Genomic DNA, 461373 nt, shown 5'->3' with positions numbered 1-461373 from the left:
GGATCTAAGCGACGAATGGCGCTACATGGTCGAGGACGCACGTAAGTGGCTCGATGACATCTATCACCGCCTGTATGAGCCGGTGCACGCGTGAGCGAATGGGCCTATGGCGCCGCAGAACTCATCGATACGCGTGGCCGCTGGATACGCGTCAGGTGCTGTCACTGCAACGGCACGCACTGTCATCAGCTAAGTAGCGCAGGATCACGTGAAGTCCAAGCCGCGTGCAGCGCACCAACTCGACCCCGAAGTTACTCGATCCCAGGAGATGCACATGGCCGCAACACCATTCCCGTACGTCGCCAGCGAGCCAACCACCGATCCGGCAGAACTGCTCCGCGAGGAACAGATCAGGACACGCCACCTTCGGCAGCTCCTCGCCGAAGCCGACGCCACCATCGCCGCCCGTGAGGCAACCATCACTGAGCTGACGCAGGAACTCGCCGCAATAGGCCTCTAGGCACATCCAACCAATCCCGGTGTGTTGATGCTTTCCAAGCCATGCCTCGTATGCGGCGAGGACGCCGAGCCCGGTACGTCCCGCTGCGCCGACTGCCAACCCAAGCGGACAACCACGCTCAGCCGGGTAGAACGACACCGCACTTCGGCATGGGATCGACTTTCGGCACGACTCCGCAAGACATCACCATTCTGTGAAAAATGCGGGACCACAACAGACCTGACAGTCGACCACATCATCCCGCTAGCTGAAGATCCCACGCTGGCACTAGAACCGCTCAACTGTCGTGTGCTGTGCAGGTTCCACAACGGTCAACGCCAGCACCACTGCGCCGACGCCGAGCGCCAGGCCGTGCACGCCGCCATCAACGCCCGCAAACAACGAACCGCCCACGTCGCAACGAGTCCATGATCAGCGGCCCATCACCGCAGCTCAACAACTCACGGTTCCAACGACCTCGACGGCAGCAACCAACGCGTTTGCCGCGACCACGAAACCGGCTGACCTGCGCAGATGTGCCGACCGGGGCGTTGGGGCCGGGCCGACCGCCTGCCGGACACACCATGCAAAGCGCGGGGACGATTACTTCCGCTTCAGTTGGCGCGACATCGTTTGCCATACCTTGGGTCGCGTCCGGTAACGCAGGTAGGTGAAGTACGACCCGTTGTCGATGCGATTGATTATGGCGGTGATGTCGTCACCCGTTTTGACTGCACTTCGCAGGGTGCGGATGTAATCCGCGTGACTGGGGTAGCTGGTGTATTCCTGCGTGCCGAACTTGGTGGTCCAGAACATTGTTGTCCTACGGCGTTCTTCGTCGGGAGTCTGGTCAACGGTGGACCACCCGATTCGCACACCCATGAGAACGCCCCGGTAAGCCACTATCAGGTCATCGCCGGGAGACCGAAGGTTCGACTCGAATTTGCGTAGTTCACTGTCGGCTTGTTCGATTGCGTCGGGGCAGTGCGACGGCTCAAGCGCCTTGTACCCAAATACGCGGCTATCGGCATCGTTAAGCACCTTGTTGGCGTCATAGATCCACTCACGCAGTTGCTTACGTAGCTCACGTTGATGCAGTCGCACGGGTTCGCGAATACCGCGACCCGCGTTGTACAGGCCGAGGATCAGGCCGCCGACACCTGCAATCTGTGCCCAGGTCGCCCAATCCGCCATAGTTATTGGAGTATCTCATGGCTGCTGGACCCAAGCGGGCAGCTGACACGAGTCCGTTGCCGTTCGCTTCCGAGGCGGTCGGCGCTGCGCGCTTTGCGGAGTTTTGCGCGAAGTACTTGATCGTGCCCAAGGGCAAGGGCTCGGGTGCCCCATTCGTGTTGCGCGACTGGCAGATTGAGATGCTGCGTCCCATTCTGGATCCAAACCCGCGCCCGTCGGTAGCGGGAATCATGTGTCCTCGCGGTACGGGCAAGACAGCTCTGATGGCCGCTCTGGGGATCTATGAGCTGTTCTTGGGTCCAGACGGTAATGAGATTCCCATTGTCGCCGTGGACGAGCGTCAGGCCGGTCTCACGCTCAGGCCCGCCGTTCGCATGGTCGAGCTGAATCCGGCTCTGGCGTCGCGTTGCCAGGTCTACCGGGACCACATCAAGATTCCCAGCAAGGGGAGCACCCTGACGGCACTACCTGCCGAGGCCAAGCGTCTAGAGGGCTTGGGCACGTGGACGCTGGCCTTGGCCGATGAGGTCGGGGTGATCTCGCCGGAAACGTGGCAGACCTTGCTGCTGGGCATGGGCAAGCAGCAGGGTGCTACGGCCATAGGTATTGGTACACCCCCGAACAGCTCTAGTTCGGTTCTGCTTGATCTGCGTAAGCATGCTCAGGAGCATCCTGAGGATCGAACGTTCGCGTGGGTGGAGTTCAGCGCCGACGATTTTCAGCATCACCCGGCGTCCTGCGAGCACTGCTGGGAGATTGCCTGCCCGAGTCTCGATGACTTCCTGACCCGTGATTCCATGCGGGCCCTCCTGGCTCAGACGACTGAGGGCAATTTCCGTCGGTCGCGGTTGTGCCAGGTGGTTTCGGAGAACACGTCTCCGTTCATTGCGCCTGAGGTGTGGGAGGGCTTGGAGGATCGCCGCATGATTCCAGATGGTGCTGAGGTGGTCATCGGCCTCGATGGCAGTTGGGGCGGGAAGGATGCGGATGCAACTGCCCTGGTGGTCGGGCAGATCGGGGAGACGCCGCACTATGACCTCCTGGCGATCTGGGCCAACGACGGCACCCCTGAGTACAGGATTCCGGTGCTGGACGTGGAGAACGCGATACGCCAGGCACGAAACCGCTGGCGGGTGAAAGAGCTTGTAGCGGATCCGTTTCGATGGGGACGGACATTGCAGATCCTGTCGTCAGAAGGGTTAAAGGTCTCTGAGTTCCCGTGGAGTCCGAGCCGCACGACAAAGGCCACGACGGAGCTATTCAGTTGGGCCACGGCTGGCAAGTTCACTCACTCCGGTGACCCGACGCTGACGGCCCATGTGCTGGCCTCGACGGTCATCGAGTCGAACGGTGGGCTTCGGATTGGTAAGACTTCCCGCCGCAGGGGAGCAGGCAAGGTCGACGCGGCGGCGGCCCTACTCATGTGCGCGAGTCGTTGCGCCTGGCTGGGCACTCAGAAACGGAAATACCGAGCGATTGGAACACGTTGACCGACAACGATCTTTTGGAAGAGGCACTACAGGCGCTGGACGCGCCGCAGGGAAGGTACACCGAGCTTGAGCGGTATGCGCGCGGCGAACAGCAGCTAGCCTGGATTAGCCCCGAGAGCCGAAAGGCCCTCGGGAACCGACTGCCTCGTCTGGCCTCGAATATACCTGCACTGCAGATAAATTCGATTGTCGAGCGGCTGCGCATTGTCGGCTATTCAGATCCTCGGGCGTGGGATCTGTTCACTCAGACAGACCTTGATCAGCTTGCCGCGCAGGCCATGGCCGACTCGTTGCTGTACTCCTGTGGTTACGTGTTGGTCTGGACGAAGGACGGCAGGCCGGTAGCCTCGGTGGAGAGCCCGCGCCAGTGCCACGTCCTGAGGGATCCTGCGGATAGGTCCGTTATCGCTGGGGTGAAGAGGTTCAACACCAAGTCGACAACCGAAGCCTATTTGTATCTACCGCAGGAGATTCGGCACTATTCAGCGCCGTCGCCGGACTCGCCGATTGCCGGGTTTGGCTTAGTGGATGTTGTGGCGAATCCCCTTGGTGTTCCTCCATTGGTCCCAATCGAGAACGGCCACAGCGAGATCCGTGATCTGCTGCCTTTGGTCGACGCGCTCAACCACCTGTTGGTTTCGATGATGGTGGGAGCCGAGGCCGCTGGCAAAGGTAGGCGTTGGATCTCGGGCCTGGAGCTAGTTGAGCGCAATCGAGTTGATGCTAACGGCGATCCTGTTCTGAGCGACGATGGTCAGCCGGTTGTCGACCTGGTGTCGCCCATCGATGACATCGACGTGGTGCAGACCATGATTTCGGAGAACCCCGAAACCAAGTTCGGAGCCTTGCCATCGGCTGACCTAAGCGCGTTCGAAGATGGTGTGCGGGTGATTATTTCACAGATCGCCGCTGTGTCTGCGCTACCGAGCCATTACCTAAACCCGCTGTCGGCCAGTCAGGTTCCCAGCGCCGATGGCCTGAGGGCGAGCGAAGCTTCACTTACGGCGCGCTGTGAGCAGAAGCAACAACGGTTTGGCAGGGCCTGGGAGACGGTGGGTCGACTTCTGATTGCCATCGATAACCCCGGCACCGACCCGACAACGCTTCCGCTGAGGGTGAAGTGGAGCAGCGCCGCGACTCGTTCGGTTGCTCAGGAGATGGACGCTGCGACAAAGGCGTTCAGCTCACGGCTGTTGAGTCGCCGCACCATCCTCGCTGGGCTTGGGATGTCCGACGACGAGGTAGAGCAGGAGCTGGCGAACATCAGGGCCGAAGCCAACGACGCCCGCGACATCACCCTGGGCCGAGTCCTTTCGGGCGCGGACAATTACTAACCCCCAAATCCACAGGAGAGCCATGAGCGGCACAGACACCGGTCCAGAAGCCACGCACGACGACGAACTAGACCCGACCGAAGTCACCACACCCGAGGACGACTCCGGGCCCGTAGAGAGCGATACAGACGGCGAGCAGGAATCCGAAGCACTGGCCAAGGTTCGCCGCGAAGCCAAGAACTTACGCGACCGCGCCAAGACCGCAGAGGCCCGCGTGGATGAACTCAGCCGCGAACTGTTCGCCCTCAAGGTATCCGCGCTCGACAAGCTGGCCGACGCAACCGATCTCGCGTATGACCCAGATCTTCTGGACGACGACAAGCTGGCCGAAGCCGTGGACGCCCTCGTGGCCGCGAAGCCTCACATGGCTAAGCCGCGTAAGCCGAATGGCTCTGTAGGACAGGGGCAGCGCGGCAACAGCTTTGGCCCGATGGACTTCTCGTCGCTGCTGCGATAAGCCGTCCCGTGATACCATTAGAGTAGCTAACGGCCCTGGTGGCCAACGCTATTCAACTTTCGAGCCTGGTGCTCATTCCCATGATTCGCCCTGGTGGCGGTTCGCGTAAACCGCTATACACCAGAGGATTTCAATCATGGCTGTTCTTGACAGCAACCTAGCCCAGGCGTGGACGCCTGAGGATTACGGCAAGCTCATCGACACGGTGGTCGCCGCGAAGAGTATCGCCTTCCAGGCCGGAACGGTGATCTCGACCGCTAACGAGTCGATCCGCTTCCCGATGTTGACCGCCGATCCGAGTGTCGCTTGGTACGCCGAGAACACGACTATCGCCCTGACTGACCCAGATACTGACGAGCTGGTAATCACTCCGAAGAAGGTGGCCGGTCGCACTCAGATCTCGAATGAGGCTGCAGCGGACACTAACCCCGCCGTCGCCGATCAGGTTGGGCAGCGCCTCGGTCGCTCCGTCGCGAAGGGTATCGACGCGGCGTTCTTCTCGAACACGACCACCAACGGCCCGAGCGGGCTTCTCTCGCTTTCCGGCATTCAGGTTGTCGACACCGGCACCGTTACCCTGACCTCGCTGGACCCATTCCATGACGCCAAGTTCGCCGCCCAGGCGCACGGTGCCAACCTGACTCACTTCGTCTTGTCGCCGGACGTGGCTCTGACCCTGGCGAAGGCCAAGCAGCAGACCGGCTCCAACATGGGCCTGCTCGACAACGTCGGGGACGGAATCACCCTGGCGGGCGTGCCTGTCCTCGTGAGCGTCGATGTAGCCAGCGGGAACGCCTGGGGTGTAGACGCGTCTCAGATCCTTGTGGTTCAGCGCACCGGCACCACCGTGACCCGCTCGACTGAAGCCGCGTTCGCTGAGGACGCGGTGCAGGTTCGAGCTACCGCCCGCGTCGGCTTTGGTTTCGCCAACCCGGCTGGCGTGGTTCGTCTCTACGACGCGGCGTAGCCCCATGAGTGCGCCTGACGCAACAGCACTGGGCGCGTTCCTCGGTCGCACCGTCGACTCAGCTCAGGCCGCGTCGGTAATCCAGGTGATCACTTCCCTTGCGAAGTCGTACACCCGTGGGCAGGGATTCACCGACGCAGGCCCGAACGAGGACATCGCGTCGGTGATCCTGACCGCGAGTGCCCGCCTGATCACCAACGCGACCGGGCTTCGGTACTCAGAAGTCGAGGGTCCGTCTCAGGTTTCATACGCGACGGCGTTCGTCGGCTGGTCGCTGGCTGAGACCCTTGTACTCAATCGTTATCGCATCAGGGCTCAATAATGAGTAGCGGCACTGTGTTTCGTCCATACGCCCGCGACGCACACGGCGACCCAATCGACCAGGACGGCAACGTCGTCCGCGTCGATGAAACGCCAATCGGAACCATCGATGTAATCATCGGCGGCGACAGCGGATCCACCCGCAGCGTCACCCAGGACGCCAGCCTACGGGGCGACGTAGTCAGCACAGCGGGCATGGTCGGGTACCCGATTGCTTCCGGTATCACGCTGCAGCCGAACGACATTCTCGCCATTGGCGGGCAGCGGTTGAAGGTGATCGGACCAAGCCTATGGCCGGACACCCATAGCCTTTCGGGGCGACCGCTGCGCTACCGCTGGGTCTCGTACATCGCTAACTGAATACTTGCCGTTCGTGGCATGGCTGTCACCAAAGCGAACGGCACCAATCAACACACTGAGCCGCGCCTGTCGCGAGGGAAATGCACCCTGCCAGCTCAGTAGTGGGCGGTCTCCTAAAGCCGCCAACGGCCCCGCCTAGCTGTTTGGATGGGCAGCGTTACGGGCGGGGCCACCCACACTTGCCGGGCTTGGTGTTGACCCGGCGTTGCGCGCCGTCTCTCGTGCGCACCGAAACCCCTCGGCTTGCCGGGGGGTTTCGTCGTTTCACTGTCCTAGCGCCGCGTAGACGGAGATCAGGCTTTGACGGTATTAATCGCGGTGTCACGCAACGATATTCAACCTACTATCGTGAGAGCCCATGATGTTCACCGATGAAGACCCCAACGACCACCGCTACACAAGCGGCCCCGTCCCGCTCTATCCGCTGTCGCCCGAGAGTGAGGCGCTGGCTCAGGCTCAGGCTGATCTCGCACCCGACCTCGCGCCTGACCAGTTGGCGATACTGTCAGGAATTTTCGGACTTACGCCAGTAGAGCGCGACGAGTACCCAATCAAAAGTGCCTGCGCCTACCAGGACTTCCACGACGAGGCGGGCGGCTTTCGTCACGGTACGGGAAGACATTCCACGTAAAGGTTTGTGCCCGCTGACATTCCACTGAAAAGTCCTGATGTCGCCGTGCCGCTGCCGTCCCATGCCCACTCGCTCACTGCTGGTGAGTACAGCCCGAGACGCTCAAGTTCATCCGCCAGTGGCTCACACGCACGCAGAGTGCAGCATGCAATCTCAAACACAAATGCCGAAGGCATAGACCTGCCGAACCAGTGCGCTCCTCCGCTTTCCATGTACTTGCGCAGTTCCTCAGCCTCTTTGTTGCGGTTGGGCTTACCGTCGTTGTGGGTGCCACCAAGGCTGTTCGCTGCTACGCGCAGCACGCTCTCAACGGAGTACTGAACGTCACTCAGCGTGAGACCGATGGGGTGGGCGAGAAAGTCCTTCCGCAAGAGTTCGAGCACCTGGTCGCCCGGTTCGGACGCCACGCCACTCATTAGGCCGCCACGCATCCCCACACCAACGTTCACGCGCTTGACTTCGGGATGAACTGCATGCATCGCCACCCACGCCGCGTCTAACTGGGCTGAGGGCACATACGGCTTCGGCAGTACGACTTTGAACTTGGCCTCCATGGAGGTGGCCGTGCTCGCATCTTCTAGCAAGTTTTCCAATAGGATCTGCCGCAGCAGACTCGACACCTTCAACAGCTGATACTCGGTTGGGTTGCTGTCGAGCTTCTGTCGTATGTCGCGGAGTGTCTCGACGAATAGTTGGTGGATCTGCATGTAGTCGTGCTTCCTGTTACTCCACCCTGGTGCATTGCACCGGGCGAAGGTTTCCAGGGTACGCGTGAATCACACTGCTGTCATTTGGGATTTTGAGCCCTTCATCGCGCGGCTGTATCGGATTACCGACGATCCGGTGGACGGCCTTGCACCGGGCCACCGAATCGGCCCGCCCCGACGCGTTGTTCAGCGACCCGTTTGCCGGACTCCTGGCCGGTGAGCACGGCCGCGCGATCGTCGACAACGTGCCCCGCACGAGTCGCAGCGGTTGGTGGCTGGTCGCGCGGACCAAGATCATCGATGACGCCATCGCCGACGCGATCGCCGACGGATGCGACCGGGTGCTGAATCTGGCCGCCGGGCTGGACACCAGGCCGTATCGGCTGGACCTTCCCCCCGACTTCGTGTGGGTGGAAGCGGATCTGCCGAAGCTGCTCTCCGAGAAAACGCAGGTGCTCGCCGAGCAGGTGCCGCGCTGCCGGTTGACCCGCACCGCCGTCGACCTCGCCGACCCGCGGGCCCGCGACGACTTCCTGAACGAGGCGCTCGACGGTGCAAGCAAGGCGCTGGTGCTGACCGAGGGCCTGCTCATGTATCTGGACGACGGTGACGTGACCGCCCTTTCCGCGGCGATCAAGCGGCCCGAGGTCCACTGGTGGATGCTCGACTTCGCCGGGCCCGGTTTGAAGAAGCTGATGAACAAGAAGATGGCCGGCATGTTGCAGAACGCGCCGTTCAAGTTCGCACCCGAGAACGGGCTGGCCTACTTCGAAAGCCTCGGCTGGCGCACCGTCGACGTGCAAGCGCTGTATCTGGCCGCCCACCGCATGCGTCGCTTACCGCTGGTGATGCGCCCGCTCGCGTGGCTGCCGCAGCCGGATCCCCGCCGTCCGGGTGGCCGGGCCTGGAGCGCGACCGCCCTGCTGACGCACTGAGCGCGCCGGTCTACCAGACGCGGATCCAGTCGATGAGCATGTCGGCGGGGTAGGTGCCGGGGCCGGGGTCACCGCCACCCGAGCCGGCCACCGCCAGGTTGAAGACCGGATACGTCGTGTAACCCGCCCCGTTGAACGGCCAATCGGGCAGGGCACTGGCCGGTACGTCGAAGTAGGGCTGCGCGCCGTCGGCGTAGTCCTTCCAGAACCGGATGCCGGCCTCGTCCCACTGGCATCGCCAGGTGTGCCATGCGCTGTCCACCGCGATGTTGTGGGTCTTCCACTCGCCGCCGTTGGCTTTGGCGTGGACGGTGGTGGCCGAGGGCCAGTTGCCGTTGCCGTACCACTCCATCACATCGATTTCGCCCTGGTCGTCATTGCCCAGCCAGTAGGCGGGCCAGGCGCCCGCGGTCAGGCAGTTCAGCTTGATCCGGGCTTCCCAGGTGTGGCCGACCCCGCCGCGCCAGGTGCTCTGAACCTTGCCGCTGTAGTAAGTGGGTCCGTCCTTGGCGGCGCGCAGGACCAGATTGGACTTGCCGTCCAGGAACACGTTCCGGCGATCATCGCGGTACTGGCCGATGTTCTCGGGTCGCTCCCAATAGGTTGGGTCCTTGATCGTCTCGCGGGCTTTCGCAACCACCCACTTGGACGCATCGGGTGCAGAACCGGCAGGGCCGTCGAATTCGTCGGCGAATATGTAGGTCCCGGACTGGCCGCTGGGCGCGGCGGGCGCCGGTATCCGACCGGCGGGTTCATCCCGTCCGGCCGGGTAGGCCCAGGTTTTCGGGGCCGGCAGCGCGGCTGCCAGCACGCCGATCCCGGTTGTCAAAATCATGCGGCGGCGATCGATCTCCGGCATAAGCAAGGGACCCTAGCAGCCGGCGGTGCGCGACGGTAAACGGGAATTGTCGGAGCCTGCCGCTACGGTTCGAATCGCGGTCGGCCGTGCACGGACGGCGGCACGGCAGGGGCACCCGGATGAGATTTGGGAATTCACGGCCAATTCTCATCTCGGGGGATGGTTTGGTCTCAGGATTCGGCGGGCATTCTGGGATCACGATCCAATAACCACTGTCCTAGCTTTGCGGGTGGTCTGAGAGGAGTGACGATCGTGGCGAATACCCAAGAAGGCACGGTTATTTTCCTTCAGTCCCACCCGGTATGGGCCGCCGCCCAACGTCGTGAACGCGAACGTAGCGAGGCGATGCGTCGCCATCCTTCGTTTCGGACCCGTCAGCGCGCAGCGGTCTCGGGCAATGCGGTTATTCCCTTGATCCGCAATTTCAAGGCCTACTCGAGCACAAACACCCCGGCCTGATCCCTTTTCGGGTTGGCTGGGTGCCTGGAAATCACGCGCACCCCACGCGGCTACCCATGGCCCGCCGCAGATACGCCCTGGGCGGCGGCGACGGAGTCCAGCGCATCACCCTCTTGTCCTCGATCGCTTGGTCGCCGCGGCCGCGGGCCCCAAACCTTTCACGAATGTCGTGACGTAAACAATAGCGTTGTCGATTATCATGTATTGCGAGGTATAGTCGTCGATTGATTTGAGCGTAGTTTGGCACTCGCCAATGCGTTTTGCGCGCCCCTGTTACCGAATGTTCTTGGCCGCCGCGACGGCAGCAGTCCGCTGTTCTGATCCCCGGACGCCCGAACGCTCACTCCGCCGACGACGCGTTGGCCGCCTCGGTCGCCGCATAAGAGCCGGCGCTGGCGGCCAGCATCACCACCATCAGGTCTTGGATCGCGGCCGCGCGCGCACTCAGTTCCTGAAACCGTTGAGCATGAGCCGCAAATCGCACCGCGGTCAACATTGAAACCTCATCTGCCGCGGCCGGAACGACCGCGACCGTCGGGGCCGCCGCGGCGGTGTTCTCGGCGTTCAGTGCCGCGCCGATCGATTGCAGGTTTGCGGCCGCGGCCGACAGCTTGTCTGGAGCAGAAGATACGGACGACATCTGACTTCCCTTCAGTGGACTGGACCCCGGACGAACACGCCGACGTGTCCGGTTGCCCCGAGACGGTATTTATCGCGAAGCGACACGTTCAACGCGTCCGCTGCCTTAAAAAAGGGCTGAACTTTGCCTTTCGTACACGCTCTCATTGATTTTAATTGGCCCGACTATGGTTCGATAAACTCAACGGCGGGAGCTGGTGAATTTGCTATGGGAATATATGTTCACGGCGCGAAAACATATACTGTCGCTGAACATATGTGTCCTATTTGAATAGTTGTTCAGACATTGACCCGCGCGACTTTCGAGGGTTCGTCGACCTAAGCGCGACGGCGGCCATACGCGGTGCGCCGCCGGGGGGCATTTACACGCTCCGAGAACTACTACAGTTCGTAGTAGCCGCTAGTTGGGAGAAGCCGATGGCCGAGAACTGGAATGCGGTGACAACACTGCGTTCGGTAGCGTCGGCGATGGAGGGGTTCGGCACTGCGACCTTGTTTGTCTACGCGCGCGTTGCCCACCTTCCTCCCCGATTTCCAAGACAGCTTTACGTCGGGACCGCGGATCAACGTCACCTGGTTATCCTGGCTGTCCGCCGTCGGCGAAATCGGGGTCAGCCTGTTCTCGGCCATGCGGGGCTGCGAGTGCGGCGCCGGGCGGCCATCGAGCCGCCCGGCCGCGCTCGCGAAACCGTCTAGCAGTTCGCTGCGCCCCCGCCGATCATTTCTCAGCGATCGTCAGTCATGCCCCGGACGTCGCGGCGCCGATGTCGAGCACGCCGCCGCCTTCGGGATCATCGACCTCGACAGTCGGGTCGTCGACGTCGTCGAATTCTAGCCGCAATGCCCGGGACATGATTGCGTGCATCACGTACATCGTTGTGGTGTAGGTGAATTCGAGGATCTCGGCGTCGCTGAAAACCGCCCGCAACTGGGTTATCAACCGCTCGGGAACGCGACCGTGCTGTCCCGCAAGGCAATCCGTATAGGCCAGCAGCAGCCGTTCGGTCTCGTCAAAGCAGTCGGCGGTCTGCCAGGACGGTATGGCCGCGATCTTCTCCTCAGACAAACCCGCCGACCGGCCCGCTTTGCAGTGCTGCGAGAAGACGAACTGGCTACCGACCACCCAGCCCGCACGGACTTGGCCCAGCTCGCGGTGATCGGCCCGGATGGACACCTCTTCGCGGTAGAGGCGGAAGCCACGGACGGCGTGGCGCAGGGCGGCGGGGGACTGGGCCATCACAGTCCACCAGTTGCCGAGCGTGCCACCAACCGCACCCGGCTCGCGCACAGGATCACGCTCGCCGAACATGAAGTCGTACATCTTCAGTGTGAATTCGTCGCTGATTTCACTCCGCGGGATCGGCTTCAGACGCGGCATTGCGTCTCCTTTCAGGTCGCGGCACAGATCGGGCAACACGACAGTCTGCGTAGGATGCCGATCAATCTTAAGTTCCACCGCGGCGCCGACGCAGCTCACGGCCAGCGCGGATGAGGGATCCGTCCATTCCGCGATCAGGGGCGCAAGCCGGCGAGCACCATGTCCGCGAAGTTATCGCCGATCTCGGTCAGCGAGCTACGACCTTCGGGCACATACCAACGGTGAATCCAGTTGTACATGCCCAGAACACCAAGCATCACCAGCCGCGGGTCCAGATCCGAACGGAAAGCCCCGCCCGCGACACCTTCTTCGATGATCGCCAGCAGCGTCTTGCCATACACGTCGGCGTTTTCGACTATGCCTTGTGCTTCGGGAATGGTTGCGATGTACTGACTTTCAGCGAACAGCACAAAGAGCTCAGGATGGGTGACAAGGTCCCCGATGTAGGCACCCAGGGCGCGACGCAACTTTTCCGCGGGCGGCCCGTCTGACTCGAGCGCATCCCGGCAGTGCCGGGTCATCTCGTAAGCCGGCTGCTCGACGAGCGCGACCAGCAATTCCTCTTTGGTGCCGACGTAGTAGTAGAGCGACGCACGGTTGATGCCCACCTCGCTGGCGACATCTTCGAGGCGCGCCCGGGCGAACCCCTGCCGGCGGAACACTTGCGCGGCGCCCTTGAGAATGTCTCGCCAGCGCGCGTCGGACACGCTGCGGTCGGCATTTCGCCGCGCATGGCGGCGCCGCGCGTTATCGCTTTGCTGACGTACGGCGGGAATCGTCGGTCTCCTGACGTGCGGTTGTCGCGTTGCCTGTTGCGCGCCTGGCTCAGAGCTTGCCGGCGACGAAGTCGGCGGCCTGGTTGGCCATGCCCGCGTCGATGTACGCGCCGGCGAGATGCTGTGGCCAGTTCTGCTTCCACGTGTTCGGGTCGGCCGGGTTGCAGATCGGGTCGGCGCCGTGGCACAACTCGATGGTCCGGTCGTTATAGGTCGGGTTGAAGTTGGTGATCGGACCCACCCACTGACTTCCGTTGCCGAACAACGCGACCGCGGCGATGTGCTGGTCGACACCCGGCGGCAGGGGGCTGTCGAAACCGAACGCGCCGACGGGCGCCGCGAGCACGACGTCGGTGACCGCCGCGCCCAGCGAGTAGCCGCCCAGCACAAGCCGGGTGTCGGGGCAACTGTTGACCATGTCCTGGATGTGGTGGCTCATGTCGTTGGCACCCTGCGCGACCTCGGTGTCGGCGGGGTACCGCACGGCATAGGCGTCGACGGTCCTGTTCACCTTGGATCGCAGGGCGCTGATGAACGCGTTGCCCAGCACGCCCGGTCCGGGCGATTCGTTGCGGCCGCGGGCGAACACGACCTGCACCGGCGGGCAGGCCGCGGCGGCCGATGGCGCCGCGGGCGGAAGGGCCGCGGTGACCAGCACCAGGGTGGCCGCGGTGGTCGCCGCGGCAAGGCCGACGGCAGCGAATTTACGGATAGGCAAGGCGCGCACGCCCATGATGGTAAAGCGATCCCGCCGGGCCCGCTGGCCGGCCTGCACGCAGACCTCGCGTGATCGCTCAGCGCGAACATCGACCACGGTAACGGTGGCGCCGATCCAGGCGATAGGTTCAGCTGATGGATCACGTCGACGCGGGTGCGCCCGAGCGCTTGTTCGCCCTGGCCGAACGGGTACAGGGTTTCATGCCGGCCGACGAGGGGCGCGCGCTGTACGACGCCGCGCTGCGCTATCTCGGCGGCGGCACCGGCGTCGAGATCGGCACGTACTGCGGCAAATCCACCCTGTTGCTGGGCGCGGCGGCGCAGCAAACCGCGAGCGTGCTCTACACGATCGACCACCACCACGGCTCCGAGGAACATCAGGCGGGCTGGGAATTCCACGACGCCTCGCTGGTCGACGAGGTCACGGGCTTGTTCGACACCCTGCCGACGTTTCGCCGCACCCTCGACACCGCCCAGCTGGACGACCACGTCGTCACGATTGTCGGCAAGTCGCCACTGGTGGCGCGGGCATGGCGGGCGCCGCTGCAGTTCCTGTTCATCGACGGCGGCCACAGCGAGGACGCCGCCAACCAGGACTTCGACGGATGGGCCAAGTGGGTGGCCGCCGGTGGGGCGCTGGCCATCCACGACGTCTTTCCCGACCCCAAGGACGGTGGGCGGCCTCCGTACTACATCTACTGTCGCGCAATCGATTCCGGGAAGTTTCGGGAGGTGTCGGCCACCGGGTCGCTACGCGTGCTCGAACGCGTCAGAGGCCAGCCCGGGGAACCCATTTAGCGGACAGTCTCCGGCTACCGGCCGGGCCCGGCTGCGACGCATTCGCAGTCGAAGTCGGTCTGCAGGCCCATCGGCAGCGCGTCGCCGCGGAAGATGCCCGCGCCGGCGGTCGCATTCGACAGGGCGTCCGCCGCCAGGATCATCGCGGCGCCGGTCCAGGTGGTGCGCTCCTCGGGCCACCGTTTCCCGTCCGCGAAAACCAGGCCCGTCCAATAGGATCCGTCGCTTTCGCGAAGGTGCTGCATGGCGGCGAACTGGCGGTGAGCCTCGGAGCGCTGGCCGAGGGCATCCAGCGCCATCACGAGCTCGCAGGTCTCGGCCCCGGTCACCCAGGGGCGATCGCCGACGCATCGGATGCCCAGACCGTCGACGACGAAGTCGTCCCAGCGCTGCTTGATGCGCGCGTCCGCCGCCGGCCCCCGCAAGGCACTGCCGAGGATGGGGTAGTACCAGTCCATCGAGTAGCGCTCTTTTTCGGTGAACGCCTCCGGATGGTCGGTGATGGCGTGGCCCAATCTGCCCACCGCCAATTCCCACTCGGGCTGCGGGTCCTCGACGAAGGCCGCCAGCGCGAGCGCGCAGCGGATGCTGTGATACACGCTGGAGCACCCGGTCAGCAAGGCTTCCGGTAGCAGACCGGCCTCGCTTCGCGCCCAAGCGATTTCACCGTTGCCGACCTGCATGTCGATGACGAAATCAATAGCCTTGCGCACCGCCGGCCACATGTCGGCCGCGAACGAGGCGTCGCCCGTGACCAGTACGTGGTGCCAGACACCGGCGGCGATGTAGGCGCAGAAGTTGCTGTCGCTGTTGGCGTCTTCGATCACGCCCGCCCGAAACTGGATGGGCCAGGAGCCGTCGGACCGCTGGGTGCGGCGGCTCCAGTCGAAGGCCGCCCGCGCGGGCTCCAGCAGTCCGGCGGTGGTGAGCGCCATCGCGCACTCCACGTGATCCCACGGGTCGGTGTGGCCGCCCTCGAACCAGGGGATGGCGCCCGAGGATTCCTGTGCGGCGGCAATCGACAGCGCGGTCTGTCGGCATTGTTCGGGAGTGAGCACCCCCGCGACCGCGGGCAGGTTAGACCGTTGCAACTGAATATCCCGCGCTCGGTTGGCTATCGGCGTCCTGCTGTTTGACGAAGTACATCGCCACGCTCTTGCCGACCAGCGGATTGAGCAGTGACTCGGCAAGCTGGGTGATCTTGGGTCGCTGCATCAGATCCCACACCAGAAGTTTGTGGTAGGCGGTCACGGCCCGGTGGTCGGTGTTCGAGACGCCCACAGCGCATTTCAGCCACCAGAAGGGCGAGTGCAGCGCATGCGCGTGATGGGTATGTGTCAGTTCCATTCCGCCATCGAGGATCTTGCCGCGCAATTCGTTGGCCCGGTAGATGCGCACGTGGCCGCCCTCGTTGGCGTGGTATTCGTCGGACAGCAACCAGCACAGGCGTTCGGGCAGCCAGCGCGGCACACTGACCGCCAGCGTGCCGCCGACTTTGAGCACCCTGATCAGTTCGGCGATGGCGATGTCGTCTTGCGGTATGTGCTCCAGAATCTCCGAGGCGATGACACAGTCGAATGTCTGATCGGCGTACGGCAACGTGAGCGCATCACCGACCACCACCTTCGCCGACGCTCCGGCGGGCGCCTCGCCGTTGTCGGCCATCGCGCGCAAAATGGTGTCGACCGACCGTAATTCGTCCTCGTCGCGGTCGAAGGCGACGACGTCGGCGCCGCGTCGATACGCTTCGAACGCGTGCCGGCCCGCGCCGCAACCCACGTCGATGACCTTGCTCGACGGCCCGATCCCGAGCCGGTCGAAATCGACTGTCAGCATGTCGCCTCGCCCCGCGCGGTACGGGCGATCGCCCGCTCGTAGACCCGGACGGTCTGGGCGGCGACGGCTTCCCAGCTGAACACGTCGACTGCGCGTGTTCGTCCCGCCCTGCCGAGGTTGCGGCGCTTTTCCGGAGAATCCAGGAGTTCGGCGAGCGCGTGGGTCAGTGCGTCCACGTCGGCGGGCGGCACCAGCTCGGCGCAAGCGCCGTCCGTCCCAAGGACTTCCGGCAGCGCGCCCACCCGGCTGGCGACGATCGGGGTGCCGCTGGCCATGGCTTCCACGGCCGGCAGCGAAAACCCTTCGTAGAGCGACGGAATGCACGCCACCTCCGCGGACGCGAACAACGCCGCGAGCTCGGCATCCGAGAGCCCGCTGGTGATGTGCACGATGTCGGAGATCCCGAGTTCGGCGATGAGCTTGTGGGTCGGGCCGTTGGGTTCGACCTTGGCGACGAGCCGTAACTCGAGATCACGGACGGTGCGCAGCCTGGCCACCGCCTGCAGCAGGGTACGGACGCCCTTGAGCGGGGTGTCGGCGCTGGCGATCGCGATGATGCGACCCGGTTCCCGCGGGCCGGAGCCCGGTTTGAACAGCTCGGTATTCACCCCGAGCGGCACCACGTGCAGCTGGTCCGGCGAGACGCCGAAGTCGCTGATGATGTCGGCGGCCGAGGACGACGAGACAGTCAACAGGTCGGGGATGTGGCGGGCGACCTCCTGCTGCATGTCCAAAAACCCATACCAGCGGCGCACCAACGGTTTTCGCCACCATCGCGCCGCGGCCAGATCCAGCACCCGATCGCGGGTGATCGGGTGGTGCACGGTGGCCACCACCGGCAGTCCCGCGCCCGCAATGGTGAGCAGCCCGGTGCCCAGGCTCTGGTTGTCGTGCACGACGTCGAAATCGGCTGCCCGCTCGGCCAATAACCGCGCGGCCCGCATCGTGAACGTCCGCGGTTCGGGAAAGCCCGCGGTCCACGTGGTCAGCAATTCCAAAAGGTCGATGGAGTCGCGAATTTCGCTCGGCCGCGGCACCCGGAAAGGGTCGGGTTCCCGATACAGATCAAGGCTCGGAACCTCGGTGAGCCGGACCCGAGGGTCGAGCAGGTCGGGATACGGCTGCCCGGAAAACACCTCGACGTCGTGACCGAGTTCCACCAGACCGTGGCTGAGATGGCGCACGTAGACGCCCTGTCCGCCGCAATGGGTCTTACTACGGTAGGACAGCAGGGCAATTCGCATACTCAACTCTTCTTTGCTGGAAAATGACCGCGGAAAGGCGCCGAATCCATCGCGGTCAACGGGCTCCCGAACTCCGTGACAGCAAACTGGACATGTGTCCAGACTATAGTTCGATCACCTAAGCGAGCGCAACGAGCCCGAAATCCTCCGTCTCGCGCGGAGACGGCCCCCGGGATGTCCGACACGCAAAGATCATGCCACTGGCGGAGGGCCGCCGGCTTTCCGGCCGGGGACCTGCCGGTGCTGACCGGCGAAAATGAGCGGCCCGCGGCCTTTGTTACCATCGCGCGGTGCGGGATTCGGCTGCACCGGCGGGACACGCGCCGCGATCTGTCTCCAGACGCGACGTCCTGAGGTACGCGTTCGCCCCGACCATCCTCGGCCTGGCGGCCGCGATGGCCGAGGGACCGACGGCGGCGGCCGCCGGACTGACGCTGATCGATTTCGCCGAGAAGAGGATCGCGCCGGACGAAATCAAGGCCGCGGGATACGGCGGCGTGGTCAATTACGTGTCGGAGTCGCGGCCTGGCGCGAACTTCGAGGCGAAGCCCATCACCCGCCCGTACGCGGACTCGCTGCGCGCGGCGGGCCTGCAGATCGTCAGCAACTTCCAGTACGGCAAGCCGGGTTGGCCCGACCCGTCGGACTGCACCCGCGGGCACGAGGGAGGCGTCGCCGACGCTCAAGCGGCGATGCGGCTGCACACCGCGGCCGGGGGACCGGACTCGGCGCCGATCTTCTTCAGCATCGACGACGACATCGACGAGAACACCTGGAATGGCGTTGCCGTCGACTGGTTTCGAGGGATCAACTCGGTGCTGGGCGTCGGCCGCACCGGCATCTACGGGCACGCCAGGGCGTGCGGCTGGGCGATCCGCGACGGCGTCATCGGGAACTCCAGCACGCCGGGGCACCGGTGGGCGTGGCAGACGCGGTCGTGGTCGCACGGGGAGCGCGAACCGGCGGCGGTGCTCTACCAGGCCGTCGTCAACAGCCCGTCGAACCCGGGCCCGCTGCTCGGCGGGATCAACGTGGACGTCGACGACGTCCTCGCGCCCGACTACGGACAATGGGATCTGGCGCGCTGATCCGAACGCACGACACCCCGCGAACCGGTGGCCCGCGGGGTGTCGCTCGCTATCCGACTGTTATTTAAGGTCGAACCGGTCGCTGTTCATGACCTTCACCCACGCCGCGACGAAGTCCTCCACGAACTTCCCGTGGGCGTCATCCTGGGCGTAGACCTCGACGAGGCCACGCAGCACCGAGTTGGAGCCGAAGACGAGGTCGTTCGCGGTCGCGGTCCACTTGAGCGCGCCGGAAGCCCGGTCGCGTCCCTCGTAGACGTTCTCGGCGGTCTCCGACGCCTTCCACTCGGTGCCCATGTCGAGCAGGTTGACGAAGAAGTCGTTGGTCAACGCGCCCGGCCTGTCGGTGAAGACCCCGTGCTTGCTGCTGCCGTGGTTGGCACCGAGGGCACGCAGACCGCCGACGAGCACCGTCATCTCCGGACCGGTCACGCCGAGCAGGTACGCCCGCTCGATCAGTAGCTGCTCGAGCGGCGCCTTCTCACCCGGCCGGATGTAGTTGCGGAATCCGTCGGCCCGCGGTTCGAGCACCGCGAACGACTCCACGTCGGTGCTCTCCTGCAAGGCGTCGGTGCGGCCCGGCGCGAAGTGCACCGAGATCTCGTAGCCGGCGTCCTTGGCCGCCTTCTCGACGGCCGCCGAGCCCGCCAGCACGATCAGGTCGGCCAGCGAGATCTTCTTGCCACCGGATGCCGAGGCGTTGAAGTCCTGCTGGATCTTTTCCAGCACCGGCAGCACCTTGTCGAGCTCGGAGGGCTCGTTGACCTCCCAGCTGCGCTGCGGCTGCAGGCGCAGCCGGCCACCGTTCGCTCCGCCGCGCTTGTCGGTGTTGCGATAGCTCGCCGCCGCCGACCAGGCCGTCTTGACCAACTGCGGGATGGACAACCCGGATTCGAGCACCTTCTTCTTCAGCGCCGCGACGTCGTTGTCGTCGACCAGCTCGTGGTCGACGGCAGGGACGGGGTCCTGCCACAGCTGCGGCTCGGCGACCCACGGGCCCAGGTAGCGGCTGATCGGGCCCATGTCGCGGTGCAACAGCTTGTACCACGCCTTGGCGAACGCGTCGGCCAGCTCCTCGGGGTGGTCCAACCAGCGCCGCGTGATGTCGGCGTAGATCGGGGACTCCCGCAACGAGATGTCGGTCACCAGCATCGTCGGGGCCCGCCCGGCACCGCCGAACGGGTCGGGGATCGTGCCCGCACCCGCGCCGTCCTTGGCGGTGAACTGCCACGCCCCGGCGGGGCTCTTGGTCAGCTCCCATTCGTAGCCGTACAGCGTCTCCAGGAAGCTGTTGTCCCACTTCGTCGGGGTGGGCGTCCAGACCACCTCGAGGCCGCTGGTGATCGCATCCTTGCCCGAACCGGTGCCGTACGAGCTCTTCCAGCCCAGCCCCTGCTGTTCGATCGGGGCGGCCTCCGGCTCGGGGCCCACCAGGTCGGCGTCACCGGCGCCGTGGGTCTTGCCGAAGCTGTGCCCGCCGACGATCAGCGCGGCGGTCTCCTCGTCGTTCATCGCCATCCGGCCGAACGTCTCGCGGATGTCGATCGCCGCGGCGATCGGGTCGGGCTTGCCCTCCGGGCCTTCGGGGTTGACGTAGATCAGGCCCATGGTCGTCGCGCCGTAGGGCTGCGCGAGCTCGCGCTCACCCGAGTAGCGCTTGTCGGTGCCCAGCCATTCCTCCTCTTCTCCCCAGAGGATCTCTTCGGGCTCCCAGACGTCCTCGCGGCCGAAGCCGAAGCCAAAGGTCTTGAAGCCCATCGACTCCAGGGCCACGTTGCCCGCGTAGGTGATCAGGTCGGCCCAGGAGATCTTGTTGCCGTACTTCTTCTTGATCGGCCACAGCAGCCGCCGGGCCTTGTCCAGGCTCGCGTTGTCCGGCCAGCTGTTCAGCGGGGCGAAGCGCTGCATGCCCTGGCCAGCGCCGCCGCGGCCGTCGTGGATGCGGTAGGTGCCCGCGGCGTGCCAGCTCATCCGGATGAACAGGCCGCCGTAGTGGCCATAGTCGGCCGGCCACCAGTCCTGCGACGTGGTCATCAGCGAGATCATGTCGGCCTTGAGCGCCTCGACGTCGAGCTTGGCGAACTCCGCGGCGTAATCGAAGTCGTCGCCGAGCGGGTTGGACAGCGGCGAGTGCGGGTGCAGCGACGAGACGTCGACCTGGTCGGGCCACCAGTCCCGGTTGGTCAGCGGGGCATGCGCCTTCGGCTTGGGTGAAGGGATTGCTGGGTTTTCGCTTTCGCTCTTGCTAGCCGTCCCGCTGTCTGGTTGGGGTGGGCGGCTACTGGTTGTATCAGATGACACAGCATTCCTTTCGAGGGTGGGTGAATCGGGCTGCGATCACGGGCTGTGATCTAGGAGCCTGCAGTCGAGCAATCGGCGCACAGGCCCCAGTAGATGACTTCGGCCTCGTCGAGAACGAAGCCATCAAGAACGTTGTCGTCGTCCGACGGTGTCAGGCACGGTGCCTCGCCGACGGCGCAGTCGACGTCGCCGATGGTCCCGCAGGACCGGCAGACGACGTGGTGGTGGTTGTCGCCGACCCGCGACTCGTAGCGCGCGACCATGCCCAACGGCTGGATGCGCCGGACCAGGCCGACCGCGGTCAGCGCGTTGAGGACGTCGTACACCGCCTGTCGGGACACATCCGGCAGGCCCACCCGGACCGCCGAGAAGATCGTCTCGGTGTCGGCGTGCGGATTCGCGTCTACGACCTCCAGCACGGCAACCCTGGGGCGGGTGACCCGCAGATCGGCCATCCGCAACCTGTCCGCGTAATCGGCCGTCGATGACACCGCACCAATATGACGCACTTATCTGGAACGAGTCAAGAGTTTCCTGTGAAGTGGGGCACAATTCCGGGTAACGAATGGGCTGCGTCACGTCTGGATCACGTCGCGCGAATGTCAGGTGGGCTTGAGCGCGCTGCCTTCGCGCCACTGGTCCCAGCTCAGCGTCCAGTCGCCGTTCTGCTCCAGCGCCAGCGGCGGCCCGCCACTGTTGCGGACCTCGACCACGTCGCCGGGCACCGAAAAGTCGTAGAACCATTTCGCGTTGTCGGCGTTGAGGTTCAAGCACCCGTGCGAGGTGTCGCGGTGCCCCTGGGCCCACACCGTCGCTTCGAGCTCGTGCAGGTAGATGCCGTCGGTGCTGATCTTGGTGGCGTAGTTGATGGTTTCGCGATACCCGAGCCGGGAGTTCTTGGGCAACCCGAAGGTCGAGGAGTCCATGACGACCGGATTGCCCTTGTCGAGCACGGTGTACACGCCCGGCGGGGTCCACAGCGAGATCTTGCGGCCGCCGACATCTTCGGTGCCGCCCATTCCCATGCTGGTGGGCATCGTGCGCACGAGCGCTCCGTTGTTGAAGACGCTGATCTGTTTGGTGGCGTCGTCGGCGATGGAGACGTGCGCATCCCCGATCCGGAACGAGACCCGACTGTCGTCCTGCCCGAATAGCCCGTCGCCCAAAGCGATTCCGTAGATTTGCGCCTCGGCCGTGATCTGCGTGCCCGGGGCGTAGTAGTGCTCCGGGCGCCAGTGCGCGTTCTGGCCGTCGACCCAGAACCATGAGCCCTCGACCTTCGGGGTGGTGGTCACGGCCAGGTGTCGCTCGGCGGCCGCCCGGTCGGCGATCTGCTCGTCGAAGTGCGCGACGATGACCGTTCCGACGCCGTAGGTGCCGCCGTCGCGCAGCGGCGCCTCCGCGGTGGTGGTGAACGACACCTTGGTCTGGTTGGACGGTCGCAACGTCGTGAACGTCGAGACTTGTTTGGCCGCAACACCGTTGGTGCCGCGACTGGTGACCGTCAGTGTGTAGGTGCGCCCGTAGCCCAACGGGACGGTGGGCTTCCACACCAGGTTGTCCGGGGTCATAACGCCCTGGACCGACGTACCGGCCTCGTTGACCATGTCGACCCCGGCCAGGGTGCCCACCTCGGCCTTGACCATCACGGGAGCGACGGGGTCGACGTCGTGTGCGTCGGGGGCGGGGGTGAACGTCACGTGCGCGGGCCCGGGCGTCGTCGCCGCGGTTTCGGAGTGATGATCCCGCGATGCGATCTGGATCGCGCCGACCACGCCGACAACGACGAACACGACCAGCAGGAGCCGGCGGGGCCAAGGGAATGTCATGGTGGTGCACCTGATAACCCGCGACGCCCTGCCCGTAAACGTGCAGGTGTCCTGGGCCGAACGCGCATTGCGGGCGAGAAGATCGCCGGACCTCGCCGTGGGTACACGCCCGGCGCAAAGAATCATGCCGACGCCCGGCCCGCGAGAGATCATGGCTTCATGGCCGACGAGGAACTCGACGATCTTTATGGCGTGCCGCCGAAGGAGTTCACCGCCGAACGCGCCCGGCTGACGGCCGCGGCCAGGAAGCGCGGTGACGACGCCGCCGCCGAACGCATTTCGGCGGCCACCAAGCCGACGACGGCGGCGTGGATCGTCAACCGGCTGGCCCTGCGGCGCAAGGACACCCGCGAGCGCCTGGCCGACCTCGGTGAGCGGTTGCGGGCGGCGCACGCCGCGATGGACGGCGCGCGCATCCGCGACCTGTCGGTCGAGCAACACAAGCTCATCGACGAACTCACGCGCGACGCGCTGCGGGCCGCCGAGGTGAAGCAGCCGTCGGCGTCCGTGCGCGAGGATCTGACCAGTACCCTGCAAGCCGCCGTCGCCGACCCGCAGGTGAGGGCGCGGCTGGGCCGACTGACGCGGCCCGAACAGTGGTCGGGTTTCGGCGCCCTCGGGCAGGCGGCGCCGGAATCGGCGCCCGAGAAACCCCATCGCGGGCGCGTCGAGAAGCTCCGCGCGGCGGTCGCCGAAGCCGAGCGGGCCAAAGCCGAAGCCGACGACAGGTTGTCCGAGCGGGAAGCCCAGCGCGACGAGGCCCGGCGCCGCCGTGACGAGGCGGCGCGGGCGCTGCGGGCGGCCGAGCGCGAACTCGGTAGCGCCGAACACAATTACGAGCGGGCCGAGGAAGCCAGCCGAACCGCCGCCGACTCGCTTGCGGAGGCGAAAGCCCGGCTGAAGCGGGGGTGAACGCGCGCGGCGTTTCTTCGTGCCGGGTTGGGGTATCAGCACAGCCGTGACTTCTTTGTGGATGACCGACCGAACCGAACGCCCGTGGGCGGCAAGCCCGCTTGACCGGGGCCCCGCATCCGCCGATGTCATCGTCGTGGGCGCCGGTATCACCGGGCTGATGACGGCGGTTCTGCTGGCCCGCGCGGGCAAGGACGTGCTGGTGCTGGAGGCGCGCACGGTGGGTGCCTGCGCGACCGGGAACACGACCGCCAAAATCAGCCTGCTGCAAGGCAGTCAGCTCTCGAAGGTGCTGCCGCGGCACGGCAGGGAAGTGGCCCGGGCCTACGTCGACGGCAATCGCGAGGGACAGGAATGGGTGCTGGGCCACTGCGAGGCGCACGGGGTGGCGGTGCAGCGCGAGGACGCCTACACCTACGCCCAGTCGGCCCGCGGCGTGCCGTCGGCGCGCGCCGAACTCAAGGCGTGTCAGGCGGCCGGCCTGCCGGCGGTGTGGGAAGACGATGCCGACGTGCCGTTCGACTACCACGGCGGCGTGCGGCTGCCCGACCAGGCCCAGTTCGATCCGATGCCCTTCCTCGACTCGTTGGCCGTCGAGTTGCTCAACCGGGGTGGGCGGCTGGTCGAGGGCACCCGGGTGCGACGAGTCTCCACGCGCGGCAAGGGCGTGCGCGTGCACGTCAACGACGCCGCCCAGCAGGACGTCGAACTTCAGGCCGGCCAGCTGGTGCTCGCCACCGGGATCCCGATCCTGGATCGCGGCGGCTACTTCGCGCGGGTCAAGCCCAGCCGGTCGTACTGCCTGGCCTTCAAGGTTCCCGGCAACATCACCCGGCCGATGATGATCACCACCGATTCGCCGACACGTTCGGTGCGCTACGCGCCCGTCGCGGATGGGGAAAGGCTGATCGTCGGTGGGGCGGGCCACACCGTCGGCCGCGAGAAGAGCCCGTCCGAAGCGCTCGATGAGCTGGCGACGTGGACGCGCAAGCACTTTCCGGGGGCCGTGCAGACCCATTTCTGGTCCGCGCAGGACTACACGCCGATCGACCACCTGCCGTATGTGGGCCCCATCCTGCCGAACAATGAAAACATCTTTGTTGCAACGGGTTTCAACAAGTGGGGCATGACCAATGGCGCCGCGGCGGCCTTGGCGCTGTCGAGCCGGATGCTGGGTGGGCGGATGGATTGGGCGCGCGCGTTCGCCAGCTGGAGTCCGCACGAGCTGACCGGCCTGGCGACGGCGCTGCAGGCCAACCTCGAGGTCGGCTTCAATTTGACCAAGGGCTGGATCACCCCGGCGGCACGCATCGGCCGCCGCAGCCCCGACGGGGAGGGCGGCGTGGTGAGCGGCCCGCCGTGGCAGCTCGAGGCCCGCTGCCGCGTCGACGGCACCGAGCACCGCGTCTCACCGGTGTGCCCGCACCTCGGCGGGATCGTGAATTGGAACGACGCCGACAAGGCGTGGGAATGCCCGCTGCACGGGTCGCGCTTCGCGCCCGACGGCACCTTGTTGGAGGGGCCGGCGACGCGCGATCTGACCGCGTAGACCGCCTGAGCTCAGCCCGCCTTCTCAAAGACGAGCCAGCGCAGCTCGATCGGGCAGTCGTCTCGCTCGACGTCGAACACGTCGATGCCGGTGGCCCACCCCTCGAACCACGCCGTGGGCGGCCACGCCTCGGCGGGCAACCGCGCCTTCTCGTACTCGTAGGCGGAGTCGTCGGCGACGGGCTCGAGCGGCAGGCCCACCGCCGCGCCCTTCACCTCTTCCCGGGTGAAGATCATGCTGTTGCACTGTTGGCCGAGTTGCACCGCGGCGTCGTCGGGCACGTAGCCGTCGCGGGCCAGGAAGGTGTTGAAGACCAGGCGCCCGCCGGGGGCCAGACATTCGGCGGCGAGTTCGAACATCCCGCGCAACTCGTGCGGAGTCCGGAAATCGGGCACCACCTCCGAGAGCACCATCAGGTGGTACCGGGCGTGCGCACCCTCCATGGCGGTGAACACGTCGCTTTGGATGACGTTCACGCGCAGCGCTTCGCGGCCGGCTTCCGCGCGGATGACGTCGGCGAACTTCGCCGTCATCTCCACCGCATCGACCTGGTGGCCGCGGCGGGCCAGGGCCAGGGCGTTGCGTCCGGTTCCCGCGCCGACGTCGAGCACCCGAAAGGCGGCGGGATCGGCCGCCTGCGCGGCGAGGTCCAGCACGCGCGCGTCCGGTTCGGTGCCGAATAGCGGCGGCGGGCGCACGGCGACCCACTGCTCGTAGTCGGCCTCGATCGTCCGCGCGTCGGCCTGGACGCGGAAGTCCACACCGGCCGACCCGAACGGGGAGTGGTACGAGATGACCACGTCGGACCGCGGGGATGCCTTGAACGCCTTCGCCAACTCGGTTTCCAGCGCGGCCCGCAGCTGCGCGGACTGTTCGGGGGTGTACCAGACACCCAGCGTGGCGCACACGTTGGCGCACAATTGCACGTACTCGTCGATCAGGCCCGGCACCGCCGGCACCCGGAGCTGGCCCTCGGCCGACGATCGCCGATACATCCGCCGGATGAGCGCCTCGCGCAGCATCGACGGGTCGAATGATCCCTCCGGCGGTTCGTGCACCAGAACCTTCTACACGACCGATCGGCTTTGCACCACCGCCAAGCCGGTGCGCCTATCAGTCCCGCCGCGCCGTGCGGGCAGCGTCTTCGAGGAGATCGGCGGCGCGGGCGACGCTCTGGGCGGGCTCGGTCACTTGGGTGGCGACCTCGCGCGCCCGTTTGAGGTAGCGGGCATCCAGGACCGAGCGCAGGTCCGCGACCAGTGAGTCCAACGTGGACGCCGAGAACGCCCGCGCCACGCCGACTTCCAACGCGCCGACGGCCTCGGCCCACATCGGCTGATCGAGCCAGAGCCACAGAATCAGCATGGGCACTCCGGCCCGCAGGCCCGCGGCGGTGGTGCCGGCCCCGCCGTGGTGCGCGATCGCGCGGCAGGCCGGAAACACGGCGGCGTGATTCACCTCCGTCACGATCTTGACGTGATCTTCCGGCGGGAGGCCGGTGAAATCGTTTGGGCCGCTACAGATCAACGCCCGCTCGCCCAACCGGGCGCAGGCCGCGCTGATGACGGCGACCGTCTCGGCGGGAAAGGTGACGGGGGTGCTGCCGAACCCGAAGTAGATGGGCGGCGTCCCCGTGGCGATCCAGGACAACACTTCGTCGTCGGCCTCGCCCGGCATGCCCAGCGTCAGCGAACCGACGAAGGGCCGTCGGTACTGCGGGGTTGCCCATTGCTTTGCCAGCTCGGGCACGCACAACGCGTCATAGGCCTGAATCTCCAGCGTCGGCCCCGTGGACGCCACGGCCTGCGCGGGCAAACCGAGCGCTTGGCGTTGCGCGTTCTCGGCCGCGCTGGTGACCTGGGACTGCAACCAGCCGAGTTCCAGGGCGGCCGCCGGGAAGAAGTGCAGCGCGGCCAGCGGAATGCCGAAGCGCTCGGCGACGTTGGCGGCGAGCCTTTGCTCGTTCATCCCGGCCACCAGCAGGCCGGCATCGGTCGCCAGGCGGGCCAGCGTCTCGCTCTTTGCGGCCCAGATGTTGGTGACGCGCTCCATGAGGTGCGGCAAAGCGCTGATCGGATCCTGCACGTTGCGGATGAAGTCGGTGGCGGTGTCGAGCTGCTCGCGGCTGTCGGGCCCGTAGGCGACCGCGGCAAGCCCGGCCGATTCGGCCAAGGCGAGCTTGTCGGGCGGCACCGCGATCACGACGTCGTGGCCCCGGCGTTGCAGCTCCCGCGCGACGGCGGCACAGGGTTCGACGTCGCCGCGGCTGCCGTAGGCGGCCAGCACACATTTCATTAACGGACCTCACTCGCGGTGGTGCCACAAATCCAAGCAGAGCCGGCGGCGCCCAACCTTCTGGGCGCGAGAAGCCCAACCTGACCACGCCTTTTGTCGGTGCCCGGCGGACGCCCCCGTGCCCGAATCGATGCGGCGACGCCCTTGCGGCCCCACCGACCACGCGCCGAAACGATTTGCGCGGCGCGCGCCAAACCCTTGTGAGTTTCCTGTGTCATGTGCCGGTAACCTATCGTTAACCCATCGCAACAATTTCGCTGTATTCGTTAACGTTGGGCCACACTTGCGAAGGTGTGAGACCGATCCCTCAGCAGTCGGGACGGTCTCGTTAGGTCGCCTTCCTTCGCGGTACCGGCGCTGCCCGAAGGAATGCGATTTGTTTGCTGTTCGGCTGGCTACCCCCATACGACGCGCACCGGAGCCGTCGACGCCCTCGCGGCCATGAAAGCGATCGGAGGAGAACGTGGACTTCGCAGTACTACCGCCGGAGGTCAACTCCGCGCGGATGTACGCCGGTCCGGGGTCGGGACCCATGCTGGCCGCCGCCATGGCCTGGGACGAATTGGCCGCCGCGCTGCAGTCGACGGCGGACTCGTACCAGGCGGAGATCACTGCCCTCACCTCCGGCCCGTGGGTCGGCCCGTCGGCTGCCGCCATGACCGCGGCGATCACCCCTTATCTCGAGTGGATGCGGACCACCGGCGCCCAGGCCGAAGAAGCCGCCACCCAGGCCCGGGCCGCGGCCTTCGCCTACGAGACGGCCTTCGCCGAGACGGTGCCGCCCCCGGTGATCACTGCGAACCGCACCCTGCTGGCGTCCCTCGTCGCGACGAACTTCCTCGGCCAGAACACGCCGGCGATCGCCACGACCGAGACCGAGTATGCGGAGATGTGGGCGCGCGATACCGCGGCGATGTTCGGCTACGCGGGTTCCACGGCGTCGGCGACCAGGCTGACACCGTTTGCCGAGCCCGATCAGACCACCAACTCCGGCGCCGACCAATCCGGAGCCGTGGCCCAGGCCACCGGCACGGCCGCCGGGAGCACACGCAATGCCGTTACGCAGCAATCACTCTCGGCGGTGCCCAACATGCTGAGCCGAGCGTCCCTGGCACCGAACGCCTTGGCCGCCGACCCGTCGCCGGTGGAAGCCCTGGACGTGGGTGCCGATCTCATCACGTATTTTCTGGACGCACCGGGCAGCTTGGTCACGTTTTTCGTCGACGCACCCGCGGCTACGATTGCCCTTCCCTACGACATCGCCGGTGCCCTGACCGGTTTCCACACCGATGACATCGTCAGCGGCTGGGCCGGGGTGCAGTCGTTCCCGGGGACGGGCGCGGTGCCGCCATCGCCATTCCCCGTCATCACTAACCCGGCCGGTGGATTCGGAACTCTCGCGTCAGCGGGGCTGGGGGAGGCCAACACCGTCGGCGGCCTATCGGTACCGCCCGGGTGGACAGCCGCCGCCCCGGCGATCAGACCGGCCGCGCTGGCGCTGCCGGCGACCAGCGTCGGCGCCGCCGCGGAAGCCGCGGCCGCAGTCGCCCCCAGCGGCACCGGGAGCCTGTTCGGCGAGATGGCGGTGGCGAGCATGGCCGGGCGCGCGATGGCCGGCACGAGCGCGTTGGGTCGCGAGCGAAGCCGGGCCGAGACGGCGAGATCCCCGCGCGACCCGAACAAGCGCGACCCGAACAAGAAGGACAAGGCGGACGAGTCCGCAACGACCCCGCAGGTGTCGGCGGGGGGACCGATCACGAGCATCGCCGCCGAGCTGCGCGAGCTGGCATCGCTGCGCGACGCCGGAATCCTCACGCAGCAGGAATTCGAGGAGCAGAAGAAGCGCCTGCTCCCCGGCTGACCCAGCGGTTCCGTTGCCGCGTTGTGAGAAGTGGTGACGCCCTGCGATTTGGGGCACAGTGTGAAGGTGCCTATGGACACGTCGTCGACCGGCAACGGCCCCGGTGCCGTGCAGATGCGCGTGGAGGCGCTGCTTCGCTACCCGGTGAAGTCGATGCTCGGCGAAACGGTGGATGCCCTGGCGGTCGACGAGCGTGGCGCCGAGGGCGACCGGCGGCTCGCACTCGTGGACGGCGAGACCGGCCATGTGGCCAGCGCCAAGAATCCACGGCTCTGGCGGGACCTCTTGACGTGCACCGCCCACGCGGGCGCCGACGGCGTGAGCATCAGGCTGCCCGATGGGACGGACGTGGCCTTCGACGACCCCGGTGTCGACGAGCTGATCTCCCGATTGACCGGACGGCGGGTCCAACTCGTGGCCCAGCGGCCCGAGGGGGCCACGCTGGTCCGCCCCGATCCGGAGCAACTGCTCGAACTCGGTCTCGACGCCGAGGTCGACGGCCGTATTCTGCGGATCGCCCAGGCCCCCCCGGGGGACTCGTTCACCGACGAAGCCCCGCTGCACGCCATCACCACGGCGACCCTCGAGCACATCGGTGTGGAGGCGCTGCGGTACCGACCGAATCTGGTGATCGCGACACCACCGGACTATCCGCCGTACGCCGAAAATGATTGGGTCGGAAGCGATATCACCGTCGGTGAGGCGCGGCTGCGGGTGCTGACCGCCACGTCACGGTGCGTGGTTCCCACGCTCGAACACGGCCCCCTGCCGCGTGCCCCGCAAGCGCTTCGCATCCCCGCGAAGGAAAACCGGTTGAACACGGGCGGTCACGGGGCGCAGGCGTGCGCGGGGGCCTACCTCTCCGTGGTGACCAAAGGCGTTATCCGCGTGGGTGATCCGGTCGGCATCCGGCCGTAGCCGTGGCATCAGCCGCCCAGATTGCGCACCGCCGTGTCGAGGTCTTCGGCCTGCTCGGCCAGCTCACGGTCGGATAGCTCCGCGCGCCCGATGCGCTGCACCAATTCCTGGCGGGTGGCGACCTGCAGGGCGCCTCGATATTCGGCAGAGTTCAGGTCTTCCGGCGTGACGACCGCGGCGCGCCCCTCGACCACCACGAGTGCGGCGTCCTGCTCTTGGCTGGCGAGTAGCCGACGAACGTCGTCGGCCCCGATGGTCATGAGCCGTCCAGCTGTGACGAACCGTCGATCATGCATGTGGCTATGCCCACTCCGGGGCCGAGGTAATCAGAAAATGTCGTCATCGTTTCCGATCCGCTAGCCTGTCGCCCCAACCATTTTCATCACCAGCAGCACCGCTACCGCGATGAACGCCACGACGAAGATGCCGACGGCGATCACTGTGAGCACCCAGCTGGGCGTGAATCGCCGGGTGTTCGGCGGTTGCGGCTCGGACACACCGGATGTTTGGGGCGCGGCCGGGGGAGTAGCGCCCGGTGCGGTTCCTCCTCCCGGCTCGAGCCCGGGGGTTCGTGCGGGGTCAGGATCGGGAGGTTGCGCGGTCATGGTGGACAGCGCTCCTTTCGCCGCCGGTGACGGTCGATACGCCCGGCCGCATCGCGACCCGGATGCACTTGTCTTTCTTGTTCTTGAACAAGTCGTAGGCCCGCACGCCCTCCTCGAGCGGCACGTCGTGGGTGATCAGTTTCGCCGGGTCGAGGTCGCCCTGCTCGACATAATCGAAAAGCCGGGTTATGTAGCGTTGTCCGTGTTGCTGCGCCGTCTTCAGCGTCAGGCCTTTGTTGGTCAGGACACCCGTCGGGAATTTGTCGGTCAGCCCGTACACCCCGAGCACCGACACGACTCCGCCCTTGCGGCAGGCCAGGATCGCCTGGCGTAGCGCGGTAGCGCGGTCGGTCTCCATGCGCAGCAGTTGCTTGGCCCGGTCGTAGAGTTGCTGCACGCCGGTGCCGTGACCTTCCATGCCGACGGCGTCGATGCACGCATCGGGGCCGCGGCCACCGGTCATCTCCCGAAGCGTCTCGTGCACGCTGTCGACCGCGGTATAGTCGATCGTTTCCAAGCCAAAGGCGTTGCGCGCCAGGGCCAGCCGCTCGGGTATGCGGTCGACGACGATGGCCCGCTCGGCGCCCAACAGCAGCGCGCTGCGGGCCGCCATCAAGCCCACCCCGCCGGCTCCCCAGACCGCGACCGTGTCGCCACCGACGATGTCACAGAAATCGGCGCCCATGAAACCCGTCGGCACCGCGTCGGACAAGAACAGCGCCTGCTCGTCGGCGATGTCAGCGGGAATCACAAAGCAATTCGCGTCGGCGAACGGCACCCGGACGTATTGGGCGTGGGATCCGGCGTAGCCCCCGAACGGATGGGTGTATCCGTAGATGCCGCCGGAGGGATAGCCCAGCAACGGCTGCTGCAGCTCGGCGTTGGGATTGGTGGTGTCGCAACACGAATACAACTCGTGATCGCAATACCAGCAGCGGTTGCAGGCGATGAACGACGGGACCACCACACGGTCGCCCACCTTGGTGTCGCGCACCTCGGCGCCCGTTTCCGCCACCACGCCCATGAATTCGTGGCCGAAGATGTCGCCGGCCCGCATGCCCGGCAGGTAGCCGTCGATGAAGTGCAGATCCGATCCGCAGGTCGTGGTGAGGCGGACTTCGACGATCGCGTCGTGCGGATTCAGGATCTTCGGGTCATCGACCGTCTCCACCGAGAGATCGTTGACCCCGTTCCAGCACAGTGCTCGCATGTTGGGCCTTTCGCTTAGCGCGCGGACTCGCGTGCGCTGGGGTTGGACTGGATGGTCGGCACCTCGCCGGTCTGCATCAAGGCGCGCAGCCGGTAGAGGACCTTGAAGGCCGCCGCGCCGGACAGCAACGCGGGCGCGGGCGCCTGGACGCACAGCGTGACCTCGGTGCCCAGCTCGCGCGGGGCGGGCCGGTATTTGACGACGATCTGGTTCCCGTTGCCGACGAAGCGGATTCCGCCGGATTCCTCGACCAGCGTGGAATCCCAGGTCACGTCAGGCGCCGCCGATGACCGCCAGCGATAGCGATTCCGTCCGTCGGATTCGACGTCGGCGATGTCGCCGAGCACCACCGACAACTGGTCGGGGTCGCGCCAGAAACGTTCGATCCGCTCGACGGGGCACGCGATCGTGACCGTTTGCGCCTTGGCGCGTCGCGGCACCTTGTCGATCACCCTGTTCACCGCGCCCAACACTTGGTTTTTCGCGAAGCCGAGATAACTCACCGCGCGCTCCCTCCGTCGGGGGATTGCGGTACCCGCCCACGGGCCGCCCAAACCGACCGCGGGCGCGGGGCCGGTGACGCGAAGGGCCCATACACCGGATCGCCGTCCGGTGATGCCGTCTACAAGGTGCGGCCGACGGGCGGGTCGGTCACCGAATAGGCTGCGGGCCACGGCTTTTGGCGGTCCGCCGCGTTCATGGAGCCGGAATCGCCGGCGTCGTCAGTTTTCGGAGTTCGGTGTGGGACTTTGCGCGGATTCCCACTTCGCCTCGAGGGACCTCTCCACCGTGGTGCCGGTGGCCAGGTCGAGCTGAAAGGTCTCCCCGCGGTCGCTTTCCAGCGTGACGAGAAATCCCGCATCGGTGGGGTCCTTGAACACGACCTTGTAGGGCTGTGCGCCGGAGCCGCGGTCAACGGCGATGATGTCGCCCGGGGTGACGTCGTCGATGCGGTCGTTACCGGAGGCTTTGGACATACCGTCGACCGTAGCCGATGTCCGCCCGCCGCGGCCGGGGCCCGGTCAGGGCTGCAGGAAGGCCTTGATGGCGCGCCGCTCATCCATGGCCCGGTAGGCCTCGGCGACTTGTTCAAGCGGCAGATGCAGGTCGAAGACCTTGCCGGGATTGATTCGCCCGTCGAGCACCGACTCGATCAGGTCGGGCAGGAAGTGCCGGACCGGGGCGGGGCCGCCGCGGAGCCCGACCTGACTCCTGAAGAGTTGCTCGCCGGTGATGCTGACGTCGTGGGGGACCCCCACGAACCCGACGAAGGCGCCTGGGCGGGCGGATTGGATGGCTTGCTGCATGGATTGGCCGGTACCCACGCATTCGAGCACGGCGTCGGCGCCGACGCCTTCGGTCATGTCCTTGATGACGGCCACACCGTCGTCGCCGCGCTCGGTGACGATGTCGGTGGCGCCGAACTCGCGCGCCAGCTTCTGCCGGGGCTCGTGGCGGCTCATCGCGATGATCCGCTCGGCGCCCTTTTCGCGGGCGGCGAGCACCGCGCACAAGCCGACCGCGCCGTCCCCCACGACGGCCACCGTCATGCCGGGAGCGACGTTGGCCGCTTCGGCGGCAAACCATCCGGTCCCCATCACGTCCGACAGGGTCAGCAGGTCCGGAATCGATTCGCCGTCGGGTTGGCCGGGGAGGGCCACCAGGCTGCCGTCCGCCCACGGGATGCGGATCACCTCCGCCTGGCAACCGCTCATCAGTACCCCGTGCACACACGACGTTTGAACTCCGTTGCGGCAGTTCGGGCAGGTGCCGTCGGAAGCGAAGAAGGATCCGATGACGAACTGGCCGGGCTTGACCGAGGTGACCTCGCTGCCAACGGCTTCGACGACGCCGCAGTATTCGTGACCGAACGGCTTGGGCTCGGGAACGGGGTTGATGCCGCGGTAATCCCAGAGATCCGAGCCGCACACGCACGTGGCGGTGGTGCGGACGATGGCGTCGGTGGGGGCGACGATCTCGGGGTCCGCGATGTCCTCGAAACGGACGTCGCCGGCGCCGTAAATGACGGCTCCTCGCATGATGCCTTCCCTCCCGTGCCAGCCGACCCTACCCAAATCGATGGGTTTCAACCGCGCCTCGACGCCATTTGACGTGCCCATCCGTCGAGTCGGACGCGACGGCCCTGCCGGCAAGAGTATCGCCCTGCCGCTCTTTCGCGCATGGCAAGGCGCCTCCGCCACGAACGATGTTGCGGCAGTTGTTAATTCACGCCCGCCGACCGCGGCGATTACGTCCTGGCGATCAGTGACGCGGTTCACGTCGTGTTTGAGCGACCGAGTCCGTGGAATCCCCCTGCGTGAACGAACGTTCTTGGCCAACGCCGCAAGGAGAATTTCGATGAGTAAGCACGACAAGGCAGACGAGGCGCGTAGGGGCCTGATCGATTCGGTCAAGGGCAAAGCCAAAGAGGTCGTCGGCGCCGTGACGGGCAATGATTCGCTGACCGCCGAAGGGCAGCTCGAGCAAACCCAGGCGCACGAGCGCAAAGAAGCGAACGCAACCGAGGCCGTCGCCGAGGCCCAGGCCAAGCAAGCGCGGGATGACGCGGCCGAAGCCAAGGCGGATGGCGCCCGACAGCGCCTGGCGGCGAACGCCAGCGCGGTGGCTACGGAGGATTCGATCGAAGCCCGACAAGCCGCGCAGAAGCGCGCGGCCGAGCGCGCGGCGCAGCAGACCGCCGCAACGGAACAAACGCGGGCTGAGCTCGACGCACAACAGCAAATCCAACGGGCCAAGGCCGACGAACGCGAGGAAATCGGTGACGCGACGGAGGACGTCGTCGATGCCGCCGCGCAGCACCAAACCTCGGTGCAGGTGGCCGCCAACGAAAAGGCGGAGGCCGATCGCCTTCGCCACCATGCCCAGAACGTGTCCGACGAAGCCGACCTGCCCTGAGGGCGGGCCACGTACAGGAGAAAACGATGAAAATATCCGACGCCCCGTTGGCGGTTCTGCGGTTTCACTACCAACTCGCCCGGTTCCCACTGCAGTTGATCGAAGATCGGGTCGTTACCCGAATCCCAGCGGAAGCGCGTGCGCGGCTGCTCTATGAGCGCTCGCTCGGGATGCTTGACAGCACTATCGGGAATGCGCTCGGCGATCCCCGGCTGGTCGAGCGGGGGACGGCGCTCGTGGAACGCAGCGACGCGCTCGGACGTGCCGCACAGCTGGACGCGACGGCGGCGACCAGGAAAAAGCAGGCCGACGCGGAGTTGGCGGGTGCGCGCGACGAGGCGATCGAGGAACGCCAGCAAGCGCAGGCGGCAACAGCTCAGGAGATCGCGGAGGCCCGCAACGCCGCCGGGGACCGCAAGCGGCAGGCGGCACAGTCGGCGCAGAAGGCCAGCGCCTCGGCAAAGCAGCGCGTCGACGAGGCGGCCGCCAAGCAGAAGGACGCGGTCGAATCGGCAAAACGACAGGTGGAGAACAGGACTCAGGCCGCCGAGCGGGCCGCGTCCAAGGCTTCCGCCGCCAAACTCGATGAGGCCGAGGACAAGCTAGGCGAGGCCGCCGACAAGCGCGCCGAAGCGGATCGCGTCGCGGATTTGGCGGCCGCCGAAAAGCAAGAACGCCAAGAGCGGCGCGCGAACGACTGAACCTGCCTCAGACGCGGGGCGCGGCTTGGTTGACCTTGTCGGCCGCGAACGTCGCGGCCTGGGCCGTCATCCCGGCGTCGATGTAGGAGACGTGCGCGATGATGTTGCCGCCACCCGAGCAGATCGGGTCGTCGGGGGCGCACAGGCTGATGGTCTTGGCGCCGTACGCCGGGTTGATCGTGGGGAGCGGCTGGCCGCCCCACAACATGGTGGAGAAGCCGCTGGACGGCTCGCCGAAGAGGGCGACGGCGGCGACGTGGTCGGCCGCCGAGGCGGGCAGCGCGTTGGTGGCGAGGTCGATCACCGTCGAGCCCTGCGAGTACCCGCCGAGCACGATCCGCGAGTTCGGGCAGCTGGACACGGTGTCCTGGATGTGGGTGGCCGCGTCGTCCGCGCCTGCGTTCGCGCTGTTGTGGTAGTCGTCGTTGGCCGGGTAGTTGACGGCGTAGACGTCGACGGATCGCCCGCCGAGCTGTGACGTGAGCGAGTCGACGAACGCCTGGCCGATGTTGCCGAGGCCGGGCTCCTGGTGGGTGCCGCGGGCGAAGACCACCGAGACGTCCGAGCATGGATCGGCGGCGGCGGTCGGGGCGCCGATGGGTGCATTCAGCAGCGCCCACGCCGTCACAGTCGAGATACCAACGAAGCGAGCAAGTCTGCGTGCATTCATCCCCGAATCCTGACACATGCTCCAAGACGACGGTGGCGGTGGCCGGTTCGGCGACATCGGTGGCACGTCAACGGCCACGCCACTGCGGCTTGCGCTTCTCGCTCCAGGCCCGGATACCCTCGGCCACGTCTTCGGTCGCGCCGGCAACCTTGCGCATCGTCTCGCCGAAGCGCACCGACTCGATCCAGCCCATGTCCGCGGTCCGCCAGGCCACCTCCTTGGTCGCCCGCTGGGCCAACGGGGCGGCCTCGGTCAGGGTGCGGGCCCAGGCCTGCGCCTCGGCCTGCAGTCGGTCGGGCTCGACGAGCTTCCAGACCAGGCCGACCTCTTTGGCGCGCTCGGCGCTCATCGGCTTGCCGGTCAACAGCAGTTCCATGGCGTTGGCCCAGCCCACCCGCTGCGGCAGCCGGATCGCCCCGACGATGGTGGGCACCCCGATCGAGACCTCGGGGAAACAGAACGTGGCCTCGGTACTGGCGATGACGAAGTCGCAGAACAACACCCCGGTAACCCCGTAGCCGATGCAGGGACCGTGCACGGCAGCGATGGTCGGCTTGAACAGTTCCATGCCGGATTCGAACGAGTTGATCGTCGGTTTCTCCCAGAAGGTGCCGCCGAACGTGCCGACGGAGCCTTCGCCGTCCTTGAGGTCGCCGCCCGCGCAGAACACGCTGCCGTTGGCGGTCAGGATCCCGACCCAGGCGTCCAGGTCGTCGCGGAATCGATCCCATGCGGCGTTGAGGTCCTGGCGCAGCGCGCCGTTGATGGCGTTGCGCGCCTCGGGGCGATTCAGAGTGATGGTGGCGACGTGATCTTGCAGCTCATAGGTGACCAGACTCATGCCTGCAGAGTATTGCGCCGGGCGCGAGGACCCACCAATAAGCCGGGGGCGAACCTACCTCACGGCGTGCGGGAGCGGCGAGGGTCGTCGGAAACCCTAAGGCGCCCAACGGCTTTCGCGGGGAGACGCCTGACGTCGTCGAACCGCACGCTGACACGCTCGAAGGCCTTGACGCGTTCGGCCTTGACTTTCTTGGTGTAGGTCCTGCGGTCGGCCGGCGTGAGGTCCGCGTCGTCGCTGAACGCGCTGAGCAGGGCGCGCGGGTACAGCTTTTCCACCAAGACGACGTTGACCTCGGCGCACAACACCAGCGCCACCGAGGCGAGGAACAGAAAGGCCAACGCCCCCAACACCAGTGCGAACACACTGTTGGTGGCGCTGGCCCGTTTCACGGTGTGCGCGACATAGCCCGCCCCGAACCACTGCAGCATCTGCCAGATGAAGGCCGCGGCGACCGCCCCGGGCAACACCTGCCGGTACGTCAGTGCCCGCGCGGTTGTCACGCGAAAAGCAACCAGGCAGATCAACGCGTTGATCGCGACGGCGGCGAGCGCGAGACCGGTGGTTTCGAGAATGCCGACGGCGCCGGCGGCGTGACCGACCGCGGCCAACACGGTGGCCGCGATGGCCGCCGAGCCGAGCACCAACAGCAACAGCAAGCTGCGCAGGCGTGACCGAATGGGGTTGGGCCGCTTGTGTTTCGGCACCGCCCAGACGGAATCCATCGCGTTCTGCAGCGCCTGTCCCACACCCAGACCGCCGTAGAGCGCTCCGAGCAGGCCCACGATCACGCCGACGGCGCCTCCGCTGAGCCCCTCGGGGTGGTGCAACTGGCTGCCCAGGACCGGGAACTGGCTCAGCGTGCTGTGCAGCACCTGTGCCTGCAGATCGGGCCGGCCGGCCAGCACGACCCCCAGCGCGGTGGTCAACAGCAGCAGCAGCGGAAACAGGGACACCAGCGCGTAGTAGGTGATCAGCGCGGCGAGGTAGCCGCCCTGATCGTCGTTGTATTTGTAGATGACGGCGACGATCACGCCCACGGTTCGATTCCGTCGCCGCAGCTCGTCTAACCAACCGACCATCGCCGATCACGTCCCCCGCACAAGCCCGCATCCCGTTCGATGCGCTCGCCAGGTCATACCCGAATTGGGCCGCCGTGAACCGCGCTGGACGACCCGGGCTTGGGACGCCACCGGCGGCGGGTGCCTATTCTGTGCGGGGTGGCCGAACCGTCTGCAGCGCAGTTGCGCAACCAACTCGACGGCCTGACGTTGCGCGACGCCGCCCGCATCGGCAGGCGCCTGAAGAACCTCCGCGCCGCCACGCCCGAGAAGCTGCGGCGGCTCGCCGACGAGGTCGCGGCGGCGCGGCCGCTGGTCGCGGCCCGCCAGGCCGCCGTCCCGACGATCACCTACCCCGACCTGCCGGTCAGCGCACGGCGGCAGGAAATCGCCGACGCGATCCGCGGGAATCAGGTGGTGGTGATCGCCGGGGAGACCGGGTCGGGCAAAACCACGCAGCTGCCCAAGATCTGCCTGGAGGCGGGCCGCGGCATCCGCGGAACCATCGGGCATACCCAGCCCCGCCGGCTGGCCGCGCGCACCGTCGCCCAGCGCATCGCCGACGAGCTGGCAAGCCCGCTGGGCGAGGCCGTCGGCTACAGCGTGCGGTTCACCGACCGGGTCAGCGACCGCACCCTGATCAAGCTGATGACCGACGGAATCCTGCTCGCCGAGATCCAGCGCGACCGCCGCCTGCTGCGCTACGACACCCTGATCCTCGACGAGGCACACGAGCGCAGCCTCAACATCGATTTTCTGCTCGGCTATCTGCGCGAGTTGTTGCCGCGCCGGCCCGATTTGAGGGTGATCGTCACGTCGGCGACCATCGAGCCGCAGCGCTTCGCCGCGCATTTCGAGAATGCGCCGATCATCGAGGTGTCCGGGCGGACGTACCCGGTGGAAATCCGCTATCGGCCACTGGAGGTCGCCGTGCCTTCCGCATCCACGGACGATCCCGACGATCCGGACCACGAGATCGTCCGCACCGAGACCCGCGACGAGATCGAGGCTATCGTCGACGCCATCCGTGAACTCGAAGCCGAGCCGCCCGGCGACGTCCTCGTCTTTCTCTCGGGAGAGCGCGAGATCCGTGACACCGCGGAGGCTTTGACGTTTTTGACGAACGGCCCGGGCCACACCGAAGTGCTTCCGCTGTATGCCCGGCTGCCCACCGCCGAGCAACAAAAGGTGTTCGCGCCGCATACCGGGCGTCGCGTCGTGCTCGCGACCAACGTCGCCGAGACGTCGTTGACCGTGCCGGGAATCCGCTACGTCATCGACCCTGGCAACGCCCGGATCTCGCGCTACAGCCGCCGCCTGAAGGTGCAGCGGCTGCCTATCGAGCCCATCTCGCAGGCCTCCGCCGCCCAACGGGCCGGCCGGTGCGGCCGGGTCGCGCCCGGCGTGTGCATCCGGTTGTACTCCGAGCAGGACTTCGCGGCCCGGCCGCGCTACACCGAGCCCGAGATCCTGCGGACGAACCTCGCCGCCGTGCTGCTGCAGATGGCGGCGCTGCAAATCGGCGATATCGAAAAGTTCCCGTTCCTCGATCCGCCGGACCGGCGCAGCGTCCGCGACGGCGTCCAGTTGCTGGTCGAGCTCGGCGCGTTCGACGGCCAGGGCGCGATCACCGAGCTCGGCCGCCGCCTTGCCCGGCTGCCGGTCGACCCACGGCTGGGCCGGATGATCCTGCAGGCCGAGACCGAAGGATGCGTGCGGGAGATGCTGGTGTTGGCCGCGGCGCTGAGCATCCCGGACCCGCGGGAACGGCCGAGCGATCGCGAGGAAGCCGCCCGCGAAAAGCATGCCCGCTTCGCCGACGAACACTCCGACTTCATGTCGTACCTCAACTTGTGGCACTATCTCCGCGAACAACGGAAGTCGTTATCCGGCAGCGCGTTTCGACGGATGTGCCGGTCCGAATTCCTGCACTACCTGCGCATCCGCGAGTGGCAGGACCTGGTCGGCCAGCTACGCAGCATCGCCGGCGACCTGGGCGTCGTCGAAGACACCGCCGGCGAACCCGCCGGTCCGGCCCGCGTGCACGCGGCGCTGGTCGCCGGGTTGCTGTCGCATGTGGGCATGCGCCGCGAGGACACGCGCGAGTACCTGGGAGCGCGTAACGCGAACTTCGTGCTGGCGCCCGGCTCGGTGCTCACCAAACGGCCGCCGCGCTGGGTCGTCGTGGCGGAGCTGGTCGAGACCAGCCGGCTGTATGGGCGCACGGCCGCGCGCATCCAGCCGGAGGTGGTCGAGCGGGTGGCCGGCGACCTGGTGCACCGCACCTACAGCGAGCCGCATTGGGACGCCAAGCGCGGCGAGGTGATGGCCTACGAGCGGGTGACGCTGTATGGCCTGCCGCTGGTGGCGCGCCGCCGCGTCGGATACGCCCGCATCGAGCCGGTGGTGGCGCGCGAGCTGTTCATCCGGCACGCCCTGGTCGAAGGGGAGTGGCAGACCCGGCATCACTTCTTTCGCGACAACGCCCGGCTGCGCGCCGAGCTCGAGGAGCTCGAGGAGCGTGCCCGCCGCCGCGACCTGCTGGTCGGCGACGACGACGTCTACGCGCTCTACGACGCCCGCATTCCCACCGAGGTGGTCTCGGCGCGGCATTTCGACGCGTGGTGGAAACGCCAGCGGCACAAGACACCCGACCTGCTGACGTTCACCCGCGCCGACCTGCTGCGCACCGACGACAACGCCGCCACCGATCGGCCTACCACGTGGCGGACGGGCGACGCCGCGCTGCCGCTGACCTACCGGTTCGAGCCGGGGGCCGCCGACGACGGGGTCACGGTGCACGTCCCGATCGACGTGCTGGCGCGCCTGGGGGGTGACGAGTTCGCCTGGCAGGTGCCCGCGCTGCGCGAGGAACTGGTCACCGCGCTCATCCGCTCACTGCCGAAAGACCTGCGCCGCAACTTCGTTCCCGTCCCCGACACGGCACGCGCGGTGCTGGCCGCAATCGAGCCGGCCGGCGAGCCGCTGCTGTCGGCGTTGCAGCGCGAATTACGCCGTCGCACCGGGGTTTTGGTGCCCGTCGAGGCGTTCGACCTGGACAAGCTGCCGCCGCACCTGCGGGTGACGTTCGCGGTGGAGTCCCCTGACGGCGCCGAGGTCGCCAGCGGCAAGGATCTGCAGGAGCTGCAGGAACGACTCATGACGCCGGCCCGCCGCGCGGTGGCGCACGCGGTCGCGGGCGAGCTCGAGCGCACTTGGTTGCGCGACTGGCCCGACGATCTCGACGAACTGCCGCGCGTCATCGAACGCGCCGTGCAGGGGCGCACCGTGCGAGGGTTTCCGGCGTTCGTCGACACCGGCGGCGCCGTCGACCTACGCGTGTTGGCGGCGCCGGACGAACAGTACCGGGCGATCGGTCCCGGCCTTCGGCGATTGGTCCGACTCAGCGTTGCGTCCCCGGTGAAAGCCATTGCGCGACAACTTGACCCGCGCACCCGTCTGACGCTGGGCACCAACCCCGACGGCGACCTGTCCGCGCTGCTGGAGGACTGTGCCGACGCCGCGGCCGACGCGTTCATGCCGACGCCGGTGTGGACGCGGGGGGAGTTCGTCGCGTTGCAAGAACGCCTGGGAAAGACCTTGGCGCCCACGGCCGCCGAGATTGCCCGCGCGGTCGAGCGGGTGCTCGCCGCCGCCCACGACGTGCGACTCCTGCTGCCCGCCAACCCGCCGCCCGCGCACTCCGAGGCGATCGCGGACGTGCGCGCCCAGCTCGACCGGCTCTTGCCGCCGGGCTTCGTCACCGCGACCGGCCGGGCGCACCTCGCCGATCTCACCCGCTATCTGCTCGCGATCCGTCGCCGGCTCGACGGGCTGGCGCGCGGCGCCCAGGCCGACCGGGAGCGGATGGACCGGGTGCACGCCGTGCAGGACGCCTACGACGAACTGCTGCGTGAGCTGCCACGAACGGCGAGGACGGCCCCCGACGTCCTCGATATCGCCCGCCAGATCGAGGAACTCAGGGTGAGCCTGTGGGCCCAGCAGCTCGGCACGCCGCGCCCGGTCAGCGAGCAGCGGATCTACCGCGCCATGGACGCCGTGCGCGATCGTCGCTGAATGTTTTTCCCCGCCACTTTCAACCTATAGCGCACCCCGGGGCTTGCCGCAAGACCGGGGTGATGTCGCAAAATCGCTGTCCGAAACCAAAATTCGGGAGAGCGGGGGGGTATCGACGTGGTTGTTTCGCAGAGCTCGGGCAGGAAGGTCGAGCATGCGGTGCTCATCGCCGGAGGTGGCCCCACGGGGCTGATGCTCGCCGGCGAATTGGGTTTGGCCGGCGTCGACGTCGCGATCGTCGAGCGGCGCGCCAACCAGGATTTGATCGGATCGCGCGCCGGGGGTCTGCACGCCCGCACCATCGAAGTCCTCGATCAGCGCGGCATCGCCGATCGATTCTTGTCGCAGGGACAGGTGGCGCAGGTGGCGGGTTTCGCCCAGATTCGGCTGGACATCAGCGACTTTCCCACCCGCCACCCGTACGGGCTGGCGCTGTGGCAGAACCAGATCGAACGAACCCTGGCCGAGTGGGTCGGCGAACTCGGCGTGCGCATCTATCGCGGCACAGAGGTGGCCACCCTCGCCCAGGACGACAGCGGCGTCGACGTCGGCCTGTCCGATGGCCGGGTGATGCGGGCGGGCTATCTCGTCGGGTGCGACGGCGGACGCAGCGTGGTCCGCAAGGCAGCCGGCATCGAATTTCCGGGGTGGGATGCCACGACGAGCTATCTGCTCGCCGAGGCGGACATGGACTACGAAGATGACCAGCCGCCGCCGTGGGGTATCCGCCGCGACGCGCTCGGAGTCCATGCTTTGTCCACCACCGAGGAGGGCGGGCCGGTGCGGATCATGGTCACCGAGGAGCGCCTTCGAACCTCCGGCGAACCCACGGTGCACGATGCGAGCCGGGCACTCGTCGCCGTCTACGGGACGGATTACGGAATCCACAGTCCCCGTTGGATTTCCCGCTTCACCGATGCCGCCCGGCAGGCCGCGTCCTATCGCGTCCGACGGGTGCTGGTCGCCGGCGACGCCGCGCACGTCCATCACCCGGTGGGCGGGCAGGGTCTGAACACCGGCGTCCAGGATGCCGTGAATCTGGGATGGAAGCTGGCCCAGGTGGTCAACAACACGTCACGCGACAGCCTCCTCGACACCTATCACGCCGAACGGCACCCGATCGCCGCGCGAGTGCTGCGCAACTCGATCGCGCAGCTGGCGCTTCTTCGTGCGGACGACGGCACCGAGGCGCTGCGAGAAACGATGGGCGAGCTGCTGGGCATGGAGGAGCCTCGCAAACGGTTCGCCGCGATGATGTCCGGGCTGGGCATCGGCTACGACCTCGGGGACGGGCACCCGCTGCTGGGGCGCCGCATGCCCGACCTGGACCTGATCACCGCCGACGGCCCGCTGCGGGTGTTTGCCCTCCTGCGGGACGGCCGGCCCGTCCTGCTCAACTTCGGCTCGGCCGGGCGCATCGACATCGCGTCGTGGGCGGGACGGGTGCGTGTGGTCGACGCGAAACACGAAGGGGATTGGGAACTTCCGGCACTGGGGACGGTGAGCGCCCCAACAGCGGTGTTGATCCGTCCGGACGGATATGTTGCCTGGACCGGCGAGGGAACCGACCCGGCGCTGCGTGATGCCCTCACCGCCTGGTTCGGGCCACCGGCCGGGTGATTGGCGCCGGTCGCGGGCCACCGATCGGGTGACTTGTTTTGGGGGGCGCACGGTGTATCGTGCGTGTTCCCTGATCATGAGCAGGAAGCACGCACCGTGGACATGGCAAGCGACCAATCGTCGACACCGCCGCTGGATTGGGGCGAAGCCCAACCCCTGCTGAGGCCGGTGCTGCGGCCGCAAAGCTACGCCAATCAGCTGGTCAACAACGGGGCGCAGCCCTGGGTCCGTCCGGTGTTCCCGCACATCAACGAGATGGTCGTCGTGGACCTTCCCACGGTTCGGGCCATGGTGACGCCGGCCGAAACCGGCGCCTGGGGCATTACCGGCGACCAGGCATTCGCCGTGGCCCGGGAGAATCTGACCGCGCGTCAGCAGGTCTTCACACCGGGCGAGAAGTATCTGTTGAAGGACGCCGACGGTGCCAGCTATGTCGACTCGATGATTCTGGCCACCGGGTGGCTGGGTTCGCTGGCGGTAGCGGGCGGTCCACGACCGCTGGTGTTCTTCCCCGGGGACGGGTCGCTGGTGCTGGGCACCGACGCCCCCGGCCAGGTGGCCGAACTCTTCGAGGCCGCCGAGCAGCTGTACCTCGAGGCCGAACAACCTGTCTCGCCGCAGGGCTACACCATTGCGGGCGCCATCATCGTGCCGTTCGATCAGGCCGGCCCGCACCCGCTGCGCGGGTACGGCCTGGCGGCTCGAAGCCTCTTGGCCGCAAGGGAATACCAACACCAGACCGACTACCTGCGGCAGCATTACGAGCGCGAACTGTTCCCGCAATACGTCGGCGAGGCCCAGGTGATCGACACGCCGTGGGGGCGGCGCACCACGACGGCGTGGGGGCAGGGCCCGGCTTGGGAGCTGCCCCACACCGATTACGTGACGTTCCTCGTCGGCGACCCGTCGAACGTGTCGGACAAGTTCACCGTGCCGTTCGCCACGGTCGTCGACGTGGTGGGCATCCTGCCCGTCGCGGGGATCACCCCGGCGCGATACCGAGCCAACGAGTGGCCGGCACCGGAAACGCTGGCGGCGCTGAAGGCTCACGCCATAGATCTGCCGAGCGGATGACTCGCTAGTCCGGCGGCTCGTTGTCCGAGCCTCGGACGGCGGCATGCTCCCGCTCGCTGGGCTTGCCGGGGACGTCTTCGGCTTCGCGGTCCCCGGCGACCTTCTCCTCGAGCCGATCGACGATGTTCTCCAGCTCCTGAGCGCGGCTCAATGGGTCTTTGTCGGGCTTTGTCATGTCGCTTTCCGTTGGCTTGGTGGGGCGGCGAACCCCGATGCCGGGGCCGCCGCTATCCCATACCCGATCGAGCGATCGCTAACCGGCCGCAACCGAAGAACAGGGGCGACAGAGCGCCGCGGCGGTGGAAGTATCGCAGGAGTGGCCACCGCAAAACCTCAGACCATCTCGTACCCCGCGCCCGACGCACGCCCGCGTCGCCACCACCCCGATCCGTTGGACCCCCACGTCATCGTCCTGTTCGGCGCGACGGGGGATCTCGCCAAGCGAAAGCTGATCCCCGGCCTGGCCTACTTGGACCAGTCCGAGCTGGCACCCAACATTCAGATCGTCGCCACCTCGCTGGAAGACTTGACCGACGACGAATTTCGCGAGCTCGCCAAGAACGCGATCGATTCGTTCGGGACGCACAAGCTCACACCCGACCAATGGGCGAACTTCGCGAGGATCATGACCTACGTCCCGCAGGGCGCCGGACCCGAAGCGCTGGCCACCGCCGTGGCGGAGGCCGAAGCCAACCTGGGCCCCAACGCCCGGCGGCTGCATTACCTGTCGGTGCCGCCCAAGGCGGCGCGCGCGGTGATCACCATGCTGCGCGACGCGAAATTGGTCGACCGCTCACGGGTCGTGATGGAGAAACCATTCGGCACCGATCTGGCCAGCGCGGTGGCGCTCAACGACTTCGTACACGAAACCTTCGAGGAATCCCAGATTTTCCGCATCGACCACTTCTTGGGCAAAGAGGCCGCCCAGAACATCTTGGCGTTCCGCTTCGCCAATGGTCTGTTCGAACCGATCTGGAACCGCAACTTCATCGACCACATCCAAATCGATATCCCCGAGGCGCTGGGCCTGGATCAACGGGCGAGCTTCTACGAAGAGACCGGCGCATACAAGGACATGGTGGTCACCCACTTGTTCCAGGTGATGGCGTTCGTGGTGATGGAGCCGCCGACGGCGCTCGAACCCTTTGCCATCAGCGAAGAGAAGAACAAGGTGTTCCGGTCGATGCTGCCGGTCAAGCCCTCGAATGTGGTGCGCGGCCAGTACCAGGGGTACCGCGACGAAGCCGGGGTGGCAAGGGATTCCGACACCGAGACGTTCATCGCCCTCCGGGTCGGCATCGACAACTGGAGGTGGGCCGGGGTGCCCATCTACCTGCGGACAGGAAAGAAGATGGCCGAGGGCATCCGCATCATCTCCATCGCGTTCAAGGAGGCCCCGCGCACGATGTTCCCACCCGGATCCGGTGTGGGTACCCAAGGTCCCGATCACCTCACGTTCGACCTCGCCGACAACTCGAAGGTGTCTTTGTCGTTCTATGGCAAGCGGCCCGGCCCCGGCATGAAGCTGGACAAGCTGTCCATGCAATTCTCCTCGCAGGAGATCGAGACGGTCGTCGATGTGCTGGAGGCCTACGAACGGCTCATCCTCGACGCGATGCGGGGCGACCACACCCTGTTCAATACCGCGGAAGGCATCGAATCCTTATGGGAGCGTTCGGAAGAGCTCCTCACCGATCCACCCGCGGTCAAGCTGTACCAGCCGGGAACCTGGGGGCCCAACGCCATTCACCAGTTGATCGCGCCGAACGCCTGGCGGTTGCCGTTCGAGCGGGAGTGGCGCCACGCCAGACCCTGACGCGGGCGCCGGATCAACTCAGCTCAGCTCGGCGCTGAGGTAACTGATGGCGTGACGGAATCGCTTGAGGATTTCGTTGTCGGGCATCGCGAAACCGTAGTCGGCATACACCTGTTCGGTGGGGTAGTGCGTGACGTTCCAGCCGGTCGCGGACAGGTGCTCGGCGGCCGGACGGCGCTCCCCGAGCCAGACGAGTTCGGCGATGTCGATGTCGAGGCCGTGCTGGCGCCAGTTGTTGCGCATCGCCCGGGCCCGCTCGTCGGTGAACACGCTCATGTCGGTGATGTTCTCGGTGGCCAGCCGGCTACCCGGGGCGCTGAGCGCGGTGATGTTGTCCAGCAACCTGTCTTGGGCTTCCGGCGGTAGGTAGGGCAGTAGGCCCTCGGCGATCCAGGCGGTTGGAGAGTCGGCGTCAAAACCGCCGCCGCGCAAGGCGGTTGGCCAATCATCGCGCAGATCGATGGCGACGGTGCGGCGCTCGGCGGTCGGTTCCGCGCCGATCTGGGCGAGCGTGTCGGTCTTGAACGAGATGACCTCGGGCTGGTCGACCTCGAAAACCACGGTGCCCGCAGGCCACGACAACCGGTAGGCCCGAGCGTCGAGCCCGGCGGCCAAAATGACGGCCTGGCGGGCGCCGGCCGCCGTCGCGGCGCGGAAGAAATCGTCGAAGAACCTGGTCCGCACCGTCATCTGCTCGCGCCGCTGCTGCAGTGTCATCGGCGAGTCGTCGCCCTCGAGCGGGATCTGGCCGTCCAGCATCCGGACGAAGAAGGGATGTCCGACCGCCCGCACCAGCGGCTCGGCGAACCTGTCGTCGAGCAGCGGGTCCGGCTCGCGAGACGCCAACGCCCGGGAGGCCGCCACCATCGTCGCGGTCGCCCCCACGCTGGAGGCCAGGTCCCAGCTATCGCCCTCGCTGCGTGCCGAATCAATCGATGACATCCGTGTTTCCCTTCCAGGATCTGGCCGCCGCGCCGGCCGATTGGGCCGTGGGGCGGCCGCCACCCGCGACTACGCCACCGCTACCGAAGGGTACTTTCCTGCTATGCCGCGGTCACCACGCGCCACATGCAGGTGACTCCTTTCCCGCACGACTAGACGACAGGAAGCGAATCACGCTATGGCACCGACCCTGCGCCCGCGCCGCTCCGCCCTGTACTTGCCCGGCAACAAGCCCCGGGCGCTGGAGAAGGGCAAATCGCTGCCGGCGGACGTGCTGATATTCGACCTCGAAGACGCTGTGGGGCCCGACGCGAAGGCCGAATCGCGCGCGACGGTGTGCGAGGCCGTCTCGTCGGACAGCTACCGGCCCCGCGAGGTCGTGGTGCGCATCAACGGGTTGGACACCGACTGGCACAGCGACGACTTGGCCGCGGTGGCCGGTTCCGCCGCCGACGGGGTGCTGGTGCCGAAAGTCGAGACGGGCCAACAGGTTCGGGCGCTGGCCGACGCGCTCGACACGCTGGGGGCACCGAAGTCGTTGCAGCTGTGGGTGATGATCGAAACGCCCCGGGCGTTTCTGAGGGCCGAGGAGGTCGCGTCGGCCAGCGAGCGCCTGGCCGGGTTGGTGGTCGGCACCAACGATCTCGTCAACGAGCTGCACGGCCTGCACGTCCCCGGGCGCGCGCCCGTCGTCCCCGCGCTGGGCATGGCCCTGCTGGGCGCGAGGGCGGCCGGAAAAATCATTCTGGATGGCGTGTTCAACGACATCACCGATGAGGGCGGATTCCGGGCCGAGGCGCGGCACGGCCGCGAAATGGGATTCGACGGCAAGACCCTGATCCATCCGTCACAGATCGCCCCGGCGAACGAGCTGTTCGGCCCTTCGCGCAAGGAGCTGGACGACGCCCGCAAGGTCGTGTCGGCCTACGAGGAGGCGCGGGCCGCGGGCACCAGCGTCATCACGGTCGACGGACGCATGATCGAGAGCCTGCACGTGCGCGACGCCCAGCGGATTCTCGCCCTGGCCGATTTGATCGCGGAGCTGGAAACCGCTTCCTAGCTCGGATTAGGCCGGGCCGGGCGATCGGGGTCGGCCACACGGTAGGTTGTACGCGATTCCCGACGACTCGAGAGGAGACAAGGTGGGCCAGACCGCGGCCATGGCCGAGGCCGACCGCACGTGGATGATCGACACGCTGCTCGCGCTGCTGCAGACCCCGAGTCCGTCGGGGCGCACGGACGCGGTGATGCAGTTAATCGGCGACATCCTCGACGACTTCGGCGTGCCGTTCACGCTGACGCGGCGCGGGGCGCTGACCGCGGAGCTCCCGGGGGAGTCGGCGACCACCGACCGGGCGCTGGTGGTTCATTCGGACACCATCGGCTGCATGGTCCGCGACCTCAAGGACAATGGCCGCCTGGAACTGGTCCCGGTCGGCACCTTCTCTGCCCGGTTCGCCGCGGGGGCCCGCGTGCGCATCTTCATCGACGACCCCGACGAGTTCATCACCGGCACGGTCATGCCGCTCAAGTCCAGCGGACATGCGTTCGGCGACGAGATCGACACCCAACCCACCGACTGGGACCACGTCGAGGTTCGGATCGACCGCAAGGTGTCCTCGCGGGAGGACCTGCTTCGCCTCGGCCTACAGATCGGCGACTTCGTCGCGTTGATCACCAGCCCCGAGCTCACCGCCGACGGCTTCATCGTCTCCCGCCACCTGGACGGAAAGGCGGGTGTCGCGATCGCGCTCGCGCTGGCCAAGAACTTCTCCGAGAACAAGGTGGTGCTGCCGCACCGCACCACGATCATGGTCACCATCACCGAGGAGGTCGGTCACGGGGCCAGCCACGGGCTGCCCGCCGACGTCGCCGAATTGGTGTCGGTGGACAACGCGGTATGCGCGCCCGGGCAGCACTCGCTCGAGGACGGCGTGACGATCCCGATGGCCGATATGCACGGGCCCTTCGACTACCACCTGACCCGCAAGCTCTGCCGCCTCGCCCAGGAGCGGGGAATCCCGTTCGCGCGCGACATCTTTCGCTACTACCGCTCCGACGCCGCCGCGGCGATCGAGGCGGGCGCGAACACCCGCGCCGCGCTCGTCGGCTTCGGCCTCGACGGCAGCCACGGCTGGGAGCGCACCCACATCGATTCGCTCGAAGCCGCCTACAACCTGCTGCACGCGTGGCTGCAGACGCCGTTGACGTTCGCCAAGTGGGACGCCAAGCCGACGGGCAGTCTGCGCGACTTTCCGTCGTCGAAGCAGCCCGCGCCCAGCGAGCGGTGGGTGCCGCTGTCTCGCGGCGATTACGAAAGCCCGGGCGAGGCGTCGCCCGGAACGCCCTGGCCGCCGTCGGAGGGACCCCAGGCGTAAGCGCCGCGGGGCACCCGATCGGCGCGCCAGCAGCGGGACTGCATGGGGACGTCGATCCAATCAGCCGCTCCGAAGCGCTCACGCAACACAGCGCGGGCGTTGGCCAGCCGGCGTTCGCGGTCGTCGGGAGACGCGGTGATGATCCTGCTGTAGGTGCCCACCATCCCGACGACGTCGTCGAGCCTCATCGTGCGCACGAAGGTGAACGCCTCGCGGGCCACCTGGTGGAAGATCTGCGGATCGGGGAGTGTGACGTTTTCGTGGAGCTGGCGGAAGCGTTCGGGGGCATCCGCCTCAGTCCTTTCGTCGCCGGGCAGCAGGTCGAGGTCGCGGACCCAGTCCACGTCGCGATCGCGACTGGTCCAAATCAGGCCGAAGCGCCCGCCGTCGCGAAGCACCCGCCCGATTTCCGGAACCGCCCGTTCGGGATCCATCCAGTGCCACGCCGCCGAGACGAACACGGCGTCCGCGGCACGGTCGGGGAGTGGGATCGACTCACCGCTGCCCTCGAGGACGCGGACGCCGGGGGAGCGCTCGGCCAGCACCGCGCGCATCCGGGCGTCGGGCTCGACGGCGATGACCTGTGCCGCCCTGCCGATGAGCGTGCGGGTGAACAGCCCCGTCCCCGCGCCCACGTCGACGGCCACCTCGCACTCCGATGGCATCAACCAGTCCACCGCCTGCCGCGGGGCCTGCGGACGCAGCCCGTCGTAGTTTTCGGCGATCGATCCGAACGACATTGCGCGCGCTTGACGATCAGTCACACGCGACAACGTAATCCAGCTCGCTATGCAGAACGTGAGAAAGGATCGCGCGTCACCAGAGGGCGCTGTGATTGACGAGCGCATCGGCGATGAGGCCGACCCCGAAAACGAGAAACAGAAGCCGCACCGACATGGGGCCGTAGCGGGTGAGCGCGCGCACCAGTCCCCGCTGAATGCGCGCGGCCCGCACCGTTCGTCTCATCGACAGCGCAAGGATCGCCAGCGGCGGCGACACCGCGATTGCGCAGTAGGTGATGATGACCAGCGGCCAGAGCGGGGGCCGGGGATGCAACGCGGCCAGCATGGCCAGCCCCGTGAGGTAGGGCACCGCGGTCGGCGCTTGTCCGCTTCCCACCGCCAGCCCGAGGAATCCGAGCAGCCACGGACGTTTGCGCATGGCCGCCATCGCCCAGCCGGGCGCCGACGATTGTGCGGTCAGCGGGAAGTATGCCAAGCCGATCAGCACGATCCCCAACAGCAATTCGCCACGAAACCGGATGGCCGGCGTGATGTGAAAATCGAACGCCTCGGTGATGAAGCTGATACCCAGCACCGTGCACAGGCCGAAGGTGGTCGTCACGGCGAACACGCCCGCGACGAAGCTCAAGGCGCCCGGGATGGGGGAGCGGCGACCGAGCCGGCTGTCGAAGATGACCGCCGAGACGACGCCCACGTTGAGGACGTTCAGCGAATCGAGAAACGCCAGCCCCGCCAGGGCAAGAATCAGAGCTGCCACGCGCCTGTACCGGCTCTAGCGTGCGGATTCGCCGGGTGCTCGGAAGCGGCTGGGCACTGACCACGGCGACACGATCAAAGCGGCGATCATGCTGCAGACAATACGGTCAGACCGGAGCGCTCACGCAGGGGGCGATGGCGCCAGCGCGGGCGATCCGCGGCATGATCGAGGCGTCGACGAAGCGGCTGACGCATCCACACAGCCACAGCACATCGAATCCGGAGGCGCGCCACCGATGAACACGCTGACACCGCAGGGGCTGCACGAATACCTCATCGGGTTTGCTGGAAATGACCCGGCTTCCAAACGAACTCGGGCATAGACCGCCGACACCGCCGCGCCGACACCGGGAGAACTGAATGGGATTGCTCGACCGCAAGACCGCCGTCGTGACCGGCGCCAATTCGGGGATCGGGCTGGCCACCGCCGAGCGATTCCTCGCCGAAGGTGCCGAACGGGTGTTCATCACGGGCCGGCGTCAGACCGAACTCGATACCGCGGCAAGCAAATTGGGACCGAGGGCAACCGCCGTGGCCGGCGATGTCGGCGTTCCGGAGGACTTGGATCGGCTCTATGGGGAGGTCGAGTCCGCCGGCCGGGGCCTCGACATCGTCATGGCCAACGCGGGGGTGACCCGGGTGGCGCGGCTGGGGGAGATCACCGACGATGACCTCGACGCGCTGCTGACCACCAACGTCAAGGGGGTCGTGCACACCGTCCAAAAAGCGCTGCCCCTGCTCAACGACGGCGCCTCGGTCATCCTGACGGGCTCCACCACCGCCGACCGCGGCCGCGCCGGGCTGAGCATCTACGCCGCCACCAAGGCTGCCGTCCGATCACTGGCCCGCGCCTGGGCCAACGAGCTCGCCGACCGCAACATCCGGGTCAACGTCATCGTCTCTGGGTCCACCGCCACCCCGGGCAGCGATAGACTGGCCGCGCAAACCGACCCGGAAGCGTCGATCGAAGAGTTCCGCGCCGGCCGCATCGCGACCATTCCATTGGGTCGCTTCGCCGATCCCATCGAGATCGCCAATGCCGCGGTCTTTTTGGCGAGCGATCTGTCCAGCTTCACCACGGGATCCACGGTTACCGCCGACGGTGGATTCAACCAAGTCTGACGCAGAACGCGCGGCTGCCACGGCAGTACCCACCACAGCGTGGAGCTAAGCGCTTCGTATACCTGCGCGAATCGCGCGAAGCGCGGACGCCGACGGGCGCGGCCCTCTACAGTTCGACGAATGACGAACACCCGCACTGGCACTTAAGGGAAAACGCGATGTCGAAAAGTGTTGCGACCAAAAACGACAACGAGAAGATCGTGGTCGACTTTATACATGCCGCTTACGGCGAGAGCATGGACATCGACGCGATGACCGCGCTCATGGCCGAGGACTTCGTGTGGCAACTCCACGTTCCGCTGTCCCCGGTCGTGCGGGGACGCGACGCGGCGCGCGCAGAACTCGAGAAGCACAACACGCTGTCGACCGGCATGGTCGAGGGGAGCGAGATCCGCACGATCGTGTCCGACGGCGACACCGTCGTCGTCGAACGAGTCGACGTGAACTCTATGAATGGCGTGGCCGTCACGTTTTATGTCACAGCCATTTTCGAGGTTCGCGACGGTGCGATCGCTCATTGGCGAGAGTATTGGGACACCGCCCACGTCGCGCAGCAACTCGGCATCGATCCCGCGCTGATGTTCGCCCCGCTGACGAATTAGTCGCCGGCGCAGGGTGTTTGGCGGGCGGAGCTAGCCCGATGTGCTGAGGATCTTGATCGCGAAAACCAGCGTGTCACCCGGGCGGATTCCGGCGCTGGGCTGACCTTCGGGGTAGCCATCCGCGGGGACCATCGCGACGGCGACGGTGGACCCCACCTTTTGTCCCGCGATGGCCTTTTGGAAGCCCGGCACGACGCCCGTGAGCGGGAAGTCGACGGGGGCGCCGCGTTGGTAGCTGCTGTCGAACACCGACCCGTCACGACCATTGACACCCATGTAGCAGACGGAGACCTTCGCGGTGCTCGAGACCACGGGTCCATCTCCGGCGCGCAGCGTATGCACCTGCGTCTGGGTCACGGCGAACGGTGCCGTCACGGTCACCCGCGGGGCCGTCGTGTCGGTGGACCCGGTGACGGCGACGCTCCCCGTGTTCCCGGCGAGGGTCCAGTCAGGCGTTCCACCATTCTGCGGTGCCGCGGTTGGGCACGAGTCGGCCGCGTTGGCCGTGCCCGATCCAGCGAGCAGGAGAGCGGTTGCCGCGGCGCCGGCCGCGAGCGCCACAGACGAATACATCCGGAACGAGTTCACGGCCGTCACGCTACAGCGACGCATCGCGCGCCTTGCTGGTAGCTCATCTGTAGCGACTGCGCTGCGCAATTTTTTCGATGAGTGCCCGAACGATAAGGCAGAGGTTCTCGGCGCAAAATAGGCCATTCGTACAAAATGGACAAAGCAGCTAGAATGGCTAAGGTGCAGACCAAGGAGGGAGCGCCATGTCCACCGTCTCGTTCCGCAACCGCGACGGCAAGCTCGTCGATGTCCCCTCGGTGACCGCCAGCCGCCTCAAAAATGAGTTCGGCACAGTCTTCGATGAGGCCGCGGTCAGCGGGGCGGTGGTGATCACCAAGCACAACACCCCCAGGGCAGTGCTGCTGTCGTACGCCGAATTCGAGGCCCTGGCCGCAACGGCGGCACCCGCCCTCGACGACCTCAGTGCACGCTTCGACGAACTGCTGGCGACCATGCAGACGCCGAAGGCCAAAGCCGGGGTCGCCGCCGCGTTCGACGCCACACCGGAAGAGCTGGGCGCCGCCGCGGTGAAGGCGGCACGCACCGCGCCGCTGCGCTGATCCGGCGCGGCCCATGGCTCGCACGACGACACCGGCGCAGATACACGTGTTGGCGGGCGTCAACGGCGTCGGCAAGAGCAGCGTCGTGGGCGCGACGATCCGCGACAAGGGCGGTGAGTACTACAACCCGGACGAGGCCGCGCGAGAGATCATGGCGGCCAACCCCGGATTGGGCCAGGCCGAGGCCAACGCCGCGGCGTGGGAACAGGGCCGAAAGATGCTGCAGCGGGCGATCGATCAACGCCTCGACTTCACCTTCGAGACCACGCTCGGCGGCACCACGATGCCGGCACTGCTGGCCGAGGCCGCCAAGCGCGGACTCGAGGTCCATGTTTTCTATGTCGGCCTCGACAGCGCCGATACCTGCATCGAGCGGGTCCGCCAACGGGTCCGCGCCGGCGGGCATGACATTTCCGACGCCGACGTCCGTCGCCGTTACCGCCACAGCCTGATCAATCTCGTGAAACTACTGCCGGTGCTCACCGGGTTGCGGATGTACGACAACTCGGCGAGCGCCGATCCCGCCGAGGGGCAGGCGCCGAAGCCGGTCTTGGTGTTGCACATGGACCGCGGCCGCATCGTCGGGCCGTCCGACTTGAGCTCCACACCGGCTTGGGCCAAGCCGGTCGTCGCGGCGGCGTTGGAGCTCGCGCAGGGATCGTAAGCGGGAGTCTGGATCTCGGAACCGCAAATTGTTCTCGATTTGCCAGCACGGTCTTGACCCCGTCGCCCGCCTCGGTTCGATAATGCTCGTACCTCGAGGGAAAGGCCCGCATTGACATCGATGGCAACCGTGACGATCGCGATGCGCGCGGTCAGCCCTTTGCGCAGCAGCTCCGGTGGCCCGCGAACCTACCGGTCGGAATGATCGATGGGCGCAATGCGGACGGTAAGCCGGCGTCGGACCATCGCCGCGCCGATCGACGCGGTGTTCGACTGGCTCATTAACGGAAACAATTGGAGTGACATACCGGGGATGTTTTACTCCCGCGTTCGCCCGGTCGATGGGCCAGAGCCTTTTGGAGTCGGCTCAATTCGTGAATTCGCCAGCTCGGGTTCGAAAGTCACCGAAGTGGTCACGGCGTTCGAACGGCCACACTCGATTAGCTACCAAGCCCTGTCAACCGTGCCGCCAGCGCAACACAGCGGTGGCTCGGTGACGTTGCAGGAGGTGCCGGGAGGCACCGAAGTTCTATGGACAACAAGCTTCCCCCTCAAAAGCCCCGTCCTCGCTGGCTTATTCACCCGGCTCTATGCGCCCTTAATCGGATTGGGAATCCGCATGGTCCTGCGAACAGCAGAGCGGGCTTTGACCAGCGACCAAGCGAACACCTGACGCACCAGTGCCGCAACAACATTGGGCGCGCACGGCGCACCAGCGCCGCCGCGGCCGCCATGGAGGCCGACGACGGACCCTCCCGCGACTCGCTGGTCAGATTCGAAATCGCCGAGCCGTAAGAGGATGCGGACCGGCGTAGAGCTGGATGGAGATGACCTCTGGTGGCACCGCCGCCAAATCGGCGAAAACCATGGCCGTGCCTTTCCTTATTTCGCGTTCGGCGGGATCACGATGACCGTGGAGGTGGTGGCGATGTCATCAACGGCCACCGCCCCGGGCACCCGGACCGCCGGCCCGGCCACCGCGCGGGTGGCGCTGCCCCCGACGGCGCGTCCGGCCAGGCTCGACAGGGCGGTGGGGCCGAACAGGCCCTGGCCGGGATTGACGGTCATCGCCGGTGCGGCGTCGAGCATCGTCTCGGGCAGCTCGGCGGCCAGGGTCCTGATCGCGGGCGCGGCCGAGGCCCAGTTCGCCGGAACCGACAGTGACCCGACGACACCGGCACGGCCCACTGCCGCCGACACCGTTCCCGCACTCGGCGGCTGGAACGAGGTGGAGCCGGTCAGCAGATCGCTGTGCAGCAGCGGAGCCAGAACCCCGTGGAGGCCTTTCGGATGCAGTGTGCCACCGATGCTTCGCAGGTTGGCGCCCATCCCGCGGACATTGAGCGCGAGCTGATAAAAACCCTTCCCCGCGGTCCCGATCCCGATCGGAGAGTAGGGCCCGGTAAGGACGTTGAGGAAGTTGTTGAAACTCTTCAAGCCCCCCGTGGCTTCCCCGAGGCCGAGCGAGATTCCCGGCGACGTCGTCGCCGTCGCCGCGGTTTGCGTCGCGGCCGGGGCCTGCGAGAGCGCCTGGGAGACCGTGGATTCCACGTTGGAACTCGCCGAGGACTGGGCCGCCGAGGCGACCGCGGCGGCCTGGTTGGTTTCCGCACCGCTGTCGGTGGTCGTCGGCGGCGCGGTGAACGGGGCCAGTTGAGTCGCGGCCGCCGAGGAACCCGCATAGCCATACATCGCGGCCGCGTCTTGGGCCCACATCTCGGCGTACTGGGCCTCGGTGGCCGCGATGGCCGGGGTGTTTTGGCCCAGGATGTTGGTCGCGACCAGTGACGCCAACAACGCCCGGTTGGCCGCGATCACCGGCGGCGGCACCGTGGCCGCGAAGACGGCGTCATACGCGCCCGCCGCCGCCTTCGCCTGACTGGCCGACTGCTCGGCCTGCGCGGCGCTGCCGATTAGCCACGCAACGTACGGCGCGGCCGCGGCCGCCATCGACGTCGACGAGGGGCCATTCCACGCGGTTCTCAGCTCTGCGACGACGGACCCGTAAGACGCTGCCGTGGCGCGTAATTCGGACGCTAATCCGTCCCAGGCGGCCGCCGCGGCCAACAACGGGGCCGGCCCGGGGCCTGAGTAGATCCTGCCGGAGTTGATCTCCGGAGGTAACGCTCCGAAATCCATTGCTTCCCTCCGCATCCGGATATGGCCAACGTCGGCCAGCATCTCAACCGCCGATAACGTTGTCCTTCAACAGCATTCAGCATGCTCAGCTATCGAAAACCCTGGCCGCCGATGGCTTGAATGCTCGTGTGCCCAGAAGACTAGCCAGCTCCGGCGGAAGCAACATCGACCAACAAGGGCCGACTCCGCACGGTCACCACCCCCGGAGGGCAGTGGGCGCGCCTTGGCGATGGGGGTCGGCATAAGCGCCCCTGCGCCCCGTCTACCTCGGACGAATCGGGAAGTACCCCGGCGTGAACGGAAGCCAACTTCCGCACGAAACGTTGCCCGATGAAACAGTTTTTATCAGTAAAAATCTCGGCGTCAAATAATTCGAAAGGGGCGTTTTGGCCGCGAGGCCGTTTGCCGGCTTCCCGCTCGCACGGCGACGATATTGCGTCGCCATCGAATGTTGGCTTGCTTCATGGCGTCCAGCTCCTGAGTCGCATGTCCATGTGTTGCACCGCGCGACCATCGAACGCCGGCCCTGCCACGGACCAGGTGACGGCATGCATCAGTTGGAGCGGCGGGTCCGCTTCGAGGTTCCCGCAGTCTTTTTCGACAACGCGTCGCGAGACGGCACGGTCTGTTCGATGTGGTCGGCGACGCAACCGACAAAGGCCTGGCATGCGGCGGAGCGCATTTCAGGGCGCGGTGCCACGAGGTTTACCCGGCGGTGCATGTCAGCTCCGGCGACCGGCCGCAGTGCCAGTCTCGGATCGGCGTTAGCGCGGGTACGGGCGACGGATTCGGGCAGCAACGCGACACCCAGGTCTTTGCGCACGAAGTGGGTGACCTCATCGACACGCGTCACTTCGAAAGCCACTCGCCGCGTCACGTTGGCGAAGCCGCGGTCGGTTTCGTGTCGCAGACCGTAGCCAGGGGGAAAGTCGATGAACGGTAATGCGGCCAGCGCAGTTATCGACACCGATGATTTTTTTGTGAGCGGGTGGTGGGCGGGCATGACGGCGATGAGCGGCTCGCTGAACAGATGGGTGAACGTCAAGGCACCGCCGGTCCTGGATACGTTGGAGCCCACGATCGCCACGTCCAGCTTCCGGTCGCGGACCGCCTCGATCAGCACGTCGCTGCCGCCGCTGCGCAACGTCACGCTGACGTCGGGATAGTGCGAGTGAAAGGTCGCCATCAGAGTGGCCACATCGAGGCTTTCGGATGGGATCTCCATCATCCCGACCGTGAGCCGGCCAACGACCGTGCCGCCGAGAGCCTGTGCGTCAACGGCGATCTGGTCAATGCCCGCAACCACCTGGCGCACCAGCGGCATCAGCGCTTCACCGGCGGGGGTCAGCGAGACCGAGCGGGTCGTCCGTTCGAACAGCCGTAAGCCGATCTCACTTTCGAACCGACCGACCTGCTGACTCAAGGCTGATGGCACGACGAACATCGCCTCGGCCGCCTTGGTGAAACTATTCGCCTCGGCCAACGCCACGACGTAGCGCAATTGCTGCAGGTTCACAATCCTTCATCTTTCGTGATTAATCGCATCATATCTATTCACTGGACTCGTGGATGCGTTGCCTTCAGGATCAAGGGCATGTCCGCGGATTCGTCGTCACCGGCTGCCTTGGCGGCTGCCGGCATCGTGGTGCGTCCGCAGCCAGGCATGGCCGGCAACGACTGCTCGGTGGCAGCGGTGCGCGACGAAATCACCGAACAGTTTGACCGCCTTGCGTTCCTGGGAGAGTTGCGCTGCTCGCATGACCGGGTGGTCGCGGGTTCTCTCGAGGAGTTGGTGTTCACCTACACCGTCGGGGGATCCGGCATTGCCGACAGCGGTTGGCTGAAGCTGTGCTTCCGCTACTACTCGGATTGGGATCTGCAGACAACGTCGCCGGACGCCCGCGACTTCGCGACCGCCCGCTTGGTGAGTCGGTCGCTGATCGGCGGGGCCTCCGACGACAGTGCCGCGACGGTGCAGCACCTGGTCACGAGATATGACGTCAAAGGCGGGGAGCGGCCATTTCAGAAGTCACTACTGATCCACGTCGTGGACGGGTACCTGCGTCCCGGTGATGTGATCGAGATCCGCTGCGGCGACCGCCGTTTCGGCGGCCCCGGGACACGCGTGCAGACTTTCGTGGAAGACGAGTTCGAGGTCCACCTGTTCGTCGACCCGCTGGGCACGTCGCGCATGGCGCACGCTGATGTGCATCGAATTGCGGTCGTACCGGGTGCACCCGAACGAGTCGTCGTGCACGGCCCTCGCATCGTGCGCAGCGATGCGCCGGCGGTGCACCTGCATGCCCATCTGCAAGACCGTTGGGGCAACACCTGTTCCGACGTTGCCGCGACGATGCATGCGCTCATCGACGGTGTCGTCGTGGACAGCGCCCGTACGCCTGCGAACGGGTGGTCCAAGGCGTCGCTCCGCGTGCCGCCGGTCGCCACCCGCATCGACGTTGCCGCCGAGACAAGCACAGCCGTGCTGCAGGGCGGTGAGACCGTGATCGACATCGTCGACGACTTCCCGTCGCCGCGGGCGTACTTCTGCGACCTGCACGTTCATTCCAACGACACCGTCGGCACTCAGGACACCGACTGGAACCTGCACTACGCGCGCGATATCGCCGCGCTCGACGTACTTGGGTATACCGCCAACGACTTTCAGATCACCGACGACACGTGGGACGACGTCGTCAGGGCGTGCAGGCAGATCGCCGAGGACGGCGCGTTTGTCTGCTACCCCGGAGTGGAGTGGTGCGGGACCGCCGGCGCCGGCGGCGACCACAATGTCGTCTTCCTCGGTGAGGACACCACGTTGGCCCGCTCGCTGGAATGGCACCAGCGCATGGCGACCACGGCGCCCACCCCGCAGACCTGGCCGGTCACCCAGTTATACGCCGCCTACGAGAAGGACCCGGAGTCTTACCTCTTGATCCCGCACGTGGGCGGGCGACGAGCGATCCTGGACTGGCACCACCCCGAGCTCGAGCGGCTGATCGAGGTGCATTCGGCCTGGGGGAGTAGCCCATGGTTCTTCGAAGACGCCCTGGCGCGCGGCCTACGGCTGGGGGCGAGCGCCGCCAGCGATGAACACCGCGGACGGCCGGGGGCCGGGGCGCCAGGCGCCAACATCTTCGGCGGCTTCGGCGGGCTCACCGGCGTCCTCGCGCCGGCCCTTTCCGCCGCAGACGTCGGTCGTTCGCTGCGCGCCCGCCGCACCTGGGCCACAACCGGTGCGCGCGCGGTCGCCCTGCTGCGCAGCGGTGAGAACTGGATGGGTGACGAGTTCGCCGCTGACGCCGGAGAACTGACCGCCGGTTACGCCTTGTACGGCACGACGGGATGGGATGACGTGACGGTCTACGACAGCGCCGGTTTGCTCTGGCGTCGTGACCTGCACGCCGAGACGGGGCTTTCGCCCAACCTCGTTCGCGTCAGCTGGGGTGGCGCTCGGCACCGTGACCGCTACCGCTGGGCCAGCTGGTCGGGCCGACTGCGTATCGATGGCACCGCCGTCGAACACGTAACGCCGTGGGCGATCACCCATCCCGAGCAGATCGTCGATGTCGACGGACCGGCCGTGGCTTGGGATACCAAGACTTACGGCGCGGATATCGGCATCGTGATACGGCTCGCCGACCTGAGCCGCGCGCGCTTCGAACTCGACGCGACGGTGCAGGAAGACGGCCTGCGCACCCGGGCGAACCTTTCCGGGGCGGAGCTCGTCACCGAGGGACATCGTGACATCGCCGTCGGCGGTCTCAATCTGCGCGTCCGCCTCGAACGCATCTCCGACCCGAAGGCACTGCCGACCACCGTCACCGGCGAACTCAACCTGCAGCTGCCCAAGGGCGACAGCGCAATATACGTGCGCGGCAAGCAATTCGATGGGCATCAGGTATGGACAAGCCCGCTGTTCGTGACCCGAACCACGGGGACCCCGTAGTGACCCGACTTCGAACCGGCCTTACCCGCCGCCTCCACATCGACTTGCGCCGCATCACCTGCGCGGCTTGTCCGGCCCCCAGGGCCGTCTGACGCGCGCGCACCGCCGCGCCATCAGCACTCACCGCTCCCGCGGTACGGCAGCAACTCTCGTTGTGAGCCGCGGCCAAATCCGCCAGGTTCTGATCCGTTTCGATTCGAGGAAACCATGTCACTGCACCGATTCGGCAGCAAGCTCATCGCGCTGATCGCCGCGTCAGCTACCGTCGCCGTGCTGTCCGGGTGCTCGAGCCAGGGCGCGTCGCCGACCTCCTCCGCCGTATCGCTGCGCCTGGGATATCTGCCGCGCATCACGCACGCCTCGGCACTGGTGGCTCTCCACGACGGCTTCTTCGCCAAGCAACTCGGACCCCAAGTCAACTTCACCGCAAAGCCATTCAGTCGAGGGACCGAGGAAGTGACCGCGCTGCTGTCTGGCCAACTCGACGCCGCCTACGTCGGTCCCAATCCCGCCTTCAACGCCTGGCAGAAATCGGGAGGGAAAGCGATCAAGATCATCTCCGGCGCGGCCAGCGGAGGTACCTCGATGGTCGTCAAACCCGACATCAAGACCGCCGCAGACCTCAAAGGGAAGACCGTGGCGGACCCCGCGCTCGGCGGGACCCAGGACGTCAGCCTCCGCGACTGGCTCGCCCACAACGGGTTGAGGACGAATATCCAAGGAGGCGGCGATGTTTCGGTCAAACCGACCAGCCCGGAATCGGCGATCGTCCAGCAATTCCTTACCAACCAAATCGTCGGCGCCATCGACTCCGCGCCTTTCGACGTGCAGATGATCAAGGCTGGTGGGGTGCGACTGTGGTCGGACCCCAACACCATCACCGTCCTGGTGGTCCGCCAAGAATTCCTTGCGGCCCATCCTGACGCGGTCGCCGGACTGCTGCGCGCCCAGGCCGAGGCGACCGAACGTATCGCCACGGACCGCGGTGGCGCGGCCCAATCTGCCAATGCCGCGCTGGCGAAAGATCTTGGCAAGGGGCTTGAACCGGATGTACTCGCGGCCTCCTTCGAGGAAACCACCTACACCAACGATCCCGGAATGGCCTCACTGCGCGACCAGGTCTCCAAGGCCGTGGCCATAGGGTTGCTGAAGCCACTCGATATCAGCGGCCTGTACGAGCCGGGACCGCTCAACAAAGTCCTCGCCGAGCCGGCAAGCCGCAGGTGACCCGTGATCCACTACGTTCAGTCTGATCACCTCAGCGGGCCGCCAGCCGAAGCGAGCGCCCAAACGTCACGGGCCGTGCGGCTCACCGACGTGACCAAGCGGTACGGCCGGGGCCGGTCGGCCGTCACAGCCCTCGATCGCATCACCTTGACGGTCAACTCCGGTGAATTCGTCTGCGTTGTGGGGGCATCCGGCTGCGGTAAGAGCTCACTGCTGTCGCTGATCGCCGCGATGGACCAACCGTCCGCCGGCGAGCTCAGCACCGATGGGCAACGGGTGGCCTTGATGTTTCAGGAACCGGCGCTGTTCCCATGGCTGACGTCGGCCGCCAACGTCGAGTTGGCCTTGCGGGCGCGCTCGGTGCCGCGCCCGCAACGCCGCCAGCGGACGACTGACTTGTTGCAAACGGTGGGCTTGGCTGACTTCGCCGACAAGCGTCCTCATCAGCTGTCCGGTGGCATGCAGCAGCGCGTCGCATTGGCGCGTGCGCTCGCCCAAGACGCCGACGTCTTGCTGATGGACGAGCCATTCGGGGCGCTGGATGCCCTGACCCGTGATCGCCTGCACGAGGAGCTGGAGCGCATCGTTGACGAACGCGGACTGACCGTCGTGTTCGTTACGCACAACGTTCGCGAGGCAGTGCGACTCGCCGACCGTGTCGTATTGCTCAGCCCGCGGCCCGGTCGCATCGTCGAAGAGATCGCGGTCCCGGTGGCGCGCCGCCACAGAGTCAACAACCCGGACGTTGCCGAATTGGCCTCCCGCATCTCCACCCAGCTACGGAACGAGGGAAACCGTGGCGGTGCTTGACAGCGATCTCGCTACCAAGAGTCACCGGCCTGCGCTGACGCCCCAAGCGCCGCGCCCAAACCGGGTGCGGATCAGGTCGGTGCTGGCGGCGATGCGGGCGAAAGTCTTTGCCGTCGCGATGGTTCTGCTGATCTGGCAGCTCGTGTACCTCAGCGGGTGGAAGCCGTCATTCGTGCTGCCCGGCCCCGGAACCGTCGCGGCCAACCTCTGGCAGCGGCTGCATGAGGCCGTGCTGTGGGACGCGATCGGGATCACGATGTGCCGTGCGCTGGCCGGTTTCGCGCTGGCATTGCTCATCGGCTCGGTCGTCGGCGCAGTGATCGCGCAAAACCGGCTGCTGCGCACGGCATTCGGGCCGGTGATCACCGGTCTGCAGACCATGCCGGCCATCGCCTGGTTTCCCTTCGCCATCATTTTCTTCGGGCTGCACACGTCGGCGATCCTGTTCGTCGTCGTCATCGGCGCCGCACCGTCGGTGGCCACCGGGGTGCTCGCCGGAGCCGGACAAATCCCGCCCCTGCAGCTGCGGGTCGCAAAAAACTTGGGATTGCACGGCTTTGGGCTCTACCGGCACGTGGTTCTGCCCGCCTCGCTACCGATGTTCGTCGCCGGCCTGCGCCAGGGATGGGCGTTCGCCTGGCGTAGCTTGATGGCCGGCGAATTGGTGGTGCTGATCAGCGACACCGCGTCGATCGGGGTGCTGTTGGAAAACGCTCAGAACCTCAGCGATATGCCGTCGGCGATGGCCATCATGATCGTGATCCTTTTGATCGGCATTGCCATCGACGCCGTCTTCGACGCGGCCGATCAGCGTATCCGCCGGTATTGGGGACTGATCGAAACCAATTCTGAATGACTCGACCATCCACTCGGACAAGGAGCCCCATGCCGGAGGACCACCACGATCATCGACTGCCGGACAGCCCATTTCGTCTTTGGGCGTTCGGTGATGCGCACGTCGGGACAGACAAGCGCTACGGCAGACGGAGCCTGGCCGAGGCGATAACGCATTCGGAGGCCGGCGGATCCGAAGGTGGCCCACCGTTCGAGTGGGATATCGCCATCGACGTCGGCGACATGTCCGGGGCCCATCACCATCTTCCCGACGACGCCGAGGGATCCGAGCTTCGCCGCCAGTTCGCGAGCCTGCGTCGCCACCGACGCGAGGCCATCTACAGCGTCTGCGGCAATCACGACCGCAGCGGCCTACACGAGCCCGAGGCATGGTGGTGGCAGAAGTGGGTAGATCCCCTTGGACAGCACACCGAATTCTCCGGAGTCGACGCCAACGCGCGGCCTTATCCAGTCGAGGGCGCGTGGGACCACTATTCCTTCCGGGTGGGCAACCTCTTGTTCCTCATGCTCAGCGACCGCAACGAACCCACCCAGACCGTGGGGCGGGGCCCGCTCGGCGGCAACCCGGGCGGCGTCGTCAGCGGCGAGGCGTTCCGCTGGTGGAAACACATGGTGCTGAGCAACCCCGATTCGATCATCATCGTCGTCCACCATTACGTCCTCAAGGACACCACCGTGGCCTCCGGGGAGTGGGAAGGCGTTCGCAAAGGGCCGGACGGGCAGCTGCTGGAGCACTATCATCGCCCGTTCGAACTCGGAACCCCACACGCGGCGTCCTATCTGTATTGGGTGGACAGCAAACCAGACTCCGGGGCGTTCGAAGACTTCCTCACCGAACATCCCGGCCGGGTTCACTTGTGGATCGCCGGGCACACCCACACCCACCCCGACGACAGCTATGGCGGCAAAACCCATATCGAACAACGCTGGGGCACATGGTTTCTCAACGTCGCATCACTGAGCCGCCACCATATGCCCATTACCACACTTCCGATCAGCAGGCTGCTCACCTTCACGCCCGGCAGAGCTGAGGTGCGGGTCCAGTGCTACCTGCACACCAGCCAATACGCACCGCAAGGCTGGTATCCCAAGGCCGAACGGAGCCTCACGCTCAATAAGGCGTTCGTGGCACCGGCGAACCATTCGCTTGAGCGGACAGGCGCATCGCGCTCGGCCGTCGTTAGGTGACGCGCAGCTGAAGTGAGTAATCAGTGAGTCTCGGTGAGCTACCACCGGAAATCAATTCCGGCCGACTGTATTCAGGTCCCGGCTCGGCCTCGATGAGCCTGGCGGCTGAGGCGTGGGATGAAACGGCGGCGCAGTTATACGACATCGCGGAGAGCTATGGCTCGGTGGCGTCGATGCTATTCCAGGTAGAGCAGCACCCGGCGTCGATCGCGGTCGCGGCGGCGGTGGTGTCCTTTACCGCATGGCTCAATGCCGTCGCCGCCCGCGCGCGGCAGGCCGCGCGCCAAGCGAGAGCGTCCGCCGACGCATTCGAGTCCGCGTTAGGGGCGGTGGTGCCGCCGTCGGTGATCGACGCCAACCGCGCGCTGCGGCTGGCGCTCGTGACGGCAAACGGCCTGGCCCAAAACGGCCCCGCAATCGCCGACACGGACGCTGGCTACGAACGGATCTGGGCACAGGACGCCGACGCCATGTACGCCTATGCCGCAGCCGCTGCGGCCGCGTCAACTCTGGCACCATTCGACTCGCCGCCGACCGTGGGATCGGGCCAGCACGACCCCGCGGTCGCAGAAACCGCGTGGAGCCTGATCGCGGCTCCGCAAGTGGTATCGGCCGGCGGCCACGTGATGCCCGTGATTCCCCGAGCGCTGCGGGCGCTGTCTCGTTCGCCGATAACGACATTCGACGCATGCCTGTCCGCGGCGACATCACCGCTGTCAAAACTGGGTTCACTGTCCGCTCCCACCGACTTCGCGATAAGCCGTCTGAGTTCGCTTAACAAGACAGCGTCACTGAAAAGGGCCGCAGCGTTGCTGCCGCTCCCGGGTCAGGTCGGCGGCGCTACGACCTCGGCAACGGCGCGGTTAGGTCGCGCGTCCTCGATCGGGGCACTGTCGGTGCCCCAATCCTGGGCCAAAGCCGCGATGCCCCGCGGCATTGAGCTCGAGACATCGGATAGCGACTATGTCCTGATCGACCCGTCCAACCTCCTGTGGTGAGCGGGCATCCGGCCTCACAATACCGCTGTGTCTCAGGACTATTCGCAGTGTGGCGCTACAGACGTTGGGCAGCAAAATCCGCGCCCTGGTCGACCATGCCGTTCGCCGCGTACAGGGTATGCGCGATCCCGGGCGGTCCAGGAGGTGCGCCATTGCAAACCGTGTCGTCGGGGGCGCACAACTGAATGGTCTTGCCTGCGTACAGCGGACCGATCGTAATGGGTGGCGCGCCGGCGCCGCGCAGGAATTCATTGGAGGGTGTTCCGAACAGGACCACCGCGGCCACGTGATCAGCGACCGCCCGCGGCAACGGCTGCGGCACATAGGACACGAACTCCTGTGGCACTTCCTTGGGTATGGCAGGGGAGGTCACAAAGCCGGCCACGGCAGCGCCTTGGGAATACCCGCCGAGCACCATTTTGGTTCTGGGGCAGTTCGACGCCGTGGATTCGATGTGGCCGCCGGCGTCCTTGATCCCGTCCACAAAGGTTCGGGCGAAGGCGATGCCTCCGTTGAAGTCGCCGCTCGCCTCGTAGTTGACCGGAGAGACGCGCACCGACTTTCCGCCGACTCGCGAGCTGAGCGCGTCGACGAACGCCTGCCCGACCCCGCCGACCCCGGGTGGTTCGCCGGTGCCGCGAGCAAAGACCACGTCGACGTCGGGACACGGTTCGGCGGAGGCCGCCGGGACGGGCGCGCTCAACAGCGCCGCCGAGGCTGTTACTACCGCAGTAGCGAGATAGCGAATGGATCGTAGCGAGCTCATGCATGCGAATGCCCAGACGCGATTGACCCGAAACCCGCAATTATTCAGCGGCAGCGGACTGAGGTTCTGCCTGCCACTGAGGGTGAGGCAACCAGGCCGGCGCGCCGCATCACGACGAGCGCGCTGCACGCCTGGCGCGGTGTCGGGCCCTGACTCTTCCTCAGCGTCCGTCAAGCGTCAGGCGCGATCTCAACGGGATGTTCGCTCAACGGCTCAATCACAATTCCCACGTTCTTCATCACCTCAATTGAGCGGTTGGTCTCCAGCACGTCTTTAATGTCTCCCTCAACTATCATGTACGCGGCGCGGTTCATTCGTTCATAGAACTCGTTCATCGTCTCCACGCTGCGAAAAACCGGGACGAACCACGCACCGTCGCGTTCAAGCAAAAACGGCTTTTGTTTGCCGTCCTTCGTGTCGCCAAAAGGAGTGGAGTAGTAGACCTTAGCGTCGCGAGCAGCTTTTTCGGCCGGCTTCTTCTTTCTGAATGGCCACACAATTTTCTCCCTTCCGCCGGACGCCGTTGCTTCTGGCAACCGCCGCCGGGGCAAGCGCGGCGATCGTGGTCATCTGGCAGACCGCTCGAGGCGCAGCACGGCGATGTCATCGGTAAACCCACCGTGTGGCTGGGCAAGCTGGTGGGCACTGTCGATGAGCGCGTCGACGAATTGTATGCCGGGCAAGTGTGCGTGGGAACGGGCCAGAGCGAGCAGACCGTCCTCGTCCAGGGGTTGGCTGCCGTTGCTTGAAAACCCTTGGAAGAGTCCGTCGGTCACCAACACCCGCCCCGATCATCCGGCAGTTCCAGCTCGTGTTGTGGCCAGTCGTCGGCGCGCAGTCCCAGCGCCGGGCCGGCCGGAGGCATGATCCATTCCACGGTGCCGCCGCCGTGTAACAACATCCCGGGATGCCCGGCACGGATCGTTTTGAGGCGCGGGTTGTCGGGGGAGATTTGCAGGGTGAGCGCCGTGGCGCAGATCCCCGAGCCGCTTCGTTCTGAACGCAGCACTCGCTCGAGGTGGTGCATCCTCGCCACGTCGTGCACGCCGGCGAGGGTGAGCGCACGAAACGCGATCCGCAATGCCGCACCTAGTGGTGCCTCATGGGGACCGTCCTCAGCGACCTCACCGATCAGCACATGCACGGTGCGGTCAGGTGTTTGGATGACGTCGTAGAAACCTCCGCATAGCAGCGCGTGCTCGCGGCTGGGCCGGTACCGGGCGACGAAGTCGACGCCCGGGTTGTCGAGTAGCAGCGGGGAGGCCGATAGGCCCCGTTCGAGTATGGCGTTCTCGCGGGCCCGCAGCTGGGTGGCATCCAGGTCGACGGCCATCAGCTCGGCGCGCTTGCGTTCGATCGCATACAGCAGCGCACGGCGCACCACGTCGGGTTGGACGCGGCCCTTGACCAAGAAGTCCTGGGCACCGGCCGCCACCGCCGTAGCTCCGAAATCTTCATCGTTCAGCCCGTCAGCACGACAATCGGTACGGTGGCATCACGTTTGGTGATGCGCTCGAGAGCGTCCATTCCGCTGGCGTCCGGCAGATGCAGATCCAGCAGCACGCAGTCGGGCCGGGCCGAGGCAAACACCTGCTCCGCGTGTGCCATCGACCGCGCCCACACCAGCCGTATGCCGCTGACGGCATCATCGATCAGATCTTCGACGAGTAGCGCATCGGCGCGGTCGTCCTCGATCAGCAGCACGGACAAGGACCGCGCGGCGGGCGTGATGGGAGCACGCAACGGAATCAATTCCCGATCACCGGTGAAGGCCCAGGTCGACTCGGGTTGTTCGCGGGACCTGTCGTGCGTTGCGTGCAGGCCCACCACGTTCAGATCTCGCCCGCGGCGCCGCGGGTGTGGCGTTTCACCATTGCGGCAGCGACGTCGACGAGCTTGATGTTGGCCTCTTGGGATACGCGGCGCAGCGTATCGAAGGCCTCGGCTTCGGTGAGGTCGTTGAGCGCCATCAGCATGCCGATGGCTTTGCCGATCTCGCGGTTGCTGGCAAGGCCGCGTTGCAATGTCGCGGCATCTTCGCCTTGAGCCACGGCGTTGGCGGCGACGCCGGCGAAAGCCGCCAAAAGGATTGCGCGTTCGACGGCCACCATGTCGAACGCATTGGGGCTGTCGGAGAACAGGTTTAGGGCGCCGATTTTGTGAGGGCCGACAAGCAGGCGAAAGCCCATGATTCCGTGCACCGGTGTTTCGGTGAGGACCCGGGCGGCCAGAGCGGGCCACTGACTGCCGGCGCGGAGATCGGGATCGATTTGTGGGGTTTCCTCCGAGATGGCATCCAGGCAAGGGCCTTCGCCGAGCGCTTGCTCGAGCTTATCGATCTTGCGGGCGACGCTGTCGCTGGCTGCCGCCGTCGTGGCGATGTGGTTGTCGCGCAACATGACGCTGGCATGGTCGCAGCCGGGAACCATGAGTGTGGCTGCGATGCAGATCGCAGCATAGATCTCTGCGGGCGTTGAGCCTTGGTAGACGATGTCGGCTAAGCCGGTGAATACCGCGGTGGGCTCGGCACGCGAACGCGATACCGCCACATCGGGGGATTCGTTACCGTCTGGCATCCTCAACCCGCCTCGTCATAGCCTCACGCCGCCAAAGGTGCGCCGGCGCGCCAGGTTTCGACCTGGCCGGCCCTTGGCTCCCGCCGGCCCGCAACGTCGCTGTGGCAATATTCTGCCCACTGGTGAGCCTGACCCCCTCCCGATGTCGGTACGGCGCGGGCGCCTGTCGCAGTCCGCGCGCTGCCGAACTCCGTTGTAAAACCACGTGACCGCAGTGCCCCTGCGTTCATCCCGCCGATCCTGCGTAGGTGACCTGCCCGGCGGAGGACCCGGTCGCTTGTGTTGCGTTGTGCGGCGGTGCCGGCTGCAACTCCACGTTCGTCAGTTGAAGCACGCCGACCAGCCTGGTGGGGATTCGTTGACCGGTTCGCAGAATCACGGTGCGGCCGTTGGCGCGCGCGTGGTGATCGAGGGTGTAAAGCTGCTGGTGACTGATGAACTCTAGGCCTTGCGCGTCGATGACGATCAGCGGGTCATCGTCGAGCAGCGACCAAATGCGTTGCAATGCGGTGGTGTAGAGCCCGTCGCTGTGTAAGTCGATATTGCCGGTCAGCGCGAACGTTGCTTGCGGTGCAGGGTGCAGCCGGAAACGGGGCGCACGCTCACCGAGATCGGGGTGAAGGCAAATGAGTTCGTCCGCGGCACCCGCCAGCTGATGGGTGTCGTAGGCGCACAGCGCGGAAAAGGGCAGCCCTGTCATCGTGCGGGAGAGGAGGAACTCAAATTGCGACAGGGCGGCGCGTTGGTCGGGGCGGCGGGCCAATGTCGTAGCGTCGACGACCACGCGAAAGCCGTTGTAACCATTTTGGATTGCGTGATCGAGGGCCGCCACACTGATGGCCACAGCGGTATGCGGGTCCACAATGTCGGTGCCGTCTAAGACGGCGTAAAACTTCGATGCCGGTGTCACGCCGACCCCGCCGGCCGTAAGCCGGTCGGCGATGCCGGGCAGCGCCGTCAATTCCGCCCACAATTGCTCGCGGCTGCCGTGCCCGACGAATTCGATCCAGTAATTATGGGCGAGTCCCTCGGCGATGTACCGCGCAGCGCGGGCGTGGAAGTCGGTGCGGTCCTGGAACTTCCAGCCGAGATGCTCGAAAGCCGAGGTCACCTCTGCTGCTGTGGGCTCCATGGAATCAAGCGTCGAGCACGTCGGCGGTGGCTGCGTGCAGAGCCAATCCTGATTCCGCGCCATCAGTCGATGGGGTTTCCAGACCAGTCACCCGGCGCGGGTGGTGGGTTATCAGGCGCCGGCGCGGGAATCGGGGGATTCCCGGCATCTTGATTAAGCCGCCCGGCGGCGAAATTTGCGCCCTGGTCAATCATGCTGCTGTTGTCCGCATAGGTGTTGTGCGCGGCGAAATTGAGGCCATCAGAACACACCGGGTCCTCGGGAACGCACACCTTGATGGTCTTGGCCGCATACGTCGGTCCGATGACCACCGGCGGCTGACCCAGGAAGTTCATGGCCCGCACATTGGGCATTCCGAACAGCACCACCGCGGCGACGTGATCGGCCACTTCAGGTGCTAATGGTTTCGGTACCGTTGCGGGATCAACGCCCTCGGGCACCGCATCCGAGGTGACAAAGCCCATCACGGCCGCGCCCTGCGAATAGCCGCCGAGCACCATCTTGGTCCTGGGGCATCCGTTGGCCGTGGAAACCACATGCGCGCCAGCGTCTTTGATGCCCTCGAGGCCGGTGTCCCACTGGTCGCTGGCGGGGTAGTTGACCGGGTACACGTCGAACGAGCCGGCGCGCACCCGCGAGCGCACAGCGTCAACGAACGCCTGTCCCGTCGGGCCCACGCCCGGTGGCTCACCGGTGCCGCGTGCGAACACCACCTCGACATCGGGACATCCCCGGGCGACGGCGAGGGGAACCGCGGCGGACGGGAGCACCGATGCCAGCGCAATACCTACAAATCCAACGACCAAATGCACGCGCACGTTTCGTATTCCTCGTCGTTTCGGGCCTGAGCGGAACCGCAGTGCACCGTTCGGCCGCAACGGACCAGAGTCGCATTGCTGGTGGCTGACGAGCACGCCGCGTCGTTTACAGCGTAAACAGCAGGGCTTACGTTGTAAACAGGTGGGCGCGATTGTTGGGTTGTCGGCGGCGACAGCCCTATTAGCGACGAGCCATCAGAAGTTCGATGCGATCGAGCAACGACTCGAGTCCCTCTTCGAACTCTGCGGTGCTGTGATCCTCGGACAACATCGGTTGTAACCGCTGCAGGCACGGGTAGCCCGTGAGATGCCGACGCGGTGGTTCGCCGTCGAGAATGGCCTCGTCCGGATGTAGTTCGGCGCCGTGGGCGTGCACTTCCAGAAGCAACTGGCCCAGCAGGAACGTGGTGTAGGCGCGGTAGGCGGCCACTGCCGCATCGTCGTCGAAGCCGTAGGAGAAGAGCGTCTCGAGGAAGGTTTCCATCCAGCGCAGGCTGCGCAGCGGCGGGCGGACCCATGGCGCTTCGGGCGCATGCGTGGCCAACAGCGGGAATATCTGCGGGTGTTCAAGGGCGATTTGGCGTACCCCATGCGCCAGGCGTACCAAGTAGTCCTGCCAGCCGTCCTCTTGACGACGCGCGGCAAGTTGTTCGGCGTGGAGGCGATCAACGATGCGGTCAATGATGCCGGTGAGCAGGTCACCACGACTGTGAACGTGGCGGTACAGCGCCATCGCCTCCACGCCGCAGGCCGCCCCCAGCCGACGCATGGTCAGCTGCGGCAGACCGTCGCGGTCAACGAGCGCGATGGCGGTATCCAAAACCACTTCGCGGGTCAACCGCGCGCCCCGGGGAGCATCGTCTCCATCAGCCGATGTCACCACCTGCTGGTCAGCATCGGCTATGTCACGCTGTGTGCGGTCGCGGCCATCACCGTTCACCGAATCGCCTCCTACGTTGGATCGGTGACGTGTCATCGAAGATTCGGCCTATACAAGTGGTGTTTGTCGACCAGATGCGGCGAGATGATCACCTCGGTAATTCTTTGTATCGCCGACTCTACAGCTGCTACCGATCGCAATAGGGGCGATTGCGGGCATCTCAGTAGATAAGGAAGCCGACCCGACAGCGATCCCTGACTGGCGCGCTCGGCCCCGATAAGCGTCGAAGTCCGCGACCGCGGCAGCAACATCACGTCGACGCCTCTCAACGCCCGGTCGGCGCCGCTCCCGTCTATACGAGACCTGACGATTGCTCCGCGGTTCCGGCTGCGGTAACGGCCCCTGGTTCCCTCCAGACCTTTGGTGCCACAGACGGATTCGTGCCACTAGCCATCAACGGCGATGCACGCCAGGCGCGCTAAAATCCTTCTTAGCCGCTACGGCGGTCGCATCCCAGCGATAGAGTTTTTCTCGTGCGAGTGGACCGCGAGCGTGTCTTCGCCGCTGTCGCGAACGAGCGGCGCCGGATCGCGACACTGGTCGAAGGGTTGGACGACACCCAGCTGGCAACGCCAAGCCTGTGTGCCGGCTGGGACGTCAAGACGGTGGCCGCCCATCTCGCCTGCTCGGTCGCTGATGGACTCCCGCCGGCCATGACGATGGCTCTGCGCCGCGGCAGCCTGAACCGCGCGATTGATGAGCTCGCGCGTCGTCGTGCGCAGCGGCCGGCCGCAGAAATCGTTGCCACCCTGCGTCAGTGCGCCGATCACCCTTTGAGCCCGCCGGTGATCGGGCCGGTGGCTCCGTTCACCGATATCTTGATCCACGGCGGCGACATCAGCATTCCGCTCGGGCTCCCGTTTGATCCCGATCCCGAAAGCGTCGGGCTTGCGCTGGATTTCCTGACTGGGCCATGGCCCGTTGGCTTCGTGCGGCTGGGCCGACTGCGGGGCATCTCGTTGCACGGCACCGACATTGATCGATCCTGGCGTAAGGGAGCCGAAATCCGGGGCCGCGCGTCCGCTTTGATGATGGCCGTCAGCGGCCGCAGCGCGCTGCTGGACAAACTCGATGGGCCCGGACTGCCTGTACTGCGCCAACGGCTGCTGTCCGCTTGACGATGGGTGCATTGGTGCCGGGTAGGGGAGATGTGATCAGTCCGCGACCCATCGCTCCAGAGCGGCCAGCGATGCGACCAGGTAATCCTCAGAGAAAATGGGCATTTCACCAACGCGTTCTCGGAAGTGCTGCGGCGTGCCGCTCCAGTCGTAAGTGAGGGTGACGTCCGTGCGGTGGCCGTTGGGGGCGAGTTCGTAACGCCAGAACCACCCGCCGGGCACATGCCCGCCCGCGTCGTCGAGCACGCCCGGCATCCACCCGATGACACGGTTCTCGTCGAACACGTTGACCAGATTGTGCGTGACGTAGTCGCCTCCCGCCCGCGTGAGGTACATGTTCATCGCGAACATCTGTCCCGCGCCGGTGAGCGGCGCAGTGTCGACCGGGTCGCGGACCCAGTCGGTGGGCTCGGTGTCCTGGTGGCGCGCTGGGTCGACGAGGACAGCGAAAATCTCGGCCGGGGTCGCGGCGATGGTGCGGGTGACGACGTATCGTTCATCGCTGGCGCTCATGCGTTGTCCTCGTTTGTCCCTGGGCCGTAGGCGGCTGCGATAGCGGGGGAGTCGAGCCATCCGGAGTATGTGGGTCGCGAGGGCCAGCCTTCGGGTGAATCGAGCCATTCCTCCTGGCGGCCCCATGGCAGGACGTCGATCAACGCGAAGGTGTGACTGAGTTGTTCGGTGCCCCGCCCGTTCGTATGCCACGTGCGGTACACGGTGCCGCCGTCGCGTAGGAACACGTTGACGCCGAAACCGCCGCCGGGTGGCGCATCCATGTCGGCGGCGAAGGGGCTCTGCGATGACGAATACCAATCCATGCGATTGCCGACCTTGCGCTTGTAGGCGAGTGCTTCCTCGATCGGTCCGTTGGTGACAACGACGAACCGGGCGTCATAGCGGTCGAGGAACTCCAGCCGGGTGAACTGTGACGTAAAGCCGGTGCACCCGCTGCACTGCCACTCCGCGCCGTCCGACCACATGTGGTGGTAGACGATGAGCTGGGCGCGACCGTCGAACACGTCGACCAGGCGGATGGGCCCGTCGGCACCGATCAGAATGTAGTCGGGCAACTCGACCATCGGCAGTCGGCGGCGCTGCGCGGCGATCGCATCCAGCTCGCGGGTGGCGGCCTTCTCACGTTTGCGCAGTTTGTCGAGTTCGGCGCGCCAGGTTCGGTGATCGACCACAGGCGGCAAGGCCGCGGTTTCGGGGGGCATGGCATCTACCTTCGCTCTCGATTTGTTCGTCTGGAAGGACTGACTGCCGGAGCGCCCGGGATTCATCGGTAGGGATGGGCGGCCCGTCGATGCCGCCGCTAGCGATGTCACATGTTGCCGCCCCGTCCCGTCTAGCGAATGAGGAACAGACAAGCCAATTGTGGGAGAGGCGGCATGATGAAGCGCTTGAGTGGCATTGCGCGGGCATACCTGATCGCGGTGACGGCCTTTGTCGGGACGGTCACCACCGGCATCGGGATCTGGTGTGTGCTCGATCCGCCCTCATTCGCCCGTGCCGTCGGGTTTGGCGAGCACCAGCACTTTCTGCACGACGTGGGCGCGTTCCAGATAGGCCTGGGAATCACGCTGCTGCTCGCCCTGATCTGGGCGGACGCTCTGGCTGTCGCCCTCGCGGGGTTCATTGTGGCCAACACCGTGCATACCGTGAACCACGTGATGGACCTTGACCTGGGAGGTTCGCCCGCCCAAGCGTGGGCGCTCGGTGCGGTATCGGTGGCCCTGGTCGCGGCGTTCGTGCTGCGGCTACATCAACTGGGCTACGTACTGGGCAGCGTTCCCATGGCCACCAGCCAGACGTTGGCGCCATTGGTGCGCCAGAAGACGATCCGGCTGATCACCTTTCGCAAGGACGGCACCCCCGGCTCGAGCCCCGTCAGCATCGTCGTGGACGGCGATCGCGCCTACTTCCGGAGTTTCGAGCAAGCGGTCAAGATCCGCCGGATCCGGCGTAACCCAACCGTCGAATTCGGGCCGTCCACGGGGTCGGGCAAGCCGACGGGACCCGTGCAACCTGGCGTCGTGCGCTTGCTCGACGGAGATGAGTATCGGCAGGTGGGGCGCCTGCTGCGGCAGAAGTATCCCTTCCTGCACGGCGTCCTGGTCCCGTCGGCGCATCGCTTGATGCGGTCCAAGTTCGGTCGCACGGTCCACGCGGAGCTGACCCCGTCGTCTCGATTCGAGTAGCCCAACGTCGCGCTTCCAGGTTCAGCAACGCCACTCGTCAACGTGCCACCGCGGTCGAGATATCGGGCGAGGTTTCTCAGCGATTCTGATCCGCGCGCACCGGTGGCAGGCTTGCACGGGTGAGCGATGTCGTGCGGGATTTCGAGTCTCAGCGGCCGCGTCTGTTCGGGTTGGCATACCGGCTGTTGGGGTCGGCGAGCGAGGCGGAAGACGCCGTGCAGGACGCGTACCTGCGCCTGCACCGCGCTGATGCGGAGGCCATCGAATCGCTGCCGGCCTGGCTCACCACGGCCGTCACGAACCTGTGCCTCACCCGGCTCACGTCGGCCCGCGCCCGCCGGGAGGTCTACCCCGGCCCGTGGCTTCCCGAACCCGTTCTCACCGACGACCGGACGCTCGGGCCGCTCGAGACCGCCGAACAGCGCGAGTCGGTATCGATCGCGCTGCTGAGCCTGATGGAGCGACTCGGGCCCACCGAGCGTGCGGCGTTCGTGCTCCGAGAAGCGTTCGCCTACAGCCATTTCGAGATCGCCGAGATCCTGGAAACCTCGGAAGCCAATGCCCGCCAGCTGTACCGGCGGGCGCGCCAGCGGCTGGGTGAGCCCCGGCGGCGCTTCCAACCGGACCGGGCGCAGTGGCGGCGCCTCGTCGAACGGTTCTTTACCGCCGCCCGAGCCGGCGACGTGGACGGACTCGTCGAAATCTTGACCGACACCGTGACGTCGACGGCCGATGGCGGCGGCAAGGTGGCGGCCGCCCGGCGCGTCGTCTCGGGCCGCGATCGGACGGCCCGCTATGTGGCGCGCGTGTTCGGCAGGAACCTGGCGCAGGCGGGTCCGCGTCTCGACGTCGCCGAGATCAACGGCGAGCCCGCGATGCTGGCGTTCGACGGCGACACGCTGGCCGGCGTCCTGTGCTTCGACATCGCCGGGGACCAGATAGCGGCGCTGCGGGTCTTGGCCAATCCGGACAAATTGCGCTTTCTTGCCAAGCAGTTGTCACATCCGGTGGCGCCATCCGGTTCATAAGACGTGACGAACTGTGTACTCGTAACCGGCGGCACCGGAACTGTAGGCCGCGTCGTCGTCGACCAGCTGACGGCCGCGGGCAAGGACGTCCGGGTCCTGAGCCGCGGACGGCGCCCGAACCAACGCGCGGACGTCGAACATGTCGTGGGGGACGTGCAGACCGGTGCTGGGCTCGATGCTGCGCTGGACGGCGTCGACACGATCGTGCACTGCGTCTATCCCACCGAGAACCTGGTCGCGGCTGCCAAACGGGCGGGTTCAGCGCATCTGCTGTACGTCTCCATCGTCGGGATCGATCGCGTTCCCTTCGCCTTCTACCGCAGAATGCTCGCCAACGAACGCACGATCGCCGAGTCGGGCGTGCCATGGACGGTGCTGCGGGCGACGCAGTTTCACGACCTGATCGCTTTCGTATTGCGCGTGCTCGCGAAACCGCCGGTCATGGCGCTGCCGTCAGGCCTGAAATTCCAACCGGTCGACGTGCGCGACGTGGGCGAACGGTTGGCGGGTTTGGCCCTCGGCGAGCCGATCGGGCGCGCACCAGATTTCGGGGGTCCACAGGCGCGTACGCTCGACGATCTCGCCCGCAGCTACCTGGCGATTGCCGGTAGGCGTCGTCCCATGGTCCCGATCCGATTGCCCGGCAAGGTATTTGGTGGGATTCGTGGCGGCGGGCTGCTGACCCCCGAGCACACCGCCGGCACGATCACGTTCGAGCAATACCTCGAAGAACAGCAAGCCGCCGGCCGGCTGCCGTACCGCGACGCCATCCGCGCTTACTTGAGGCGACGATGACCAGCCCCGTGCTGCGCGGCGGACTGTGGTTTTTGGCATTCGTGGAAGTCGCGGTCGGGCTCGTCGCGACGCTGGCTCCTCGGGCCTTTTACGACTATGTCCCGTGGGTCGATCGCATCCCGCCCTACTCCGAACACCTCATGCGCGATTACGGCGCGATGAACCTCGCGCTGGCACTCGTCGTCGTCGCCGCCGCGATGACGATGGAACGACGCTTGGTCCGGGTCGCACTGGGCGCCTACCTGCTGTTCGCAGTCCCGCACTTGGTCTTCCACGTCACACACCTCGAGAACGTCACGACGACGGCCGCGGTTGCGCAGACCACAACCCTCGCGATCGCCACGCTGCCGACCGGGTTGCTGATCCTCACCCGAGGGCGCGACTAAGGGGAGTCCGGGGACGGATCAAGGCTAGATTTCATGACGGTTTCGGTTGGGCAAAGGTACTGCGGCTTACCCGCGATGCGAGGCCCGATGTCGCCTCTGCGGCTTTAGTGTTGCTGGTATGGCGGGAGTGGACAATTGCGTGAAGCGCTGGCGCACAGCGCTTCACGCGGCCGTGGCGGCCTTGATGGTTGTCATACTCGGACTCGCCATCACGCCGGCAGCTCACGCGGCCGCTGCCACGGCAACGTTATCGGTGTCCCATTCGTGGCAGAGCGGTTTCATCGCCCACTTCACCGTCACCAACTCGAGCATGGCGCCGCTGAACGATTGGAAACTCGAATTCGACTTGCCGGCGGGCGAATCCGTCTTGCACGCGTGGAACAGCACCGTCACGCAGACTGGCACGCACCATGTGCTCACTCCCGCGAATTGGAATCGCGTCATTGCGCCCGGTAGTTCGGCCACAGGTGGTTTCAGGGGCGTGCTGAGCGGTACCTACTCACCACCGGTGAATTGCGTGCTCAACGGGCAATATCCTTGCACTTAGCGCCGACGGTGCACTGAGCCTGTGCCGCTCCGGGGCCCACCGGCCCAAGCCGGGCGCCGATGCGCTTCTTGCCGTGCAGCGGCGAGTTCGTTGCCTCCGAGCGCAGCGCAACGCACTACGTAGCCAAAAACTTCGGAGGTAGAGAATGCCACCAACGAAGGGATCGTGGGATCCCGCCACCAGCGTAGGAACCACGGCGACGATGGCGGCCGCGGCGCGGGCCATAGCGACCGCCAATGGTGACATCAACGATCCCTTCGCCGAGCCGTTGGTCCGCGCGGTCGGCGTGACCTTTCTGACCCGCTGGGCTACCGGTGAGCTGTCCGCGTCGGATGTCGACGTGGAGGGCAGCCCGTGGGGCCTGGCACAGATGCCCGCGTCGATCGCGGCGCGCACACGGTACTTCGACGAATTCTTTGCGGATGCCGCCGCGGCTGGCATCCGCCAGGCCGTCATCCTCGCCTCGGGCCTGGATACCCGCGCGTATCGGTTGGGGTGGCCCGGAGGGATGACGGTGTTCGAGATCGATCAACCGGCCGTCATCGAGTTCAAGACAACGACGCTGACCAGTCTTGGCGCCGAACCCAAAGCCGACGTGCGCCCCGTCGCGACCGACCTGCGCCAGGATTGGCCGACGGCGCTGAACGCGGCGGGCTTCGAGCCCAACAGAGCTTCGGCGTGGATCGCCGAGGGGCTGTTTGGCTACCTGGCACCCGGGGCCCAGGACCAGCTGCTCGACACCGTCACCGCGCTCAGCGCGCCAGGAAGTCGACTCGGCACCGAGGCCGTCCCGAATACGGCCGACATGGACCCCGACGCGGCCCACGAACGCATGCAGGCGGCGACCGCCAAGTGGCGCCGGCACGGCTTTGAACCCGACTTCACCGTGATCGAGTTCGAGGGCGAGCGCCACGACGTCGGCGCGTACCTCGACGCGCGCGGCTGGACATCGGTCGCAACTCCAATGGGTCGACTGCTCGCGGACCACGAGTTGGGGCCGATCCCACAGACCGACGACAATCGACAAACGATGAACGGTGTCACCTACTACACGTCGACGCTGGGCACAGGGCGGGCTATAAGTGGAATCCTGGGAGGATGACCAAGCGCATCCTCAACGTCGTCTCCAACGTCGCCCATTACGACGACCCCGCCGAGCCGACCGGGCTGTGGCTCTCCGAGTTGACGCACGCCTATGACGTCTTCGCCGAAGCGGGTTACGAACAGACGATCGTCAGCCCGAAAGGCGGCGCTTCACCGCTGGAGCCGCGCTCGTTGAAGTTCCCCAGTTTCGGCAAGAGCGCCAAGGCCTGGAAGGCCGACGATACGAAGATGGCGCTGCTGGCCCGCACCGCCGCACCCGATGAGATCGACTCGACGGCCTATGACGCGATTTACTTCACCGGCGGCCACGCGGTCATGTATGACTTCCCGGATAGCGAAGGCCTGCAACGCATCACGCGCGAGATCTTCGAGCACGGGGGAGTCGTGTCCTCGGTCTGCCACGGCTACTGCGGCCTGCTCAACACCAAGCTGTCGGACGGATCGCTCTTGGTTGCCGGGCGCAAGCTCACCGGGTTCGCCTGGTCGGAGGAGGTCCTGGCCCGGGTCAACAAGCTGGTGCCTTATAACGCCGAAGCGGAAATCAAGAAGCGCGGCGCCCGCTACGTTAAGGGTCTGATTCCCTTCGCCTCGCACGTCGTTGTCGATGGGCGGCTGGTCACAGGCCAGAATCCGGGATCGGCCAAGGCTACCGCCAAGAAGATCGTCTCGGTGCTGGGCAGCTGACAAAGCTGCGGTGATCCTCCGTTAGGTGCCCTGGCTCGCCGTCGATGACCGCGGGTAAGTTCGTTCGGAGCCACGACGACCGCGACCGCCTGCCTCAGGAAGACGCGAGAGGAAGCTCATGAGAACGATCGCATACCGCCACGCGGCAGTCGCCGGCCTGGCCGCCGTCGCACTGATTGCTGTGGGCTGCGGCAATGGCAAGAGCGTCGACGCGTCGGCACCGCCTCACGCAGGGGTGAACGCCACCACCACGTCTAAGACTCCAGCGCCGCCCGCGGAGGTGAAGCTCATCGGTGAGGGCAACGTCGAGGTGATCCTGACCGGCCCGATCGCCGCCAAGTACTCGTCGGCAACCCAGGATCAGAAGCAGGCCCTCGGCAAACCGCTGACGGGTGACCGCAACGCGGGAAAACGGGAGAGCGGCTTGGTATTTCAGCAGTTCCAGGGCGGCGTGATCACCGCCAGGAACGACGCGGTCGGTACACCCGCGTTTATCACCACGGGCAAGATCCGGGAGGCATGGAATGTTCCGCGCGACCCGAACGGCGCGCCCGCGATCACCGGCAATAACGGGTCGGCGGGACCGCTGGGCTTTCCGACCAGCGACGTGAACACCGTTGGCGATCTGCTTGTATCGAACTTCGAGCACGGCAAAATCGAGTACAACCCGAAGACCGGCCAGGTCGAAGTGACGGTAAACGGCAACGTCGTACCATCCGGGCTGTAGCCCGCGGCCCCAACTCCCAGTCACGGGTCGTCGTCTGGCGCCAACAGACGAATGTTGATCTGAAACACCCCCTGCTGAGGAATTGTCAATTCCTGTGGATGGGTGATCTGTTTCCCGCTTCCCCGACATTGCGTTGTGGCGGTGATCGCGTCGGCGGGAGGCGTTGATCAGGAAACGCGGTCAGAGGCGGTTGGCGGCGGCTGCGATGAATTCGTCGAGTTGGTGGTTGGGTTCGTCGCCGCCCATGGACACCGCAGTTAGTAGATCCCAGGTGGGGTGGTATTCAAACTGGCCGCTGGCGTGCATCCAGTGCCGCAGGAAGCGATCTGCGACGGCTTGTCCGTGGTGCATGGCCAGGTTCACGCGGAAGTGGGCGATATCCTCCTGGACGGGTCCGGCGCACGACGAGACCCAGTCGACAAGTCCGGATATTTTGCCTTGCTGCCACAAGATGTTGCCGGGATGAAAATCGCGGTGTAAGAACACACGGTCGCTGCTTGGGCGCACGTCATGGTACGTGGTGACGGCGCGTTCCCATGCCCACCGGTAGCGGGTCCACGTCGGTGGGGCGTTCTCCGGCGGGTAAGGCTCCCACCGGCGTAACTGTTGCGGCGCCGGTATGGCATGAATCGTCATCATGACGTCGATGACGGCGTCCAGCCATGGGTCTAGCTCTGGTGGGTCCCACACGACGGCGCCTGGCAGTGCGGTCATCAATACGGTGGGCACACCGGTGTCCTGTCCGTGCGGGTCGGCGGCAATCACCTTCGGCGCTGGAACCGATGTGTCGGCCAAAAGACCTAAGATCAGTACCTCGTTCGCAGGAGCCCACGGCTCGTCGCGGATCCAGTCCAAGACGAATCGCTGCAGGATCACAGCGCTTCGGTTATCGAGAACAAGACGGTGAATCGCCGCGGACTGGCCGCCTTCCAACGGCCGCTGCGCAATGACCTGACATTTTGTCTGGCGCTCAACCCATGCCAGTACGCCCGGTGGAACTGGAGCACGCAACTGATCGTGCAACTCATCATCAATGTCGAATCCGTACGGCGGCATCCGCCTTATCCTGTCGAACGGGCCGAGCCGTCGATCACCTCAGGCGGATTAATTCCACACCAGAGGGAGTCGATGTCATAGCCAAAGCTTGCCTCAGGCCACCAAGGCTAATCGCGACGTGCGATAGCGGAACCGTCCGGATAATCAACAGTCGACGAGTTCCTGAGCCCACCGGTATCGCCCGTTAGCCGTTTCAACGCCTGGAACAGCCGTTGTAGGCGTGTCCCTCCACCAAAACCGTCTGATGAACCGGCATCATTCTTGCTGATTGAATAGTTGATCAGATGATGTTTCTTCACTTTGAGTGAAGTCGAGGAGGCGTGGGTTGGCTCTGGCTGTAGTCCGCGATCTGCGGGAACATCGAGTACCGGCGAGCGAGGAGGAGCTTGCCGACTTCGAGACCGATGTGTTGGCCGGGTTCGTGCTGGCACGGGCGTCGGCCGGATTGGTCGACAGCACGATCCGCAACGACATCAACCACCTCGAGCTGATCCGCGACTGGTTCGGCCGGCCGCTGTGGGAGATGCAGCCCGTCGATGCCGACGTCTACTTCGGCAAGGTGCTGCGCGACGCCAATCCCTCCACCCGCACCGGGCGGGCGGCAGCACTGACCGTGTACTTCCAGTTCTTGGAGCTTCGGCACAAGATCGACCTGCACAACATGACAGGTCGGGTCGTCGAGTGCCCGCTGGACGAGATCAACCGGCCGCGCGCTTCGGTCGATCCGCAGCTGCGTATCCCTCCGACCGCCGACGAGGTGGAGCGGCTGTTCGCCGGGTGGCGCGAGGAATTGGTCACCTGCCGCAAGTTCGCCCCGGCCGCCCGCAACTACGCGGTCGCCCGGCTGGCGGCCGACGTGGGACTGCGCATCAACGAGGCGCGGATGCTCGATCTGGACGATGTGCGGTGGGAGCTGGGGCGGTTCGGCAAGCTGAACGTCCGTCACGGCAAGGGATCACGGCGCAAAGGCCCCAAACCGCGACTGGTGCCGCTGATCAACGGCGCCGACCGCAGCCTGAGATGGTTCATCGAAGACGTGCTCGGACTGTTCGATATCGACCCGAATGGCCATGGCGCGCCACTGTTTCCGTCCGAACGCAAGAACATCGACGGGACGTGCATGCGTGCGACAGCTGACGTCTATCGCCGATCGTTGGCCGAGGCGGCGGACCGGCATCTGCCTGAGTGGTCGGGGAAGCTGACCCCCCATGTGCTGCGGCACTTTTGCGCGTCCCAGCTTTACCTCGACGGAATGAACCTGTTCGCCATCCAGGAATTATGTGGTCACGCCTGGACGGGCACGACGGCTCGATATATCCACGTCCATGCCACCCACGTCGAAGATGCCTGGGTCACCGGGCAACGCCGAGTCGCAGACCGATGGAAAGGATTGGCTCAATGAAGTGGAATCTACGCCTGACCGCGGCCAACCGCGGCATTTGGAAGGCCAGCGAACTCCACCGGATGCTGGCCGAGCGCGGCCTGGTGATCAGCGCCGGCAAGATGTCGGGCTTGTGGTCGGGCAATCCCAATGCCATCAAGCTCCACGATCTCGATGTTTTCTGCGCCGTGCTCGACTGCGCCATCGACGAACTGCTGATCCCCGAGCCCGAAACCGTGGCCGCACCCACGCCGAAGGGTAGCGAGGAGGCCGCCGCCGCGGCGGGTGAGGCCCGTCCCGTCACGCCGCGCGCCCGGACGAGAAGGTCGCTGCCGCCGCGATGAATTGCCTGCAATGCGGAGCCGAACTGCCAGCCAACGGTCGCCGCGACCAAAAATACTGCGGCAGAAGCTGTTCAAAAAAAGCGCACTACCATCGCGGAAAGGCGGGACTGCCTGCTCGCCCGGCCCGGCGGCATCCAGCCTTGGAATCCGACGACCCCGTGCTCGTAGCCGCTGCGGTATACGCCCGGGAACGCGCTGCCGCCCACGATTGGTGCGGTGACACCACAAACCGATGTCTCGACGCCCTGGTCACCCTTTTGGCCGGTCGGCCCACCGGAGATCGCGTGCCGCTCACGGAGGTTCGAACGCGGCCGCATCGGCTCGCCTCTCGTCGCAGCCTCGTCGAAATTCTCTCCCACTTCGACCTGCTGACAGACGACACCGAACCTCCGATCCGTGCCTGGATCGACCGCGTCACCGCGGATCTTCCGCCAGGGTTCGGTGAACCGTCGCACCACTGGCTCCTTACCCTGTTGGCCGGCGGCGCACGTGCTCGCCCACGATCGCCGAGGACGCTGTACAGCTACTTCGGCGCGGTCAGACCTCTTCTTGCGCACTGGTCCACCTCCTATGACCATCTCAGGGAGGTCACCAGGGCCGACGTCGACGCGGCGCTGCGGCCGTTTCAGGGAAATCAGCGCCATAATCTGATCAAGGCGCTGCGGTCGCTGTTCCGGCACGCCAAGAAGAATGGTCTGGTCTTCAGCAACCCAACAGCGGGTTTGAAGAGCCAACCAGTAGACCAAGACCTCGTGCCCATCACCGATGATGAGGTGCGCTCGATCGAGCAGCTCGCGAGCGAACCGCGTGCACGTCTAGTTGTTGCATTGAGCGTCGAACATGCCTGCCGCACAAGCGTTATACGCAAACTGATGGTCGACGACATTGACCTGCCGAACCGGCGGATCACCCTTGCTGGACACAACCAACGGCTCGGCGAGCTCACCCACAGAGCGCTGATTACATGGCTCGACCACCGCCGGAACAGATGGCCTCACACTCCGAACCGGCACGTTCTACTCACGACGAAAACTGCATTGCGCACAACGCCGGTGAGTCAAACATCGGTGAAGAAATCGTTGGGCGACAATGGATTCACGGTCGAACGTCTCCGTGCCGACCGACTCCTTCACGAAGCGCTGACCGCGGGTCCGGACCCGCTGCATCTGTCTCTCGTTTTCGGCATTTCTCATAACACCGCACGGCGCTACACCGCCGTGGCCGAGCGCCTGCTCAGCGACGAGCTGGAGCAAGCGTTGGAGCCCTAGTGCCACCCAACGCAGCTAGACTCAGGCCCACGAACCCGCCGCAGTTATACCCCTTCAGGGCCGAAAGGCCGTGAGTTCCAGTTGAAATCGCTTCAATCCGGCTGAACTCACGAAAAACTTACCGGTAACACTGCATATTCGAATCCGTCGTATTCAGGCGCCAGTCCCGATGTCATGCCTTCAGAATCGCCGAGTGGCCAGCGCAATGCCGAGCGCGATTTCGAGGGGACGGGCGTTGCGCATGGTCCATTGTTCCTGGAGCGGGGAGGTTGTGCTGCGACCGTTAAGGAGCGTTGCCGCAATCTTGATCTCGCACTCTTACCGTGGGTATACGAGATAACGCCTGTTGGCGACCGCAATCCTGGGGGTTCATATGACGACCGCAATCGCCGCGCTTGAGGCAATCGAGAAGGATGCGGACGACGCGAACGATCTTCTCTTGGCGGTCGCAGCAATCAACGCGGTTGCGCCCCTAAGGGAAACCGCTCTTGTCGACGAACCGCGTTGGCGCCTCACGGAAGAAGAGATCGTGGGCGTGTCGATTACGGTGATTTGGGTGTCCCTCATGGTGGTGATCAGCGTCGCCGTGGGCACGGCCTTGACGATGAGTTAGCGACCGGAGCTCACTGATCAGTCAACCCGCACACAGGGTGAGGCGCTTTTCAGCGGTTGCATATGGGCACATTCCACCATGCAAAAGCTGGTGGTGCAGTGTGCACACGGGATTAGATTCGCGAGCTGGTTGCCTCAGATCCTCCTCGGTGAGCACGGCCTCCAGCGGGCCTGATTCATCAGATGAACCCGGCGTAGTTCTGCCGTCTGGCGCATAAGCCCACGCCAGCCCTGGGTCAGATTGCACCGCAACATCGTTGATGTCGGCGCTTAACCGACTTATTCCATGGACGCTCGCGCTGCGTGCTCTGCGACGAGCATGAGCGGCGCGTTGGTATTGCCGGAAGTGGCGGCAACACCTTATCGCACGTCGCCGCTTGGACGACCCGCATGGAGGTTCCACTGGCCGCAGTCGGGGGCCAGGACGTCGTTGACGTCCACTTCGAATCCGCCGACCTTCGGCCCGGGATTGGACGCGGTGCTCACGACGCGCTGGTAGAGAACAGCGGCGGGGTGGACCTGATCACCGGACCAGGCTCGAGTTTGCCAGGCCCACCGGCGGCCAGGTGTGCTCGAAGACCCGATAACGCCATCGGCCGCGGCCCACTGGCAGACCCTGACACCTCCGTAGACCCCGGTGCGCTGAACCCCAAGAACTGAGTTGATTCCGCGAAACCACGGCAGCGCGGTGTGAATCCAGGTGTTGCGGTTGATGTCCTCGTCGATGGTGAAGAAAATCGGCGCACTCTGGCCGCCGCCTGCCGCGGTGTGCAAACGCCAGGCGGTGCGCGCATCCGCGACGCCGCCCGCGTAGCCCCGCGTGAAGTCTGACGGTGTCGACCCGCCCGGCTTGCCGTATTGGTAGTTACTGACAATCACCAAACCCGCGGCTGTCAGTGAGTCGGCGTAGGACCGAGTGATGGGCTTGGCGCCGAACGAGGAGCCGGGACGTGACAACGAGACGTAGTTGACCACCCCGCTATAGCCGGCAGCCCGGATCTGCTGCGCCGGAATCTGGTGTGCGGCAAAGTCGATCAGCTGAGGGGGAGCGGCGGCAGTCGCTGTCGGCATGCCGCAAGCTACCGATGCGGCACCCAGACCGGCCAACGTGGCGGCGTAGCGCAGCGCGTCGCGCCGGGAGACAGTGCGCAATGGCACATCGGTGGCGGCAGAGGGCAAATTGCGCACGGCGCAAGGTTAAACATGTGACTGTTGTTACCGATAGTGCTGCGCCAGTCGAAACGCGGTTGCATGCCCAAATAGATACCAAGCGGTGATCGTTCGGCTATAACCGCGAAAGGACATGCGGGAGAACGACCTACCGACGATCGCCCGCGCTGCGCGCTCGGCGATGCGCATGGTCGGCGCGTTGGTGTTGCCGGAAGTGATGGTGGGCATAGCCGAAGCATCGGCCGGTAAACATCCATATTGGATTGGTGCATATCCGTCCCGCGCCGCAGCAGGGAGGGTCTTTAGTCACGATGGCAACTTCACCGCGGGTCACCCTGCTCGCCGCGCAGTGCAGGAGCACGACTGTGCTGTGGTCGCTAAGGACCGTTACCGCAATCGTGATCTCGCGCTCGTATCTTCGGATATACGAGAAAGCCGAAGCTTCGACCGTCCATTAACGCCTATCGGCGTCCCGGGGGCTGATATGACGACCGCAATCGCCGCGCACGACCCGGTCGACAAAGACGCGGCCGACGGGCATGATGATCTCCTTTTGGCGGGTTAGCCCGACGCAGCTTCGCGCCTCTACGGCGAACGGAACCTTGAGCAGACCATCAGCGCGCGGACGGCCGCCAACCCTGTGAGATCAACGTCCGCCTCACTGATACCGCAAATGCCGCAACGATAGCCTTGCTCGGCTCGAAGGGCGTGGTACTGCTCAGGGTTTGAGTTGTCCGCACCCATTAACGGGAGAGCAGCGGATCAACTCCAAGTCTGACGGTGTCAATGTCATGCCCAACTCATGCCGCAGGACACCGATACTGATGGCAACGTCCGAGAGTGGAGCCTTCTCCCGATTACCCGACATAATGTCGCTTATCGGCATAATGCTCACCGGCGCAAGGCGGCTAGCGCGCCCGCGTCGGGGCTAAAACGAGTCCAGTAACCCTTGTCCACTGCCTTCCATGGCAGCAAGCCGAGAACGCTCAGTTGGCAAATCTGTCGCGTGGGTACGCGCCAGTCGCGCGAATGAACCAACTCTTGTGATCGTCTGATCGAGCGCTTCCGCACGACATCGCGCGCAGCCCATTGAGTGATCCTCGGCCTCGCTCGCCTGACCGGGCCTTTACCGCCATCATTACGTCACAGTGACGAATTGCGTTGTGGCGGCGGCACATAAGGCCCGCACCAATGTGCGGCCAATGCGGGTCCGATGCTGGGCGCGGACGCGCTACGGCCCCGATCCCACCTCGCCGCGCTCGGCGAGGGTACGTACGAGGCGCTACTCCGGCGGCGGGGGCGCCACTGGCTGGCACGCATTGGCCCCCGGGTTCCACCAGTTGCCCGGACCGCAATCAGGGGGTGCCGTCGGCTGGCACGCATTGGCCCCGGGATTCCACCAATTGCCAGGACCGCAATCAGGGGGCGGCGGTGCCACCGGCTGGCACGCATTGGCCCCCGGGTTCCACCAGTTGCCGGCACCGCAATCCGGGGGCTGGGCGGAGGCCACGCCGGACGATACCGCCGCCACGTAGGCCATTGGTCCTAATGCCACCGCCACGGTGCACACGACGCGACGAACGAACACACTCATCGAGCCCTCCCATCTCAGGCGTCCAGACTTTAGCTGGGCGTGAGTGTAAACCGACTACCCAATCCGGCGGCCTCGCAATCACTACCTCGCACTTTTACGCAGCGGCTTCCGGGCCCCCGCGAGGTGGGTGGGAATCCCCGACCCGCCCGATTCGTCACGGTGACGATTATGCAAGGCGGTAAGCGCTACTGCGATCACATCGTGGCCGGCTCGGCTTACGACTCCTTCGTCGGGCGCAGAGAGCTCCACGAGACTCCGATCACCACGAGACAGTGTAAGGATATGGCGGAGAAGAGACACCGGGTCGCGCTACAGACCGCACCCGACCACCGTATCCCCTTCCCCACCGTGGAAAACCCTATGGCCTAATTACGTCACTGTGACGGAATTGCCTTGCGGCGCGGCCATATTGAGACGGTACGATGTCACGCGTTGCGATAGTGAACCATCGGAACGTGCACTGTGACTGTCCCATCAATTGCGCGTCGGAAAATACATCTCCTGTTTCACCGTGCACACCAGTTCGCCGGTGCGGTTGAACATCGTCCCACTCGCCAGTGCCAGCGAACCGGCGCTACTCGGCGAGGACCGGTCGTAGAGAAGCCAATCCGACAACGCCGCCGGACCGTGGAACCACACCGAATGGTCGCGCTGCGCCGATGCCCCGACACCGCCGCGTGCGGCATATGCCGGTTCGGTCAACGTCACCGCCGACAGGTACGCCACCAGGCTGGCGGTCAGCACCGGGTCACCGGGAACTCGCCCGTCGGGTCGCCACCACATCGGCGCGCGGGCGGGCGGAGCAGCCTCGGTGTCGATGATCCGGCGCTCGAACCAGCGCAGGCTCGCCCACCGCCCTTGGGCGCTCTCGTCGGATTCCGCGAGATGCGGGGCAACCCACGGCAAGGATTCCGGGCTGGAAGCCGGCGGCATAGGTGGCTGATAGACGACCTGCGCGGGAGCGAAATCGGCGACTTTGAACGACGACATGGCCTCCATCAGAATCTTGCCGTCTTGGCGTGCGGTGACCCGTCGAGCAGAAAACGTCCGGCCTTCTTGGAGGTCGACGACCTCGAAATCAACCGGGTGACGCGAGTCGCCGGGCCGCAGGAAGTACGTGTGGACGCTGTGCGGCGTTCGGCCCGGTGCGGTATGGCTTGCCGCCAACAACGCCTGAGCCGAGATGTGCCCACCGAGTATATGGTTGGCGGGCGCGGGAAGCTGCCGCCCGACGAAAAGCCACTGATCGACTCGGTCGAGCTCCAAGGTGGCGAGCACGTCGCCGAGCGAAGATGACATCACGACGTATCTTGCCGGATCCTCACTCACGCGCTGAGTCGCCGGTACCGTTGCAGCCGCCGCAACGCCGGTGCCGACGCCGACCCCGACACAGGCTGCAGCGCGTCATCGAGCCGCGCGCGTACGGCGGGGATGTCGAGATGCATCCCGATCGCCACGAGGCAATTGGCCATTGCTCCCGACGGCGCCTTCGCGATGTGGACGGCGCCACCCACCAAGTTGATCACGTATTCGCGCACGGTCGCGCGCTCCCACACAGCCACAATGCCTTTCATCCTGAACACCTGCGGAGGCGGCTGTTCGAGAAGATCGACCAGGGCGTCGGGGTCGATACAACCAGCGCCGGCCACGGTGACCGCATCAGCATGGACGTGGTCATGCTCGTGCTCGGGCACCAAGTCCAGGAACGAGAGCTGGCCAACCTGTCCGGACGTGCCAGACGCGTCGAAGAGCAGCTCCGGGTCGATCCGGCCACCCGATGTGCCCACGACATGAACGTGCGGGTTCCGTTGCGCCGCACGCTGTGTGACGCGCTGCACCACAGCCGACCTCTCGCAGTCAGGCACTTGGTCGAGCTTGTTGACAACGATCAGCGACGCCGCACCATAGCGGACCGGCGGTAGCGTCCCGGAGTCGACGGTGTCGAAATGGTTCACCGCATCGACGACATCCACGAGTCCCCCCGGCCGGACCCCCCGTATCTCGCTGAAACCGATGATCCGCGCGATCGCCACGGGGTCGGCCAGACCACTGGCCTCGACGACGATGGCATCAAGGCGCCGGGCCGGATCCGCGAGTTTGACGAGTGCGTCGTCGAGCCCACCGCCATCGGGCAGGCAACAGATGCATCCGCCGGCGATCGAGGCCGGTTCGTCGACCTGACCGGCCACCAGAGAAGCGTCGATGTTGATGTCGCCGAAATCATTCACCACGACACCGATTCGGGTGCCGGGATGGCGCAACAAGTGGTTGAGCAGCGTCGTCTTGCCAGCGCCGAGATGACCGGTGAGCGCGATGACGGGTATCGCAGCCAATGCCCTACCTTCCGCACCGACATCCGGACGTCCGATGCTAACCGGCGCCATATCACGGTCGGATCGTGCCCCGCGGCACAGGGAGATACTCACGCCCCGGCGCGTAATAGAGCATCCGCTCTGTTATGGTGGTTGCATGCCGCGGCCCCGCCTTCACGATCCCGACGCCGTACTCGACGCCGTCGAGGACCTGGTGGCGCGGTCGGGCCCGAGCGCGGTGACCATCCGGGCGGTCGGCGCGGCCGTGGGTGTCTCCAACGGCGCTGTGTACCACACGTTCACATCGCGGGGCGGGCTGATGGGCCAGGCTTGGCTGCGGGCTGGCCGGCGTTTCCTGGCGGTACAGACGGCACTTGTCGACGACGCCGCGACCGGTACCGACCCGGGCGGTCCCATCGAAGCGGTGGTGGCCGCCGCCGACGCGCCGGTGGTTTTCACTGAGCAATATCCCGGCTCATCGACGCTGTTGTTGCGTGTGCGCCGCGAGGAAGTACTCGCCGACGATGTCCCCGACGACATTGCCGACGAATTGCGACGCCTCGACAAACTTCTCGTCGATTTGATGGTGCGGCTTGCGGTCGCGGTGTGGGAGCGCAAGGACGCGGCGGCGGTGGACACGATAACCAGCTGCGTCGTCGACCTGCCCACCGCGTTGCTGCTTCGGCGAGACCGCCTCGGAAGCGCCACAGCGCGAGCGCATCTGCGCGCGGCCGTGCGCGCCGTGCTGGAGATCGGCCCTCCCGCCCCGCGGCAACGACGCGGCTGACCGATGAGAACCATGAAAGAAGTCAGGGGAACACATGGCTGTAAAACTGGATTACGACGACAAGATCGCCATCATCCGGCTGGGCGACGATGAGAACCGTTTCTCCCCAGCATTTTTGGATGACGTTGAGGCCGCGCTCGATCAGGTCATCTCGGACGGCGCCCTGGGGCTGGTCACCACCGCCGGCGGAAAGTTCTACTCCAACGGGCTGGATCTGGACTGGCTGAGCGCCCACACCGACCGGGGCTCCTGGTACATCAATCGGGTGCACCGGCTGCTCGCGCGCGTGCTGACGCTGTCCGTTCCCACCGCCGCCGCCGTGGTCGGTCACGCGTTCGGTGCCGGAGCAATGCTGGCGATCGCGCACGACTTTCGCGCCATGCGCGACGATCGCGGGTACTTCTGTTTTCCCGAGGTCGACATCCGCATTCCGTTCAACCCGGGCATGGCCGCGCTCATCCAGTCCAAACTCACTCCTCGCGCCGCGGTGGCCTCGATGACTACGGGCCGTCGGTTCACCGGGCCCGACGCAGCACAATTCGGCCTCGTCGACGTCGCCTGTCCGGCGGACGCGGTCACCGGCACGGCCGTCGACCAGATTCGCCCATTCGGAGGCAAGGACCCGGGCACGCTCGGAGCGATCAAACAGACGATGTTCGGTCACGTCGTGCGCGCACTGACCGACAGCGACGAGGCGCTCTGAAACGGGCTGTGCCGCTTGGCCAATGCGTCCGCAGCCGGGCCGACACGTGACGGCGCGAATACCGCTGAAACTCGTTCAAATTCCCACGCATGGACATTACCTGCGTCCTGTATGGTCAGCATGTCTGCCGGCGCGAGGGAACAGAGGCATCCGATGGCAAACGGCCTTCCCGATAACGCCTACACGTCGCCCCATGTCTTGGATCCCGGTCTTCGCAAAGTGGCTCGATTCCTGCCCCGGGGTTACGCCTTGCACCGCGGTCTGAAGCTGCAGCGCGCCATCATGAACCTGATGGGCAACGCCGGCCGCATCCGCACCGTGCCGGTGGCCGCGGTCAACGAGCACGTCAGCGTCCGCCTGCACCGTCCGGCCGGCCTTGCCGACCACGCACCGGCGCTGCTGTGGATCCACGGCGGCGGCACCATCATGGGCCACGCCGCCCAGGACGACAAGTATCTGCGCCAACTGTCTCAGCTCACCGGCGTCGCGATCGCGGCGGTCGAACACCGGCTAGCCCCCGAACACCCCTACCCGATACCGGTCGAGGACTGTTATGCGGCCCTGCTCTGGCTGGCGCGCCAGCCATGGGTGGACCCGGATCGAGTCGCCGTCGGCGGCGCCAGCGCCGGCGGGCATTTCGCCGCCGCGGTGGCGCAGCGGGCGCACGACCGCCAGGACGTCAAAATCGCTTTCCAAATGCTGGTGTATCCGATGCTCGACGATCGCACCGGCGCCCGGCGTGACGGCCCCAGGCGGATCATGTGGACCGAATCCGATAACCAATTGGCCTGGCAGTGGTACCTCAATGGGGCCGATCCCGAAGAGGCGGCACCGGCTCGCCGCAAGGATTTGTCGGGCTTGCCGCCCGCCTGGATCGGCGTGGGAACGCTGGACCTCTTTTACTCCGAGAGTCTGGAGTACGCGCGACGCCTGCGCGAGGCGGGCGTCCCGGTGCAGGAGGAGATCGTTCCGGGCGCGTTTCACGCGTTCGACCAGATCGCCGACAAGGCGGCGATCTCGGCGAAGTTCTTCCAAAGCCAATGCGACTATTTGCGGGGCGCCCTCACCCCCAGCGGATGACCGGCCCGAACCCACCTCTTGCACCACAGCGGCTGGCCGAATGATGTTGCGCAAGAACAGGGCTGGTGCGAGGCGGCGAGAACGCGGAACGCCGCCGCTCGCCCTGGACGGTGCCGGGCGGCCTCGCCTCCGCACCGCCAGATGGCACCTTTTGACTGCAAACTGTGCACAACGTGCAACTATATGAGTATGGCCAATCCCCTGGGGCTACGCGAGCGCCGCCGCCGGCAGACGAGCGCCGACATCCGCGACGCCGCCGTACGGCTCACGCTGGAACGGGGATTCGACAAGGTCACGGTCGACGAAATCTGCGCCGAAGCCGGCGTCTCGACCCGCACGTTCTTCAATTACTTCCCCAACAAAGAGTCCGCACTCGCCTACGGCCCCTCTGACATACCCGCCGAGCTGGCCGAGGATTTCGTCGCCGCCGGACCCGCCCCCTACTCGGTCGTCCTCGCGGAACTGATCACCCTGGCGGCACACCACCTGCGCGACGTCCCCCCTCGGCGCGAACACGCAGCTCACATGCTCGAACTCGCGAAGACTTCGCCCGCCGTCCTGGCGGCGTTCCTCGCCGATCTGGAACGATTCCAGAACCAGTTGACGGACATCATCGTCCGCCGCCAGGCGATGCAGCCCGACGACGAGATGGCCGCGCTAATTTCCGCGCTGGCGCTGACGGCGGTGCGGTCGGGCCTGGAACGCTGGGCGAGCGGTGAGGCGAGTGAAACCGCCGACACGCCGATGCCCTATGTTGAGCGTGCCGCCGCGCTGGTGAACAGCATCTTCACGAAGTGACCTGAAACACCAGCAGCAAATGTTGCATACACTGCAAGGTATGCACATCATGTACTATGCGCTGGTGGCGTTACCCGGGGAGGCTTCAGCAACAAGGTGAGCCGGGTGTCGCCGCCGGGGACGTCGGCAGTGGGGATGGGCGACTTTCACCGCGTTTGACGGTCTTGCGCGCACGAACCAAGCAATCCACGCAGTTCGTTGTTGATCGGTGCGACTGTGGGCACTCACCTGTCCACGACCTCCAGTCGCGCAAACGCTGATCCGCGTCACGTCCGCGTGATGAGGAAGGGATCACCCAGGTGCAGATATCGAGACTTGTGCGCAACGCCTGGCTGCCGCTGTTGATCGTGGCGGTGGTGCTGGTCGGCGGATTTGCCGTCGTTCGGGTCAAGTCGTTCTTCGGCGCGCACGACACGGGCGTCATGACCAGCCCGCGACTCGATGAGTCAAAGCCGTTCAAGCCCAAGGTCGTCAAATACGAGGTCTTCGGCTCGGCCGCCCAAGCCAACGTGAACTACCTGGATCTGTCCGCCGACCCGAAGCGGATCGACGGCGCGCCGCTGCCGTGGACGCTGGTCCTGAGCACCACCGCCCCGTCGGTGTTCCCGAACCTCTCGGCACAAAGCGACGGCAACTCCCTCGGTTGCCGCATCACCATCGATGACGAAGTCAAGGACGAGAACCTCACCCACGGCGTACACGCCCTGACCTTCTGCATGGTGAAATCCGCATGAGCACAACGTTCAACGACGCCCGCACCGACACCATCCCCGTTGTCGACGAACCCGTTCGGGACAAGATCCCCCGGCTCATCCGGACGTTCGCCGTACCGATCATTCTCGGCTGGATCGCGATCATCGCGGTGCTCAACGTCTCCGTCCCCCAGCTGGAGGAGGTCGGCAAGATGCGCTCGGTGTCGATGGCACCGGATGACGCGCAGTCGGTCGTCGCGACCAAGCGCATGGGCGCGGTGTTCAACGAGTACAAGTCCAACAGCTCGGTGATGATCGTCCTCGAGGGCCAGAATCCGCTGGGCGCGGACGCGCACGCCTACTACGACGACATCGTCAAGAAGCTCGACGCCGACACCAAACACGTTGAGCACGTACAGGATATGTGGAGCGATCCACTCACCGGAGCGGGCGCGCAGAGCAACGACGGCAAGGCCGCCTACGTCCAGGTCTACCTCGCCGGTAACCAGGGCGAGGCCTTGGCCAACGAGTCGGTGGAATCCGTCCAACACATCGTCAAGAGTGTGACCCCACCCAAAGGGGTGAAGGCCTACGTCACCGGTCCCGCGGCGTTGTCGGCGGACCAGCACGAGGCCGGCGACCGCAGCATGCAGCTCATCACGGCGGCCACGTTCACCGTCATCATCGCGATGCTGCTGTTGGTCTATCGCTCCGTCATTACGGTGCTGCTCACGCTGGTGATGGTGGTGCTCGAGCTGTCGGCCGCACGCGGAATGGTCGCGTTCCTAGGCTATTTCCAGCTCATCGGGCTCTCGACGTTCGCCACCAACCTGTTGGTCACCTTGGGTATCGCGGCCGCCACCGACTACGCGATCTTCTTGATCGGCCGATATCAGGAAGCCCGCTCTATCGGCGAGTCCCGAGTAGATGCGTACTACACGATGTACAAGGGCACCGCGCACGTGGTGCTCGGGTCGGGCTTGACCATCGCCGGCGCCACCTTCTGCCTGCACTTCACCAACCTGCCCTACTTCCAGACGCTGGGTATCCCACTGGCGATCGGCATGGTGGTCGTCGTCGCGGCGGCGTTGACGCTGGGTCCCGCGGTCATCTCCGTGGTAATCCGCTTCGGTAAGACACTGGAACCCAAGCGCACGCAACGCATTCGCGGGTGGCGCAAGGTCGGTGCGCTCGTCGTGCGCTGGCCCGGCCCGATCCTGGTCCTCACCATCGGCGTGGCGTTGGTGGGCTTGCTGACCCTGCCCGGGTACCGGACCAACTACAACGACCGCAACTACCTACCGACGGACCTGCCGGCCAACGAGGGGTATGCGGCCGCGGATCGCCACTTCTCGCAGGCGCGGATGAACCCCGAGGTGCTGATGATCGAAAGCGACCACGATCTGCGGAATTCGGCGGACTTCTTGGTGATCGACAAGATCGCCAAGACGGTCTTCCGGGTCCCGGGCATCGGGCGCGTGCAGGCGATCACCCGCCCGCAGGGCACGCCGATCGAACACACGTCGATTCCCTTCCAGATCAGCATGCAGGGCGTCAGCCAGCAGATGAGCCAGAAATACCAAGAAGATCAAATGGCCGACATGCTGCACCAGGCCGACATGATGCAGACGACCATCGACAGCATGGAAAAGATGTCCAGCATCACCGTGCAGATGGCCAACGACATGCACGTCATGGTCAGGAAGATGCACGACATGACCATCGACATCAACGAATTACGCGACCACATGGCCGATTTCGAGGACTTCTTCCGGCCGATGCGCAGCTACTTCTACTGGGAAAAGCACTGCTATGACATCCCGGCGTGCTGGTCGCTGCGCTCGGTGTTCGACGGCCTCGACGGCATCGACACCATGACCGACGACATCGAAAGTCTGCTGCCGGTCATGGACCACCTGGACACCCTGATGCCCCAGATGGTGGCGCTGATGCCTTCCATGATCGAAAACATGAAGGCGATGAAAACGACCATGCTGACCATGTATTCGACCCAGAAGGGCCTGCAGGATCAGCAGAAAGAGGCGCAGAAGAACTCCAGCGCCATGGGTAAGGCGTTCGACGCCTCCAAGAACGACGACTCGTTCTACCTGCCCCCGGAGACCTTCAACAACAAAGAGTTCAAGAAGGGCATGAAGAACTTCATCTCCCCCGACGGGCACGCCGTGCGCTTCATCATCAGCCATGACGGCGATCCGATGTCGCAGGAAGGCATTTCGCACATCGGGGCGATCAAGAAGGCCGCCTACGAGGCGCTCAAGGGCACGCCGCTGGAGGGCTCCAAGATCTACCTCGCCGGCACCGCGTCGATCTACAAGGACCTCAGCGACGGCAACACCTACGACCTGTTGATCGCCGGAATCGCTTCGCTGTGCCTGATTTTCATCATCATGCTGCTCATCACGCGCGGTGTGGTGGCCTCGGCGGTCATCGTGGGGACGGTCTTGCTGTCGCTGGGCGCGTCCTTCGGACTGTCGGTGCTGATCTGGCAGCACCTCATCGGCATCGAACTGCACTGGATGGTGCTCGCGATGTCGGTGATCATCCTGCTGGCCGTGGGCGCCGACTACAACCTGCTGTTGGTCGCGCGGTTCAAGGAAGAGATCCACGCCGGCCTGAACACCGGCATCATCCGCTCGATGGGCGGCACCGGCTCGGTGGTCACCTCAGCCGGCCTGGTGTTCGCCTTCACGATGATGACGATGGCCGTCAGCGAGTTGACGGTCATCGGCCAGGTGGGGACCACCATCGGGCTGGGTCTGCTGTTCGACACCCTGATCGTGCGGTCGCTGATGACACCATCGATTGCGGCGCTACTGGGCAAGTGGTTCTGGTGGCCACAGCACGTGCGTCAACGGCCGGTCCCCTCGCCGTGGCCCAAACCCGCCGCCAAAGAACGCGAATCGGTAACCGCGCACGCCTGACGCTCGAGAGTGCACCTGCCGACGGTCCCACTCGGGATCCCGCCGGCAGTTGCGCTTTCGCGGCAGATGACTCCTACGTGACCCAGTCCGGCTGCGCGTCGGTCTCCACGTTGGCGAAGTCCTTATGCCCCAGTCCGGCGGTGGTGCCGCCGTCGACGACGAACTCCGAGCCGGTGGAGTAGCTGGACTCGTCGCTGGCCAGATAGACCACGAGGTTGGAGACCTCCACGGGTTGGGCGGCCCGGCCCAGCGCCGTTTGGAAGATGTCGTCGGGGACCCAATCGGTCATCGGGGTCTTGATGAGCCCGGGGTGAATGGAGTTCACCCGGATTCCGCTGGGCCCCAGTTCCAGTGCGGCCGACTTCGTCAGCCCGCGCACCGCGAATTTGGTTGCGGTGTAGCCGTGGCAGGCGATGGTGCCGGCCATGCCTTCGATCGAGGAGATGTTGATGATCGATCCCCGGCCCGCTTCCTTCATCGGCTTCACCACGGCGCGGATGCCGAGAAACACCCCCGTCAGGTTGATGTCGATAATGCGCTGCCACTCCGAGAGCGCGTAGTCCTCCAGCGTGCCGATGTTGATGATGCCCGCGTTGTTGACCAGCACGTCGATGCGGCCGAACTCGCCCAGGGCGGTCGCCACCGCCGCGTCCCAATCCTGCGGCTTGGTCACGTCGAGGTGCAGGTAGCGGACCGCGTCCCCGACCTCGGCCGCCACCGCCTTGCCCTCGTCGTCGAGGATGTCACCGAACACCACCCTGGCTCCCTCGGCGACCAGCGACCGCACGTGCGATGCGCCCATCCCCCGGGCGCCGCCGCTGATGAGGGCGACCTTTCCCGCCAACCGTTCTGCCACTGCGCTTCTCCTGTCCTCTGAGTTCGTCTCTGCACCATACGTTCCGGAGGCAATGTATGGCCATAGCCAAACGCCGGGTCAGGAGTCGTAGGCGCGCAGCAGCGCCCGCGTGCGGGCCCGGCCCTCCGGTGACGGATCGAATGCCGCCGCAACATACTCGTCGACGCCCGCGGCGCGCAGCTCGTCGAGCCGGCCGCGCACGGTGTCCTCGTCGCCGATGATGGCGGCATCCTGCGGCCCCGCGTAGCCCTCGCGGTCGAGCATCGCACGGTACGACGGCAACTCGCCGTAGATGGCGAACTGTTCGGCCGCCTGCTTGCGGACGGCGTCGACATCGTCGGTGACGCTGACGGGCAACGACGCGGCGACACGCACCTCGTCCTCCCGGCCGGCATCGGCGGCCGCCCGCCGCAGCGTCGGGCCGACATGTTCGGCCAGCGTCTTGGGGCCGGTCATCCAGGTGCAGGTGCCCGACGTGCGCCGCCCGGCGACCTTGAGCAGCTGCGGGCCCAGGGCCGCGATGTACACGTCGGGCTTCGGCGCCCCGGTGATCATCAGGGCACCGCGGGTGGTCACAATCTCCCCCGCGGCGGCGGCGGGTTCACCGGCCAGCAGGGGCAACAACCCGTCAAGGTACTCGTTCAGCCTGCGCACCGGCTTGTCCCACGGGATGCCCCACATCCCTTCGGTCACCGCCTGATGGGTCATGCCGAGCCCGAGCGTGAACCGGCCACCCGAGGCGAGGCTCAGCGTGAGGGCACGCTGCGCCATGAGCATCGGATGCAGATTCTGGATCGGCACCACACCGCTGGCCACCTCGATCGTGTCGACCTCGTGCAGCGCGATGGCCAGAATCGTGAGAAGGTCTGGCTCATAGGGCAATTGGCTCATCCACACCCGCGTGAAGCCCTCGTCGCGCAGCATAGCGAGGTTGGCGATCGTCGCGTCGATCGGCGATTGACCGCCCGATCCGCTGAGTTGCCCGAACATGGAGATCTGCATGACCATCACGCTCCTTCGCGTCGCCTTCGGGAAGGTTATCGCCCTTCCCCGGGGCGCACCCGAGCGGAGGTCGCCAAGCCCGGCTCAGCCGACGACGTCGAAGACCGCGGCAGCGGAGGTGACGGCCTTGTCGGCGTTGCCTTCGTCGTGCAGCAGCATGCGCACGCCGACGCGCCCGGGCCCGCCAGGATGCGCGGTGCCCTCGACCCGGAATGGACCCACCTTGCCGCGCGACATGAACATCACGTGCCAGCTCACGACCTGCAGCTTTCTGCTTCCCGCGACCTCGGCGGCCAAATCGATTGCGGCGGTCTCGAGAACGACGTGCTGGGGTCCGATGTGCAACGCCGCATCCGGTGACGCGAGTTCGGTGCTGAGCTCGGGCAGGACCCAATGGCCGTCGCCGCGACGGCTGGCGCCGAAGGCCCGCCACAGCGGCGGCAGATCCGGAGAGTCCTCGATCACCAGCTCCGTGCCCGAAACATCCATCCTGTCCAGGCCTTCGGGCGGGATGCCGATGATCGCTCCCTGCCCCTCATTGAACGCGATCACCCGCTGCGGGTTATCGGCGTCGACGATCGTGCAGCGCCCGTAGCCCATGGTGCGGCCCTGGTGCACGATGCCAGACCCGACGATCTCCACCCGCGTCACGTCGTAGCCGGGGTCGACGATCTGTACCGACGCGATCACCGGGTTGGGCACGGCGACCATGTCGGTCTGACAACCCTCCGGGGAGGAAATGGCCAACGGCGCCACCATGATTCCGCCCGCCTCGTTGCGCATGTCGCGGCGGATGGTGACGGTGTCGTCGGTCTCGCCGAGATTCATCGACGAGTGTTTGCGGCCGATGTAGCGGTAGCTCAGCAGGCCCGTCCAGCGTCGGTACAGTTCGTCGCGGTAGGCGTCGGTGTCCCCCGCCAACTCTCGGATGTCACGAAGCTGGTCGCTCAATTCCGTTCTCCTCCCAGGCTTTTGCCGCGTCGCACCTGATTGAACGGCACGCCCCGGTCATCGGCGCGCTCGCGCGGAAAATTCAGCACCCGCTCGCCGATCACGTTGCGCGCCATCTCGGTGGTGCCACCGCCGATGCTGGCGGTCTGCCGGCCCAGATAGCGCGTCCCGATGTCGAGGAGTGCACCGTCGTCCGCGACCACGGCCGACGTCCCGGACACGGCAAGGGCGGTGTCGGTTTCCACGTCGTGCACCGCGGCCATGGATAGCCGGATGATCGATCCCGCGGCTGGCGGCAGGGCGCCGCCGGCGACGGCATGAAAGACGTGCTCGCTGAGCTGGCCGTGGACCGTGCGGTGAACCAGGGCCCGACCGATCATCTCCCGGACCCGCTCGCTGTCGTGCTGGTCGGTCTTGTCGACCAATGCCAGCAGGTCGACCGAAACATCTTCGGCCTCAGCGATTCCCGGCCCGCTGGTGTACTCCGAACCGTCGCCCATGCTGCGGCGCTCGTGGTAGAGCTGGCGCGACGCAACCTCCCAGCCCTTGCCCGGCTCGCCGACAACGGCGTCATCCCCCACGTCGACGTCGTCGAAGAACTCTTCGCAGAACTCGATCGACCCGTTGACCTGTTCAACGCGGTTGATCGTGATGCCGGGATGCCGAAGCGGCACCAGGAACATCGTGAGACCGTCGTGCTTGGGCACGTCCCAGTTGGTGCGGGCCAGGCACAGCCCGTAATCGGCGGCGAATGCCCAGGTGCTCCAGGTCTTGGCGCCGTTGATGATCCACCGGCCGTCGCGGTGTTCGGCGCGGGTGATGACGCCCGCCAGGTCCGATCCCCCGCTGGGCTCCGAGAGCAGCTGCACCAGTACCTCGTCGCCGCGCAGCGCGGCCGGGATGTGGGTTTGCTTTTGCTCCTCGCTGCCCATATCGAGGATCGTGGCGCAGCAGATGGCGAAGGACGGGACGTTGAGCAGAAGCGGCGTCTCATAGCCGAGCGACTCGGCGTCAAAGGCCTTCTTGTATTCGTAGCTCAGCCCCAGGCCGCCATACTCACGCGGGAAACAGATGCCGGCGAATCCGCCCTCCCACAGGAGCTTCTGCAATTCGCGGGCCCGGTGCCAGGCCGGCAGCTGATCTCGCTGAAGCGACACCGCCTCGGCCGGATCGAGTCGCGGCATGTTCGCGGCGAGCCAGGCCCTGGCCCGGCGCCGAAATTCCTCGACCGACTCGGAAGTCACCGGCTGGCCTCTCACTCGACCGTCGTCCTTGTGCTGGGCGACTGTACAGCAACGGCGACGGCGCTGTACAGGTGGCGCCCTACGACCTGTTCAGGTCGACCGCGGCCCGAATGAGCGCCGTCAACGCGTTCTCGTCGATCGTGTCGCCCTCGTGGAAATCGATTGCGCGTCTGGTGTTGCCGTCGAGGCTCGAATTGAACAGACCCGCGGGATCCTGCAGCGACGCCCCCTTCGCAAACGTCATCTTCACGACGTTCTTGTACGTCTCGCCAGTGCAGATCATCCCGTCGTGATACCACACCGGAACGCCACGCCACTTCCACTCTTCAATTACGTCGGGGACGGCCTCCTTGATCAGTTGCCGGATCCGGGCGAGCGTCTCGCCGCGCCAATCCCCCAGTTCCTCGATCCTGGCATCGATCAACGAGGCGGGAGATTTGGCCGCGGCGTCGTGCTTGGAGTTGGTCATCGCGGTTCGCTTTCGTTCAGGCTGTCGCTCGCCGGACCGTATCAGGGGAGGTGAATCGCCGGTCGGGTGCAACGACCCCGTGTCCAGCGGCGAGTTCGACCGCAAGTAGTCTGCCGTCGACCAACATGACCGACACACATCCCTTCGACGAAGCCGTCCGCCTCGACACCGTCAGCGCGGACGTCCGACGCGGTCGCACGCACGCGGAGTGGGCCAACATGGTCGGGCCATTCGGCGGGATCACGGCCGCCGTCATGCTGGCCGCCGTCGAAGGGCAGCCCGACCGCATCGGCGAGCCGCTCGCCCTGACCGTCAACTTCGCCGCACCGATCGCCGACGGCGACTTCGACATCGCGCTTCGGGCCGCGCGCACCAACCGCACCAACCAGCATTGGATTGTCGAGCTCAGCCAGGATGGGGTGGTCAAGACCACGGCGACCGCGATCTTCGCGATCCGGCGCGAGAGCTGGGCCGACACGGAAGCGCACCCGCCGAGCGCGCCGGCCCCGGAGCAGTTGTCCGCCGTCGATCCGGGCCTCGTGCGATGGACCGGCCTCTACGACACGCGCTACGTCGAGGGGGCGATGCCCGGCAAAGGCGGGGACCCCAGCCCCTCTTCGACCACCACGCTGTGGGTGCGCGACCGCGCGCGCCGCCCGGTCGACTACGCGGCGCTCGCGGCGCTGTGCGACATCTTCTACCCGCGGGTGTTCCTGCGTCACGGCGGCTTCCTCCCGTCCGGAACGATCTCACTGACCACGTACTTTCACGCCGATCAGCAGCTACTCGAGGCCGTCGGAGACGACTTCGTGCTGGCCACCGCCCACGCCAACCGCTTCGCAAACGGCTATTTCGATCAGAGCGCGCAGGTGTGGACCCGGGCGGGCGGACTGCTGGCCACCACACATCAGATCGTCTACTTCAAGGGCTGACAGGTTTACACTTCGCCAGTGAAACGTCACGCCGGGGCCCTTACGGGCAGAATCGAGCCGCAATGACAGAGCGCGCGGAAAACCTGGTCACCGACGGCTTGCCCGCGATCGAGTCCATCAAGCAGCTCAAAGCGCGCTACTGCCGCTACCTGGACACCAAGGATTGGGCGGCCTGGCGAACGATCTTTGCCGACGACTTCGTCAGTGACACCTCCGAAGCGGGCGGCAAGGTGATCGCCGGCGCCGACGACTTCGTCGCCTTTACCCGCCAGGCCCTGGGCCGACCCACCCAGGCCACCGCGCACCAGGTGCACACCCCCGAAATCGAGCTCACGTCGGCAACGACGGCGCGTGGGATATGGGCGCTGCAAGACGTCGTTCGGTTCGGGCCCGGGGCAACCTTGGTCGGCTACGGCCATTACCACGAAACCTATGAAAACGTCGCGGGCCGCTGGCTTATCAAGAGCTCCAAGCTAACTCGGCTCCGCGAGGACATCGTGACCCCGCTATTCTCGATTTACGTGTCCCCCCGAATCCGCACGGCGATCGCCAAAATCGCCGGCCGGCTGATGGATCGGTGACGCGTCGTGGCTGTCGACACCGTTCTGGTCACGGGCGCATTCGGACAAGTCGGTAGGCGCTGCACGCAGCTCCTGCTCGACCGGGGGCACACCGTCGTCGCGATGGATCTGCGCAACGACAACACCGTGGCCGTCGAGAAAGAACTGGCCGCCGCGGGCCAATCCGGGACGCTGATCCCCGCCTACACCGATCTATTGGACGCCGACGCGGTGCGTGATCTGGTCGCGGCCCACCGTCCCGGGGCCGTCGTCCACCTGGCCGCCATCGTCTCTCCGCCGTCGTATCGCAACCCTGCATTGGCCCGGCGCGTCAACGTCGGCGGCACCGAGAATCTCTTGGCCGCCTGCGCCACGCTCCCCCGCCCACCGCTGTTCCTCATGGCGTCCAGCGCAGCGGTGTACGGATCGCGGAATCCCTTCCGCCAGCCCGAGCGGATCACCCCGGATACCCCGGTGAATCCCATCGATCAATACGGCCAGGACAAGGTGCTTGCCGAGGCGGCGATCCGTGCCAGTGGCCTGCCCTACGCGCTCTACCGGCTCGCGGGTGTCATCTCGCCGGACACCCAGGCCGGTATCAACGGTGACTATCTCGTCCTGATGCGGTCGATGCCGAGCGATAACCGCATTCACGCGGTGGATGCGCGCGACGTGGCACTGGCGTTCGCCAACGGCGTCGACCGCGAAACGGCCATCTCCGGCAAGGTGTTGCTCATCGGCGGCAACGAGACGTATGTGATGCTGCAGCACCGGCTGCAAGACGACCTCATGACCGCGGCGGGGCTGGGCCCGCTCGGCCCCTCGGCCGGCCTGCCCGGCGACCCGGGCGACGATCGCGGCTGGAGTTTCACCGGCTGGTACGACACCACCGAAGCGCAGGCGCTGCTCGAGTTTCAAGAGCATGACTGGCAGCAGACGGTGGCCTGGCTCGCCGACTCGCAGGGCCCTGTGCGCAACGTGCTGCGGCTGCTTGGCCCGCTATTGCGGCCGATTCTGCGCGCCGTCTTCGTGGTGCAGCGCCGGCTGGAAGGGCGCGGCCCCTACGCCGACCCCTGGGGATTGATCGAAAAGAAGTACGGCACGGCGGCATTGGCCAGCGTCGACTAGCGCGACGCAAACCAGACGGCGGCCTTACGGATCGAGTCCTCGACGGGTTCGGGCGTCCATCCCAGTTCGCGGGTGGCCTTGGAGTGGTCCAGCGGCGACATCAGTTCGGCCATCCGGATTCCCGCGTAGGCGAACGGCAGGTCGCGGCCCAGCAGCCAAGCCGCCGCGTCGTTCACCCGCGCCCCGGCCCGCAGCACCGACATCGGGATGCCGATGCGCGGCGATCGCCTTCCGACGGCGGTGGCGGCGATCTCATGCAGCTCCCGGATGCTCATGTACCTGTCGGACACGATGTAGCGTTCGCCGTCGCGCGCGTGCTCGGCGGCGAGAAGCATTGCCCGGGCGGCGTCTTCGATGCCCACCACTTCGGACGAGTAATCGAAATAGGACGGAAAACGGCCCTTGGCGACCAGGGCGAGCAGCGCACCGTGCGGGGTCGGCGCCCAGTCGCCCGGCCCGTAGGTGGTGGAGATGCACATCGCCACGCCCGGCAGGCCCTTGTCCCGCGCGTACGACAGCAGCAGGTCTTCGCCGGCCACCCGCGCTTCGATGTAGGCGCCGCCCTGATCCCAGTTGTGCGGGTCCTCCTCGGTGACCGGCTTGCCGTCGCTGATCGCCAAAGAGCCTGTGGTGCTGGTGTATACGAACCGCTTAAGGTCGGCGCCCAGAGCCGCGTCCAGAACATGGCGCAGGCCCTCGACATTGGTGCGGAACAGCGGCGCCGGATCACGCAGCCACATTCTGGCGTCGACGACGCAGTAGTAGACGACGTCGCAGCCCGCCATCGCGGCGCGCAGCGCGGCGTCGTCGAACACGTCGCCGTAGCAGCGCTCGACGTCGAGATCGTCGATGCCCGCGGTGGAGCTGGTGTGGCGCAACATGACTCGCACGTCTTCACCCGCCGCCACCAGTTGCCGTGTGACATGTGATCCCAGAAACCCGCTCGCGCCGATCACCAGCTTCTTGTCGGCCACTAGCGGTCTATCCATGCCATTTGCGCCTCGGCGTGATGCCCTCCCACGGGTGGGGTGAGGCGGTCGAGCCGCGCCAGTTGGTCCGGGGTCAGCTCTAGCGCGTCGGCCCCGACGTTTTCTTCCAGGCGGGTGACCCGTTTGGTGCCCGGGATGGGCACGATGTCGGGCCCTTTCGCGAGCAGCCACGCCAATGCGACCTGGGCCGCCGTGGCGCCGACGTCAGCGCCGATCTCGCGCACTTCGTCCGCGCATCGCAGGTTGTGCTGGAAGTTCTCGTCGAAGAACCGCGGATTGGTCTTGCGGTAGTCGCTGTCGGGGAGCTCCTCGGTGGAGCGGACCGTACCGGTGAGGAAGCCGCGGCCCAGCGGTGAGTAGGCGACGAAACCGATGCCCAGCTCGCGCAGCAACGGCAAGATCGCCGGTTCTTGGTCGCGCGTCCACAGCGAATACTCCGATTGGACGGCCGTGACGGGATGCACCGCGTGCGCGCGGCGGATGGTGTCGACGCCGACTTCGGAAAGGCCGATGTGCCGGATCTTCCCTTCGGAAACCAGCTCGGCCAGCGCGGACATCGTTTCTTCGATCGGGGTCTGGCGGTCGAGGCGATGCTGGTAGTACAGATCGATGTAATCGGTTTCCAGCCGCCGCAGCGAACCGTCCACGGCCAGGCGGATATTGGCGGGGCTGCTGTCGAGCCCGTCACGGCCGGTATGCGAGATGAGACCGAACTTGGTTGCCACCACCACCTGATCGCGACGGCCCCGCAGGGCACGCGCCAGAAGTTCCTCGTTGACGTAAGGGCCGTAAACCTCAGCGGTGTCGATCAGGGTGACACCCAGGTCGATGGCGCGATGGACGGTGCGGATCGATTCGGCGTCGTCGCTGCCGGCGCCGGCATAGGCGACCGACATTCCCATCGCGCCCAGTCCCAGGCGCCCGACCCGCAGCTCACCGAGTTGAGCCTGTTTCATGGCCCTTCTCCTCTTCTTGACGTGGTTCAGCGAGGCCTCGCTGAGCGCTGGACGGTACCGTGGCGCTGTGTCCCGCGTCGAGCTTCCCCCGATCTGATGGGCGGCGCAAACAGCCCGCGCCCGGCCCGCGATCTGGCGGTCGACTATTACCGCGTATCCGGAGTGGTGCTGATCGTGCTGGGACACTGGCTGGCCGGGTCGGTGACCTACCACGACGGACAGTTCGGCCGGCAGAACCCGCTCGTCGACATGCCCTGGACCCAGTGGCTGACCTGGCCGTTCCAAGCGGTTCCGACGTTCTTTTTGGTGGCGGGTTACGCCGGCGCGGTGTCGTGGACGCATCGGCGCGACACCGGCGGAGTCTCGCGCCAGACCTGGTTGCAGCACAGGCTGGCCCGGGTGCTCGGGCCGACCGCGGCGTACACCGCGTTGGTGTCGGTGGCGGTGGTTGTGCTGGACGCGTGCGGTGTCGCGGGCTCGGTGCTCGAGTACGCCGGCTGGGCGGTGGCGATGCACCTCTGGTTCCTGGCGGTGTATCTGGTGGTGGTGTCGCTGACGCCGGTTGGGATTGCCGCACACCGCCGTTGGGGCCTTCGGGCGCCCGCGGCGCTCGTGTTGGGGGTCGCGGTCGTCGATGCCGCCAGGCTCAGCACTCACGTGCACTACCTCGACTGGCTGAACTACCTGTTGGGCTGGGGAGCCCTGTATCAGCTCGGAATCGCCTGGCGCGGTGGGCTATTGACGGGCCGCAGGCCCTGGTTGCTGGCCGGTGCCTCGGCGGCGGGGCTGGCGGGGTTGATCTGGCTGCGAGTCTATCCGGTCAGCATGATCGGCGTTCCCGGCCAGACCATCGACAACACGACACCGCCTACCGTGGCGCTGATGGCCTTTGGTGGCGCGCAAACGGGCATCGTCATGGCGCTCGCGCCCATGCTCAACCGCGCGCTGCGCGCGGCCCGCGTCGAGCGGGCTCTGTCCATCGCCAACAACAACATCATGGCCCTCTATCTGTGGCACATGATTCCCGTCGTGATCGTGGCGATCGTCGGGTATCCGGCCGGACTCTTGCCGCAACCCCCGGAAGGAAGCGCCGCCTGGTGGCTGGCCCGGCTGGAATGGGTGGCCATCCTCAGCGTCGTGACGGCAGCCGAGATCGCGCTGTTATGGTGGGCGCGAAGGATTTTCGCCGCTCCCCTGCCACTGCTCGGTGTCCCGCTCAGCGAGCGCCGGGCCGAGCCCGTGATGCTCACCGGCGCCGCGATGACCGCCTACGCCCTCGCCGTGGTCGCCGCCAAGGGCTTCGCCCCAGACGGGCGGTTTCCGTGGGTGATCGCGGTGGTCTTCGCCGCCGGGGCGCTCTTCGCGGCGTTGCGCCCCACGGCCCGCCGCGCGAACGCTCTATGACGACCCCGGCAGTCAGATCTGGCGGTGCTGCAGCCGCGCGATGATCCAGAACGGCAGCGCCACGAAAACCGTTCCCCCGATGAGGTTGCCGACGGTGGTGATGCCGATGTTGGTGAGCAAGCCGTGCGCACCGAATCCCCAGCCGATCGCGCCGCGGGGCGCGGTCGGATGGAAGAGGTTGAGCAACAACGGAAGACCGAGGAATCCGACATTGGCGATCACGTGCTGGGTGCCGCCGATCACGAATGCGAACGGGCCATAGAACGCGAACGTCATCCTCGCGACGTCGCTGCGGGCCTTGAAGAACATGCACATCGAGGTCTGCAGGAACCACGTGCAGACGACGGCGAGCAGGAGCGCGGTCCAGAAGGGCTGGCCCGCCTTGAGGGTACCGACGGTCGCGGCGCGCTCGGCAAAGGCGCCCAGGTAGGGACCGCCGGCCGCGGCGCAAATGGTGACGAATACCAGTGCGCCGGCGATGTTTCCGACGAGTCCGACGGTCACCAGGAGGGCGTAGTTACCGACGCTGAGCGTGCGTTTGAGCACGGCGAGGAAACCGGCGGCCATGTCCGCGGTGATCAGCGACATGCCCGACACCAGGATGAGGACGAAGGACATGCCGAACGCCAGGCCCATCAACAGGCTCGCCACCCCGGGCGTCTTGACGCCGGTACTGACCACCAGGGCCAGCAGTGCCCCGAACGCCACCATCACGCCACCGACCAGGGAGCGCATCAGAAAGGCCCACGGATGCGCGGCTTTTTCCACTGCCATGGCCGCTACCCGCTCCACCATCGCTCCCACCGTCAGCGGCTCGAAGGGATCCTCGGGCGCGCGGTCGGTGGTGACGACGCCGGTGGGCAACGCGGTGACCGTGCCCGCCGTTGCCGAGCTCGGCAGCGGCTGCGCTGGAGCGTTGATGGTCATCCGTGTTCGCCTTTCCGTAAGGTGTTGATCGCGTGGAGGACTCCAGAGACGTGGTCCTCGGTGAGGCGCTCGCCGTCGAAGACGTGGCTGAGCAGGATCTTGAGGTCGAGCATCTGTTGCAGGTAGACCAGGCACGGGGGGCATTCGTCGAGGTGCTTGGCCACGATCGGTCCCCATTGCCGCGGGTCGGAGTCGACGAGGTCGTCGACCAGGCGGACGAAGTCGACGCAATCGATGGCGGGGACGGTGTTGTCGTGAACGGTCATCGTTGATACCGCTTTTCCAGTTCGTTTCGGAGATTTCCGCGGGCGCGGTACAGCAGCGCCCGCTGCGCCTCGGCGGTCAGATCGAGGAGCTCGGCCGCCTCGTCGGCGGGGGCGCCGACGATGTCGCGCAGGATGACCAGTTGCCGTTGCCGCTCGGGCAAGGCGTCCAGCGCCGCACGGACGTACCCGACGAGTTCGCTTTGGACCGTGTGATCTTCCGGCAGAAAGCGCCGCGACGGCGGCTCGCGCCAGTGTCCGGCGTCGGGGTGGCCGTCGGGGTGCATGCGGCCCGACAGGGGGTCAGCATCCGCGGTCGCCAGCATCTCGTGATGACGGATCCGCGATTCCCGGCGCCGGTGGCGCGACGCGGTGTGCTTGACAATCCCGAACAGCCAGGTGCTCACCGACGAGCGCCCCTGGAACGAATCCGGCGATTGCAGCACCTGCACCCACGCCTCCTGCACGGCTTCTTCGGCGACGGCCGGCGAATCCACCATGGTCCGGGCGAAATTCACCATGGGGCGGTGGTAGTCGCGCACCAGGCTGGCCAGCGGAACCCCGCCGACCAGCCGTGGTGGTCGGGTGCCCTCCGGGGGCACCGCCACCGGGGTCACCATCGGTCCATGCTCAGGCGCATCGGGCCAACTCCCAGCGCAGCTGGCCCTCGGACGGCGACTGGACGGGGATGAACGCGGCCTCCCGGTAGCGGCGACTCACCGAGGTCCGGCTCACATATCCCTTCCCACCGGCGGTTCGCATCTCCAAATCAGTGCTGGCGCTGGATAATTCGGCCGCGGTGAGCCTCAGCGACAGCAGCTTCTTCTTGGCCGGCGACCGGGGGCCGCCCACCGCGGCGGCCAAGTGGGCCAACGTCGCCTCGGCGTCGGTGAGCCTCTCGGAGACGCGGTCGACGTCGGTGCCGAACACCGCGTTGACACCGCCGAGCCCCAGCCTGGCCTGCTCAATTGCCGCCCTGGCCAGTCCCAGACACATCGCCGACTGCAGCACAAGGAAAGTCGGGCGGACCGCGTGCAAAAAGCCTTCGAAGTCGCGCGACAGCACCTGGCCGTCGGGCACGTGAGCGGCGTCCAGGTTCAGATACGACGAGGCCGTGCTCCCCATGGCCAACAGCTCGAAGTGCTCACCCAGGAGCACCCCGGGTGTGTCCAACGTCAACGCGACGATCAATCTCTCGCCGGCATCGGTGCGCACCGCCGTCACCATGGTCGAGTCGGGATAGAGGTTGCTGGCCCACCTGATCGGGCCGGACACCCGGTAGCCACCGGCCACCGGTGTGGCGGTCAACTCCACGCTGCCACAGCCCGCGGCCTCTTTGAACGCCGCGGCCATGCCGGTGACTCCCAGCACGGTTCCCGAAAGCAGCCGGTCGGCTGCGGCCGCGCCGAACGGTGTTGCGGCCGTGAGCAAATACTCGACCGCCATGCGATGGGCCCACAGCGAAAAGCCTGTGCTCATGCACGTCCCCGAGATCAACCGGATCACCTCGGCCATCGCCGGGAGCCGGCCGTCGGCGTTGGCCGGGGCGCCGATGCCGAGCAGACCGGCCTCCCCCAGCGCGGTGAAGCTGCGGCGGGACCGGTGCTCGCCGCCGTCCAATGCCGCGGCGTGGGCCCGAATGTCTTCCAACAGGCCGACATCCAGCCGGCCGGCCGCGGGATCCAGGGTCGCCGTCATTTCGCCACCTCCTGCGCCGGCTCGGCGGAGTGTTGCCACGCGTAATCGAGGAACTTGCCGTCGAATGTGACGACGACTCTGTCGCCCTGGGGGTGCGGACGGCGCTGCACGCTGAGCTGAAAGTTGATCGCGCTCATGATGCCGTCCCCGAATTCTTCATGGATGAGTTCTTTGATCGCCGGACCGTAGACCGCCAGCGCCTCGTGGAACCGGTAGATCGTCGGATCTTTCGCTATGGTCGCATCGGATCCCCGGTGCGGCATCATTTGCAGAACGGCCACCGCCTCCTCGTCGAGGCCGAGGAGCGACGCCACCGCCCGGGCGTCGCCGGCCGAGAGCGGATGCTGCCCGAGCAGCGCGGCGACGGTCCATGCCGGGTCCTTGCCGATGGTTTCGGCGATTTTCGCCCAGCTCAGTCCGTGCTTGACGCGGGCGAGCCTGATCGTCTCGGCAAGGTCGGATTTGGTCAATGTCTTTGCCATGGTTATGGTTTGAGGTCGCGATGCTTATCCGGTGCGCAGCGTCGATTCGAGGCTCACCGGGTTGCGAAACGTGTTCACGACCGGCGACCACGCGATGGCGTTGTCGTGGATCTCCTTGAGCGTGGCTTCGTCGGCGTCGCCGGCGAGGCTCACCGTGCAACGGACCTCGCTGAACCCGAGGCGCTTTCGTTCGGGGGTGTCCCCCACGCCCCACACCGCGGAGATGTCGATGTCGCCTTCCATCTCGACCTCGATTTTGGTGAGGGTCACGCCACGATGTGTGGCGTTGGCCAACAGTCCCACGGACACGCATGAGCCCAGCGCGGCCAGGGCGGTTTCGGAGGGGTTGGGTGCCGAGTCGTCGCCGAGCAGCGCGGGCGGCTCCCCCACCAGCATCGGCGCCAGGTCGCGGACGTAGGTCATGTTGCGAAATCCGGTCTCACACACCGTCTTGGCCTTGAGCGTTTTCTTGCCGCTCTCGGGGTTGGCCTTGGCGTTACACGACAGCCGGTCGAGGCCTTCGGCGTCGATGACGAGCGCGTCGGTCATGGGTGTTCTCCGTTTCTCGCTGATTGTGCGGTTTCACGGAGTTAGTGTTTGGCGGGCGCCGATGCGTGACGGCGGGTGGGATTGATTTACCCGCGCGCCACGAAACGTCACATGGGTGAAACGCGGCGGCGCTCAGCGCCGCCACGGCGCGGCGAAGTTTGCTCAGCGGAACAGGCTTTGCCCGATGTAGTGGCCTTCAGCGGGCGCGGGAGGAACCGCGAAGATAGCTGATCCGATGTGGCGGATGTATTCGTTGAGTAGGTCGTGGGCGCCCAGGCGGTTCTGCAGGCGGATAAAATCTTGCGGATCGTTTTGGTAGGAGATGAACAGCAGACCGGCATTGAGTTGGCCGTTGGCGTCCAGACCGTCCGTGTAGTTGTAGGACCGCCGGCGGATCATGATGCCGTCGTTGTTTTCGCGGGCGGCCAGGCCGACGTGGGACATCGGATCGATGAGCGGGTTGCCGTCGGTGCCCTTGGCGGTGAAGTCGGGTGTATCGAATTCGGCCTTGCCGCTCAGCGGTGCGCCTTCGTCCTTGGTTCGGCCGAAGATCCTCTGCTGGTTGCCGATCCGGTCGACGTCCCATGTTTCGAGCAGCATCCGGATCTTGCGGACGACCTGGTAGGTCCCGCCGTTCATCCAGGGCTGGTCGCTGTTATCGACCCAGACGAATTTGTGGTATTCGGCGTCGGTGGCGACATTGCGGGTTCCGTCTTTGAATCCCAACAGGTTTCGCGGCGTGTGCTGGCCCGGACCTGCTGAGGCGCGGCCGAATCCCAGCACCGCCCAGAACGGGGAGACGATGTTGCGTCCGAGCCGGGCCAAGTTGCGCACGGCGTGGTAGCAGACCTGGGGGTCGTCGGCGCACGCCTGCACGGACAGGTCGCCGCCGTGTAGGCGGGGATCGAGGTTATCCCCGTTGAGCGGTGGCAGGTCGGTGAATCCGGTGGGGCGTCGCGCGGCCAGTCCGAATCGGTCACCGAACAGTGCCGGGCCCAGGCCGATGGTGACGGTCAGGCTGGCCGGGCTCAGCCCGTAAGCCTCCCCCGTGTCGGCGGGTGGCTGCACATCGACCTGCGGCTGCACGGTACCGACCGGCTTCCCGTGCTGCAGGATCGCGGCCGCGGCCGACCATCGCGCCAACAGGGTTTGCAGCTCGGCGCGGCCGGCGCCGGCGGCCAGGGAGAACGACATGAACATGGCGTAACGCTGTGGTGGGGTGTCGATTCCGCCCTGGTGCGTCTGCCCGTAGAACGGGTAACTGCGACGCAGGTCGACGGTGTCGTCGTCGCCGCCGCGCTGTCCGGCCGTCATCGCGTGCCCGGCGAGGCCTCCCCCGACGGCGCCGAGGGCCGCGCCGCCGAGCCCGGCCAGCATGGCGCCACCGAGCGCGCGCCGGCGCGACACCGCTGCCGAGTCCGGCCGTGCCCCAATGCCGTCCGGGCCGTCGTCGGCCAAACCGGTGGTGTCGTCGGTCACGATCAGCCGCCCGCGACGACTTTTTGGGCGACGGTGGACAGGCTCTGATGGAGCGGCTGGATGACCGCGGTCAGCTTGGGCGCATCGCTGGCCTTCAGCGCGGGGGTGTAGGTCCGGTAGCCGCCCAGGGCGGTGGGGTCGCGGTACCCGTCGAGCGTGGCGAGCACGTTGCGAAACTGCTGATCGATCTGCTTGACGAGATTGGCGTCGATTCTGTCCAGGCCCGGGCGCAACGACGCGTACGCCTGCTGGGCGCCTTCGACGTTGCCCGAAAAGTCCATCAGGTCAATGTGACTGAACGCCTCTTCCTCGCCGGTGATCTTGGTGTTCTGGATCTCTTCGATCAGGTCGCTGGCGCCGTTGGCCAAGTCCTCGGGTTTATACGTCAGGGTGGTGACGATGCCGTTCAATTTGCCGACGTTGCCGACCAATTCGGTGCTGAACGCCTTCGTTGCGGGGGTGATCGCCCCGCCCTGCCACAGGTCACGCTCGATGGCGTGGAAACCCTTCCACCCGACCTTGGCGTCGACCGGGGTGGACTCCCGCATGTCGATCAGATAGTCGAGGCTGCCGGCATTGTCACCGACCGCATAGCCTGGCAGCACGAAGCCCTCGACGGTGGACTCCGAACGCTCCCAGAACAACCGGGCTTTGGCGTAGGACGTCTTCGCGGCGTCGAGATTGCCCGACTGCACCGCGGCGTCGAGGACCTTCACGCCGTCGTTGAGTTGGGCGATCTGATTGACGACGTAGGCCGCGTAGTCCTTGGTGCCCTGGCTGAGGATGCTGGCCACGGTGCCCGTCGGCGTCGCCGGCGCGGTACCTGTCACCGTCAGGGTCTGGTATTCGGTGCTCGCCCCCGGGCAATAGAGCTGGTAGGCGCCGCCGTCCAGCGTGACGGTGAACGACACCGGGTCCAGGCCCGGCGCAAGGTTCTCCTTCTCGCCGATAATCCGCTGGTCCCTGAGCAACTCGACTTCGCTGATCCCGGGGGCGTTCGTGTTGGCCACCGTGAAGGTCACCGGGCCGGCGGGCACGGTGGCGGTGTCCAGCGCGCAGCCGTCCTTGCCGGCGTCGTTGGTCATGGTGACCTTGACGGCGCTGGTGCCACCCGGCCTCGGTTGCGTCGCGGGGCCCGAGTTAGTGCCCGGGTGGCTGCAGCCGGTCGTAGCCGACAGCATGCCGGCTACCAAAGCCGTTGCCGCCAAACGCATCTCAAAGGTGTGGTGCCTCGCGGTACGCTTCACCATCAATCGTTCCCTCTCGTGTGGCCGGCGTGCCGGCGCCGCATCGAGGCTATAGCGCCGAGACCGCAGAGCAGGGCGAAACCGCCGAGCGCCAACGGAAGCCAGACATTCCAGAGCTGCCGGTCCGCGCGATTGCGTCCGCTCGTGGCGATCTCGGCCGCGGTCGAGTGGTCTTCGGCGCAGGACGTGGACCAGTCGGTCGCCAGGCCGCCCAGACTGACGGTCTTGGCGCCGGTCAGCCCGCCGCCGGTCAAGATCGCCGTGCGGTTGCTTGTCGCTTGCGCACTTACCACGACATCACCCCGGGCGAGCACCGTGTACACCGTGGTCGTCGACCATTGACCCTGAAACGGCCCTGGAGTGCGGCCGACCCCGAGACCAACGGGCAGCCGACCCCCCGTCATGCTCAGCAACTGATCCAGCGTGACCTCTGGCGCACCATCGGCACCGGCGGCCTCGGAAGCCTGCCATACCTGTACCGGCAAGCCGTCCACGGTTTGGTGGTCCGCCGGGACGAGCACGATGCTGTGGACGGTCGCGGCGCCCGCGGGGGCCACGGTCAGCTCGCGTCCGTGCGGCCCGGTCCCCATCGACACCGCGGAGGTGTGGCCCGAACGGTCGGTGACGGTGCGCGGCCGCGCGTTCGGCGACGAGCCACCGGCGGGCGCCATGATCGCCAGCCCTGCCGCCGCGACGAGCAGCAGTGTCGAGGCGGTCGCCAGCAGCCGGCTCCGGGCTCGCGGGGCGGCGGCGACGCCGGCGGGCCACAGGAACACGATGAGCACCGGCACGGTATACAGCAGCCAGCCCAGCACCTCGATCAGGCGCGGGTCGGCGGGGATGCCGGATACGCCGGCGGTCACCGCGCCCAGGACGGAATTGCTCGGTATCCACCCGGACAGGTCGAGCACCTGCTGCTGGCCGATGCTCACCCAGCCCGCCTCGTGTGCGGTGCGCAGGGCGCCCACCACCAGCCCGGCGGCGATCAGCACCAAGAACACCCCGGTCACTCGGAAGAATCGGCCGAGGTTGAGTCGCACGCCACCGAAGTACAGGCCCACGCCGAGCCCGATCGCCGCCGCGATACCCGCGGCGCCGCCGAGCAGGGCGAACCACCGGTTCCCGTGCGACGTCTCGGCGGCGGCCAGCAGGAACACCGACGTCTCGAAGCCCTCCTTGAGAACGGCGAGAAACGCCATCGCGGCCAGCGCCAGCGCGCCGCCACGATGGACCGCCCGCCCGGCGTCGCGCTCGAGTTCGCCCTTGAGCTGCGCGGCGTTGCCGTTCATCCAAATGATCATCGACGTCACGAACACCACGGCGATGGCGTTGATGACGGTTTCCATCATCTCTTGCTGGACCTGCGGCAGGCTCGCGGCGAACAGGTCGAGGCCGACACCCACCGCGACGCTGAGCACCACGGCCGAGGCCACACCGGCGAACATCGGCCGGATCGTCTGGCCGTTGCGCTTGAGGAAGGCGGCGACGATGCTCACGATGAGCGAAGCCTCGAGGCCTTCGCGGAGGCCGATGAGGAACGTGCCTACAAATACGCCGAATACGCCCTGCATGCGCCCTGTTTCTGTCCCGCCGATCTGCGGCTTAGCGTAGCCGACCCGAAAGGCTCCTGGCGGCCTGGCCATTCGGGCGCCGAGGTCAGCGGGCCGGCTGCGTCACGAAGTCGATGAGTTCCTCGACCCGGCTGATCAGCGCCGGCTCCAGATCGTTCCAGTCGCGTACCCGCGAACGGATATGCCGCCACGCCCGGGCGATGTCGGCCTGATCGGCGTGCGGCAGGCGCAGCGCCTGGCACGCGCCGTGTTTCCAGTCCACCTGCCGCGGCACGTCCGGCCAGGCGGCCAGCCCCAGCCGCTGCGGCTTCACGGCCTGCCAGATGTCGACGTAGGGGTGACCGACGACGAGGGTGTCGGCGCCGCCCGGGCCCCGCCGCACCGCGTCGGCGATGCGGGCTTCCTTGGAGCCGGTGACGAGGTGGTCGACGAGCACTCCGAGACGCCGCCCCGGCCCGGGAGCGAATTCGGCGACGATGTCCACCAAATCGTCGACGCCGCCGAGTTGCTCGACGACGACGCCTTCGATCTTCAAGTCCTCGCCCCACACCTGGGCGATGAGTTCGGCGTCGTGACGGCCCTCGACATAGATTCGGCTGGCGCGGGCGACCCGTGCCCGGGCACCGGGCACCGCGACCGAGCCCGACGCCGTCCTGGTCGCGGCGGCGGGCGCCGCCCGTCGAGGCGCGGTGAGGATGACGGGGCGGCCTTCGAGCAAATACCCAGGGCCCAAAGGAAAGCCGCGCACATGGCCTCGTCGGTCTTCCAGGTCCACCCGACCGTATTCGACGCGCACCACCGCGCCGACGTAGCCGGTTTCGACGTCCTCGACAACCAGGCCCAGGTCGGCCGGGTGTTCGGTCGAGCGCGGCTTGCGTCGCCCCGCGGCCAACACATCGCTCCCATAACGATCCACCACGCGGCAATCCTAGAAAGCCTTGCGCCCAAACAGTGTTACGGCGCGCCAGGGTGTGGCGATAGTCGGCAAGATCACTCTGGGGGCACCAGCGCGGGCACGCCGCAAAAACATGCGTTTAACTGTGTGGCGTTACCTGGCTGATCGCGTCGGCGATGGTACGTTGCTAGCTAAGGCAAGCACTGCCGCTCATGCGCAACTTGCGGCGGTTAGCGAGGTGGACGTATGGACTTGTCGCATTGGGTGACAAGCATTGTCGCGTTTGTGCGGGCCGGCTACCCCACCGGCATGCCGGCCCCCGGTCACGTGCCGTTGGTGGCGTTGACGCGCCGACGACTCTGCGGCCACGACATCAGCGCCATCGCAAGCGATCTCATCGCGCGTCGCGTCTGGCCGATCAGCCCGATCGACATCGGGGTGGAGATCACCCGGATCACCAACCAGCTGCCGACACCCGAGGACGTCGAGCGTGTCCAGCGTCGCGTTCATGTGATGCGATGCTCGCGCGGGTAGCCGCGTCCGAATTCAGCGCCCTCATGTTGTTTTAGGCACCGGGCCGCCGCACGCGGCGAGATAGTCGGCGTAGTTCCAGGTCTGCAGAAACTGTTGGCCCGCTTGCAATCCTCGTCGGTAAAGGGCCTCACGCTGCTGCACGGTGATGTCGAAGTCGATCGGGCTGACTTCGTCGGCGGCCACGAAGACGGTGCGCCGGACGGTGCAGGGATCGTCGATGTAGGCGTTGTCCTGGTTACTCACCAGCGTCTCTATCGCGGCGAACCCCAACGACACCGGGCCGTGGACGGGATGCGTGGGCGGGATGCCGGGACGTGCCGACAGCCGGATTCCGAATGTGGGCCACCGTGGTTGGCCATCCGGCCGGTCGAACAACTGCACCGGAAAGTCCGACAGCAATCCGCCGTCCACCCATGTGGCGCCGGCGACCCGAACCGGTTCGAACACGTACGGGATGGCCGACGACGCGTGGACCGCGCGCGCGACCGAAAAGTCATCGGGGTCGATGCCATACGTGCTGAGGTCCCAGGGGATTCGCACCAGCCGGCGCCGTGACAGGTCGCTGGCCGTCACCACCAGGGACCACGCGAACTGTTCGGGCTGTTCGCCGGTGCGCAGGTCGCCGAACGTCCGCACGCCCAGATCACCGAGCAGCCCGGCGAGCAGCTGCTCGAGATAGGCCCCCCGATACACACCGTCCGACGTCAGCAGGGACAGGGCGCCGCCGATCAGCGGAACCCGCCCGATCAGGTTGCGGTCGAGGAACTTCCGGTAATCGATGGAGCGCATGATGTCGGCCAACCGGCTGATCGGCTCACCGGCGACCTGCAGGGCGGCCACCAGCGAGGCGACGATCGCGCCCGCGCTGCTTCCCGCGACCCGGGGAAACCGGTACCCGGCCTGGTCGAGCGCGTCCACCGCTCCCACCAGTCCGATCCCCCGGACACCGCCGCCTTCGCACACCAGGTCGGCACGCACGTCACTCACTGCCACCAGCCTAGCCGGACCGGGCGGGGCTGTCCCGGCGCGGCACGCCGAAAACCGCGAGCACGATCAACACAGTCGGCGACCATCCACGCCGAAGAAATGCACGTGTCCCGGCTCCGGGTGCAGGCGCACCCTGCTGCCCCTTGCCGGTGGATTGCGTCCGTCGGCGCGCGCCACGATCGGCGCATCGATGACCTTGCCGGAGCCGGTGATTCGCCCGTACAGGTAGGCGTCCGCACCCAGTTCTTCCACCACGTCGACCTCCATTTCGACACCGAGGCCGCCCACCTCGAAGTGTTCGGGACGGACCCCGACGACGACCTCCCCCGCGGCACCGGCGATCTCCCGCGGCACCGCGACGGGCCAATCACCAAGCGACACGGCGGAATCCACAAGCGGCAGGGTGAACAAATTCATTGCCGGCGACCCGATGAAACCCGCCACAAAGACGTTGGCCGGGTTTCGGTAGAGCTCCCGGGGCGGGGCGAACTGCTGTAGCACGCCGTCGCGCAGCACGGCGACGCGGTCACCCATGGTCATCGCCTCGACCTGATCGTGGGTGACGTAGACGGTGGTCGTACCCAGCCGCCGTTGCAATGCGGCGATCTGGTTGCGGGTCTGCACCCGCAGTTTCGCATCGAGATTGGACAGCGGTTCGTCCATCAGGAACACCTGCGGCCGGCGCACGATCGCGCGCCCCATCGCCACTCGCTGACGCTGGCCGCCGGACAGGTCCTTCGGTTTGCGATCGAGATACGGTTGCAGGTCAAGCAATTTCGCCGCGTCCAATACCCGTTCACGGATCTGCGCCTTCGGGGTTTTGGCGATCTTCATGGCAAAGCCCATGTTCTCGGCCACCGTCATGTGCGGGTAGAGCGCATAGTTCTGAAAGACCATCGCGACGTCGCGGTTCTTGGGATCGACACGGGTGACGTCTCGGTCACCGATCCGAATGCGTCCGGAGTCCACGGTTTCCAGCCCGGCCACCATCCGCAGCGAGGTGGTCTTGCCGCATCCGGATGGCCCCACCAGAACGACGAACTCGCCGTCGCCGACAACGAGATCCAGGTTGTCCAGCGCCGGGCGATCCGCTCCGGGATAGCGCCGCGTCGCCTGCTCGAAGCTCACCGAGGCCACGATCAGCCACCCATCCCCGTGACCGCGATGCCGCGGACAAACGAGCGTTGCGCGAACGCGTAGATGACGACCAACGGCAGCATGATGAGTATCGAGGTTGCCATCAGGACCGGCCACCGGGCAACGTATTCACCCTTCATCCGGACCAGCCCCAGCGTCAGCGTGGCCAGGCTGTTGCGCTGAATCATCAACAACGGCCAGAGAAAATCGTTCCAGACGTTGACCCAGGTGAGCACCGCGAGCACCATGACCGCCGGCCGGGCGTGGGGCAGCAGGATGCGCCAATAGACCTGCCATGGCGAACAACCGTCGAGTATCGCCGCCTCCTCCAGATCGGTCGGTAGGGTCCGGAAGAATTGCCGCATCAGGTACGTGCCGAACGCGCTACCGAAGAAGCCCGGCACGATCATTGCCCACGGAGTGTCGACCCATCCCAGGGTCCGCATGACGAGGAACTGCGGGATCACCGTCACCGTCAACGGCACCATCAACGTACCCAAATACATTACGAACAGCGCGTCGCGGCCGCGGAAATCCAGTCGCGCGAACGCATATCCGGCCAGCGAGCAAAAGAACACGTGCCCCGCGGTGACGCACCCCGCGTACAGCACGGTGTTGAAGAACATCCGCCCGAACGGCAGCAGCGCGAACACTTCGGTGTAGTTGGACCACCGCGGGTGCGCCGGCAGCAGGGTGGGCTCGCTGACCTCGCCTTCGGTTTTCAGCGAGCCCGACACCGCCCACGCGATCGGGAACAGCGCGCACCAGGCGATGCCGAGCAGCGCGGCATAGACCATGCCGCCGCGCAAGGCGGTGCGCCTGACGACCCCCTCACTTAAGCCCACGCGAAGTCTCCAAAGAACGTCGATGGCTCACTTTCAACTGCACGACGGTCAGCACCAGCAGGACGGCGAACATCACCCACGCCAGCGCGGACGCGTATCCGAACTCGAGGAACGAAAACGCGTGCTGGAACAGCATGATGCCCAGGACGTAGGTCGCCGATTCCGGTCCGCCGTTGGCGCCGGTGAGGACGTAGACCATGTCGAACGCCTGAAAGGCATGGATGACCGAGATGATGACCACAAACGAGATCGATCCTCGGATCAACGGCACCGTGATCGAGACGAATTGCCTTATCTCGCTTGCCCCGTCGATTTTGGCCGCCTCGTACACCGTCTCCGGGACGCCCTGCATCGCGGCCAACAAGACGACGGCGGCAAACGGTACGCTGCGCCACACGCTGACGATGCACAGCGAGACCATGGCCCAGTGGGGCTCGACCAACCATGGGACGGGGCCGAGCCCCACCCAGCCGAGCATGATGTTCAGCAAGCCGTTGTCGGTGTTGAAAACGAACTGCCACACGACCGCCATGACCACCGACGAGATGGCCAATGGGAGGAAGACAATGGTGCGGAAAATGCCGATGCCCCTGGCTTTCTGGTTCAGCACACCGGCGACAACCAAACTGATGACGACCGTGGGCACCACGGTCCCCAGGGTGAAGATCACCGTGTTGCGGATCGCGATCAGGAACAGCGGATCCGCGGTGAACAGCTCCCCGAAGTTCTTCAGCCCCACGAATTTCGGCGGTGTGAACACGTCCCACCGCTGAAAGCTCATGTACAGCGAGAAGCCCAGCGGAAAGAGCATGAACAGGGCGACGGCCACCAAATTGGGAGCGACGAACAGCCGGCCCGCCCACGCGTGGCGGCGCCATGGGCTCGGGTTTTCCGGGACCGTTGCGCCCGCCTTCGGCGCAGGGGTGGCCGCGCCACCCGAATGAATCGCGGTCATGGGCTGCGTAGCACTTCGTCGACGGAGCGGGACAGGCCGGCCAAGGACGTGGCCGGTTGGCGTCCGCGCAGGACGGGGCCAAAGTTGCGGTCGATCAACGCATTCACCTTCTCCCAGGCCGGGGTGATCGGCAGACCCTGCGAATACGCCGGGCCCTCGGTGAGCACGCTGAGATTGCCGATCCGCCGATGGGCGTTGGCGAATCCTTCCGAATTGAGCGCCGACCGCAGCACGGGAACGAACAGGCAGGATTCACCGATCAGCGCCTGGCCGACCGGACCCGTCGCGAATTTCACGAACTCCCAGGCCTGCTCCTTGCGTGGACTGGTCGACGAGATGCCCAGCCCGGTGGCGCCGATGTCCGAACACGCCGCACGCCCGTTGGCGAGCGCCGGGCCGACCGGCAACGGCGCGACATCGAAATCGAGGTCCTCGGCGCGAAGGTAGGTCTGGTAGCGCCAGTGCCCGCCCAGCGCGATCGCCGCCCGTCCCACCGCGAACAGGTTGGGGGTGGACATCGACTGCGTCTCCGATGCATTGGGCGCGACCCGGTGTTCGTTGGCCAGGTCGGCGTAGAACTGCACCGCCTCCTGGAAGGCGGCATCATCGAAATTGAGGTGGGTCGGATTCAGCCGCGGGTTGGACCAGGGGACGCCGTTGTTCATCGCGAACAGTCCCGCCGAGTAGGTCGACACCCAGGTGTTGACGAAGCCATACTGCGCCGCCCGCCCGGAGGCGTCGCGCTTGGTCAGCGCGCGGGCGGTGTCCAGGAATCCGCTGAAATCCCAGGGCCGTTGCCACGTGGTGGGCGGGGCGGGCACCCCAGCGTCGGCGAACAGCCGCTTGTTGTAGAACAGGTAGTTTCCCGACCATTGTTCGGGAAAGGCGAACTGGCTTCCGTTGAACGCAAACGTCTCATACAGCGCCGGGATGCTGTCCGCCTTGAGCTGCTGGGCGAACGCTTTGTCCCGCGCCAACAGAGGATTCAGATCCAGCAGCACACCGCGGTCGGCGAGTTCCGCGTAGGACAGTTCCCACGTCATCAGCACGTCGGGGCATTTGCCGCCGACACAGAACGTCGAAAGCTGTTGCATGACGCCCGGCCCGGACAGCACCGCACGCACCTTGATGTCGGGGTGGCGGCGCGCGAACTCGTCGATGATGCGCATCCTCGCCTCTCGCTCGTCCGGATTGGCCGCGAAGAAGAAGGTCAGCGCGTCGTCGTCGGGAGCGCAGCCGGCGGACCACGGTGCCAGCGCGATGGCGGACAGCGCGCCGGCGCCCCGCAGCAGGCTGCGCCGTCCGAACGGCTTGTCGAGCATGGCTCTCCCGGTCTAGCCGCGTTCCCGGCCGTTGGCCGGTTGTGTCTGACGTCCTTGGTACCCGACGAGCTTGTGATGTTCCTGGATCGGCCGGGCCGGCAGCGTAAGCGCCGCCCGGCGGATGCGCTCGGCATCGCCGGTGATGTCGATCGTGTGGATGCGGTCGTCGGCTCCGATGCCGATCACCAGCAGGACCTGAGCGCGCCCACGGGCGGCGATCACGATGCCCGGTGCCCCGTCGATGAGCATGACAGCACCGGCGCGCGCCCGCCGGGCGAAGCGGCGGGTCTCCTCGGCGACCTGCCTGGCGCCGCGCACCGTGGTGGGCACGTCCGCGGGGACCAGGGAGCGGTCAACCGTGCGCACGACGTCGGGTGCGAGCAGCTCGAGCAGGCTGGCGATGTCGCCACCGCGGGAGGCCGCCAGGAACGCCTCCACCACCTCGAGGTGGCCGGCCGTGCTGCGGGGCTGGGCGGCCGGGGCGGCCTGCAGCCGGCCGCGGGCCCGGCTGGCGAGTTTCTTCGCCGCGTCCGGCGACCGATGCAACAACGCGGCGATCGTCTCGAACGGCATGGCGAACACGTCGTGCAGCACGAAAGCGACGCGCTGTGCCGGTGAGAGGCGGTCGAGCACGACGAGCAGGGCGCTGCTCACCGACTCCGCCAGCAGCGCGTCCTCGTCGGCAGGCGCCGACGCCGCCCCGGCCAGCCGGTCCAGCTCGTCGGGTTCGGCGAGGGGTTGCTCGGCGCGGCGCTTGCGCGCCCGCAGCTGGTCCAGCGCCTCGCGCGCGGTGATCGTCGTGAACCAACCGGAGAGGTTGTCGACGGCCCGAAAGTCCGCGCGGCTGGCCTTCAGCCACGCCGACTGCACCGCGTCGTCCGCGTCGGCCACCGAACCCAGCAGCTGGAACGCGACCGATCGCAGGTGCCGCCGATCCGCGTCGAAACGCTCCGCGAGAGCCACCAAATCCGTTGTTGCGCTCATGGGTCACCTTTTCTGCACGGGAATCGTCAAGGAGATGACCGCATCCACTGGACTTCCTGTTGCGAAGGAGACCAACACCATGACCCTACCGATTGTGCGCCGCGGCGCGCTCAGTAACCAGACAATTCGCCGCGGAACTCGCTGCGCGACAAGGGATTGATCCACATGAACACCGCACTTGTCGTGATCACCCTGTCGACCGCGGCCGTCACCGCCGCGATCGCCATCGCCGATTTCGTTCCGGCTCGATTCGTGCTGGCGAACTCCGCCCAAGTCGGGGTACCGCGTTCGTGGTTACCGGCGCTGGGCGCCGTGAAGCTGGCCGGAGCCGCCGGGATCGTGGTCGGGCTGCTGGGCGCCCGCGAACTGGGCATCGCCGCCGCCGCAGGCCTGGTCCTGTTTTTCGTCGGCGCGGTGTTGACGCATGTGAAGGCGCGCGTCCTGTACAACATCGCGTTCCCCGGGGCCTACTTGTGCCTGTCCGCAACGTCGCTGGCGCTGATGGTCGCCCACTGAACATCGTCGGATCAGCCGGGAAAGTACCGGATCCGCTCGATCGCGTTGCCGCGCCGGGTCACATCGGCGAACATGATGGCGCGCCCGTGGCCCGAGTTGATGGAGACCGCGACCGTCGGGCCGGCGCTCTTGGTCTTGGTCGCGCCGGCCCCGTCCAGTTGTTCCACCAATTCGGCCAGCTCAAGCGGATCGCGATCACCCAAAGTTATTGGGGCCGTTGATGACAGCGCGCGTGCCGCGGCGAATGCGTCTCCTCGCGCGGCGGCGGCGAGGAATGTCCGCACCAGCCGTTGGTGGCGTGCCCCCGCCCGACGGAATCCGGCCATGAATCCCGCGGTCCCCCGCCATCCCTGATTGGTCAGCAGGCCTTTGGACAGGTGCAGCGCCGGGCTCGCCGCGCCCGGTCCGGTGCGCAGAAACTGCGCCATCATGGCGGGCAGTTCCCAGTACGCCCGTAGTTCGCCGATCAGCCACTCGCCGTTGGCTTCTCGGAGGTCGTAGCGCAGGAATGCGGGGATGTACATGGTCACGGCGGGGCCCATGGCGACCTCGAGCTCGAGATCGCGCAACACCGTCGTGCCGACGACGATGTCGAGATCGCGGTGGAATTTGATGTCACGCGGGCCGATGAACGTGTCGTAGAAACGGCCGATCTGTTCATGCCCCACGTGGGGCCGCGAGCCCACCGGATCCTCGACGCGGCCGTCGCCGGTGAACAGCCCCACCCATCCGGCCCGATCGTGCGCGGCGGCCGCCTGCGGTGAGCGCTCCACCGCCGCGAGTAGACGTTCCCGGTCCAGCGGCACCACCATTACGATCCCCCCACCAATTCGACGCCGACGGATTCCAATTCCGCCAGCGCCTGGGCGGCCGCATCCGCTGTTGTGGCCGCGGTCAGGTCGACGAGCACCCGGGTCCTCAGACCCGCCCGCGCCGCGTCCTCGGCGGTCCGCCGGACGCAATGGTCGGTGGCGATGCCGGCCACGTCGACGTCGTCAATGCCGCGCTGCCGCAACCACTCCAGGAGGGGGGTCCCGTTCTCGTCGGCACCTTCGAACCCGCTGTACCCCGCGGAGTACGCGCCTTTGCGAAAGACGGCATCGAAGCGCGCCGTGTCCAAGTCGGGCCGAAATTCGGCGCCCGCGCTTCCGGCGACGCAGTGCGGCGGCCAGGTCGAGGAATAGTCCGGCCGGTCGGAGAAATGCCCGCCCGGGTCGATGTGGAAGTCCTGGGTGGCCACCACGTGGCGATAGCCCGGCGCGCTAGACAGGTAGGCGTTGATGGCGGGCGCCACGGCGGCGCCGCCGGCCACCGGCACGGCGCCGCCCTCGCAGAAATCGTTTTGCACGTCGACGACGATCAACGCTCGCACGGGCTCCACACTATCCCGCTGGGCCGGAGCGCCGCCCTAGCTGCGCAAATCGGCGTCACGGTTTGCTCGACAGGCAGTCGGGTAATACACCGGCCATGGTGATCAGGAGAATCGCGCGACCCCTGTTGTCAGTCGCATTCATCGGGCAAGGAGTCAATTCACTACTCAACCCCAAATCGGCGGCCCAGGCGGCGGCGCCGGCAGTGGACGGCTTGCAGGCGTTGCCGGATTCGGTGAGCGCCAACATTCCGAGCGACCCCGAGACGGTCGCCCAAATCACCGCGGCCGTCCAGATCGGTGGTGGCCTGCTGCTCGCCAGCGGGAAGCTTCCGCGCATCGCTTCGGCCGCGCTGGCGGTGACGGTGTTACCGGCCAACATTGGGGCGCACTCGTTCTGGAACGAAAGCGATCCGGCGGTCAAAGCCCAGAAACGGCAGCAGTTTCTGACCGACCTGAGCCTGTTGGGCGGACTGTTGATCGCCTCCGCCGACACCGCGGGCAAGCCGTCGCTGGGGTGGCGTGGACGCCGCGCGGCCGAACGGCTCTCCGAGCGGGTGTCGTCGGCGTGGCCCGGATCCGACGATTCGGCCTTCGACGGCGAATTGTCGGAGCTGGGCGACCGGATCGCGCACGGCCTGCACGTCGGCGCCGAACGCGGCCGCGAACTGGCCAGCACCGCGGCGGAACGGGGTGCGCCCTACGCCGAAGCCGCGCTGGAACGCGGCCGCGAACTGGCCAGCACGGCGGCGCAGCGCGGTGCGCCGTATGCCGAGACCGCGCTGGAGCGCGGCCGCGAGTTGGCCAGCACCGCGGCCGAGCGCAGCAAGCCGCTGGCGAAGAAGGCCCGCAAGCGTGGGGAGGAATGGGCCGACGAGGCCGCCGACCGCGCGGCCTATCTGGCCGAGAAGGCGCGTAAGCGCGGCGAAGAGCTCGCCGATGAGGCCGCCGATCGGGCCGCACCGCTGGCAAAGAAGGCGCGCAAACGCAGCGAGAAGCTCGCCAAGAAGGCGCGCAAGCGCAGTGAGAAGCTGGCCGACACGGCGCGGGCGCGCTCCGAGGAACTCGCCGAGACCGCGCGCAAGCGCGGCGGCCACTTGGCCGACACCGCGCGCAAGCGCGGCGGCGGTCAGGTCGAGACCGGTCGGCGCAAGCTGTCCTGGTGATTACGTCGGACTGGTGCAGCTAGTCCGGCCAGTGTGACCGCAAGATCTCCGGAGCCCACGCCGGCCAGTCCGGTGAACCGATCGTCATGCCGCCGCTGAGGCGGGCGACAATGCGCGGCCCGCGCAGCCGGCTGTTGTCGTAGACGGTGGCGACGTCGGAAAGCGCGATGGCGTCGGTGACCGGTGTCCACAAGCGACGATGGCGCTCGCGAACCTTGGTTTCCGGTACGTCGTGGCCGCCGGCCCGCACGCGGTGCCGGACACGTTCGACGGCAAGGTCTTCCGGGATGAGCATCGCGTGCAGGACGGCGGTGAAGCCCGCTCGGTGGGCGGTGCGGATGAGGTCCAGCTTCGACGGGTGGGAAAGCACGGTCTCCGCGATAAACGACCGCCCCAGGTCGATCAACTTCGCGCGCGTGTCGGCGGCGATTTGCGCGGCCTCGTAGGCGCGCCCCGCCGACTCCCCCGGCCAGCGCTGCCTTGCGATTTCGTCGGCGTTGACGACCGGGCTGCCGGGCAACAGCGGCGCCAGGGTGAACGCGATGAAGGTCGACTTGCCGGCACCGTTCGGCCCGACCACCAGGTCAAGTCGCTGCATCGGACCGCGCCGGCGAACGCCGGGTCAGCGCCCGCGCGCCAGCATTACGGCGGCGCCATCGGGCAGGTGCTCGACGATGTCGCCGTCCTCGTTGAGGGCGACCGTGGTGACCCCATGCCCGGCCAGCGTCGCCCCGTAGTTGGCGTGCACCAGGCTTTCTTCAATAGCCGCGGAGATCTCGGCGTTGAACACCACGCCTTCCTCGACGGTGAGTTCGCCGGTCGCCAGCTGGCCGGCCATCGCGGCCTCGACCCGCCGACGCGAGGCGGTGTGCTGGCTGGACACCGCGCGCCCGACACGCGCCCAGTGGTCGAGTTGCTGCTTGGCCGAACGGCTCTGGCGGGCGCCTTCGGAGGCCGCGCTGTCCATCAGGTCGGACGCCACCCGGGTCACACGATCGGGAGCGTCGGCCATGACTTCCTCCTGGGGCGCAGCATGTCGTTACGTTCTGTAGCAGAATGATACACCGGCGCGTTTGGCCCTGCTAGCCGCGCTGCCGCAGCACGGCGTCGACGATCGCCTCGACGTCTTGGCCGGCGTCGACGGTCATGCCCGCCTCGTCCGGGCCGAGGGCCTCAAGGGTGTCCAGTTGCGAGCGCAGCAGCGCGGCCGGCATGAAGTGGTCGGTCCGGGCCGCCAGCCGGCCGGCGATCAGTTCCGCCGAACCGGACAGATGCAGGAACTCGACGCCCGGGCAGTGCGCGCGCAGCCGGTCGCGGTACTCCTTTTTCAGCGCCGAACAGCTCACCACCCCGCCGTCGCGGTGGGCGGTCAGCCATTCGCCGACCTTGTCCAGCCAGGGATAGCGGTCGTCGTCGTCGAGCGGTTCGCCGACCGCCATTTTGGCGATGTTGGCGGCCGGGTGCAGCGTGTCGGCGTCAACGAACGGGACCCGCGTGCGTCGCGCGAGCGCCGCCCCGACCGTCGACTTGCCCGATCCGGATACGCCCATCACCACGACGGGAGCCGATCGGCTCACCCGGATTGTTCGCCGAGGTTGCGGTTCCATTCCAGCCAGCCGACGCCGCTGCGCCCGTCGGCGGTGGTGATCGTGGCCCAGACGCGGGGGAACTGGCTGACCCGCCCGTCGGCGGCGACAAGCCGGACCGGCGCCTGGCCGCGGACGTCCACGTTGGCGGTGATCTCCCCCGGGTTGAGCGTCAGCGTCGCCTCCAGCGGTAACCCGTTGTCGTCGAAGGACTCTCGTGAGTCGACGGTCTGCAGTTCGGCGACCCGGCCGTCGGCGCGCTGGGTGTAGCCGATGCTGAATGCCGGTGCACCCGGGATGCGGATGTTGACGCCGTGCAGATGGGTGCCGTCGTTCAGGTGCAGTGCGCTCCAGATCCAATCCATGCTCCACCAATCGCGAACACCCCAGGAGTGATCGCGCTGGCCGGGCACCGCGTCGAGGCGGTAGCTGGTGTCGCCGACGGTGACGGTGCCCGAGACGGTGCAGGGAATCTCATATCGCGTCGTGAGCCCGTACTGGTATGGGGTGCCGTCGGTGTCCCACACCAGGTTCATGGACATCGCGACGGGCGTGCCGGATTCCCCACGCAACAGCGCAGCCGGGTCGGGGTAAGCCTGAGCCCTCGCCCGCACATCGACGCGGTAGCTCTGCAACGGCGTACCGGCGGAATGTCCGAGCTCGAACTCGTCGGTGCGCACCGTCCACGGGTCCGCCGGCAGCGGGACCTGCGCGTCGACCGCGACGGTGGGCATGCCGGCGCCGCACAGCAGCACGTGCACCCATGCGGTTTGCTCGTTGGCCACCAGGCCGAGGCGGAACCAGCCGCCCAATCCCTGTGCGGTGTCGGCGAAGTCGGCGTACCAGCTCTCGCTCCACAGCGGTTCGGGGGTGGGCTCATGGGCGAGCTCATCCTCGGGCACCGGTTGCAATGGCTCGGGCGCCACCGTGGCGGGCAGCGTCGCCAGCGCGTCCGTGTCCAGGACGTGATCGCAGTGCCGGCGCAGCATCGTCATGAACATCTGGTCACCACGGTCGGTGCGCTCCACCAGCATCGAGGAGACGATCGCCATCATCACGCCGAAAAAGCTCTGCCGGCGCACGCCGTCGGCGACGTCGGCCAGGGTCAGCGGCGCCCCGGTTCCCAGCGCCTCGTGGTATGCCCGCAGCAGCGCGTCGTAGTGCTCGCGGCGGTCCTCGGTGGGCAGCGCGCACCCGAGGAAATAGGACAGGTCGGTCAGTGCCGGGCCCCACGACACCGTCTGCCAGTCGACCACCGTCAGCGCGCGGTCGGCGCCCGAGGTACCGAACAGCATGTTGTCCAACCGGTAGTCGCCGTGCACCAGGCCCTGTATCCCGGACGCCTGGGCCTCCTGGTCGAGGTAGGCGTCGAACGCGGCAACCAGGCGCTCGCACACCACGCGGTGCTCCGGTGCGATCTGGTCGCCGTAACGGTCGACGAATCCGGCGTACAGCGGGGTGATCATCGCCTGGTTCAGCGGCGCCTCGCGGTTGAGCCACGGCGCTTCGGCCAGCGAGACGTCACCGAGCAGCGGGCCGTGCAGCCGTCCGAGTTCGACGGCGCCGAGGCGGGCCTGTTCGATTGTGGCGCCGGCGATTTCATCGCCGACCACGGCCGGGCCCGCGTCGCCCAGCAGCAGGTCGAACACGCCCGTCGAGGTGTCGACCGCCGCGTGATAGCAGGGCGCGATCGGCCCGCCCAGTCGAGGCGCGATGTCGCCGTAGAAGCGGACCTCCCGCTCGTAGAGTCCCAGCGCCAGCCCGGTCTGCCGGCTCACCGGGTCGGTGGCCGCGACCTTGAGCACCACCGACTCGGGCCCGCCGTCGGCCTGCGCGTAGTTGAGCCGGATGCGGTAGCACTCACTCATCTGGCCGGTGCCGATGCGCTCGACCGAGAAATCGGCGATGGTTCCGGTGCCGATCACCGCGGCCAACCAGGAGGCGGTGAGGTCACTCGGGGTTTCGATGACTTGCTCGGTCTCGGCGTGCATGAGGGTTAGCGTGCCAGGTCAGTGCGCGAGTGAGAAGCCGTCCCAGGCCATCCGGCGGTGCGGGTGGGGATCGAACTCGACCCGCGATTTGCGGTCGAAGACCATCACGGCGCGGTCGGTGGCGTTGTAGCGGGGCCAATCCTCGCCCGGGACGCCGGTGCGGCTGAAGGCGCGCCACCGCCGTTGCACCTGGTTGCTGACCCGCAACGCCGCGCGCCGGTCGGCCGCCGCGGTCAGCAGGGCGCCGAATCTGGTGCGGTAGACGTCGAAGACGGCCAACAACTCGGTGGCATGGGTGGCGCCGAAACCCGACCAGCGCAACGTGCGCGGGGCGTAGTCATACCGGTAGAGGTAGGTCGGCGCGTGCGCGCTGTGGGCCTCGGCGATCTGCCAGGCCGCCGATCCGAACGCGAAGTCACCGCCGAGCTGGATGCACGCCGCCCGCTCGGGGTAGTCCGGGTACGCGGCGGTAATGCGTTCGCGGATAGCGGGTTCCGCCTCGGCCAGTAGCTCTTCGACCATCGACTCGTTGGTCGGCAACATCGCCAGGAACCGGGTGAACAGCCGGCCCTCTTCGGCGTTGGTGCCGACGATCAGCGGTACCGGGTGCGCGTCACCGCGCCGCATCGCCTCGACGGGATCCATCGGCAGCACGTCGTCCCCGACGACCGGACCAATCGGGAAGGCACCCAGCCTGTTCTGCATGCCCTCGTCGATCAATGCGTGCTGGGTTTTCACCAGTTGGGCGGCCGACGCCCGCATCAGCGCGTCGGCGGCGTCCTGCTTGCGCACGCCCAGCAGGCCGGCGAAGCGGTTCGCGAACTCGGCGGCAACCTCTTTGGACCGCGTGAGGCCCGATGCGGGACTCTCCGAAATGGCCCGGGCGAACAGGCCTTTGGCGGAGGGCACCGCCAGCAGGGAGGCGGTGATGCACGCGCCGGCGCTCTCGCCGAAGATCGTCACATTGTCCGGGTCACCGCCGAACCCGGCGATGTTGTCGCGCACCCACTGCAACGCCAGCACCAGATCGCGCAGATACAGGTTGCTGTCAATGGTGATGTCGGGTGTCGACAGCGACGAGAAGTCCACACATCCCAGCGCGCCCAGCCGGTAGTTCACCGACACGTACACGCATCCCCGGCGTGCCAGGGCCGCGCCATCGTAGAGCGGTGTCGCCGAGCTGCCAAGGAAGTACCCGCCGCCGTGGATGAAGACCATCACCGGCAGCGGCCCCTCCGCGGCACCCTCGGGCACCACGACGTTGAGGGTGAGGCAGTCCTCGCTCATCGGTTGATAGCGGCCGCCCAGACCCGACAGGCCGAGCAGGGTGTAACGGCGCTGCTGGGGTGCGCAATTGGCGAAGCCGTGGCAGTGCCGCACCCCCGACCACGACGCCGCCGGCTGCGGCGCCCGGAAGCGCAGGTCTCCCACCGGTGGACGGGCATACGGGATCGACCGCCACCGATGGACCCCGTCGCGGGTGAAACCCTCGACGGTGCCGGTGGCCGTGCGTGCGCGGACAGTCCGGTCATGCATAACCCGACGGTAACCGACATGACGGCGTTAACGCGCGCGCAGCGCGTTATTTGCCCGGCGCGGCGGTTAGCCTGACTGGATGCGGATAGCTGCGATGATCGCCGCGTCGGTACTGGTCGCCGGCTGCTCACACACCACGGGCAACCATTCCGAGCCGACACCGAGTACCACCCAGACCTCCGTTGGGCCGTCCGGAAGCAAGACGCCAGGAGCATCCGCCGCGCCGGCCGCCGGCGCCGCGGTCTCCGACGTCATCGCGTGGATAGAGGCGGCCCGGCCCGCCGATCCTGGCCGCTACCACACGGCTATACGCGACGGCGTGGCCACACCCCTGGGCAGCGACATCGCCCTGGCGGCGGTGGGCGGCAAAGTCTCCTGCATGACGGATGCCGCGCACACCGACGGCGCGCTGAATTGCCTGGTGAACCTGGCCACTCCGGCGCCGGCGCCCGCGACCGCGTATGGCGAATATGGCAGGGCGGTTGGGTCACCTTCGACGGGATGCGCCTGCAGGTGGGAGCCGCGCGGGCCGACCCCGGCCCCTTCGTCAACGGCAACGGACCGGAGCTGGCGAATGGGGACTCGCTGTCGTTCGGCGACTATCGGTGCCGCGCCGACCAGGCCGGCCTGTATTGCGTGAACTACGCGCATCAGTCGGCGGCGCGTTTTGCGCCCGCGGGCATTCAGCCGTTCGGCTGCCTGAAGTCGGTGCCGCCGCCCGACGGGGTCGGCGCGGCGTTCAGCTGCTGAGGATTTCATTGCCCAACGTCGAGTTGTTGCGTGAAATCGCGGCATTCGACACCAACAACTCCACGTTCGGCGGTGGTGGTGGTGTGCGGCGCGGCATGGTCGCCATCACCAGGTGACCGGAAGCTCTTTCATGCCGTAAATGTCGGCCTCTTTGAACCGCAACTCCTCCGGCGGAACGGCCAGCTTCAGCCCGGGCAGCCGTCGCGCGAGGGTGGCGAACGCGACCTGCATCTCCACGCGGGCCAGGTTGGCCCCGATGCACTGGTGCACGCCGTACCCGAAACCCAAGTGTCCGCGCGTGTTTCGATCGATGTCGAAACTCTCTGGGTCGCCGACGAATTCGGTGTCCCAGTTTCCGGCGGGCAGGTTCATCATCACGAACTCCCCTGCCCGGATCAACTGGCCACCGATCACCAGATCTTCGGTCGCCACGCGGTCGACCTGGCTGTGCACGATGCTCAGATAGCGCATCAGCTCTTCGACGACGTTCGCGATGAGGGCGGGATCGTCGGTCTGGCCGAGCCGCTCGAAGGCGCTCGGATGTTGCAGCAGCGCAACGGTTCCCAGTGAGATCATATTGGCGGTGGTCTCGTGACCCGCCTGCATCATGATCACACTGTTCATCGCCGCGGTCGCGTGGTCGAGTTGACCCGTCGCGACGTACTCGGTGATCATGCGGCTGATCAGATCGTCGCCGGGTTCGCGCTCCTTGCGTTGCACCAACTCCTGGATGTAGGCGTACATCGCCCCGAAGGCCTGTCCCTTTTCCGCCTCGGACGTCTTCTGGTCGAGCCCGGCGGTGGTGTTGCGCTGGAAAAGCTCGAGATCTTCGGGCGGCACACCCAGCAGCAGCGCGATCACCAATGATGGTACCGGCAAGGCGAATTCACGCACCAGATCGGCAGGCGGCCCCACCGCGATCATCTCGTCAAGAAAATGGTCGACCATCTCCTGGATCTGCGGCCGCATCGATTCGCAACGCCTGAAGGTGAAGTTGCCGGTCATCATCCGCCGGATCCGGTGATGCTCGGGATCGTCGGTGCGCGCGAACATCACCGGGACCTCGTTGTCGGCGTTGGTGGGCATGATGGAGTCCGGAATGGTCTTCGCGGACAGCCGCGGATCGACCAGCGCCGCCCTGATGTCGGAGTAGCGGCTCACCACCCAGACCGGATTGCCGTGGAACATCGCCTGTCGTAGCCCGGGCTCTTCCCGCCAGCTCGCGAACTCTACCGGCGTTGCGAGCGGACAGTGGGCGGGACGCGGCACGGGCAGTGCAGGAAGCTCCGCGTCCGAGCAGGAGTCGGATGCCTCGAAAGATATTGTGACATAAGCCGCGTTTCCCATTAAATGTCAGTTATCTGCCAGTTGTAGAGCGTAAAGGGACCGTTGTCGGTAGTCAACTGTCGGTTACGCTGTCACGATGACCGCGGTGGAGGACCGGCCGTTGCGGGCGGACGCGGCGCGCAACGTCGAGCGCATACTGCGCGCGGCGCGCGAGGTCTACGGCGAGTTGGGCCCGGACGCCCCGGTGGAGGCGGTCGCCCGCCGGGCCGGCGTCGGCGAACGAACCCTCTACCGCAGGTTTCCGACCAAGGCGGATCTCGTCCTGGCGGCGCTGGAACAGAGCATCGCCGAGGATCTCACGCCGGTGATCGACGGGGCCCGCCGCGCGAAGGATCCTCTGCGCGGTCTGACCGAATTGATCGAAGCGGCGATCTCGCTCGGCGCGCGCGAACACAGCCTGCTGGCCGCCGCCCGCCGGGCCGGTTCCCTCACGTCCGACATCTCCATGTCGCTCAATGCCGCGCTCGCCGAGCTTGCCCGGGAAGGCCAGCGCCTCGGCAGGATTCGCGCCGACCTGGTCAGCGACGACCTGCCTCGGTTGATCGCCATGCTCTTCAGCGTGCTCTCGACGATGGATTCCGACAGCGACGGCTGGCGACGCTACGTCGCCCTCGTCGTCGATGCCATATCGGTCGATGAGCGGCGGCCATTGCCCCCGGCGGCCGAACTGCGCTACACGCTGCCGCCGGACGGCTGGCCTCTGTGAAGGAACGGCCGCTCAGCTGGCCGGCAGACCCGCCTTGACCGCGGCGTCCTGTTTGCGCGCGAGATCGAGCAGGATGTCGGCTGGCGTGGGATTGCCTATGACACAGTCGAATTCCATATCGACCATGGCCCTGCCCTCGACGAATACCGCCTCAGAGATCTCCATCGGATTCGCCGGGTCGGTGCTCTGCCCGATCACCATGAATCCGTTGGTGCCGACGTCGATGGGCTGCTGCTCGCCGCTGACCTTCTTGCCGACGACGTCGCGCATGTTCGCGGCCGTCTTGTCGGCCGTCGCCGCGTCGGGAAAGACCGCGATCGTGTCGATGATGGTGCGCTTGCCGTCGGGGTTCTTGAAGACCTGCCCCACGCCGACGATGCCGCCCGGATTCTGGCTGGGCGGCCCGTCAGCGGTGGCGTGCGGGCCGACGTCGGAGGCCTGGATGAGCAAGGAGCTGTAGTTCGCCGGCGCCCCGGGTGAAGACGGGGCGCTCGACGAGATGGCCGCGCTCGACGACGCGGCCGGACCCGATGGCGCCGTCGAGTTCTTGTCCTCGCCGCAGCCGGCGATCGCGGCGCTGAGCAGCATCGCGGCGGCCGCCAGACCGACCGCGGACGTCCGGACCTTTGTCATGAGCCCTCCTTTGTAAGGTCAGCTATTTGTAACCCGTACCCGGGCCACCCGCAGCGTGAACACGCAAACTATGTGGGCCGGCGGGCAAATCGCCATCGGACGAGTTTCGCTTCAGTTGATGGTGACGCCCGCGTCGACCTTGAACTCCAGCCCGGTCACGTATCTGGACTCGTCGGAAAGCAGGAACAACACTGCGCTGCTGACATCGGCGGGCTCGACGGCCGGCGTGGGCATCGCATTGACGAAGATGGGAATGAGATCGGACCGCTGCTCACCCAGGAGAGGCCCGAACGACGGCGGAACCATCCCGGTGGGCACGCCCGTGGGAAGCACGGTGTTGACACGCACGTTCTGCGCCGCCAGCTCGTTGGCCAAGGCCAGCGTCAAGCCGACGACGCCGTGCTTGGCCGCCGTGTAGGGCGTCTGGAGCGGGAATCCCTTGATGGCGCCGGCGGAGCTGATGTTGACCAGGCTGCCTCCACCTTGCTCGAGCAGGTGCGGTATCGCGGCCGCACAGGTGTTCCAGACGCCGATCAGGTTCACGTCGACCACCGTGCGCCACTGTTCGGCGGTGGTCTTGTCCCACGGCGCCACCGTGAGCACGCCGGCGTTGGCGACCGCGCCGTCAAGGCCGCCCAGCTCGCCGACTCCCTCGTCGACCGCGGACCGCAGGTGCGCCTCGTCGCGGACGTCGACAACGCGACTCACGCATCGGCGACCGAAAGCCCGTACCAGCCTTACTGTTTCGGTGAGGTCGTCCTCGGTGGCCAAGGGATATTCAATCTGCGGCAGGGATCGGCAGATGTCGACGAGGATGAGGTCCGCGCCCTCCTGCGCAAGGCGCAGCGCATGGCCGCGACCCATGCCGCGGGCGGCGCCGGTGATCAGAATGCGTTTACCGGCAACGCGTCCTGGAGCCGGGGTGGTCAGTTCAGTGCTCGTTCCACATCAGCCCGCGCATCGTCGCTGACAATGGGATGTCCTCGACCCCGATCAGCCCTTGGGGCGCGCGGCACACCCAGTCGATCGCGTTGACCGCCCGGCCGGCGGTCGAGATGCAGCCGGCATCGGTGGAATCGTAAAGGGGGTGGGATACGTGGGTGTTGATCTCCACCCGCGGCTCGCCCTCCACGACGACGCGGTGCACGCCGGTGTGGCCATCGGGCGGGAATTCCCAGCCGGGCGCGGCGGCCGGGGTGAGCCTGGTGACGTGCTCGAGGGTGATGACCGGCTTGCCGTCGCGCACGCCCTCGGTGGCGAATCGGACCGCGGCCATCTGCCCCGGCTGGACGGTCATCATCGTGCATTCGATGCGTTCGGGCGTGTACCACGGCTCGCAGCGCTGGCGCACGTCGTCGAGCGTGATGTCGAGATGGTCGGCCAGACTGCGGACCTGACCGCCCCACATCGCCACGATCACCCCGGGCAAGAACATCATCGGCGAGTCGTCGTCGCGCGTGGTTCCGAACCCCATTGCCGCACCGGTGAATTCGGCATCGTCGTAGTTTCCGTAGTCGAAGATCTCCTGCACGGTGATCGACGAGATCCGCGTGGTCAGGCTGGCCGCCGAATGCACCAGCGTATCGCCGGAGAAGCCGGGGTCGATGCCGTTGACGTAGAGCGAGGCGTTGCCTGCCGCGCAGGCGCGCTCCAAGGGCTCTCGCAACCAATCGTCGGCATGGCGGGGTGTCACCAGCCAGACCATCGATGTGCCAACGACGTTGATGCCCGCCGTGAGGAACCTGGCCATCTGTTCGATGGCTTCCATGGGTCGCGTCTCACCCTGAGACGTGTAGACGACGCAATCGGCGCCAAGATTGAGCAGTGCGTCGATATCGTCGGTGGCGATGATGCCGGTCGGCGCGTCCAGCCCGCAGAGCTGCGCCGCGTCCTTGCCGATCTTGTCGGCGCTGGCGGCGTGCACGCCGACCAGTTCCAGATCCGGTCGGCCGATGATGGCCCGCAACGAGTGCCGGCCCACATTCCCGGTGGAAAACTGTATGACTCTGCGCACTTACCCTCATCCTTCCGACCGTGGGCGATGACCCATCATGGCGCGTTGCGTCGCGGTCCAGGTCAGTAATCGGGGATTGGGAGCGGCGAGTTGTTCGAGTCGATGCCGCCGTCGACGTGGAAGATCGCGTTCGTCGCGTAGCAGTCGCGCGTGCACAGGTACACCGTGAGCCGCCCGAGATCCTCGACGTCACCGAGCCGATGCAGCGGGGTGGCCTCCTGCATTTTCTCCAGCGATCCGGGCATCAAGTCCAGGCTGCCACGCAAGCCGTCGGTGGCGAACGATCCCAACGCAATGGCGTTGACGCGGATCTTCGGCGCGAGTTCCTGTGCCATCGCGCGGGTGAGCGCCTCGAGGCCGCCCTTCGCGACGCAGTAGGCCGTCAACGCGCGGATGCCGAACCGGGCGGAACCAGACGAGATGTTGACGATGGATCCGCGTCCCGCGCTGATCATGTGCGGGGCGACGAGCTGGCTCATGATGAACGCTGATGTCACGCACCAGTCGAAGGTGTGCCGGAAGTCTTCGTCGGTGATGTCCAGAAAGCGCGCATAGGTGGAGCCGCCGACGTTGTTGACGAGAATGTCGATGCGCCCGAAGCGTTCCATGGCCGTGTTCACGACGCGCTCGCCGTCCGGGCGGCTCATCGCGTCCGCGACGAGCGCCAGCCCTTTGCCGCCCGAGGCCTCGATGCCCTCAATCGTGCCAACGATATCCGCCTCGGTACGCGCGGTCCCGACGACCGTGGCGCCGGCCTCCGCCAACACCCGGGCAATGCCCGCCCCGACACCCTTCCCGGCGCCCGTCACGATCGCGACCTGCCCATCGAGCTGGAACTGTTCCAACGCCATGCCGAGCTCCTTCGATCGTGCGTGGGGTGCGCCGTTTAATCTATGAACTAGGCTGACTAAAGTCAACGAATCATTCCGATCGGCATTCGCGGTACCGTTGATTGTCTGAGAATGATCAAGTTATGCAAGCGTTTTTGGCGCGGACACGGCATAATGAGCCGTTGAGCCCCGCAACTCTCGCATGAGTCGGGTCAACTGTGAGGAAACACATGGCTGTGACGGATCGGCTGTCGACCCGAGAAGCAAAGCGTCTGCAGACGAGGGAGCGTTTGATGGGGGCCGCGATCGCGGAGTTCGCCCGGGCCGGCATGGCCGAGGCGGACGTCAGTGCCATCGTGGCCGCCGCGGGCGTGGCGCACGGGACGTTCTTCTTCCACTTCCCCACCAAGGAGCATGTGCTGCTGGAGCTCGAGCGCCGCGAAGAGGACCGCATAGCCAAGCAGTTCGCCCAATTCCTGAAGTCCAAGCACGATCTCGCTTCCGCGTTGAATGAGGCGGTCCGCCTGGTGGTCGGGCTCGAACGGCGGCTGGGCGATCGGCTCTTCAATGACTTTCTCGCGCTGCACTTCTCCCAGACCCGCCCGCAGACCGAGGACGGCAGGGATCACCCGTTGATCGTCCTGGTCGCCCAGGAAATCGCGCAGGCGCAGGAACGCGGTGATACGGATCCGCACGTCAATCCCATGAACAGTGCGGTGTTCTTCTTGCTGGGTCTCTACGCGCTGTTGATCACCACCAACCACTGGCCGACAGGCCATGCGCTGCTGGAAGACTACGTCGCGAGGACGTTGCGAAGTTTGAAACCCTGACCCGCCGCTAGGGGCGTATGACGCCGCGCAGCGGCATCAGGCCGAGTTCCTTGTGGGACATGAACCCCGGCGGAGCGTCGCAGACCGCGGGTATGGCGTTCGCGGGGCCCATCGCGGTCCAGGTGTATCCGGGCAGCGCGTAGCCGCCGTTGGGGTCCTGCGCGCCCTGCAGGATCAGCTCGGTGGAGGAATCGCCCTCGATCACAATGCGGTAGTGGTAGTGCTGGGGCCAATCCTCCTGCGGTGCAATGGCGTCGAAGGTGTCCATCGTGTAGATCTCGTGAAAGACGATGAGGGGTTTGCCGTCCACCCACGCCGTCCACTTGTGGTGCTGGCGAGCGACAGTCCCCTTTTTGATCACGCCCTTGAAGCCTGGCATGTCGCTGGTCTCCCCTCCCTCGAAGGGGATGTCGCGGGTGGCAGTCCCGAGCTCCACCTCGGTCGTGTATCTCTCGACCGTTTTGCCCAGTCCCTCGACGACCATCGCCATCGATTGGGCGAACAACGGCCATGCCTGTCCGAGCAGATTCGGGCCGTCTTCGAACCCGGCCGGGTCGCTGCCCATCCCCATTTCGAACAGGTACTTCAGGGTGTCGCGCCCGAAATTCACCACCTCGTAGATGTGAATGGTGTCGATCTGGCTGATGATTCGGGCCAGCGTCAGGACGAGCAGGTCTCCGGCGAACCCGGGGTTGACACCACCCGCATGAAACGACGTGCCGCCCTCGTGGCACGCGGCGTCGATCTTGTCGATGTCCGCCTGACTGTGCTCGGTCCGATACCACCACGCCCCACCCGATGCGACGACATTCTTGCCGCCGCGCAGTAGGCGGCACACCTCGTCGGGATCGGACCATAGCGGCGCATAGAACACGCAATCGGCGTCGAGCGCCTCGATGGCATCCTTGTCGGTGGTCGCCCGCACGCCGGTCGGCGGTTTGCCGCAGAGCTCACCGGCGTCCTTGCCGACTTTCTCCGGTCGATTGCACAGGACGCCGACCAGTTCGTAGGCAGGGTTGTGCACGAAATGACGCAGCGCGATCGTCCCGACATTGCCGACGCCCCATTGGATTACACGATATTTCTTCTCGGCCGGCGACTTGAGCGTCATCGCTACTCCTTTGCATGGCCAGAATGCCTGAGCGCTCGCTGAGCGTAGGCGTCTGGCAACGGGCGTGTCAACGAATGCCAGCTGACTTTCGTCAGTACTGTCGCTCCGCTGGTGGGGCGTGGACAAGCCGCGTGAACTCCGCATTAGCACTGTGGCACGCACTAACTGCGGGAAGTGGAGCGAATCTCGCTGACTGTTCGCCGTCGACTCGGTGGGCGTCTTCTGCTGACTGTAGTCAGCCTGTTATAGTGCACTCGCCGGTCCAATCAGTGTCGATGGCGGGGAGGGTTCGTGAATTTGCCGAAGCTGCATCAGCGCGACGCCGGGATAGGTGCAGCCACGCGATCGCCCGGCTCTGCCCCATCGCCGGGTCTGGCCATCGACGAGCACATGGAACGCTCACAGCTCGCGCAGCGCCGGGCCGACAAATGGCTTATCTCCGGCAGTCTCCTGATCGGTACGGCGGCCCTGGGTATTTTCGGGCTGCCGCTGTTCCTCTGGGGAGTGCGGCTGCTGCGCCGGGCGCATCGCGACGGCCTCTCGGTCCGGCCGATGCTGGTCACCCTGCTCGGCTATCTCGTCATCATCGACGCCGCCATCAACACCGTCGGGTGGGCGCTTGATCTGGTGGCGAACCACACCATTCTGGCGCGCGTGCTGCTCAACGGGTGGGGCAACATGTTCGACGCCGGCTACTTCTGGCACTACAACGAGCTGTGGGTCGGCGGCGCGGCGGGGCCCGGCGAGAAGGCCTTGGAGGTCGGGCTGATCCTGACCGTCTTCACCATGCGGATCGCCGCCGCCATCGGGTTTCTGCAGATGAAGCGGTGGGGCCACCAGTGGATGGTCATCACCTGCTGGATGGGCGTGGTCATTTGGATCACCTACGTGTTCAACATGACGATGTTCGCCGACGTGCGTTTTGCCGGCGTCGTGCTCCCGGTCGTCGGCTGGTGGCTCTACGACATCTTCTACATCACCCCGTTTTTGGCCATCCCCTATCTGCACACCGTCAACCGCGAACTCTTCTCCGACTGAAATGCGCGACCCGAAAACCACTACGCCACCGAGGAAGTCACATCATGGGCTATCTATGGGAAATCCTTCGTTACGTCGCCGCGTGGGGCGGCACCGGACTGATCATCTGGTTCTGGTACTGGCTGTTCTCCAACATCGGCACGTTCTGAGCCGGGTTCGCGGAGCGCGGGATTGGGCCGATGACTGAGCATTCCGACGGCCATGCGATGGCGCTGGAACGCAGTTGCGCGGTGACGGCGGTCGCGCTGAGCGAGCAACGCCGAGAAGGCGTGCGGCTCGTCACCGGCGAGCGGCGGGGCTTCGGGTTGAACGCGGGGCTCACATTCGTCCACGTCCCCTACCCCGCCCCCTCCGACTGGACACGCAGAACCCTCACCTGCGGCGTGGCCCTGCAATGCTCACCATCGAAGGAACGCGTCACCGAATTTCGGCTGAACGAGCTGTCCGCGCGCGAACTGCGCGCGCTCACGCTCGTCGAAGGCGGCGTCGCGCTCGGCTGGATCGCGTCGCGGTGGCCAGGCCTGCTTCCCGAGGTCCAACGGCTGCTCCCCGACGTCCACCCCGACGCCGCGGAAATGGACGGCGCCCAGATGCTCGACAGGGCAATCGGATTGGCGGCCACCGGCCGGGAGTTGGCGGTCCCACCGCTGCTGGGCGCTTTGCCGCTGGCCTACACGGCGCCGCAGGGATTGACCGATAAGTTGCGACGCAGCTTCGGGAGGATGCCGTGGACCACGACGCAGAAGCGTCTTCCGCGGCCATACTCGGTTCCGGTCGGCGGTGACGGGGGCGTCCGCAACCCGAACCTGCCGCCGCCGAGCCGGCCGCAGGACAACGATCTCGACGTCACACCCCAACACCGGCCCGGGATTCCCTATCCCGAGTGGAACATGTGGACACAGCGATTCATGCACGACCACGTCGCTGTCGTCGAGCACGCCGACGGCCGGCGCCTGCGCCGTCCGGTGCCGGTGGCCGTCGACGTCCGCAAGTGGTTCGAAGAACACACCCACCGTGCAATGACCAGCCGACTCGAAGACGGCTCCGGCCTCGACGTCGACCAATACGTCAGCCACTACATCGACCTGACGACGGGCGAGGCCAAGGAGCCGCGGGTGTTTCGCGACCTGCTGCCCAGCAGCCGCGACGTCACCACCGCATTGCTGCTCGACGGCAGCTCGTCGCTGGGGGTGCACGGGGGCCGGGTGTTCCAGCTCGAATTGGCCTGTGCCGACGCGCTTTCGCGTGCCATGACGCTGGCGCGCGAACGCCATGGCGTTTTCGTGTTCACCGGCAACACCCGGCACCGGGTCGAGGTGCGGTGCCTGAAGGACTTCGAAGACCGCCGGTTCGTGCCGCCGAGCGGGCTGGGCCTGTCCACCCGCGGCTACACCAGACTCGGTGCGCCGCTGCGCCATTTGACCAGCCGCCTGCTTGCCCAGGCCTCCGAGCGGCGCCTGCTGATCATCATCGGGGACGGGCTGATCTCCGATGAAGGCTACGAGGGCCGTTACGCCTGGGCCGATGCCGCGCACGCCGTCGAGGAGGCCAACGAGGCCGGGGTGTCGATGTATTACGTGGGCGTCGGGCCGACCCGGGTCGACCCCCTCCCGGAGGTGTTCGGGCCGCGCCGTTCGCAACGGATCCGGCGCATCGAGGAATTACCCCGGGTATTGGCCCATGTCCATCGCGAACTGGTCGCAGCGTGAATGCCGACCGATTGAGGAAGAGATGACCACCGACACATATTTCGCCAACGGCAACGAAGTTCAGCTGTTCGAACAGGCCTTTCAACGGCGCCTGCCGGTGATGCTGACCGGCCCGACCGGGTGCGGCAAAACCCGGTTCGTCGAACACATGGGCTCGCTGCTGCAGCGACCGGTAGTCACGATCAGTTGCCACGACGACCTCACCAGCTCCGACCTCGTCGGCCGCTTCATGGTGACCGGCGGCGACGTCGTCTGGACCGACGGCCCGCTCACCCGGGCCGTCAAAGCCGGCGCGATCTGCTACCTCGACGAAGTCGTCGAGGCCCGCCACGACTCCTTGGCGATCCTGCACTCGCTCACCGATCACCGACGATCGTTGTACCTGGACCGCGCCGGCGAGGTGGTGAAAGCCCCCGAAGAGTTCATGCTGGTGTGTTCGTACAACCCGGCCTATCGCAGCTCACTCAAGGAGCTCAAACCCTCGTTCCGCCAACGGTTCGTCACGCTGGCGATGCATTATCTGCCGCCCGACCGCGAGGCCGACGTGATCGTCGCCGAATCCGGAATCCCCCTTGCCACCGCCCAGCGGCTGGTCGGGTGCGCGGTCGCGATCCGCACCGCCGACGAAGCCTTCCACTTCGAACCGCCGTCGACCAGGGTGCTGGTCACCGCCGCCCAGCTGATCGCCGCCGGCGCAACCGAATTGGACGCCGCCGACGCATGCATACTCGCGCCGCTGAGCACCGACGGCGCGGTCACCGACGGTCTGCGTGAAGTCGCGGCAGCCAGCCTGGCCACCTCGACCAGTTCGCCCTAGGGAAAGGAGCAACCGGCATGGACCGACAGGAGGAGAAGCGCAAAAGGGCGCTCATCATCTTCCAGATCTTCATCTACGGCTATCTGCTCGCGATGTTCGGAGTCCAGCTCTACATGTCGTTCGCGCGGGGCTGGTGGGATCTGTGAATGTACCGCTGCTGAAACGGAATTCGGGAGGCACGCCCGACCGCGCCGACGCGTCGCGCAGCCTCGATGATCACCACGACGAATCACGCCAGGCCCAGCGCCACGCCGACAAGTGGATGATCGTCGGCGCCGCCCTGATGGGCATGTGGGCGCCGGGCCTGATCGGATTTCCCATCTTCATGCGCGGGGTATGGCTGCAGCGCCAGGCCCTGCGCGCCGGGCTATCGGTCCGGCCCATGATCGTGACCCTCATCGGCTATCTCGTCCTGATCGACGGGATGCTCAACAGTCTGGGCTGGGCTCTTGACCTGGTCGCCAACCACACGTTGATCAACAGGGTGCTGATGGTCGGGTGGGGCAACATGTTCGACGCCGGCTACTTCTGGCATTACAACGAGCTGTGGATCGGCGGCGCGGCGGGCCCGGGCGAAAAGGCCTACGTGGCAGGCCTGATCCTCACCGTGTTCTCGATGCGGGTGGCGGCGGCGATCGGGTTTTTGCAGATGAAGCGCTGGGGCCATCAGTGGATGGTCGTCACCTGCTGGATGGGGGTGGTGATCTGGTCGGCCTACGTCTTCAACATGACCATGTTCGCCGACGTGCGCTACGCCGGTGTCGTGTTCCCGGTCATCGGCTGGTGGCTCTACGACATCTTCTACATCACCCCGTTCCTCGCGATCCCGTACCTGCACACCGTCAATCGCGAAATCTTCTCCGACTAAAAGGAGCAGTGCCATGACTAGTCCGTCCGTACCGTCCCCCACCGAAGACAAGGACCCGGCCGCCGATCTCGAGCCCGGGACGACGCCGTACTACGCGCGCATGCACACCTGGATCAAGCGCGCCGTGTTGGTGTGCCTGGTAGCGCTGGTGATCGAGGGTGCCTTCACGCTGCCGTTCATGGCGATCTACTACGGGTACCCGACGCTGAGCCTCACCCAAATCTGCAGTGAGCTGCTGAAGATCCGGTACTCCAACGACACCTTGGAGTGCAAGTACCCCTACCCGCCGTTCGGGCCCCCGGAGGGCGCCGAGGGCAAAGCCACCGCGCAGGACGTCTGGGGCATCCAACCGATACCGAAGTACCACCGGCTGGGGTTCCGCGAACTCGTCAAGATCCACGACGAACGACTCGCCCGCCAAGCGCAGGCGCCGACGCACCCATGACGGGGCCGGCCCGGTGACCTATCGGGTCGTCCAATGGACGACCGGTAACGTCGGCAAGAGCTCGGTCCGGGCGATTGCCGCGAACGCGACGCTGGAGCTGGTCGGATGCTATGCCTTCTCGCCGGAGAAGGCAGGGCGCGACGTCGGCGAGCTGTGCGGGATCGAGCCACTGAATATCAAGGCCACCAACGACATCGAGGCGCTGCTCGCGCTCAAGCCGGACTGCGTGGTCTACAACCCGATGTTCGCCGACGTCGACGAGCTGGTCCGCATCCTCGAGGCCGGCATCAATGTGGTGGGCACCGCCGAGTTCATCACCGGCCACTTTCTCGGCGCGGGACGCGAGCGCATCGCCCAGGCCTGCCAGGCGGGCGGATCGAGCATCTTCGGCACCGGCATCAACCCCGGCTTCGCCCAACTGTTCACCATCGTGTCGGCGGGACTCTCGGAGCGGGTGGACAGGGTGTCGGTGCTGGAGTCCTTTGATACCACGATCTACAACTCGCCGGCGACCGAAATCCCTATGGGCTTCGGCTATCCCATCGACCGTCCGGACCTGCCGGCTGTCACCGAGAAAGGATCCGGCATCTTCCGCGACGGCGTGTTGCTGCTCGCCGACGCCCTCGGCGTCGAGCTCGACGAGATCCGTTGTGAAGCCGAGTACGCCCAGACCACCGAGGATCTGCACCTGCCAGGGGACTGGAACATCGCGGCGGGCTGCGTGGCGGGCATTCACGTTCGCTGGAAAGGGATTGTTGCCGGTCGAGAGGTCATCGAGATCGGCGGGCAATGGCGGAAGGGGCAAGCGCTGGAACCGGATTGGCCACTGGACATGGGCTACACCGTCGAGGTGCAGGGCCGACCCACGATCAAGACCACGCTGAGCTTCCTGCCACCGCCGGACTTCGAGGGCACGACCTTGGACGACTACATCATGTTGGGCCTCACCATCACCGCCGTGCCGGCGATCACCGCGATACCCGCCGTCGTCGCCGCGCCTCCCGGCATCGTCACCTACAACGACCTCCCCCTGCTACTTCCCCGCGGAGTCCTGGCGACATGACGACAACACAAGAACCCTCGCTCCATCACGTCGTGTTCGCCGTGGCACCGGAGCGACATGCGGCCGTGACCCAGATGTTCAGCGATCTGGGGTTCGTCTTCGAGCCGCTGCAGCTGGCCGAGCTCGGCCTGGACATTCACCTCGACTGGAATCGGGGCATCGAGCTGATCAGCCCGATCCCGGGGTCGACTGGGGAGGTCGCCGTTTCGGTGACCGAGTTCCTCGAGCGCCACGGAGACGGCGTGTTCACCGTGGTCATCGGGGTCCCGGAAGCTTCCAGGGCCGACGCCGTCGCCGAGCGCTACGGTGCGACAACGCGTTTCCGGCAACGCATGGAGGGCGAGGGCACCTTTCTCGACGAAAACGACGTGTCGATCCTGGGACTGCCACTGACATTCCTGGCGACCAACATTCCGTGATTGGAGACGGCATGGCCCAACATCGTGAGCCGAACGGAGTTTGCGAGCTCGACTCGGACGATCTGCCCATGGCTCTCGGCCGCGGCGTCGTGACCGAGTGGTCAAGGCGGATACCCCATTCCAAGCTGCCACCGGGACCCTGGAACACGTGGCCGTCCCCGACGTGCACCCTGCCGCTATTGCCGCTGCGGATCCTCGCCACGGAGAGGTCATGACCGAGCTTCGGTTCGACGGGAGGGTGGCGATCGTCACCGGGGCCGGCGGCCAGGAGCCGAGCCTGGGGCGCTCGCACGCCAAGCTGCTCGCCCAGCGAGGGGCCAAGGTCGTCGTCAACGACCTCGGCGTCGGCCCCGACGGCCGAAACATCCTGCGGGCCAATGCGGAACAGGTGGCCGATGAGATCTGTACGGCCGGTGGTGAGGCGGTCGCCGATCTGCACAGCGTCGCCGACGAGGACGGCGCGCGCCGGGTCGTCCAGACCGCGTTGGACGTGTGGGGCCGCGTTGACATCCTGGTGAACAATGCCGGTGTGTGCTTCATGGCGCACTTCGACGAGATCTCCGACGCCGACATTCGCAATGTCATCGACGTGCACCTGATGGGGACCGTGTGGATGTGCCGGGCGGCGTGGCCCCACATGCGCGATGCCGGTTACGGCCGCATTGTGAACACCACCTCCGGGGCGATGTTCGGACTGGAGAATCTTTCCATCTACGGTGCGGCAAAGGGCGGAATCTTCGGGCTGACACGCGGTCTCGCCGTCGAAGGGGCACCGCTGGGCATCAAGGTCAATGCGTTGGGGCCGGCCGCCAACACCACCGCCGTGCGCCATTTCAACAACCCGTCCGCCTTCACCAGGCTGATGGAGGATCACTTTCCGACCGGCCTGGTGTCACCCGCGGTGGCGTTCCTGGTTCACGAGAGTTGCCCGGTATCCGGAGCCAACTTCGAGGCGGGTGGAGGAAACGTGGGCATCCGGGTGTTCGGTCAGACGACGGGTATATACGACGCCGATCTCACCATCGAGAAGGTGCGGGACAACTTCGCGGCGATCACCGACACGTCGACGGCCAGGTTGATGCCGGATTTGCCCGACTCCGGTGAGTTAGCCCCGGGCGAGGCCATTTCGGCGCCTTTCGAGGTACTACCGAAGCGCTACCAACCGAGTTGATTTCGGCCAAGGAGACATCATGACCGTCGACACCGCAGCACCCAGCGTCTTCGACGCAGGCCTGCCCACACTGCACTACGACATCACCGACACCGTGCACCAGGTCGCCCCGCGGATCCACGAGGCGCGCAAGCGTTCTCCGATCGCCCTCGGGCCACTGGGACCCGAGGTGCTCGGCTACGAACTCGCCCGAGGGATACTTCGCGATCCCCGGTTCGTCTTCCCGCCCGGCATGCACATGACGGCTCGCGGGATAACCTCCGGCCCGCTCTATGACCGGGTGCTGGGCACCATCCTCGGCATGGAAGGCGAGGAACATCGGCGCCTGCGCGGTCTGGTCTCCAAGGCATTCACCCCGCGGGCGTCCGCGCGCATGGAAGACACCATCGACACGGTGATCAACCATTTGATCGATCAGGTCGCCGGGGCCGGCCGCTGCGACTTCGTCACCGACATCGCCCGGCCCTACCCGATCCCGATCATCTGTGCGTTGTTGGGCGCACCACCCGAGGACTGGGAGCAGTTTTCCCTATGGGCGGAAGACATTTTCAAGATCGTGCGGTTCGACTCCGACCTGGCGAACGAGCAACACATCGTAATGCGGGCGTGGGACGAGTTCGACGCCTACATCGACGACATGATCGCCGAACGGCGGAGCCGGTTGACCGACGACTTGATCTCCGAACTGATCCGCGCGCAGGACGACGGGGACCGGCTGAGCAACGCGGAGATGCGCATGCTGGCATTCAGCATCCTGTCCGCAGGCACCGACACCACCCGCAATCAGCTGGCCGCGTGCATGCACGCGCTGTGCGATCACCCCGAGCAACTGGCGATGCTCCGCGAAAACCCCAACCTCGCGATGCCGGCCGTCGAGGAATGCATGCGCCATTCGCCCGCGGTCTGTACCACCCTGCGCACCGTCCTCGACGACGTCACATTCGCCGATTACACCTTTCCGGCCGGCACCTTCATTTCAGTGAATACCTTTGCCGCCAACTGCGATCCGGAGGTCTATGCGCACCCGGACCGGTTCGACATCACCCGGGAGGACCCGCCGCCCATTCTGACGTTCGGCGGCGGTGCCCACTATTGCCTGGGCGCGAACCTCGCCCGAACGGAACTCGCCGGAGCGCTCAAAGTCCTCGCCCGGCGCATGACCAACCCGCGGCGCGTGGCGACGGCGCAGTGGAAACCGATGCTGGGACTGAGCGGGCCGGTCGGTCTGGAGATGGAATTCGACTAGCTCAGCGCGTCGTCCGCGGCGAGCTCCAGGACGTGGATTTCGCCCGTCGCGCCGTCGACCTCGACCAGGGCACCCGCCGGCAACGACTTGGTCGCCCCCTGAACGTCGACAACACAGGGGAAGCCGAATTCGCGGGCCACCACCGCGGCGTGGGACATCGGGCCGCCCAGTTCGGTCACAACGGCGGCGGCGTAACAGAACGCCGCCGTGTACCCGACGTCGGTGACCTCGGCGACGAGGATCTCGCCGGGCTGCAGGTCGTCGATGGTGTCGGGGCGCACGATGCGTACCCGGCCGCGCACCCGCCCGCCGCACACCCCGACCCCGCGCAGGATGTCCCCGCCGGCCAGGGCGGGCGACGAGGGCGCGGTTGGCTGCCAGCTTCCGCTGAACACCGTCGGCGGCGCCACCGCGACCAGCCGGCGTTGCTCGGCCCGGCGCCGGGCCACCAGCGCGCCCACGTCCGCCGGCAGGGCATCCAGTTCGTCGACAAGCAGATAGAAGACATCATCGGCGGCTTCGAAGACGCCCGACTCGACCGCCCTGCGCCCGTACTCGCGCAGCAGCGTGCGCAGAACCCAGTTGGCCCGCACCACCTTGTCGCGGCGGACCTCACGGTCGCGCAGTTGCTGGGTGGCCAGCACCGCAATTGGCTTGGCGTGCAACGGAATCTGGGGGCGCTGGGGTTGCTGCGCCGACGGCGCGCTCATCGCCCTGGTCACCATCCGGACCAGCAGCTCGGGGTCGTCGGCGTAGCTGGTTGACAGCATCTCGAGCTCGGCGGGCCCACGGTGGCCGATGAGCGCCAGCTCGGCCAGCAGCGCGGCATGGAATTCCGGAGCCTCGACGGCCAGCTTGTCCAGCCGGTCCCCTGGTTCAGCCAGCAGCGCCGTCACTTTCGGATCGCGCTGCGCGGCAACCACCAACCGCTGCATCGCCTCGACCGAACGCGCGCTGACCAATTCGGGCCCACCGGGGGCGGCGACGTCCCGCCCGCACAGACCACGCAGCAGCACGTTGAACGCCGCGCACAGCAGGAATGAGCCGGCGGCCAGCACCCAGCCGTGCACCACCTGGTCCCGCGCCAGAAAGATCAGGCTCAGCAGCCGGCGATCGTCGATTCCGGCGAGGTCCCCTTCGGTCAGGCGTTCCAGGCGATCGACGTCGGCAACGAATTCGCGGGTGTCGGCGGGCGCGCCGGCCGACAGGCCGATCAGGTTGACGCCGAATACCCCGATGTTGCGGACGGTGCGCAGTCGCTTGCGGATTCGATCGGTGTCGGAGTGCGGATGTTCCTCACCGAAGATCGGCAAGGCGGCCATGCTGGGGCCGAAGAATCCACTGTTGCTCACCACCGTCGTGGGCTTCACGAAAGGCACCGTCTCGGCCATGAAATGCGCGGTCGTGATCGCGCCGTACAGGCGGTGGGCGAACACCGCGACCATGCGCATCGCGATTTCGCGCTGGATCGTGCCCCCCGGGCGCAACCGCTCGGCAACGCACACCGCGCTGGCCCGCAGTCCCCGGACCGTCGCCGACGCCGACGCCGGCGAGAACGGGCCGGGTAGTGCCTCCGACAGGTTCGTGGCCAAAAACGTCGGAAAGCGCGGGTCGATCGGTGTGTCGAATTCCCCGTTATCCCCCGCTGCGCCCGCCAAATTCGGCTTGACGCCGTCGTCGCTCGGCGCGTCGACCGAGGGTAGGTCCTGGATGGTGGCCAGGCGCCAGGGCAGCGATATCACCCGCTTGCCCACGGTGACCCGGCCGCGCACGGCCAGCGCGAAATCGTCGATGCATTCGGCGGATTCCCACGCGGGCCGAAATCCCCACTCGTGCTGCAATCGCGAGAGATCCATGAGCGGGGCGCAATGCGCCCGTTGCAGTTCGCCCGGCTCGAAGCCCAGCCTCACGACCGGGCGCCCGAGAGCGGCGGCGATCTGCCGGAAGGTCACCTGTCCGGCAGCGGCGAGATTGACCGGGCCGCTGTCGATTCCACCGTCCACGATTGCCTGGTTGAACAGCCGAAGCGCGTCGTCGAGATGGACGACTTGCATGCGGTGATCGCTGGACCGGGCGGGAAACACCGGTAGCGCCAGCATCCGGCGCACCCAGTTGTCGACGCTTCGGCCGAGAATCAGCGCGGAGCGGATCGCGACCCATTCCGTGCCCGCTCCCGCGACCATGCGTTCGACCTGGGCGTTGAGTTGGCCGTCGACGGTGACCGGGGTCAAGGCATCGTGTTCGGCCTTGGGCGCACCGCCGCCGCCGTAGACGTGCGCCGAAGACGCGAAAACGATTCTCCTGGACCCGGTCTCGACCATCGCGTCGAGCACGTTGCGGGCGCCGTCGATGTTGACCTCGTGACCGATCCGTTCGTCTGGTCCGGGAGTGTTCGCCCACGCGCAGTGCGCAACCACTTCCGCGCCCGCCAGGGCGCGCTTGACCGCGGCGGCATCACGGATGTCGGCGTCGACGAAGTCGGCTGCGCTCGGCCAGCTTTCGGGGCGGTGGCGGGCAAGGCCGACGACATCGTGGCCCTGGGTGAGCAGCCGCATGGCGAGTCCGCGGCCGAGCACTCCGCTGGCCCCGGTGACAGCAATTCTCACTGAATGCCTTTGGTGGTCATAGGTGGCTAGTCGTCGTCGTCCAGCAGCGCCGCGTTGACCAGGTCATCGAGGTCCATGTCGGCGATGTCCTTTTCGGTGGTCGCCGGCGCCGCGGACTGCGCGTTGCCGTTGGATTCGTCGGCCAGCGCCAGTAGCAGTTCCAACACGCCGGCCTGTCGGAGCCGCTTGACCGGAATCGACCCGACGACGCGCTGGATCTCGGCTTCGCCCGGCGCCGCGCCCCCCGGGGTTTGTTCCGACGCCCCCACGAGTTCTCGGTGCATGTAGCCCGCCAGCGCCGCGGAGTTCGGATAGTCGAAGATGAGCGTGGGTGAAAGCGCCAGCCCGGTCGCGGCTTTGAGCCGGTTGCGCATCTCGACTGCGGTCAGGGAGTCGAAGCCAAGCTCCTGGAACGCCCGGTCCGGGTGGATCGCCTCCGGGCTGGAGCTGCCGAGCACGGTGGCGATGTGCGAACGCACCAAGTCCAGCAGTATCGCCTGCTGCTCGTCCTCGGGGAGCCCCTCGAGGCGTTGCAGCAGAGCGGATTTCGACTTGGCGGCGGCCAGCGAGTCGTCGACCTGGCGTCGCGTCGGCGCGTTGATCAGATCGACGAACATGGGCGGCAGCGTGCCCGAGTCGAACTTGACCCGCAGCGCCGCGAGGTCGATGTGGGCGGGCAGCATGAACGGCTCGTCGACGATGAGCGCGGTGTCCATCAGCTCCAGCGCCTGCTCCGAGGACATCGCGACGATCCCGTCCCGGCCGAACCGGGCGAGGTCGGCGGCGCCCAGCCCGCCGGTCATGGCGCTGGCCTGATCCCACAGCCCCCAGCCCAACGAGATCGCCGGCAGGCCGTGGGCGCGTCGATGCGCGGCCAACCCGTCCAGGAACGAGTTGCCGGCGGCGTAGTTGGCCTGTCCCGAGGCGCCCGCCAGGCCGGCGATCGACGAAAACATCACGAAGGCCGACACATCCAGGTCGCGGGTCAACTCGTGCAAGTTCCATGCCGCATCGACCTTGGAACGCAGCACCGCGGCCATCCGCTCGGGATTCAGCGACGTCACCACCGCGTCGTCCAAGACGCCGGCGGCATGGATCACCCCCGTCAGCGGGCGTTGCATCGGGATGTCGGCGATCACCTTGGCCAAGGCCTCGCGGTCGGCGGCATCGCAGGCCACCGCCTCCGCGTGCGCGCCGGCCGCCCTCAGCTCGGCCACGAGCTCCGCCGCCCCCGGCGCATCAAGACCGCGCCGGCTGACCAACACCACGTTCCGCGCGCCGTGGCGGGTCACGACGTGCCGCGCGACCGCCGAACCGGCCATCCCGGTGGCGCCGGTGATCAACACGGTGCCCGCCGTCCACGCGTCCGGCATGGTCATGACGACCTTGCCGACGTGGCGGGCCTGGCTCAGATAGCGCAGCGCGGCGGGCGCACGGCGCACGTCGAATCGGGTCACCGGCAGCGGCCTCAACACGTCTTCGGCGAACATGGCGGCCAGCTCGTCGAGCATCTGGGCGATGCGGTCCGGTCCGGCTTCGAAGAGATCGAAGGCGCGGTAACGCACCCCGGAGTGGTCGCGCGCGACGACCTCGGGGTCGCGGATGTCGGTCTTGCCCATCTCCAGGAACACCCCGCCCGGCGCGACCAGCCGCAGGGAGGCGTCCACGAATTCGCCGGACAGCGAGTCGAGCACGATATCCATCCCGGCCGTGCCGGTCCTGCCGGTGACCGCGCGGAACTTGTCCTCGAACTCAAGGCTGCGCGAATCTCCGATGTGGTCGTCGTCGAACCCCATGGCCCGCAGCGTGTCCCACTTGCCACGGCTTGCCGTCGCGAACACTTCCAGCCCGATCTGGCGGGCCAGCTGGACCGCGGCCATTCCTACCCCGCCGGCGGCGGCGTGCACCAGCACCCGCTGACCGGGCTTCGCGGCGGCCAGATCCACCAGGGCGTAGCGCGCCGTGGCGAACACCACCGAAGCAGTCGCCGCGGCGGTGTGTGACCATCCCGCCGGCACCTTGACAAGCAGGCGCTCGTCGGTTTTGGCGATCGTTCCGGTGCCGTCAGGGAACAGCCCCATGACGCGGTCGCCGACCTCGAAACGCCCGTCCTGCGAGGCGGTTTCGGTGATCACGCCGGCTGCCTCGATGCCCATGATCGCGTCCGGGTCGGGATAGAGGCCCAACGCGATCATGACGTCACGGAAGTTGGCGGCGATGGCCGACAGCGCCACCCGCACCTGCCCGGGTCCCAGCGGCGCGTCGGCGTCGGGAATCCGCTCTATCCGCAGATTCTCGATCGTGCCGTAGCTGCTCATGCCCAACCGCCACGGGCCCTGCTCGGGCGGCGTCAGCAGGCCGCCGACCGCGCGGCTGCCGAGCACCCGCGCGGTGTAGACCATCCCGTTGCGCCGCAACGCCTGCGGCTCGCCGACCGCCAACACGGCGGCGATCGCGTCGGGATCCAGCGGCGCGTCCGTGTCGACGAGCACGATGCGGCCGGGGTGTTCGGTCTGCGCCGACCGCACCAGGCCCCACACCGCCGCGCCGGCCAAATCGGTGACGTCCTCCCCGGGCAACGTCATCGCGCCCCGGGTCGCCACCACCAGCGTCCCCGTGACGTCGCGGGACAACCAGGACTGCAGCACCGGCAGCACCGCTCGCGTCGCCGCGTACACCTCGGTGATCACGTCGCCCGACACCGGCTCCGATTCGAACAGCACCACGGATAGTCCGGCCTCGCCGTTGTCGGATTCCGCGGATTCCGGTGCACCCCAAGCGCTTACCGACACCGGCTGCACCGTCGATGTCGGCTGAGCGGACCAAATCAGCTCGAAGAGCCGGTCCGGTCCCGAGTTAGACACCGCGGCCAGGAGCTGCTGATCGGTCACCGGACGGGCCACCATCGATGCCACCGAGAGCACCGGCAGTCCGAGCCCATCGGCCAGTTCGATCGATACCGCCGAGGCGCCCACGGGCATGATCCGGGCGCGCACCGCCGCCGCCCCCGCGGCGTGCAACGACACCTGCTGCCAGGAGAACGGCACCAGTATCGAACCCGGGGCGAGCTCGTCGCTCTCGGACGACAAGATGACCGCGTGCAGCGCCGCGTCCAGCAGCACCGGGTGGACCCCGAACCCGCTCACCGACACCCCGGCGTCGGACGGCAGGGTCACTTCGGCGAAGATTTCGTCGCCACGGCGCCACATCGAGGTCAGGCCACGGAACGCGGGCCCGTACCCGTAACCACGCTCGGCCAGTTGCTCGTACCCGTCGCCGACCTCCACCGGGACCGCACCCACGGGCGGCCACGCGGACAGGTCCGCGCCCGGCTCCACCGACCCCGCGCGCAGCACGCCTTCGGCGTGCAACGACCAGCCCGAGCCCGCTTCGGCGCGTGAGAACACCGACACCGCGCGCGCACCCGAGTCGTCCGGGCCACCGACCACGACCTGAACCGCGACCGAGCCACCGGCCGGGAGCACCAGCGGCGCGGCCAGATTCAACTCGTCGAGGATTCCGCAGCCCACCTCGTCGCCGGCGCGGATGGCCAACTCGACGAATCCCGCACCCGGGAACAGCACGACACCGCCGACGGCATGATCGGCCAGCCAGCCTTGCGTACCCGGCGACAACCGACCGGTCAACACCACCCCACCCGACGCCGGCAGTTCGACCACCGCGCCCAGCAGGGCGTGTTCGCCGGGGGCCAGGCCCAGACCCGCGGCATCGGCGGGGGCATCGTCGCGCGAGAGCCAAAAGCGCCGCCGATCAAAGGCATACGTGGGCAGTTCGACGAGATTCGCCGTGCCGATGGCGCCGCGCCAGTCCACCGCCATGCCGGCGACGAACCCGTGCGCGACGGCGTTGACCAGGGCCGTCGGCTCCGGCCGGTCCTTGCGGAGCGCGGACATCGTCGTCACCGGGTTGTCGGCCAGCGTTTCCTCGATCGACGCCGTCAGACCGCTGCTCGGGCCGACTTCGAGGAATCGGTTGCCGCCAGCCGCATGGACGAATCGGACGCTGTCGGCGAATCGCACCGCCTCGCGGACGTGCCGCTTCCAGTACGCCGCGGTTCCGAAGTCATCGGTGGCCAGCCCGCCGGTCACGTTGGACACGATCGGGATGGTCGGCTTGCCGATGGTCAGTCCCGCCGCCACGGTGCCGAATTCGTCGATCATGGCGTCCATCAACGGGGAGTGGAACGCGTGCGAGACGGCGAGTTGATGGACGCGGCGGCCCTCGGCGCGGAGCTGGTCCGCGATCGCGGTCACCGCGCCTTGCGTTCCCGAAATCACCACGGAGGCAGGCCCGTTGACGGCAGCGATGCCCACGCTGTCTTGTTCGGAGGGCACGAGCAGCGGCCGCACCTCGTCTTCGGTGGCCTGCACGGCGACCATCGCCCCGCCCGAAGGCAGCGCCTGCATGAATCGGCCGCGGGCGGCGACGAGGACGGCGGCGTTCTTCAGCGACAGGACGCCGGCGGCGTGGGCGGCGGACAGCTCGCCGATCGAATGGCCCATCACGAAGTCGGGGTGTATGCCCCAGGATTCGAGCAGCCGGAACAGCGCGACTTCCACCGCGAACAGCGCCGGCTGCGCGAATTCGGTGGTGTTCAGCAGGCTTTCGTCGCTGCCCCAGATGACGTCGCGCAGGGGGCGCAGCAGGTGCTGGTCCAGTTCGGCCAGGACGGCGTCGAAGGCCTCGGCGAACATCGGGTACGCGTCGTGCAATCCCCTACCCATGCCGAGTAGTTGGGAGCCCTGACCGGGGAAGACGAACACGGTCTTGCCGCCGGGCGCCGCCGTCCCGCGAATGATTGATTGGGCCAGTTCGTCTGCGGCCAGCTCGTCCAGCCCGGCCAGCAGGCGGTCACGGTCGTCGGCGACGATGACGGCCCGCTGTTCGAAGGTCGACCGGCCCGCCAGCGTCCAGCCCACATCGACGGCGTCCAGATCCGGGTGGGCGCGCAGATGGGTCGCCAGCCGGGCAGCCTGAGACCTCAACGCCGACGGCGATTTCGCCGACACCACCCACGGGAGGACCGGCACCTCGGGGCGCTCGGTGACCTGAACGGTTTCGGCGGGGGCGGCCTCGATGATCACGTGGGCGTTGGTGCCGCTGATGCCGAACGACGACACCCCGGCCCGCCGCGGACGATCCGCACCCCACGGCTGGGCCTCGGTGAGCAACGACACCGCACCCGCCGACCAGTCGACATGCGGGCTGGGCTCATCGACATGCAGTGTCGCGGGCAGCGTTTCATGGCGCATGGCCTGCACCATCTTGATCACACCCGCCACACCCGCGGCGGCCTGCGTGTGACCCATGTTCGACTTGATCGACCCCAACCACAACGGCCCGCTAGTACCCCGATCCTGCCCGTACGTGGCCAACAACGCCTGCGCCTCGATCGGATCACCCAGCGTGGTCCCAGTGCCGTGCCCTTCCACGACGTCGACCTCCGACGCGGCCAGGCCCGCGTTGGCCAGCGCCGCACGCACCACCCGCTGCTGCGAGGGACCGTTGGGCGCAGTCAGCCCATTGGAGGCACCGTCCTGATTGATCGCCGAGCCCCGCACCACCGCCAACACCGGATGACCCAACCGCTGCGCATCCGACAGCCGCTCCACCACGAGCATGCCGCCGCCCTCGGAGAATCCGGTGCCGTCGGCCGCGCCGGCGTACGCCTTGCACCGGCCGTCGACGGACAACCCGCGCATGCGGCTGAACTCGACGAAGATGTCGGGCGTCGCGTTGACCGTGACGCCGCCGGCCAGCGCCAGATCGCACTCCCCCGAACGCAGCGACTGCACCGCCATGTGCAACGCCACCAACGACGACGAGCACGCCGTGTCCACCGACACCGCCGGACCCTCCAGCCCCAGCACATACGACACCCGCCCCGAGGCCACACTCGAGGACTGACCGGTCAGCCGGAAGCCCTCCGCGGTGGGCGCGGCGTCGATGCCGTAGCCCTGCGTGTACACGCCGGCGAACATGCCGGTGGCGCTGCCACGCAGCGCGCCGGGTTCAATTCCCGCCCGCTCCAAGGCTTCCCAGGACAGCTCGAGGAACATGCGTTGCTGCGGATCCATCGCCAGGGCCTCACTCGGCGCGATGCCGAAGAAGGCCGGATCGAAATCCGCGACACCGTCGACGAAACCGCCGGTCCGGGTGTAGCAGGTGCCCGGGACGTCGGGATCCGGGTTGTACACGCCGGCCAGATCCCAACCGCGATCGGTCGGGAAATCGGAGAGGACGTCGCGGCGCTCGGTGAGCATCTGCCACAGATCCTCGGGGGAATTCACCCCGCCGGGATAGCGGCACGCCATGCCGACGATCACGATCGGATCGTCCTCGGTGGCGCGCGCGACCGGGGCGTGCTTGATCTCCTGCGGGGCCCCGGCGAGTTCGGTGCGGATGTAGCCGGCCAGGCCGTTGGGTGTCGGGTAGTCGAATATCAGCGTGGGCGAAAGCGCCAGTCCCGTCGCGGTTTTGAGCCGGTTGCGCATTTCGACCGCGGTCAGCGAGTCGAAGCCCAACTCCTGGAACGCCTTGTCCGGGTCGATCGCCTCGGCGGAGGTGTTGCCCAGCACGGTGGCGATGTGGGAGCGCACGAGGTCCAGCAGCACGGCGTGCTGCTCGGCCTCGGACAGGCCGTCGAGGCGATGCGCCAGAGCCGATTTGGACTTCGCGGCCGCGAGCGAGTCGTCGACCCGGCGCCGCGTGGGCGCGTTGACCAGGTCGGTGAACATCGGCGGCACCGCGACCGCGTGGGCGCGCAGCGCGCCGAGATCGATGCGGGCGGGCGCCAGGAAGGGTTCGTCGACGATCAATGCCGTGTCGAACAGTTCCATGGCCTCGTCCGAGGACAGCGCCAGGATCCCGTCGCGGCCCAGCCGGGCGAGGTCGGCGGCGTCGAGCCCGCCGGTCATGGCGCTGGCCTGGTCCCACAGGCCCCAGCCCAGCGAGATCGCCGGCAGCCGGTGCGCGCGCCGATGCGCCGCCAGCGCGTCGAGGAACGAGTTCGCGGCGCCGTAGTTGCCCTGGCCCGACGAGCCCACCAGCCCGGCCATCGAGGAAAACATCACGAACGCCGACAGATTCAGGTCGCGGGTCAGTTCGTGCAAATTCCAGGCCGCGTCGATCTTGGCCCGCAGCACCGCGTCGATCCGCTCGGGTGTCAGCGAGGTGAGCATCGCGTCGTCGAGCACGCCGGCCGCGTGGATCACGCCGGACAGGGGCCGAGTCGCCGAGAGTTCGGTGATCACCGCGGCCAGCGCCGTCCGGTCGGCCGCGTCGCAGGCGATCACTCGCGCCCGGGCGCCGGCCGCTTCCAGCTCGGCGATCAGCTCGGCGGCTCCCGGCGCGTCCGGTCCGCGCCGGCTCAGCAGCGCCAGGTCCTCGACGCCGTGGTGCGCCACCAGGTGACGCGCCAGCGTCGATCCCGCCATGCCGGTCCCGCCGGTGATCAGCACGGTGCCCGAGGCCAGGCCGGCACCCGGTCCGGTAGGCACAGTCATGACGACCTTGCCGATGTGGCGGGCCTGGCTCAGATACCGCAAGGCCGCGCGACCGCGCCGCACGTCAAAGGTGGTCACCGGCAACGGTTTCAGGACCCCGGCGTCGAACAGGCCGGCGAGCTCGATCATCCACTGATGCATGCGGGGACGTCCGGGCTCGAACAGGTCGAAGGCGCGGTAGCGGACGCCCGGGTATTCCTGGGCCACTGCGCCCGGGTCGCGGATGTCGGTCTTGCCCATTTCCAGGAACATGCCGCCGGGGGCGACCAGGCGCAGGGAGGCGTCGACGAATTCGCCGGCCAGCGAGTCCAGCACCACGTCCATGCCGGCCCCGCCGGTGACCGAGCGGAACTTGTCCTCGAACTCGAGGCTGCGGGAGTCCGAGATGTGGTCGTCGTCGAAGCCCATGGCCCGCAACGTGTCCCATTTCCCGCGGCTCGCGGTGGCGAACACCTCCAGGCCGAGGTGCCGGGCGAGCTGGACGGCGGCCATCCCGACCCCACCCGCGGCGGCGTGCACCAACACTCGCTGCCCGGGCTGGACCTCGGCCAGGTGGATGAACGCCATGTAGGCGGTGGTGAAAACCGCTGAGATGCCGGCGGCTTCGGCGTAGGACCAGTCGGCCGGCTTGCGCTGCAGCAGACGGACGTCGCCGGGCACCAGGGTGCCGCTGCCGTCGGGGAAGAAGCCGTACACCGAATCGCCGACCTCGAATTCGGTGACTCCCGGTCCGACCTCGACCACGACTCCGGCGCCTTCGCCGCCGAGCAGCGCCTCGTGGGTGAACATGCCCAGGGTGATCATGACGTCGCGGAAGTTGGTGGCGATCGCGCGCAGGGCCACCCGAACCTGACCCGGCTCCAGCGGAGCGTCGGCGTTGGGAACCGGCTCGAGTTGCAGGTTTTCGAAGGTGCCCGCGCTGCTGATGCCCAGCCGCCAGGGGCCGCTTTCCGGGGGTGTCATGATGCCGTCGACCGCACGGCTGCCCCGCACCCGTGCGGTGTGGGCCTTGCCGTCGCGCAGCAGCACCTGCGGCTCGCCGACGGCGAGAGCGGTCGCTATCGCGCTATCGTCCAGCGCGACATCGGAATCCACCAGCACGATCCGGCCGGGATGCTCGGTCTGCGCCGACCGGACCAGCCCCCACACCGCCGCGCCGGCCAGGTCGGGGACGTCCTCCCCCGCCAGTCCCATCGCGCCGCGCGTCGCGACGACCAGCACCCCGGAGTCGTGCTCGGACAGCCACGACCGCACGGCGGCCAGGGCCTCATGCGTGCGACGATACGATCCCGTGACCGGGTCTTCCTCGGCGGCAAGGGATTCGAAGACTTCGTGCGGGGGCGTCTCGCCCGCGCCGGCGGTCGCCGGCGACCACTCCAGCTCGAAGAGCCGGTCGGGACCCGAGGCCGACACCGCCGCGCGCAGCTGCCGCTCGCTCATCGAGCGCGCCACCATCGCGCGCACCGACAGCACCGGCAATCCGAGGCCGTCGGCCAGTTCGATCGACACCGCACTGGCGCCCGCCGGCGCGATGCGTGCGCGCACCGCCGATGCGCCCGCGGCGTGCAGCGACACGCCCTGCCAGGAGAACGGCAACACCACTTCGTCGGTGTGGTCGGCCATTTGGTGGCCGATGACCAGCGCGTGCATGGCCGCGTCGAGCAGCGCCGGGTGCACGCCGAACCCATTGACGCTCCCGGCGGCGTCGGGCAGCCGCACCTCGGCGAAGATCTCGTCGCCGCGCACCCAGGCCGCGGTCAGGCCCTGGAACGCCGGGCCGTAACCGTAACCGCGGGCGGCCAATTGCTCGTAACCGTCGGCCGGGTCGACCGCGACGGCGCCCGCCGGCGGCCAGGCCGACAGGTCCGCGCCCGGCTCGACCGAGCCGGTGCTCAGTGTGCCCTCGGCGTGGCATACCCAGCCCGAGCCGGTGTCCGGCCGCGAGAAGATCGACACGACGCGCTGACCGGTTTCCGTGGCCGGGCCCACCACGACCTGTACGGCCACCGATCCCGCTCCGGAGCCCTTGGCGGGCAACATCAATGGCGCCTGCAGGGTCAGTTCGTCGACCGTCGAACACCCGACTTCGTCGCCGGCGCGGATCGCCAATTCCACAAAGCCGGCCCCGGGGAACACGACCGCACCGGACACGGCGTGGTCGGTCAGCCAGCCCTGCAGGCTGGGCGAAAGGCGGCCCGTCAGCACGACCCCGCCCGAGGACGGCAGTTCGACCACTGCGCTCAGCAGCGGGTGCTCGCTGGCTCCCAGGCCCAGGCCGGTGGCGTCGGCCGCGGCTCCTTCGCCGGACAGCCAAAACCGCCGGCGGTCAAAGGCATACGTGGGCAGCTCGACGAAGCCGGCCCCGTCCAGCACACCACGCCAACCCACGCTCACTCCCGCGACGAACGCGGTGGCAGCGGACGTCAGGAATCGGTCGAGCCCGCCGTCGTCGCGGCCCAGGGTCGGAATGACCTTGGCTTCGGAGGCCTCGGCGTCGCGGCCGGCATGGTGGTTGGCGGTGTCCTCGATGCCCGCGACCAGGGCCGGGTGCGGGCTGGATTCGATGAACGTCCGGTATCCGTGCTCGCTCGCGCTCCGCACGGCCTGGTCGAACTGCACGGTCTGCCGGATGTTGCGGTACCAGTAGTCGGCGTCCAAACCCGCTGTGTCCAGGCGGTTTCCGGTCACGGTGGAAAAGAACGCGATGCGCGAGGAACGCGGCTCGATGCCGGACAGCGCCTGGGCGAGGTCGTCGCGGATCGTCTCGACCTCCACCGAGTGCGAGGCGTAGTCCACGTCGATGCGCCGGGTTCGCAGTTCGAGGTCGGCGCAGAACCCGACGAGTTCGTCGAGCGCGGCCACGTCGCCCGACACCACGACCGCCGACCGGCCGTTGACGGCGGCGATGCTGACCCGACTACCATAGGGCGCCAACAACTCCCGGGCCCGCTCGGTGCTGCAGGCGATCGACAGCATGCCCCCGGGGCCGGCCAGCGAGCGCAGCAGCTTGCTGCGCAGCGTGACCACCCGGGCTGCGTCGCGCAACGACAAGGCTCCGGCGACGTAGGCCGCGGCGATTTCGCCTTGCGAGTGGCCGATCACCGCGTCCGGGCTCACCCCGACCGATTTCCACAGCTCGGCCAGCGACACCATCACCGCGAAGAGCACCGGCTGCACCACGTCGACGCGATCCATTCCGGGTGCGCCGGGTGCGCCGCGCAGCACGTCGATCAGCGACCAGTCGACGAATTCGGCGAACGCCTCTTCGCACGCCTGGATCTGTTGTGCGAATACAGGTGCGGTATCGAGCAGTTCGATGCCCATGCCCAGCCATTGGGAGCCCTGTCCGGGGAAGACGAACACGGTCTTGCCCGCCGGCGTCGCGATGCCCCGCAGGACGGTCCCGGTCGGGTCATCGTTGGCCAGCTCGTCCAGCCCGGCCAGCAACCGGTCCCGGTCGGCGGCCACCACGACGGCCCGATGTTCGAACGTCGCGCGACCGGCCAGCGTCCATCCCACGTCCGCGACGTCCAATTCGTGGTGGGCACGCAGGTATTCGGCCAGCCGCGCCGCCTGGGCCGCCAGCGCCCTGGCCGACTTCGCCGACAACGCCCACGGCACCACGGGCACCTCGGGGCGCTCGGTGACCTCAACGGTTTCGGCGGGGGCGGCCTCGATGATCACGTGGGCGTTGGTGCCGCTGATGCCAAACGACGACACCCCCGCCCGCCGCGGACGATCCGCACCCCAGGGCTGGGCCTCGGTCAGCAACGACACCGCACCCGCCGACCAGTCGACATGCGGGCTGGGCTCATCGACATGCAGTGTCGCGGGCAGCGTTTCATGGCGCATGGCCTGCACCATCTTGATCACACCCGCCACACCCGCGGCGGCCTGCGTGTGACCCATGTTCGACTTGATCGACCCCAACCACAACGGCCCGCTAGTACCCCGATCCTGCCCGTACGTGGCCAACAACGCCTGCGCCTCGATCGGATCACCCAGCGTGGTCCCAGTGCCGTGCCCTTCCACGACGTCGATCTCCGACGCGGCCAGGCCCGCGTTGGCCAGCGCCGCACGCACCACCCGCTGCTGCGAGGGACCATTGGGCGCAGTCAACCCATTGGAGGCACCATCCTGATTGACCGCCGAACCCCGCACCACCGCCAACACCGGATGCCCCAACCGCTGCGCATCCGACAGCCGCTCGACGACCAGGATCGCCCCGCCCTCAGACCAGCCGACGCCGTCGGCCGCGCCGGCGTACGCCTTGCATCGCCCGTCGGGTGCTAGTCCCCGGTGCCGGCTGAATTCGACAAAGACCGTCGGCGTGGCGTTGACGGTCGCGCCGCCGGCCAGCGCCAGATCGCACTCCCCCGAACGCAGCGACTGCACCGCCATGTGCAAGGCCACCAACGACGACGAGCACGCCGTGTCCACCGACACCGCCGGACCCTCCAGCCCCAGCACATACGACACCCGCCCCGAGGCCACACTCGAGGTCATGCCGGTCAGCCGGTAACCCTCGATCTCCTCGGCGAGCATGCCGTAGCCCTGCACGATGAGCCCCGCGAACACCCCGGTGGCGCTGCCACGCAGGCCACTGGGGTCAATCCCGGCCCGCTCCAACGCTTCCCAGGACAGCTCCAGCAACATCCGGTGCTGGGGATCCATCGCCAGGGCTTCACTGGGCGCGATGCCGAAGAAGGCCGGATCGAAATCCGCGACACCGTCGACGAAACCGCCGGCGTTCACATAGCACTTGTGGCGGGCGTCGGGATCGGGGTCGTACAGCGCCCCGACGTCCCATCCTCGGTCGGCGGGAAACTCCGAGATCACGTCGCGGCCGTCGGCCACCATTTGCCACAGCGACTCGGGGCTGTCGACGCCGCCGGGAAAGCGGCAGGACATGCCGACGATCGCGATCGGCTCGCTTGACCGCTCCAGTAGCGCGCGATTGGTGCGCTTCAGGCGTTCAACCTGGACCAGCGCTTTCCGCAGCGCCTCGGTCGCATGCTGGAGTTGGTCCACCATCACTAAACCTCGCCCTAACCCTCACCTAATGTCTGGCCGTCTTGTCCCGCCGGCTGCGGTTGTCGCCGATTCACGGGATTCGCTGCACGAGGCGACGCCGTGTTTCGTTCGACCAGCGTCGTGCAGCTTTCCGACCCAAGAATGTTGCTGGTGAGTATGGCCAACTCCGACTGGATTTCAAAACGTCCGCTGCTCCCGATTGCTACAGGAGGACCGGCTTGGACAGGTGCGGCGCCCGCTCAGGCGAGGTGCGCCGCGCCCAGCCCGGTGAACTCGATGGACCACGGCCCGCTGCAGACGTGGCCCGTGGTCCATGGCGAGACTGTACCCGTCTAGCCATAGTCGGTGGTCAGGCGCAGTGTCAGACACCCGCTCGGCGCCAGCCGTCGGCGGCGCGGGCCGCGTGGATCAGCGCGTCGCATAACTGGCGCAGTTCGGTGGCCTCGGCGCCTTCCTCGAGGGCGGTGGCGACATCCTCTGCGGCGCACCGCACCTGGTAGACGCGGTCGGAGAGGTCGGCCGCGTCGTCGGCCGACAGCACCACCGCGTCGTCGGGCACCGCCGCAGCGCCGTGCCGGTTCAACGAGGCACGTTGCTCGTAGGCCCGCTGCCGGCACGACTGCCGGCAGTACTGGCGGCGGCGGCCCATCCCCACGTCGGCGACGTCTCGACCGCACCAGCGGCAGGGCTGCGGGTGGGTACGGCGACTCACGCCTGCCGACTTTAGTCGGGGATCTCCTGCGATCCCGGTATCATTGAAGGTCGCGTCGCGTACGCCGGCTGTACGCCGGGAACTGCGCAGATCGCCACAGCGTTGCTAATCGAGAGAGAATTGCACCACAGGGGGCCGCAGGGCTCCGAAACGACTTAAAGGAGTAGCACCCATGGCTGATCGCGTACTGAGAGGCAGTCGCCTCGGAGCCGTGAGCTACGAGACCGACCGCAACCATGACCTGGCGCCGCGCCAGCTCGCGAAGTACCGCACCGAGAACGGCGAGGAGTTCGAGGTCCCCTTCGCCGACGACGCCGAAATCCCCGGCACCTGGCTGTGCCGCAACGGGCTGGAAGGCACCCTGATCGAGGGCGACCTGCCCGAGCCCAAGAAGGTGAAGCCGCCGCGCACGCACTGGGACATGCTGCTGGAGCGCCGCTCGGTCGAAGAACTCGAAGAGCTGCTCAAGGAGCGCCTCGAGATCATCAAGACCCGTCGACGGGGCTGACCGCGCGGTTTAGCTGCGGTTGTCCGCCCTGGTGGCCCGCGCGCCCGACCGGCGGCCCTGAATGCCCCATCGGGTCACTTTGACCAGGGCTTCGCGGATGTTGGATCCGCTCATCTTGGACACGCCGAGCTCGCGTTCGGTGAACGTGATGGGCGCCTCGACGATGGTGAACCCGTTGCAGATGGTCCGCCACGTCAGGTCGATCTGGAAGCAGTAGCCCTTGGAGTCGACGCCGTCGAGGTCGATCGCCTCGAGGACCTCGCGCCGGTAGGCGCGGTAGCCGGCGGTGATGTCGTGCACCCCGATGCCCAGCGCCAGCCGCGCGTAGGTGTTGGCGGTCCAGGACAGCGCCCACCGCCGCCAGGGCCAGTTGCGCACCGTCCCGCCGTCGACGTAGCGCGAGCCGATGGCCAGATCGGCGCCGCCGTCGACCGCGTCCAGCAGGCGGTGCAGCTGTTCGGGGGCGTGGCTGCCGTCGGCATCCATTTCGACGAGCACCGAGTAGTCACGGCTCAGTCCCCAGGCGAAGCCCGCCAGGTACGCCGCGCCCAGGCCGTCCTTGGCGGTGCGGTGCATGACGTGCGTGCGACCGGCGTCGGCCGCGGCCAGTTCCTCGGCCAGCTGGCCGGTGCCGTCGGGGCTGCTGTCGTCCACGATGAGCAGGTGCACGTGCGGGCACGCGTCCTTGAGCCGCCGGTGGATCACCGGCAGGTTCTCCAGCTCGTTGTAGGTCGGGATGATCACCAAGACGCGCTGGCTGGGACGATTGCCCGGGGCGTGGGGCGCCGGCTGGCCGGTGGTCATGTAGCTCCTCTGTGTCGCCCGAATTGAAAGCAAGTCGGCCGTCCCCGGGTGGGACGGAGTGTCGTCACCCGCCGTTGTCTGCCGGCGTGCGATCCCCGCCCTCGTCGGGCGCGGTGTCTGAGTCGTGCTCGTCGGGCGGGGATGTGCCCGGGGTCGCACCGGCCGTTTTGGAAGGACGTGCCGATCGACCCGAGGACCTGGTCCTGAGACGACTCGGACGCGGGAACCATCCATTGTGCCGTATCCCTGCCAAAATGACCGCCCCGGCCGCTGCCGCCATGATCCACTGCAACAGCGGCGCCCAGCGGGTTGCCGGCGTCAACTTGGTCTTGAGGCGCACCGGCATGTCCAGGTAGGCGGGCTGGAAGAAGTCGGTACGCGCCAACTCGCCGCCGTCGGGGGCGATCACGGCGCTGATCCCCGTCGTGCCCGCGACCACCACGTATCGGTCGTGTTCGACGGCCCTGACCTTGGCGAACGCCAGCTGCTGTTCGCTCATCGTCTTGTTGAAGGTGGCGTTGTTGGCCGGCACCGTCAGCAGCTGGGCGCCGCCCAGGACCGCGTGCCGCGGGACGCGGTCGAAGATCACTTCCCAGCACGTCGCGACCCCGACGGGGACCCCCGCCATGTGCACGACGTCACTGCCCGGCCGGGGCACCATGCTCCCGGCGCGGCCGGCGTACCCGGACAGATGCTTGAACAGCCAGGGCATCGGCAGGTACTCGCCGAACGGCTGGACGATTTCCTTGTCGTGGCGTTCGGCCGGGCCGGTGGCCGGGTTCCACACGATCATCGTGTTCGTGTAGTGCGGATCCTCCGGGGGGCGTCCGGGGACTTCGAGCACGCTGCCGATCAGGATCGGGGCGCCGATCGCGGCCGCGGCCTGCGATATCTCCAGCGCGGCGTCCGGGTTCACCAGCGGGTCGATGTCGGATGAGTCCTCCGGCCAGATCACGAATTGCGGTTGCGGCGCGGCCCCGGCGCGCACGTCGTCGGCCAGCGCCAGCGTCTCGCGGACATGGTTGTCCAGCACCGCCCGTCGCTGCTCGTTGAACTCGAAACCCAGCCGCGGCACATTGCCTTGCACCGCGGCGACGGTCACGGACGGCTCGCCTCCCGAGCCGGTGCCGGCGTGCCGCACCTGCGGCCAGACCATGGCCGACGCGAACAGCACCAGGCAGATGCAGACGCCGGGCAGCACCACCGCGGGCGGCGGCGGCTCGGTTTCCGCTCCCTCGGCCGCGCCGCGCACCGGGTGGCCCGCGCGCCACCACTTCACGATCTCCCGCGCGATGGCGGTCGCGCTGAAACCCACCAGCATGATGGCCATGGACAGCAGCGCGACGCCGCCGAGCTGAACCAGCGGCAGGAACGGTCCGTGCGTCTGGCCGAACGCCACGGAGCCCCAGGGGAAGCCGCCGAACGGGAAGACCGACTTCAGCCATTCCTGTGCGGCCCACAGCAGCGCGAACCAGATGGGCCAGGCGGGCAGCCGGCGCACGACGACGGCGCACAGACCGAAGGCGGCGGGAAACAGCGCCGACACGGCCGACAGGGCGACCCACGGCACGGAACCGACCAGGAGCCCGACCCACGGCAACAGCGGCAGGTAGAAGGCCAGGCCGAACAGGAACGCGTAGCCCAGCCCGCCCGCCGGCGTCGTCGCGGGATCGGTCAGCACCCACGCCAGCAGCGCCGCGGCAATCACGGCAGCCCACCACCAGTTCAGAGTCGGGAAGCTGGCGCACAGAAGCAGGCCGCCCACCACGGCGCAGATCAGCCGGGTCAGCCGGGGCAGCAGTGCGGCCTGGGCGGCGGGCAGCCTCGCGATCACCGCGGTCACCAGCCCGGTCGCCGCCCGGCGGGCCACGGTCCCCAGTCGGTCGGTCAGCCGCGCGCGCTCGCGGGGCCGTTTCGGGTGCGCGTCGGCGGGCTCGTCGTCGCGCTCGGATTCGGCGTCGTCGCTGATCGGGTCGGGCCGTTCCTCCACCGGGTCGGCGGCGGCGGTTTGGTCCGGTTCGTCTTGGTCCGGGGGCTCCTCACCGCCCGACCAGTGCCTAGCCATGGATGACAGCGCCCCGATGCACGGTTCGCCGGCACCGCGGCAGGGCGTCGTCCGGGCCCAGGCGCGGCAACGCGGGCACGCGGGACCGCGGGTCGGTCGACCACCGCTGCACGGTGTCGCGCGGGGCGTGCACCTCCAGCGCCCCGGCATCCCAGATGGCGTACGACGCCGGCGCACCCGGCGTCAGGGTGCCCGCCTTGCCGTCGCGGTCACCGGCCCCGCGCCAGCCACCGCGGGTGGCCGCAGCAAACGCGGCCCGCGCCGAGACGGCGCTGCCCGCGGTGCGATGGTTGACGGCCGCGCGCACGCTCATCCACGGGTCGAAAGCCGTCACCGGGGCGTCGGAACCTAGCGCGAGGGGCACGCCTTGGGATGCTAACAGCGCAAACGGGTTGAGCCGACTGCCCCGCTCGGCGCCGAGCCGGCGCGCGTACATGCCGTCGGCGCCGCCCCAAAGGGCGTCGAAATTGGGCTGCACGCTGGCGACGACGCCCCAGTGACCCAGTTTGGTGGCCTGCTCGGCGTCGATCATCTCGACGTGCTCGAGGCGGTGCCCGCAACGCGCGACGGCGACCGGCCCGAGGTCCGCGGCGACCCGCTCGAAGGCGTCCACGACGGTGGCGACGGCGGCGTCCCCGATGACGTGGAACCCGGCGGTGATCTCGGCCTCGGTGCACGCCCGCACGTGGGCCTCCACGGCGTCGGCGTCCAGATAGCAGGTGCCCGCGCGGTCCGGCGCGTCGGCGTAGGGCTCGTGCAACCAGGCGGTGCGCGACCCGATCGCGCCGTCGACGAACAGGTCACCGGCCAGGCCGCGCGCCCCGGTCGCGGCCATCAGCTCGCGGGCCTGCGCCGGGGTGCGCACCGCCTCGCCCCAGTAGCCGATCACCTCGACACCGTGCTCGAGAGACCGCAGCTGCAACCAGTCGTCGATCCCGCCGATCTGGGGACCGGCGCACTCGTGCACCGCGACGATGCCAGCCGCCGCGGCGGCCTCGAGCGCCGCGGCGCGGGCATCGGCGAGCTGCTCGGGGGTCAGCAGGGCGCGGGCGGCGGCGCGCACCAGATGGTGCGCGTCGCCGGCAAGGGGCCGCTGCTCACTGAAGCCGGGCGCCGAAGGAAGTTCCGCGACGAGGCGTCGCAGGCCCGTCGAGGCCGCCGCGGAGTGCACGTCCACGCGTGCCAGGTAGGCGGGTCGGTCGCCGAGAACGGCGTCGAGGTCGCTGGTGCCGGGCGGGGTGTTGTCCGGCCACGAGGTTTCATCCCACCCGTGCCCCCATACCGGTTGGCCGGGGTGGGCGGCGGCGTAGTCGGCGACCATCTGAATGCATTGCGCGCGCGAGCCGGCCCGGCGCAGGTCCAGCCCGCTCAGTGTCAGGCCGGTCGCAGTCAGGTGAATGTGGCTGTCGACGAATCCCGGCGCCACGAAACCGCCGTCGACGTCTTCGACGTCGGCATCGGGAAACATGCTGCGCCCCACCTCGTCGCTGCCCAGCCAGGCGATGACGCCGCCGCGGACCGCCATCGCGGTCGCGTCGGGGTGCGAGGGGCTGTGCACCCGGCCGTTGACGAGCAGAGTCACCGGGCTATTGAGACCATCGGTCACGTGCCCTGACGATGCAGGCCGCGAAACGGCCTGAGGAGGAAGGGGACCATCGGTCACGTGCCGTGACGATGCAGGCCGCGAAACGGCCTGAGGAGGAAGGGGACCATCGGTCACGTGCCGTGACGATGCAGGCCGCGAAACGGCCTGAGGAGGAAGGGGACCATCAGCCACAGCCCAAAGCTACGTGCAAAGGCAACTGTGGTCGGCCCCGCCGGCTCAGCGCCCGTCGAAGCGCTGGGTTCGCACCGGTTCGACGTCCTTGACGTCGATGACCTCGCCGTCGATGTAGTCGCCCTGGCCGCGGACGTCATCCGGGTAAGGACCGGCCGGATAGGGATCGGCGCGGAAGGTGGTGGCGTAACTGATTCCGGGCACCCGGCGCCGCAGCGTGCGCACCGCCATGGCGCCCAGCCCGGGGCCGGCGGCCGACCGCACCGGCGGAATGAGCAGCAACAGGCCCAGCGCCGTGCTGACTAGCCCGGGCATGAGGACGAGCAGCGCGGCCAAACTGACCACCGCGCCGTCGCCGGCCGCGTCGCGTGAGCCGGCCGGCCCGGAGCGCAGTCTCCCGATTCGACGGATGAGGTGGGACCCTGCCATCGGAGCGACGATGCCCCACCCGAGCAGGAACGTCGCCAACAGCATCAGCAGGGTCCAACCCCATCCGATCGTCGACACCAGCGCGAAGATCACCGCCAGTTCGACGACGGCATAGACGAGCAACAGCCGCGACACCATGTCAGGCCAACGTCCGCGGACCGCGTTGGAGTTCCCGTGGTGCTCGTCCTCGCGATTGCAGTTAGATGACGCTATGACGACGATTCAGATCGATACCCCCGACGGACCGATCGATGCGTTATTGAGCACGCCGTCGGGACAGGGCCCGTGGCCGGGCGTGGTGGTGATCCACGATGCGTTCGGTTACGGCCGGGACAAGCAGTCGGCCAACGACCGCATCGCCCGGGCGGGATATCTGGCTCTCACCCCGAACATGTATGCCCGCGGTGGCCGGATCCGTTGCATCTCGCGGGTCATGAAGGAATTGCAGACGCAGCGCGGCCGGGCCCTCACCGACATCCTGGCCGCGCGCGATCACCTGAAAGCCATGCCGGAATGTTCCGGTCAGGTGGGCATCGCCGGTTTCTGCATGGGCGGCCAGTTCGCACTTGTCATGTCGCCCAAGGGTTTTGGTGCCGCCGCGCCCTTCTACAGCACTCCCCTGCCCCGCAACCTCGACAAGACGCTCGATGGGGCGTGCCCGATCGTGGCCAGCTTGGGCGGTCGTGACCCATTGGGACGGGGCGCGCCCGAGAAGCTGCGCAAGACGATCGCCGACAAGAACATCACCGCCGATGTGAAGGTCTACCCCGGCGCCGGGCACAGCTTCGCCAACGAACTTCCCGCCCAGGGTCTGCTTCGTATCACCGGCTTCGGCTACAACGAGGACGCCACCGAGGACGCCTGGCGCCGCGTGTTCGCGTTCTTCGGCGAACACCTGGCGGCCGGCGCGACGGCCTAGCGTTCACGCCACTTTCAGCTCGAGCCCCACATTGTTTTCCATGCCGCCGCGCAACTTGCTGAAGAAGTTGAACACCTTGCCCACGATGCCGTAGCGCTTGCCGATCGCGTCGTAGACCGCGGCGGTGTGCGACTTGTCGAGGATGACGGCGGTCCCCTCGACGGCCTCACTGGTGGGGCGGCCGTTCATCGTGCAGGTGGCCAGCGTGACACGCGGGGTGTTGCGGATGCGCTTGACCTTCCACGACTGTTCCTGGGTGATGACCAGGAGCCGGCCTTGATCGGCGGCGGCCCAGATCGGCGTCGGCTTGGGCCTGCCGTCCTTGGTGAACGTGGTCAACAGGATGTATTGCGCCTTGGCGAGATCGGCGAACGTCGGTGTCACGGTGCCAACCTACCGCTCGTGGCAATTCGACGTTGACATCCTTGCCGCCGACGACAACTTTCACCAGCACTGCGACCTCGGCCGTGCCGGCCTCCCCGAAGGGGTCGCCGCCATCACCGCCTACCGGATGGCGGATCGGATTGCATCTGACGGCTCCGCCGGCTCGTGCCCAGCGTGCCGCCAGCCGCACATTGAGTGCCGGGTGTGCGGCACGCCGCATACTCGCGGGAGGGGTCAGCCCTCCAGGTCGCCCTCGGTTTCCAACAGCGCCCGGCGCAGCCCGTCGAGGGTCTCCGGTTGCGGCTGCGCCCACATGCCGCGCCCGGCCGCCTCCAGCAGCCGTTCGGCCATGCCGTGCAGCGCCCAGGGATTCGACTCGGCCATGAACTTCCGGTTCTCCGGGTCCAAAACGTAACGCTCCGTGAGCTGTTCGTACATCCAGTCGGCCATCACCTGAGCCGTCGCGTCGTAGCCGAACAGGTAGTCCACGGTCGCCGCCATCTCGAACGCGCCCTTGTAACCATGCCGGCGCATCGCCGCCATCCAGCGCGGATTGATCACCCGGGCCCGGAACACGCGCGTGGTCTCCTCCGACAGGGTGCGGGTGCGGATCGCATCGGGGCGGGTGTTGTCGCCGATGTAGGCCGCGGGCGCTTGGCCGGTCAGCGCCCGCACGGTCGCCACCATGCCGCCGTGGTACTGGAAGTAATCGTCGGAGTCGGCGATGTCATGTTCCCGGGTGTCGGTGTTCTTGGCGGCCACCGCGATACGCCGATACTGCCGGTTCATGTCGTCGACTGCCTCGCGGCCGTCCAGGTCGCGTCCGTAGGCGAACCCGCCCCACGCGGTGTAGACCGCGGCGAGGTCGGCGTCATCACGCCAGTTGCGGCTGTCGATGAGCTGCAGCAGTCCGGCGCCGTAGGTGCCCGGCTTCGATCCGAAAATCCTTGTGGTCGAGCGGCGTTGATCGCCGTGCTGAGCCAGATCGGCCTCAGCGTGGGCCCGCACGAAGTTGTCGTCGGCCGGTTCGTCGAGCCCGGCGACGAGCCGCACCGCGTCGTCGAGCATCGTCACCACGTGCGGGAAGGCGTCCCGGAAGAAGCCGGAGATCCGGACCGTCACGTCGATGCGGGGGCGCCCGAGCTCGCTCAGGGGAATCGGGGCGAGGTCGACGACACGGCGCGACGCGTCATCCCACACAGGCCGAACGCCCAGCAGCGCGAGCACTTCGGCGATGTCGTCGCCGGCGGTGCGCATCGCCGAGGTCCCCCAGACCGACAGTCCCACCGATCGCGGCCACCGACCGTGGTCGTCGCGGTAGCGGGCGAGCAGCGAATCCGCCAGCGCCACACCGGCTTCCCAGGCCAGCCGGGAGGGCACGGCCTTGGGGTCGACGGAGTAAAAGTTGCGCCCGGTGGGCAGCACGTTGACCAGGCCGCGCAGCGGGGAGCCCGAGGGGCCGGCCGGGATGAATCGTCCGTCCAGGGCGCGCAGCACCTGCTCGATTTCGGCGGAGCTGCCGGCCAGCCGGGGCACCACTTCGGTGGCGGCGAACCGGAGCACTCGCGCCACGTCCGGGTTGTCGCTGAGCCGTTCGGCCGCATCGGGATCCCAGCCGGAGGCCTGCAGCGCCGCGACCAACTCCCGCGCCACCGTCTCGGTCGCGTCCACGCTGGTTCGTTCGTCGGTGCCGTCCTCGGCCAGACCCAACGCCTGGCGCAGGCCGGGAATGGCGTGCTCGCCGCCGAAGAGCTGGCGGGCACGCAGGATCGCCAGCACGAGGTCCAGTTCGGGCTCCCCCGTGGGCTTTTGGCCCAGGATGTGCAGGCCGTCGCGGATCTGGACATCCTTGATCTCGCACAGCCAGCCGTCGACGTGCAACAGCATGTCGTCGAACGAGTCCTCGGCGGGACGTTCGGTGAGCCCGAGATCGTGGTCCATCTTCGCGGCCCGGATGAGGGTCCAGATCTGCTGGCGGATCGCGGGCAGCTTGCCGGGATCCAGCGCGGCGACGTTGGCGTGCTCGTCAAGCAGCTGTTCCAAACGGGCGATGTCGCCGTAGGTTTCGGCGCGCGCCATCGGCGGGATGAGGTGGTCGACGAGCACCGCGTGCGCGCGCCGCTTGGCCTGGGTGCCCTCGCCGGGGTCATTGACCAGGAAGGGGTAGATCAGCGGCAGGTTGCCCAGCGCGGCATCGGGCGCGCAGCCCGCCGACATGCCCAGGGTTTTTCCCGGCAGCCATTCCAGGTTGCCGTGTTTGCCTAGATGCACCACGGCGTGCGCCCCGAACCCGGTGTCCAGCCAGCGGTAGGCGGCCAGGTAGTGGTGGCTGGGCGGCAGGTCGGGATCGTGGTAGATGGCCACCGGGTTCTCGCCGAAGCCGCGGGGCGGCTGCACCATCAGCACCACGTTGTCCGATTGGATTGCCGCGATCACGATTTCACCGTCGGGGTCGTTACTGCGGTCGACGAACAGCTCCCCCGGTGGCGGTCCCCAATGCTGGACGACGGCGTCGGTGAATTCGGCGGGCAGGGTCGCGAACCAGGCGCGGTAGTCCTTGGCGGACACGCGGATCGGGTTGCCGGCCAATTGGCCTTCGGTGAGCCAGTCGGGGTCTTGGCCGCCGCGTTCGATCAGCGCGTGAATCAAGGCGTCGCCGTCGTTCGCCTCGACGCCGGGCAGGTCACCGACGTGGTACCCGCGATCGCGCAGCGCCCGCAGCAGCGCGACGGCGCTCGCGGGCGTGTCCAGCCCCACCGCGTTGCCGATACGGGCGTGCTTGGTGGGATAGGCCGAAAACACCAGGGCGACCCGTTTGTCGGGCGGCGCGACGTGGCGCAGCCGCGCGTGCCGCACCGCCAGCCCGGCGACCCGGGCGCAGCGTTCCGCGTCCGCGACATAGGAGATCAGGCCGTCCTCGTCGATCTCTTTGAAGGAGAACGGGACCGTGATGATGCGGCCGTCGAACTCGGGCACGGCCACCTGACTGGCCACGTCGAGCGGGCTCAGGCCGTCGTCGTTTTCGCACCACTGGGCGCGCGGGCTGGTCAGGCACAGCCCCTGCAGGATCGGAATATCCAGCGCGGCAAGGTGTTCAACGTTCCAGCTGTCGTCATCGCGGCCCGCGGACGCGGTGGCCGGTTTGAGTCCCCCGGCGGCCAGGACGGTCACGACCATCGCGTCGGCGGCGCTGAGCCGTTGCAGCAGTTCGGGTTGGGCGGTGCGCAGCGATGCGCAGTAGACGGGCAGCGGCTGTGCACCGGCGTCCTCGATGGCCCCACACAGCGATTCGACGTAACCGGTGTTGCCGGCCAGATGCTGAGCGCGGTAGTACAGCACGGCGATCGTCGGCCCATCGACATCCTTGGCATTCGGCCGCGCCAGCTCGCCCCACGTCGGCGTCACGACCGGCGGGGTGAACCCGAACCCGGTCATCAGCACGGTGTCGGAGAGGAAGGCGTGCAGCTGCCGCAGGTTGTCCACGCCGCCGTGGGCCAGGTAGATGTGCGCCTGGACCGCGATGCCGGCCGCCAGCGTGGACAAGCCGGTCAGCTCGGCGTCGGCGGCCTGCTCGCCGCTGACCAGCACCGTGGGCACGCCGCTGGCGATCACCGTGTCGATCCCGCCCTGCCAGGCCCGGTAGCCGCCCAGGATCCGGACCACCACGATGGCGACGCCGGCCAGCAGGTCGGGCAGTTCGTCCTCTGAGAGCCGCGAGGGGTTGGCCCACCGGTAGTTTTTCCCGCTGGAACGGGCGCTGATCAGGTCCGTGTCGGATGTCGACAGCAGCAGGATGGTCGGTTCAGCCACCCGTCATTCGTACCGCAGCGGCTTCGGACCGCCGAATCGGCACGTAGGGTCCCTCTATGAGCAGAGGATTCGTCGTCACTTTCGCGGTTGGGCTGATCATCGCGTTGTTCGGGGTGATCTGGGCACTGCAAGGGTTCGGGGTGCTTGGCGGCAGCCCGATGAGCAACACCACCACCTGGTCCGTCATCGGGCCGATCACAGCGCTCGTCGGCATAGCGATCGCGGTGATCAGTTGGCGGAAGCTCTCGTCGAAATAGGCTGCTACGCCGGCACGACGGCGAAGTTCACCGTGTGCCAGCCGGTGGCGCCGTCGGGGACGGGATTGGCGCGCTCTTCGGTCTGGACGGCACCGGTGTTGTCGATGGCTCGCACGGTGATGGTTTCCCGCCCGGGGCTTTTCGCCTGCCACGGGAAGCGCCACAATCGCCATGTCTCATTGGAATAACTCGCGCCCAGTTCGGCCGGTTGCCAGCCGCCGTCGCCGATGCGGACTTCGACCGCCCGCACGCCACGATTTTGTGCCCACGCAACGCCGCCGAACACCACCGGCCCCACCGGCACCGTCTGGCCACCCCTGGGCACGTCGATCCGCGACTCCGTCTTGATGGGCGCTTGCGCCGCCCAGCCCTGCCGCGTCCAGTAGGCCTTGGCCCGATCGAACCGGGTCAGCTCCAAATCCACCACCCACTTGGTGGCCGAGACGTAGCCATAGAGTCCCGGCACCACCATGCGGGCCGGGTAGCCGTGCTCGGCCGGCAGCGGTTGACCGTTGAGGCCGACCGCCAGCAACGCGTCGCGGCCGTCCGTGACCGCCTGCACAGGGGTGCCGACGGTGAATCCCTCGATCGACGTTGAGAGCACCATGTCGGCATCGCGGTGTACACCGGCCGCGGCCAGCAGCTCCGCCAGCCGGTAGCCGGTCCAGATGCCCGTTGAAATGAGATCTCCACCAACGGGGTTGGATACACATGTCAACGTGGTCACCGTCTCGACGATGTCGAAGCGGGCGAGGTCGTCGAAGCTCAAGGTGATCTCGCGGTCCACCATCCCATGGATCCGCAGGCGCCAGTCGCCGCGGCTGAGCTGGGGAACGCTCAGCGCGGTGTCGACCCGGTAGAAGTCAGCACTTGAAGTGATAAAGCTCGGCAACGCAACGCCTTTCGGCTGCACTTCGGCCGGTATCGGACGCGCCGGGGATCGTGGCCGGGGTAGGGCGAACGTCTTACGGTCGGCTTCCACCGAATGCGCCAGCCGGGTACCGAACGCCCCCACTACCCCACTGACGACGCCCAGTCCGAGCAACCCGTACATGACCAGCCTGCGCCGGCTTGGATGTGCCACCTCCTGGTCGTCTGCGTCGTCGTCCGGCTCAGGCGAGAACCGCCGGGTGAGCACCCGCAGCACCCCTACGCCACACGCGGCACCGACGATGGTGGGGAGCGTATCGGGCGCCGTCCCGCCTGGTCGCGACAGCACGGCGATGCAGCCGAGGACGCCCGCCGCGGCGATCACCACGCTGCCGAACGGGCGGCGCCGCGTCTCGAGGGTCCCGGCGATCGCCGCGATCGTCGCGATCACCACGAGCACGACGACGGCCAGGAACGGTTTGTCCAGCGGGCCAAGCGTTTGGATGGCCCACTCTTTGACGGGCCCCGGTGTCAGGTCGACGACCGCAGAACCCACGGCGGCGCGGGGTTCGGCCCGCGCACCGAACGGGATGCTGGCCAGTTGGGTGACACCGAGCGCGACGGAGGCAGCGGCGACCCCGGCGATCATCCGGTCATTCGACGAAGCCGCGGCCACCGACGTCACTTTACTCGCGCTTCCTCCCCTCCCGGAAAACTCTTGCGGCACAGCGCTGGTGGCGTCGAGCGAGGTGGCGTCTGAGCCTCGCGGACGGGTGATTCGCGTCGGTCAGTGACCGATCAGGGCCGCAATCCGCGTGGCGACCTCCCCGGCGACGCGCAGCGCCTCCTCGCTCATGCCGGGCTCGTAGCGATCCGCCACCGGGTCGTAGTCGGCGCCGGCGATCGAACCATGGTCGGCGTCGAGCTCCACCAACTCGACCGGCCAGCCGGCGCGGCCCAGGGCGGTGGCGAACTCCCGGCTGGCACTCACCGGGACGGCGTCGTCGGCCAGCCCGTGCAGCAGCGTGAACGGCGTGCCGGCGCGGCCATCCGATAGCGCGTCGGCCGGCGCCTGACCGGAGAGCGGATCGGGCACCATGAACGCGCCGGCCAGACACACGGTGTGGACGAGGGTGGCGTCGAACCGCGCCGCGTTGAGCGTCAGACCCGCCGCGGCGCAACCGCCCATGGACCACCCGACGAGCACGATGCCGTTGCCGGGGCCCGCGAAGTCGCGGGTGAAATCGAGCGATCCCAACAGATCCGCCCGGCCGCCGTCGTCGGCATGGGAATTCCAGTCCGGCGCCACCACGGCCGCGCCGCGGTCGCTGAGCATACCGGCCAGGGGTCCGAACGCCGCGCGGGCATCGGTCTGCATGCCGTGCCACAGCAGGACGGTGGGACGTCGGGAGTCGCCGAAGACGTCGGCTAAGCGTCCGGGGGCGTATTCCACCGTGTCCACGGCCACGAGTGTGCCCCTGGGGCCGTGATCCCAAACGGCGAGCCGGGCGATGCCGTTGCGGTGGAGTTCGATTCGACGTCGCAAGGATCGGCCTGTTCTCGGTTCACGATTGCACACCTAGTCGATCCAGCAACTCGGCGCGATGCCGCTCGGTATGGGCGCCGGGATGACCGGGTGTGCGCCGCGGCTCGCCGATCGTCAGCGTGTGAATGATGCGCCCGTCCTCGAGCACCAGCACGCGGTCGGCCAACGCCACCGCCTCGTCGACGTCATGAGTGATCAGCAACACCCCGAACCCGTGCCGGCGCCACAGATCCAGCAACAAGGCGTGCATCGTCAACCGGGTCAACGCGTCCAGCGCCCCGAACGGCTCGTCGAGCAGCAGCAGCCGCGGCTCGGCGACCAACGCCCGCGCGAGCGAAACCCGTTGCGCCTGCCCGCCGGACAGGGTCAACGGCCAGGACCCGGCGCGGTCGGTTAGCCCGACGTCGGCCAGCGCACGCTCGGCGCGCTGTCGCACCTGCGGCCGCGGGAGGCGGCTGCGGGTGAGGCCGTAGCCGACGTTGGTGCGCACGTCGCGCCACGGAAAGAGCCGCGGCTCCTGGAAGGCCAGGGCCGGGGCGCCGGCCACCACGCGCTCGCCGCTGTGGTCACGCGAGAGCCCGGCCAGCACCCGCAGCACCGTCGACTTGCCGGACCCGCTGCGCCCGACCAGCGCGACGATCTCGCCGCCGCGCACCCGCACCGAAACGTCTTTGAGGACATGGCGATTCCCGTACCACTTGTCGACGTGGCGCAGCTCCCCCGCGACCTCGGTCCGCACCCGCGGGTGGGCGTCGGATTCTGCGATGACTGTCAACCGTGAACCTTTCAGTGTCGGTAGCGTAGGGCGCGGCGCTCGATGAGGCGGACGATCGCGTCGGTGACGATGCCCAGCAGCGCATAGATGGTCAGTCCGAAGATGATGATGTCGATCCGCAGAAAATCTCGGGCGTTGTTGATCAGGAAGCCAATTCCCTTGTCGGCGTTGATCTGCTCGGCGACGATCAAGGTCAGCCACGCGATCGCCAGCGACTGCCGAAAGCCGACGAGCACCTGCGGCGCCGCGCTGGGCACGAGGATGCGGGTGAACCGCTGCGCGAACGAAAAGCCCAGCACCTGAGCGGTTTCCACCATTTTGGGATCGACCTGGCGGATCGCCGAGAAGGTGTTCAGGTAGAGCGGGAAGACCACCCCCAGCGCCACCAGCAGGATCTTGGGCAGCTCGCCGATCCCGAACCACAGGATGAACAGGGGGATCAGGCCCAGGTGCGGCAGCGCGCGGATCATCTGCATGGGCGGGTCCACGGTGGCCTCGAGCCAACGGGACAGTCCGACCGCCGCGCCCGCGCCGACCCCGATCACCCCACCCAGGACCAGCCCCTCGACAACACGGACGGAGGAGACCTGCAGCGCGGCGGCGAGCTGGCCGTCACGGATCAACTCGACTCCGGCCTCGACGATCAGCGACGGCGCGGGCAGCACATCTTGCGGGATGACACCGACCGCGCTGCCCAGCTGCCACAGGGCCAGCAACGCCAGCGGGGAAGCGATACGCACGATCTCCCATTTGCGGCGCGCCCATAACCCGCCCGGCGCGCCGGTTTGGGCGCTCCCGGGCTGTTTCGGGGCAGCGTCGAGCGCGGTGGCAATGCTCACCGTGCCGACGGTAGGGCGCGACCGTTGCCGTGGGTAAGGGTTTACGTCTGCCTGAAGCCAATGTCGGCCGCCGTGTTCAGCCGGTGGCCGTACCGTGTACAGGTGGCCAGGACGCGTGACACCGACGCTTGCCCGGGTGCGCTGCAGGTGCACCAGGCCGCCGACGGCGCTTTGGCCCGGGTGCAGTTACCCGGGGGCATGCTCACGGCCGCGCAGCTGGCGGCGTTGAGCGCCGCCGCCACGCAGTCAGGGTCGGGAACGCTCGAACTCACCGCGCGGGGCAACGTGCAGTTGCGCGGGCTGACCGACGTCACCGCGGTGGCCGAGACGCTGGCGGCCGCAGGCCTGTTGCCGTCGACGACGCATGAGCGCGTCCGCAACATCGTCGCGTCGCCGCTGTCGGGGCGGGCCGGGGGCGACGTCGACGTGCGCGGCTGGGTCGGCGACCTGGACGCCGCGATCTGCGCGGCGCCACGCCTCGCGGACCTGGGCGGCCGGTTCTGGTTCAGCCTCGACGACGGGCGGGCCGACGTGTCCGGTCTGCGCGCCGACATCGGCGTGCACGCGTCGCCCGACGGTTGCGCGCTGCTGCTCGCCGGACGTGACACCGGCGTGCGGCTGGCCGCCGGCGAGGTGGTGGAGACGCTCGTCGCTCTCGCGACGCGCTTCGTCGAGATCCGCGAAACCGCCTGGCGCGTCCAGGAATTGGCTGACCTCCGTCGGCTACTACCCGACGCCGAGCCGGGTGGGACACCTTTTCCCGTCGTCACCAAGGCGCCGGTGGGCTGGATCGATCAGGATGACGGCCGGGTGACGCTGGGGGCCGCGGCGCCACTGGGTGTGCTGCCCGCGCGGGTCGCGGAGTACCTGGCCGCGATCGAGGCGCCGCTGGTGATCACCCCGTGGCGCTCGGTGCTGGTATGCGATCTGCAGGAATCCGTGGCCGACACCGCGCTGCGCGTGCTGGCCCCGTTGGGGCTGGTGTTCGACGAGAACTCCCCCTGGCTGACCGTGAGCGCCTGCACGGGCAGCCCCGGGTGTGCGCACTCGGCCGCCGACGTGCGGGCCGACGCCGCCGAGGCGTTGGACGCCGACGTCACGCTGCACCGGCACTTCGTGGGCTGCGAGCGCGCGTGCGGCAGCCCGCCGGCCGGTCAGGTGCTGGTCGCCACCGGCGACGGATACCGGATGCTGCGAACCTGACAAGCCTTAGGGTGAGCGGGTGCTCGACTACATCCGCGATGCCGCGGAGATCTATCGCCAGTCGTTCGCGACCATCCGCGCCGAGGCCGACCTGGCCCGATTCCCCGCCGACGTGGCCCGCGTCGTCGTCCGGTTGATCCACACGTGTGGCCAGGTCGACGTCGCCGAGCACGTCGCGTTCACCGACGACGTCGTCGAGCGCGTCGGCGCGGCCCTGCGCGGCGGCGCCCCGGTGTTGTGCGACTCGTCGATGGTGGCCGCCGGGATCACCACCGCACGGCTGCCCGCCGGCAACGAGGTCGTGTCGCTGGTGGCCGACCCGCGGGCGGCCGAGCTGGCCGCGCGCCGGCAGACCACCCGTTCGGCGGCCGGGGTCGAGCTGTGGGCCGAGCGGCTCGACGGCGCCGTGCTGGCCATCGGCAACGCACCGACGGCCCTGTTCCGGCTGCTCGAGCTGATCGACGAGGGGCTTGCGCCGCCGGCCGGCGTGCTCGGTGGGCCGGTGGGATTCGTCGGGTCGGCGCAGTCCAAACAGGAGCTCGTCGACCGTCCGCGCGGAATGTCGTATCTGGTGGTGCAGGGCCGGCGGGGCGGCAGTGCCATGGCCGCTGCCGCCGTCAACGCGATCGCGAGCGACGCCGAATGACCGCCCGGGGGACGCTGTGGGGCGTCGGGCTGGGACCTGGCGACCCGGAACTGGTGACCGTCAAGGCCGCGCGGGTGATCGGCGAGGCCGACGTGGTCGCCTATCACAGCGCCCGGCACGGTCGCAGCATCGCGCGCGGCATCGCCGAACGGTATCTGCGGCCCGGCCAGATCGAGGAGCACCTGGTCTACCCGGTGACGACCGAGGTGACGGACCATCCGGGCGGCTATGCCGGCGCGCTCGAGGACTTCTACGCCGAGGCCACCGAACGCATCGCCGCCCACCTGGACGGCGGGCGCAACGTGGCTCTGCTGGCCGAGGGCGACCCGCTGTTCTACAGCTCCTACATGCATCTGCACACGCGGCTGACCGAGCGATTCGATGCGGTCATCGTTCCGGGCGTCACGTCGGTGAGCGCGGCCTCGGCGGCCCTGGCGACGCCGCTGGTGGCCGGCGACGAGGTGCTGTCGGTGCTGCCGGGCACGTTGCCGGTCGCCGAACTGACCCGCCGGCTCGCCGACGCCGACGCCGCCGTGGTCCTCAAGTTGGGGCGCTCATATCACGCTGTGCGGGAAGCGCTTTCGGCGTCGGGACAGCTCGACGACACGTTTTATGTCGAACGCGCCAGCAGCGCCGGACAACGCATCCTGCCCGCCGCGGAGGTCGACGAGACCAGCGTGCCGTACTTCTCGCTGGCCATGCTGCCCGGCGGCCGTCGGCTGCACCGGCGCGCCGCCGAGGTGCAGGCGGCGGGCAGCGTCGCGGTGGTGGGCCTGGGCCCCGGCGACGTGGACTGGATGACGCCGCAGAGCCGGCGGGAGCTGGCCGCGGCGACCGACCTGATCGGCTATGCCGGTTACCTGGATCGCGTCCCGGTGCACGAGGGCCAGCAGCGGCACCCCAGCGACAATCGCGACGAGCCCGAGCGCGCGCGGCTGGCCTGCGCGCTGGCCGAGCAGGGCCGGGCCGTGGCGGTGGTGTCGTCGGGCGACCCGGGTGTCTTCGCGATGGCGACCGCGGTGCTGGAAGAGGCCAAACAATGGCCGGGCGTGCAGATCCGGGTGATCCCGGCGATGACCGCGGCCCAGGCGGTGGCCAGCCGGGTCGGCGCGCCCCTGGGCCACGACTACGCGGTGATCTCGCTGTCGGATCGGCTCAAGCCGTGGGAGGTGATCTCCGCGCGGCTTGAGGCCGCCGCGGCCGCCGACCTGGTGCTCGCGATCTACAACCCGGCGTCGAAGACGCGGACCTGGCAGGTCGGTGCGATGCGCGACATTTTGCTGGCCCACCGCGAGCCGGGCACGCCGGTGGTGATCGGCCGCAGCGTGTCGGGCGACGACGAAGACGTCCGCGTCGTCCGGCTGGCCGATCTCAACCCGGCCGAGATCGACATGCGCTGCCTGCTGATCGTCGGGTCATCGCAAACCCAGTGGTACTCAGCCGATTCCACTGAGGACCGGGTCTTCACTCCCCGGCGCTATCAGCCATAGGGCTCAGTCTGATTGCCCTACTCCTCCGCACCCCGCTACGCGGGCTGCATCGTCATAGGGCTCAGTCCGATTGCCCTACTCCTCCGCACCCCACTACGCGGGCTGCATCGTCGTAGGGCTAGTCGCGGTCCCAGGTGCTCGGCATCATCGGCATGCTGGGACCGTCGCTGAATCCGTCCCGGGTCAGCGTCGCCAATCCGGCGGCCCGGGCCGCGTCGGATTTGGCTGCGGCACCGGCGAATCCGAGCGGCCCCGCACTGTCCTCGGAGGGCCGTGCGGCGTCCGGATCCTCGGCATCAACGCCCGGATCCAGATCCTGGTCCAGGTCCATGAATTCGTAGCGGTAGGCGCGTTCGGTGGCGGTTCCGCCGCGGCGCCGACGGGCCCGGGCCTTCTTCTTGGCTGCGGCGGCAGCGGCCGCGCCGGCGGGCGCGTCGAGGTCGTCCGAGGACGGCTCCTCCGACTTGCGCCGTGACCGGCTGCTCGCGCTGCCGCGCGCCGACAGTCCCGACAACCCCACCGCATACAGGGCGTTGGAGAGGCCCGCGCCGATTCCGTCGGTCGCCGTCGGACCGAAGCCCACCCCGGGTCCGCCGCCGACCGGTCCGCCGCCGGCCGACCCGGCAACCGCCGTCGCGGGGGCGGTGGACGGTGCCGACACGTGGCTGACACTGGCGGGCGCGGTGGCAATCGTCGGCGCCGGAGCAACCACCGGTGCGGGCGCCGCCGCGACGGCCGGCAGGGGCGGGGCAGACGCGAGCGGGATCCCGACGCTGATCGCGGTGACCGCCGCAGCCGCCCCACCGGCCGCGGCCGCGCCGATGGCGGCAACGACGACCGGCGCCAGCACCACGGCCATCTGGATCGCCAGCTGGATGAACGGCCAGAAGATCATCAAGGTGTGGAAGATGGCCCAACCCAGCGCCGTCGACAGCGCCGGAGACAGTCCCAGCTGCCCGAAGAACGAGGCGAGACTGTTGACCCACGGCACCGGCGGGAACGGCCACCCACCGGGGTTGAGGTCCTTGGACACCGGCCACGCGAAATTCTGGGTGTACTGCTGCAGCCACTTGGTCAGCTGGTCCATCCAGGACGGGTACTGCGTCGTGGTGGTGGCCTGCTGCTGGGCGCTCGAGGTGTCGGCGTTGTTGAGGTTGGAGCCGGAATCCGTCGCCGGCGCCACGGCGGCCGCTTGCATCGCCGCGGCGCCGGCGGTCCCGGCCTCGGCGCCCGGGACGACGATCGGCGGCGCGGGAGTGGTCGGCGGGACCGCGGCCAGGGCGGCTTCGCTAACGGCTTGGTAGGTGGTCATCGTCGTCGCGGCCTGCACCCACATGCGCGCGTAATCGGCTTCGTTGACGGCGATCGGGATGGTGTTGATGCCGAAGAAGTTCGTGGCGACCAGCGCCCCGTGCACCGCGTGGTTGGCCGTGAGTTCGCCCATCGTGGGCATGGCGGCCAACGCGGCGGTATAGGCGGTGGCCGCGGTCTCGTGCAGGCTGGCCGCGGTCGCGCTCTTGGCCGCGCTCTCCGCCAGCCAGGCCTGGTAGGGAACGTGCGCGGCCACGTACTGGTCGGCGCTGGGCCCGTCCCACGCGCCGGCCTGCACGGCGCCCAGCAACCCGCTGAGCTCGGCCGCCGCGGTCGCGTAGTCGGTGCTCATCGACGACCATGCCGTCGCCGCGGCCAGCAGCGGGGCGGGGCCGGGGCCGCTGCTGAGCAAGGTCGAGTGCACTTCGGGAGGAAACGCGGCAAAGATCGGGGCGGTCATCGTCTAGGGCCTTCAGGCAAGAACACGAATACCTCTTCGGAATCTCGTGGATGGGCTGGCGATGCGTACGACCAGAGGTCGGTTGCGGCGGCCGTTTAGTTCCCCGCCATTTCGTTCGGGTGCCAAAAAGCCGGGCTTCTTTGCGCGCGAACGGTCGTGCTGCAACGATGCAGGGATGCGGTGTGACGTTGCGCGTGAAGCGCTGTCGGCTCGATTGGATGGCGAGCGACCCCAGGTGCTCGCGCAGCAGGTCGACGCCCACCTTGAATCGTGCCGCAGTTGCCGTTCCTGGCTTATCGGGGCGGCGGCGCAGACCCGTCGGTTCGCCTCGGTGGCGCCCGGCGAGGGACCCGACCTGGTCGACAAGATCATGGCCAGCATCGACGACCAAGCCTCCGGACACCCGAGGTGGATGCGCTGGTTGCGGTCGCACTACCGGCGCTGGGGTTTGATCGCGGTGGGCCTGTTCCAGGTGGCGATTGCCGCGGCCCAGATCAGTGGGGTCGATTTCGGCATGGTGTCCGGTCACATGCACGGCGCGATGTCCGGCGAGCACCTGATGCACGAGTCCACGGCGTGGTTGTTGGCGTTGGGCCTGGCGATGGTCGCCGCCGGCGTCTGGCCCGCCTCCGCGTCGGGGGTGGCGGCGATCACCGGCGTGTATTCCGTTGCGCTGCTTGGTTATGTGATTGTCGACGCCTTCGACGGACAGGTCACGGCCACCCGGATCGCCAGCCACATGCCGCTGTTGTTGGGCCTGGCATTCGCGTTGTTGGTGGCGCGCGAGCGCGTGGGCTCGCACCGGCGGCACGGCTCCGATGGCTCGGTCGACGCCGACTATCCCGCCTCGGCGGCCGACCCGTCGAGCGGTCGACGGCGCGGGCACCTGCGGCCGATCAACCACGCCGCCCCCGACCACGCCGCGCCCTCTACGACGACCCGTCGTAGGATCGGAAAACCCGCGCAACTAAGGTGGTTGAGCATGATCGCGCCGAGCGACGACGAGGCGGTAACCGAGCTTGCTTTGTCCGCCGCGCGCGGGAACGCGCGAGCGCTTGAGGCGTTCATCAAAGCCACCCAGCAAGACGTGTGGCGGTTCGTCGCCTACCTCTCCGATGCCGGCAATGCCGACGATCTGACCCAAGAGACTTTCCTGCGCGCCATCGGCGCCATCGAGCGGTTCTCCGGACGCTCGAGCGCCCGGACTTGGCTGCTGTCCATCGCGCGCCGGGTCGTGGCCGATCACATCCGCCAGCTGCAGTCGCGGCCGCGTGCCGCGCTGGGCGCCGATCCCGAACACGTGGTGCGCGGCGACCGCAACGCCCGCGGGTTCGAAGACCTCGTTGAGGTTACGACGATGATCGCCGGCCTCAATCCCGAACAGCGGGAAGCGCTTTTGCTCACCCAGTTGCTCGGGCTGCCTTACGCCGACGCCGCCGCGGTGTGCGGTTGCCCGGTGGGCACCATCCGCTCCCGGGTCGCGCGCGCCCGCGATGCGTTGCTGGCCGACGGCGAGCGCAGCGACCTAACCGGCTAGCGCGCCAACCCATTCCGCGGCGTCGGCCACGGTGCCGACGGTGGTGACGCCTTCGGGTAGCGGCGGGCGCGCCACCATCACCACCGGCACCTCGAGCGCGGCGGCGGCATCCAGTTTGGCCCGCGTCATCTGCCCCCCGCTGTTCTTGGTGACGAGCGCGTCGATGCGGTGCTCGCGCAACAGCGCGACTTCCTCGTCGTAGCGGTACGGGCCACGCGAGAGCACCAGCCGGTGATGACGCGGCAGCGAGGCGCTGTCGGGTTCGGTGACCGCCCGGATCAAAAACCACGCGTCGCTGCCGGCGAAGGCGTGGACGCCGGAGCGACCGGTGGTGAGGAATATGCGCGAATAGCCCTGCCGGGCAACCGTTTGCGCCGCATGCGTGTCCGACCCGACGACAAGTGCCTCGCCGGGATCCCAGGCCGGGCGCGCCAGGATCAGATGAGGTATCCGCAATTGGCCGCATGCGGTGGCGGCGTGCGCCGTCATGGTGGCCGCGAACGGGTGGGTGGCGTCGACGACGGCGTCGATGCCTTCGTCGCGCAGCCAGCGCCGCAGGCCGTCCACGCCGCCGAAGCCGCCGATGCGCACGGGGCCGACGGGCAGCGCCGGGTCCGGCACCCGGCCCGCCAGGGAGCTGATGACGTCGACGCGGGGGTGCAGGGTTTTCGCCAGCGCGCGCGCCTCGCCGGTGCCGCCGAGCAGCAAGACGCGCATCAATGCCTGCTCCCCCGGGCCCGCCCGGTCGAATACAGATAGCTGTCGGTGAATTCCCCCGCGGTCAGCGCGTCGCCGACGACGATGACCGCGGTCTTGGTGATGTCGGCCTCGTGCATCTGGGCGGCGATGTCGGCAAGCGTGCCGCGCAGCACCGTCTCCTGCGGCCAGCTCGCGAAAGCCACGACGGCGACGGGTGTTTCGCGGCGGTAGCCGCCGTCGAGCAGTTGCGGAACGATGGCGTCGATCTGGGCGGCCGCCAGATGCAGGACCAGGGTGGCGCCGGATCGGGCGAGCGTCGCCAGGTCTTCGCCGGGCGGCATCGCGGTCGACAGGGTCGCCACCCGGGTCAGCGTCACCGTCTGCGCGACGCCGGGGACGGTGAGCTCGCGCTTCAGGGCGGCCGCAGCGGCGGCGAAAGCCGGTACGCCCGGCACGATTTCGTAGTCGATGCCCAGCGCGTCGAGTCGGCGGCACTGTTCGGCCAGCGCGCTGTACAGCGACGGGTCGCCGGAGTGCAGCCGCGCCACGTCGTGTCCTGCGGCATGCGCGTCACGTAGTTCGGCGATGATCTGTTCCAGCGTGAGCGGGCCCGTGTCAACGATTTTCGCGTCCTTAGAGCAGAGCGCCAGCAGGTCGTCGGGCATGATTGACCCGGCGTACAGGCACACGGGGCAGGTTCGGAGGAGCCGTTGACCGCGGACGGTGATCAGGTCGGCGGCGCCCGGCCCGGCGCCGATGAAATATACCGTCATTTGGTCATCACCCACTGGGTGACCGGGTAGTGCGGCTGCCAGCCCGTGAAGGCGCCCAGGGCCTTGCCGTGATAGTGCTGGAAGCGTCGCAGCTCACCGCCGAGGCGCGTATATGCCTGTGTGACAGCGGCTTCCGATTCGGTGGTGACCATGTTAGCGACAAGCCGCCCGCCGGCGGGCAGGTGGTCGAGACAGGCGTCGAGCAGGCCGGGCTGGGTCAGGCCGCCGCCGATGAAGATCGCCGACGGCGGCGCGGCGCCGTCAAAGGCCTCGGGGGCGTCGCCGCGCACCTCGATGCCGACGCCGAAAGCCGCGGCATTGCGCTCAAGGTTGTGACGGCGTTGTTCGTCGCGTTCGAAGGCTATTGCGCCGCAACCCGGTCCGCTCAGGCACCACTCGACGCCGATGCTGCCCGAGGCCGCGCCGACGTCCCATAACCGCTCCCCCGGCCGCGGCGCCAGGGCGGCCAGCGTCACCGCGCGGATCCCGAGTTTGGTGATCTGGCCGTCGTGGGTGAATGCGTCGTCGGGTATTGGGGAGACGCGTTCGTCGGGCAGGTAGCGCACGGCGATCACGTTGAGGTCGTCGACGTGGCCGGGCGCGCCGCCGGCCCAGTCGCGGGCGGTGCCGTCGCGGCGGTGTTCGTCTGGGCCGCCGAGCCTTTCGAGCACGGTGAGCTGCGAATCACCGCGGCCGTGCGCGTTGAGCAGGGTGGCCAGCTCGGTGGGTGTGGATCTGCCTTGCGACAACACGATCGCCTGCCCGCCGCGGCGCACCGCGGTGTGCGGTTGCGCGGTGACAAGGCTGATCACCTCGGTGTCGTGGACGTTCCAGCCCATCCGCGCGCACGCCAGTGTCACCGAGGACACGTGCGGCAGCACCCGTACCTTCTCGGGGCCGTGTAGGCGGATGAGCGTGCCGCCGATGCCGTGCAGCAGCGGGTCGCCGCTGGCCACCACGTGGATGTCGTCGTCCATGGGCAGCGCTTTCAGGGCGGGCAGCATCGGCGAGGGCCACTCCCGGCGGCGCGCGGGCACCGTGTCGTCGAGCACGTTAAGTTGGCGCTGGGAGCCGTAAATAACTGTGGCCCTTCGTAATTCGGCTCGCGATGCTTCGGCGAGACCGGCCATGCCGTCGGCGCCGATACCGACGACGACGATCACGAGCGCGGCCCCTCATCGCCGCGGGCGCGCATCATCGCGGCATCCTGCGCCAGAGGAACGCGGGCACCAATCGCATCACGGCGGCCGCGGGTCCCAGCGCCCATGGGATCCACACGGTGCGCCGGCCTTTCGCCAGCGCCCGCGCGGTCGCGGCGGCCACCTTCGTGGGCGTGCTGGGCAGGGGCGCGGGCGTCATGCCTTCCGTCATACGCCCGATGACGAATCCCGGGCGGGCGATCAGCACCCGCACCCCGGTGCCGTGCAGCGCGTCGGCCAGACCGTTGGCGAAGCCGTCCAGGCCGGCTTTGGCCGAGCCGTAGACGTAGTTGGCGCGCCGCACCCGGGCACCGGCGATCGAGGAGAACACCACCAGTCGGCCTTTGCCGGCGTTGCGCATGGCGGCGGCGAGGTGGGTGAGCATGCTGACCTGGGCGACGTAATCGGTGTGCACGACGGCGACCGCGTGCGCGGCGTCGGTCTCGGCGCGAGCCTGGTCGCCCAGGATTCCGAAGGCCAGCACCGCGGTGCCGATGGGCCCGTGGTCGGCGACGACCGAGGCGACCAGGGCGGCGTGCGAGGCCAGGTCGTCGGCGTCGAATTCCCTGGTGTCGACCGCGGCGGCGCCGGCCGCTTTGAGCGCGCTGACCTGGTCAGCGAGCTGATCGGCGCGGCGCGCGGCCAGCACCACCGTCGCCCCGGGGGCCAGGCGTCGCGCCAACTCGACCCCGATTTCGCTGCGTCCGCCCAGGATTAGTACTGGACCCGCGCCCGTGTCGTCCACGGCTGCGATTATTACCTGCGCTAGCGTGAGCGGTGATGGCGAATACCACGACCCGACTAACCGACGAGGCCCTCGCGTTTCTGTCGGAACGCCATCTGGCCATGCTCACCACGTTGCGAGCCGACAATTCGCCGCACGTGGTGGCAGTCGGCTTCACCTTCGACCCCAGGACGCACATCGCGCGGGTCATCACCACCGGCGGGTCCCAGAAGGCGGTCAACGCCGATCGCGGCGGGCTGGCCGTGCTGAGCCAGGTCGACGGCGCGCGCTGGCTGTCGCTGGAGGGCCGGTCCAAGGTGAACAGCGACGCCGACGCGGTGCGCGACGCCGAGTTGCGCTACGCCCAGCGCTACCGCACGCCGCGCCCCAACCCGCGGCGCGTGGTCATCGAGGTTCAGGTGGAGCGGGTGCTCGGGTCGTCGGATCTTTTGGACCGGGGCGCGTAAGAGCGCCGAGACGGATCGCCTCGGATCTCGCCGCGACCGACCGACGGCGACTGTGTTCGGCCTTCACACCGGAGTTCCGCGATTATTGCCTGGTTGTTGTAGCAGTAGGTCGTCATGCTCATGCCTGCGGCAAGCTTCTACGAATTGAATTGCCGCTCCGCTGTCGCGTAGAAACTCGTGGTATTGACTCGGCGTGAGCTCGTAATATTCTTCGTAGTCAACGATTCCGTTGCTCACAGGTATGGAAGCGTAGTATCGACCCGACATCGTCTCGACGCCGATCGAATACCTATCGTCTCGCGAAAAGTAGGTGTCGTCATATTTCATTACATTTTTTCTAGGTCAGCCGGGCCGGACTACGCCTAGGCCGCCGGTGCGATAACTTGGTCTAGCAGTTTGCCGATCGCAGCATCCGTTAACGAAGATTCCATCCAACGCATCGGCCAATCTCATGCAACGCTTCCTGGGATAACTCTGGATGCTTTTGATGGAATCGTCGGAGGATATCGTTCACGCCCTCCGCTAACGTCATATTGCCCCACTCGATCGGCATGCCAACTGCCTCACGCACCAGTGCGGAAATACGCGAAACCAGCAATTCGGCTTGCGATGGCCCGTACACCTCCAGCACCTTCTGTTTGTCGATATGAGGAACGGTGGTGTCGCTGATGGCCACGACAATTGCGGCGCTAATGTCGGCCGGATCCATCCTCGGCTCCTTCATCGCTCGAAAACCGTTGTTTCAGCACCTGTTTCGGGATCGATGATCACGATCTTGGTGACACGTGGATTGTCCATGAGTCGTGGAAGCTCGACCGTTTTCCACCCCTTTGGCCGCCGCGGCGAAGCCACGCCAACGAGATGTGGCCGCACGCAAACCCGCTACATCGCCGTCGGGCCACAACTCGAGAACAAACGACTGCACGACCGCCCACAGCATCGGTGGCGGCTAGCCGGGCCCCATCGTTCCCGGGGCTTTGGGCGCGGCGAGCTCGGCCGGCGGAGATGGCGACTGCAATACGCCGCCACCGCCGCCCAGCGTCGAAGCCGCGTCGACGTTCGAATAGTTCGCCGCGCCCTGCTGGATGATGGCCCCGCATTTCCGGCACGCGTTGACGGCCGCCGCCGCCGCTTTCAGCAGCGATTCCGCCGTGTCTTGATACCCCAAGCCGAACACCTCGCCGGCGCGGTCCACCCCGGTGTGGGCCGACAAACCAGCGGTCAGGATGGCCAGACTCGCGGCAAGGCCATCACCAGCGGCAACCACCGCGCTGCCCGCGGCGTACATCGCCTCCGGATCAACGGCCAAGGGAGCCACACGGGAAATTTTCGCTCAGGCCCGTCCGGCGACGCTACTCACCCAATGATCGCTGCCGCCAAGCTAGCCGCGCCCCCGAGCCGCCACAACTCAGGCATCCACAGCGTCAGCCGACCGGAACGACGATCAGTTCGTGCGGCCGGTTGTTGACGGTCAGGGCGCCGTCCTCGGTCACGACGACGATGTCCTCGATGCGCGCGCCCCAGCGGCCTGGGAAATAGATGCCCGGCTCGATGGAAAACGCCATGCCCGCGGTCAACGGGAGGTCGTTTCCGGCGACGATGTAGGGCTCTTCGTGCACCGACAAGCCGATGCCGTGCCCGGTGCGGTGCACGAAATAGTCGGCGAGTCCTTCGGCGGCCAGCACATCGCGGGCGGCCGCGTCGACCTGCTCGGCCGTCACGCCCGGGCGTACCGCCTCATAAGCGGCGCGCTGGGCGCGCTGCAGCACCGAATACTGTTCAACCACTTCTGGATTCGGCTCACCGATGCTGTAGGTGCGCGTCGAATCGGAGTTGTACCCGGGTTCATAGGCGCCGCCGATGTCGACAACGACGATGTCACCGGCCTGCAGTTCGCGATCCGAATACCCGTGATGCGGGTCGGCGCCGTGCGGCCCGGATCCGACGATGATGAACGCCACCTCCGAATGCCCTTCGGCCACAATGGCGTCCGCGATGTCGGCGGCGACGTCGGCCTCGGTGCGGCCGGGCACCAAAAACTCCGGCACCCGGGCGTGCACCCGATCGATGGCCGCGCCGGCTTTGCGCAGCGCGTCGACTTCGCACTCCTCCTTGACCATTCGCAGCGTGCGCAACACGTCGGTGGCCAGCACCGGCAGCGCGCCGAGCACACCGGCCAGCGGGAGCAGATGCAGCGCCGGCATGGAATCGGTCACGGCGGTCGCGGCGGGAGCACCGCCCAGCCCGGCGCCCACCAGATCGTAGGGATTGTCGCCGTCGACCCAATCGACCACCGCCAGGCCGAGTTCGGCGATGGCCGACCCCTTCAGCGAGGCCAGCTCCAGTCGCGGCACCACCACCGTCGGGTCACCGGACGCGGGCAACACCAGCGCGGTGAGCCGCTCCAAGGTCTGGGCGCGCGACCCGACCAGGTAGCGCAGGTCATACCCCGGCGTGATCACCAGCCCGGCCAGACCCGCATCGGCGGCCGCGGCAGCGGCCGCGGCCAATCGACGGGCATACACGGCTGCGTCGAAGCGGTGTGACTCCATGGCAGTCAGGCTAACCCGCCCGCCGAACGTCGACTTGTTGCGCCGATTTCGCCCGTGGGCCGACAACAACTCGACGTTCGACGGGGTGGAGTCGCCCGGCCGACAACAAGTCGACGTTCGACGGCGTGAGACCATATGCGGCATGCCAGGACCACTAGTGCTGCTCGATGGCGCCAGCATGTGGTTCCGTTCGTATTTCGGGGTCCCGTCCTCGATCACCGCCCCAGACGGCCGGCCCGTCAACGCGGTTCGCGGATTCATCGATTCCGTCGCCTTCGTGATTACCCAACAGCGACCAAGCCGGCTGGTGGTCTGCCTGGACCTGGATTGGCGGCCGCAGTTCAGGGTCGACCTCGTGCCGTCCTACAAGGCCCACCGCGTGGCCGAGCCCGAGCCGCCGGGCGAACCGGACATCGAGGAGGTCCCCGACGACCTGACGCCCCAGATAGACATGATCGCCGAATTGCTTGACGCCTTCGGGATTCCGACGGCGGGCGCGGAGGGTTTCGAGGCCGACGACGTGCTCGGCACGTTGGCGGCGCGGGAACGCGACGACCCGGTCGTGGTGGTCAGCGGTGACCGCGACCTGATGCAGGTGGTGTCGGACGATCCGGTCCCGGTGCGGGTGCTCTACCTCGGCCGCGGGCTGAGCAAAGCCACGTTGTTCGGGCCCGCCGAGGTGGCCGAGCACTACGGCGTGCCGGTCGAGCGGGCCGGGCCCGCCTACGCCGAACTCGCGTTGCTGCGCGGCGACCCGTCCGACGGCCTACCGGGCGTCCCGGGCGTCGGCGAGAAGACCGCGGCCTCATTGCTGGCCCAGCACGGCTCGCTGGAACAGATCCTGGCCGCCGCCCACGATCCGAAGTCGAAGATGCCCAAGGGCCTGCGGGCGAAACTGCTGGGCGCGCTGGACTACATCGAGGCGGCCGGCGACGTGGTGCGGGTGGCCACCGACGCGCACGTCACGTTTTCGACGGCCAGCGACGAACTACCGCTGGTCGCGGCCGATCCGCAACGAACCGCCAAGCTGGCGACCGAACTGGGCGTCGGATCGTCGGTCGCGCGCCTGCAGAAAGCGCTCGACGCGCTGCCGACCTGAGGGTCCGCTACTGAGGGCGGCCGACCTCGTAGGTGCCCTTGTTGTCCTGGAACGTCACCGTCACGTGCTTCGGCGCGCCGTCGATGCTGACGTCGCAGTCGAACGTGGCGCCCTTCTTGACGGTCGGGTTTTGGCCGTGGTTGCACTTGACGTCCTTGACGTTCTTGGCGCCGTAGCCGTTCGTTTCGTCGCTGAGGACCTGCTGAACCCCGGCCTGCGCCTTGCTGACGTCGAGCTTGGTGGTGACGAAGAAGCCCGGCTGCCAGAATCCCAGCACCAGCACGACGACGACGAGCAGCAACGCGATGCCGCCGCCCACGCCGGCGATCAGCCCAACCGGTCGCTTCTTGCCAGGCTGCTCATAGGGCGGGTACTGCTGCGGGTACTGGCCCGGCTGGCCGTATTGACCGTACTGCCCGTATTGACCCGGCGGTGGGTATTGGCCCGGCTGCCCGTACTGGCCGGGCTGCGGGTACTGGCCCGGCTGCCCGTACTGACCCGGCTGGGCGTATTGACCCGGCTGACCGTACTGCCCGGGCTGGGCATAGCCCGGCTGCTGGGGGTACTGCTGCGGATAGGCCTGTTCAGCCGGCTGCTGGTACTGCGGGTATTCGGCCGGCGGCGTGTAGGCGGGCGCCTGCCACGAGGCCTCCTGGGTCTGCTGGTCGTGCCAGGACGGCGCCACCTGGGTCGGGTCCGACGAGTGGTCGCTGCCTTGACCTTGGCCGGGCGGTTGCCACTGCTGGTCCGATCCCTGCGGTCCGCTCATCTTTCTCCTCAGCCCCTTGTGTCTCGGCATGAACTATCGGCGTTTAACGGTAGCTCCGGCCTAGCCTACCCGGCGTCAACTGCAACGACGCCGCGCCGAATGTCGTTGATGGCCCGCTTCGCGGTGGCCCGAACCTCGGCGTCCGGGGCGGCGTTGCGCACCTGGTCCAGCAGGTCAAGCGCCTGCCGGCACCAGCGCACGAAATCGCCCGCCAGCAGGGGCGAGCCGCTGCCCGCCGGGTCGGCCGCCGCCAGCGCCGCGGCCAGATCACCGGTCCGGGCCCAACGGTAGATGACGTTGACGAAGCCGTCGTCGGGTTCGCGGCTCGGGGCGATCCGGTGCGTCTGCTCGTCGGCGCGCAACGCCATCGACAGCCGCGACGTCTGCTGCAACGCCTGGCGTAGTGGCTGCGTGGGGGCGTCGGCGGCAAATGCCGCGCCCGGCCCGTCCCCGCCCCGGCTCTCGTACAGCACCGACGAGACCACCGCCGCCAGCTCGGCGGGCTTCAAACCGGACCACGCGCCGGTGCGCAGGCATTCGGCGACCAGCAGATCGCTTTCGCTGTAGATGCGCGCCAGCAGCCGCCCGTCGTCGGTGACCCGGGGATCGCCGTCGCCGCCTTCGATGAAGCCACGCTCGGTGAGCAGCCCGACGATCCGATCGAAGGTCCGGGCCAGCGAATTGGTCGCTGCCGCAACCTTTTTCTCCAATTGCGCGTTGTCGCGTTCGATCCGCAGGTAGCGCTCGGCCTGGCGGACCTGTTCTTCCCGGCCGGGCGTGTTGTGCGACGGGTGCCGCCGCAGCTGTTCGCGCAGCTTCGCCAGCTCGGGGTCATGAAATTCGCCGTCGGCGTCCCCGCGGCCGCGGCGCTTCGCCGGAATGGCCAGCCCGGCGGCGACCGACCGCAGCGCCGACGCCAGATCGCGGCGGACGCGCGGCTGCCGGTGCTCGACCCGCTTCGGCAGGGGCATCGACCCGACCGGCGCCGACATGCCCGAATAGTCGGCCGAGGAAATCCTTCCCGCCCAACGATTTTCGGTGAGCACCAGCGGCCGCGGGTCGGAGCTGTCGCGGGCGGATTCCAGCACCACGGCCAGCCCACCGCGCCGGCCGTGGGCGATGTTGATGATGTCGCCCCGGCGCAGCGCGGCCAGCGCGTCGGTGGCCGCCTGCCGGCGTTGCAATCGCGAGGCACGCGACTGGGCGCGCTCCATCTCGGAGATGCGCGCGCGCATCCGGGCGTACTCGAGGATCGGCGCCTTGGGGCCGCCCAGCTCGCCGGCGATCTCGCCCAGCATCGCGTCGCCCCGCTCGATGCCGCGCACCAGCCCGACGACGGAACGGTCGGCCTGATACTGCGCAAATGACTGCTCCAGCAAGCGATGTGCTTGCTCGGGGCCCATCTGCTGCACGAGGTTGATCGTCATGTTGTACGACGGGGCGAACGAACTGCGCAGCGGGAAGGTGCGGGTGGAGGCCAGCCCGGCGACCGCGGAGGGTTCGGTGGTTTCTTCGGTGGGATTCCAGAGCACCACCGCGTGGCCCTCGACATCGATGCCGCGCCGCCCGGCGCGCCCGGTCAACTGGGTGTACTCCCCCGGCGTCAGCGCCACGTGCTGCTCGCCGTTGAACTTGACCAGCCGCTCGAGCACCACGGTGCGGGCGGGCATGTTGATCCCCAGCGCCAATGTCTCGGTGGCGAACACGGCCCGCACCAGCCCGGCGGTGAACAGCTCTTCGACCGTGTGCCGGAAGGCGGGCAACATGCCGGCGTGGTGGGCGGCCAAACCGCGCAGCAGCCCCTCGCGCCACTCGTAGTAGCCGAGCACGGCCAGGTCGGCGTCGGCGAGATCGCCGCAGCGGTGCTCGATCACCTCCGCGATCTGCGCCCGCTCTTCCTGAGTGGTCAGCTGCAGGGGCGAACGCAGGCATTGCTGGACGGCGGCGTCACAGCCGGCCCGCGAGAACACGAACGTGATCGCCGGCAGCAGCCCTTCGGCATCCAGGCTCGCGATCACGTCCGGACGCGCCGGCGTGCGGTAGAGCCGGGGCCGGCCCGACCGCGCTGGCGGACGCCCGCGTCCGGCACTTCGCCGCGGCTGCCAATCCGACATCCGATCCGCCTCGCGGCGATGGGTGATGTGCCGCAACAGATCCGGGTTGACGCGCGGCTCGCGCGGGGCGCCCGGCTGCTCGGGGGTGTCCGAATGCCGGTAATCGAAGAGGTCGAAAAGGCGCTTGCCCACCAACACGTGTTGCCAGAGCGGCACCGGCCGGTGTTCGTCGACGACGACCGTCGTATCGCCGCGCACGGTCTGGATCCAGCCGCCGAACTCCTCGGCGTTGCTCACCGTCGCCGACAGGCTGACCACGCGGACTTCGTCCGGCAGGTGCAGGATCACCTCTTCCCACACCGGGCCCCGCATCCGGTCGGCCAGGAAGTGCACTTCGTCCATTACCACGTAGGAAAGGCCCTGCAGCGCAGGCGAATCCGCGTAGAGCATGTTGCGCAGCACCTCGGTCGTCATGACCACGACGGGCGCATCGGCGTTTACCGACATGTCCCCGGTGAGCAGGCCGATGCGGTCGCGGCCGTAGCGCGCCGTCAGGTCGGTGTGCTTCTGGTTGCTCAGCGCTTTGAGCGGCGTGGTGTAGAAGCACTTGCCGCCGGCCGCCAGCGCCAGGTGTACCGCGAATTCCCCGACGACGGTCTTGCCGGCGCCGGTCGGCGCGCAGACCAGCACGCCGTGGCCGCGTTCGAGCGCCACACACGCCCGATGCTGAAAGCCGTCGAGCGCGAAGGGCAGATCCATGGCGAATCGGGTGAGTTCGACCAGCTCCGCCACCTCATGGGGCGCCGACGGTTCAGGTGACATCGTCGTGTTGCCCGGCGGTGACCGACGGCTCCGGTATCGCGGTGGGCCGATCGATGACCGATGCTTCGTCGTCGGGGATCTCCGTCTGGGCTTCGCGTTTGGCCTTGCGCTTGTCGTGGAGGCGGGCGATCTGGATGGCGAACTCGAGGAGGACGGACAGCGCCAAGCCGAGTGCGGTCATCGAAAACGGATCGGAGCCTGGTGTGAATACCGCCGCGAACACGAACATCGCGAAGATCAGGCCGCGCCGCCACGACTTGAGCCGCTGGTAGGTCAGCAGGCCGACCGTGTTGAGCATGACGATCAGCAGCGGGAATTCGAAGCTGACGCCGAACACCACCAGCAGATTGATCAGGAACCCGAAATAGCGGTCACCGGACAGGGCGGTCACCTGCACGTCGCTGCCGACCGTCAGCAAAAAGCCCAGGGCCTTGGACAGCACGAAGTAGGCCAGCGCCGCACCCGCGCCGAACAGCACCACGGCCGGGACCACGAACGCGATCGCGAAGCGGCGCTCCTTCTGATAGAGGCCGGGGGTGATGAACGCCCACAGCTGGTAGAACCAGACCGGGCAGGCCAGTACCACCCCGGCGGTCAGTCCCACCTTGAGCCGCAGCATGAACTGGTCGAACGGCGCGGTGGCCAGCAGCCGGCATTGCCCGTTGGCGCTGATGTCCGCGCGCGCCGACTGCGGCAGCGAACAGTAGGGATGACGCAGCCACTCGCCGAGGCTTTCCAGCCCGAAGATCGGATGCGAGTACCAGACGAACCCGAAAATCGTGGTCAGCACGATGGCCGCCAGGGAAATCAGCAGCCGCCTGCGCAGTTCGGTGAGGTGGTCGACCAGCGACATGGTCGCGTCCGGGTTGGTGCGACTGCGTCTGTTGCGTGGGTTGAGGCGCTTCAGCAGGCCAGAAGTGCGCGCTGAAACCTTGAGTGATTTCACGATGCTCGTCTAGGGCTCGGTCAGGGGCGCTCGGGCACCGCGACGATGACGGCGGCTACGCCGGGCGTGCTTCGCTGTGCCCTTGCTCGCTGGGCGCCGGAGGGTCGACCCGCTGCGACTGCACGGGCGTCGGGTTCGCCGCGGGGGCGTCGCTTTGGGTCCCCAAAGCCGAGGTCTCCGGCTTGTTCTCGCTCTGCATTTCCCGGATCTCGGACTTGAAGATCCGCATCGACTTGCCCAACGAACGCGCCGCGTCGGGGAGCTTCTTGGCACCAAACAGCAAGATCACCACGACCGCGAGGATCGCCCAGTGCCACGGACTCAGACTGCCCACTTTGATTACCTCCAGACGTTGACCCGATGCTACCGCAGCAGCGCCGCGTGGCGGTGGGCCCGCGCCGCGCCGAGGGGCCACGTTGCCTGGACTTTTATGAGCTCAGGGCGTCATACGACGCCACCGCGGCCGCCGCGGCGTCCCGCACCCGCTGTGCCAGCGACTCCGGTGCCAGCACCCGCACGGCCGGCCCCAGGCCCAGCACCAGCCGCGTCATCCAGTCCTCGGAGGCGTAGGTCATCACCGCCTCGCAGGATCCGTCGGGCAACTCGCGCACGTCGCGCATCGGGTAGTACTCGAACATCCAGGACGCCGTGGGCGCGACCCGTAGTTTGGCGAACGGCAGTGAGGGATCGCCGTCGAACAGTGAGGTGTCGGGGGGCGCGTGCAGCGCCGGCTCGGGCGGCGCTGCGGGCTCATCGAGTTCGCTGGCCTCCACGATGCGGTCGAAGCGGAACAGCCGGACCCCTTCTGCCTCCCGCGACCAGGCCTCCAGGTAGCTGTGGCCGCCGATCAGCAGCACCCGGATGGGATCGACGACCCGGCTGGTGAGGGTGTCGTGCGAGGCGGAGTAGTAGTCGATGGCCAGCGCGTGTCGCGACTGCACGGCGGCGCGCACCGCGGCGGCGGCCCGGCTTTCCGCCGGCGCGGGCTCGTCGACGGCCGTCGCAGCGGGTGCGGTGTCGTGGCCGAGGGCCCCGGCGGCGTCCTCGATCTTGGCGATCGCACTGCGCGCGGCTTCGGGGTCGACGACGCCGGGGATGTCGGCCAGCGCCCGCAGCGCCACCAGCAGGCCGGTGGCCTCCGGTGAGGTGAGCTTGAGCGGTCGGTCGATGCCGGCGGAGAACGTCACCTCGATGGTGTCCCCGGAGAACTGGAAATCGATGAGGTCGCCCGGGAAGTAGCCGGGAAGGCCGCACATCCAGAGCTGGTTGAGGTCCTCTTCGAGTTGCTTGGCCGAAACCCCGAGGTCGGCGGCGGCCTTGGCCCGGGTGACCCGCGGGTTGGCCTGGAAGTACGGGACCATGTTCAGCAGCCGGACCAGGCGGGTGGAGATGGCGGTCATGCGGACACGCCCGCATGCGCCCGCAACCGGGCCAGCACGTCGTCGCGCAGCGATTGGGGCTCGAGCACCAGGGCGTCGGCGCCGTAGCCGGCGATGTCACGGGCGAGCTGGTCGGTGGATCGGATGTCGAGCTCGATCACCTCGCCGTCGCGCTCACCCAGTCGCCGTTCGCCGACGTGCCTGCCGGCCCGGCGCAGCGCGGTGGCCCGCCCGGCGGCCACCCACACCTGGGCCAGCCCGCCGGCCGGTGTCGCTGCAACGTCGGTGACCGTCTGGGCCACGATCCGGCGCAGGTCTATGCCTTCCGGCACGGTGACCGCGCCCGCCGGGCCGATCGGCGTGACATCGGGGCCGATCCGGGAGAGCCGGAAGGTCCGGGTGGCGTCGCGGTCGCGGTCGTGGCCCACCAGATACCAGCGGCCCTTCTCGGTGACGACACCCCAGGGCTCGACGGTGCGGGTGGCGTAGGGCTCGGCCCGCGACGGCCGGTGCGGAAACTGGACCGCCCGTCGGGAATCGATGGCCGACAACAGGATTCCGAGAACATCCTCCGAGCCACGCAGGCCCGGCACTCCGACCGGCGACGCGATGGCGACCGGCGCCCCGTCATCCAGGGGGTCGACGTCGACGCCGGCGGCGCGCAGTTTGAGCAGCGCCCCCTGGGTGGCGGTGATGAGTTCGGGTGACTCCCACAGCTGGGTCGCGACGGCCACCGCGGCCGCCTCGTCCGGGGTCAGGTCGACCGGCGCGAGCGAATAGGCGTCGCGGTTGATCCGGTAGCCCTCGCATGCGTCCCACGCCGACACCCTGCCGACCTCGAGCGGGATGCCGAGGTCGCGCAGCTCGTTCTTGTCGCGCTCGAACATGCGGGAGAACGCCTCGGCGCTCGCGCTCTCCGAGTAACCCGCCACGCTCGACCTGATCTTTTCCGCCGTGATGTACCCGCGGGTGGACAGCAGGGCGATGACCAGGTTCACCAACCGTTCGACTTTTGACGTCGCCATTGGCACCAGATTATTCGATGGTCGCCGCCCGGCGCTTCCACCCGCGCACCGCGTCGCGCAACCGCGTCGGCGCGGCTACATGCTGGCGATCAGCCGCTTGACCCGCTCGTCGACCGCACGGAAGGGGTCCTTGCACAGCACGGTCCGCTGCGCCTGGTCGTTGAGCTTGAGGTGCACCCAGTCGACGGTGAAGTCACGGCCGGCGGCCTGGGCGGCGCTGATGAACTCGCCACGCAGCCGCGCCCGGGTGGTCTGCGGCGGATTGTCGACCGCCTCGGCGATGTCCTCGTCGGTGGTGACGCGGGCCGCAAGTCCCTTGCGCTGCAGCAGATCAAAGACGCCGCGCCCGCGCTTGATGTCGTGGTAGGCCAGGTCGAGCTGGGCGATCTTCGGGTCGGACAGCTCCATGCTGTAGCGGTCCTGGTAGCGCTGGAACAGCTTGCGCTTGATCACCCAGTCGATCTCGGTGTCCACCTTGGCGAAGTCCTGGCTCTCGACGGCGTCGAGCTGGCGACCCCACAGGTCGACGATCTGCTCGATCTGGGCGTTGGGTTCGCGGGTCTGCAGGTGCTCGACCGCGCGGCTGTAGTACTCGCGCTGGATGTCCAGGGCGCTGGCCTGACGCCCGCCCGCCAGCCGCACCGGCCGCCGGCCGGTGATGTCGTGGCTGACCTCGCGGATGGCGCGGATGGGGTTGTCCAGCGAGAAATCCCGGAACGGCACGCCCGCTTCGATCATCTCCAGCACCAGCGCGGCGGTGCCCACCTTGAGCATGGTGGTGGTTTCGCACATGTTGGAGTCGCCGACGATCACGTGCAGGCGCCGGTACTTCTCGGCGTCGGCGTGCGGCTCGTCGCGGGTGTTGATGATCGGCCGGCTGCGGGTGGTGGCCGACGAGACGCCCTCCCAAATGTGCTCGGCGCGTTGGGAAAGGCAGAACGTCGCCGCCTTCGGGGTCTGCAGCACCTTGCCGGCCCCGCAGATCAGCTGGCGCGTGACCAGGAACGGCAGCAGGACGTCGGAGATCCGGGAGAATTCGCCGGCCCGCACGATCAGGTAGTTCTCGTGGCACCCGTAGGAGTTGCCCGCCGAATCGGTGTTGTTCTTGAACAGGTAGATGTCGCCGCCGATGCCCTCGTCGGCGAGGCGCTGCTCGGCGTCGACGAGCAGGTCTTCGAGCACCCATTCCCCGGCGCGGTCGTGGGTGACCAGCTGCACCAGGCTGTCGCACTCGGCGGTGGCGTACTCGGGGTGGCTGCCCACGTCGAGGTAGAGGCGGGCGCCGTTACGCAGGAAGACGTTGGAGCTGCGCCCCCACGACACGACCCGCCGGAACAGGTAGCGGGCCACCTCGTCCGGGCTGAGCCGGCGATGGCCGTGGAATGTGCAGGTGACCCCGAACTCGGTCTCGATGCCCATGATTCGTCGCTGCACGTAATCGAGCGTACTGGTTGTCCGAGCATGACGGTGAGCAAGCCGCGCGTATCGATCGACGAAGTTTTGCGCGGTCCGGTTTTATGGCCGCGCCGCTCCACCTGGCGATGACGCGGCCGGGGCGCAACCCCGGGGAGATGCGAGCCTCATCGGCACCTTGAGCACCGGCAGCCACACCAGCACCACCGCGTCGGACGCTATGCCCGACGGTGGTCTAGTCGGGCGAGCCGCCGTTCGACTCCGACTCGTCGCCGTCGGAGGATCCGTTCGAATCCAGTTCGCGCAGCAAATTCTCCAGGGTGGCGCGGTTGATCCGCCGGAACGCCCGCCGCGGGCGGTTGACGTCCAAGATGGCGACCTCCAGGCTGGCCACGTCCAGGGTGGACTGGTCGCCGTTGGAGGATTCGCTGCCGGCCCGCAACGCTTTCACGGCGATGCGCGTGGCCTCGCGCAGGTTGGCGTTTTCGGCGTACGAGTCCTTGAGCGCGGTGGTGATCGGCTCGGTGGTGCCACCCATCACCACGAAATGCGGCTCGTCGGCGATCGACCCGTCATAGGTAATGCGGTACAACTCAGGCGGTTTCGACTCCCCATAGTGCGCCACCTCGGCGACGCACAATTCCACCTCGTAGGGCTTGGCCTGTTCGGTGAAGATGGTGCCCAGCGTCTGCGCGTAGACGTTGGCCAGCTGGCGGCCGGTGACGTCGCGACGGTCGTAGGCGTAGCCGCGGGTGTCGGCGAATTGGATTCCGCCGCGGCGCAAATTGTCGAATTCGTTGAACTTTCCGGCGGCGGCGAAGCCCACCCGATCGTAGAGCTCGCTGATCTTCTGCAGCGACCGCGACGGGTTCTCCGCGACGAAAAGCACCCCGCCGGCATAGACCAGGGCGACCACGCTCTTGCCCCGGGCGATGCCCTTGCGCGCGAGCTCGCTGCGCTCACGCATCGCCTGTTCGGGCGAGATGAAATACGGGAAGCTCACTTCTCACCACCATCGGGGCCGAAAGTGTCAGCGCGCGAACGACTTTGGATCACCTCACGAGCCAGCTCGGCGATGCGGCCCTCCGGCACTTCCAGCGCCCCCTCGGCGCCGATGGTGACCGCCGTGGGATAGATGCCGCGGACCAGATCCGGCCCGCCGGTCGCGGAGTCGTCGTCGGCCGCATCGTAGAGCGCCTCGATCGCGACCCGCACCGCGGAGTCGGCGTCGGTGACCTGCGAGTACAACTTCTTCATCGACGACTTGGCGAAAATCGAGCCCGAGCCCACCGACTGGTAGCCCTCCTCCTCCAGGTTCCAGCCGCCGGCGGCGTCGAACGACACGATGCGGCCGGCGCCTTCCGGATCGGGCGCGTCGATGTCGTAACCCACCAGCAGCGGCAACGCGACCAGCCCCTGCATGGCGGCGGCCAGGTTGCCGCGCACCATGATCGCCAGCCGGTTCACCTTGCCGGCGAACGTCAGCGGCACGCCTTCGAGTTTCTCGTAGTGCTCGAGTTCCACGGCGTAAAGGCGGGCGAACTCCACGGCGATGGCGGCGGTTCCGGCGATGCCGGTCGCGGTGTAGTCGTCGGTGATGTACACCTTCTTGACGTCACGACCGGCGATCATGTTGCCCTGCGTCGAGCGCCGGTCGCCGGCGAGCACCACACCGCCGGGGTACTTCAGCGCGACGATGGTAGTCCCGTGGGGCAGCTGCGCCCCGGCGCTTTCCGACTGGACGGCCCCGAAGGAGGCCGGCAGCAACTCCGGCGCCTGACGGCGCAGGAAGTCGGCGAACGAGGAAAGGTCTACAGCGGGGTTTCCCGGAAGTGCGGAGTTGATGGGTAGGCGATCAGAGAACTGCCAGGTCACTGGCCGCCCTTTTGGACGTACGCCCGCACGAAGTCCTCGGCGTTCTCCTCGAGAACGTCATCAATCTCGTCGAGCAAATCGTCAGTCTCCTCGGCCAGCTTCTCCCGGCGCTCTTGGCCCGCGGCCGTGCTGCCGGCGAAGTCGTCCTCGTCGCCGCCACCGCCACGCTTGGTCTGCTCCTGAGCCATCGCCGCCTCCTGCGTTGTCTGGGCTTGTTGAATGGCCTTTCAATTGTCCAGCCACGCCGCCCGTTGGTCTTTCCTACCCTACCGGTCAACCCCGACGTTCCCCGGCCGAACCGGCGGCTAGCTGGTGAGTTGTTCGACCAGTTCCGCCGCGCTGTGCACCGAGTCCAGCAGCGCTCCCACGTGCGCTTTGCTGCCCCGCAGCGGCTCCAGCGTGGGAATGCGGACCAGGGAATCGCCCCCCAGGTCGAAGATCACCGAGTCCCAACTGGCCGCGGCGATGTCGGCGCCGAACCGGCGAAGGCATTCACCGCGGAAGTACGCGCGGGTGTCCGTCGGCGGGCTGTCCACCGCTTCGAGCACCTGGTGCTCGGACACCAGGCGCTTCATCGAGCCCCGCGCGACCAGCCGGTTGTACAGACCCTTGTCCAGCCGGACGTCGGAGTATTGCAGGTCGACCAGGTGCAACCGCGGCGCCGACCAGCTCAGGTTCTCCCGCTGCCGGAACCCTTCGAGCAGACGCAGCTTGGCGGGCCAGTCCAGCAGCTCGGCGCATTCCATCGGATCGCGCTCGAGTTGGTCGAGCACGTGAGCCCAGGTTTCGACGATGTCGGCCGCGCGCGGATCGGGGTCGCGGCTGTCGACGAGCTTCGCCACCCGATCGAGGTAAACCCGTTGCAGCGCAAGCCCGGTCAGCTCTCGACCGTCGGCCAGAGCCACCGCGGCGCGCAGCGACGGGTCGCGGCTGATCGCGTGGACCGCGTGCACCGGCCGCGCCAGGGCCAGATCGCTCAAATCGATTCCGTGCGCCGGGCCCTCTTCGATCAAGTCCAGCACCAGCGACGTGGTGCCCAGCTTCAAATAGGTCGACGTCTCGGCGAGGTTGGCGTCGCCGATGATGACGTGCAGGCGCCGGTACCGGTCGGCGTCGGCGTGCGGCTCGTCGCGGGTGTTGATGATGCCGCGCTTGAGGGTGGTCTCCAGGCCGACCTCGACCTCGATGTAGTCCGAGCGCTGCGACAGCTGAAAGCCGGGCTCGTCGCCGGAGGGCCCGATGCCCACGCGTCCCGAGCCGGTGACCACCTGCCGCGATACCAGGAAGGGGGTCAGCCCGGCGATGATCGCCGAGAACGGCGTCTGCCGCGACATCAGATAGTTTTCGTGCGACCCGTAGGAGGCGCCCTTGCCGTCGACGTTGTTCTTGTAAAGCTGCAATTTCGCGGCCCCGGGCACGCTGGCGACGTGTCGGGCGGCGGCCTCCATCACCCGCTCGCCGGCCTTGTCCCAGATCACGGCGTCGAGCGGGTCGGTGCATTCGGGCGCGGAGTATTCGGGGTGCGCGTGGTCGACGTAGAGCCGTGCCCCGTTGGTCAGGATCATGTTGGCCGCGCCGACCTCGTCGGCGTCGACCACCGGCGGCGGGCCGGCCGAGCGGCTCAGGTCGAACCCGCGCGCGTCGCGCAGCGGCGATTCCACCTCGTAGTCCCACCGGGTCCGCTTGGCGCGCTGAATGCCCGCCGCGGCCGCATAAGCCAAGACCGCCTGCGTCGACGTGAGGATCGGGTTCGCCGTCGGGTCCGATGGCGAGGAAATGCCGTATTCGACCTCCGTCCCGATAATCCTTTGCATGCTTCAAAGACTAGGCGAGGTGCGGAATTGACCTTCTCCCGGGCGTCGGCGCCCCGGCGCCGCTGGTCATCGGTGATCGCGTTTGCTGTTGACGCCGCCGACGACGGTGATTAGCTTCACGGGATGACCGACCTATCCGGGAAGCGTTACGGCGAAGTGCTTCTCGTGACCCCCGGGGAGGCGGGACCGCAGGCCACGGTGTACAACAGCTTCCCGCTCAACGACTGTCCGGCCGAGCTGTGGTCGAAGCTCGACGCCCAGGCCATCGCCAAGGAGCACGGGGCGGCCACGGCGCTGCTCAACGGTCCGCGCTACTGGCTGATGAACGCCATCGAGAAGCAACGGCAAGGGCCGCGTATCACCAAGACCTTCGGCGGGATCGAGATGATTCAGCAGGCCACGGTCCTGTTGTCGTCGATGAACCCCGCGCCCTATACCGCCAATCAGGTCAACCGCCACACGGTCTTCGTCTTCAACCCGGGTGAAGAGGTCTACGAACTCCTCGATCCCGGCGGGCAGCGCTGGGTCATGCAGACTTGGAGCCAGGTCGCCGACCCCACCTTGTCGCGCGCCGACCTGCCCGGCTTGGCCGCCCGGCTCAACCTGCCGCACGGGTGGGCCTATCAGCCGCGCGTGCTGACCGAGGAGTTGCGGGTGGACACCCGCACCCGTTCCGCGCATGTCACGCAGGACGATCTGACGAACAGCTACTCGCTCCAGTTGGACTGACGCCGCATCACAGGCGATTTGCCATCCAACTCTGGTGCCGCACCGCCGCTTTGCGCGCGGCCTTGGCCAGTGCTCGGTCCGGCAGGTGACGGCCGAGCGCGTCGAGGACGAGCGCGGTCTCCGGCGCCGGATGACGCCAGATGTCGTCCAGCAACTGGGACGGGTCGGACAAACCGGCGAAGAGGCCGCACAGCTCCTCGGGCGATTCGAGGGTCCCCGCAAGGACGTCGACGAGCACGGCAACGTCGACAAAGCTCGCGAGCGTCTCGGCGTCGGCGCGGTCCCGCTGGATCAGCCAGAGCGCGGCGTGGCCGGCGACCGGGCTGTCCAGCAGCTGACGAACGAAGGGTTCGGCCACGTCGATGTCGAACTCGTTCAGGGCGACGAATCCCATCAGGCGGCCGGCCGCGCTCGGTGTCGCCGCGACGGCCTCGGTGAGCATCTGCACCCGCTCGGCGGCCGGCCGGTCGGCCTGCCAGTTTGCTATCAACGGCACATGAGTGTCCTTGCCCACCAACAGCATTGCGCCGATCAGGTCCGTCGCATCCCAGTCGTTGATTCGGTCGAGACGGCGCAGCGCGAATCCGGCGTCCTCCACGTATTCCGGCACGACGTGACGCCCCAGCGCGGTCAGCGCCACAGTCCCACCCGTCCAATTGCTAGGCCCAAGCGGCTGCGGCCGTTCGAGGGCGTCGGTCCAGCGCACCACACCGGCCTGCCGCAGCACGTCGAGGAGTCGGCCCATGTCGTCCTCGACGTATGCCTCCAGCGTGTCCTCCTCGTCGGCATACCAGCGCGGCGACGGCCGTTGCGCGGCAACCAGCGCGTGCACCCACTCCAGCAAGGATTCGAAGGGAAGTTTCGCGCCGTCTTGCAGCAGCGGCGCCAGCCAACACGCGATCCCGTCGTCGAGCAGGTCGTGCATGACGTGCTGCTCGGGATAGAGCTGCGCCGAATGCAACGACCGCAACGGACGTGACAAGAGGATCGCCGCGAACAGCGACTCCGCCCGCTCCACGGGCGAGCGCGTCCCCCACTCCTGCCCCGGCAGCACCCGGTGGCGATGCACGTCCACCGCGCCCGCCTCGATAGCCACTTGGACGAGGAAATTCAGACGCCGCAGCGCCGCCGTCGACCGCGCCGGATATTTCAGCTCGCCCAACTCGAAATCCAACACGTCGCCGGTGTCGAGGCGTTCCACCAGCGCGCGACCATCAGCAAGTTCGAGTTCGCCCTTGTCGGTGAGCGGCTTGCCGTCCGGCCCGAGATAGTCGCGCAAGGCATCGAGTTTGGCGAGCAGCGGGACCGCCGTCGCGGCGGCCGCCAGATCGGTCGCGGACGGCGGAACGTAGAGGAACGGCAGTTCGAACGGCTCCGGCGCGTCGCCCAAGTCCGGAAGATCCTCGACAACGGTAGGGTCGCGTGCTTCGGCCAGCAGGGTCGGCGCAAGGTCGTCGGCCAGCAGGGTCGGCGCAAGGTCGTCGGCCAGCCTGCGCAACCTGGCGGCGCGGTCGGCACCGCCGACCAGACGCCCCGTTGCCTCCATGAAGTCGACGTATACGCCGACCGCGAAGCACAGACTGGCGGCGTCGTCCGGCCGGCCTTCGAACCGCCGCGGACACCACTCCAGCAAAAATTCCGCGATATCGGCGGGCGCGAAATCGTCGAGCACACCGGTGGAGTCGAAGTAACGCCAGTCCAGAAAGACGGCGACGTCGGAGACGACGGCTTCCCGATCCGAGTCGACTCCGGACCACCAACCGTCGAGCTCGTCCAGCAGCACGCCACGAACCTGGTCGTAGGCGTCGTCGTCACCCGGAGCCTCAAAGCGGAGCCGCACGGGTGCGACGCTAGCCGGTGGCGCCGACAAATGTTTACAAGTACTGACCCAGGTTCGACTCGGTGTCGATGGCCCGCGACGCGCTCGAGCTCTTGCCGGTGACCAGCGTGCGGATGTAAACGATCCGCTCGCCCTTCTTGCCCGAAATCCGCGCCCAGTCATCGGGGTTGGTGGTGTTGGGCAGGTCCTCGTTCTCGGCGAACTCGTCGACGATCGAGTCGAGCAGATGCTGGATGCGCAGGCCCGGTTGACCGGTTTCCAGCACCGACTTGATCGCGTTCTTCTTCGCCCGGTCGACGACGTTCTGGATCATCGCCCCGGAGTTGAAGTCCTTGAAGTACATGACTTCCTTGTCACCGTTGGCGTAGGTGACCTCCAGGAACCGGTTGTCGTCGATCTCGGCGTACATCCGCTCGACGACCTTCTCGATCATCGCCTTGATGCAGGCCGTGCGGTCGCCGCCGAACTCGGCGAGGTCGTCGGCGTGCAGCGGCAACTCCTCGGTCAGGTACTTCGAGAAGATGTCTTGCGCCGCTTCGGCATCCGGGCGCTCGATCTTGATCTTCACGTCGAGCCGGCCCGGCCGCAGGATCGCGGGGTCGATCATGTCCTCGCGGTTGGACGCGCCGATCACGATGACGTTCTCGAGCCCCTCGACGCCGTCGATCTCGCTGAGCAGCTGCGGGACCACGGTCGTCTCGACGTCCGAGGACACCCCCGTGCCACGGGTGCGGAAGATCGAGTCCATCTCGTCGAAGAACACGATCACCGGGGTGCCTTCCGACGCCTTCTCGCGGGCGCGCTGGAAGATCAGCCGGATGTGGCGCTCGGTCTCGCCGACGAACTTGTTCAGCAGCTCAGGGCCCTTGATGTTGAGGAAGTACGACTTGGCCTCGCGCGCGTCGTCGCCGCGGACCTCGGCCATCTTCTTGGCCAACGAGTTCGCCACCGCCTTGGCGATCAGCGTCTTACCGCAGCCGGGCGGACCGTAGAGCAGCACACCTTTGGGCGGACGCAGCGCGTACTCCCGGTAGAGCTCCTTGTGCAGGAAGGGCAGCTCCACGGCGTCGCGGATCTGCTCGATCTGGCGGGTCAGGCCGCCGATGTCCAGGTAGCTGACGTCGGGCACCTCTTCCAGCACCAGGTCCTCGACCTCGGCCTTGGGGATGCGCTCGAACGCGTAGCCGGCCTTGGTGTCGACCAGCAGCGAGTCGCCGGGCCGCAGCTTGCGGGGCCGGGTGTCGTCGTTGAGGGCGTCGGGATGACCGTCCGGCAGGTTCTCGGCGACCAGCGGCTCGGCGAGCCAGACGATGCGTTCCTCGTCGGCGTGCCCGACCACGAGCGCCCGGTGCCCGTCGGCCAAGAGCTCACGCAGTGTGGAGATCTCGCCGACCGACTCGAAGGTGCCCGCTTCCACGACCGTCAGCGCCTCGTTGAGGCGAACGGTCTGGCCCTTACGCAGCAACGCGACTTCGATGTTCGGCGAGCACGTCAGGCGCATCTTGCGGCCGGAGGTGAACACGTCGACGGTGTCGTCCTCGTGCGTGCCGAGCAGGACGCCGTAGCCGCTGGGCGGCTGGCCCAACCGGTCGACTTCCTCCCGCAACGCCAGCAGTTGCTGGCGGGCCTCTTTGAGGGTCTCCATCAACTTCGAGTTACGGGACGCGAGGGAGTCGATGCGCGCTTCGAGCTGATGCACGTCGCGGGCAGAGCGGGCGCCGCCTTGCGCACCGACCGTGTGCTCGAGCTGCTCGCGCAACATCGCCGCCTCGCGGCGTAGCTGCTCCAACTCGGCCTCGTCGCCGCTGGACATGTCTGATTCGTGGGGGGTTCCGAAAGCTTCAGAACGCTCTGAGCTACCCATCTTGCGCTCCTTTCCCACACCGAATTGGCGCGGCGGATACTTCAAAGCTACCGGCGATTGACGATTGATGTGCGTAGTCAAATACCCACGAAAAGTTAAGATTTTCGTCACGCTGGTAATCTCGGCCACTAATCGTGATGATCGAAACGGCCTCGGGAGGTGGCACAGTGACCGCAAAAAGCCTCGCCACCGGCTCGGCTCGCGTCGCGGTCACCGCCGGTGTGACTTCAGTTGCACCCATCGGCCCGACCTTAGCGACATCGCTCCCACCCGAAGCTGCCAGAGCCGTTTAGCCGGCCGACCCACTGGATGCATCGACCACTGTCCGTAGCGCTCAGCACCGCCACCACCCTGGCGGTGGTCGGACTCGCGGCGTGTTCGTCGAAGCACCCCGCAAGCGAGTCGTCGACCATCTCGTCGCTGCCACCGGTCACGTCCAGCCAAGCTGCTGCGCCCGTCACGGCTCCCCTGCCACCGCCCGAAGCCCTCACCGATGTCCTGGCTCGCCTGGCCGATCCGAACGTCCCCGGCGACGCCAAGGTGAGTCTGGTGGAGGGCGCCACCCCGGAGAGCGCGGCCACGTTGGACAAGTTCACCAACGCGTTGCGGGACAACGGCTACCTGCCGATGACCTTCGCCGCGAACGACATCGCGTGGTCGGACAAGAACCCGTCCAATGTGAAGGCCAGCGTCGCCGTCCACACCGCCCAGGCCGACAACGCGAACTTCACCCTCCCGATGGAATTCGCTCCCTTCCAAGGCGGTTGGCAGCTTTCCCGGCACACCGCCGAAACGCTGTTGGCCATGGGCAAGTCGCCGGCGGCCCCGTCCTCCGGCGCCCCCGCGAGCCCGCCCGAACCCGCACCGCCGCCTCCCCCGCCGGCTCCCGAACCCGGTCCGTCCCAAAACCCGCCGGGCTGACGCGCCGGATGTGGATCGGCTGGCTCGAGTTCGACGTGTTGCTGGGCGACGTTCGCTCGCTCAAGCAGAAGCGATCGGTCGTCCGTCCCGTCGTCGCCGAACTGCAGCGCAAGTTCAGCGTCTCGGCGGCCGAGACGGGTTCGCACGAGTTGTATCGACGGGCCGGCATCGGGGTCGCCCTGGTTTCGGGTGACCGCGGCCACGCGGTCGACGTGCTGGACGCGGCCGAGCGGCTGGTGGCCGCGCATCCCGAGTTCGAGCTGCTGTCGGTGCGACGCTCGCTGGTGCGCCCCGAAGATCTGGCCTAGGGGAGCTAGCCGTCGCGGCCTTCGCGCTTGCGGCCCAGCGGCGCGGGCGCAACCACCCCCGGGGCGAGCCGTCGCGTGAAGATCAGGAAGGCCGTGTGCCCGCGCATCGAATGCTGCGGGCGCACCGCGAGCCCGACGACATTCCACCCGCGTTGCAACGTCTCCCACGACCGCGGCTCGGTCCAGCACTGCTGCGTTCGCAGCGCCTCGACGACGCGCGACAGTTGTGTGACGGTGGCCACATAGATCATCAGCACGCCGCCGGGGATGAGCAGCCGCGCGACCGACTCCAGCACCTCCCACGGCGCGAGCATGTCGAGCACGGCGCGATCGAAGGATCCGTCCGGCAGCTCGGAGTCGGCCACATTGCTGACGATCAATTCCCAGTTGTCCGGCGCCTCGCCGCCGGCGAACACCGACACATTGCGTCGGGCGTGCTCGGCATGATCGGCGCGCTGCTCGTAGGAGACCACCCGCCCGCCGGGCCCCACGGCGCGCAGCAGCGAACAGGTCAGCGCGCCCGAACCGGCCCCGGCCTCGAGCACCCGGGCGCCGGGGAAGATGTCGCCCTCGTGAACGATCTGTGCCGCGTCCTTCGGGTAGATCACCTGCGGGCCGCGGGGCATCGACATCACGTAGTCGATCAACAGCGGCCGCAGCACCAGGTACGCGGCGCCGTTACTGGACTTGATCACGCTGCCCTGCTCGAGCCCGATGACCGCGTCGTGCGGGATCGACCCGCGATGGGTGTGGAACTCGGCGCCCTCGGCGAGCACCATCGTGTAATGCCGGCCCTTGGCGTCGGTGAGCTGCACACGCTCGCCCACGGTGAACGGGCCGGTTACGGACACGCGGTCTAGCGTGCCAGCCGACTCGCCCGCACGGGTGCTTGGGGGTTGTCGGAGCCCGGTCATAGGCTTTCGACATGATCGTCCAGCCGGAGGCGCCGCAGTCGGTGACGGGCCCGGCGAGGCAGGTGTCCCGCCCGGCGCTGTCACCGTCGCGGGCGGCGGACTTCAAGCAATGCCCACTGCTGTACCGCTTCCGGGCCATCGACCGCCTGCCCGAGGCGCCGTCGCCGGCGCAGCTGCGCGGGTCCCTGGTTCACGCCGCCCTGCAGCAGCTTTACGAGCTCCCCGCCGCGCAGCGCGGCCCCGACACTGCCCTTTCGCTGGTGCAGCCCGCGTGGGAGCAGGTGATGGCCGCGACGCCGGAGATGACCGCGGGATTGGACCCCGCCCAGCGCTCCCAGCTGCTGGCCGAGGCCCAGGCGTTGCTCGCCGGCTACTACCGCCTCGAGGACCCGACGCGTTTCGACCCGCAATGCTGCGAAGAACGCGTGGAGGTCGAACTCGCCGACGGCACGCTGCTGCGTGGATTCATCGACCGCATCGACGTCGCCGCCACCGGCGAGCTCCGGGTGGTCGACTACAAGACCGGCAAGGCGCCACCGGAAGCTCGGGCCCTGGCCGAGTTCAAGGCCATGTTCCAGATGAAGTTCTACGCGGTGGCCCTGTTGCGTTCTCGCGGCGTGCCGCCCACCCGGCTGCGGCTGATCTACCTGGCCGACGGCCAGGTCCTGGACTATTCGCCGGATCACGACGAGCTGCTGCGCTTCGAGAAGACCCTGATCGCGATCTGGCGCGCCATCCAATCCGCCGGTCAGACGGGCGATTTCCGTCCCACCCAGTCGCGATTGTGCGACTGGTGCCCCCACCAGCAGCACTGCCCCCTTTTCGGTGGGATACCGCCGCCCTACCCGGGCTGGCCGGAATCGTTTGACGCGCAAAGCGATTCGCGCTCGAGCGAGCCGGCGGCGTAGCGCCTAGTCCAGCGGTGACATGTCCTGGAGCACCGTCGGAATGAGCTCGCTGACCGTGGGATGGATGTGCATGGTGCGGGAGAGCGTGGTGTACGGTGCCTTGGCCGACATGACGTCCAGGATGCAGTGAATGGCCTCGTCGCCGCCGACCCCGAAGACGGCGGCCCCCAGGATCTCCTTGGTTTCGGCGTCGACCACGACTTTCATGAAGCCTTGTGTCTCACCCTTTTCCACCGCACGGCCGACTCTGGTCATCGGCCGCTTTCCGACGAGCGCCTTGCGCCCCGACGCGCGGACCTGCTCGACGGTCAGGCCGGCGCGCCCCAGCGGCGGATCGATGTAGAGCGCGTAAGTGGTGATGCGGTCGCTCACCCGCCGCGGGTCGTCATCGAGCAGATTGGCGGCGACGATCTCGAAGTCGTTGTAGGACGTGTGGGTGAACGCGCCCTTGCCGTTACAGTCGCCCATCGCCCAGATGTGCTCGACGCTGGTCTTGAGCTGGTCGTCGACGACGATGTAGCCGCGGGCGTCGGTCCGCACACCGGCGGCCGCCAGGCCCAGGTCGTCGGTGTTGGGGCGCCGGCCCACCGCCAGCAGCAGATGACTCCCCCGGATGGGCGTGGCGCCGTCGCGCGGGGTGAGTTCAAACCCGTTGTCGGTCTTGGTGACCCGCACGTCGTCGGCGTCGACGACGATGTCGATGTCCTCGGCCCGCAAGATGTCTTCGATGGTGGCCGAGACATCCTCGTCTTCGCGCGACGCCAGCCGCGGACCCCGCTCCACCACCGTCACCCGCGCCCCGAAGCGCCGGTACATCTGCGCGAACTCCAGCGCGATGTAGCTGCCTCCCACGATGACGAGATGTGTTGGCAGTTCATCAAGTTCGAGGATCGACGCGTTGGTGAGGAAGTCGACCTCGTCCAGCCCCGGAATGTCGGGCACCACGGCGCGGCCGCCGACGTTGAGGAAGATGCGGTCGGCGTGCAGCAGGTCGTCACCGACCCGCACGGTGTGCGGATCGGTGAATACCGCGTGCCCGCGGACGACGGTGCAGCCGTCCATGCCCTCGAGCCAGTCTTCGACACCCTTGCGGTCGTCGAGCATGATCTCGTCCTTGCGGGCCTTGACTTTCGCCATGTCCACGCTGATCTCGCCGGTGCCGACGCCGTAGTCGGCGCCGCGCCGCGCCAGGTGCGCGGCATGGGCGGAGGCCACCAGCGTCTTGGTAGGGATGCACCCGGTGTTGACGCAGGTGCCGCCAATCAGTTTGCGTTCGACGATCGCGACGCGCTGCCCGGCCGCCGTCAGCCGCCCCGCCAACGGCGGGCCCGCCTGGCCCGCACCGACGATGATCGCGTCGAAATGTTCTGTCACTTAACCGCCGTCAGCAGGTACTCCGTCAGCACGTGGCCCGTCACGGCCACGATGACGAGTCCCCCGACGATCGCGACCGCGTCCTCGAGCAGCGCGATGGGCAGGTCCCGGCCCGCCGCGGCGGCCAGCCGCTTGCGCGCCTGGTAGCCGCCGAGGGTGCCCAGCACCGCGCCGATGACGCCGGCGCCGAGCGCGGTAAAGGTCCAGTGCGGCCAGGCGCCCAGCGCCGCGCCCGCGAGACCACCCATCACGATGCGGCCCGCGAAGATCGGTGCCGCCGTGCGCGGCGGGGTCTTGGGTAGCTTGTCGTTGATCAATTCGCCGACGGCGAGGACCGTGAAGACGACCACCGCGACGATGCTGGCCATCCAGGACGCCCACGTGCCGTGCAGGTCGATCCACCCCAGGAGGGCGGGGGCGGCGGCCCAGGCGACCACCGCGGGCGCCGTCAGCGAACGCAACCCGGCAACGACACCAATCAACAAAGCCAGCAACACAACAAGCGCGTGAGTCACGAAGACCTCCTGGAGGACGAAACAGCCGGCGACCTTTTCAGGGACGGCCCATACGCCAACCCGGGCAGTCCCCCGAGGCGGACGCTAACACAGCCGCGGCGGTCGCACCGCGTGTGCAATCAGAACCGGCAAAACCTGATATCGGACGCCAGGATCGCCTTGGCGCCGATGACGGCCAGCTCATCCATGATTTCGTTCACTCCCCGGCGCGGGACGAGCGCCCGGATGGCAACCCAATCCGGATCGGCCAGGGGCGCAATCGTGGGCGACTCCAGCCCCGGGGTGATCGCGGTGGCCTTGTCCAGCACCGAGCGGGGGCAGTCGTAATCGAGCATCAGATACTGCTGGCCGAACACCACACCCTGGATGCGCGCCACCAGCTGATCGCGCGCGGCCTGCGTCCCGGAGCGGCTGGCCTGGTCGCTCTCGATCAGCACGGCTTCCGAATCGCACAGCGGATCACCGAAGGCCACCAGGTTGTGCAGGCTCAGGGTGCGACCGGACCCGACCACGTCGGCGATGGCGTCGGCGACGCCGAGTTGCACCGAGATCTCCACCGCGCCGTCGAGTCTGATGACGGTCGCCTCAATACCCCGGCCCGCCAAGTCTTTTCGGACCAGGTTGGGATACGCCGTAGCGACCCGCTTGCCGGCCAGATCGGCGATCTTCCAGTCGCGCCCGGCCGGGGCGGCGTAGCGGAAGCTCGACGAACCGAATCCCAGCGCCAGGCGTTCCCGCACCGGGGCGTCGGAATCGCCCACCAGATCGCGGCCGGTGATGCCGAAATCCAGCTCGCCCGAACCCACGTAGATGGCAATGTCTTTGGGCCGCAGGAAGAAGAACTCGACCTGATTGGCCGGGTCGATGACGGTCAGATCCTTGGAATCGGTGCGGCGCCGGTAGCCGGCCTCCGCCAAGATCTCGGTGGCCGGCTCGCTCAGCGTGCCCTTGTTGGGAACCGCAACCCGCAGCATGGTCACAGCTTCCGATACACGTCGTCGAGGGACAGCCCGCGGGCGACCATCAGCACCTGTGTCCAATAGAGCAACTGGCTGATCTCCTCGGCCAGCGCGTCGTCGGGTTCGTGTTCGGCGGCCAGCCACACCTCGCCGGCTTCCTCGAGGATCTTCTTGCCCAGCCCGTGGATGCCGCCGTCGAGCGCGGCGACCGTCGCGCTGCCGGCCGGCCGGGTGCGGGCACGCTCGCCCAGTTCGGCGAACAGATCCTCGAAGGTCTTCACGGCCAGCGATTGTTTCACGCGCCGGTCGGCAAAGTCACGGCGGTTTCGTTCAGCACTGCATGGTTCAGTCGAATCCGGCGAGGGTGAGCCGCAGCGCTTGCTCCAATTGCTCGTGAAAAGGCGGACTTTCGCCGACATCGGAGGTCAGCCATCCGTCGAGGACGAATTGGACTGTGGCCAAACTGGTGTGGACCAACAATGCGGGTCGAATGTCGGCCATCGCATCGACACCCATCCGGTGAGCGACCTGCTGGATCAGGTTGCCGTGGTCGGTTTCGCTGATCAGCACGGATTTACTCAACAGGTGCGGCGCGGTGGCCACGGCGAGGCGCCAGGTGTCCAGGTTGTCAACGTTGCTGACGTCCCTGGCGTGCGTGACGAACAGTTGGATCAGCGCCTCGACGGGCGACTCGTGTTGCGGTCTCGCACTGTAGGAACCCACGATCTCGGCGGCCGCATCCCGGACGGGGTCGACCAGCAGGCCCTCCTTGGTGGGCGCGTACCGGAAATAGGTGCTGATGGAGATCCCGGCGGCCGACGCGATGTCCTCGGTCGTCACCGCCTCGAAGCCCCGCTCGGCGAAGAGCTGGTGCGCGGTCTGCTGGATCTGGGACAGCAGCTCAGCACGGCGTCGGTCCCGCAACGAACCGGTGTTTGCTGAGGGCATGCCATCACCTTCGTCAATCCGACAAAACAACCCCGCGGTGCGTCCAGCGACGAACTCAGATGAGGGACTCTACACTATTGAAAGTCCCTATCAAATAGGCTAGTGTGATGCAGCACACACCGATGAACTGCAGAGACTTGGCGCTTGTTGACACTATTTTAATAAAGTTAGCGTCCAACGGCGGCCCAACGGCCTCTGCTCGGCACTCAGGACTTAGGGGTGGGAAGAGGGCCGATGACAGCGGTAGCTGGTACGCGATGACCTGTGCCATGGGTTTGCTAGACCGACCGCAGGTCGCGCCGCTATGACGACGGCACAGCTTGACGGCGTTGTCGCCATCCGGGACTGGTCCGTCGGATACGTCAAACGTCATCCGGTCGCCTCCCTGACGACCGTGGGCGAACAGTTCGTCCTGGGTGTGCGCACCGTTCAATATTTCTTCGTCGACCTGATCACCGGGCGGTTCCAATGGCACGAATTCGTCCGGCAGGGCGCGTTCATGGCCGGCACCGCCGTGCTGCCGACGATCCTGGTCTCGCTGCCGATCAGCGTCACTCTGTCCATCCAGTTCGCACTGCTGGCCGGCCAGGTCGGCGCCACCTCGCTGGCCGGCGCGGCCAGCGGACTCGCCGTCATCCGCCAGGGCGCGTCGTTGGTGGCGGCGGTGCTCATGGCATCGGCGGTCGGGTCGGCGATCACCGCCGATCTGGGTTCGCGCACCATGCGCGAGGAAACCGACGCGATGGAGGTGATGGGGGTCTCGGTGATCCGGCGGTTGGTAGTCCCCCGCTTCGCAGCCGCGGTGATGATCGGTGTGGCGCTGACCGGCGTCGTATGCTTCGCCGGATTTTTCGCGAGCTACATGTTCAACGTGTACTTCCAGAACGGCGCGCCGGGCAGCTTCGTGTCGACGTTCGCGTCGTTCGCGACGACCGGTGACATGGTCCTGGCGCTGCTGAAGGCGATCGTGTTCGGCGCCATCGTGGCCATCGTGTCAAGCCAAAAAGGGTTGTCCACCAAGGGCGGACCGACCGGCGTCGCGAACTCGGTGAACGCCGCCGTCGTCGAGGCGATCCTGCTGCTGATGATCGTCAACGTTGCCATCAGCCAGCTCTACATCATGCTGTCGCCCAGGACGGGGCTCTGACGTGACGGCCTCGGCGTATGAGCCTTTCGCACCGATTTCGACGCCGCTGGTCCGGCTCTACCGCAGGGGCAAAGTGCCGATCATCCGGCTCGGCCATCTGCTGGTCTTCTTCGTCCGGGCGGCCGTCGCCGTGCCGCTCGCCGTGCGCCAGTACAGCGGCGAATTCTTGCGGCTGCTGTCGAACATCACCTGGGGCAACGGCTCGATCGTGGTCGGCGGCGGCACCGCGGGCGTGGCGGTGGTGCTGGGCATGACGGTCGGCACACTCGTAGGGATCGAGGGGTATAACTTCTTGGACCTGCTCGGTCTGGGGCCCGCCACCGGGTTCGTCTCGTCGTTGGTCAACACGCGCGAGCTGGCTCCGCTGATGGCGTCGCTCGCCTTCGCCATGCAGGGCGGCTGCCGCTTCACCGCCCAACTTGGATCCATGCGCATCGCCGAGGAGATCGACGCGTTGGAGTCGATCGCGATCCGCCCCATTCCCTACCTGGTGACCACCCGGCTGATCGCCTCGGTGGTGGCGATCATTCCGCTCTATGCCGCCTGCCTGGCTATCGGCTACTTGAGCACGCAAGTCGTGGTGGGCATCGGCAGCGGCGGTTCGACCGGGTCCTACCTGCACTACTTCACGCTGATGCTCGCCGGCCAGGACATCGTCTATTCGCTGATCAAGGCCGTCATCTTCGTGTGGATCGCCTCCACCATCCAGTGCTACTACGGCTATTACGCCAGCGGCGGACCCGAAGGCGTCGGGGTCGCCGCGGGGCACGGCATGCGGGCCAGCATCACGGTCGTGATCATCGTGAACATGCTGCTCACCATGGCGCTGTGGGGTGTGGATTCCGGCGCAAGGTTCGGCGGGTAGGCCCGTGGCGAGGTCGGTGGATGATGCCCAATTCCCTTGAGCTGGACGGACGCGGCCCCTCCGAGCGCCAGCTGTTCGGCGTTGGCATCGCCGTGGTGGTGGTCAGCGCCCTGGTCACGGCCATGATGTTGGTCAAATCCACTGGCAGGCTGAACGATTACGTGCGAGTGGTTGCCGATCTGGTCAACGTGGGCGATGGCCTTCCGCAGAAGTCGGACGTCAAATACCACGGCGTGCTTGTCGGCATGGTCAACGACGTCGTCCCGGCGGCGCATGGCAAACCCAACTATGTCCACATCGACCTCAAACCCGAATACGCCCAGGCGATTCCGGCCGCCGTGACCGCGCGCGTGGTGCCCAGCAATGTGTTCGCGGTGTCGTCGGTGCAGTTGGTAGGTAATGGGCCGGGGGCAAAAATCCGCCAGGGCGCGCATATTCCGGAGGACAAGCAGCTGCCGACCGTGTTGTTCCAAACCACCGTCAGCAAGTTGCGCGACCTGCTGGCCGCCGCGGGGGCGCGGCCGCGACGACAGGTCGGTGGGGATCCTGGCCGCCCTGGGTGCGGCCACCGACCACCGTCGCGTCAGCCTGCTCAATGCCGGCGCGCAATTGAATCGCCTTCTCGACCAGCTCAATTCGATTGTCAGCACCGATACCGGCCCGTCGACGGTGTCCGCCCTGCTGGATGCGACGACGGGGCTAGCGCAGACCGCCCCCGATCTTCTCGACGCATTGCATCAGGCCGTCGAACCGATGCGGACTTTCGCCGAGACGCGCGAGCAGCTGGCTTCGCTGGTGTCGGGTGCGGACTACACGGTCGGCACGACGCGGCAGTCGTTCGACAACCACATCGACCAACTCATCCGGATCACCACCGATTTCACGCCGGTGCTCGGCGTGCTGGCGCAAAAGTCGAACAACTTCGTTCCCGCCGTGACCAAGCTGGACAACCTGGCCAACCAGTTCATGGAGCAGGTCTGGAACCCGGAGAAGAACCTGGGCAACATGCACGCGATGCTGACGTTCACGCCCAGTTCCACCTACACACGCGCCGACTGTCCGCACTACGGCGAACTCAAGGGGCCCAGCTGCTTTACCGCGCCGCTGATTCCGGTGCGCCCCGACCTGCCCGAGGTGCTGCTGCCGCAGAACTATCATCCGCCCAAAGATCTGGCGCCCCCGCCGGGCACGGTGATCGGGCCGGACGGGAATCTTGTCGCGGTGGGCCCGCCGCTGATCAACCCGACTCCCAATCTGACCGATCCCAATCCCCCGCTGGCCCCGGGGATCACGCCGTCGCCGCCCGTGCCAGGGAGCGCGAATCCCGACAACCCGTCGCCGGGGGCGCCGGCGACTCCGCAGCCGCACCAGCCGTGGGTCGCCCCGGTGGCGCCCAAGGCGCCGTGGATTCCGCAGTCCGCCTTCGGGGGCTCTCGATTCGGGGGGAACGTGGGACCCGTCGGGAGCCAGTACGAACGAAACCTGTTGGGCGTGATCACCGGAACGCCCGCCTCGCCGGCCACCGAGCTGCTGCTCGGACCGGTCGCCCGTGGCAGCACGGTGTCGCTGAGCCGCCCGTCCGGGGAGGCCCCATGAAGTTTCGCGGTCCACTCATCGCACTGGCGCTGTTCATGGTCGTCTCGTTGACGCTGACCTGGCTGGTGTATGTGAGCCTGCGCCGTGACGTGGCCGGCGACACCGCACGTTATTCGGCGGTGTTCACCGACGTGTACGGGCTGCGCGAGGGCGACGACGTCCGCATGGCCGGGGTGCGCGTCGGCCGCGTCGAAAAGGTCGAGCTCGACCGGAAACTGGCGAAGGTCTCGTTCGTCGTGCAGCAAGAACAGCGGTTGTTCGGAAACACCCTGGCGTCGGTGACCTACCAGAACATCGTCGGCCAGCGTTACCTCGGACTGTCGTTGGGCAAGGAAGGGAGTCCGGAGCTGCTCGCGCCGGGCAGCACCATCCCGGTGGAACGCACCGAGCCGTCGTTCGACGTCACCACGTTGCTCAACGGCTACGAACCGTTGTTCAGCCTGCTGAACCCGCACGACGCCGACAACCTCACCAAGGGCATCATCCAGTCGTTGCAGGGCGACACCTCGTCGCTGGCCACGCTCGTCGGCCAGACGTCCACGCTCACAGAGACATTCGCGGGCCGGGATCAGGCGCTGGGCAGCGTGATCACCAACCTCAACAAGGTGGTGGGCAACCTCGCGGCGCAGAACGACGATCTCGACGGGGTCATCACCGAGACCCGCAGCGTCGTCGGCGAGCTCGACCGGCGGCGCCCCGACCTGGTCGCCTCCGTGGGCTCGCTGGCGCGGGTGACCGGCCGCCTGTCGACCTCGGCGTCCGACGTCTATCCGGCGCTGCGCGAATTCATCGATCGCAAGCCCGGCGTGGCCCGGCACATCATGGACGTCGAGCCGCAGGTGGCGTTCTTCGGCGACAACATCCCGCTGCTGCTGAAAGGACTTGTCCGGGTCGGCAATCAGGGCGCCTACGGCAACGCCTACGTGTGTGACGTGAACTTCCTGGGGTTCTTCCCCGGCCTCAACGATGTCGTGCCGATCATCATCAACGCGGCCACGCCGGGAAACAGGGCGTGGCACACCCCGAGATGCAGGAGCACCGTCGATGGCTGACAAGACTGTGCGGCAACGGCTTTCGGGGATGAAGCGGCGCCCGCTGGAAAGCTACAACAAGACGTGGCTCGGATTCATCGCGGTCGCGGTGGTGGCGGTGGTGATCGGCGTCATGCTGCTGCTGCACGCCATCGGCGCCGGCTATCGGCACTACACCGCGGAGTTCCTGCAAGCCGCCTCGCTGCGGGCCGGTAATCCGATCGTGGTCGCGGGCATCCCGGTGGGCAACGTCACGAGCATGAAACTCGTCGGCGACCACGTCGAGGCCGGGCTGAAGGTTCGGGACAACATCGCGCTGGGCAAGGACTCCCGCGCCCGGATCAAGGTCACCACCATCCTGGGGTCGCGGTACCTCGCGCTGGAACCCAGCGGCCCGGCGCACCTGCCCCACAACACCTTCGACCTGGCTCACACCGAGGTGCCCTACGACCTGCAAGCCGCGCTGCAGGACGCGACCACCACGTTCGAGCAGGTCGACTCCGACAGGTTCGCCCAATCGCTGGCGGTGCTGGGCAAGCAGCTCGAGGGCCTGCCCGCGGTTGTGCCGCAGGCGATCACGAACATCAACACGCTGTCGTCGATCATCGCGGTGCGCCGTGACCAGCTGGGCCAGCTACTGCGCAGCACCGAGCAGGTGACGAACACCCTGCGCCGCCAGCAGGCCGGCATCGGCAATCTGGTCAACCAGGGCCAAGACCTGCTCGGCCAATTCGTCGCGCGGCGCGCCGTCTTCCACGCGATGATGCAGTCGTTGACGAGTCTCGTCGACACCATGAGCCAGGTCGTGGTCAACGACCGGGCGGGGCTGGACGCGCTGATCAAAGACATGCGGGACTTTACCGCCTTGATGTCCGCGCACGACGACCTGCTGCACAGCATGCTGCAAATCAGCCCGATCTTCTTCCGCGAGGCGGCCAACCTCACGGGCGAGGGCAACGCGGTCAACTTCAACGCCCCCAACGTTCCGCTGATCGACTCGTGGATGTGCGCGATCAGCGGTCGCGCCAAGCAGTTCGGCATGATCCAGTACTTCAAGGATTGCAAGTGAGGGGCCGCACGAACAACGCCGGCGCCTCGCTCGTCGTCAAGGTGGTGGCCGTCGTCGCCGCCGTGGCGGCCATCGCGGTGGTGGCCGTCGCCGGTTGGTGGTACCTGCGCTCCGACGAGGACACGATCACGGTGACCGCCCAATTCGACAGCGCCTCGGGCCTTTACGAGGGCAACGTGGTCGCGGTGCTGGGCATGCCGGTGGGCAAGGTCACCAAGATCAACGCCAAGGGCGGCTACGTCGAGGTCGACTTCACCGTCGACCGCCACGTCAAAATTCCCGCCGACGCGCAGGCCGTGACGGTGTCGACCTCCATCCTCACCGACCGGCAGATCGAACTCACGCCGCCCTATCACGACGGGCCGACCCTGCAGAACCACGACACCATCGGGTTACCCCGCACCAAGACACCCGTCGAATTCAGCAGCGTCCTCAATGTTTTGGACAAGGTGACCAAATCGCTCGAGGGCGACGGCCACGGCGGCGGCCCGATCGCCGACGTGCTGAACGGTGGCACCGCGGTGGTCAGCGGCAACGGCGAGAAGATCAAAGCCGCTCTCGGCGAGCTGTCCAAGGCGCTGCGCCTGTCCAGCGACGGCGGGACGACGACCCGCGAGCAGATCACCACGATCGTCAAAAACATCAGCACGCTGTTCGACGCCGTGGCCGCCAACGACACGAAATTGCGCGAATTCGCCTCCACCATCCACCAAGTCAGCCAGATCATGGCGGACGAGGACCTCGGCAGCGGCAGCACCGGACGCAAGCTCGACCACCTGATCCAGCGGGCGGGCGACCTGCTCGACGCCAACCGCGACAACGTCAAGCAGGCCGTCGGCAGCGGCAACACCACGCTGAAGACGGTGGCCGACCAGCGGCGCGACCTGGCCGAGCTCCTGGATTTGGCCCCGCTGCTGGCCGACAACGCCTACAACATGATCGACCGGGCCAACGGCGCCGTGCGGGCCCGCTTCCTCACGGACCGTTTGATCTTCGACAGCCAGTACACCAAGGAGATCTGCAACCTGATGGGTCTTCGGCAACTGGGTTGCAGCACCGGGACCATCCAGGACTTCGGCCCCGATTTCGGGTTGACCTATGTGCTGGACGGGATGGCCGCCATGGGGCAGAAATGATGACCACCCGCGGGCGGGCCATGCCGTCGCTGCTGGCCGCGGTCATGGTGAGCGCCGGGTGCGCCACGAATGGCCTTGCCAGCCTGCCCCTTCCGGCGCCGGGGCTGGGTTCGGGCGGCTATTCGCTGAACGCGGTGTTCTCCAACGCGCTCAACCTGCCGATGAACGCCAAGGTCAAGTTGGCCGGCGCCGACGTCGGGCAGCTCGAATCGATGATCGCCCGCAACTACACCGCACTGACCCGGCTGCGGATCAGGGACGGCGTGCAGCTCCCCCGCGGCAGCACCGCCGAATTGCGCACCGCGACACCGCTGGGCGACGTGTTCGTCGCCCTGAAGCCACCGGCCGCGGGCGATACGGAGGCGCCGCTGCTGCGCAACGGCGACACCATCGGCCTGGATTCCACGGCGGCCGCCGCGACCGTCGAGTCGGTGCTGAGCTCGGCGGCGATTCTGGTCAACGGCGGGGCGGTCCGCAATTTCACCAACATCATCAACGGTTTCGGCAAGGCGACCGGCGACCAGGGCCAGGCGTTCGGAGACATGATCCGCAAGTCCAACGAGCTGCTCGGGACGCTGGATTCGCGGTCCGATCAGATCAAGAACGCATTGACCCAATTGTCGCACCTGGCCGACCAACTCGACGCCAAGAATCACACCATCAGCGACCTGATGTCGGCCGCCCGTCCCGCCACGTCGGCCCTGGCAGACAACACCGCCCAGCTCTCCAATCTGGCCGTGCAGGTGGGCGACACCTCGCGGCTGCTGGCCAGGTTCCCGTCGATCGGCGGAACCGACACCAGCGGCCGCAGCCTGATCCGCGACCTGAACACGGTCGCCGGGGCCGCCAACGATGTGGCGGTGAGCCCCGACACCAGCTGGCTGTCGGTGAACCGCTTGATCCCCCCGTTGGTCAAATCGACCGCGGGGAACTCGATTTCGGTGAACGTCAGCGTGGACAAGATTCTGCTCGGGTCGCTTCCCGATATCGGGTATCCCGGTGACATCGGGCTGCACGGCCCGCACCACTACAACGTGAACCTTCTCGTCGGCACGCTCAAGTACACCCTGTGGCGCCTGCAGGAGCGCGTGGTGGGCCGGGGGCCGGATTCGCCGCAGGTTCCGGTGATTCCGGACCCGACCATCCCGGGCCAGATCGACGTCGCCCCCGGTCCCCCGCCACCGGGGCCACCCGAACCGCCGCCGCCGGGACCTCACCCATGATCCGCGCCATCGCCACCTTCGCGAATTTCGTTGTCCGAGTGGTGCGCACGGGCCACCGGCGACAAGTTTGGTTGTCGGTGGCCGGATTGGTGCTCATCCTCGTCGTCGCCACCGCGTACCTGCTCGTCGGCGCGTTGCGGGTGAAGCCCTTCGCCTCGTCCTACCGGGTCACGGTGCAGTTGCCGGAATCCGGCGGGCTGCTCCCCAATCAGGACGTCGCGCTGCGCGGGGTGCGCATCGGCCGGGTCGAGTCGCTGCAGATCACCGACGACGGGGTGAACGCCGTCGCCAGCATCACGTCGAAGGTGCGGATCCCGGCGAACGCCGTCGTGCACGTCTCGGCGCTCTCGCCGGCCGGTGAGCAGTACATCAACTTCGAGGCCGCGTCCGACGCCGGACCGTATCTGCACGACGGCAGCCGTATCGCCCTGGACCACACCACCGTTCCGGTCAGCCTGGCGCGGTTGCTGGGCGACGCCGACGGGCTGCTGTCCCAGGTCGATCCCCACAAGATCGAGTTGATCAAGAAGGAACTGAGCCTGAGCAAGGAGGGCCCGGCGAAACTGACCGCCATCGTCGACGGCGGCACCTTCCTGCTGTCCACGCTCGACTCGGTGCTGCCCCAAACCACCAGCATCATCAAGACCAGCCGGGTGGTGCTCACCCTGGCAAGCGACAAGAACACCGGCTTGGGCGCGGCCGCAACGGAACTCAACCACACGCTGTCCGGCGTGTCCAGGATGCAGGCGGGCTATCGCCGGTTGACCGCGCAGACGCCGCGCACCCTGTCTGCCGTCGACAATTTGTTCGCCGACAATTCCGACACGATGGTGCAGTTGCTGGGCAGCATGGCCACCGTGTCGCAGCTGCTGTATCTGCGGGTTCCGGCGCTCAACGCCCTGTTCCCGGACTACCGTGGGTCGGTGTTGGACGCAGTGACGAGCGCGTTTCACGACAACGGGGTTTGGGCGATCGCCGACCTCTACCCCCGCTACGTGTGCGATTATGGGACACCGTCGCACCCGCCGTCGGCCGCCGACTACTACGAGCCGTTCATGTACACCTACTGCCGCGACGACGACCCCGCCGTCTCGATCCGGGGCGCCAAGAACGCGCCGCGGCCGGGCGGCGACGACACCGCCGGCCCGCCGATGGGGGCCAACCTGGGCCGCCGCACCGATCCGACCCCCAAGGGCCGCTTCACCATTCCGACCCCCTACGGCGGCCCGCAGCTGCCGATCGAACCGCCGCACTAGCCCCCGAACCGCCCGCGCCGATCCCTAGGAGATGCCCGTGCTCGTGACCTCCCAAAAGAATCCGAAATCCGAGGCCGTCAAGACGGAACCGGATGCCGAATCGGCCCAAGATGTGTCAGACGACGTCGACGACGTGACCGCCGGCGAGGCCGAGGGCCAAGGCGACAAGGGTGGCCTGCTCACGCGCAAGCGTCCCTCCGAGCGCCGCAACCGGCTTCGGAAACAGGATCTGGGGCGATACCTGCGCCGCAGCATCCTGCCGCTGTTACTCGTTGCCTCGCTTGCCGTTTCGGGATTCCTGGGATGGCGACAGTGGCAGGACCATCGGGTCACACAGGCGGGCGAACAGGCCCAGCAGGCGGCGATCGCCTACGCGCAGGTGCTGACGAGCATCGACTCGAACAAGGTCGACGAGAACTTCCGGCAGGTGCTCGACGGCGCGACCGGCGAATTCAAGGACATGTATACCCAGTCCAGCGTGAAACTTAGGCAGCTGCTGATCGACAACAAGGCGACCGCGCACGGCGTCGTGGTGGACTCGGCCATCCAGTCCGAATCCATGAACAAGGTGGTCGTGCTGGTGTTCATCGACCAGACGGTCACCAACACGGCCGCACCCGATCCCCGCATCGACCGCAGCAGGATCAAGATGACCATGGTAAAGGTCGACGGCCGCTGGCGGGCGAGCAAGGTGCAGCTGCTGTGACGCGCCGGCTCGTCGCGGCGTTCGTATTGGTCGCCGCCGCAACGCTTCCCACCACCGCCCGTGCGCACGCCTCGGCGCCGTCGTTCTGCGGCGAGCTCGGCGGGAACTGGGACGGCCAGTACTGCCACACCTCGGTCACCTCGGAACGCAACGCCGTGCGCGACATCAAGGTCGCGGTGCCCGAGGACCTGGTCGACAATTTGACCACAGGACCGGTGATCCGCGACTACCTGCACACCCTGGTCAACAACTGGCGAAACGCCAACTCCAGCATGGCCGCCGACAGCTACGGCGAGGAGAACTTCGAAATCTTCCGGCACGCCAATCTGCTCAGCGCGGTGTTTCACGAGGACTATCACGCCGACGGCCCCCAGTCCAACAACGCCTATCGGACGTTCACGTTTGACATGTCGAGCGGCAGGCGGGTGCAGCTGGCGGACCTGACGACGTCAGACCCGCTGACCGCCATTCCCCCTCTGGCTCAACCGTTTGTCCAAACCGCGCTCGATCAGGCGCCGCCACCGCACGACCCCGGCACCTACCCGTTCACCGTCGACCGCTGGACCCCGGACAAGGTCTATTCCGGGGCGTACAAGGCCTGGGCGGTGACCCCCGACGAGTTGATCCTTTACATGCCGGACTACCCGGTCGGCCACGACAGCCCGATCAACTTCACGCCCGGCGTCATGCAGTGGTACATGGACGGCGGCACGGTGCAGGCGCACATCCCGCTGTCGGCCTTGGCTTCCGTGCTGCGCGTATGAGCCCCGTGTAAGTCGTTGCCCCCCAGGCACACCGCGAGTCACAGGAGTACCTGAGCCGGGGTAGTGCCGATGTGCCCACCTCCGAGCGACAGCGTCAGACGGATGAGGTCATTGTCGCTCGGAGGCGGGCAAAAGGTGTGATGCCATGGCGGCCAAACCCTGGCCACAGTCCGAGGCCGCCGGGCGTCACACGTTGAAGTACTCGGCTTCCCGACGATGCGGCACGAAGGCGCTAAAGCTCAGTCCTCCGGGTTGTAGGCGAGGTTGGAGGACAGCCAGCGCTCTCCTTCCTTCAGGGTCCAGCCCTTGCGCCTCGCGTAGTCGGCGACCTGGTCCTGGGCCATCCGGCCGACCACGAAGTACTGCGACTGCGGGTGCGAGAAATACCAGCCGCTGACGGCTGCGCCGGGCCACATCGCCATCGACTCGGTGAGCTCGATGCCGGTGCGCTCGTGGACGTCCATCAACTTCCAGAGCGTCGCCTTCTCGGTGTGCTCCGGGCAGGCCGGGTAGCCCGGGGCGGGGCGGATTCCCTGGTACTTCTCGGCGATGAGTGCGTCGTTGTCCAACTGCTCGTCGGGCTGAAATCCCCAGAACTCCTTGCGGACCCGCTGGTGCATCCGTTCGGCGAACGCCTCCGCCAGCCGGTCGGCCAGCGACTCCAGCAGGATCGCGCTGTAGTCGTCGAGGGCCGCCTTGAACTCCGCGATCTTCTCACCGCTGCCCAGCCCGGCGGTGACGGCGAAGGCGCCGATGTAGTCGGCCAGGCCGGTGTCCTTGGGCGCGATGTAGTCGCCCAGCGACCGGTTCGGGATGCCCTCCCGGTGATCGCCCTGTTGACGCAGGTGGTGCAGCGTGGTCAGCACCTCGGTGCGGGTGTCGTCGGTGTAGACCTCGATGTCCTCGATACCCGAGCCGACCGCGTTGGCCGGGAAGAACCCGATCACCGCGTTGGCGGTCAGCCACTTCTCCTTGATCAGGGTGTCGAGCATCTCCTGCGCATCGTCGTACAGCTTGCGGGCCGCCTCGCCGGTGGCCGGGTTGTTGAGGATGTCGGGGAAGCGGCCCTTCATCTCCCAGGCGTTGAAGAACGGCTGCCAATCGATGTACTCGCGCAACTCGGCGAGGTCGTACTCCTTGAACTCCCGCACCCCGAGGCCCTGGGCGGGCACCGGCGGCGTGTAGCCGTCCCACTCGATCGGGGTCCGGTTCGCGCGGGCCTTCTCCAGCGTGAGCATCGGGCGCTCGTTCTTCTGAGCGTGCCGCTCGCGCAGCGATGCGTAGTCCTTCTCGGTGGCCTCCAGCAGGCCCGGCCGCTGCTTGTCGTCGAGCAGCGCCGCGGCCACGGGCACCGAGCGGGACGCGTCCTTGACCCACACCACCGGACCGGACCGGCGCGGCGATATCTTCACGGCCGTGTGGGCCCGCGACGTGGTCGCGCCGCCAATGAGCAGCGGGATCTCGAGGCCTTCACGTTCCATCTCGACGGCGAAGTTGGACATCTCGTCCAGGGACGGGGTGATCAGCCCGGACAGCCCGATGATGTCGGCGTCGTGCTCCTTGGCCGCGGCCAGGATCTTCTCGGCGGGCACCATCACACCGAGGTCGATCACCTCGAAGTTGTTGCATTGCAGCACAACTCCGACGATGTTCTTGCCGATGTCATGGACGTCGCCCTTCACCGTCGCCATCACGATGGTGCCGTTGGTGTCCTTGGCTGCCGCGGTGCCGTTCTGCTCTTTCTCCTTCTCGATGAACGGCAGCAGGTACGCCACGGCCTTCTTCATCACCCGGGCCGACTTCACCACCTGGGGCAAAAACATCTTGCCCGAGCCGAAGAGGTCACCGACGACGTTCATGCCGTCCATCAGCGGGCCCTCGATCACCTCGATCGGGCGGCCACCGGCGGCGGCGATCTCGGCCCGCAATTCCTCGGTGTCGTCGTCGACGTGGGCGTCGATGCCCTTGACCAACGCGTGCGTGATCCGCTCGCGGACCGGAAGGTTGCGCCACTCGGCCGCGGCGGGGTCTTCGGATTTCTCTGACTTGTTGAACCGTTCGGCGATCTCCAGCAGCCGCTCGGCCGCGTCCTCGCGACGGTTCAGGACGACGTCCTCGATGCGGTCGCGCAGCTCGGGGTCGATCGAGTCGTAGGGCACCAGCGCGCCGGCGTTGACGATGCCCATGTCCAGGCCGGCCTTGATGGCGTGGAACAGGAACACCGCGTGGATCGCCTCGCGCACGGGGTTGTTGCCCCGGAACGAGAACGACACGTTCGAAATGCCGCCGGAGATGTGCACCCCGGGCAGGTTCTCCTTGATCCAGGCGCAGGCCTCGATGAAGTCGATCCCGTACGTCGCGTGCTCCTCGATACCGGTCGCCAGCGCGAAGCAGTTCGGGTCGAAGATGATGTCCTCGGGCGGGAAGCCGACCTCCTCGGTCAGGATCCGGTAGGCGCGCCCGCAGATCTCCTTGCGGCGCTCCAGGTTGTCGGCCTGCCCGGTTTCGTCGAACGCCATCACGACGACGGCGGCGCCGTACTTGCGGCACAGCCGCGCCTCACGGATGAACTTCTCCTCGCCCTCCTTCATGGAGATCGAGTTGACGATCGGCTTGCCCTGCACGTTCTTCAGGCCCGCCTCGATGACCTCCCACTTGGAGGAGTCGATCATCACCGGGACGCGGCTGATGTCCGGCTCGGCCGCGATCAGCTTGGTGAATCGGTCCATCGCGGCGACGCCGTCGATCATGCCCTCGTCCATGTTGATGTCGATGACCTGCGCACCGACCTCGACCTGCTGCAGGGCCACCGACAGCGCGGTGTCGTAGTCCTCGGCCTTGATCAGGTTGCGGAACCGGGCGGAGCCGGTGATGTTGGTGCGCTCACCGATGTTGACGAACAGCGAATCGTCGGTGATGTTGAGCGGCTCCAGCCCCGACAGGCGGGTGGCCACCTCGATCGTCGGCACCTCGCGCGGCGCTTTGCCCTCGACGACCTTGGCGATCTCGGCGATGTGCGGCGGCGCCGTTCCGCAGCACCCGCCGACCAAGTTGACCAGGCCCGCCTCGGCGAAGTCGGCGATGTAGCCGGCCTGACGCTCCGGGGTCTCGTCGTACTCGCCGAAGGCGTTGGGCAGGCCGGCGTTCGGATAGCAGGAGACAAAGGTGTCCGCGATCCGCGACATCTCGGCGATGTAGGGCCTCATCTCCGGCGCGCCCAGGGCGCAGTTGAGGCCGACCGCGATCGGCTTCGCGTGCCTGATCGCGTTCCAGAATGCTTCGGTGACCTGACCGGACAGCGTCCGCCCGGAGGCATCGGTGATGGTGCCCGAGATGATCACCGGCCAGCGGCGTCCGCGGTCCTCGAACAGCGTCTCGACGGCGAACACCGCCGCCTTGGCGTTCAGCGAGTCGAAGATCGTCTCGATGATGAGCAGGTCTGCACCGCCGTCGACCAGGCCGTTGGCGGCTTCCAGGTAGGCGGCGACCAGCTGGTCGTAGGAGACGTTGCGGGCGCCGGGATCGTTGACGTCCGGCGAGATCGACGCGGTCCGCGTCGTCGGCCCGATCGCGCCGGCCACGTAGCGGGGCTTCTCCGGGGTGCTGTACTCGTCGGCCGCCTTGCGGGCCAGGGCGGCGCCGGCGTAGTTGAGCTCGTAGGCCAGGTCGGCCATGTCGTAATCGGAGAGCGAGATGGCGTTCGCGTTGAACGTGTTGGTTTCCAGGATGTCGGCGCCCGCCTCGAGGTACTCGCGGTGGATGCCCTCGATGATCTGCGGTTGCGTCAGGTTGAGCAGGTCGTTGTTGCCCTGCAGGGCGGTCGGCCATTCCGTGAACCGATCGCCGCGGTAGCCGGCCTCGTCCGGCCGGTCCCGCTGGATCGCCGTGCCCATCGCGCCGTCGATCACCATGATCCGCTGGCGCAGGGCCGCCGTCAGTTCGTCGGTGCAGTCGGGGCGGATGTTCGGCGCGAAGGCATCCGACGCGGAAGTGTTCGTCGCGGAAGTCTTCGTCTCAACGGCCGTCATGTGCATTCCTTCCGTAGCGGAAGGCGTCCTTGACTCTGCCGAGCGTGGCGGAGACCGGCAGGGGACCAGGCACCCTCCAGAAACCGTTGCAACGCCTCTCGACCAGAAAAGTCTACGTCGTCACCCGACGCCTGGACGCCCTGGCTCGACCCGACCCGCGCTGCCCCGGCTCGCCAGCGCACGGGTCTTGTCGGCAATGGAGTAGTTACCAAGGTTAACGAGGTTGCAGCCGGCCGTATTTCGCCTTGACCGCGGCGACGCCGTTGTAGCGATCGTCCAGCACAAAGTCCACGGCACGGCCTTCGTCAGCGGCAGTCACGCCATAAGAATAGTCGGCCTATGTAAAGCCCCCGGTGAAACGCTCGGCGGGCGCCAATTCACCGCCACCGCGCCCCGAAGATGGGGGCTAGATCCAATTGCCCGACTCCTCATCGAACCGCGCGCGGTCCGCATCGTCGTCGCGCGGAAGGCCGTACGCTAATTCTGTGACCCCGCCCGATGGCCCTCCCTTTGGCCTCCCTAGTGGTAAGGCCGCTCTGCCCGAACTGCATCAGACCATCGTCGTGGCCGCATTCGAGGGCTGGAACGACGCCGGCGACGCGGCCAGCGACGCGCTCGAACACCTCGAGGCCATCTGGGAAGCCGACCCCATCTTGGAGATCGACGACGAGGCGTACTACGACTACCAGGTGAATCGCCCGGTGATCCGGCAGGTGGACGGCGTGACCCGCGAGCTGGTGTGGCCGGCGATGCGGATCTCGCACTGCCGGCCCCCGGGCAGCGACCGCGATGTCGTGCTGATGCACGGGGTCGAACCCAACATGCGCTGGCGCACCTTCTGCGCGGAGTTGGTGGCCATCGCGGACAAGCTCAACGTGGACACCGTGGTGATCCTGGGCGCCCTGCTGGCCGACACCCCGCACACCCGGCCGGTTCCGGTCTCGGGCGCGGCCTACTCCCCCGAGTCGGCGAAGCGCTTCGGCCTTGAGGAGAGCCGCTACGAGGGGCCCACCGGAATCGCCGGGGTGTTTCAGGACGCCTGCGTGGCCGCCGGGATCCCGGCGGTGACGTTCTGGGCGGCCGTGCCGCATTACGTGTCGCAGCCACCGAACCCGAAGGCGACGGTAGCCCTGCTGCGCCGCGTCGAAGACGTGCTCGACATCGAGGTTCCGCTGGCGGACTTGCCGACCGACGCCGAGGAATGGGAGCAGGCGGTCACCGAGATGACCGCCGAGGACGAGGATCTCGCCGAATACGTGCAGTCGCTGGAACAGCGCGGCGACGCCGAGGTCGACATGAACGACGCGCTGGGCAAGATCGACGGCGACGCCCTGGCCGCCGAGTTCGAGCGCTACCTGCGCCGTCGCCGTCCCGGCTTCGGGCGTTAATGACGCGGTCGCCGAACTTGCCGGCGACCGATCAACTACGGAAACATCGCTTCGCACCCACCGATTGGACGTTTCATGCCCTCGTTGCCCGATGACGGCAACCCCAACCCAGGAGCCGGCGACTTCGGCGAAGACGCCGGCTACCGCAAGGGCCTCAAGCCCCGGCAAGTGCAGATGATCGGCATCGGCGGCGCGATCGGCTCCGGGCTGTTCCTGGGCGCGGGCGGTCGGCTGGGCAAGGGCGGCCCCGGGATGTTCCTGGTGTACGCCGTGTGCGGGTTCTTCGTCTTTCTCATCCTGCGGGCGCTGGGCGAGCTGGTCCTGCATCGCCCGTCGTCGGGCTCGTTCGTGTCGTACGCGCGCGAATTCTTCGGCGAGAAGGCCGCTTACGCGATCGGCTGGATGTATTTCCTGGGGTGGTCGATGACGGCCATCGTCGACACCACCGCGATCGCCACCTATCTGCGGCGGTGGACGAGCTTCGAATCGATCCCCCAGTGGGTGTTGGCGCTACTGGCCCTCATCGTCGTGCTGTCGATGAACCTGATCTCGGTGGAATGGTTCGGTGAGCTGGAGTTCTGGGCGGCCCTGATCAAGGTTTTCGCCCTCATCGCCTTCTTGGTCGTGGGCATCATCTTCCTGGCGGGGCGCTATCGGATCGACGGCCACAGCACCGGACTGAGCGTGTGGGCCGACCACGGCGGCATGTTCCCCTCCGGCGTGCTGGCGATGCTGCTGACCACCTCGGGCGTGGTATTCGCCTATGCCGCCGTCGAATTGGTGGGCACGGCCGCCGGGGAGACCGCGGAGCCGGAAAAGGTCATGCCGCGCGCGATCAATTCGGTGATCGCTCGCATCGCGATCTTCTACGTCGGGTCGGTCGCGCTGCTGGCGTTGCTGCTGCCGTACACCTCGTACAAGGCTACCGAAAGCCCTTTTGTCACTTTCTTTTCCACGATCGGCTTCCACGGCGCCGGGGACGTGATGAACGTGGTGGTGCTCACCGCCGCGCTGTCGAGCCTGAATGCGGGGCTGTATTCCACCGGCCGCATCATGCACTCGATGGCCTCCAGTGGCAGCGCCCCCGGCTTCGCGACCCGGATGTCCAAGAACGGGGTGCCCTACGTCGGCATCACGATGGCGGCCGCCATCTGCCTGTTCGGCATTGCCCTGAACGCGGTCAATCCCGGCGAAGCCTTCGAGATCGTGCTCAACATCGTGGCGCCGGGCATCATCGCGTGCTGGGCGACCATCGTGCTGTGTCAGCTGCGCGCCTACCGGATGGCCAAGGCCGGGCTGTTGCAACGGCCCCGGTTTCGCATGCCGTGGGCGCCCTATTCGGGCTATCTCACCCTGGCGTTCTTGGCCGGCGTCCTGGTCATGATGGCCTTCGACAAACAGACCGGCACCTGGACCATCGCCACGGTCGTGGTGGTCATCCCGGCGCTGAGCGCGGGGTGGCTCCTGGTGCGCAACCGGGTGGCGGCCATCGCGTCGCAGCGCGCGGCCCAGACCGGCTAGGACTTGCCAAGTCCCTGGTTATAGGCGCTGGTGGAACGGCCGAGCGCCGCGACCTGGGCGTCCAGTTGGGGTAACAGCTCGGCGGTCGATTTGTGCAGGGGCGCTTCGCCGACCGCGCTGGACAACACCGGCTTGACCCACCGGAACAGGGCCACCCAGCGCGGGCAGTAGACGCGGGTGCGCCGGCGCCGGATGCCCTTGACGAACGCGGCGGCGCATTTGTCGACGGTCGTCGTCTTGTTCAGCGGCCACGGGAAGCTGGCCAGCAGTTGGTTGAACGCGGACAGGTCGGTTTGGGTGTCGCGGACCAGCGCGGTGTCGATCCAGGACATGTGCGCCGAGCCGACCCGCACGCCGTGGCGGGCCACCTCCAGCCGCAGCGCATTGGCGAACATCTCGACGGCGGCCTTGGAGGCGTTGTACGGCGCCAGCCCGGGGCAGGCCGTGTAGGCGGCCAGCGAGGAGACGATCAACACGTAGCCGCGGCGCTCGGTCAGGGCGGGCAAGGCGGCGCGGACCGTGTGAAAGACGCCGAGCACGTTGATGTCGAGGACCCGCTTGAACGCCTCGGGGTCGACTTGGGTCACCGACCCGTAACTCATGATGCCGGCGTTGGCCACGACGACGTCGATGCCGCCGAACCGCTCGACGGCGCGGGCGGCGGCCGCCTGCATCGCCGACAGGTCGCGCACGTCGGCCACCGCGGTCAGCACCCGGTCCTCGCCCAGCTCGTCGGCGAGCGCCGTCAGGTCGGCCTCGTTGAGATCGGTGAGGACGAGCTTGGCGCCCTTGGCGGCCAGCCGGCGCGCGACCTCGGCGCCGATCCCCCGCGCGCCGCCGGTGATGAAAACGACTTGGTCCCGCAGCGATGTCATGGCCGACAACGTACCGCGCTGTGGACCGGAGTGACTGCGGCCGCCCGCGCGGGACGGTCGCCATCGGCCTCGGCGGCGCGGGCCGAGGACGCCGATCGGTCGGTCGAGGCTCTCCGCGGATCACCAGGCGGACGAATTACGCACGAATGGAATTAGCGGCCACGAAATTGATTACAGAAAGCGGGCGGTATTTAGCGCGCGTCTCATAAAGTGTCGCGGGGCGATGGTTATCTCCGCCCACTCTTTGCGGATCGACGAGTCTGTGTAAACACTACGCTAACTTGCCGCCCCCACTACTCTATTCGTTCGCACCTTGCCCGCCGACACCAATGCCGACCGTAGGCTCCGGGCATGACACGCAGTTGCGCATGTCGGCGGGGGCCACGGGATGACAGTCGACAGCTCTGCCCCACCGCCAGTGACCCTTGTAGAAGTCGAATTCGGCCATACCCGATAAGCCACCGGCGCGCGGTGGCCCCGCCAACCCAGCCACCGCGCGCCGGATTTAACAACGCATCCACCCTCGGCCTAGTCGGCTTCAGTAATTGACGGGAGGGATGATGCACAGAAAATCGACTCCATCGAATCTACCCGTGTGGAAATTTGTGTCCCATGCCAGCTTCGGTGACGTGGACACCTATCTCTGGCATCGTCAGGGCAGCAACCTATTCTGCTGGCGCCCGGTGGGAAAGACATGGAATGCGGCGACAAAGAAGAACGTCGCGTAATGACGGGCGTAACCTAATTCGCCGGCTAAAAGACGGAGAAATAAGGCGATCAACGCTGTGTCGGCGGCGTGGGTGGTCCCCTACGCGTTCAAGCGGGCGAACTGACCTTGCCGATACTGCTCGACGCACGCCGAGCGCCGCACCTTGCCACTGGTGGTGATCGGTATCGACCCGGGTGCCACCACAACCAGATCCGCGACGCCGACGCCGTGCGAGTGGGAGACCGCGGAGGTGACGTCACGCTCCACGACGGCGAGCGTGTCCACCGCCTCGGCGCGGGACGCGGCCTTGTTCTTGACTTCGGCGATCACGACGAGCTTTTCCATGCCCTGATGCGGAACCGCAATCGCCGCGCACCGGCCCCGGGTGATCTCCTGGACCGTCGCTTCGATGTCGTCGGGCGAGTGGTTACGCCCGTAGACGATTAGCAGATCCTTGATGCGGCCGATGATGAACAGCTCGCCGTCGAAGAAGAACCCCGAGTCCCCCGTTCGCAACCACGGCGCTTCCGGTGCGCCGGCCGACGGAGCGACAAGCTGACCGCCGAAGGCGCTTTCGGTCTCCTGGGGCTTTAGCCAATAGCCCATGGCGACGTTGTCACCATGCACCCAGATCTCACCGACCGTTCCCTGGGGGCACTCAATCCTGGTGTCGGGATCAACGACACGAATCACCGGAGACCGCGACGCCCCGTAGCTGACCAGTGGTGTGCCGGTTGAACTTTCGCACTGCTGCGCAATCCCGGTGGCCAGTTTCTCGGAGTCGAAGTGGGCGATTTTGGGTGGTTGCGCCGGTGTGCGGGTCAACGCGTACACCGTTGCCTCCGCGAGCCCATAGGCGGGCCGCACCGCTTTGTCGGGCAGATTGAAGCGCGTGAACCGCCCGGTGAAACGCCGCAAGGTCGCCGGATGCACCCGTTCGCTACCACTGAGGATGACCAGTACATCCCCGAGATCCAGTCCGGCCATGTCCTCGTCTGAGGTTTTGCGGGCCGCCAATTCGAAAGCGAAGTTCGGCGACGCGGAAAATGCGTGACTTTCCTTGGCCAGCAATTGCATCCATCGGGCCGGTCGCTGCAGGAACGACACCGGACTCATCAGCACCGTGTGAATACCGCCCAGGACCGGTGCGCACACCCCCAGTACCAAACCCATGTCGTGGTAAAACGGCAGCCACGACACGATGGTCGTATCGGGTGGAGCGACGCCGCCGTACTCCACACAAAAGTCGGACATCACCTGCCCGAAATTGGCCAGCAAGTTCCGATGCGAGACCATGACCCCGGCGGGCTGACGGGTCGACCCGGACGTGTACTGCAAATACGCAAGATCTGCGTGATTCTCGCTCCCGGCGCCGGATCCTGTGCGGGCGTCCAGGCCCAGCAGGTCGACCTCAACCACCGACGGCACGGGCCCGCCGGACTCCGACTTGACATAGTTCGCAACGGTTTCCGCAGCGGCGGACGTGGTGAGGACGACCGTCGGTGACGCATCGCGCAGCACCGAACTGACCCGCTCATCGCTGACGCCACCCAGCGGAACCGAAAGCGGAACCGCGACCCGCCCCGCCTGCAGTGTGCCGAGAAACGCCACGACGTAGTCGAGGCCCTGCGGGGCCATGATGACGGCGCGATCACCCGTCGACCCGCAATCGTGAAGCTGCCGGGCAAGGTTCACCGTTCGCCGCTGCAGCTGAGACCACGTCAGGCTTTCGGCAATTCCGTTCCAGTCCTGCTCGTAGTCAATGAAGGTGAACGCCGTGTCGTTGGGCTGCAAGCTGGCTCGTTCACACAGCAGGTTCGAAATGGACGTCTCAACCATGATCACTCCATGCCGGCTCGGCCGGGGGTCCAAAAGGGTTTGGTGCATATCTGGCGTCGATCCCAGCCACGTTCGGTGGTCAGGATCTTGCGCAAGGTTTGTATGGTGCGGGCCTCGCCGGCGAGGTAGGCGACGCCGGGATGGGCGGGTAGCGGGAGGCTACGTAGGGCATCGGCGAGCACGGCAGAGTCTGCCGCTGGAGCGTCACCGCGCTCGACCCGGGTCAGGGGGGTGGCGAGGGGAAGGTGGTCGGTGTCGGTCGCGGCCTCGACCACGCCGTAAACCTCGGCGGACGGGTGCAGAGAGCGCAGCATCGCGGCGAACGCGACCGACGCGGTTTCTTCGCCGGCGAACACGTGGTAGGGCGCGCCGCGGCGGATGACGAATTTGCCCTGGGGGCGGGTGAACTGGGCCTGGTCTCCGACGGAGGTGGCCGTCGCCCAGCGTCTGGCGGGCGTCGCGTTCTTCGGGTCGCCGTCGTGGTCGACCATCACGATGTCGAGCGCACCGAGGTCGGGGTCGACGTCGTAGATGGAATACGTGCGGAGCACCGGGTACGGGCGCAGCCGAACAACGGAATCACGCAGGTTCGCGACCTGCAGCCGGACCTGCTGACCCGGCGTCCAGGTCAGTCCCTGCAGCCGCGGGCCGCTGAACCGGATGCGGCGCATTCTTGGTGTCAGACTTTCGATCTCGCTGACCGTCGCGGAGAGGAAAACAGCGTCTCGCAGCGTGCTGATCAGTGGGAAACGATCGATGAGGGTGGCCACAAAGAACTCCAAAACACTTTCGGTGGTCGACGGTGGGTGCCGGTCTGCTCAGTAGTTGTTGCAGGTGCCGAAGACGCGCTGGACGAGTTCAAACTGCTGGTCGGCCCCCGGCTGGCCGGCCAGCATCTGGGCCATCTGCTGGCGTTGACCCGGCGGCGAAGCGAGGAACTGACGCAAGAAGGCCCCGCTCTCCGGCGAAGAGTTGAATTGTGCGGCGGCTTGCGGATCCGCCGCCTGCAGCGCCGATATCACCTGTCCGTAATTGCAGGTGGTGTTGACGAACGGACTCAGGTCCCGATCGGCGGACGCAAGACCGGCACCGGCGGTCAACGACAATGCGAGGGCGCAAACGCCGACAGCCACTCGGGTCGTGGTCAATTGGACACCTCCTGAACGGGTGCGAACTCGAGGTGCAATTCCTTGAGGCGCCTGAACAACAGGGTGCGGTCCCAGTCGAGCCGGCGAGCGCCCGGGGGACCGTGCTCGGCCTCGGAAAGCCGAATGTCGCGCATCCGAGCCAGGATTCGTTCCAGGCTCACCCGCACTTCGGCGCGGGCGATGGGCGCGCCCGGGCACGTGTGAACACCACGGCCGAACGCCATGTGATGCAGTATGTTCGGGCGGCCGAGGCGGAATTCGTCGGGATCGTCGAACCGCCGGGGATCGCGGTTTGCCGCACCGTTCATCACCAGAATGCTGGTACCGGCTCGCACATCGACGTCTCCGATCCTGGTGCTACGCCGCGCCAGGCGGAAGTTCGATTTGATCGGGCTCTCGATGCGCAGCATCTCCTCGATGAAGGCGGGAATCTTTGAATTGTCCTCGCGCAGCTGCTCTTGCAGGTCCGGTCGCTCCGCCAACGTGAGCATCGACAGACTCAGCAGGTCGATCGTCGTGCCGTGGCCCGCGGCGTACATGAAGGTGGCAACGCGGGCGACGTCTAACGCGTCGGGGGTCGTGCCGTCGGGAAACTTTGCCAACGCAAGCTCGGTGAGGACGTCGTCGCGCGGATTGCGCCGCCGTTCCTCGATGTACTCCACGAACCACTCCTCTTTCACGCCGACGAAACCGCTGCGGTCGCCTTCGAGCCTGCTGGCTCTCGCCGCGTGGCGGAATCGCTCACGATCGGCCTCGGGTACGTCCAGCAGGTCGGTGATCGCGTCGAGCGTGAACGGGAAGTTGTAGTCGAAGACGATCTCGCACTTACCCTTTGCGACGAAGCGGTTGAGTTGTTCATCGGCAAGGCGCCACAGGAAGTCCTCGTTGTTCTTGAGCTGTTTCGGCGTGAACAACCGGCTCAACAGCGAGCGGTGCGCGGTGTGCTTCGGTGGATCGAACGTGATGAAGTAGTCGCCGAACGTAACCTTCTTGCGGTGCCGCTCGATCACGTCCGAGATGTCATCGCTGTCGGTTTTGGTCGGAATCCCCGACCATGGCCCGCTGACGATGTTGCATACCGACAGGGCCTGCTCGGTGTCGCGTTGCACCGCGAGGGCCTCGTCGTACCCCGACACCATCACCACACCGTGCGCCGGCTCACGCCATACCGGGCAACGCCGGATCGCGTCGTAGTAGTCGTAGGGGTCGTCGACGAGCGCCTTGTCGGTGAAGAAGTCGAGGTGCTCGGGTCCGCTCGGAGCGGACTTTCCTGTGACCATGTGATCGGAAGCCATGATGAAATCCTTTCCGCCTCACGCCGCGTCCGCGGGCGCCAGCTTTGAGCACAGCAGTTCCGCCAGACCGCGAATGGTGCCAATGCTGGCGATGTCGGCGGGCGTCACGCGTATGCCCGTTTCGGTCTGGATGCGGGTAAGTAGTTCGAGACCGCCCAGCGAGTCGAGTCCGTACTCGGACAGCGGACGGTCGGGGTCAATGTTGCGGCGCAGGATCAGGCTGACCTGGTCGGAGATCAATCGCCGCAGCCGGGTGGGCCACTCGTCCAGGGTCAGCTCTTCGAGCTCGGCGCGCAGTCTGCTTGTGCCCGTGGCGCTTTGCCCGTTGGAGCGGAACGCTTCGGCGAAGGGGCTGCGTTGGGCGAAAGCGGCCAACCACGGTGTGGCCGTTATCGGGGCGTAGCCGGTGCAGGCGCGGTCATGGCGCAGCAGCGCTTCCAATGCATAAGCGCCTTCGTCGGGAGCTATAGCAGCGTCGGCGCGGTCGGCCAAGGCGGTGGCGCGTCCTATCTGCGCCCAGGCGCCCCACGCGATCGCGGTGGCCGGCAGACCTCGAGCCCGGCGCCAACGGGTGAAGGCGTCCAGCCAGCTGTTGGCGGCGGCGTAGGCGCCCTGACCGGGCGAGCCGACCAGCGCGGCGGCCGAGGAGAACGAGCAGAACCAGTCCAATGGCTGCGAAGCGGTCGCGGTGTGCAAATTCCATGCACCGTAAACCTTTGGTGCCCAGTCACGCTCGATGAGCTCGTCGGTGATATTGGTCAGCGTGGCGTCCTCGATCACCGCCGCCAGGTGCAGCACACCGCGCACCGGAAGCCCGGTGGCGGTTGCCGTGGCCACCAATCGCCGGGCCGTCTCGGCCTCGGTGATGTCGCCGCAGTCGACCACGACGTCGGCACCGATCGCGCGGATGCGCTCGATCATCTCCAGCGCCTCGGGAGTTGGTTGCGAGCGCGAGGACAGCACGATACGCCCGCAACCGGCTCCCGAACCGGGAGTAGCCATCTTCTCGGCCAGGAACAGCCCCAAGCCTCCCAGCCCACCGGCGACGATGTAAGCCCCGTCGCTGCGGAAGACCCCGACCTGCGCGGGCGGCACCATCACGCGGCTGCGGCCCGTGCGCGGGACATCGAGCACGAGTTTGCCGGTGTGCTGCGCGCCGCTCATCACCCGAATCGCGGTGGCGGCGTCGGCAAGTGGGTAGTGCGTGCTCTGCGGCATCGGCAACGAGCCGTCCGCGGTGAGCCGGTACACCGTGTTCAGCAGGTCTCGCAGCCTGTCCGGGTGGCTGAATGACATCAACCCCAGGTCGAGGGCGTAGAACGTCAGGTTTCGCCGGAACGGGAAGAGTCCCAACCGGGTGTCACCGTAGATGTCGCGTTTGCCGATTTCGACGAATCGGCCACCGAACGCCAGCAATTCGACGCCCGCGCGCTGGGCGGCGCCGACGACCGAGTTGAGCACGATGTCCACGCCATAGCCGTCGGTGTCGCGACGTATCAGGTCGGCGAACTCCACGCTTCGCGAGTCGTAGACATGCTCAATACCCATGTCGCGCAATAATTGTCGACGTTGCTCGCTGCCCGCGGTGGCGAAGATCTCGGCCTTTGCGGCCCGGGCAATGGCGATTGCCGCCTGTCCAACCCCACCGGTCGCGGAGTGGATCAGCACCCGCTCGCCGGCTTTGATTCGGGCCAGCTCATGCAGGCCGTAATAAGCGGTGGCATGTGCGGTGGTGACCGCCGCCGCCTGGTCGTCGGCAAGGCCGGGCGGCAGCGTGACGGCCAGGCGCGCGTCGCAGGTGAGGAACGTAGCCCAACAACCGTTGGCGCTCAGGCCGCCGACATGATCCCCCACCCGGTGGCCGGTCGCGCCCGGTCCGACCGCGGTCACCACGCCGGCGAAGTCGGTGCCCAGCGCAGGCAGCCGGCCCTCGAAGGCGGGGTAACGGCCGAACGCGACGAGGACGTCGGCGAAGTTGATGCTGGACGCGCTGACGGCGACCTCGATCTCTCCGGGTCCCGGTGGAACGCGGTCGCAGGCAACGAGTTCGAGTGACTCCAGGTCGCCGGGCGTACGGATCTGCAGCCGCATCCCGTCGGACTCGTGGTTGGCGACGGCGGTTTTCCGCTCCTCGGCAAGCAGCGGAGTGGGGCACAACCGCGCGGTGTACCACGCGCCGTTTCGCCAAGCGGTCTCGTCCTCGTCCGAATCGGCGAGCAGTTGCCGTGCCAGCTGCTCGGCGTCGGTAGTTTCGTCCACATCGGTCAGACTGGCGCCCAGATGCGGGTGTTCCATGCCGATTACCCGGACCAGGCCCCGCAGCCCGGCCTGCGCGAGGTCGGGCACGTCGTTGGACACCACCGTTTGGGCGTTGCGGGTGACGACGTACAAGCGCGGCGGTTCGCCGGGAACGTCCACCAGCTCGCGGGCAATGCGCGCCAGATGTTGCACGTAGTCCCGGCCCAAAAGCGCACACTGCTCTTCGGATTCACCGTTGTCCGGCCCGGTGAGGATCACCACTGCGGCGAATCCACCGGTACGCAGATGATTTCCGAGCTGACCCACGGTGGAGCTGTGGTCGGCGTGCCGCGGCCAGGACATGGTCGTGCACTGCATCCCGTGGATTTTCAACGCGTCGGCGAGCGAGCTGGCGGCCACGTCCGCGGTGGCGGAAGTGCAAAGCAATAGCCAGCTTCCGGCGTCGGTGCGGTCCGGCTCCGGCAATTCGCGTTGCCGCCATTCGACGGTCAGCAGCCGCTCGGCCAGCACCCGATCTTTGTTGCCGCTCTCGGATGCGCTGGTGCCCACCCGCAGGCCCTGCACGGTGAGCAGGACTGCCCCGTGCTCGTCGAGCACGTCGATGTCGGCCTCGACCCCGGAAGTGTCGGCCTTGGTCACCCGTGTGTAGCAGTAGTGGGCATTGCGGGCGGCGCCGTAGGCGCGGAGTCGACGAATACCCAATACCAACCCCAGCGCGCCGTCGCCCAGGGCCCGGACGTCCGGATGAGCTTCAACGGACTGGAAACAGGCATCCAGCAATGCGGGGTGTACGCCGTAAAGAGCCTGTTGCGAGCGGATTTGGCGGGGCAGCGCCACCTCGGCCAGGACGGTGCCGGGCGCCTCCTTGCCGGTGTGGACGACACCCAAACCGGCGAATGCGGGACCGTACTGAACGCCACGTCGGTCCATGCGCGCGCGCACCTCGTCGCCATCATCGCTACCCGTATGCGCGGCGAGGAGCGCGCACATGTCGTACGCGGGGGGCCGGTCATCCTCTGCGGCACGGAGGATTGCGGCGGCATGCCGCGCCTGTTCGCCGCCCCGATTCGACTCGACGGTGAACTCGACGACGCCCGGTGAGGACAACGACGCCAAGGCGCCGATCGTGGTCTGCTCATCCAGCAGGAGCGCCTGCTCGAACCGGATGTCGCGAACCTCGGCCGTCTCGCCCAGCACGGTGCGCGCGGCGGCCAACGCCATCTCGCAGTACGCGGCTCCCGGGAGCACAACCACATTGCGGATCTGGTGGTCGGCGAGCCACGGCTGCGCGGCGGTGCCGACCTCGGCCTGCCACACGTGGCGCTCGGGCTCCTCCTGCAGGTGCACGTGCGAACCCAGCAGTGGATGCACGGAAACGGTGCAGCCGCCGTGTGTTGGGGATTCCTGGCCGCCGCCGCTCAACCACAGCCGGCGGTGCGTCCAGGTCGGCAGCGGCGCGTCCACCAGCCCCCCACTCGGGTAGAGCACGGAGAAATCGACCGCCGCGCCCGCGCTGTGTAGATCCGCCACAAAACCACGCAGCCCGTGGGGAAGCGATTGTTGACGGCGCATCCCGGCCAGAGCGGCCATCGGCATCTCCCGACCGCGCGCGGTCTGCTCGAGAGCGCGGGTAAGCAGCGGGTGCGGCGCCAGCTCGGCAAAGACCCGGAAGCCGTCCTCCAAAGCGGCCTGCACGGCCGTGGCGAACCGCACCATACGGCGCATGTTGTTCGCCCAATAGCGGGCGTCGCACACGGGCTGCTCGCGCGGGTCGAACAGGGTCGCCGAGTAGTACGGAACCTCCGGTGTCATCGGCCTGATCTCTGCGAGCATCGCGGTCAGCTCGTCCATGATCGGATCGACTTGAGGCGAATGAAAGGCGACGTCCGTGGGGACCTCGCGGGCCATCACATCGCGCTGCTCCCAGGCCGCGACCAGGTCGCGAACCGTTTGGGCGGCACCGGCAATCACGGTGGACTGCGGCGAGGCCACCACCGCCACCACGACGTCGTTGACGCCACGCGCCGTCAGCTCCGAAAGCACTTGCTGGGCAGGCAATTCCACCGATGCTGTGGCGCCCGCACCGGCGATGCGGGACATCAGCCGCGAGCGGCGGCAGATCACCCGCGCCCCGTCTTCCAGCGACATCGCACCCGCGACGACAGCTGCCGCGGCCTCGCCGAGGGAGTGCCCGATCACCGCGCCCGGGCGCACTCCATATGCCTTCATCGTGGCCGCCAGCGCGACCTGCATGGCGAACAGGGTCGGCTGGACACGGTCTTGGCCGGCCACGGTCTGCGGCGCCGACATGGCTGCGATCACCGAGAATCCGGACTCCCGCGCGATCAGCGGTTCGACTTCCGCGACGGTGGCGGCAAACACCGGTTCGGTCGCCAGCAGGTCTGCCCCCATCGCCGCCCATTGCGAACCCTGCCCGGAGAACACCCAAACCGGCCCGCGGTCGTCCTGTCCGACCGCGGGCTGATACGGAGCATCGCCGTCGGCGACCTCGCGCAGCGCCACGACGAGCCCGGCCCGGCTATCCGCGATGACCGCGGTACGTACCGGGCGGTGGACGCGCCGGCGCGCCAGGGTGTAGGCCAGGTCGGGCAACGCCAGATCGTCATGTGCTCGCACCCAGCCGGCCAGCCGGCCGGCCGTGCGGCGCAGTTCATCGGCCGAGGTGGACGACAGCGGAAATATCAGCGGTTCCGTGGTCGACGATTCGGCCTGGGATACAACGGTTTTCAAGGCTTGTTCGGGTGCTTGTTCCACGATGGCGTGCACGTTGGTTCCCGACAGGCCGTACGACGAGACCGCCGCCCGTCGTGAGTGGTCCCCGTTGGTAGTCCACGGCGTAGTCTCAAGGGGCACAAAGAGTTTCGTATCGATCTTGGCCAGGTCATCGGGTAGCCGGGTGAAATGCAAATTCCGGGGAACCACACCGTGCTGCAGCGCGAGGATCGCCTTCATCATCCCGAGCGCTCCGGAGGCCGCCTGCGCATGGCCGAAGTTGGTCTTCACCGACGCCAGCGCGCAGGGCCCCTCGACGCCGTAAACGTCGGCCAGGCTGGCATATTCGATCGGGTCACCCACCGGGGTGCCGGGCCCGTGGGCCTCGACCATGGCAACCGTTCGGGCGTCGACACCCGCGGCGGCCAACGCCGCCTGATACACCGCGGTCTGCGCGGTCTTCGACGGAGTGGCGATATTCACGGTGTGACCGTCCTGATTGGCGGCGGTCCCCCGCACGACGGCCAGAATCCGGTCGCCATCGCGCAGCGCGTCGGACAGCCGCTTGAGTAACAGCATGACGCTGCCCTCGCCGCCCACGAACCCGTCGGCCGCGACGTCGAAGGCGTGGCAGCGCCCGGTCGGCGACAGCATGCCCTCGGCCGACCCCGCGGCGAATTTCCGCGGGTCCAACGCCAGCGTGGCGCCGCCGGCAAGGGCGAGGTCGCTTTCGCGCTCGTGCAGGCTGCGGCAAGCCAGGTGGATCGCGGTCAGGCCGGAAGAACAGGCGGTGTCCACGGTCAGTGCGGGACCGTGAACCCCCAGGGCGTAGGCGATGCGCCCGGAGGCCAGGCTGAAGTTGCTGCCGGAAAAGCCGTATGCCCCCTCGACGGAGTGCGCGTCGGCGGCCAGCAGTTGGTAGTCACCATGCGTCAATCCCATGAACACGCCGGTGCGCGAGTCGGCGATTCGCTCCCGCGTAAGACCGGCGTGTTCCATGGCCTCCCACGAGGTTTCCAGAAGTATCCGGTGTTGCGGATCCATCGCGGTCGCTTCCCGCTCGTTGATCCCGAAGAACTCGGGATCGAAGCCGGCGACGTCGTCGATGAATGCGCCCCACCGCGAGACCGACCGGCCCGGCACACCCGGCTCGGGATCGTAGTATTCGTCGGCGTCCCAGCGGTCGGGCGGGATCTCGGTAACCAGGTCGTCGCCGCGCAGCAACGCCTCCCACAACTGCTCCGGGGAGTCGATGCCTCCCGGTAGCCGGCACGCCATGCCGATCACAGCAATGGGAGTGACAGGTGTGGCGCCGATCGGGGGCGAGTCGGTCGACGGCGAGCGCTGCATGACGTCGTCGATCGGGTAGGTAGTCATTTCGCGCCCTCACAGCAACGACTGAGTTGGCTGCCAGGGTCGTCGTCGAACGGATTGGTACTCACCGGTCCTCCAAATCTCGCGTGGGCAAGGGCCGAACACATCGGTGCACAGCTGTTGCAAGCGCTCTGGGGCATCGCCCGGAACGGCTCGACAAGGTGCATGATTCAGAGCGTTGTGGTTTTGCAATCCCGTTGTCAGGCTTATTAAGTCGGTAGCGTAGTCAGGACCCGCACATAGAGTGGTCGACGCGAGCCAACAGAGTGGTGGCTGCGCCGGCGGCGGGCAGTACTCCACCAGAAACCGGATCGCTGCTCGGATCACGCTCTGCAACAGCATTTTTCGTCGACGCCGCACACTTCGGCCGTGGCCGCGACGAGCTAGATCTCCCCCGCGTCGACGGCTTTCCTGACTTCCTGCGCGCGGGCCACCTGCGCTGCCGTGTACCCGATCAGCAGCGCCACCGCGCCGAGCAGCACGACGACCCCGGCCAGCCACAACAGGCCGTAGGTGTAGCCGCGGTCCAGCGCATGCAGTTGCGCGGCGTTCATGGACTTCACCGGACCCAGGGTGCCGCCCAGCCGCAGGGTGTGCGATGTGATGGCGGCCTGGATGATGACCAGCACCAGCGGTCCGCCCAAGGTCTGCAGCATCACGGCAATCGCCGAGGTGGGCCCGATCCGGTCGGAGCCGACGCTGGCGATCACCGACAGCGTGAGCGGGACGAAGATCGCGCCGATACCAAGGGCGCCGATGCTGAGCGGCACAAGCAGGTTCGGGAAGTACGGGATCCCGGCGTTGAGTGTCGCGCCGTACAGCGTTGCGATCAGAATCAGGCCGCTGCTGGCGAGCACCACCACCCGCGGCGGGAACCACATCACCAGCTTCGACGCCGCGCCGACCCCGATGGCCACCCCGATGCCGAACGGGATGAAGGCGACACCAGCGCGCAGCGGGCTGTAGCCCATGACGGTCTGCACATACATGCCGACCAGCACGGTCAGGCTGAACAGCACGCCACCGCCGAGGAACATGGCCGCGAACGCGGCCAGCCGGTTGCGGTCGAAGAACAGGCCGAACGGCACGATGGGGTTCTCGGCGGTGCGCTCCGCCACGACGAACGCCACGAGGGCGGCCAGGGCCACCAGGCCCGAACCGATCGTGATGGCCGACTGCCACCCGTGCTCCGGGCCCATCGACAGGCCGAACACCGCGGCGGTACAGCTCAACGTGGCCAGCGCGGCCCCGGTGGCGTCGAGCTTCATCCGCTCCTTCTGGGTTTCCTGCAGCATGATGACGGCCAGGCAGATCACCGCCAGCCCGATCGGCACGTTCACCAAAAACGCCAGCCGCCACGACACGTCGGTCAGCGCGCCGCCCACCACCAGGCCCAGCACCCCGCCGAGACCGGACATCGCGCCGAACACCCCTGTTGCGACGTTGCGTGCCGATCCCCTCGGGAACGTGGTCGCTATCAGCGCCAAATTGGTCGGCGCCATGATCGCGGAAGCCGCGCCGTGCAGCAGCCGCGCCGTTATCAGGGTCCCCCCGTCCCAGGCGATGCCGCACAAGGTCGAGGCGAAAGTGAACAGCGCGACCCCGACGATGAAAGCGCGCTTGCGGCCGATGGTGTCACCCAGGCGGCCACCCAGCAGCATCAGGCCACCGAAGGTCAGCATGTAGGCGGTAATCACCCAGCTCCGCCCGGCATCCGACAAGCCCAGCTCGTTCTGGATCCTGGGCAGCGCGAAGATCGCGACGGGGCCGTCCATCGCCACCATCAGTTGCATGCCGCCGATCGCGACAACGACGGCGACGAACGGGCGAGACCGCAGCAAAGGCGGAAGGCGCCTCTTCGCGGGGCGCGGCGCGCTCGGTTTGACGGCCATCATTCTGTGCGCGCACCTTCGAGTTCTAATAGAACTTTGAGTTGTTGGCCATACTGGATGAGCGATTCTGTATTCAGCATTTCTTGATGCCTGGAATCGACCGCGTAGCAATGGATTTCGCCAGTAATGTGAGGTCGCCAACTCTGCAGCGGAGACGAATTCTGGTCGTCGTCATCCCCCACGGCAGCGAAAACGTCCACGTCACCGTTGAAAACCCCTGGTTGATGGTCTCGGGCCAACGCCAGATTCGTGTCGTCGTTGCGGACGATCGAATCGAGGAGCGGCTTGTATCGAGCCAATTCGACGATTCCTCGTTCGCGGAGTAGTTCTTCTGCCAGCTCGTAGGTGAGCGGCTCATCGGGAATGTCGATGCGGCAGAACCGCAAAACTTCTTCCAGCGCCTTCTCGACCAACACATCGCTGTTGAGGACGTCGCTGTTCGGGACGGTCAGGAGGGCGTCGAGAAGGATAAGGCGTGCGATCGAGCATCCGCGTCGCTGAAGCTCGATGGCGATTTCATGGGCGACGACGCCTCCGAAAGACCAGCCGAGAAGGTTGTAGGGTCCGGTCGGATCGACCCCCTGAATCCGGTCGGCATAGTTTTTCGCCATGTCGCGGATTGACGCGGGTTCGGCCTCGCCGTTTTGCGGGGCTTGCTGAATTCCGATGATCGGGCAGTCCAGGTAATTTCCGAGGGCGTGATACGGCCAGCTCAGCCCGCTCGCGGGATGGATGCAGAACAGCGGAATACCGGTGCCCTCCTTGAGGAACTCGACGGGCACGACTTCCACCTCGCCGGCATCTTGGCCCAATTCCCGGCTCAAGCCCCTGACGGACGGCGCGTGGAACAACGTGCGCACCGCGAGGCCGGCGTCCAGGGATTTGTTGATGGCGGCGATGACCCGCATCGCCGACAGGGAATCCCCGCCCAGATCGAAGAAGGAGTCGTCGACCCCGACGCGCTCGAGCCCGAGCACCTGGGCGTAGATGCCGGCCACGATCTCCTCGGTGGGCGTGGCCGGCGCGCGGTAGCGATCACCCTCGCAGTACTCGGGCGCCGGAAGCGCCCGCGTGTCCAGTTTGCCGTTGACCGTCAACGGCAGCGCGTCGATCACCACCACCGCCGCCGGGACCATGTAGGCCGGCAGCCGCTGACCCAGCCGGGCCCGAACATCGGCCGGGTCAACGGCGCCAGTGACATAGCCGACGAGGCGCCTGTCACCGGGGCGGTCCTCGCGGGCGATCACCGCCGCCTGCTCCACCCCATCCAGCGCGGCCAGCGCCGCCCGGATCTCACCGAGTTCAATGCGATACCCACGGATCTTGACCTGCTCATCGGCCCGACCCAGATAATCCAGCTGCCCGTCGCGCCCCCAACTCACCAGATCCCCGGTGCGATACATCCGTTGTCCCGGCGCGCCGAACGGGCACGCCACAAACCGCGAACCGGTCAAAGCGGCCCGGCCCAGGTATCCGTACGCCAGCCCGCCGCCGGCCACATACAACTCCCCAACCACCCCGACCGGCACCGGACGCAACGACGCGTCCAGCACAAAAAAGCCAAGGTGCACCAACGGCACACCGATGGGGCTGGCACTGCGGTCGACGTCGGCGACGCTGATCTCGCGGAACGAGGCATGCACGGTCGTCTCGGTGATGCCGTACATGTTGACCAGCCGCGGTGACCGGCGGTGGCGGTCCAACCAGGTTCCCAGGCGCTGGGGTTCTAGCGTCTCGCCGCCGAACACCACCGTCTCGAGCTTCAGCTGAGATCCCCGCTCGGGTGCCCGCGCATCGGCGGTTTGCAGCGCATAAAACGCCGACGGCGTCTGGCTCAATACGCTGACCTGTTCGGCGATGAGCAACGCGTGCAGGTCTTCGGGTGAGCGCGTCACGGACTCTGGTACCACCACCAGCCGCCCGCCGTGCAACAGCGCACCGAAGATCTCCCACACCGAGTAGTCGAAGGCCAGCGAATGGCACTGCGTCCACACCTGCTCCGGCGACAGCTCCAGGTCGGCGCTCAGTGCCGTCAGCAGGCGGGTCACGTTGTGGTGGGGAATGGCAACGCCTTTGGGAACCCCGGTGGTGCCCGACGTGTAGATCACGTAAGCGATGTCATCGGGATCCGGCGCCGGCAATCCCGTGTCGGGGAAGCCGTCAATGCGGGGATCGGCCACATCGATGACCGTTAGGTCGCGCCCATCCAGCCGCCCGGCCAGCGCCGCGGTGGTGATCGCGGCGATCGGCGCGGCATCGGCCACGACGAACGCGATCCGCTCCGCCGGATGCGCGGGGTCGATCGGCAGATACGCCGCTCCGGTCTTGAGCACCGCCAACATCGCTACGACTGCCTCGGCGCAACGGTTGAACAGCAGCGCCACGCACTGTCCCGGACCCGCGCCTTGGGCGGTCAGCAGGTGCGCCAGCAGGTTCGACGCCTCGTCGAGCTCCCGGTAGGTCATCGACCGGCCGTCGGAGCTGATCGCCACGGCCTCCGGGGCGCGGGTGAGCTGCGCGGCGAACACCGCCGGAATCGACGCCGCGGTTGGCACCGGCCGGGCCAACACCGCCCGGTTACCGACCTTGTCCAGGTGTGCGCGCTCAGCGGCATCCAGGACATCCACTGACGACAATCGCCGGCTGGGATCGGCGGTCATCGCCGCCAGCACCCGCTCCAACCGCTCGATCAATACCTCGATGCTGGCCGCGTCGAACACGTCGGTGCGGAATTCCACATCCCCGGCGATCCCGGCGGGCTCACCGGCCTCGGTGAACCGTTCGGCCAGCGTGAATGTCAGATCCATGCGCGCCGACTGGGTGTCCACCGGCAAACGCGTGACCTGTAGGTCACCCAAGTCCAGCCCGGCGGCGGGATCGCTGGTGTGGCCGGGGAAGTTCTGCCAGGCCAACACCACCTGTATCAGCGGGTGGTGCGCCAGGCTTCGTGTCGGGTTGAGGCGCTCCACGAGCACCTCGAAGGGCACGTCCTGGTGCTCGTAGGCGGCCACGCTGCGCGCCCGCACCTGAGCGAGCAACTCGGCCACGGTGGGATCCCCTGCCGCATCGACCCGCAGCACGAGGGTGTTGATGAAAAACCCCACCAGCTCGTCGAGCGCCGGGTCGCGCCGCCCGGCGATCGCGAATCCGACCGCCACGTCGCTGCTGGCGGTCAGCTTGGCCAGCAGTGCGGCCAGGGCGGCCTGGATCACCATGAACCTGGTCGCGTTGTGCTCGCGGGCGACCTGAGCAATCCGCAGCTGCAGCTCAACCGGCCAGTCCACGACCACGCTGGCGCCGCGGTAGTCGGCCACCGGCGGATAGGGCCGGTCGGTGGGCAATGCCAGGCGCTCGGGCAGCCCGGCCAGCTCCTGCTCCCAGTACGCCAGCTGCGCGGCGATCGGACTGTCGCTGTCGGTGACCTCACCGAGCTGCGCACGCTGCCACAGCGTGTAATCGGCGTACTGCACCGGCAACGGCGCCCAACCCGGGGCATGCCCCGCACACCGACTGGCATAAGCCAGTCCCAGATCATGCACCAGCGCGGTGATCGACCAGCCGTCGGAAGCGATGTGGTGCACCACGGCCACCAGCACGTGTTCGTCGTCCGCGATGCGGAAAAGCCGTGCCCGCAAAGGAATCTCGGTGGCCAAATCGAACTTGTGGCACGCTGTGGCTTTGACGGCCTCACTCAGCCGGCTTTCCGACCAGCCGGTGGCATCAATGATCTGCCAGCCGAAATCGACTTCTTCCCTTGGGATAACCACCTGCTGCGGTGTTCCGTTGGGCGCCGCAAAGAGCGTGCGGAGGCTCTCATGGCGGGCCACGACGTCGGACAGCGCCGCCCCTAACGCCTCGGCATCCAGCGGTCCGCTGAGCCGCAACGCCGCCGGTATGTTGTAGATCGGTGAAGGCCCTTGCAGTTGGTCGATGAACCACAAGCGTTGCTGGGCAAACGACAACGGCACCACCGCGGGCCGCTCAACCGCCACCACGGGCTCGCGTCGACCGCCATCCCCGGCGACGCGGAGCGCCAACTGGCCAACCGTGGGCGCGTCAAACAGGGCGGGTACCGAGAGCTCGGCATCGAGGCTGGTGTTGATTACGGCGACCAGGCGCGTCGCCAGCAGCGAATCCCCACCCAGATCGAAGAACGACTGGTCGACCCCGACGCGCTCAATCCCGAGGACCTCGGCGAACGCGCCGGCCAGGATCTCTTCGACCGGGTTGGCCGGCGCGCGATAACCGGCGCTCTGGTATTCGGGTGCGGGCAGGGCGCGGGTATCGAGTTTGCCGTTGACCGTCAACGGCAGCGCGTCGAGCACGACCACCGCGGCCGGCACCATATATTCCGGTAGCCGCTTGGCCAGCGCGGTACGCAGCTCGCCGGGATCGACGGTGCCGGTGCTGGATTCGGTGACGTAGGCGACCAGGCGTTTGTCGCCGGGGCGGTCCTCGCGGGCGATGACCACCGCCTGATCCACCCCACTCAGCGCGGTCAGGGCGGTCTGGATCTCCCCGAGCTCGATGCGATAGCCGCGGATCTTGACCTGCTCATCGGCGCGCCCCAGGTAATCCAGCTGCCCATCGGCGCGCCAACGCACCAGATCCCCGGTGCGATACATCCGTTGGCCCCGCGCCCCGAATGGGCAGGCCACAAACCGCGACCCGGTCAACCCTGGTCGGCCCACATAGCCGCATCCCACGCCGCGACCGGCCACATACAGCTCGCCGACCACACCGGCCGGCACCGGGCGCAACCACCCATCCAGCACGAACAACGCCGCCCCCGCCACCGGCGCACCGATGGGCACCACACTCGAGCCGGCCTTTAAGGGCGCGCTGATCGCCACGCACATCGTGGTCTCGGTCGGGCCATAGGCGTTGACCATCACCCGATCGGGTGCCCACCGATCCACCACCTCGGCCGGACACGCCTCACCGACCACCGCCAAAGCCAGCGACTCCAAACCCTCGGTGGGCAACGCGGCCACCGCCGACGGGGTCTGGGTCAACACGCTGACGCCTTCGGCGACCAGCACCCGATGCAGATCCTGCGGTGAGGCGCTCACCGCCTCGGGCACCACCACCAGCCGGCCACCGCGCAGCAGGGCCCCGAAGATCTCCCACACCGACACGTCGAACGCCAACGAATGACCTAGCGCCCACACCCCCGCGGCCGGCAGCCCGGCCTGCAACGACCCCAACAGTTGAGTCACGTTGCGGTGCGTGATCGCCACCCCTTTGGGCACCCCGGTGGTGCCCGAGGTGTAAATCACATACGCGATGTCGTCCGGGGCCGGCCCCGACAAATCCGTGTCCGGTTGCGCGTCGATGGCGGGATCGTTGACGTCGATGACCGCCACGTCATGGCCGTCGAGCCGCTCGGTCAGCGCCGCGGTGGTGATCGCCGCGATCGGCGCGGCATCGGCGAGCACGAAGCCGATCCGCTCCGCGGGCAGACCCGGGTCGATCGGCAGGTACGCCGCCCCCGTCTTGAGCACCGCCACGATCGCCACTACCGCCTCGGCCGACCGCGACAACACCACCGCCACAGTCCGCCCCGGCCCCGCACCCCGCCCAACAAGCAGGTGCGCCAGCCGATTCGAGGACTCATCCAGCTCGCGATACGTCAGCGACAAGCCATCACCGACCACCGCCACGGCATCCGGAATCCGGGCCACCTGGGTGGCGAACAATTCCGGCACCGACACCGCAACACCGTGCGGGCTCGTTAAAACCGCTTTATTACCAAGCTCTTCCAGGCGGGCGCGCTCACCCTCACCCAGCACATCCACCGACGACAACCGCCGACCCGCATCGGCCGCCATCCCCACCAACACCCGCTCCAACCGACCGACCAAATCGCGGATGTCACAACGAGAAAGCCACTGCCCAGCGCCGCCGAACCCACTCGTCTTCGCGCCGGGTTGCAGGCCGAGGAAGAGCCGATCGTGGTCGCTGAAGAAGTCCAGCCCACATTGATCGACGAGATTCGTATGGGTCAGGGTGCCAGAAATCTTGGCACCGGCGATATTCGCCAGATTTGTAGTCGGGATGAAATTGAGGATTACGCGATTCGACCTCTGCGCGGAGCCGCGGGGTCGCCTGTACTCGATGAGATGCACCGGGAACCGCTGATGGTCCAACGCTTCTCGCAGTCGCCTGTCAACATGCTCACAAAAACTGGCAATCGTGGATTCCGGCGAAGCCTTCAAGACTAATGGGACGAACCCGGTAACCATTCCGGGCACCGTCTGTGTCTCCGGACGGACCCGCCTGCTTACCGGAAAATCGAAAACCACCTCCGAGCCCTCGACGCCGCACCCTCCCACCAGGAGCGCGCATGCCGCGGCAATCACCGACGAGCGACGCACCCCCAACGCCTGCGACAACTCTCGGATCCCAGAGACAGCAACAGGGTCCAATTCCACCGGTGCAGAAGATTCGTAGGGTTCATGGCCGTCCGCGGCGGGCGCCAACCCATAAGGCGGTTCGCTTTCGGCCGGCAGGTTCTTGGTCCAATAGGCCTGATCGTCGAGATAATCGGTGGACGCTTCGTATTCCGCCTCGCAAGCAATCAGATCACTCAGCGATCCGAAAAAAGCGGGGGGAATCGGCGCGCCCGACGCCATGGCATTGTAGACATCGCCGATCCGATGACAAATAAGAGCGAGGCCGATTCCGTCCGCCACTATATGGTGGCAGCAGACGAACAAATAAAATTCATCTGCCCGCGTCTGCAACAACGCGAATTTGAACAGCGGCCCGCTGAGCGGCATCACCGTGCGCTGAATCGAGGATGCCAGCCGATAGGCTTCCTGGACAGGATCCTGCGAGCCCATCCGCTCATAGCGAGCAAGCTCGACATCCGGGTAATCAACCGCCGCTTGGAACACCTGGCCATCCACCTGGAAAAAGGCGGCTCTAAATGGTTCGGCCTCGCGCACCACTTGACGGATCGTGTGCTCCAGCAACCAAGGGTCGAGCGTGCCCTCGATTCGCAGAAGATAGCCCAGTTGCCACCTCGCGCCTCCGCGATCCGTTTCCTGCGCAAGCCATATATCCAGTTGCCCGCGCGTCAGAGGGAATGGCCCCCCGTCAGATTCCGTCAGTCGTTCGCGCCCAACCGACAGCGCCCGGTCATCGATCGTCATCGGATTCCCTTTGCCGTCTACCTGTCAGAAGCCTGGCGCGCTGCCGCCAGCCTGTTCCGCAGCGTCTTCGGCCGGATATCGGGCCAGTTCTGTTCGATGTACTCCAGGCACGCGGCGCGATCCGCTTCGCCATAAACCGTCTGCCAGCCGGCCGGAATATCGGCGAACGCCGGCCATAGGCTGTGCTGCTCTTCGTCGTTGATCAAGACGAAAAAGCTGCAAGTGTCGTCGTCGAACGGATTGGTACTCACCGGGCCTCCAAACGTCGTTGTCGCATGGGTCGCGCACTTCACTGCACGTGCTGTTTTGGACCGGGCGCCAGGGGGCTTGACCCAGCATCGGTCTCGACATGACCGGGAGCGTATGGGTTTCAATCCTGTTGTCGGCCTTATCAAGCCGGGTAGCGTAGTCCGGACGCGCACATAGAGTGGTGAGCGCGATTTACGAGAGTGACCCTTGGTAGCGGCAGGCAGAGTTCGCCGAGATTTTGCGTGGTAGCGCGGATTTGATTCTGCTGCAGCGTGTTTCGCGATATTGCTGCCTTTGTTGTTCGGCGAAGACGCGGGCGCCGGCCTGTGTTGACGGCCGCAGGAGAGACAGCCGGACGTGCCGCAGACGACGGGCTACGGCTCCCCCGCGGCGATGGACCCGCAAATGCGGTAGCCGGGCCGGGAAAGGTCGGCTTGAGCGGCCAGCGCGGCCTGTTCGATGGCCATCCGCCGGCGCGGAACCGTCGTCATGACGTGCTCGAATCGTCGTCGTGCGTCGCGGACCAATCCAGGTTCAGTAGCTGAACGAGCTGGTCGCGATTGTTGACGCCGAGTTTGGTGAAAAGCCGGTACAGGTGTCCCTCGACGGTGCGCACCGAAATAACCAGCCGGTCGGCGATCTGACGATTGGACAATCCGGCCGCGACCAGCAGCACGATCTGACGTTCACGCCCACTGAACGGAAGGGGGCGCGCCGCGGCCTCGAGCGCCGGTGTACGCACGCCGCACTGGCCCGCCAAAGCATGGGCCCAGCTCGACGACTCGACCTCCTTGCGCCGCTCGCCGCGCCGGGCATGCTCGCCGGCCGCCTGGGCCGACGCGTCGGCGGCAAAAGCCAACGCACCGAGATCGGCGAATTTGTGCGCGGCGACATCGAGCAGATCACCGTCGTGCTGCGCCAGACCGCGGGCTTGGTCAGCGACCGCTTGCGCCGATGAAGAGCCCAGCATTCGGGCGAGCTCATCCACCCGGGTGGCCTGTGACCGGTCCCCGAAGCGAACGGCGGCATGGCGCGCCCGCATTTCCGCCACGTGCATCGCGGCCGCTCGCGCGATCTGCGCCGCCTGCATCGCATGCGATTGGGCGGCCGACGTGTCACCGGCAGCTGCCCGCTCCCAGGCCCGGGCAAGCTCGAGTTCGGGCAAAAACACCCCGACGTGGGGTCCATACGTTTCCTCCGCACGCCGCAACGCCGCGCCAGCCGCCGCGCCGTCGCCCCGCGCCCCCTCGGCCTGGGCCAGCAGGGCAGCCACCACCAGCAGCCACGGCGACGGAAAGCCTTGGGACAGCTGCGAAATGGATCGGTCAAGTGTGGCGCACGCCGACGACAGCTCGCCGCGGCTCACCTGCACGAGCCCGAGCATGGCGTCAACCATGGCCTTCGCCGCGGGGAGACCGGTGGCCAGCGCGGCGTAGCGCCTATGGATTCGGTCGGCCGCCGGGTAGTCGCCGGCCGCGGTCGCGACCATGACCTCGGCCATTCCGATGGCGAATCGCTGCGCGCCCGCCCTGCAGAGTGCCGTCGCGCGCACACCGGCAGCGGCGATGCGGCTGACTTCGGAAAAGCGCCCGGCCGCCATCAAGGCGCCGCATGTCGCGACGGCCGCCCACACGGTCGCCATCGGCACTACGTCGGCCTCGCACAGACGCGGCCCGAGCTCGATCGTCGTCTCAATGTCGCCGCAGAAGAACCCGATTGATATCTCCAGCGCGGCGAGCAGCTGGAGGGCGCCCTCGGCCACGAGGCGCTGCCTCGCCTCGGCCACTACGCGCGTCGCGGTTTCGGCGTCACCGCAACCCCACGCCAAGTTGGCGGCGCGCAGGCAGCCCCACCGCGCGATCAGCCAGTCGTCGGCGTCACTGAGGTCGACGTCCAGAAGAATGGATTCGGCCTCCTCGCCGCGCCCCTGCCAACTCACCGCCTCGGCAAGCACCAGCGCGGCCGGCAGGCCACCACCGCGTTCGACCGCGAACTTGGCCAGTTCCTCACCAAGCGCCACGTTCGACATCGCCAGTGCGCTGGCCGCCGCATCGATGACCACCTCTAGGTCGGGCTCCAGGTCGCTGCGCAACATGAACTGAGCCAACCGGATTCGGCCTCGCGGATCGGCGAGGTGCGAGCGCCGCCCGCCCGCCCTCAGGTGCCTCCGAAGGGTTTTCGCCAGGATGCCGTTGAGCTGCCGCGAGCGCACTATCCCCGCGTGGCGGGTGGCCGCTTCACCGAGCATGGGGTGATTGAGTTGCGCCAGGGTGTGGGTTCCGTCGGCGACCAACTGGATCAGACCACGACGCTCGAGGTTTGCCATCGCGTCGGCATCGCAGATGTCGCGCAGGATCTCCCACTCCAACACCTCGGCGGTGGCCAAGACCTCGACCACCTCCAACTCCTCTGGAGTCAGCGACTGCAACCGGAACTCCAAAGCGTCGCGCAGTTCGCGATCCGCCCGCAGCGGGCCTTGTAGTTGCCAGCCATGCTCGGCGTGAACCAAGGTCCCGCTTTCGCGGCCGGCGGTCAGAAAGCCCCGGAGTAGCAACGGGTTTCCGGCGCTGCGCTCGAACAACTCGTCGACCAGTCGCGGGTCGACCGGACCACCCAGAACCGTGCCGGCCAATAGCTCGGTCTGCTCGCGCGTAAACGGGTCGATGTGAACGGTCAACAACAGGCGCTCTTTCAGCAACACCGTCAACGCGTCCAGCACCGGCTCACCGGACCGGATCGTCACGATCAACCGCGCGCCGCCGCCGGCCGCAAGCTGGTTGACCAAGGTGGCCGACAGCGGATCGAGCAGCTGCGCGTCGTCGACCACCACCACCAGGTTCTTGTCCTGGCTCAGGGTGTTATGGGCGGCGGCCAGCATGATTGCCGGTTCATGCCCCACCCCGAGGCTCACCGCGCGCGAAAAGGCGCCCAGCGGCACGGCCCAGCCCGTTTGGGTGCCCAGTGCAAATCGCACCGTGCGCCCGGCCGACTCCACCGTCTTCGCGAGCATGCGCGCCAAGGTCGACTTGCCCACGCCACTGTCGCCGATCAGCGCCACACCGTGGAAGTCCCCGTTGTTCAGCGCGGCCAGCGACCGGCGCAACTCCGCATCGCGTCCCACGATGGGCCACGTCGACCCATTTGCCCTCTGTGTCAAACGATGTATCTCCCCGCTCCCCCCAGCCGGCGACGTCGCGGCCAGACTGCTGCTGGTCCGTGACGGGCGCGAGCCAGTGCCGTTGTCGTCCACCGGACGACGCCCTGGGCCGCCGCTACACAAACCCGGACCGCGCGCCCGCCAGATAAAGCCTGAAGGCGTCCAACGAAGTCGAGGCCGGCGCCAACGGCTCCGATGCGCGTCGGTCCTCGACTGTCGGCGACTCCCACGGCGAGGCCGTCTCTGCGGGTACGGACGGGCCGACATCGTGATTAACGATCGCGACCGCGCGCTTGCGACTGCCACTCATGTGCCGGAGGGTATGGTCCCTCGAGCAGGCATCGCCGGAATCCGGATACAAGTCGAGTGGTGCGCGCCTGGAGATCGAGTGGCGGCCCGTCGAATCGATCGGTTGCCGACGAAGACTCAGCCGGTCCGCGGGTGATCGTGGCGCTCGTAACGCAGCGACTCGTCGCCGCGACGTGACAACTCGCTTCGCATGGACGGCTCCCTGCGCATCAGGCAGATGAGCTGCTCGCGAGTGTTGATCCCGAGTTTGGCGAAAAGCCGGTACAGGTGTCCCTCCACCGTGCGCACCGAGATGACCAACTGGTCGGCGATCTGCCGGTTGGATAAACCGGCCGCGACCAGCATGACGATCTGGCGCTCACGGCCGCTGAAGGGAAGTGGGCGTGCCGCGCTCTCGACCGCCGGTGTGTGCAACTCGCAATGGCTCGCCAAAGCGTGCGCCCGGGTCGACGACTCAAATTTCTTGCCGCGATCGCCTCGGCGGCCATGCTCGCCCGCCGCCTGCGCCCACGCGTCCGCGGCAAGCGCCAATGCGCCGAGATCAGCGAACCGACCCGCAGCGGCATCGAGCAGGGCACCGTCGTGTTTCGCCAGAGCGCAGGCATGGTCGGCGACCGCCGCGGCCAACGGGGTGTTCAGGATACGAGCGAGTTTCTCCAGCGGCGTGGCCTGCGAAGGATCGCCGAAGCGCACGGCCGTGTGGCGTGCCCGCATCTCCACCGCATGCATCTTGGCCGCTCGCGCGATCTGCGCCGCTTGCGTCGCTTGCGCTTGGGCGGCCGACGTGTCACCGGCAGCTGCCCGTTCCCAGGCCCGGGCGAGCTCGAGTTCGGGCAGGAACACCGCGACATGCGGTCCGTAGTTTTTCTCCGCTCGCCGCAGCGCCGCGGCGGCCGCCGCACTGTCGCCCCGCGCCCCCTCGGCCTGGGCATGGAGGGCGGCCACCACGATCAGCCACGGCGACGGAAACCCCTGGGCGAATACCGCAGTGGCATTGGTGAATACAGCGCACGCTGACGCCAGCTCACCGCGGGCTACCTGCACCAGCCCGAGCATCGCGTCGACCATGGCCTCCGCGGCAAGAAGGCCGGCGGCCATCGCGGCGTAACGCTCGTAGATCTGCTCCGCCGCCCGATAGTCGCCGGCGGCCGTCGCCGCCATGACCTCGGCCATGCCGATGTTGAATCGATGCGGTCCCAATCCGCACAGCTCGGCCGCGCGCGCCCCGATGGCCGCCAAGCGGGGAACCTCGGAAAACCGCCCGGCTCCCGCCAACGCACAACATGTCGGGAAAACCGCCCACACGGTCGCCATCGGCAGTGCATCGGGTTGGCATAGGCCCGGCCCGAGTTCGATCGTCGTCTCTACGTCGCCACGGAAGTACGCCATGGAGACCTCCAGCCCGTTGATGAGGCGGAGGCACAACTCGGACGAGACAAGCTTTTTCACGTCATCGAGTACCTGGGTGGCGGATTCGACGTCCCCGCAACCCCAGTACAAGTTGGCAGCGCGCAAGCAGCCCCACCGCGCGATCAGCCACTCGTCGCCGCCGTCGGGCTCGGCGTCGACGAGCACGGCGTCGGCCTCCTCGCCGCGCCCCTGCCAGCTCACCGCCTCGGCGAGCACCAGAGCGGCCGGCAGACCGCCGCCGCGATCGACCGCGAACCTCGCCAACTCCTCGCCCAACCCCACATTCGACATCGCCAGCGCGTCCATCCCCGCCTTGATGACCATCTCCAGGTCGGGCTGTAGGTCGCTTCGCATCATGAACTGGGCCAGCCGAATTCGTCCCTGTGGGCCGGGCAACCCCGGCAGCCGGCTCCCTGCCCGCTGCTGCTTTTGAAGGGCTCGCGCCAATTCGCCGTTGAGTTCCCGGATGCGCACCATCCCGGCGTGGCGGGTCGCCGCTTCACCAAGCATCGGGTTGTTCAACTGCGCCAGAGCGTGGGATCCGTCGGCGACCAACTGGATCAGACCACGACGCTCCAGGTTCGCCATCGCGTCGGCATCGCAGATCTCCCGCAGGACCTCCCACCCCAGCACCTCGCCGGTGGCCAAGATCTCCACGACCTCCAGCTCCGCTGGGGTCAGCGAGCGCAGCTGAAACTCCAGAACGTCGTAAAGTTCGCGATCTGCGCGCAGCGGGCCTTGGAGTTGCCAGCCGTGTTCGCCCTGAACCAGGGCCCCATTTTCGCGGCCGGCGGTCAGAAATCCGCGTAGGAGCAACAGGTTTCCCGCACTGCGCTCGGACAACTCGTCGACCAAGCGTGGGTCTACCGGACCACCCAGAACCGCACAGGCCAATAGCTCGGTCTGCTCGCGCGTGAACGGATCGATGTGAACGGTCAGCAACAGGCGCTCTTTCAACAATGCGGTCACCGCGTCCAAGACCGAATCGCCGGACCGGATGGTCACGATCAACTTCGCGCTGCGGCCGGCCGCAAGCTGATTGACGAAGGTGGCCGACAGCGGATCGAGCAGCTGCGCGTCGTCGACCACCACCACCAGGTTCTTGTCCTGGCTCAAGGTGTGATGCGCGGCGGCCAGCATGATCGCCGGCTCGTGTGCCACCCCAAGGCTCACCGCGCGAGAAAACGCGCCCAACGGCACAGCACGACCCGTTTGAGTGCCCAGCGCAAATCGCACCGTGCGCCCCGCCGACTCCACCGTCTTCGCCAGCATCCGCGCCAGCGTCGACTTGCCCACGCCACTGTCGCCGACCAACGCGACGCCTTGGAACTCGCCGTTACTGAGCGCCCCCAGCGATCGTCGCAACTCGACATCGCGCCCAACTACAGGCCACGCTGACCCCCTACCCCCGTGCATCTGAAGCCCTACTTAATTCAAGGGCGCAGTGCGCGTATTTCGTGCATACATATCAGGCAGCTTCCGTGGGTTCGGTCGTAAATCTCCATCGGGGCCGGCACGGCCCAGCGGTAGCCGCCACACGTTGTTTGTGCCGCCGACTACGATCGCGACTTGCCGGTCAGCCTCGCCGTCTGCCCGATATCCACCGAGCTGACCCGCTCCTCGTACGCACGGGACCTCACCCCTCTAGAACCAGTATTACTTGAAATATACTCGGGTAGGCCGCGGACAGCAAATTATTTTCTACCCCTCAATTCACACATATGTAAATTAAATATGCTGATTGTACAGCTGTTTCATAAGTTTCCCGGGGCACCGGCCGAGGCCCCCTTAGCAAACTCATAGGAACGGCTTGAATCGGCTCAGGCGCCGTCCGCAGATGCACGACTTTCGCGTCGACTCCGCTAGAGGTTGCAGAACGTGCGAGCGGTTTTCCTCGCGATAGGTTTACCGCGACTACAGGGCCACGCCCAGGAGCGCATCGACCGCGGTCGCCACCAAGCGGGGCGCCTCGGCGTCGTGGCCACCGTACTCGAGCGCATCGGTTGACCAACCATCAAGCGCCGCAAGCGCTTTGGGCGTGTCGAGGTCGTCGGCCAGATATTGGCGCACCCGCGCGATCACGTCGGCGGCGTCGGGGCCGGTCGGGAGCGCGGTCGCGGTGCGCCAGCGCTGCAGCCGGGCGACGGCCTCGTCGAGCACCTGCTGGCTCCAGTACCGGTCGCCGCGGTAGTGGCCGGCCAGCAGGCCCAGCCGGATGGCCGCCGCCTCGACGCCTTGGGCGCGCAGCGTCGACACCAGCACCAGGTTGCCTCGGCTCTTGGACATCTTGTGCCCGTCCCAGCCGATCATCCCGGCGTGCACGTAGTGGCGCGCGAATCGCCTTTCGCCGCGGACACATTCGGCGTGCGCGGCGGTGAATTCGTGATGCGGAAAGATCAGGTCGCTGCCCCCGCCCTGAATGTCCAGGCCGCTGCCGATGCGGCTGAGGGCGATCGCCGCGCACTCGACGTGCCAGCCGGGCCGTCCGTCGCCGAACGGCGAGGGCCAGCTGGGCTCCCCGGGCCGCGCCGCCCGCCATAGCAGGGCGTCGAGCTGATCGGTCTTGCCGGGCCGCTGCGGGTCGCCGCCGCGCTCGGAGAACAAGCGCAGCATGGTTTCTCGGTCATAGCCCGACTCGTAGCCGAACTGGGGCGTGGCGTCGGCGCGGTAGTAGATGTCGGGGTATTCGCCCTCGACGACGTAGGCCGCCCCGGACGCCAGCATCTTCTCGACCAGCTCGACGACCTCGGCGATCGCCTCGGTCGCCCCGACGTACTCGCGGGGTGCCAGCATGCGCAGCGCGGTCATGTCCTCACGGAACAGCGACACCTCGCGCTGCGCCAGCTCCCGCCAGTCGATGCCGTCGCGCTCGGCGCGCTCCAGCAGAGGGTCGTCGACGTCGGTGACGTTCTGGACGTAGTGGACGTCGTGGCCGAGATCCAGCCATTGGCGGTAGATGAGATCGAACGCCAGATAGGTTGCGGCGTGGCCCAGGTGGGTCGCGTCGTACGGGGTGATGCCGCAGACGTACATCGTGGCGGTCGACCCGGACGCCACGGGGCGCACCTGCCGGTCAGAGGTGTCATACAGCCGAAGCTCCGGGCCGCGCCCCGCCAATACGGGGACCTGTGGGGAAGACCACGACTGCATGGCAATCAGCCTAAGCGCGTCGACGAAGCGGCCCGCGCAGTGGGCCGCGGAGGAGCCGCGCAATCAGCCCCAGCGCGTCGACGATGCGGCCCGCGCAGTGGGCCGCGGAGGAGGCGCGCAATCAGCACAGCGCGTCGACGAAGCTGCCCGGAATCGCCCACCCTTAGCGCCAGGCGTCGCGGATGGCTCCCAGCAGGATCGGGGCCAGCTCGGCGCGGCACATGACGAAGTCGGGCAGGTACGGGTCGAGCTGGTTGTAGCGCATCGGCGATCCGTCGAGCCGCGAGGCGTGCATCCCGGCGGCCATCACCACCCCGGCCGGGGCGGCCGAGTCCCACTCCCACTGGCCGCCGGCGTGCACGTAGGCGTCGACGTCGCCGTCGATGATGGCCATCGCCTTGGCGCCCGCCGAGCCGATCGCGACCGGCTGAATGGGCAGCGTCTGCCGCATCCGGTGCAGGACCGCCGGGGGCCGGGTGGCGCTGACGGCGATGCGGATGGTGTCGGTGACGCCGGCGCGGGCGGCGCCGGCCGTCACGGTGTCGCTGCGGTAGACGATGTTGCCACGCGCGGGCAATGACACCGCCGCGTCGGTGATCTCGCGTTGGCCATCGCTGGGTCGCTGCCACAGCGCGATGTGGACCGCCCAGTCGTCGCGGCCCGGCGTGGAGAACTCGCGGGTGCCGTCCAGCGGGTCGATGATCCACACCCGGTCGTGCTGCAGCCGGGACAGGTCGTCGTAGGCCTCCTCGCTGAGCACCGCGTCGCCGGGCCGCTCGACGCGCAGCCGCCGCAGGATCAGGTCGTTCGCCAGGCTGTCACCCGCGTCGCCCAGCGCCCAGGGATAGCCGAACCCGACCTCGTCGCGGACCTTGAGCAATAACTCCCCCGCTTCGGCGGCGAGATCGGCGGCCAGCGCGGCATCGGTCATCTCGTCCGACTCGTCGTCGGGGGCATGGCTCACCGGTTCAGTATCGCCGACGCCGTGCCGCGCTTGCGATCACTGCTAAAAAGCCGGCCACGGGATCGGGCGATGCCGGTTGGGTCCCGGCATCACCGGATTGTCCAGCAGCGCGTGCGCGCGCATGCGCAGCGCGGCGATCTCCGCGGACGTGATGTGCTCGGCCAGTTCGTCGCCGAACGAGCCGGTGAGGGCCTCGGCGAGGCCGGCGACGGCCTTGCACGTCTGACTGTCGATCGGCTTGCCGGCCCACCCCCACAGCACGGTCCGCAGCTTGTCCTCCACGTGCAGGCACACACCGTGGTCGACCCCGAAGATGTGGCCGTCGAGGTCGCGCAGGACGTGGCCGCCCTTGCGGTCGGCGTTGTTGACCAGCACGTCGAACACCGCCATCCGCCACAGGCGAATGTCGTCGGCGTGCATCAACACGACCTCGTCGCCGGCGTAGTCGTAGGCGCGCAGCACCGGCAGGTAGCCGGGCTGGGCCTTGCCCGCGGGAAACAGGTCGACCAGATCCGGGCCCGGCCGCGGCTCGGTGTCCACCGTGTCGCCGGGTTGCTGCACCCACTGCTGCAACATGCCCGGGCCCGCCGGCCCGTGGCGAATGATCGTGTAGGGCACGATGTTCCAGCCCAACTGCGCCGACACCAGGTATGCGGCCCGCTCGCGGCCGGCCAGCGTTCCGTCGGGAAAGTCCCATAGCGGCGCCTCGCCGGCGACCGGCTTGTAGACGCAGTGCACCGCGCGCTCGTCGAGCGTCGATTCGCACAGGAAGGTGGCGTTGCTGGCCGAGCGGATCCGTCCGATGACCGTCAGCTCGCCGTTGCGCAACACCTCATGGTCGTCACACCTCGGGGTCATCGTCAGACCCGAGAAGCGCATTGCGCCGATAGCCGTTGGCGCGCGCGCAGATATGTCCCTCCGGGTCCAACGGTTCGTCGCACAGCGGGCACGGCGGACGCCCGGCCGAGATCACCCGGTTGGAGCGGCTGGCGAACTGCCGCGCCGACTCCGGCGTCAGGAACACCCGCACCGCGTCGGGACCCTCCTCGGTGTCGTCGAGCACCACCGACGCATCGAACTCGGCGTCGGTGACGGCCAGCAGCTCGACCACCACGGTCTGGGCCTCCGAATCCCAGCCCAGACCCATGGTCCCGACCCGGAACTCGGCGTCCACGGGCGTGATCAACGGCTTGAGGTCCTCGACCTCGGCGGGCTCGGGCGGAACCGGCGTGCCGAACCGGCGATTCACCTCGAGCAACAGGGCACCGATGCGTTCGGCCAGTACGGCAACCTGCTGCTTTTCCAGGATCACCGACACCACGCGCGCGTCGTGCACCGCCTGGATGTAGAACGTGCGATTTCCGGGCTGGCCAACGGTCCCGGCCACGAAGCGGTCGGGGGTGCGGAAGACGTGAATTGCGCGGGACATGGCACCTCCAAAATACCGGCTGTTGCCGTCGCCGTGCGATCCGATAGTGGTGGCAGTCGAATTAATCCGTCGAACCGCCGACCACGGCGTCGCTGGACGGCGCCCCGGCGGCCGGTGGTGCCTGCGCCTCGCCGTTGGACTGCCCGTCGGTTTCCGCCGTTGCCTCTTCCTTCGGCGGCGGTCCGGCCCGCAGTGCGGCGGCCAGCCGCGCGCCGGTGTGGTTGACGTGCAACACAAACGGGCGCAGTTCGGTGTACCGGATCACACTCACCGACGCCGGGTCGGCGGTGACGCGCTGGAACCCGTCCAGGTGTATGCCGTACGCGTCGGCGATGACCGCCTTGATGACATCACCGTGAGTGCAAGCGACCCACAGCGCGTCGCCACCATGCTCTGAGGCCAGCCGGCGGTCGTGCTCGCGGACGGCGGCCACCGCCCGCGCCTGCACCTGCGCCAGACCCTCGCCACCGGGAAAGACCGCCGCGCTGGGATGGGCCTGCACGACCTTCCACAACGGCTCGCTCACCAGCTCGCCGATCTTGCGGCCGGTCCATTCCCCGTAGTCCACTTCGGCGAGCCGGTCTTCGACGAGCGGCGCGAGACACAGCGCGTCGGCCAGTGGCTCGAGGGTGCGGCGGCAGCGCAACAGCGGCGAGGTGATCAACTCGCGGATCGGCAGATCACCGATCCGGTCGATCAGCGCGGCGGCTTGCTCGCGGCCCTTGTCGTCGAGGTCGACGCCCTCCGAACGACCGGCGAGGATGCCGGCGGTGTTCGAACTGGATCGGCCGTGTCGCAGCAGAATGACGGTCATGTCGACCATGACGCTACCCGGTACGCGGCCCCGCGACCGGAGCTGAGTGGACCGACGCCGGCGACCCGGGCGCCCTACCGGGAAACCGGCTCCGCGTGCGCCACGGAGTCGCGCACCGCCGCGCTCAGGCTGCGCTCGTCGGTGAGATCGATATCGACCAGGCTGCGGACTGCGGTGGCGACCACCTCGTCGGCCTGCGGAACGGGCCCGGCCAGGCGTGGCCGGTAAACTTCCACGACAAGTGATCGGTTCTCGATGTGGAACGAGAAACTTCGCCCATCACCGACTTGTCCGTATCCGCTAGCGAAAATGCCTGTCGACATGTCTTCGACAGCAAACTCTTTCTGCGTCATATGACGGTCAGCGGTGACGGCCATGAGCCGACGATACCTCGCCGGTCCGGCCAGACGCGGGCAGCATGGCCCTGTGGGACCGACCTCGTTCCTTAGAATTTGTGTTCCACCGCCGCACCACGAGGGAAAGCACTTGCTGTCACGACCATGGCGCCACAAGCTGGCAGCTCAAGGCGGTGTGTTGAGCCTCGCGGTTTTGCTCGGTGCGACGGTCGGTTGCTCGTCGAATCCGCTCGCCGGCGCGCCGCGCACCATCGAACCCGCGGCGGCGGCCGTGTCGCCGCCGCCGTCGCAGTCGCCGGCCGGCGCGGTGCGGCCGCTGCCCGCCCATGCCGCCGCGGCGGTGTTCGATGCCGGCACCCGCCGGCTGGCGGTCCTGGCGCCGGGCAGCGACCCGGCAGCGCCGGGCAGCATCACCGTTTTCGGTGAGGCGCAGGCCCCGCCGCGCGTCGTCGACCTGCCGGGGCCGGCCAGCGCGTTGACCGACGACGGCCAGGGCACCGCCTATCTGGCCGCGCGCGGCGGCTACTTCGCGGTCGACCTGTCCACCGGCCACACGGCGCAGGTGAGCGTGAGCGACGCGGCCCAGACCGAGTTCACCGCGGTGGCGCGACGCGCCGACGGCCGGCTCGTGTTGGGCAGCGCCGACGGCGCCGTCTACACCCTCGCCTCCCCCAAGCCGGGCGCGGTGAGCGCCGCGAGCGTCGCCAGTCGCAACAAGGTCTTCGCGCGCGTCGATTGTCTTGTCACACAAGGCGATACGACGGTGGTGCTGGATCGCGGGCAGACGTCGGTGACGACGATCGACGCCGACGGCCACGTCCAGCAGGCCCTGCGTGCCGGCCGGGGCGCCACCACCATGGCCGCCGACGCGCTGGGCCGCGTTCTGGTCGCCGACACCCGCGGCGGTCAGCTGCTGGTCTACGGCGTGGACCCGCTGATCCTGCGGCAGGCCTACCCGGTGTCGCAGGCGCCCTACGGCCTGGCGGGTTCCCGCGCGTTAGCCTGGGTTTCGCAGACCGTTTCCAATATCGTCATTGGTTACGACCTGTCCACCGGAATCCCCGTCGAAAAGGTGCGCTACCCGACCGTGCAGCAACCCAACTCACTGGCCTTCGACGAAGCGTCGGACACCTTGTACGTGGTGTCGGGATCCGGTGCGGGAGTTCAGGTCATCGATCACGCGGCGGGTAGGCGTTGACCGCGGCGCGGCACAGCCGCCTGCCCGCGGGCTGGGACACCGAGATGTCCGACGAATACGAATGGGTGCCGCTGCGCCTACCCCCGGAAGTGACCCGGGTCAGCGCGTCGACCCGATTGTCCATCGAGGCCGAATACCGCGGCTGGGAGTTGACCAGGGTGCGGCTCTACAACGACGGCAGCAGACGAGTGTTGTTGCGCCGCAAGAAGTCTCGCCTGGACGGTACCGGTTACGAGGGGCGGCGGCCCGACCAGCCGCAACTGTGACACCCGACCGGCCACGCGCGGGCGGCCACCGGCTGTACGGCCTGCTGCGGCAGCTGTTTTTCGTGATCCCGCCCGAGCGCATTCACACGCTGGTCTTCGGCTTCCTGCGCGGCGTCACGGCCGTCGCCTGGGCGCGCCGGGCCTTGCGCCGGTTGCTGGGCCCGACCGATCCGGCGCTGGCCAGCACGGTGTTCGGGGTGCGTTTCCCGGGTCCGCTGGGCCTGGCGGCCGGCTTCGACAAGGACGGACTGGGCGTACTCACCTGGGGCGCGCTGGGTTTCGGGCATGCCGAGGTCGGAACCGTCACCGCCCACCCGCAGCCCGGCAACCCGGCCCCCCGCATGTTCCGGCTGCCCGCCGACCGGGCCCTGCTCAACCGGATGGGCTTCAACAACCTCGGCGCCGGCGCGCTCGCGATGCGGCTCGCGCGCCAGCGGCCGGAGGTGCCGATCGGGGTCAACATCGGCAAGACGAAGGCAACGCCGGCCGATCAGGCAGTCGACGACTACCGGGCGAGCGCGCGGCTGGTGGGCCCGCTGGCCTCCTACCTGGTGGTCAACGTCAGCTCGCCGAACACCCCCGGGCTGCGTGACCTGCAGGCGGTCGAGTCGCTGCGGCCCATCCTGTCGGCCGTGCTCGCCGAGACGACCACACCGGTGCTGGTGAAGATCGCGCCGGACCTCTCCGATGCCGACGTGGACGCCATCGCGGACCTGGCGGTCGAGCTGGGCCTGGCCGGCATCGTCGCCACCAACACCACGATCTCGCGGCAGGGTTTGCGGACGCCCGGCGTCGACGAGCTGGGCGCTGGCGGCATCTCCGGGCCGCCGGTGGCGCGCCGCGCGGTCGAGGTCCTGCGCCGGCTCTACGGCCGGGTCGGCGACCGCCTGGTATTGATCAGCGTCGGCGGCATCGAAAACGCCGACGACGCCTGGGAGCGGATCACCGCGGGCGCCTCGCTGCTGCAGGGCTACACCGGCTTCATCTACGGAGGAGGCTTGTGGGCCAAGCAGATTCACGACGGCGTCGCCCGGCGGCTGCACGACGGGGGGTTCGCCTCGCTCAGTGAGGCGGTCGGCGCGGCGGCTCGGGGCTGAGCCTACTTCTGTTCGTAGGTGGCGTGGATGACCGCGCGGGCGATGGCGTGCTGGAACAGGTTGAACCCGAGGAAGGCCGGGCTGGCGTCCTCGGGCAGATCCAGCTTGTCGGTGTCCACGGCGTGCACGGCGATGTAGTAGCGATGCGGGCCGTGCCCGGCCGGCGGCGCGGCGCCGAGGTAGCGGCGCAGCCCGGCATCGTTGACCAGCGTGAGCGCGTCACCGGGCAGGTTGCTGCCGTCGCCGGCGCCCTCGGCCAGCTCGGTGACGTCGGCGGGCAGGTTCGCGACCGCCCAGTGCCAGAACCCGGAGGCCGTCGGCGCGTCGGGGTCATAGACGGTGACGGCGAAACTGCGGGTCCCGTCCGGGAATCCCGACCAGCTCAGCTGGGGGCTGACGTCCTCACCACCGGCGCCCATGATGCCGCTGACCTGGGGCTTGGCCAGGGGCTGACCGTCGGTGACCGATTGCGAGGTCAACGTGAACGTCGGCAGCTTGGGCAGCGATGCGTATGGGTCGGGCGCAGTGCTCATGGCGGTCCTCTCGGGTGATCGGCTTGCGTTCGTCAACTAGCAGTGGGTCAGGAAGTGGGTCAGCACGTCGGTGCCGAACCGCAACGCGTCGATGGGTACCCGTTCATCGACGCCGTGGAACAGCGCGGTGAAATCCAGGTCCGGCGGCAACCGCAGCGGGCTGAAGCCGAAACAGCGAATACCCAAGCGCGCGAAGGATTTCGCGTCGGTACCACCGGAGAGCATATACGGCACGGTGCGGGCGTCCGGGTCGAGCGCCAGCACGGCGGCGTTCATCGCGTCGACGAGGTCACCGTCGAAGCTGGTCTGATAGGACGAGAAGTCCTTGATCCATTCGCGGGTCACGTCCGGCCCGAGCAGCTCGTCGATCTCGGCCTCGAACGCCTCCTTGCGACCGGGCAGGATCCGGCAGTCCACCACCGCCTCGGCGATCGCCGGGACGACGTTGGCCTTGTACCCGGCCTTGAGCATCGTGGGGTTGGCGGTGTCGTGCAGCACGGCCTTGAGCATGCGGGCCATCGGACCCAGCTTCTCGACCGCTCCCCGCAGGTCGCCCGACTCGGTGTCGAAGGTCAGCCCGGTTTCCTCGCTGACGGCCGCGAGGAACTGCGCGACGGTGTCGGTCAGCACCAGCGGAAACTGGTGCCGGCCCAGCCGGGCGACGGCCTCGGCGACGGCCGTGACGGCGTTCTGGTCGTGCACCATCGACCCGTGACCGGCGGGGCCACGGGCGGTGAGCCGCATCCACGACAGCCCCTTTTCGGCCGTCTCGATCAGGTAGAGCCGACGTTCTCCCCCGTCGCGGCGCGGCACGGTCAGCGAGAACCCGCCCACCTCGCCGATCGCCTCGGTGACCCCGTCGAACAGATCCGGCCGGTTGTCGACCAGCCACTGCGCCCCGAAGGTGCCGCCGTGCTCTTCGTCGGCGATGAACGCGAAGACCAGGTCACGCGGGGGGACGATGCCGGCCCGCTTCAACTGCCGGGCCACCACGATCATCATCCCGACCATGTCCTTCATGTCGATCGCCCCGCGGCCCCAGACAAAGCCGTCTTTGACCGCGCCGGAGAACGGGTGCACGCTCCACTCGGTGGGCTCGGCCGGCACCACGTCGAGGTGCCCGTGGATGAGCAGGCCACCACGCGAGGGGTCGGCGCCGGGCAGGCGGACGAAGACGTTGCCGCGGCCGGGGGCGCCGGATTCGACATACTGGGGGGCGTAGCCGACCTCGGCGAGCTGCTCGGCGACCCATTGGGCGCACTCGGCCTCGCCCTTGGTGGTCTCGGGTTCGCCGGTGTTGGTGGTGTCGAACCGGATCAGCTTGCTGACCACCTCGACGACGTCGTCACTCGGGTTGGTCGGCTCCTCGGTCGCCCCGCTCTGAATGGTCACAACCCCCTTTCCTACCATTGCCGCGGCCGGACGGCCCGATGCCGAGCATCGCGGCGTCACGAGGAGTCGGATTGGGTTCGCGGCAGGCAATCCGATAGCCTTAGCTGCCAACCCATGCTGGTTTGGCCTTGTCCGAGTGGCGGAATGGCAGACGCGCTAGCTTGAGGTGCTAGTGCCCTACTAATGGGCGTGGGGGTTCAAGTCCCCCCTCGGACACATCCGGCGACACGACTCAAGTCGGCCGTCGCCTTGACTCGTCGCAGATGGGGATCGTAATCAAGACGCAGACCCAGGCTCGCGTACACCTGAGCGCGTTCCGCCCCGGTTGCCTCACCAAGCACCGCTGACAGCCCGCCCAACTCCTCGACCAACTCGCTAATCTGTGCAGCAGACATGGCGCGGGGTCTCTCGGCTCGTTCAAGAAGGGCCATCAGCTCGTCGCGCTCGGCGGTGCGACGGCGCAATGCAGCGGTCAAGTCCTCAACGGCCACACCAGACTCTACTGCGGTAATCAAAGCAGCAACCTTGCCATTCGCCTCGCTGAGCTGGCGCTGCAAGGCGGCGTAGCCAGCTCCCGCTGCCGGGTCCACCTCCTGCCCGCGCGCCAGGTCTTCCGGATCGGCCAGGCTGGCGATCCATTCGTCGAGTCGAGGTGTCACGGCGTCCTCGCGGAGGTAGACCGTACGCGGGTGATCAGTCAGTTCCGCAGGTACAGAACGCGACCTACCTAGCTCACAACGGTAGAGGATCCGGGTTGCTCGCTTCCCCACTCGAGCAGCGCCCTGCATCCGCCGTCCACATACGGCGCAGTACAGCATCCCGCGAAGCGCGTACGGCACCGCCGATTCTCTGCTGCAGACGAGACCGGGACCACGCCGCGCCTGCGTACGAAGACGAACAGCCTGAGCCAAATCGTCAGGGATCAGCGCTTCGTGTGTGCGGCGGTCCGGTGCGATCCAGTCTGCCTGATCACGCCAGCGCATACGCGTCTCATACCCGGCAGCGACGTCGTCAGGGTTTACCAGGACCTCGTATTTCTCCTGCTTGCCCCAAACGCGGACACCGAGATATGTCGGGTTGTCAAGTATGGCGCGGATCGCCGAATGAGACCAACCTCGCGGGTCACGGTGACGATTCCGCGCCGGGTCATACTGGCTCGGCGACGGCACACCATCGTCGGTGAGCCGTTGCGCAATGTAGCGCAGGCCCGCTCCGTCGGCGTACATGCGGTAGATCCGCTCGACGACCGACGATGTCGCGGGGTCAGGTTCGAGGCGGTGAAGCCGCTGCCCAAGATTTGCCTTGGCAAGGTTTGGGTGCGAGCCGGCATCGACGAGCCGGTAACCGTACGGCGGTCGACCACCGAGATATCTGGCCGTGTCCTGCGCAAGTGCCGACATCGCCGTACGGACACGCATCTGGATGCGGGCGCGCTCTCCCTTGCTCATGCCGCCGAAAAGAGTCATCACTAAGTCATGCGCCTCGGAGCCGGGATCGACCGCTCCGCCAACCTCCGGCACCCACAGGCCCACTCCGTAGTGCGTGAGCACCGGGAAAGTAAGCGCGAACTGCGGCCCATAGAACGCACGGGCAGGTTCCCCGATCACTACGGCGTCGAAGCTACGGTCACTACAAGCGACATCTGCAAGGAGCCGTGACGCCTCTGGCCTGCGCTTCCATGGCAGCGAACGGCTCTGTCCCACATCGAAGTAGTCAGCGGTGAGGACTCCGCCGTGCGGAGTGATCAGGTCCATGGCACGCCGCTTCTGCCAGCTGCGGCTCGCCTCCGGGTCTTGAGCGTCCTCCGTGCTCACTCGGCCATAGAAGGCGAACCTCAGGCTCATGCCACTCCCCTCCCTGATCCAAGCATCCGGTCCCGCACAGCCATTATGACGTGTACCAGCGCGCGGTTGGCCTCGCGCGGAATTCGGTAGTGGTCGGCGACGTCAACTTCAACACCCTCCTCTGACAGGGTCGGCGCATCGAGTCGAGCGTCGCACTCGGAGCGAGAATGTGCTGTTCGGGAGTTGTCAGTCATCGGGTCCCCCTGGCAGATCCGATTGTTCGTCGCGGGCTTGGCGACGGGCCTCTACCAGTCCGATGCGGCGGGTGTCGATACGTTGGAGGGCGGCAGAGTAGACGAGGGTGCGGTCGCCGGAGGTGGCGTGTCCTGCACGGTCGAACTCCCACCCCACCTGGTCACTTTGCTCGGCTAGATCGAGTGGTGAATAGTGTTGTGGTGAACAGTTTTTGGCGACTTGTTCTCGAATCCAGGTGGCGCGGATGGCGCGTAGCGCGCCCATGGTGACCGAGTAGCGGCGGGATTTGGTGGTGACGTGTCCTCGGTAGCCCAGGGTGTGTAGCCAACGCCCGATCCCTGCCAAGGCATCGATACCGAGGGTGTGGGCTTGGTCTGCCAGGTGGGCGATGGTGGTCAGGATCGCCCGGATGTGGTCGGTGACGTTCAGGTCCTCGATGGCTTCAGCGGATAGGCGGCGGGCAGCGACACCGAAGTCTTGTAGGGATTTCGTGACGTATTTGGCTAGGTATCCGGCGACTCGGCGCGGCGACGTCCGACTCATGGCGATGTGTGTATCTGATTCTGTTGGGACCGCGTGGTTTTGGGTTCCCAGTGGTTGGGTATCGATCTGCCTGCCGAACCGGACCACCAGTGGCGCAGTGTCGTGAGACTTGTTGGGATTGTCGGATTGGCGGTTGGTGTCGGGGTGCAGGACGTCGAGAGTGACGGTGCGGGCGGCGTGCTGGATAAGGGCGGCGAGTTCGGCGGCAGTTATCGGCGGCTCCCAGACAGGGCCGGTTGCCGAACGGGGCTCCCCACCACCACATGTGGCGGCGGGGCCGTGATCGCTCTGGTCACGTGAGCCGGCGGTGGCGGTACCGGCGTGGCCTTCGGGGGGATCGAGGCGGATGAGGGCGTGAATGTGGGGGATCGCACGGGCCTGCATTTCGACGACCTTGACAAAACTGGCTTTCACCGAGCCAGGTGCAATGCCAGCAGCTTTGAGGTGTTTGGCGAGATTGCGTCGTAGGGCGATGGTGAAACGCCGCCATAGTTCGGGCAGGTGCCAGGTAAACAGGACGTGCCCGAGGTAGTCGTAGCACTCGGCGCACAGCGGTTGCCCGACCGCGGGGTCGGTGCGATCATGGATGATGCGGCACCACATGGGTTTTCCGTGTGGGCATTGCTTGTGGCCACCCATCATACGGTGGTCACGGCAGACGCTGCCTGTGCTGCCATGGACAGGACCGAAGCTGGGCGCGGTCAACGTGGCGAATACCTGGGGACGGTCGGCCACGGCGGGGGTGATGTTGTGGCGGCCTCCAGTGGTTCCTGCGGCGACGAGTTGCCAAGTGTCGCGGGCGTACAGGTCTGAGCAGGAGGGGCAGACGGTGGCACGGCGGTTGTTGCACCGCACCCACACGATTCTTTCGCGGCCGAACTCGTCAGTACCGGTGAGTTGGATCGGGTTGGCGCAGAAACCGACTGATCCGGCGCGCCGCCACCAGGTGTCGAATCCCGGCGAGCAGGCACGGCGCATCATTTCGGTGACCACGCGATGGTGGTCGATGTCGGCGGGAAGACCCGGCAGCGTGATTGCCGGGCACCCTGCTTCGTGGACGGCGCTCACTGGTGCCCCGAACGGTTGCCGCTGTCGCCGTCTGTGCCGGTGGTGTTCTCGCTGTCGGCCTCCCTAGCCTGGGATGAGCGTGTGCGCCGCGCGGGGAAGGCGCGCACCAGATAAGCGATATCGGCATCGGTTACCCAGAACGCGCGCATGCGGACCGGGTGGGCGGTGCCATCGATCATCATGTAGCCGACCCCGCGTGTGCCGTCGGGGATTAGATCGCATTCGGCCCCGGCATCGCGGGCACCCTGGCCCAGGACCATGGCCGTTTGCGATGCCTCGGTCAGGCGCAACCCGATCCGCACCGTGAACAGCTGCCGCACGGGCAGGGTGTCTTTGGACGGATCCTGCACCGCCGCCACCACCGAGATACCCACCGCGCGGCCCTGCGAGAGCAGCAGCCCTAGCAGTTGTTCGATTTCGGTCTTGATCTTGCGGTCGGTGACGTAGGCGGTCAGCGCCGCGATCTCATCGATGACGACCACGAACAACGGATCGGCCGTGGTCGGTGTGTGTAGGCGGGCGTGCCCGCGTAGCCGGTTGGCGCGTTCATGCATCAGCATGACCAACGCACGGAGCAGTTCCAGGGTTTGGCCGGTGACGTCATGGGCAAAGAACGAAAACATCGACGCACCGGGACCGAGTTCCATGCCGCCCTTGGGGTCGATCACGCACAACCGGACGCGCCCGCTCTTCACGTCCGGGGCTAGACCGGCGATCAGTGACCACAACACACTGCCCTTACCCGCACCGGTGGCCCCAGCCACCAGCACGTGATGCCCGAGGATCGGCAGCCGCCACACGCCCCGGTTCTCGGTGACTCCGACGCCGATGGCCAACAAGTTCACCGTCGCACCAGGTTCGGGCATGGGCAGGGCGACGGGTTCCGCGAGCACGTCGCCGCGCATGATCGTGATCCGGATTTCACCGGGTGCTGTGGCGGTGATGGTGATCCGGTCGGCCGTCCACGCGGCAGCCAACGCGTCGGCTTGGCGCTGCCAGTGGCTGATCGATTGACCGGTCACCACCCGCACCGCAAGTATGTCGGTGAAGTCGCCGATATACACCCCAAGTAGTGCTGGAATGAGTTGGCGGTCAACGAGTTTGGTGGTCAACCCGTGCAGGCTGCAGACGTGTTCCCAGCGGCGCCGGTAGCGCCACCAGGTCTGCGCATAGTGGGTGGGCGGGTCGATCACCCACCGCTGCAGACTATTCTCGTCGACGAATCCCCACAGCGTGTACAGGGCGATGAAACCTACGAGCGTGAGGAATCCGGCGTTCAGGCCCTGCCAGCACGCCACGCCGACCGCGACAGCGACCGGGGCACCGAGCAACGGGAACTGTGCACCCCACCACAGCAGCCGCCCGGCCGCTACCAGGATTGACCAGATAAGTTCACCGACCCAATCCTCACCAGAGGATTGGGTGTTGTTCTTGTTGTTTGTGTTCGACACGACTACTTCTGCCTTTCGTGAAAAAGAATGCGGGAGTCGGGAAACCACCCCGGCAGCGCTCAAAGCCAACGTGAGCAGTTAGTGGCTGCCGGGATGGTTCCCTGGCGGTTACGGGCGCGGCGTGGAACCCGGCTTGCCGCCCTCGGCGGTGGTGATCGTCTCAGCACGGAACGCGATACCGCTGCGGCCGTCCTGCGACCACGGCAGTGCCACCAAACCAGTCACCGATACCTGCTGGCCCACAGCGACTTTCGGAGCACCAGGCACGGTCACCGACAACACGTCCCCGCCATCGACGTCCAGCGCCATCAACTGCACCGTATGCAGCACCGCGCCGGTGGCCTTATCGATTTTGGGCTGCCCGGTGCCGAAATCGGTCCGCGGCTCGGGGTTTTTCGTGCAGATAAACGACACCGCAGTGGTGTCAATTTTGAGTTTCATCTGTTCTGTCCTTTCCGATCGTTGTCACCGACGTGTGGTGACTGGATCTAGGACAGCGCGATGGGCGAAGCGTCGATAGCGGCAGCTAGGAACAGCAAGGAACACTGCGAACGCGCACATATGCCCGGACCTGCGGCGTTGTTCATGCATGATCGTTGTATGGCCTTGACCGACCCTGCTCGCCGCCAGAGCGGACTACAGGTTCATCAAGCGCGCGAGGACGCCAAGATGAGTCTGAACGATCTGGCGGCCAGAGTCGAGACGGTCCGCAAGCAGCGCGGCGACACACCACCGGAGCGGGCTACGTTGCGCCAGCAGATCGTTCGGATCGAAGGCGGCGGCAGCGCGGGGCCGATGTGGCGTGGCGACCTCGCCGAAGCGTTAGGCCTCGATCCTGCCGAGCTGTTCGGGCTGACAGTCGAAACCAGTCTGCCGCGCCCACTTCTGCTGCAGCTTCCGGTTGACCGTGATGTCCTGACCGTGATCGCTGACCAGCGCCAAGTCCATATCCAGGCCGAACATACCTTCGGTCCTGACTACGCCCAACCGCTGGTGGAACGCGATTTGCAGACCGTGGAAGCGCTCATCAAATCCACGCCCGCTGAGCTGCGCACCCAGGTACGTGAGGTAGCGGGAACCATCGCCGAAGTCGCCGGCTGGATAGCGCAAGACCTCGGGGACCACCCCAAAGCGCGGGAACTGACCGATCGAGCCACCGATCACCTGCGGGCCGCCGCCCCTGACCTGCGCGCCATGGTGTGGATGCGCAAATCCAACATCATCGCTAGCCAGGACCCCGACCTGGCGGTCGAACTTGCCGCCGATGCCGCACGATTGATCGACGGCCACGAGGTAGGACGGCTGCAAGCCAGCATCGCCCGTCAACAGGCCCTCGCTGCGATCGCCAACGAGGACAAACGCGGGTTCTTGCGTCACGCCGCGCATGCGCTCGAACTCGGCGATATCGAACCCGCCGCCGGTGATCGCGCCACCTACGCCCACGCTGGATTCGTCGCCAGCGATATCGCCTCGGGATACTTGGAACTCGGCCAGCCACAGCAGGCCGTCGAGCTGCTCACCCGGCACCGACCGTCCTGGACCTCCCATCAGCATCGTGACCGGGCCGTCGCCGACATCCGGCTGCTACACGCTCTCGTTGTGATCCGCGAGTATCAACTCGCCTGCGCCCACGCCGCCGAAGCCCTGCGCGGTTACTTGGCCGCGCCGTCCCAACGCGCACGGCGACACCTTGCCAGCTGCGCGACCCTCCTGCGTGATCGGCGCCGACACGACAAAAGCCCACTGCTGCAACAACTTTTCGGACAGATCAAGGACGCAACCGAAGGAATCGCCCCATGACCGATACCGTCATCCCCAATATCACCGCGGCCAGCGACCACACCCGAGCCGATCTTGCGGTCCTGCCGGTCGGCTCGTTCGAGCAGCACGGCCCCTACCTGCCACTTGGCACCGACACCCTAATTGCCGTCGCCATTGCAACCTCAATCAGCGCACATCACAACATTTTTCAGCTTCCGCCCCTAACTTTCAGCTGCTCCCACGAGCACGCCGAATTCGCCGGAACCCTCAGCATCACAGCCACCACCCTGGCTGCTGTTGTCGGCGACATTGCCCACTCCCTCGCCGAGCAACATGTCCGCGGGCTAATGATCGTCAACGCCCATGGCGGCAACGCTGTCCTGACCAACGTTGTCCAGCAAGCCAACCACCCCGGCGCACGGATCCGACTCGGCCTATACCCCAGCCGTGACGACTGGACCGAAGCCCGCGAAGCCGCCGACATCACCAGCAGCAACCATGACGACATGCACGCCGGTGAACTCGAAACTTCGATACTGCTGGCGGCCTACCCCGAATATCTGCGCGACGGCTGGGCTGGTGCCAACCACACCGCCGACGACCGCCGCTACCTGACCACCCTCGGCATCGCCGCCTATACCGACAGCGGTGTCATCGGTTACCCGAGCCGCGCCACCGCCACCAAGGGCAGAAAAACCCTCGACCACCTAGGACGCAGCGCCGAAACCCTCCTGAACATCCTCACCGCACCGCAATAGCCGACCAAGCCAGGGGCGGCGGCTACCGTCCGCTTGGCCGCTCCCGTCCGCCGCCGCCCAACAAACCGGCGAGCGCCACCCAAGGAACCCAAAAACCGGCTCTGGCCTGCGGTGTGAGAAGTCTCTGTCAGGAGGATCACCGCACGGTCCGCGCCGAACGGGAGCGCCGCTGACGGTCGTCGGCCGCCGATTCCTATGCCGGAATGGCGAGCAGACGGAACTGTAAGGCCGACTTGGTGAGAATTTTCCTTACTGCTATTAAAGAACTACCGGCGTTTCCGCGGCCTCGCGAAGCGGGGCGTCGGTAGGGTCCGCGTCCGAACCGGTGCGGTCTGACTCATTTCTTTACCGGCCGCGAGCAGTGTGGCGTGCCTGCAATCGTCAGATCCGTCGACCGTGCCTGGTTCGGCGCGGAACCGCCGGACGGAATGACCTGATAGGAGCGCGACCAAGCATCCCGTAGCAGTATCGTCCCCGCCCGACGGCTTCGCCCTTTCACCCCATCCAGGAAATCCCGGTCACAGGAAGGCCGCAATGCAATCCACCATCGCCGCATCCACCCAACCACAGGTCACCGTCGGTGTCGACACGCACAAGCAGTTCCACGTCGCCCACGCCGCCGATCAGCTGGGCCGTCCGCTGGGCAGCCACCGCATGGCAGCCAGCACCGCCGGGTACCGTCAATTCGTGTCCTGGGCTCACGGGCTGGGCCAGCTCGTCATCGTCGGTATCGAAGGCCCCGGCCACTACGGCGCGGGCCTGGCCCGCTACCTGCGCGCCGAGGGCATCGCGGTCACCGAGGTCGGCCGCCCCAAACGGCAGCGCCGGGCACGCTACGGCAAATCCGACGACACCGATGCGGCCGGAGCCGCCGCGATCGTGTTGGCCGGCGAAGCCCTCGGCGACCCCAAGTCCGCCGACGGTGCTGCCGAAATGGTGCGGGTGCTGCGGGTGGCCCGTACCAGTGCGGTGCGCGCCCGCGCCAAGGCCTACACCGCCCTGCAGGACCTTTTGGTCACCGCTCCCGCAGCGCTGCGTGAACAGCTGGCCGGCCTCTACAAAAAGCGTCTCATCCAGGCCTGCAAACAGTTGTCTGAGTCCGAAACGCCAAGCAGTCCAACCGATGCCATCACGATGGCGATCAAATCACTGGCGGCGCGCTGCGAGCAACTCGACGTCGAAGCCGCCCGGCTCAAACACCACATCGACACCATCACCGCCACCGCCGCACCGCAGTTGCGCGCCGTCTACGGTGTTGGCCCCGACACCGCCGCCACGCTGCTGGCAGCGATCGGCGACAACCACGATCGGATCACCAGCGACGGCGCCTTCGCTAAACTCTGCGGAGTCAGCCCGCTGCAGGCCTCCAGCGGCAAAACCGTCCGACACCGACTCAACCGCGGCGGCAACCGTGATGCCAACCGGGCGCTGCATGTCATCCTGGTCGTGCGGCTGCGCCGCCACCAACCCACCCGTGACTACATGGCGCGGCGCCTCGCCGAAGGGAAAACCAAAAATGAGGTCATGCGCTGTCTCAAGCGCTACCTCGCCCGCGAAATCTTCCACGCCCTCCAACCGTCAAGAAAGGCAACAAAAATCGTTGCCTGAACATAGGAGCATCTGCTATCGAGCTTGCTCCGCGATGTGGCATCGCTGTTGACGATTTCCAGCGCGTCGTCACGTAAGGGGTAGATCAGCTCCTCGACGGTTGCTTCCTGCGGTGGCAGCGGTGGATCGACCCGTAGAACCTCATGCTGATTGGGAAGTCACCGCTGGGTCTCCGTCTTCCCATAGCAGCAGTTGGCGAACGGCGGGACGTGGTCCGTAGGGCCGAAGCATTTGGCTGGCTGGACGCGGGCGTACCCGTTGGGGCCACCAGAACCAGCGCCCGAGAAGTGTGGCGATGGACGGGGTCATGAACGATCGCACGATCAGCGTGTCGAACAGCAGACCTAGACCGATGGTGGTCCCCACCTGGCCAAGAATCACCAGCGAGCTGAACATGAAGGAGGCCATGGTGGCGGCGAACACTAGGCCCGCAGAGGTTACCACCGAGCCGGAGCCGGCCATCGCCCGGATAATGCCGGTCTTTAATCCAGCGTGAATTTCTTCTTTGAACCTCGAGATCAGCAGCAGGTTGTAGTCGGATCCCACCGCCAAGAGGATGATGACAGACAGCGCAAGCACCACCCAGTAGAGTTTGATGCCCAAAAGGTCTTGCCAGACCAGTACCGACAGCCCGAACGAGGTGCCCAGCGAAAGTGCCACCGTGCCCACGATGACCACCGCGGCCACCAGGCTTCGGGTGATGAACAGCATGATCAGCAATATCAGGCTCAGCGCGGCCAGACCGGCGATCATGAGATCGTAATTGGCCATGTCGTGGATGTCTTTGTAGGTTGCCGCGGTGCCGGCGAGGTAGATGTGGGCGTCCGCCAGGGGGGTGCCCTTCACAGCCTCGTGGGCTGCTTTCTTGATCGGATCGACATGCGAGATACCCTCGGGGGTCGCGGGATCGCCTTCATGGGAGACGATCATGCGGGCGGCCTTGCCGTCGGGGGAGAGGAATAGTTTCAGACCTCTTTTGAACTCGGGGTTGTCGAAAGCCTCCGGCGGTAAGTAGAAGGAATCGTCATTTTTGGCGGCGTCATACGCTTGTCCCAGGGCAGTCGCGTTGTCAGTCGAGGCCCGCGTTTGGGCGTTGATCCCGAAGTTGGTGGCGTAGCTGGACAGCGTCAGTTCCAGATTTTTCTCCTGGTCGGCGATCTGCGGCGGTAGCAGCGTGAGCAGTTGCTGCTGGCCGGCATCCAATTTATCCAACGATGCGGTGAGGTTTTGAAACTGTTCGCTGAGCTTGTCGATACCGTCGAGTGCGTCAAAGACGTTTCTGAGCGCAGAACAGACGGGGATATCGTAGCAGTGCCTTTCCCAATAAAAATAGCTGCGAATCGGCCGGAAGAAGTCGTCGAAATTCGCGATCTTATCGCGCAGGTCATTGGTCGTTGCGATCGTGTCGTGAAAGTTCTGGGTCTCGGCGTGGGTAGCGGCGGCGAGCTCCTTCTGCAGGGCGTACTGCCGGTTCAAAATGTTGATCGTATTTCTCAGCAGGTCGGCCTGCTTCAACAGATCTTCCGCGCGTTCTTTCTGGTAATGCAGGTTCTGGATCTGGCCGACGTTTCCCGCGCTGATCTGGAAAGCTAGCGAGGTGTGATCGATCGGGGTTCCCAACGGCCTGGTCATGGACTGAACCCGGGCGATACCGGGAGTGTGAAAGACCGCCTTGGCTACCCGCTCCAGGTTGATCATATCGGCCGGGTCGCGCAGATCATGATCGGCCTCGATCATCAGCAGTTCGGGATTTAGCCGGGCTGGAGAAAAATGCCGTTCCGCCGCCGCATACCCGACCTTTGCCGGAACCGATGAGGGCATATAGGCCTTAGCGTCGTAACTGGTTTGATACCCCGATAAGGCGAGCAGACCGACCAAGGCGACCCCACACGTCACCACCAGTATGGGCCCGGGCCAGCGCACGATGGCCGTGCCGATGCGCCGCCACACCCGGGTCCTCATCGCGCGCTTGGGGTCTAAGAAGCCAAAAAAACTGGCCACGGTCAGCACGGCCGGGGCCAACGTGAGCGCGGCTGCAACCGCGGTCAGCATGCCCACCACGCCGGGAATGCCCATGCTTTGAAAATAGGGCGACCGGGTAAAGCCCAGACAAAACACCGCGCCGGCAATAGTCAGTCCCGACCCCAAGATAACGTGGGCCGTCCCGTGCGACATCGTATAGTAGGCTGCTTCGCGATCCTCGCCCGCTTGCCGGGCCTCGTGATAACGGCCGACGACAAATATCGCGTAGTCCGTCCCGGCGGCGATGGCCAGCAATGTGAGAATATTGACCGAGAACGTCGAAAGTTCGATGATCCCGTAGTTTCCAAGGACGGCGACGATTCCGCGGGCGCAGGCCACCTCGATCAAAACCACCGCCAGCACCAGCGCGACGGTGACGACAGACCGGTACAGCGAAAACAACATGACCAAGATCACCAGGCCCGTGATCAGGGTGACCTTCAGAAGACTTTTCTGGCCCGCGCTGAACTGATCCGAGATCACCGGCCCCAGGCCGGTCACGTAGGCCTTGACCCCGGGTGGTGGCGGCGTATGGTCCACGATGGCACGCACGGCGTTGACAGACTCGGTCGCCAAGCTCTGGCCTTGGTTGCCGGACAAATACACTTGCACGTAGGCGGCCTTGCCGTCGTTGCTTTGCGAGCCCGCCGCCGTCAGCGGATCCCCCCAAAAGTCCTGGACGTGCTGGACGTGCTTGATATCGGCTTCGAGCTTGCGGACCACGGTGGCGTAAAACCGGTGGGCGTCATCGCCCAGCGGCTTATCGCCCTCCAGAAGGACCATCGCCGAATTGTCGGAATCGAACTCGTGAAAGAGTTTGCCCATGCGTTTCATCGCCTGCAGCGACGGCGCATCATTGGAGCTCATCCCCACCGTGTGCGCTTCTGCAACCGCCTCCAAGTTGGGCACGGCAATATTGGTGACGGCAGCCAGCGCCAGCCAGAGCAGCACGAGCGGCACCGAAAGCCGGCGGATGGTGTGCGCCAAGAAAGACCGTCGGCCGTCATGGTCGCTCATGCGGACTTCACCAGGCAGAAGGTATAGGCGTTCACTTCGTTAAAGATTCTCTCGTCCTTGACCTCGCCGTCCACGGTGATGCGGCAGCCAAGGGGATTGCTGTCGCCCTGTGCCATCAGGTTGGCAAAGGCCCCGGGCTGTGTCGTGATCATGGTCAACGACCACGGCAGGGTCGCGTCGAGGACTTGCTGGGGCTGTACATTGATGTCCAAGTAGTTGATGGTTGCCACCTTCCCGGGTTCGCCGAAGACCTCAAGGGTGATGCGTTTAGGGTTGAAAGGCTCGATTTCTTCCGAGACGGCACCGGTAGCCGACGTGCCTTTGTGCGCCCCGAAGGCACCATGCAGTCGGAAGACGCCGAACCCCGCGACCGCGACCACGACCACGGCGACCAGCATCATCCAGCCGCGCCTGACCAGGCGGCTAACTGAAATACCCTTCACCCGTTGGCCTTTCGATGACCGGTGACACATCTTCCTGCGCGTCACGCGGGGATCGATCGGCTATGACGGTACGGTACGGGGCCGGACATCACAAGAGACGCACACCGTACACATTGGCCGGGCGCGCGATGACCGACCACCCTATCCGGCGGGCCGGGTCAGGCTGGGGATGATGACGTCGTCGACGAGGGCCGACACGGTCTGACGGGTGGGCGCCCGGGTGGAGATGATGGACCGGAAGATGAGGTAGCCGGGCAGCAGATCCCAGAGTTCGTCGCTGATGGCGGCCTCCCCGATCTCACCGCGGTCGACCGCCCGCTGCAGGACGTGGCGGATCAAGCCTTTCCGCTGCTCGATGAACTGGCGCTGCATGACATCGTTGAGAACCCGGTTGCGCGACACTTCGACGAGCACCGCGCGGATGGTGCTGGCGTGCTGGCACGCCTCCTGGCATACCACCTCGCCCAGTCGCACCAGATCGCCCCGCAATGTGCCGGTCTCGGGCGCAACCGCGACCTGGCGGATGCCCTCGATGAACGCCGCCAACACCAATTCGGCTTTCGACGGCCAGCGCCGATACACGGTGGCCTTGCTGGCTCGGGCGGTCGCTGCGACCGCGTCCACCGTCAACCGGTCATACCCATGCTCCTGCAGCAGCTGCAACGTCACCGCCAGCAACTCGGTCTCCCTGGGCGACCACGGTGACAACTCCGTTGTCGCGCGATCAGCAATAGTCACAGCCACCACAATAGAACCGTCGGGGCAGCACCGGCCAGTAACCTACCGTTGTGCTCACGCCGGTTCATCGATGTCGCGGCCGGTGGCCAGGTCAGCACAGTCGACGTCCTCGACATCGGCGCGGCTGCGCAGGCAAGCACCCGCCGCTGTCCCCCGACACCGCCACCAGCACACCGGCCCAGTGCTGACGCGCAAGCACGACGGAGCGACCCGGCTGGTCACCGAAATCGGGAGGCCCAGGCCACGTCGCGGACCGGGGCGACCACGGCGGCCGCGACGTCGAGGTCATCGTCCAATCCGGGTCTACAACGCAGACTCCCAGGTCAATAGCCCCTCTTGCTCGAAGACTCGAGATAACGAAGTTCGGCGACCTCACTCACCCGGACCTGTTCCCAGCCCTTCTCAATGGTGAGTTCCCGTGTCGCCCTCAAGACCTGCTCGCGCATATGTCGGCGAAACGACATCCGCACCGATTCAGTTGGCATACGAGCAGAATAGGTGGCGAACTGGGATCCCCCGCGCAGCCTGACGACAGGCGTCAAACGGTGCAGTCGAGAAAGTCGACGACCGCCGTTGAGAATGCGTCGTTGTTGTCGCCAGCAACCATGTGGCCCGCGCCCGACACGTCAACGGTTTGCGCGTGGGGAACCAGGGTGAGGAAATCCTTCACTGTCTCTTCGGAGACCATGTCTGATAGAAGGCCGCGGACCAGCAGCGTCGGCGCGGACACCTGTCGCGCGCCATCGACAAGGAATGCGCTCATCATCTCGAACTCCTCTGCGCCGTCGTCTAAATCACCCTGCAGGAACTGAAAATTCGACGTCACAAACGCCGGATCCCATCGCCAGGCCCAGCGACCATCTCCACGTCGCCGGAGGACTTGTTGGAGGCCGTCGACGTTTTCGGGGCGAGGGCGGTGCGGGTTGTAGGCGGCGATCACGTCAGCGGCCGACTCTAAGCTGTCGAAACCTTCGGGATGGGCCGACATGAACGCTACGACTCGTCGGGCGCCGTGCATCTCCATTCGCGGAGTGATGTCAACCAGGACGATGGCCTGCCATAGCTCCGGCGGGGCGAGCAAGTGCGTGCCGAGGATGGTCAAACCGCCCAACGATGCCCCGATCGCGGCAACTGGGCGGGCGGAGCCGGCGTACGCGCGCACGGCCAACAGGTCGGACCCCAGCCGTTCGATGTCATAGCGTCCGTCCGGATCCCAGTCGCTGTCACCATGTCCCCTTGCGTCGTAGGCGGCAACGGTGTAGCCCCGCTGATGCAATCGTTGGGCGGTGACATCCCAGGCGTGCCGGCTCTGACCACCGCCGTGAAGGAGCAACACGACCGCCCGCGGTCCGTCACAGCGGTAGAAGTCGACCGCCAGCGAGAGCCCATCCACCGTGGGCACGCGCTCGACGACAGGAGCGGACGAATCATGTGCTCTGTTTGCAGACATCAAGAGATGGCCTTCGGTGCGACGACGGTGACGGTGCCCTGCGCCGCACACACCGCTCTGCCGTCGTTGCAGATGTCGATACGTGCCACACCGCTGGTTCTGCCCAGCGAGATGATCTCAGCCGTGGCTACACAGGTTCCGCTGGAGACTGGACGAAGCAAATTCAGTTTGAACTCCGTCGTCGCGACCCAGGATCCCATCGGAATCACGGGATAAAACACCACTCCAAGGCAATGGTCGACCATGGCCGACAAGCAGCCGCCATGCAAGTTGCCGAAAGGCGTCTTCAGGTCGTCGCGTGCGTCCATCTCCGCGACGAGCCGTCCAGCAGTGAATTCAGTGTGCCGGAAGCCGAAGTAACCGGCCAACCCGCCCGTGGTTTCTGCTGCGCTCTGCAGTTGTTCAGCGACCTGCTGGTTGAACGTGGTGAACTGCACAGACATGTCCGGCCTCCTACCTCAGCTGTGGTTGAGACATTACGCCTTGTCTGTCACATCGGTCGACAATGGTCGCTCGCCAGGATTGCGGGAAGGAGAAACCTTGAAAGAAATGTCCGGAGCCCGTCACGACTGCGCTCCCGCGGTCCTCGAACAGTCAGCAGGCTCAGTATCGTGCGGAGAACCCACTCGGCGGCGTCGTCGACGGAGACGCCCGGTTCTACGTAACTCCAGTGTCTCCTGAAGATGGGACGGAGAAACTCGGTGACGAGTTCGAAGAGTGACGTCGAGGTCCCCGCCGCGAGGCCAACGCCGGCGAGTTCCTCGTCGCTGCCGAACAACAATCCGATGATCTCTTCGCGGCGCGCGGCCTCAACTGTGTATTCTACGAAATCGACGAGAGCGGAGCCCAGATCGGTGTGCTCCGCGATCCGGGGGTTGATGCGATCGAGATAGCGCTCGGCGGCGCGAATGATGACGCCCGACATCACCGCCTCCCGATTGGGGAAGTAGCGATACACCGTTGCCCTGGAGACACCCGCTGTTCTGCCGATGTCCTCCATGGTCGTGCCTACCACGCCGCAACTCTCTAGGCACCGCTCGGCAGCATCTAGCAATCGGTCGCGAGCGGAACCACGATCTGACGGCGCGGCAGCACCCCATCGCACCAACTTCGTCGACACAACAGCCAGTATGCCGCGGGCGCACACCATTGTGGCTTGACTGCAGATATGACACCATCGCATTCGTGTCTCACAACAGCCCGTGGCCCTGAGCGAGTGATCGATTGTCGGTAGAAGCGCGTACTCCGGTGGTGGTCGGCGTAGGCGAAGTCACCCATCGCGGGAACGACGTCGTGGACCCGATCGACTTGGCAGTGGAGGCCGCACGCCGCGCGGTCAACGACACCGGTCGCGCGGTCGAACGGCGCATCGACACGGTCGCGGCTCCCGGCATCCTGGTCATATCGCGGGACAATCCCGCCAGCAGGATCGCCGAAGCGATGCGCATCAGTCCCGCCCGCCGCATCAGCTGTCCAGTCGGCGGAAACACCCCGCAGTATCTCGTCGAGGTGTTGGGTGGAGAAATAGCCGAGGGCCGCGCAGATGTTGTCCTGGTCGTCGGCGCGGAGAGCGGGCATTCCGCGCGCAAGCTCCAGGGTGAGACACTTCTCAACTGCCCAGCCCCGCCCCGCTCCGGCGACGAATCCCTTGGGGACGCCCGCCCCGGGCTGAGTCAAGCCGAGATGTCGGTAGGTCTGAGTTGGCCGCACGAGGTGTATCCCATCTTCGAGTCCGCGATCGCCGCACGCCACGGCCATGATTTCGATGCGCAAAGGGAGTGGCTGGGAACGCTGATGGCACCGTTCACAGCCGAGGCGGCGCGCCATCCCGAGCAGGCCTGGTTCCCGCGCACACGAAGTGCCGCCGAACTCAGCGAAGTAACGGCGGAAAACCGCATGGTGTGCTTGCCTTATCCCAAGCTGCTCAACAGCAACATGTCCGTCGACATGGCTGCCGCGTTCATCGTTGTGGCGGCCGAGATGGCAGACGAATTGGGCGTCTCGCGCGATCGTTGGGTCTTTCCCTGGTCAGCGGCAACCTGCAACGACGTGTACTTCCCCGTGCAACGGCCGGACCTCAGTCGCTCAACGGGTATCGAAGTAGCGGCACGGAAGGCTCTCGACGCGGGCGGATTGACCACCGACGACATTCGGTGGTTCGACCTCTACTCCTGCTTCCCGTCGGCAGTTCAGATAGCCACCGAGGCTCTCGAGTTGGACCCCCGCGACGATAGAGGCCTCACAGTAACCGGAGGCCTCCCCTATCACGGCGGTCCCGGTAACAACTACGTCAGTCACGCGATCGTTGAGATGGTCCGACGCTGCAGACGCGACCCCACCGATGCCGGACTCGTCACCGGCCTCGGTTGGTATTCGACGAAACATTCGGTCGGTGTGTGGTCGGCCACCCCTCCACCAACCGGGTGGCGACTGATCGACACGGCAGAGGAACAAGCTCAGATCGATTCATCGCGGCTGGCCGTCGCAGGCGTCGACGAGGCGACCGGTCGCGCGACAGTGGACGGGTACACGGTCGTGTACGACCGAGACGGACGACCTCGATGGACACCGATCATCGCGCACCTCTCCGACGGGCGAAGAGTCGTCGCACGCAGCGACGATCCGCAGATTGCCGAGGCGATGGCGGGCGAGATGTACGTTGGCAGAACGGTTTGCCTCCGAAACACAGGGTCGTCCACGGGATTCGAGCTTCCATGATCGCCGAGGCCATGGTGTTGACCGGACCGCGGAATCTGGAGCGACGCCAGATGACCATCCCCGACGTCGGTGACCGCGGTGCGATCCTGCGAGTTGAAGCATGTGGTCTATGCGGTACAGATCACGAACAATTCACCGGACACCTGCCTGCCGGCTTCTCATTCGTTCCAGGTCACGAAATCGTCGGCATCGTCGAACATGTCGGCAACGCGGCCAGCGAACGCTGGTGCGTACAGGCCGGCCAGCGCGTGGCCGTCGAGGTGTTCCGGTCCTGCCGAGACTGCCCGGAGTGTCGCCGCGGCGAATACCGGCGATGTGCGGTGAACGGCATCGCCACCATGTTCGGGTTCGTCGACGTGGAGATCGGCGCCGGGTTATGGGGCGGATACGCCACCCATGTGGAGCTTCCGTGGGACGCGATGCTACTCCCGATTGCCGAAGACATGGACCCCGTTCTCGCCACGTTGTTCAACCCTCTCGGGGCCGGTATCCAATGGGGGAAAACTCTTCCCGACACCAAGGCGGGGAGTATCGTAGCGATACTGGGACCCGGCATCCGCGGGATCTGCGCGGCGGTGGCGGCGAAAGAGGCGGGAGCCGCTTTCGTCGCGATGACCGGCATCGGTCCACGCGACGATCAGCGACTGGCCATAGCCAGATCATTCGGTGTCGACCTGCCCATCGACGTATCGCAGGACGATGTAGTGACAGCGCTCCAGCGTGAGACAGGCGGACAGCTTGCCGACGTGGTCGTCGATGTCACCGCCAAAGCACCCTCCGCGTTCGCCGACGCCGTCGCCCTTGCCAAGCCTGGCGGCACGGTCGTGGTTGCCGGCACCCGCGGCGGAGGCGGCGCGCCCGGCTTTGAACCAGACACGCTGGTGTATAAGGAATTACACATCGCCGGTGCACTCGGCGTGGAGTATCCCGCCTACCGGGCAGCCCTCGAGATTCTGGCCACGCGCCGCTGGCCGTTCGACCGGATCACAAGAGAATCAACCGGATTCGCTGGTCTCGCGCCGCTGCTCAGTTCGCTTGCAGATGAAAATGCCAAATCGAGTGCGGCCCTGCACAACGTCTTCGTGCCCACGCCCTCACAGCATGCGGAGCTTCAACAGAGAAAGGTCACGTGACGAGGACGGAACGCGTACCGATGCTCGACCTTGAGCAGGCCCGGCTGCGGGCTGCCGAGTGTGGGCTGCCCGAAGAGATGGCAGAACTGTCAGTATTTCGCGTGGCACTTCACCAGCCGAGCCTCGCAGTGGCCCTGTACGGAATGCTCGAGGCGCTGCTATTTAACGGTGTGCTCGACGCCCGGCTACGCGAATTGATCATCATGCGCATCGGCTGGGTAACGGGGTCGGTATATGAGTGGACACAGCATTGGCGAATCGCGACGCTGCTCGGTGTGGCTTCGGATGACCTTCTGGCGGTGCGTGACTGGCAAAGTTCCAATCGTCTGGGCCATGCCGAGCGTGCGGTCCTGGCCGCGACCGATGATGTGGTACGTGACGGGGTCATTGCCGAGGAAAACTGGGCCGCGTGCCACAAGGCATTCAATGGCGATCACGCGGTTTTGGTCGAACTTGTCGGAGCGATCGCCAATTGGCGGCTCTTTTCGATCCTGCTTCGATCCTTGAATATTCCGCTTGAGTCGGGTACCGACTCCTGGCCGCCCGATGGGCGAGCCCCTCGACGTGACGATTGAGTAAAAACGGTTGTTCAGCAATCGCACCCAAGTTTTGAAGCTGGGTTACCCCTTATGTTCCTAGTCAGTTGTGGGCTATTGAATTTTAAACGGGTAGTTGTGATTTCGGTCTCATAGCCACGGTCTCGGGGTAATGCCACCAACTAGACATGTGGAGCCAACTGTTCTGGGACGCCTACACCAGCTTGAAGCACGCTCCGTCATACGAATACGATCCAAGGGATGTCGAGGTTCTTCGCGACTCAGGCCAACTGTTACTACTGGGAGAGTCGTTCAATCGGGTCGCTGGCAACAGAACGCCAATGAAGGCGATCGCCAGCAGTCACCGCACACAGCAACTCAAGCAGAGAATTCAAAAGCTCGTTGCTGCAAGCTAGACCCGGCGTCCGACACCGAGGCGCTGCCGTCTCCATGCAGCTGACCACGAACGCCAGCTGCGCCGAAGTCCCACCGGGGACGGCAAACACCTTCCGCCGCAACACCTTCGGATGCAGCTTGGACGGAAGGCCACCAGCCACCATGATATCGACCGTCTCGGCGTCGCCAGCACCGCGGACGAATCGGTGTACCGGCCCGTTGCCACCTCGCCTCCGGCTTGCGCAGGTCAATCTCTCAAGTCGTCGTTGCCACACTCAGAAGTGACATGTACAAATCATGGCTCAGTGAGTGTACAGTTCATGGTGTGGAGGTATCCGTGACCGAGTTGCGCGCGCACCTCAGCGATTGGCTCGATCGAGTTCGGGCTGGTGGTGAGGTCGTCATCACCGACCGCGGGATTCCGGTCGCGCGGCTCGCTGCACTGGACAGCGCAGGCAACTTGGAGCGTCTCGCGGCCGAAGGCGTGATTGGCAAGGCCACCGCCCAGCGGCCCGTCGCTGCGGGTCGGTCCCGGCCCCGACCGCGGCGGCCGGTGTCTGACCGGGTCAGCGACCAGCGGCGCTGACCGGTGCCACTCGTCTACTTCGACGCCAGCGCCTTCGTCAAACTTCTCACCACCGAGACAGGAAGCTGGCTGGCGTCCGCGCTATGGGACGGCTGCGACGCCGCATTGTCCAGCCGCCTGGCCTACCCCGAAGTCCGCGCCGCACTCGCCGCAGCAGCCCGCAATCACGACCTAACCGAATCCGAGCTCGCCGACGCCGAGCGTGACTGGGAGGACTTCTGGGCCGCCACCCGCCCGGTCGAACTCACCGCCACCGTTGAACAGCACGCCGGCCGCCTCGCCCGAGCCCATGCCTTACGCGGAGCCGACGCAGTACATCTGGCCAGCGCGTCGGCTGTCGGTGACCCCGGCCTGATCGTCGCCGTCTGGGACCGACGCCTGCACACCGGAGCCCAAGCCGCCGGGTGCCGAGTCGCCCCCGCCCAACTCGACCCCTAATCCGACCGCCCGACATTAGAGTGGGCCGACCCCAGCACGGACGACGATCAGGTACCGATTCGCCAGGTCTCAACCCGTGTCGTAGGTGGGCAAGTCCCCCTCGGACACAATTTCTTAGCTGCACGGATAGCATATCCGCTCTGAGCTCGGTCGAAGCTAATTTCCAGTATTTGCTGATGCCAAGTTGGCATCGCGTCGATGTCCTAATTCTGCCCGACGGTGGGAACGGAGAACATCCCATTGCGGTGCCATACCGCGGCAGTCGTCCTGTGCTCGCTCCGCACGAGCACCACGGTGGCACCCCTGTGCAAAGATGCCCGCTCTGCGTGGCTACGCCTATAGTATTGGATGCTATAGTTTCAAGATGGGTCCCCGTGACGTCCTTCGCCATGTCATGGCTGCAACCGGGATGAGCCAATCGCAGCTCGCGCGAATCAGTGGTGTCCGACAGCCCAGCATCAGCCAGTTTCTAAGCGGCACAATCGATTTCAGCGATGACCAGATCGACCGACTGCTGTCGTGCATGGGCTATCGACTCGAAGTCAGCCGCCAGGCCGTAAACGCGAACCTAACGCGTTCCGAGCGCCGCTCTTGGAGCATGCACCGGCAATTGGCGACGCACCTGAATGCCACATCCTTAACTGCCTGGCAGCCAACGATCTTTGCCAACATAGCCCGCCTACGCGCTGGTGTACGTGGCCAACCGCATCTCGCCAACCTCGACCACTGGCAGCATCTCGTCAGTACCAAGGATGTCCCCGCGCTGCGCCGCATCCTGACCGGCGTCGACCGCCATTCGATCGAAATGCGCGAGGTCACACCGATGGGCGGGATCCTCACTGACGAAGAGCGCCGGCAAGCACTCCGAAACGCTGTGTGATGCGCCGCGACCAACTGGAACACGCAATCCGTACCGCCTGCCAGATCACCGCCCAAACCGAAGTCATCGTGATTGGCTCTCAGGCCATCCTTGGCACCTACCCCGAATACGAGTTGCCGCACCTTGCGACCCGCTCAATGGAAGTCGACATCCTACCCATCACCGACGACAACAACACCACCATTGAACTTGCCGACCTCATCGTCGGGGTTGCCGGCGAACTCTCACCATTCGAACAAACGCACGGATTCAGCATCGATGGTGTCGACCTCACCACCGCTGCCCTACCCGAGGGCTGGAGAGACCGCCTCGTCAAAGTTCAGAACGCCAACACCGCCGCCCCCTCCGGTGATCCCCAATTCATCGGCTGGTGCCTGGACAAAGAAGACCTCTGCGTCGGCAAACTCTGCGCATTCCGTCCCAAGGACCAGAACTTCGTTCAGGCACTCATCCAAGAGCACCTTGTAGACCCCGTCGTGATCACTGACCGATTAGGCACCGTCAACGCCCGCTACACCACAGCTATCGAGACGGCCACCCGCTGGCTGGCGTACCAAATCGACAACGGGCCATCATGAACATCGACGTCCCGCCCGAAATGTATGGCAACGATCCGGCCGGATTCATCGACCACCTCGGCCTCGTCGTCTTGCGACGCCCCATCGGCTCTGACACGGTGTGGGAAGTTTCCGCCAAGCACACCGACCTCGTCTCCGCGCAGACCTTGCATGGCCCCGCCCTCAAACGCAGCAGGTTCGATGTCTCGCCAGCACCTACCCCCGACGTACCAGGAGGCATGCCACCGAAACTGTCCGACACCTTCGACAAGATCACCCAAGCCCTCGACGAAAACCCCGCGCTGGCGGCCCGCCTTGACCGCATCATCACCACGCTGATCGCCGTCCCCGACCACCAAGTCCCTGCCGCCATCGAATGGGGCAGCGCTGCGCTCTCCCGCATACCCCTAGAACGGGCTGACGGCGCCACTGAGCCATTGTTCCCGCGCCTCTCCGTCCACGACGTCCGGATCGACCCTCTCGCCTACCGCTGGTCCAAACTCCCCCAGGTGCTCCTACGCCTCAGACACACCACCGCAGCCGAACTGGTCGAGGAGTCCAAACAAAACCCCGAGAAGGCGACGTTCCAGTCGTCGGGAGCGCTGTTAGAAGGCACTGTTTTCGGAGGCCTCTATTTTGCTCCCTTACTCGGCAGTCAGAGTCCATCGATGTGGGGAATAGGCGTACCACGAGTCGGACAGGTCATCGTCTACACTTTCGGCCGCCTGATTAACGGAAGAGGATTCGGAGCAAGCCGCGACCCGCTCGACTGCCTCCGGGTGCTTATCCACCACTCCCCCACCCACGACTTCGCGAACACAATCGCCGACGCGTCGGACATGCACAGGGCGATCTTCTCTGAGACCGTTGACTGGTGGGCCTCACGTGTCGACAAGACAATAAACGACATCTTTTCTCCCACAACGTATCTCGACGCTAAGTGTCGGCTGCCAGGAGTAAGGGACCAGCTCGACGCCGGTTTTGCCATGAGCATGGGACCACCTGATTGCCAGTGATGGGACCGCCTGGGTAGGGGTTTTGCCAGTTATGGGACCACCCGGCGTGGCGTGGGGGTTTCCGGTTGCTCGGCCGCTGTATTGGCCAGATGAGCTACCGGGAGGTGTCGATGATCGAAGTCAGGGAGATGCTGCGGCTGTGGCTGGCGGGTCGGGGGTTGCGGGAGGTGGCTCGGCTGTCGGGCATGGACCGCAAAACGGTGCGCCGGTATGTGGATCGGGCCCGCGCGTGCGGGCTCGATCGTGACGGCGACGCCAGCCAGCTGACCGATGAGCTGTTGGGGGCGGTGATCGCCGAGGTGCGACCGAGTCGGCCCAATGGCAAGAGCCAGGCCTGGGAGACCATCGATGCCGAGGCCGAGCAGATCAAGGCGTGGCTGAAACAGGACTTGACTTTGACGAAGGTGCACACGTTGTTGGGGCGTCGGGGTGTGGTGGTGTCGTATCGAACCTTGCATCGTTATGCCACAACGGAATTGGGGTTCGGGCAGCGTCAGGCCACGGTGCCGGTGGCTGACTGTGAGCCCGGTGCTGAACTGCAGGTCGATTTCGGTCGCCTCGGGATGCTCACCGATGTCGAAGATGGTCGCCGGCGGGTGGTGCAGGGGTTGATCTTCACCGCGGTGTATTCGCGACATATGTTCGTCTATCCCACTTACCGCCAGACGCTTCACGAGGTGATCGCCGGGTTCGAGGCGGCGTGGGCATTCTTTGGTGGGGTGTTCGCGGTGGTGATTCCCGACAACATGAAGGCCATCGTCGACAAGGCTGATGCGATCGATTCGAAACTCAACGACGCATTCCGGGAATACGCGCAGGCGCGGGGGCTTCGTGGTGGATCCGGCTCGCATCCGCAGCCCCCGGGATAAGCCGCGCGTCGAGCGTTGCGTGCCGTATGCGCGGTCGAATTTCTTTGCCGGAGAAGACTTTCGAAACCTGGGCGACTGCCGGGCGCGAGCCGAGCAATGGTGTGAGCAGGTGGCGGGGATGCGGATACATGGCACCACCCGGTGCCGCCCGGCCGAGGTGTTCGCCGCCGACGAGCTACCCCACCTCAAGCCAGTGCCCGACGAGGTGTTCGACATCCCGACCTGGTGCCGGCCCAAGGTGGCCCCGGATCGGCACGTGGCTGTCGCCAAGGGGCTCTACAGCGTTCCCGGTGAGCTGATCGGGCGCCGGCTGGATGCCCGGGTCGATGCGCGCACGGTGAAGCTGTATTGGCGCGGTGAGCTGATCAAGGTCCACCCGGTGGTGGCGCCGGGACGCCGGCGCACCGACCCCGCCGATCTCCCGGCCGAGGTGTCGGTCTATGCGATGCGCGACCTGAACACCTTGCAGCGCAAGGCAGCCGCCCACGGCACCCATGTCGGCGCGTATGCGGCGGCGGTGCTGGAACATCCGCTGCCGTGGACCAAGATGCGCCAGGTCTATCGCCTCCTCGGGTTGGTGCGCCGCCACGGCCCGGACGCGGTCGATGACGCCTGCCAGCGCGCGTTGGATGCCGAGGTCATCGACGTCGGACTGATCGAGCGCATGCTCACCCGCGGTGCCGGTGCCCAGTTGCCGCTAATCCCGACCCCGCCTGCCGCGTCGCGGTTCGTCCGCGCGGCCACCGACTTCTCAGTGCGGAGGCCGTCATGAGCCCCACCACCCGACGACCCGATGTCACCCCGGCGGTCAAGCCGATCGAGGTGTCCTCGGAGCTCAAGTCGTTGATGCGCCGCCTCAAGCTCGGCCAGCTACTCGACACCCTGCCCGAGCGGCTGGCCCTGGCACGATCCAACAGGCTGCCGCACCACGATTTCCTGGAGATGCTGCTGGCCGATGAGGTCACCCGCCGCGACCGCGAGTCCGCCGCCCGCCGCGCCAAGGCCGCGCATCTGGATCCGCAGATGCAGCTACCGGCCTGGGACGACACCGCCGCGGTCACCTTCGATCAGCAACTGTGGGCCGAGTTGACCTCGCTGCGGTTTCTGGCCGACGCCTACAACGTTCTCATCATGGGTCCGGTCGGGGTCGGAAAAACCTTCCTGGCCAACGCATTAGGACACATCGCCGTGCGCCGTCATCACAGCGTGCACACCGAACGCGCCGACAAACTCTTCAAACGCCTCCGTGGCGCACGGCTCGACGGAAGCTACGAAGACGAGATGCGCAAGCTGCACCGCGTCGAACTGCTCGTCATCGATGATCTCGCGTTGCACCGGCTCGAGGCCACCGAGACCAGCGACTTCTACGAGCTGATCGTCGAACGCCACCGCCAGACCTCCACGGTCATCACCAGCAACCGCGAACCCCCCGAGATCCTGACCATGATGGCCGACCCACTGCTGGCCCAATCGGCGATGGACCGCCTGCAATCGGCGGCCTACGAACTCGTCGTCGAAGGCGAGTCCTACAGGCAACGCCAGAAACCCCGTCCCGGAAAGCCGGTCAATTCGGACCAGCCGAATTGACCGGAAGGCCCGTCATCGGCCACCATCACCACACGGCCAACAACCGGAAACACCCGGTCCCATGCTCATGGCAAAACGGTGGTCCCATCACCCTGGCAAGCGACAGCTAAGAACACCTACGTCCCCGAGGCCCACCAACGCTGGATGCTGAACCTTGAACAATTGATTACCCGCATCGGGGCGATCCTCAGCCATCCCCGCGACCGGTCAGCACAACTCATGCTCATGTTCCCAGCCATGGACCTTCTAGCCGACAGCTTTACTGGCGCCAACGGCATCGGCCAACTCATGACACCGACGCGACTCGCGAAGCGCATCAAGGCAATTGAAGAACACGTACCCACCCGGATCAAACCACTCGTCATGGCGCCGGCCTATCGCGCACTCACAGCAGCGCAGCAGGTCTCCGACGAGTTCTTCGCCCCCAGCTCCAACCCCGACGCCACAACGGAGTCGCGACTGATTCACCTATGGAACGCCCGCCGCAACACCACCCACGGATTCAACGAAAACGCCGAGATCCTCGCCGAACACACCGGCCGCCTGCCGGCAGACATCGTGTTCGTGCCCATGGTGTATCTCCTCGACATCCTGACCGACCGCGAACGATTGCTCCAGCGCATCGCCCGCGGCTGCCGCACTGCCCACCCCGGCCGCACAAGCTGACTGCGGCAGGCGCTTCCGTTGGTGAGCAACCCTGGGACAACAGCGCTGGCTGACGCTATCGACAGCCCGACGATGCGGCGAACTTCGCCTGCTCTAAGCGTCGCCTTGGAGCGCTTTGATGAGGCGCGACAGCGCTACGGCTGGGTAGTTGCTCATCGGGCGGCGAGGGCGGTCAGGTCTAGGAAGGTCTGCGGCTGCATCGGCATCTCGTTGGTGCACACTTCACGCCACTTGGCGATCAGGCGGACGAAGCCTTTCAGCGAGCGGTGCTCGCAGACACCTTCGAATATCTGCAGCTCCTGGCAGATCAGGACGGCTGGGGTCCACTCGTCGAAGAAAGCGCACCTGAAGGTGGATCGCACCAGTGTGTTGACCTTATAGCCGTCCCGTCACGACGAGGATTGTGTCGCACCCCCATGGAATGATCCGCATTCATGAGCCAATGGACTGTGACACATCTCGAGCCGAACGATCGTCGCAACCCTGCGGCGGGGTATATCACCGTCGCCGTGGATCAGTCATCGGAGGCCGCTGCGCGTCAGGTCTTCGCTGAAACGGTTCGTGTGGCGGAAATGCTGGAGTATGCGACGGTCCAATTACGTTGCGATGGTGTGATTGTCGAGCGCTGGCCAGTAGTCACGGGTGATGATCCAGACCTCAGCGACCTCCGACGCGCCGCCGCCTTGATCTCCCACCGCGGAACGAACCATTCCGACGGCCTGCACTGGTCGCTTACTGAAGCGGCGGAATCCGGGCGGCTGGCGCAGTTGCTACGGGCAGTCGACTTCGCTTATCGAGTCGTAATCCAGTATTTCGCTCTAGACGTTCAAACGATCGACAGCCAGATCCACCGGTTCAGCACTGCGCCGGCGGCGGACAGTTTTGATGTCTACAACCGGTATGCAGCACAGGCGATCGAAGCCATGCGCGCTGAAGATCGCGCCAGACTCAACAAACGTCTTCGACGCCGTGAATCGTGAGTCAGCTGGCCCGCGGTTGGTGGGGGCCGTCTGCGATGTCTATGCCGGGCTCCTGTCTGTGCTGTCGACTGCGGAAGGGCGCGAGTTTCTGTCAACCTGGACGGCACGCATCGCCGGACTAGAGGATCAATCCAACTGAAGACCGCCGTCATCCGGCCACGAAAGATGCACTGCACCGGGTCGTCGTCGACAGGGCCGATAATCCTCGGCTCCGTCAAGCGCACATTCATCCCGGGACGGAGATAGGCAGCGGGCGATGGTGGTTGTGTCCGGAGTCAGTGGAGTTGGCGGTTATCGCATTCAACCTGGCGGCTGGCGGATTGCCCGCTGATTCTCGACGAAACTGGCGATCGCGGGCACCCCGTCGTCGGCCAGCGATCTCCGTTAATCGCCACATCGCCCGACGCGCCCGTGGCTGGGCGATGTTCAGATCCAGAGATCTTGTTCGACTTTTTCGACGGAACTGCGCTCGCAGAGCCGGGGTTTCACACGCTGGTGCCTCACCACATTCCGACCGCTCCGCCGTTGGTCTCGCCCGCGGGAGTCCCCAGGCCGACGCTCCTGCGCGGGGTCGGGAATATGCTCGACCGCTGTGGGTCTCAACCTAGACACGAGTGTGTCATTTCGACGCAGCCACCGCTTCGGCGAACTCGTCGAAGCGATTTATCACGCCACCTCGACCACCACGCCCGAGACCCATTGGGTGGAGTGGAAAAGCACCCTGGATTTCTCCAAGGCCAAGGACAAGGTCAGCGCGGCCAAAGCGATCATCGCTTTGGCCAATCGCGACCCGGCGAACGCGGCCCGCGAGTGCGAGGGCGAAGGGTACCTCGTCGTGGGCGTTTCGCCTGACGGCGTGCTCGGCGCCGTCGCGGTGCACGACGCGGCGGACCTCGCCGGGATGCTGCGAACCTACGTCGACGGACCACACTGGGACGTCGACTATGTCGAGTTCCACGGGCAACTCGTCCTGATCATCACGGTCGCACCACCGCAGCCCGGCCACCGGATCCACTCCCTGGTCAAGGACTACGAGAGCTACAAGTCCGGAACTGTTTTCCGCCGCGGCATCTCCGGCTCCGAGCCGGCAACCCATCGAGAGCTCAACGAACTGCAGAACCGGCTCCTGCAGGACCCTCCGGTCTCTGACAGTGACGCGTTCGACGAGGCGATCGGTAACGGCAACTACCGGTTGGCCGGCCGCCTGATGCGCAGCGCCGCCCGCGGTGTGATCGACGCGTGCAGCAACCCTGAACAGTTCCCACCCGGCTTCGCCAGTCGAGTGCCGACGAAGCAGATCACCCAATACGTCGAGATCGCTGATGGCTACTGCGAGACCGCGGCGCCTTTGCTTCCTCTCGTCATCGAGGGTTGTCGGGTCGAAAGCACTACGCTTGAAGTCGAATATCGACAGGTCATCACCGCGCTCGCCGAGCCGAGACCGCTTGCCCAAGAGAGTGGTTCGCTCATCACGGCTGTCCGAAACCAACAGCTGGAGGCGTTGGCATTGCTGCCAGCGACGCTCACGATCTACGCCGGCACAATCGCGGCAATTGAACACGAGAACTATGGCGCCGTCCGCGCTCTGACCGTCGATTGGTCCCTTTTTACGAACCGCAAGGTGGCGGTCCTCGATAAGGCTGGCCCCTGGGAGATAGTCGGCCGCGAGCGGCATCTCGGACTTGCCCTGCGTGCCGCCCAGACAGGTGTACTCACCGAGCAGCTGCTGGACGCCCTCGCAGCGGGTCGACTTCCGCGCCGACCGGTCTACCCGGTCTCGGCTTTCTTGTTCGATGCGCTGCGGTCGTACTTTCCCGACCACACCGATTCTCAGTACATCAGGCTGTTCGATGCCAGCGAGCTACTTTTTGCCCTTCTAGTCACCGATCTCGCGGCTCAACGTAGCCCAGGCCTCCTCGACCAGCCCTGGCTGGGGCTGTTCGTCGCGCACGCGGCCGAGTGCTACCCCTTCGAGGAGACCGAAGTCGCGCACACGTTGGTGGATGCTCGAAACGCGGGCGACCAGTGGCCAGCCGTAGAAGCCGGTCTGTTCGGGGGATCAAAGAAACGGCTACAGGAAGCCGTCGACACCGTATGGACGGCCACCGTCGCGCAGCTGCGCCGCGGACCTTTCTGACCACCCAGTCGCGACGATGCCTTTGATGGACACTGACGGCCCCGTGCCGGCTCTTCTTCTTGGCGAACGGCGTCTGCCTACGGCACGGTGAAGACCGCTGAATTACCTATCCGCCGCCTCGGCGGTCGCGTGTACATCGTTACTGCCTGCCCTCGCAAACTCGGCGCCGCGTGATGGTTCGAGCGCACGAATACCGAACTCGGCCACCTCTGCAACCCCACCGGACATCGCTCCGTTGCGTCCACTGCACCCCAGACGCCTGACGCCGTAAACTCACTGGTCAGAGACGCAGTTGAAAGGTCTCAACCCGTGTCGTAAGTGGCCAAGTCCCCCCTCGGACACACGACTGAGCCGAATGGAATGAATGCTCGCATTCATTCCTGAGGCGATGGAGTGTGTTGAGCGGCGAAGCCGCGATCACACCCGAGCCGATGGACCATGTTGAGCGGCGAAGCCGCGATCACACCCGAGCCGATGGACCATGTTGAGCGGCGAAGCCGCGATCACACCGATACTGCGCCGCCGGCCAAATCCAATCGCCTTCCCGCGCAACCGTATTGCGCTTGCGCCGGCCGTCCCACCGGGCATGCACCGCCGAAGTGAGCTTTCCCACGTAGGCTGGTATACGACCAATGAATCGACCGAACGGCTTTCTCCGGCGAACGGCGACGCGCAACTTCCGTGACCGCCGCGAGGCCGGTCGCGCGCTGGCCGAGGAACTGACGTCCTACCGTGGGCGCGACGTGCTGGTGTTCGGGCTGGCGCGCGGCGGCGTGCCGGTGGCCTGGGAGATCGCCGCGGCCCTGGGCGCCCCCTTGGACGTGTTCCTGGTGCGCAAGCTCGGGGTGCCGAACTGGTCGGAGCTGGCGATGGGCGCCTTGGCCAGCGGTGGCGGCCTGGTGATGAACGACGACGTCGTGGCCAGCTTGCGCGTCACCGATGAGCAGGTGCGCGAGGTGATCGACAGCGAGACCACCGAACTGCTCCGGCGCGAGCACGCCTACCGGGGCGGCCGGCCGATCGCCGACCCGCGCGACCGGGTCGTGATCCTGGCCGACGACGGGATCGCCACCGGCGCCAGCATGTTGGCCGCCGTGCGAGCGGTGCGCGCCGCGGGACCGGAATCAATCACCGTCGCGGTCCCGGTGGGGCCGGAGTCCGCCTGCCGCGACCTGGCGCGGGAGGCCGATGACGTGGTGTGCGCGACGATGCCGCCCGGATTCGAAGCGGTCGGGCAGGTCTACGACGATTTTCATCAGGTCAGCGACGACGAGGTGCGCGAACTGCTCGCCACCCCGACGGCCTGAGCGTTACTTGGCGGACTCGTCGCCGCGGCCCTCGGCCGCGACGCTGGATTCCTCCGTCGCCTCGGTCCCGTCGGTGACCGCCTCCGCTTCGCCCTCGGCGGCAGCCTCCTCGGGATAGTCCACGTAGTCGTCCTCGTCGGGACGGGCCTCACCCGCATCCTGGGCCTCGGCCCCACCGGGCTCGCGGTGCTGGCGCTCGCGCAAGGCGTCAAGGATCAACAGGACCACACCCACCACGCTGGCGGCGATGCACAGCCAGGCGACCAGCTCGTTGCTCGTGACGACGGCGAACACCAACGCGACGAGCCCGATCAGGGCCAATACCAGCGCAATGACGAGCATCGGGCATCCTCCAGGCGACGAGCGGACTGCGGTGTTCAGGACCTAGTGTGCCAACCCCGAAGCTCGGCGAGCGTCCGGCACAGCTGAAAAGGCTAGTTGTTGCCCCGGTTGAATTGGTCGAACCCGCCGGCATCGGCGCTGGAGTCCACGGGGGCCGCCGACCCACGCTGGCCGAGTTCCTCGAGCTGAGACTCCAGGTAGGTCTTGAGCCGGGTCCGGTATTCGCGCTCGAAGGTGCGGAGCTGTTCGAGTCGACCCTCCAGGACCGTGCGCTGCTGGTTGATGGTGCCCATGATCTCGGAATGCTTGCGCTCGGCGTCGGCCTGCAGGGCGTCGGCCTTCTCCTGGGCCTGGCGCAACTGGGTCTCCGAGCGGGTCTGCGCGTCCGCCAACATCGCGTCGGCGCGCTGCCGGGCCTCGGCGACCGTGGTCTCGGCGGTGCTGCGGGCCTCGCTGAGAATCTGGTCGGCGTTGGCGCGGGCGTCGGACAGCATCTTCTCCGACTCGGCCTGCGCGGTGCTGGTGAGCCGGTCGGCGGTGTCCTGGGCCAGGCTCAGCACCCGAGCGGCCTTCATGGCCTGTTCCTCGTTGTTGACCGCGGCGGCCGGCGCAGCCGCGGCCTTGACGGGCTCGGGCTCGGGCTCGCGGACCGGAATGGCCTGCGTGGGCGCGGCGGCCGCGGCCGGGGCGGCGGCCCCGCCGCCGGAGGCCAGCTCCTGGTCGAGCTCTTCAATCCGTTGGCGCAGATCGCTGTTCTCTTCGATGAGTCGCGTCAGCTCGGCTTCCACCAGATCGAGGAAGGCATCCACCTCGTCTTCGTTGTAGCCCCGCTTGCCGATCGGTGGCTTACTGAACGCCACATTGTGGACGTCGGCTGGTGTAAGCGGCATTGTTTCGTCCCCTCAAGTTCCTGTCGAACGTTCTGGAAAGTGTAGAACGCAGTGGTAGCCGTGGTGCAACTGCCGTCCATCCTGTCACACCAGGCGCGACGGTTGCTGATTAGCCCAATAAATAAGAGCCAATTTCAAACATTGAGGCCAATAAAATCCGAAACCTTAGAAATTTTAAATCGCGGGAACCAAACCGACGCTAAAACGTGTCCGAACCGTCTCCGGGGCGGCGCGGGGGCCTCAGGCGGCGGGCCGGAACGGGGTCACGCCGCGGCGCCGAACGCCAGCTGCATCCCGATGAACGCGACCAGCAACAGCACCATGATCGACAGGTCGAAGCGGACCGCTCCGATGGTGAGTTGGGGGATCAGCCGGCGCAGCAGTTTCACCGGCGGATCGGTGATCGACATGATGATCTCCAGCACCACCACGGTGATCCCGGTGGGATGCCAGTCCCGGCTGAACGAGCGGATGAACTCAACGACGACCCGAGCGATGAGCAGCAGCCAGAAGATGAACAGCGCAAACCCAAGGATCTGAAAGAACAACACCAACTGAAGTGCCCCGACCTTATCGATGAGATGCCAAGCGCCGCGGACGTGCGCGGCGCCTGCCAGCCTACCGACTCCGGGTCAGCGGCCCCACCTCACGTGGTCTCGGCAGTCGTTCAACCGTTCGAGGGTGCGGTCAGCTCTCGCTGCCGAGCGCGGCGGGTGCGCCTATTGGTAAGCGTAGAAACCGGTTTCGGCGATCCGGCGACGCTCCTCCGGGGACACGTCGACGTCGGCGGGCGACAGCAGGAACACCTTGGTCGCCACCTTGTCGAAGGAACCGCGCAGCGCGAAGGCCAGGCCGGCCGCGAAGTCGACGAGCCGCTTTGCGTCGGCGTTGTCCATCGACACCAGGTCCATGATGACCGGGGTGCCGTCGCGGAAGCGCTCGCCGATGGTGCGGGCCTCGCTGTAGTCCTTGGGCCGCAGCGTGGTGATCTTCGACAGCGGGTGGCCCTCTTCGAACATCATCGCCATCCGGCGGGGGTCCATCGCCAGCGCGCCGCGGGTGGAGTTGCGCAACCACGAGCCGAAGCGCGGCCCGCCCCGCTCGGCCCGGTCGAATTCGCGGGGGTGCACGGAGCCGTAGCGGGGTTCGTCGGCGTAGCCGCCGCGGTAGCCGGCCGGCGGCGGGTAGTCGGCGGGCTCGCGACGGGGGTCCTCGTAGTCGTCGCCGTCGTAGCGGCCGTAGCCGTCATCAAACCGGGGGCGCGGGAAACCGCGGGACGGCGCGCGGTCGTCGTAATACTCGTCCTCGTAGTCGTCCATTGGGGCCATACCGAAATAGGCCTTGACTTTGTGCAGTGTGCTCATTGCGTTGACCCTTCTAGCCCCTGGGATTCCTGGTGTTAGTGATAAAGCTGTTACTGCAGTGACTACTTACGGTGACGGTAACCTCCGACGGCCCAATAGGGCGGTACCGACACGCACACATGTCGATCCGTGTTTGACCGCGATTTCGAAGTCGTTGGACATGCCGGCGGAGAGCCCGACCGCGTTCCGGTGCGACTCCAGGACCCGCCGATGTTCCGATTGCAGCCGGTCAAAGGCCTCGTCGGGATCGGAGTCCAGCGGCGGGATGGCCATCAACCCGGCCAGGTCGAGATTGGACGCCTCCTCGACCTGGGCGCACATCTGGTCGACGGCCCCCGGCCGGGAAATGTCCACACCGCCGCGGGACTCGTCGCCGTCGAGGCTGACCTGGACGTAGATCCGCATCGGGTCGGTGCGGCGCCCTTCGGCCAGCGCCGCCGCCACCCCCCGGTCGAGGGCGGTCACCAGCTGGGTGCTGTCGACCGAGTGCGCGGTGTGGGCCCAACCGGCCACCGACCGAGCCTTGTTCCGTTGGATATGACCGACCATGTGCCAGCGCGGATTTCCCACGTTCGCCCGTTCGGGAGCCGCCAGGAGCCGAGTGACTTCGGCCACTTTTGCGGTCGCTTCCTGGTCCCGCGATTCGCCGACGGCCCGGCACCCCAATCGGGACAAAGTCACGACGTCGATTGCTGGAAAATATTTGGTAATCGGCAAAACCTCGATTTCCGCGGCATTGCGGCCCGCGGCTTGTGCCGCCGCGGCAAGGCGGGAGCGCACCGCCGCCAATGCGTGGGTCAATTCCGATTCGCGGTCTCCCCCATTGGACATGTCCACCGCCATCGCGGTCACTCCATCCAGACCAGCGAGGCCAGCCGGCCGGTGGGCGCATCCCGGCGATGACTGAACAACGTCGGGTCGGCGACCGTGCACCGGGGATCGATATCGATCGCGGTGACGCCCAAACCCTTGAGCTGGCAAGCGATTCCGGCCCGCAGGTCGAGCCCGGGGGTTCCGGCACCGGTGACGGTGCGACTGCCCGGCAGCGCAGCTTCGACCTCGCCGGCCATCGCCTCCGGCACCTCGTAGTTGTGGCCGCTGACCGCCGGACCCAGCAGGGCCGAGATGTCGTCGGGCTGCGCCCCCAGCTCGAGCATCGCCTCCACCGTGCGCGCCACCACGCCGCGCTGGGCACCGACCCGGCCGGCGTGCACCGCCGCGGCCACCCCGGCGCGCGCATCGGCCATCAACACCGGAACGCAGTCGGCGGTCACCACCGCCAGCGCCAGTCGCGCCGTGCGGGTCACCAGCGCGTCGGTGTCCTCCACGGCGGCCTCGCGCGGCCCGTCCACCACCTCGACCCGATCGCCGTGGACCTGGTTCATCCACACCACGCGGCCGGGGCGCAGACCGACGGCGGCGGCCAACCGGGCCCGGTTCTCGGCGACCGCGGCCGGGTCATCGCCGACGTGGTCGCCCAGATTGAAGGTGTCGAAGGGCGGCTTGGAGACACCACCGGCGCGGGTGGTGGTCACCCGTCGGACGCGAACGCTCACGTGATCAGTATCCGGAAGTTGTTGCCTGCCAGGCTGCATCGACGTAGGGCCACTATCTTTCGAGGCCGGTTCGTCGCGCAGTGGCAAGCAAATCGAGACCTCAGCGGCGCATGAACGGCGGCACGTCGACGTCGTCGTCATCGCCACCGATATTCAAGGTCGAACCGTTCGTGTGCACCGGCACGCTGACCGCGTCGACCGGTTCGAACAACGTCGAGGTGAGCTTGCCGGCCTTCGCCGATTCGATGCGGTGCGCGCCGACTTTCTCTTCCTTGTCGGCATTGCCGCCGATGACGGGTTTGCGGCCGGGGCCGGTGGCATCGAAGCCCGCCGCGATGACGGTGACGCGCACCTCGTCGCCCAGCGAGTCGTCGATGACGGTACCGAAGATGATGTTGGCGTCCTGGTGGGCGGCGTCCTGCACCAGCGAGGCCGCCTCGTTGATCTCGAAGAGCCCGAGGTCGCTGCCACCGGCGATCGACATCAGCACGCCCTGCGCACCCTCCATCGACGCCTCCAGCAGCGGCGAGTTGATGGCGATCTCGGCGGCCTTGAGGGAGCGGCCCTCGCCGCGCGCCGAGCCGATGCCCATCAGCGCGGTGCCGGCGCCGGACATGATGCCCTTGACGTCCGCGAAGTCGACGTTGATCAGACCCGGGGTGGTGATCAGGTCGGTGATGCCCTGGACACCGTTGAGCAGCACCTCGTCGGCGCTGCGGAAGGCGTCCATGAGCGACACCGCGGCGTCGCCCATCTGCAGCAGCCGGTCGTTGGGGATCACGATCAGGGTGTCGCAGCTCTCGCGCAGCGCCGCGATGCCGCTTTCGGCCTGGTTGCCGCGCCGCTTGCCCTCGAACGAGAACGGGCGGGTGACCACACCCACGGTGAGCGCGCCCAACTTGCGGGCGATGCTGGCGACGACGGGAGCCCCGCCGGTGCCGGTCCCGCCGCCCTCGCCGGCGGTGACGAACACCATGTCCGCCCCGCGCAGCAGCTCCTCGATCTCGTCCTTGGCGTCCTCGGCGGCCCTGCGCCCGACCTCCGGGTCGGCGCCGGCGCCCAGGCCACGGGTGGAGTCGCGCCCGACGTCGAGTTTGACGTCGGCGTCGCTCATCAACAGCGCCTGCGCGTCGGTGTTGATCGCGATGAACTCGACGCCTTTGAGGCCCTGTTCGATCATTCGGTTGACGGCGTTGACGCCGCCGCCACCGATACCCACGACCTTGATCACGGCCAGGTAGTTGTGCGGGGGGGTCATCATTCGTCTTCCTCCCTGATGGGCTCGGCTCTCCCGGTGGTGGGCTCCTCCGGACGGTGGCGGTCCCCCTGGCAAACCCTCAACCTCAACCATAGGGTTAGAGTTATGTCAAGTAGTTCCGCGCAACCAGAACGGTATGGGCATGGCGCGCGCGAACCCTGCAGGCGCGCCGACGCGCGTCCCGCAAATTTTGGGCATTTTTCCGCGGCTGAGCGGGCGTGAGCGCTGTTCGGCGGCGCCGCGGCGCGAGCGACGTGACGAAGATCGCTACTTGACCGTCGGCAGGTCCGGGCTGGACACGTCGTAGGTCTTGCCGGGCTGGGTCAACAGCGCGGACAGCTTCTCGGCCTTCTCGTCGGTGCGGTCGGTGGTCCCCCAGATCACCACCCGGCCGTCGCTCAGTGTGAGCGTGATCGAGGCCACCGAGGGCGCCGCGACCCGGCCGACCTGGTCGGCGACCTCGGGACGCAGCGCGGTGAGCACCTGCAGCGCCGCCATGGTCGCCGGGTCGTTGGGCCCGGGGTCGGCGACATCGAGGTAGGGCAGCGCCGGTGGCGGCGGTCCGGTCGCAAAGTCCACGCCGTCCCGGTCGAACAGGTGTGGCCCGTCGGGAAAATCCTTGACCGCCACCGGGACTCGCTCGACGATGGTGATCCGCAGCGCGGACGGGTACTGGCGCTGCACGCGCGCGCTGGCCACTCGGCGGATCGCCGCCACCCGGTCGGCGACCTGGCTGGTGTTGATCTGCAGCAGCGGCGTTCCGAGCCGCACCTGAGCCGCATCCAGGACCTCTTCGCGGGTCACCACCCCGGTCCCGACGACGACGATGTTGCGGGCCGACATCGCCGGCGTGAAATAGAGGACCAATGCCAGGCCGATGCCGACGATCACCAGCAGGATGGTGACCAACAGCATCTTGAGCCCTCGAACAACGCCGCGCGCAACGGGTTTGGGCTCGTGGACCGGCCGCCCGGTGGCCCTGCGCTTGGCCTCCCGGCGCGCCTCTTCGATGGCCATGGCGCGGGCCTGGGCGGCGCGTCGTTCGGCGCGCTCCCGGCGGGCGCGCCGGCGCGGCCCCTCGACCTCGGCCGGATCGGGCTGTTGATCGGTTGCCGTCGGCTCGGTGCCCGTGCCGGTGACCAGCGGTTCGGTGGCGGCGTCGTCCGGGACCGGGTCGTCGGCCTGGCCGGCCCCGCCGCCCGGCGTGCCCGGGTCGAGCGGCTGGGTCATCACAGGGCTCCCGGCGCGCCGCGGTTGGCCCGCGCCCGCAGCGCCGTGACGATCTCGGGTCCCAGCAGGGTCACGTCGCCGGCCCCCATGGTGACGATGACGTCGCCGGGCCCGGCGACCGCGGCCACCTGCTCGGCGGCGGCGGAGAAGTTCGGCAGGTAGCGCACCGGGACGCTGACGTGCTCGGCGACGCTGGCACCACTGACGCCGGCCAGCGGTTGTTCGCGCGCGCCGTAGACGTCGAGGACGAAGACCTCGTCGGCGGCGTCCAGCGCGTGACCGAACTCCTCGGCGAAAGCCTTTGTCCGCGAATACAAATGGGGCTGGAACACCGCGATGCTGCGGCCGTCGCCGCTCTGCTCGAGCAGGGTTCGGACCGCCGCCAGCGTGGCGACGATCTCGGTGGGGTGATGGGCGTAGTCGTCGAACACGCGCACCGGCTGCCCGTTGCCCGCGGTGCCGACCAGTTCGAATCGGCGCCGCACCCCCTCGAAGCCCGCCAACCCGTCCAGCACCGCGTCGACGGGGGCGCCGATCTCGAGGGCCGCCAGCAGCGCGCCCATCGCGTTGAGCGCCATGTGGCGTCCGGGCACCGACAGCCGCATCACCCGCGGGCGTTGCTCGGGGTCCAGGTCGGGCGCCAGCTGGATCTGGGCGACCGCCTCGGTGCCCTGCTGCTGCCACGACAACAGGGTGGTGGCCAGGGGTTCACCGGGTAACGAGGTCCCGGATCCGTAGCGCAGCACCCGGATTCCCAGTTCGGCCGTACGTCGGGCCAGCGCCGCGGCCCCGGGGTCATCGACGCAGACCACCAGCGCCCCGCCGGGGGCCAGCCGGTCCACGAACGCGTCGAACACGTCGACGTAGGCGCCGGCGCTGCCGTAGAAGTCCAGGTGGTCGGTCTCGATGTTGGTGACGACGGCGACGTTGGGCGTGTACTCGAGTAGCGACCCGTCGCTTTCGTCGGCCTCGGCGACGAAGCAGTCGCCGCTGCCGTGGTGCGCGTTGGTCCCGGCCTCCCCCATCTCGCCGCCGACCGCGAACGACGGGTCGCGCCCGCAGTGTTGCAGCGCCACGATCAGCATCGACGTCGTCGTCGTCTTGCCGTGCGTGCCGGTGACCATCAGCGTGGTGCGCCCGTCCATCAGCTTGGCCAACACGGCGGGCCGCAGGATCACCGGGATGCCGCGCCGCCGGGCCTCGACTAGCTCGGGGTTGGTTTTCGGGATGGCTGCGTGGGTGGTGATGACGGCGGTGGCGCCGCCGGGCAACAGGTCCAGCGACGACGCGTCGTGCCCGATGTTGATCTGCGCGCCGCGGGCCCGCAGGGCATGGATGCCGCGCGACTCCTTGGCGTCGGAGCCGGAGACCAGCCCGCCGCGGTCGAGCAGGATGCGGGCGATGCCCGACATGCCGGCTCCCCCGATGCCGACCATGTGCACCCGCTGCAGCTCCGGCGGCAGCTGCTCGGTGGTCATGGCTGCCCTCCGGCCGACAAGCGGCCGAGCTGCGCCTTCCTGGCGATGTCCAGCGCCGCCTGGGCCACCTGGCGGGCCGCGTCGGGGTGTCCCACGCGCGCGGCGGCCGTCGTCATCGCCGCCAGCCGCGGCGGGTCGCCCACCAGGGCGGCCACCTCCCGGGCGACCAGCCCGGGGGTCAGGTCGGCGTCGGCGACCACCATGCCGCCGCCGGCGTTGACCACCGGTAGTGCGTTGAGCCGCTGCTCGCCGTTGCCGATCGGCAGGGGCACGTAGATCGCCGGCAGGCCCACCGCCGAGACCTCGGCGACCGTCATCGCCCCGGACCGGCAGATCACCAGGTCGGCGGCGGCGTAGGCCAGGTCCATCCGGTCGAGGTAGGGCACCGCCACGTACGGCGGGTCGCCCGGCAGTGGTTCGCGCAGGTCGAGCGTGTTCTTGGGGCCGTGCGCGTGCAGCACCGCCACGCCCGCGGCGGCCAGCCCGGCGGCCGCCCCGGCGACGGCGCGGTTCAGCGAGGCCGCCCCCTGCGAGCCGCCGAACACCAGCAGCACCCGGGCGTCGTCGGCGAAGCCGAAGTGTCGGCGCGCTTCGGCGCGCAGCGCCGCGCGGTCCAGCGAGGTGATGGCTTCGCGCACCGGCACCCCGACGACCTCGGCGCCCGGCAGGCCGCAGTCGGGCACCGCGGAGAGCACCCGCTCGGCGCTGCGGGCGCCGACCCGGTTGGCCAGCCCGGCGCTGGCGTTGGCCTCGTGGATCACCACCGGAACCCGGGATCTGCGCGGCGAGACACCACGCGCTGCGAGATAGGCCGGCAGCGCCACGTATCCGCCGAAGCCGATCACGACGTCGGCGTCGACCGACCGCAGCACGGCGCGGGTTTCCCGGACGGCCCGCCACACCCGCGAAGGCAGCCGGGCCAGGTCACCGCTGGGCTTGCGGGGCAGCGGCACCGGCGTGATCAGCTCGAGGTCGTAGCCGCGCGCGGGCACCAGCCTGGTCTCCAGCCCCCGCGCCGTGCCCAGCGCGGTGATCCGGACCTTGGGATCCAGCGCGCGCAGCGCGTCGGCGACGGCCATCGCCGGTTCGACGTGCCCGGCCGTTCCCCCGCCGGCCAGCACGACCGACAAGGGCCTAAAAGCCGACAACGCGGCACCGGCGGGCAGAGGGTCTGCCCCCCGCCCGCCGGTCGGCTCGTTGACCGTGTCGTTCACCCGTAACGCTGACCTTCCAATGCGCGTGTGCGCCGTTGCTGGCGCCGGCCGGCGGCCTGATTGGCTCCCAGGGTCGCATAGCGCTGGCCAGATCCATGATGCCCCGCCCGTGAGCGGGGGTTACCCGCAGACCGGCGGACCGGGCGGCCGGCCGCCCGCGGGGGCGCCCCGCGCAGCGGCGCCTCGCCGTTGCGGGGCGCCTTGCGCCCGGGCGACCCGGCGCCCTTGCGCGGCGCGGCGCCCGATTGCGGGCGCGACCGCTTGCGGTCGCGGAACGCCTCCAGGCGCGTGGGCGAATAGGGCTCGGGCAGCGGCAGCCGCAGCAGCCGGTTCACCTTGTCGTCGCGGCCGGCCCGCAGCGCGGCCACCGCCTCGGGTTCGTGACGGGCCGCGTTGGCCATGATCCCGATCATGAAAAGCGTTGCCGCCGTGGAGGTTCCACCGGCGGAGATGAGCGGCAGCTGGATGCCCGTCACCGGGAGGATCCCGATCACGTAGCCGATGTTGATGAACGCCTGACCCAGGACCCACATCGTCGTGGTGGCGGTCAGCAGCCGCAGGAACGGATCGGCCGACCGGCGGGCGATCCGCATCCCGGTGTAGGCGAACAGCCCGAACAGGACCAGTAACCCGAAGGCGCCGATGAAACCGAGCTCCTCGCCGATGATCGCGAAGATGAAGTCGTTGTGGGCGTTGGGCAGGTAGTTCCACTTGGCGGTGCCCTGGCCCAGGCCGTCGCCGAAGATGCCGCCGTGGGCCAGCGCGAATTTCGCCTGCCGGGCCTGGTAGCCGGTGTCCTGCGGGTCGTTCTCGGGATTGATCCAGGACCGCACCCGGTCGGACCGGTAGCCGGCCGACATCGCCAGGATCGCCCCGGCCATGAAGACCGCGAGCAGCGAGGTGGCGAAGACGCGCAGCGGCAGGCCGGCGTACCAGAGCAGGGCGAGCAGGATGATGCCCAGCGACACGGTCTGCCCGAGGTCGGGCTGCGCGACGATCAGCGCCAGCGCGATCACCGCCGCAGGCACCAGCGGGATGAGCAGTTCGCGCAGGCTGGCGCGCTCGAGTCGGCGGGCCGCCAGCATGTGCGCGCCCCAGATGGCGAAGGCGATCTTGGCCAGCTCGGAGGGCTGCATGGAGAAGCCGGCGACCACGAACCACTTGCGGGAGCCGTTGGCCAGGTTGCCGATGCCGGGAACGAGGACCAGGACCAGCAGGATCACGGTGACGACGTAGCCGGTGAAGGCGACGCGGCGGATGAACCGCACCGACATCCGCAGCGAGGTGTAGCAGGCGATGAGGCCGATCACCGTCCACAGGACCTGCTTGCCGAAGATGATCCAGGCCGACCCGTCGGCGTCGTAGGACCGCACCCCCGATGCCGAGAGCACCATGATCAGGCCGAGCGTCGTCAGCAAGCCGGCGATGGCGATGATCAGGTGAAACGAGGTCATGGGGCGGCCGAGCCAGGCACCGAACCGGGTGGGCGAACCGCCATCGCCACCGGCGGCCTTGTCCTTTTTCGCCTTGGGCGCCTTCGCGGGCTTGGCGGGCTCGTCGGCCTTGTCGCCGTCGTCCGCGGCCGCGTCGGTGACCTCGGCCGTCGCGTCCGCGTCCTCCGCCGGCCCCGGCTCGGTCGCGGTTCCGCCGGTCGCTTTGCCCCGGCCCAGCAGCCGGGTCAGTGCGTTACCCACGCCCCGCCCTACCGGATCGCCGCGCGCACGGCGGCCGCGAACGCGTCGCCCCGGTCGGCATACCCGGCGAACTGGTCGAACGATGCGCCCGCCGGTGCCAGCAGGACAGTGTCACCGGGTGCGGCCAGGCCACGAGCCGCGGCGACCGCCGCGGTCATGACGGCGGCGCCGAGATCTCCACTCGAATGTTTCACTTCTGTCACATCTGCACCAAGAACCACTGCAGTCGCATCCATATCAGCATCCTCGCCTGTCACAACGTGGAGGACGGGGACATCCGGCGCGTGTCGCGATAACGCCTCTGCAACCTCTTGCCGATCTCGGCCGATGAGCACCGCCCCGACCAGCCGCGACGCGATCCTGGCGACCTCGGCGTCGACCGAGGCGCCCTTCAGCAGGCCGCCGGCGATCCAGACGACCCGGGGGTAGGCGAGCACGGACGCCTCGGCGGCGTGAGGATTGGTGGCCTTGGAGTCGTCGACGTAGGTGACGCCCTCGGCGACGGCCACCACCTCGGCCCGGTGCCGCCCGACCCGGAAGGCCGCGAGCGCGGACGCGATCGCCTCGGCCGGCACCCCGACGCTGCGGGCCAGCGCGGCGGCGGCGAGCGCGTCGAGCACGCCGACGGGGCCCGGCACCGGTATCGAGTCGACGGGCGCCAGCGTCAGGTCGTCGGCGAACGCGCGGTCGATCAGGTGTCCGTCGCGCACGCCGAGCTCCCCCGGGCCCGGTTCGCCCAGCCGAAAGCCGGCCCGCACCGGCGCCCGCGCCGTGCTCAGCAGCGCCGCGGCCCGGGCGTCGTCCAGCCCGACGACGGCTACCCGGCCGTCGAGCACCCGGGCCTTGGCCGCGGCGTAGTCGGCCAGGGTGCCGTGCCAGTCCAGGTGGTCCTCGGCGATGTTGAGCACCGCGCCGCCCTCGGGCCGCAGCGACGGCGCCCAGTGCAGCTGGAAGCTGGACAACTCGACGGCCAGCAGCTCGGCGGGTTGGTCCAGCACGTCGAGCACCGGGCTGCCGATGTTGCCGCACAACAGGTTTGACCGCCCGGCCGCGGTGAGCATGGCGTGCAGCATCGACGTCGTCGTGGTCTTGCCGTTGGTCCCGGTCACCACCAGCCAGCGCCGCGGCGGGCCGTAGTGGCCGGCCGCGTCCAGCCGCCAGGCCAGCTCCACATCGCCCCAGACGGGCACGCCCGCCGCCGCGGCGGCGACCAGCAGCGGCGTGGTCGGCGAGAAGCCGGGGCTGGTCACCACCAGGGCGTAGCGGGCGACCTGCTCGGCGGCCACCGACGTCGGCGCGGTCGCCACCCCCGCGTCGGCGTACCCGCGCAGGGTGGCCGGGTCGTCGTCGCACAGGGTTGGCACCACGCCGAAGCGGGTCAGGCCCGCCAGCACCGCCTTGCCCGTCACCCCGCCGCCGGCCACCAGCACCGGGGCGCCCGGCGCCAAGGGGTCAAGCCCGCTCATCAGGCACCGATCGCGGCCAGCCACTCACCGTAGAAAAGGGCCACGCCCAGCCCGCAGGCGATCGCGGTGAGCAACCAGAACCGGATGATGACCGTGGTCTCGGCCCAGCCGGCCAATTCGAAGTGGTGGTGGAACGGCGCCATCCGGAACACCCGGCGCCCGGTGGTGCGGAAAGTCAGGATCTGCAACACCACCGAGCTGACCTCGGCGACGAACAGCGAACCCAGCACGACGGCGAGGATCTCGGTGCGGCTGGTGACCGAGATGCCGGCGATGATGCCACCCAACGCCAGCGATCCGGTGTCGCCCATGAAGATCTTGGCGGGCGCGGCGTTCCACCACAGAAAGCCGATGCAGGCGCCCGCGGTGGCGGCGGCGACGATCGCCAGGTCGAGCGGATCGCGCACGTTGTAGCAACCCAGCCCGGGCGCGGTGACGCACGCGTTGCGGTACTGCCAGAACGTGATCAGCACGTAGGCCGCGGTGACCATCGCCATGCTGCCGGCGGCGAGCCCGTCCAGGCCGTCGGTGAAGTTGACGGCGTTGGACCAGGCGCTGACGACGACCACGCAGAACAACACGAACAGCGCCGGGGCCAGCGCGACGGTGGCGATCTCGCGCACGTAGGACAGGTCCGCGCTGGCCGGGGTCAGGCCGTTGGCGTTGCGGAATTCCAGCACCAGCACGCCGAACAGCACCGCGGCGGCGACCTGCCCGACGGTTTTGGCCGTCTTGTTCAGCCCGAGATTACGCGACCGGCGGATCTTGATCAGGTCGTCGAGAAAGCCGACGCCGCCGAGCACCGTGGCCAGGCTCAGCACCAGCAGACCCGACGCGGAGACGCCCTCGCCGTCGAACGCCAGCCCGGCCAGGTGGGTCCCCAGGTAACCGGCCCAGATGCCGGCCAGGATGGCCACGCCGCCCATCGACGGTGTGCCGCGCTTGGCGTGGTGGGTCGGCGGGCCGTCGTCGCGGGTGTGGTGGCCGAATCCCTGCCGGGTGAACAGCCGGATCAGCGCCGGGGTCAACAGGATCGACACGGTCAGCGCGACGGCGACGGCGATGAGGATCTGTCTCACGGGCGGGCACCGCCCTGCGAGCCTTGTGATACCAGGGCGTCGGCCAGCGCCCCCAGCCCGGCCGCGTTGGAGGCCTTGACCAGCACGACGTCGCCGGGTTGCAGCTCGGCCCGCAGCAACGCCAGGGCGGCCTCGCTGTCGGCCACGTTGACGGCCCCCTTATCGGCCGAGCCCCACGAACCCTCCATGACCGCTCCGTGGTGCATGGCGCTCATCGACCTCCCACTTCCCACGACAACGAGTCGAGACACATCTAAGCGCACGGCCAGCCGGCCGATGCGATCATGCTCGGCGATCGCGTCCTCGCCGAGTTCGGCCATCTCACCGAGCACGGCCCAACTCCTGCGCTTTTCGGCCGGCCGGTCCCCCCCGCCGTGGGCGATCCAGGCCAACGCCTGCAGCCCGGCGCGCATCGAATCGGGGTTGGCGTTGTAGGCGTCGTCGATCACGGTGACGCCGTCGGCGCGCGTGGTGACGTGCATCCGGTGCCGCGAGACGGGGCCGGCGCCGGCGAGTGCGGCCGCCACCTGGTCGACGTCGGCGCCGCATTCCAGCGCGACCGCGGCGGCGCACAGCGCGTTGGTCACCTGGTGGTCGCCGTAGACGCCGAGCCGGACCTGCGCCTGAGTGGTCCCCGAGGCGTCGCGGTGGTGCAGCGTGAAGCACGGCCTGGCCACCTCGTCGAGCGAGACGGGCCCGGCCCACAGCTGGCTGGGGCCCGCGCTGGTGTTCTCGGCACGGCTGACCCGCACCACCCGGGCCGCGGTCACGCCGGCCATGGCCGCCACCGCCGGGTCGTCGGCATTGAGGATCACCACCCCGGATGCCGGAACAGATTGGGGCAGTTCGGATTTCGTCTGTGCGATGGCCTCGCGCGAGCCGAACTCGCCCAGGTGCGCGGTGCCGACGTTGAGGACGACGCCGATCGCCGGCGGGGCGATCTCGGCCAGCGCGGCGATGTTGCCCGGGTGGCGCGCCGACATCTCGAGGACCAGGAAGTCGGTGTCGGGCGTCGCGCGCAGCACGGTCCACGGATGCCCGAGCTCGTTGTTGAACGACCCGGGCGGGGCGACCACCTCGCCGAGCGGTTTCAGCACGGCGGCCACCAGGTCCTTGGTCGACGTCTTCCCCGACGATCCGGTGATCCCGACGATCCTGAGCCCGCCGGCGACCAGTTCGGCGGCCACCACCTGGGCCAATTTGGCCAGCGCCGCGAGCACCGCCGCGCCCGAGCCGTCCGGGTCGTGCTCGAGCACCCCGGCCCGCGATCCCGACGCGCCCGCGGGGGCGACGACGACGGCGGGAACGCCGACCGGTCGGGCGGCCAGCACCGCCACCGCGCCGGCGGCGATCGCCGCGCCCGCGTGGTCGTGGCCGTCCGAGCGCGCGCCCGGCAGCGCCAGGAACAGCCCGCCGGGTCCGACGGCGCGCGAGTCGAATTCCACCGTCCCGGTGACGCGGCGTCGCGCGGCGTCCTGCGGCGAGATGTCGGCCAGGGTGCCGCCGACGATGTCGGCGATCTCGGCGACGGTCAACTCGATCATCGCGGTGCCCCGTTCCGGTCCCGCAGCGCCTGCGCCAGCTCGACCCGGTCGTCGAAGGGGCGGGTGTGCCCGCCGGCGCTCTGGCCGGTTTCGTGGCCCTTGCCGGCGATCAGCACGACGTCGCCCGGGCCCGCCCAGGCGACGGCGTGCCTGATCGCGTCGCGGCGGTCGGCGATCTCGACAATGTCTGCCGCACAACCGCTTTCGGTCGCCCCGGCGAGGATTTCGCGACGAATCGACGCCGGGTCCTCACCGCGCGGGTTGTCGTCGGTGACGACGACCAGATCGGCCAGCTCGGCCGCCGTCGCGCCCATCGGCGCCCGTTTGCCCGGGTCGCGTTCGCCGCCGGCGCCGAACACCACGGCCAGCCGGCGATCCGGACGCGCCAGCGTGGTCAGCACGGCGCGCAACGCGCCCGGTTTGTGGGCGTAGTCGACCAGCGCCAGGAAGTCCTGGCCGGCATCGATCTCCTCCATGCGTCCCGGCACGCGGGCCTGTAGCAGGCCCGTCGACGCCTGCTCCGGGGACACCCCGACCGCGTCCAGAATAGCCAGTCCGACAAGGCAATTGGCGACGTTGTAGTGGCCGGGCAGCCGAACACCCAGCTGATGGCGCGCCCCGGCGGGATCGATGGCGGTGAACCGTTGTCCCCCCGCGCCCATCGGGGCCACGTCGGTGGCGCGCCAGTGCGCGGGCCGGCCCTCGGCGCTGACGGTGATCGCGTCCCCGGCGCGGGCGGCCATGGCGCGCCCGGCGTCGTCGTCGACGCAGACCACGGCGCGCCGGGCCCGCAGCGGGGAGCTCGGGTCGAAGAGCATCGCCTTGGCCTCGAAGTAGTCGGCCATCGTCGGGTGGAAGTCGAGGTGGTCGCGGGACAGGTTGGTGAAACCGCCCACCGCGAACCGGGTTCCATCCACGCGGCCCAGCGCCAGGGCGTGGCTGGAGACCTCCATGACGACGGTGTCCACCCCCTGTTCGGCCATGGCCGCCAGCATTGCCTGCAGGGCGGGGGCCTCCGGGGTGGTCAGCGCGCTGGGAATGTCGGCGCCGTCGATGCGGATCCCGATGGTGCCGATCAGCCCGGCGGTGCGGCCGGCGGCGCGCAGTGCGGACTCGATGAGATACGTCGTGGTGGTCTTGCCGGACGTGCCGGTGACGCCGACGACCGTCACCCGCTCGGACGGGTTCCCGTACACCGCGGCGGCCAGCCCGCCGAGCACGCCGCGGGGGTCCGGGTGAACGAGGATCGGCACGGATTGCCCTAGGGCGCCCATCTCGGCGACCCCGCCGGCGTCGGTGAGCACGGCGACCGCGCTGCGTTCGATCGCGTCGCCGGCGTAACGCGCGCCGTGGGTGGTGGAACCGGGCAGCGCGGCGAACAGATCGCCGGGCCGCACCTCCTGGGCGCGCAGCGTGACCCCGGTGACCGGCAGGTTCGGCACGGCCCGATCGCCGGCCGGGGCGGCTCCGATGTCAGCCGCCAACGCCGGCAAGCGCACGCCCGCTGCGGCGCTGGGCCGCAGCGCACTGGGCACCGACACCCCGTCACCACCTCCGTCAGCCATGATCGGCCATGACACCCTACCTAGGAGCACCGGCCGACGGATGTTCCCGCGCCCGGGCGCCGGTGTCACGACCCGTTGCGCCGCTCGAGCAGGGGGAGCCAGACGGTGTCGACGATCTCTTCGATGGCTTCGTCGGGCAGGGGCCGCAGCGTCATCAGGACCTCGTAGCGAAACAGGTCCACGGGCAGGCGCGCAATGCGCTCGGTCAACTGGTCGGGCTCGATTTCACCGCGATCGATGGCGCGCTGGATCACCTGATCCAACGCGGCATCGCGCCGCCCTCGCACCAGCGTTTCGAGATCGGCCAGGCTGCTGCCGGTCTGCTGGTAGAAGCCGCCCAGCCGGGTCAGCAACGGGACCACCAACCCCACCCTGACCTTGTTCGCTTGCCGCAGCAATGCGATCGCGTCACCGCGCAGGCTGCCGGTGTCAGGGGCGACCACGACGTCCTTGGCGACCTCATGTGCCACCGCGGCGAGCACGAGTTCCTGCTTGTTCGGCCAGCGCCGGTAGAGCACCGCACGGCTGGTGCCCGCCCGCACGGCGACGCCGTCGATCGTGAGCTCGTCGTACCCGCGTTCGGTCAGCTCCGTCCACGCCGCATCCAGCAACGCCTCCTCCAACGCGGGACCCCGGCGCCGCCGGGCCACGCCGGTCGAGTTAAGAGACATTGCGTTTCCTAACGGTCGGGTCTACGTTCTTTGGATACAGAACGTATCTTATAGCGAACAGGAGTGGAATCGATGCGCATTCTCGTCTCCGGTGCCGGAATCGGCGGCCTAAGCGCGGCGATAAACCTCGGCGCCGACGGCCACGACGTCACCTTGGTCGAACGCGCCAACCACCTGCGGGTGAACGGCTCCCCGATCGACATTCGCGGGGACTCCATCGGTGTCGCCGACAAGATGGGCGTGCTCGCACCGATCCGCGCGCACCGGGTCGATATGACCGAACGCGTCCAGTTCGTCGACGAAAACGGCACCGTGGTGGCCGAACCGCCGCTCGACGAGATCAACGACTCCGCCGGCGACATCGAAATCCCGCGGGAAGACCTCACAACCATCCTGCGCGACCGCCTGGGGCCGACGGTAGAACTGCGGTTCAACGAATCCATCGGCGAACTCGACGACGATGACCGTCGCGTCGATGTGCGGTTCAATTCCGGCGACCGCGAGCGCTATGACCTGGTTGTCGGTGCCGACGGGATGCACTCGGCCGTGCGACGCCTGACGTTCGGTCCCGAGCAACGGTTTCTGCGCCATCTCGGCTTCTATGTCGCGCTGGCCGACTTGCCCGGCTATACGCCGTCCGGGCGCGACAACCCGATGTACAACTTCCCCGGGCACCTTGCCGGCATCGCCGCCTACAACGACAAAGCCTTGGCGGTCTTCATGTTTCGATCGCCCTGGATCGACTACGACTACCACGACCTCGCGGCCCAGAAACGATTACTCGTCGACGCGTTCGCCGGCCACGGCGAGTGGCGGGTACCCGAACTGCTCGACGCCGCGATCGCCGACCCGGAACTGTACTTCGATTCCGTCAGCCAGATTCACATGCCCGGCTGGCATCGCGGTCGCGTCGTCCTCGTCGGGGACGCGGCGCATTGTGCCTCGAGCCTGTCGGGCCGCGGCACCTCCCTGGCCCTGACCGGGGCCTGGTTTCTCGCGCGAGCGCTGCGCGACCATCCCGGCGATCTCGGCCACGCGTGCGAGCAGTACGAACGCGACCAGCGACCCCACGCCCTGCGCTGCCAGGCCACGGCGGCACCCGGCGGCGACCTCCTGATTCCGGCCACTCAGGCTCAAATCGACGCGCGCAACAACGATTTCACCGTCGCAACCGGCCGCGGCCGGGAAGTCTAGGTGGCCTGCAGCGTCAGCGGCGGGCCCGGGTCCGGCGACAGCGGCACGTTCTCGCGCTGCATGAGCCAGCCGGCGATGTTGTGGAACAGCGGGGCCGCCGAGTGGCCCGGGGTGCCGTCGGCGTTGCGCTCCGGGTTGTCCATCATGATGCCGATGACATACCGGGGGTTGTCGACGGTGGCCATGCCGGCGAACGTGATCCAGTAGACGTTGTCGAAGTAGCAGCCGCAGGCCGGGTTGATCTGCTGGGCGGTGCCGGTCTTCCCGGCCATTTGGTAGCCCGTCACCGCGGCGGCGGGGCCGGTGCCCTGCTGATAGCCCATCGGGTCGTGTTGCACGACGGCGCGCAGCATGTTGCGCACGGTCTGAGCCGTCTGCGCCGACACCACCCGCACGCCGTCCGGGCGCGGTTCTTCGGTGCGGGTGCCGTCGGGCGCGATGGTGGCCTTGATGATCCGCGGCGGGATCCGCACCCCGTCGTTGGCGATCGTCTGGTACATGCCCGTCATCTGCAGCAGCGTCATCGAAAGGCCCTGCCCGATGGGCAGGTTGGAGAAGGTGCTGCCCGACCATTGGTCGATGGGTGGCACCAGCCCGGCGCTCTCCCCGGGCAGGCCCACATTGGTGCGCTGCCCGAGCCCGAACTTGCGGACCATGTCGTAGAAGCGCTCCGGCCCCACCCGCTGTGCGAGCATCAAAGTGCCGACGTTGGAAGACTTTCCGAACACGCCGGTGGTCGTGTAGGGCATCACGCCGTGGTCCCACGCGTCGTGGATGGAGACCCCGCCCATCTGGATCGTGCCGGGAACCTGCAGCACCTCATCGGGATTGGACAGGCCGTACTCGATGACCGACGACGCGGTGATCACCTTGTTCACCGAGCCGGGCTCGAACGGCGAGGACACCGCCAGGTTGCCCAGCTGTTTGTCGCCCTGACGCCCGATGTCCTGGGAGGGGTCGAACGTGTTGTCGTTGGCCATGGCCAGCACTTCACCGGTCTTCGCGTCGAGCACGACGGCCGAAACATTGTGCGCGCCAGAGACATTCTTGGCCTGCTGAACCTGCTGCTGCACATAGAACTGGATGTCGTCGTCGAGGGTCAGCTGCACCATCGAGCCGTTGACCGCCCGATGCCGGTTGCGGTAACTGCCGGGGATGACCACGCCGTCGGATCCGCGGTCATAGGTGACCGAACCGTCGGTCCCGGACAGCACGGAGTCCATGGCCTCTTCCAAGCCCAGCAGCCCGTGGCCGTCCCAGTCGATGCCGCCCACGATGTTGGCGGCCAGCGATCCGCCCGGATACTGGCGCAGATCCTGGCGTTCGGAACCGACCTCGGGAAATTTGTCCGAGATCGCGCTGGCGACGGCGGGGTCGACGGCACGCGCGAGATAGACGAAGTTCTCGTCGCTTTGCAGCTTCTTCAGCAGGGTCGCCGAGTCGGGTTTGTTGCCGAGGCGACCCGAGACGTCCTTGGCGATGTCGCGCAAGCGCTGCTGCGGGTCGGGGGCGGCCGAATTCTTGGCCTTGGCCTCCTCCAGCTGCTTGTGAATGCGTTTCGGTTGAAACGTCAGCGCACGAGATTCGATGGTGAACGCCAGTTGATCCTTGCGGCGGTCGATGATGCTGCCCCGCACCGCCTTTTCCACGTCGGTGACCTTGAGCTGCCCGGCGGCCTGGGCGCGCAGCGTCGGGGCCTTGGTCACCTGCAGGACGAACAGCTGGGCGGCGGCCACCAGCATCAGCACCAGGATGACCACGTTGCCGGCGCGATGGCGGAAGACGAACGACCCACCGCGGCCGGCCATTTGCACGATCTGACGGGTGCGCCGCTCCCGCGCCGAATGCCCGGCCCCCACCGGCTCGGGGCGCTGCGCACCCCGGCTGGCCTTGGGCTGCTTGGCTTTCCGGAGTCGTTTCGGTTCGCGAACGTCACGGCCCTGGTCCGCCTGCTGCGGTTTCGCGCGGCGCTTGGGCTGCCGGGCGGCGTTGTCCGCCATGTCCTTACGGGGACCGCGTGTCGGGCGTGCGGCCTGCGACCGGCGTGCCCGTGGGGTGTCGCCGCGGCTCACCTGGGAGCACCTGGCACCGCGCCGGGGGGCCCGGGCAGGGAGCCGGTACCCGGTTGCGGCATCGGGGCGGGCGCCGGAGCGGCGGGGGCGATCGGCTGGGGGCCGGCCGCGCGGCCCAGCGGCACCGGGACGGAAACCTCCGGTGGCAGGGGCGCGGGTAGCTGGCCCGGGGCCGGAATGGGCAGGCCGCCCAACGGGATCGGGACCTCGGCGGGCACCGGGGGGGTCGCGGGTCTGGCCGGCATCGGCAATCCCGGCGTCGGCAGCGCGCCGGTCACCGGCCCGCCGGGCATGCCGGGGAGCGCACCGGTCACGGGGCCGCCTGGCATGCCGGGCAGCGTACCGGCAGGGGGCGCGCCGGCGGCGCCAGGCGCGCCGGGCACCGGCGGAACTGCCGGCGGGAAGTGTTGACCGCCCACCGTGGAGGCGCCGTCGGGTGCGCGCAGCAGCGCTTCGGGCCCCGACCTGGCCGGGGCGGGGGCGCCGGGGACCGGCTCGAGCCGCATCGGGATCTCCGCGGCGGGCGCCGCGGGTTTCGGGGGCTGCGGCGCTTCGTCGGGGAGCTTGGTGTTCAGCGGCGGCGGCGGAACACCGTCGGCGGGTTTGGGGGTGCCCACCACCACCCAGTTCCCGGACGGGTCCTGGACCAGGTGCGCGGTGTCCCGGGTGGGGATCATGCCCTGCTTGCGGGCGGCCTCCGCCAGCGCGGGCGCGGCTTCGGCCTCACGCACGTCGCGCTCCAGGGCCTCCTTCTGTTGCTGCAGCAACCGGGTCCGCTCGCGGGCGTGGCTCAACTTGTAGGAGCGTTCGGCGGAGTCGGTGGACAACCACAGCGTGAGCCCGAGCCCGACGCCCAGCGCTCCGATGACCAACACGACGAACGGAACCTTGCTCGCAAGTGTCCGCGGCCGCAGGTCGATCGACGCCAGCCGGGCGGCCAGACGCTCGGTGAGCTTGGGCCGAACGACCTTGGGCGCCTTGGCTTTGCGGGCCTTGGCGCGCGCCTTGGCCTGGCTGGCGTTCTTCGGCCGCGCCGACCGCTCGACCGGCCGGGCGACGGGGCTGCTCTGCGGACCGGCCTTGGGCGCGCGGGATTCGCGGGCGGGCGCCGTGGTCCTGGCGCCGCGGGCGCGCCGCGCCGCGCCGGGTTCGGGCGCCGGGCGCCTGCCCCGTCGGGCAGCACCGTCGCGGGCGCCCCGGCGGTCGCTGCCGCCGCGTCGTTTCGACGTCTCGCGGTCCGCTTTCATCAATCGCCTTTCCCGGTTGCCTGCTGTGATTCCATTCGCTGCAGGGCCCGCAGCCGCACCGCGGCGCTACGCGGGTTGCGTTCGATCTCGGTGGCGTCGGCCCGTCCGGCACCCTGCGTCAGGGGCCGGAATCGCGGCTGGTGACCGGGGAGTTCGACCGGCAGGTCCACCGGGGTGCGGGACGCGACCGCCTCGGCGAACGACCGTTTGACGATCCGGTCTTCCAGCGATTGGTACGCCATCACCACGATGCGCCCGCCGACGGCAAGCGCGTCCAGGGCGGCCGGGAGCGCGGCACGCAGCGAATCCAATTCGTCGTTGACCGCGACCCGCAGCGCCTGGAAGGTGCGCTTGGCCGGGTGCCCGCCGGTGCGCCGGGCCGCGGCCGGAATCGCTTCGTAGAGCAGGGCCACCAGGTCCGCGGTCGACGCGAACGGCTGGCGGGCCCGCCGGCGCACGATGTGCGCGGCGATGCGCCGCGCGAAGCGCTCCTCGCCGTAGCGGTGCAGGATGTTCGCCAGCTCGGCCTCGTCGTAGGTGTTGAGGATGTCGGCGGCGGTGAGCGGCGCGTCGGGGTCCATCCGCATGTCCAGCGGGGCGTCATGGGCGTAGGCGAAGCCGCGTTCGGCGCGGTCGAGCTGCATGGACGACACGCCGAGGTCGAACAGCATCCCGTCGACCGATTCGGTTGCGGCATAGCCGGATTCGGCCAGCGCCGTGGCGACGCCGTCGTAGCGGGTGCGCATCAGCGTGACCCGGTCGGAGAATCGCGCCAACCGCGTTCGGGTGATGTCCAGGGCGGTGGGGTCGCGGTCGAGTCCGATCAGCCGCAGGCCGGGCAGTTCGGTGAGGAACCGCTCGGCGTGCCCTCCCGCGCCGACGGTCGCGTCGACGAGGGTCGCCCCCGTTCCGTCCGGGTGGTGGCGGGTCAATGCGGGCGTGAGCAGCGCGACGCAACGCTCCAGCAGGACGGGCACGTGCCCGCCTGATCCCGATGGCGGCGACCCGCTGCGCCCGGCTGCGCCGCGCTTGCGGTCACCACGGCCGCGCTTGCGATCACCGCGCCCTGAATTGTCAGCCACCGCAACGCCTCCCCGGTTCTGCCGCCACCCGTGGGCCGCACGCCCCGGTATGGCCCGAGCGTGCCGGAAAAGGTGTGGCGCCCTTGCATCGAGGTCCCTGTCCGAAGGCACGAACCTGGCGTTGGGGAAGTACGCCAGGGTCGGTTCGGGCAGAGGCCACGTTGCACGGGCATGCGCCTCAGATGATGTCGCCGAGTGCTTCATCGCTGGCCGCGGAGAAGTTCTCTTCGTGGGTCTGCTGGTAGTCCTGCCAGGCCTGCGCATCCCAGATTTCGAGGTAGTCGACCGCGCCGATCACCACGCACTCCTTGGACAGGCTGGCGTAACGACGGTGGTCGGCCGACAACGTGATGCGGCCCTGGGCGTCGGGGTGCTGCTCGTCGGTGCCGGCGGCGAGGTTACGCAGGAAGGCCCTGGCGTCAGGGTTGCTTCGCGACGCCTTGCTCGCCCGGCGGGCCAGTTGCTCGAATTCCGCCCGCGGGTAGACGGCGAGGCTGTGGTCCTGGCTCTTGGTGACCATCAACCCCCCTGCCAGCGCGTCACGGAACTTGGCGGGCAACGTCAGCCGCCCCTTGTCGTCGAGTTTGGGCGTGTAGGTGCCAAGAAACACCAGCTCACCTCCCGTTCGAGGTCACCCAAACACTGCAGCCACCATACCCCACAATCCCCCACTTCGCCCCATTCATGGCATGTCGCCGTGGCGTTTTCCGGGTTCTCCGTCGTCACGGGGCCCTCGACGCGCTACGAGAGGCGTGTCGGGCGGCCCTCGCACCGGGATTCAGGGCGGCCCCGGCAGCGCAGCTAGCAGGGAAAATGTCGCCGGTGGGGCGTAGTGGGGAACTCTAGTGGGGCCCGGTGGGGATTAACCGCCGGCCCGCGCGTCGGCTAGGGCTCGGTTGGGGCGCAAAACGGTATCGACGGTTGCGCGGCGTCAGTCAGCCGGCCGGAAGCTGCGACGATGACGGCCGGGGCGGCGCGAGGCGCGGACGACGCGGGAGAAATGCAAAACGGGGCAGCCAGCGGCTACCCCGTGCGGGTGGGTCGGCGCTCAGTCGTCGAAGCGGCGGCGGAACCGATCCTCCATGCGACTGGTGAAGGAGCCCCCGCCCTTGTTGCGGCGCTGGCGCAGCGAGGTGGGCGCGGAGCCGGAATGGTCTGGCCTGCCTGACAATCGGGGACCGGTGATGCCGAACACCACGCCGCCGAACATGACGATGAACCCGAAAATGCTGAGAATGGGGACGCTGCCGCCGATCCAGGTGGCCTTGAACGCCACCCCCGACACCAGCATCGCCAGGCCGACGACGAACAGCGCCACTCCCTGCAGGCGCCGGCGGGCCGTGGGCGCGCGAAAGCCCCCGCCGCGGACGCTTGACGCGAATTTGGGGTCTTCGGCGTAGAGAGCGCTCTCGATCTGATCGAGCATTCGCTGCTCATGATCGGAGAGTGGCATTCGTCCCTCCTTGCCGACAGTTTGGCACGTGACTATCGATAGCACGCGATGCCCGTTGCGCGGGCAACTAATTGAATGATACGAGGTCAATCTGCCCCATACCACTGGTTCCGCGCCGATTCTATCCCGGCCGGATCGCGGCAATCCGCCAGACCGGAACGCCCGTGCGCTACAACCGGCTTCCCGACCCGGGGGCGTCCGTTGGTTCGGTGCCACGACCGCTCGTCGCGCCGGCCCGTGGGGGTCCGATAATGATTCTTAGCAGCCGGGTCAGAACGCCGCAGCATCGAACGAGACCGATCACCGGATGAGGAGGGCACCGCGAGTTGGGGATATTCCTCATCGATCTGCTCCCCCACGACATGGAGCGTCGCCTCACCGACGCCCTGACGGTGTACGTCGATGCGATGCGCTACCCGCGCGGCACCGAGCAACAGCGCGCCGCGATGTGGCTCGAGCACATCCGCCGCCGTGGCTGGCAAGGCGCCGGGGTCGTCGAAGCCGACGGGCCCGATGACGAGGGCGCGCCGATGCCCTCGGCGGAGGATCTGACCAGCGCCCCACTGCTCGGCGTGGCCTACGGCTATCCCGGGGCGCCCGGCCAATGGTGGCAGCAGCAGGTGGTGCTGGGCATGCAGCGCGGCGGCTCGCCGCCCCACGAGATCGCCCGGCTGATGAACAGCTATTTCGAGTTGACCGAGCTGCACATTCATCCCCGCGCCCAGGGCCGCGGCCTCGGCGAGGCGCTGGCTCGGCGGCTGCTCGCCGGGCGCGCGGAAAAGAACGTGCTGCTGTCGACGCCGGAAACCAACGGCGAGCCCAACCGCGCCTGGCGGCTGTACCGCCGGCTGGGCTTCACCGACGTCATCCGCCGCTACCACTTCGCCGGCGACCCGCGGGCGTTTGCGATCCTGGGCCGCGAACTACCGCTGTGACACCGCGGAACCGGGCGCGCATCGGACGCCCGCGCTCCGGAGTGGCCTTGTTCAAGTGGCACATCGGATCTGGCACGATGACCTGGTGCGCGCCAGCTCTCCCCCAGCCCGCGGCCGCGGCGTGAAAGCCCCCCGGGCCCGACGGCGCCGTCTGCTGGCCATCGCGATGTTGCTGCTGCTGGTGCCGCTGGCCACCGGATGCCTGCGGGTCCGGGCCTCGCTCACCGTCTCCCCCGACGACCTGGTCTCCGGGGAGATCGTCGCCGCCGCGAAACCCAAGACCCCCAAGGACACCGGCCCCCAGCTCGACAGCAACAACCTGCCGTTCAGCCAGAAGGTGGCGGTGTCGAACTACGACAGCGACGGCTACGTCGGCTCCCAGGCGGTGTTCTCCGATCTGACGTTCGCCGAGCTGCCGCAGCTGGCCAACATGAACTCCGACGCCTCCGGCGTCAACCTGTCGCTGCGCCGCAACGGCAACCTGGTGATCCTGGAGGGCCGCGCGGATCTGACGTCGCTGACCGATTCGGAGGCGGACGTCGAGCTGACGGTCGCCTTTCCGGGGGTGGTCACCTCCACCAACGGCGACCGGGTCGAGCCCGACGTGGTGTCCTGGAAGCTCAAGCCGGGCGTGGTGAGCACCATGACCGCCCAGGCCCGCTACACCGACCCCAACACCCGTTCCTTCACCGGCGCCGTGGTGTGGCTGGGCATCGCGTCCTTCGCGGCCGCCGGCGTGGTGGGGCTGCTGGCGTGGGTCGGCCGGGACCGCTCACCGCGGCTCACCGCGCCGCGCGACCAGCCGCCGCCCACCTAGCCTCGCCGCGCTAACCCTGCTGGGTGGGTGACCAGTACGCGAGCATCTCCGCGAAGGTCTGGAACGCGGGACCGGAGATCCCGTAGGTCGCCTCGAGATGGATGCTCAGCGGGAAACCGAGGTCGGCCACCCCGTCGATGACGCGCTTGTAGAGGTCGACCATCAGCTGACGCTTCTGCGGGGGCTCGCATTCGGCGAGCTTGCGGACGAACTCCTGCTCGGCGGCGACCGCGGCGTTGCCCGGGTCCTGGATGAGCCAGTTGATCAGTCCGACGCGGCTTTCCATCTTCGGCACGAAACCGAAGGACAGCAGGATCTCGGGCCGGTGATCGGTTTGCCTGGCGAACTCGCTCAGGAACCCCACGATCGCGTCGGAATACAGCAACTGGGTCATCCCGTAGGTGGCGCCCTGGTCGCACTTGAAGTTGAACCGGCCCTGTTCGCCGTCGCGGGTGGGGATCAGGATCACCCCGCGGTTGGTCACCAGCTCGCGATAGATCGACAGGGCGTCGGTCGGGGCGACGCCGGAGCCCTCGCCGTCGTTCATGGTGCGCGGCACGCCGACGAACACCACGCCTTCCATTCCGGCCGAGGACAACTCGGTCAGCCGGCCCCGCAGCGACGGCTCGTCCATGAACGCGGTGACCTGCGTGCACAAGCCCCTGATCCCGGTCAGTTCCGGCTTGACCACCGACCAGAAGTCGAGCACATCCAGCTTGGGCTTCATCTGAATGGGACGGTCGTCGTCCTCGGCGATGATCCCGGGGATCATCACGTGCCGGATCCGGCCGTCCAGACCGGCCTCGGCCGAATGCCGCACCACTTTGTGCGCCTCTTCGAGTGCCCGCTCCCGACCTTCGTCGGCGTTTGGTGGCACCAGTTCGAGCGCAATGGTGTTGAGGGTCACGCGGCTTCTCTCCGTCCGACGACTATGGGCCCGGGGCGTCTCTTGGCCGCGCAGCATCCGCGCGAGCCCCAGCGCACCCGCAAGCATAGGGGCGGGTTAGTGAGGCAGTCGAAGCAACTGGGTGCGCCCGGCGACCTCACGCGGGACCCACCCCGGGCCGCGCGACGAATACACTGGTCGGGCCTGGAACACCCAGCCAGCCGAGCAGAAAGGGGCGCCGCGCTGAGCGTCAAAGCCACAGCAGCGGCGGCAACCGTCGAGTTGACCGGCGCCATCACCGAACAGTTGCGGCGGTATCTGGACGAGCGGCGCGCCGAGACCGCCTACATCGGCGACGACTACAACGGCCTGATCGCCGCGCTCGAAGATTTCGTGCTGGGCGGCGGGAAGCGGCTACGCCCCGCGTTCGCCTACTGGGGGTGGCGCGCCGTGGCCACCGACGAACCCGACGAGCAAGTGCTGCTGCTGTTTTCCTCGCTCGAGCTGCTGCACGCCTGCGCGCTGGTGCACGACGACGTGATCGACGACTCCTCCACCCGGCGGGGACGGCCGACCACCCACGTCCAGTTCGCGACCCTGCATCGCGACCGGGGCTGGCAGGGCTCGCCCGAGCGGTTCGGCGCGTCGGCCGCCATCCTGCTCGGTGACCTCGCCCTGGCCTGGGCCGACGACATCGTCTTCGGTGTCGACCTGACGCCGCAGGCCCAGCGCCGCATCCGCCGGGTGTGGGCCAACATCCGCACCGAGGTGCTCGGCGGGCAGTACCTCGACATCGTCGCCGAAGCCAGCGCCGCCGCCTCGATCGCGTCGGCGATGAACGTCGACACCTTCAAAACCGCCTGCTACACCGTGTCGCGCCCGCTGCAGCTCGGCGTGGCCGCCGCCGCCGACCGACCCGACGTCCACGACATCTTCAGCCAGTTCGGCACGGACCTCGGGGTGGCGTTCCAGCTGCGCGACGACGTCCTGGGCGTCTTCGGTGACCCCGCGGTGACCGGCAAGCCGTCCGGGGACGACCTGCGATCCGGCAAGCGCACCGTGCTGCTGGCCGAGGCGGTGGAGTTGGCGGAGACGTCAGACCCGGTGGCGGCCAACCTGTTACGGACCTCGATCGGCGCCCAGCTGACCGACGCGCAAGTGGATCGGCTGCGTGAGGTCATCGAGTCGGTGGGTGCCCTGGCCGCGGCCGAACAACGCATCGCCACGCTGACCCAGCGGGCGCTGGCGACGCTGGCCGCCGCCCCCATCAACACCGCGGCCAAAGCCGGGCTGTCCGAATTGGCCAAGATCGCCACGAACCGGTCCGCCTGAACCGATGACGACTCCGACCGACACCCCGGCCGACGACGCGCCGGCAGCCAAACCCCCTCGCGGCGAACGGTTTTCCCAGCTGAGGGCGTTCGTGGCGGCCGACGAATCGCGGCCGGCCAAACTGGGCCTGCTGGGGTCGGTGCTGATCACCCTGGGCGGGCTGGGCGCGGGCAGCACCCGCCAGCACGACCCGCTGCTCGAGTCGATTCACATGTCCTGGCTGCGTTTTGGCCACGGCCTGGTGCTGTCGTCGATCGTGCTGTGGACCGGCGTCGGCCTCATGCTGATCGCCTGGCTGGGCCTGGGCCGCCGCGTGCTGGCCGGCGACGCGACCGAGTTCGTCATGAAGACCACCACCGGATTCTGGCTGGCGCCGCTGCTGGTGTCGGTGCCCGTCTTCAGCCGGGACACCTATTCGTATCTGGCGCAGGGCGCACTGCTGCGCGACGGCCTGGACCCCTACGCCGTCGGCCCGGTCGCCAATCCAAACATCTTGTTGGACAACGTCAGTCCCATCTGGTCGATCACGACCGCCCCCTACGGTCCGGCGTTCATCCTGGTGGCGAAGCTGATCACCGTCCTCGTCGGCAACAACGTGGTGGCGGGCACCATGTTGCTGCGGCTGTGCATGCTGCCCGGTTTGGCGCTGTTGATCTGGGCCACTCCGCGAGTGGCGCGGCACCTGGGCGCCGACCCCTCGACGGCGCTGTGGATCTGCGTGCTCAACCCGCTGGTGCTCATCCACCTGATGGGCGGCGTGCACAACGAGATGCTGATGGTGGGCCTGATGGCCGCCGGCATCGCGCTGACGTTCGGCGGTCGCCACGTCGCGGGCACCGCGCTGATCACGGTCGCCATCGCGGTCAAAGCCACCGCCGGCATCGCGCTGCCCTTCCTGGTGTGGGTGTGGGCGCGGGATCTGCGCGACCGGCGGGGATATCGTTCCGCGCGAGCGCTTCTCGCGGCCGCGGCGGCGTCGCTGCTGGTCTTCGCGGTGGTGTTCGCGATCCTGTCCGCGGTGGCCGGCGTGGGGCTGGGATGGCTGACCGCGCTGGCCGGTTCGGTGAAGATCATCAACTGGCTGACCGTGCCGACCGCGGCGGCCAACCTGATCCACGCGATCGGCAGCGGGCTGTTTCCCGTGAGCTTCTATCCGCTCCTGCGGGTCACCCGGCTGGTCGGCATCGCGATCATCGCGGTCTCGCTGCCGCTGTTGTGGTGGCGGTTCCGGCGTGATGACCGGGCCGCGCTCACCGGCATGGCGTACTCGATGCTGATCGTGGTGCTGTTCGTCCCGGCCGCGTTGCCCTGGTACTACTCGTGGCCGCTGGCGATCGTGGCTCCCCTGGCCCAGTCACGACGGGCGGTGGCGATCATCGGCGGCGCGTCGACCTGGGTGATGGTGATCTTCAAACCCGATGGCTCGCATGGGATGTACTCGTGGCTGCACTTCTCGCTGGCCACCGCCGTCGCGCTGATCGCCTGGTACACCCTGTACCGGACACCCCGCCCTCGGACCGGCCCGGCCGAGGTCGCCGCACCGGCTCAGTAGGCCATCGCCTGCGCCCGGCGCACGACTTCGCGGGCCTGGTGGGCATGCAGCGCGTCGACGGGGCGGGCATTGCTGATGGCGTCCTTGGTGCCGTCGCGGGTCACCGTCAGCGACGGGTCGGGGGTGAACAGCCAGCGCACGATCTCGGTGTCGTGGTAGCCGCCGTCGTGCAGGATCGTCAACAATCCCGGCAGGCTCTTGACCACCTCACCGGACTGGGTGAAGAACACCTGCGGCACCACCACGCCCTCGCCGCGCCGGACCGCGACCAGATGGCCATCGCGGAGCTGTTGGTGGACCTTGGTTACCGGGATTTTAAGCAATTCGGCGACCCGCGGGAGGTCGTAGATCGGCTCGTCGGGATCTAGCACATCGTCGCCGGCAGGAATACTGCTCATCCGCGCAAGTGTAAGCCTTGATACGCGCCGTGAGCCCGTGTTCTTCCGCCCAATCATGGCGCCGCACCTACGATGGCCCCGTGGCCCAAGCTCATCCGCCCGGCCGGGCCGGTCCGCATCGTCCGCCGGCGGAGGCCGGGACGGCGGACCCGTTGGACAACGCGTTGCTGGACGGCCGCTACCTGATCCAGGCGAAGATCGCCAGCGGCGGCACCTCGACGGTGTACCGCGGTCTCGACACCCGGCTCGACCGTCCCGTCGCCGTGAAGGTGATGGATTCTCGCTACGCGGGCGACGAGCAGTTCCTCACCCGCTTCCAGCGCGAGGCCCGCACCGTCGCACGCCTGAAGGATCCCGGGCTGGTCGCGGTCTACGACCAGGGCTCCGACGCTCGGCACCCGTTTCTGGTGATGGAGCTCATCGAGGGCGGCACCCTGCGCGAGCTGCTGGGCGAGCGCGGACCCATGCCGCCCTACGCCGTGGCGGCGGTGCTTCGTCCGGTGCTCGGCGGGTTGGCCGCCGCGCACCGCGCCGGTCTGGTGCATCGCGACGTCAAGCCGGAGAACGTGTTGATCTCCGACGACGGCGAGGTGAAGATCGCCGACTTCGGGTTGGTCCGCGCCGTCGCCGCCGCCGGAATCACCTCTACCAGTGTGATTTTGGGCACCGCGGCGTATCTGTCGCCCGAGCAGGTGCGCGACGGCGACGCGAGCCCGCGCAGCGACGTGTACTCCGCGGGCATCCTCGCCTACGAGCTGTTGACCGGGCACACCCCCTTCACCGGCGACTCGGCGCTGTCGATCGCTTACCGGCGGCTGGACACCGACGTGCCGGCGCCCAGCGCGTCCATCGACGGTGTGCCCGTGCAGTTCGACCAGTTCGTGCAGCGGGCGACGGCCCGCGACCCGGCCGACCGGTACGCCGACGCGACCGAGATGGGTGCCGATCTCGACGCGATCGCCGATGAGCTTGCGCTGCCGGACTTCTCCGTGCCGGCGCCACGCAACTCCGCGCAGCACCGCTCGGCCGCGCTGCAGCACAGCCGGATGGGCCAGCGCCCGGCCACCGCGCAGCAGCCCGGGCCCGCCCCGGTGCGCCAGCCCACCCGCCAACTGACCCGGGGCCCCGAGGATTGGCCGCGCCCGCAGCGCCCGGCCGCGGCCGTCGACGAACCCGACGAGGACGACGATGACTACGAATATGAGCCTGTCGCAGGCGAATTCGCGGGCATCCCGATCAGCGAATTCGTGTGGACCCGCCAGCACAATCGGCGCATGGTGCTGGTGTGGGTGGCGCTGGTGCTGGCGTTGACCGGCCTGGTGGCGACCGCGGCGTGGACCGTCGGAAGCAACCTCAACGGGCTGCTGTAGGCGCGCTCAGTCGCGCAGCATCTCGGCGACCAGGAAGGCCAACTCCAGCGACTGTTGGGTGTTCAGCCGTGGGTCGCACGCGGTCTCGTAGCGGCCGACCAGGTCGGTGTCCGAAATGTCTTGCGCCCCACCAAGACACTCGGTGACGTTCTCCCCGGTGATCTCGACGTGGATGCCGCCGGGATGGGTGCCCAGCGCGCGGTGCACCTCGAAGAAGCCCTGCACCTCGTCGACGATGCGGTCGAAGTGGCGGGTCTTGTACCCGTTGGACGACTCGTGGGTGTTGCCGTGCATCGGGTCGCACTGCCAGATCACCTGGTGACCGGTGGCCTGGACCTTCTCCACGATCGGGGGCAGCAGATCGCGCACCTTGTTGTTGCCCATCCTGCTCACCAGTGTCAGCCGGCCGGGCTTGTTGTGCGGGTCGAGCCGCTCGACGTATTCGACGGCCAACTCCGGGGTGATCGTCGGGCCGATCTTGACGCCGATCGGGTTGGCGATCACCTCCGCGAAGGCGATGTGCGCCCCGTCGAGCTGGCGGGTCCGCTCGCCGATCCACACGGTGTGCGCCGACAGGTCGTACAGCTGGGGCTCGCCGCTGTCGTTCTCGGACAGCCGCAGCATCGACCGCTCGTAGTCGAGCACCAAAGCCTCGTGGCTGGCGTAGATTTCGGCGGTCTGCAGGTTGCGGTCGGCCACCCCGCACGCGCTCATGAAGCGCAGGCCGCGATCGATCTCGGTGGCCAGCGCCGTGTAGCGGGCGCCCGCCGGCGAGGTCCGGACGAACTCGCGGTTCCAGTCGTGGACCAGATGCAGCGACGCCAACCCCGACGACGTCAGCGCACGAACCAGATTCATCGCCGCGCTGGCATTGGCGTAGGCGCGCACCAATCGCGACGGATCATGCTCGCGCACCGCGGCGTCCGGGGCGAAGCCGTTGATCATGTCGCCGCGGTAGGACTTCAACCCCAGCGCGTCGATGTCGGCCGATCGCGGTTTGGCGTACTGCCCCGCGATGCGGGCCACCTTGACCACCGGCATGCTCGAGCCGTAGGTCAGCACCACCGCCATCTGCAGCAGGGTGCGCACGTTGCCGCGGATGTGGGGTTCGGTGTTCTCGGTGAACGTCTCCGCGCAGTCACCGCCCTGCAGCAGGAACGCCTCACCCCTGGCCACCTGGGCGAGCTGCTCCTGTAGCCGCACGATCTCCATCGGCACCGTGACCGGCGGCACGCTCTCGAGGACCGTGCGCATCGCCGACGCCTGATCGGCGGGCCAGCTGGGTTGCTGGGCGGCCGGCTTGGCCAGCGCGGCGTCCAATCGCGCCCGCAGATCGGTCGGCAGCGGCGGCAGCGGCGGCAGCTGGTCGATCGGGATGTCGACGGTCCAGTTCATCGGTCCATCGTAACCGGGTCGCGGACGCCCCCGGTCAGGGTTGATCAGCGTGAACGCCGTCGAGCGCGGCCGTCTTAGTCTCCCGCCGTGATCAACCGGAAGCGGCGGAGCTGATCGCGGGCGTCGACCAACGCGTCGTGGGCATCGGGCGACCGCGGGGGCATCCGGGGGCTGCCCCGGTCTTCCCAGAGTTGCCGCAGCTCGCGGGTGAAACGCGGGATGGCCCGCGGCAGGTCCGGCATCGGGCCCCACAACTGGCACAGGGCGACGTGGTCGTAGGCCGCCACCCACGCCCACAGTTCGATCGGCTCAGCGGCCGCCCGCCCGGAATTGACGCCGAAGAACTCCTCCAGGTCCTCGCGGATCCGCCTGCGTGAGCGCCACACCTGCGACGCCGGGGGCGGCAGCTTGGGCAGCACGTTGGCGCGCACCCACGGGCCGGCGCGCTCGGGATCGAATTCCGTGGACACCGCGTAGTACTCGCGGCCGTCCTCGGCGGCCACCCCGATCGAGATGAGCTCGATGGTGCGGCCGTCCTCGATGAATTCGGTGTCGTAGAAGTACCGCACGAAGGGAGATTATCTGCTGATCAGGATCGGACCGGTGGGCGCCGGGGCGGGATGAACCTCGTCGTCCAACCTGGCGTCCACCGCACGTTGATCCGGAAACCGCGGCGTGCCCGCGATGGCGCACTGCAGGTAGAGCTTGGCCCGCACCACCGGGCGGCGCAGCCGCCGTTCGCGCTGCAGCGCGCGGCGCATCTTGTCCGGCTGCGTGGCGTACCGCCAGCGGGCCCAGGGCGCGTGCGGGCGCGACAGCCGGACCGCCCCGATCACCAGCAAGATGACCAGGAACATGCCCAGCAGGCCGGTCCAGACCTTGCCCTTGAGCACCACCACGACGGCCAGCGGCAGCGTCAACGCCATGGCGCCCCCCACCACGGCGCGCAGCGCCCACGAGTTGGCGTCGTGCCAGATCGGCAGGAAGAACATCAGCGGGTGCAGGCCCATCATCAGCAGCCCGGCCACCGCGACCGCGGCAAAGACCGCATCGACCGAGGTGCGGCCGTCCTCGGACCAGTAGACGTCGGACAGGTGCAGGATCAACGCGTACTCGTCGAGGACCAGGGCGGCCCCGCTCCCGAAAAACGTGGCGGCCATCATGAACTGGGGCTCGTGCCCGTCGATCGACAGGGTCACCAGCGTCAGCCCGGAGAGCAACGTGAGGACCACCCCGAACGTGACGTGGTGGATGTGCACTCCCCCGACGTGGACGTTGCGCGGGTGCCACCACTTGGTGGGCCGGCCGTTTTCGACGCGGTGCCGGATCAACCGCACGAACGTCCGCGTGACGAAAAACGTCAGGATGAAGGCCACCAGGCAGCACAACAGTGGCAGGTGGCCCCGGTCGTGAATGTCATGTTCGAACCATCGGGACATCTCGTCCACGAACGAGTGGAGCACCCTTGAAACCTACGCCTCCCCGCGCCGCGGCCGTGGGAGCCGCGCTGCACCAGGGGTGTCCGGGCGCGGGCACCCATTACGCTGTTGTGCGACATGAGTACACGGCAGGCGCCCGGGGCGGGCTTCTCAGGTAAGCGTGCCCCCGGGCGGGCGCTGGTGTGGGGCGCGGCTTGGCTGGCGGCCGCGGCGGGGCTGGGTTACGCGGCGTGGCAGCTGTTCGGGCACATCCCGTATCGCATCGACATCGACGTCTATCAGATGGGCGCCCGGGCCTGGATGGACGGCCGCCCGCTGTACCGCGGCGACGTGTTGTTCCACACGCCGATCGTCGATCTGCCGTTCACCTATCCGCCGCTGGCCGCCATCGTGTTCTGCCCGTTCGCCTGGATGCACATGCCGGCCGCCAGTGTCGCGATCACCGCCCTGACGCTGGTTTTGCTGGTCGTGTCGACCGTGATCGTGCTGACCCGGCTCGACGTCTGGAGCGCGTCGGCCGTGCTGCCCGGCCCGGCCTGGCTGCGCCGGTGGTGGCTGGCCGTCGTCGCCGCCGCGGCCGCGACGGTCTGGCTGGAACCCATCAGCTCGAACTTCGCCTTCGGCCAGATCAACGTGGTGCTGATGACGCTGGTGATCGCTGACTGCGTGCCGCGCCGCACGCCGTGGCCGCGCGGGCTGCTGCTGGGGGTGGGCATGGCGCTGAAGCTGACGCCGGCGGTTTTCCTGCTCTATTTCCTGCTGCGCCGCGATCACCGTGCGGCGTTGACCGCGCTGGCCTCGTTCGCTGGGGCGACGCTGCTGGGTTTCGTGCTGGCCTGGAACGACTCCTGGGAGTACTGGACGCACACCGTGCATCACACCGACCGGATCGGTTCGGCGTCGTTGAACACCGACCAGAACATCGCCGGCGCCCTGGCCCGGCTGGGGCTGGGACAGCAGGAGCGCTTCCTGCTGTGGGTGGCGGCGTCCCTGCTCGTGCTGGCGGCGACGGTGTGGGCGATGCGCCGGGTGCTGCGCGCCGGCGAGCCCACGCTCGCGCTGGTCTGCGTCGCCTTGTTCGGGCTGGTGGTCTCGCCGGTGTCGTGGTCGCACCACTGGGTGTGGGTGCTGCCCGCGGTGCTGGTGACGGCCGTCTTGGGCTGGCGGCGCCGCAACGCACTGCTGATGGTCGTCAGCGCCGTGGGGGTGGCGCTGATGAGGTGGACGCCGATCGACCTGCTGCCCAAGCATCACGAGGCGAGCGCGGTGTGGTGGCGCCAACTCGCCGGGATGTCGTACGTGTGGTGGGCGCTGGCGGTCATCGTCGCGGCCGGCGTCACCGTGACCGCCCGCGGCGTTTCGCGGGAGGCCGCGCCGGAGCCGCTGGCGCCGGCTACCGCCGTCGGTTAACCGGCCGCGGTCTCGGGAATCCGCGCGGCCTCACCGTCGGCCGCGTCACCGCCCTTTTTCAGGCTGGCCGCGTAGATGTCGACGTATTCCTGCCCGGACAGCCCCATCAGCTCGTAGATCACCTCGTCGGTGACGGCCCGCTCGATGAAGCGGTTGCCGGCCAGCCCGTCGAAGCGCGAGAAGTCCATCGGCTTGCCGAAGCGAACCGTGACCCGGCCGAACCGCAACATGTTGGTCCCGGGCGGGTTGACGACGTTGGTGCCGATCATCGCGACCGGGATCACCGGGACCCCGGTCTGCAGCGCCAGCCGCGCCAGCCCCGTCTTGCCCTTGTAGAGCCGGCCGTCCGGGGACCGCGTGCCTTCGGGATACATGCCCAGCAGCTTGCCCTCACCCAGCACCTGTTGCGCGGTGGTCAGCGCGGCCCGGGCGCTGTCGGCGTCGGTCCGGTCGATCGGCACCTGCCCGACGGCGGTGAAGAACCACCGCTGGAACCACCCCTTCAAACCGGTGCCGGTGAAATATTCCGACTTGGCCAGGAAGGTGATTCGGCGCCGCACCACCAGCGGAAGATAGAAGCTGTCCATCACGGCCAGGTGATTGCTTGCCAGTATCGCCGGCCCGGAGCTCGGAACGTGTTCTAGGCCTTCAACTTTCGGCCGCCCCAGCAGTGACAGCAACGGGCCGAGGAGCACGTACTTGAATAGCCAGTACCACATGGCCCTCCCTCTCGGCTACACCCCGCTGATGTACTGCGCCAACTGTACCTATCCCCACGGGAAGGGACCACCTGCGACGCAGCGCCCTCACTCGTCCAGCGTGACGGGGATGGGCTGATAACGCGTCCGCGCTTCGGCGTCGCCGCTGTCGGCCGCGCCGCCGGGCGGACCGGCGGGCGGCGGTTCCGGCGTCGGGCGCGACGCCCGGTCGATGTCGTCGACGATGTCGCGGATCACCTGAAGCAGGGCGATGCTGTGGTCGGCGATCGCGGTGAGCAAGGGGTGCTGGTCGCCGGTCGCCAGCGCGGCCAGGGCGCACACCGGGCACCACACCTGCTGGCACTTGCCGGTTCCCGGTCCGGCGCCGGCCGTCAGCGCCGCGGCCGCGCGCACCGCGGGGTCGATGCCGTCCAGGATCGTCTGGGCGAGCCTGCGTAGCTCCGGACCGATTTCGGGATGAGCCCCACTCACTTAGGCCACACCTCCGGATCTGGTCGAAAACGCACTGTCAGCTCACTACCCCGCAGGCGCGCGTCCAGCACGATGCAGCGCCGAAGCACCGACGCCAGCCTCACCCTGCGCCGCAATCCGCCGGCGCTGATGATGAGGTCGTCATCGACCCGCCCGAGGGTCAGCGCCGACGCATCGAGTTGCGGCAACGCTAGCCGCATCCGGTAGACGGACCCAAGTCCCGTCCCGGATTCGAGGTCGACGACGGGCCGCAACGGGCCCGGCGGCGCGGTGCCTCCCCGGCGGCGGGCGGCGTCGAGCAGCGCGCCCAGCGCCTTGGCGCCGATCGGCTCGCCGGACAGGTGTGGGGTCATCACGAGGGCCACCTCACCGATGGTGGCGTCGAGCTCGTCGAGCACACTGCGCTGCTCGGCGATGCGTTCGGTGTACCAGTAGAAGGCCGGGTGCTCGGGCAGGTTGCGGTACTCGTATGAGTCGTCTTGCGGCAGAACCTGATTCACGATCAGCTCTTCGACGCGCACGCCCATCAAGGCCAGCGACCCCAGTGTGCGGGCCGCCTCCGCGGCGACCACCCGCTCGGGGGTCAACACCAGGTGCGCACTGACCAGCTCGCCGTCGGTGAGCAGCGCGCCGAGCGTCTCCACGCTCGCGCTGATGCGCTCGAGCAGCTCGACCACCGCCGCCGAGCGGCCGTCGTCGGCGGTGACGGATAGCCGGCGATGCCGCGGCCACGCCCGCTCGACGTACAGCCCGAAGGTGGCGGGCAACGTCAACATCCGCAACGCGTCCGCGGTCGACGCGCAATCGACCACCACGCGGTCCCATCGTCCCGAGCCGGCCAGCTCACCGACGGCGTAGAGGCCGAGCACCTCCTGGACGCCGGGTAACGCCGAAAGCTCTTCGGGCGCAATGGTGCTCAATTCGGAGTCGGGGAACCGCCGGTCCAACGTGGCGACGGCCTCACGCCAACGGACCTCGAGCAGGGCAAGGGTGTCCAAGGCCAGCGCATCGAGAAATCCGCCGCCGGCCTCCGCTCGCCCGGTTTCGAGATCGGCGGACACCCGCACCAGTTCGTCCTGGCTGGGCGGGACGGGGGTGCCCAGCACATCACCAAGCGAGTGCGCCTGGTCGGTGGACACCACCAGCACCCGCTGTCCCGCGCTCGCAGAACTGACCGCGGTGGCGCAAGCCAGGGTGGATTTCCCTACCCCGCCTTTCCCAACGAAGAGACTGATCCGGGCCGGGGCGGGCGCAGCCGTCTCACTCAGCCTCGACTCGTTTCTTCAGATCCTTCAACGCGGTGTCGGTCAGACGACGCTCGGCCTTGCGCTTGAGCAGGCCGATCATCGGCATGGCCAAGTCGACGGAGAGTTCGTAGGTGACCTCGGTGCCAGATCCCTTGGGCGCCAACCGATATGAGCCTTCGAGGGCACGCAGCAGCGAGCTCGACACCAGCGTCCAGCTGACCGACTGGCGATCCTTGGGCCATTGGTAGGACATGACCATGGTGTCCTTGAGGACGGTGGCGTCCATGACGATCCGCGCCACCTTCGGGTAGCCGTCGGCGTCCTTCTCCTGAACCTCGGCTTCCTTGTACTCCGAGATCCACTGCGGGTAGGAATCGATATCCGCGATCACCCGCATCACGGTGCCCGGGTCGGCGTCGATGTAGATGGTTTGCGTCGTCTTCTCCGCCACCTGGTTGCTGCCCTCTCTCCCGCGAGCGGATGGGTCCCGGCTGCTCGGAACCGGCCGTGCGGGGACCCCCGTGGGTCTCGGTCCGACACGGTACTCTCCGCGCGGACCCGACCCGGCTAAACTACCGGAGAAACTCCGACCGGACGTGACCGTTCCAGTGTCGTCTTGACCTCGAAGGCCATTTTCTTGCCCGCCACTCGGCGGCGGTGTGTCATTTTCGCCAGGTTCAGCTTGGCCAGCTGCCAGGCCGCCACCCCGGTGGGCTCGGCGTGCAGGAAGTAGTGCAGCACCACCCCGTCCAGCCCCTCCATCAAAGGTTCCAGCCAGACCTCCATGGTCCCCGTCAACGCGCCGGTGACCGACCACCGGATGCCCTTGTCGGCGCGATCCTCGACGACCTGCAGCCGCAGGTCCGGCCACCAGCGGCGCCAACTAGCCCGATCTGCGACCGCGGCGCCCACCCGTGCGCCGTCGGCGGCGACAAACGTCTCATCCGCGATCTGGATGCTGTTCATGCCCACAGCTTCACACACCCGCATGCGGCGGGCGTCGGGGTCCCGGCCGCACCGACTGTGGCCGTGCTGGCTCGATGCTCGGATTAGGCTGGTCGACAGCAACCCCGGCTGCCGGGAAACGTCACGAGGTCAATTGAGGTCATAAGAGTGCGTGAGTACAGCGTCCCCGCCCGCTTTCCGGTCGACGATGACGACAACATCGCGGCGATGGTCTTCGAGCACGAGCGCGATGACCCGAACTTTGTCATCTACCAACGCCAGGTCGACGGCGAGTGGACCGACGTCACCTGCGCGGAGGCCGCCGGTCAGATCCGCTCTGCCGCACTGGGTTTGATCGCCCTGGGCGTGCAGGCGGGCGACCGGGTGTCGATCTTCTGTGCCACCTGCTACGAATGGGCGATCCTCGACCTGGCCATCCTGGCGGTCGGTGGGGTCACGGTGCCGATCTATGAGACGTCGTCGGCCGAACAGGTCCGCTGGGTGCTGCAGGACTCCGAGGCGGTGCTGGCCTTCGCCGAAACCGACGAGCACGCGGCGATGGTCACCGAGCTGACCGCCGAACTGCCCGCCCTGCGCCGGGTGCTGCACATCAACGGGTCGGGGCCCAAGGCGCTCGACCAGCTCGTCGAGGCCGGCGAGTCGGTGGAACCGGCCGAGCTCACCGCACGCCTGGAGGGCCTGCGGGCCGCGGACCCCGCGACGCTCATCTACACCTCGGGCACCACCGGGCGGCCCAAGGGCTGCCAGCTGACGCACTCCAACCTGCTGTACGAGACCCGCGGCGCCAAGGAGAGCCTGCCGACGCTGCTCGATGAGGGCCAGCGGCTGCTGATCTTCCTGCCCCTGGCCCACGTGCTGGCGCGCTCGCTGACCCTGTCCGCGTTCGCCAACAAGGTGACCGTCGGATTCACCAGCGACATCAAGAACCTGCTGCCGATGTTCGCGGTGTTCAAACCGACGGTGGTGGTGTCGGTTCCGCGGGTGTTCGAGAAGGTTTACAACACGGCGGAGCAAAACGCCGCGAACGATGGCAAGGGGCGCATCTTCGCCATGGCCGTGCAAACCGCCGTCGACTGGAGCGAGGCCTCCGACGGGGGCCGGCGGGGGCCGGTGCTGCGCGCCAAGCATGCGCTGTTCGACCGGCTGGTGTACCGCAAGCTGCGCGCGGCGCTGGGCGGCGACTGCCACGCGTCCGTGTCGGGCGGCGCGCCGCTGGGGTCGCGGCTGGGGCACTTCTACCGGGGCGTCGGCCTCACCATCCATGAGGGCTACGGCCTGACCGAGACCAGCTCCGCGATCACGGTCAACCAGGTCGGCAACGTCAAGATCGGCACGGTCGGAACGTTGTTGCCCGGCAACAGCATGCGCATCGCCGAGGACGGCGAGCTGCTGGTGCGCGGCGGCGTGGTGTTCAGCGGCTACTGGCGCAACGAGCAGGCCACCGCCGACGCGTTCACCGACGGCTGGTTCAAGACCGGCGACCTTGGTGTGCTCGACGACGACGGGTTCCTGAAGATCACCGGGCGCAAGAAGGAGATCATCGTCACCGCGGGCGGCAAGAACGTCGCCCCCGCCGTGCTGGAGGACCGGCTGCGGGCCCATCCGCTGATCAGCCAGGCCATGGTCGTCGGCGACGCCAAGCCGTTCGTCGGCGCGCTGATCACCATCGATCCAGAGGCGTTCGACGGCTGGAAACAGCGCAACCAGAAGGGATCCGGCGCGTCGGTGGCCGATCTGGCCACCGATCCCGACCTCGTCGCCGAGGTGGACGCGGCCATCAAGGACGCCAATCAGGCGGTGTCGCACGCCGAGTCGATCCGCAAGTTCCGCATCCTGCCCGTCGACTTCACCGAGGACACCGGGGAACTGACGCCGACGATGAAGGTCAAGCGCAACGTCGTGGCCGAAAAGTTCGCCTCCGACATCGAGGCCATCTACGAAAAGGACTGACCGCGCGCACCGCTAGCCGAGCAGCCCGGCCAGCCGTGTCGCCAGGGTGTCCCAGCGCCACTGGGCCGTCACCCAGTCGCGCCCGGCCGCGCCCATCGCGGCCGCCCGGTCCCGATCCGTCAGCAACTCGGTGACGGCGTCGGCGATCTCGGTCACCGAGCAACCGTCGACGACGAGCCCGGTTTCGTTGTGCCGCACGGTTTCCGGGGCCCCCCCGGACTTCCCGGCGACGACGGGCACGCCACTCGCGGAGGCCTCCAGGAAGACGATGCCCAGTCCCTCGACGTCCAGTCCGGCGCCGCGGGTGCGGCAGGGCATCGCGAACACGTCCGCCAGCGCGTGATGCGTTGGCAGTTCGGCGGCCGGCACGCCGCCGGTGAAGATCACGTCGTCGGCCACCCCGCAGTCGCGGGCCAGCGTCCGCAGTGATTCCAGGTAGGGTCCGCCGCCGACGATGACCAGGGCGGCCCCGTCGACGCGTCGCCGGATCGAGGGCAGCGCCTTGATGAGCATGTCCTGGCCTTTGCGGGGCACCAGCCGAGACACGCACACCACCGTGGGCCGCTCGCCCAACCCGTAGCGCCGACGCAACGCGGCGCGCCCGGCGGGATCGGGCCGGAACTTGTCGGTGTCCACCCCGGACGGCAGGTATTCCAGCGAGGCCTTGGGCCCGAAGGCGGGTGCGAACCGGGACCGCGTGTAGCGGCTGACGAACGTGACGATGTCGGTGTCGTCGCCGATGCGCCGCAGCACGGACCGCGCGACCGGCAGCATCGACCAGCCGACCTCGTGGCCGTGCGTGCTGGCCACCACCCGCTTCGCCCCCGCGCCCCGCGCTCGCCGGGCCAGCAGCGCCAGCGGCGCGGCCGCCCCGAACCAGACGGTCTCGATGCCGTCGTCGGCGATCAGCCGCCGCATCCGGGTGTCGACCGCCCGGCCGGGCAGCATCAGGGTGCCCGGATGGCGCACCACGCGGTAGCCGGCCGCCTCGGCCGAGCGGTCAAAGGCCTCGGCGCCCTTCCAGTGCGGCGCGTACACCGTCACCGAATGCGACCGGGCCTCGACGAGTCGGCCGACGAACTCACCGAGGTACGACTGGATGCCGCCCGGGCGGGGCGGAAAGTCGTTGGTTACCAGCAGGACCCGACTCACCTGCGACAGGCTAGCGTGGCGGCGGCGCCGTGCGTGCACACGGCCCGGTGCGTAGTTAGTGGGTCAGCCACTGGCGCCAGGCGGTGAGCAGGCCCGCCTCGCTGGTGTCCAGCACGTCGTGGGCGGCGGTCGCCATGTCGGCGCGCCTGAGGCCGCAGGTCGCCAGGTAGAGATCGTGCAGCTTCGGCGCTCCGAAGGTGTCGGCCACGAACCGGGCGAACCACCAGGCGCGGTCATAGGCCAGCGAGCGCGGCGCCCCCGGCACATCCAGGTCGGCGTCCGAGGGCAGCGTCATGGGCAGCAACCCCTCCTTGGGCACCGGCGTCGGGGGGCGGCCGACGAAGTCGGCGACGCCTTCGGTGAGCCAGCGGGGCGCGTCGGCAACGGTGTCCGCGCGTGCGGCGTAGTGAAAAAGCTCGTGGGCCAACACGATTCGCAGGGACGCCGCGCTCATGTTGGCCGCACCCGGCGCGAACACGATCCGCTGGCCCAGGGCGACCCGGCGAACGGGATCGATCCGGTCGGAGACCGTCGCGGCGGCGATGTCGGCCCACTGCGCCGCCGGTCCCCCGCCGGCGGCGGCGCGAAATTCCTCGTCGGTGCCTGCCGCGACGATCGAGATTTCCCGTGGCCAGTCGAGGCCCCAGAACGCCTCCACGGCGCCGATCGCGGCGCCCATGTCCGAGGCCACCCGAAACAACAGGCGCTCGCTGGACGGGCCGCCGAGGCCCAGCAGCCGGACGGTGCGGTCGCCGACGACGATCGACTTCGTCGAGGCGCTGACCTGGCTGCGCGCGGGCGTGATCAGCTGCGGGGGCCGGATCCGGCTGCTGCGTTCGGCGTCGAACGGCACGGCCGCGGCCACGATCAATTCGACGACGAAGACCCAGGCCAGCAGTAGCGGAAGCCGCCGACGCAGCGTGGAGTGTCTAGTAACGGCGGGCGTCGTAGATCGGGCCCGAGGAGTTCATCGGCACGACCTGTACCGGCACACCGTAGGTGGACGAATGGATCATCATGCCGTCACCGATGTACAGGCCGGCATGCGAGGCGTCGGAGTAGAAGGTGAGCACGTCACCGGGCTGCAGGTCCGACAGCGAAACGGGTTGACCGCCGTGGGCCATCGCCTGGCTGGAGTGCGGCAACGAGATGCCGGCTTGCTGGAACGCCCACATCACCAGTCCGGAGCAGTCGAATCCGCCGGGCGCGGCGCCGCCCCATACATAGGACGAGCCGACCTGGGTCAGCGCGGCCTGCACGACGGTGGCACGGTCACCGCCGCCGACCCCACCGCCGGGAGCCATCCCGGGCATGCCGCCTGGAGCCGGAGCCTCACCCGGCGCCTGCCCGGGTCCCGGGGGTGCCGCTTCCGGCGCCGGGGCACCGGGCGCCGGCGCCGCCGCGGGGACGGCGGCGGGTGCGGGATTGGCCAGCGCGGTGCGCTGGTCGGCGGTCAACGACATGTATTGCGACTTGACCACCGCGATCTGCACCTGCAGCTGACTTTGCTTGGACTGCAAGCTCGCTCGCACCGCGGCGGCCTGCTCGGCCGCGCTCTTGGCGTCGGCGGCGGACTTCGCGGACTCCCGCTCGGCCTTGGCGGCCTGCTCGCCGGCGATGCGGTAGCTCTTCATCTGGCTGGCCATCTGCGTGGCCATCACGCGTTGCACCGCGAGCTTGTCGATCAGCCCCTGCGGCGAACCGGCCGTCAGGATGGCCTGCATGCCGTCGACGCGACCACCCATGTACGCCGCCGCGGCCAGGTTGTTGACGGAGTTCTGGTACGACGCCAGATGGGCCTTCGCCGCGTCGACGGCGGCCTGGTCGTCGTTGTGCTTCTTGTCGGCGGCGCGCTGGGCGGCCAGCTTGTCATTCAGGTCGAGCTGGGCGCTGTGCATCGCCTCGGTGGTCTGCTCCGCCTGGCGCGACAGCTCGTTGAGTTTTGCCATGGCGTCCTGGGCCGGGTCCGCCCACGAGGGGGCGATCACCACACCGCACAGAATCGCGAAGCCAGCTAGCGTCCCTAGGGCCGAACGTGTCAGGACACGCGCAACCAGGCAACTAGAATCAAGCCTCAAGATTTGCTTCCTTAAACGGCCATCGACGAACACTGGTCGTCGAGCGGGTTTAGGTCTCAAACAGGTTACGAAACGATATCGGCGTTTGTCCAAAGCGGGCGGTTAAGAAATTAGAAAGAATTCTGTCATTTTCATGTGATCCATTCCGCCTGACCGAGGGCCGTTGGCGGACAAGGCATTTACGCTACACCAGATCCGCGGTCCCGACGAATCGGCACCAGACGAAGTCGCGGAGCCAGGCCGACCTCGGCGAGAACCTCCAATGCCGCTTGTTCGTCCTGCAATAAAGTATCCGGGACCCCGAGTATCACGCTGACCACGCAGTCGCGGCATCCGGGTCCGCGCACCGCGCAGTCGTCACAGTCGATCACCACCGGCGCGCCCGGCTCGGGCGGCGGCATGGCGACGTCGGTGGGTCGAGTTCTTGGTGCCATCGGGATCGGTCCTCTCGGTCTGGCTCCGACGAACATCACGCCGGTCTGCCCGAACGGTAACCGCGGGCACCGACATCTCCCCGGGGCCGCGGCGTGGGACGCCGCGGATGTCAGCCGTCGTGCTTAACGTCACCCCCGTGACTGCACGCGGGGCGACTCAGCTGAGCTTCGCCGACGTGGGATCACCCTTCACGCCCGACGAACTCTCGTTGCGCGACACCACCTTCGTCGTGGTGGACCTCGAGACCACCGGCGGACGCACCAAATCCGCCGCGGGAACCGAGCCGGACGCCATCACCGAAATCGGGGCGGTCAAGGTGCGCGGCGGCGTGGTGCTCGGCGAGTTCGCCACGCTGATCGATCCGCAGCGCAGCATCCCGCCCCAGGTCGTGCGGCTGACCGGCATCACCACGGCCATGGTGTCCGACGCGCCGACCATCGACGCCGTGCTGCCGATGTTTTTGGAGTTCGCCCGCTTGGACCAGGGGGCCGTGCTGGTCGCGCACAACGCCGGTTTCGACATCGGCTTCCTGCGGGCCGCCGCGCAGCGGTGCGACATCGCCTGGCCGCGGCCGCAGGTGCTGTGCACGGTGCGGTTGGCCCGCCGGGTGCTCAGCCGCGAGGAGGCGCCCAGCGTGCGGCTGGCGTCGCTGGCGCGGCTGTTCGCCGTCACCACCCAGCCCACCCACCGCGCCCTCGACGACGCACGCGCCACCGTCGACGTGCTGCACGCCCTCATCGAACGCGTGGGCAACCAGGGCGTGCACACCTACGCCGACCTGCGCTCCTATCTGCCCGACGTGGCACCGGCCCAGCGCCGCAAACGCGTGCTCGCCGACGGGCTCCCGCACCGGCCGGGTGTCTATTTGTTCCGCGGGCCGTCGGACGAGGTGCTCTACATCGGCACCGCGGTCGACCTGCGGCGGCGGGTCTTGCAGTACTTCACCGGCGCCGATCCGCGCGGCCGCATGAAGGAGATGGTCACGCTGGCCTGCGCGGTCGACCATGTCGAGTGCGCCCACGCGCTGGAGGCCGGTGTGCGCGAGCTGCGGCTGCTGGCCGCGCACGCCCCGCCGTACAACCGGCGATCCCGGTTCCCGCAGCGCTGGTGGTGGGTGGCGCTGACCGACGAGGCCTTCCCCCGCCTGGCGGTGGTGCGCGCCCCGCGCCACGACCGCGCCGTCGGCCCGTTCCGGGCGCGCGCCGACGCCGCTGACACCGCCGCCCTGCTGTCCCGCTTCACCGGGCTGCGCACCTGCACGAACCGGTTGGGGCGCACGGCATTACACGGGCCGCTGTGCGCCGAGGCGGAGGTCTCACCGTGCCCGGCCGCCCGCGACGTCACCGCCACCCAATACGCCGCGGCCGTCGCGCGCATGGCGGCGTTGGTCGACGGCGCGGACAACGCCGCCCTGACGTCCGCCGTGGCCCAGGTCGCCGCCCTCGCCGAGCGGCGTCACTTCGAGAGCGCCGCGCGGCTGCGCGACCGCACCGCCGCCGCGGTCGAGACGCTGTGGCGCGGTCAGCGGCTGCGCGCCCTGGTCGCCCTGCCCGAGCTGGTCGCCGCCGCGCCCGACGGCCAGGGCGGCTATCACCTCGCCGTCATCCGCCACGGCCAACTCGCCGCCGCGGGCAACGCCCGACGGGGGGTGCCGCCGATGCCGGTCGTCGACGCGATTACCGCTGGGGCACAAGCGATTCTGCCCGGGCCGGCCCCGCTGGGCGGGGCGCTGGTCGAGGAGACCGCGCTGATCGCGCGCTGGCTGGACGCTCCCGGCGTGCGCATCGTTCGGGTCGAGGCAACCGGGGACGGCGCGGGCTGGGCGTCCCCGCTGCGATCGGCCGGCGGGTGGGCGGCGTGGGCGGAGGCGGCCCGCTCGGCGCGGCTGGCCGCCGAGCAAGCCCTGCGCGATTCAGACCTGCTGGCCGAACCGCACCCAACGCGCGAGCAGCTGTTCGGCCGCGCCGGAGTCGATGGCCTTGCCGGCGCGGGCCAACCCGTCCTCCCACGCCGGCAGCCATTCGGCGCGACTGGATAACCCGGCGTGGGCCACGATCGCGCCGGCGGCGTTGAGGACGACGGCGTCGCGCACCGGGCCCTTGGCTCCGGCCAGCACCGCACGCACCTCCGCGGCGTTGGCCTGCGCGTCGCCGCCCAACAGGTCGTCGAGGTCGGCGCGGGGAAAGCCGAACCCGGCCGGATCGAACGTCAGCCGGTCCACGGTGCCGGCCTGTACCCGCCAGATCGTGCTGGTGGTCGTGGTCGTCAACTCGTCGAGCCCGTCGTCGCCGTGCACCACCAGCACGCTGGAGCGGCGGGCGGCGAACACCCCGGCCATCACCTCGGCCAGGTCGGCGAACGCGCAGCCGATCAATCCGGCCCGGGGCCGGGCCGGATTGGTAAGCGGCCCAAGGAGATTGAACACCGTCGGCACGCCGAGCTCGCGGCGCACCGCGGACGTGTGCCGGTACGACGGGTGGAACAACGGCGCGAAGCAGAACCCGATGCCGACCTCGGCGAGGCTGCGCGCCACCTCGTCGGGCCCGAGGTCGATACGGATGCCGAGCGCCTCGAGCGTGTCGGCGCCACCGGACAACGACGAGGCCGCCCGGTTGCCGTGTTTGACCACCGGCACACCCGCGGCCGCCGTCACGATCGCCGCCATCGTGGACAGGTTCACGGTGTTGACGCCGTCGCCGCCGGTTCCGACGATGTCGACGGTGTCCTCGGGCATCCCGGAATCGGGCATCGGCAGCGCATGGCCGAGCATGACCTCGGCCAGCTCGATCACCTCGGCCGACGTGGGCACCTTCACCTGCATCGCCACCGCGAAGGCCGCGATCTGGGCGGCGCTCGCCGCGCCGGTCATGATCTGGTCCATGGCCCAGGCGGCCTGGCCGCGGGTCAGGTCCTGACCGCCCGTCAGCCGGCCCAGCAGCCGCGGCCACGACGTCGCGGACCCGCCGGACGGCGAGACCTCAGATGACAAAGCCACGCGCCGATGGTCCCACGAGCACCACAGCGGCCCCAACCGTCGGCCGCGGGCGGCCCGACCACACACGCGCGCGACGCGCGAGGCATCAAATTGCGCCCCGGGTGGAGATCAACAACTACAAAGCGTCATACTTGCGGATGTGACCAGCGCTGTCGGGACCTCAGGTACTGCAATCACGTCGCGCGTTCATTCGCTGAATCGACCCAACATGGTCAGTGTCGGCACCATCGTCTGGCTCTCCAGCGAGTTGATGTTCTTTGCCGGCCTATTCGCGATGTACTTCACCGCGCGTGCCCAGTCCGGCGGAAAATGGCCGCCGCCGCCGACCGAGCTCAACCTGTACCAGGCCGTCCCCGTGACATTGGTGCTGATCGCGTCGTCGTTCACCTGCCAGATGGGCGTGTTCGCGGCCGAGCGCGGTGACGTGTTCGGGCTGCGCCGCTGGTACGTCATCACCTTCCTGATGGGCCTGTTCTTCGTTTGCGGGCAGGGGTATGAGTACTTCCACCTGGCGACCCACGGGACCACCATCCCCGGCAGCGCCTACGGCAGCGTGTTCTATCTGGCCACCGGGTTCCACGGCCTGCACGTGACCGGCGGCCTGGTCGCCTTCATCTTCTTGCTGGCGCGCACCGCGATGAGCAAGTTCACGCCGGCGCAGGCTACGGCCAGCATCGTCGTCTCGTACTACTGGCATTTCGTCGACATCGTGTGGATCGCGCTGTTCACCGTGATCTATTTCATCCGATGAGCAGGCGCTGGACGAACAGGAGTGCTCGGTTGAAGAAACTGGGGTCTACCCGATCCGGGTCGCGGCTTCCTCAGTCGCACCAAGGGCAGCGTGACCGTTCGCGGCGGCGGTTGCGCCGCCGCTTGTCGGGCGGCCTGCTGCTGCTGATCGCGCTGACCATCGCCGGTGGTGTGGCCGCCGTCCTGACCCCCCGCCCGCAGGTGGCCGTCGCCGACGAGTCGAACTCGGCGCTGCTGCGGACCGGCAAGCAGCTGTTCGACACGTCGTGCGTGTCCTGCCACGGCGCCAACCTGCAGGGCGTGCCCGATCGCGGGCCGAGCTTGATCGGCGTCGGCGAGGAAGCCGTCTACTTCCAGGTGTCCACCGGCCGGATGCCGGCGATGACCGGCGAGGCGCAGGCGCCCCGCAAGGAACCGATCTTCGACGAGGGCCAGATCGACGCCCTGGGCGCCTACGTGCAGGCCAACGGCGGCGGCCCGACGACCGTGCGCAACCCCGACGGCAGCCTGGCGATGCACTCGCTGCGCGGCGAGGACCTCGGCCGCGGCGGTGACCTGTTCCGGCTCAACTGCTCATCCTGCCACAACTTCACCGGCAAGGGCGGGGCGCTGTCGTCCGGCAAGTACGCGCCGGACCTGGAGCCCGCCAACGAGCAGCAGATCCTGGCGGCCATGCGGACCGGTCCGCAGAACATGCCGAAGTTCTCCGACCGCCAGCTGTCCTTCGAGGCCAAGAAGGACATCATCGGCTACATCAAGGCGGTGACCGAAGAGCGCCAGCCGGGCGGCTACGGCCTCGGCGGATTCGGACCCGCGCCCGAGGGGATGGCCGCCTGGATCATCGGGATGGTCGCCGCGATCGGGCTGGCACTGTGGATTGGGGCACGGGCATGAGCGACTCAGCTGACCACGGAAACGTTCGCGGCTCGGACACCGGCGGAAACCCGCACGGCACCGGCGAGCGGGAGCCCGACGACGCCGCGCTGGCCGCGATGTCGCAGCAGGAGCTGGTGGCGCTGGGCGGCAAGCTCGACGGCGTCGAGACCGTGTTCAAGGAAAACCGTTGGCCGGTCGAGGGCACCAAGGCCGAGAAGCGCGCCGAGCGTGGCGTTGCCCTGTGGCTTTTGCTGGGCGGCGGCGGTTTCGGGCTGGCGCTGCTGCTGATCTTTTTGTTCTGGCCGTGGGAGTACAAGCCCAAGGAGGCCGCGGACAGCTGGCTCTACTCGCTGACCACCCCGCTGTACGGCCTGACCTTCGGGATGTCGATCCTGTCGATCGGGATCGGCACCATCCTGTACCAGAAACGCTTTATCCCCGAAGAGATTTCGATTCAGGACCGGCACGACGGCGCCTCCCGCGACGTCGACCGCAAGACCGTCGTGGCGAACCTGGCCGACGCCTACAGCGGCTCCACCATCGGGCGGCGCAAGCTGGTCGGGCTGTCGCTGGGCGTGGGGCTGGGTGCGTTCGGCCTGTCCACCTTGGTGGCGTTTGCCGGCGGCCTGATCAAGAACCCGTGGAAGCCGGTGGTGCAGACCGCCAACGGCAAGAAGGCGGTGCTGTTCACCTCCGACTGGACCCCGCGCTACCACGGCGAGACCATCTACCTGGCACGCGCCACCGGCAGCTTCGCCGGGTCGCCGTTCGTCAAGATGCGGCCCGAGGACATCGACGCCGGCGGCATGGAAACCGTCTTCCCGTGGCGGGAGTCCGACGGTGACGGCACCACCCCGGAGTCGCAGGAGAAGCTGCGCGCGATCAACCAGGGCGTGCGTAATCCCGTGATGCTCATCCGGATTCGCCCCACCGACATGCACCGCGTGGTCAAGCGGCAGGGCCAGGAGAGCTTCAACTTCGGCGAGCTGTTCGCCTACACGAAGGTCTGCTCGCACCTGGGCTGCCCCGCGTCGCTCTACGAGGAGCAGTCCTACCGAATCTTGTGCCCTTGCCACCAGTCGCAGTTCGACGCGCTGCACTTCGCCAAGCCGATCTTCGGGCCGGCGGCGCGTGCGTTGGCGCAACTGCCGATCACCATCGACACCAACGGGTATCTGGTCGCCAACGGTGACTTCATCGAGCCCGTCGGACCGGCATTCTGGGAGAGGACGACATCATGAGTCCCAAACTGAGTCCCCCGAAGATCGGCGACGTCCTGGCCCGCCAGGGCGAGGACATCGATACGCGCTATCACCCCTCGGCTGCCGTACGCAGACAGCTCAACAAGGTGTTCCCCACCCACTGGTCGTTCCTGCTGGGCGAGATCGCGATGTACAGCTTCATCGTGTTGCTGCTCACCGGGGTGTACCTGACGCTGTTCTTCGACCCGTCCATGGGCGAGGTCACCTACAACGGCGCCTACCAGCCGCTGCGCGGGGTGGACATGTCGAAGGCGTTCGCGTCGACCCTCGACATCTCCTTCGAGGTACGCGGCGGCCTGTTCGTTCGTCAGGTCCACCACTGGGCCGCGCTGATCTTCTCGGCGTCGATCATGGTGCACCTGGCCCGCATCTTCTTCACCGGCGCGTTCCGTCGGCCGCGCGAGGCGAACTGGGTCATCGGTTCGCTGCTGCTGATCCTGGCCATGTTCGAGGGCTACTTCGGCTACTCGCTGCCCGACGACCTGTTGTCGGGCATCGGGTTGCGCGCGGCCCTGTCCTCGATCACGTTGGGCATGCCGGTGATCGGCACCTGGCTGCACTGGGCCCTGTTCGGCGGTGACTTCCCCTGCGGCGGCGTCGGAAACGAATGCGCCACAGCGGGTTACATCATCCCCCGCATGTATGCCCTGCACATCCTGCTGCTGCCCGGCATCATCCTGGCGTTGATCGGGCTGCACCTGGCCATGGTGTGGTTCCAGAAGCACACCCAGTTCCCGGGACCGGGCCGCACCGAGCACAACGTGGTCGGCGTGCGGGTGATGCCGGTGTTCGCCGTGAAGTCCGGCGCGTTCTTCGCCGCGATCGTCGGCGTGCTGGGTCTGCTCGGCGGTCTGCTGCAGATCAACCCGATCTGGAACCTGGGGCCCTACAAGCCATCTCACGTCTCGGCGGGCTCGCAGCCGGACTTCTACATGATGTGGACCGAAGGCCTGGCCCGTATCTGGCCGCCATGGGAGTTCTACTTCTGGCACCACACCATCCCGGCGGTGGTCTGGGTGGCGCTGATCATGGGCGGGGTCTTCGTCCTGCTGATCATCTACCCGTTCCTGGAGAAGCGGTTCAGCGGTGACTACGCGCACCACAACCTGCTGCAACGCCCGCGCGACGTGCCGGTGCGCACGTCGATCGGCGCGATGGCGATCGCGTTCTACATGGTGCTCACGCTGAGCGCGATGAACGACATCATCGCGTTCAAGTTCGACATCTCGCTGAACGCGACGACGTGGATCGGCCGCATCGGCATGGTGATCGTCCCGCCGATCGTCTACTTCGTCACCTACCGGTGGTGCATCGGCCTGCAACGCAGCGACCGCGCGGTGCTCGAGCACGGCATCGAGACCGGCATCATCAAGCGGCTGCCGCACGGTGCCTACATCGAGCTGCACCAGCCGCTGGGCCCGGTCGACGACCACGGCCACCCGCTGCCGCTCGAGTACCAGGGCGCGGCGCTGCCCAAGAAGATGAACAAGCTGGGCTCGGCCGGGACGCCGGGCAGCGGCAGCTTCATGTTCGCCGATCCGGCGTCCGAGGACGCGGCGTTGCGGGAGGCGGCGCACCGCTCCGAGCAGCGTGCCCTGACCGCACTGCGCGAACACCAGGACAGCCTCAACGGTTCGACGAACGGTTCGACCAACGGCTCGACCGACGGCGAGCACTGACCCGCTCAGCCCGGCTCCCCATCGGCCCCCTGGCCGACGCGGGAGCCGGGCAATCGAGCACCCGCAATCACCCACGAGCGCGCGCGACACATAAGCATTGCGACGACGCACGACGTGTCGTCGCAATGCTTATGTGTCGATGGTTTACACCTCGACGGCGATACGCGTCAGCGCTCGTCGACCACGCGGCGCAGCTGGCGGATATGCAGCCACTCGACCGCCGGCATCGCCGCGGTGATGGCACCGGCGAATACATACGCCGTCCAGGACGCGCCGTCGTGGCCGACGGCCATCAGGTAGGTCGCCGTCGCGACCGCGATCAGCGCCGCACCCATGGTGCCGGTCAGTATGACCGTGCCGCGCAACCAGACTCGGTCCACCGTCTCCCCTGACCACTCGGCATCCGTCTTCGCCGGCGCCGCCTGCACCGTGGCCTGCCGGGCCCGCTCGGCCGCCGTGCGCGGCGCCTGAGACATCAGGCGCACCGGCGGCCGGTTCGGCGCTGTCATCGCCCGGGCGGCCGGCTCGGACTGAGACATCCGCCGGGCCCGCAACAGTATTGGGATCGCGCCCGCGATGATCAGCGCGGAAACGATGATGACCGCATACAACACCCAGGTGGTGTGCGGGCTGCTGGCCGATTTGTGAAAGCCCCGGCCCAGATCGGTGAGCGCGACGGCCGCGGCCACGCTGACGCCCAACAGCACCAGGTAGATGGCGGCGCAGGCGCCGAGCAAAATGCGGTCGATCACCTCGGGCGAAACGGTGTCGTCGCCGATTCCGCGCCGGTATGCCGAATATCTGCTGACCATCAGCAGCTCGTCTGCGGCGAGTCGTTGCTGTTCGACGACAGCACGGTTCCGTCGCTCGTCGTGATCGAGCAATTGAGCCTGCTGACCCGGAACAGGCTGGAGGCCTCCACCGAGCCCACGTCGGATTGCGAGATCGGGGTGACGGTCATCGACCAGGGGATGTACACGTTGTGCTGGGTGCGCCGGCGGCCGGACGCGTCGACGTAGGTCACCGAAATGATGTCGCCCGGGGCCTTGGTGCCGGTCACCGAGTAGGTGACCTGCCGCGGCCCGGCCGGCGTCGTCGGCGGCGGTGGCGCCGCCGCGGTGGAGGTCGCCGGCGGTGCCGGAGCGGGTGCGGGCGGGGGCGGCGGTGCCGGAGAGGGCGTCACCGTCACAGTCTGTGTCTCCGTTGCTGTCGGGGGCGGCGGCGGTTCGGTCGTGGGTGGCGGTGGAGGCGGCGGCGGTGGTTTGGTGGTCGTGATCTCGTCCTGCATCGGCGGCGTGGACGGGGCGGTGGTGGTGTTGGGGTTGGCCAGCTTGGTGGTGTCGGTCCGGGCGAACAGCAACGACACCGATACGACGAGCGCGATCGCGGCCACGATGGCGGCGATCCCCACCACCCACGGCCAGCGCGCGGTGCTGCGTTCGTCCTCGTCGGCGGACTCGTCGTAGTCCTCATAGTCGTAGAGCCGCAGATCGGCGGGTAGGTAGGGGCCGCTGGTGAAGTGCTCGGACTCCGGGGCCGAGTAGGCACGCGAGTATGCGTCCGTCTGGTCAGCGGCGGCCAGTTCGGCGCTGTCGTCGAAGGGTTCCGCCGCGCCCTCGACGTCGTGGTCGCCGCCGGGCTCCCCGTCGTCAGCGGGGTCGTCACCGGCGTCCGCGTGGTGGCTGATCGGGTCGACAGGATCGGATTCGTCAGGTTCCCATCCCGGGGGTTTCGACCCGCTCATCTCTGCCCTTTGCCTACCCTGTTCGACTGCATCACCTGCGCGTAAAACTCCGCAATCACCTCGTTGCCGGGCGCGCTGGGAACTTCTCATTGCCTGCGCGAAACACTACCGAACCCAAAACGGGCAGAGCCGCCGTGGCGATCGGCGCAAGCGATCACGTGATCGGATTGTGACCTTTATGCCGCGAATCAGTGCTTCTCAGGACCCAGGTAGTACTCGAAGACCAGTCCGGCCACCGACGACAGGACGAACATGACGCCGGCGAAGATCAGCCACGGCAGCCACAGCCCGATGCCCACCGCCACCACCGAGCCCGACAGCGCGATCAGGATCGGCCACCAGCTGTGCGGGCTGAAGAAGCCCAATTCCCCTGCTCCGTCGCTGATCTCGGCGCCTTCGTAGTCCTCGGGCCGGGTGTCGAGCCGGCGCGCCACGAACCGGAAGAAGGTGGCCACGATCAGCGCCAGCCCACCCGTCAGCGCGAGCGCGGTGGTGCCCGCCCACTCTTCCCCGCCGGTGGCGAACAGCGCGGTCAAAACCCCGTAGAGCAGCGCAACCACAAAGAAGAACCCGGCGATGAACTCGAATAGCCTGGCTTCGATATGCATTTGGTGTCCTAACCTACTGGCTTAACTGGCCGCGGCGGGTGTCGAACGGGTGCGTGGTCACCGCGGCGGGAGGTTGTCCGATCGCCTGCAGCGCCGCGGCGTTGCTCTTGCCATCCATCCGCTGCTGCAGGTAGGCCTTGAAGTCGTTGGGCGACACCACGCGAACCTCGAAATTCATCATCGAGTGATAGGTGCCACAGAACTCGGCGCAGTGGCCGACGAACGCCCCGGGCGTGTTGATCTCTTCGACCTGGAAGACGTGCACGGAGTTGTTCGCGTCGGCGTTCGGGATGACGTCGCGCTTGAACAAGAACTCGGGAACCCAGAACGTGTGGACGACGTCGGCGGACGCCAGATCGAATTCGATGCGCTTGCCGGTCGGGAGCACCAGCACCGGGATCTCGTCGCTGGTTCCCAGCGTCTCGACCTTGTCGTAGTTCAGGTAGGTGCGGTCCGAGGTGTTGAGGCCGCGGACGGGCCCGACCAGCTCTTCGCCGTGCTCGTCCTTGCCTTCCGGCTTGGACACCATGGCCTTCTTGCGCGCCGCGTCCGCCCCGTCGTAGGTCAGCGTGCCGTCCTTGAAATCGACGCGCTGATAGCCGAACTTCCAGTTCCACTGGAATGCCGTGACGTCGATCACCACTTCGGGATCCTTGGCGATGTGCAGCATCTTCTCCTGCACCACGACGGTGAAGTAGAACAGCACCGAGATGATGAGGAACGGCGTCACGGTGAGCGCCAGCTCCAAGGGCATGTTGTAGCCGAACTGGCGGGGCAGCTCGGTGTCGGTCGCCTTTTTGCGGTGGAACGCCGAGGACCAGAAGATCAGGCCGTAGACGATGACGCCGACGACCAGCGAGGCGATCACCGCGCCGATCCACAGCTCCCGGTTGAGCTGCGCCTGCGGCGTGATCCCCCTCGGCCAGCCCAGGGCCAGCGCGTCGGCCCAGCTGCTGCACCCGCTCAGGAACATCGCCAGCACACCCAGCGTCACGGCCAGCGCCAGCGGCCGGAGACGGCGGGAAAGACCGGTGGCGGAGCCCCCAGGACGGCGCTGAAACCTACCCTGCGACAAAGATTGCGAACGGTCCTGCTCGCGAGGGGTCACGTTGGCGCCTCCTGCTCGGATATCGAATACTACGCAGCGTAGACCACGCGCCTGAGGCGGGCGACGAAACCCCGGCCCGCCAGTCTCGCGCCGTGCCGGGTGCGACGTCCACGAGCGGTCGCCAAGTGCGGCATACTGGGGCGCCGTGTGTGGTCTGCTGGCGTTCGTTGCCGCCCCCGAGGACGGGGACAAGGAGGCGGCCGCCGCCCGCGCCGACGACGCGATCGCGCGCGCGTCGCATTCGATGCGCCACCGCGGGCCCGACGAGCCCGGCACCTGGGTCGACCCGGACACCGACGGTTCGGTGGTGTTCGGCTTCAACCGGCTGTCCATCATCGACATCGCGCATTCGCACCAGCCGCTGCGCTGGGGGCCGCCGGAGGCGCCCGACCGCTACGTGCTGGTGTTCAACGGCGAGATCTACAACTACCTGGAGTTGCGCGACGAACTGGCCACCTCCCATGGGGCCGTCTTCGCCACCGATGGTGACGGCGAGGCCGTCGTCGCCGGCTACCACTACTGGGGCACCGATGTCCTGACCCGATTGCGCGGCATGTTCGCCTTCGCGCTGTGGGACACCGTTACCCGCGAATTGTTTTGCGCCCGAGACCCTTTCGGCATCAAACCGCTGTTCATGGCGACCGGTGCCGGCGGCACCGCGGTGGCCAGCGAGAAAAAGTGTCTGCTGGATTTGGCCGAGCTGATCGGGTTCGACACGCGCATCGACGAGCGGGCGGTGCAGCACTACACCGTCCTGCAGTACGTGCCCGAGCCCGAGACGTTGCACCGCGGGGTGCGCCGGCTGGAATCGGGCTGCTACGCCCGGATCCGCCCCGACCGCCTGCAACCCGAGGTCACCCGGTACTTCGTGCCCCGGTTCGCCGCCACCCCGATCGCCCGCGGCAGCGAGCAGGCCCGGTACGACGAGATCACCGCGGTGCTCGAGGACTCGGTGGCCAAGCACATGCGCGCCGACGTGACGGTCGGGTCCTTCCTTTCCGGCGGCATCGACTCCACCGCCATCGCGGCGCTGGCCATCCGGCACAACCCGCGACTGATCACGTTCACCACCGGCTTCGAGCGGGAGGGATTCTCCGAGATCGATGTCGCGGTGGCCTCGGCGGAGGCGATCGGCGCGCGCCACATCGCCAAGGTGGTCACGCCGGACGAGTTCGTCGCCGCCCTGCCAGAAATCGTCTGGTACCTCGACGAGCCGGTCGCCGACCCGGCGCTGGTGCCGCTGTTCTTCGTCGCTCGCGAGGCCCGTAAGCACGTCAAGGTGGTGTTGTCCGGCGAGGGCGCCGACGAGTTGTTCGGCGGCTACACGATCTACCGGGAGCCGTTGTCGCTGAAGCCCTTCGACTATCTGCCGCGTCCGCTGCGGCGGTCGATGGGCAAGGTGTCGCGCCCGCTGCCCGAGGGGATGCGGGGCAAGAGCCTGCTGCACCGCGGCTCGCTGACGCTCGAAGAGCGTTACTACGGCAACGCCCGCAGCTTCTCCGACGCGCAGCTGCGCGACGCGCTGCCCGGCTTCCGCCCGGAGTGGACCCACACCGACGTGACCGCGCCGCTGTACGCCGAGTCGGCGGGCTGGGACCCGGTGGCCCGCATGCAGCACATCGACCTGTTCACCTGGCTGCGCGGCGACATCCTGGTCAAGGCCGACAAGATGACGATGGCCAACTCGCTGGAGCTTCGGGTGCCGTTCCTGGATCCCGAGGTGTTCGCCGTGGCGTCCCGGTTGCCCGTCGACGCCAAGATCACCCGCACGACCACCAAGTACGCGTTGCGCCGCGCGCTCGAGCCGATCGTCCCCGCGCACGTCCTGCACCGGCCCAAGCTCGGGTTCCCGGTGCCGATCCGGCACTGGTTGCGCACCGGCGAGCTGCTGGAGTGGGCCTACGAGCTGGCGGCGTCGTCGCAGGCGGACCACCTGGTGGACCGGGCGGCCGTGCACCGGATGCTCGACGAGCACCGCAGCGGCGCCGGCGATCACAGCCGCCGGCTGTGGACGCTGCTGATCTTCATGCTCTGGCACGCGATCTTCGTCGAGCGCAGTGTGGTGCCGCAGATCAGCGAGCCGATGTATCCGGTGCAGCTCTAGGCCACGCCCGGGCTTCGCGTGTGAATCCTGGGCTTTCATCGTGAACCCTGGGCGCGGTGTGTCGGCGTGTCGGCGCCGTCAGCGCACACGCGACGCCGTGGGTTCACACTCGATGCGGCCCGGGCGAGAAAGGGCGTCGGGGAAACGGCGCTAACCCAGCACCGCGGCGATCTCGGCGGCCGCCTCGTCGCCGTAGGCGTCGGCCAGACGGGTCTTGGCGACCTCGCGGTCCCACGCCCATTCCTGGGTTCCGGTCGACTCCAGCACCAGCACGGCCACCAGCGAGCCCAGCTGTGCCGAACGCTCGAGGTTCAGCCCGGCGCTGCGCCCGGTGAGGAAACCGGCCCGGAACGCATCGCCGACACCGGTGGGGTCGGTCTGGCTGGTCTCGGGGACCACGCCGACGTGCGTGGTGGTGCCGTCACGCTCGACGATGTCGACGCCCTTGGCGCCGAGCGTGGTCACCCGCAGGCCCACCTTCTGCTGCACGTCGGCCTCGGACCAGCCGGTCTTGGAGAGCAGCAGCTCCCACTCGTAGTCGTTGGTGAACAGGTAGGCCGCGCCGTCGACCAGCTTGTCGATCTCCTCCCCGGACAGGCGGGGCAGCTGCTGGGACGGGTCGGCGGCGAACGGCAGGCCGAGCTTGCGGCACTCCTCGGTGTGCACCACCATCGCGTCGGGGTCGTTGGCCCCGATGATCACCAGGTCGGGTGTGCCGACCGACGACGCGACGTCGGCAAGCTTGATGTTGCGGGCCTCGGACATGGCGCCGGGATAGAACGACGCGATCTGGGCCATGTCCTCGTCGGTGGTGCACACGAAGCGCGCGGTGTGCGCGGTCTTCGAGATCAGCACGTGGTCGCAGTTGACGCCGTGGCTCTGCAGCCAGTCGCGGTACTCGCCGAAATCGTCACCGGCCGCGCCGACCAGCGCGACGTCGCCGCCCAGCACACCGATGGCGAAGGCGATGTTGCCCGCCACGCCGCCGCGGTGAATCACCAAGTCGTCGACCAGGAAGCTCAAGGACACCTTCTGCAGGTGCTCGGCCAGCAGGTGCTCGGAAAACCGGCCGGGGAACCGCATCAGATTGTCGGTCGCAATCGAACCTGTCACCGCGATCGTCACGAAATCTCCATCCTTCGTTAGTAAGGTTATCTAGCTTACTCAGGCGCCTCCGACCGTCGTCGCGTGCACGGTCGCCGCAAGGTCTGCGCTAGCCTCCCTAGGGAACTCACTCAAGTCGCCGGGATCACAATGCGTGCGCCGCAACCCGCTTGCAGTCCCGTCTACCACCGTAGGAGAACCACGATGGCAGGCCCGCACTCGCCGAACCACGCTGGCGGCGGCAACGGACCGAGCGGACACGAGCCCCCACGCGAATCCGAGCCACTCGAGTTCCCCGATGACCCCGCCACCGGCGGCCCGGGCTTCACCCCGGCTCCGCAGGCGGGACCCCCTTCGGGCAATTATGCCGGGCCGCCCCCGGGGCCGGCGCCGTATCCGCCGCCACGCTCCAGGCGGCGGCTGATCGTCGGCGTGGCGCTGGCCATCGCGCTCGTCGCGGTGATGACGGTGGCCATCGTCTACGGGGTGCGCACCAACGGGGCCAACACCGGCACCACGTTCTCCGAGGGCGCGGCGAAGACGGCGATTCAGGGATACCTGGACGCGCTCGAGCACCGCGACATCAACGAGATCGCCCGGAACGCGCTGTGCGGCCTCTACGACGCCGTCCAGGACAAGCGATCCGACCAGGCGCTGGCCAAGCTCAGCAGCGACGCATTCCGCAAGCAGTTCTCCGAGGTGGAGATCACCTCGATCGACAAGATCGTGTACCTGTCGCAGTACCAGGCTCAGGCTTTGTTCACCATGCGGGTGTCGCCGGTGAGCGGGGGACCCATGCGCGGGCAGGTGCAGGGCATCGCGCAGCTGCTCTTCCAGCGCGGCCAGATCATGGTGTGCTCATACGTGCTGCGCACCGGGGGCTCGTACTAGAGCTTTTCTTGCCGCGAGACCGCAACCGCCGACGGCCCTACTCGGGGAACGCGTCGGTAGTCGCAGTCTCGCGGTGAAATCAGTTGAACGAGTCGCCGCAGGCGCACGACCCGCCGGCGTTGGGGTTGTCGATGGTGAACCCCTGCTTTTCGATGGTGTCCACAAAGTCGATGGACGCGCCCTCGACGTAGGGCGCGCTCATCCGGTCCACCGTCAGGGTCACACCCCCGAACTCCGCGATCAGGTCGCCGTCCAGCGACCGGTCGTCGAAGAAGAGGTTGTAGCGCAGCCCAGCGCACCCGCCCGGCTGGACCGCGATGCGCAGCGCCAGGTCGTCGCGACCCTCCTGGTCCAGCAGCGACTTGGCCTTGGTGGCGGCGGCCTCAGTCAGGATCACGCCGTGGGTCTTGGCGTTCGACTCGTTTTGCACCGTCATTGCTTCTCCTACATGCCTCATTTGTTGAGCGGGGACCGATCACGCCCGGCGCCGCCGGACTGCCGGAAAGTCCACACCATCAACGGTACCTTGCAGGACCGCTATTCCCGAGTCGCGCCGCCACAACGGAGGCCAGACCCATGAGCTGATTGGCGGCGTCGGCCTGGGCCAGCCGCACCGATCCTGCGTGCTCGGCGATCGACAACGCGGCCATGATCCCCGACGAGCGCACCGTCGCGTTGTCCAGATCGACCTGGCCGGCCAGGACCACCACCGGGATGCCCCGCGGCCGGGCCGCGTCGGCCAGAAAGCCCACCACCTTCCCGTGCAGGGACTGCTCGTCGAAGCGGCCCTCGCCGGTGACGATCAACTCCGCCGTGTCGAGATCGTCGGAAAGCCGGGTGTGTTCGGCGATGATGGCGGCCCCGGACTCACACCGCCCGCCGAGCGCGAGCAGCCCGGCGCCGATGCCGCCGGCGGCGCCCGCGCCCGGTTCGGCGCTCACGTCGCGCCCGGCCACCGCCTCCAAAATGAGCGCCCAGGCCTGCAGCCGAACTTCCAGCGCCGCGACGGTGGCCGTGTCGGCGCCCTTCTGCGGCCCGAACACTCGGGCCGCTCCCCACGGACCGAGCAGGGGGTATTCGGTGTCGGAGGCGGCGATCAGCTCCACGTTGCCCAGTTGGCGGCGGGCGGTGTCCAGGCCGCCCAACTCGGCGATCATGCCCTGGCCGCCGTCGGTGCACGCACTGCCACCCAACCCGACGACGATCCGCGTCGCCCCCACCCGCAGCGCCTCGGCGATCAGCTGCCCCACGCCTTTGCTGTGGGCCGCCATCGCGGTCTCTGGGGTGGGCGGACCGCCGAGCAGCGCCAAACCGCAGGCCTGGGCGCACTCCAGGTATGCGGTCGCCGACCCGGGATCGAAGACCCATTCGGCCTCCACCATGGCCTTTAGCGGCCCCGACACCCGCAATCGCCGCATCTCCCCCAGCCGGCTGGCCAGCACCTCGACGAAGCCGGGCCCGCCGTCGGACTGCGGCGCGACGATGAACCGGTCGCCCGGACGCGACCGTGTCCAGCCGGTCGCGATGGCGGCGGAGGCTTCCAGGGCCGACATGCTGTCGGCGTAACAGTCCGGGGCCACCAAAACCTGCATCGCGGGTAGCTGAAGGCGGCCGGGTGCCAGGCCGGGGGCAGCATCATCCGAGGCCATCGACCCGTCGTCCATCAAAGGCAGCCATTCATCACGTGTAAGAGTAGGGCCAAGTGCGGCACTAACGCAGGTCTAATAGCAAGGCATTCCAGGCGAATTCCGGCGCGCGTCGTCCGCGAAGTAACCTGGCCCCTGTGAAGCTTTTGGGTCGCAAGAAGGGCCAGGACACCGACCTCGACGAAACCGTGGCCGTGTCGGCCGCCTCCGACGTTGCTGGCGCCCCGGACGCCGCACCCCGCCGGACCGGACCCAAGGGGCGTCCCACGCCCAAGCGCAACGAGGCCCGCCGGAACGCGAAGAAGGGTCCCGTCGCGCCCGCACCCATGACCTCCGCCGAGGCGCGGGCCCGGCGCAAATCGCTGGCCGGGCCCAAGCTCAGCCGTGAGGAGCGCCGCGCCGAAAAGACCGCCAACCGCGCGCGCATGTCGGAGCGCCGCAACCGCATGATGGCCGGCGAAGAGGGCTACCTGCTGCCGCGCGACCAGGGCCCGATCCGGCGCTACGTGCGCGACGTGGTGGATTCCCGGCGCAACCTGCTGGGCCTGTTCATGCCGTCGACCCTGTTTTTGATGTTCGTCATGTTCGGCGTCCCGCAGCTGCAGCTCTGGATTTCCCCGGCGATGCTGGCGCTGATGGCGGTGATGAGCGTCGACGGCCTGATCCTGGGCCGCAAAGTCAGCAAGCTGGTCGACGCGAAATTCCCCGACAACACCGAAAGCCGTTGGAAGCTAGGCCTTTACGCCGCCGGCCGCGCCTCCCAGATGCGCCGGCTGCGCGCGCCGCGGCCCCAGGTCAAGCATGGCGCCAGTGTCGAATAACCGTTACCCGAAGGCCGGCTGACGCCGGTGCGCACCCTGGTGCTCGGCGGGATCAGGTCAGGCAAGTCACGGTGGGCGGAGGACGCCATCGCCGCGGGGTTGCCGCCCGGCCGGCCGGTTCATTACCTGGCTCCCGGGCCGACCGGTGCCGGCGACGCGGCCTGGGCGCACCGGGTCGCCGAACATCGTGAGCGCCGGCCCGCGCATTGGGCGACGATCGAAACCCAGGACATCGCAACGCAATTGCGCCAATCCGCGGACACCCCCACCCTGGTCGACGATCTGGGCACCTGGCTGGCCGGCGCGATGGACCGCGAGAACGCATGGGAGGGCGGCTCGGTGGCGGCGCCGGTCGACGACGTGCTGTCCGCGGTCGGCGGCTTCGCCTCGACACTGGTGCTGGTCAGCCCGGAAGTCGGGCTGACCGTCGTGCCCGCCACCGCCGCCGGGCGCCGGTTCGCCGACGAACTCGGCGGCCTCAACCAGCGCCTCGCCCGGCTGTGCGATCGGGTCGTGCTGGTGGTGGCCGGGCAGGCGGTGCCGATCAAACCGTCGGGGGGCTAATGGAATTCGCCGTCGTGTCACCGCCCGACGCGGGCGTCGCGGCCGCCGCCCGCGCGCGCCAGGACGCCCTGACCAAGCCGCGCGGCGCGCTGGGCCGCCTCGAGGACCTGTCGGTGTGGATCGCGTCGTGCCAGGGCCAATGCCCCCCGCGACAGTTCGAGCGGGCCCGGGTGGTGGTGTTCGCCGGTGATCATGGTGTCGCCGGCTCGGGGGTGTCGGCCTACCCGCCGGAGGTGACCGCGCAGATGGTCGCCAACATCGACGCGGGCGGGGCAGCGATCAACGCGCTGACCGGCATCGCCGGGGCGAGCGTGCGCGTCGCGGACCTGGCGGTCGACGCCGACGCGCTCAGTCCACCGATCGGCGCCCACAAGGTGCGGCGCGGCAGCGGCGACATCACGGTGCAGGACGCGTTGAGCGACGAGGAGACCGAGCGGGCCCTGGCCGCCGGCGCCGCCATCGCCGACGAGGAGGTCGACGCGGGCGCGGATCTGCTGATCGCCGGTGACATGGGCATCGGAAACACCACGGCCGCAGCGGTTTTGGTGGCGGCGTTGACCAACGCCGAGCCGGTCGTGGTGGTGGGCTTCGGCACCGGGATCGACGACGCGGGGTGGGGACGCAAGACCGCCGCGGTGCGCGACGCCCTGTTCCGCGCGCGGCAGGTGCTGCCGGACCCGGTCGCGCTGCTGCGCTGCGCGGGCGGCGCGGATCTGGCGGCGATGGCGGGCTTTTGCGCGCAGGCCGCGGTGCGGCGCACGCCGCTGCTGCTCGACGGCATGGCGGTGACGGCGGCCGCGCTGGTCGCCGAGCACCTGGCTCCCGGCGCCCGGATGTGGTGGCAGGCCGGTCACCGGTCCACCGAGCCGGGCCACGCGTTGGCGCTCACGGCACTGGATCTGGAGCCGATCCTCGACCTGCGCATGCGGCTGGGCGAGGGAACCGGCGCCGCGCTGGCGGTGCCGGTGCTGCGCGCCGCGGTGGCCGCGCTGTCGTCGATGGCCACGTTCACCGAGGCCGGCGTGTCCAACCGCCCCGACCAGGCCGCTCCCCCGTCGTGATCCGTTCGCTGGCAACGGCTTTCGCGTTCGGGACGGTGCTGCCCGTCCCGGGTGCACGGACCGCGCCGATGGGTCGGGGCGCCCTGACGGCGCTGCCGGTGGTGGGTGCGGCCCTGGGGGCGCTGGCCGCGGCGGTGACCTGGGGCGGGGTTCACGCGTTCGGGCCGTCCAGCCCGCTGCCCGGGCTGCTCCCGGTCGTGGTGCTGCTGCTGATCACGCGTGGCCTGCACGTCGACGGTGTCGCCGACACCGCCGACGGCCTGGGCTGCTACGGGCCGCCGCAGCGGGCGCTGGCGGTGATGCGGGAGGGATCGACCGGGCCGTTCGGCGTGGCCGCCGTCGTCGTCGTGGTGCTGCTGCAGGGGCTGGCGTTCTCGGCGCTGGGAGCGGGCGGCGGGGTGCGCGGGGTCGTCGGGATCGCCGTGGCGGTGTTCGCCGGGCGGGTCGCCGCGGTGCTGGCCGGCCACCGCGCGGTGCCGGCCGCCGAGGGCAGCGCGCTGGGTGCCGCGGTCGCCGGAAGTCAGCCGACGGCCGTGGTGGCGGCCTGGGTCGCGGTGCTGCTGGGGGTTTCGCTGGCGGCCGTGCCACGGCCGTGGCACGGACCGGCGGCGGTACTGCTGGGCCTGGGCTGCGGCGCGGTGCTGGTGCGGCACTGCGCGCGCCGCTTCGGCGGCATCACCGGCGACGTGCTGGGCGCCGCGATCGAGCTGACGACGACGGTGTGCGCGGTGGCGCTCGCGGCCCTGGTGCGGTTCTAACGCGCCGAGCGCCCGGCCAGCCGGGCGCCGACACCCGAGCGCCCGACTGGCCGGGCGATCGGGCGGCTACCCGAGCTGCCTACCCGAGCCGCCTACCCGAGCCGGGCCATCCAGCCGTGGGTGTCGGCGAAGGTGCCCCGCTGAATCCCGGTTAGCGTGTCGCGCAACGCCATCGTCACCTCGCCGGATTGGCCGTCGGCGATGGTGAATTCGGCGTCGCCGTACTTGACGTGGGAGACGGGTGTGATGACCGCGGCGGTGCCGCAGGCGAACACCTCGGTGATCTCGCCCGCGGCGGCCTTCTTCTGCCACTCGTCGATGTCGATCTTGCGTTCCTCGACGGAGAACCCGGCGTCAATGGCCAACTGCAGCAACGAATCCCGCGTGATCCCGGGTAGCAGTGAGCCGGACAGTTCCGGGGTGACCAGCCGCGCCGACCCCCCGCTGCCGAACACGAAGAAGATGTTCATGCCGCCCATCTCCTCGACAAAGCGTCGCTCGACCGCGTCCAGCCACACCACCTGGTCGCAATCGTGGGCCGCGGCTTCGGCCTGAGCGGACAGCGAGGCGGCGTAGTTGCCGCCGAATTTGGCCGCGCCGGTGCCGCCGGGGCTGGCCCGCACGTACTCCGTCGACACCCAGACCGTGACGGGGTTGATGCCGCCCTTGAAGTAGGCGCCGGCCGGCGAGGCGATCAGCAGGTAGCGGTATTGCCGGGAGGGCCGCACGCCCAGTCCGGGCTCGGTGGCGATGACGAACGGGCGCAGATACAGCGCCTCTTCCCCACCGGCGGACGGGACCCAGGCGTTGTCGACGGCAATGAGCTGGCGCAGGGATTCCATGAACAGCTCTTCGGGCAGTTCGGGAATCGCCAGCCGCCGCGCCGAGGACCGCAGCCGGGCCGCGTTGGCCTCGGCGCGAAACGAGACGATCGAGCCGTCCGCCCAGCGGTACGCCTTGAGGCCCTCGAAGATTTCCTGGGCGTAGTGCAGCACGAGCGCCGACGGGTCCAACTCGATCGGGCCGTAGGGGATGACGCGCGCGTCGTGCCAGCCCCGGCCCTCGTCGTACTCGATCGCCACCATGTGGTCGGTGAAGTATTTACCGAAACCCGGCTCGGCCAGGATGGTTTCGCGTTCGGTGTCGGTCGCCGGACGTGTCGAGCGCGAAACCGTGAACTCGAGGGAGCCACTGGTCATCCGCCGATTGTATATCCGCCCGCCGAATCGGATTTCGCCCGCGCAAGCGGCGCGGCTAGCGGGTTTTCACCGCGACGAACGGCGGGCGCACGACTTCGCAGGCGGCGCGACGGCCGCGGACGTCGACGGTGATCTCCTGGCCGTCCTCGACCCCGGCGTCGGTGTCGACGAGCGCCAGCGCGATGCCGGCCTGCAGCGTCGGGGAGAAGGTGCCCGAGGTGGTCACCCCGACCGGGGTGTCGCCGGCCAGCACGGTCTGCCCGGCGCGTAGCACCCCGCGGCCGGTCATCCGCAGCCCGCGCAGCAGCCGCCGCGGCCCCGCCTCCTTCTCGGCCAGCAGGGCGTCGCGGCCGAAGAACGCCTCCTTCTTCCAGCCGATCGCCCAGCCGCAGCGGGCCTGCAGCGGGGAAATGTCGAGCGACAGTTCGTGCCCGTGCAGTGGATAGCCCATCTCGGTGCGCAGCGTGTCGCGGGCGCCCAAGCCGGCCGGCTCGCCGCCGGCCGCCGTGACCGCGGCGGCCAGCGCGTCGAACACCACACCGGCGGACTCCCACGGCGGCAGCAGCTCGTAGCCGTGCTCGCCGGTGTAGCCGGTGCGGCAGACCCGCACCGGTACCCCGGAATACGAGGTGTCGGCGTAGGCCATGTAATCCATGTCGGTGGGCAGTCCCAGCTCGCCGAGCACGTCGGCCGAGCGCGGGCCCTGCACGGCCAGCACCGCATAGGAGCGATGCAGGTTGGTGATGGTCAGTTCGGGTGGCGCGGCCGCCTGTAGCGCGTCGACCACGGCCGCGGTGTTGGCGGCGTTGGGCACCAGAAAGATCTCGTCGTCGTCGACGTAGTAGGCGATCAAATCGTCGACGACCCCGCCGGATTCGGTGCAGCACAGGGTGTATTGCGCCTTGCCGGGCCCGATCCGGTTCAGGTCGTTGGTGAGCGCGGCGTTGACGAACCGCGCGGCGCCCGGCCCGCGCACCAAGGCCTTGCCCAGGTGGCTGACGTCGAACAGGCCGACCGCGTTGCGCGTCGCGTTGTGCTCGCTGACTGTGCCCGCATACGACACCGGCATCAACCAGCCGCCGAACTCGGCGAAGCTGGCACCCAGGTCGCGGTGACGGTCTTCTAACGGTCCGTGCAGAAGGTCGGCTTCGTTGCTCACGACTCTTCACCCTAAGGGGCCGCGACGGGCGGCCCGTTAGGGTGATGCGGATGAGCACAGAACCCGGTTACTCCTCCCCCGCTGTCACTGTCGCCTCCTCGCTGCCCCGGCGCGCCGCCGCGTCCACCGTGCTGATCGTGCCCGTCGTCTCGACCGGCGACGACGACAAGCCGGGCGCGGCCGTCACCGAGGCCGGGCCGTTCCTGTCCTCGGATGCGGTCGCCGAGATCGAGTCGGGGCTGCGCGCGCTGGAGGCCACCGGCGGCGCCGACCAGGTGCACCGGCTGGTGGTGGGATCGCTGCCGGTGTCCAGCGTGCTGACGATCGGCCTGGGCAAGCCGCGGCCGGAGTGGCCTGCCGACACGGTCCGCCGCGCCGCCGGGGTGGCCGCGCGGTCGCTGGGCAGCACCGCGGCCGTGATCACCACGCTGGGCGAGTTGCCCGGTGACGGCGTCGTCTCGGCCGCCGTCGAGGGCCTGATCCTGGGCAGCTACCGGTTCACCGACTTCCGCAGCCCCAAGTCCGCACCCAAAGACAAAGGGCTGGGCAAGATCACGGTGCTCGCCACCGCCAAGGACGCCAAGAAGGAGGCCGCGCACGGTGCGGCCGTCGCGACCGCGGTCGCCACCGCCCGCGACTTCGTCAACACCCCGCCGAGCCACCTGTTCCCTGACGAATTCGCCAAGCGCGCAAGGGCTTTGGGCGAGTCGGTGGGACTCGAGGTCGAGGTGCTCGACGACAAGGCGCTGCGCAAGGGCGGTTACGGCGGGATCATCGGCGTCGGCCAGGGGTCGTCGCGGCCGCCGCGGCTGGTGCGGCTGACCCACCGGGGCGCGAAGCTGGCCAAGCGGTCCAAGCAGGCGAAGCGAGTCGCCCTGGTGGGCAAGGGCGTCACGTTCGACACCGGCGGCATCTCGATCAAGCCGGCGGCCGGGATGCACCACATGACCTCGGATATGGGCGGGGCCGCGGCGGTCATCGCGACGGTCACGCTGGCCGCGCAGCTGCAGCTGCCCATCGACGTGATCGCCACCGTGCCGATGGCCGAGAACATGCCGTCGGCGACGGCGCAGCGCCCGGGTGACGTGCTGACGCAGTACGGCGGCATCACCGTCGAGGTGCAGAACACCGACGCCGAGGGCCGGCTGATCCTGGCCGACGCCATCGTGCGCGCCTGCGAGGACAACCCGGACTACCTGATCGAGACGTCCACGCTGACCGGCGCGCAGACCGTGGCGCTGGGCAGCCGGATCCCCGGGGTGATGGGCAGCGACGAGTTCCGCGACCGCGTGGCCGCGATCTCGCAGCGGGTCGGCGAAAACGGTTGGCCGATGCCGCTGCCCGACGAACTCAAGGAGGACCTGAAGTCCACGGTGGCCGACCTGTCGAACATCAGCGGGCAGCGCTTCGCCGGCATGCTGGTGGCGGGCGTGTTCCTGCGCGAGTTCGTCGCCGACGGCGTGGGCTGGGCGCACATCGACGTGGCCGGTCCCGCTTATAACACCGGCGGACCGTGGGGCTACACGCCCAAGGGCGCCACCGGCGTGCCGGTCCGCACCATGTTCGCGGTCCTCGAGGACATCGCCGAAAACTGCTGACGCGCAGACTATTTCGTCAGCAGCGACATCGCGGCGCGGGTCAGCCTGCGCCGCGGCCAGCCGCTGACCCCGCCCGCGGCCAGCGCGGCGTTGGCGGCGTTGCGCCCGCAGGCGCCGTGCACCGAACCGCCCGGGGTGGCCGACGCACTGCCCAGATACAGCCCCTCGACCGGGGTTTCGGCCCGGCCCATCCCGGCCGCCGGTCGAAAGATCAGCATCTGCTGAAGCTGCGCGGTACCACCGTTGAGCGCGCCCAGGTGCAAGTTGGCGTCGCTGGCCTCCAGGTCCGACGGGCGCTGCACGAACCGGTCGATCACCGCCGCGCCGAAGCCGGGCGCATGCTCCTCGATGACCCGGTCCACCGAGTCGGCGAGGCGCTCGGCAGAGGAGTCGTCGGCGACATTGCGGGGCAAATGCGTGTACGCCCACACACTTTCGGTGCCCGCCGGCGACCGGGTCGGGTCGGCGGTGGTGGTCTGCCCCAGCAACATGAACGGATGATCGGGCACCGTCTTTGTGTTCAGGTCGGCCATCCAGCGCACCAGCCCGTCGCCGTCGGCCCCGAGGTGCACGGTGCCCACCCCGCGCAGCCGTTGCGCCCGCCACGGAACCGGCTCGCGCAGCGCATAATTCACCTTGACCACCGGCGGATCCCACGCGAAGTGCTCGAGGTCGCGCCGCACCTTGGGCGGCACCGCGTCGGCGGGCAGCATGTCGCAGAACAGTCGCGGCGCCGTCACGTCGGCCACCACCGCCCGACGCGCCCGCACCGTGCGCCCCTCGGCCGTCGTCACCGCGACCGCCCGGCCGCCCCGCACCTCGATGCGAGAAACGTTCTCGTTGCACTCGATTCGCGCGCCGGCGGAGCGGGCACGGCTGACCAGCGCGGCCGTCAGCTGACCCGACCCACCGACCGGCACCGGCCAGCCGCAGTCCTGGGCCAGCATCGTCATCAAAAAGCCCATGGCGCCGCTGATCGGCGCATCGGGCGGGGCGTCGGCGTGCATGGCGTTGCCCAACAACAAGACTCGCGGTGCCTCCCCGGCGAACAGCTCGCTCGCCATGGTGTTGGCCGGCTGCACCAGCAGGCGCGCGACCCGGATCGCTTCCGACGTACCGAGTTCGGCCAGCAGTCGCAGCAGCGGGCGCACGGGCGGGAAGGGCGCCAGCATGGCGTCGAGCAGGGGCGCCTTGATGCGCTCCCACAACTTCACGATGCGCCACCAGTTTTCGCCGTCGGCGGGCTCGCGGCGCGCGAATTCCGCGGCGGTGCGCGCCGGGTCGCGGTAGATGATGGGCGGGTCGTCGTCGGCGCCGCCGCGTGGGTGGCCCACCACCGCGGGCGCGTGTGACCATCGCAGGCCGTGGTCCTCGAGCCGCAGCGCGGCGATCGCGGGCGAGGCCACCGTCATCGGGTAGTACGAGCTGAACAGGTCGGTGATATAGCCCGGGGTCAGCTCGGCGCTGCGCACCGCGCCGCCGGGCTCCGGCTGGGCTTCCAGCACCAGCACGTCCCACCCCGCGTCGGCCAGCATCGCGGCGGCAACCAGCCCGTGGTGCCCGGCACCGATGACGACCGCGTCGGCAGCGTCGTGCACGGTCACTTCACCTGGCTCGGCTCCAGACGTTCCGCTAGTGCCGCCAGCCGCAACAGGCACTCCTTGTTACGCGGGTAGGCCGCGGCCAACGCGACCGAATCGGGAACGAGGCTCATCGGGCCCTCGACCGGCACCTCGATCATTTCGATCCGGCACCCCTGCGGAATCTCGTGCAGCAGCATCGTGATCCGCGCGGCGCCCATCGGCCCCAGGCGGGCGCACAACACCAGCCTGTGCGGCGGTTCGCTTTCCTCCACGATGGTGGCGTCGTCGATCACCAGCGGCCAGATCCCGATGGAATGCCTGATCGAGGAGCCGGCCTCCGGCCAGTTCGGATCCACGGCGCGCATGCGGCTGTTGCCGACCACCCACTGGGTGTAGGTCCAGCCCTGCGCAAGCACCTCCCACACCCGCTCGCACGGGACGGGCACCTCTCGCGTCGCAGTGATCACCGCACATCCTTTCCGCTCGTGACTACTGCGGCGGGATACCCACCAACGGGCGCTGTATCCGTCCGGGTTTATCGGCGCTTCGCTCCGGTTAATCTGCAAGCGGTCGTAATCCCTGGCAGGAAAAGGCGAGAAAGGCAAACCATGACGGCGCGACGGTTGATCATCGGTGTGGGCGCGGTGCTGTTGCTGGCCGGGGTCATCGGTTTGTTGGCGCCGGTGTCGGTCACCGACAGCAATGGCCACTCGGTGGGGTGCGGCAACGCCGTCGCGACGGATCTCTCCGAGGCCAGAAGCGCGAACAACAGCAATGGCGCGAATATCCCGATCCTCAACCAGATCGTCCCGCACACCGATTTTGTCGCGCAGTGCCAGTCGTCGGTGGGTGGCCGCCGGGCGTGGGCCATCCCGCTGGCGGTGCTCGGCGTCATCGCGATCGGCGCGACCCTGCTGACCGGGCGCCGCGGCGCGGCCACGGGCCCGTAATCGCCTCAGATCACCCGCATCCGCGCGGCGTTGCGCAGTCCCTGCGGCGCCACCCGCGAAAGTCCGTACAGCGCATAGGCTTCCGGCGCGACCGGGCGGATCGGTTTCTTCTTCCTGACCGACGACAGGATCGCGTTGGCGACCTTGTCGGGGCCGTAGCGCCGCAGCGCGAACATCGTGCCCAGCTGCCCGCGGCGCCCGTCGACGGCCTCGGCCAGCTTTCCCGCGGGTGCGTCGAAGCGGGTGGTCTTGATGATGTTCGTGTCGATGACGCCCGGGCAGATCGTGGTCAGGCCGACGCCGGCGGTGTCGAGTTCGGCGCGCAGGCAGTCCGAGAACATGTAGGTGGCCGCCTTCGACGTGCAGTACGCGCTCAGCGACTGCAGCGGGGCGTAGGCGGCCATCGACGACACGTTGACGATGTGGCCGCCGGTGCCGCGCTCCACCAGTCGCCGCCCGAACGAGCGGCAGCCGTTCACCACCCCGCCGAGGTTGACGTCGAGCACCCGGTCGAACTGCTCGGCCGGGGTGTCCAGGAACCCGCCCGCCTGCCCGATGCCGGCGTTGTTGACCACGATGTCGGGCACGCCGTGCTCGGCGCTGACCCGCTCGGCGAACGCCTCCACCGCCTGTGCGTCGGACACGTCGAGCACGTAGGCGTGCGCGACGCCGCCGCGGGTGGCGATCTCGGCGGCGGTGGCCTTGACGGCCGCCTCGTCGATGTCGCTGATCACCACCTCGGCGCCCTCGCGCGCGAACGCGAACGCGGTCTCGCGCCCGATCCCGCTGCCGGCGCCGGTGACCGACACCAGGGTGTCGCCGAACGATCCGCGCGGGCGCCCGATTTGCGCGCGCAACAGGGCGCGGCTGGGCTGCTTGCCCTCGGTCAGGTCGGCTAAGTCGTGCACCGCCGCCGCCATCACCTGCGGGTGCGACATCGGGGAGAAGTGACCGGCCCGGATGTCGCGGCGCCACAGCCGCGGCACGAAGCGCGGGGTGTGGTCGTACCCGTACGGCCGCACGTACTTGTCCCTGGTGTTGACGATCAGCTGCACCGGCACGTCGATGACCGCGACGCCGCCCTTGCGACCGGAGAACGAGCGAAAGTAGTTGGCGGGATAGGTTTTCACGGACTGGGCGGCGTCGCGCGCGAGCTTGTCGGAATGATGGATCTGCTCGACGGGAATGTTGTCGACCGCGTTGCGGCGCAGCGCCGGCACCGACAGCGTCAGCCGCAGGAACAACGGCGCCAGCACCGGGATCGAGAACAGCAGCATGTACGTGAACCGCAGCGCCTGGCTGAGCGCCCGGAGGAAAGTACGCGGACGCCACGGCGCGCGCAGGCCCGTGAAGATGTAGTCGACCAGTTGGTCCTGAGCGGGTCCGGACACCGACGTGAACGTGGCCACCCGGTCACCCGCGCCGGGGCGCTTGAGGTAGTGCCACACCCCCACCGAGCCCCAGTCGTGGGCCAGCACATGCACGGGCGCGCCCGGGCTCAGCTCGCCGGTCACCGCCGCGAAGTCGTCGGCGAAGCGATCCATGCTGTAGGCGGATACCGGCTTGGGCACCGAGGACAGGCCGACGCCGCGGTTGTCGTAGCGGATGATCCGGAACCGCTCGGCCAGCAGCGGCACGACCCCGTCCCACAGCACGTGCGAGTCGGGAAAGCCGTGCACCAGCACCACGGTGGGGCCCTCGCGGTTGCCCTCTTCGTAGACGGCGATGCGCGCGCCGTCCGCGCTGTCGACGAAATGCCGGGGTAGTTGTTGTGATGGCGGCATCGGACCTCCCGCTCTGGCTGCCGTGGCCACACGGTAGCAAGCGTGATCGGGGTCACCCGGCCAGCGCGCGGTATCTGCCCTGGCTGCGTGCCGGCGCGGCCGCAGTGACAGGATAGTTTTGGATTGCTACTTCGCCTTCCACAAGCGAGCTGCACGACCCGCCCCGACCCACGAGCGATCGAGGAGTCAGAAAAGATGGCCTTCTCCGTCCAGATGCCGGCACTCGGTGAGAGCGTCACCGAGGGGACGGTCACCCGCTGGCTCAAGCAGGAAGGCGACACGGTCGAACTCGACGAGCCGCTCGTCGAGGTGTCGACCGACAAGGTCGACACCGAAATCCCGTCGCCGGCCGCGGGTGTGCTGACCAAGATCGTCGCCCAGGAAGACGACACCGTCGAGGTCGGCGGCGAGCTGGCCGTGATCGGCGACGAGGACGGCGGATCCCAGGCGCCGAGCCAGCAAGAGCCGCAGGCGCAGTCGGCGCCCCCCGCCCAGCCCGAGGCGCAACCCGAGCCCGAGCCGCAGCCCCAGGCCCAGCCCGAGCCGCAGCCGGCCCAGCAGAGCTCCGGCGGCGGCGACGCCACCCCGGTGCTGATGCCCGAACTGGGTGAGTCGGTGACCGAGGGCACCGTGACCCGCTGGCTCAAGAAGGTCGGCGATTCGGTCCAGGTCGACGACGCGCTTGTCGAGGTGTCCACCGACAAGGTGGACACCGAGATCCCGTCGCCGGTGGCCGGTGTGCTGATCAGCATCACCGCCGAGGAAGACGCCACCGTGCCCGTCGGCGGCGAGCTGGCCCGCATCGGCAGCGGTTCCGAGGCCGCCGCCCCCGCCGCGCCGCAGCCGCCGCCCGCGCCCAAGGCCGAACCCAAGCCGGAACCCGCGCCACAACCGCAACCACAACCACAGCCCCAGCCCCAGGCGCAGCCGAAGCCCGAACCGACGCCGGCCCCCGCACCGCAACCGAAGGCGGCACCCGAGCCGAAAGCCCAACCCGCACAGGCCCAGCCGGCGGACGCGAGCGGCGACGGCACCCCCTACGTGACGCCGCTGGTGCGAAAACTGGCCGCCGAGAACAACATCGACCTCAGTTCGGTCACCGGCACCGGAGTGGGCGGCCGCATCCGCAAGCAAGACGTGCTGGCGGCCGCCGAGCGCAAGCAGCAGGCCGACAAGGCGCCCGCCGCCGCTGCTGCTCCCACCCCCGCTGCCGGCGAGGCCCGCAAGGCCGCTCCCGCGCCCACCCCGGCGCCGGCGCTGGCGCACCTGCGCGGCACCACCCAGAAGGCCAGCCGGATCCGTCAGATCACCGCCAACAAGACGCGCGAATCCCTGCAGGCCACAGCCCAACTCACCCAGACCCACGAGGTCGACATGACCAGGCTGGTCGGGTTGCGGGCCAGGGCCAAGGCGGCGTTCGCCGAACGCGAAGGCGTCAACCTGACCTTCCTGCCGTTCATCGCCCGCGCGGTGATCGACGCCCTCAAGATCCACCCGAACGTGAACGCGAGCTACAACGAGGAAACCAAGGAGATCACCTACTTCGACGCCGAGCACCTCGGCTTCGCGGTCGACACCGAACAGGGTCTGCTCTCCCCCGTCGTGCACAACGCCGGCGACCTGTCGCTGGCCGGGCTGGCCAGGGCGATCGCCGACATCGCCGCGCGCGCCCGCTCGGGCAACCTGAAACCCGACGAGCTCTCGGGCGGCACGTTCACGATCACCAACATCGGCAGCCAGGGGGCGCTGTTCGACACCCCGATCCTGGTCCCGCCGCAGGCCGCGATGCTGGGCACCGGCGCCATCGTCAAACGCCCCCGGGTGATCGTCGACGAATTCGGCAACGAATCGATCGGTGTCCGATCGATCTGCTACCTGCCGCTGACCTATGACCACCGGCTGATCGACGGCGCGGATGCCGGGCGGTTCCTGACCACCATCAAGCACCGGCTCGAAGAGGGAGCGTTCGAGGCCGACCTCGGGCTCTGAGCGCGAACGTGGCTGGTCAAAAGTTCGTCGTCGCGGTCGCAGGGTCGTCCGGCCTGATCGGCTCCGCCCTCACCGCGGCCCTGCGGGCCGCCGACCACCGCGTGCTGCGCATCGTACGTCGCGCGCCGAGCAACGCCGACGAGGTGCACTGGAACCCCGAGAGCGGCGACCTCGACCCCGACACGCTGGGCGACGTCGACGCCGTCGTCAACCTGTGCGGCGTCAACATCGGCAAGCGCCGCTGGTCGGGCGCCTTCAAGCAGAGCCTGCGCGACAGCCGCATCGCCCCCACCGAAGTCCTGGCGCACGCGGTCGCCGACGCCGGGGTGGCGACCCTGGTCAACGCCAGCGCGGTGGGTTTCTACGGAAACACCAAGGACCGCGTGGTCGACGAAAACGACCGTGCCGGAAGCGGTTTCCTGGCCCGGCTGTGCGAGGACTGGGAGGCCGCCACGCTGCCGGCCCAATACGGCGGCGCCCGCGTGGTGCTGGCCCGCACCGGGCTGGTGTTCTCCCCCGCCGGTGGCGCGCTGGGGCGGTTGCGGCCGCTGTTCCGCACGGGCCTCGGGGCCCGGCTGGGCAGTGGTCGGCAGTACATGTCGTGGATCACGCTGGAGGACGAAGTGCGCGCGCTGCTGTTCGCGATATCGAACACCGCGCTGTCGGGGCCGGTGAACATGACCGGGCCCGCGCCGGTCACCAACGCCGAGTTCACCACCGCGTTCGGGCGGGCGGTCAACCGTCCGACGCCGTTGATGCTGCCCGGGTTCGCGGTGCGGGCCGCGCTCGGGGAGTTCGCCGACGAAGGCCTGCTGACGGGCCAGCGGGCCATCCCGTCGGCGCTCGAGCGCGCCGGTTTTCTGTTCCACCACAACACGATTGGTGAGGCGCTCGGCTACGCCACCGCCCGGCGAGACCACGACTAGCGGCACGTGCGTCGCCCTCGCGCGGGCGGGCCGAGTACCGTCGCGAAGGTGATCGATTCCATCCGGTCCAGCCGGTCCCTGATCGACGTCCGCCAGCTCGGAACCGTCGACTACCGCGTGGCCTGGCAGCAGCAGCGCGACCTGGCCGACGCCCGCGCCGCGGGCGGCGCCGACACCCTGCTGTTGCTCGAGCACCCGGCGGTCTACACCGCGGGACGGCGCACCGAGCCGCACGAACGACCGGCCGACGGCACCCCCGTCGTCGACACCGATCGCGGCGGCAAGATCACCTGGCACGGTCCCGGTCAGCTGGTCGGGTATCCGATCATCGGCCTGATCGAACCGCTCGACGTGGTCAACTACGTGCGGCGGCTGGAGGAAGCGCTGATCAAGGTGTGCGCCGACCTGGGCCTGGACACGGTCCGCGTCCCGGGCCGGTCCGGGGTGTGGGTGCCGGGCACCGACGGCCGGCCCGACCGCAAGGTCGCGGCGATCGGCGTGCGGGTGTCGCGCGCCACCACCCTGCACGGGTTCGCGCTCAACTGCGACTGCGACCTGGGCGCCTTCAACGCCATCGTGCCGTGCGGCATCAGCGACGCCGGGGTGACGTCGTTGTCGGCCGAACTGCGCCGCCCGGTGACCGTCGACGACATCCGCACGAGCGTCGCCGACGCCGTCTGCGACGCCCTGGACGGGGTGCTGCCGGTGCGCGAGCACGACAGCGCCGCGCGCGTAGCATCAGCGATGTGACTGTCGCACCCGAGGGACGCAAACTGCTGCGCCTGGAGGTGCGCAACGCCGAAACCCCGATCGAGCGCAAACCGCCGTGGATCAGGGTGCGGGCCAAGATGGGCCCGGAATACACCGAGCTCAAGAGCCTGGTCCGGCGCGAGGGCCTGCACACGGTCTGCGAAGAGGCCGGGTGTCCCAACATCTTCGAATGCTGGGAGGACCGCGAGGCGACCTTCCTGATCGGCGGTGACCAGTGCACCCGTCGCTGCGACTTCTGCCAGATCGACACCGGCAAGCCAGCCGAGCTGGACCGCGACGAGCCCCGGCGGGTGGCCGACAGCGTGCGCACGATGGGGCTGCGCTACGCCACGGTCACCGGCGTGGCCCGCGACGACCTGCCCGACGGCGGCGCGTGGCTCTACGCCGAGACGGTGCGCGCCATCAAGGAACTCAACCCGTCGACCGGCGTCGAGCTGTTGATCCCCGACTTCAACGGCGAGCCCGCCCGCCTGGCCGAGGTGTTCGAGTCGCGCCCGGAAGTGTTGGCGCACAACGTCGAAACCGTGCCGCGGATCTTCAAGCGCATCCGGCCGGCCTTCACCTACCAGCGCAGCCTGGACGTGCTCACCGCGGCGCGTGACGCCGGGCTGGTCACCAAGAGCAACCTCATCCTCGGCCTCGGCGAGACCCCCGACGAGGTGCGCACCGCCCTGGCCGACCTGCGTCACGCCGGCTGCGACATCATCACCATCACCCAGTACCTGCGGCCCTCGGCGCGGCATCACCCCGTCGAGCGGTGGGTGAAGCCGGAGGAATTCGTCGAGTTCGCGCAGCACGCCGAGCAGCTGGGGTTCTCCGGGGTGCTGTCGGGGCCGCTGGTGCGCTCGTCGTATCGCGCGGGGCGGCTGTATCAGCAAGCGGCCGCCGCCCGCGCCTCGGACGCCGCGGCACGGTGACCGTCGGGGCGCTACGTATTCTTTGACTATGGCTAAATCCCGCACTGCCGCTGAGAACAAGGCCGCCCGAGCGCAGGCGCAGGCCGCCCGCAAGGCCGCCGCGCGGGAGCGCCGCACCCAGTTGTGGCAGGCGTTCAACCTGCAACGCCAGGAGGACAAGCGCCTGCTGCCGTACATGATCGGCGCCTTCGTGCTGATCGTGGGCGTCTCGGTGGGCGTCGGGCTCTGGGCCGGCGGGCTGACGATGATCACCTTGATCCCGCTCGGCGTGGTGCTGGGCGCGCTGGTCGCGTTCATCGTCTTCGGGCGCCGCGCCCAGAAGTCCGTCTACCGCAAGGCCGAAGGCCAAACCGGGGCGGCCGCATGGGCATTGGACAACCTGCGCGGCAAGTGGCGGGTGACCCCCGGCGTGGCCGCGACCGGCCACTTGGACGCCGTGCACCGCGTCATCGGCCGTCCCGGCGTGATCCTGGTCGGCGAGGGCTCGGCGACCCGGGTGCGCCCACTGCTGGCGCAGGAGAAGAAGCGCACCGCCCGCCTGATCGGGGACGTGCCGATCTACGACATCATCGTCGGCAACGGCGAGGACGAGGTGCCCCTGGCCAAGCTGGAGCGCCATCTCACCCGGTTGCCGGCCAACATCACCGTCAAGCAGATGGACACGCTGGAGTCCCGGTTGGCCGCGCTGGGGACGCGGGCCGGGGCCGCCGTCATGCCCAAGGGTCCGCTGCCCAACGCCGGCAAGATGCGCGGCGTGCAGCGCACGGTGCGCCGCAAGTAATCGCAGCGGGTCGAACTCGGCGCTCAGCGCCTCACCACGGCCGTCGCGGTCAGCCGATCCTGCAGCCCGCGACCGTCCCAGTCGGTGAACAGCGCCGGGACCACGGTGCCGACGAGGAGGCCGCGCACCACCGCGCGGCCCGTGCCGACCAGCCCGCGCCCGTCCACCGTCACCACCTGCAGACCCAGCGCCAGCTGGCCGGGCGTGAAGCCGAACAGTCGCACCGAGACCACGCCCAGCACGAACCAGACGACCAGCTCGGCGGTCGCCAGCGCCCCTTCGGGTAACCACCCGAGCCGCATGGCCAGCGCCGCCAGCCCCAACGCGATGAGCCAGTCGATGGTCAGCGCGCCCAGCCGTCGTCCCATCCGCGCCAGCGAGCCCGGCCCGCTCTCAGGCAATCCCAGCTTTTCACCGGGGTAGGCGGATCGCGATTCCGGCATCATCGCCGCGGACCGGGGTCCGAATAAACCGACGGCCGGGTCCGGAACGGTGGGCGGACGGTGCGCTCTGCCACCAGAAAAGATACGATCTTGCGATCCATGGCCCCACAATAGAACCCGCCGCCAAAGCGGCCACTTTTTGCGTGTGGCATGGTCACGTAACGTGCGCGCAACATCGGGTTGACTGACGGGCAACATCTGCTCCCTAGCGTCAGGCCGCGGATCTCACCAAGTAAAGGAGCACTCTGTGACGGAAAAGACGCCCGACGACGTCTTCAAACTCGCGAAGGACGAAAACGTCGAGTTTGTCGACGTGCGGTTCTGTGATTTGCCCGGCATCATGCAGCACTTCACCATTCCGATTTCGTTTTTCGACGAGAGCGTTTTTGAGGACGGCTTGGCATTCGACGGCTCGTCCATTCGCGGATTCCAGTCCATTCACGAATCGGACATGTTGCTCCTGCCCGACCCCGCGACGGCGCAGATCGACCTGTTCCGCGAAGCCAAGACCCTGAACCTGAACTTCTTCGTGCACGACCCCTTCACCCTCGAGCCGTACTCGCGCGACCCCCGCAACATCGCCCGTAAGGCCGAGAACTACCTGATCAGCACCGGCGTTGCCGACACCGCGTACTTCGGCGCCGAGGCCGAGTTCTACATCTTCGACTCGGTGAGCTTCGATTCGCGCACCAACGGCTCGTTCTACGAGATCGACGCGATCTCGGGTTGGTGGAACACCGGCTCGCCCAACGAGCTCGACGGCAGCCCCAACCGCGGCTACAAGGTCCGCCCCAAGGGCGGCTACTTCCCCGTCGCCCCCGTCGACCACTACGTCGACCTGCGCGACAAGATGCTGTCCAACCTGATCACCGCCGGCTTCAGCCTGGAAAAGGGTCACCACGAGGTGGGCACCGGCGGCCAGGCCGAGATCAACTACAAGTTCAACACGCTGCTGCACGCGGCCGACGACATGATGCTCTACAAGTACATCGTCAAGAACACGGCCTGGCAGCACGGCAAGACCGTCACGTTCATGCCCAAGCCGCTGTTCGGTGACAACGGCTCCGGCATGCACACCCACCAGTCGCTGTGGAAGGACGGCAGCCCGCTGATGTACGACGAGACCGGTTACGCCGGCCTGTCGGACACCGCCCGCCACTACATCGGCGGCCTACTGCACCACGCCCCGTCGCTGCTGGCGTTCACCAACCCCACCGTGAACTCGTACAAGCGTCTGGTTCCCGGCTACGAGGCCCCGATCAACCTGGTCTACAGCCAGCGCAACCGCTCGGCCTGTGTCCGGATCCCGATCACCGGCACCAACCCGAAGGCCAAGCGCCTCGAGTTCCGTTGCCCCGACTCCTCGGGCAACCCGTACCTGGCGTTCTCGGCCATGCTGATGGCCGGCCTGGACGGCATCAAGAACAAGATCGAGCCGCAGGCCCCGGTCGACAAGGACCTCTACGAGCTGCCGCCCGAAGAGGCCGCCAACATCCCGCAGGCGCCCACGCAGCTGTCCGCGGTGATCGACCGGCTGGAAGAAGACCACGAATACCTCACCGAGGGCGGCGTTTTCACGCCCGACCTCATCGAGACGTGGATCAACTTCAAGCGCGAGAACGAGATCCTGCCGGTCCAGATCCGGCCGCACCCCTACGAATTCGCGCTGTACTACGACGTATAGGCCCAGCTAACCTCCTGACCTGCGCCGACGCCCGCGGCTGGGCCGCGTCGTCCGCAGTTCGTCCGCAGTAGTTTCACCGGAGTCCACCCGCTCGGCGAGCACAGCTCCGATCGCCGAGCGGGTGGACTCGTCGGCGTCTGGCCACAGGTGGCTGTATGTGTCCAGCGTTGTCTTGGCCGAACTGTGCCGCAGCCGCGCTTGCACCGTCTTCACGTCGCAGCCTCGAGCGATCAGCAGCGACGCGAGGTAGTGGCGCAAGTCGTGGAACGAGAACCCTTCGGGTAGGTCGTCGATCCCGCCGCGCACATCGCGGATCGCCCGCTCGATGATCCACGGCCCGCACCGATCCGTGCCGGGTCCGTTGGTCACCATCATCTCGGCGGGGTACTTCTGCACCGACGCCGACAACAGCAACGCGAGATCCTGCGGAATGGGTATCGGTGCTGAGCTGCCCTCGGTCTTGAGGGGCTTGTCCGGCCACTGTTGCTTCGGGTGCACCACTCCCCTGATGAAATCCACATCGGACACGCGCAGCCCAGACACCTCGGCGACCCGCAAGCCAGCGAACGCGCCCAGCAGCACCGCTACTTTCAGGTGATCGGGCACGGCGTCGTGGAGCGCCCAAACCTGCTCCGTGGTAGCCACATACACCTTCGCTTTGCCCATCGGCGGCGCCGTGCGCCGCGAACAAGGGTTGCGCCCAAGCACGCCATCGTGCGCAGCGTCCGACAGGATCTGCGACAACCGGCTGTGCAGCGCGTAGATGTAGCTCGCTTTCATGCCGTCCGCGCGCAACCGGGCCGTCCATGCCTTCACCTGCGACGGACGCACCTGGGTTAGTGGAGTGTCGCCGAACTCCGTGACGATCTGCCGGATATGGGTCCGGGCCTCACGCACGGTCCCTTCGCGGTGAACCTTGTAACCCTCGATCCACGTGTCACACCACTGCTGCACCGTGAGTTTGGCGTCCCGCGGCGCGACATGGGTGCCCGCGACGATGGTCGCGGTCTGAGCAGTCAGCCACTGCTGCGCTTCCACCTTGCGAGCGAACGACTGGGCGTGTTCGCGGCCCTGCTCGTCGACATACCTCGCCCGCCAGCGCTTCCCCTTACCGTAGTTGGCGCTGGGCACGGTCTGCGGGTTGCCGTGCTCGTCGCGAACCGTCTTGTTCCAGCGGTCCTCGACTCCGGCCCGCAGGTTACGTTTCTGGGTCATCGTCAACCTTTCCCGGCGAGTCAATGCCGGGATATCCGGTGTCCGCGGCACTTTCAACGATTGCGTGTAAGGCGTCTACGTAGTCCTGGTAGTCCTCGGCGTGTCCGGGCGCATGGGTCGTAACTAGTTCCCGCAGAAGGTCGTCCAGGTCGTGGCCCCATCGTCGAATGAGCAATTCGTCAGCCTCGCGGGCGATTTCTAATGGAACCCGAAGTTCTACGGGTGCGCCTAGGTGGCCGCCCAGTTCGTTCGCAAGTTCAACCAAGGCTTCTGACAACCGCTCGGCCAAGTACGTGAGTTCCTCATCGAGGCCGCGGAGCGTGGTGGTCAGTCGAGTGAACGCAGCTCGGCGGCTTGTGCGCTCGGGACCGGCGGCAATGTCGTCCAGTTCGACACCGAGGGTTCGTGCGATGACCGCCGCTTCAGCCAGTTTGACCGCGCGGGTGCCGTTTTCAATCTTCGCGATGGCCTGCTGATTTAGACCAAGTGGTTCGCCAAGCGCGGCCTGCGGAAGGCCACGCGCCTGTCTGAACCGGCGAATATTCGCACCAACCTCCTGGTCGTCACTCACAAGGCCGAACGGTACTCGATTAGAGGGTTTGTAGTCAACGCTTTTATTATGTACTCTCTAAAGGAGTACATTACAAACCCTTGATTGGAGTGCTGTCGATGAACGACATCATGTACGCATCGTCCGTATCCGCGGAGACAGGCGTCAACGCCGCGACCCTGCGTTACTGGCGGCATGCCGGCATCGGCCCCGCCAGCTTCAAGCTGGGCCGTCGCGTCGTCTACCGGCGCTCCGAAGTGGAGCGGTGGATAGCCGAGCAAGAGAAGGCCACCCGCCGCGGCGGGGCAGTGCCGGCCGGCGCGGCGTGACCTCCTGGTCCCGCGGCGCCCGCGAGACCGAGGAACACATCCGCGTCGCCAACATCGTGTTGCACGACCTCGGGTTGCGGATGCCGATATCACGGATCAAACAGGTCGCCCGCGCCTACGAACAGCATTGCGCCACGGCTGGTTTGGCCAAAACGTTCGCCGAATACTTCCGTACCGAACTCACCCGTGACGCGACCGCGTGCAGCGAAGCGATGTCGTCGACATTGTGCTACTCCGATCGGACCGGCGAGGTTGCAACCAACCGCGCCTACCGCGCGGCCCAACAACGACCAGGAGCCGCCTAACGCCCCTGACCCCAACGCAATATCCACCAGCTCCGCGGGGGCCTACAGGCCGGTTGACGGACCGCGGAACACCCACCACACGGAGCTGACACCGATGACCACCGACCATAGCAAAGAAGGCCGCCCCCGCAATGGGACGACCTTCTCCGACACCGATAGTCCAAGCGTAACACAGCAACACGATTCCACGCCCAACGACAAGTGGCGCGACGACTGGTACCGCCGCTGCATTCGCGCCAGCGTCGATGAACAGTACTACCACCTCATGCCCCTCGGGGTGCGGTTGCAAGCCAACGTCATCCGTGCCCGCTTCGAGGGCGGTGACGCCGCATGAGCGGGAACGTCTGGGCAGAACTGACGGCCGAAGCCGCCCTCAACACGGCGCTCCTTTCGGCGGCGGAAACCTATGCGAACGCCAACATTCCGGTGTTCCCGCTGCGCCCTGGCGACAAGACACCACTGTTCCCGAACGCGCACCCCGGCAAGCACGATCCGCTTCGCGGGCGGTGCAAAGGTGAATGCGGCCGGCTTGGGCACGGCCTGCACGACGCCACCGTCGACCTCGACACAATTCGCGAATGGTGGGACCGCCACCCGGAGGCCAACATCGGGATCCGGCCATGGGACCGCATCGCCGCCGTGGACGTAGACGTGGCAGACGAAAAACCGGGCCAGGCAACGCTGGACAAGCTGATCGGCGAACTCGGCCCACTCCCTGACACCTGGACAGCACAAACCGCTACCGGCGGCCTGCATATCTGGCTCAACGTCGGCGACACCAGCCACGTCCACGGTGCACTCGGCCCCGGCATCGACATAAAGATCGGCCGCACAGGCTATCTGGTAGCCGCGCCATCGCGTCGCACTATGGGCACCTACACATGGTTGAACGCAGGCCCGGACGGACTCCCCGGCGGGCTGCCGGCGTCCGCCCCTACCGCGTGGCGGGACCGCATCATCAAACCGCCCCCACAGCCGCGTCAGGCGGTCGGAAACCCAGCTCTACCCGGGCGCAACCCGGCGTATGTGAAAGCTGCCCTTGACGGCGAACTCGCCCGGCTCGGCGAAGCCGTCGTTGGGGACAGCGAATACGGCCGCCGGCCAACGCTGTTCAAAGTGGCGTGCAAAGTGTTCGCGTTCGCCAAAGCCGGGCACGCCGACACCGCCGGGCTCCGCAACCTTCTGCACGACTGGGCGTCCTCCCACGGCTTCGATGAGAAAGACACTGAACGTCAACTCGACAACGCCTGGAACCTGGCCGAAGCGAAAGACATCCCCCAACCGCAGGCACAGACCGGCGACACCACATTCATCCCCGAAGAGGCATCGTGACCGACAACAACTTCAACACCGGCGGGCTGGTCGTCGACAACCGGACACCGGACGAGATCCACTCCGGGCAAGTCCGTATGGCCTACCGGCTCGCGGAGGCCTACGCCGGGAAGCTGCTGCACGTCCACGGAATCGGCTGGCACTACTGGGACGGTAAACGGTGGGCATACGACGACACCGGGGCAGCCAAACGGGCCGTAGTAGCTGTACTGCGGACAGCCCTGGCCGATTCCCTGGGCGACAAACAGCTGGCCTCCGACGTCCGCAAATGTGAATCAGCGGGCGGCATCTCCGGGGTACTCGACATCGCCGCCGCCAGCGAAGAATTCGCGGCGACAGTCCGCGACCTCGACGCCGACCCGCACCTACTCAACGTCTCCAACGGGACGCTCGATCTGCGCACCATGGAGATGTCCCCACACAACCCCGCCGATCGGATCACCAAAGTGACTGGTGGCGCGTGGAACCCGGACACGCCCACCGGCCTGTGGGAGGAATTCCTGCAACGGGTGCTGCCCGACAGCGATGTGCGCCAATTCCTGCAGCGCTACGTCGGGTACGGCCTGTCCGGGCGCGTCAGTGAACACGTCCTAGCGATATGGACGGGCACCGGAGCCAACGGCAAATCGGTGTGCGACAACGCCATCCGGTATGCACTCGGGGACTACGCCATCTCCTGCGAACCGAACCTGTTCATGCACCGCGACAACGCCCACCCCACAGGCGAAATGGACCTGATGGGGCGCCGCTGGGTAACAGTTTCCGAATCAGAGAAAGGGCGAAAACTGGCCGAGGCTACCGTGAAACGCCTCACCGGCGGTGACACGATCCGCGCCCGCCGCATGCGGAAAGACTTCGTCCAATTCGAGCCGTCGCACACCTCGGTGTTGATCACGAATCACCTGCCGGATGTTTCCGGTGACGACGAAGCGCTATGGCGCCGCCTGACGGTGGTCCCGTTCGACGTCGTGATACCGGAGGAGGAACGGGACGGCACACTAGGGGCGCGGCTCGAGTTACAGGCCGAAGGGATCCTCGCCTGGGCCGTACGCGGTTACGCCGAATTCAAACTCGCCGGCCTCAACCCGCCTGATCTGGTCAAAAATGCTACCCGGGACTACCGGAATCGCAGCGGCACGGTCGGTCAATTCATCAACGAAGCGTGCATAACTGGCCCGGCGGTCAAGGCGAAGACCCAAGCGCTGCTTGCCGCCTACCGCACCTGGAGCGGATCCGCGGGGGTTGCCGGGGTCACTGACGCGGACTTTTACGAGTCCTTGGCCGCTCATGGGTTTAAGGCTACCCGAACCCGCGATGGCATGTGGCGGCAAGGGATCGCGGTTGAGGCAGGTGGAAGCAATGACTGACCATTACGGAAGACCATGCCGAAAAGCTTACGGTAAGACTGGTGTGAACCCCTGTGAAGGGGTTTCTGTATGTTTCCCGCGCGCACGCATATGTAGGTCATACCCGAAAGGGGTACACAGGGGTTCACACCGCAGGTCAGAGGCCTGCGCGCCCGGCCCAGTAGTGCATTCCCAGGCGACACCTGGGCGCCTGACTGATCGGAGCGGCGAGTGACCACCAAAACCGGCGCGTGGGCCGCGGCCCTCGCGGGTCGTGGTTCATCCCAGCCCGTCACATGTGGCTAATGCGCCTCGCACGTTGTGTGATCGAGTTCCGATGGGAGACGGATCGTTTGGGACGGTCATCCTCTCTGCGCCAGGGCAGATCGACGTGGTGCGGCACAGACCTGCGGCCGGGTGATGCTCGGTGTCCTAGACCTGTGCGCACCGAAAGTCCTCCTAGTTCGTGATATTTCGCGTATCGCAACTGTGTGCGTTATGCTGGAAACAGCGAGAACGTTCGCTTTTTCTGTAGCCGCAACGGCATCCATCGTCCGCAACGGACAAGCACATGAAAGCAAGTGCTATGCCGTTGCTACGTGTCTCTGAAGTCGCCGCCGAACTCCAAGTTTCGCCGCGCATCGTCCAAAAGTGGATCCACGACGGGCAGCTCCCCGCCCGCCGTTTCGGCTCCCGTGTGGTCCGCGTTGACCGCGCCGCCCTCGACGCGTTCGGCCGAAGCGCGGTCGACGCATGACCGCCGCCCCGACGTCCGCACCCCAACCGCGCCGCGCCGCCGCGCGCGCGGGCTGTCGGGTACATGGCAGGGAATGCCCAAAAAAACGCGTTGGCGGCCAGCCGAATCCGCGTAGGGGTGTCCGATGAGCGACGGCATCAAGCTGGCAAGCGGGTTCATTGAGTTAACGGTCAAGCAGGCCGGAAATGCTATGCGGGACATTACCGCTGAGATTACCGGCGTGGGTAAGACCGCCGACAAGGTTGGCAAGCAAGCCGGCAAGGCGATCGAGGATGGCCTCACTCAAGGCGCCAAAAACGCAGGCAAAGCGATCAACAAAGAGATCGGCTCGGCTGCGGAAAAGTCCGGGAAGGACGCCGGCAAGAAGGCCGGCGACGCGCTGGGCAAAGAGATCGAGAAGGCCAGCAAGAACACGAAAGTCGCTATCCCGCCGCCGGACACGAAACCGGCCCGCGACAGCATCATCCGCGACATCGGCGGGTCAATCCTCGAAGCGGCCCGCCAGGGCGCCAAGGATGCCGGCACTACCTTAGAGGCCGAGTTCGGGAAGGCGGCTGCGAAAGCCGGCCGGGCTATCGGCGACGCGATCGGGAACAGTCCGATCGGGGACTGGGCGCGCCAGCTCGGAATCGACGGAGATCACGCCGCCGACGCTTTTGACGGCATCATGCGGTCGATCACGGGCATCAAAGACAAAGATGCTGCCGGCGTGTTAGGCGGTATGGCAACCGCTTTGGGTGCGATCGGTCAGGGTGACGCCGCGAACGTCATTGGGGACATCGCAACCCGGGCCGGGACCGCGCAGCAGAATTTCAGCGTCCTAAAAGGGGCGATCGGCGGCAGCGCGGATGCGTTGAAAACGTTCACCGGGAACGCGGACGGGGCTATCGGAAAGATTGGTGGCATCGCGGCTGCTGCATCGGCTGCTGCCGGCCCGGTGGCGGCTTTCCTCTCCGCGGTGACGATGGGCCAACAGCTTTCAGCGGACGTGAACAAGAAGTTCTTCAACGGGCAGCGCGTGGCACCACAGGACGGGATCCCTCTAACCCCGTATTGGTTCCTCAACCGCGGCGAGGCCGCGCTGAACGGCAAAGGCTGGTCAGCGTTCAACCCGTTCGATTCCAGCCCGGACACGCCCGGCCATGGTTTGCCGGGTAGCGCGCCGCCCAAGGCTCCGGTGCAGGGGCCGAAACCCTTTGTCCCGCAGACGCTGCTGCCGCCGCTAACGCCGAGCGGCGCCCCGGCCGCACCGAGCGGCAACGTGACGGGTCCTGGTGTTCCGTTGGTGCAGACCGCCGCTGGGGCATGGACGTCGCCGAATCCGGCGTGGGCGCATCTGATCGGCCGCGAGTCGAGTGGCCGGAATATCGGCCAGCAGATCACCGACGCTAACGGTGGTCCCGGCTCCCCGAACGCAGCCCAAGGCCTTTTTCAGATCACCCCGGCTACGTGGGCGGCGCACGGCGGAACGGAGTTCGCCCCGAACCCGTTGGCGGCGACGCCGCAGCAGCAGGGCCAGATCGCGGCGAGGATCTTGCAGTCCAACCCGTCCGGCAGCGACTGGGGTGCCGGCCTGCCGGGGCGGGAGAACGCCGCCGCGCTGTTGCAGGGAATCCTGCCAACGGGGTACGACGATGGCGGTGTACTGCCCCCGGGGATGACGTTGACGAATAACGCCAGCGGTCAGCCCGAAGTCATTCTAACGCAGGATCAGGCAAAGAACGCCCTGCAGGGAATGCCAGGTATAGGCGCCGGCCCGAGCGATACCCCGCTGTCGTCCGGTATGTCGCCGGGACCGAACGGCGCAGCGGCCCTCACATCCCTCACGGGGCAGCAGCCTGATAGCGACCCGCTGGCTGCGGTGACCAACCCGGGCGGGAAAGACCTTCGCACGCAGGGATATATCCCGGCTGGCGCGGGCGGTGGCGGCACGGCCGGAACGTCGTTGTGGTCGGGTGCTATGCAGATGGGCGCCCAAGCTGTCAACGGCCTGATCGACCAGGCGGCATCGGCGGCGGCCACCGCCATCTCAGCGGCGGCAACTGCCGGATCATTCGGCGCTGGCGGGCAGGCTGCCGGTTCCGCTTCGTCATTCTTGATCGGTATCGGCACGCAGGCCGCGAAACGCGGTGTGCAGTACGGTTTTCAGCTCGCGGGCATCGGCGGCGACGCTTTGACCGAGATATTGATGCCATTTGGGGTTCCAAGATTCTTCCAGACCGATCCTTCCCAGTTCGTGCCGAAGTTGCCGAACATGTCGGCGGCGGTCACGACTGGCGAGAAGGCCCAACAGACGCAGGACAATCCCCAAGGCGCGCAGCAGGCCGGGATAAATCCGGCCGGACCTGTGCAGCCTGGGCAGCTTCCGGGCCAGCAGGTGGTGGGCTCGCCGGCGCCAATCGCGCAACCGGGCACCGGGAACTTCACGCCCGCGCCCGTCGGGACGCCGGGGCTGTCCGGCCCGCAGCCCAACAGCCCCGCAGCGCCGAGTCTCGCACCGACGCAACCGGTTACGCCTCCGGTGCCGCATTCCGGCCCTATGGCTACACCGCAACCGCAGCCGCAGGCGATCCCGCCGAATACGCAGCCGATACAGCCAACCGACCTCGGCGGGCTGCTCAACGTCTTCGACACCGGTGGCTGGTTGATGCCCGGCGGACTGGCGGCGAACATGACGAGTCGACCTGAGCCGATCTTGTCACCGACTCAATTCGATGACCTACACGCGATAGCCAGCCGGGGAATGCCCGAACTTGACCCCGAGATGGCCGGCGGCGGCTACTCGCCGGACTACAGCGTTCGCATCGATAACGTCACGGTCTCCGACGTCGAAGCCATGCGCCGAGAAATCGACAGCCGGCAACGGCTGCAAATGATGCGGTACGGGGGCCGGCCATGACACTGAAACACCACGGCGCGTACGGGGCGATCTGTTTCGATGATGGCCAGGCTGAGTGGCCGAAACGTCGATGGTCGTGGTCCCCCGATGTTTGGGATTGGCCCGAAAAGAGGTCGCTACCAGATGATATTTTCTGCATTGTCACCGTCGGAACCGGGTGGAATCCGGCCTATGATCCCGCTTCTGGGCCGCCACCCAGCACAGAGACGCTGACGGGTCACTATTTCGACTTTCTGGGCGGCTTCAGGTATGAGAGTCGGGGATTCAGTCTTTCGGTGTTCGCTGGGCCGATGCCAACTAGGAGGGACGGTCAGGGGTCGCTTCGATCCGCCTGGGACACAGCCCCCGCGCGCGCCAGTGTCTGCGCCAACTCTTGGCATGCGTCGTTCTGGTCCGGCGTCAGCGCGGTAGGGCCTCTCTGTGTCGCTAAGGGCGACGATACAAATAACGGCGCGGCGGTGTCGGTCCCGCCTGGCGAGGAACTTCCAGGGGCCGTGTGGGCTGGGGAAGCATGAGCGGCTACAACCAAACGCAGCGCTGGACGGCCACGGGCAATGGTGTCGACACCACTCTGGGTCTGCTGATTGGCGACGCGGCAGGCAATGGCGCATCTTCCGTTTCATTCTCCGCAACGGGTGCAACATTTGGATCTGCAATTCCACTCAACCCCTGAATCGCCTGCGCCACTGGGGTATTGATCCAAGGCACACAACTAAATAATCCAGAAGATCGACCAGAACTGAATACCCTGCAACACCCTTCACAATCAAGAGAGGTCGTACCATGACTACGGACTATTACCATATGCTCGAAGCTGACCGCGCCGTCACCCAGCACGGAACCGCCCACTGGTCAGCGCCGCTCCCCGAACACACCAACCCCGGAGCGATGAGCCCAAAGGATCTCCCGAACCAGCCCGAATTCTCCCTGAAACCACCAGCAGCGCAAGCACTTGCGCACCGGGCCGGCGCAACAGCCGCGCAACGCGCCTGGGCATCCAAGCAACACGCCTTCGATGCTTTCGCTGACTACCTCGCCGCGACCGAACCGGCCGTGCATGATCCGCGGTACACGCACGAACAGATCCGGGAACACGTCAATGCGTTCACATCAACGCAGGCGTACCGTGACGCTGAGCTGCAGCACGAAGCCGTACACGTGAAAGTTGAAGAGGCACAACGGGTGGTCGACGCTCAACGTGCCGCGTTGACGAAACCGGGTGACGCAGCAACCGAGAGTCGGAACCTCAGATATTGGGGGCGCACAGAGCGGCTGCTGGATTCGACCGATCCGGGCGACATGATCAACGTTGTGCGGGAGGCAATCGAGTCCGCCGACGGTGAGCAGCTGTCCGTTCTGGTTGAGGAGCTGCAGCCGTGGCTGCGAGCCAAAGGGCACGTTCATGATTACCTGGATGGTTTGTTCGCCGAGAAGGTTCCCGCCCTCGGTGCGGCGCAGAAGATCCTCGTGGCAGCGCAGCAGGCCCAGACGGTCAGCGACGCCGACTGGCGACGCCTCAACGACATGATTGTGCGGTCGGGGCCGTCGCCGGATGGGCTGCGGCCGCAACGGATCCCCGCGATCGCCTACGACCAGCGCTATGACCCAGAGGCGGAACTGCGCCGTTACGAGGCGGAGTTGTGACAGCCGGGGACGATAAGCCGCCGCTGCCCGAGCTTCGTATCCCGCCGGTGGTGAGTCATCGGCGGGATGGGCGCGGCAGTCCACATTGGCCAACTAAGCGTCAGCTCGGGCAGCGGCTATCGGGCAGAGCGGGCTAGCTATGGCTGCGCCAGCAAACATTATCGGGCCGATCAAGATCAACAGCCGAGCCGTGTCTAATAGTGGAGCGCATCGACGCTGCTCCAATGACGAGAGACGTCCTCAACTGAGCTCAGTGTTTCGGCAGGTCAGAAGGGGTGCAGGGGAGCCCCCGACCACCCGAAAAGATTCACCGGCCGGGCGCAAGAACGCATCTGAACGCACGCATCGCGTTTTGTTTTCGGCTGTCAATAGCGGGCGCGTGTCAATAAGGAACAGCAAATAACCGGCTAACGTCAGCAAAGGACAGCAAACGATGACCACCCACTGCCAGGAGGCGCAGGAACTCCTCAACGCGCTCGACGCGAAGCTCGCCAAGGCGGCCGAGCGGCAGGGGGTGTCGCTGACATGGACCGCAGCCGAGCAACACACCCTCGAGATCCTCGCGGACACAATCGACCGCCGCACCGCTCTGACCAGAGCTTTTGATGGCGCCTCGGAGGCGAAAGTCCAGGTGAAACTATCCACCGAGATCCGGCAACTAGACCGGCTGGTGGTTCAGCTTCTGGCGAAGGTCGAGGTAGCGGCCCCGAAGCAGCCGGAATCGCTGCGCACCATGAAAGCCCGCGAGGCCGCGAACGCCAGGTGGGGAAAGCATGCCTGAGCTGCTCGAAGCACCGGGCAGCGCCGGGGCGGTCGTCATCGAGGGCGCCTACGCCGTGCTGGTTCGGCGGGAGGCGCAGCACCAGACCGAGGTTGACCCAAGGCTCCTACTTTCCGACCAAAAAGGCTTCTACCAGCAGAAACAGGCGGCAGTAGCGGGCTCTGAATTCGCCGAGATGGAGCTTTTTGCCGCTGGGCGCCCGCTCACCGCGCCGGCGTGGATGTTCGGCGGCAATTCGCTGCCGCTGCCGGCGCAGCTACGGCCCACGTTCAGCGGCGAGGGCCGCGTTTCTGACGAGTTTGAGGTCCGCCCCGATGATTCGGTGCGGCCCGTAGGGAAGGTTTGAGAAATGAGTACGTTGACCTGCGGAAACACCCCAGGCGAGTGGGTTGAAGGTGTCGCGGAGATCGTCGCTGAGAGCCGCGACACGATCGTGGTGCTGTGCCCGTACTGCGGGCAGCGGCACCAGCATGGCGAACATGTCCGGGGCAGCAACGCGGTGCTGGCTGGTTGTCACGCCGGCCGCGGCCGTTGCCGCACGTATGCGGTTCCTGGTGAGCCGCGCCGGCGTCGACCGCGGTGGGCCGAATGAAGCGCTGGTGGCGGTGGTCGACGCAGCGGCGCGTGGCCGCCCTCGAGGAGCGGGTCGCGGCGTTGGAGGCCGGGAGGCCGCGGATTGTGCAAGTGGGTGGCTATCAGGCAGAACACCAGCGCACCGGCGCTGGATCAGGTTTTCGGACCTGCTAGAAGATGACAGGCCCGGCGCTAGCCGTGGGAACGTATAGGGGCTCGGCCCACTCAGGGCGTGACTCATGGTCCACTCTCACGCGCCACCTGAAGCCGTTCCCCGGAGGCAGCGGCAGCCCGTTTTGAAACTGCATGAGTATCTGAGCTTTAGGCCGGACAGCATCGTTCGGGATATTGGCGCCCGGAAGTGCGAGCGGATTTAGCTTCTCTGATGTGCCGACTCGCAGGGGGCCGGGCTGGCCTGGTAAGTGCACAAGCTGACCTTCGTCGTTTTCGAGCATTAGCTCGACTGCGGGGCTATCGCCGATACATTTTGGATCGAAAGACGCGATCGCAACGACGCTGAAAGGAGCTGTCGTTCCTGAAGCCGGGTTGAATCCTAGGATCGATATGCCGCCGCCCACGATCGTGATCTTGCCGAGTGGGTCGACGATCGCGTAGTCGGCAAGGAGTATCCGCACGTGTGCGGACTCGGATGCTTCGCTCATGCAGTCAGGCAGGGAACCGACTCGGCGACCGGGAGCACGATAGGCACGCCGACCGTTTTCGTCTGGGTCACATAGGCGAAGGTTGGCGTCAACTCGGGCGGCGGTGGCGGGCTGTCCTCCCATTGCATGCATAAGAAAGCGAACCGGCCGTCGGTGGATAGATGATCCACGACACCGACAAACTCCATTTCTTCGGCGGGGTCGAACGCTACAACCTCATCGCCTTCGTGCAGGGGAGCGTTTGCCCGCGCTTGATTCGCCCTGATCAAGCCGTCTTTTACCGTAGTGCTGAAGTCGACCTTTACGCGCTTCAATTCGACCTCTCCCTCTTGCCGCCGGCCGGGTTGGCTACCGGCTCGCCGAAGCAGTTAATGAACGTTTGTAGCGTGGATCCTTGCACCGGCTCCGCCAACACGACGTGGTGGTGTGTGAATCTCTGCCCATTCGATACATCCAGTATTGGCTCAAAGCCTTGGTCCCGCAACCGGCCAACTGTCGTGACCTGCACTTTTGAGTGTACAACTTCGCTCTCAGCGCATAGTTCGTTGAGGGTCATGCCGTCAGTAGCGTCTGTGCGCCTGACGTCGCAGAAAACCGAGATCACCGCACCGTCGCCGTCCTCGATCGCCTCATTTACCTTTTCCGTCAGCGTCTCGACGTCTCGCACCTTTCCAGCCCTGATTACCAGGGCATCGGAGTGCAACGGCATGAGTGAAATGTACCGATGGCGGCGCATAGCCGACCTCGAGGCACGGGTGGCGCGTTGGGAGGCTGGGCGGCCGGTCATTGTGGTTCACCGGTTCAGACGTAGTGAGCGGCGGCCGCTTCGGGGGCAGAATCTTGCCTATGACCACCCCCGATACTCGCCCTGTGTCACAGCAGCTAGTGGGGCGATTTGTGACCTTTTCGGCGCCCGCGGGGATGGGAGAGCTGCTATTTTTCGTTTACCCTTAATGACATCGAAGACGATCGGTAGGAGGAGGCCGCAGATGACCAGGGCAGAGTTTCGTACCCACGTCGCTGCTTGGCGCGCTCTACCTGCCGAGGAGAAGACGTGGCGCCGCCGCGCGACTGTCGTCGACGAGGTTGTGGGATCGATGCGCATGGAGCGTGAGCCTGTCAGCGCGGCTTGGGAGCAGCGCGCGCGCGCAGCTCAGCGCGCGCGCCTTGCACGGTAGCCGCACGACTGAGGATCGATGTCTGAAGTCGATTCGACGGAGCCGAGGTTTGAGACACCCGATGGCGTCAAGAGCTACTCCGAAATCAGCGACCTAATAGCAGACCGGCTCAGCGCGTTAGCGGACGACATCCAAGCTGGTCACTACGGCGATCGGATGTTGAGCGTTGATCTGATCCGCGATTTTCACGCCGCGTTCCTTGCCGATATCGTCCCCGGTATCGCCGGGGTATGGCGTGACAAGCCGGTGTCGGTGGGCAACCACATTCCGCCTGACCACTGGCACATCGACCGCCTGATGCGCGAGTTCTTCGATGGTCTTGGCGCGCGGGTGCATTACGCCGGGGACGACCCGGACTTGCAGGTAGAGGCATTGGCGTTCGCCGAAGCAAAGGTGTTGAACATCCACCCATTTGCCGACTTCAACGGCCGTGCGGTGCGTTTGTTGGCGCTTGAGTTGGTGCGCCGCTTTGATCTGCCAGTGATCCGCTCTTGGGTGGAATTGGGTACACCCCAAAGCGCCGCGTATAAGGAGGCTCTCGTCGCGTTCGACCTCCACGGGGTTGTTGAACCGATGAAGCAGTTCTGGCTCGATAACCGTTTCGAGTGAACGATTTTCGCGAATCCAACTCGGTCGGCTGGCGTTAGCGTTATCTGCCAAGGACAATGGCCCCCGTGATGAAAGGGAGCTGGCGATGACCGAACCGCACGTACTCGAGCAGCGAATCGAGGAACTTAAACGTCAGCTCGAGGCTCTGGACCGCCGCGTGAAAAGCCTCGAAGACGACCGGGAAAGCGCCCGGCGAGCAATGAACTCCGCCGGATTCCGGTAGCCGTTCGCGACCCGGTGCCGCCCCGGGAGGTTAGCACCCGCCGTTTAGTTGGGCGGCGAGCTGGATTGCGATGTCGCGCCAGCCGTCCGCGCGTTCCCGCAACTGGGGGATCTGCTGGCGGGGCGACGACGAGCAGCAGTGTCGCGCACACCGCGCAGGCGATGAGCCGCAATGACTGCGAGTTGGACTGCTGGGGTCATCTGGTTCTCCGTGACGCAATGGGGTTGGGGTCGTTGCGCCCGATGTTGGCACGCCGCGCCCGGTCTGGGGGCGCTTATCGGGCAAACGTGGCGAAAATCGTTGCGGGAGCCCGGAAAGGGGAAGCGCCCCGCCGATGTCGACGGGGCGCTGTGCCGTGATGGGCTATCCGGGTGGCGCCGGTGGTGGTGCCGCGCACATCTGCTGCAAGAAAAATCGGTACATGGCGGCGCCGACCGGGTTCTGTACATCGAGGCGCGGATCCGCGGGGATCAGCTGCCCGTTGCATTGCACATACCCCGGCGGTGTTGGGGTGGGCGGCGGTGGTGCCGGGTCGGCGTGCGCGGCTGGGCATCCCAGCCACACCGCCACTGCGACCGCGACGGCGGTCAGCGCGGCCCTCACCGGGCACCGTCCCCGAACCAGACGAAGCCGGCGGTGATGGCTGCGGCGATGAGTCCGCAGATGATCAGGAACGCGGCGTAGTTGAACACCGCGCCCCATGACGCTGGTACCGGGTGGTCCTCCTGGTCGGGGTTGTCGTCGGCCCAGGCCAACGCTGGGGTGTCCTGCGCTTGGGTGGGCAGCATGTCGGTCGGGTTAGCCGCGGCCCCGACAGCGGTGTCCGATGCGTGGTTGTCGGTCATCGCTTCCCGCCCAGGTATTGGCCGAGAAGGATTGCGCCCCACAGCACGGCGGTGAACACGCCCGCGAGAAGACCGGCGACTACCCCAACCTCGGCGGCGCCGACATAGGCCACGGCCAAGGTCACCGCGGCGGCCGCGGCGATACGTTCCAGCCAGCTCCGGTTACTCACAAGGCACCGCCCAGCGCATTTCCCGCCGGGTGCTTCGACATGGCTGCTGCGATCGCCTCACGGTGGTCGTCAAGCAGCGGGTAGAGCGGGAAGCCGTCGAGGTGGTCGATCAGGCTGGCGCAGGAGCGGGCCGCGGCTGCGAGGTCGGCGTACAGGACAGCGCAGCGTTGCGTTGCCAGGCTTTCGGGATCACCGGCGACGATGAGCCGGTCGGTGTTGGTGATGAGCCGCAGCGCGTGACGCAGATGCTGCAAGGCGTGGGTGAGCGCGGTGTGGGCCTCGGTTGGGGTTGTGTTGTTGGGCACGATGATTCCCTCCATGTTCGGGGTTAGTTCGGGGATGCGTAGGCGGTTCCGTCCGCAGTTCGTCCGCAGTAGTTTTCAAAACAGTTCACGCTTGCCAACATTGGCAACGCTGTGACCTGCGATTTCCCTACGCTGTAAACACAGCTAACGGTTGCGAACGCTCAGGACGTAATTCGCGCTGTACTACGACGTTTAAGGACGTCTGAGTCGGCTTGACGAAACCACCCGCGCGGTTCTGTTGCCGCGCGGGTGGTTTCGTTTTCGGCCGCCGCGACTGCATCCGCGGCGAGTTCCGCCGCCGAAACCTGCCCCGTGGGCAGCGCCCGCTGCGGCGACCTATTTGGCGTCGGTGACGACGACGACCTGACGGATGAACGTGTCCTCTAAGGCGGAGTGGAGGAGAAAGTCGGCGACGTTTCCGCGAGAGGTTGAGGGGAGCATCGGCAACGTCGTGACGTCATCGAGCGCCCTCGCGGTGTAACGGCCGCCGACCCCGTCGTTCAATGCCCCGGGGTATTCGAGGGTCCATTTCAGGCCGCTGGCTTTCAAGAGCACTTCGGACGCAGCTTTGTCTTCGTACTTCTTGCGCAGCGCCGTGCGAAATATCAGGCCGGCGAGAAACGATGCCTTGGCCAGGGAGTCGCCGACTCCGAATGCGGACACGATCACAAACCGGTCAACACCCGATGTTTGGCGGACGCGATGACGGCGCGGACAGTGTCCGTGATCAGCGTCGGGGTTTGGCGGACGTTTTTGACTCCGAGTGCGCTGATGACCGCGTCGTGCCCTCGGGCTGCTGTTGCGATGACGGCGGCGTCGGTGACGTCGCCGCCGACGACGTGGGCGCGCGGGTCAACGGTGGCGTCGGCCCGCCGAACGAGGGCGGTGACCTGGTGACCCTGGTCGAGGGCCTTCGTGACGAAGAGACGGCCGGTGCGGCCGGTTGCTCCAAGGACAAGAAACTTCACAAAATTTTCGCTTTCTCTAGAACGGATGAAACGGATGAAAGGGCGTGATGGTGAGCGGGGCCCGCCTCGCGGTAGCCACCCCTCCATCGCCGGGTAACTCGTCAGGAACGTTGACTACTATCGTCCATGCTCTCGGCTAATGTCAAGATTCCATAACAGATTAGGACCAAGCCGACGTCTATGGTAGTCAATGATATTTACTAATCTGATGGTCGGAGGCCATGCCCGCAACAGCGGCATGTAGCAAGTCACCCAGGTGATGCAGGGCCGCCGAGCGCAGTAGCGGTGGACGTAGGGTGTGAATTTCGTTGGACCACGTGGGCGATGGAGCCGAGGGCAGCATGAACGACGAGCAGCGGATTGATCTAGGGGTGTCGTTGTTCATCCCGTACCGGTACACCGAAGACCGGATTTTCCGGGCGCTCCAGGATGCCGGATTCGACGACTGGACCCTTGCCCAGTGCCGCGTGTTCCAGCGCATCGCCCCGGACGGTTCGCGCCTCACAGACCTCGCCGAACAGGCGCAAATGAGCAAGCAGAGCGCGGGCGTCCTGGTCGATCAACTCGAACGCTTGGGCTATGTCCGCCGGGTCCCCGACCCCGCGGATGGCCGCGCCCGATTGATCGTCATCGAGCAACGTGGCCGGCGCGCGGTCGCGGTAGCCACGGCAACTCTCGACGAGATCCACTCGGAGTGGAAGGCCTACCTGGGTACCCGCAACTTCACACTGCTGCAGCAGATCTTGGATCAGCTCCGCGAGATCACCGACCCCTACGCACGGTAAACCCGCCGCAAAGCAGGTGTCTCCTACCCGTCGAGTGACAGGTCCTTCCGGAAGCGCTGCATGCCGTCGATCTTGTCGTCGAGGCTGGCGTCGGGCCCGGCGTAGAACATCCACGGCATCGTGATGATGCCGGTGATGCCGCCGGCCTCCGCGCGCCGATAATCGGCGGTGGTGAACGCGTCGGTCAGCGGGGTCAACACAGTGAAATCGTCCATGGACAAACCGTTTTCGGCCCGCATCTCCCGCAGCCGGCCGATGGCATCGAGCGCCCGCTGGGTGTTGATCAGATCCCCGATCCAGCCGTCGTTGCGGGCGGCACGGCGCAGCGCGATCTCGCTGAGTCCCCCGACGTACACCGGGATCGGCGGCGGGGTGGGCTGCATCTCGAGGCGCGGCGCGGTATAGAACTCACCCTCGAACTCCGTCCAGCCCGGCGACCACAGCGCCCGCATCAGCCCGATCATTTCGTCGGTGCGTTTGCCACGGGCCTCGAATCGCTCACCCATCAACGCGAATTCCTCGCGGCACCAGCCCACGCCGATGCCCAGCTCCACCCGGCCCGACGCCAAAACCGCCGCGGTACCAATGGCTTTCGCCGCCGAATACGGGTTGCGCATCGCGGGAATGTAGACGGTGTTGACGAAGCGCAACCGCGTGGTGACCTGGGCGAGCGCGCCGACGAGCACCCACGGGTCGGGCCAGTCGGTGAACGGCTGCCAGCGCCGTTCCCCATCCTTGGTGTACGGGTACGGCGTGTCCAGCGTCTCGAGGTTGACGACGTGGTCGGGAATGCCGATCCCGTCGTAGCCGAGTTCGTCGGCGGCCTTGGCCAGCTCGATGATTTCGCGGGTGTTCAAAAAGGCGCTGCTGATGTAGAACTTCACTGCTCCTCCGCCGCCCACGCCGGCTCGATGAAGACGCCGTCGGCCTCGACGGTGACGCCATTGGAATCCGAAATGGTGCCGCGCGCAAAGACTTTGCGGCCCTCCTTGCCGTCGACCCACGCCTCACAACGAAGCGGGCCCAGCGGCGTGCCGCGCAGATACTTCACGGTGATGGTCCCGGTGAACCGCGCCTTGGACAGGCCCTCGCTGGCCGCCTCGCCGAGCATGTGGTCGAGCACCAGGGCGCTGACGCCCCCGTGCACCAGCTTGGGCGGGCCCTCGTAGGCCGAGCCGAGAACGAACTCGCTCCAGCAGCGCCCGTCGCCCTCGTGGTGCACGACGATCGGCGGGGCGATGGGGTTGCACACGCCAATCGCGGCGTTGCCCAACGGCAGCGGGCGGCCGTCGACGCGGTAGCTCACCCCGATCGGGCGGGTGCGTTCCCGCAGCGATGCGGTGACGGCCTCGATCGCGCGCCGGGCCTCGGCGACGACGTCGTCGTCGGCCTCGGTGCGGATGGTCGCGTCGACGAGCTCGCGGACCGCATCGGCCAACGGTGCATACAGCGCGGTCACGCGATCGGCTTCCGTCGCGCTGAGCACCTCGAATATGGCGTCCAACGCGCCGGCCTCCTGACTCAACTTCCAAACACCTTGCGCACGACGGCCTTTGCGCGTCGCGTCACCCGTAAATAGTTGTCCAAGAATTCGCCGCCCTCGTCGGTCGGCCAGCCCGCGGCCACGGCGACCGCGTTCAGCTGGCGTCCGTGGCCCGGCAGCTGGTCGGTGGGCTTACCCCGGACCAGCACCAGCGCGTTGCGGGCCCGGGTGGCCGTCAGCCAGGCCTGCCGCAGCAGCTCCACCTCGTCGGCGGGCACCAGGTCGGCCTCGGCGATCGCGTCCAGGCACGCCAGCGTCGACGTGGTGTGCAGCGCGGGGATCTCGTGGGCGTGCCGCAGCTGCAGCAGCTGCACGGTCCATTCGATGTCGGCCAGTCCCCCGCGGCCCAGCTTGGTATGCGTGTTCGGGTCGGCGCCGCGCGGCAGCCGCTCGGCGTCGACGCGGGCCTTGATGCGGCGGATCTCGCGCATCGCCTCCGACGACATCCCGTCGGGTGGATAGCGCGTCTTGTCGGCCATCAGCAGGAACCGCTGCCCCAGCTCCGCGTCGCCGGCGACCGCGTGCGCGCGCAGCAGCGCCTGAACCTCCCACGGCTGCGCCCACTGCCCGTAGTAGGCGGCGTAGGAGGCCAGGGTGCGCACCAGCGGACCGTTGCGGCCCTCGGGCCGCAGGTTGGCGTCGACCTCCAGCGGTGGGTCGACGCTGGGCGTTCCCAGCAGCGTCCGGACCTGCTCGGCGACCGTCGTCGCCCAGCGCACGGCGACGGAATCCTCGACGCCAGAAGCCGGTTCGCACACGAACATCACGTCGGCGTCCGAGCCGTAGCCCAGTTCGGCGCCGCCCAGCCGGCCCATGCCGATGACGGCGATGGCCGCCGGCGCCTTACCGTCCGCGGGAAGGTTCGTCCGGATCATCGCGTCCAGCGCGGCCTGCAGCACGGCCACCCACACCGAGGTCAGCGCCTTGCACACGTCGACGACCTCGAGCATGCCGAGCAGGTCGGCCGACGCCACCCGGGCCAGCTCGCGGCGGCGCAGGGTGCGCGCCCCGGCGATCGCCCGCACCGGGTCGGAATAGCGGGCGGCCGAGGCCACCAGCGCGCGGGCCACCGCGGCGGGCTCGGTCTCCAGCAGGTGCGGGCCGCTCGGCCCGTCGCCGTAGTCCTGGATGACCCGGGGCGCGCGCATCAACAGGTCCGGCACGTACGCCGAGGTCCCCAGCACGTGCATGAGCCGGCGGGCGACGGCGGGCTTGTCGCGCAGGGTGGCCAGATACCAGCTTTCCCCGGACAGCGCCTCGGACAGCCGCCGGTAGGCCAGTAGCCCGCCGTCGGGGTCGGGCGTGTACGACATCCAGTTCAGCAGCCTGGGCAGCAGCACCGACTGCACCCGCCCGCGCCGGCCGCTGAGGTTGACCAGCGCCGACATGTGCTTCAGAGCGGACTGCGGGCCCTCGTAGCCCAGGGCGGCCAGCTGACGCTCGGCGGCCTCGGACGTCATGCCGTGCGCGATCTCCAGCCCGGCCGGGCCGATCGATTCCAGCAGCGGTTGGTAGAAGAGCTTGGCGTGCAGCTGTGACACCCGCAGGTTCTGGTGCCGCAGCTCCTCGCGCAGCACCCCGGCCGCGTCGTGGCGACCGTCGGGCCGGACGTGGGCGGCCCGCGCCAGCCAGCGCACCGCCTCCTCGTCGTCGGGCTCGGGCAGCAGGTGGGTCCGCTTGAGCCGCTGCAGCTGCAGCCGGTGCTCGAGCAGGCGGAGGAACTCGTAGGAGGCGGTGAGGTTCGCGGCGTCCTCGCGCCCGATGTAGCCGCCCTGGCCGAGCGCGGTCAGCGCGTCCACCGTCGACGCCACGTGCAGCGACTCGTCGCTGCGCCCGTGCACCAACTGCAGGAGCTGCACGGCGAATTCGACGTCGCGCAGCCCGCCGCTGCCGAGCTTGATCTCGCGGCCGCGGACCTCGGCGGGCACCAGCTGCTCGACGCGCCGCCGCATCGCCTGCACCTCGACCACGAAGTCCTCACGCTCGCAGGCGACCCAGACCATCGGCATCAGCGCGTCCAGGTAGCGCTGTCCGAGCTCCGCGTCGCCCACCGCCGCGCGCGCCTTCAGCAGCGCCTGGAACTCCCAGGTTTTCGCCCACCGCTGGTAGTAGGCGATGTGCGACTCGACGGTGCGGACCAGCTCGCCGCTGCGGCCCTCCGGCCGCAACCCGGCGTCGACCTGAAAGAACGCCTCGGAGGCCAGCCGCATCATCTCGCTGGCCACCCGGGTGGTGAGGGTGTCGGCGTGCTCGGCGACGAAGATGACGTCGACGTCGCTGACGTAGTTCAGTTCGCGGGCACCGCATTTGCCCATCGCGATGACCGCCAGCCGCGGCGGCGTCTTGTCGCCGCACACGGTGCTCTCGGCCACCCGCAACGCGGCGGCCAGCGCGGCGTCGGCCAGGTCCGACAGGTGGGCGGCCACCACGGTGAACGGCACCACCGGTTCGTCCTCGACGGTGGCGGCCAGGTCCAGCGCGGCCAGCACCAGCAGCTGATCGCGATACAGGGTGCGCAGGCGCACCATCGCCGAACCGGGGTCGGCCAGCGCCTCCTCGACGCACTCGGTGAACTTCGTGCGCAGCTGGTCGTGGGTGGACAGGGTGACGTTGCCGCGCAAGAGTTTCCAGGACTGCGGCTGGGCGATCAGGTGATCCCCGAGGGCCAGCGACGCGCCGAGCACACCGAACAGGCGCCCGCGCAGGGGGCGCTCGGTGAGCAGGGCGGCGTTGAGCTCGTCCCACCCGGCGTCCGGGTTCTCGGCCAGCCGCACCAGGGCGAGCAGGGCGGCGTCGGGGTCCGCGGCGCGCGACAGCGACCACAGCAGGTCGACGTGGGCCTGGTCGTCGTGGTCGTGCCAGCCCAGTTGCGCTATGCGTTCGGCCGCTTGCGGATCGACCAACCCGAGCCGGCCCACGCTGGGCAGCCGGGGTCGCTGCGTCGCGGGTTTGGTCACGACCACGACGGTATCGCAACCCGCCGATCTTCAGGCGCGGGCGGCGCATGAAACCGCTACAGCGACAGGTAGGTGCTCAGTTCGTACGGGGTGACGTGGCTGCGGTAGTTCGCCCACTCGGTGCGCTTGTTGCGCAGGAAGAAGTCAAAGACGTGCTCCCCCAAGGTTTCCGCGACCAGCTCGGAGGACTCCATGGCACGCAGCGCGCTGTCCAGGCTGGTGGGCAGCTCGCGGTATCCCATCGCCTGGCGCTCGGCGGGCGTCAGGTCCCACACGTTGTCCTCGGCCTGCGGCCCCAGCACGTAGCCCTTCTCCACCCCGCGCAGCCCGGCGGCCAGCAGCACGGCGAACGTCAGGTACGGGTTGCAGGCCGAGTCGGGGCTGCGGACCTCGACGCGCCGCGACGACGTCTTGTGCGGGGTGTACATGGGCACCCGCACCAGCGCGGAGCGGTTGGCCGCGCCCCAGGACGCGGCGGTCGGCGCCTCGCCGCCACCCACCAGTCGCTTGTAGGAGTTGACCCATTGGTTGGTGACGGCGCTGATCTCCGAGGCGTGCTCGAGGACCCCGGCGATGAAGGACTTGCCCACATCGGACAGTTGCAGCGGGTCGTCGGGGCTGTGGAACGCGTTGACGTCGCCCTCGAACAGGCTCATGTGGGTGTGCATCGCGGAGCCGGGGTGCTGCCCGAACGGCTTGGGCATGAAGGACGCGCGGGCGCCGTTCTCGATCGCCACCTCCTTGATGACGTAGCGGAACGTCATCACGTTGTCGGCCATCGACAGCGCGTCGGCGAAGCGCAGGTCGATCTCCTGCTGTCCGGGCGCGCCCTCGTGGTGGCTGAATTCCACCGAGATGCCCATGAACTCCAGCGCCTCGATCGCGTGGCGGCGGAAGTTCGAGGCGGAGTCGTGGATCGCCTGATCGAAGTAGCCGGCGTTGTCGACCGGGACCGGCGGCGTCCCGTCGTCGGCGCCGGCCTTGAGCAGGAAGAATTCGATCTCGGGATGCACGTAGCAGGAAAATCCCAGGTCGTTGGCCTTCTGCAGCTGGCGGCGCAGCACGTGCCGCGGGTCCGCCCAGGACGGCGAGCCGTCCGGCATCGTGATGTCGCAGAACATCCGCGCCGAGTGGTGGTGACCGTTGGGCGACGCCCACGGCAGCACCTGGAAGGTGGACGGGTCGGGGTTGGCCACGGTGTCGGACTCCGAGACCCGCGAGAAGCCCTCGATCGAGGATCCGTCGAAGCCGATGCCCTCCTCGAAGGCGCCCTCGAGTTCGGCCGGGGCGATGGCGACCGACTTGAGGAAGCCGAGCACATCGGTGAACCACAGCCGAACGAAGCGGATGTCTCGTTCCTCGAGCGTGCGCAGCACGAATTCCTTCTGACGATCCATAACTCGAACAGTATGCAACGGCTGTTAATTCTGTGTTACCGATGCCCGCTCAGAACCGTTGCGATGGCCGCGACAGGCTGGTCAGGACCGGCAGGTGTAGGCGGCCGGCGGCGGCGTGCCCGCGACCAGGTAGCGCACCACGGCGTTGTCCACGCATTGGTCGCCGTTGAACACCGCGGTGTGCTGCGTGCCGTCGTAGGTGATCAGCGGGCCACCCAGCTGGCGCGCCAGGTTCACCCCGGCCTGATACGGGGTCGCCGGGTCGTGCGTGGTGGAGACGACGACGACCTTGCCCGGCGCCATGGCCGGCGCGGCGTGCGGCGCCGACGTCGGCGGCACCGGCCAGAGCGCGCACAAATCGCGGGGAGCGTTTCCGGTGAACGGCCCGTAGCTGAGGAAGGGAGCGGCCTGGCGGATCCGCTGATCCGCGGTCACCCAGCTGGCCTGGTCCGTCGGGTTCGGGGCATCGACGCAGCGGATCGCGTTGAACGCGTCCTGGTCGTTGGAGTAGTGCCCGTCGCGGCCGCGTCCCTGATAGTCGTCGGCGAGCAGCAGCAGGTCGCCGGCGTCGGTGCCGCGCGCCAGGCCGAGCAGGCCGCTGGTCAGGTATTTCCAGTGCGTCGGGGTGTAGAGCGCGTTGATGGTGCCGGTGGTCGCGTCGCCGTAGCTCAGCCCGCGTGGGTCCGCGGTGCGGGCGGGCTTGGTGGCCAGCGGGTCGACCAGGGCGTGGTAGCGGGCGACGAATTGGGACGGGTCGGTGCCCAGCGGGCAGCCCGGCGAGCGGGCACAGTCGGTGGCGTAGTCGTTGAAAGCCGTTTGGAATCCGGCCATTTGGTTGACGTTCTCGTCGATGGGGCCGACGGTCGGGTCGATGGCGCCGTCGAGCACCATCGCCCGCACGTGGTTGCCGAACTTCTCCAGGTAGGCGGTGCCCAGCTCGGTGCCGTAGCTGTATCCCAGGTAGTTGATCTGTTCGTCGCCCAGCGCCTGGCGCACCGCGTCCATGTCACGCGCGACGGACGCGGTGCCGGCGTTGGCCAGAAACGCGCTGCCCATCCGGTTGACGCATTGCTGGGCCAGCTGCCGGTAAAGCTGCTCGATGTGCGCGACACCGGCCGGGCTGTAGTCGACCATCGGTTCGCGCCGGTACGCGTCGAACTCGGCGTCGGTGCGGCAGCGCAGCGACGGAGTGGAGTGGCCCACCCCGCGCGGGTCGAAGCCGACCAGGTCGAAGTTGCGCCGCACGGGCGAGTTCTCCAGGTCCGGCGCCATCGCGGCCACCATGTCGACCGCCGAGCCGCCGGGCCCGCCGGGATTGACCAGCAACGACCCCATCCGTTGTCCGGTCGCGGGCACGCGGATGACCGCCAGTTTGGCCTGGGCGCCCCCGGGGTTGTTGTAGTCGATCGGGACCGACACCGTGGTGCATCGCGCGGCGGGGATATCGCTTGTGTCCGAGACGAATTGGTCGCAGCTCCCCCAGCCCTGCGGCACCGCGGCCGCCGGCGGGTTCGGCGCCGGGGTCTGCCCGGCACCGGGCTCGGGCGTGGCGCCGGCCACCGGCAGCGCGGCGGAACCACCGAGCACCAGACCGAACGAAAGCAGCGCCGAGCTCAACGATCTCAGGCGCGACATGGCAGTCATCGTTGCAGCCGCGGGTACCCGTGGCAGCGCGAAACGATTACGCCTTGGTCTCGGCTCTCAACCGGCTCGCGTCGCCACCGAGCGTGCACGCACGGCGACGAATCGACGAAAATCCCGCCGGGAGTGCACGTTCGGCGTCAGCACTTGGCGCCGCTGGGCGGCGTGGTGCCGCCGACCAGATAGGCCGTCACGTAGTTGTCGATGCAGCTGTCGCCCTGGAAGACGACGGTGTGCTGGGTTCCGTCGTAGGTCAGCAGCGAGCTGCGCAGCTGGTCGGCCAGGTCCACGCCGGCCTTGTAGGGGGTCGCCGGGTCGTGCGTGGTCGACACCACCACCGTGGGCGCCAGGCCGGGCGCGGAAATGGTGTGCGGCTTACTCGTCGGCGGTACCGGCCAGAACGCGCAGGTGCCCAGCGGCGCGTTGCCGGTGAACTGCCCGTAACTCATGAACGGTGCGATCTCCCGGGAGCGGCGGTCTTCGTCAATCACCTTGGCGCGGTCGGTGATCGGCGGCTGGTCGACGCAGTTGACCGCCACCCGCGCGTCGGTGGCGTTGGTGTAGTGGCCGTGGGCGTCGCGGCGCATGTACATGTCGGCCAGGGCGAGCAGGGTGTCGCCGTGGTGGTCGACGAGTTCGGACAGGCCGTCGGTCAGGTGGTGCCACAGGTTCGGTGAGTACAGCGCCATGATGGTGCCGACGATGGCGTCGCTGTAGCTCAGCCCGCGCGGGTCGTTGGTCGGGACCGGCCGGCCGATCATGGGGTTGTTGGGGTCGACCATCGGGTCGACGAGGCTGTGGTAGACGTCGACGGCCTTGGCCGGGTCGGTGCCCAGCGGGCAGCTCGGTTGCTTCGCGCAGTCGGCGGCGTAGTTGTTGAACGCGTCCTGGAATCCCTTGGCCTGCCGCAGGTCGGCCTCGATGGGATCGGCGTTGGGGTCGACGGCCCCGTCGAGGATCATCGCCCGCACCTTGTTCGGGAAGGCCTCGGCGTACGCCGAGCCGATCCGGGTGCCATAGGAGTAGCCGAGGTAGGTCAGCTTGTCGTCGCCAAGCGCGGCCCGGATGGCGTCGAGGTCCCTGGCGACGTTGACCGTCCCGATGTTGGCCAGAAAGCCCTTGCCCATCTTGTCGACGCAGCGGCCGACGAACTGCTTGGTCTCGTCCTCGATGTGGGCCACGCCGGCCGGGCTGTAGTCGACGTTGGGCTCGGTGCGCAGCCGGTCGTTGTCGGCGTCGGAGTTGCACCAGACCGCGGGGCGCGACGCGCCCACCCCGCGGGGATCGAAGCCGACCAAATCGAACCGTTCGCGGACCCGCTTCGGCAGCGACTGGACGACGCCCAACGCCGCTTCGATGCCGGACTCCCCCGGCCCGCCGGGGTTGATCACCAACGAACCGATCTTGTCGCCGGTCGCGGGAAAACGGATCATCGCCAGCGTGGCGTCGTCGCCGTCGAGGTTGTCGTAGTCGACCGGAACCGCGAGCTTGCCGCACAACGCGCCGGCCGGCAGCTTGACCTTCGGGTTCGCGGCCCGGCACGGCGTCCACTCCACCGCCTGGCCCAGCTTGGGTTCGGACATGACGGCGCGCCCCACCACCACGCGCGCGCAGCCCGCCACCAGCAGCGCGACGGCAGCGACCGACGTCCAGATCAGCAGCGTGCGCGCGCGCGTGCCTCGGCGAGTCAAACCCATGCCAACATATGCTGCCAGAGGAAACCTGAGATCCTGATCAGCGGCACCGCCGCGCGCGGAGCATGGCCTGTCTCACACTGTCGCGCCGTTTCAACCGCGCCGAAGAAATGGCAGAATGACACCGTCAGACGAACCCGGGGACCCGTTCAGGTTTTTCAAAGACTGAGGGCCACGAGGATCGACCCGACCACCCACTAGGGACAATGATGTCTGAGCACAACGTTTACGGTGCCAACTCGCCTGCGCCCGCGCAGCCGCTCACCAAGATCCGCACCCACCACCTGCAGAAGTGGAAGGCCGAGGGGCACAAGTGGGCGATGCTCACGGCCTACGACTATTCGACCGCCCGCATTTTCGACGAGGCGGGCATCCCGGTCCTGCTGGTCGGCGACTCGGCGGCCAACGTCGTCTACGGCTACGACACCACCGTGCCGGTGTCGGTCGACGAACTGATCCCGTTGGTCCGCGGCGTGGTGCGCGGCGCCCAGCACGCCATGGTCGTCGCGGACCTGCCGTTCGGCAGCTACGAGGCCGGGCCCGCCGCCGCGCTGGCCGCCGCCACGCGGTTCATGAAGGAGGGCGGCGCGCACGCGGTGAAGCTCGAGGGCGGCGAGCGGGTCGCCGAGCAGATCGCCTGCCTGACCGCCGCCGGCATCCCCGTGATGGCGCACATCGGGTTCACCCCGCAGAGCGTGAACAGCCTCGGCGGCTTCCGGGTCCAGGGCCGCGGCGACGCGGCCGAACAGACCGTCGCGGACGCGATCGCCGTCGCCGAGGCCGGGGCGTTCTCCGTGGTGATGGAGATGGTGCCGGCCGAGCTGGCCACCCAGATCACCGGCAAGCTGACCATTCCGACCATCGGGATCGGGGCCGGACCGAACTGCGACGGCCAGGTCCTGGTCTGGCAGGACATGGCCGGCATGAGCAGCGGCAAGGCCGCCCGCTTCGTCAAGCGCTTCGCCGACATCGGCGGGGAATTGCGCCGCGCCGCAACGCAATATGCGCAAGAGGTGGCCGGTGGGGTTTTCCCCGCCGACGAACACTGCTTCTGATCCGGCGCGCCACCGCACGATTCACGGCACGTCCTGCTGCGCGCCGGGACCACCGCGCTGAGGGTCCCGCCTCGTTGACCACCACGTTACCCCGGTCACAACGAAAGTGCCGAAAAACGTTGTGTGGCAGGCATGTACGATCGTTGTTAAGAGACGATCCGGACTCAAAAGAGCAAAGGTGGACCACATCGACCGGGGGGACCGTGGTGGCTTCGTACACCGTCGAACGGTGCTGAAGTTCCCGCTGCTAGTGGCAGGAGGCATCGTTTTGGCCCGCACACCGCACGCGTCCGCGCAGCCGCCGCGCACCTCGCCGCAGGCAAGCCGATGGTCACCCGAGCGAGCCAACCGCTGGTATCAAGCGCAGGGCTGGCCGGTGGGCGCCAACTACATCACGTCCAATGCCATCAACCAGCTGGAGATGTTCCAGGCCGATACCTTCGATCCCGGGCGCATCGACACCGAACTGGGCTGGGCCCAGTCCAACGGGTTCAACGCGGTGCGGGTCTTTTTGCACGATCTGCTCTGGGCGCAGGACCACCGCGGGTTCCAGGGCCGGCTCGCGCGGTTTGTCGACATCGCGGCCCGCCACGGCATCAAACCCCTGTTCGTGCTGTTCGATTCGTGTTGGGATCCGTTCCCGCGCCCGGGTCCGCAGCCCGCGCCGCGGCCCGGCATCCACAACTCCGGCTGGGTGCAGAGCCCGGGCGCCGAGCGCCTCGGCGACCGCGGCTACGTCCGCACCCTGCGCGGTTATGTCACCGGGGTCCTGACCCAATTCCGCAATGACGACCGCATTTTGGGCTGGGACCTGTGGAACGAGCCGGACAACCCCGCGGACACCTACGCCTCAGTGGAGCGCAAGGACAAGCTCGACCTGGTCGCCAACCTGCTCCCCCAGGTGTTCGAGTGGGCGCGGTTGGTCGATCCCCGCCAGCCCTTGACGAGCGGCGTGTGGCACGGCGAGTGGGCCGACCCGGCGCGCCGCAGCGTCATCGCCGGGATCCAGCTCGACAACTCCGACGTCATCACCTTCCACTGCTACGGCGAGCCGGCGGCGTTCGAGAGGCGCATCGCCGAGCTCGTCCCGCTGGGGCGCCCGATCCTGTGCACCGAGTACATGGCCCGGCCGCTGGGCAGCACGGTGCAAAACATCCTGCCGATCGCGAAGCGCACCGGCGTCGGCGCGTTCAACTGGGGATTCGTCGCCGGCAAAACCCAGACGTACTTTCCCTGGGACTCCTGGGACCACCCGAACCCGGATCCGGCGATGCCGCAGGAATGGTTTCACGACTTGCTCGGTCCCGACGGACGGCCGTTCCGCGACACCGAGATTGAGACGATCCTCGAGTTGAGCGACCTGGCGATGCATCTGCGGCCGCCGCCGGCCGGCTGACCCGCAGGCGTCAGCGGCACCGATTCTGGAAGTCGGTGAGCGGCTGGCGAATGCCCTCGAGGTCGGCGTGGGTCTGCGGGTTGGCGTCCATGTACTGCTTCAACTGATCACGCATGTCGCTGCGCGGCTGGCCCTTCAAGCTGGTGAAGTAGTCGTTGACGTCGGGGTGCGTGAACAGGTACGCCGACGTGGCCGCGGCGACGCCCGAGGACACCTGGGCCAGGTCGGCCGCCGTGCAATTGGGTTGCGACGCGGGCGCCGGCTCCGGCTCGTCGGCCGGCACGTCCGCGGCGGCCCAACCCGCCGTCGCGAAAAGCATTGCCACAGTGGCCGCGCAGGCCGCCATCCCGCCGGCAACGGCCCGGGCCGCCGGGCGAACAAAAGACCCCATGCAAACGCTCCTTCGTCGACCATCGCCCAAGGCGAGCGGTATTCGTACCGCAAACCATAAGGGGTTTGCCCGCCGCGCACGCGCGAATCAGGCGGCAAACGAGTGCGCGACCGCGGTAGGGTCGGGCCGTGGCGGAAGTGCTTCAGACCCAGGTTTGCGTAGCCGGTGGGGGCCCCGCCGGTCTCGTTCACGCGCTCTTGCTCGCCCGCGCGGGGATCCGGGTTGTCGTCTTGGAGAAGCACAATGACTTCCTGCGCGACTTCCGCGGCGACACGGTGCACCCGAGCACCCTGCGGATCATGGACGAGCTCGGGCTGGTCGATGAGCTTCTGCGCCTGCCGCACACCAAAGTCGACCGCGTCGCGTTCGACACCGACGGGACGATCCGCACCTTCGGCAACTTCGGCGTGCTCAAACGGTTGGGTTTCAAACAGCCGTACATCGCGTTGATGCCGCAGTGGGACTTCCTCGACTTCCTCGCCGAAAAGGCCTCTGCCTACCCGGAATTCACGCTGATCCGCAACGCCGAAGTCAAGGACCTGATCTTTGACGGCGATCGGGTGATCGGGGCGCGCACGCCCGAAGTGGAGGTGCGCGCCGACCTGGTCGTCGGCGCGGACGGGCGCAAGTCCGCGGTGCGGGCGGCGGCCGGCCTAAGGACCGCCGCCGCGCACTCCCCGATGGACGTGCTGTGGTTTCGGCTCAACTGGCGACCCGGCGATCCGCAGGAGCTGTACGGGGTGGCCCGTCGGGGCCTCACCATGGCGCTGATCTACCGGGGCGACTATTGGCAGATCGCGTATCTGATGCCCAAGGGGTCCGACCCCCGCGACGGGTCGCTGGAGGCGTTCAAAGAGCGCATCGTGGCGGCGCGGCCACAGCTGCGCGAACACGTCGACGACCTTCGTTCCTGGGACCAGACCAGTCAGCTCGACGTGCGGGTGGACCGGCTCGAGAGGTGGTGGCGCACCGGCCTGCTGTGCATCGGGGACGCGGCCCACGCCATGTCGCCGATCGGTGGCGTCGGCATCAATCTGGCTGTCGCCGATGCGGTGGCGGCCGCCAACATCCTGTGCGCCCCACTGCGCGACGGACGTCTGCGCGACGCGGACCTCGCCAAGGTGCAGCGTCGGCGAGAGCTGCCCGCCCGGGTCATCCAGGCGATCCAGGTGTTCGCACAGGACCGGGTGATCGCGCCCAATCTGAACGGCGGTGACCTGTCACCCATCCCGATCCCCGCGATCGTGGGACGGGGCCCGCTGCGCTCCATCCCGCCGATCGCCTTCGGGCGCGGCCTTCGTCCCGAACACGTCCGCACCCCGAACGTGCACACCGCTTAACACTTTTCTGCGGCGGCGTCGGAGGCGGCGTCGATATTCAGATTCCGGGCCCGCCCGCCGCGCTGTGACGGCACAATGCACTGAGGGGTCGGAAGGAGAGTGCAGATGAATCGCCGCCGCGGGCTTGCCGCATTGCTGGTGTTCTCGGGCGTGGTGTCCGTCCCCGCGATTCTCACCGCGGCGCCATCCGCCGATCGGGTCGAAGCGACCGTGTGCGTGGGCGCGGGCCGACGCATCTCGGTAAGCGGCTGCACCAACATCGCCGACAACATCGCCCGCTATGCCCCTCCACCCGCGGTCTATGCGCCGCTGCCGGAGGACGAGACGACGGCTCCGCCCCCTCCTCCGCCGCCGCCATAACGTCGTCACCTCCGTATGGCAGGCTATGGGTCTCATCCCCACCGTCCATTACGTTCAAGGCCGCGGCGACGCGCCCTCAACGGAGCCGAAGATGCCTGCAAAAACGCCGCAGACCTCGCGTCACCTGGAGGTAGAGCGCAAATTCGATGTCGGCGAGTCCACCGTGTCGCCGTCGTTCGAGGGGATCGCCGCGGTCGCCCACGTCGAGAAGGCGCCGACGCAAACCCTGGATGCGACGTACTTCGACACGCCCGCACATGACCTCGCGCGCAACAAGATCACGCTGCGCCGCCGCACCGGCGGCTCCGACGCCGGGTGGCACCTGAAGCTGCCGGCCGGGCCCGACGCGCGCACCGAGGTCCGGGCGCCGCTGGACGCGTCCGGACCCGACGGCAACAACACCGTGCCCGCCGAGTTGGCCGACGTCGTGCTGGCGATCGTCCGTGACCGTCCGCTGCAGCCGGTCGCGCGCATCACCACCGAGCGCGAGAGCCAGGTGTTGTACGACGCCGCGGGCGTCGCGCTGGCCGAGTTCAGCAACGACTCCGTCACCGCGTGGTCGACGCGGGGGCCCGATGACAGCTCCGATGAATCCGGTGCGCCGCCCACCGAGCTCGAATGGCGGGAGTGGGAATTGGAGCTCCTCGAAGCGGGCGGCCACTCCAACGGCGCGGCCGGCACCGAACTGCTGAACCGGTTGAGCAACCGGCTGCTGGACGCCGGCGCCGCGCCCGCCGGACACGGCTCCAAGCTGGCGCGGGTGCTCGGCACCCCGCCACCGCCCAACGGCGCGCAGCCGAGCGAGGATCCGTTGCAGCGCGCCATCGCCGAGCAGGTCCGCGAGCTGCTGGTGTGGGATCGCGCCGTGCGCGCCGACGCCTACGACTCCATCCACCAGATGCGGGTGACCACCCGCAAGCTGCGCAGCCTGCTGCGCGACTACCAGGATTCGTTCGGCTTGCCCGACGAGGGGTGGGTCCTGGACGAGCTGCGTGAGCTCGCCGGGATTTTGGGGATGGCGCGCGACGCCGAGGTGCTCGCCGAGCGCTACGAGCGTGACTTGGACGGGCTCGCACCGGAATTGGTGCGCGGTCCGGTGCGCGAACGGCTGGTCGGGGGCGCGCAGCGCCGCTACCAGACCGGCCTGCGCCGCTCGTTGATCGCGATGCGCTCGCAACGCTACTTCCGGTTGCTCGACTCCCTGGAGGCGATCGCGGTCCAAACCCCCGGCGCCGCCGCGGCCGAGGAGCAGGCCCCGGTCACCGTCGAGGCCGCGTACAAGAAGGTCCGCAAGGCCGCCAAGGCCGCCGCCCAGGTCGATCGGGAGAACCCCGGCGACCACCACCGCGACGAAGCGATACATCGAATCCGCAAGCGCGCCAAGCGACTTCGATACACCGCGGCCGCCACCGGGGAAGCCAAAGTGTCCGAGCGGGCCAAGGCCGTGCAGTCGCTGCTCGGTGATCACCAAGACAGCGTGGTCAGCCGGGAACACCTGCGCCAGGAAGCGGACATCGCACACGCCGCCGGCGAGGACACCTTCACCTACGGCCTGCTGTATCAGCGGGAAGCCGACCTGGCGCAGCGGTGCCGCCGCGAACTCGACGGCACGCTGCGCAAGCTCGCCAAGGCGGTGCGCAAGGCCGGGCACTAGTCGCCGAAGGGGCTGAAGGCGGACGAGTTGGCCTGTAAGCCGGATTCTGTTCCCCACCGCCGCGCGTGAGCAACGGCGGTGCGGCGGCGACCATCCATCTGGACACACCGTCACCGGGTGCCTCGAGCGGCCTACCCGCAGGCTCGGGCGAGCAGCCCTCGAACGCCTGCGCGGCCGCACCAGCGGTACGGCCTTCTTGGCCTTGCTTCGGGTGGGGTTTGCCGAGCCACCCCGGTCACCCGGGATGCTGGTGCGCTCTTACCGCACCGTTTCACCCTTACCACCGCGAGGGTGGCGGTCTGTTTTCTGTGGCACTTTCCCGCGAGTCACCTCGGATTGCCGTTAGCAATCACCCTGCTCTGTGAAGTCCGGACTTTCCTCGAACCGCCTTGCGACGGCCCGCGGCCGCCCGGCCAACTCGTCCGCGACGATAAACGGTACCCGCTGCACCCGGCCGGGGCCAGCAACCGTTTACCGTGGACTCGGATCACGAATGGGAAGGCCCGCGATGTCCCGGTGGAAAAGGCGTGTCGATTCAGGCGATTGGGACGCGATCGCCGCCGCGGTCGACGAGTACGGCGGGGCGCTGCTGCCGCGACTGATCACGCCCAGCGAGGCGGCGCGGCTGCGCGCGCTCTACGCCGACGACGCCCTGTTCCGCTCCACGATCGACATGGCGCCCAAACGGTACGGGTCCGGGCAGTACCGCTATTTCCACGCGCCCTACCCGGCGCCGATCGAGGAACTCAAACAGGCGCTCTATCCGCGGCTTCTGCCGATCGCCCGCGACTGGTGTGCCAAGCTCGGCCGGGACGCGCCCTGGCCGGACCGCCTCGACGACTGGCTGGCGGCCTGCCACGCCGCCGGCCAGACCCGATCCACCGCCCTGATGCTGAAATACGGTGCGGGCGACTGGAATGCGCTGCACCGGGACCTCTACGGGGACCTGGTGTTCCCCCTGCAGGTGGTGATCAATCTCAGCGACCCGGCCACCGATTACACCGGCGGGGAGTTCCTGCTGGTCGAGCAGCGACTGCGGGCGCAATCCCGGGGCACGGCAACACAATTGCCGCAGGGACACGGCTACGTCTTCACCACGCGGGAGCGGCCGGTGCCCTCGGCCCGCGGTTGGTCCGCGGCACCGGTGCGCCACGGCGTGTCCGTGGTTCGCACCGGGCAGCGCTACGCCATGGGACTGATCTTTCACGACGCGGCGTGAGGGTTATCGGTCTCGCCGCAAGGCGATCACGTGGTCGGGCACCCTGGCCGTTTCCCCGTTGACGGTCATTTCGCGTTCGACGGCCTCGGCCCGCAGCCGCGTCCAGGCGGCGGTGTCCAGCCGCAACGAGGCGATCACCTCCTCGATGCCGAGGAAGGAGTGATCGTGGTGCTGCGCCCACGGCGGCACCGCCCCGTGGTCCACGATCAGCAGCACGCCACCGGGATTCACCCGTTCGGCGGCGTGCCGCAGCACGTCTTCGCGGTCCAGGCGGGCCGGCGAATGAAAGTACTGGGCGGAGATCAGGTCGAACATCCCTTGCGGGAACGTCTCGTTGAGGTTGTGCCGCTGAAAGTCGATGCGGGAGGCCATATTCCGCGCCGATGCGGCCGCGCGGGCGCGTTGCAGCGCGGTGTCAGAGACGTCGACGGCCACCACCTGCCAGCCGCGGTCGGCCAGCCACAGGGCGTCGGCTCCCTCCCCGCAGCCCAGGTCCAGGGCGCGGCCCGGCGGCAGGTCGGCGACCACCTCGGCGAGCCGGGGGTTGACCCGGCCGCTCCACACCCGCTCGGTCGAACGGTAGCGGTCTTCCCAGAATTGCTGGGCATCATCGGGTTTGCACGAACTGTCCATACCGCGAGCTTGCCGATTCCGCCCCGACTTGCCAAGCTGAATTGCCATGCAGGCAAAAACCCCCGATATCGACCTGGTGGTGCGGCGCAGACTGCGGGAGCTGCGCGCGCAGCGCGGCATGACGCTGCAGGAGGTCGGCGCGCGGGCGGGCATCGACGTCTCGACGCTGAGCCGCCTGGAGTCCGGCAAACGGCGCCTGGCGCTGGATCATCTGCCGCGGCTGGCCCGGGCCCTGTCGGTGAGCACCGACGAGCTGCTGCAGACCTCGTCGGCGCCGGACCCGCGGGTGCGCGGCGCCGCGCACACCCACCACGGCGTCACCTACTCGCCGCTGACCCGTCAGGGTCCCGCCGGTGGCCTGCACGCGTTCAAGGTTCGGGTCAGCGCCCGGCGCCGCAATCCGCCCGCCGAGCTGCCCGTGCATGAGGGGCAGGACTGGATGTACGTGCTCTCCGGCCGGATGCGCCTCATCCTCGGCGACCGCGACTTCACCATCGACCCGGGCCAGGCCGTCGAATTCTCGACGTGGACGCCGCACTGGTTCGGCGTGGTGGACGGGCCGGTGGAGGCGATCGTGATCTTCGGCCCGCACGGCGAGCGGCTGCACCTGCACAGCTGACCGGTGCGGCGTTAGCGTGGAGCGATGGACCGGGGCTCGGAATACCATCTCGCACCGCCGCACAGTGCGCCGGGCGTGACGTCCATGGTCGGATACCGCACGCTCGACGTTCCCGAGACCGTGCACCGCGGCATGCCATCCGCGTTGTTGACGTTCATCGTCAGCCTCGACGACGGGGTGGAAGCCGGCGACAGCGCCGACGCGCTGGCCGTCGCGCGCCCCAACCCGCTGCTGCTGAGCGGGCTGCACGTGCAGGCCAGCCACGTGCGGCAGCGCCGGGGCCAGGCCGGCGTGCAGCTGGCGGTGCATCCGCTCGCATCGCGCGCGCTGTTCGGCGTGCCGAGCGCCGAGCTTCCCGTCGCCGAGTACGACGCGACCGCCGTGCTGGATCGCGGCGGCCTCGAATTGCACGATCGGGTGACCGAGGCGCACGGCTGGCCGGACGTGTTCGCTCTGGTGGCCCGCTACCTCGTCGAGGCGCGGCGGCGCCGCGAGAGCGCGACCGTGCGTCCCGAGGTCGCGCATGCCTGGCACCTGCTGGAGCGCAGCCGGGGCCGGATACCGGTGGCCGCGGTGGCGGAGACGGTCGGCGTGACCACCCGGCACCTGACGACGCTGTTCGGCCAGGAGGTCGGCCGCTCGCCCAAGACGGTGGCGATGCTGATGCGCTTCCAGCACGCGACGGCGCGCATCGCCGCGTCGGCGCGCCGGCACGGACGCGTCGACCTCGCGGGGGTCGCGGCCGCCACGGGGTACAGCGACCAGGCGCACCTGACCCGCGAATTCGTCCGGTTCGTCGGAGTGCCGCCGCGACGGTGGCTGGCCGACGAGTTCCGAAACATTCAAGACGGCGGCCACTCGTTCGGCGCACAGTGGGACCATGACCGCTTCGAATCCGACCGTCTGGTTGACATTGCAGGCCCATGACGCCCCCACGCTGATCGATTACTACGTCGAGACATTCGGCTTCGTCCTCACGGCGCGCTACGGCCAGGGCGAGACCGTCGATCACGCGCAACTGAACTGGCCGTACGGCTGCGGAGGGATCATGCTGGGCAGCCACAAGCCCGACGCGCAGTGGTGCCGCGAACCGGGCACCGCCGGCGGCTACGTCGTCACCGCCGATCCCGACGCGCTCTACGAACGGGTGCTGCGGCACAAGGCCGAGGTGGTGCGGCCGCTGGCCGAAACCGACTACGGCGCACGCGAATTCACCGTCCGCGATCCCGAAGGCAACCTGTGGTCCTTCGGCGATTACGGCGGCGCGTCGCCCTCAGCCGGCTAGGTACGCCGTCTGGTTCACCAAGCGCACCGAAGAGGCTCCGTCGGAATAGAATTCGGCGATGCTCAGCGACGCCAGATCGAGGTGCAGCCGGTACAAGATGCCCGGCCCGGCGTCCAGCGCCTCCCGCAGCAGCATCTTGATCGGCGTCACGTGAGACACCACCAGCACCGTCGTGCCTTGCTGGGTGGCGAGGACGCGGTCACGGATCCGTGACACCCGGTCGTGCACCGCGTCGAAGCTCTCGCCGCCCGGCGGGGCGGTGCTGGTGTCGCGCAGCCAACGACGGTGCAGTTCCGGGTCGCGCTCGGCGGCCTCGGCGAACGTCAGCCCCTCCCAGGCCCCGAAATCGGTCTCGATCAGGTCGTCGTCGACGGTCACATCGAGGCCCAGGGCCTTGGCCGCCGCCGCCGCGGTGTCGTAGGCCCGCTGCAGTGGGGAGGAGAAGACCGCCGAAATCCCGCCGCGCTGAGCCAGATACCGCGCCGCCGCGTCGGCCTGCCGCCGCCCCACCTCGGTGAGCGCCGGGTTGCCGCGCCCCGAATAGCGGCGCTGCACCGACAGCTCCGTCTGCCCGTGTCGCAGCAGCAGCAGCCGGGTGGGGGTGCCGCGCGCGCCGGTCCAGCCCGGCGCCGTCGGCGACGGTGCCGCAACGGTTTTCGCCGTCTCGGCGCCGGGGGGCTCGGGCTTTTCGGCCGGCTCGGGCGTCTCCGCCGCACCGTTGGCCCGGGCCGCGGCGTCCATCGCCTCGTTGGCCAACCGATCGGCGTGCGAATTGCGCTCCCGCGGAATCCACGAGTAGCTGATCCTGTCGAACCGCGCCGCCAGCGCTCGGGCCTGGGCATGCAGCTCGATCAGGTCGGGGTGCTTGACCTTCCACCGCCCGGACATCTGTTCCACCAGCAGCTTGGAATCCAGATACACCGCGGCCTCGCTGGCGCCGAGCTTGAGGGCGTCGTCCAAACCGGCTATCAGGCCGCGGTATTCGGCGACGTTGTTGGTGGCCCGGCCGATGGCCTGCTTGTTCTCGGCGAGGACGGTCGCGCGGTCCTCGGTCCACACCACCGCGCCGTAGCCGGCCGGTCCGGGGTTGCCGCGTGATCCGCCGTCGGCTTCGATGACGACCTTCACTGATCGAATCCCTTGACCCGCAGCAGGATCGCGCCGCATTCCGGGCATCGCACCACGTCGTCTTCGGCGGCGGCCGAGATGCGGGCCAGCTCCCCGCGGTCGATCTCGAGCCGGCAGGCCCCGCACCGCTTTCCCAGCAGCTGCGCGGCGCCCGGCCCTCCCCCGGCGCGCTGCCGTTCGTAGAGCGCGGACAGGGCCGGGTCCAGCGCGGCGCTCAGCGAGTCGCGTTGTGACGAATGCAGCTCGCGGGCTTCGGTGAGCTCGGCGAGCGCGGCGTCGAGCGCCTGCCGCGCACCGGCCATTTCGGCCTCCAGGGTGTCGAGGGCCTTCTGCTCGGTGTCCAGCTGGGACTGCAGCTCCTCGCGACGTTCCATCACCTCGAGCAGGGAATCCTCCAGGCTGGTCTGGCGACGCTGCAGGGTCTCCAGCTCGTGCTGCAGGTCCGCCAGTTGTTTGGCGTCGGTCGCTCCCGACTGCAGCAGCGCCCGGTCACGGTCTTCGCGCTGGCGCACCGCGTCGATCTCCGATTCGAGCCGCTTGACGTGGGCGTCGATGTCTTCCAGGGCGATCCGCACCGCACCGATGCGGTCGCCGGCGGCGTCGTATTCCTCCTGCATGCGCCGGCAGGCCTCCTGCTCCGGCAGATGGGCCGCCCGGTGCGTGAGGCGGGACAGCTCAGCATCCAGTTTCGACAACTCGAGCAGCGAACGTTGCTGTGCCACTTCGGCTTTCATGACCCTTCTCCCCCGGACTCGTTGTCACCGCGCTCGACATTCCAAGGGTCGGTGCGAATCGCGCTCACTCGCACCGCAAGCTCCGCACCGAAACGCGACCGCAGCAGGTCGGCGGCCTGTTCGCACCACGGGAATTCACTTGCCCAATGTGCCACATCGATCAGGGCAACGTCCGAGGCGCGGCGGTGCTCGTCGGCGGGGTGGTGCCGCAGATCGGCCGTGACGTAGGCCTGCACCCCCGCGCCGGCCGCGGCGGCCAGCAGCGAATCTCCGGCGCCGCCGCAGACGGCGACCCGCGAAACCGGCATGTCGGGGTCACCCGCGGCCCGCACCCCCCAGGACGTCCGCGGCAACGCGGCGTGCACGCGGGAGACGAAGTCGCGCAACGGTTCCGGTCGGGCCAGCGTGCCGACGCGGCCCAGCCCGGCGTCGCCGGGTGGGGGGACCATCGCGAAGATGTCGAACGCGGGCTCCTCGTAGGGGTGGGCGGCGCGCAGGGCCGCCAGCACCGCGGCCCGGACCCGCGCGGGCGCGACGACCTCGAACCGGTCCTCGGGGACCCGCTCGACGTTGCCGACGCTGCCCACCGCGGGCGAGGCCCCCTCGTGCGGCAGGAACTGCCCGATCCCGGTGACGGTCCAGCTGCAATGCGAGTAGTCGCCGATGTGGCCGGCCCCGGCGTCAAACACCGCCGCCTGCACCGCTTCCGCGTTCTCGTTGGGCACGTAGATGACCCACTTGTCGAGGCCGGGCGCACCCGTCGCCGGCTCCAGCGCGGCCTCGACATCGAGCCCGAGGGCGGCCGCCAGCGCGTCGGACACACCCGGGTTGGCCGAGTCGGCGTTGGTGTGCGCGGTGAACAGCGAACGCCCGGTCCGGATCATCCGGTGCACGAGCGCGCCCTTGGGCGTGCTGGCCGCCACGGTGTCCACCCCCCGCAACAGCAGCGGGTGATGGACCAGCAGCAGGCCGGCGTCGGGAACCTCGTCGACGACCGCGGGCGTCGCGTCGACCGCGACGGTCACCGACTCCAGCTTGTCGTCGGGGTCACCGCATACCAGGCCCACCGAATCCCATGCCTCGGCAAGCCGAGGCGGGTACGCCTCATCGAGCACCGCGATGACGTCGGCCAGCTTCACGCTCACCGGCGCACCTCCGAAATCGCCTGCACCAGCAGCGGCCACTCCCGGCGCACCGCGGCCCGCAGGTACTGCTCGTCCAAGCCGACGAACGTATCACAGCGACGGATGGCAATTCCCCTGTCATGCAGTCGTTTTCGCAATGCAACGGCCTCCGGCATGCGGAACAGCACGAACGGCGCCCGGCCGTCGACCACGTCGGCGCCCACCGACGCCAGCCCGGCCACCATCTCGGCGCGCAGCCGCCCCAGTCGCGCCGCCCCGGCTGCCGCGTCGGCAACCGCCTGCGGGGCGCAACACGCCGCGATGGCCGCCAGCTGCAGCGTGCCCACCGGCCAGTGCGCCCGCGTGGCGGTCAACCGCGCCAACACCTGCGGCGACCCCAGCGCGTAGCCCACCCGCAGCCCGGCCAGCGCCCACGTCTTGGTCAAGCTGCGCAGCACCAGCACGTCGGGCAGCGCGTCACCGGCCAGCGATTCGGGCTCCCCGGGAATCGAGTCTGCGAAGGCCTCGTCGACTACCAGGATCCGGCCGGGCCGGCGCAACGCGAGCAGCTCCTCGCGGCGGTGCAGCACCGAGGTGGGATTGGTGGGATTGCCCACCACGACAAGGTCGGCGTCCTCGGGGGCCACCGCGCCCGCGAGGTCGAACGGCGGCCGCAGCACCACGTGGTGCACCGGCACTCCGGCGGCACTCAGCGCCGCCTCCGGCTCGGTGAATGCCGGCGCGATGATCGCCGCCCGCGCCGGGCGCAGGTTGCCCAGCAGCGCGAAGGCCTCGGCCGCCCCGGCCAACGGCAGCACCTCGTCGCGGGCCCGGCCGTGCCGCTGGGCGGCCGCGTCCTGCGCCGCGCGGACGTCGTCGACGCCCGGGTAGCGCGCCAGGTCGGGCAGCCGCGCGGCCAGCCGCCCCAGCAGCCAGTCGGGCGGTTGGCCGTGACGGACGTTGACGGCGAAGTCCAGCATCCCGGGCGCGACGGCCTGATCGCCGTGATAGCGCGCCGCAGGCGGGCTCAGGTTCAGACTCGCCATCCGTGAAACACTAGTGCGCCGCGCGGGCCGGCCGGACGAACACCGGCAACACCGTCGTACCCGTCCGCGCCCATCGAGGACAATGGTGAGGTGACAGGCGCAACGTCCACCGATCGCCAAGCCCCAGGGGCGCAGCTGGTGATCTTCGATCTCGACGGCACGCTGACCGACTCCGCGGAGGGCATCGTGGCCAGCTTCCTGCATGCGCTCGATCACATCGGCGCCCCGGTGCCCCCGGGCGACCTCGTCGCCCAGATCGTGGGCCCGCCGATGGACGACACCTTCCGGTCCATGGAGCTCGGCGACGCCGCCGAGGAGGCGATCGCGGCCTTCCGCGCGGAGTACGGCGCCCGGGGGTGGGCGATGAACGCGCTCTTCGACGGCATCGAGGCGCTGCTGGTCGATCTGCGCGCCGCCGGCGTCCGGCTGGCCGTGGCCACCTCCAAGCTGGAACCCACCGCGCGGCGCATCCTCGCCCATTTCGGGCTCGACCACCATTTCGAGGTCATCGCCGGGGCGAGCCCCGACGGCTCCCGCAAAGCCAAGGTCGAGGTGCTCGCCCATGCGCTTTCGCAGCTGGAGCCGCTGCCCGAGCGGGTGCTGATGGTCGGCGACCGCAGCCACGACGTGCACGGCGCCGCCGCGCACGGCATCGACACGGTGGTGGTCGGCTGGGGGTACGGCCGCGCCGACACGTTCAGCGGGGTGACGCACGCCGCGACCGTCGACGAGCTACGGAGGGCCCTGGGTGTCTGAGCGCGAGCCGCTGCACATCACGTTCGTGTGCACCGGCAACATCTGCCGGTCGGTGATGGCCGAGAAGATGTTCGCCGACCAATTGCGCCGCCGGGGTCTGGGCGACGCGGTGCGGGTGAGCAGCGCCGGCACCGGCAACTGGCACGTCGGCGAGTGCGCCGACGAGCGGGCCGCCGGCGTGCTGCGCGCCCACGGCTACCCGACCGAGCACCGCGCCGCGCAGGTCGACGCCGAGCACCTGGCGGCCGATCTGGTGGTGGCCCTGGACCGCAACCACGCCCGGATGCTGCGGCACCTGGGCGCCGACGAGGACCGCGTCAAGATGCTGCGGTCTTTCGATCCGCGCACCGGCGCGCACACCCCCGACGTCGACGACCCCTACTACGGTGACACCAGCGACTTCGAACGCGTCTACACCGTCATCGAGGCCGCGCTGCCCGGCCTGCACGACTGGGTCGATGAACGCCTCGCGCAGAACGGGTCGGGGTGATGCGCAGGTTGGCGTTCGTGCTGCGCCCGGGCTGGATCGTGCTGGCACTGGTGGTCATCGCGTTCGCCTATCTGTGCTTCACGGTGCTCGCGCCGTGGCAGCTGGGCAAGCACAACAGGACCTCGCGGGAGAACCACCAAATCGAGCACTCCCTGAACACCGCGCCCGTCCCGGTGAAAACCCTGCTGCCGCAGCAGAACTCGGCCGCCCCCGGCCATCAGTGGCGTCAGGTCACCGCGACCGGGCATTACCTGCCCGACGTCCAGGTGCTGGCCCGGCTGCGGGTGATCGACTCCAAACCGGCCTTCGAGGTGCTGGCGCCCTTCGTCGTCGACGGCGGCCCCACCGTGCTGGTCGACCGCGGTTACGTGCGTCCGTTGGAGGGATCTCGCGTTCCGCCGATCCCCCGCCCGCCCGCCGACACGGTGACCGTCACGGCGCGGCTGCGCAACTCGGAGCCCCCCGTGGCGGGCAAGGATCCGTTCGTGGGAGACGGTGTGCAGCAGGTGTATTCGATCGACACCGGGCAGATCGCCGTGCTGACCAAGGTCCCGCTGGCCGGGTCCTATCTGCAATTGGTCGACGGTCAGCCCGGCGGCCTCGGGTTGGTCGGCGTGCCGCAGCTGGACGCCGGCCCGTTCCTGTCCTATGGCATCCAGTGGATCGCGTTCGGCATCCTCGCCCCGATCGGGTTGGGCTACTTCGCCTATTCCGAGATCCGGGCGCGCCGCCAGGAAAAGCAGTCACCCTCCGCCGCGTCGGCGCCCGCCCCCGAGGCACCGCAGACGGTGGAGGACAAACTCGCCGACCGTTACGGCCGACGCCGATAACCCGACAGCAGCCCGGCCAGCAGCGCGGCGCCCGCTTGCACCAGCGACGACAGCGCGACCGCGCGCCGCAGGTCGGCCACGGTGGGTTCCCGGCCGTCACCGAGCGTCGGCCGGATCTGCAGCTCGTGACGGTATTGGGTGGGCCCGCCCAGGCGCACACCCAGCGCCCCGGCGAACGCCGCCTCGACGGCGCCGGCGTTGGGGCTGGGATGGCGGCCGGCGTCGCGCCGCCACGCCCGCGCCGCCCCCGACGCTGAGCCGCCGACCAGGGGCGCCGACAGCACCGCCAGCGACGCCGTCACCCGCGCGGGAATGTAGTTGGCGACGTCGTCCAATCTCGCTGCGGCCCAACCGAATCGGAGGTAGCGCGGCGACCGGTAGCCGACCATGGCGTCCAGGGTGTTGACGCCGCGGTAGGCCAGCACCGCGGGCACCCCGCCGGCCGCCGCGTAGAGCAGCGGCGCCACCTGGGCGTCGGAGGTGTTCTCGGCGACCGATTCCAGTGACGCCCGGGTCAGGCCCGCGCCGTCCAGCGACGCGGGGTCGCGCCCGCACAGCGACGGCAGCAGCCCGCGCGCGCCCTCGACGTCGCCGCGCTCCAGCAGCTCCGCCATGGCCAGCCCGGTGCGCGCCAACGACGTTCCGCCCAGGCAGACCCAGGTGGCCGCGGCGGTCACCGCGATCGAGCACGGCCGGCCGCCGCGCCCGGCGGCCCGTTGCGCCGCCGCTCCCAGCAGTCCCAACGACCCGATCAGCAGGCCGACATGGACGGCGCCGGCGGCCCTGCTCTCGCGGTAGGTCAGGCTCTCCAGCGCGGCGGCGGCCGTGCCGAACGCGGCGACGGGGTGGCCGCGTCGCGGGTCGCCCAGCGCGCGATCGGCCAGGTAACCGACCAGCACGCCGGCCGTGCGGGGCGTCGCAAACACCCCGGCAGCGTCTCACACCGGAGGTGACCGTCCCCACGAGGCGCCCGGCGCGCGACCCGGGTCGCATCACTTTGCCTGTGGGGCAGGCGATCTCGGGCACGTCTGCGCAGCCGGCCCGTCGAGGGTTAGAGTCGACACCATGGCTTTCCCAGCGCTCAACCACGTCGCGGTCACCGTGCGCGACATCGAAGTCAGCGGCCAGTGGTATCGCAACCTGCTCGGCACCGACCCGATGCTCGACGAACACACCGACGCCGGCTTCCGGCACCAGGTGTGGATGCTCGACGGCGGCACCGTCTTCGGAATTCACCAGCACGACCGCCCGGCTACCGACGAACGATTCAGCGAACACCGCGTGGGCCTGGACCACGTCGGCTTCGGCTGCGCCGGCCGCGCCGAGCTGGAGAACTGGGTCACCCGGCTGGGCGAACTGGGCATCGAGCACGGCGGCATCGTGGACGCCCCCTACGGCTCGGGCCTCAGTTTCCGCGACCCCGACGGCATCGCGCTCGAGTTCTTCGCCCCGCCGGGCTGATTCGTTCAGCGCACCGTCGCGAAAAACGCGCGCAGATCCTCGACGAACAGCTCCGGTTCCTCGAACGCCGCGAAGTGCCCGCCGCGCGGCATGTCGGTCCAGTGGGTGATGTTGTAGACCGGCTCGCACCAGCTGCGCGGCGCCTTGAGCAGTTCGCCGGGGAAAGCCGCGACGCCCGTGGGCAATTCGACGCGGTCTCCCCTACCCCACACCGCGAAGCTCTCCCAGTACAGGCGGGCCGAGGACGCGGCGGTGTTGGTCACCCAGTAGACCATCACGTTGTCGAGCAGCTCGTCGCGGCTGACCGCGTTCTCGGGATGCCCGTCGCAATCCGCCCAGTCCCAGAACTTTTCGACGATCCACGCCAGCTGGCCCACCGGCGAATCGGCCAACCCGTAGCCCAGCGTTTGCGGCCGGGTGGACTGTTGCTTGGAGTAGCCGGTGCCCCATTTGCGGTGATTGGCCAACCCGGCCATGGCTTGCCGCTCCTCCTCGGTGGGATTCGACAGCGCTTCCTTGGTGGGCCTGCCGACCGGCATGTTGAGGTGGATGGCCGCGCAGTGGCCCCGGTTGCGGCCGATCTGGGTGGTGACCGCGGCGCCCCAGTCGCCGCCCTGGGCGCCGTAGCGCTCGTAGCCCAGGCGCACCATCAGCGTTTCCCACGCCTCGGCGATCTTTTCCACGCCCCAGCCCGCGCCGTTGGGCTTGCCGGAGAACCCGTAGCCCGGCAGCGACGGGCACACGACGTGGAAGGCGTCCTCGGCGCGACCCGACGCGGGGTTGGTCAGCGGCTCGATCACCTTGTGAAACTCCACGATCGAGCCCGGCCAGCCGTGGGTGATCACCAACGGGAAGGCGCCCTCGTGCGGCGAGCGCTGGTGGATGAAATGGATGTCGAGCCCGTCGATCTCGGTGATGAAGTGGTCGAAGCGATTGAGCGCGGCCTCCCGCGCCCGCCAGTCGTAGTCGTTGGCCCAATAGTCGGCCAGCTCGCGGGTGTAGGCCAGCGGCATGCCCTGGCTCCAGTCGTCGACGCATTCGGCCTCGGGCCAACGGGTTCGGGCCAGCCGCGCGCGCAGATCGTCGAGAACCTCGTCGGAAACGTCGATGCGGAACGGTTTCACGCGCTTCATAGTGCCGCCGTCGGTGACACCGGCGACGCGCGGGGTGGGTCGGCACGCGAGGATGTGACCATGGATCCCAGGTTGACCACGCGAGTGGAACACAGTCGGTCGATCCCGTTGCTCGTCTGGCAATTCCGCGAGCCCCGGCTGTGCATCGCGTCGGGCCCGCTCGGCGGCGGCGTCGGCGCCCGCGACTGGTTGGTCAACGCGACGGTCCCCCTGGATTACCACCGGACCGACCCGGACCGCCACCTGACCGAGATCGGCGCCGCGCTGGGTCTCGCCGGCACCGGCTGCGGGCTGCTCACCGCGGTCGACGTGACCCGTTACCACCTCGCCGCCGACGGCGGTGTGCACGCCACCGCGACGGTCGGGCTGTCCAGCCCCGCCTGGGCGGCTGCGCCCGACCGGCACTTCCGCCGGGAGGTGCCGGCCGGCCTGCGCACGACCGCGTTCACCGACTACGAGATCGTCGAGTACCGGCCGCTCACCGATGGCGACGGGTACCGGGTGGGGACCATCAACATCGTGGTCGCGGTGCCGGTGCGGCTGTCCGGGGCGGCGCTGGTCAACGCCGTGGCCACCGCCACGGAGGCCAAGGCGCAGGCGTTGCACGAGGTCGGGGTGCGCGCCACCGGAACCGCGTCGGACGCGGTCGTCGTGCACTGCCCGACGGACGGGGCCGAGGAGACCTATGGCGGGCCGCGCTCGGTGTTCGGCGCCCGGATCGCCCGGGCGGTGCACGCCGCGGTGCTCGCCGGCGCCCGGGCCTGGATTTCGGGGCCCGAGTACCGGCCCTCCGGATAGGGCCGCGCACGTAACATCGGCGCCCAAAGTCGCCGCACGTTACGGCCGCGAACCGCCAAAAGGAGTGGGCGCGGACGGTATCGAACCGCCGACCGCTGGTGTGTAAAACCAGAGCTCTACCACTGAGCTACGCGCCCGTTGCTGCGGGCAGGCTACCCGCCCGCCGGCCAAGTCCCCAAAATCAGGCCCTCAAGGCCGCCAGGGCGTCGGTCCACAACCGTTGATCGCGCGACTCCCCGGGCTGTTTCATCTCGGCGAATCGAATGAGCCCGGCCCGGTCAACGACGAACGTCCCGCGGTTGGAGTAGCCGGCGTCCTCGTTGAACACGCCGTAGCTCTGGCTGACCGCGCCGTGCGGCCAGAAATCCGACAGCACCGGGAAGGTGAAGCCGCTGTCCAACGCCCAGACCCGGTGCGTGGGCGGCGGGCCCACCGAGATGGCCAGCACCGCGCTGTCGTCGTTCTCGAAGTCGGGCAGATGATCCCGCAGCTGGTCCAGCTCGCCCTGGCAGATCCCGGTGAACGCCAGCGGGAAGAACACCAGCAGAACGTTCTTGGCGCCGCGGTAGGAGCTCAACGTGACGCGTTGTTGATTCTGGTCGCGCAGAGTGAAGTCCGGGGCGGCGGTGCCGACCGACAGCATCAACGCTTCCCGGCCCGGGACTTGGGCTGCACCAGACGGCTGGCGGCCCAATCCCCCAGGTTGACCGACGAGGTCGGCATCAGACCGGCGGTGGGGGCCGCCTCGGCGATCTCGGCCGGCAGCACGTGTCCCGGTTTTCCGGTCTTGGGGGTCAGCACCCAGATCACGCCGTCCTCGGCGAGCGGGCCGATCGCGTCCATCAGCGTGTCCACCAGGTCGCCGTCGCCGTCGCGCCACCAGAGCAGCACGACGTCGACTACCTCGTCGGTGTCCTCGTCGAGCAGCTCGCTGCCGCAGGCTTCCTCGACCGCCGCGCGGATCTCATCGTCGGTGTCTTCGTCCCAGCCCCACTCCTGGACAACATGGTCGGGTTGGATGCCCAGTTTGCGAGCGTAGCTCGGGGCGTGATCCGCCGCGACCACCGTGGAGCCTCCTTCAATTCCCTCGCGATGTGCGCTTCGGGATTATCGTCGCACAGCGCGGATCCCGTTCACACTTCCGCCTCATTACGTTGCCAAGCAGAGTTTGATCGCCTTCTTTTTCGTGTCGTTGAGCTGATCGACGCGTTTGTTGAATTCCGACGTCCCCGCGTGTGTGCCAATGGCGTTGGCCACCGAGTGCGCGGCGTCGATGTACGCGTTGAACGCGTCCTTGATCTGCTGCGACATCGCGTCATTGAAGCTGTTGGCCACCGTGGTGGCGCTGTCGTTGAGGGCGTCGATCGCCGGGCCCTCGGTGGGGCCGGTGCCGCGGCCCGAATTGAACGCCTGGACGAATTCGTTGGTCTTGTCGATCGCGTTCTTGCTGGTGGTGATCAGCGAGGCGCAGGCGGTGCGCACCGCCTTGGTGGTCAGCGACTGCTGGCGCTGGGACTCCCGGACGCTCGACGTCGCCGACGAGGCCGACACCGACGCGGACACCGACTGGCGGTAGGCGGGGGCGACTTTGGTGTCCGGGGTCGCCGTTCCGTTGGTGACGGAGGTACATCCCACGATGCCCATCAGCGCGGCCGCGACACAGCCCAGGGCCAGCGCGCCACGCCGGGGGAAAGCCCCCACCTGCCTCGGGGGGACGGCACGCCACCGGATGAGCACAGGCCTGACGTTACCGGGTGGCTTGTGCACCCGCCCCATACACGCCGAGTTGACGCGCACCGGGTGAGCCTTTGACGGCTACCAGATGGCGGCTGCCCGCCTGAAACACCCGTGCGGCACGATGGTGGAGAGGGCGCGACCCGCCCTCACGTCACACATCCCGCCAATTACAGGAGTAGTGGGTTGACAACCGAATTCGTGCGCCACGATCTGGCCACAAGTCCCAACAGCGCAACCGAACCCGACCGCGTCCGGGTGATCCGCGAGGGGGTGGCTTCCTACCTCCCCGACATCGATCCCGAAGAGACCTCGGAGTGGTTGGAGTCCTTCGATGAACTGCTGGCGCGCTCCGGCCCGTCGCGGGCGCGCTATCTGATGTTGCGGCTGCTGGAGCGGGCGGGCGAGCAGCGCGTCGCCATTCCGTCGCTGACGTCCACCGACTACGTCAACACCATTCCCACCGAATTGGAGCCGTGGTTTCCCGGCGACGAGGACGTCGAACGGCGCTACCGGGCGTGGATCCGCTGGAACGCCGCGATCATGGTGCACCGCGCCCAGCGCCCGGGAGTTGGTGTGGGCGGCCACATTTCGACCTACGCGTCGTCCGCGGCGCTCTACGAGGTCGGCTTCAACCACTTCTTCCGGGGCAAGTCGCATCCCGGCGGCGGGGACCAGGTGTTCATCCAGGGCCACGCCTCCCCCGGCATCTACGCGCGGGCGTTCCTGGAGGGCCGGCTGACGACCGACCAACTCGACGGCTTCCGCCAGGAGCACAGCCATCCCGGCGGCGGCCTGCCGTCCTACCCCCACCCGCGGCTGATGCCCGACTTCTGGGAATTCCCCACGGTGTCGATGGGTCTGGGCCCGATGAACGCGATCTATCAGGCCCGGTTCAACCACTACCTGCACGACCGCGGCATCAAGGACACCTCCGACCAGCACGTGTGGTGCTTCCTGGGCGACGGCGAGATGGACGAGCCGGAAAGCCGCGGCCTGCTGCACGTCGGCGCGCTCGAGGGCCTGGACAACCTGACGTTCGTGATCAACTGCAACCTGCAGCGCCTCGACGGCCCGGTGCGCGGCAACGGCAAGATCATTCAGGAACTCGAGTCGTTCTTCCGCGGCGCCGGCTGGAACGTCATCAAGGTGGTCTGGGGCCGCGAGTGGGACGCCCTGCTGCACGCCGACCGCGACGGCGCGCTGGTGAACCTGATGAACACCACGCCCGACGGGGACTACCAGACCTACAAGGCCAACGACGGCGCCTACGTGCGCGACCACTTCTTCGGGCGCGACCCGCGCACCAAGGCACTCGTCGCGAACATGAGCGATTCCGAGATCTGGAATCTCAAGCGCGGCGGCCACGACTACCGCAAGGTCTACGCCGCCTACCGGGCCGCCGTCGACCACAAGGGGCAGCCCACGGTGATCCTGGCGAAGACCATCAAGGGCTACTCGCTGGGCGCGCACTTCCAGGGCCGCAACGCCACGCACCAGATGAAAAAGCTTGCGCTGCAAGACCTCAAGGACTTTCGCGACGCCATGCGGATACCGATCAACGACGCTCAGCTGGAAGAGGATCCGTACCTGCCGCCCTACTTCCACCCCGGCTCCGACGCCCCGGAGATCCGTTACATGATCGACCGCCGGCGCACCCTCGGGGGCTACCTTCCCGAGCGTCGGACGAAGGCCAAGGCGTTGCGGCTGCCCAGCCGCGACATCTACGCCGCGCTGAAGAAGGGCTCGGGCACCCAGGAGGTCGCCACCACCATGGCGACGGTGCGCACCTTCAAGGAAGTGTTGCGGGACAAGGAGGTTGGCCCGCGCATCGTGCCGATCATTCCCGACGAGGCGCGCACGTTCGGCATGGACTCGTGGTTCCCGTCGCTGAAGATCTACAACCGCAACGGCCAGCTGTACACCGCCGTGGACGCCGATCTGATGTTGGCCTACAAGGAAAGCGAAGTCGGCCACATCCTGCACGAGGGCATCAACGAGGCCGGGTCGGTGGGGTCGTTCATCGCGGCCGGCACCTCGTATGCGACGCACAACGAGCCGATGATCCCGATCTACATCTTCTATTCGATGTTCGGGTTCCAGCGCACCGGCGACGGCCTGTGGGCGGCCGCCGACCAGATGACGCGCGGCTTCTTGCTGGGGGCCACCGCGGGACGCACCACGCTCACCGGCGAGGGCCTGCAGCACGCCGACGGGCATTCGCTGCTGCTGGCGAGCACCAACCCGGCGGTGGTCGCCTACGACCCGGCGTTCGCCTACGAGATCGCCTACATCGTGGAAAGCGGGCTGGCCCGGATGTTCGGGCAGGACCCCGAGAACGTGTTCTTCTACATCACCGTCTACAACGAGCCGTACGTGCAGCCGCCCGAGCCGGACAACTTCGATCCCGAGGGCGTGTTGCGGGGCCTGTACCGCTACCACGTCGCCACCGAACAGCGCGCGAACAAGGCACAGATCCTGGCGTCGGGGGTGGCGATGCCGGCGGCGCTGGACGCCGCGAAGATGCTGGCCGCCGAATGGGACGTCGCCGCCGACGTGTGGTCGGTGACCAGCTGGGGCGAATTGAACCGCGACGGCGTCGCGGTGGACAGGGCGAGGCTGCGCTACCCGGACCGGCAGGCGGGCGTCCCGTACGTCACCCAGGCGCTGTCGGACGCCGTCGGCCCGGTGGTCGCCGTCTCGGACTGGATGCGCGCCGTTCCCGAGCAGATCCGGCCGTGGGTGCCCGGCACCTACGTCACCCTGGGGACCGACGGGTTCGGCTTCTCCGACACCCGGCCCGCGGCGCGGCGGTACTTCAACACCGACGCCGAGTCGCAGGTGGTGGCCGTGCTCGAGGCGCTGGCCCGCGACGGCGAGATCGACCCCTCGGTGCCGGTGGCCGCCGCCCGCCAGTACCGGATCGACGACGTGCAGGCCGCGCCGGAGCAGACGTCGGACCCCGGCGTGGCCTAAGGGCGGCATAACGGCTGGCGCGTTACTCCCCGGCTCGCCGAGCGCCCGGGCAGCCGGGCGCTGGGCGTGGAGCGCCCGGCCAGCCGGGCGCTCCAGCCGTCCACCGGCCGCCACTCGCCGAACGTGCGGCCAGCCGCACGTTCGAGCACGGCGCCACGCGCCTCTTTGGCGGAAACTTCCAGAAAAGTCGCGTACGTTTTAGGGGTGAGTGACAATCCCTTCGCCGGCCCGTTCGCCAAGCACCCCCGGTCGCCGCTGGAAACGCTGGATTCGGTGCCCGACTCCGTGCTGCGCCGGCTCAAGCAGTACTCCGGGCGGCTGGCCACCGAGGCGGTCAACGCCATGCAGGACCGGTTGCCGTTCTTCGCCGAGCTGGAGGCGTCCCAGCGGGCCAGCGTCGCGCTGGTGGTGCAGACGGCGGTCGTGAACTTCGTCGAATGGATGCAAGACCCACACAGCAACGTCAGCTACACCGCGCAGGCCTTCGAGCTGGTGCCCCAGGAGCTGCAGCGCCGGATCGCGTTGCGCCACAGCGTCGACATGGTCCGCGTCACCATGGACATCTTCGAGGAGGTCGTCCCGCTGCTGGCCCGCTCCGAGGAGCAGCTGACCGCGCTGACCGTGGGCATCCTGAAGTACACCCGCGACCTGGCGTTCACCGCGGCGGGGGCGTACGCCGACGCGGCCGAGGCGCGCGGCACCTGGGACAGCCGGATGGAGGCCAGCGTGGTCGACGCGGTGGTCCGCGGCGACACCGGCCCGGAACTGCTGTCCCGCGCGGCCGCCCTGAACTGGGACACCACCGAGCCCGCGACGGTGGTGGTCGGAACCCCGGCGCCCGGGCGCGACGGGTCGACCGGCCCCGGCGACAGTGAGCGCGCGAGCCAGCACGTCCGCGACATCGCCGCGCAACACGGCCGCGCGGCCCTCACCGACGTGCACGGCACCTGGCTGGTCGCCATCGTGTCCGGGCAATTGTCGCCGACCGACAAGTTCCTCGGGGAGCTGCTGGCCGCGTTCGCCGACGGCCCCGTGGTCGTCGGGCCGACGGCGCCCATGCTGACCGCGGCCTACCACAGCGCCAGCGAGGCGATATCCGGGATGAACGCCGTCGGTGGCTGGCGCGGGGCGCCGCGTCCCGTGCTGGCGCGCGAGCTCCTGCCGGAACGGGCCCTGATGGGCGACGCGTCGGCGATCGTGGCGCTGCACACCGACGTGATGGGGCCGCTGGCCGACGCCGGCCCGACGCTCATCGAAACTCTTGACGCTTACTTAGATTGTGGCGGCGCGATTGAAGCCTGTGCCAGAAAGTTGTTCGTTCATCCAAACACGGTGCGCTACCGACTCAAGCGGATCACCGACTTCACCGGGCGCGATCCCATGCAGCCGCGTGACGCATATGTCCTGCGAGTGGCGGCGACGGTGGGCCAGCTCAACTATCCGACGCATCCCGCCAGCGCCGCCAACAACGCCATGCCCGTCGTTCCGCTGCCGGTCAAAGGGGCTGCGGTGGGCCAGATCGGGTGATAGTGACCCAGGCGACAGGTCGCGGGACGATATCAAACCCGTAGCTTACGGAGCCGTTTTGTAGGGTGTACACAAAAACCTAAGACGAGGTTCATAATCTGTTACACCCGCCAAAACCGTTTCCACAGTGTTCTCTTAAACACGTGATTGCATTGCTTGCGCCCGGACAGGGTTCGCAGACCGAAGGGATGCTCTCGCCGTGGCTGGAGCTCGCCGGCGCCGCCGACCAGTTGGCGCTGTGGTCCAAGGCCAGCGGCCTCGACCTCGTGCGCCTGGGCACCACCGCATCGACCGACGAGATCACCGACACCGCGGTCACCCAGCCACTGGTCGTCGCGGCCACGCTGCTCGCACACCAGGAACTGACCAAGCGCGGCCTGCTCGCCGGTGAAGACCTGGTCGTGGCCGGTCACTCCGTCGGTGAGATCGCCGCCTACGCGATCGCCGGCGTGATGGCCGCGGACGACGCCGTCGCCCTGGCCGCCACCCGGGGCGCCGAGATGGCCAAGGCGTGTGCCGTCGAGCCCACCGGCATGTCCGCGGTGCTCGGCGGTGACGAGGCCGAGGTCCTCGCCCGCCTCGAGCAGCTCGACCTGTTCCCCGCCAACCGCAACGCCGCCGGGCAGATCGTCGCCGCCGGCTCGCTGGACGCGTTGGAGAAGCTCGCCGAAGACCCGCCGGCCAAGGCCCGCGTGCGCGCGCTGGGGGTGGCCGGTGCGTTCCACACCAAGTACATGGCGTCGGCGCTCGACGGTTATGCCGCCGCGGCCGCCGCCGTCCAGACGTCCGAGCCCACCGCGACGCTGCTGTCGAACCGCGACGGCAAGCCCGTCGCCTCGGCCGCCGCGGCGATGGAGGCGTTGGTCGCCCAGCTGACCCGGCCGGTGCGCTGGGACCTGTGCACCGCGACGCTGCGCGAGCTGGAAGTCGGTGCGGCCGTGGAGTTCCCGCCCGCGGGCACGCTCACCGGTATCGCCAAACGAGAACTTCGGGGAGTTACGGCTCGCGCCGTCAAGTCGCCCGCAGACCTGGACGCTTTGGCCGAGCTCTAAGTCGGCCGCATCCAGTACAACCACATAGCACGTCAGTTCGACTATCTCACAACACATTACGAAGGGAAGCACGCTGTGGCTGTCAGCCAGGAAGAAATCATCGCCGGTATCGCCGAGATCATCGAAGAGGTCACCGGTATCGAGCCCTCCGAGGTCACCCCGGAGAAGTCCTTCGTCGACGACCTGGACATCGACTCGCTGTCGATGGTCGAGATCGCCGTGCAGACCGAGGACAAGTACGGCGTCAAGATCCCGGACGAGGACCTCGCCGGTCTGCGTACCGTCGGTGACGTCGTCTCCTACATCCAGAAGCTCGAGGAAGAGAACCCCGAGGCTGCCGAGGCGCTGCGCGCCAAGCTGGAGACCGAGAACCCCGACGCGGTCGCCAACGTCAAGGCAAGGCTGGAAGCGGACACCAAGTGAGTAAGCCTTCCACTGCTAACGGCGGTTACCCCAGCGTTGTGGTAACCGCCGTCACGGCGACGACGTCGATCGCGCCGGACGTCGAGAGCACGTGGAAGGGTTTGTTGGCCGGCGAAAGCGGCATCCACGTCCTCGAAGACGACTACATCACCAAGTGGGACCTTCCCGTCCGGATCGGTGGACACCTCAAGGAGCCCATCGACGAGCAGATGAGCAGGCTCGACATGCGACGTATGTCGTACGTCCAACGGCTGGCCAAGCTGCTCAGCACCCAGCTGTGGGAGAGCGCCGGCAACCCGGAGCTCGATCCCGACCGGTTCTCGGTCGTGGTCGGCACCGGCCTCGGTGGCGCCGAAAGGATCGTGGAGAGCTACGACCTGATGAACGAGGGCGGCCCCCGCAAGGTGTCGCCGCTGGCCGTCCAGATGATCATGCCCAACGGCGCCGCCGCCGTCGTGGGCCTGCAGCTCGGCGCCCGCGCCGGGGTGATCACCCCGGTGTCGGCGTGTTCGTCGGGCTCCGAAGCGATCGCCCACGCCTGGCGTCAGATCGTCATGGGTGACGCGGACGTCGCGGTGTGCGGTGGCGTCGAGGGCCCCATCGAGGCGCTGCCGATCGCGGCGTTTTCGATGATGCGGGCCATGTCGACTCGCAACGATGAGCCCGAGCGCGCATCGCGGCCGTTCGACAAGGACCGCGACGGCTTCGTGTTCGGCGAGGCCGGTGCGCTGATGCTCATCGAGACCGAGGAGCACGCCAAGGCCCGCGGCGCCAAGCCGCTGGCCCGGTTGATGGGTGCCGGCATCACCTCGGACGCGTTCCACATGGTGGCCCCGGCGGCCGACGGTGTGCGTGCGGGTCGGGCGATGACGCGGTCGCTCGAGCTGGCGGGGTTGTCCCCCAAGGACGTTGACCACGTCAACGCGCACGGGACCGCCACGCCGATCGGTGACACCGCGGAGGCCAACGCCATCCGAGTCGCCGGTTGCCAGCAGGCGGCGGTCTACGCGCCGAAGTCGGCGCTGGGCCACTCGATCGGTGCGGTCGGGGCGCTGGAGTCGGTGCTCACGGTGCTGAGCCTGCGCGACGGCGTCATTCCACCCACCCTCAATTACGAAACCCCCGACCCCGAGATCGACCTGGATGTTGTTGCGGGCGAACCTCGCTACGGCGATTTCCGTTACGCGATCAACAACTCGTTCGGCTTCGGTGGCCACAACGTGGCACTCGCCTTCGGGCGTTACTAGAGCTGGCGTCCGGCGACGACGCGGGCCGCGAACGGCCCGAGGAGGAGCCGGACACCACGGAAGGTGGCGATCCGCGTCCCGGCCCCGCCGGGTTCGCGGTCACCACTTAGCAGGAAAGGAACGTTCGCAAGACCCATGACAGAGCTGGTTACCGGGAAGACCCTTCCGAACGTGGTCGTCACTGGCGTTGCCATGACGACCGCACTGGCGACTGACGCCGAGACCACCTGGAAGCTGTTGCTCGACAGCCAAAGTGGTATCCGCAAACTCGAGGACCCGTTCGTCGAGGAGTTTGACCTGCCGGTGCGCATCGGCGGTCATCTGTTAGAGGAATTCGACAGCCAGCTGACCCGCGTCGAGCTGCGCCGGTCGGGCTACCTGCAACGGATGTCGACGATCTTGGGCCGGCGGGTCTGGGAGAACGCCGGCTCGCCCGAGGTCGACAGCGACCGCTTGCTGGTGTCGATCGGTACCGGTTTGGGCTCGTCGGAAGAGATGGTCTTCAGCTACGACGACATGCGCGCTCGTGGCATGAAGGCGGTCTCTCCCCTCGGTGTGCAGAAGTACATGCCCAACGGCGCGTCGGCGGCGGTGGGTCTGGAACGGCACGCCAAGGCCGGGGTCCTCACGCCCATATCGGCGTGCGCGTCGGGTTCCGAGGGCATCGCCCAGGCGTGGCGCAACATCGTCTTCGGCGAAGCCGACATCGCGATCTGCGGTGGGGTCGAAACGAAGATCGAAGCGGTGCCGATTGCGGCGTTCGCCCAGATGCGGATCGTGATGTCGACCAAGAACGACGACCCCGTCGGCGCGTGCCGCCCGTTCGACCGCGACCGGACCGGCTTCGTGTTCGGCGAGGCCGGCGCCCTGATGGTGATCGAGACCGAGGAGCACGCCAAGGCCCGCGGGGCCAACATCTTGGCCCGCATCATGGGCGCCAGCATCACCTCCGACGGCTACCACATGGTGGCCCCCGACCCCAACGGCGAACGCGCCGGGCACGCCATGACCCGCGCCATCCAGCTCGCCGGGCTCTCCCCCAGCGACATCCACCACGTCAACGCCCACGCCACCGGCACCTCGGTCGGCGACGTCGCCGAGGGCAGGGCCATCAACAACGCCCTGGGCCCCCACGGCGGCAACGCCGCCGTCTACGCCCCCAAGGCCGCCCTGGGCCACTCCGTGGGCGCCGTCGGCGCCGTCGAATCGATCCTGACCGTGCTCGCGCTGCGCGACCAGGTCGTCCCCCCGACACTGAACCTGGAAAACCTCGACCCCGAGATCGACCTGGACGTGGTGGCCGGCAAACCCCGACCCGGCAACTACGAGTACGCGATCAACAACTCGTTCGGATTCGGCGGACACAACGTGGCCATCGCCTTCGGGCGGTACTAAACCGAGCAACACCGGAATATCAGGAGACTGCGATGACTATCACGGCCCCCGAGGCGGTCGGCGAGTCGCTCGACCCCCGCGACCCGCTGTTGCGCTTGAGCAATTTCTTCGACGACGACAGCGTCGAACTCCTGCACGAGCGTGACCGCTCCGGCGTGCTTGCGGCCGCCGGGACCGTGAACGGTGTGCGCACCATCGCGTTCTGCACCGACGGCACCGTGATGGGCGGCGCCATGGGCATCGAGGGCTGCACGCACATCGTCGACGCCTACGACACCGCCATCGAGGAGCAGAGCCCGATCGTGGGCATCTGGCACTCCGGTGGCGCCCGGCTGGCCGAGGGTGTGAAGGCGCTGCACGCGGTGGGCCTGGTGTTCGAGGCGATGATCCGCGCCTCGGGCTATGTCCCGCAGATCTCGGTGGTCGTCGGCTTCGCGGCCGGCGGCGCCGCCTACGGGCCGGCGCTGACCGACGTCGTCGTGATGGCGCCGGAGAGCCGGGTGTTCGTCACGGGCCCGGACGTGGTGCGCAGCGTCACCGGCGAGGACGTCGACATGGCCTCGCTCGGTGGCCCCGAGACCCACCACAAGAAGTCCGGGGTGTGCCACATCGTCGCCGACGACGAGCTCGACGCCTACGAGCGCGGCCGCCGGCTGGTCGGATTGTTCTGCCAGCAGGGCCATTTCGACCGCACCAAGGCCGAGGCCGGCGACACCGACATCCACGCGCTGCTGCCCGAGTCGGCGCGGCGGGCCTACGACGTGCGCCCGATCGTGACCGCGATCCTCGACGACGAGACGCCGTTCGACGAGTTCCAGGCCAACTGGGCGCCGTCGATGGTGATCGGGCTGGGCCGGCTGTCGGGCCGCACGGTCGGCGTGCTGGCCAACAACCCACTGCGCCTCGGCGGCTGCCTGAACTCCGAAAGCGCCGAGAAGGCAGCGCGTTTCGTGCGTCTGTGCGACGCGTTCGGCATTCCGCTGGTGGTGGTCGTCGACGTGCCGGGTTATCTGCCCGGTGTCGACCAGGAGTGGGGCGGCGTGGTGCGCCGCGGCGCCAAGCTGCTGCACGCGTTCGGCGAGTGCACGGTTCCGCGCGTCACGCTGGTCACCCGAAAGACCTACGGCGGGGCCTACATTGCGATGAACTCCCGCTCGCTCAACGCGACCAAGGTGTACGCCTGGCCGGACGCCGAGGTCGCGGTGATGGGCGCCAAGGCCGCCGTGGGCATTCTGCACAAGAAGAAGCTGGCCGCCGCGCCCGAGCACGAGCGCGAGGCGCTGCACGACGAGCTGGCCGCCGAGCACGAGCGGATCGCGGGCGGCGTGGACAGCGCCATCGAGATCGGCGTGGTCGACGAGAAGATCGACCCGTCGCACACCCGCAGCAAGCTCACCGAGGCGCTGGCGCAGGCGCCCGCGCGCCGCGGCCGCCACAAGAACATCCCGCTGTAAGTCACCTACTTACCGCGGACGTAACGCCACGGCGAAAAATCGCGACAGAAGTCGCCGCCACGTTACGCCCGCGGCCGGCCCAGGATCGTCGAGAGCGCCCGGCGCAGTTCGCTTTCGGGATCGGTCGGCAGCGTCTCCGCACGCCAGCCGACGAATCCGTCCGGGCGGACCAACAGCGCCCCGTCCGGCGCGAGCCCGGTGATCGTCGCCCACTCGTGGCTGTCGATGCGATGCGCGGCCAGCGACACCGAAGCCGCTGCCGCGCACCATCGCCCGTCTGTTGCCAGCACGGTGAACCCGGGGCCCAGCAGATCGAGCGTCGAAACCCCGTCGCGCACCCACACGTGCGGGACCCGGGTGCCCGGTTGCCCTCGCAGCTCGTCCACCAGTGAGACTGCGCCCGGATCCGCCGGGGCCGGCGCGCCGGAAATGACTGCGGCCGAGTGGTACTGGTAGCCCGCGAGCAAGGCGAACATCGGCGCCTCTTCCTCCGGCGGCAATTGGGGTCGGTCGTCGTCCAGCCTGATCAGCGCCAGCGTCGGGCCGGTCAAGGACTGGCGCGCGTTGAACCGCCCGACCGGGTGCCGCTCGGCGTGATACGTGCTCAGCAGGGCGGGATCGGCCACGCCGTTCACCACGGCTGCGAGCTTCCAGGCCAGGTTGTCCGCGCTCTGGATCGCGGTGTTGGCGCCCCCGGCCTTGAAGGGCGGCATGGTGTGGGCGGCGTCGCCGACGAAAAATACTCGCCCACAAGCGAATTGGTCGGCAACCCGCTCGTACGGTTGCCACGGTGCAATTTCGATGACGTCGATGTCGATCGGCTCGCCGATCGCCTTGGTGAGCAGCTCGACGCAGCGCTCAGCGGTGAATTGCTCGGCCGTTTCCCCCTCGCCCGGCAGGTATGTGGTGATGAACATGCCGAGGTCGCCCTGCGCCACCAGAAAGATCCCGTCCACGTCGGGGTTCTTGACCTGCACGCCGTCCCCGTCGAGCAGATCCGGAACGAACCGTCGCCACGGCGCCTTGAAGTAGACGAAAACGATGAAGATCGGTAGCGCGCCGTATCCCGACGTGGTCACGCCGAGCGCCTCGCGGATCGGGCTGTGCACACCGTCGGCGGCGACGACGTACTGGGCCCGCACCGTCTCGGTACTTCGCGAATCGCGCTCGCGCACAACCACCGTCACGCCGGCGTCGTCCTGTTCCAGCGACACCAGCTCCGTTCCGTAGCGGACCTCGCTTCCTCGCCGGCGGGTGTCGGCCAGCAGCATCGGCTCCAGCTTGCTCTGCGGACAATACTGCGCGGGAGGTTCCGGGCTGAGTCCCACGAACGGCGCGAAGATGGCGTCGATGTCCATGGCGGGCGCTTGGTCCACGCTGTTCAGCGTCGGCTTGACCACCATGCCGGAAACCCCATCGGCGACCGCGTGCACCTGATCGCTCAACCCCAGACCGCGCAGAATCTCCAGGCTGCGAAAGCTCAGGTTGCGGGCTTTCGGATAGATGAAGACTTCGCGACGCTTCTCGATCAGCATCGACCGGACCCCATACTTGGCCAGCAGCGCGGAGGTGGCGAGCCCGGCCGCGCCGGCACCGACGATGAGCACGGGAACCCGCGACGCCATCTCGCCCCCTTCCGATGCGACGGATCCCATGTATCGAGATCGCCTATCCCTGCGCTGCAGCGTAGTGGAGGATGAACGCGTGAGCCTCTCAGCACCGGCAATGCTGGACGTCGCGTTCGAGGAAGCGCGGTCCGGGCTGGCCGAGGGCGGCATCCCCATCGGCGCCGCCCTGTTCACCGCCGACGGCGTCCTGCTCGGGCGCGGCCGCAATCGCCGTGTGCAACAAGGTGATCCGTCGTTGCACGCCGAGGTCGACGCGTTTCGCGCCGCCGGCAGACAGCGCGACTACCGCTCCACGGTGATGGTGACGACGCTGTCGCCGTGCTGGTATTGCAGCGGCCTGGTGCGCCAGTTCAACATCGGCGCGCTGGTGGTGGGCGAATCCCGCACGTTCACCGGCGGGCACGAATGGCTGGCGCAGCACGGCGTGACGGTCACCGTGGTCGATGACCCGCGCTGCACACAAATGATGTCCGCCTTCATCGCCGAGCACCCCGAGCTGTGGCACGAGGACATCGGGCGGGCCCCCTAACCGAACCGCGCCAGAAACTCCTCGGCCACCGCGACGGCCCGCTCCCGATCGCGCGACACCAGGCCGATCCTCGTCCGCCGGTCGAGGAGGTCGGAGACGTCCAGCGCGCCCTCGTGGGTGATCGCGTACTCGAATTCGGCTCGGGTGACGTCGATTCCCTCGACGGCCGGCTCGCTCGGCCGCTCGCAGGCGGCGCTGGCGACGACCTTGGCGGCCTCGGCGCCGTAGCGCGACACCAGCGACTCGGGTAGCCCGACATCCGGCGCCGCGGTGATCCCCGGGTTGGCCGGCGCCCCGATCAGCGGCAGGTTGCGGGTCTGGCATTTCGCGGCGCGCAGTCGCCGCACCCGGACGGCGCGATCCAGCACATCCTGTGCCATGTAACGGTATTCGGTCAGCTTGCCGCCGATCACGCTGATCACCCCGGACGCCGACTCGACGACGGCGTGCTCGCGCGAGACGTCGGCGGTGCGGCCCTCGCCGGTGTCGATCAGCGGCCGCAGCCCGGCGTAGGCACCGATCACGTCGGTGGCGGTGAGGCCCGTCCGCAACGCGGTGTTCACCGTGTCGAGCAGGAACGTGATCTCGTCGACCGACGGCTCGGGCACATCCGGGATCGGGCCGGGCGCCGCCTCGTCGGTCAGCCCCAGGTAGACCCGGCCCAGCTGTTCGGGCATCGCGAACACGAAGCGGTTGAGTTCGCCCGGAATCGGAATCGTCAGCGCCGCAGTCGGATTGCCGAACGCGGCGGCGTCGAACACCAGGTGCGTCCCGCGGCTGGGCCGCAACCTCAACGAGCCGTCGATCTCGCCCGCCCACACCCCGGCCGCGTTGACGACGGCGCGAGCCGAGACGTCGAAGGCCTCGCCCGTGCGCGCGTCGGTCAACCGCACCGAGGTGCCGGTGGCCTGTGACGCCGACACATGGGTGAGGATCCGGGCGCCGTGCTGCGCCGCGGTGCGCGCGACGGCGGTGACCAGCCGGGCGTCGTCGATCAATTGCCCGTCGTAGGCCAACAACCCACCGTCGAGGCCGTCGCGCCGCACGGTGGGAGCCATTTCCACGACGCGGCGCGCCGAAATCCGGTGCGACCGAGGCAAAGTCGAGGCCGGCGTGCCCGCCAGCGCCCGCAAAAGGTCACCGGCCAGGAACCCACCCCGCACCAGCGCCCGCGTGCCCGGGCTCATTGACGGCAACAGCGGCACCAGCTGCGGCATCGCCCGAACGAGGTGGGGCGCATTGCGGGTCATCAGGATTCCGCGCTCGATGGCGCTGCGGCGGGCGATGCCCACGTTGCCGGTCGCCAGGTAGCGCAGGCCGCCGTGGACGAGTTTGGAACTCCAGCGGCTGGTGCCGAACGCCAGGTCGTGCTTTTCGACCAGCGCGACGCGCAGCCCGCGCGCCGCGGCGTCCAGCGCGATCCCCGCGCCGGTGATGCCGCCGCCGATCACCACGACGTCCAGCGGCTCGCCCTCGGCGAGCGCGGTCAGGTCGACGGCGCGCCGCGCGGCGTTCAAGGCGGTGGGGTCAGGAATCACGACAGGTATCCGTTCAGCGAGTGGGCCAGCTCGGCGGCCAGCGCGTCGGCGTCGAGCATCGGTGCGACGATGCGCGCCGACTGGATGGTCGACTGCGCGATCAGCAACACCATGGTGGCCATCTGGACCGGGTCGCCGCTGCGGACGCTGCCGTGGCGCTGGGCGACTCGCAGGCGGGCGGCCAGGGCGTCGATCAACATGCGCTGGCTGGTCCCGAGGCGCTCGGTGATGTAGGTGGTCGCGAGCTCCGAGTGCAGGACCGACATCACCAGCGGGTCCTGCCGCAGCAGGTCGGCCACCGTAACGATCTGTCGCACAAGCGATTCCCGGTCGCCGCCGAGCAGCGGCGCTTCGCTCATCACCTCGGTGACGTGCCGGGTCAAGAGCGCCGCGACGACCGAGTGGGTGTCCGGCCAGCGCCGGTAGACCGTCGGCCTGCTGACTCCCGCGCGTCGGGCAATCTCGGCGAGGGTCACCCGGTCCACGCCGAAGTCGACCACACAACTGGCGGCCGCCGCGAGGATCCGCTCCCCGACATCCAGCTCGTTACGGATTGACAACATATGTAATACTGTAACGCATGACGCATCCCGAGGGGCTCCTGCCGCCCATGAAATGGAACGCGTGGGGAGATCCCGCCGCGGCCAAGCCCCTCTCGGAAGGGATCCGGTCGTTGCTGCAGCAGGCTGTGGGGGTCGAGGGGTCCCCCGCGGCCGAACTGCAACCCGACCAGGTGGAGCTGCGGCCGTCGACGTTGTCGCCGATCGACCGGGAGGCGCTGGCCGCCATCGTCGGCGCCGACTACTGCCGCACGGCGGACTCCGACCGGTTGCTGCACGCGGGCGGCAAGTCCACCGTCGACCTGCTCAACCGCAAACAACGCGGGCCGCAGGACGCGCCCGACGCCGTGTTGCTGCCCGCCGACGAGGACGCCGTCGCCGCGATCCTGCGCCACTGCAGCGAGCACCGCATCGCCGTCGTGCCCTTCGGCGGGGGCACCAGCGTGGTCGGCGGGCTGGACCCGCATCGCGCCCAGTTCGGCGCCGTCGTCTCGCTCGACCTCCGTCGCCTCGATCGGCTGATCTCGCTCGACGAGGTGTCCGGCCAGGCCGTCTTGGAGGCGGGCGTCACCGGGCCCGACGCCGAAAAACTCCTTGGCGCACACGGCTTTTCGCTCGGCCATTTCCCGCAGAGCTTCGAGTACGCCACCATCGGCGGCTTCGCCGCGACCCGCTCGTCCGGGCAGGACTCGGCGGGCTACGGCCGGTTCAACGACATGGTGCGCGGACTGCGGGTGATCACCCCGGTGGGCACCCTGGACCTGGGCCGCGCACCGGAATCGGCCGCGGGCCCCGATCTGCGTCAGCTGCTGATCGGCTCGGAAGGAACCCTGGGCGTCATCACCCGGGTGCGGCTGCGCGTCCACCGTGCCCCGGCGGCCGTGCGCTACGAGGCCTGGTCGTTCCCCGATTTCGAGACCGGCGCCGCCGCCCTGCGGGCCGTCACCCAAAATGCCACCGGCCCCACCGTCGTTCGGCTTTCCGACGAGGCCGAGACGGGCGTCAACCTGGCCACCACCGAGGCGATCGGCGAATCCCAGATCACCGGCGGATGCCTGGCCATCACCATGTTCGAGGGCACCGAGGAGCACGTCGAGAGCCGGCACGCGGAAACCAGCGCGCTGCTCGCGGCCCGCGGCGGAACCTCGCTGGGCGAGGGGCCCGCGCGGGCGTGGGAGCGCGGCCGGTTCGGCGCGCCCTACCTGCGCGACTCGCTGCTCGCGGCCGGTGCGCTGTGCGAGACGCTGGAGACCGCGACCGACTGGTCGAACGTCACCGCCCTGAAAACCGCTGTCACCCAGGCACTCACCGACTCCCTCGCCGAGACGGGCACCCCGGCGCTGGTGATGTGTCACATTTCGCACGTCTACGCATGCGGCGCCTCGTTGTACTTCACCGTCGTCGCGGGCCAGCGAGGCAACCCGATCGAACAATGGAAGACCGCGAAAAGGGCGGCGTCGGATGCGATCATGGCCACCGGCGGGACCATCACCCACCACCACGCGGTCGGCGCCGATCACCGGCCGTGGATGCGCGACGAGATCGGCGAGTTGGGAGTGCAGGTGTTGCGCGCGGTCAAGGCGACCCTGGATCCGGCCGGAATCCTCAATCCCGGCAAGCTGATTCCGTGACTCCGCTGCGCCGGCGCGAGGTCGGCAAGGTGATCGCGCTGACCAACCCGATCTCGGGGCACGGCACCGCCGTGCGCGCCGCGCAGGTCGCGATCGCCCGGCTGCACAAGCGGGGGGTGGAGGTCGTCGAGATCATCGGCGATGACGCCGACGACGCGCGGCACCTGGTCGGCGCGGCGCTGGACAAGGGCGCCGACGCGGTCATGGTGACCGGCGGCGACGGCGTCGTCTCCAACGCGCTGCAGGTGTTGGCGGGCACCGACATTCCCGTCGGCATCGTTCCCGCGGGAACCGGCAACGACCATGCCCGCGCATTCGGCATCCCCACCCAGGACCCCGAGGCGGCCGCGGACCTCGTCGTCGACGGCTGGACCGAAACCATTGACCTGGGCCGGATTACGGACAGCGAAGGGGTGAGCAAGTGGTTCGGCACCGTGGCGGCCACGGGCTTCGATTCGCTGGTCACCGATCGCGCCAACCGGATGCGCTGGCCGCACGGTCGGCTGCGCTACTACCTCGCGATGCTCGCCGAGCTGTCGCAGTTGCGGCTCTTACCCTTTCGCTTGGTGCTCGACGGCACCACGGAGATCGACGCCGACATCACGCTGGCCGCCTTCGGCAACACCCGCAGCTACGGCGGCGGCATGCGGATCTGTCCCGCCGCCGATTACACCGACGGCCTGCTCGACATCACCATGGTGCACTCGGCATCCCGCACCAAGCTGGTCCGCCTGTTCCCCACCGTGATGAAGGGCACGCACGTTGACCTCGACGAGGTCAGCACCGCGCGCGCCCGATCGATCCACGTCGAGTGCCCCGGCATCAACGTCTACGCCGACGGCGACTTCGCGTGCGCGTTGCCGGCCGAGATCGCGGCGGTGCCAGAAGCTCTGCAGATTTTGCGCCCGGCCCGGTAGCCATGCGCACCGTTCACCGCAGGTTGCCGATTTCGTTACGGACGTCATCGAGGTAATCGTCGTAAGCGGCGATGACGTCGTCGAGGTCCAGTTGCGGTGGTAGATCGTCGGGGCGCTGACGCACCGTCAGATAGGCCATGGTCGCGGCGATGACGCGCGCTTCGTCGGCCTCGGGTCCGGCAATGCGCGCGACGACCTCGGGCGTAGCCCGCACCCGGATGGTCACACGTTCCTCGTCCTGGCCGAGACGCACGAGGTAATCGTGATCACCGAGCGCTTCGATTACGGGGGTTTCGATATCTTTCATGGCCGCTTCTTACTTCCCGGATGGCTCGTCGCCTGTTTTCCGCCATGGCTGACTGACCCGTAGCGTTGCCGTCCCGATGTGTGCACCTGCACAAAGTCTATTTTAACGATTATAATCCTTTAAAAGAAGACCTGCCGAGCGCGCGACCCGAACAAGGAACAGAAACAATGTGGCGTTGGGGGGCTAACACTCGCAGGGTCGACGCCAAGCGGCCCCCCGTCCTCATTTCGGTTCTGGCTCCGCGACTCCTGAAATGGGTTTCCAAGGCGAACGTGGCTATTTATCGCGCCACCGACGGCCGCCTTGCCGGCCACGAGTTGGGACTCGCACTGTGCCTGTTGACCACGACCGGCCGCAAGAGCGGGTTATCCCGCACCACTCCACTGATATTCATGGCCGACGACGCGCGACTGGTCCTGGTGGCGTCACAGGGCGGTCTGCCCACACACCCAATGTGGTTTCTGAACCTCCGCGCCAACCCCGATGTGCGCGTCCAGATCCGAGCGCAGACTCGCAGCATGCGTGCCCGCGTCGCCGACGAGACGGAACGCACACAACTGTGGCCGCGACTCACCGCGCACAACCCGCGGTGGGCCAGATACCAATCCTGGACCGACCGGGTGATTCCGGTGGTGATCTGCGAACCGACCTAGCCGTCCGCGGGTTCCGTAGTCGGCCCGGCCTTTTCGCTAGACCGGTCAGCGCCGTTCACTCGGCGCGAAGGCTCTTGCGTCCCACCGCCGGGAAAACTAACCGACCCCCCGGCTCAGCCAGCTCACCTCGCCGCCGTCGCCGCCGTCGCGATACGCCTCGAGCGCCTCGTCCCAGGCCGTTCCCAGCACGGAATCCAGTTCGGCGGCCAGGGTGTCGGCGCCCTGGGCCATCATCGCCCGCAGCCGCATCTCCCCGACCATGACGTCGCCGTTGGCGCTCATCGCCCCGCTCCACAGGCCGAGCTGCGGGGTGTGGCTGAACCGATGGCCGTCGACTCCGGGGCTGGGGTCCTCGGTGACCTCGAACCGCAGCACGGACCAGGAGCGCAGCGCGTTGGCCAACTTGGCGCCGGTGCCGACGGGACCGACCCAGTTGGTGACCGCGCGCAGTTGACCGGGCATCGCCGGCTGGGGCGTCCAGTTCAGGTTCGCCTTGGCGCCCAGGGTCGACGACAACGCCCACTCGACATGCGGGCATACCGCCGCCGGCGAAGCGTGCACGTACACCACGCCAGTCGTCACGTCGGCGAATTGATTCGACGCTCGCATTTCCTGCTCCTTCGGTTCCACCAGGGACGTCTTCCCCAACGACCTGTGGACCCGGCAAGCAGGGCAGCTTGCGCGAAATCTTCGATTATTTGTGTGTCGTGCGTGTCTATTGTGCCTTGTGATACCCGTGTTGCGCTAGTGTGCAGTCCGAATTAGCTGTACTCGGCTATCACGGCATCGGAAATCTCCGGCCACGGCCGCAGCGCCCACTCCCCGAATTCGCGGTCGGTCAGCACCACCAGCGCGAGCTCGATTTCCGGATCCGCCCAGATAAACCCGCCCGCCTGGCCGAAATGGCCGTACGTTCGCGCCGAGTTCCGCGCGCCCGTCCAGTGCGGCGATTTCGCGTCCCGAAGCTCGAATCCGAGCCCCCAGTCGTTGGGCCGCTGCACCCCGTATCCGGGCAGCACGCCGTCCAGGCCGGGAAACTGCACGGTCGTGGCCTCGGCGTGCAGGCCTGCCGAGACCGTCACCGGGCGCAGCAGGTCCCCGGCGAACGCGGCCAGGTCCGCCACGGTCGACGTCGCGCCGAACCCGGCGGCCACCGCGCCCCCCTCGAGGCGGGTCGCCGCCATGCCCAGCGGCTCGCACACCGCCTCGGCCAGGTAGCGGGCGAAGTCGATGCCGGTCTCGCGTTCGACGGTCTGGCCCAGCACGGTGAAGCCCTGGTTGGAGTAAATGCGGCGGGCACCGGGCGCGGCCAGCACCTTCTCGGAGTGCATCGACAGGCCCGAGGTGTGCGCCAGCAGGTGGCGGACCGTGGAACCGGGCGGGCCGGCGGGCGTGTCGAGGTCGACGGCGCCCTCCTCGAGGGCGACGTGCACGGCCCGGGCCGCCAGCGGCTTGGTCACCGAGGCCAGCTCGAACACCCGCCCGGGGTCGCCGTGGCCGGCCAGCACGCCGCCCGGCCCGACGACGGCGGCGGCCGCGGCCCCGACCGGCCAGTCGGCCAGCACGTCGAGGGGCGCCATCACTTTCGGGCGATGTAGTAGTTGTTGATCGGGTCCGCCTCGATCCCGGCGACCCGCACGTCGTCGAACCCGGCGTCGCCGAGCATCGCGACGGCCAGCTGCGTTCCCCAGGCGGTGCCCAGCCCGGCGCCGTCGAGCGCGAGCGACACCGTCATGCAGTGCATCAGCGACGTCGTGTACAGGTAGGTGCTCATCGGCACGCCGACGTTCTCCTCCAGCCGGCTCGACGCCTTGATGTCGGCCATCAGCAGGACGCCCCCGGGCCGCAGCGCCCGGTAGATGTTCTCGAGCACCCGCGCCGGCCGGGCCTGATCGTGAATGGCGTCGAACACCGTGATGACGTCGTAGGCCTCGGGCTTGTCCAACTCGGACAGATCGTGGCTTTCGAACGTGGCATTCGTCAGGCCACGGTCGGCGGCCTCGCGGATGCCGGTGGCGATGGCCTGCTCGGAGAAGTCGATGCCGGTGAAGCGGCTCGCCGGAAACGCCTGTGCCATCACGTTGACGGCGTGGCCGCTGCCGCAGCCGAAGTCGGCCACGTCGGCGCCGGCGCGCAGCCGCTCGACGAGGCCGTCCACCAACGGCAGCACGACGTCGACGAGCGAGGCGTCGTACATCGCGCCGCTCTCCTCGGCCATCAGCTGGTGGAAGCGCGGGAATTCGCTGTAGGGCAGGCCGCCGCCCGCGCGGAAGCAGCCGATGATCTTCTGTTCGACCTCGCCGAGCAGCGGCAGGAATTGGGCCACCACGGCGAGGTTTTGGGGCCCGGCGGCGCGGGTCAGCACGCCGGCGCGGTGGGCGGGCAGCGAGTAGGTGGCGGTGTCGGCGTCGTATTCCACCACGCGCCCGGTGGTCATGCCGCCCAGCCACTCGCGGACGTAGCGCTCGTCGAGCCCGGCGGCGTCGGCGATCTGGGCGCTGGTGGATGGCGGCAGGCCGGCCATGGTGTCCAGCAGGCCGGTCTGGTGCCCGATGCTCAACAGGATTGTGAGGCTGGCGCCGTCGAGGGTCGCGGCGATGCGTTCGGTGAATTCTTCGGTGGTTTCCCTGGCCGTCACGCCCTGCGACGCTACACCGGCCCGATGGGTGGACGGCCCGCCGCGAGATGTATGGCGGCGATCAGTAGGTTGGAGCCATGAGTCAGACAGTGCGCGGCGTGATTTCACGCAAGAAGGGCGAACCCGTCGAGTTGGTCGACATCGTCGTCCCGGACCCCGGGCCGGGCGAGGCTCTCGTCGACGTGATCGCCTGCGGGGTGTGCCACACCGACCTGACCTACCGCGAGGGCGGCATCAACGACGAGTACCCGTTCCTGCTCGGCCACGAGGCCGCCGGCCGGGTCGAGGCCGTCGGGCCGGACGTGACCGCCGTGGCGCCGGGCGACTTCGTGATCCTGAACTGGCGCGCGGTGTGCGGGCAGTGCCGGGCCTGCAAGCGCGGGCGGCCGCACCTGTGCTTCGACACCTTCAACGCCACCCAGAAGATGACGCTGACCGACGGCACCGAGCTGACGCCCGCGCTGGGCATCGGGGCGTTCGCCGACAAGACGCTGGTGGCCGCCGGCCAGTGCACCAAGGTCAATCCCGAGGCCGACCCCGCGGTCGCGGGTCTGCTGGGCTGCGGCGTGATGGCCGGGTTGGGCGCGGCGATCAACACCGGCGCCGTAACCCGGGACGACACCGTCGCGGTGATCGGCTGCGGCGGGGTGGGCGATGCCGCGATCGCGGGGGCGGCGCTGGTGGGCGCGCGGCGCATCATCGCCGTCGACACCGACAACACCAAGCTGGACTGGGCGCGCAAGTTCGGCGCCACGCACACCGTCAACGCCCGCGAACTCGATGTGGTCACCACCATCGCCGACCTCACCGACGGGTTCGGCGCGAACGTGGTGATCGACGCGGTGGGCCGGCCCGAAACCTGGAAGCAGGCCTTCTACGCCCGCGATCTCGCCGGAACCGTTGTGCTGGTGGGTGTTCCGACCCCCGACATGACGCTGGAGATGCCGTTGGTGGACTTCTTCAGCCACGGCGGTTCGCTGAAGTCGTCGTGGTACGGCGACTGCCTGCCCGAACGCGACTTCCCCACGCTGATCGACTTGTACCTGCAGGGCCGGCTCCCGCTCGAGCAGTTCGTCTCCGAACGCATCGGGCTCGGCGACATTGAGGAGGCGTTCCACAAGATGCACGGCGGCGAGGTGCTGCGCTCGGTGGTGGTGCTCTGATGGCGGCGATCGAGCGCCTGGTCACCCACGGGACGTTCGAACTCGACGGCGGCAGTTGGGAAGTCGACAACAACATCTGGATCGTCGGGGACGACTCCGACGTCGTGGTGTTCGACGCCGCGCACGCCGCCGAGCCCATCCTGGCCGCGGTCGGTAAGCGCAACGTCGTCGCGGTGGTCTGCACCCACGGGCACAACGACCACGTCACGGTGGCCCCCGAACTCGGCGCGGCCCTGGACGCGCCGGTCCTGCTGCACCCCGGCGACGACGTGTTGTGGCGAATGACCCACCCGGACAAGGACTTCCGCACGATCGCCGACGGCGACACGATCGACATCGCCGGCACCGAGCTGCTGGCTCTGCACACGCCGGGGCACTCCCCGGGCTCGGTGTGCTGGTTCGCCCCCGAACTCGGTGTGGTGTTCAGCGGGGACACCCTGTTCTCCGGCGGCCCGGGCGCCACGGGGCGTTCCTATTCGGATTTCCCGACCATCCTGCAGTCGATCTCCGGGCGGCTGGGCACCCTGCCCGGCGATACCGTGGTGCACACCGGCCACGGCGACAGCACCACCATCGGTGACGAGATCGTGCACTACGAGGAATGGGTGGCGCGCGGCCACTGACATCGCCCGGCCCGCTCGCCACGCCGAACTGACCACCAGCCCAACCACTATCGTTGCCCTATGCAGCCTGAACCGCCGATGCCCGAATCGAGCATTGTGGTCCGCCCCGAGCCGACCTTCAGCGAGGCGTCGCGGCTGCGGGCGGCCGGGTTGGCGAAGGCGATCGCGGTGTTCGAGCGGGCCGCCGAACAGGTTGCGCTGCCCCGGTCTCCACAGCCGATGGTCCTCGCCGACTACGGCGCCGCCAACGGCCACAATTCGCTGCGGCCGCTGTCGGCGGCCATCGCGGTGTTGCGCCGGCGCACCAGCCACGACCACGCAATCCTGGTGGCGCACACCGACGTACCGCGCAACGACTTCACGGCGCTGTTCGGCACGGTGGCCGACGACCCCGAAAGCTACCTGCACCTCGACGGGGCCACGTTCACCTCGGCGATCGGCCGGTCCTTCTACAACCAGATCGTCCCGTCCAAGACCGTCAACCTGGGCTGGACGTCCTGGGCGACGCAGTGGCTGAGCCGAACGCCCTGCGAGGTGCCCGATCACGTGCACGTCTCGTGCACCGCCGACGACGCGGTGCGATCCGCCTATTCCGACCAGGCCGCCCTGGACTGGCACAACTTCGTGGCGTTCCGCGGGCGCGAATTGGCGCCCGAGGGCCGGCTGGTGGCGCTGACGCTGGCGGCCGACGAGGACGAGACGGCGGGCTTCGCGCCGCTGCTCGACGCGATCGTCGGCGCGCTGGACGAGCAGCGACGCGACGGCCTGCTGAGCCCAGATGAGCTGCGGCGCATGACAATTCCCACCTTTGCCCGCACCGAGAAGGATTTTCGCGCGCCGTTCGCGCCCAAGGGGCGGTTCGAAGGGCTGATGATCGAGCACCTCGAGATCTTCAACGCCGAGGATCGATTCTGGGCCCGCTTCCAGTCCGACCACGACGCCCACGCCTTCGGCGCCCAGTGGGCCGCCTTCGCGCGGTCCGCGCTGTTCCCCGCCCTGGTGCGCGCGCTCGACGGCGGCATCCACGACCCACGGGCCGGGCAGTTCGTCGAGCAGCTGCAGGCCGCGGTCGCCGAGCGGCTGTCCAGCGCACCCGAGCCGATGCGGATCCCGCAGGCCCTGGTTGTGCTGGTCAAGGGCGACGGGGCGCGCTGAGGAGAGTTTCGGCACAGCCGCGCAACGGGTAATCCCCCGCCATCGTCGAATCTGCGATGCAAGGGGGTAGATGCATGAGCGTGCAGGACGACAAATCGTCCGGTCAGGACGACGAGCAACGACTGACCGAGAAGCCGGAGCCGGACGAGGACGACAAAGAAGAGGCCGCCAAGATGATGGAGGCCTACAAGGACAAGCCCACGATCGTGCTGCCCGGCACCGGCGGGAGCGTGTCCGGCACCGCCGTCAACGAATGGTTGGACGAGGACGGTAACCCGAAGCATGAAGTCGCCGAGGGCACGGACTCCCAGGCCAAGGACGACGACGGCCGCGAGCAGAAGGATCTGCAGGACCAGATCGAGAAGGACAAGGCCCTCAACGAGGTGCTGAGGGAAGCCGCCACCGCGGAGAACAAAGGCGAAAAACGTATCACCGAAAGGTAATTCGTGTACCGGCCCCCGGTGGCGGGTAAGGGTCGTTCAGCGGGCGGGTAACGGCCCGAGTGCGTTGACGCCCAGGCCGCCCTGGATCTCCTGAAGGATCTGGTTGACCCGGTCGAGCCCGGGGATGGGCTCATTGAGCCCGGGAATCGGTGGAATGGGCGGGACGGCCACGCGGCGCGGAGCTGCCGGGCGCGGGGGCGGGGCCGCCTGGGGAGTCGCCCGTGGCGTCGTGGTCATCGGCGTCTCGGTCTCGGCCGGCGGGTTGGTGTCGGAGGTCGACGGCACCGGGACGTCCACGGGCGCGGGTTCCGCGGTCGCCGGCGCCGGCGCCGGCGGCGTGGTGGTCACCGCCGGGGCGAGCGTCGTCGCCGATTTGTCCGGCGGGTTCAGCCCGACCGCCAGCGCGGCCCCCACCAGCAGCACCGCCGCAGCGGTGACGAGGACGGCGGCCGCCGGCAGCAGGCGCCATCGGGCGAACATCCGCTTGCGCCGCGCGGCCGGGGCGGCGATCCGGGTGGTCGGTGCCTCCAAATCGGGCGCGTCGCCGGCCGGCATGACGCGCGACTGGCGGGCCGTGGCCGACCAGGCCCGGATCGGCATCGGCGTTGGGCCCGCGGGCGGCAGTTGGGTTGTCGCGGTGCGGTCGGGCCTCGCCGCCCGAGCCGTCGCGGTCGCGGGCACGGCGGGCGCCGCGGACGTCGCATCGCCGGCGCCGCGCGCCACCCGCAGCGCGGCGCCGACCGCCGCGGTGAGTTGCGGCCGCGGCGTGGTGGCGACCGGGACACGAAGATGCCGCGCCAGCGTGGTCGTGATGGCTGGGAGGTTCGCCCCGCCCCCCGACGACACCACCGCGACGAGGTCGCGGATCCCGTTGCGCGCCAACGTTTCATCCAGCCGCGCGAGGAAGCCGGTCAGCGCCGGTCGGATCGCGTCGTCGAGTTCGTGTCGGGCGAGCCGGATTTCACCTTGCGCCCCGGTCAGCCCATTGGTCAGCGTCGTCGCGGCGCTCGAGGACAGCTGTTCCTTGGCGATCCGGCACCCGGTGCGCAGCCGGCTCAGCGAGCCGATCGCCGCCGTGCCCGTCGGGAACGCGCCGGTGGTCGGCATGTTGGCCACCACGACCCCCAGCAGCGCCTGGTCGATCAGGTCGCCGGAGAAGTCGCGGTGCCGCACGGTCGGCGCCACCGCCCGGTAGTCACCGTCGGCGTCCATCAGCGTGATGCTGGTGCCGCTGCCGCCGAAATCGCACACCGCCACGGTCCCGCGCGCCGGTATGCCCGGGTTGGTCCGCACGGCGAGCAGCGTCGCGGCCGCGTCGGGAATCAACAGGATGGGGCGCGCGCGCCCCGACCATTCGGGGATTTCGCCCAGGGCGGCGCCCAGGGCCTCCACCGCCGGCGACTCCCAATGGGCCGGGTAGGTGACCGCGACGTCGTCGGGCAGCGGGCGTCCGCCGGTCGCGGCGTAGGCCAGCGCCCGCAACCCGTCGGCGAGCAACACCTCGCCCCGATGCACCGAGCCGTCGGGGGCCACGACGCCGCGCGGGTCGCCGACGCGGTTCACGAAGCCGGTGAGCACGACGCCCGGCCCCTGCAGGCGGGGGTTTTCGGCGGGGATGCCGATCTCGGCGGGCTTGTCCGGATACAGGGTCAGGACGGGTTTGCGGGTGATGGCGTTATCGGAGGTCGCGGCCGCCAGGTTGGTGACACCGATCGATAGGCCCAGTGCGGTCCCAGCTCCATTGGCCATAGTTCGATCCCCGTTGTTCGCAGCACCAATTCGCATCCGGCTAGCCGCTATTGTGCCGCCAAATCCTGTATCGCGTGTCGGTGGCGGCTATGTGACCGCTGTGCGCCGGTCAGCGAATGTTGCCGGCCCCGGCGATGAGTGGCAGGTCGAGCGGGGTGACCCAGCCCGGCCGCAGGTCGTTGACCGCCGGCACGGCGTTGAGGGCCCGCAGCCCGGTCGCCAGGCAGCCGGCCGCGGCGGCGTCGCGGCCGGAGCCGTCGGTGAACCGGAACGCGGTCTCCTGGAAGATGCTCGGGGTCCCCTCGATGTCCACACGGTAGACGTCGTTGTCGTGGCCCCGCGGCCAGTCCGGGGCGGCGTCGAGCCCGATGCGGTTGACGTGTTCGAGCTGGATGCGGGTCTCGCCCTGGTAGACGCCGTTGATGGTGAACCGGACGGCCGCGACGTGGCCGCGCTTGATGACGCCGCGGGCCGAGTTGCGCTCCGTCGGTGTCACCCACTTGTCCCAGGTGGTGGTGATCTCGTCGAGCATGATGCCGGCGGCGTGGGCGATCATCGGGACGGTGGCGCCCCACGCGAAGATCAGCATGTCGCGGTCCTGCAGCATCGGCGTGAATTCGGGCTCGCGACCGATGCCCATCTCGAATTCGTAGTCACCCTCGTAGTTGGTGTAGTCCAGCAGTTCCGATGCGCGCACCCGCCGCACCTCCGACGTCAGGCCCATCAACGTCATCGGGAAGAGGTCGTTGGCGAATCCGGGGTCGATGCCGGTGGTGAAGCAGGACGACTCACCCAGTTCGCAGGCCTCGGTGATCGGCTCGATCCAGTTCGGCGGGTTCAGGTGCATCGTCGGCCACACCCACGGGGTCATCGCCGTCGAGCACACGTCGATGCCGGCCCGCAGGAACCGGGTGATCAGCAGGATGTTCTCTTTGGCGTGCATGGCCGTCGGGCCGTAATGCACCAGCGCATCGGGCTTCAGGGCGATCAGGGCGTCGATGTCGTCGGTCGCGAGAATGCCCACCTTCTCGCCCATTCCGCAGATCTCGCCGACGTCGCGGCCGACCTTGTTCGGGTTGCTGACGCCGACGCCCACCAACTCGAACGAGGGGTGTTTGACGATCTCGGGGATCACCATCTTGCCGACGAAGCCGGTGCCGAACACCACCACGCGCTTTGAGCCGTGTCCCGCCATGCCTTTACGCCACCTTTCCACTCACCAGCCCCCGCTTGGAACTTCACATTAAGCTTCCCTACCGTCGCCCGTGGTGACACGATGCAATTCATGACGAAGCACCTCACCGGACCTGCGATCGTGTTGGCCGTCGGTTTAGGGTTCGCGAATGCCGGCGGCGTGGCCCACGCGCTGCCCCAGATGCCGCAGATCCGCTACGAGGTCAACGGGCCCGCGGTCGCCGAATTCATCTACTACCAAACCGACACCGGGCAGCTGCATCAGGTGAATGCGCCGCTGCCGTGGTCGACGGAGTTCACCGGGTTCGGTGGCGAGGTGTTCACGATCAGCGCGCAGGGGCCCGGCCCCATCTCCTGCAAGATCTTGGTCGACGGCAACGTGGTCAGCGCGGCGACGGCCACGGTCGGCACGCCCGCCCGAACGGTCTGCACCCACTGACCGTGCCGCACGCCCCCGCACGACACGAGGAGGTCTAGGTGAGCCTCAAGACGGGTCCCAAAAAGGGCCTGGCGGCGCGGACGAACGGGGCGCCGCCGCCCGAGATCCCGCTGGCCGACATCCACCTCGAGTCGCTGGACTTCTGGGCGCTCGACGACGATGTCCGCGACGGCACCTTCGCCACCCTGCGCCGCGAGGCGCCGATCTCGTTCTGGCCCGCGGTCGAGTACGAGGGGTTCGAGCCGGGCAACGGGCACTGGGCGCTGACCAAGCATGACGACGTGTATTTCGCGAGCCGTCATCCGGACATCTTCAGCTCCAGCCCCAACATCACGATCAACGACAACACCCCGGAGATCAGCGAGTACTTCGGCTCGATGATCGTGCTCGACGATCCGCGGCACCAGCGGCTGCGCTCGATCGTCAGTCGCGCGTTCACCCCGAAAGTGGTGGCGCGCATCGAGGCGTCGGTCCGCGAGCGGGCCCGCCGGCTGGTCGCCTCGCTGATCGCGAACCATCCCGACGGGGAGGCCGAGCTGGTCGGCGAGCTCGCCGGTCCGCTGCCGCTGCAGGTCATCTGCGACATGATGGGCATTCCGGAGGAGGACCATCAGCGAATCTTCCACTGGACCAACGTGATTCTCGGGTTCGGCGACCCGGACCTGGCCACGGACTTCGGGGAGTTCCTCCAGGTGTCGATGGACATCGGCGCCTACGCCAGCGCGCTGGCCGAGGACCGGCGGTCGAATCACCACGACGATCTGACCACCAGCCTGGTGGAGGCCGAGGTCGACGGGGAACGGCTCACGTCGGCCGAGATCGCGTCGTTCTTCATCCTGCTGGTGGTGGCCGGCAACGAGACGACGCGCAACGCGATCAGCCACGGTGTGCTGGCGCTGTCGCGCTACCCCGCCGAGCGGGACAAGTGGTGGTCTAACTTCGACCGCCTGACGCCCACCGCCGTCGAGGAGATCGTGCGGTGGGCGTCCCCGGTGATCTACATGCGCCGCACGCTGACCCGGGACTTCAAGTTGTCCGGCACCAAGATGAAGTCCGGCGACAAGGTCACGCTGTGGTACAACTCGGCCAATCGCGACGAGTCGACGTTCGACAATCCCTGGCTTTTCGACGTCGCGCGCACCCCCAATCCCCATTTCGGCTTCGGCGGCGGGGGCGCGCATTTCTGCCTGGGCGCCAACCTGGCTCGTCGCGAAATCCGGGTGGTCTTCGACGAATTGCGCCGCGAGATCCCCGACATCGTCGCGACGGACGAGCCCGCGCGGCTGCTGTCGCAGTTCATCCACGGCATCAAGACCCTGCCGGTCGCCTGGACTCCCCCGCGGTAGGTCGCCTCTAATCGCGAGGTCGCGGGCTTACGCTGACCACGTGACCATCCCCGCGTTCCCGCCCCCCGAGGTGCTGGCCGCGCGCCAGAAGCTCGTGCTCGACCACTTTCATGACGAGGTCCGCCAGGCCTGGGACGACGTCTTGGCGACGTTCCCGCATCCGCGCTACGAGTTGATCCCCCAGATGCTCGTGCATGACGGCGACGCGGCGGTGCGCGGCTACTACACCGAGACCCGCACGGCGTTTCCCGACCAGGATCACGAGATCATCGCG

Annotated in this window: 422 protein-coding genes, 2 tRNA genes, 1 other RNA gene and 11 pseudogenes (2 of these 436 only partly in view); 195 read left to right on the top strand and 241 right to left on the bottom strand. The window is 67.7% G+C overall.

Annotation, left to right across the window (positions count from 1 at the left end; genetic code table 11):
- Together W7U_RS07965 and W7U_RS07960 are read left to right on the top strand one after the other, a co-directional pair.
- Positions 1 to 94: the 3' portion of a hypothetical protein gene (locus W7U_RS07965; RefSeq protein WP_008256727.1), read on the top strand. 155 nt of this gene lie to the left of the window's left edge; 94 of the gene's 249 nt are visible here — the last part of the coding sequence; its start codon lies beyond the left edge, outside the window; it ends in the stop codon at positions 92 to 94.
- Positions 95 to 274: 180 nt separating this feature from the next.
- Positions 275 to 460, top strand: coding sequence for a hypothetical protein (locus tag W7U_RS07960; protein WP_136244640.1), 186 nt, complete (start codon positions 275 to 277; stop codon positions 458 to 460).
- A gap of 267 nt (positions 461 to 727) precedes the next feature.
- On the opposite strand, the gene W7U_RS26900 is transcribed toward W7U_RS07960, so the two are convergent.
- Positions 728 to 853: a hypothetical protein gene (locus W7U_RS26900; protein WP_255348946.1), complete on the bottom strand. Its 126-nt coding sequence runs from the start codon at positions 851 to 853 to the stop codon at positions 728 to 730.
- Positions 854 to 1042: 189 nt separating this feature from the next.
- On the bottom strand, positions 1043 to 1633 hold the full coding sequence (locus W7U_RS07955) for a hypothetical protein (protein WP_008256723.1): 591 nt from the start codon (positions 1631 to 1633) through the stop codon (positions 1043 to 1045).
- Between the two features lie 17 nt (positions 1634 to 1650).
- On the opposite strand from W7U_RS07955, the gene W7U_RS07950 reads away from it, so the two are divergent.
- From W7U_RS07950 to W7U_RS26140, 7 genes are all read left to right on the top strand, one after another.
- Complete coding sequence (locus W7U_RS07950; RefSeq protein WP_008256721.1) at positions 1651 to 3123, top strand: terminase large subunit; 1473 nt, start codon at positions 1651 to 1653, stop codon at positions 3121 to 3123.
- A complete protein-coding gene (locus W7U_RS07945; protein ID WP_008256717.1) occupies positions 3120 to 4457 on the top strand; it encodes a phage portal protein in 1338 nt (445 codons plus the stop codon). The genes W7U_RS07950 and W7U_RS07945 overlap by 4 nt, the downstream gene beginning before the upstream one ends.
- 22 nt (positions 4458 to 4479) lie before the next feature.
- Positions 4480 to 4914, top strand: coding sequence for a hypothetical protein (locus W7U_RS07940; protein WP_008256715.1), 435 nt, complete (start codon positions 4480 to 4482; stop codon positions 4912 to 4914).
- 136 nt (positions 4915 to 5050) lie between these two features.
- Entirely contained in the window at positions 5051 to 5881 is an 831-nt protein-coding gene (locus W7U_RS07935) for a phage major capsid protein (RefSeq protein WP_008256712.1), read from the top strand.
- 4 nt (positions 5882 to 5885) lie between these two features.
- The gene (locus W7U_RS07930) at positions 5886 to 6203 is read left to right on the top strand and encodes a hypothetical protein (protein ID WP_008256710.1); all 318 of its coding nucleotides are present in this window, start codon (positions 5886 to 5888) and stop codon (positions 6201 to 6203) included.
- A complete protein-coding gene (locus W7U_RS07925; protein WP_232518772.1) occupies positions 6203 to 6562 on the top strand; it encodes a hypothetical protein in 360 nt (119 codons plus the stop codon). The genes W7U_RS07930 and W7U_RS07925 overlap by 1 nt, the downstream gene beginning before the upstream one ends.
- Before the next feature lie 358 nt (positions 6563 to 6920).
- Positions 6921 to 7193 carry a hypothetical protein gene (locus W7U_RS26140; RefSeq protein ID WP_136244639.1) on the top strand — a complete coding sequence of 91 codons (273 nt, stop codon included), beginning with the start codon at positions 6921 to 6923 and terminating at the stop codon, positions 7191 to 7193.
- On the opposite strand, the gene W7U_RS07920 is transcribed toward W7U_RS26140, so the two are convergent.
- A complete protein-coding gene (locus tag W7U_RS07920) occupies positions 7166 to 7900 on the bottom strand; it encodes a hypothetical protein (protein WP_008256706.1) in 735 nt (244 codons plus the stop codon). The two genes, W7U_RS26140 and W7U_RS07920, sit on opposite strands and share 28 nt — an antisense overlap.
- 146 nt (positions 7901 to 8046) lie before the next feature.
- On the opposite strand from W7U_RS07920, the gene W7U_RS07915 reads away from it, so the two are divergent.
- A complete protein-coding gene (locus W7U_RS07915) occupies positions 8047 to 8835 on the top strand; it encodes an SAM-dependent methyltransferase (protein ID WP_008256704.1) in 789 nt (262 codons plus the stop codon).
- A 10-nt stretch (positions 8836 to 8845) separates the two neighbouring features.
- On the opposite strand, the gene W7U_RS07910 is transcribed toward W7U_RS07915, so the two are convergent.
- Complete coding sequence (locus W7U_RS07910; protein ID WP_008256701.1) at positions 8846 to 9694, bottom strand: glycoside hydrolase family 16 protein; 849 nt, start codon at positions 9692 to 9694, stop codon at positions 8846 to 8848.
- Positions 9695 to 9946: 252 nt separating this feature from the next.
- Between W7U_RS07910 and W7U_RS26135 the strand changes: the two genes are divergently transcribed.
- The gene (locus W7U_RS26135; RefSeq protein WP_131810880.1) at positions 9947 to 10153 is read left to right on the top strand and encodes a hypothetical protein; all 207 of its coding nucleotides are present in this window, start codon (positions 9947 to 9949) and stop codon (positions 10151 to 10153) included.
- A 340-nt stretch (positions 10154 to 10493) separates the two neighbouring features.
- Here W7U_RS26135 and W7U_RS07905 read toward each other — a convergent pair whose 3' ends face one another.
- The 4 genes from W7U_RS07905 to W7U_RS07890 form a co-directional block, all read right to left on the bottom strand.
- The gene (locus tag W7U_RS07905) at positions 10494 to 10793 is read right to left on the bottom strand and encodes a PE family protein (RefSeq protein ID WP_008256699.1); all 300 of its coding nucleotides are present in this window, start codon (positions 10791 to 10793) and stop codon (positions 10494 to 10496) included.
- Between the two features lie 738 nt (positions 10794 to 11531).
- Positions 11532 to 12170 carry a carboxymuconolactone decarboxylase family protein gene (locus W7U_RS07900; protein WP_008256696.1) on the bottom strand — a complete coding sequence of 213 codons (639 nt, stop codon included), beginning with the start codon at positions 12168 to 12170 and terminating at the stop codon, positions 11532 to 11534.
- A gap of 134 nt (positions 12171 to 12304) precedes the next feature.
- On the bottom strand, positions 12305 to 12877 hold the full coding sequence (locus tag W7U_RS07895) for a TetR/AcrR family transcriptional regulator (RefSeq protein ID WP_008256689.1): 573 nt from the start codon (positions 12875 to 12877) through the stop codon (positions 12305 to 12307).
- Positions 12878 to 12995: 118 nt separating this feature from the next.
- On the bottom strand, positions 12996 to 13679 hold the full coding sequence (locus tag W7U_RS07890) for a cutinase family protein (RefSeq protein WP_232527320.1): 684 nt from the start codon (positions 13677 to 13679) through the stop codon (positions 12996 to 12998).
- A 119-nt stretch (positions 13680 to 13798) separates the two neighbouring features.
- Between W7U_RS07890 and W7U_RS07885 the strand changes: the two genes are divergently transcribed.
- Positions 13799 to 14461: a class I SAM-dependent methyltransferase gene (locus tag W7U_RS07885; protein WP_008256687.1), complete on the top strand. Its 663-nt coding sequence runs from the start codon at positions 13799 to 13801 to the stop codon at positions 14459 to 14461.
- A gap of 14 nt (positions 14462 to 14475) precedes the next feature.
- On the opposite strand, the gene W7U_RS07880 is transcribed toward W7U_RS07885, so the two are convergent.
- From W7U_RS07880 to W7U_RS07870, 3 genes are read right to left on the bottom strand one after another with little or no spacing between them, the layout of a single operon-like run.
- Positions 14476 to 15552 carry a hypothetical protein gene (locus W7U_RS07880; RefSeq protein ID WP_008256686.1) on the bottom strand — a complete coding sequence of 359 codons (1077 nt, stop codon included), beginning with the start codon at positions 15550 to 15552 and terminating at the stop codon, positions 14476 to 14478.
- On the bottom strand, positions 15539 to 16297 hold the full coding sequence (locus W7U_RS07875) for a class I SAM-dependent methyltransferase (protein WP_008256685.1): 759 nt from the start codon (positions 16295 to 16297) through the stop codon (positions 15539 to 15541). The genes W7U_RS07880 and W7U_RS07875 overlap by 14 nt, the downstream gene beginning before the upstream one ends.
- The gene (locus tag W7U_RS07870; protein ID WP_008256684.1) at positions 16291 to 17541 is read right to left on the bottom strand and encodes a glycosyltransferase family 4 protein; all 1251 of its coding nucleotides are present in this window, start codon (positions 17539 to 17541) and stop codon (positions 16291 to 16293) included. The genes W7U_RS07875 and W7U_RS07870 overlap by 7 nt, the downstream gene beginning before the upstream one ends.
- A gap of 290 nt (positions 17542 to 17831) precedes the next feature.
- On the opposite strand from W7U_RS07870, the gene W7U_RS07865 reads away from it, so the two are divergent.
- Complete coding sequence (locus tag W7U_RS07865; RefSeq protein WP_014380139.1) at positions 17832 to 18629, top strand: DUF1906 domain-containing protein; 798 nt, start codon at positions 17832 to 17834, stop codon at positions 18627 to 18629.
- A gap of 60 nt (positions 18630 to 18689) precedes the next feature.
- On the opposite strand, the gene katG is transcribed toward W7U_RS07865, so the two are convergent.
- The 3 genes from katG to W7U_RS07850 all read right to left on the bottom strand — a co-directional run bounded on the left by katG (position 18690) and on the right by W7U_RS07850 (position 22759).
- Positions 18690 to 20930: a catalase/peroxidase HPI gene (katG, locus tag W7U_RS07860; protein ID WP_008256682.1), complete on the bottom strand. Its 2241-nt coding sequence runs from the start codon at positions 20928 to 20930 to the stop codon at positions 18690 to 18692.
- A 50-nt stretch (positions 20931 to 20980) separates the two neighbouring features.
- A complete protein-coding gene (locus W7U_RS07855; protein ID WP_008256681.1) occupies positions 20981 to 21421 on the bottom strand; it encodes a Fur family transcriptional regulator in 441 nt (146 codons plus the stop codon).
- Positions 21422 to 21532: 111 nt separating this feature from the next.
- Positions 21533 to 22759 carry an Ig-like domain-containing protein gene (locus W7U_RS07850; RefSeq protein ID WP_008256680.1) on the bottom strand — a complete coding sequence of 409 codons (1227 nt, stop codon included), beginning with the start codon at positions 22757 to 22759 and terminating at the stop codon, positions 21533 to 21535.
- Positions 22760 to 22918: 159 nt separating this feature from the next.
- On the opposite strand from W7U_RS07850, the gene W7U_RS07845 reads away from it, so the two are divergent.
- Together W7U_RS07845 and W7U_RS07840 are read left to right on the top strand one after the other, a co-directional pair.
- Positions 22919 to 23671 carry a hypothetical protein gene (locus W7U_RS07845; protein ID WP_008256679.1) on the top strand — a complete coding sequence of 251 codons (753 nt, stop codon included), beginning with the start codon at positions 22919 to 22921 and terminating at the stop codon, positions 23669 to 23671.
- Between the two features lie 61 nt (positions 23672 to 23732).
- A complete protein-coding gene (locus W7U_RS07840) occupies positions 23733 to 25220 on the top strand; it encodes an FAD-dependent oxidoreductase (RefSeq protein WP_008256678.1) in 1488 nt (495 codons plus the stop codon).
- Positions 25221 to 25231: 11 nt separating this feature from the next.
- Here W7U_RS07840 and W7U_RS07835 read toward each other — a convergent pair whose 3' ends face one another.
- Together W7U_RS07835 and W7U_RS07830 are read right to left on the bottom strand one after the other, a co-directional pair.
- Complete coding sequence (locus tag W7U_RS07835) at positions 25232 to 26278, bottom strand: class I SAM-dependent methyltransferase (protein ID WP_008256677.1); 1047 nt, start codon at positions 26276 to 26278, stop codon at positions 25232 to 25234.
- 55 nt (positions 26279 to 26333) lie between these two features.
- Positions 26334 to 27515 carry a glycosyltransferase gene (locus W7U_RS07830; protein ID WP_036428872.1) on the bottom strand — a complete coding sequence of 394 codons (1182 nt, stop codon included), beginning with the start codon at positions 27513 to 27515 and terminating at the stop codon, positions 26334 to 26336.
- A gap of 463 nt (positions 27516 to 27978) precedes the next feature.
- On the opposite strand from W7U_RS07830, the gene W7U_RS07825 reads away from it, so the two are divergent.
- Together W7U_RS07825 and W7U_RS07820 are read left to right on the top strand one after the other, a co-directional pair.
- Positions 27979 to 29376, top strand: coding sequence for a PPE domain-containing protein (locus tag W7U_RS07825; RefSeq protein ID WP_014711608.1), 1398 nt, complete (start codon positions 27979 to 27981; stop codon positions 29374 to 29376).
- A 72-nt stretch (positions 29377 to 29448) separates the two neighbouring features.
- Positions 29449 to 30294 (top strand): MOSC N-terminal beta barrel domain-containing protein, encoded by an 846-nt coding sequence (locus W7U_RS07820; RefSeq protein ID WP_008256663.1) that lies wholly within the window; start codon positions 29449 to 29451, stop codon positions 30292 to 30294.
- Positions 30295 to 30302: 8 nt separating this feature from the next.
- Here W7U_RS07820 and W7U_RS07815 read toward each other — a convergent pair whose 3' ends face one another.
- The 6 genes from W7U_RS07815 to W7U_RS07795 form a co-directional block, all read right to left on the bottom strand.
- Complete coding sequence (locus W7U_RS07815; protein WP_008256642.1) at positions 30303 to 30554, bottom strand: hypothetical protein; 252 nt, start codon at positions 30552 to 30554, stop codon at positions 30303 to 30305.
- Positions 30555 to 30650: 96 nt separating this feature from the next.
- The gene (locus W7U_RS26730; RefSeq protein WP_101930839.1) at positions 30651 to 30899 is read right to left on the bottom strand and encodes a DUF6480 family protein; all 249 of its coding nucleotides are present in this window, start codon (positions 30897 to 30899) and stop codon (positions 30651 to 30653) included.
- Positions 30874 to 32109, bottom strand: coding sequence for a zinc-dependent alcohol dehydrogenase (locus tag W7U_RS07810; protein ID WP_008256639.1), 1236 nt, complete (start codon positions 32107 to 32109; stop codon positions 30874 to 30876). Before W7U_RS07810 ends, W7U_RS26730 begins: the two co-directional genes overlap by 26 nt.
- A gap of 14 nt (positions 32110 to 32123) precedes the next feature.
- Positions 32124 to 32612, bottom strand: a complete 489-nt coding sequence (locus W7U_RS07805) for a hypothetical protein (RefSeq protein ID WP_008256638.1) — start codon at positions 32610 to 32612, stop codon at positions 32124 to 32126.
- 219 nt (positions 32613 to 32831) lie between these two features.
- Positions 32832 to 33086, bottom strand: coding sequence for a hypothetical protein (locus tag W7U_RS07800; protein WP_008256637.1), 255 nt, complete (start codon positions 33084 to 33086; stop codon positions 32832 to 32834).
- Positions 33087 to 33131: 45 nt separating this feature from the next.
- Positions 33132 to 34148 carry a zinc-dependent alcohol dehydrogenase family protein gene (locus W7U_RS07795; RefSeq protein WP_008256635.1) on the bottom strand — a complete coding sequence of 339 codons (1017 nt, stop codon included), beginning with the start codon at positions 34146 to 34148 and terminating at the stop codon, positions 33132 to 33134.
- A gap of 319 nt (positions 34149 to 34467) precedes the next feature.
- On the opposite strand from W7U_RS07795, the gene W7U_RS07790 reads away from it, so the two are divergent.
- The gene (locus tag W7U_RS07790) at positions 34468 to 35025 is read left to right on the top strand and encodes a general stress protein CsbD (protein WP_008256634.1); all 558 of its coding nucleotides are present in this window, start codon (positions 34468 to 34470) and stop codon (positions 35023 to 35025) included.
- 26 nt (positions 35026 to 35051) lie between these two features.
- Positions 35052 to 35726 carry a hypothetical protein gene (locus W7U_RS07785; protein ID WP_008256633.1) on the top strand — a complete coding sequence of 225 codons (675 nt, stop codon included), beginning with the start codon at positions 35052 to 35054 and terminating at the stop codon, positions 35724 to 35726.
- Between the two features lie 7 nt (positions 35727 to 35733).
- On the opposite strand, the gene W7U_RS07780 is transcribed toward W7U_RS07785, so the two are convergent.
- The 3 genes from W7U_RS07780 to W7U_RS07770 all read right to left on the bottom strand — a co-directional run bounded on the left by W7U_RS07780 (position 35734) and on the right by W7U_RS07770 (position 38319).
- On the bottom strand, positions 35734 to 36396 hold the full coding sequence (locus W7U_RS07780) for a cutinase family protein (RefSeq protein WP_162839936.1): 663 nt from the start codon (positions 36394 to 36396) through the stop codon (positions 35734 to 35736).
- A 67-nt stretch (positions 36397 to 36463) separates the two neighbouring features.
- On the bottom strand, positions 36464 to 37237 hold the full coding sequence (locus W7U_RS07775) for an enoyl-CoA hydratase/isomerase family protein (RefSeq protein ID WP_008256631.1): 774 nt from the start codon (positions 37235 to 37237) through the stop codon (positions 36464 to 36466).
- A 59-nt stretch (positions 37238 to 37296) separates the two neighbouring features.
- Positions 37297 to 38319 carry a YhjD/YihY/BrkB family envelope integrity protein gene (locus W7U_RS07770; protein ID WP_008256630.1) on the bottom strand — a complete coding sequence of 341 codons (1023 nt, stop codon included), beginning with the start codon at positions 38317 to 38319 and terminating at the stop codon, positions 37297 to 37299.
- A gap of 138 nt (positions 38320 to 38457) precedes the next feature.
- On the opposite strand from W7U_RS07770, the gene hrpA reads away from it, so the two are divergent.
- From hrpA to W7U_RS07755, 3 genes are all read left to right on the top strand, one after another.
- Complete coding sequence (gene hrpA / locus W7U_RS07765; protein WP_014711603.1) at positions 38458 to 42375, top strand: ATP-dependent RNA helicase HrpA; 3918 nt, start codon at positions 38458 to 38460, stop codon at positions 42373 to 42375.
- 117 nt (positions 42376 to 42492) lie between these two features.
- On the top strand, positions 42493 to 43995 hold the full coding sequence (locus tag W7U_RS07760) for an FAD-dependent monooxygenase (protein ID WP_036428870.1): 1503 nt from the start codon (positions 42493 to 42495) through the stop codon (positions 43993 to 43995).
- A 96-nt stretch (positions 43996 to 44091) separates the two neighbouring features.
- On the top strand, positions 44092 to 45069 hold the full coding sequence (locus W7U_RS07755) for a hypothetical protein (protein ID WP_008256623.1): 978 nt from the start codon (positions 44092 to 44094) through the stop codon (positions 45067 to 45069).
- 4 nt (positions 45070 to 45073) lie between these two features.
- Here the strand turns inward: W7U_RS07755 and W7U_RS26415 are convergent, their stop codons facing one another.
- A complete protein-coding gene (locus W7U_RS26415; protein ID WP_008256621.1) occupies positions 45074 to 45244 on the bottom strand; it encodes a hypothetical protein in 171 nt (56 codons plus the stop codon).
- Between the two features lie 141 nt (positions 45245 to 45385).
- Here W7U_RS26415 and zwf point away from each other — a divergent pair, with 141 nt between their 5' ends.
- Positions 45386 to 46885, top strand: coding sequence for a glucose-6-phosphate dehydrogenase (zwf, locus tag W7U_RS07750; RefSeq protein ID WP_008256619.1), 1500 nt, complete (start codon positions 45386 to 45388; stop codon positions 46883 to 46885).
- A gap of 18 nt (positions 46886 to 46903) precedes the next feature.
- Here zwf and W7U_RS07745 read toward each other — a convergent pair whose 3' ends face one another.
- Positions 46904 to 47827 carry a class I SAM-dependent methyltransferase gene (locus W7U_RS07745; protein WP_008256617.1) on the bottom strand — a complete coding sequence of 308 codons (924 nt, stop codon included), beginning with the start codon at positions 47825 to 47827 and terminating at the stop codon, positions 46904 to 46906.
- A 178-nt stretch (positions 47828 to 48005) separates the two neighbouring features.
- On the opposite strand from W7U_RS07745, the gene W7U_RS07740 reads away from it, so the two are divergent.
- Together W7U_RS07740 and W7U_RS07735 are read left to right on the top strand one after the other, a co-directional pair.
- A complete protein-coding gene (locus W7U_RS07740) occupies positions 48006 to 48887 on the top strand; it encodes a CoA ester lyase (RefSeq protein ID WP_008256615.1) in 882 nt (293 codons plus the stop codon).
- 82 nt (positions 48888 to 48969) lie between these two features.
- Positions 48970 to 50205: an osmoprotectant NAGGN system M42 family peptidase gene (locus tag W7U_RS07735; RefSeq protein ID WP_008256614.1), complete on the top strand. Its 1236-nt coding sequence runs from the start codon at positions 48970 to 48972 to the stop codon at positions 50203 to 50205.
- On the opposite strand, the gene W7U_RS07730 is transcribed toward W7U_RS07735, so the two are convergent.
- Both W7U_RS07730 and W7U_RS07725 read right to left on the bottom strand, forming a co-directional pair.
- Complete coding sequence (locus W7U_RS07730; protein WP_232536710.1) at positions 50139 to 50969, bottom strand: class I SAM-dependent methyltransferase; 831 nt, start codon at positions 50967 to 50969, stop codon at positions 50139 to 50141. The genes W7U_RS07735 and W7U_RS07730 overlap by 67 nt on opposite strands.
- 52 nt (positions 50970 to 51021) lie before the next feature.
- A complete protein-coding gene (locus tag W7U_RS07725) occupies positions 51022 to 51705 on the bottom strand; it encodes a GAP family protein (protein ID WP_008256612.1) in 684 nt (227 codons plus the stop codon).
- A gap of 359 nt (positions 51706 to 52064) precedes the next feature.
- Here W7U_RS07725 and W7U_RS07720 point away from each other — a divergent pair, with 359 nt between their 5' ends.
- The gene (locus tag W7U_RS07720) at positions 52065 to 52826 is read left to right on the top strand and encodes an SDR family oxidoreductase (protein WP_008256611.1); all 762 of its coding nucleotides are present in this window, start codon (positions 52065 to 52067) and stop codon (positions 52824 to 52826) included.
- Positions 52827 to 52984: 158 nt separating this feature from the next.
- The gene (locus W7U_RS07715) at positions 52985 to 53428 is read left to right on the top strand and encodes a nuclear transport factor 2 family protein (RefSeq protein ID WP_008256610.1); all 444 of its coding nucleotides are present in this window, start codon (positions 52985 to 52987) and stop codon (positions 53426 to 53428) included.
- A 30-nt stretch (positions 53429 to 53458) separates the two neighbouring features.
- On the opposite strand, the gene W7U_RS07710 is transcribed toward W7U_RS07715, so the two are convergent.
- Positions 53459 to 54016 carry an FKBP-type peptidyl-prolyl cis-trans isomerase gene (locus tag W7U_RS07710; protein ID WP_009957154.1) on the bottom strand — a complete coding sequence of 186 codons (558 nt, stop codon included), beginning with the start codon at positions 54014 to 54016 and terminating at the stop codon, positions 53459 to 53461.
- A 185-nt stretch (positions 54017 to 54201) separates the two neighbouring features.
- Here W7U_RS07710 and W7U_RS07705 point away from each other — a divergent pair, with 185 nt between their 5' ends.
- The 3 genes from W7U_RS07705 to W7U_RS25375 all read left to right on the top strand — a co-directional run bounded on the left by W7U_RS07705 (position 54202) and on the right by W7U_RS25375 (position 55894).
- Positions 54202 to 54558, top strand: a complete 357-nt coding sequence (locus W7U_RS07705) for a type II toxin-antitoxin system prevent-host-death family antitoxin (protein WP_008256608.1) — start codon at positions 54202 to 54204, stop codon at positions 54556 to 54558.
- Positions 54559 to 54571: 13 nt separating this feature from the next.
- A complete protein-coding gene (locus W7U_RS07700) occupies positions 54572 to 55222 on the top strand; it encodes a zeta toxin family protein (RefSeq protein ID WP_014380118.1) in 651 nt (216 codons plus the stop codon).
- 207 nt (positions 55223 to 55429) lie between these two features.
- Positions 55430 to 55894, top strand: a complete 465-nt coding sequence (locus W7U_RS25375; protein WP_232518769.1) for an SRPBCC family protein — start codon at positions 55430 to 55432, stop codon at positions 55892 to 55894.
- 209 nt (positions 55895 to 56103) lie between these two features.
- Here the strand turns inward: W7U_RS25375 and W7U_RS07695 are convergent, their stop codons facing one another.
- Positions 56104 to 57360: a PPE family protein gene (locus W7U_RS07695; RefSeq protein ID WP_036428866.1), complete on the bottom strand. Its 1257-nt coding sequence runs from the start codon at positions 57358 to 57360 to the stop codon at positions 56104 to 56106.
- A gap of 553 nt (positions 57361 to 57913) precedes the next feature.
- Positions 57914 to 58876 (bottom strand): LysR family transcriptional regulator, encoded by a 963-nt coding sequence (locus W7U_RS07690; protein WP_008256578.1) that lies wholly within the window; start codon positions 58874 to 58876, stop codon positions 57914 to 57916.
- 78 nt (positions 58877 to 58954) lie between these two features.
- Here W7U_RS07690 and W7U_RS07685 point away from each other — a divergent pair, with 78 nt between their 5' ends.
- The 6 genes from W7U_RS07685 to W7U_RS07660 all read left to right on the top strand — a co-directional run bounded on the left by W7U_RS07685 (position 58955) and on the right by W7U_RS07660 (position 66387).
- Complete coding sequence (locus tag W7U_RS07685; protein ID WP_008256575.1) at positions 58955 to 61309, top strand: hypothetical protein; 2355 nt, start codon at positions 58955 to 58957, stop codon at positions 61307 to 61309.
- A gap of 207 nt (positions 61310 to 61516) precedes the next feature.
- Positions 61517 to 62536: an ABC transporter substrate-binding protein gene (locus tag W7U_RS07680; protein WP_008256574.1), complete on the top strand. Its 1020-nt coding sequence runs from the start codon at positions 61517 to 61519 to the stop codon at positions 62534 to 62536.
- A 75-nt stretch (positions 62537 to 62611) separates the two neighbouring features.
- Entirely contained in the window at positions 62612 to 63346 is a 735-nt protein-coding gene (locus tag W7U_RS07675) for an ABC transporter ATP-binding protein (RefSeq protein ID WP_008256573.1), read from the top strand.
- Positions 63333 to 64202 carry an ABC transporter permease gene (locus W7U_RS07670; protein ID WP_008256572.1) on the top strand — a complete coding sequence of 290 codons (870 nt, stop codon included), beginning with the start codon at positions 63333 to 63335 and terminating at the stop codon, positions 64200 to 64202. The genes W7U_RS07675 and W7U_RS07670 overlap by 14 nt, the downstream gene beginning before the upstream one ends.
- A 29-nt stretch (positions 64203 to 64231) precedes the next feature.
- Positions 64232 to 65389: a metallophosphoesterase gene (locus W7U_RS07665; protein WP_008256571.1), complete on the top strand. Its 1158-nt coding sequence runs from the start codon at positions 64232 to 64234 to the stop codon at positions 65387 to 65389.
- 23 nt (positions 65390 to 65412) lie between these two features.
- Positions 65413 to 66387 carry a PPE family protein gene (locus W7U_RS07660; protein WP_014384678.1) on the top strand — a complete coding sequence of 325 codons (975 nt, stop codon included), beginning with the start codon at positions 65413 to 65415 and terminating at the stop codon, positions 66385 to 66387.
- Positions 66388 to 66442: 55 nt separating this feature from the next.
- Here W7U_RS07660 and W7U_RS07655 read toward each other — a convergent pair whose 3' ends face one another.
- The 7 genes and pseudogenes from W7U_RS07655 to W7U_RS07625 form a co-directional block, all read right to left on the bottom strand.
- Complete coding sequence (locus W7U_RS07655) at positions 66443 to 67153, bottom strand: cutinase family protein (protein WP_014380113.1); 711 nt, start codon at positions 67151 to 67153, stop codon at positions 66443 to 66445.
- A 170-nt stretch (positions 67154 to 67323) separates the two neighbouring features.
- Complete coding sequence (locus W7U_RS07650) at positions 67324 to 67650, bottom strand: SseB family protein (RefSeq protein ID WP_008256568.1); 327 nt, start codon at positions 67648 to 67650, stop codon at positions 67324 to 67326.
- A gap of 69 nt (positions 67651 to 67719) precedes the next feature.
- Positions 67720 to 68863: pseudogene (locus W7U_RS07645) on the bottom strand (SpoIIE family protein phosphatase).
- A 122-nt stretch (positions 68864 to 68985) separates the two neighbouring features.
- Complete coding sequence (locus W7U_RS07640) at positions 68986 to 69729, bottom strand: GAF and ANTAR domain-containing protein (RefSeq protein WP_036428863.1); 744 nt, start codon at positions 69727 to 69729, stop codon at positions 68986 to 68988.
- 226 nt (positions 69730 to 69955) lie between these two features.
- Positions 69956 to 70840 (bottom strand): MEDS domain-containing protein, encoded by an 885-nt coding sequence (locus tag W7U_RS07635; protein ID WP_008256566.1) that lies wholly within the window; start codon positions 70838 to 70840, stop codon positions 69956 to 69958.
- 83 nt (positions 70841 to 70923) lie between these two features.
- Positions 70924 to 71673: a cutinase family protein gene (locus tag W7U_RS07630; RefSeq protein ID WP_036428861.1), complete on the bottom strand. Its 750-nt coding sequence runs from the start codon at positions 71671 to 71673 to the stop codon at positions 70924 to 70926.
- Positions 71674 to 71860: 187 nt separating this feature from the next.
- Positions 71861 to 72619, bottom strand: a complete 759-nt coding sequence (locus W7U_RS07625) for a TetR/AcrR family transcriptional regulator C-terminal domain-containing protein (protein WP_014380107.1) — start codon at positions 72617 to 72619, stop codon at positions 71861 to 71863.
- 479 nt (positions 72620 to 73098) lie between these two features.
- Between W7U_RS07625 and W7U_RS07620 the strand changes: the two genes are divergently transcribed.
- Positions 73099 to 73737, top strand: a complete 639-nt coding sequence (locus W7U_RS07620; RefSeq protein ID WP_008256561.1) for a maleylpyruvate isomerase family mycothiol-dependent enzyme — start codon at positions 73099 to 73101, stop codon at positions 73735 to 73737.
- Between the two features lie 36 nt (positions 73738 to 73773).
- Here the strand turns inward: W7U_RS07620 and W7U_RS07615 are convergent, their stop codons facing one another.
- The gene (locus W7U_RS07615) at positions 73774 to 74250 is read right to left on the bottom strand and encodes an SRPBCC family protein (protein ID WP_008256560.1); all 477 of its coding nucleotides are present in this window, start codon (positions 74248 to 74250) and stop codon (positions 73774 to 73776) included.
- Positions 74247 to 74954 (bottom strand): DUF899 family protein, encoded by a 708-nt coding sequence (locus tag W7U_RS07610; RefSeq protein ID WP_008256559.1) that lies wholly within the window; start codon positions 74952 to 74954, stop codon positions 74247 to 74249. Before W7U_RS07610 ends, W7U_RS07615 begins: the two co-directional genes overlap by 4 nt.
- A 174-nt stretch (positions 74955 to 75128) precedes the next feature.
- On the opposite strand from W7U_RS07610, the gene W7U_RS07605 reads away from it, so the two are divergent.
- From W7U_RS07605 to W7U_RS07570, 8 genes are all read left to right on the top strand, one after another.
- The gene (locus W7U_RS07605) at positions 75129 to 75938 is read left to right on the top strand and encodes a PPOX class F420-dependent oxidoreductase (RefSeq protein WP_008256558.1); all 810 of its coding nucleotides are present in this window, start codon (positions 75129 to 75131) and stop codon (positions 75936 to 75938) included.
- Positions 75939 to 76057: 119 nt separating this feature from the next.
- Entirely contained in the window at positions 76058 to 76966 is a 909-nt protein-coding gene (locus W7U_RS07600; RefSeq protein ID WP_008256557.1) for an RNA polymerase sigma-70 factor, read from the top strand.
- Positions 76967 to 76969: 3 nt separating this feature from the next.
- A complete protein-coding gene (locus W7U_RS07595; RefSeq protein WP_008256555.1) occupies positions 76970 to 77761 on the top strand; it encodes an NAD(P)H-binding protein in 792 nt (263 codons plus the stop codon).
- On the top strand, positions 77758 to 78147 hold the full coding sequence (locus tag W7U_RS07590) for a hypothetical protein (protein ID WP_008256554.1): 390 nt from the start codon (positions 77758 to 77760) through the stop codon (positions 78145 to 78147). The genes W7U_RS07595 and W7U_RS07590 overlap by 4 nt, the downstream gene beginning before the upstream one ends.
- A 118-nt stretch (positions 78148 to 78265) precedes the next feature.
- Positions 78266 to 78694 (top strand): cellulose-binding domain-containing protein, encoded by a 429-nt coding sequence (locus W7U_RS25370; protein ID WP_080588015.1) that lies wholly within the window; start codon positions 78266 to 78268, stop codon positions 78692 to 78694.
- Between the two features lie 145 nt (positions 78695 to 78839).
- Positions 78840 to 79796, top strand: coding sequence for an SAM-dependent methyltransferase (locus W7U_RS07580; protein ID WP_036428858.1), 957 nt, complete (start codon positions 78840 to 78842; stop codon positions 79794 to 79796).
- Positions 79793 to 80482, top strand: coding sequence for a type 1 glutamine amidotransferase domain-containing protein (locus W7U_RS07575; protein ID WP_008256548.1), 690 nt, complete (start codon positions 79793 to 79795; stop codon positions 80480 to 80482). Before W7U_RS07580 ends, W7U_RS07575 begins: the two co-directional genes overlap by 4 nt.
- A gap of 118 nt (positions 80483 to 80600) precedes the next feature.
- Positions 80601 to 81209, top strand: a complete 609-nt coding sequence (locus W7U_RS07570) for a hypothetical protein (protein ID WP_008256546.1) — start codon at positions 80601 to 80603, stop codon at positions 81207 to 81209.
- A gap of 180 nt (positions 81210 to 81389) precedes the next feature.
- On the opposite strand, the gene W7U_RS07565 is transcribed toward W7U_RS07570, so the two are convergent.
- Complete coding sequence (locus W7U_RS07565; RefSeq protein WP_014384669.1) at positions 81390 to 82265, bottom strand: aminoglycoside phosphotransferase family protein; 876 nt, start codon at positions 82263 to 82265, stop codon at positions 81390 to 81392.
- A gap of 325 nt (positions 82266 to 82590) precedes the next feature.
- Here W7U_RS07565 and W7U_RS07560 point away from each other — a divergent pair, with 325 nt between their 5' ends.
- The 4 genes from W7U_RS07560 (at position 82591) to W7U_RS07545 (ending at position 85871) form a co-directional block, all read left to right on the top strand.
- Positions 82591 to 83667 (top strand): site-specific integrase, encoded by a 1077-nt coding sequence (locus W7U_RS07560; protein WP_008256530.1) that lies wholly within the window; start codon positions 82591 to 82593, stop codon positions 83665 to 83667.
- Complete coding sequence (locus tag W7U_RS07555) at positions 83664 to 83990, top strand: helix-turn-helix transcriptional regulator (RefSeq protein ID WP_008256529.1); 327 nt, start codon at positions 83664 to 83666, stop codon at positions 83988 to 83990. Before W7U_RS07560 ends, W7U_RS07555 begins: the two co-directional genes overlap by 4 nt.
- Before the next feature lie 284 nt (positions 83991 to 84274).
- Positions 84275 to 85258 (top strand): integrase, encoded by a 984-nt coding sequence (locus W7U_RS07550; protein WP_241767546.1) that lies wholly within the window; start codon positions 84275 to 84277, stop codon positions 85256 to 85258.
- Positions 85259 to 85631: 373 nt separating this feature from the next.
- On the top strand, positions 85632 to 85871 hold the full coding sequence (locus tag W7U_RS07545) for a hypothetical protein (RefSeq protein WP_014382512.1): 240 nt from the start codon (positions 85632 to 85634) through the stop codon (positions 85869 to 85871).
- Between the two features lie 359 nt (positions 85872 to 86230).
- On the opposite strand, the gene W7U_RS07540 is transcribed toward W7U_RS07545, so the two are convergent.
- The 4 genes and pseudogenes from W7U_RS07540 to W7U_RS07520 form a co-directional block, all read right to left on the bottom strand.
- Entirely contained in the window at positions 86231 to 87058 is an 828-nt protein-coding gene (locus tag W7U_RS07540; protein ID WP_008256524.1) for a DUF1906 domain-containing protein, read from the bottom strand.
- Positions 87059 to 87190: 132 nt separating this feature from the next.
- A pseudogene (locus tag W7U_RS26725) lies at positions 87191 to 87283 on the bottom strand (GMC oxidoreductase); the annotation flags it as partial.
- 1825 nt (positions 87284 to 89108) lie between these two features.
- Entirely contained in the window at positions 89109 to 89933 is an 825-nt protein-coding gene (locus W7U_RS07525) for an acyl-CoA thioesterase domain-containing protein (protein WP_008256521.1), read from the bottom strand.
- A 26-nt stretch (positions 89934 to 89959) separates the two neighbouring features.
- Positions 89960 to 90967: a GTP-binding protein gene (locus tag W7U_RS07520; protein ID WP_008256520.1), complete on the bottom strand. Its 1008-nt coding sequence runs from the start codon at positions 90965 to 90967 to the stop codon at positions 89960 to 89962.
- 136 nt (positions 90968 to 91103) lie between these two features.
- Between W7U_RS07520 and W7U_RS07515 the strand changes: the two genes are divergently transcribed.
- From W7U_RS07515 to W7U_RS07490, 6 genes are all read left to right on the top strand, one after another.
- A complete protein-coding gene (locus W7U_RS07515) occupies positions 91104 to 91733 on the top strand; it encodes a TetR/AcrR family transcriptional regulator (protein ID WP_008256519.1) in 630 nt (209 codons plus the stop codon).
- Between the two features lie 34 nt (positions 91734 to 91767).
- Positions 91768 to 92436, top strand: a complete 669-nt coding sequence (locus W7U_RS07510) for an enoyl-CoA hydratase-related protein (protein WP_008256518.1) — start codon at positions 91768 to 91770, stop codon at positions 92434 to 92436.
- 153 nt (positions 92437 to 92589) lie between these two features.
- A complete protein-coding gene (locus W7U_RS07505; protein WP_008256517.1) occupies positions 92590 to 93516 on the top strand; it encodes an alpha/beta hydrolase in 927 nt (308 codons plus the stop codon).
- A gap of 189 nt (positions 93517 to 93705) precedes the next feature.
- On the top strand, positions 93706 to 94314 hold the full coding sequence (locus tag W7U_RS07500) for a TetR family transcriptional regulator (protein WP_008256516.1): 609 nt from the start codon (positions 93706 to 93708) through the stop codon (positions 94312 to 94314).
- Between the two features lie 299 nt (positions 94315 to 94613).
- The gene (locus W7U_RS07495) at positions 94614 to 95048 is read left to right on the top strand and encodes an MmpS family transport accessory protein (protein WP_269147570.1); all 435 of its coding nucleotides are present in this window, start codon (positions 94614 to 94616) and stop codon (positions 95046 to 95048) included.
- Positions 95045 to 97948 (top strand): MMPL family transporter, encoded by a 2904-nt coding sequence (locus tag W7U_RS07490; RefSeq protein WP_008256513.1) that lies wholly within the window; start codon positions 95045 to 95047, stop codon positions 97946 to 97948. Before W7U_RS07495 ends, W7U_RS07490 begins: the two co-directional genes overlap by 4 nt.
- Before the next feature lie 73 nt (positions 97949 to 98021).
- On the opposite strand, the gene W7U_RS07485 is transcribed toward W7U_RS07490, so the two are convergent.
- The 5 genes from W7U_RS07485 to W7U_RS07465 form a co-directional block, all read right to left on the bottom strand.
- A complete protein-coding gene (locus W7U_RS07485; RefSeq protein ID WP_008256510.1) occupies positions 98022 to 98804 on the bottom strand; it encodes an SDR family oxidoreductase in 783 nt (260 codons plus the stop codon).
- Positions 98805 to 98882: 78 nt separating this feature from the next.
- A complete protein-coding gene (locus tag W7U_RS07480) occupies positions 98883 to 99812 on the bottom strand; it encodes a TIGR03564 family F420-dependent LLM class oxidoreductase (protein ID WP_008256508.1) in 930 nt (309 codons plus the stop codon).
- Positions 99813 to 99890: 78 nt separating this feature from the next.
- The gene (locus W7U_RS07475; RefSeq protein ID WP_008256507.1) at positions 99891 to 100757 is read right to left on the bottom strand and encodes a hypothetical protein; all 867 of its coding nucleotides are present in this window, start codon (positions 100755 to 100757) and stop codon (positions 99891 to 99893) included.
- Positions 100754 to 102001: an acyl-CoA dehydrogenase family protein gene (locus tag W7U_RS07470; RefSeq protein ID WP_008256505.1), complete on the bottom strand. Its 1248-nt coding sequence runs from the start codon at positions 101999 to 102001 to the stop codon at positions 100754 to 100756. The genes W7U_RS07475 and W7U_RS07470 overlap by 4 nt, the downstream gene beginning before the upstream one ends.
- Positions 102002 to 102080: 79 nt before the next feature.
- Complete coding sequence (locus tag W7U_RS07465) at positions 102081 to 102470, bottom strand: DUF1801 domain-containing protein (RefSeq protein WP_008256496.1); 390 nt, start codon at positions 102468 to 102470, stop codon at positions 102081 to 102083.
- Positions 102471 to 102595: 125 nt separating this feature from the next.
- Here W7U_RS07465 and W7U_RS07460 point away from each other — a divergent pair, with 125 nt between their 5' ends.
- The 3 genes from W7U_RS07460 (at position 102596) to W7U_RS07450 (ending at position 105090) form a co-directional block, all read left to right on the top strand.
- Positions 102596 to 103402 carry a thioesterase family protein gene (locus W7U_RS07460; RefSeq protein WP_008256489.1) on the top strand — a complete coding sequence of 269 codons (807 nt, stop codon included), beginning with the start codon at positions 102596 to 102598 and terminating at the stop codon, positions 103400 to 103402.
- A 62-nt stretch (positions 103403 to 103464) separates the two neighbouring features.
- A complete protein-coding gene (locus tag W7U_RS07455) occupies positions 103465 to 103983 on the top strand; it encodes a nuclear transport factor 2 family protein (protein ID WP_008256487.1) in 519 nt (172 codons plus the stop codon).
- 6 nt (positions 103984 to 103989) lie between these two features.
- The gene (locus W7U_RS07450; RefSeq protein WP_008256485.1) at positions 103990 to 105090 is read left to right on the top strand and encodes an NAD(P)-dependent oxidoreductase; all 1101 of its coding nucleotides are present in this window, start codon (positions 103990 to 103992) and stop codon (positions 105088 to 105090) included.
- On the opposite strand, the gene W7U_RS07445 is transcribed toward W7U_RS07450, so the two are convergent.
- Complete coding sequence (locus W7U_RS07445) at positions 105087 to 106064, bottom strand: NAD-dependent epimerase/dehydratase family protein (protein ID WP_008256482.1); 978 nt, start codon at positions 106062 to 106064, stop codon at positions 105087 to 105089. The two genes, W7U_RS07450 and W7U_RS07445, sit on opposite strands and share 4 nt — an antisense overlap.
- Positions 106064 to 107035, bottom strand: coding sequence for an aldo/keto reductase (locus tag W7U_RS07440; protein ID WP_008256480.1), 972 nt, complete (start codon positions 107033 to 107035; stop codon positions 106064 to 106066). The genes W7U_RS07445 and W7U_RS07440 overlap by 1 nt, the downstream gene beginning before the upstream one ends.
- A gap of 96 nt (positions 107036 to 107131) precedes the next feature.
- On the opposite strand from W7U_RS07440, the gene W7U_RS07435 reads away from it, so the two are divergent.
- Entirely contained in the window at positions 107132 to 108439 is a 1308-nt protein-coding gene (locus tag W7U_RS07435; protein WP_008256479.1) for an acyltransferase, read from the top strand.
- Positions 108440 to 108451: 12 nt separating this feature from the next.
- On the opposite strand, the gene W7U_RS07430 is transcribed toward W7U_RS07435, so the two are convergent.
- From W7U_RS07430 to W7U_RS07385, 10 genes are all read right to left on the bottom strand, one after another.
- The gene (locus W7U_RS07430; RefSeq protein ID WP_008256477.1) at positions 108452 to 109366 is read right to left on the bottom strand and encodes a formate/nitrite transporter family protein; all 915 of its coding nucleotides are present in this window, start codon (positions 109364 to 109366) and stop codon (positions 108452 to 108454) included.
- The gene (locus tag W7U_RS07425) at positions 109363 to 109632 is read right to left on the bottom strand and encodes a hypothetical protein (protein WP_008256475.1); all 270 of its coding nucleotides are present in this window, start codon (positions 109630 to 109632) and stop codon (positions 109363 to 109365) included. Before W7U_RS07425 ends, W7U_RS07430 begins: the two co-directional genes overlap by 4 nt.
- Positions 109629 to 110249 carry a sigma-70 family RNA polymerase sigma factor gene (locus W7U_RS07420; RefSeq protein ID WP_008256474.1) on the bottom strand — a complete coding sequence of 207 codons (621 nt, stop codon included), beginning with the start codon at positions 110247 to 110249 and terminating at the stop codon, positions 109629 to 109631. Before W7U_RS07420 ends, W7U_RS07425 begins: the two co-directional genes overlap by 4 nt.
- A 10-nt stretch (positions 110250 to 110259) precedes the next feature.
- Complete coding sequence (locus tag W7U_RS07415) at positions 110260 to 111327, bottom strand: acyl-CoA dehydrogenase family protein (protein ID WP_008256472.1); 1068 nt, start codon at positions 111325 to 111327, stop codon at positions 110260 to 110262.
- On the bottom strand, positions 111324 to 111809 hold the full coding sequence (cynS, locus tag W7U_RS07410; RefSeq protein WP_014711577.1) for a cyanase: 486 nt from the start codon (positions 111807 to 111809) through the stop codon (positions 111324 to 111326). The genes W7U_RS07415 and cynS overlap by 4 nt, the downstream gene beginning before the upstream one ends.
- Before the next feature lie 24 nt (positions 111810 to 111833).
- Positions 111834 to 112358: an OsmC family protein gene (locus W7U_RS07405; protein WP_008256466.1), complete on the bottom strand. Its 525-nt coding sequence runs from the start codon at positions 112356 to 112358 to the stop codon at positions 111834 to 111836.
- Positions 112359 to 112520: 162 nt separating this feature from the next.
- Positions 112521 to 113837, bottom strand: a complete 1317-nt coding sequence (gene efeB, locus W7U_RS07400) for an iron uptake transporter deferrochelatase/peroxidase subunit (RefSeq protein WP_008256463.1) — start codon at positions 113835 to 113837, stop codon at positions 112521 to 112523.
- A 2-nt stretch (positions 113838 to 113839) separates the two neighbouring features.
- The gene (efeO, locus tag W7U_RS07395) at positions 113840 to 115018 is read right to left on the bottom strand and encodes an iron uptake system protein EfeO (RefSeq protein ID WP_170320562.1); all 1179 of its coding nucleotides are present in this window, start codon (positions 115016 to 115018) and stop codon (positions 113840 to 113842) included.
- Between the two features lie 68 nt (positions 115019 to 115086).
- The gene (gene efeU, locus W7U_RS07390; RefSeq protein WP_008256458.1) at positions 115087 to 116655 is read right to left on the bottom strand and encodes an iron uptake transporter permease EfeU; all 1569 of its coding nucleotides are present in this window, start codon (positions 116653 to 116655) and stop codon (positions 115087 to 115089) included.
- An 85-nt stretch (positions 116656 to 116740) separates the two neighbouring features.
- A complete protein-coding gene (locus tag W7U_RS07385; RefSeq protein WP_014711576.1) occupies positions 116741 to 117574 on the bottom strand; it encodes a DUF3097 family protein in 834 nt (277 codons plus the stop codon).
- Between the two features lie 222 nt (positions 117575 to 117796).
- Between W7U_RS07385 and W7U_RS07380 the strand changes: the two genes are divergently transcribed.
- A complete protein-coding gene (locus W7U_RS07380; RefSeq protein WP_008256440.1) occupies positions 117797 to 118084 on the top strand; it encodes a DUF3349 domain-containing protein in 288 nt (95 codons plus the stop codon).
- A 21-nt stretch (positions 118085 to 118105) separates the two neighbouring features.
- On the opposite strand, the gene W7U_RS07375 is transcribed toward W7U_RS07380, so the two are convergent.
- From W7U_RS07375 to W7U_RS07350, 6 genes are all read right to left on the bottom strand, one after another.
- Positions 118106 to 119071, bottom strand: a complete 966-nt coding sequence (locus tag W7U_RS07375; RefSeq protein ID WP_014711575.1) for a patatin-like phospholipase family protein — start codon at positions 119069 to 119071, stop codon at positions 118106 to 118108.
- Between the two features lie 66 nt (positions 119072 to 119137).
- Positions 119138 to 120208 carry a sn-glycerol-3-phosphate ABC transporter ATP-binding protein UgpC gene (gene ugpC, locus W7U_RS07370; protein ID WP_008256437.1) on the bottom strand — a complete coding sequence of 357 codons (1071 nt, stop codon included), beginning with the start codon at positions 120206 to 120208 and terminating at the stop codon, positions 119138 to 119140.
- A 2-nt stretch (positions 120209 to 120210) separates the two neighbouring features.
- A complete protein-coding gene (locus tag W7U_RS07365; protein ID WP_008256434.1) occupies positions 120211 to 121053 on the bottom strand; it encodes a carbohydrate ABC transporter permease in 843 nt (280 codons plus the stop codon).
- Positions 121040 to 122008 carry a sugar ABC transporter permease gene (locus W7U_RS07360; protein WP_008256432.1) on the bottom strand — a complete coding sequence of 323 codons (969 nt, stop codon included), beginning with the start codon at positions 122006 to 122008 and terminating at the stop codon, positions 121040 to 121042. The genes W7U_RS07365 and W7U_RS07360 overlap by 14 nt, the downstream gene beginning before the upstream one ends.
- Entirely contained in the window at positions 122005 to 123330 is a 1326-nt protein-coding gene (locus W7U_RS07355; protein ID WP_008256430.1) for an extracellular solute-binding protein, read from the bottom strand. The genes W7U_RS07360 and W7U_RS07355 overlap by 4 nt, the downstream gene beginning before the upstream one ends.
- 12 nt (positions 123331 to 123342) lie before the next feature.
- Positions 123343 to 124314 (bottom strand): sigma-70 family RNA polymerase sigma factor, encoded by a 972-nt coding sequence (locus W7U_RS07350; RefSeq protein ID WP_008256428.1) that lies wholly within the window; start codon positions 124312 to 124314, stop codon positions 123343 to 123345.
- 165 nt (positions 124315 to 124479) lie between these two features.
- On the opposite strand from W7U_RS07350, the gene W7U_RS07345 reads away from it, so the two are divergent.
- Complete coding sequence (locus W7U_RS07345; RefSeq protein WP_008256426.1) at positions 124480 to 124830, top strand: DoxX family protein; 351 nt, start codon at positions 124480 to 124482, stop codon at positions 124828 to 124830.
- Between the two features lie 11 nt (positions 124831 to 124841).
- Here the strand turns inward: W7U_RS07345 and W7U_RS07340 are convergent, their stop codons facing one another.
- Both W7U_RS07340 and pncA read right to left on the bottom strand, forming a co-directional pair.
- Positions 124842 to 125642: a ketosteroid isomerase family protein gene (locus W7U_RS07340; RefSeq protein WP_036428851.1), complete on the bottom strand. Its 801-nt coding sequence runs from the start codon at positions 125640 to 125642 to the stop codon at positions 124842 to 124844.
- The gene (pncA, locus tag W7U_RS07335) at positions 125642 to 126202 is read right to left on the bottom strand and encodes a pyrazinamidase PncA (RefSeq protein ID WP_008256422.1); all 561 of its coding nucleotides are present in this window, start codon (positions 126200 to 126202) and stop codon (positions 125642 to 125644) included. Before pncA ends, W7U_RS07340 begins: the two co-directional genes overlap by 1 nt.
- Before the next feature lie 95 nt (positions 126203 to 126297).
- On the opposite strand from pncA, the gene W7U_RS07330 reads away from it, so the two are divergent.
- A complete protein-coding gene (locus W7U_RS07330; RefSeq protein ID WP_008256421.1) occupies positions 126298 to 127365 on the top strand; it encodes a DoxX family protein in 1068 nt (355 codons plus the stop codon).
- Positions 127366 to 127384: 19 nt separating this feature from the next.
- Here W7U_RS07330 and W7U_RS07325 read toward each other — a convergent pair whose 3' ends face one another.
- The 5 genes from W7U_RS07325 to W7U_RS07305 form a co-directional block, all read right to left on the bottom strand.
- Positions 127385 to 127963, bottom strand: a complete 579-nt coding sequence (locus W7U_RS07325; RefSeq protein WP_008256420.1) for an AAA family ATPase — start codon at positions 127961 to 127963, stop codon at positions 127385 to 127387.
- A gap of 24 nt (positions 127964 to 127987) precedes the next feature.
- Positions 127988 to 128377, bottom strand: a complete 390-nt coding sequence (locus W7U_RS07320) for a hypothetical protein (protein ID WP_008256419.1) — start codon at positions 128375 to 128377, stop codon at positions 127988 to 127990.
- A gap of 70 nt (positions 128378 to 128447) precedes the next feature.
- Entirely contained in the window at positions 128448 to 128942 is a 495-nt protein-coding gene (locus W7U_RS07315; RefSeq protein ID WP_008256418.1) for a gluconokinase, read from the bottom strand.
- Positions 128939 to 130942, bottom strand: a complete 2004-nt coding sequence (locus tag W7U_RS07310; protein WP_008256417.1) for a phosphotransferase — start codon at positions 130940 to 130942, stop codon at positions 128939 to 128941. The genes W7U_RS07315 and W7U_RS07310 overlap by 4 nt, the downstream gene beginning before the upstream one ends.
- Positions 130943 to 130960: 18 nt before the next feature.
- Positions 130961 to 132478 carry a carboxylesterase/lipase family protein gene (locus W7U_RS07305; protein ID WP_008256416.1) on the bottom strand — a complete coding sequence of 506 codons (1518 nt, stop codon included), beginning with the start codon at positions 132476 to 132478 and terminating at the stop codon, positions 130961 to 130963.
- A gap of 79 nt (positions 132479 to 132557) precedes the next feature.
- Here W7U_RS07305 and W7U_RS07300 point away from each other — a divergent pair.
- Positions 132558 to 133228, top strand: a pseudogene (locus W7U_RS07300) (hypothetical protein).
- Positions 133229 to 133333: 105 nt separating this feature from the next.
- On the opposite strand, the gene W7U_RS07295 reads toward W7U_RS07300, so the two are convergent.
- Positions 133334 to 134416 (bottom strand): cytochrome P450, encoded by a 1083-nt coding sequence (locus tag W7U_RS07295; RefSeq protein ID WP_008256411.1) that lies wholly within the window; start codon positions 134414 to 134416, stop codon positions 133334 to 133336.
- A 235-nt stretch (positions 134417 to 134651) separates the two neighbouring features.
- On the opposite strand from W7U_RS07295, the gene W7U_RS07290 reads away from it, so the two are divergent.
- The gene (locus tag W7U_RS07290) at positions 134652 to 135281 is read left to right on the top strand and encodes a TetR/AcrR family transcriptional regulator (RefSeq protein ID WP_008256409.1); all 630 of its coding nucleotides are present in this window, start codon (positions 134652 to 134654) and stop codon (positions 135279 to 135281) included.
- Positions 135282 to 135293: 12 nt separating this feature from the next.
- Here W7U_RS07290 and W7U_RS07285 read toward each other — a convergent pair whose 3' ends face one another.
- From W7U_RS07285 to W7U_RS07270, 4 genes are all read right to left on the bottom strand, one after another.
- Entirely contained in the window at positions 135294 to 135914 is a 621-nt protein-coding gene (locus W7U_RS07285) for a hypothetical protein (protein ID WP_008256406.1), read from the bottom strand.
- A 111-nt stretch (positions 135915 to 136025) separates the two neighbouring features.
- Positions 136026 to 136844 (bottom strand): mycofactocin-coupled SDR family oxidoreductase, encoded by an 819-nt coding sequence (locus tag W7U_RS07280; RefSeq protein ID WP_036428845.1) that lies wholly within the window; start codon positions 136842 to 136844, stop codon positions 136026 to 136028.
- A gap of 1 nt (position 136845) precedes the next feature.
- On the bottom strand, positions 136846 to 137928 hold the full coding sequence (locus tag W7U_RS07275) for a hypothetical protein (protein WP_008256403.1): 1083 nt from the start codon (positions 137926 to 137928) through the stop codon (positions 136846 to 136848).
- A 62-nt stretch (positions 137929 to 137990) separates the two neighbouring features.
- Positions 137991 to 138779, bottom strand: a complete 789-nt coding sequence (locus W7U_RS07270) for an SDR family oxidoreductase (protein ID WP_008256400.1) — start codon at positions 138777 to 138779, stop codon at positions 137991 to 137993.
- Between the two features lie 209 nt (positions 138780 to 138988).
- On the opposite strand from W7U_RS07270, the gene W7U_RS07265 reads away from it, so the two are divergent.
- Entirely contained in the window at positions 138989 to 139588 is a 600-nt protein-coding gene (locus W7U_RS07265) for a TetR/AcrR family transcriptional regulator (protein WP_036428842.1), read from the top strand.
- Between the two features lie 7 nt (positions 139589 to 139595).
- Here the strand turns inward: W7U_RS07265 and W7U_RS07260 are convergent, their stop codons facing one another.
- A complete protein-coding gene (locus tag W7U_RS07260; RefSeq protein WP_008256395.1) occupies positions 139596 to 140699 on the bottom strand; it encodes a dihydrodipicolinate reductase in 1104 nt (367 codons plus the stop codon).
- A 390-nt stretch (positions 140700 to 141089) separates the two neighbouring features.
- On the opposite strand from W7U_RS07260, the gene W7U_RS07255 reads away from it, so the two are divergent.
- The 10 genes from W7U_RS07255 to W7U_RS07210 all read left to right on the top strand — a co-directional run bounded on the left by W7U_RS07255 (position 141090) and on the right by W7U_RS07210 (position 149475).
- Entirely contained in the window at positions 141090 to 141737 is a 648-nt protein-coding gene (locus W7U_RS07255) for a hypothetical protein (RefSeq protein ID WP_008256392.1), read from the top strand.
- Positions 141738 to 141916: 179 nt separating this feature from the next.
- Complete coding sequence (locus W7U_RS07250; RefSeq protein ID WP_008256390.1) at positions 141917 to 143446, top strand: morD; 1530 nt, start codon at positions 141917 to 141919, stop codon at positions 143444 to 143446.
- Between the two features lie 22 nt (positions 143447 to 143468).
- A complete protein-coding gene (locus W7U_RS07245) occupies positions 143469 to 144263 on the top strand; it encodes a CbbQ/NirQ/NorQ/GpvN family protein (RefSeq protein ID WP_008256389.1) in 795 nt (264 codons plus the stop codon).
- Positions 144264 to 144280: 17 nt separating this feature from the next.
- Positions 144281 to 144409: a hypothetical protein gene (locus W7U_RS26895; protein ID WP_007770904.1), complete on the top strand. Its 129-nt coding sequence runs from the start codon at positions 144281 to 144283 to the stop codon at positions 144407 to 144409.
- Positions 144406 to 145131 carry a hypothetical protein gene (locus W7U_RS07235; RefSeq protein WP_008256388.1) on the top strand — a complete coding sequence of 242 codons (726 nt, stop codon included), beginning with the start codon at positions 144406 to 144408 and terminating at the stop codon, positions 145129 to 145131. Before W7U_RS26895 ends, W7U_RS07235 begins: the two co-directional genes overlap by 4 nt.
- Before the next feature lie 13 nt (positions 145132 to 145144).
- Positions 145145 to 145576, top strand: a complete 432-nt coding sequence (locus W7U_RS07230) for a hypothetical protein (protein WP_008256387.1) — start codon at positions 145145 to 145147, stop codon at positions 145574 to 145576.
- Positions 145577 to 145589: 13 nt separating this feature from the next.
- A complete protein-coding gene (locus tag W7U_RS07225) occupies positions 145590 to 146639 on the top strand; it encodes a dihydrodipicolinate reductase (RefSeq protein ID WP_008256386.1) in 1050 nt (349 codons plus the stop codon).
- Positions 146636 to 147058, top strand: coding sequence for a hypothetical protein (locus tag W7U_RS07220; RefSeq protein ID WP_008256385.1), 423 nt, complete (start codon positions 146636 to 146638; stop codon positions 147056 to 147058). Before W7U_RS07225 ends, W7U_RS07220 begins: the two co-directional genes overlap by 4 nt.
- A 211-nt stretch (positions 147059 to 147269) precedes the next feature.
- Positions 147270 to 148229, top strand: a complete 960-nt coding sequence (locus W7U_RS07215; RefSeq protein ID WP_008256384.1) for an SDR family NAD(P)-dependent oxidoreductase — start codon at positions 147270 to 147272, stop codon at positions 148227 to 148229.
- A 19-nt stretch (positions 148230 to 148248) separates the two neighbouring features.
- On the top strand, positions 148249 to 149475 hold the full coding sequence (locus W7U_RS07210) for a cytochrome P450 (protein ID WP_008256383.1): 1227 nt from the start codon (positions 148249 to 148251) through the stop codon (positions 149473 to 149475).
- Here the strand turns inward: W7U_RS07210 and W7U_RS07205 are convergent.
- The 3 genes from W7U_RS07205 to W7U_RS26600 all read right to left on the bottom strand — a co-directional run bounded on the left by W7U_RS07205 (position 149472) and on the right by W7U_RS26600 (position 165353).
- Entirely contained in the window at positions 149472 to 152081 is a 2610-nt protein-coding gene (locus W7U_RS07205; RefSeq protein WP_036428838.1) for a sugar epimerase family protein, read from the bottom strand. The two genes, W7U_RS07210 and W7U_RS07205, sit on opposite strands and share 4 nt — an antisense overlap.
- A gap of 26 nt (positions 152082 to 152107) precedes the next feature.
- The gene (locus tag W7U_RS07200; RefSeq protein WP_008256381.1) at positions 152108 to 164641 is read right to left on the bottom strand and encodes a type I polyketide synthase; all 12534 of its coding nucleotides are present in this window, start codon (positions 164639 to 164641) and stop codon (positions 152108 to 152110) included.
- A 361-nt stretch (positions 164642 to 165002) separates the two neighbouring features.
- Positions 165003 to 165353: a hypothetical protein gene (locus tag W7U_RS26600; protein WP_026071594.1), complete on the bottom strand. Its 351-nt coding sequence runs from the start codon at positions 165351 to 165353 to the stop codon at positions 165003 to 165005.
- A gap of 172 nt (positions 165354 to 165525) precedes the next feature.
- Between W7U_RS26600 and W7U_RS07190 the strand changes: the two genes are divergently transcribed.
- Entirely contained in the window at positions 165526 to 165861 is a 336-nt protein-coding gene (locus W7U_RS07190; protein ID WP_007770897.1) for an RNA polymerase-binding protein RbpA, read from the top strand.
- Between the two features lie 9 nt (positions 165862 to 165870).
- On the opposite strand, the pseudogene lnt reads toward W7U_RS07190, so the two are convergent.
- From lnt to W7U_RS07170, 3 genes and pseudogenes are all read right to left on the bottom strand, one after another.
- Positions 165871 to 168511, bottom strand: a pseudogene (gene lnt, locus W7U_RS07180) (apolipoprotein N-acyltransferase).
- 211 nt (positions 168512 to 168722) lie between these two features.
- Positions 168723 to 170255 carry an amidohydrolase gene (locus W7U_RS07175; RefSeq protein ID WP_085976846.1) on the bottom strand — a complete coding sequence of 511 codons (1533 nt, stop codon included), beginning with the start codon at positions 170253 to 170255 and terminating at the stop codon, positions 168723 to 168725.
- A gap of 297 nt (positions 170256 to 170552) precedes the next feature.
- Positions 170553 to 171074, bottom strand: coding sequence for an FxsA family protein (locus W7U_RS07170; RefSeq protein WP_008256375.1), 522 nt, complete (start codon positions 171072 to 171074; stop codon positions 170553 to 170555).
- A gap of 73 nt (positions 171075 to 171147) precedes the next feature.
- Here W7U_RS07170 and W7U_RS07165 point away from each other — a divergent pair, with 73 nt between their 5' ends.
- Positions 171148 to 171855, top strand: a complete 708-nt coding sequence (locus W7U_RS07165) for a dienelactone hydrolase family protein (RefSeq protein WP_008256373.1) — start codon at positions 171148 to 171150, stop codon at positions 171853 to 171855.
- Positions 171856 to 171858: 3 nt separating this feature from the next.
- Here the strand turns inward: W7U_RS07165 and W7U_RS07160 are convergent, their stop codons facing one another.
- Both W7U_RS07160 and cobN read right to left on the bottom strand, forming a co-directional pair.
- On the bottom strand, positions 171859 to 172239 hold the full coding sequence (locus tag W7U_RS07160) for a PPOX class F420-dependent oxidoreductase (RefSeq protein WP_008256371.1): 381 nt from the start codon (positions 172237 to 172239) through the stop codon (positions 171859 to 171861).
- Between the two features lie 234 nt (positions 172240 to 172473).
- Complete coding sequence (gene cobN, locus W7U_RS07155; RefSeq protein ID WP_008256369.1) at positions 172474 to 176049, bottom strand: cobaltochelatase subunit CobN; 3576 nt, start codon at positions 176047 to 176049, stop codon at positions 172474 to 172476.
- 56 nt (positions 176050 to 176105) lie between these two features.
- Between cobN and W7U_RS07150 the strand changes: the two genes are divergently transcribed.
- Positions 176106 to 176306, top strand: a complete 201-nt coding sequence (locus W7U_RS07150) for a hypothetical protein (protein WP_020822433.1) — start codon at positions 176106 to 176108, stop codon at positions 176304 to 176306.
- 4 nt (positions 176307 to 176310) lie between these two features.
- Here the strand turns inward: W7U_RS07150 and W7U_RS07145 are convergent, their stop codons facing one another.
- The 4 genes from W7U_RS07145 to W7U_RS07130 all read right to left on the bottom strand — a co-directional run bounded on the left by W7U_RS07145 (position 176311) and on the right by W7U_RS07130 (position 180336).
- The gene (locus tag W7U_RS07145; RefSeq protein ID WP_008256367.1) at positions 176311 to 177861 is read right to left on the bottom strand and encodes a molybdopterin-dependent oxidoreductase; all 1551 of its coding nucleotides are present in this window, start codon (positions 177859 to 177861) and stop codon (positions 176311 to 176313) included.
- Between the two features lie 102 nt (positions 177862 to 177963).
- The gene (locus W7U_RS07140) at positions 177964 to 178638 is read right to left on the bottom strand and encodes an alpha/beta hydrolase (protein WP_036429219.1); all 675 of its coding nucleotides are present in this window, start codon (positions 178636 to 178638) and stop codon (positions 177964 to 177966) included.
- Between the two features lie 103 nt (positions 178639 to 178741).
- Positions 178742 to 179497: an ABC transporter ATP-binding protein gene (locus W7U_RS07135; RefSeq protein WP_008256363.1), complete on the bottom strand. Its 756-nt coding sequence runs from the start codon at positions 179495 to 179497 to the stop codon at positions 178742 to 178744.
- Between the two features lie 11 nt (positions 179498 to 179508).
- Complete coding sequence (locus W7U_RS07130; protein ID WP_008256361.1) at positions 179509 to 180336, bottom strand: ABC transporter permease; 828 nt, start codon at positions 180334 to 180336, stop codon at positions 179509 to 179511.
- A gap of 102 nt (positions 180337 to 180438) precedes the next feature.
- Between W7U_RS07130 and cobG the strand changes: the two genes are divergently transcribed.
- Genes cobG through W7U_RS07115 form a run of 3 tightly spaced genes read left to right on the top strand, consistent with a single transcriptional unit; the run spans position 180439 to position 183675 of the window.
- The gene (cobG, locus tag W7U_RS07125; RefSeq protein WP_008256359.1) at positions 180439 to 181539 is read left to right on the top strand and encodes a precorrin-3B synthase; all 1101 of its coding nucleotides are present in this window, start codon (positions 180439 to 180441) and stop codon (positions 181537 to 181539) included.
- Between the two features lie 19 nt (positions 181540 to 181558).
- The gene (locus W7U_RS07120) at positions 181559 to 182185 is read left to right on the top strand and encodes a precorrin-8X methylmutase (RefSeq protein WP_008256356.1); all 627 of its coding nucleotides are present in this window, start codon (positions 181559 to 181561) and stop codon (positions 182183 to 182185) included.
- On the top strand, positions 182182 to 183675 hold the full coding sequence (locus tag W7U_RS07115) for a precorrin-2 C(20)-methyltransferase (RefSeq protein ID WP_008256354.1): 1494 nt from the start codon (positions 182182 to 182184) through the stop codon (positions 183673 to 183675). Before W7U_RS07120 ends, W7U_RS07115 begins: the two co-directional genes overlap by 4 nt.
- 118 nt (positions 183676 to 183793) lie before the next feature.
- Here W7U_RS07115 and W7U_RS07110 read toward each other — a convergent pair whose 3' ends face one another.
- Positions 183794 to 185446, bottom strand: coding sequence for a PPE domain-containing protein (locus W7U_RS07110; RefSeq protein WP_008256352.1), 1653 nt, complete (start codon positions 185444 to 185446; stop codon positions 183794 to 183796).
- A gap of 61 nt (positions 185447 to 185507) precedes the next feature.
- On the opposite strand from W7U_RS07110, the pseudogene W7U_RS26890 reads away from it, so the two are divergent.
- Together W7U_RS26890 and sigC are read left to right on the top strand one after the other, a co-directional pair.
- Positions 185508 to 186302, top strand: a pseudogene (locus W7U_RS26890) (DUF2275 domain-containing protein); the annotation flags it as partial.
- Positions 186303 to 186428: 126 nt separating this feature from the next.
- The gene (gene sigC, locus W7U_RS26715; protein ID WP_225337380.1) at positions 186429 to 186983 is read left to right on the top strand and encodes an RNA polymerase sigma factor SigC; all 555 of its coding nucleotides are present in this window, start codon (positions 186429 to 186431) and stop codon (positions 186981 to 186983) included.
- Here the strand turns inward: sigC and W7U_RS07100 are convergent.
- Genes W7U_RS07100 through W7U_RS07085 form a run of 4 tightly spaced genes read right to left on the bottom strand, consistent with a single transcriptional unit; the run spans position 186972 to position 190399 of the window.
- On the bottom strand, positions 186972 to 187700 hold the full coding sequence (locus W7U_RS07100) for a cobalt-precorrin-6A reductase (RefSeq protein WP_008256348.1): 729 nt from the start codon (positions 187698 to 187700) through the stop codon (positions 186972 to 186974). The genes sigC and W7U_RS07100 overlap by 12 nt on opposite strands.
- On the bottom strand, positions 187700 to 188455 hold the full coding sequence (gene cobM / locus W7U_RS07095) for a precorrin-4 C(11)-methyltransferase (RefSeq protein WP_008256346.1): 756 nt from the start codon (positions 188453 to 188455) through the stop codon (positions 187700 to 187702). The genes W7U_RS07100 and cobM overlap by 1 nt, the downstream gene beginning before the upstream one ends.
- On the bottom strand, positions 188452 to 189618 hold the full coding sequence (locus W7U_RS07090; protein WP_008256345.1) for a bifunctional cobalt-precorrin-7 (C(5))-methyltransferase/cobalt-precorrin-6B (C(15))-methyltransferase: 1167 nt from the start codon (positions 189616 to 189618) through the stop codon (positions 188452 to 188454). Before W7U_RS07090 ends, cobM begins: the two co-directional genes overlap by 4 nt.
- Positions 189619 to 189649: 31 nt before the next feature.
- Positions 189650 to 190399 carry an SDR family NAD(P)-dependent oxidoreductase gene (locus tag W7U_RS07085; RefSeq protein ID WP_008256344.1) on the bottom strand — a complete coding sequence of 250 codons (750 nt, stop codon included), beginning with the start codon at positions 190397 to 190399 and terminating at the stop codon, positions 189650 to 189652.
- Positions 190400 to 190434: 35 nt separating this feature from the next.
- Between W7U_RS07085 and W7U_RS07080 the strand changes: the two genes are divergently transcribed.
- The gene (locus W7U_RS07080) at positions 190435 to 190845 is read left to right on the top strand and encodes a F420-dependent biliverdin reductase (protein ID WP_008256343.1); all 411 of its coding nucleotides are present in this window, start codon (positions 190435 to 190437) and stop codon (positions 190843 to 190845) included.
- Positions 190846 to 190908: 63 nt separating this feature from the next.
- Here the strand turns inward: W7U_RS07080 and W7U_RS25360 are convergent, their stop codons facing one another.
- From W7U_RS25360 to W7U_RS07065, 4 genes are all read right to left on the bottom strand, one after another.
- Positions 190909 to 191172, bottom strand: coding sequence for a hypothetical protein (locus W7U_RS25360; protein WP_080687334.1), 264 nt, complete (start codon positions 191170 to 191172; stop codon positions 190909 to 190911).
- Positions 191173 to 191260: 88 nt separating this feature from the next.
- Positions 191261 to 191554: a hypothetical protein gene (locus tag W7U_RS07075; protein WP_014711543.1), complete on the bottom strand. Its 294-nt coding sequence runs from the start codon at positions 191552 to 191554 to the stop codon at positions 191261 to 191263.
- A gap of 240 nt (positions 191555 to 191794) precedes the next feature.
- Complete coding sequence (locus tag W7U_RS07070; RefSeq protein ID WP_225337376.1) at positions 191795 to 192163, bottom strand: hypothetical protein; 369 nt, start codon at positions 192161 to 192163, stop codon at positions 191795 to 191797.
- Between the two features lie 106 nt (positions 192164 to 192269).
- Positions 192270 to 193397 carry a Xaa-Pro peptidase family protein gene (locus W7U_RS07065; protein ID WP_008256333.1) on the bottom strand — a complete coding sequence of 376 codons (1128 nt, stop codon included), beginning with the start codon at positions 193395 to 193397 and terminating at the stop codon, positions 192270 to 192272.
- A gap of 142 nt (positions 193398 to 193539) precedes the next feature.
- On the opposite strand from W7U_RS07065, the gene W7U_RS07060 reads away from it, so the two are divergent.
- Entirely contained in the window at positions 193540 to 194496 is a 957-nt protein-coding gene (locus W7U_RS07060; RefSeq protein WP_008256332.1) for a 5'-3' exonuclease, read from the top strand.
- A 7-nt stretch (positions 194497 to 194503) separates the two neighbouring features.
- Here W7U_RS07060 and W7U_RS07055 read toward each other — a convergent pair whose 3' ends face one another.
- The 11 genes from W7U_RS07055 to dop form a co-directional block, all read right to left on the bottom strand.
- Positions 194504 to 195265: a DUF4333 domain-containing protein gene (locus W7U_RS07055; RefSeq protein ID WP_008256331.1), complete on the bottom strand. Its 762-nt coding sequence runs from the start codon at positions 195263 to 195265 to the stop codon at positions 194504 to 194506.
- Positions 195266 to 195330: 65 nt separating this feature from the next.
- A complete protein-coding gene (locus W7U_RS07050) occupies positions 195331 to 198111 on the bottom strand; it encodes an RNA helicase (RefSeq protein ID WP_008256325.1) in 2781 nt (926 codons plus the stop codon).
- A 19-nt stretch (positions 198112 to 198130) separates the two neighbouring features.
- Complete coding sequence (tatC, locus tag W7U_RS07045; protein ID WP_008256322.1) at positions 198131 to 199087, bottom strand: twin-arginine translocase subunit TatC; 957 nt, start codon at positions 199085 to 199087, stop codon at positions 198131 to 198133.
- A 55-nt stretch (positions 199088 to 199142) separates the two neighbouring features.
- Positions 199143 to 199421, bottom strand: a complete 279-nt coding sequence (tatA, locus tag W7U_RS07040; protein ID WP_008256319.1) for a Sec-independent protein translocase subunit TatA — start codon at positions 199419 to 199421, stop codon at positions 199143 to 199145.
- 94 nt (positions 199422 to 199515) lie between these two features.
- On the bottom strand, positions 199516 to 200487 hold the full coding sequence (locus W7U_RS07035; RefSeq protein ID WP_008256317.1) for a YafY family protein: 972 nt from the start codon (positions 200485 to 200487) through the stop codon (positions 199516 to 199518).
- On the bottom strand, positions 200484 to 201491 hold the full coding sequence (locus W7U_RS07030) for a YafY family protein (RefSeq protein WP_008256316.1): 1008 nt from the start codon (positions 201489 to 201491) through the stop codon (positions 200484 to 200486). Before W7U_RS07030 ends, W7U_RS07035 begins: the two co-directional genes overlap by 4 nt.
- A 75-nt stretch (positions 201492 to 201566) precedes the next feature.
- Positions 201567 to 202925 (bottom strand): Pup--protein ligase, encoded by a 1359-nt coding sequence (gene pafA, locus W7U_RS07025; protein ID WP_008256314.1) that lies wholly within the window; start codon positions 202923 to 202925, stop codon positions 201567 to 201569.
- Positions 202926 to 203139: 214 nt separating this feature from the next.
- On the bottom strand, positions 203140 to 203907 hold the full coding sequence (gene prcA, locus W7U_RS07020) for a proteasome subunit alpha (RefSeq protein ID WP_008256312.1): 768 nt from the start codon (positions 203905 to 203907) through the stop codon (positions 203140 to 203142).
- Positions 203904 to 204779, bottom strand: coding sequence for a proteasome subunit beta (prcB, locus tag W7U_RS07015; protein WP_008256310.1), 876 nt, complete (start codon positions 204777 to 204779; stop codon positions 203904 to 203906). Before prcB ends, prcA begins: the two co-directional genes overlap by 4 nt.
- Positions 204776 to 204967 carry a ubiquitin-like protein Pup gene (locus W7U_RS07010; RefSeq protein WP_008256309.1) on the bottom strand — a complete coding sequence of 64 codons (192 nt, stop codon included), beginning with the start codon at positions 204965 to 204967 and terminating at the stop codon, positions 204776 to 204778. Before W7U_RS07010 ends, prcB begins: the two co-directional genes overlap by 4 nt.
- A 117-nt stretch (positions 204968 to 205084) precedes the next feature.
- Positions 205085 to 206593 (bottom strand): pup deamidase/depupylase, encoded by a 1509-nt coding sequence (gene dop, locus W7U_RS07005; protein WP_008256308.1) that lies wholly within the window; start codon positions 206591 to 206593, stop codon positions 205085 to 205087.
- Between the two features lie 123 nt (positions 206594 to 206716).
- Between dop and W7U_RS07000 the strand changes: the two genes are divergently transcribed.
- Complete coding sequence (locus W7U_RS07000; protein ID WP_008256307.1) at positions 206717 to 207322, top strand: hypothetical protein; 606 nt, start codon at positions 206717 to 206719, stop codon at positions 207320 to 207322.
- Positions 207323 to 207329: 7 nt separating this feature from the next.
- Here W7U_RS07000 and W7U_RS06995 read toward each other — a convergent pair whose 3' ends face one another.
- Together W7U_RS06995 and arc are read right to left on the bottom strand one after the other, a co-directional pair.
- Entirely contained in the window at positions 207330 to 209162 is a 1833-nt protein-coding gene (locus tag W7U_RS06995) for a hypothetical protein (protein ID WP_008256306.1), read from the bottom strand.
- A gap of 34 nt (positions 209163 to 209196) precedes the next feature.
- Positions 209197 to 211026 (bottom strand): proteasome ATPase, encoded by a 1830-nt coding sequence (arc, locus tag W7U_RS06990; RefSeq protein WP_008256304.1) that lies wholly within the window; start codon positions 211024 to 211026, stop codon positions 209197 to 209199.
- Between the two features lie 309 nt (positions 211027 to 211335).
- Between arc and W7U_RS06985 the strand changes: the two genes are divergently transcribed.
- Positions 211336 to 211947: a hypothetical protein gene (locus tag W7U_RS06985; RefSeq protein WP_008256302.1), complete on the top strand. Its 612-nt coding sequence runs from the start codon at positions 211336 to 211338 to the stop codon at positions 211945 to 211947.
- Between the two features lie 8 nt (positions 211948 to 211955).
- The gene (locus W7U_RS06980; protein ID WP_008256301.1) at positions 211956 to 212255 is read left to right on the top strand and encodes a DUF503 family protein; all 300 of its coding nucleotides are present in this window, start codon (positions 211956 to 211958) and stop codon (positions 212253 to 212255) included.
- A gap of 5 nt (positions 212256 to 212260) precedes the next feature.
- Here W7U_RS06980 and trmI read toward each other — a convergent pair whose 3' ends face one another.
- Complete coding sequence (gene trmI, locus W7U_RS06975; protein WP_008256299.1) at positions 212261 to 213106, bottom strand: tRNA (adenine(58)-N(1))-methyltransferase TrmI; 846 nt, start codon at positions 213104 to 213106, stop codon at positions 212261 to 212263.
- Between the two features lie 74 nt (positions 213107 to 213180).
- Here trmI and W7U_RS06970 point away from each other — a divergent pair, with 74 nt between their 5' ends.
- Entirely contained in the window at positions 213181 to 214077 is an 897-nt protein-coding gene (locus W7U_RS06970) for a RecB family exonuclease (protein ID WP_008256296.1), read from the top strand.
- A 3-nt stretch (positions 214078 to 214080) separates the two neighbouring features.
- On the opposite strand, the gene W7U_RS06965 is transcribed toward W7U_RS06970, so the two are convergent.
- The 5 genes from W7U_RS06965 to W7U_RS06945 all read right to left on the bottom strand — a co-directional run bounded on the left by W7U_RS06965 (position 214081) and on the right by W7U_RS06945 (position 217873).
- A complete protein-coding gene (locus tag W7U_RS06965; RefSeq protein ID WP_008256294.1) occupies positions 214081 to 215451 on the bottom strand; it encodes an FAD-containing oxidoreductase in 1371 nt (456 codons plus the stop codon).
- The gene (locus W7U_RS06960; RefSeq protein ID WP_026071592.1) at positions 215448 to 215966 is read right to left on the bottom strand and encodes a membrane protein; all 519 of its coding nucleotides are present in this window, start codon (positions 215964 to 215966) and stop codon (positions 215448 to 215450) included. Before W7U_RS06960 ends, W7U_RS06965 begins: the two co-directional genes overlap by 4 nt.
- Positions 215967 to 216085: 119 nt before the next feature.
- On the bottom strand, positions 216086 to 216940 hold the full coding sequence (gene hisG, locus W7U_RS06955) for an ATP phosphoribosyltransferase (RefSeq protein ID WP_008256290.1): 855 nt from the start codon (positions 216938 to 216940) through the stop codon (positions 216086 to 216088).
- A gap of 2 nt (positions 216941 to 216942) precedes the next feature.
- Positions 216943 to 217224 (bottom strand): phosphoribosyl-ATP diphosphatase, encoded by a 282-nt coding sequence (locus W7U_RS06950; protein WP_009953388.1) that lies wholly within the window; start codon positions 217222 to 217224, stop codon positions 216943 to 216945.
- A gap of 46 nt (positions 217225 to 217270) precedes the next feature.
- Entirely contained in the window at positions 217271 to 217873 is a 603-nt protein-coding gene (locus W7U_RS06945) for a TetR family transcriptional regulator (RefSeq protein WP_008256286.1), read from the bottom strand.
- Positions 217874 to 218177: 304 nt separating this feature from the next.
- On the opposite strand from W7U_RS06945, the gene W7U_RS06940 reads away from it, so the two are divergent.
- From W7U_RS06940 to W7U_RS06895, 10 genes and pseudogenes are all read left to right on the top strand, one after another.
- A complete protein-coding gene (locus tag W7U_RS06940) occupies positions 218178 to 219020 on the top strand; it encodes an ABC transporter permease (RefSeq protein WP_008256279.1) in 843 nt (280 codons plus the stop codon).
- Between the two features lies 1 nt (position 219021).
- Complete coding sequence (locus W7U_RS06935) at positions 219022 to 219885, top strand: ABC transporter permease (RefSeq protein WP_008256276.1); 864 nt, start codon at positions 219022 to 219024, stop codon at positions 219883 to 219885.
- 23 nt (positions 219886 to 219908) lie between these two features.
- Positions 219909 to 221481: pseudogene (locus W7U_RS06930) on the top strand (MCE family protein).
- A complete protein-coding gene (locus tag W7U_RS06925; protein WP_008256272.1) occupies positions 221478 to 222533 on the top strand; it encodes an MCE family protein in 1056 nt (351 codons plus the stop codon). The pseudogene W7U_RS06930 and the gene W7U_RS06925 overlap by 4 nt, the downstream one beginning before the upstream one ends.
- The gene (locus tag W7U_RS06920) at positions 222526 to 223581 is read left to right on the top strand and encodes an MlaD family protein (RefSeq protein ID WP_008256271.1); all 1056 of its coding nucleotides are present in this window, start codon (positions 222526 to 222528) and stop codon (positions 223579 to 223581) included. The genes W7U_RS06925 and W7U_RS06920 overlap by 8 nt, the downstream gene beginning before the upstream one ends.
- A complete protein-coding gene (locus W7U_RS06915) occupies positions 223578 to 224717 on the top strand; it encodes an MCE family protein (RefSeq protein WP_008256270.1) in 1140 nt (379 codons plus the stop codon). Before W7U_RS06920 ends, W7U_RS06915 begins: the two co-directional genes overlap by 4 nt.
- Positions 224714 to 225940, top strand: coding sequence for an MlaD family protein (locus W7U_RS06910; RefSeq protein WP_008256269.1), 1227 nt, complete (start codon positions 224714 to 224716; stop codon positions 225938 to 225940). Before W7U_RS06915 ends, W7U_RS06910 begins: the two co-directional genes overlap by 4 nt.
- On the top strand, positions 225937 to 227196 hold the full coding sequence (locus tag W7U_RS06905; RefSeq protein ID WP_008256268.1) for an MlaD family protein: 1260 nt from the start codon (positions 225937 to 225939) through the stop codon (positions 227194 to 227196). Before W7U_RS06910 ends, W7U_RS06905 begins: the two co-directional genes overlap by 4 nt.
- Before the next feature lie 31 nt (positions 227197 to 227227).
- The gene (locus W7U_RS06900) at positions 227228 to 227902 is read left to right on the top strand and encodes a tetratricopeptide repeat protein (protein ID WP_008256267.1); all 675 of its coding nucleotides are present in this window, start codon (positions 227228 to 227230) and stop codon (positions 227900 to 227902) included.
- On the top strand, positions 227899 to 228666 hold the full coding sequence (locus tag W7U_RS06895; protein ID WP_008256260.1) for a mannan-binding family protein: 768 nt from the start codon (positions 227899 to 227901) through the stop codon (positions 228664 to 228666). The genes W7U_RS06900 and W7U_RS06895 overlap by 4 nt, the downstream gene beginning before the upstream one ends.
- A gap of 239 nt (positions 228667 to 228905) precedes the next feature.
- Here W7U_RS06895 and metH read toward each other — a convergent pair whose 3' ends face one another.
- Positions 228906 to 232700, bottom strand: coding sequence for a methionine synthase (gene metH / locus W7U_RS06890; RefSeq protein WP_008256259.1), 3795 nt, complete (start codon positions 232698 to 232700; stop codon positions 228906 to 228908).
- Positions 232701 to 233179: 479 nt separating this feature from the next.
- Between metH and W7U_RS06885 the strand changes: the two genes are divergently transcribed.
- Positions 233180 to 234082: a PAC2 family protein gene (locus W7U_RS06885; protein WP_014380025.1), complete on the top strand. Its 903-nt coding sequence runs from the start codon at positions 233180 to 233182 to the stop codon at positions 234080 to 234082.
- A gap of 75 nt (positions 234083 to 234157) precedes the next feature.
- Positions 234158 to 235603 (top strand): amino acid permease, encoded by a 1446-nt coding sequence (locus W7U_RS06880; protein WP_008256257.1) that lies wholly within the window; start codon positions 234158 to 234160, stop codon positions 235601 to 235603.
- Here the strand turns inward: W7U_RS06880 and W7U_RS06875 are convergent.
- The 17 genes from W7U_RS06875 to W7U_RS06795 form a co-directional block, all read right to left on the bottom strand.
- Entirely contained in the window at positions 235600 to 236478 is an 879-nt protein-coding gene (locus W7U_RS06875; RefSeq protein WP_008256256.1) for an SDR family oxidoreductase, read from the bottom strand. The genes W7U_RS06880 and W7U_RS06875 overlap by 4 nt on opposite strands.
- An 808-nt stretch (positions 236479 to 237286) precedes the next feature.
- The gene (locus W7U_RS06870; RefSeq protein WP_008256254.1) at positions 237287 to 239026 is read right to left on the bottom strand and encodes an AMP-binding protein; all 1740 of its coding nucleotides are present in this window, start codon (positions 239024 to 239026) and stop codon (positions 237287 to 237289) included.
- Positions 239027 to 239028: 2 nt separating this feature from the next.
- A complete protein-coding gene (locus W7U_RS06865) occupies positions 239029 to 239796 on the bottom strand; it encodes a siderophore-interacting protein (protein ID WP_014711530.1) in 768 nt (255 codons plus the stop codon).
- 48 nt (positions 239797 to 239844) lie between these two features.
- Positions 239845 to 240174 carry a hemophore-related protein gene (locus tag W7U_RS06860; protein WP_176476793.1) on the bottom strand — a complete coding sequence of 110 codons (330 nt, stop codon included), beginning with the start codon at positions 240172 to 240174 and terminating at the stop codon, positions 239845 to 239847.
- Complete coding sequence (locus tag W7U_RS06855; RefSeq protein WP_008256248.1) at positions 240171 to 241469, bottom strand: cytochrome P450; 1299 nt, start codon at positions 241467 to 241469, stop codon at positions 240171 to 240173. Before W7U_RS06855 ends, W7U_RS06860 begins: the two co-directional genes overlap by 4 nt.
- Positions 241470 to 241487: 18 nt before the next feature.
- Positions 241488 to 247838, bottom strand: a complete 6351-nt coding sequence (pks2, locus tag W7U_RS06850; RefSeq protein WP_008256246.1) for a type I polyketide synthase — start codon at positions 247836 to 247838, stop codon at positions 241488 to 241490.
- 380 nt (positions 247839 to 248218) lie between these two features.
- Entirely contained in the window at positions 248219 to 249727 is a 1509-nt protein-coding gene (locus tag W7U_RS06845) for an MFS transporter (protein WP_085976443.1), read from the bottom strand.
- Entirely contained in the window at positions 249727 to 256884 is a 7158-nt protein-coding gene (locus tag W7U_RS06840) for a non-ribosomal peptide synthetase (protein WP_036428827.1), read from the bottom strand. Before W7U_RS06840 ends, W7U_RS06845 begins: the two co-directional genes overlap by 1 nt.
- Before the next feature lie 17 nt (positions 256885 to 256901).
- Positions 256902 to 257135 carry an MbtH family protein gene (locus tag W7U_RS06835; RefSeq protein ID WP_008256233.1) on the bottom strand — a complete coding sequence of 78 codons (234 nt, stop codon included), beginning with the start codon at positions 257133 to 257135 and terminating at the stop codon, positions 256902 to 256904.
- A 485-nt stretch (positions 257136 to 257620) separates the two neighbouring features.
- Positions 257621 to 260254, bottom strand: coding sequence for a LuxR family transcriptional regulator (locus W7U_RS06830; RefSeq protein ID WP_008256231.1), 2634 nt, complete (start codon positions 260252 to 260254; stop codon positions 257621 to 257623).
- A gap of 462 nt (positions 260255 to 260716) precedes the next feature.
- Positions 260717 to 263425: a LuxR C-terminal-related transcriptional regulator gene (locus W7U_RS06825; protein WP_332478483.1), complete on the bottom strand. Its 2709-nt coding sequence runs from the start codon at positions 263423 to 263425 to the stop codon at positions 260717 to 260719.
- Between the two features lie 498 nt (positions 263426 to 263923).
- Complete coding sequence (gene mshC / locus W7U_RS06820; RefSeq protein WP_008256229.1) at positions 263924 to 265159, bottom strand: cysteine--1-D-myo-inosityl 2-amino-2-deoxy-alpha-D-glucopyranoside ligase; 1236 nt, start codon at positions 265157 to 265159, stop codon at positions 263924 to 263926.
- Between the two features lie 163 nt (positions 265160 to 265322).
- Positions 265323 to 266090, bottom strand: coding sequence for an inositol monophosphatase family protein (locus tag W7U_RS06815; protein WP_085976493.1), 768 nt, complete (start codon positions 266088 to 266090; stop codon positions 265323 to 265325).
- 75 nt (positions 266091 to 266165) lie between these two features.
- The gene (locus tag W7U_RS06810; RefSeq protein ID WP_263646723.1) at positions 266166 to 266981 is read right to left on the bottom strand and encodes an SCO1664 family protein; all 816 of its coding nucleotides are present in this window, start codon (positions 266979 to 266981) and stop codon (positions 266166 to 266168) included.
- Complete coding sequence (locus W7U_RS06805; RefSeq protein ID WP_008256222.1) at positions 266965 to 267552, bottom strand: DUF3090 domain-containing protein; 588 nt, start codon at positions 267550 to 267552, stop codon at positions 266965 to 266967. The genes W7U_RS06810 and W7U_RS06805 overlap by 17 nt, the downstream gene beginning before the upstream one ends.
- Positions 267553 to 267613: 61 nt before the next feature.
- Entirely contained in the window at positions 267614 to 268366 is a 753-nt protein-coding gene (locus W7U_RS06800) for a histidine phosphatase family protein (protein ID WP_008256220.1), read from the bottom strand.
- Positions 268367 to 268440: 74 nt separating this feature from the next.
- Positions 268441 to 268743 carry a hypothetical protein gene (locus tag W7U_RS06795; protein ID WP_008256218.1) on the bottom strand — a complete coding sequence of 101 codons (303 nt, stop codon included), beginning with the start codon at positions 268741 to 268743 and terminating at the stop codon, positions 268441 to 268443.
- A 136-nt stretch (positions 268744 to 268879) separates the two neighbouring features.
- Here W7U_RS06795 and W7U_RS06790 point away from each other — a divergent pair, with 136 nt between their 5' ends.
- Genes W7U_RS06790 through W7U_RS06780 form a run of 3 tightly spaced genes read left to right on the top strand, consistent with a single transcriptional unit; the run spans position 268880 to position 271283 of the window.
- Positions 268880 to 269920, top strand: a complete 1041-nt coding sequence (locus tag W7U_RS06790) for a hypothetical protein (RefSeq protein ID WP_225336872.1) — start codon at positions 268880 to 268882, stop codon at positions 269918 to 269920.
- The gene (locus W7U_RS06785) at positions 269917 to 270186 is read left to right on the top strand and encodes a DUF5703 family protein (protein WP_008256210.1); all 270 of its coding nucleotides are present in this window, start codon (positions 269917 to 269919) and stop codon (positions 270184 to 270186) included. Before W7U_RS06790 ends, W7U_RS06785 begins: the two co-directional genes overlap by 4 nt.
- A gap of 32 nt (positions 270187 to 270218) precedes the next feature.
- The gene (locus W7U_RS06780; protein WP_162130210.1) at positions 270219 to 271283 is read left to right on the top strand and encodes a quinone-dependent dihydroorotate dehydrogenase; all 1065 of its coding nucleotides are present in this window, start codon (positions 270219 to 270221) and stop codon (positions 271281 to 271283) included.
- Between the two features lie 2 nt (positions 271284 to 271285).
- Here the strand turns inward: W7U_RS06780 and W7U_RS06775 are convergent, their stop codons facing one another.
- Together W7U_RS06775 and W7U_RS06770 are read right to left on the bottom strand one after the other, a co-directional pair.
- A complete protein-coding gene (locus tag W7U_RS06775; RefSeq protein WP_008256205.1) occupies positions 271286 to 271816 on the bottom strand; it encodes a YbhB/YbcL family Raf kinase inhibitor-like protein in 531 nt (176 codons plus the stop codon).
- A gap of 36 nt (positions 271817 to 271852) precedes the next feature.
- Positions 271853 to 273208 carry a M20/M25/M40 family metallo-hydrolase gene (locus tag W7U_RS06770; RefSeq protein WP_008256203.1) on the bottom strand — a complete coding sequence of 452 codons (1356 nt, stop codon included), beginning with the start codon at positions 273206 to 273208 and terminating at the stop codon, positions 271853 to 271855.
- A 130-nt stretch (positions 273209 to 273338) separates the two neighbouring features.
- Here W7U_RS06770 and W7U_RS06765 point away from each other — a divergent pair.
- A tRNA-Leu gene (locus W7U_RS06765) sits at positions 273339 to 273424 on the top strand.
- Here the strand turns inward: W7U_RS06765 and W7U_RS25075 are convergent.
- The 4 genes from W7U_RS25075 to W7U_RS06750 all read right to left on the bottom strand — a co-directional run bounded on the left by W7U_RS25075 (position 273406) and on the right by W7U_RS06750 (position 278750).
- A complete protein-coding gene (locus W7U_RS25075; protein WP_008256202.1) occupies positions 273406 to 275052 on the bottom strand; it encodes a recombinase family protein in 1647 nt (548 codons plus the stop codon). The genes W7U_RS06765 and W7U_RS25075 overlap by 19 nt on opposite strands.
- A gap of 186 nt (positions 275053 to 275238) precedes the next feature.
- On the bottom strand, positions 275239 to 276858 hold the full coding sequence (locus tag W7U_RS06760) for a replication initiator (protein WP_008256201.1): 1620 nt from the start codon (positions 276856 to 276858) through the stop codon (positions 275239 to 275241).
- On the bottom strand, positions 276855 to 278309 hold the full coding sequence (locus W7U_RS06755; protein WP_008256200.1) for an FtsK/SpoIIIE domain-containing protein: 1455 nt from the start codon (positions 278307 to 278309) through the stop codon (positions 276855 to 276857). Before W7U_RS06755 ends, W7U_RS06760 begins: the two co-directional genes overlap by 4 nt.
- Before the next feature lie 108 nt (positions 278310 to 278417).
- The gene (locus W7U_RS06750) at positions 278418 to 278750 is read right to left on the bottom strand and encodes a hypothetical protein (RefSeq protein WP_008256199.1); all 333 of its coding nucleotides are present in this window, start codon (positions 278748 to 278750) and stop codon (positions 278418 to 278420) included.
- A 159-nt stretch (positions 278751 to 278909) separates the two neighbouring features.
- On the opposite strand from W7U_RS06750, the gene W7U_RS06745 reads away from it, so the two are divergent.
- The 3 genes from W7U_RS06745 (at position 278910) to W7U_RS06735 (ending at position 282436) form a co-directional block, all read left to right on the top strand.
- The gene (locus tag W7U_RS06745) at positions 278910 to 280109 is read left to right on the top strand and encodes a hypothetical protein (protein WP_036428824.1); all 1200 of its coding nucleotides are present in this window, start codon (positions 278910 to 278912) and stop codon (positions 280107 to 280109) included.
- On the top strand, positions 280106 to 280828 hold the full coding sequence (locus W7U_RS06740) for a creatininase family protein (protein WP_008256197.1): 723 nt from the start codon (positions 280106 to 280108) through the stop codon (positions 280826 to 280828). Before W7U_RS06745 ends, W7U_RS06740 begins: the two co-directional genes overlap by 4 nt.
- 534 nt (positions 280829 to 281362) lie before the next feature.
- Positions 281363 to 282436 (top strand): IS110 family transposase, encoded by a 1074-nt coding sequence (locus tag W7U_RS06735; protein ID WP_008256196.1) that lies wholly within the window; start codon positions 281363 to 281365, stop codon positions 282434 to 282436.
- 141 nt (positions 282437 to 282577) lie between these two features.
- Here W7U_RS06735 and W7U_RS06730 read toward each other — a convergent pair whose 3' ends face one another.
- From W7U_RS06730 to W7U_RS06705, 7 genes and pseudogenes are all read right to left on the bottom strand, one after another.
- Complete coding sequence (locus W7U_RS06730) at positions 282578 to 285475, bottom strand: MMPL family transporter (RefSeq protein ID WP_008256192.1); 2898 nt, start codon at positions 285473 to 285475, stop codon at positions 282578 to 282580.
- Positions 285472 to 285918 (bottom strand): MmpS family transport accessory protein, encoded by a 447-nt coding sequence (locus tag W7U_RS06725; RefSeq protein WP_193375020.1) that lies wholly within the window; start codon positions 285916 to 285918, stop codon positions 285472 to 285474. Before W7U_RS06725 ends, W7U_RS06730 begins: the two co-directional genes overlap by 4 nt.
- A gap of 141 nt (positions 285919 to 286059) precedes the next feature.
- A complete protein-coding gene (locus W7U_RS06720) occupies positions 286060 to 286668 on the bottom strand; it encodes a TetR/AcrR family transcriptional regulator (RefSeq protein ID WP_081490095.1) in 609 nt (202 codons plus the stop codon).
- Between the two features lie 350 nt (positions 286669 to 287018).
- Positions 287019 to 287141 (bottom strand): annotated as a pseudogene (locus tag W7U_RS26710) (TetR/AcrR family transcriptional regulator); the annotation flags it as partial.
- Between the two features lie 53 nt (positions 287142 to 287194).
- A complete protein-coding gene (locus tag W7U_RS06715; protein WP_008256185.1) occupies positions 287195 to 288106 on the bottom strand; it encodes an alpha/beta hydrolase in 912 nt (303 codons plus the stop codon).
- On the bottom strand, positions 288106 to 288543 hold the full coding sequence (locus W7U_RS06710) for a PaaI family thioesterase (RefSeq protein WP_008256182.1): 438 nt from the start codon (positions 288541 to 288543) through the stop codon (positions 288106 to 288108). The genes W7U_RS06715 and W7U_RS06710 overlap by 1 nt, the downstream gene beginning before the upstream one ends.
- 53 nt (positions 288544 to 288596) lie before the next feature.
- Complete coding sequence (locus W7U_RS06705; protein WP_008256180.1) at positions 288597 to 289121, bottom strand: TetR/AcrR family transcriptional regulator; 525 nt, start codon at positions 289119 to 289121, stop codon at positions 288597 to 288599.
- A gap of 209 nt (positions 289122 to 289330) precedes the next feature.
- Here W7U_RS06705 and W7U_RS06700 point away from each other — a divergent pair, with 209 nt between their 5' ends.
- The 12 genes and pseudogenes from W7U_RS06700 to W7U_RS06660 all read left to right on the top strand — a co-directional run bounded on the left by W7U_RS06700 (position 289331) and on the right by W7U_RS06660 (position 299488).
- Entirely contained in the window at positions 289331 to 290824 is a 1494-nt protein-coding gene (locus tag W7U_RS06700; protein WP_170320561.1) for an acetyl-CoA acetyltransferase, read from the top strand.
- Complete coding sequence (locus tag W7U_RS06695) at positions 290821 to 291957, top strand: zinc-binding dehydrogenase (RefSeq protein WP_008256175.1); 1137 nt, start codon at positions 290821 to 290823, stop codon at positions 291955 to 291957. Before W7U_RS06700 ends, W7U_RS06695 begins: the two co-directional genes overlap by 4 nt.
- Positions 291954 to 292532, top strand: a complete 579-nt coding sequence (locus W7U_RS06690; protein WP_036428816.1) for a carboxymuconolactone decarboxylase family protein — start codon at positions 291954 to 291956, stop codon at positions 292530 to 292532. Before W7U_RS06695 ends, W7U_RS06690 begins: the two co-directional genes overlap by 4 nt.
- 488 nt (positions 292533 to 293020) lie before the next feature.
- A pseudogene (locus tag W7U_RS26705) lies at positions 293021 to 293475 on the top strand (type II toxin-antitoxin system Phd/YefM family antitoxin).
- A gap of 3 nt (positions 293476 to 293478) precedes the next feature.
- Positions 293479 to 293913, top strand: a complete 435-nt coding sequence (locus W7U_RS06685) for a type II toxin-antitoxin system VapC family toxin (protein WP_008256169.1) — start codon at positions 293479 to 293481, stop codon at positions 293911 to 293913.
- Positions 293914 to 294277: 364 nt separating this feature from the next.
- A complete protein-coding gene (locus tag W7U_RS25335) occupies positions 294278 to 294793 on the top strand; it encodes a helix-turn-helix transcriptional regulator (RefSeq protein ID WP_014711467.1) in 516 nt (171 codons plus the stop codon).
- Positions 294793 to 295371, top strand: a complete 579-nt coding sequence (locus W7U_RS06680) for a DUF6036 family nucleotidyltransferase (RefSeq protein WP_008256167.1) — start codon at positions 294793 to 294795, stop codon at positions 295369 to 295371. Before W7U_RS25335 ends, W7U_RS06680 begins: the two co-directional genes overlap by 1 nt.
- Positions 295368 to 296366 carry a hypothetical protein gene (locus W7U_RS06675; protein ID WP_008256166.1) on the top strand — a complete coding sequence of 333 codons (999 nt, stop codon included), beginning with the start codon at positions 295368 to 295370 and terminating at the stop codon, positions 296364 to 296366. The genes W7U_RS06680 and W7U_RS06675 overlap by 4 nt, the downstream gene beginning before the upstream one ends.
- Before the next feature lie 89 nt (positions 296367 to 296455).
- Positions 296456 to 297235: a hypothetical protein gene (locus tag W7U_RS26700; protein ID WP_241767545.1), complete on the top strand. Its 780-nt coding sequence runs from the start codon at positions 296456 to 296458 to the stop codon at positions 297233 to 297235.
- Positions 297198 to 298007: a hypothetical protein gene (locus W7U_RS26695; RefSeq protein ID WP_241767544.1), complete on the top strand. Its 810-nt coding sequence runs from the start codon at positions 297198 to 297200 to the stop codon at positions 298005 to 298007. Before W7U_RS26700 ends, W7U_RS26695 begins: the two co-directional genes overlap by 38 nt.
- Complete coding sequence (locus W7U_RS06665; protein WP_008256165.1) at positions 298004 to 298822, top strand: ATP-binding protein; 819 nt, start codon at positions 298004 to 298006, stop codon at positions 298820 to 298822. Before W7U_RS26695 ends, W7U_RS06665 begins: the two co-directional genes overlap by 4 nt.
- A gap of 144 nt (positions 298823 to 298966) precedes the next feature.
- A complete protein-coding gene (locus W7U_RS06660) occupies positions 298967 to 299488 on the top strand; it encodes a hypothetical protein (protein ID WP_008256164.1) in 522 nt (173 codons plus the stop codon).
- A gap of 152 nt (positions 299489 to 299640) precedes the next feature.
- Here W7U_RS06660 and W7U_RS06655 read toward each other — a convergent pair whose 3' ends face one another.
- On the bottom strand, positions 299641 to 299850 hold the full coding sequence (locus tag W7U_RS06655; protein ID WP_008256163.1) for a hypothetical protein: 210 nt from the start codon (positions 299848 to 299850) through the stop codon (positions 299641 to 299643).
- Positions 299851 to 299922: 72 nt separating this feature from the next.
- On the opposite strand from W7U_RS06655, the gene W7U_RS25330 reads away from it, so the two are divergent.
- The 3 genes and pseudogenes from W7U_RS25330 to W7U_RS06645 all read left to right on the top strand — a co-directional run.
- Positions 299923 to 300468 (top strand): hypothetical protein, encoded by a 546-nt coding sequence (locus W7U_RS25330; RefSeq protein WP_008256161.1) that lies wholly within the window; start codon positions 299923 to 299925, stop codon positions 300466 to 300468.
- A 592-nt stretch (positions 300469 to 301060) separates the two neighbouring features.
- The gene (locus W7U_RS06650) at positions 301061 to 302605 is read left to right on the top strand and encodes an ATP-binding protein (protein WP_232518766.1); all 1545 of its coding nucleotides are present in this window, start codon (positions 301061 to 301063) and stop codon (positions 302603 to 302605) included.
- A gap of 623 nt (positions 302606 to 303228) precedes the next feature.
- Positions 303229 to 303912 (top strand): annotated as a pseudogene (locus W7U_RS06645) (phosphoribosyltransferase); the annotation flags it as partial.
- A 3-nt stretch (positions 303913 to 303915) separates the two neighbouring features.
- On the opposite strand, the gene W7U_RS06640 reads toward W7U_RS06645, so the two are convergent.
- The 16 genes from W7U_RS06640 to W7U_RS06565 form a co-directional block, all read right to left on the bottom strand.
- On the bottom strand, positions 303916 to 304254 hold the full coding sequence (locus W7U_RS06640; protein ID WP_008256156.1) for a phage holin family protein: 339 nt from the start codon (positions 304252 to 304254) through the stop codon (positions 303916 to 303918).
- Between the two features lie 92 nt (positions 304255 to 304346).
- Positions 304347 to 305144 (bottom strand): DivIVA domain-containing protein, encoded by a 798-nt coding sequence (locus W7U_RS06635; protein WP_008256153.1) that lies wholly within the window; start codon positions 305142 to 305144, stop codon positions 304347 to 304349.
- A 263-nt stretch (positions 305145 to 305407) separates the two neighbouring features.
- Positions 305408 to 305698 carry a YggT family protein gene (locus tag W7U_RS06630; RefSeq protein ID WP_003878110.1) on the bottom strand — a complete coding sequence of 97 codons (291 nt, stop codon included), beginning with the start codon at positions 305696 to 305698 and terminating at the stop codon, positions 305408 to 305410.
- A gap of 165 nt (positions 305699 to 305863) precedes the next feature.
- On the bottom strand, positions 305864 to 306508 hold the full coding sequence (locus W7U_RS06625) for a cell division protein SepF (protein ID WP_008256149.1): 645 nt from the start codon (positions 306506 to 306508) through the stop codon (positions 305864 to 305866).
- Positions 306509 to 306574: 66 nt separating this feature from the next.
- Entirely contained in the window at positions 306575 to 307351 is a 777-nt protein-coding gene (locus W7U_RS06620; protein WP_008256148.1) for a YggS family pyridoxal phosphate-dependent enzyme, read from the bottom strand.
- Between the two features lie 5 nt (positions 307352 to 307356).
- On the bottom strand, positions 307357 to 308064 hold the full coding sequence (gene pgeF, locus W7U_RS06615; protein WP_036428813.1) for a peptidoglycan editing factor PgeF: 708 nt from the start codon (positions 308062 to 308064) through the stop codon (positions 307357 to 307359).
- 100 nt (positions 308065 to 308164) lie between these two features.
- A complete protein-coding gene (ftsZ, locus tag W7U_RS06610) occupies positions 308165 to 309322 on the bottom strand; it encodes a cell division protein FtsZ (RefSeq protein WP_008256146.1) in 1158 nt (385 codons plus the stop codon).
- A 267-nt stretch (positions 309323 to 309589) separates the two neighbouring features.
- Positions 309590 to 310552, bottom strand: a complete 963-nt coding sequence (locus W7U_RS06605; RefSeq protein ID WP_008256145.1) for a cell division protein FtsQ/DivIB — start codon at positions 310550 to 310552, stop codon at positions 309590 to 309592.
- A complete protein-coding gene (gene murC, locus W7U_RS06600; protein ID WP_008256144.1) occupies positions 310552 to 312030 on the bottom strand; it encodes a UDP-N-acetylmuramate--L-alanine ligase in 1479 nt (492 codons plus the stop codon). Before murC ends, W7U_RS06605 begins: the two co-directional genes overlap by 1 nt.
- Positions 312027 to 313244 (bottom strand): undecaprenyldiphospho-muramoylpentapeptide beta-N-acetylglucosaminyltransferase, encoded by a 1218-nt coding sequence (gene murG / locus W7U_RS06595; RefSeq protein WP_008256143.1) that lies wholly within the window; start codon positions 313242 to 313244, stop codon positions 312027 to 312029. Before murG ends, murC begins: the two co-directional genes overlap by 4 nt.
- A complete protein-coding gene (ftsW, locus tag W7U_RS06590; protein ID WP_008256142.1) occupies positions 313241 to 314938 on the bottom strand; it encodes a putative lipid II flippase FtsW in 1698 nt (565 codons plus the stop codon). Before ftsW ends, murG begins: the two co-directional genes overlap by 4 nt.
- Positions 314939 to 314946: 8 nt before the next feature.
- Positions 314947 to 316404, bottom strand: a complete 1458-nt coding sequence (murD, locus tag W7U_RS06585) for a UDP-N-acetylmuramoyl-L-alanine--D-glutamate ligase (RefSeq protein WP_036428810.1) — start codon at positions 316402 to 316404, stop codon at positions 314947 to 314949.
- Positions 316404 to 317483 carry a phospho-N-acetylmuramoyl-pentapeptide-transferase gene (mraY, locus tag W7U_RS06580; protein WP_008256140.1) on the bottom strand — a complete coding sequence of 360 codons (1080 nt, stop codon included), beginning with the start codon at positions 317481 to 317483 and terminating at the stop codon, positions 316404 to 316406. Before mraY ends, murD begins: the two co-directional genes overlap by 1 nt.
- Entirely contained in the window at positions 317480 to 319027 is a 1548-nt protein-coding gene (gene murF / locus W7U_RS06575) for a UDP-N-acetylmuramoyl-tripeptide--D-alanyl-D-alanine ligase (RefSeq protein ID WP_008256138.1), read from the bottom strand. The genes mraY and murF overlap by 4 nt, the downstream gene beginning before the upstream one ends.
- Entirely contained in the window at positions 319024 to 320592 is a 1569-nt protein-coding gene (locus W7U_RS06570; protein ID WP_036428808.1) for a UDP-N-acetylmuramoyl-L-alanyl-D-glutamate--2,6-diaminopimelate ligase, read from the bottom strand. Before W7U_RS06570 ends, murF begins: the two co-directional genes overlap by 4 nt.
- A gap of 65 nt (positions 320593 to 320657) precedes the next feature.
- Positions 320658 to 321263, bottom strand: a complete 606-nt coding sequence (locus tag W7U_RS06565; protein WP_197538611.1) for a TetR/AcrR family transcriptional regulator — start codon at positions 321261 to 321263, stop codon at positions 320658 to 320660.
- Between the two features lie 63 nt (positions 321264 to 321326).
- Here W7U_RS06565 and W7U_RS06560 point away from each other — a divergent pair, with 63 nt between their 5' ends.
- Positions 321327 to 322457, top strand: a complete 1131-nt coding sequence (locus tag W7U_RS06560) for an FAD-dependent monooxygenase (protein WP_008256133.1) — start codon at positions 321327 to 321329, stop codon at positions 322455 to 322457.
- On the opposite strand, the gene W7U_RS06555 is transcribed toward W7U_RS06560, so the two are convergent.
- From W7U_RS06555 to W7U_RS06535, 5 genes are all read right to left on the bottom strand, one after another.
- Positions 322454 to 324457, bottom strand: coding sequence for a penicillin-binding protein 2 (locus W7U_RS06555; protein WP_008256131.1), 2004 nt, complete (start codon positions 324455 to 324457; stop codon positions 322454 to 322456). The genes W7U_RS06560 and W7U_RS06555 overlap by 4 nt on opposite strands.
- 68 nt (positions 324458 to 324525) lie before the next feature.
- A complete protein-coding gene (locus tag W7U_RS06550; RefSeq protein WP_008256128.1) occupies positions 324526 to 325776 on the bottom strand; it encodes a hypothetical protein in 1251 nt (416 codons plus the stop codon).
- Positions 325776 to 327062: a 16S rRNA (cytosine(1402)-N(4))-methyltransferase RsmH gene (gene rsmH / locus W7U_RS06545; RefSeq protein WP_136244833.1), complete on the bottom strand. Its 1287-nt coding sequence runs from the start codon at positions 327060 to 327062 to the stop codon at positions 325776 to 325778. Before rsmH ends, W7U_RS06550 begins: the two co-directional genes overlap by 1 nt.
- A complete protein-coding gene (gene mraZ / locus W7U_RS06540) occupies positions 327037 to 327468 on the bottom strand; it encodes a division/cell wall cluster transcriptional repressor MraZ (RefSeq protein WP_008256120.1) in 432 nt (143 codons plus the stop codon). Before mraZ ends, rsmH begins: the two co-directional genes overlap by 26 nt.
- 438 nt (positions 327469 to 327906) lie before the next feature.
- Positions 327907 to 328311 carry a DUF3040 domain-containing protein gene (locus W7U_RS06535; RefSeq protein ID WP_008256119.1) on the bottom strand — a complete coding sequence of 135 codons (405 nt, stop codon included), beginning with the start codon at positions 328309 to 328311 and terminating at the stop codon, positions 327907 to 327909.
- A 326-nt stretch (positions 328312 to 328637) separates the two neighbouring features.
- Here W7U_RS06535 and W7U_RS06530 point away from each other — a divergent pair, with 326 nt between their 5' ends.
- Together W7U_RS06530 and W7U_RS06525 are read left to right on the top strand one after the other, a co-directional pair.
- Entirely contained in the window at positions 328638 to 329246 is a 609-nt protein-coding gene (locus W7U_RS06530; protein ID WP_008256118.1) for an N-acetyltransferase, read from the top strand.
- 166 nt (positions 329247 to 329412) lie between these two features.
- On the top strand, positions 329413 to 330063 hold the full coding sequence (locus tag W7U_RS06525; protein WP_009953480.1) for a DUF3153 domain-containing protein: 651 nt from the start codon (positions 329413 to 329415) through the stop codon (positions 330061 to 330063).
- Positions 330064 to 330073: 10 nt separating this feature from the next.
- On the opposite strand, the gene W7U_RS06520 is transcribed toward W7U_RS06525, so the two are convergent.
- A complete protein-coding gene (locus W7U_RS06520; RefSeq protein ID WP_008256116.1) occupies positions 330074 to 330970 on the bottom strand; it encodes a mycobacterial-type methylenetetrahydrofolate reductase in 897 nt (298 codons plus the stop codon).
- 261 nt (positions 330971 to 331231) lie between these two features.
- Here W7U_RS06520 and idsA2 point away from each other — a divergent pair, with 261 nt between their 5' ends.
- Positions 331232 to 332281 carry a bifunctional (2E,6E)-farnesyl/geranyl diphosphate synthase gene (gene idsA2, locus W7U_RS06515; RefSeq protein ID WP_008256115.1) on the top strand — a complete coding sequence of 350 codons (1050 nt, stop codon included), beginning with the start codon at positions 331232 to 331234 and terminating at the stop codon, positions 332279 to 332281.
- A 4-nt stretch (positions 332282 to 332285) separates the two neighbouring features.
- Complete coding sequence (locus W7U_RS06510) at positions 332286 to 333833, top strand: alpha-(1->6)-mannopyranosyltransferase A (protein WP_008256114.1); 1548 nt, start codon at positions 332286 to 332288, stop codon at positions 333831 to 333833.
- Here the strand turns inward: W7U_RS06510 and W7U_RS06505 are convergent.
- Positions 333827 to 334231 carry an Rv2175c family DNA-binding protein gene (locus W7U_RS06505; protein WP_008256113.1) on the bottom strand — a complete coding sequence of 135 codons (405 nt, stop codon included), beginning with the start codon at positions 334229 to 334231 and terminating at the stop codon, positions 333827 to 333829. The genes W7U_RS06510 and W7U_RS06505 overlap by 7 nt on opposite strands.
- 80 nt (positions 334232 to 334311) lie before the next feature.
- Here W7U_RS06505 and W7U_RS06500 point away from each other — a divergent pair, with 80 nt between their 5' ends.
- Positions 334312 to 335601, top strand: a complete 1290-nt coding sequence (locus W7U_RS06500) for a protein kinase (RefSeq protein ID WP_008256112.1) — start codon at positions 334312 to 334314, stop codon at positions 335599 to 335601.
- A 6-nt stretch (positions 335602 to 335607) separates the two neighbouring features.
- On the opposite strand, the gene W7U_RS06495 is transcribed toward W7U_RS06500, so the two are convergent.
- The 3 genes from W7U_RS06495 to W7U_RS06485 form a co-directional block, all read right to left on the bottom strand.
- Positions 335608 to 336996, bottom strand: coding sequence for a 3-deoxy-7-phosphoheptulonate synthase class II (locus W7U_RS06495; protein ID WP_008256111.1), 1389 nt, complete (start codon positions 336994 to 336996; stop codon positions 335608 to 335610).
- A gap of 74 nt (positions 336997 to 337070) precedes the next feature.
- Positions 337071 to 337565: a polyadenylate-specific 3'-exoribonuclease AS gene (locus W7U_RS06490; RefSeq protein ID WP_008256110.1), complete on the bottom strand. Its 495-nt coding sequence runs from the start codon at positions 337563 to 337565 to the stop codon at positions 337071 to 337073.
- 9 nt (positions 337566 to 337574) lie between these two features.
- Complete coding sequence (locus W7U_RS06485; RefSeq protein WP_170320589.1) at positions 337575 to 338435, bottom strand: hypothetical protein; 861 nt, start codon at positions 338433 to 338435, stop codon at positions 337575 to 337577.
- Positions 338436 to 338552: 117 nt separating this feature from the next.
- Here W7U_RS06485 and W7U_RS06480 point away from each other — a divergent pair, with 117 nt between their 5' ends.
- Positions 338553 to 339845, top strand: a complete 1293-nt coding sequence (locus W7U_RS06480) for a glycosyltransferase 87 family protein (RefSeq protein ID WP_193375232.1) — start codon at positions 338553 to 338555, stop codon at positions 339843 to 339845.
- Here the strand turns inward: W7U_RS06480 and W7U_RS06475 are convergent.
- The 5 genes from W7U_RS06475 to W7U_RS06455 all read right to left on the bottom strand — a co-directional run bounded on the left by W7U_RS06475 (position 339842) and on the right by W7U_RS06455 (position 343248).
- Positions 339842 to 340564, bottom strand: coding sequence for a lysophospholipid acyltransferase family protein (locus tag W7U_RS06475; RefSeq protein ID WP_008256099.1), 723 nt, complete (start codon positions 340562 to 340564; stop codon positions 339842 to 339844). The genes W7U_RS06480 and W7U_RS06475 overlap by 4 nt on opposite strands.
- An 87-nt stretch (positions 340565 to 340651) precedes the next feature.
- Entirely contained in the window at positions 340652 to 341035 is a 384-nt protein-coding gene (locus tag W7U_RS06470) for a hypothetical protein (RefSeq protein WP_008256098.1), read from the bottom strand.
- Positions 341032 to 342303, bottom strand: a complete 1272-nt coding sequence (locus W7U_RS06465; RefSeq protein WP_197538615.1) for an ArsA family ATPase — start codon at positions 342301 to 342303, stop codon at positions 341032 to 341034. Before W7U_RS06465 ends, W7U_RS06470 begins: the two co-directional genes overlap by 4 nt.
- Entirely contained in the window at positions 342296 to 342733 is a 438-nt protein-coding gene (locus W7U_RS06460) for an SRPBCC family protein (protein ID WP_008256096.1), read from the bottom strand. The genes W7U_RS06465 and W7U_RS06460 overlap by 8 nt, the downstream gene beginning before the upstream one ends.
- Before the next feature lie 116 nt (positions 342734 to 342849).
- Entirely contained in the window at positions 342850 to 343248 is a 399-nt protein-coding gene (locus tag W7U_RS06455; protein ID WP_008256095.1) for a hypothetical protein, read from the bottom strand.
- Positions 343249 to 343395: 147 nt separating this feature from the next.
- Between W7U_RS06455 and W7U_RS06450 the strand changes: the two genes are divergently transcribed.
- Positions 343396 to 345198 carry a long-chain fatty acid--CoA ligase gene (locus W7U_RS06450; RefSeq protein ID WP_008256088.1) on the top strand — a complete coding sequence of 601 codons (1803 nt, stop codon included), beginning with the start codon at positions 343396 to 343398 and terminating at the stop codon, positions 345196 to 345198.
- A 12-nt stretch (positions 345199 to 345210) separates the two neighbouring features.
- Here the strand turns inward: W7U_RS06450 and pimB are convergent, their stop codons facing one another.
- The 4 genes from pimB to W7U_RS25320 all read right to left on the bottom strand — a co-directional run bounded on the left by pimB (position 345211) and on the right by W7U_RS25320 (position 348862).
- Positions 345211 to 346350 carry a GDP-mannose-dependent alpha-(1-6)-phosphatidylinositol monomannoside mannosyltransferase gene (gene pimB, locus W7U_RS06445; RefSeq protein WP_008256086.1) on the bottom strand — a complete coding sequence of 380 codons (1140 nt, stop codon included), beginning with the start codon at positions 346348 to 346350 and terminating at the stop codon, positions 345211 to 345213.
- Between the two features lie 55 nt (positions 346351 to 346405).
- Positions 346406 to 347221, bottom strand: a complete 816-nt coding sequence (locus tag W7U_RS06440) for a DUF4157 domain-containing protein (RefSeq protein WP_008256084.1) — start codon at positions 347219 to 347221, stop codon at positions 346406 to 346408.
- A 58-nt stretch (positions 347222 to 347279) separates the two neighbouring features.
- Positions 347280 to 348428, bottom strand: coding sequence for a peptidoglycan hydrolase RipC (ripC, locus tag W7U_RS06435; protein WP_008256081.1), 1149 nt, complete (start codon positions 348426 to 348428; stop codon positions 347280 to 347282).
- Positions 348429 to 348607: 179 nt separating this feature from the next.
- Positions 348608 to 348862: a hypothetical protein gene (locus W7U_RS25320; RefSeq protein ID WP_225342909.1), complete on the bottom strand. Its 255-nt coding sequence runs from the start codon at positions 348860 to 348862 to the stop codon at positions 348608 to 348610.
- A 107-nt stretch (positions 348863 to 348969) separates the two neighbouring features.
- On the opposite strand from W7U_RS25320, the pseudogene W7U_RS06430 reads away from it, so the two are divergent.
- Positions 348970 to 350838, top strand: a pseudogene (locus W7U_RS06430) (DEDD exonuclease domain-containing protein); the annotation flags it as partial.
- On the opposite strand, the gene trpD reads toward W7U_RS06430, so the two are convergent.
- The gene (trpD, locus tag W7U_RS26690; RefSeq protein ID WP_008256077.1) at positions 350776 to 351858 is read right to left on the bottom strand and encodes an anthranilate phosphoribosyltransferase; all 1083 of its coding nucleotides are present in this window, start codon (positions 351856 to 351858) and stop codon (positions 350776 to 350778) included. The pseudogene W7U_RS06430 and the gene trpD overlap by 63 nt on opposite strands.
- Before the next feature lie 139 nt (positions 351859 to 351997).
- On the opposite strand from trpD, the gene W7U_RS06425 reads away from it, so the two are divergent.
- From W7U_RS06425 to W7U_RS06410, 4 genes are read left to right on the top strand one after another with little or no spacing between them, the layout of a single operon-like run.
- Positions 351998 to 352609: a heme-copper oxidase subunit III gene (locus W7U_RS06425; RefSeq protein WP_008256075.1), complete on the top strand. Its 612-nt coding sequence runs from the start codon at positions 351998 to 352000 to the stop codon at positions 352607 to 352609.
- A gap of 29 nt (positions 352610 to 352638) precedes the next feature.
- Complete coding sequence (locus W7U_RS06420) at positions 352639 to 353502, top strand: cytochrome c (protein WP_026071573.1); 864 nt, start codon at positions 352639 to 352641, stop codon at positions 353500 to 353502.
- Positions 353499 to 354725, top strand: a complete 1227-nt coding sequence (locus W7U_RS06415; RefSeq protein ID WP_008256067.1) for a ubiquinol-cytochrome c reductase iron-sulfur subunit — start codon at positions 353499 to 353501, stop codon at positions 354723 to 354725. Before W7U_RS06420 ends, W7U_RS06415 begins: the two co-directional genes overlap by 4 nt.
- Positions 354722 to 356425, top strand: a complete 1704-nt coding sequence (locus tag W7U_RS06410; protein ID WP_008256064.1) for a cytochrome bc complex cytochrome b subunit — start codon at positions 354722 to 354724, stop codon at positions 356423 to 356425. Before W7U_RS06415 ends, W7U_RS06410 begins: the two co-directional genes overlap by 4 nt.
- 167 nt (positions 356426 to 356592) lie before the next feature.
- Here the strand turns inward: W7U_RS06410 and W7U_RS06405 are convergent, their stop codons facing one another.
- The 4 genes from W7U_RS06405 to W7U_RS06390 form a co-directional block, all read right to left on the bottom strand.
- Positions 356593 to 357237, bottom strand: a complete 645-nt coding sequence (locus tag W7U_RS06405; protein ID WP_008256063.1) for a DUF2561 family protein — start codon at positions 357235 to 357237, stop codon at positions 356593 to 356595.
- Positions 357237 to 358169 (bottom strand): MmpS family transport accessory protein, encoded by a 933-nt coding sequence (locus W7U_RS06400; protein WP_008256057.1) that lies wholly within the window; start codon positions 358167 to 358169, stop codon positions 357237 to 357239. The genes W7U_RS06405 and W7U_RS06400 overlap by 1 nt, the downstream gene beginning before the upstream one ends.
- A gap of 188 nt (positions 358170 to 358357) precedes the next feature.
- Positions 358358 to 358777, bottom strand: coding sequence for a cytochrome c oxidase subunit 4 (locus tag W7U_RS06395; RefSeq protein WP_008256055.1), 420 nt, complete (start codon positions 358775 to 358777; stop codon positions 358358 to 358360).
- 13 nt (positions 358778 to 358790) lie between these two features.
- On the bottom strand, positions 358791 to 359885 hold the full coding sequence (locus W7U_RS06390; protein ID WP_026071572.1) for a cytochrome c oxidase subunit II: 1095 nt from the start codon (positions 359883 to 359885) through the stop codon (positions 358791 to 358793).
- Between the two features lie 145 nt (positions 359886 to 360030).
- Here W7U_RS06390 and asnB point away from each other — a divergent pair, with 145 nt between their 5' ends.
- Entirely contained in the window at positions 360031 to 361989 is a 1959-nt protein-coding gene (asnB, locus tag W7U_RS06385; RefSeq protein WP_008256053.1) for an asparagine synthase (glutamine-hydrolyzing), read from the top strand.
- Positions 361990 to 362139: 150 nt separating this feature from the next.
- Here asnB and W7U_RS06380 read toward each other — a convergent pair whose 3' ends face one another.
- Positions 362140 to 363114 carry a carbohydrate kinase family protein gene (locus W7U_RS06380; protein WP_008256052.1) on the bottom strand — a complete coding sequence of 325 codons (975 nt, stop codon included), beginning with the start codon at positions 363112 to 363114 and terminating at the stop codon, positions 362140 to 362142.
- A 183-nt stretch (positions 363115 to 363297) separates the two neighbouring features.
- On the opposite strand from W7U_RS06380, the gene W7U_RS06375 reads away from it, so the two are divergent.
- Positions 363298 to 363984, top strand: a complete 687-nt coding sequence (locus tag W7U_RS06375) for a hypothetical protein (protein ID WP_008256051.1) — start codon at positions 363298 to 363300, stop codon at positions 363982 to 363984.
- 79 nt (positions 363985 to 364063) lie between these two features.
- On the opposite strand, the gene W7U_RS06370 is transcribed toward W7U_RS06375, so the two are convergent.
- Both W7U_RS06370 and W7U_RS06365 read right to left on the bottom strand, forming a co-directional pair.
- A complete protein-coding gene (locus W7U_RS06370; RefSeq protein ID WP_008256050.1) occupies positions 364064 to 364420 on the bottom strand; it encodes an iron-sulfur cluster assembly accessory protein in 357 nt (118 codons plus the stop codon).
- A gap of 79 nt (positions 364421 to 364499) precedes the next feature.
- Positions 364500 to 365576, bottom strand: coding sequence for a glycerate kinase (locus W7U_RS06365; RefSeq protein ID WP_008256049.1), 1077 nt, complete (start codon positions 365574 to 365576; stop codon positions 364500 to 364502).
- A gap of 242 nt (positions 365577 to 365818) precedes the next feature.
- Here W7U_RS06365 and W7U_RS06360 point away from each other — a divergent pair, with 242 nt between their 5' ends.
- From W7U_RS06360 to W7U_RS06345, 4 genes are read left to right on the top strand one after another with little or no spacing between them, the layout of a single operon-like run.
- A complete protein-coding gene (locus W7U_RS06360) occupies positions 365819 to 366451 on the top strand; it encodes a DUF3043 domain-containing protein (RefSeq protein ID WP_225324938.1) in 633 nt (210 codons plus the stop codon).
- Between the two features lie 27 nt (positions 366452 to 366478).
- Positions 366479 to 367015, top strand: a complete 537-nt coding sequence (locus W7U_RS06355) for a bifunctional adenosylcobinamide kinase/adenosylcobinamide-phosphate guanylyltransferase (RefSeq protein ID WP_008256047.1) — start codon at positions 366479 to 366481, stop codon at positions 367013 to 367015.
- On the top strand, positions 367015 to 368076 hold the full coding sequence (gene cobT, locus W7U_RS06350) for a nicotinate-nucleotide--dimethylbenzimidazole phosphoribosyltransferase (RefSeq protein WP_008256046.1): 1062 nt from the start codon (positions 367015 to 367017) through the stop codon (positions 368074 to 368076). Before W7U_RS06355 ends, cobT begins: the two co-directional genes overlap by 1 nt.
- Positions 368073 to 368834, top strand: a complete 762-nt coding sequence (locus W7U_RS06345) for an adenosylcobinamide-GDP ribazoletransferase (RefSeq protein ID WP_008256045.1) — start codon at positions 368073 to 368075, stop codon at positions 368832 to 368834. Before cobT ends, W7U_RS06345 begins: the two co-directional genes overlap by 4 nt.
- A 92-nt stretch (positions 368835 to 368926) precedes the next feature.
- Here W7U_RS06345 and W7U_RS06340 read toward each other — a convergent pair whose 3' ends face one another.
- Both W7U_RS06340 and gcvT read right to left on the bottom strand, forming a co-directional pair.
- Complete coding sequence (locus tag W7U_RS06340; protein ID WP_008256044.1) at positions 368927 to 370033, bottom strand: branched-chain amino acid aminotransferase; 1107 nt, start codon at positions 370031 to 370033, stop codon at positions 368927 to 368929.
- 55 nt (positions 370034 to 370088) lie between these two features.
- Positions 370089 to 371192 carry a glycine cleavage system aminomethyltransferase GcvT gene (gene gcvT / locus W7U_RS06335; protein WP_008256042.1) on the bottom strand — a complete coding sequence of 368 codons (1104 nt, stop codon included), beginning with the start codon at positions 371190 to 371192 and terminating at the stop codon, positions 370089 to 370091.
- 50 nt (positions 371193 to 371242) lie between these two features.
- Here gcvT and W7U_RS06330 point away from each other — a divergent pair, with 50 nt between their 5' ends.
- Positions 371243 to 372790 carry a leucyl aminopeptidase gene (locus tag W7U_RS06330; RefSeq protein ID WP_008256040.1) on the top strand — a complete coding sequence of 516 codons (1548 nt, stop codon included), beginning with the start codon at positions 371243 to 371245 and terminating at the stop codon, positions 372788 to 372790.
- 8 nt (positions 372791 to 372798) lie between these two features.
- Here the strand turns inward: W7U_RS06330 and W7U_RS06325 are convergent, their stop codons facing one another.
- Positions 372799 to 374394 (bottom strand): NAD(P)/FAD-dependent oxidoreductase, encoded by a 1596-nt coding sequence (locus tag W7U_RS06325; RefSeq protein WP_008256039.1) that lies wholly within the window; start codon positions 374392 to 374394, stop codon positions 372799 to 372801.
- Positions 374391 to 374840, bottom strand: a complete 450-nt coding sequence (locus W7U_RS06320; protein ID WP_008256037.1) for an SRPBCC family protein — start codon at positions 374838 to 374840, stop codon at positions 374391 to 374393. The genes W7U_RS06325 and W7U_RS06320 overlap by 4 nt, the downstream gene beginning before the upstream one ends.
- A 141-nt stretch (positions 374841 to 374981) precedes the next feature.
- Between W7U_RS06320 and W7U_RS06315 the strand changes: the two genes are divergently transcribed.
- A complete protein-coding gene (locus tag W7U_RS06315; protein ID WP_008256029.1) occupies positions 374982 to 375323 on the top strand; it encodes a hypothetical protein in 342 nt (113 codons plus the stop codon).
- Positions 375324 to 375328: 5 nt separating this feature from the next.
- Here W7U_RS06315 and W7U_RS06310 read toward each other — a convergent pair whose 3' ends face one another.
- Positions 375329 to 377107, bottom strand: coding sequence for an SDR family oxidoreductase (locus W7U_RS06310; RefSeq protein ID WP_008256028.1), 1779 nt, complete (start codon positions 377105 to 377107; stop codon positions 375329 to 375331).
- A gap of 195 nt (positions 377108 to 377302) precedes the next feature.
- On the opposite strand from W7U_RS06310, the gene sucB reads away from it, so the two are divergent.
- From sucB to W7U_RS06285, 5 genes are read left to right on the top strand one after another with little or no spacing between them, the layout of a single operon-like run.
- A complete protein-coding gene (gene sucB / locus W7U_RS06305; protein WP_008256027.1) occupies positions 377303 to 379096 on the top strand; it encodes a 2-oxoglutarate dehydrogenase, E2 component, dihydrolipoamide succinyltransferase in 1794 nt (597 codons plus the stop codon).
- 8 nt (positions 379097 to 379104) lie between these two features.
- Positions 379105 to 380022: a TIGR01777 family oxidoreductase gene (locus W7U_RS06300; protein WP_008256026.1), complete on the top strand. Its 918-nt coding sequence runs from the start codon at positions 379105 to 379107 to the stop codon at positions 380020 to 380022.
- Between the two features lie 48 nt (positions 380023 to 380070).
- A complete protein-coding gene (gene lipB, locus W7U_RS06295; protein WP_008256025.1) occupies positions 380071 to 380772 on the top strand; it encodes a lipoyl(octanoyl) transferase LipB in 702 nt (233 codons plus the stop codon).
- Positions 380769 to 381710 (top strand): lipoyl synthase, encoded by a 942-nt coding sequence (gene lipA / locus W7U_RS06290; RefSeq protein WP_008256024.1) that lies wholly within the window; start codon positions 380769 to 380771, stop codon positions 381708 to 381710. The genes lipB and lipA overlap by 4 nt, the downstream gene beginning before the upstream one ends.
- Positions 381711 to 381738: 28 nt before the next feature.
- Positions 381739 to 382491 carry a DUF4191 domain-containing protein gene (locus W7U_RS06285; protein WP_008256022.1) on the top strand — a complete coding sequence of 251 codons (753 nt, stop codon included), beginning with the start codon at positions 381739 to 381741 and terminating at the stop codon, positions 382489 to 382491.
- Between the two features lie 23 nt (positions 382492 to 382514).
- Here the strand turns inward: W7U_RS06285 and W7U_RS06280 are convergent, their stop codons facing one another.
- The gene (locus W7U_RS06280) at positions 382515 to 382937 is read right to left on the bottom strand and encodes an RDD family protein (protein WP_008256021.1); all 423 of its coding nucleotides are present in this window, start codon (positions 382935 to 382937) and stop codon (positions 382515 to 382517) included.
- Positions 382938 to 383181: 244 nt separating this feature from the next.
- Here W7U_RS06280 and glnA (W7U_RS06275) point away from each other — a divergent pair, with 244 nt between their 5' ends.
- Positions 383182 to 384618, top strand: a complete 1437-nt coding sequence (gene glnA / locus W7U_RS06275) for a type I glutamate--ammonia ligase (protein ID WP_008256020.1) — start codon at positions 383182 to 383184, stop codon at positions 384616 to 384618.
- Positions 384619 to 384624: 6 nt separating this feature from the next.
- Here the strand turns inward: glnA (W7U_RS06275) and W7U_RS06270 are convergent, their stop codons facing one another.
- Together W7U_RS06270 and W7U_RS06265 are read right to left on the bottom strand one after the other, a co-directional pair.
- Positions 384625 to 385833 (bottom strand): site-specific integrase, encoded by a 1209-nt coding sequence (locus W7U_RS06270; RefSeq protein WP_008256019.1) that lies wholly within the window; start codon positions 385831 to 385833, stop codon positions 384625 to 384627.
- Positions 385817 to 386404, bottom strand: coding sequence for a helix-turn-helix transcriptional regulator (locus tag W7U_RS06265; RefSeq protein ID WP_008256018.1), 588 nt, complete (start codon positions 386402 to 386404; stop codon positions 385817 to 385819). The genes W7U_RS06270 and W7U_RS06265 overlap by 17 nt, the downstream gene beginning before the upstream one ends.
- A 98-nt stretch (positions 386405 to 386502) precedes the next feature.
- Here W7U_RS06265 and W7U_RS06260 point away from each other — a divergent pair, with 98 nt between their 5' ends.
- The 10 genes from W7U_RS06260 to W7U_RS06215 all read left to right on the top strand — a co-directional run bounded on the left by W7U_RS06260 (position 386503) and on the right by W7U_RS06215 (position 396122).
- Positions 386503 to 386712, top strand: a complete 210-nt coding sequence (locus W7U_RS06260; RefSeq protein ID WP_008256016.1) for a helix-turn-helix domain-containing protein — start codon at positions 386503 to 386505, stop codon at positions 386710 to 386712.
- A complete protein-coding gene (locus W7U_RS06255) occupies positions 386709 to 387017 on the top strand; it encodes a hypothetical protein (RefSeq protein WP_008256014.1) in 309 nt (102 codons plus the stop codon). Before W7U_RS06260 ends, W7U_RS06255 begins: the two co-directional genes overlap by 4 nt.
- Before the next feature lie 94 nt (positions 387018 to 387111).
- Complete coding sequence (locus W7U_RS06250; protein ID WP_008256013.1) at positions 387112 to 387351, top strand: hypothetical protein; 240 nt, start codon at positions 387112 to 387114, stop codon at positions 387349 to 387351.
- Positions 387348 to 388349: a bifunctional DNA primase/polymerase gene (locus W7U_RS06245; RefSeq protein ID WP_008256010.1), complete on the top strand. Its 1002-nt coding sequence runs from the start codon at positions 387348 to 387350 to the stop codon at positions 388347 to 388349. The genes W7U_RS06250 and W7U_RS06245 overlap by 4 nt, the downstream gene beginning before the upstream one ends.
- On the top strand, positions 388346 to 389716 hold the full coding sequence (locus tag W7U_RS06240; protein ID WP_008256008.1) for a phage/plasmid primase, P4 family: 1371 nt from the start codon (positions 388346 to 388348) through the stop codon (positions 389714 to 389716). Before W7U_RS06245 ends, W7U_RS06240 begins: the two co-directional genes overlap by 4 nt.
- A gap of 860 nt (positions 389717 to 390576) precedes the next feature.
- A complete protein-coding gene (locus W7U_RS06230) occupies positions 390577 to 393351 on the top strand; it encodes a transglycosylase family protein (protein ID WP_008256004.1) in 2775 nt (924 codons plus the stop codon).
- A gap of 511 nt (positions 393352 to 393862) precedes the next feature.
- Positions 393863 to 394024 (top strand): hypothetical protein, encoded by a 162-nt coding sequence (locus tag W7U_RS26410; RefSeq protein WP_157884937.1) that lies wholly within the window; start codon positions 393863 to 393865, stop codon positions 394022 to 394024.
- A gap of 131 nt (positions 394025 to 394155) precedes the next feature.
- On the top strand, positions 394156 to 394995 hold the full coding sequence (locus W7U_RS06225; protein ID WP_008256002.1) for a hypothetical protein: 840 nt from the start codon (positions 394156 to 394158) through the stop codon (positions 394993 to 394995).
- Between the two features lie 433 nt (positions 394996 to 395428).
- The gene (locus tag W7U_RS06220; protein WP_008256000.1) at positions 395429 to 395776 is read left to right on the top strand and encodes a hypothetical protein; all 348 of its coding nucleotides are present in this window, start codon (positions 395429 to 395431) and stop codon (positions 395774 to 395776) included.
- Positions 395769 to 396122, top strand: a complete 354-nt coding sequence (locus W7U_RS06215) for a hypothetical protein (RefSeq protein WP_008255998.1) — start codon at positions 395769 to 395771, stop codon at positions 396120 to 396122. Before W7U_RS06220 ends, W7U_RS06215 begins: the two co-directional genes overlap by 8 nt.
- 397 nt (positions 396123 to 396519) lie before the next feature.
- Here W7U_RS06215 and W7U_RS26110 read toward each other — a convergent pair whose 3' ends face one another.
- Genes W7U_RS26110 through W7U_RS06205 form a run of 3 tightly spaced genes read right to left on the bottom strand, consistent with a single transcriptional unit; the run spans position 396520 to position 397720 of the window.
- A complete protein-coding gene (locus W7U_RS26110) occupies positions 396520 to 397011 on the bottom strand; it encodes a hypothetical protein (protein WP_136244400.1) in 492 nt (163 codons plus the stop codon).
- Positions 397008 to 397325 carry a hypothetical protein gene (locus tag W7U_RS06210; RefSeq protein ID WP_008255997.1) on the bottom strand — a complete coding sequence of 106 codons (318 nt, stop codon included), beginning with the start codon at positions 397323 to 397325 and terminating at the stop codon, positions 397008 to 397010. The genes W7U_RS26110 and W7U_RS06210 overlap by 4 nt, the downstream gene beginning before the upstream one ends.
- A complete protein-coding gene (locus W7U_RS06205; RefSeq protein WP_232525835.1) occupies positions 397322 to 397720 on the bottom strand; it encodes a hypothetical protein in 399 nt (132 codons plus the stop codon). Before W7U_RS06205 ends, W7U_RS06210 begins: the two co-directional genes overlap by 4 nt.
- Positions 397721 to 398207: 487 nt before the next feature.
- Between W7U_RS06205 and W7U_RS06200 the strand changes: the two genes are divergently transcribed.
- Together W7U_RS06200 and W7U_RS26405 are read left to right on the top strand one after the other, a co-directional pair.
- Complete coding sequence (locus W7U_RS06200; RefSeq protein ID WP_008255993.1) at positions 398208 to 398798, top strand: Fic family protein; 591 nt, start codon at positions 398208 to 398210, stop codon at positions 398796 to 398798.
- A gap of 85 nt (positions 398799 to 398883) precedes the next feature.
- Complete coding sequence (locus W7U_RS26405; protein WP_008255991.1) at positions 398884 to 399021, top strand: hypothetical protein; 138 nt, start codon at positions 398884 to 398886, stop codon at positions 399019 to 399021.
- Positions 399022 to 399384: 363 nt separating this feature from the next.
- Here W7U_RS26405 and W7U_RS25300 read toward each other — a convergent pair whose 3' ends face one another.
- The 5 genes and pseudogenes from W7U_RS25300 to W7U_RS06185 all read right to left on the bottom strand — a co-directional run bounded on the left by W7U_RS25300 (position 399385) and on the right by W7U_RS06185 (position 401396).
- Positions 399385 to 399624 carry a hypothetical protein gene (locus W7U_RS25300; RefSeq protein ID WP_008255989.1) on the bottom strand — a complete coding sequence of 80 codons (240 nt, stop codon included), beginning with the start codon at positions 399622 to 399624 and terminating at the stop codon, positions 399385 to 399387.
- Complete coding sequence (locus tag W7U_RS06195; protein ID WP_008255987.1) at positions 399621 to 399866, bottom strand: hypothetical protein; 246 nt, start codon at positions 399864 to 399866, stop codon at positions 399621 to 399623. Before W7U_RS06195 ends, W7U_RS25300 begins: the two co-directional genes overlap by 4 nt.
- Positions 399863 to 400036: a hypothetical protein gene (locus W7U_RS26400; protein WP_020822294.1), complete on the bottom strand. Its 174-nt coding sequence runs from the start codon at positions 400034 to 400036 to the stop codon at positions 399863 to 399865. Before W7U_RS26400 ends, W7U_RS06195 begins: the two co-directional genes overlap by 4 nt.
- Positions 400033 to 400341, bottom strand: coding sequence for a hypothetical protein (locus tag W7U_RS06190; RefSeq protein WP_232525834.1), 309 nt, complete (start codon positions 400339 to 400341; stop codon positions 400033 to 400035). Before W7U_RS06190 ends, W7U_RS26400 begins: the two co-directional genes overlap by 4 nt.
- 336 nt (positions 400342 to 400677) lie before the next feature.
- Positions 400678 to 401396: pseudogene (locus W7U_RS06185) on the bottom strand (NAD(P)-binding oxidoreductase).
- A 254-nt stretch (positions 401397 to 401650) separates the two neighbouring features.
- On the opposite strand from W7U_RS06185, the gene W7U_RS06180 reads away from it, so the two are divergent.
- Positions 401651 to 402094, top strand: a complete 444-nt coding sequence (locus W7U_RS06180) for a MarR family transcriptional regulator (RefSeq protein ID WP_008255975.1) — start codon at positions 401651 to 401653, stop codon at positions 402092 to 402094.
- A gap of 23 nt (positions 402095 to 402117) precedes the next feature.
- On the opposite strand, the gene W7U_RS06175 is transcribed toward W7U_RS06180, so the two are convergent.
- The 6 genes from W7U_RS06175 to W7U_RS06150 form a co-directional block, all read right to left on the bottom strand.
- Complete coding sequence (locus W7U_RS06175) at positions 402118 to 402978, bottom strand: TIGR03619 family F420-dependent LLM class oxidoreductase (RefSeq protein WP_008255973.1); 861 nt, start codon at positions 402976 to 402978, stop codon at positions 402118 to 402120.
- Positions 402975 to 403619, bottom strand: coding sequence for a PaaI family thioesterase (locus W7U_RS06170; RefSeq protein ID WP_008255971.1), 645 nt, complete (start codon positions 403617 to 403619; stop codon positions 402975 to 402977). The genes W7U_RS06175 and W7U_RS06170 overlap by 4 nt, the downstream gene beginning before the upstream one ends.
- Positions 403616 to 406600, bottom strand: a complete 2985-nt coding sequence (locus tag W7U_RS06165; RefSeq protein WP_008255969.1) for a bifunctional [glutamine synthetase] adenylyltransferase/[glutamine synthetase]-adenylyl-L-tyrosine phosphorylase — start codon at positions 406598 to 406600, stop codon at positions 403616 to 403618. Before W7U_RS06165 ends, W7U_RS06170 begins: the two co-directional genes overlap by 4 nt.
- A gap of 50 nt (positions 406601 to 406650) precedes the next feature.
- A complete protein-coding gene (glnA, locus tag W7U_RS06160) occupies positions 406651 to 407991 on the bottom strand; it encodes a type I glutamate--ammonia ligase (protein WP_008255967.1) in 1341 nt (446 codons plus the stop codon).
- A gap of 81 nt (positions 407992 to 408072) precedes the next feature.
- Complete coding sequence (locus W7U_RS06155) at positions 408073 to 409635, bottom strand: alpha/beta hydrolase (protein ID WP_085976440.1); 1563 nt, start codon at positions 409633 to 409635, stop codon at positions 408073 to 408075.
- 137 nt (positions 409636 to 409772) lie between these two features.
- The gene (locus tag W7U_RS06150) at positions 409773 to 411329 is read right to left on the bottom strand and encodes an alpha/beta hydrolase (RefSeq protein ID WP_008255962.1); all 1557 of its coding nucleotides are present in this window, start codon (positions 411327 to 411329) and stop codon (positions 409773 to 409775) included.
- A 206-nt stretch (positions 411330 to 411535) separates the two neighbouring features.
- Here W7U_RS06150 and panB point away from each other — a divergent pair, with 206 nt between their 5' ends.
- Both panB and W7U_RS06140 read left to right on the top strand, forming a co-directional pair.
- Entirely contained in the window at positions 411536 to 412381 is an 846-nt protein-coding gene (gene panB, locus W7U_RS06145) for a 3-methyl-2-oxobutanoate hydroxymethyltransferase (RefSeq protein WP_008255960.1), read from the top strand.
- Between the two features lie 187 nt (positions 412382 to 412568).
- Complete coding sequence (locus W7U_RS06140; protein WP_197538614.1) at positions 412569 to 413777, top strand: 1,4-beta-xylanase; 1209 nt, start codon at positions 412569 to 412571, stop codon at positions 413775 to 413777.
- 10 nt (positions 413778 to 413787) lie between these two features.
- Here W7U_RS06140 and W7U_RS06135 read toward each other — a convergent pair whose 3' ends face one another.
- Positions 413788 to 414123, bottom strand: a complete 336-nt coding sequence (locus W7U_RS06135; RefSeq protein ID WP_009953566.1) for a heme-binding protein — start codon at positions 414121 to 414123, stop codon at positions 413788 to 413790.
- A 173-nt stretch (positions 414124 to 414296) separates the two neighbouring features.
- Between W7U_RS06135 and W7U_RS06130 the strand changes: the two genes are divergently transcribed.
- The 3 genes from W7U_RS06130 to W7U_RS06120 all read left to right on the top strand — a co-directional run bounded on the left by W7U_RS06130 (position 414297) and on the right by W7U_RS06120 (position 417522).
- Positions 414297 to 415508, top strand: coding sequence for an FAD-dependent oxidoreductase (locus tag W7U_RS06130; protein ID WP_080588010.1), 1212 nt, complete (start codon positions 414297 to 414299; stop codon positions 415506 to 415508).
- A 105-nt stretch (positions 415509 to 415613) separates the two neighbouring features.
- Complete coding sequence (locus tag W7U_RS06125) at positions 415614 to 415868, top strand: hypothetical protein (RefSeq protein WP_008255952.1); 255 nt, start codon at positions 415614 to 415616, stop codon at positions 415866 to 415868.
- Between the two features lie 91 nt (positions 415869 to 415959).
- The gene (locus W7U_RS06120) at positions 415960 to 417522 is read left to right on the top strand and encodes a CYTH and CHAD domain-containing protein (protein ID WP_008255950.1); all 1563 of its coding nucleotides are present in this window, start codon (positions 415960 to 415962) and stop codon (positions 417520 to 417522) included.
- Positions 417523 to 417541: 19 nt separating this feature from the next.
- Here W7U_RS06120 and rnpB read toward each other — a convergent pair.
- An RNA gene (gene rnpB / locus W7U_RS25045) (RNase P RNA component class A) lies at positions 417542 to 417943 on the bottom strand.
- An 87-nt stretch (positions 417944 to 418030) separates the two neighbouring features.
- Here rnpB and W7U_RS06115 point away from each other — a divergent pair.
- Positions 418031 to 418741: a 2OG-Fe(II) oxygenase gene (locus W7U_RS06115; protein ID WP_008255948.1), complete on the top strand. Its 711-nt coding sequence runs from the start codon at positions 418031 to 418033 to the stop codon at positions 418739 to 418741.
- A gap of 3 nt (positions 418742 to 418744) precedes the next feature.
- Here W7U_RS06115 and W7U_RS06110 read toward each other — a convergent pair whose 3' ends face one another.
- On the bottom strand, positions 418745 to 419374 hold the full coding sequence (locus W7U_RS06110) for a class I SAM-dependent methyltransferase (protein ID WP_008255946.1): 630 nt from the start codon (positions 419372 to 419374) through the stop codon (positions 418745 to 418747).
- A 46-nt stretch (positions 419375 to 419420) separates the two neighbouring features.
- On the opposite strand from W7U_RS06110, the gene W7U_RS06105 reads away from it, so the two are divergent.
- From W7U_RS06105 to W7U_RS06095, 3 genes are all read left to right on the top strand, one after another.
- Positions 419421 to 419993 (top strand): XRE family transcriptional regulator, encoded by a 573-nt coding sequence (locus W7U_RS06105; RefSeq protein ID WP_008255945.1) that lies wholly within the window; start codon positions 419421 to 419423, stop codon positions 419991 to 419993.
- Between the two features lie 84 nt (positions 419994 to 420077).
- Complete coding sequence (locus tag W7U_RS06100) at positions 420078 to 420920, top strand: AraC family transcriptional regulator (protein WP_036429208.1); 843 nt, start codon at positions 420078 to 420080, stop codon at positions 420918 to 420920.
- On the top strand, positions 420874 to 421278 hold the full coding sequence (locus tag W7U_RS06095) for a VOC family protein (RefSeq protein WP_014379932.1): 405 nt from the start codon (positions 420874 to 420876) through the stop codon (positions 421276 to 421278). Before W7U_RS06100 ends, W7U_RS06095 begins: the two co-directional genes overlap by 47 nt.
- On the opposite strand, the gene W7U_RS06090 is transcribed toward W7U_RS06095, so the two are convergent.
- From W7U_RS06090 to cobC, 4 genes are read right to left on the bottom strand one after another with little or no spacing between them, the layout of a single operon-like run.
- Positions 421267 to 422406: a bifunctional RNase H/acid phosphatase gene (locus tag W7U_RS06090; RefSeq protein ID WP_008255937.1), complete on the bottom strand. Its 1140-nt coding sequence runs from the start codon at positions 422404 to 422406 to the stop codon at positions 421267 to 421269. The two genes, W7U_RS06095 and W7U_RS06090, sit on opposite strands and share 12 nt — an antisense overlap.
- Entirely contained in the window at positions 422403 to 423140 is a 738-nt protein-coding gene (locus W7U_RS06085) for a zinc ribbon domain-containing protein (RefSeq protein ID WP_008255935.1), read from the bottom strand. The genes W7U_RS06090 and W7U_RS06085 overlap by 4 nt, the downstream gene beginning before the upstream one ends.
- On the bottom strand, positions 423137 to 424285 hold the full coding sequence (locus W7U_RS06080; RefSeq protein ID WP_008255933.1) for a Nif3-like dinuclear metal center hexameric protein: 1149 nt from the start codon (positions 424283 to 424285) through the stop codon (positions 423137 to 423139). Before W7U_RS06080 ends, W7U_RS06085 begins: the two co-directional genes overlap by 4 nt.
- Complete coding sequence (gene cobC, locus W7U_RS06075) at positions 424282 to 425310, bottom strand: Rv2231c family pyridoxal phosphate-dependent protein CobC (RefSeq protein WP_008255931.1); 1029 nt, start codon at positions 425308 to 425310, stop codon at positions 424282 to 424284. The genes W7U_RS06080 and cobC overlap by 4 nt, the downstream gene beginning before the upstream one ends.
- 90 nt (positions 425311 to 425400) lie before the next feature.
- On the opposite strand from cobC, the gene W7U_RS06070 reads away from it, so the two are divergent.
- The 3 genes from W7U_RS06070 to W7U_RS06060 are packed head-to-tail and all read left to right on the top strand — an operon-like array spanning position 425401 to position 427386.
- Positions 425401 to 426066, top strand: coding sequence for an HAD-IA family hydrolase (locus tag W7U_RS06070; protein ID WP_026071565.1), 666 nt, complete (start codon positions 425401 to 425403; stop codon positions 426064 to 426066).
- A complete protein-coding gene (locus W7U_RS06065) occupies positions 426059 to 426556 on the top strand; it encodes a low molecular weight protein-tyrosine-phosphatase (protein WP_008255927.1) in 498 nt (165 codons plus the stop codon). Before W7U_RS06070 ends, W7U_RS06065 begins: the two co-directional genes overlap by 8 nt.
- Entirely contained in the window at positions 426556 to 427386 is an 831-nt protein-coding gene (locus W7U_RS06060) for an SURF1 family protein (RefSeq protein ID WP_008255925.1), read from the top strand. The genes W7U_RS06065 and W7U_RS06060 overlap by 1 nt, the downstream gene beginning before the upstream one ends.
- On the opposite strand, the gene W7U_RS06055 is transcribed toward W7U_RS06060, so the two are convergent.
- Positions 427368 to 428312 (bottom strand): cobalamin biosynthesis protein, encoded by a 945-nt coding sequence (locus W7U_RS06055; protein ID WP_008255923.1) that lies wholly within the window; start codon positions 428310 to 428312, stop codon positions 427368 to 427370. The two genes, W7U_RS06060 and W7U_RS06055, sit on opposite strands and share 19 nt — an antisense overlap.
- 139 nt (positions 428313 to 428451) lie before the next feature.
- Here W7U_RS06055 and W7U_RS06050 point away from each other — a divergent pair, with 139 nt between their 5' ends.
- On the top strand, positions 428452 to 428847 hold the full coding sequence (locus W7U_RS06050) for a VOC family protein (protein ID WP_008255921.1): 396 nt from the start codon (positions 428452 to 428454) through the stop codon (positions 428845 to 428847).
- A gap of 5 nt (positions 428848 to 428852) precedes the next feature.
- Here W7U_RS06050 and W7U_RS06045 read toward each other — a convergent pair whose 3' ends face one another.
- Entirely contained in the window at positions 428853 to 429980 is a 1128-nt protein-coding gene (locus W7U_RS06045; RefSeq protein ID WP_008255919.1) for an epoxide hydrolase, read from the bottom strand.
- An 84-nt stretch (positions 429981 to 430064) separates the two neighbouring features.
- On the opposite strand from W7U_RS06045, the gene W7U_RS06040 reads away from it, so the two are divergent.
- Positions 430065 to 430778, top strand: a complete 714-nt coding sequence (locus tag W7U_RS06040) for an adenosylcobinamide amidohydrolase (protein WP_008255917.1) — start codon at positions 430065 to 430067, stop codon at positions 430776 to 430778.
- Between the two features lie 65 nt (positions 430779 to 430843).
- Here the strand turns inward: W7U_RS06040 and W7U_RS06035 are convergent.
- The 4 genes from W7U_RS06035 to W7U_RS06020 form a co-directional block, all read right to left on the bottom strand.
- Positions 430844 to 430915: transfer RNA gene (locus W7U_RS06035), tRNA-Val, on the bottom strand.
- 44 nt (positions 430916 to 430959) lie between these two features.
- A complete protein-coding gene (locus W7U_RS06030) occupies positions 430960 to 431421 on the bottom strand; it encodes a peroxiredoxin (RefSeq protein ID WP_008255915.1) in 462 nt (153 codons plus the stop codon).
- Positions 431421 to 431843, bottom strand: coding sequence for a DUF3052 domain-containing protein (locus W7U_RS06025; RefSeq protein ID WP_008255913.1), 423 nt, complete (start codon positions 431841 to 431843; stop codon positions 431421 to 431423). The genes W7U_RS06030 and W7U_RS06025 overlap by 1 nt, the downstream gene beginning before the upstream one ends.
- Before the next feature lie 84 nt (positions 431844 to 431927).
- On the bottom strand, positions 431928 to 432515 hold the full coding sequence (locus tag W7U_RS06020) for a hypothetical protein (RefSeq protein WP_036390648.1): 588 nt from the start codon (positions 432513 to 432515) through the stop codon (positions 431928 to 431930).
- 183 nt (positions 432516 to 432698) lie between these two features.
- On the opposite strand from W7U_RS06020, the gene aceE reads away from it, so the two are divergent.
- From aceE to W7U_RS05980, 7 genes are all read left to right on the top strand, one after another.
- Positions 432699 to 435488, top strand: coding sequence for a pyruvate dehydrogenase (acetyl-transferring), homodimeric type (gene aceE, locus W7U_RS06015; protein ID WP_008255911.1), 2790 nt, complete (start codon positions 432699 to 432701; stop codon positions 435486 to 435488).
- A gap of 204 nt (positions 435489 to 435692) precedes the next feature.
- The gene (locus tag W7U_RS06010) at positions 435693 to 437015 is read left to right on the top strand and encodes a PucR family transcriptional regulator (RefSeq protein ID WP_008255910.1); all 1323 of its coding nucleotides are present in this window, start codon (positions 435693 to 435695) and stop codon (positions 437013 to 437015) included.
- Positions 437016 to 437158: 143 nt separating this feature from the next.
- Entirely contained in the window at positions 437159 to 438067 is a 909-nt protein-coding gene (locus W7U_RS06005) for an ACP S-malonyltransferase (RefSeq protein ID WP_008255909.1), read from the top strand.
- A 75-nt stretch (positions 438068 to 438142) separates the two neighbouring features.
- Positions 438143 to 438490: a meromycolate extension acyl carrier protein AcpM gene (gene acpM / locus W7U_RS06000; RefSeq protein WP_008255908.1), complete on the top strand. Its 348-nt coding sequence runs from the start codon at positions 438143 to 438145 to the stop codon at positions 438488 to 438490.
- Positions 438487 to 439737: a 3-oxoacyl-ACP synthase KasA gene (gene kasA / locus W7U_RS05995; protein ID WP_008255907.1), complete on the top strand. Its 1251-nt coding sequence runs from the start codon at positions 438487 to 438489 to the stop codon at positions 439735 to 439737. Before acpM ends, kasA begins: the two co-directional genes overlap by 4 nt.
- A gap of 135 nt (positions 439738 to 439872) precedes the next feature.
- Positions 439873 to 441132 carry a 3-oxoacyl-ACP synthase KasB gene (gene kasB, locus W7U_RS05985; protein WP_008255906.1) on the top strand — a complete coding sequence of 420 codons (1260 nt, stop codon included), beginning with the start codon at positions 439873 to 439875 and terminating at the stop codon, positions 441130 to 441132.
- Positions 441133 to 441164: 32 nt separating this feature from the next.
- Positions 441165 to 442586 (top strand): acyl-CoA carboxylase subunit beta, encoded by a 1422-nt coding sequence (locus W7U_RS05980; RefSeq protein ID WP_008255905.1) that lies wholly within the window; start codon positions 441165 to 441167, stop codon positions 442584 to 442586.
- A 62-nt stretch (positions 442587 to 442648) separates the two neighbouring features.
- Here W7U_RS05980 and W7U_RS05975 read toward each other — a convergent pair whose 3' ends face one another.
- On the bottom strand, positions 442649 to 444241 hold the full coding sequence (locus W7U_RS05975) for an FAD-dependent monooxygenase (RefSeq protein WP_008255904.1): 1593 nt from the start codon (positions 444239 to 444241) through the stop codon (positions 442649 to 442651).
- A gap of 70 nt (positions 444242 to 444311) precedes the next feature.
- Here W7U_RS05975 and W7U_RS05970 point away from each other — a divergent pair, with 70 nt between their 5' ends.
- Entirely contained in the window at positions 444312 to 444743 is a 432-nt protein-coding gene (locus W7U_RS05970) for a nucleoside deaminase (RefSeq protein ID WP_008255903.1), read from the top strand.
- On the opposite strand, the gene W7U_RS05965 is transcribed toward W7U_RS05970, so the two are convergent.
- Both W7U_RS05965 and W7U_RS05960 read right to left on the bottom strand, forming a co-directional pair.
- Positions 444740 to 446290 (bottom strand): glycerol-3-phosphate dehydrogenase/oxidase, encoded by a 1551-nt coding sequence (locus W7U_RS05965; RefSeq protein WP_170320585.1) that lies wholly within the window; start codon positions 446288 to 446290, stop codon positions 444740 to 444742. The two genes, W7U_RS05970 and W7U_RS05965, sit on opposite strands and share 4 nt — an antisense overlap.
- A complete protein-coding gene (locus W7U_RS05960; RefSeq protein ID WP_008255901.1) occupies positions 446278 to 446844 on the bottom strand; it encodes a TetR/AcrR family transcriptional regulator in 567 nt (188 codons plus the stop codon). The genes W7U_RS05965 and W7U_RS05960 overlap by 13 nt, the downstream gene beginning before the upstream one ends.
- Before the next feature lie 47 nt (positions 446845 to 446891).
- Between W7U_RS05960 and W7U_RS05955 the strand changes: the two genes are divergently transcribed.
- Together W7U_RS05955 and W7U_RS05950 are read left to right on the top strand one after the other, a co-directional pair.
- Positions 446892 to 448472, top strand: a complete 1581-nt coding sequence (locus W7U_RS05955) for an FAD-binding oxidoreductase (RefSeq protein WP_008255900.1) — start codon at positions 446892 to 446894, stop codon at positions 448470 to 448472.
- Entirely contained in the window at positions 448469 to 449389 is a 921-nt protein-coding gene (locus W7U_RS05950) for a diacylglycerol kinase (protein ID WP_008255899.1), read from the top strand. Before W7U_RS05955 ends, W7U_RS05950 begins: the two co-directional genes overlap by 4 nt.
- 13 nt (positions 449390 to 449402) lie before the next feature.
- Here the strand turns inward: W7U_RS05950 and W7U_RS05945 are convergent, their stop codons facing one another.
- The gene (locus W7U_RS05945; RefSeq protein ID WP_008255898.1) at positions 449403 to 449696 is read right to left on the bottom strand and encodes a hypothetical protein; all 294 of its coding nucleotides are present in this window, start codon (positions 449694 to 449696) and stop codon (positions 449403 to 449405) included.
- 167 nt (positions 449697 to 449863) lie between these two features.
- Between W7U_RS05945 and W7U_RS05940 the strand changes: the two genes are divergently transcribed.
- Positions 449864 to 450349, top strand: coding sequence for a nitroreductase family deazaflavin-dependent oxidoreductase (locus W7U_RS05940; protein WP_008255897.1), 486 nt, complete (start codon positions 449864 to 449866; stop codon positions 450347 to 450349).
- Between the two features lie 96 nt (positions 450350 to 450445).
- Here the strand turns inward: W7U_RS05940 and W7U_RS05935 are convergent, their stop codons facing one another.
- The 3 genes from W7U_RS05935 to W7U_RS05925 all read right to left on the bottom strand — a co-directional run bounded on the left by W7U_RS05935 (position 450446) and on the right by W7U_RS05925 (position 452987).
- On the bottom strand, positions 450446 to 450958 hold the full coding sequence (locus W7U_RS05935) for a DUF3145 domain-containing protein (protein ID WP_008255895.1): 513 nt from the start codon (positions 450956 to 450958) through the stop codon (positions 450446 to 450448).
- A 152-nt stretch (positions 450959 to 451110) separates the two neighbouring features.
- The gene (locus W7U_RS05930; protein ID WP_008255893.1) at positions 451111 to 451929 is read right to left on the bottom strand and encodes a serine hydrolase domain-containing protein; all 819 of its coding nucleotides are present in this window, start codon (positions 451927 to 451929) and stop codon (positions 451111 to 451113) included.
- Positions 451929 to 452987: a class I SAM-dependent methyltransferase gene (locus tag W7U_RS05925; protein WP_008255885.1), complete on the bottom strand. Its 1059-nt coding sequence runs from the start codon at positions 452985 to 452987 to the stop codon at positions 451929 to 451931. Before W7U_RS05925 ends, W7U_RS05930 begins: the two co-directional genes overlap by 1 nt.
- Before the next feature lie 77 nt (positions 452988 to 453064).
- Here W7U_RS05925 and W7U_RS05920 point away from each other — a divergent pair, with 77 nt between their 5' ends.
- The 4 genes from W7U_RS05920 (at position 453065) to W7U_RS05905 (ending at position 456371) form a co-directional block, all read left to right on the top strand.
- Complete coding sequence (locus W7U_RS05920) at positions 453065 to 454150, top strand: S-(hydroxymethyl)mycothiol dehydrogenase (RefSeq protein WP_008255882.1); 1086 nt, start codon at positions 453065 to 453067, stop codon at positions 454148 to 454150.
- The gene (locus W7U_RS05915; protein ID WP_008255879.1) at positions 454150 to 454773 is read left to right on the top strand and encodes an MBL fold metallo-hydrolase; all 624 of its coding nucleotides are present in this window, start codon (positions 454150 to 454152) and stop codon (positions 454771 to 454773) included. The genes W7U_RS05920 and W7U_RS05915 overlap by 1 nt, the downstream gene beginning before the upstream one ends.
- Positions 454774 to 454833: 60 nt before the next feature.
- A complete protein-coding gene (locus tag W7U_RS05910; protein WP_008255876.1) occupies positions 454834 to 455928 on the top strand; it encodes a hypothetical protein in 1095 nt (364 codons plus the stop codon).
- Positions 455929 to 456002: 74 nt separating this feature from the next.
- Complete coding sequence (locus W7U_RS05905; RefSeq protein ID WP_008255874.1) at positions 456003 to 456371, top strand: hypothetical protein; 369 nt, start codon at positions 456003 to 456005, stop codon at positions 456369 to 456371.
- Between the two features lie 36 nt (positions 456372 to 456407).
- On the opposite strand, the gene W7U_RS05900 is transcribed toward W7U_RS05905, so the two are convergent.
- Both W7U_RS05900 and W7U_RS05895 read right to left on the bottom strand, forming a co-directional pair.
- On the bottom strand, positions 456408 to 458120 hold the full coding sequence (locus tag W7U_RS05900) for an Hsp70 family protein (protein ID WP_008255872.1): 1713 nt from the start codon (positions 458118 to 458120) through the stop codon (positions 456408 to 456410).
- A gap of 109 nt (positions 458121 to 458229) precedes the next feature.
- A complete protein-coding gene (locus W7U_RS05895; RefSeq protein WP_008255870.1) occupies positions 458230 to 459315 on the bottom strand; it encodes a dihydrodipicolinate reductase in 1086 nt (361 codons plus the stop codon).
- 90 nt (positions 459316 to 459405) lie between these two features.
- Between W7U_RS05895 and W7U_RS05890 the strand changes: the two genes are divergently transcribed.
- The 3 genes in view from W7U_RS05890 to W7U_RS05880 are tightly spaced (at most 40 nt apart) and all read left to right on the top strand, a layout consistent with a single transcriptional unit that may run on beyond the window.
- Entirely contained in the window at positions 459406 to 459753 is a 348-nt protein-coding gene (locus W7U_RS05890; RefSeq protein ID WP_026071561.1) for an MmpS family transport accessory protein, read from the top strand.
- 38 nt (positions 459754 to 459791) lie between these two features.
- Positions 459792 to 461099, top strand: coding sequence for a cytochrome P450 (locus W7U_RS05885; RefSeq protein WP_008255865.1), 1308 nt, complete (start codon positions 459792 to 459794; stop codon positions 461097 to 461099).
- 40 nt (positions 461100 to 461139) lie between these two features.
- Positions 461140 to 461373 carry the start of an ester cyclase gene (locus W7U_RS05880; protein WP_008255860.1) on the top strand. Its footprint extends 309 nt past the window's final position, so only the first 234 of its 543 coding nucleotides appear in the window; its start codon is at positions 461140 to 461142; its stop codon lies beyond the right edge, outside the window.

Source organism: Mycobacterium sp. H4Y (genome assembly GCF_000364405.1).
GTDB lineage: Bacteria > Actinomycetota > Actinomycetes > Mycobacteriales > Mycobacteriaceae > Mycobacterium > Mycobacterium intracellulare.
The sequence above is the reverse complement of the archived record's forward strand: the minus strand, read 5'-3'. Positions and strand labels throughout refer to the sequence as shown.

Bases quoted from the DNA above. Each gene is read 5' to 3' on its own strand.
- W7U_RS07960 (WP_136244640.1), top strand. From the start codon at position 275: ATGGCCGCAACACCATTCCCGTACGTCGCCAGCGAGCCAACCACCGAT.
- W7U_RS07955 (WP_008256723.1), bottom strand. From the start codon at position 1,633: ATGGCGGATTGGGCGACCTGGGCACAGATTGCAGGTGTCGGCGGCCTG.
- W7U_RS07950 (WP_008256721.1), top strand. From the start codon at position 1,651: ATGGCTGCTGGACCCAAGCGGGCAGCTGACACGAGTCCGTTGCCGTTC.
- W7U_RS07940 (WP_008256715.1), top strand. From the start codon at position 4,480: ATGAGCGGCACAGACACCGGTCCAGAAGCCACGCACGACGACGAACTA.
- W7U_RS07935 (WP_008256712.1), top strand. From the start codon at position 5,051: ATGGCTGTTCTTGACAGCAACCTAGCCCAGGCGTGGACGCCTGAGGAT.
- W7U_RS07930 (WP_008256710.1), top strand. From the start codon at position 5,886: ATGAGTGCGCCTGACGCAACAGCACTGGGCGCGTTCCTCGGTCGCACC.
- W7U_RS07925 (WP_232518772.1), top strand. From the start codon at position 6,203: ATGAGTAGCGGCACTGTGTTTCGTCCATACGCCCGCGACGCACACGGC.
- W7U_RS26140 (WP_136244639.1), top strand. From the start codon at position 6,921: ATGATGTTCACCGATGAAGACCCCAACGACCACCGCTACACAAGCGGC.
- W7U_RS07920 (WP_008256706.1), bottom strand. From the start codon at position 7,900: ATGCAGATCCACCAACTATTCGTCGAGACACTCCGCGACATACGACAG.
- W7U_RS07910 (WP_008256701.1), bottom strand. From the start codon at position 9,694: ATGCCGGAGATCGATCGCCGCCGCATGATTTTGACAACCGGGATCGGC.
- W7U_RS07905 (WP_008256699.1), bottom strand. From the start codon at position 10,793: ATGTCGTCCGTATCTTCTGCTCCAGACAAGCTGTCGGCCGCGGCCGCA.
- W7U_RS07900 (WP_008256696.1), bottom strand. From the start codon at position 12,170: ATGCCGCGTCTGAAGCCGATCCCGCGGAGTGAAATCAGCGACGAATTC.
- W7U_RS07890 (WP_232527320.1), bottom strand. From the start codon at position 13,679: ATGGGCGTGCGCGCCTTGCCTATCCGTAAATTCGCTGCCGTCGGCCTT.
- W7U_RS07885 (WP_008256687.1), top strand. From the start codon at position 13,799: ATGGATCACGTCGACGCGGGTGCGCCCGAGCGCTTGTTCGCCCTGGCC.
- W7U_RS07875 (WP_008256685.1), bottom strand. From the start codon at position 16,297: ATGCTGACAGTCGATTTCGACCGGCTCGGGATCGGGCCGTCGAGCAAG.
- W7U_RS07870 (WP_008256684.1), bottom strand. From the start codon at position 17,541: ATGCGAATTGCCCTGCTGTCCTACCGTAGTAAGACCCATTGCGGCGGA.
- W7U_RS07850 (WP_008256680.1), bottom strand. From the start codon at position 22,759: ATGACATTCCCTTGGCCCCGCCGGCTCCTGCTGGTCGTGTTCGTCGTT.
- W7U_RS07845 (WP_008256679.1), top strand. From the start codon at position 22,919: ATGGCCGACGAGGAACTCGACGATCTTTATGGCGTGCCGCCGAAGGAG.
- W7U_RS07840 (WP_008256678.1), top strand. From the start codon at position 23,733: ATGACCGACCGAACCGAACGCCCGTGGGCGGCAAGCCCGCTTGACCGG.
- W7U_RS07830 (WP_036428872.1), bottom strand. From the start codon at position 27,515: ATGAAATGTGTGCTGGCCGCCTACGGCAGCCGCGGCGACGTCGAACCC.
- W7U_RS07820 (WP_008256663.1), top strand. From the start codon at position 29,449: ATGGACACGTCGTCGACCGGCAACGGCCCCGGTGCCGTGCAGATGCGC.
- W7U_RS07815 (WP_008256642.1), bottom strand. From the start codon at position 30,554: ATGACCATCGGGGCCGACGACGTTCGTCGGCTACTCGCCAGCCAAGAG.
- W7U_RS26730 (WP_101930839.1), bottom strand. From the start codon at position 30,899: ATGACCGCGCAACCTCCCGATCCTGACCCCGCACGAACCCCCGGGCTC.
- W7U_RS07810 (WP_008256639.1), bottom strand. From the start codon at position 32,109: ATGCGAGCACTGTGCTGGAACGGGGTCAACGATCTCTCGGTGGAGACG.
- W7U_RS07800 (WP_008256637.1), bottom strand. From the start codon at position 33,086: ATGTCCAAAGCCTCCGGTAACGACCGCATCGACGACGTCACCCCGGGC.
- W7U_RS07795 (WP_008256635.1), bottom strand. From the start codon at position 34,148: ATGCGAGGAGCCGTCATTTACGGCGCCGGCGACGTCCGTTTCGAGGAC.
- W7U_RS07790 (WP_008256634.1), top strand. From the start codon at position 34,468: ATGAGTAAGCACGACAAGGCAGACGAGGCGCGTAGGGGCCTGATCGAT.
- W7U_RS07785 (WP_008256633.1), top strand. From the start codon at position 35,052: ATGAAAATATCCGACGCCCCGTTGGCGGTTCTGCGGTTTCACTACCAA.
- W7U_RS07780 (WP_162839936.1), bottom strand. From the start codon at position 36,396: ATGAATGCACGCAGACTTGCTCGCTTCGTTGGTATCTCGACTGTGACG.
- W7U_RS07775 (WP_008256631.1), bottom strand. From the start codon at position 37,237: ATGAGTCTGGTCACCTATGAGCTGCAAGATCACGTCGCCACCATCACT.
- W7U_RS07770 (WP_008256630.1), bottom strand. From the start codon at position 38,319: ATGGTCGGTTGGTTAGACGAGCTGCGGCGACGGAATCGAACCGTGGGC.
- W7U_RS26415 (WP_008256621.1), bottom strand. From the start codon at position 45,244: ATGACAAAGCCCGACAAAGACCCATTGAGCCGCGCTCAGGAGCTGGAG.
- W7U_RS07745 (WP_008256617.1), bottom strand. From the start codon at position 47,827: ATGTCATCGATTGATTCGGCACGCAGCGAGGGCGATAGCTGGGACCTG.
- W7U_RS07740 (WP_008256615.1), top strand. From the start codon at position 48,006: ATGGCACCGACCCTGCGCCCGCGCCGCTCCGCCCTGTACTTGCCCGGC.
- W7U_RS07720 (WP_008256611.1), top strand. From the start codon at position 52,065: ATGGGATTGCTCGACCGCAAGACCGCCGTCGTGACCGGCGCCAATTCG.
- W7U_RS07715 (WP_008256610.1), top strand. From the start codon at position 52,985: ATGTCGAAAAGTGTTGCGACCAAAAACGACAACGAGAAGATCGTGGTC.
- W7U_RS07705 (WP_008256608.1), top strand. From the start codon at position 54,202: ATGTCCACCGTCTCGTTCCGCAACCGCGACGGCAAGCTCGTCGATGTC.
- W7U_RS07700 (WP_014380118.1), top strand. From the start codon at position 54,572: ATGGCTCGCACGACGACACCGGCGCAGATACACGTGTTGGCGGGCGTC.
- W7U_RS25375 (WP_232518769.1), top strand. From the start codon at position 55,430: ATGGGCGCAATGCGGACGGTAAGCCGGCGTCGGACCATCGCCGCGCCG.
- W7U_RS07695 (WP_036428866.1), bottom strand. From the start codon at position 57,360: ATGGATTTCGGAGCGTTACCTCCGGAGATCAACTCCGGCAGGATCTAC.
- W7U_RS07685 (WP_008256575.1), top strand. From the start codon at position 58,955: ATGTCCGCGGATTCGTCGTCACCGGCTGCCTTGGCGGCTGCCGGCATC.
- W7U_RS07680 (WP_008256574.1), top strand. From the start codon at position 61,517: ATGTCACTGCACCGATTCGGCAGCAAGCTCATCGCGCTGATCGCCGCG.
- W7U_RS07665 (WP_008256571.1), top strand. From the start codon at position 64,232: ATGCCGGAGGACCACCACGATCATCGACTGCCGGACAGCCCATTTCGT.
- W7U_RS07655 (WP_014380113.1), bottom strand. From the start codon at position 67,153: ATGAGCTCGCTACGATCCATTCGCTATCTCGCTACTGCGGTAGTAACA.
- W7U_RS07640 (WP_036428863.1), bottom strand. From the start codon at position 69,729: ATGCCAGACGGTAACGAATCCCCCGATGTGGCGGTATCGCGTTCGCGT.
- W7U_RS07615 (WP_008256560.1), bottom strand. From the start codon at position 74,250: ATGAGCGCCAGCGATGAACGATACGTCGTCACCCGCACCATCGCCGCG.
- W7U_RS07610 (WP_008256559.1), bottom strand. From the start codon at position 74,954: ATGCCCCCCGAAACCGCGGCCTTGCCGCCTGTGGTCGATCACCGAACC.
- W7U_RS07605 (WP_008256558.1), top strand. From the start codon at position 75,129: ATGATGAAGCGCTTGAGTGGCATTGCGCGGGCATACCTGATCGCGGTG.
- W7U_RS07590 (WP_008256554.1), top strand. From the start codon at position 77,758: ATGACCAGCCCCGTGCTGCGCGGCGGACTGTGGTTTTTGGCATTCGTG.
- W7U_RS25370 (WP_080588015.1), top strand. From the start codon at position 78,266: ATGGCGGGAGTGGACAATTGCGTGAAGCGCTGGCGCACAGCGCTTCAC.
- W7U_RS07580 (WP_036428858.1), top strand. From the start codon at position 78,840: ATGCCACCAACGAAGGGATCGTGGGATCCCGCCACCAGCGTAGGAACC.
- W7U_RS07575 (WP_008256548.1), top strand. From the start codon at position 79,793: ATGACCAAGCGCATCCTCAACGTCGTCTCCAACGTCGCCCATTACGAC.
- W7U_RS07570 (WP_008256546.1), top strand. From the start codon at position 80,601: ATGAGAACGATCGCATACCGCCACGCGGCAGTCGCCGGCCTGGCCGCC.
- W7U_RS07565 (WP_014384669.1), bottom strand. From the start codon at position 82,265: ATGCCGCCGTACGGATTCGACATTGATGATGAGTTGCACGATCAGTTG.
- W7U_RS07555 (WP_008256529.1), top strand. From the start codon at position 83,664: ATGAAGTGGAATCTACGCCTGACCGCGGCCAACCGCGGCATTTGGAAG.
- W7U_RS07545 (WP_014382512.1), top strand. From the start codon at position 85,632: ATGACGACCGCAATCGCCGCGCTTGAGGCAATCGAGAAGGATGCGGAC.
- W7U_RS07525 (WP_008256521.1), bottom strand. From the start codon at position 89,933: ATGTCATCTTCGCTCGGCGACGTGCTCGCCACCTTGGAGCTCGACCGA.
- W7U_RS07515 (WP_008256519.1), top strand. From the start codon at position 91,104: ATGCCGCGGCCCCGCCTTCACGATCCCGACGCCGTACTCGACGCCGTC.
- W7U_RS07510 (WP_008256518.1), top strand. From the start codon at position 91,768: ATGGCTGTAAAACTGGATTACGACGACAAGATCGCCATCATCCGGCTG.
- W7U_RS07505 (WP_008256517.1), top strand. From the start codon at position 92,590: ATGGCAAACGGCCTTCCCGATAACGCCTACACGTCGCCCCATGTCTTG.
- W7U_RS07500 (WP_008256516.1), top strand. From the start codon at position 93,706: ATGGCCAATCCCCTGGGGCTACGCGAGCGCCGCCGCCGGCAGACGAGC.
- W7U_RS07490 (WP_008256513.1), top strand. From the start codon at position 95,045: ATGAGCACAACGTTCAACGACGCCCGCACCGACACCATCCCCGTTGTC.
- W7U_RS07480 (WP_008256508.1), bottom strand. From the start codon at position 99,812: ATGGTCATGCAGATCTCCATGTTCGGGCAACTCAGCGGATCGGGCGGT.
- W7U_RS07465 (WP_008256496.1), bottom strand. From the start codon at position 102,470: ATGACCAACTCCAAGCACGACGCCGCGGCCAAATCTCCCGCCTCGTTG.
- W7U_RS07460 (WP_008256489.1), top strand. From the start codon at position 102,596: ATGACCGACACACATCCCTTCGACGAAGCCGTCCGCCTCGACACCGTC.
- W7U_RS07455 (WP_008256487.1), top strand. From the start codon at position 103,465: ATGACAGAGCGCGCGGAAAACCTGGTCACCGACGGCTTGCCCGCGATC.
- W7U_RS07440 (WP_008256480.1), bottom strand. From the start codon at position 107,035: ATGAAACAGGCTCAACTCGGTGAGCTGCGGGTCGGGCGCCTGGGACTG.
- W7U_RS07435 (WP_008256479.1), top strand. From the start codon at position 107,132: ATGGGCGGCGCAAACAGCCCGCGCCCGGCCCGCGATCTGGCGGTCGAC.
- W7U_RS07430 (WP_008256477.1), bottom strand. From the start codon at position 109,366: ATGACCATCAACGCTCCAGCGCAGCCGCTGCCGAGCTCGGCAACGGCG.
- W7U_RS07425 (WP_008256475.1), bottom strand. From the start codon at position 109,632: ATGACCGTTCACGACAACACCGTCCCCGCCATCGATTGCGTCGACTTC.
- W7U_RS07420 (WP_008256474.1), bottom strand. From the start codon at position 110,249: ATGGTGACCCCGGTGGCGGTGCCCCCGGAGGGCACCCGACCACCACGG.
- W7U_RS07415 (WP_008256472.1), bottom strand. From the start codon at position 111,327: ATGACGGCGACCCTGGATCCCGCGGCCGGCCGGCTGGATGTCGGCCTG.
- cynS (WP_014711577.1), bottom strand. From the start codon at position 111,809: ATGGCAAAGACATTGACCAAATCCGACCTTGCCGAGACGATCAGGCTC.
- W7U_RS07405 (WP_008256466.1), bottom strand. From the start codon at position 112,358: ATGACCGACGCGCTCGTCATCGACGCCGAAGGCCTCGACCGGCTGTCG.
- efeO (WP_170320562.1), bottom strand. From the start codon at position 115,018: ATGCTGTCGGCTACGACCGGCTGCAGCCACCCGGGCACTAACTCGGGC.
- efeU (WP_008256458.1), bottom strand. From the start codon at position 116,655: ATGCAGGGCGTATTCGGCGTATTTGTAGGCACGTTCCTCATCGGCCTC.
- W7U_RS07380 (WP_008256440.1), top strand. From the start codon at position 117,797: ATGGACTTGTCGCATTGGGTGACAAGCATTGTCGCGTTTGTGCGGGCC.
- W7U_RS07360 (WP_008256432.1), bottom strand. From the start codon at position 122,008: ATGACCGCGATTCATTCGGGTGGCGCGGCCACCCCTGCGCCGAAGGCG.
- W7U_RS07355 (WP_008256430.1), bottom strand. From the start codon at position 123,330: ATGCTCGACAAGCCGTTCGGACGGCGCAGCCTGCTGCGGGGCGCCGGC.
- W7U_RS07350 (WP_008256428.1), bottom strand. From the start codon at position 124,314: ATGAGCGCAACAACGGATTTGGTGGCTCTCGCGGAGCGTTTCGACGCG.
- W7U_RS07345 (WP_008256426.1), top strand. From the start codon at position 124,480: ATGAACACCGCACTTGTCGTGATCACCCTGTCGACCGCGGCCGTCACC.
- W7U_RS07340 (WP_036428851.1), bottom strand. From the start codon at position 125,642: ATGGTGGTGCCGCTGGACCGGGAACGTCTACTCGCGGCGGTGGAGCGC.
- W7U_RS07330 (WP_008256421.1), top strand. From the start codon at position 126,298: ATGGTGATCAGGAGAATCGCGCGACCCCTGTTGTCAGTCGCATTCATC.
- W7U_RS07325 (WP_008256420.1), bottom strand. From the start codon at position 127,963: ATGCAGCGACTTGACCTGGTGGTCGGGCCGAACGGTGCCGGCAAGTCG.
- W7U_RS07320 (WP_008256419.1), bottom strand. From the start codon at position 128,377: ATGGCCGACGCTCCCGATCGTGTGACCCGGGTGGCGTCCGACCTGATG.
- W7U_RS07310 (WP_008256417.1), bottom strand. From the start codon at position 130,942: ATGCACGCCGAGACCGAGCAAGTCATCGAAACCCCGAGTGACCTCACC.
- W7U_RS07305 (WP_008256416.1), bottom strand. From the start codon at position 132,478: ATGCATGACCGGACTGTCCGCGCACGCACGGCCACCGGCACCGTCGAG.
- W7U_RS07295 (WP_008256411.1), bottom strand. From the start codon at position 134,416: ATGTTCCACGGCAATCCGGTCTGGGTGGTGAGCCGCTACTCCGACATC.
- W7U_RS07290 (WP_008256409.1), top strand. From the start codon at position 134,652: ATGACCGCGGTGGAGGACCGGCCGTTGCGGGCGGACGCGGCGCGCAAC.
- W7U_RS07285 (WP_008256406.1), bottom strand. From the start codon at position 135,914: ATGACAAAGGTCCGGACGTCCGCGGTCGGTCTGGCGGCCGCCGCGATG.
- W7U_RS07270 (WP_008256400.1), bottom strand. From the start codon at position 138,779: ATGGCGTTGGAACAGTTCCAGCTCGATGGGCAGGTCGCGATCGTGACG.
- W7U_RS07265 (WP_036428842.1), top strand. From the start codon at position 138,989: ATGGCTGTGACGGATCGGCTGTCGACCCGAGAAGCAAAGCGTCTGCAG.
- W7U_RS07260 (WP_008256395.1), bottom strand. From the start codon at position 140,699: ATGACGCTCAAGTCGCCGGCCGAGAAGAAATATCGTGTAATCCAATGG.
- W7U_RS07255 (WP_008256392.1), top strand. From the start codon at position 141,090: ATGGAACGCTCACAGCTCGCGCAGCGCCGGGCCGACAAATGGCTTATC.
- W7U_RS07250 (WP_008256390.1), top strand. From the start codon at position 141,917: ATGACTGAGCATTCCGACGGCCATGCGATGGCGCTGGAACGCAGTTGC.
- W7U_RS07245 (WP_008256389.1), top strand. From the start codon at position 143,469: ATGACCACCGACACATATTTCGCCAACGGCAACGAAGTTCAGCTGTTC.
- W7U_RS26895 (WP_007770904.1), top strand. From the start codon at position 144,281: ATGGACCGACAGGAGGAGAAGCGCAAAAGGGCGCTCATCATCTTCCAG.
- W7U_RS07230 (WP_008256387.1), top strand. From the start codon at position 145,145: ATGACTAGTCCGTCCGTACCGTCCCCCACCGAAGACAAGGACCCGGCC.
- W7U_RS07220 (WP_008256385.1), top strand. From the start codon at position 146,636: ATGACGACAACACAAGAACCCTCGCTCCATCACGTCGTGTTCGCCGTG.
- W7U_RS07215 (WP_008256384.1), top strand. From the start codon at position 147,270: ATGACCGAGCTTCGGTTCGACGGGAGGGTGGCGATCGTCACCGGGGCC.
- W7U_RS07210 (WP_008256383.1), top strand. From the start codon at position 148,249: ATGACCGTCGACACCGCAGCACCCAGCGTCTTCGACGCAGGCCTGCCC.
- W7U_RS07200 (WP_008256381.1), bottom strand. From the start codon at position 164,641: ATGGTGGACCAACTCCAGCATGCGACCGAGGCGCTGCGGAAAGCGCTG.
- W7U_RS07190 (WP_007770897.1), top strand. From the start codon at position 165,526: ATGGCTGATCGCGTACTGAGAGGCAGTCGCCTCGGAGCCGTGAGCTAC.
- W7U_RS07175 (WP_085976846.1), bottom strand. From the start codon at position 170,255: ATGGCGGTCCGCGGCGGCGTCATCGCCTGGCTGGGCAGCGACGAGGTG.
- W7U_RS07170 (WP_008256375.1), bottom strand. From the start codon at position 171,074: ATGGTGTCGCGGCTGTTGCTCGTCTATGCCGTCGTCGAACTGGCGGTG.
- W7U_RS07165 (WP_008256373.1), top strand. From the start codon at position 171,148: ATGACGACGATTCAGATCGATACCCCCGACGGACCGATCGATGCGTTA.
- W7U_RS07150 (WP_020822433.1), top strand. From the start codon at position 176,106: ATGAGCAGAGGATTCGTCGTCACTTTCGCGGTTGGGCTGATCATCGCG.
- W7U_RS07115 (WP_008256354.1), top strand. From the start codon at position 182,182: ATGACCGCCCGGGGGACGCTGTGGGGCGTCGGGCTGGGACCTGGCGAC.
- W7U_RS07110 (WP_008256352.1), bottom strand. From the start codon at position 185,446: ATGACCGCCCCGATCTTTGCCGCGTTTCCTCCCGAAGTGCACTCGACC.
- sigC (WP_225337380.1), top strand. From the start codon at position 186,429: ATGATCGCGCCGAGCGACGACGAGGCGGTAACCGAGCTTGCTTTGTCC.
- W7U_RS07100 (WP_008256348.1), bottom strand. From the start codon at position 187,700: ATGCGCGTCTTGCTGCTCGGCGGCACCGGCGAGGCGCGCGCGCTGGCG.
- cobM (WP_008256346.1), bottom strand. From the start codon at position 188,455: ATGACGGTATATTTCATCGGCGCCGGGCCGGGCGCCGCCGACCTGATC.
- W7U_RS07080 (WP_008256343.1), top strand. From the start codon at position 190,435: ATGGCGAATACCACGACCCGACTAACCGACGAGGCCCTCGCGTTTCTG.
- W7U_RS25360 (WP_080687334.1), bottom strand. From the start codon at position 191,172: ATGAAATATGACGACACCTACTTTTCGCGAGACGATAGGTATTCGATC.
- W7U_RS07075 (WP_014711543.1), bottom strand. From the start codon at position 191,554: ATGGATCCGGCCGACATTAGCGCCGCAATTGTCGTGGCCATCAGCGAC.
- W7U_RS07065 (WP_008256333.1), bottom strand. From the start codon at position 193,397: ATGGAGTCACACCGCTTCGACGCAGCCGTGTATGCCCGTCGATTGGCC.
- W7U_RS07060 (WP_008256332.1), top strand. From the start codon at position 193,540: ATGCCAGGACCACTAGTGCTGCTCGATGGCGCCAGCATGTGGTTCCGT.
- W7U_RS07055 (WP_008256331.1), bottom strand. From the start codon at position 195,265: ATGAGCGGACCGCAGGGATCGGACCAGCAGTGGCAACCGCCCGGCCAA.
- W7U_RS07035 (WP_008256317.1), bottom strand. From the start codon at position 200,487: ATGACCGCCATCTCCACCCGCCTGGTCCGGCTGCTGAACATGGTCCCG.
- W7U_RS07030 (WP_008256316.1), bottom strand. From the start codon at position 201,491: ATGGCGACGTCAAAAGTCGAACGGTTGGTGAACCTGGTCATCGCCCTG.
- W7U_RS07010 (WP_008256309.1), bottom strand. From the start codon at position 204,967: ATGGCTCAGGAGCAGACCAAGCGTGGCGGTGGCGGCGACGAGGACGAC.
- dop (WP_008256308.1), bottom strand. From the start codon at position 206,593: ATGCAAAGGATTATCGGGACGGAGGTCGAATACGGCATTTCCTCGCCA.
- W7U_RS07000 (WP_008256307.1), top strand. From the start codon at position 206,717: ATGACCGACCTATCCGGGAAGCGTTACGGCGAAGTGCTTCTCGTGACC.
- arc (WP_008256304.1), bottom strand. From the start codon at position 211,026: ATGGGTAGCTCAGAGCGTTCTGAAGCTTTCGGAACCCCCCACGAATCA.
- W7U_RS06985 (WP_008256302.1), top strand. From the start codon at position 211,336: ATGCATCGACCACTGTCCGTAGCGCTCAGCACCGCCACCACCCTGGCG.
- W7U_RS06980 (WP_008256301.1), top strand. From the start codon at position 211,956: ATGTGGATCGGCTGGCTCGAGTTCGACGTGTTGCTGGGCGACGTTCGC.
- W7U_RS06970 (WP_008256296.1), top strand. From the start codon at position 213,181: ATGATCGTCCAGCCGGAGGCGCCGCAGTCGGTGACGGGCCCGGCGAGG.
- hisG (WP_008256290.1), bottom strand. From the start codon at position 216,940: ATGCTGCGGGTTGCGGTTCCCAACAAGGGCACGCTGAGCGAGCCGGCC.
- W7U_RS06945 (WP_008256286.1), bottom strand. From the start codon at position 217,873: ATGCCCTCAGCAAACACCGGTTCGTTGCGGGACCGACGCCGTGCTGAG.
- W7U_RS06940 (WP_008256279.1), top strand. From the start codon at position 218,178: ATGACGACGGCACAGCTTGACGGCGTTGTCGCCATCCGGGACTGGTCC.
- W7U_RS06925 (WP_008256272.1), top strand. From the start codon at position 221,478: ATGAAGTTTCGCGGTCCACTCATCGCACTGGCGCTGTTCATGGTCGTC.
- W7U_RS06920 (WP_008256271.1), top strand. From the start codon at position 222,526: ATGGCTGACAAGACTGTGCGGCAACGGCTTTCGGGGATGAAGCGGCGC.
- W7U_RS06910 (WP_008256269.1), top strand. From the start codon at position 224,714: ATGATGACCACCCGCGGGCGGGCCATGCCGTCGCTGCTGGCCGCGGTC.
- W7U_RS06905 (WP_008256268.1), top strand. From the start codon at position 225,937: ATGATCCGCGCCATCGCCACCTTCGCGAATTTCGTTGTCCGAGTGGTG.
- W7U_RS06900 (WP_008256267.1), top strand. From the start codon at position 227,228: ATGCCCGTGCTCGTGACCTCCCAAAAGAATCCGAAATCCGAGGCCGTC.
- metH (WP_008256259.1), bottom strand. From the start codon at position 232,700: ATGCACATGACGGCCGTTGAGACGAAGACTTCCGCGACGAACACTTCC.
- W7U_RS06880 (WP_008256257.1), top strand. From the start codon at position 234,158: ATGCCCTCGTTGCCCGATGACGGCAACCCCAACCCAGGAGCCGGCGAC.
- W7U_RS06875 (WP_008256256.1), bottom strand. From the start codon at position 236,478: ATGACATCGCTGCGGGACCAAGTCGTTTTCATCACCGGCGGCGCGCGG.
- W7U_RS06870 (WP_008256254.1), bottom strand. From the start codon at position 239,026: ATGGTTGAGACGTCCATTTCGAACCTGCTGTGTGAACGAGCCAGCTTG.
- W7U_RS06855 (WP_008256248.1), bottom strand. From the start codon at position 241,469: ATGGCTTCCGATCACATGGTCACAGGAAAGTCCGCTCCGAGCGGACCC.
- pks2 (WP_008256246.1), bottom strand. From the start codon at position 247,838: ATGACTACCTACCCGATCGACGACGTCATGCAGCGCTCGCCGTCGACC.
- W7U_RS06845 (WP_085976443.1), bottom strand. From the start codon at position 249,727: ATGGCCGTCAAACCGAGCGCGCCGCGCCCCGCGAAGAGGCGCCTTCCG.
- W7U_RS06840 (WP_036428827.1), bottom strand. From the start codon at position 256,884: ATGACGATCGATGACCGGGCGCTGTCGGTTGGGCGCGAACGACTGACG.
- W7U_RS06825 (WP_332478483.1), bottom strand. From the start codon at position 263,425: ATGCACGGGGGTAGGGGGTCAGCGTGGCCTGTAGTTGGGCGCGATGTC.
- mshC (WP_008256229.1), bottom strand. From the start codon at position 265,159: ATGCAGTCGTGGTCTTCCCCACAGGTCCCCGTATTGGCGGGGCGCGGC.
- W7U_RS06815 (WP_085976493.1), bottom strand. From the start codon at position 266,090: ATGACCGATGCCGCGCTGGCCGCCGATCTCGCCGCCGAAGCGGGGGAG.
- W7U_RS06810 (WP_263646723.1), bottom strand. From the start codon at position 266,981: ATGACCCCGAGGTGTGACGACCATGAGGTGTTGCGCAACGGCGAGCTG.
- W7U_RS06805 (WP_008256222.1), bottom strand. From the start codon at position 267,552: ATGTCCCGCGCAATTCACGTCTTCCGCACCCCCGACCGCTTCGTGGCC.
- W7U_RS06800 (WP_008256220.1), bottom strand. From the start codon at position 268,366: ATGACCGTCATTCTGCTGCGACACGGCCGATCCAGTTCGAACACCGCC.
- W7U_RS06795 (WP_008256218.1), bottom strand. From the start codon at position 268,743: ATGGCCGTCACCGCTGACCGTCATATGACGCAGAAAGAGTTTGCTGTC.
- W7U_RS06775 (WP_008256205.1), bottom strand. From the start codon at position 271,816: ATGAGCACTGCGCCCGACCCATACGCATCGCTGCCCAAGCTGCCGACG.
- W7U_RS25075 (WP_008256202.1), bottom strand. From the start codon at position 275,052: ATGAGCCTGAGGTTCGCCTTCTATGGCCGAGTGAGCACGGAGGACGCT.
- W7U_RS06750 (WP_008256199.1), bottom strand. From the start codon at position 278,750: ATGAAACTCAAAATTGACACCACTGCGGTGTCGTTTATCTGCACGAAA.
- W7U_RS06745 (WP_036428824.1), top strand. From the start codon at position 278,910: ATGGCCTTGACCGACCCTGCTCGCCGCCAGAGCGGACTACAGGTTCAT.
- W7U_RS06740 (WP_008256197.1), top strand. From the start codon at position 280,106: ATGACCGATACCGTCATCCCCAATATCACCGCGGCCAGCGACCACACC.
- W7U_RS06735 (WP_008256196.1), top strand. From the start codon at position 281,363: ATGCAATCCACCATCGCCGCATCCACCCAACCACAGGTCACCGTCGGT.
- W7U_RS06730 (WP_008256192.1), bottom strand. From the start codon at position 285,475: ATGAGCGACCATGACGGCCGACGGTCTTTCTTGGCGCACACCATCCGC.
- W7U_RS06715 (WP_008256185.1), bottom strand. From the start codon at position 288,106: ATGTCTGCAAACAGAGCACATGATTCGTCCGCTCCTGTCGTCGAGCGC.
- W7U_RS06695 (WP_008256175.1), top strand. From the start codon at position 290,821: ATGATCGCCGAGGCCATGGTGTTGACCGGACCGCGGAATCTGGAGCGA.
- W7U_RS25335 (WP_014711467.1), top strand. From the start codon at position 294,278: ATGGGTCCCCGTGACGTCCTTCGCCATGTCATGGCTGCAACCGGGATG.
- W7U_RS06680 (WP_008256167.1), top strand. From the start codon at position 294,793: ATGCGCCGCGACCAACTGGAACACGCAATCCGTACCGCCTGCCAGATC.
- W7U_RS06675 (WP_008256166.1), top strand. From the start codon at position 295,368: ATGAACATCGACGTCCCGCCCGAAATGTATGGCAACGATCCGGCCGGA.
- W7U_RS26700 (WP_241767545.1), top strand. From the start codon at position 296,456: ATGAGCTACCGGGAGGTGTCGATGATCGAAGTCAGGGAGATGCTGCGG.
- W7U_RS06665 (WP_008256165.1), top strand. From the start codon at position 298,004: ATGAGCCCCACCACCCGACGACCCGATGTCACCCCGGCGGTCAAGCCG.
- W7U_RS06660 (WP_008256164.1), top strand. From the start codon at position 298,967: ATGCTGAACCTTGAACAATTGATTACCCGCATCGGGGCGATCCTCAGC.
- W7U_RS25330 (WP_008256161.1), top strand. From the start codon at position 299,923: ATGAGCCAATGGACTGTGACACATCTCGAGCCGAACGATCGTCGCAAC.
- W7U_RS06640 (WP_008256156.1), bottom strand. From the start codon at position 304,254: ATGCTCGTCATTGCGCTGGTATTGGCCCTGATCGGGCTCGTCGCGTTG.
- W7U_RS06635 (WP_008256153.1), bottom strand. From the start codon at position 305,144: ATGCCGCTTACACCAGCCGACGTCCACAATGTGGCGTTCAGTAAGCCA.
- W7U_RS06625 (WP_008256149.1), bottom strand. From the start codon at position 306,508: ATGAGCACACTGCACAAAGTCAAGGCCTATTTCGGTATGGCCCCAATG.
- W7U_RS06620 (WP_008256148.1), bottom strand. From the start codon at position 307,351: ATGGCGGTGGACATGTCCAATGGGGGAGACCGCGAATCGGAATTGACC.
- ftsZ (WP_008256146.1), bottom strand. From the start codon at position 309,322: ATGACCCCCCCGCACAACTACCTGGCCGTGATCAAGGTCGTGGGTATC.
- W7U_RS06605 (WP_008256145.1), bottom strand. From the start codon at position 310,552: ATGACCCAGCCGCTCGACCCGGGCACGCCGGGCGGCGGGGCCGGCCAG.
- murC (WP_008256144.1), bottom strand. From the start codon at position 312,030: ATGACCACCGAGCAGCTGCCGCCGGAGCTGCAGCGGGTGCACATGGTC.
- murD (WP_036428810.1), bottom strand. From the start codon at position 316,404: ATGAGCGGGCTTGACCCCTTGGCGCCGGGCGCCCCGGTGCTGGTGGCC.
- murF (WP_008256138.1), bottom strand. From the start codon at position 319,027: ATGATCGAGTTGACCGTCGCCGAGATCGCCGACATCGTCGGCGGCACC.
- W7U_RS06570 (WP_036428808.1), bottom strand. From the start codon at position 320,592: ATGGCTGACGGAGGTGGTGACGGGGTGTCGGTGCCCAGTGCGCTGCGG.
- W7U_RS06565 (WP_197538611.1), bottom strand. From the start codon at position 321,263: ATGTCTCTTAACTCGACCGGCGTGGCCCGGCGGCGCCGGGGTCCCGCG.
- W7U_RS06555 (WP_008256131.1), bottom strand. From the start codon at position 324,457: ATGGCGGACAACGCCGCCCGGCAGCCCAAGCGCCGCGCGAAACCGCAG.
- W7U_RS06550 (WP_008256128.1), bottom strand. From the start codon at position 325,776: ATGAAAGCGGACCGCGAGACGTCGAAACGACGCGGCGGCAGCGACCGC.
- rsmH (WP_136244833.1), bottom strand. From the start codon at position 327,062: ATGAAGCACTCGGCGACATCATCTGAGGCGCATGCCCGTGCAACGTGG.
- W7U_RS06535 (WP_008256119.1), bottom strand. From the start codon at position 328,311: ATGCCACTCTCCGATCATGAGCAGCGAATGCTCGATCAGATCGAGAGC.
- W7U_RS06525 (WP_009953480.1), top strand. From the start codon at position 329,413: ATGTTGCTGCTGCTGGTGCCGCTGGCCACCGGATGCCTGCGGGTCCGG.
- W7U_RS06510 (WP_008256114.1), top strand. From the start codon at position 332,286: ATGACGACTCCGACCGACACCCCGGCCGACGACGCGCCGGCAGCCAAA.
- W7U_RS06505 (WP_008256113.1), bottom strand. From the start codon at position 334,231: ATGAGCAGTATTCCTGCCGGCGACGATGTGCTAGATCCCGACGAGCCG.
- W7U_RS06495 (WP_008256111.1), bottom strand. From the start codon at position 336,996: ATGAACTGGACCGTCGACATCCCGATCGACCAGCTGCCGCCGCTGCCG.
- W7U_RS06485 (WP_170320589.1), bottom strand. From the start codon at position 338,435: ATGTCCCGATGGTTCGAACATGACATTCACGACCGGGGCCACCTGCCA.
- W7U_RS06480 (WP_193375232.1), top strand. From the start codon at position 338,553: ATGAGTACACGGCAGGCGCCCGGGGCGGGCTTCTCAGGTAAGCGTGCC.
- W7U_RS06475 (WP_008256099.1), bottom strand. From the start codon at position 340,564: ATGTGGTACTGGCTATTCAAGTACGTGCTCCTCGGCCCGTTGCTGTCA.
- W7U_RS06455 (WP_008256095.1), bottom strand. From the start codon at position 343,248: ATGAACAGCATCCAGATCGCGGATGAGACGTTTGTCGCCGCCGACGGC.
- W7U_RS25320 (WP_225342909.1), bottom strand. From the start codon at position 348,862: ATGGCACCAAGAACTCGACCCACCGACGTCGCCATGCCGCCGCCCGAG.
- W7U_RS06415 (WP_008256067.1), top strand. From the start codon at position 353,499: ATGAGCGACTCAGCTGACCACGGAAACGTTCGCGGCTCGGACACCGGC.
- W7U_RS06410 (WP_008256064.1), top strand. From the start codon at position 354,722: ATGAGTCCCAAACTGAGTCCCCCGAAGATCGGCGACGTCCTGGCCCGC.
- W7U_RS06405 (WP_008256063.1), bottom strand. From the start codon at position 357,237: ATGGTCAGCAGATATTCGGCATACCGGCGCGGAATCGGCGACGACACC.
- W7U_RS06400 (WP_008256057.1), bottom strand. From the start codon at position 358,169: ATGAGCGGGTCGAAACCCCCGGGATGGGAACCTGACGAATCCGATCCT.
- W7U_RS06395 (WP_008256055.1), bottom strand. From the start codon at position 358,777: ATGCATATCGAAGCCAGGCTATTCGAGTTCATCGCCGGGTTCTTCTTT.
- W7U_RS06375 (WP_008256051.1), top strand. From the start codon at position 363,298: ATGGCAGGCCCGCACTCGCCGAACCACGCTGGCGGCGGCAACGGACCG.
- W7U_RS06370 (WP_008256050.1), bottom strand. From the start codon at position 364,420: ATGACGGTGCAAAACGAGTCGAACGCCAAGACCCACGGCGTGATCCTG.
- W7U_RS06365 (WP_008256049.1), bottom strand. From the start codon at position 365,576: ATGCAGGTTTTGGTGGCCCCGGACTGTTACGCCGACAGCATGTCGGCC.
- cobT (WP_008256046.1), top strand. From the start codon at position 367,015: ATGGAATTCGCCGTCGTGTCACCGCCCGACGCGGGCGTCGCGGCCGCC.
- W7U_RS06340 (WP_008256044.1), bottom strand. From the start codon at position 370,033: ATGACCAGTGGCTCCCTCGAGTTCACGGTTTCGCGCTCGACACGTCCG.
- W7U_RS06330 (WP_008256040.1), top strand. From the start codon at position 371,243: ATGAGCACAGAACCCGGTTACTCCTCCCCCGCTGTCACTGTCGCCTCC.
- W7U_RS06315 (WP_008256029.1), top strand. From the start codon at position 374,982: ATGACGGCGCGACGGTTGATCATCGGTGTGGGCGCGGTGCTGTTGCTG.
- W7U_RS06310 (WP_008256028.1), bottom strand. From the start codon at position 377,107: ATGCCGCCATCACAACAACTACCCCGGCATTTCGTCGACAGCGCGGAC.
- sucB (WP_008256027.1), top strand. From the start codon at position 377,303: ATGGCCTTCTCCGTCCAGATGCCGGCACTCGGTGAGAGCGTCACCGAG.
- W7U_RS06285 (WP_008256022.1), top strand. From the start codon at position 381,739: ATGGCTAAATCCCGCACTGCCGCTGAGAACAAGGCCGCCCGAGCGCAG.
- W7U_RS06280 (WP_008256021.1), bottom strand. From the start codon at position 382,937: ATGATGCCGGAATCGCGATCCGCCTACCCCGGTGAAAAGCTGGGATTG.
- W7U_RS06270 (WP_008256019.1), bottom strand. From the start codon at position 385,833: ATGACCCAGAAACGTAACCTGCGGGCCGGAGTCGAGGACCGCTGGAAC.
- W7U_RS06260 (WP_008256016.1), top strand. From the start codon at position 386,503: ATGAACGACATCATGTACGCATCGTCCGTATCCGCGGAGACAGGCGTC.
- W7U_RS06250 (WP_008256013.1), top strand. From the start codon at position 387,112: ATGACCACCGACCATAGCAAAGAAGGCCGCCCCCGCAATGGGACGACC.
- W7U_RS06245 (WP_008256010.1), top strand. From the start codon at position 387,348: ATGAGCGGGAACGTCTGGGCAGAACTGACGGCCGAAGCCGCCCTCAAC.
- W7U_RS06230 (WP_008256004.1), top strand. From the start codon at position 390,577: ATGAGCGACGGCATCAAGCTGGCAAGCGGGTTCATTGAGTTAACGGTC.
- W7U_RS26410 (WP_157884937.1), top strand. From the start codon at position 393,863: ATGAGCGGCTACAACCAAACGCAGCGCTGGACGGCCACGGGCAATGGT.
- W7U_RS06225 (WP_008256002.1), top strand. From the start codon at position 394,156: ATGCTCGAAGCTGACCGCGCCGTCACCCAGCACGGAACCGCCCACTGG.
- W7U_RS06220 (WP_008256000.1), top strand. From the start codon at position 395,429: ATGACCACCCACTGCCAGGAGGCGCAGGAACTCCTCAACGCGCTCGAC.
- W7U_RS06215 (WP_008255998.1), top strand. From the start codon at position 395,769: ATGCCTGAGCTGCTCGAAGCACCGGGCAGCGCCGGGGCGGTCGTCATC.
- W7U_RS26110 (WP_136244400.1), bottom strand. From the start codon at position 397,011: ATGAGCGAAGCATCCGAGTCCGCACACGTGCGGATACTCCTTGCCGAC.
- W7U_RS06205 (WP_232525835.1), bottom strand. From the start codon at position 397,720: ATGCCGTTGCACTCCGATGCCCTGGTAATCAGGGCTGGAAAGGTGCGA.
- W7U_RS06200 (WP_008255993.1), top strand. From the start codon at position 398,208: ATGTCTGAAGTCGATTCGACGGAGCCGAGGTTTGAGACACCCGATGGC.
- W7U_RS26405 (WP_008255991.1), top strand. From the start codon at position 398,884: ATGACCGAACCGCACGTACTCGAGCAGCGAATCGAGGAACTTAAACGT.
- W7U_RS06195 (WP_008255987.1), bottom strand. From the start codon at position 399,866: ATGACCGACAACCACGCATCGGACACCGCTGTCGGGGCCGCGGCTAAC.
- W7U_RS06180 (WP_008255975.1), top strand. From the start codon at position 401,651: ATGAACGACGAGCAGCGGATTGATCTAGGGGTGTCGTTGTTCATCCCG.
- glnA (WP_008255967.1), bottom strand. From the start codon at position 407,991: ATGGATCGTCAGAAGGAATTCGTGCTGCGCACGCTCGAGGAACGAGAC.
- W7U_RS06155 (WP_085976440.1), bottom strand. From the start codon at position 409,635: ATGACTGCCATGTCGCGCCTGAGATCGTTGAGCTCGGCGCTGCTTTCG.
- W7U_RS06150 (WP_008255962.1), bottom strand. From the start codon at position 411,329: ATGGGTTTGACTCGCCGAGGCACGCGCGCGCGCACGCTGCTGATCTGG.
- panB (WP_008255960.1), top strand. From the start codon at position 411,536: ATGTCTGAGCACAACGTTTACGGTGCCAACTCGCCTGCGCCCGCGCAG.
- W7U_RS06135 (WP_009953566.1), bottom strand. From the start codon at position 414,123: ATGGCGGCCTGCGCGGCCACTGTGGCAATGCTTTTCGCGACGGCGGGT.
- W7U_RS06125 (WP_008255952.1), top strand. From the start codon at position 415,614: ATGAATCGCCGCCGCGGGCTTGCCGCATTGCTGGTGTTCTCGGGCGTG.
- W7U_RS06120 (WP_008255950.1), top strand. From the start codon at position 415,960: ATGCCTGCAAAAACGCCGCAGACCTCGCGTCACCTGGAGGTAGAGCGC.
- W7U_RS06115 (WP_008255948.1), top strand. From the start codon at position 418,031: ATGTCCCGGTGGAAAAGGCGTGTCGATTCAGGCGATTGGGACGCGATC.
- W7U_RS06110 (WP_008255946.1), bottom strand. From the start codon at position 419,374: ATGGACAGTTCGTGCAAACCCGATGATGCCCAGCAATTCTGGGAAGAC.
- W7U_RS06105 (WP_008255945.1), top strand. From the start codon at position 419,421: ATGCAGGCAAAAACCCCCGATATCGACCTGGTGGTGCGGCGCAGACTG.
- W7U_RS06100 (WP_036429208.1), top strand. From the start codon at position 420,078: ATGGTCGGATACCGCACGCTCGACGTTCCCGAGACCGTGCACCGCGGC.
- W7U_RS06095 (WP_014379932.1), top strand. From the start codon at position 420,874: ATGACCGCTTCGAATCCGACCGTCTGGTTGACATTGCAGGCCCATGAC.
- W7U_RS06085 (WP_008255935.1), bottom strand. From the start codon at position 423,140: ATGAAAGCCGAAGTGGCACAGCAACGTTCGCTGCTCGAGTTGTCGAAA.
- cobC (WP_008255931.1), bottom strand. From the start codon at position 425,310: ATGGCGAGTCTGAACCTGAGCCCGCCTGCGGCGCGCTATCACGGCGAT.
- W7U_RS06060 (WP_008255925.1), top strand. From the start codon at position 426,556: ATGCGCAGGTTGGCGTTCGTGCTGCGCCCGGGCTGGATCGTGCTGGCA.
- W7U_RS06050 (WP_008255921.1), top strand. From the start codon at position 428,452: ATGGCTTTCCCAGCGCTCAACCACGTCGCGGTCACCGTGCGCGACATC.
- W7U_RS06045 (WP_008255919.1), bottom strand. From the start codon at position 429,980: ATGAAGCGCGTGAAACCGTTCCGCATCGACGTTTCCGACGAGGTTCTC.
- W7U_RS06030 (WP_008255915.1), bottom strand. From the start codon at position 431,421: ATGCTGTCGGTCGGCACCGCCGCCCCGGACTTCACTCTGCGCGACCAG.
- kasB (WP_008255906.1), top strand. From the start codon at position 439,873: ATGACAGAGCTGGTTACCGGGAAGACCCTTCCGAACGTGGTCGTCACT.
- W7U_RS05980 (WP_008255905.1), top strand. From the start codon at position 441,165: ATGACTATCACGGCCCCCGAGGCGGTCGGCGAGTCGCTCGACCCCCGC.
- W7U_RS05975 (WP_008255904.1), bottom strand. From the start codon at position 444,241: ATGGGATCCGTCGCATCGGAAGGGGGCGAGATGGCGTCGCGGGTTCCC.
- W7U_RS05970 (WP_008255903.1), top strand. From the start codon at position 444,312: ATGCTGGACGTCGCGTTCGAGGAAGCGCGGTCCGGGCTGGCCGAGGGC.
- W7U_RS05960 (WP_008255901.1), bottom strand. From the start codon at position 446,844: ATGTTGTCAATCCGTAACGAGCTGGATGTCGGGGAGCGGATCCTCGCG.
- W7U_RS05955 (WP_008255900.1), top strand. From the start codon at position 446,892: ATGAAATGGAACGCGTGGGGAGATCCCGCCGCGGCCAAGCCCCTCTCG.
- W7U_RS05945 (WP_008255898.1), bottom strand. From the start codon at position 449,696: ATGAAAGATATCGAAACCCCCGTAATCGAAGCGCTCGGTGATCACGAT.
- W7U_RS05940 (WP_008255897.1), top strand. From the start codon at position 449,864: ATGTGGCGTTGGGGGGCTAACACTCGCAGGGTCGACGCCAAGCGGCCC.
- W7U_RS05935 (WP_008255895.1), bottom strand. From the start codon at position 450,958: ATGCGAGCGTCGAATCAATTCGCCGACGTGACGACTGGCGTGGTGTAC.
- W7U_RS05930 (WP_008255893.1), bottom strand. From the start codon at position 451,929: ATGGCGCCCCTCGACGTGCTGGCCGACTGGCCGGTCGGGGCCGCGGCC.
- W7U_RS05920 (WP_008255882.1), top strand. From the start codon at position 453,065: ATGAGTCAGACAGTGCGCGGCGTGATTTCACGCAAGAAGGGCGAACCC.
- W7U_RS05915 (WP_008255879.1), top strand. From the start codon at position 454,150: ATGGCGGCGATCGAGCGCCTGGTCACCCACGGGACGTTCGAACTCGAC.
- W7U_RS05910 (WP_008255876.1), top strand. From the start codon at position 454,834: ATGCAGCCTGAACCGCCGATGCCCGAATCGAGCATTGTGGTCCGCCCC.
- W7U_RS05905 (WP_008255874.1), top strand. From the start codon at position 456,003: ATGAGCGTGCAGGACGACAAATCGTCCGGTCAGGACGACGAGCAACGA.
- W7U_RS05900 (WP_008255872.1), bottom strand. From the start codon at position 458,120: ATGGCCAATGGAGCTGGGACCGCACTGGGCCTATCGATCGGTGTCACC.
- W7U_RS05895 (WP_008255870.1), bottom strand. From the start codon at position 459,315: ATGGCGGGACACGGCTCAAAGCGCGTGGTGGTGTTCGGCACCGGCTTC.
- W7U_RS05890 (WP_026071561.1), top strand. From the start codon at position 459,406: ATGACGAAGCACCTCACCGGACCTGCGATCGTGTTGGCCGTCGGTTTA.